At 54.7% G+C, this 461,373-nt stretch carries 423 protein-coding genes, 4 tRNA genes, 1 other RNA gene, 10 pseudogenes and 2 riboswitches (1 of these 440 cut by a window edge); of the genes and pseudogenes, 186 read left to right on the forward strand and 252 right to left on the reverse strand.

What is annotated here, in order from left to right; translation table 11 throughout:
* The 4 genes from ACH518_RS02610 to ACH518_RS02625 form a co-directional block, all read left to right on the forward strand.
* Positions 1 to 67: the 3' end of a glutathione S-transferase family protein gene (locus ACH518_RS02610; RefSeq protein WP_140912737.1), read on the forward strand. The gene continues 584 nt to the left of window position 1, outside the view; only the last 67 of its 651 coding nucleotides appear in the window; its start codon lies off the left edge, out of view; it ends in the stop codon at positions 65 to 67.
* Between the two features lie 145 nt (positions 68 to 212).
* A complete protein-coding gene (locus ACH518_RS02615) occupies positions 213 to 581 on the forward strand; it encodes an antibiotic biosynthesis monooxygenase (RefSeq protein WP_445371761.1) in 369 nt (122 codons plus the stop codon).
* Between the two features lie 26 nt (positions 582 to 607).
* Positions 608 to 907: an antibiotic biosynthesis monooxygenase family protein gene (locus ACH518_RS02620; RefSeq protein WP_445371762.1), complete on the forward strand. Its 300-nt coding sequence runs from the start codon at positions 608 to 610 to the stop codon at positions 905 to 907.
* A gap of 54 nt (positions 908 to 961) precedes the next feature.
* Positions 962 to 1,456 carry a GNAT family N-acetyltransferase gene (locus tag ACH518_RS02625; protein ID WP_445371763.1) on the forward strand — a complete coding sequence of 165 codons (495 nt, stop codon included), beginning with the start codon at positions 962 to 964 and terminating at the stop codon, positions 1,454 to 1,456.
* 207 nt (positions 1,457 to 1,663) lie between these two features.
* On the opposite strand, the gene ACH518_RS02630 is transcribed toward ACH518_RS02625, so the two are convergent.
* On the reverse strand, positions 1,664 to 2,464 hold the full coding sequence (locus ACH518_RS02630) for a LytR/AlgR family response regulator transcription factor (RefSeq protein WP_445371764.1): 801 nt from the start codon (positions 2,462 to 2,464) through the stop codon (positions 1,664 to 1,666).
* The gene (locus ACH518_RS02635; protein WP_445371765.1) at positions 2,458 to 3,783 is read right to left on the reverse strand and encodes a LytS/YhcK type 5TM receptor domain-containing protein; all 1,326 of its coding nucleotides are present in this window, start codon (positions 3,781 to 3,783) and stop codon (positions 2,458 to 2,460) included. The genes ACH518_RS02630 and ACH518_RS02635 overlap by 7 nt, the downstream gene beginning before the upstream one ends.
* A 374-nt stretch (positions 3,784 to 4,157) precedes the next feature.
* On the opposite strand from ACH518_RS02635, the gene ACH518_RS02640 reads away from it, so the two are divergent.
* Entirely contained in the window at positions 4,158 to 5,162 is a 1,005-nt protein-coding gene (locus tag ACH518_RS02640) for an exo-beta-1,3-glucanase (RefSeq protein WP_445371766.1), read from the forward strand.
* A gap of 75 nt (positions 5,163 to 5,237) precedes the next feature.
* Here ACH518_RS02640 and ACH518_RS02645 read toward each other — a convergent pair whose 3' ends face one another.
* Positions 5,238 to 5,390, reverse strand: a complete 153-nt coding sequence (locus tag ACH518_RS02645; RefSeq protein WP_186289592.1) for a hypothetical protein — start codon at positions 5,388 to 5,390, stop codon at positions 5,238 to 5,240.
* A 279-nt stretch (positions 5,391 to 5,669) separates the two neighbouring features.
* On the opposite strand from ACH518_RS02645, the gene ACH518_RS02650 reads away from it, so the two are divergent.
* Positions 5,670 to 6,392 (forward strand): hypothetical protein, encoded by a 723-nt coding sequence (locus tag ACH518_RS02650; RefSeq protein WP_445371767.1) that lies wholly within the window; start codon positions 5,670 to 5,672, stop codon positions 6,390 to 6,392.
* A gap of 140 nt (positions 6,393 to 6,532) precedes the next feature.
* Positions 6,533 to 7,249, forward strand: coding sequence for a YebC/PmpR family DNA-binding transcriptional regulator (locus ACH518_RS02655; protein WP_445371768.1), 717 nt, complete (start codon positions 6,533 to 6,535; stop codon positions 7,247 to 7,249).
* A gap of 3 nt (positions 7,250 to 7,252) precedes the next feature.
* Here the strand turns inward: ACH518_RS02655 and ACH518_RS02660 are convergent, their stop codons facing one another.
* From ACH518_RS02660 to murI, 7 genes are all read right to left on the reverse strand, one after another.
* The gene (locus tag ACH518_RS02660) at positions 7,253 to 7,843 is read right to left on the reverse strand and encodes an LOG family protein (RefSeq protein WP_445371769.1); all 591 of its coding nucleotides are present in this window, start codon (positions 7,841 to 7,843) and stop codon (positions 7,253 to 7,255) included.
* Positions 7,844 to 7,937: 94 nt separating this feature from the next.
* Positions 7,938 to 8,081, reverse strand: coding sequence for a hypothetical protein (locus tag ACH518_RS02665; RefSeq protein ID WP_186289593.1), 144 nt, complete (start codon positions 8,079 to 8,081; stop codon positions 7,938 to 7,940).
* A gap of 105 nt (positions 8,082 to 8,186) precedes the next feature.
* Positions 8,187 to 8,654 (reverse strand): CBS domain-containing protein, encoded by a 468-nt coding sequence (locus tag ACH518_RS02670; RefSeq protein ID WP_445371770.1) that lies wholly within the window; start codon positions 8,652 to 8,654, stop codon positions 8,187 to 8,189.
* Between the two features lie 77 nt (positions 8,655 to 8,731).
* Positions 8,732 to 9,253 carry a M48 metallopeptidase family protein gene (locus ACH518_RS02675; protein WP_445371771.1) on the reverse strand — a complete coding sequence of 174 codons (522 nt, stop codon included), beginning with the start codon at positions 9,251 to 9,253 and terminating at the stop codon, positions 8,732 to 8,734.
* A gap of 35 nt (positions 9,254 to 9,288) precedes the next feature.
* Entirely contained in the window at positions 9,289 to 9,558 is a 270-nt protein-coding gene (locus ACH518_RS02680; protein WP_445371772.1) for a DUF5710 domain-containing protein, read from the reverse strand.
* 127 nt (positions 9,559 to 9,685) lie between these two features.
* The gene (locus ACH518_RS02685; protein WP_278210368.1) at positions 9,686 to 9,841 is read right to left on the reverse strand and encodes a hypothetical protein; all 156 of its coding nucleotides are present in this window, start codon (positions 9,839 to 9,841) and stop codon (positions 9,686 to 9,688) included.
* 251 nt (positions 9,842 to 10,092) lie between these two features.
* Positions 10,093 to 10,917, reverse strand: a complete 825-nt coding sequence (gene murI / locus ACH518_RS02690) for a glutamate racemase (RefSeq protein ID WP_445371773.1) — start codon at positions 10,915 to 10,917, stop codon at positions 10,093 to 10,095.
* A 205-nt stretch (positions 10,918 to 11,122) separates the two neighbouring features.
* On the opposite strand from murI, the gene mutY reads away from it, so the two are divergent.
* The 3 genes from mutY to ACH518_RS02705 all read left to right on the forward strand — a co-directional run bounded on the left by mutY (position 11,123) and on the right by ACH518_RS02705 (position 13,128).
* Entirely contained in the window at positions 11,123 to 12,190 is a 1,068-nt protein-coding gene (mutY, locus tag ACH518_RS02695; RefSeq protein ID WP_445371774.1) for an A/G-specific adenine glycosylase, read from the forward strand.
* Positions 12,174 to 12,446, forward strand: a complete 273-nt coding sequence (locus ACH518_RS02700; protein ID WP_140912750.1) for an oxidative damage protection protein — start codon at positions 12,174 to 12,176, stop codon at positions 12,444 to 12,446. The genes mutY and ACH518_RS02700 overlap by 17 nt, the downstream gene beginning before the upstream one ends.
* A gap of 136 nt (positions 12,447 to 12,582) precedes the next feature.
* Positions 12,583 to 13,128, forward strand: coding sequence for a hypothetical protein (locus ACH518_RS02705; RefSeq protein ID WP_445371775.1), 546 nt, complete (start codon positions 12,583 to 12,585; stop codon positions 13,126 to 13,128).
* A gap of 25 nt (positions 13,129 to 13,153) precedes the next feature.
* On the opposite strand, the gene ACH518_RS02710 is transcribed toward ACH518_RS02705, so the two are convergent.
* The 4 genes from ACH518_RS02710 to ACH518_RS02725 form a co-directional block, all read right to left on the reverse strand.
* Complete coding sequence (locus tag ACH518_RS02710) at positions 13,154 to 13,690, reverse strand: hypothetical protein (protein WP_445371776.1); 537 nt, start codon at positions 13,688 to 13,690, stop codon at positions 13,154 to 13,156.
* 37 nt (positions 13,691 to 13,727) lie between these two features.
* Complete coding sequence (gene lpdA / locus ACH518_RS02715; protein ID WP_445371777.1) at positions 13,728 to 15,143, reverse strand: dihydrolipoyl dehydrogenase; 1,416 nt, start codon at positions 15,141 to 15,143, stop codon at positions 13,728 to 13,730.
* Positions 15,144 to 15,352: 209 nt separating this feature from the next.
* Positions 15,353 to 16,447, reverse strand: coding sequence for a phosphatidylinositol-specific phospholipase C (locus tag ACH518_RS02720; protein ID WP_445371778.1), 1,095 nt, complete (start codon positions 16,445 to 16,447; stop codon positions 15,353 to 15,355).
* A gap of 308 nt (positions 16,448 to 16,755) precedes the next feature.
* Entirely contained in the window at positions 16,756 to 17,430 is a 675-nt protein-coding gene (locus ACH518_RS02725) for a laminin B domain-containing protein (protein WP_445371779.1), read from the reverse strand.
* A 305-nt stretch (positions 17,431 to 17,735) separates the two neighbouring features.
* On the opposite strand from ACH518_RS02725, the gene ACH518_RS02730 reads away from it, so the two are divergent.
* Positions 17,736 to 17,812: transfer RNA gene (locus ACH518_RS02730), tRNA-Pro, on the forward strand.
* A 125-nt stretch (positions 17,813 to 17,937) separates the two neighbouring features.
* Here the strand turns inward: ACH518_RS02730 and tmpT are convergent.
* Positions 17,938 to 18,585: pseudogene (gene tmpT / locus ACH518_RS02735) on the reverse strand (thiopurine S-methyltransferase).
* A gap of 133 nt (positions 18,586 to 18,718) precedes the next feature.
* Between tmpT and ACH518_RS02740 the strand changes: the two are divergent.
* A complete protein-coding gene (locus ACH518_RS02740) occupies positions 18,719 to 19,141 on the forward strand; it encodes a helix-turn-helix domain-containing protein (RefSeq protein ID WP_445371780.1) in 423 nt (140 codons plus the stop codon).
* Positions 19,142 to 19,173: 32 nt separating this feature from the next.
* On the opposite strand, the gene ACH518_RS02745 is transcribed toward ACH518_RS02740, so the two are convergent.
* On the reverse strand, positions 19,174 to 19,716 hold the full coding sequence (locus tag ACH518_RS02745) for a glutathione peroxidase (protein ID WP_445371781.1): 543 nt from the start codon (positions 19,714 to 19,716) through the stop codon (positions 19,174 to 19,176).
* Positions 19,717 to 19,768: 52 nt separating this feature from the next.
* On the reverse strand, positions 19,769 to 21,799 hold the full coding sequence (locus ACH518_RS02750) for a methyl-accepting chemotaxis protein (RefSeq protein ID WP_445371782.1): 2,031 nt from the start codon (positions 21,797 to 21,799) through the stop codon (positions 19,769 to 19,771).
* Positions 21,800 to 22,149: 350 nt separating this feature from the next.
* Here ACH518_RS02750 and ACH518_RS02755 point away from each other — a divergent pair, with 350 nt between their 5' ends.
* The 3 genes from ACH518_RS02755 (at position 22,150) to fliW (ending at position 25,884) form a co-directional block, all read left to right on the forward strand.
* Positions 22,150 to 24,315, forward strand: coding sequence for a zeta toxin family protein (locus ACH518_RS02755; RefSeq protein WP_278210353.1), 2,166 nt, complete (start codon positions 22,150 to 22,152; stop codon positions 24,313 to 24,315).
* A gap of 86 nt (positions 24,316 to 24,401) precedes the next feature.
* The gene (locus ACH518_RS02760; protein ID WP_445371783.1) at positions 24,402 to 25,136 is read left to right on the forward strand and encodes a VPLPA-CTERM sorting domain-containing protein; all 735 of its coding nucleotides are present in this window, start codon (positions 24,402 to 24,404) and stop codon (positions 25,134 to 25,136) included.
* A 289-nt stretch (positions 25,137 to 25,425) separates the two neighbouring features.
* Positions 25,426 to 25,884: a flagellar assembly protein FliW gene (gene fliW / locus ACH518_RS02765; protein WP_140912762.1), complete on the forward strand. Its 459-nt coding sequence runs from the start codon at positions 25,426 to 25,428 to the stop codon at positions 25,882 to 25,884.
* Between the two features lie 42 nt (positions 25,885 to 25,926).
* On the opposite strand, the gene panD is transcribed toward fliW, so the two are convergent.
* The 5 genes from panD to pcnB all read right to left on the reverse strand — a co-directional run bounded on the left by panD (position 25,927) and on the right by pcnB (position 29,919).
* Entirely contained in the window at positions 25,927 to 26,307 is a 381-nt protein-coding gene (gene panD / locus ACH518_RS02770; protein WP_140912763.1) for an aspartate 1-decarboxylase, read from the reverse strand.
* Between the two features lie 98 nt (positions 26,308 to 26,405).
* Positions 26,406 to 27,257, reverse strand: coding sequence for a pantoate--beta-alanine ligase (panC, locus tag ACH518_RS02775; RefSeq protein ID WP_445371784.1), 852 nt, complete (start codon positions 27,255 to 27,257; stop codon positions 26,406 to 26,408).
* A gap of 3 nt (positions 27,258 to 27,260) precedes the next feature.
* On the reverse strand, positions 27,261 to 28,070 hold the full coding sequence (gene panB / locus ACH518_RS02780) for a 3-methyl-2-oxobutanoate hydroxymethyltransferase (protein ID WP_445371785.1): 810 nt from the start codon (positions 28,068 to 28,070) through the stop codon (positions 27,261 to 27,263).
* A complete protein-coding gene (gene folK, locus ACH518_RS02785) occupies positions 28,067 to 28,570 on the reverse strand; it encodes a 2-amino-4-hydroxy-6-hydroxymethyldihydropteridine diphosphokinase (protein ID WP_445371786.1) in 504 nt (167 codons plus the stop codon). The genes panB and folK overlap by 4 nt, the downstream gene beginning before the upstream one ends.
* Complete coding sequence (gene pcnB, locus ACH518_RS02790) at positions 28,567 to 29,919, reverse strand: polynucleotide adenylyltransferase PcnB (RefSeq protein WP_445371787.1); 1,353 nt, start codon at positions 29,917 to 29,919, stop codon at positions 28,567 to 28,569. Before pcnB ends, folK begins: the two co-directional genes overlap by 4 nt.
* Positions 29,920 to 30,192: 273 nt before the next feature.
* Here pcnB and ACH518_RS02795 point away from each other — a divergent pair, with 273 nt between their 5' ends.
* From ACH518_RS02795 to ACH518_RS02805, 3 genes are read left to right on the forward strand one after another with little or no spacing between them, the layout of a single operon-like run.
* A complete protein-coding gene (locus ACH518_RS02795; protein ID WP_140912768.1) occupies positions 30,193 to 30,372 on the forward strand; it encodes a hypothetical protein in 180 nt (59 codons plus the stop codon).
* A complete protein-coding gene (locus ACH518_RS02800) occupies positions 30,373 to 30,837 on the forward strand; it encodes an RDD family protein (protein ID WP_445371788.1) in 465 nt (154 codons plus the stop codon). It abuts the gene before it with no gap.
* Positions 30,838 to 30,897: 60 nt separating this feature from the next.
* On the forward strand, positions 30,898 to 31,284 hold the full coding sequence (locus ACH518_RS02805; RefSeq protein WP_140912770.1) for a hypothetical protein: 387 nt from the start codon (positions 30,898 to 30,900) through the stop codon (positions 31,282 to 31,284).
* A gap of 76 nt (positions 31,285 to 31,360) precedes the next feature.
* Here ACH518_RS02805 and lptG read toward each other — a convergent pair whose 3' ends face one another.
* Positions 31,361 to 32,428, reverse strand: a complete 1,068-nt coding sequence (gene lptG, locus ACH518_RS02810) for an LPS export ABC transporter permease LptG (RefSeq protein ID WP_140912771.1) — start codon at positions 32,426 to 32,428, stop codon at positions 31,361 to 31,363.
* Positions 32,425 to 33,561, reverse strand: coding sequence for an LPS export ABC transporter permease LptF (gene lptF / locus ACH518_RS02815; RefSeq protein WP_445371789.1), 1,137 nt, complete (start codon positions 33,559 to 33,561; stop codon positions 32,425 to 32,427). Before lptF ends, lptG begins: the two co-directional genes overlap by 4 nt.
* A 96-nt stretch (positions 33,562 to 33,657) precedes the next feature.
* Here lptF and ACH518_RS02820 point away from each other — a divergent pair, with 96 nt between their 5' ends.
* Both ACH518_RS02820 and ACH518_RS02825 read left to right on the forward strand, forming a co-directional pair.
* On the forward strand, positions 33,658 to 35,142 hold the full coding sequence (locus ACH518_RS02820; protein ID WP_445371790.1) for a leucyl aminopeptidase: 1,485 nt from the start codon (positions 33,658 to 33,660) through the stop codon (positions 35,140 to 35,142).
* A 47-nt stretch (positions 35,143 to 35,189) separates the two neighbouring features.
* Positions 35,190 to 35,642, forward strand: a complete 453-nt coding sequence (locus ACH518_RS02825; RefSeq protein ID WP_445371791.1) for a DNA polymerase III subunit chi — start codon at positions 35,190 to 35,192, stop codon at positions 35,640 to 35,642.
* Between the two features lie 133 nt (positions 35,643 to 35,775).
* Here ACH518_RS02825 and ACH518_RS02830 read toward each other — a convergent pair whose 3' ends face one another.
* From ACH518_RS02830 to ACH518_RS02845, 4 genes are all read right to left on the reverse strand, one after another.
* Positions 35,776 to 35,943, reverse strand: a complete 168-nt coding sequence (locus ACH518_RS02830) for a DUF4160 domain-containing protein (RefSeq protein ID WP_445371792.1) — start codon at positions 35,941 to 35,943, stop codon at positions 35,776 to 35,778.
* An 85-nt stretch (positions 35,944 to 36,028) separates the two neighbouring features.
* Positions 36,029 to 36,547 carry a hypothetical protein gene (locus tag ACH518_RS02835; protein ID WP_445371793.1) on the reverse strand — a complete coding sequence of 173 codons (519 nt, stop codon included), beginning with the start codon at positions 36,545 to 36,547 and terminating at the stop codon, positions 36,029 to 36,031.
* Positions 36,548 to 37,014: 467 nt separating this feature from the next.
* Entirely contained in the window at positions 37,015 to 37,536 is a 522-nt protein-coding gene (locus tag ACH518_RS02840; protein WP_445371794.1) for a YcxB family protein, read from the reverse strand.
* 25 nt (positions 37,537 to 37,561) lie between these two features.
* Complete coding sequence (locus tag ACH518_RS02845; RefSeq protein ID WP_278210336.1) at positions 37,562 to 38,860, reverse strand: NAD(P)/FAD-dependent oxidoreductase; 1,299 nt, start codon at positions 38,858 to 38,860, stop codon at positions 37,562 to 37,564.
* Positions 38,861 to 39,104: 244 nt separating this feature from the next.
* Here ACH518_RS02845 and ACH518_RS02850 point away from each other — a divergent pair, with 244 nt between their 5' ends.
* Positions 39,105 to 39,617, forward strand: a complete 513-nt coding sequence (locus tag ACH518_RS02850; protein ID WP_140913497.1) for a septal ring lytic transglycosylase RlpA family protein — start codon at positions 39,105 to 39,107, stop codon at positions 39,615 to 39,617.
* Positions 39,618 to 39,666: 49 nt separating this feature from the next.
* On the opposite strand, the gene ACH518_RS02855 is transcribed toward ACH518_RS02850, so the two are convergent.
* The 5 genes from ACH518_RS02855 to ACH518_RS02875 form a co-directional block, all read right to left on the reverse strand.
* Positions 39,667 to 40,323, reverse strand: coding sequence for a hypothetical protein (locus tag ACH518_RS02855; RefSeq protein ID WP_445371795.1), 657 nt, complete (start codon positions 40,321 to 40,323; stop codon positions 39,667 to 39,669).
* Positions 40,324 to 40,532: 209 nt separating this feature from the next.
* Positions 40,533 to 41,114, reverse strand: coding sequence for a DUF4166 domain-containing protein (locus ACH518_RS02860; RefSeq protein ID WP_445371796.1), 582 nt, complete (start codon positions 41,112 to 41,114; stop codon positions 40,533 to 40,535).
* Positions 41,115 to 41,117: 3 nt separating this feature from the next.
* Positions 41,118 to 41,591: a DUF2269 family protein gene (locus tag ACH518_RS02865; protein WP_445371797.1), complete on the reverse strand. Its 474-nt coding sequence runs from the start codon at positions 41,589 to 41,591 to the stop codon at positions 41,118 to 41,120.
* Positions 41,588 to 42,874 (reverse strand): SDR family oxidoreductase, encoded by a 1,287-nt coding sequence (locus tag ACH518_RS02870; protein WP_445371798.1) that lies wholly within the window; start codon positions 42,872 to 42,874, stop codon positions 41,588 to 41,590. The genes ACH518_RS02865 and ACH518_RS02870 overlap by 4 nt, the downstream gene beginning before the upstream one ends.
* 251 nt (positions 42,875 to 43,125) lie before the next feature.
* A complete protein-coding gene (locus tag ACH518_RS02875) occupies positions 43,126 to 44,139 on the reverse strand; it encodes a helix-turn-helix transcriptional regulator (RefSeq protein WP_445371799.1) in 1,014 nt (337 codons plus the stop codon).
* Positions 44,140 to 44,271: 132 nt separating this feature from the next.
* Between ACH518_RS02875 and ACH518_RS02880 the strand changes: the two genes are divergently transcribed.
* A complete protein-coding gene (locus tag ACH518_RS02880) occupies positions 44,272 to 44,859 on the forward strand; it encodes a Uma2 family endonuclease (RefSeq protein ID WP_445371800.1) in 588 nt (195 codons plus the stop codon).
* Positions 44,860 to 44,870: 11 nt separating this feature from the next.
* Here ACH518_RS02880 and ACH518_RS02885 read toward each other — a convergent pair whose 3' ends face one another.
* The 3 genes from ACH518_RS02885 to rluD are packed head-to-tail and all read right to left on the reverse strand — an operon-like array spanning position 44,871 to position 47,360.
* Positions 44,871 to 45,704: a ZIP family metal transporter gene (locus tag ACH518_RS02885; protein WP_445371801.1), complete on the reverse strand. Its 834-nt coding sequence runs from the start codon at positions 45,702 to 45,704 to the stop codon at positions 44,871 to 44,873.
* On the reverse strand, positions 45,701 to 46,429 hold the full coding sequence (gene pgeF, locus ACH518_RS02890) for a peptidoglycan editing factor PgeF (protein WP_445371802.1): 729 nt from the start codon (positions 46,427 to 46,429) through the stop codon (positions 45,701 to 45,703). Before pgeF ends, ACH518_RS02885 begins: the two co-directional genes overlap by 4 nt.
* Complete coding sequence (rluD, locus tag ACH518_RS02895; protein ID WP_140913489.1) at positions 46,410 to 47,360, reverse strand: 23S rRNA pseudouridine(1911/1915/1917) synthase RluD; 951 nt, start codon at positions 47,358 to 47,360, stop codon at positions 46,410 to 46,412. Before rluD ends, pgeF begins: the two co-directional genes overlap by 20 nt.
* A gap of 83 nt (positions 47,361 to 47,443) precedes the next feature.
* Between rluD and ACH518_RS02900 the strand changes: the two genes are divergently transcribed.
* The 3 genes from ACH518_RS02900 to ACH518_RS02910 are packed head-to-tail and all read left to right on the forward strand — an operon-like array spanning position 47,444 to position 50,122.
* Positions 47,444 to 48,289 (forward strand): outer membrane protein assembly factor BamD, encoded by an 846-nt coding sequence (locus tag ACH518_RS02900; protein ID WP_445371803.1) that lies wholly within the window; start codon positions 47,444 to 47,446, stop codon positions 48,287 to 48,289.
* A gap of 4 nt (positions 48,290 to 48,293) precedes the next feature.
* Positions 48,294 to 49,514, forward strand: a complete 1,221-nt coding sequence (locus ACH518_RS02905) for a hypothetical protein (RefSeq protein WP_445371804.1) — start codon at positions 48,294 to 48,296, stop codon at positions 49,512 to 49,514.
* Positions 49,515 to 49,567: 53 nt separating this feature from the next.
* Positions 49,568 to 50,122, forward strand: coding sequence for a DUF2058 domain-containing protein (locus ACH518_RS02910; protein ID WP_445371805.1), 555 nt, complete (start codon positions 49,568 to 49,570; stop codon positions 50,120 to 50,122).
* 60 nt (positions 50,123 to 50,182) lie between these two features.
* Here ACH518_RS02910 and rsmI read toward each other — a convergent pair whose 3' ends face one another.
* Positions 50,183 to 51,034: a 16S rRNA (cytidine(1402)-2'-O)-methyltransferase gene (rsmI, locus tag ACH518_RS02915; RefSeq protein WP_278210322.1), complete on the reverse strand. Its 852-nt coding sequence runs from the start codon at positions 51,032 to 51,034 to the stop codon at positions 50,183 to 50,185.
* Positions 51,035 to 51,054: 20 nt separating this feature from the next.
* Here rsmI and ACH518_RS02920 point away from each other — a divergent pair, with 20 nt between their 5' ends.
* Genes ACH518_RS02920 through yjgA form a run of 5 tightly spaced genes read left to right on the forward strand, consistent with a single transcriptional unit; the run spans position 51,055 to position 54,733 of the window.
* Positions 51,055 to 52,899, forward strand: coding sequence for a penicillin-binding protein activator (locus tag ACH518_RS02920; protein WP_445371806.1), 1,845 nt, complete (start codon positions 51,055 to 51,057; stop codon positions 52,897 to 52,899).
* The gene (locus ACH518_RS02925; RefSeq protein ID WP_445371807.1) at positions 52,899 to 53,267 is read left to right on the forward strand and encodes a YraN family protein; all 369 of its coding nucleotides are present in this window, start codon (positions 52,899 to 52,901) and stop codon (positions 53,265 to 53,267) included. The genes ACH518_RS02920 and ACH518_RS02925 overlap by 1 nt, the downstream gene beginning before the upstream one ends.
* Before the next feature lie 3 nt (positions 53,268 to 53,270).
* Positions 53,271 to 53,858 carry a phosphoheptose isomerase gene (locus tag ACH518_RS02930; protein ID WP_054763367.1) on the forward strand — a complete coding sequence of 196 codons (588 nt, stop codon included), beginning with the start codon at positions 53,271 to 53,273 and terminating at the stop codon, positions 53,856 to 53,858.
* 28 nt (positions 53,859 to 53,886) lie between these two features.
* Complete coding sequence (locus ACH518_RS02935; RefSeq protein WP_140913483.1) at positions 53,887 to 54,069, forward strand: hypothetical protein; 183 nt, start codon at positions 53,887 to 53,889, stop codon at positions 54,067 to 54,069.
* Position 54,070: 1 nt separating this feature from the next.
* The gene (gene yjgA, locus ACH518_RS02940; RefSeq protein WP_140913482.1) at positions 54,071 to 54,733 is read left to right on the forward strand and encodes a ribosome biogenesis factor YjgA; all 663 of its coding nucleotides are present in this window, start codon (positions 54,071 to 54,073) and stop codon (positions 54,731 to 54,733) included.
* 12 nt (positions 54,734 to 54,745) lie between these two features.
* Here yjgA and mtgA read toward each other — a convergent pair whose 3' ends face one another.
* The 13 genes from mtgA to ACH518_RS03005 all read right to left on the reverse strand — a co-directional run bounded on the left by mtgA (position 54,746) and on the right by ACH518_RS03005 (position 72,605).
* Positions 54,746 to 55,528, reverse strand: a complete 783-nt coding sequence (gene mtgA / locus ACH518_RS02945) for a monofunctional biosynthetic peptidoglycan transglycosylase (RefSeq protein WP_445371808.1) — start codon at positions 55,526 to 55,528, stop codon at positions 54,746 to 54,748.
* Positions 55,529 to 56,151: 623 nt separating this feature from the next.
* Positions 56,152 to 58,545: a TonB-dependent siderophore receptor gene (locus ACH518_RS02950; RefSeq protein ID WP_445371809.1), complete on the reverse strand. Its 2,394-nt coding sequence runs from the start codon at positions 58,543 to 58,545 to the stop codon at positions 56,152 to 56,154.
* A 155-nt stretch (positions 58,546 to 58,700) separates the two neighbouring features.
* A complete protein-coding gene (locus ACH518_RS02955; protein ID WP_445371810.1) occupies positions 58,701 to 59,660 on the reverse strand; it encodes a FecR family protein in 960 nt (319 codons plus the stop codon).
* A 133-nt stretch (positions 59,661 to 59,793) separates the two neighbouring features.
* On the reverse strand, positions 59,794 to 60,297 hold the full coding sequence (locus ACH518_RS02960; RefSeq protein ID WP_445371811.1) for an RNA polymerase sigma factor: 504 nt from the start codon (positions 60,295 to 60,297) through the stop codon (positions 59,794 to 59,796).
* A 247-nt stretch (positions 60,298 to 60,544) separates the two neighbouring features.
* Positions 60,545 to 61,051, reverse strand: a complete 507-nt coding sequence (gene tssJ / locus ACH518_RS02965; RefSeq protein WP_445371812.1) for a type VI secretion system lipoprotein TssJ — start codon at positions 61,049 to 61,051, stop codon at positions 60,545 to 60,547.
* Between the two features lie 87 nt (positions 61,052 to 61,138).
* Complete coding sequence (locus ACH518_RS02970) at positions 61,139 to 64,015, reverse strand: EAL domain-containing protein (RefSeq protein WP_445371813.1); 2,877 nt, start codon at positions 64,013 to 64,015, stop codon at positions 61,139 to 61,141.
* Between the two features lie 10 nt (positions 64,016 to 64,025).
* Positions 64,026 to 64,502 (reverse strand): type IV pilin protein, encoded by a 477-nt coding sequence (locus ACH518_RS02975; RefSeq protein WP_445371814.1) that lies wholly within the window; start codon positions 64,500 to 64,502, stop codon positions 64,026 to 64,028.
* A 258-nt stretch (positions 64,503 to 64,760) separates the two neighbouring features.
* Positions 64,761 to 67,145 (reverse strand): penicillin acylase family protein, encoded by a 2,385-nt coding sequence (locus ACH518_RS02980; RefSeq protein ID WP_445371815.1) that lies wholly within the window; start codon positions 67,143 to 67,145, stop codon positions 64,761 to 64,763.
* A gap of 129 nt (positions 67,146 to 67,274) precedes the next feature.
* A complete protein-coding gene (gene guaA / locus ACH518_RS02985) occupies positions 67,275 to 68,864 on the reverse strand; it encodes a glutamine-hydrolyzing GMP synthase (protein WP_445371816.1) in 1,590 nt (529 codons plus the stop codon).
* 74 nt (positions 68,865 to 68,938) lie between these two features.
* Entirely contained in the window at positions 68,939 to 69,901 is a 963-nt protein-coding gene (locus ACH518_RS02990) for a class I SAM-dependent methyltransferase (protein WP_445371817.1), read from the reverse strand.
* Positions 69,902 to 69,977: 76 nt separating this feature from the next.
* The gene (gene guaB / locus ACH518_RS02995) at positions 69,978 to 71,444 is read right to left on the reverse strand and encodes an IMP dehydrogenase (protein WP_140913472.1); all 1,467 of its coding nucleotides are present in this window, start codon (positions 71,442 to 71,444) and stop codon (positions 69,978 to 69,980) included.
* A gap of 85 nt (positions 71,445 to 71,529) precedes the next feature.
* The gene (locus ACH518_RS03000) at positions 71,530 to 72,006 is read right to left on the reverse strand and encodes a hypothetical protein (RefSeq protein ID WP_445371818.1); all 477 of its coding nucleotides are present in this window, start codon (positions 72,004 to 72,006) and stop codon (positions 71,530 to 71,532) included.
* Positions 72,006 to 72,605: a CPBP family intramembrane glutamic endopeptidase gene (locus tag ACH518_RS03005; protein WP_278210303.1), complete on the reverse strand. Its 600-nt coding sequence runs from the start codon at positions 72,603 to 72,605 to the stop codon at positions 72,006 to 72,008. Before ACH518_RS03005 ends, ACH518_RS03000 begins: the two co-directional genes overlap by 1 nt.
* Positions 72,606 to 72,691: 86 nt before the next feature.
* Between ACH518_RS03005 and ACH518_RS03010 the strand changes: the two genes are divergently transcribed.
* The 4 genes from ACH518_RS03010 to dinB all read left to right on the forward strand — a co-directional run bounded on the left by ACH518_RS03010 (position 72,692) and on the right by dinB (position 75,481).
* The gene (locus ACH518_RS03010) at positions 72,692 to 72,964 is read left to right on the forward strand and encodes a YcgL domain-containing protein (RefSeq protein WP_278210302.1); all 273 of its coding nucleotides are present in this window, start codon (positions 72,692 to 72,694) and stop codon (positions 72,962 to 72,964) included.
* A gap of 84 nt (positions 72,965 to 73,048) precedes the next feature.
* A complete protein-coding gene (locus ACH518_RS03015; protein ID WP_140913468.1) occupies positions 73,049 to 74,071 on the forward strand; it encodes a DUF2333 family protein in 1,023 nt (340 codons plus the stop codon).
* Positions 74,072 to 74,080: 9 nt separating this feature from the next.
* Positions 74,081 to 74,383, forward strand: a complete 303-nt coding sequence (locus tag ACH518_RS03020) for a DUF4389 domain-containing protein (protein ID WP_140913467.1) — start codon at positions 74,081 to 74,083, stop codon at positions 74,381 to 74,383.
* A gap of 6 nt (positions 74,384 to 74,389) precedes the next feature.
* Positions 74,390 to 75,481 carry a DNA polymerase IV gene (dinB, locus tag ACH518_RS03025; protein WP_445371819.1) on the forward strand — a complete coding sequence of 364 codons (1,092 nt, stop codon included), beginning with the start codon at positions 74,390 to 74,392 and terminating at the stop codon, positions 75,479 to 75,481.
* 46 nt (positions 75,482 to 75,527) lie between these two features.
* Here the strand turns inward: dinB and ACH518_RS03030 are convergent, their stop codons facing one another.
* From ACH518_RS03030 to ACH518_RS03050, 5 genes are all read right to left on the reverse strand, one after another.
* Positions 75,528 to 75,974, reverse strand: coding sequence for a hypothetical protein (locus ACH518_RS03030; protein WP_445371820.1), 447 nt, complete (start codon positions 75,972 to 75,974; stop codon positions 75,528 to 75,530).
* A gap of 148 nt (positions 75,975 to 76,122) precedes the next feature.
* Positions 76,123 to 77,277 carry a lytic murein transglycosylase B gene (gene mltB / locus ACH518_RS03035; RefSeq protein ID WP_445371821.1) on the reverse strand — a complete coding sequence of 385 codons (1,155 nt, stop codon included), beginning with the start codon at positions 77,275 to 77,277 and terminating at the stop codon, positions 76,123 to 76,125.
* A gap of 18 nt (positions 77,278 to 77,295) precedes the next feature.
* Positions 77,296 to 78,429: a PilT/PilU family type 4a pilus ATPase gene (locus ACH518_RS03040; protein ID WP_140913464.1), complete on the reverse strand. Its 1,134-nt coding sequence runs from the start codon at positions 78,427 to 78,429 to the stop codon at positions 77,296 to 77,298.
* A 16-nt stretch (positions 78,430 to 78,445) separates the two neighbouring features.
* Complete coding sequence (locus ACH518_RS03045; protein ID WP_054759731.1) at positions 78,446 to 79,483, reverse strand: type IV pilus twitching motility protein PilT; 1,038 nt, start codon at positions 79,481 to 79,483, stop codon at positions 78,446 to 78,448.
* A gap of 175 nt (positions 79,484 to 79,658) precedes the next feature.
* Positions 79,659 to 80,681: an SPFH domain-containing protein gene (locus ACH518_RS03050; RefSeq protein WP_140913463.1), complete on the reverse strand. Its 1,023-nt coding sequence runs from the start codon at positions 80,679 to 80,681 to the stop codon at positions 79,659 to 79,661.
* A gap of 207 nt (positions 80,682 to 80,888) precedes the next feature.
* Between ACH518_RS03050 and ACH518_RS03055 the strand changes: the two genes are divergently transcribed.
* The 6 genes from ACH518_RS03055 to ACH518_RS03080 all read left to right on the forward strand — a co-directional run bounded on the left by ACH518_RS03055 (position 80,889) and on the right by ACH518_RS03080 (position 87,231).
* Entirely contained in the window at positions 80,889 to 81,512 is a 624-nt protein-coding gene (locus tag ACH518_RS03055) for a TPM domain-containing protein (RefSeq protein WP_445371822.1), read from the forward strand.
* Positions 81,509 to 83,020, forward strand: a complete 1,512-nt coding sequence (locus tag ACH518_RS03060) for a TIM44-like domain-containing protein (RefSeq protein ID WP_445371823.1) — start codon at positions 81,509 to 81,511, stop codon at positions 83,018 to 83,020. Before ACH518_RS03055 ends, ACH518_RS03060 begins: the two co-directional genes overlap by 4 nt.
* Before the next feature lie 280 nt (positions 83,021 to 83,300).
* A complete protein-coding gene (hisC, locus tag ACH518_RS03065; RefSeq protein WP_445371824.1) occupies positions 83,301 to 84,380 on the forward strand; it encodes a histidinol-phosphate transaminase in 1,080 nt (359 codons plus the stop codon).
* 131 nt (positions 84,381 to 84,511) lie between these two features.
* Entirely contained in the window at positions 84,512 to 85,111 is a 600-nt protein-coding gene (gene petA, locus ACH518_RS03070; protein WP_140913460.1) for a ubiquinol-cytochrome c reductase iron-sulfur subunit, read from the forward strand.
* Positions 85,108 to 86,505: a cytochrome b gene (locus ACH518_RS03075; protein WP_278210293.1), complete on the forward strand. Its 1,398-nt coding sequence runs from the start codon at positions 85,108 to 85,110 to the stop codon at positions 86,503 to 86,505. The genes petA and ACH518_RS03075 overlap by 4 nt, the downstream gene beginning before the upstream one ends.
* A gap of 3 nt (positions 86,506 to 86,508) precedes the next feature.
* A complete protein-coding gene (locus ACH518_RS03080; RefSeq protein WP_140913458.1) occupies positions 86,509 to 87,231 on the forward strand; it encodes a cytochrome c1 in 723 nt (240 codons plus the stop codon).
* Between the two features lie 74 nt (positions 87,232 to 87,305).
* Here the strand turns inward: ACH518_RS03080 and ftsH are convergent, their stop codons facing one another.
* Positions 87,306 to 89,213, reverse strand: coding sequence for an ATP-dependent zinc metalloprotease FtsH (gene ftsH / locus ACH518_RS03085; protein ID WP_140913457.1), 1,908 nt, complete (start codon positions 89,211 to 89,213; stop codon positions 87,306 to 87,308).
* Between the two features lie 297 nt (positions 89,214 to 89,510).
* Between ftsH and ACH518_RS03090 the strand changes: the two genes are divergently transcribed.
* Genes ACH518_RS03090 through ACH518_RS03105 form a run of 4 tightly spaced genes read left to right on the forward strand, consistent with a single transcriptional unit; the run spans position 89,511 to position 90,955 of the window.
* On the forward strand, positions 89,511 to 89,738 hold the full coding sequence (locus tag ACH518_RS03090) for a hypothetical protein (RefSeq protein WP_445371825.1): 228 nt from the start codon (positions 89,511 to 89,513) through the stop codon (positions 89,736 to 89,738).
* A gap of 56 nt (positions 89,739 to 89,794) precedes the next feature.
* Positions 89,795 to 90,424 carry a transcriptional repressor LexA gene (gene lexA, locus ACH518_RS03095; RefSeq protein WP_140913455.1) on the forward strand — a complete coding sequence of 210 codons (630 nt, stop codon included), beginning with the start codon at positions 89,795 to 89,797 and terminating at the stop codon, positions 90,422 to 90,424.
* A gap of 12 nt (positions 90,425 to 90,436) precedes the next feature.
* A complete protein-coding gene (locus ACH518_RS03100) occupies positions 90,437 to 90,586 on the forward strand; it encodes a hypothetical protein (protein WP_186289641.1) in 150 nt (49 codons plus the stop codon).
* Positions 90,587 to 90,631: 45 nt separating this feature from the next.
* Positions 90,632 to 90,955, forward strand: coding sequence for an NGG1p interacting factor NIF3 (locus ACH518_RS03105; protein ID WP_445371826.1), 324 nt, complete (start codon positions 90,632 to 90,634; stop codon positions 90,953 to 90,955).
* A 20-nt stretch (positions 90,956 to 90,975) separates the two neighbouring features.
* On the opposite strand, the gene ACH518_RS03110 is transcribed toward ACH518_RS03105, so the two are convergent.
* Entirely contained in the window at positions 90,976 to 92,130 is a 1,155-nt protein-coding gene (locus ACH518_RS03110) for a PilT/PilU family type 4a pilus ATPase (protein WP_445371827.1), read from the reverse strand.
* Positions 92,131 to 92,288: 158 nt separating this feature from the next.
* Here ACH518_RS03110 and ACH518_RS03115 point away from each other — a divergent pair, with 158 nt between their 5' ends.
* The 9 genes from ACH518_RS03115 (at position 92,289) to ACH518_RS03155 (ending at position 102,472) form a co-directional block, all read left to right on the forward strand.
* Entirely contained in the window at positions 92,289 to 94,910 is a 2,622-nt protein-coding gene (locus ACH518_RS03115) for a PAS domain-containing protein (RefSeq protein ID WP_445371828.1), read from the forward strand.
* Positions 94,907 to 95,539 (forward strand): response regulator, encoded by a 633-nt coding sequence (locus tag ACH518_RS03120; protein WP_140913451.1) that lies wholly within the window; start codon positions 94,907 to 94,909, stop codon positions 95,537 to 95,539. The genes ACH518_RS03115 and ACH518_RS03120 overlap by 4 nt, the downstream gene beginning before the upstream one ends.
* Before the next feature lie 168 nt (positions 95,540 to 95,707).
* Positions 95,708 to 96,751, forward strand: coding sequence for a tRNA (5-methylaminomethyl-2-thiouridylate)-methyltransferase (locus ACH518_RS03125; protein ID WP_140913450.1), 1,044 nt, complete (start codon positions 95,708 to 95,710; stop codon positions 96,749 to 96,751).
* Complete coding sequence (locus ACH518_RS03130; protein WP_445371829.1) at positions 96,748 to 96,972, forward strand: sulfurtransferase TusA family protein; 225 nt, start codon at positions 96,748 to 96,750, stop codon at positions 96,970 to 96,972. The genes ACH518_RS03125 and ACH518_RS03130 overlap by 4 nt, the downstream gene beginning before the upstream one ends.
* A 351-nt stretch (positions 96,973 to 97,323) precedes the next feature.
* Positions 97,324 to 97,845, forward strand: a complete 522-nt coding sequence (locus tag ACH518_RS03135; protein WP_445371830.1) for a hypothetical protein — start codon at positions 97,324 to 97,326, stop codon at positions 97,843 to 97,845.
* A gap of 87 nt (positions 97,846 to 97,932) precedes the next feature.
* Positions 97,933 to 98,466: a hypothetical protein gene (locus ACH518_RS03140; RefSeq protein WP_445371831.1), complete on the forward strand. Its 534-nt coding sequence runs from the start codon at positions 97,933 to 97,935 to the stop codon at positions 98,464 to 98,466.
* Between the two features lie 111 nt (positions 98,467 to 98,577).
* Positions 98,578 to 99,624 (forward strand): IS110 family transposase, encoded by a 1,047-nt coding sequence (locus ACH518_RS03145; RefSeq protein ID WP_445371832.1) that lies wholly within the window; start codon positions 98,578 to 98,580, stop codon positions 99,622 to 99,624.
* 686 nt (positions 99,625 to 100,310) lie between these two features.
* Positions 100,311 to 101,525 (forward strand): bifunctional glutamate N-acetyltransferase/amino-acid acetyltransferase ArgJ, encoded by a 1,215-nt coding sequence (gene argJ / locus ACH518_RS03150; protein WP_445371833.1) that lies wholly within the window; start codon positions 100,311 to 100,313, stop codon positions 101,523 to 101,525.
* An 8-nt stretch (positions 101,526 to 101,533) separates the two neighbouring features.
* Positions 101,534 to 102,472 (forward strand): Nudix family hydrolase, encoded by a 939-nt coding sequence (locus tag ACH518_RS03155; protein WP_445371834.1) that lies wholly within the window; start codon positions 101,534 to 101,536, stop codon positions 102,470 to 102,472.
* Between the two features lie 99 nt (positions 102,473 to 102,571).
* Here the strand turns inward: ACH518_RS03155 and ACH518_RS03160 are convergent, their stop codons facing one another.
* The 7 genes from ACH518_RS03160 to thiC all read right to left on the reverse strand — a co-directional run bounded on the left by ACH518_RS03160 (position 102,572) and on the right by thiC (position 110,070).
* Positions 102,572 to 102,787 (reverse strand): DNA gyrase inhibitor YacG, encoded by a 216-nt coding sequence (locus tag ACH518_RS03160; RefSeq protein ID WP_278210275.1) that lies wholly within the window; start codon positions 102,785 to 102,787, stop codon positions 102,572 to 102,574.
* Positions 102,787 to 103,560 carry a cell division protein ZapD gene (zapD, locus tag ACH518_RS03165; protein WP_445371835.1) on the reverse strand — a complete coding sequence of 258 codons (774 nt, stop codon included), beginning with the start codon at positions 103,558 to 103,560 and terminating at the stop codon, positions 102,787 to 102,789. The genes ACH518_RS03160 and zapD overlap by 1 nt, the downstream gene beginning before the upstream one ends.
* The gene (coaE, locus tag ACH518_RS03170) at positions 103,557 to 104,168 is read right to left on the reverse strand and encodes a dephospho-CoA kinase (protein ID WP_445371836.1); all 612 of its coding nucleotides are present in this window, start codon (positions 104,166 to 104,168) and stop codon (positions 103,557 to 103,559) included. The genes zapD and coaE overlap by 4 nt, the downstream gene beginning before the upstream one ends.
* A gap of 3 nt (positions 104,169 to 104,171) precedes the next feature.
* Positions 104,172 to 105,038, reverse strand: a complete 867-nt coding sequence (locus ACH518_RS03175) for a prepilin peptidase (protein WP_445371837.1) — start codon at positions 105,036 to 105,038, stop codon at positions 104,172 to 104,174.
* 59 nt (positions 105,039 to 105,097) lie between these two features.
* Entirely contained in the window at positions 105,098 to 106,315 is a 1,218-nt protein-coding gene (locus tag ACH518_RS03180) for a type II secretion system F family protein (RefSeq protein WP_140913441.1), read from the reverse strand.
* A gap of 2 nt (positions 106,316 to 106,317) precedes the next feature.
* Positions 106,318 to 108,033: a type IV-A pilus assembly ATPase PilB gene (pilB, locus tag ACH518_RS03185; protein ID WP_140913440.1), complete on the reverse strand. Its 1,716-nt coding sequence runs from the start codon at positions 108,031 to 108,033 to the stop codon at positions 106,318 to 106,320.
* A gap of 168 nt (positions 108,034 to 108,201) precedes the next feature.
* A complete protein-coding gene (gene thiC / locus ACH518_RS03190) occupies positions 108,202 to 110,070 on the reverse strand; it encodes a phosphomethylpyrimidine synthase ThiC (RefSeq protein ID WP_445371838.1) in 1,869 nt (622 codons plus the stop codon).
* A gap of 32 nt (positions 110,071 to 110,102) precedes the next feature.
* A riboswitch (TPP riboswitch) is annotated at positions 110,103 to 110,208 on the reverse strand.
* A gap of 154 nt (positions 110,209 to 110,362) precedes the next feature.
* Between thiC and recD the strand changes: the two genes are divergently transcribed.
* Both recD and ACH518_RS03200 read left to right on the forward strand, forming a co-directional pair.
* Positions 110,363 to 112,003: an exodeoxyribonuclease V subunit alpha gene (gene recD, locus ACH518_RS03195; protein WP_445371839.1), complete on the forward strand. Its 1,641-nt coding sequence runs from the start codon at positions 110,363 to 110,365 to the stop codon at positions 112,001 to 112,003.
* Positions 112,000 to 112,413 carry a hypothetical protein gene (locus ACH518_RS03200; protein WP_445371840.1) on the forward strand — a complete coding sequence of 138 codons (414 nt, stop codon included), beginning with the start codon at positions 112,000 to 112,002 and terminating at the stop codon, positions 112,411 to 112,413. Before recD ends, ACH518_RS03200 begins: the two co-directional genes overlap by 4 nt.
* Here ACH518_RS03200 and ispB read toward each other — a convergent pair.
* Positions 112,410 to 113,414, reverse strand: a complete 1,005-nt coding sequence (gene ispB / locus ACH518_RS03205; RefSeq protein ID WP_278210256.1) for an octaprenyl diphosphate synthase — start codon at positions 113,412 to 113,414, stop codon at positions 112,410 to 112,412. The genes ACH518_RS03200 and ispB overlap by 4 nt on opposite strands.
* 203 nt (positions 113,415 to 113,617) lie before the next feature.
* On the opposite strand from ispB, the gene rplU reads away from it, so the two are divergent.
* From rplU to proB, 4 genes are all read left to right on the forward strand, one after another.
* Positions 113,618 to 113,929: a 50S ribosomal protein L21 gene (gene rplU / locus ACH518_RS03210; protein WP_140913501.1), complete on the forward strand. Its 312-nt coding sequence runs from the start codon at positions 113,618 to 113,620 to the stop codon at positions 113,927 to 113,929.
* Positions 113,930 to 113,947: 18 nt separating this feature from the next.
* On the forward strand, positions 113,948 to 114,205 hold the full coding sequence (rpmA, locus tag ACH518_RS03215; RefSeq protein WP_140913435.1) for a 50S ribosomal protein L27: 258 nt from the start codon (positions 113,948 to 113,950) through the stop codon (positions 114,203 to 114,205).
* A 78-nt stretch (positions 114,206 to 114,283) separates the two neighbouring features.
* Positions 114,284 to 115,342 carry an Obg family GTPase CgtA gene (gene cgtA, locus ACH518_RS03220; RefSeq protein ID WP_278210255.1) on the forward strand — a complete coding sequence of 353 codons (1,059 nt, stop codon included), beginning with the start codon at positions 114,284 to 114,286 and terminating at the stop codon, positions 115,340 to 115,342.
* Positions 115,329 to 116,450 carry a glutamate 5-kinase gene (proB, locus tag ACH518_RS03225; RefSeq protein ID WP_445371841.1) on the forward strand — a complete coding sequence of 374 codons (1,122 nt, stop codon included), beginning with the start codon at positions 115,329 to 115,331 and terminating at the stop codon, positions 116,448 to 116,450. The genes cgtA and proB overlap by 14 nt, the downstream gene beginning before the upstream one ends.
* Before the next feature lie 44 nt (positions 116,451 to 116,494).
* Here the strand turns inward: proB and apbC are convergent, their stop codons facing one another.
* Positions 116,495 to 117,586 carry an iron-sulfur cluster carrier protein ApbC gene (gene apbC / locus ACH518_RS03230; protein ID WP_445371842.1) on the reverse strand — a complete coding sequence of 364 codons (1,092 nt, stop codon included), beginning with the start codon at positions 117,584 to 117,586 and terminating at the stop codon, positions 116,495 to 116,497.
* 350 nt (positions 117,587 to 117,936) lie between these two features.
* Between apbC and ACH518_RS03235 the strand changes: the two genes are divergently transcribed.
* Positions 117,937 to 119,280 (forward strand): L,D-transpeptidase family protein, encoded by a 1,344-nt coding sequence (locus ACH518_RS03235; protein ID WP_445371843.1) that lies wholly within the window; start codon positions 117,937 to 117,939, stop codon positions 119,278 to 119,280.
* A gap of 50 nt (positions 119,281 to 119,330) precedes the next feature.
* On the opposite strand, the gene ACH518_RS03240 is transcribed toward ACH518_RS03235, so the two are convergent.
* The gene (locus ACH518_RS03240) at positions 119,331 to 119,963 is read right to left on the reverse strand and encodes a PilZ domain-containing protein (RefSeq protein ID WP_445371844.1); all 633 of its coding nucleotides are present in this window, start codon (positions 119,961 to 119,963) and stop codon (positions 119,331 to 119,333) included.
* 94 nt (positions 119,964 to 120,057) lie between these two features.
* On the opposite strand from ACH518_RS03240, the gene ACH518_RS03245 reads away from it, so the two are divergent.
* Together ACH518_RS03245 and ACH518_RS03250 are read left to right on the forward strand one after the other, a co-directional pair.
* Positions 120,058 to 120,648, forward strand: coding sequence for a transglycosylase SLT domain-containing protein (locus ACH518_RS03245; RefSeq protein WP_278210249.1), 591 nt, complete (start codon positions 120,058 to 120,060; stop codon positions 120,646 to 120,648).
* Between the two features lie 102 nt (positions 120,649 to 120,750).
* On the forward strand, positions 120,751 to 121,230 hold the full coding sequence (locus tag ACH518_RS03250; RefSeq protein ID WP_445371845.1) for an FKBP-type peptidyl-prolyl cis-trans isomerase: 480 nt from the start codon (positions 120,751 to 120,753) through the stop codon (positions 121,228 to 121,230).
* Positions 121,231 to 121,320: 90 nt separating this feature from the next.
* Here ACH518_RS03250 and ACH518_RS03255 read toward each other — a convergent pair whose 3' ends face one another.
* The 6 genes from ACH518_RS03255 to ACH518_RS03280 form a co-directional block, all read right to left on the reverse strand.
* A complete protein-coding gene (locus ACH518_RS03255) occupies positions 121,321 to 122,994 on the reverse strand; it encodes a GH39 family glycosyl hydrolase (protein ID WP_445371846.1) in 1,674 nt (557 codons plus the stop codon).
* A gap of 190 nt (positions 122,995 to 123,184) precedes the next feature.
* On the reverse strand, positions 123,185 to 124,420 hold the full coding sequence (locus ACH518_RS03260; RefSeq protein WP_445371847.1) for a glycosyltransferase WbuB: 1,236 nt from the start codon (positions 124,418 to 124,420) through the stop codon (positions 123,185 to 123,187).
* Positions 124,421 to 124,506: 86 nt separating this feature from the next.
* Positions 124,507 to 125,055, reverse strand: a complete 549-nt coding sequence (locus tag ACH518_RS03265) for a putative colanic acid biosynthesis acetyltransferase (RefSeq protein ID WP_445371848.1) — start codon at positions 125,053 to 125,055, stop codon at positions 124,507 to 124,509.
* A 72-nt stretch (positions 125,056 to 125,127) separates the two neighbouring features.
* Positions 125,128 to 126,297 (reverse strand): glycosyltransferase, encoded by a 1,170-nt coding sequence (locus ACH518_RS03270; protein WP_445371849.1) that lies wholly within the window; start codon positions 126,295 to 126,297, stop codon positions 125,128 to 125,130.
* Between the two features lie 8 nt (positions 126,298 to 126,305).
* Positions 126,306 to 126,980, reverse strand: coding sequence for an acyltransferase (locus tag ACH518_RS03275; RefSeq protein ID WP_445371850.1), 675 nt, complete (start codon positions 126,978 to 126,980; stop codon positions 126,306 to 126,308).
* 65 nt (positions 126,981 to 127,045) lie between these two features.
* Positions 127,046 to 127,855 (reverse strand): glycosyltransferase family 2 protein, encoded by an 810-nt coding sequence (locus ACH518_RS03280; RefSeq protein WP_445371851.1) that lies wholly within the window; start codon positions 127,853 to 127,855, stop codon positions 127,046 to 127,048.
* 205 nt (positions 127,856 to 128,060) lie between these two features.
* Here ACH518_RS03280 and ACH518_RS03285 point away from each other — a divergent pair, with 205 nt between their 5' ends.
* A complete protein-coding gene (locus ACH518_RS03285; protein WP_445371852.1) occupies positions 128,061 to 129,665 on the forward strand; it encodes a GH39 family glycosyl hydrolase in 1,605 nt (534 codons plus the stop codon).
* A 139-nt stretch (positions 129,666 to 129,804) separates the two neighbouring features.
* Here ACH518_RS03285 and ACH518_RS03290 read toward each other — a convergent pair whose 3' ends face one another.
* From ACH518_RS03290 to ACH518_RS03315, 6 genes are all read right to left on the reverse strand, one after another.
* Complete coding sequence (locus tag ACH518_RS03290; RefSeq protein ID WP_445371853.1) at positions 129,805 to 130,842, reverse strand: glycosyltransferase; 1,038 nt, start codon at positions 130,840 to 130,842, stop codon at positions 129,805 to 129,807.
* Positions 130,843 to 130,915: 73 nt separating this feature from the next.
* The gene (locus tag ACH518_RS03295) at positions 130,916 to 131,812 is read right to left on the reverse strand and encodes a polysaccharide pyruvyl transferase family protein (RefSeq protein WP_445371854.1); all 897 of its coding nucleotides are present in this window, start codon (positions 131,810 to 131,812) and stop codon (positions 130,916 to 130,918) included.
* A 49-nt stretch (positions 131,813 to 131,861) separates the two neighbouring features.
* A complete protein-coding gene (locus ACH518_RS03300; RefSeq protein ID WP_445371855.1) occupies positions 131,862 to 134,303 on the reverse strand; it encodes an acyltransferase family protein in 2,442 nt (813 codons plus the stop codon).
* Positions 134,304 to 134,802: 499 nt separating this feature from the next.
* Positions 134,803 to 135,912 (reverse strand): O-antigen ligase family protein, encoded by a 1,110-nt coding sequence (locus ACH518_RS03305; RefSeq protein ID WP_445371856.1) that lies wholly within the window; start codon positions 135,910 to 135,912, stop codon positions 134,803 to 134,805.
* A 258-nt stretch (positions 135,913 to 136,170) separates the two neighbouring features.
* A complete protein-coding gene (locus tag ACH518_RS03310; protein ID WP_445371857.1) occupies positions 136,171 to 136,572 on the reverse strand; it encodes a VanZ family protein in 402 nt (133 codons plus the stop codon).
* Between the two features lie 153 nt (positions 136,573 to 136,725).
* Positions 136,726 to 138,147, reverse strand: a complete 1,422-nt coding sequence (locus tag ACH518_RS03315; RefSeq protein WP_445371858.1) for an undecaprenyl-phosphate glucose phosphotransferase — start codon at positions 138,145 to 138,147, stop codon at positions 136,726 to 136,728.
* A gap of 430 nt (positions 138,148 to 138,577) precedes the next feature.
* Between ACH518_RS03315 and pyrF the strand changes: the two genes are divergently transcribed.
* From pyrF to ACH518_RS03365, 10 genes are all read left to right on the forward strand, one after another.
* On the forward strand, positions 138,578 to 139,303 hold the full coding sequence (gene pyrF, locus ACH518_RS03320; RefSeq protein WP_445371859.1) for an orotidine-5'-phosphate decarboxylase: 726 nt from the start codon (positions 138,578 to 138,580) through the stop codon (positions 139,301 to 139,303).
* A 258-nt stretch (positions 139,304 to 139,561) separates the two neighbouring features.
* Positions 139,562 to 140,107 carry a shikimate kinase AroK gene (gene aroK / locus ACH518_RS03325; RefSeq protein ID WP_140910714.1) on the forward strand — a complete coding sequence of 182 codons (546 nt, stop codon included), beginning with the start codon at positions 139,562 to 139,564 and terminating at the stop codon, positions 140,105 to 140,107.
* On the forward strand, positions 140,088 to 141,170 hold the full coding sequence (aroB, locus tag ACH518_RS03330) for a 3-dehydroquinate synthase (RefSeq protein WP_445371860.1): 1,083 nt from the start codon (positions 140,088 to 140,090) through the stop codon (positions 141,168 to 141,170). Before aroK ends, aroB begins: the two co-directional genes overlap by 20 nt.
* A complete protein-coding gene (locus ACH518_RS03335) occupies positions 141,160 to 142,731 on the forward strand; it encodes an AAA family ATPase (RefSeq protein WP_445371861.1) in 1,572 nt (523 codons plus the stop codon). The genes aroB and ACH518_RS03335 overlap by 11 nt, the downstream gene beginning before the upstream one ends.
* 21 nt (positions 142,732 to 142,752) lie before the next feature.
* On the forward strand, positions 142,753 to 143,826 hold the full coding sequence (hemE, locus tag ACH518_RS03340; RefSeq protein WP_445371862.1) for a uroporphyrinogen decarboxylase: 1,074 nt from the start codon (positions 142,753 to 142,755) through the stop codon (positions 143,824 to 143,826).
* 27 nt (positions 143,827 to 143,853) lie between these two features.
* A complete protein-coding gene (locus tag ACH518_RS03345) occupies positions 143,854 to 144,273 on the forward strand; it encodes a secondary thiamine-phosphate synthase enzyme YjbQ (RefSeq protein ID WP_445371863.1) in 420 nt (139 codons plus the stop codon).
* Positions 144,274 to 144,283: 10 nt separating this feature from the next.
* On the forward strand, positions 144,284 to 144,748 hold the full coding sequence (locus ACH518_RS03350; RefSeq protein WP_445371864.1) for a DUF411 domain-containing protein: 465 nt from the start codon (positions 144,284 to 144,286) through the stop codon (positions 144,746 to 144,748).
* Positions 144,749 to 144,756: 8 nt separating this feature from the next.
* Positions 144,757 to 145,716, forward strand: coding sequence for an NAD-dependent epimerase/dehydratase family protein (locus tag ACH518_RS03355; protein ID WP_445371865.1), 960 nt, complete (start codon positions 144,757 to 144,759; stop codon positions 145,714 to 145,716).
* The gene (locus ACH518_RS03360; protein WP_445372960.1) at positions 145,716 to 146,744 is read left to right on the forward strand and encodes an MraY family glycosyltransferase; all 1,029 of its coding nucleotides are present in this window, start codon (positions 145,716 to 145,718) and stop codon (positions 146,742 to 146,744) included. Before ACH518_RS03355 ends, ACH518_RS03360 begins: the two co-directional genes overlap by 1 nt.
* Positions 146,741 to 148,570 (forward strand): polysaccharide biosynthesis protein, encoded by a 1,830-nt coding sequence (locus tag ACH518_RS03365; protein WP_186289466.1) that lies wholly within the window; start codon positions 146,741 to 146,743, stop codon positions 148,568 to 148,570. Before ACH518_RS03360 ends, ACH518_RS03365 begins: the two co-directional genes overlap by 4 nt.
* Here the strand turns inward: ACH518_RS03365 and ACH518_RS03370 are convergent.
* The 6 genes from ACH518_RS03370 to ACH518_RS03395 form a co-directional block, all read right to left on the reverse strand.
* Complete coding sequence (locus ACH518_RS03370) at positions 148,567 to 149,313, reverse strand: hypothetical protein (protein ID WP_445371866.1); 747 nt, start codon at positions 149,311 to 149,313, stop codon at positions 148,567 to 148,569. The two genes, ACH518_RS03365 and ACH518_RS03370, sit on opposite strands and share 4 nt — an antisense overlap.
* Positions 149,314 to 149,337: 24 nt before the next feature.
* A complete protein-coding gene (gene motB, locus ACH518_RS03375) occupies positions 149,338 to 150,297 on the reverse strand; it encodes a flagellar motor protein MotB (protein WP_445371867.1) in 960 nt (319 codons plus the stop codon).
* Between the two features lie 13 nt (positions 150,298 to 150,310).
* Positions 150,311 to 151,156: a flagellar motor stator protein MotA gene (motA, locus tag ACH518_RS03380; RefSeq protein ID WP_140910723.1), complete on the reverse strand. Its 846-nt coding sequence runs from the start codon at positions 151,154 to 151,156 to the stop codon at positions 150,311 to 150,313.
* Between the two features lie 96 nt (positions 151,157 to 151,252).
* Complete coding sequence (locus tag ACH518_RS03385; RefSeq protein WP_445371868.1) at positions 151,253 to 153,919, reverse strand: MMPL family transporter; 2,667 nt, start codon at positions 153,917 to 153,919, stop codon at positions 151,253 to 151,255.
* A gap of 2 nt (positions 153,920 to 153,921) precedes the next feature.
* The gene (locus ACH518_RS03390) at positions 153,922 to 154,896 is read right to left on the reverse strand and encodes a calcium/sodium antiporter (RefSeq protein ID WP_445371869.1); all 975 of its coding nucleotides are present in this window, start codon (positions 154,894 to 154,896) and stop codon (positions 153,922 to 153,924) included.
* Between the two features lie 61 nt (positions 154,897 to 154,957).
* The gene (locus tag ACH518_RS03395) at positions 154,958 to 155,785 is read right to left on the reverse strand and encodes an undecaprenyl-diphosphate phosphatase (protein ID WP_445371870.1); all 828 of its coding nucleotides are present in this window, start codon (positions 155,783 to 155,785) and stop codon (positions 154,958 to 154,960) included.
* Between the two features lie 280 nt (positions 155,786 to 156,065).
* On the opposite strand from ACH518_RS03395, the gene ACH518_RS03400 reads away from it, so the two are divergent.
* The 3 genes from ACH518_RS03400 (at position 156,066) to ACH518_RS03410 (ending at position 159,236) form a co-directional block, all read left to right on the forward strand.
* Positions 156,066 to 157,643 carry a bifunctional aminoglycoside phosphotransferase/ATP-binding protein gene (locus ACH518_RS03400; protein WP_445371871.1) on the forward strand — a complete coding sequence of 526 codons (1,578 nt, stop codon included), beginning with the start codon at positions 156,066 to 156,068 and terminating at the stop codon, positions 157,641 to 157,643.
* A gap of 5 nt (positions 157,644 to 157,648) precedes the next feature.
* Positions 157,649 to 158,623: a zinc-dependent alcohol dehydrogenase family protein gene (locus tag ACH518_RS03405; RefSeq protein WP_445372961.1), complete on the forward strand. Its 975-nt coding sequence runs from the start codon at positions 157,649 to 157,651 to the stop codon at positions 158,621 to 158,623.
* Positions 158,624 to 158,801: 178 nt separating this feature from the next.
* Entirely contained in the window at positions 158,802 to 159,236 is a 435-nt protein-coding gene (locus ACH518_RS03410; protein WP_140910729.1) for a hypothetical protein, read from the forward strand.
* Between the two features lie 422 nt (positions 159,237 to 159,658).
* Here ACH518_RS03410 and ACH518_RS03415 read toward each other — a convergent pair whose 3' ends face one another.
* Together ACH518_RS03415 and ACH518_RS03420 are read right to left on the reverse strand one after the other, a co-directional pair.
* Positions 159,659 to 160,435: a hypothetical protein gene (locus tag ACH518_RS03415; protein WP_445371872.1), complete on the reverse strand. Its 777-nt coding sequence runs from the start codon at positions 160,433 to 160,435 to the stop codon at positions 159,659 to 159,661.
* An 89-nt stretch (positions 160,436 to 160,524) separates the two neighbouring features.
* Complete coding sequence (locus ACH518_RS03420) at positions 160,525 to 161,115, reverse strand: hypothetical protein (RefSeq protein ID WP_445371873.1); 591 nt, start codon at positions 161,113 to 161,115, stop codon at positions 160,525 to 160,527.
* Positions 161,116 to 161,402: 287 nt separating this feature from the next.
* On the opposite strand from ACH518_RS03420, the gene ACH518_RS03425 reads away from it, so the two are divergent.
* Both ACH518_RS03425 and ACH518_RS03430 read left to right on the forward strand, forming a co-directional pair.
* Entirely contained in the window at positions 161,403 to 161,885 is a 483-nt protein-coding gene (locus ACH518_RS03425; protein WP_445370167.1) for a helix-turn-helix domain-containing protein, read from the forward strand.
* Positions 161,804 to 162,400 carry an IS630 family transposase gene (locus ACH518_RS03430; RefSeq protein WP_445370166.1) on the forward strand — a complete coding sequence of 199 codons (597 nt, stop codon included), beginning with the start codon at positions 161,804 to 161,806 and terminating at the stop codon, positions 162,398 to 162,400. The genes ACH518_RS03425 and ACH518_RS03430 overlap by 82 nt, the downstream gene beginning before the upstream one ends.
* Before the next feature lie 33 nt (positions 162,401 to 162,433).
* Here the strand turns inward: ACH518_RS03430 and ACH518_RS03435 are convergent, their stop codons facing one another.
* From ACH518_RS03435 to nikR, 5 genes are all read right to left on the reverse strand, one after another.
* Positions 162,434 to 163,147 carry a HEPN domain-containing protein gene (locus tag ACH518_RS03435; protein ID WP_445371874.1) on the reverse strand — a complete coding sequence of 238 codons (714 nt, stop codon included), beginning with the start codon at positions 163,145 to 163,147 and terminating at the stop codon, positions 162,434 to 162,436.
* A 540-nt stretch (positions 163,148 to 163,687) separates the two neighbouring features.
* Complete coding sequence (locus ACH518_RS03440; RefSeq protein WP_445371875.1) at positions 163,688 to 164,785, reverse strand: HupE/UreJ family protein; 1,098 nt, start codon at positions 164,783 to 164,785, stop codon at positions 163,688 to 163,690.
* A gap of 10 nt (positions 164,786 to 164,795) precedes the next feature.
* Positions 164,796 to 167,030, reverse strand: a complete 2,235-nt coding sequence (locus tag ACH518_RS03445; protein ID WP_445371876.1) for a TonB-dependent receptor — start codon at positions 167,028 to 167,030, stop codon at positions 164,796 to 164,798.
* Positions 167,031 to 167,038: 8 nt separating this feature from the next.
* Complete coding sequence (locus tag ACH518_RS03450; protein ID WP_445371877.1) at positions 167,039 to 168,259, reverse strand: HupE/UreJ family protein; 1,221 nt, start codon at positions 168,257 to 168,259, stop codon at positions 167,039 to 167,041.
* Positions 168,260 to 168,411: 152 nt separating this feature from the next.
* Positions 168,412 to 168,879, reverse strand: a complete 468-nt coding sequence (nikR, locus tag ACH518_RS03455; RefSeq protein ID WP_445371878.1) for a nickel-responsive transcriptional regulator NikR — start codon at positions 168,877 to 168,879, stop codon at positions 168,412 to 168,414.
* A gap of 137 nt (positions 168,880 to 169,016) precedes the next feature.
* Between nikR and ACH518_RS03460 the strand changes: the two genes are divergently transcribed.
* The 6 genes from ACH518_RS03460 (at position 169,017) to ACH518_RS03485 (ending at position 172,366) form a co-directional block, all read left to right on the forward strand.
* Positions 169,017 to 169,595 carry a hypothetical protein gene (locus tag ACH518_RS03460; RefSeq protein ID WP_256608868.1) on the forward strand — a complete coding sequence of 193 codons (579 nt, stop codon included), beginning with the start codon at positions 169,017 to 169,019 and terminating at the stop codon, positions 169,593 to 169,595.
* Between the two features lie 14 nt (positions 169,596 to 169,609).
* Positions 169,610 to 170,020 carry a hypothetical protein gene (locus ACH518_RS03465; protein WP_278210205.1) on the forward strand — a complete coding sequence of 137 codons (411 nt, stop codon included), beginning with the start codon at positions 169,610 to 169,612 and terminating at the stop codon, positions 170,018 to 170,020.
* Positions 170,021 to 170,029: 9 nt separating this feature from the next.
* Positions 170,030 to 170,419, forward strand: coding sequence for a copper resistance CopC family protein (locus ACH518_RS03470; RefSeq protein ID WP_445371879.1), 390 nt, complete (start codon positions 170,030 to 170,032; stop codon positions 170,417 to 170,419).
* Positions 170,416 to 171,039 carry a hypothetical protein gene (locus ACH518_RS03475; RefSeq protein WP_445371880.1) on the forward strand — a complete coding sequence of 208 codons (624 nt, stop codon included), beginning with the start codon at positions 170,416 to 170,418 and terminating at the stop codon, positions 171,037 to 171,039. The genes ACH518_RS03470 and ACH518_RS03475 overlap by 4 nt, the downstream gene beginning before the upstream one ends.
* A 65-nt stretch (positions 171,040 to 171,104) precedes the next feature.
* Positions 171,105 to 171,578: a hypothetical protein gene (locus tag ACH518_RS03480; protein WP_260839166.1), complete on the forward strand. Its 474-nt coding sequence runs from the start codon at positions 171,105 to 171,107 to the stop codon at positions 171,576 to 171,578.
* Between the two features lie 80 nt (positions 171,579 to 171,658).
* Positions 171,659 to 172,366 (forward strand): DUF2490 domain-containing protein, encoded by a 708-nt coding sequence (locus ACH518_RS03485; RefSeq protein ID WP_140910738.1) that lies wholly within the window; start codon positions 171,659 to 171,661, stop codon positions 172,364 to 172,366.
* An 85-nt stretch (positions 172,367 to 172,451) separates the two neighbouring features.
* On the opposite strand, the gene ACH518_RS03490 is transcribed toward ACH518_RS03485, so the two are convergent.
* From ACH518_RS03490 to aroG, 20 genes are all read right to left on the reverse strand, one after another.
* A complete protein-coding gene (locus tag ACH518_RS03490; protein WP_140910739.1) occupies positions 172,452 to 172,820 on the reverse strand; it encodes a hypothetical protein in 369 nt (122 codons plus the stop codon).
* 101 nt (positions 172,821 to 172,921) lie between these two features.
* Positions 172,922 to 173,488, reverse strand: a complete 567-nt coding sequence (locus ACH518_RS03495; RefSeq protein WP_445371881.1) for a HupE/UreJ family protein — start codon at positions 173,486 to 173,488, stop codon at positions 172,922 to 172,924.
* A gap of 330 nt (positions 173,489 to 173,818) precedes the next feature.
* Positions 173,819 to 176,068, reverse strand: a complete 2,250-nt coding sequence (locus ACH518_RS03500; protein ID WP_445371882.1) for a TonB-dependent receptor family protein — start codon at positions 176,066 to 176,068, stop codon at positions 173,819 to 173,821.
* Positions 176,069 to 176,197: 129 nt separating this feature from the next.
* The gene (locus tag ACH518_RS03505) at positions 176,198 to 177,523 is read right to left on the reverse strand and encodes a sensor histidine kinase (RefSeq protein ID WP_445371883.1); all 1,326 of its coding nucleotides are present in this window, start codon (positions 177,521 to 177,523) and stop codon (positions 176,198 to 176,200) included.
* The gene (locus ACH518_RS03510; protein ID WP_445371884.1) at positions 177,520 to 178,185 is read right to left on the reverse strand and encodes a response regulator transcription factor; all 666 of its coding nucleotides are present in this window, start codon (positions 178,183 to 178,185) and stop codon (positions 177,520 to 177,522) included. The genes ACH518_RS03505 and ACH518_RS03510 overlap by 4 nt, the downstream gene beginning before the upstream one ends.
* An 11-nt stretch (positions 178,186 to 178,196) precedes the next feature.
* Positions 178,197 to 178,634 (reverse strand): hypothetical protein, encoded by a 438-nt coding sequence (locus tag ACH518_RS03515; protein ID WP_278210191.1) that lies wholly within the window; start codon positions 178,632 to 178,634, stop codon positions 178,197 to 178,199.
* A 208-nt stretch (positions 178,635 to 178,842) separates the two neighbouring features.
* A complete protein-coding gene (locus ACH518_RS03520; protein ID WP_445371885.1) occupies positions 178,843 to 179,547 on the reverse strand; it encodes an energy transducer TonB in 705 nt (234 codons plus the stop codon).
* Positions 179,548 to 179,744: 197 nt separating this feature from the next.
* The gene (locus ACH518_RS03525) at positions 179,745 to 180,857 is read right to left on the reverse strand and encodes a HupE/UreJ family protein (protein WP_445371886.1); all 1,113 of its coding nucleotides are present in this window, start codon (positions 180,855 to 180,857) and stop codon (positions 179,745 to 179,747) included.
* 5 nt (positions 180,858 to 180,862) lie between these two features.
* Positions 180,863 to 181,516, reverse strand: coding sequence for a hypothetical protein (locus ACH518_RS03530; protein WP_445371887.1), 654 nt, complete (start codon positions 181,514 to 181,516; stop codon positions 180,863 to 180,865).
* A 12-nt stretch (positions 181,517 to 181,528) separates the two neighbouring features.
* Positions 181,529 to 181,906: a copper resistance CopC family protein gene (locus ACH518_RS03535; RefSeq protein ID WP_140910745.1), complete on the reverse strand. Its 378-nt coding sequence runs from the start codon at positions 181,904 to 181,906 to the stop codon at positions 181,529 to 181,531.
* Positions 181,907 to 181,929: 23 nt separating this feature from the next.
* Entirely contained in the window at positions 181,930 to 183,150 is a 1,221-nt protein-coding gene (locus ACH518_RS03540; protein WP_445371888.1) for a sialidase family protein, read from the reverse strand.
* Positions 183,151 to 183,258: 108 nt separating this feature from the next.
* Positions 183,259 to 184,662 (reverse strand): ATP-binding protein, encoded by a 1,404-nt coding sequence (locus ACH518_RS03545; protein WP_445371889.1) that lies wholly within the window; start codon positions 184,660 to 184,662, stop codon positions 183,259 to 183,261.
* Complete coding sequence (locus tag ACH518_RS03550; protein ID WP_445371890.1) at positions 184,662 to 185,321, reverse strand: response regulator; 660 nt, start codon at positions 185,319 to 185,321, stop codon at positions 184,662 to 184,664. Before ACH518_RS03550 ends, ACH518_RS03545 begins: the two co-directional genes overlap by 1 nt.
* A gap of 107 nt (positions 185,322 to 185,428) precedes the next feature.
* Positions 185,429 to 185,749 carry a hypothetical protein gene (locus ACH518_RS03555; RefSeq protein ID WP_445371891.1) on the reverse strand — a complete coding sequence of 107 codons (321 nt, stop codon included), beginning with the start codon at positions 185,747 to 185,749 and terminating at the stop codon, positions 185,429 to 185,431.
* A 5-nt stretch (positions 185,750 to 185,754) separates the two neighbouring features.
* Positions 185,755 to 185,955 (reverse strand): (2Fe-2S)-binding protein, encoded by a 201-nt coding sequence (locus ACH518_RS03560; protein WP_445371892.1) that lies wholly within the window; start codon positions 185,953 to 185,955, stop codon positions 185,755 to 185,757.
* Between the two features lie 14 nt (positions 185,956 to 185,969).
* Positions 185,970 to 186,182, reverse strand: a complete 213-nt coding sequence (locus tag ACH518_RS03565; protein ID WP_140910751.1) for a type II toxin-antitoxin system HicB family antitoxin — start codon at positions 186,180 to 186,182, stop codon at positions 185,970 to 185,972.
* A 4-nt stretch (positions 186,183 to 186,186) separates the two neighbouring features.
* Positions 186,187 to 186,375 carry a type II toxin-antitoxin system HicA family toxin gene (locus ACH518_RS03570; RefSeq protein ID WP_445371893.1) on the reverse strand — a complete coding sequence of 63 codons (189 nt, stop codon included), beginning with the start codon at positions 186,373 to 186,375 and terminating at the stop codon, positions 186,187 to 186,189.
* A 51-nt stretch (positions 186,376 to 186,426) separates the two neighbouring features.
* Positions 186,427 to 186,732: a hypothetical protein gene (locus ACH518_RS03575; RefSeq protein ID WP_445371894.1), complete on the reverse strand. Its 306-nt coding sequence runs from the start codon at positions 186,730 to 186,732 to the stop codon at positions 186,427 to 186,429.
* A gap of 9 nt (positions 186,733 to 186,741) precedes the next feature.
* Positions 186,742 to 187,719: a sulfur carrier protein ThiS gene (gene thiS / locus ACH518_RS03580; protein ID WP_256609008.1), complete on the reverse strand. Its 978-nt coding sequence runs from the start codon at positions 187,717 to 187,719 to the stop codon at positions 186,742 to 186,744.
* 4 nt (positions 187,720 to 187,723) lie between these two features.
* Positions 187,724 to 188,803, reverse strand: a complete 1,080-nt coding sequence (gene aroG / locus ACH518_RS03585; protein WP_140910755.1) for a 3-deoxy-7-phosphoheptulonate synthase AroG — start codon at positions 188,801 to 188,803, stop codon at positions 187,724 to 187,726.
* A gap of 105 nt (positions 188,804 to 188,908) precedes the next feature.
* Here aroG and ACH518_RS03590 point away from each other — a divergent pair, with 105 nt between their 5' ends.
* Together ACH518_RS03590 and ACH518_RS03595 are read left to right on the forward strand one after the other, a co-directional pair.
* The gene (locus ACH518_RS03590; protein ID WP_445371895.1) at positions 188,909 to 189,703 is read left to right on the forward strand and encodes an RMD1 family protein; all 795 of its coding nucleotides are present in this window, start codon (positions 188,909 to 188,911) and stop codon (positions 189,701 to 189,703) included.
* A 331-nt stretch (positions 189,704 to 190,034) separates the two neighbouring features.
* Positions 190,035 to 190,724, forward strand: a complete 690-nt coding sequence (locus ACH518_RS03595) for a hypothetical protein (RefSeq protein WP_445371896.1) — start codon at positions 190,035 to 190,037, stop codon at positions 190,722 to 190,724.
* Here ACH518_RS03595 and cobD read toward each other — a convergent pair.
* From cobD to ACH518_RS03615, 4 genes are all read right to left on the reverse strand, one after another.
* Positions 190,701 to 191,717 (reverse strand): threonine-phosphate decarboxylase CobD, encoded by a 1,017-nt coding sequence (cobD, locus tag ACH518_RS03600; RefSeq protein WP_445371897.1) that lies wholly within the window; start codon positions 191,715 to 191,717, stop codon positions 190,701 to 190,703. The two genes, ACH518_RS03595 and cobD, sit on opposite strands and share 24 nt — an antisense overlap.
* Positions 191,710 to 192,627 (reverse strand): adenosylcobinamide-phosphate synthase CbiB, encoded by a 918-nt coding sequence (gene cbiB / locus ACH518_RS03605; protein WP_445371898.1) that lies wholly within the window; start codon positions 192,625 to 192,627, stop codon positions 191,710 to 191,712. Before cbiB ends, cobD begins: the two co-directional genes overlap by 8 nt.
* 92 nt (positions 192,628 to 192,719) lie before the next feature.
* Positions 192,720 to 193,295 carry a hypothetical protein gene (locus ACH518_RS03610; RefSeq protein ID WP_445371899.1) on the reverse strand — a complete coding sequence of 192 codons (576 nt, stop codon included), beginning with the start codon at positions 193,293 to 193,295 and terminating at the stop codon, positions 192,720 to 192,722.
* 20 nt (positions 193,296 to 193,315) lie between these two features.
* The gene (locus ACH518_RS03615; protein ID WP_445371900.1) at positions 193,316 to 195,139 is read right to left on the reverse strand and encodes a TonB-dependent receptor domain-containing protein; all 1,824 of its coding nucleotides are present in this window, start codon (positions 195,137 to 195,139) and stop codon (positions 193,316 to 193,318) included.
* A gap of 119 nt (positions 195,140 to 195,258) precedes the next feature.
* Positions 195,259 to 195,479: riboswitch (cobalamin riboswitch) on the reverse strand.
* A 143-nt stretch (positions 195,480 to 195,622) separates the two neighbouring features.
* Between ACH518_RS03615 and ACH518_RS03620 the strand changes: the two genes are divergently transcribed.
* Positions 195,623 to 196,069, forward strand: a complete 447-nt coding sequence (locus tag ACH518_RS03620; protein ID WP_445371901.1) for a GNAT family N-acetyltransferase — start codon at positions 195,623 to 195,625, stop codon at positions 196,067 to 196,069.
* Positions 196,070 to 196,100: 31 nt separating this feature from the next.
* On the opposite strand, the gene ACH518_RS03625 is transcribed toward ACH518_RS03620, so the two are convergent.
* Genes ACH518_RS03625 through ACH518_RS03645 form a run of 5 tightly spaced genes read right to left on the reverse strand, consistent with a single transcriptional unit; the run spans position 196,101 to position 200,103 of the window.
* Entirely contained in the window at positions 196,101 to 196,346 is a 246-nt protein-coding gene (locus ACH518_RS03625; protein ID WP_140910763.1) for a YfhL family 4Fe-4S dicluster ferredoxin, read from the reverse strand.
* 2 nt (positions 196,347 to 196,348) lie between these two features.
* Positions 196,349 to 196,834: a pantetheine-phosphate adenylyltransferase gene (coaD, locus tag ACH518_RS03630; protein WP_140910784.1), complete on the reverse strand. Its 486-nt coding sequence runs from the start codon at positions 196,832 to 196,834 to the stop codon at positions 196,349 to 196,351.
* A 26-nt stretch (positions 196,835 to 196,860) separates the two neighbouring features.
* Complete coding sequence (gene rsmD / locus ACH518_RS03635; protein WP_445371902.1) at positions 196,861 to 197,445, reverse strand: 16S rRNA (guanine(966)-N(2))-methyltransferase RsmD; 585 nt, start codon at positions 197,443 to 197,445, stop codon at positions 196,861 to 196,863.
* Positions 197,445 to 198,743: a M16 family metallopeptidase gene (locus ACH518_RS03640; protein ID WP_445371903.1), complete on the reverse strand. Its 1,299-nt coding sequence runs from the start codon at positions 198,741 to 198,743 to the stop codon at positions 197,445 to 197,447. The genes rsmD and ACH518_RS03640 overlap by 1 nt, the downstream gene beginning before the upstream one ends.
* Positions 198,733 to 200,103 carry a M16 family metallopeptidase gene (locus ACH518_RS03645; protein WP_445371904.1) on the reverse strand — a complete coding sequence of 457 codons (1,371 nt, stop codon included), beginning with the start codon at positions 200,101 to 200,103 and terminating at the stop codon, positions 198,733 to 198,735. Before ACH518_RS03645 ends, ACH518_RS03640 begins: the two co-directional genes overlap by 11 nt.
* A gap of 107 nt (positions 200,104 to 200,210) precedes the next feature.
* Between ACH518_RS03645 and cyoE the strand changes: the two genes are divergently transcribed.
* From cyoE to ACH518_RS03660, 3 genes are read left to right on the forward strand one after another with little or no spacing between them, the layout of a single operon-like run.
* Complete coding sequence (gene cyoE / locus ACH518_RS03650; RefSeq protein ID WP_140910767.1) at positions 200,211 to 201,101, forward strand: heme o synthase; 891 nt, start codon at positions 200,211 to 200,213, stop codon at positions 201,099 to 201,101.
* On the forward strand, positions 201,098 to 202,096 hold the full coding sequence (locus ACH518_RS03655; protein ID WP_445371905.1) for a glycosyl transferase family protein: 999 nt from the start codon (positions 201,098 to 201,100) through the stop codon (positions 202,094 to 202,096). Before cyoE ends, ACH518_RS03655 begins: the two co-directional genes overlap by 4 nt.
* A 39-nt stretch (positions 202,097 to 202,135) precedes the next feature.
* Positions 202,136 to 203,368 carry an NAD(P)/FAD-dependent oxidoreductase gene (locus ACH518_RS03660; protein ID WP_445371906.1) on the forward strand — a complete coding sequence of 411 codons (1,233 nt, stop codon included), beginning with the start codon at positions 202,136 to 202,138 and terminating at the stop codon, positions 203,366 to 203,368.
* Between the two features lie 184 nt (positions 203,369 to 203,552).
* Here ACH518_RS03660 and ACH518_RS03665 read toward each other — a convergent pair whose 3' ends face one another.
* Positions 203,553 to 204,161, reverse strand: coding sequence for a discoidin domain-containing protein (locus tag ACH518_RS03665; RefSeq protein ID WP_445371907.1), 609 nt, complete (start codon positions 204,159 to 204,161; stop codon positions 203,553 to 203,555).
* A gap of 308 nt (positions 204,162 to 204,469) precedes the next feature.
* On the opposite strand from ACH518_RS03665, the gene fabV reads away from it, so the two are divergent.
* The 9 genes from fabV (at position 204,470) to ACH518_RS03710 (ending at position 213,401) form a co-directional block, all read left to right on the forward strand.
* Positions 204,470 to 205,660: an enoyl-ACP reductase FabV gene (gene fabV / locus ACH518_RS03670; RefSeq protein ID WP_445371908.1), complete on the forward strand. Its 1,191-nt coding sequence runs from the start codon at positions 204,470 to 204,472 to the stop codon at positions 205,658 to 205,660.
* A gap of 129 nt (positions 205,661 to 205,789) precedes the next feature.
* Positions 205,790 to 206,806 carry an anthranilate phosphoribosyltransferase gene (trpD, locus tag ACH518_RS03675; RefSeq protein ID WP_445371909.1) on the forward strand — a complete coding sequence of 339 codons (1,017 nt, stop codon included), beginning with the start codon at positions 205,790 to 205,792 and terminating at the stop codon, positions 206,804 to 206,806.
* 39 nt (positions 206,807 to 206,845) lie between these two features.
* The gene (locus tag ACH518_RS03680; protein ID WP_445371910.1) at positions 206,846 to 207,142 is read left to right on the forward strand and encodes a type II toxin-antitoxin system RelE/ParE family toxin; all 297 of its coding nucleotides are present in this window, start codon (positions 206,846 to 206,848) and stop codon (positions 207,140 to 207,142) included.
* A 3-nt stretch (positions 207,143 to 207,145) separates the two neighbouring features.
* Positions 207,146 to 207,451: an addiction module antidote protein gene (locus ACH518_RS03685; RefSeq protein ID WP_256608987.1), complete on the forward strand. Its 306-nt coding sequence runs from the start codon at positions 207,146 to 207,148 to the stop codon at positions 207,449 to 207,451.
* Between the two features lie 475 nt (positions 207,452 to 207,926).
* Positions 207,927 to 209,177, forward strand: coding sequence for a hypothetical protein (locus ACH518_RS03690; RefSeq protein WP_445371911.1), 1,251 nt, complete (start codon positions 207,927 to 207,929; stop codon positions 209,175 to 209,177).
* 352 nt (positions 209,178 to 209,529) lie between these two features.
* Complete coding sequence (trpC, locus tag ACH518_RS03695; protein WP_140913931.1) at positions 209,530 to 210,327, forward strand: indole-3-glycerol phosphate synthase TrpC; 798 nt, start codon at positions 209,530 to 209,532, stop codon at positions 210,325 to 210,327.
* Between the two features lie 47 nt (positions 210,328 to 210,374).
* Positions 210,375 to 211,349 (forward strand): phosphotransferase, encoded by a 975-nt coding sequence (locus tag ACH518_RS03700; protein WP_445371912.1) that lies wholly within the window; start codon positions 210,375 to 210,377, stop codon positions 211,347 to 211,349.
* Positions 211,350 to 211,351: 2 nt separating this feature from the next.
* On the forward strand, positions 211,352 to 212,239 hold the full coding sequence (locus ACH518_RS03705) for a 3'(2'),5'-bisphosphate nucleotidase CysQ family protein (protein ID WP_445371913.1): 888 nt from the start codon (positions 211,352 to 211,354) through the stop codon (positions 212,237 to 212,239).
* A 193-nt stretch (positions 212,240 to 212,432) separates the two neighbouring features.
* A complete protein-coding gene (locus tag ACH518_RS03710) occupies positions 212,433 to 213,401 on the forward strand; it encodes a YcbK family protein (protein ID WP_140913928.1) in 969 nt (322 codons plus the stop codon).
* A gap of 70 nt (positions 213,402 to 213,471) precedes the next feature.
* Here ACH518_RS03710 and ACH518_RS03715 read toward each other — a convergent pair whose 3' ends face one another.
* Both ACH518_RS03715 and ACH518_RS03720 read right to left on the reverse strand, forming a co-directional pair.
* Positions 213,472 to 215,241, reverse strand: coding sequence for a L,D-transpeptidase family protein (locus ACH518_RS03715; RefSeq protein WP_445371914.1), 1,770 nt, complete (start codon positions 215,239 to 215,241; stop codon positions 213,472 to 213,474).
* 193 nt (positions 215,242 to 215,434) lie between these two features.
* Positions 215,435 to 216,157, reverse strand: a complete 723-nt coding sequence (locus ACH518_RS03720; RefSeq protein WP_445371915.1) for a hypothetical protein — start codon at positions 216,155 to 216,157, stop codon at positions 215,435 to 215,437.
* A gap of 153 nt (positions 216,158 to 216,310) precedes the next feature.
* Here ACH518_RS03720 and ACH518_RS03725 point away from each other — a divergent pair, with 153 nt between their 5' ends.
* Both ACH518_RS03725 and ACH518_RS03730 read left to right on the forward strand, forming a co-directional pair.
* On the forward strand, positions 216,311 to 219,916 hold the full coding sequence (locus ACH518_RS03725; protein WP_445371916.1) for a hydantoinase B/oxoprolinase family protein: 3,606 nt from the start codon (positions 216,311 to 216,313) through the stop codon (positions 219,914 to 219,916).
* Between the two features lie 90 nt (positions 219,917 to 220,006).
* Complete coding sequence (locus ACH518_RS03730) at positions 220,007 to 220,399, forward strand: thiol-disulfide oxidoreductase DCC family protein (RefSeq protein ID WP_445371917.1); 393 nt, start codon at positions 220,007 to 220,009, stop codon at positions 220,397 to 220,399.
* Between the two features lie 63 nt (positions 220,400 to 220,462).
* Here the strand turns inward: ACH518_RS03730 and ACH518_RS03735 are convergent, their stop codons facing one another.
* The 10 genes from ACH518_RS03735 to moaB form a co-directional block, all read right to left on the reverse strand.
* The gene (locus ACH518_RS03735; RefSeq protein WP_278210145.1) at positions 220,463 to 220,927 is read right to left on the reverse strand and encodes a hypothetical protein; all 465 of its coding nucleotides are present in this window, start codon (positions 220,925 to 220,927) and stop codon (positions 220,463 to 220,465) included.
* A 269-nt stretch (positions 220,928 to 221,196) separates the two neighbouring features.
* Positions 221,197 to 221,583: a phosphoribosyl-AMP cyclohydrolase gene (gene hisI, locus ACH518_RS03740; RefSeq protein ID WP_445371918.1), complete on the reverse strand. Its 387-nt coding sequence runs from the start codon at positions 221,581 to 221,583 to the stop codon at positions 221,197 to 221,199.
* Positions 221,580 to 222,353: an imidazole glycerol phosphate synthase subunit HisF gene (gene hisF, locus ACH518_RS03745; RefSeq protein ID WP_445371919.1), complete on the reverse strand. Its 774-nt coding sequence runs from the start codon at positions 222,351 to 222,353 to the stop codon at positions 221,580 to 221,582. The genes hisI and hisF overlap by 4 nt, the downstream gene beginning before the upstream one ends.
* A gap of 13 nt (positions 222,354 to 222,366) precedes the next feature.
* Positions 222,367 to 223,110, reverse strand: a complete 744-nt coding sequence (gene hisA, locus ACH518_RS03750) for a 1-(5-phosphoribosyl)-5-[(5-phosphoribosylamino)methylideneamino]imidazole-4-carboxamide isomerase (protein WP_140913921.1) — start codon at positions 223,108 to 223,110, stop codon at positions 222,367 to 222,369.
* Between the two features lie 66 nt (positions 223,111 to 223,176).
* Positions 223,177 to 223,818, reverse strand: a complete 642-nt coding sequence (gene hisH / locus ACH518_RS03755; protein WP_445371920.1) for an imidazole glycerol phosphate synthase subunit HisH — start codon at positions 223,816 to 223,818, stop codon at positions 223,177 to 223,179.
* Positions 223,819 to 223,865: 47 nt separating this feature from the next.
* Entirely contained in the window at positions 223,866 to 224,459 is a 594-nt protein-coding gene (gene hisB / locus ACH518_RS03760; RefSeq protein ID WP_140913919.1) for an imidazoleglycerol-phosphate dehydratase HisB, read from the reverse strand.
* Between the two features lie 48 nt (positions 224,460 to 224,507).
* Positions 224,508 to 227,150 (reverse strand): aminopeptidase N, encoded by a 2,643-nt coding sequence (gene pepN / locus ACH518_RS03765; protein ID WP_445371921.1) that lies wholly within the window; start codon positions 227,148 to 227,150, stop codon positions 224,508 to 224,510.
* A gap of 3 nt (positions 227,151 to 227,153) precedes the next feature.
* Positions 227,154 to 227,684: a phosphate-starvation-inducible PsiE family protein gene (locus ACH518_RS03770; protein ID WP_445371922.1), complete on the reverse strand. Its 531-nt coding sequence runs from the start codon at positions 227,682 to 227,684 to the stop codon at positions 227,154 to 227,156.
* A gap of 13 nt (positions 227,685 to 227,697) precedes the next feature.
* Positions 227,698 to 228,060: a DUF423 domain-containing protein gene (locus tag ACH518_RS03775; RefSeq protein WP_445371923.1), complete on the reverse strand. Its 363-nt coding sequence runs from the start codon at positions 228,058 to 228,060 to the stop codon at positions 227,698 to 227,700.
* Complete coding sequence (moaB, locus tag ACH518_RS03780) at positions 228,057 to 228,578, reverse strand: molybdenum cofactor biosynthesis protein B (protein ID WP_445371924.1); 522 nt, start codon at positions 228,576 to 228,578, stop codon at positions 228,057 to 228,059. Before moaB ends, ACH518_RS03775 begins: the two co-directional genes overlap by 4 nt.
* A gap of 148 nt (positions 228,579 to 228,726) precedes the next feature.
* Here moaB and ACH518_RS03785 point away from each other — a divergent pair, with 148 nt between their 5' ends.
* On the forward strand, positions 228,727 to 229,800 hold the full coding sequence (locus ACH518_RS03785) for an AI-2E family transporter (RefSeq protein WP_445371925.1): 1,074 nt from the start codon (positions 228,727 to 228,729) through the stop codon (positions 229,798 to 229,800).
* 78 nt (positions 229,801 to 229,878) lie between these two features.
* Here ACH518_RS03785 and ACH518_RS03790 read toward each other — a convergent pair whose 3' ends face one another.
* The 7 genes from ACH518_RS03790 to ubiA all read right to left on the reverse strand — a co-directional run bounded on the left by ACH518_RS03790 (position 229,879) and on the right by ubiA (position 239,766).
* Positions 229,879 to 231,231 (reverse strand): cytochrome P450, encoded by a 1,353-nt coding sequence (locus ACH518_RS03790; protein WP_445371926.1) that lies wholly within the window; start codon positions 231,229 to 231,231, stop codon positions 229,879 to 229,881.
* Positions 231,232 to 231,348: 117 nt separating this feature from the next.
* Positions 231,349 to 232,320 (reverse strand): hypothetical protein, encoded by a 972-nt coding sequence (locus ACH518_RS03795; protein WP_445371927.1) that lies wholly within the window; start codon positions 232,318 to 232,320, stop codon positions 231,349 to 231,351.
* Positions 232,321 to 232,340: 20 nt separating this feature from the next.
* Positions 232,341 to 233,513, reverse strand: coding sequence for a methyl-accepting chemotaxis protein (locus ACH518_RS03800; RefSeq protein ID WP_445371928.1), 1,173 nt, complete (start codon positions 233,511 to 233,513; stop codon positions 232,341 to 232,343).
* Positions 233,514 to 233,696: 183 nt separating this feature from the next.
* The gene (locus tag ACH518_RS03805) at positions 233,697 to 236,810 is read right to left on the reverse strand and encodes an efflux RND transporter permease subunit (RefSeq protein WP_445371929.1); all 3,114 of its coding nucleotides are present in this window, start codon (positions 236,808 to 236,810) and stop codon (positions 233,697 to 233,699) included.
* Positions 236,807 to 237,916, reverse strand: coding sequence for an efflux RND transporter periplasmic adaptor subunit (locus ACH518_RS03810; protein WP_445371930.1), 1,110 nt, complete (start codon positions 237,914 to 237,916; stop codon positions 236,807 to 236,809). The genes ACH518_RS03805 and ACH518_RS03810 overlap by 4 nt, the downstream gene beginning before the upstream one ends.
* Positions 237,917 to 237,944: 28 nt before the next feature.
* Complete coding sequence (locus ACH518_RS03815) at positions 237,945 to 238,625, reverse strand: CerR family C-terminal domain-containing protein (RefSeq protein ID WP_445371931.1); 681 nt, start codon at positions 238,623 to 238,625, stop codon at positions 237,945 to 237,947.
* A gap of 280 nt (positions 238,626 to 238,905) precedes the next feature.
* Positions 238,906 to 239,766: a 4-hydroxybenzoate octaprenyltransferase gene (gene ubiA / locus ACH518_RS03820; RefSeq protein ID WP_445371932.1), complete on the reverse strand. Its 861-nt coding sequence runs from the start codon at positions 239,764 to 239,766 to the stop codon at positions 238,906 to 238,908.
* 245 nt (positions 239,767 to 240,011) lie between these two features.
* Between ubiA and glyQ the strand changes: the two genes are divergently transcribed.
* The 4 genes from glyQ to ACH518_RS03840 are packed head-to-tail and all read left to right on the forward strand — an operon-like array spanning position 240,012 to position 244,267.
* The gene (gene glyQ / locus ACH518_RS03825; protein ID WP_445371933.1) at positions 240,012 to 240,926 is read left to right on the forward strand and encodes a glycine--tRNA ligase subunit alpha; all 915 of its coding nucleotides are present in this window, start codon (positions 240,012 to 240,014) and stop codon (positions 240,924 to 240,926) included.
* 2 nt (positions 240,927 to 240,928) lie between these two features.
* Positions 240,929 to 242,998 carry a glycine--tRNA ligase subunit beta gene (gene glyS / locus ACH518_RS03830; protein WP_445371934.1) on the forward strand — a complete coding sequence of 690 codons (2,070 nt, stop codon included), beginning with the start codon at positions 240,929 to 240,931 and terminating at the stop codon, positions 242,996 to 242,998.
* Positions 242,995 to 243,543 carry a D-glycero-beta-D-manno-heptose 1,7-bisphosphate 7-phosphatase gene (gmhB, locus tag ACH518_RS03835; protein WP_445371935.1) on the forward strand — a complete coding sequence of 183 codons (549 nt, stop codon included), beginning with the start codon at positions 242,995 to 242,997 and terminating at the stop codon, positions 243,541 to 243,543. The genes glyS and gmhB overlap by 4 nt, the downstream gene beginning before the upstream one ends.
* On the forward strand, positions 243,503 to 244,267 hold the full coding sequence (locus ACH518_RS03840; RefSeq protein ID WP_140913905.1) for a lysophospholipid acyltransferase family protein: 765 nt from the start codon (positions 243,503 to 243,505) through the stop codon (positions 244,265 to 244,267). Before gmhB ends, ACH518_RS03840 begins: the two co-directional genes overlap by 41 nt.
* Before the next feature lie 59 nt (positions 244,268 to 244,326).
* On the opposite strand, the gene ACH518_RS03845 is transcribed toward ACH518_RS03840, so the two are convergent.
* The 4 genes from ACH518_RS03845 to ACH518_RS03860 form a co-directional block, all read right to left on the reverse strand.
* Entirely contained in the window at positions 244,327 to 244,449 is a 123-nt protein-coding gene (locus ACH518_RS03845) for a hypothetical protein (protein WP_260839399.1), read from the reverse strand.
* Between the two features lie 180 nt (positions 244,450 to 244,629).
* Entirely contained in the window at positions 244,630 to 244,767 is a 138-nt protein-coding gene (locus ACH518_RS03850; protein WP_445371936.1) for a hypothetical protein, read from the reverse strand.
* Between the two features lie 100 nt (positions 244,768 to 244,867).
* Positions 244,868 to 246,775: a DCC1-like thiol-disulfide oxidoreductase family protein gene (locus tag ACH518_RS03855; RefSeq protein WP_445371937.1), complete on the reverse strand. Its 1,908-nt coding sequence runs from the start codon at positions 246,773 to 246,775 to the stop codon at positions 244,868 to 244,870.
* 144 nt (positions 246,776 to 246,919) lie between these two features.
* Positions 246,920 to 247,048, reverse strand: coding sequence for a hypothetical protein (locus tag ACH518_RS03860; RefSeq protein WP_255189959.1), 129 nt, complete (start codon positions 247,046 to 247,048; stop codon positions 246,920 to 246,922).
* 209 nt (positions 247,049 to 247,257) lie between these two features.
* Between ACH518_RS03860 and ACH518_RS03865 the strand changes: the two genes are divergently transcribed.
* Positions 247,258 to 247,680, forward strand: a complete 423-nt coding sequence (locus ACH518_RS03865) for a hypothetical protein (protein ID WP_445371938.1) — start codon at positions 247,258 to 247,260, stop codon at positions 247,678 to 247,680.
* Between the two features lie 52 nt (positions 247,681 to 247,732).
* On the opposite strand, the gene ACH518_RS03870 is transcribed toward ACH518_RS03865, so the two are convergent.
* Positions 247,733 to 247,924, reverse strand: coding sequence for a DUF2970 domain-containing protein (locus ACH518_RS03870; RefSeq protein ID WP_140913902.1), 192 nt, complete (start codon positions 247,922 to 247,924; stop codon positions 247,733 to 247,735).
* Between the two features lie 77 nt (positions 247,925 to 248,001).
* Between ACH518_RS03870 and metH the strand changes: the two genes are divergently transcribed.
* Both metH and ACH518_RS03880 read left to right on the forward strand, forming a co-directional pair.
* Positions 248,002 to 251,673 carry a methionine synthase gene (gene metH, locus ACH518_RS03875; protein WP_445371939.1) on the forward strand — a complete coding sequence of 1,224 codons (3,672 nt, stop codon included), beginning with the start codon at positions 248,002 to 248,004 and terminating at the stop codon, positions 251,671 to 251,673.
* Positions 251,674 to 251,687: 14 nt separating this feature from the next.
* Positions 251,688 to 251,924: a glutaredoxin family protein gene (locus ACH518_RS03880; RefSeq protein ID WP_445371940.1), complete on the forward strand. Its 237-nt coding sequence runs from the start codon at positions 251,688 to 251,690 to the stop codon at positions 251,922 to 251,924.
* Between the two features lie 15 nt (positions 251,925 to 251,939).
* Here the strand turns inward: ACH518_RS03880 and trmB are convergent, their stop codons facing one another.
* The 3 genes from trmB to ACH518_RS03895 form a co-directional block, all read right to left on the reverse strand.
* Complete coding sequence (gene trmB, locus ACH518_RS03885; protein ID WP_278210124.1) at positions 251,940 to 252,629, reverse strand: tRNA (guanosine(46)-N7)-methyltransferase TrmB; 690 nt, start codon at positions 252,627 to 252,629, stop codon at positions 251,940 to 251,942.
* A gap of 63 nt (positions 252,630 to 252,692) precedes the next feature.
* Positions 252,693 to 253,832, reverse strand: coding sequence for a hypothetical protein (locus ACH518_RS03890; RefSeq protein WP_445371941.1), 1,140 nt, complete (start codon positions 253,830 to 253,832; stop codon positions 252,693 to 252,695).
* A 174-nt stretch (positions 253,833 to 254,006) separates the two neighbouring features.
* On the reverse strand, positions 254,007 to 255,074 hold the full coding sequence (locus ACH518_RS03895; RefSeq protein WP_445371942.1) for an alkene reductase: 1,068 nt from the start codon (positions 255,072 to 255,074) through the stop codon (positions 254,007 to 254,009).
* 220 nt (positions 255,075 to 255,294) lie between these two features.
* Here ACH518_RS03895 and ACH518_RS03900 point away from each other — a divergent pair, with 220 nt between their 5' ends.
* From ACH518_RS03900 to ACH518_RS03915, 4 genes are all read left to right on the forward strand, one after another.
* Positions 255,295 to 255,759 carry a winged helix-turn-helix domain-containing protein gene (locus ACH518_RS03900; RefSeq protein ID WP_445371943.1) on the forward strand — a complete coding sequence of 155 codons (465 nt, stop codon included), beginning with the start codon at positions 255,295 to 255,297 and terminating at the stop codon, positions 255,757 to 255,759.
* Between the two features lie 43 nt (positions 255,760 to 255,802).
* Positions 255,803 to 256,552 (forward strand): methylenetetrahydrofolate reductase, encoded by a 750-nt coding sequence (locus ACH518_RS03905; protein WP_445371944.1) that lies wholly within the window; start codon positions 255,803 to 255,805, stop codon positions 256,550 to 256,552.
* Between the two features lie 86 nt (positions 256,553 to 256,638).
* Positions 256,639 to 257,406, forward strand: coding sequence for an exodeoxyribonuclease III (locus ACH518_RS03910; RefSeq protein WP_445371945.1), 768 nt, complete (start codon positions 256,639 to 256,641; stop codon positions 257,404 to 257,406).
* A 53-nt stretch (positions 257,407 to 257,459) separates the two neighbouring features.
* Positions 257,460 to 258,008, forward strand: a complete 549-nt coding sequence (locus ACH518_RS03915) for a uracil-DNA glycosylase family protein (RefSeq protein WP_445372962.1) — start codon at positions 257,460 to 257,462, stop codon at positions 258,006 to 258,008.
* Here the strand turns inward: ACH518_RS03915 and leuA are convergent.
* On the reverse strand, positions 257,989 to 259,653 hold the full coding sequence (gene leuA, locus ACH518_RS03920) for a 2-isopropylmalate synthase (RefSeq protein ID WP_445371946.1): 1,665 nt from the start codon (positions 259,651 to 259,653) through the stop codon (positions 257,989 to 257,991). The two genes, ACH518_RS03915 and leuA, sit on opposite strands and share 20 nt — an antisense overlap.
* A 159-nt stretch (positions 259,654 to 259,812) precedes the next feature.
* On the opposite strand from leuA, the gene ACH518_RS03925 reads away from it, so the two are divergent.
* Positions 259,813 to 260,286, forward strand: coding sequence for an Lrp/AsnC family transcriptional regulator (locus tag ACH518_RS03925; RefSeq protein ID WP_445371947.1), 474 nt, complete (start codon positions 259,813 to 259,815; stop codon positions 260,284 to 260,286).
* A 20-nt stretch (positions 260,287 to 260,306) separates the two neighbouring features.
* Here the strand turns inward: ACH518_RS03925 and ACH518_RS03930 are convergent, their stop codons facing one another.
* Together ACH518_RS03930 and trpE are read right to left on the reverse strand one after the other, a co-directional pair.
* Entirely contained in the window at positions 260,307 to 260,897 is a 591-nt protein-coding gene (locus ACH518_RS03930; protein WP_278210112.1) for an anthranilate synthase component II, read from the reverse strand.
* Positions 260,894 to 262,378 carry an anthranilate synthase component I gene (trpE, locus tag ACH518_RS03935; RefSeq protein WP_445371948.1) on the reverse strand — a complete coding sequence of 495 codons (1,485 nt, stop codon included), beginning with the start codon at positions 262,376 to 262,378 and terminating at the stop codon, positions 260,894 to 260,896. Before trpE ends, ACH518_RS03930 begins: the two co-directional genes overlap by 4 nt.
* 151 nt (positions 262,379 to 262,529) lie before the next feature.
* On the opposite strand from trpE, the gene ACH518_RS03940 reads away from it, so the two are divergent.
* Positions 262,530 to 263,405: a fumarylacetoacetate hydrolase family protein gene (locus tag ACH518_RS03940; RefSeq protein ID WP_445371949.1), complete on the forward strand. Its 876-nt coding sequence runs from the start codon at positions 262,530 to 262,532 to the stop codon at positions 263,403 to 263,405.
* 72 nt (positions 263,406 to 263,477) lie between these two features.
* Entirely contained in the window at positions 263,478 to 263,939 is a 462-nt protein-coding gene (locus tag ACH518_RS03945; RefSeq protein WP_445371950.1) for a hypothetical protein, read from the forward strand.
* 16 nt (positions 263,940 to 263,955) lie between these two features.
* Here the strand turns inward: ACH518_RS03945 and ACH518_RS03950 are convergent, their stop codons facing one another.
* On the reverse strand, positions 263,956 to 265,839 hold the full coding sequence (locus tag ACH518_RS03950) for a potassium transporter Kup (RefSeq protein WP_445371951.1): 1,884 nt from the start codon (positions 265,837 to 265,839) through the stop codon (positions 263,956 to 263,958).
* Positions 265,840 to 266,063: 224 nt separating this feature from the next.
* Between ACH518_RS03950 and ACH518_RS03955 the strand changes: the two genes are divergently transcribed.
* Genes ACH518_RS03955 through ACH518_RS03965 form a run of 3 tightly spaced genes read left to right on the forward strand, consistent with a single transcriptional unit; the run spans position 266,064 to position 267,954 of the window.
* Complete coding sequence (locus tag ACH518_RS03955; protein WP_445371952.1) at positions 266,064 to 266,852, forward strand: energy transducer TonB; 789 nt, start codon at positions 266,064 to 266,066, stop codon at positions 266,850 to 266,852.
* 18 nt (positions 266,853 to 266,870) lie between these two features.
* On the forward strand, positions 266,871 to 267,539 hold the full coding sequence (locus tag ACH518_RS03960; RefSeq protein ID WP_140913944.1) for a MotA/TolQ/ExbB proton channel family protein: 669 nt from the start codon (positions 266,871 to 266,873) through the stop codon (positions 267,537 to 267,539).
* A 4-nt stretch (positions 267,540 to 267,543) separates the two neighbouring features.
* Positions 267,544 to 267,954: an ExbD/TolR family protein gene (locus tag ACH518_RS03965; RefSeq protein ID WP_445371953.1), complete on the forward strand. Its 411-nt coding sequence runs from the start codon at positions 267,544 to 267,546 to the stop codon at positions 267,952 to 267,954.
* Between the two features lie 38 nt (positions 267,955 to 267,992).
* On the opposite strand, the gene rimK is transcribed toward ACH518_RS03965, so the two are convergent.
* The 5 genes from rimK to rnpB all read right to left on the reverse strand — a co-directional run bounded on the left by rimK (position 267,993) and on the right by rnpB (position 271,134).
* Entirely contained in the window at positions 267,993 to 268,883 is an 891-nt protein-coding gene (gene rimK / locus ACH518_RS03970) for a 30S ribosomal protein S6--L-glutamate ligase (RefSeq protein WP_140914328.1), read from the reverse strand.
* Between the two features lie 18 nt (positions 268,884 to 268,901).
* Entirely contained in the window at positions 268,902 to 269,576 is a 675-nt protein-coding gene (gene mtnC / locus ACH518_RS03975) for an acireductone synthase (protein ID WP_445371954.1), read from the reverse strand.
* Positions 269,573 to 270,130: a 1,2-dihydroxy-3-keto-5-methylthiopentene dioxygenase gene (locus ACH518_RS03980; RefSeq protein WP_445371955.1), complete on the reverse strand. Its 558-nt coding sequence runs from the start codon at positions 270,128 to 270,130 to the stop codon at positions 269,573 to 269,575. The genes mtnC and ACH518_RS03980 overlap by 4 nt, the downstream gene beginning before the upstream one ends.
* The gene (locus tag ACH518_RS03985; protein ID WP_445371956.1) at positions 270,127 to 270,750 is read right to left on the reverse strand and encodes a methylthioribulose 1-phosphate dehydratase; all 624 of its coding nucleotides are present in this window, start codon (positions 270,748 to 270,750) and stop codon (positions 270,127 to 270,129) included. The genes ACH518_RS03980 and ACH518_RS03985 overlap by 4 nt, the downstream gene beginning before the upstream one ends.
* Positions 270,751 to 270,783: 33 nt before the next feature.
* Positions 270,784 to 271,134, reverse strand: an RNA gene (gene rnpB, locus ACH518_RS03990) — RNase P RNA component class A.
* A 270-nt stretch (positions 271,135 to 271,404) separates the two neighbouring features.
* On the opposite strand from rnpB, the gene ACH518_RS03995 reads away from it, so the two are divergent.
* The 7 genes from ACH518_RS03995 to ACH518_RS04025 all read left to right on the forward strand — a co-directional run bounded on the left by ACH518_RS03995 (position 271,405) and on the right by ACH518_RS04025 (position 283,613).
* Positions 271,405 to 271,481 (forward strand) — tRNA-Met (locus tag ACH518_RS03995).
* Between the two features lie 699 nt (positions 271,482 to 272,180).
* The gene (locus tag ACH518_RS04000) at positions 272,181 to 272,588 is read left to right on the forward strand and encodes a CcdB family protein (RefSeq protein WP_445372963.1); all 408 of its coding nucleotides are present in this window, start codon (positions 272,181 to 272,183) and stop codon (positions 272,586 to 272,588) included.
* A gap of 102 nt (positions 272,589 to 272,690) precedes the next feature.
* Positions 272,691 to 274,439, forward strand: a complete 1,749-nt coding sequence (locus ACH518_RS04005) for an autotransporter domain-containing protein (RefSeq protein WP_445371957.1) — start codon at positions 272,691 to 272,693, stop codon at positions 274,437 to 274,439.
* Between the two features lie 417 nt (positions 274,440 to 274,856).
* Positions 274,857 to 275,381, forward strand: a complete 525-nt coding sequence (locus ACH518_RS04010; RefSeq protein ID WP_445371958.1) for a hypothetical protein — start codon at positions 274,857 to 274,859, stop codon at positions 275,379 to 275,381.
* A 475-nt stretch (positions 275,382 to 275,856) separates the two neighbouring features.
* Complete coding sequence (locus tag ACH518_RS04015; protein WP_445371959.1) at positions 275,857 to 281,478, forward strand: hypothetical protein; 5,622 nt, start codon at positions 275,857 to 275,859, stop codon at positions 281,476 to 281,478.
* Between the two features lie 202 nt (positions 281,479 to 281,680).
* On the forward strand, positions 281,681 to 282,313 hold the full coding sequence (locus tag ACH518_RS04020) for a Uma2 family endonuclease (RefSeq protein WP_445371960.1): 633 nt from the start codon (positions 281,681 to 281,683) through the stop codon (positions 282,311 to 282,313).
* A gap of 202 nt (positions 282,314 to 282,515) precedes the next feature.
* On the forward strand, positions 282,516 to 283,613 hold the full coding sequence (locus ACH518_RS04025; protein WP_445371961.1) for an IS5 family transposase: 1,098 nt from the start codon (positions 282,516 to 282,518) through the stop codon (positions 283,611 to 283,613).
* A 153-nt stretch (positions 283,614 to 283,766) separates the two neighbouring features.
* Here the strand turns inward: ACH518_RS04025 and ACH518_RS04030 are convergent, their stop codons facing one another.
* The 4 genes from ACH518_RS04030 to ACH518_RS04045 form a co-directional block, all read right to left on the reverse strand.
* Positions 283,767 to 284,168, reverse strand: coding sequence for an RHS repeat-associated core domain-containing protein (locus ACH518_RS04030; protein WP_445372964.1), 402 nt, complete (start codon positions 284,166 to 284,168; stop codon positions 283,767 to 283,769).
* Positions 284,063 to 284,575, reverse strand: coding sequence for a hypothetical protein (locus ACH518_RS04035; protein ID WP_445371962.1), 513 nt, complete (start codon positions 284,573 to 284,575; stop codon positions 284,063 to 284,065). Before ACH518_RS04035 ends, ACH518_RS04030 begins: the two co-directional genes overlap by 106 nt.
* Positions 284,576 to 284,835: 260 nt before the next feature.
* On the reverse strand, positions 284,836 to 285,282 hold the full coding sequence (locus ACH518_RS04040; RefSeq protein ID WP_445371963.1) for a hypothetical protein: 447 nt from the start codon (positions 285,280 to 285,282) through the stop codon (positions 284,836 to 284,838).
* 6 nt (positions 285,283 to 285,288) lie between these two features.
* Positions 285,289 to 286,773: an RHS repeat-associated core domain-containing protein gene (locus ACH518_RS04045; protein ID WP_445371964.1), complete on the reverse strand. Its 1,485-nt coding sequence runs from the start codon at positions 286,771 to 286,773 to the stop codon at positions 285,289 to 285,291.
* 467 nt (positions 286,774 to 287,240) lie between these two features.
* On the opposite strand from ACH518_RS04045, the gene ACH518_RS04050 reads away from it, so the two are divergent.
* Positions 287,241 to 288,200 (forward strand): IS110 family transposase, encoded by a 960-nt coding sequence (locus ACH518_RS04050; protein WP_445371965.1) that lies wholly within the window; start codon positions 287,241 to 287,243, stop codon positions 288,198 to 288,200.
* 443 nt (positions 288,201 to 288,643) lie between these two features.
* Here the strand turns inward: ACH518_RS04050 and ACH518_RS04055 are convergent, their stop codons facing one another.
* The 4 genes from ACH518_RS04055 to ACH518_RS04070 all read right to left on the reverse strand — a co-directional run bounded on the left by ACH518_RS04055 (position 288,644) and on the right by ACH518_RS04070 (position 296,775).
* Entirely contained in the window at positions 288,644 to 289,678 is a 1,035-nt protein-coding gene (locus ACH518_RS04055; RefSeq protein ID WP_445370157.1) for an IS30 family transposase, read from the reverse strand.
* A gap of 78 nt (positions 289,679 to 289,756) precedes the next feature.
* Positions 289,757 to 290,233, reverse strand: coding sequence for a competence protein ComJ (gene comJ, locus ACH518_RS04060; protein WP_445371966.1), 477 nt, complete (start codon positions 290,231 to 290,233; stop codon positions 289,757 to 289,759).
* A complete protein-coding gene (locus tag ACH518_RS04065) occupies positions 290,233 to 296,373 on the reverse strand; it encodes an RHS repeat-associated core domain-containing protein (RefSeq protein WP_445371967.1) in 6,141 nt (2,046 codons plus the stop codon). Before ACH518_RS04065 ends, comJ begins: the two co-directional genes overlap by 1 nt.
* A gap of 150 nt (positions 296,374 to 296,523) precedes the next feature.
* Positions 296,524 to 296,775: an RHS repeat domain-containing protein gene (locus ACH518_RS04070; protein ID WP_445371968.1), complete on the reverse strand. Its 252-nt coding sequence runs from the start codon at positions 296,773 to 296,775 to the stop codon at positions 296,524 to 296,526.
* A gap of 448 nt (positions 296,776 to 297,223) precedes the next feature.
* On the opposite strand from ACH518_RS04070, the gene ACH518_RS04075 reads away from it, so the two are divergent.
* From ACH518_RS04075 to ACH518_RS04115, 9 genes are read left to right on the forward strand one after another with little or no spacing between them, the layout of a single operon-like run.
* A complete protein-coding gene (locus ACH518_RS04075; protein ID WP_445371969.1) occupies positions 297,224 to 298,942 on the forward strand; it encodes a GspE/PulE family protein in 1,719 nt (572 codons plus the stop codon).
* Entirely contained in the window at positions 298,927 to 300,156 is a 1,230-nt protein-coding gene (locus ACH518_RS04080; RefSeq protein ID WP_445371970.1) for a type II secretion system F family protein, read from the forward strand. The genes ACH518_RS04075 and ACH518_RS04080 overlap by 16 nt, the downstream gene beginning before the upstream one ends.
* Positions 300,157 to 300,181: 25 nt before the next feature.
* Complete coding sequence (gene gspG, locus ACH518_RS04085; protein WP_445371971.1) at positions 300,182 to 300,631, forward strand: type II secretion system major pseudopilin GspG; 450 nt, start codon at positions 300,182 to 300,184, stop codon at positions 300,629 to 300,631.
* Positions 300,606 to 301,019 carry a prepilin-type N-terminal cleavage/methylation domain-containing protein gene (locus tag ACH518_RS04090; protein WP_445371972.1) on the forward strand — a complete coding sequence of 138 codons (414 nt, stop codon included), beginning with the start codon at positions 300,606 to 300,608 and terminating at the stop codon, positions 301,017 to 301,019. Before gspG ends, ACH518_RS04090 begins: the two co-directional genes overlap by 26 nt.
* On the forward strand, positions 301,006 to 301,416 hold the full coding sequence (locus tag ACH518_RS04095) for a type II secretion system protein (protein WP_445371973.1): 411 nt from the start codon (positions 301,006 to 301,008) through the stop codon (positions 301,414 to 301,416). Before ACH518_RS04090 ends, ACH518_RS04095 begins: the two co-directional genes overlap by 14 nt.
* Before the next feature lie 26 nt (positions 301,417 to 301,442).
* The gene (locus ACH518_RS04100; protein ID WP_445372965.1) at positions 301,443 to 302,072 is read left to right on the forward strand and encodes a hypothetical protein; all 630 of its coding nucleotides are present in this window, start codon (positions 301,443 to 301,445) and stop codon (positions 302,070 to 302,072) included.
* A complete protein-coding gene (locus ACH518_RS04105) occupies positions 302,072 to 303,157 on the forward strand; it encodes a PilN domain-containing protein (RefSeq protein WP_445371974.1) in 1,086 nt (361 codons plus the stop codon). Before ACH518_RS04100 ends, ACH518_RS04105 begins: the two co-directional genes overlap by 1 nt.
* A 5-nt stretch (positions 303,158 to 303,162) precedes the next feature.
* Positions 303,163 to 303,759, forward strand: a complete 597-nt coding sequence (gene gspM, locus ACH518_RS04110; protein WP_445371975.1) for a type II secretion system protein GspM — start codon at positions 303,163 to 303,165, stop codon at positions 303,757 to 303,759.
* Positions 303,756 to 304,253 carry a hypothetical protein gene (locus ACH518_RS04115; RefSeq protein WP_445371976.1) on the forward strand — a complete coding sequence of 166 codons (498 nt, stop codon included), beginning with the start codon at positions 303,756 to 303,758 and terminating at the stop codon, positions 304,251 to 304,253. The genes gspM and ACH518_RS04115 overlap by 4 nt, the downstream gene beginning before the upstream one ends.
* Before the next feature lie 193 nt (positions 304,254 to 304,446).
* Here the strand turns inward: ACH518_RS04115 and ACH518_RS04120 are convergent, their stop codons facing one another.
* From ACH518_RS04120 to ACH518_RS04145, 6 genes and pseudogenes are all read right to left on the reverse strand, one after another.
* Complete coding sequence (locus ACH518_RS04120) at positions 304,447 to 305,202, reverse strand: hypothetical protein (RefSeq protein WP_445371977.1); 756 nt, start codon at positions 305,200 to 305,202, stop codon at positions 304,447 to 304,449.
* Entirely contained in the window at positions 305,180 to 307,462 is a 2,283-nt protein-coding gene (gene gspD / locus ACH518_RS04125) for a type II secretion system secretin GspD (protein WP_445371978.1), read from the reverse strand. The genes ACH518_RS04120 and gspD overlap by 23 nt, the downstream gene beginning before the upstream one ends.
* A 248-nt stretch (positions 307,463 to 307,710) precedes the next feature.
* Entirely contained in the window at positions 307,711 to 307,968 is a 258-nt protein-coding gene (locus tag ACH518_RS04130) for a transposase (RefSeq protein WP_445371979.1), read from the reverse strand.
* A 94-nt stretch (positions 307,969 to 308,062) separates the two neighbouring features.
* A pseudogene (locus ACH518_RS04135) lies at positions 308,063 to 308,161 on the reverse strand (IS3 family transposase); the annotation flags it as partial.
* A 460-nt stretch (positions 308,162 to 308,621) separates the two neighbouring features.
* Complete coding sequence (locus tag ACH518_RS04140) at positions 308,622 to 309,668, reverse strand: IS110 family transposase (RefSeq protein WP_140914150.1); 1,047 nt, start codon at positions 309,666 to 309,668, stop codon at positions 308,622 to 308,624.
* A gap of 61 nt (positions 309,669 to 309,729) precedes the next feature.
* Positions 309,730 to 309,957 (reverse strand): hypothetical protein, encoded by a 228-nt coding sequence (locus tag ACH518_RS04145; RefSeq protein ID WP_445371980.1) that lies wholly within the window; start codon positions 309,955 to 309,957, stop codon positions 309,730 to 309,732.
* Positions 309,958 to 310,084: 127 nt separating this feature from the next.
* Here ACH518_RS04145 and ACH518_RS04150 point away from each other — a divergent pair, with 127 nt between their 5' ends.
* Together ACH518_RS04150 and ACH518_RS04155 are read left to right on the forward strand one after the other, a co-directional pair.
* Positions 310,085 to 310,423, forward strand: a complete 339-nt coding sequence (locus tag ACH518_RS04150) for a type II toxin-antitoxin system RelE/ParE family toxin (RefSeq protein WP_444512325.1) — start codon at positions 310,085 to 310,087, stop codon at positions 310,421 to 310,423.
* Positions 310,420 to 310,701 carry a helix-turn-helix domain-containing protein gene (locus ACH518_RS04155; protein ID WP_444512326.1) on the forward strand — a complete coding sequence of 94 codons (282 nt, stop codon included), beginning with the start codon at positions 310,420 to 310,422 and terminating at the stop codon, positions 310,699 to 310,701. Before ACH518_RS04150 ends, ACH518_RS04155 begins: the two co-directional genes overlap by 4 nt.
* Before the next feature lie 176 nt (positions 310,702 to 310,877).
* Here ACH518_RS04155 and ACH518_RS04160 read toward each other — a convergent pair whose 3' ends face one another.
* The 3 genes from ACH518_RS04160 to ACH518_RS04170 form a co-directional block, all read right to left on the reverse strand.
* Entirely contained in the window at positions 310,878 to 311,369 is a 492-nt protein-coding gene (locus tag ACH518_RS04160; protein WP_445371981.1) for a hypothetical protein, read from the reverse strand.
* Complete coding sequence (locus tag ACH518_RS04165) at positions 311,341 to 317,466, reverse strand: RHS repeat-associated core domain-containing protein (RefSeq protein WP_445371982.1); 6,126 nt, start codon at positions 317,464 to 317,466, stop codon at positions 311,341 to 311,343. Before ACH518_RS04165 ends, ACH518_RS04160 begins: the two co-directional genes overlap by 29 nt.
* A gap of 150 nt (positions 317,467 to 317,616) precedes the next feature.
* Positions 317,617 to 317,868 (reverse strand): RHS repeat domain-containing protein, encoded by a 252-nt coding sequence (locus tag ACH518_RS04170; RefSeq protein WP_445371968.1) that lies wholly within the window; start codon positions 317,866 to 317,868, stop codon positions 317,617 to 317,619.
* A 295-nt stretch (positions 317,869 to 318,163) separates the two neighbouring features.
* Here ACH518_RS04170 and ACH518_RS04175 point away from each other — a divergent pair, with 295 nt between their 5' ends.
* Positions 318,164 to 318,439, forward strand: a complete 276-nt coding sequence (locus ACH518_RS04175) for a hypothetical protein (protein WP_445371983.1) — start codon at positions 318,164 to 318,166, stop codon at positions 318,437 to 318,439.
* A gap of 118 nt (positions 318,440 to 318,557) precedes the next feature.
* Here ACH518_RS04175 and ACH518_RS04180 read toward each other — a convergent pair.
* From ACH518_RS04180 to ACH518_RS04200, 5 genes and pseudogenes are all read right to left on the reverse strand, one after another.
* Positions 318,558 to 319,635: pseudogene (locus ACH518_RS04180) on the reverse strand (IS5 family transposase).
* A gap of 113 nt (positions 319,636 to 319,748) precedes the next feature.
* On the reverse strand, positions 319,749 to 320,549 hold the full coding sequence (locus ACH518_RS04185) for a hypothetical protein (RefSeq protein WP_445371984.1): 801 nt from the start codon (positions 320,547 to 320,549) through the stop codon (positions 319,749 to 319,751).
* 483 nt (positions 320,550 to 321,032) lie between these two features.
* Complete coding sequence (locus tag ACH518_RS04190; protein WP_445371985.1) at positions 321,033 to 322,034, reverse strand: HD domain-containing protein; 1,002 nt, start codon at positions 322,032 to 322,034, stop codon at positions 321,033 to 321,035.
* A gap of 79 nt (positions 322,035 to 322,113) precedes the next feature.
* Positions 322,114 to 323,307, reverse strand: coding sequence for an Arm DNA-binding domain-containing protein (locus ACH518_RS04195; protein ID WP_445371986.1), 1,194 nt, complete (start codon positions 323,305 to 323,307; stop codon positions 322,114 to 322,116).
* On the reverse strand, positions 323,300 to 323,530 hold the full coding sequence (locus ACH518_RS04200) for a hypothetical protein (protein ID WP_445371987.1): 231 nt from the start codon (positions 323,528 to 323,530) through the stop codon (positions 323,300 to 323,302). Before ACH518_RS04200 ends, ACH518_RS04195 begins: the two co-directional genes overlap by 8 nt.
* A gap of 144 nt (positions 323,531 to 323,674) precedes the next feature.
* On the opposite strand from ACH518_RS04200, the gene ACH518_RS04205 reads away from it, so the two are divergent.
* Positions 323,675 to 323,899 carry a helix-turn-helix domain-containing protein gene (locus ACH518_RS04205; RefSeq protein WP_445371988.1) on the forward strand — a complete coding sequence of 75 codons (225 nt, stop codon included), beginning with the start codon at positions 323,675 to 323,677 and terminating at the stop codon, positions 323,897 to 323,899.
* Positions 323,900 to 324,366: 467 nt separating this feature from the next.
* Here the strand turns inward: ACH518_RS04205 and ACH518_RS04210 are convergent.
* The 3 genes from ACH518_RS04210 to metG all read right to left on the reverse strand — a co-directional run bounded on the left by ACH518_RS04210 (position 324,367) and on the right by metG (position 327,259).
* A tRNA-Arg gene (locus ACH518_RS04210) sits at positions 324,367 to 324,443 on the reverse strand.
* A gap of 184 nt (positions 324,444 to 324,627) precedes the next feature.
* Positions 324,628 to 325,200, reverse strand: coding sequence for an electron transport complex subunit RsxB (gene rsxB, locus ACH518_RS04215; protein ID WP_445371989.1), 573 nt, complete (start codon positions 325,198 to 325,200; stop codon positions 324,628 to 324,630).
* Between the two features lie 10 nt (positions 325,201 to 325,210).
* Positions 325,211 to 327,259, reverse strand: a complete 2,049-nt coding sequence (gene metG / locus ACH518_RS04220; RefSeq protein WP_445371990.1) for a methionine--tRNA ligase — start codon at positions 327,257 to 327,259, stop codon at positions 325,211 to 325,213.
* A gap of 256 nt (positions 327,260 to 327,515) precedes the next feature.
* Here metG and ACH518_RS04225 point away from each other — a divergent pair, with 256 nt between their 5' ends.
* The 11 genes from ACH518_RS04225 (at position 327,516) to ACH518_RS04275 (ending at position 342,105) form a co-directional block, all read left to right on the forward strand.
* The gene (locus ACH518_RS04225) at positions 327,516 to 327,917 is read left to right on the forward strand and encodes a hypothetical protein (RefSeq protein ID WP_140914277.1); all 402 of its coding nucleotides are present in this window, start codon (positions 327,516 to 327,518) and stop codon (positions 327,915 to 327,917) included.
* Positions 327,918 to 328,123: 206 nt separating this feature from the next.
* Positions 328,124 to 328,417 (forward strand): hypothetical protein, encoded by a 294-nt coding sequence (locus ACH518_RS04230; RefSeq protein WP_445371991.1) that lies wholly within the window; start codon positions 328,124 to 328,126, stop codon positions 328,415 to 328,417.
* A 399-nt stretch (positions 328,418 to 328,816) separates the two neighbouring features.
* A tRNA-Thr gene (locus ACH518_RS04235) sits at positions 328,817 to 328,892 on the forward strand.
* A gap of 137 nt (positions 328,893 to 329,029) precedes the next feature.
* Positions 329,030 to 331,198 carry a type I restriction-modification system subunit M gene (locus ACH518_RS04240; protein WP_445371992.1) on the forward strand — a complete coding sequence of 723 codons (2,169 nt, stop codon included), beginning with the start codon at positions 329,030 to 329,032 and terminating at the stop codon, positions 331,196 to 331,198.
* A 5-nt stretch (positions 331,199 to 331,203) separates the two neighbouring features.
* Positions 331,204 to 331,617 (forward strand): RhuM family protein, encoded by a 414-nt coding sequence (gene rhuM / locus ACH518_RS04245; RefSeq protein WP_445372966.1) that lies wholly within the window; start codon positions 331,204 to 331,206, stop codon positions 331,615 to 331,617.
* Positions 331,614 to 333,089, forward strand: coding sequence for a restriction endonuclease subunit S (locus ACH518_RS04250; RefSeq protein ID WP_445371993.1), 1,476 nt, complete (start codon positions 331,614 to 331,616; stop codon positions 333,087 to 333,089). The genes rhuM and ACH518_RS04250 overlap by 4 nt, the downstream gene beginning before the upstream one ends.
* Positions 333,086 to 334,555, forward strand: coding sequence for an ATP-binding protein (locus ACH518_RS04255; protein WP_445371994.1), 1,470 nt, complete (start codon positions 333,086 to 333,088; stop codon positions 334,553 to 334,555). Before ACH518_RS04250 ends, ACH518_RS04255 begins: the two co-directional genes overlap by 4 nt.
* Positions 334,556 to 334,789: 234 nt before the next feature.
* Positions 334,790 to 338,035, forward strand: a complete 3,246-nt coding sequence (locus ACH518_RS04260) for a type I restriction endonuclease subunit R (protein ID WP_445371995.1) — start codon at positions 334,790 to 334,792, stop codon at positions 338,033 to 338,035.
* Between the two features lie 153 nt (positions 338,036 to 338,188).
* Positions 338,189 to 339,169, forward strand: a complete 981-nt coding sequence (locus ACH518_RS04265) for an ABC transporter ATP-binding protein (protein ID WP_445371996.1) — start codon at positions 338,189 to 338,191, stop codon at positions 339,167 to 339,169.
* Positions 339,166 to 339,927 carry an ABC transporter permease gene (locus tag ACH518_RS04270; protein WP_140911951.1) on the forward strand — a complete coding sequence of 254 codons (762 nt, stop codon included), beginning with the start codon at positions 339,166 to 339,168 and terminating at the stop codon, positions 339,925 to 339,927. The genes ACH518_RS04265 and ACH518_RS04270 overlap by 4 nt, the downstream gene beginning before the upstream one ends.
* 18 nt (positions 339,928 to 339,945) lie before the next feature.
* Entirely contained in the window at positions 339,946 to 342,105 is a 2,160-nt protein-coding gene (locus tag ACH518_RS04275) for a hypothetical protein (RefSeq protein WP_445371997.1), read from the forward strand.
* Between the two features lie 32 nt (positions 342,106 to 342,137).
* Here the strand turns inward: ACH518_RS04275 and ACH518_RS04280 are convergent, their stop codons facing one another.
* Positions 342,138 to 343,772: an alpha-D-glucose phosphate-specific phosphoglucomutase gene (locus tag ACH518_RS04280; RefSeq protein WP_445371998.1), complete on the reverse strand. Its 1,635-nt coding sequence runs from the start codon at positions 343,770 to 343,772 to the stop codon at positions 342,138 to 342,140.
* Between ACH518_RS04280 and ACH518_RS04285 the strand changes: the two genes are divergently transcribed.
* Both ACH518_RS04285 and ACH518_RS04290 read left to right on the forward strand, forming a co-directional pair.
* On the forward strand, positions 343,773 to 344,399 hold the full coding sequence (locus ACH518_RS04285) for a L,D-transpeptidase family protein (protein WP_140912019.1): 627 nt from the start codon (positions 343,773 to 343,775) through the stop codon (positions 344,397 to 344,399).
* An 87-nt stretch (positions 344,400 to 344,486) separates the two neighbouring features.
* The gene (locus ACH518_RS04290; protein WP_082409752.1) at positions 344,487 to 344,765 is read left to right on the forward strand and encodes an Lpp/OprI family alanine-zipper lipoprotein; all 279 of its coding nucleotides are present in this window, start codon (positions 344,487 to 344,489) and stop codon (positions 344,763 to 344,765) included.
* 65 nt (positions 344,766 to 344,830) lie between these two features.
* Here the strand turns inward: ACH518_RS04290 and ACH518_RS04295 are convergent, their stop codons facing one another.
* From ACH518_RS04295 to ACH518_RS04305, 3 genes are all read right to left on the reverse strand, one after another.
* Positions 344,831 to 345,793: a L,D-transpeptidase family protein gene (locus ACH518_RS04295; protein ID WP_445371999.1), complete on the reverse strand. Its 963-nt coding sequence runs from the start codon at positions 345,791 to 345,793 to the stop codon at positions 344,831 to 344,833.
* Entirely contained in the window at positions 345,793 to 346,701 is a 909-nt protein-coding gene (rdgC, locus tag ACH518_RS04300) for a recombination-associated protein RdgC (RefSeq protein WP_445372000.1), read from the reverse strand. Before rdgC ends, ACH518_RS04295 begins: the two co-directional genes overlap by 1 nt.
* Before the next feature lie 401 nt (positions 346,702 to 347,102).
* Positions 347,103 to 347,666: a YceI family protein gene (locus tag ACH518_RS04305; RefSeq protein ID WP_445372001.1), complete on the reverse strand. Its 564-nt coding sequence runs from the start codon at positions 347,664 to 347,666 to the stop codon at positions 347,103 to 347,105.
* Between the two features lie 98 nt (positions 347,667 to 347,764).
* On the opposite strand from ACH518_RS04305, the gene ACH518_RS04310 reads away from it, so the two are divergent.
* The 5 genes from ACH518_RS04310 to fdxA all read left to right on the forward strand — a co-directional run bounded on the left by ACH518_RS04310 (position 347,765) and on the right by fdxA (position 352,552).
* Positions 347,765 to 348,109 carry a DUF2069 domain-containing protein gene (locus tag ACH518_RS04310; RefSeq protein ID WP_140912020.1) on the forward strand — a complete coding sequence of 115 codons (345 nt, stop codon included), beginning with the start codon at positions 347,765 to 347,767 and terminating at the stop codon, positions 348,107 to 348,109.
* Between the two features lie 10 nt (positions 348,110 to 348,119).
* Positions 348,120 to 348,812 carry a DnaA regulatory inactivator Hda gene (hda, locus tag ACH518_RS04315; protein WP_445372002.1) on the forward strand — a complete coding sequence of 231 codons (693 nt, stop codon included), beginning with the start codon at positions 348,120 to 348,122 and terminating at the stop codon, positions 348,810 to 348,812.
* Positions 348,809 to 349,747: a ketopantoate reductase family protein gene (locus ACH518_RS04320; RefSeq protein WP_445372003.1), complete on the forward strand. Its 939-nt coding sequence runs from the start codon at positions 348,809 to 348,811 to the stop codon at positions 349,745 to 349,747. Before hda ends, ACH518_RS04320 begins: the two co-directional genes overlap by 4 nt.
* A gap of 220 nt (positions 349,748 to 349,967) precedes the next feature.
* Entirely contained in the window at positions 349,968 to 352,079 is a 2,112-nt protein-coding gene (fusA, locus tag ACH518_RS04325) for an elongation factor G (RefSeq protein WP_278210081.1), read from the forward strand.
* Between the two features lie 149 nt (positions 352,080 to 352,228).
* Positions 352,229 to 352,552, forward strand: coding sequence for a ferredoxin FdxA (fdxA, locus tag ACH518_RS04330; protein ID WP_140911959.1), 324 nt, complete (start codon positions 352,229 to 352,231; stop codon positions 352,550 to 352,552).
* A 125-nt stretch (positions 352,553 to 352,677) separates the two neighbouring features.
* Here the strand turns inward: fdxA and ACH518_RS04335 are convergent, their stop codons facing one another.
* From ACH518_RS04335 to ACH518_RS04360, 6 genes are all read right to left on the reverse strand, one after another.
* The gene (locus ACH518_RS04335) at positions 352,678 to 353,385 is read right to left on the reverse strand and encodes a DUF3240 family protein (protein WP_140911960.1); all 708 of its coding nucleotides are present in this window, start codon (positions 353,383 to 353,385) and stop codon (positions 352,678 to 352,680) included.
* Positions 353,386 to 353,481: 96 nt separating this feature from the next.
* Positions 353,482 to 353,787 (reverse strand): DUF3240 family protein, encoded by a 306-nt coding sequence (locus tag ACH518_RS04340; RefSeq protein ID WP_445372004.1) that lies wholly within the window; start codon positions 353,785 to 353,787, stop codon positions 353,482 to 353,484.
* Entirely contained in the window at positions 353,784 to 356,846 is a 3,063-nt protein-coding gene (locus ACH518_RS04345; protein ID WP_140911962.1) for an efflux RND transporter permease subunit, read from the reverse strand. The genes ACH518_RS04340 and ACH518_RS04345 overlap by 4 nt, the downstream gene beginning before the upstream one ends.
* The gene (locus tag ACH518_RS04350; protein WP_445372005.1) at positions 356,846 to 357,931 is read right to left on the reverse strand and encodes an efflux RND transporter periplasmic adaptor subunit; all 1,086 of its coding nucleotides are present in this window, start codon (positions 357,929 to 357,931) and stop codon (positions 356,846 to 356,848) included. Before ACH518_RS04350 ends, ACH518_RS04345 begins: the two co-directional genes overlap by 1 nt.
* A 2-nt stretch (positions 357,932 to 357,933) precedes the next feature.
* Positions 357,934 to 359,238 carry a TolC family protein gene (locus tag ACH518_RS04355; RefSeq protein ID WP_445372006.1) on the reverse strand — a complete coding sequence of 435 codons (1,305 nt, stop codon included), beginning with the start codon at positions 359,236 to 359,238 and terminating at the stop codon, positions 357,934 to 357,936.
* Positions 359,239 to 359,346: 108 nt separating this feature from the next.
* Positions 359,347 to 359,739, reverse strand: coding sequence for a hypothetical protein (locus ACH518_RS04360; protein ID WP_445372007.1), 393 nt, complete (start codon positions 359,737 to 359,739; stop codon positions 359,347 to 359,349).
* Between the two features lie 140 nt (positions 359,740 to 359,879).
* On the opposite strand from ACH518_RS04360, the gene ACH518_RS04365 reads away from it, so the two are divergent.
* From ACH518_RS04365 to ACH518_RS04385, 5 genes are all read left to right on the forward strand, one after another.
* The gene (locus tag ACH518_RS04365; RefSeq protein ID WP_445372008.1) at positions 359,880 to 360,833 is read left to right on the forward strand and encodes a Tim44 domain-containing protein; all 954 of its coding nucleotides are present in this window, start codon (positions 359,880 to 359,882) and stop codon (positions 360,831 to 360,833) included.
* A complete protein-coding gene (locus tag ACH518_RS04370) occupies positions 360,833 to 361,456 on the forward strand; it encodes a class I SAM-dependent methyltransferase (RefSeq protein WP_278210074.1) in 624 nt (207 codons plus the stop codon). The genes ACH518_RS04365 and ACH518_RS04370 overlap by 1 nt, the downstream gene beginning before the upstream one ends.
* Positions 361,457 to 361,807: 351 nt before the next feature.
* Positions 361,808 to 363,772 (forward strand): TonB-dependent receptor plug domain-containing protein, encoded by a 1,965-nt coding sequence (locus ACH518_RS04375; protein ID WP_445372009.1) that lies wholly within the window; start codon positions 361,808 to 361,810, stop codon positions 363,770 to 363,772.
* A gap of 105 nt (positions 363,773 to 363,877) precedes the next feature.
* Positions 363,878 to 364,345: a YfiR family protein gene (locus ACH518_RS04380; RefSeq protein ID WP_445372010.1), complete on the forward strand. Its 468-nt coding sequence runs from the start codon at positions 363,878 to 363,880 to the stop codon at positions 364,343 to 364,345.
* A 2-nt stretch (positions 364,346 to 364,347) separates the two neighbouring features.
* The gene (locus ACH518_RS04385; RefSeq protein ID WP_445372011.1) at positions 364,348 to 365,874 is read left to right on the forward strand and encodes an ATP-binding protein; all 1,527 of its coding nucleotides are present in this window, start codon (positions 364,348 to 364,350) and stop codon (positions 365,872 to 365,874) included.
* A gap of 71 nt (positions 365,875 to 365,945) precedes the next feature.
* Here ACH518_RS04385 and phoU read toward each other — a convergent pair whose 3' ends face one another.
* The 6 genes from phoU to ACH518_RS04415 all read right to left on the reverse strand — a co-directional run bounded on the left by phoU (position 365,946) and on the right by ACH518_RS04415 (position 373,310).
* On the reverse strand, positions 365,946 to 366,665 hold the full coding sequence (gene phoU, locus ACH518_RS04390; protein ID WP_140911970.1) for a phosphate signaling complex protein PhoU: 720 nt from the start codon (positions 366,663 to 366,665) through the stop codon (positions 365,946 to 365,948).
* Between the two features lie 10 nt (positions 366,666 to 366,675).
* Positions 366,676 to 367,509 (reverse strand): phosphate ABC transporter ATP-binding protein PstB, encoded by an 834-nt coding sequence (gene pstB, locus ACH518_RS04395; protein WP_140911971.1) that lies wholly within the window; start codon positions 367,507 to 367,509, stop codon positions 366,676 to 366,678.
* Positions 367,510 to 367,538: 29 nt separating this feature from the next.
* Entirely contained in the window at positions 367,539 to 369,191 is a 1,653-nt protein-coding gene (gene pstA, locus ACH518_RS04400; RefSeq protein WP_445372012.1) for a phosphate ABC transporter permease PstA, read from the reverse strand.
* Complete coding sequence (locus ACH518_RS04405) at positions 369,188 to 371,470, reverse strand: ABC transporter permease subunit (protein ID WP_445372013.1); 2,283 nt, start codon at positions 371,468 to 371,470, stop codon at positions 369,188 to 369,190. The genes pstA and ACH518_RS04405 overlap by 4 nt, the downstream gene beginning before the upstream one ends.
* A gap of 215 nt (positions 371,471 to 371,685) precedes the next feature.
* The gene (locus ACH518_RS04410; protein WP_445372014.1) at positions 371,686 to 372,675 is read right to left on the reverse strand and encodes a PstS family phosphate ABC transporter substrate-binding protein; all 990 of its coding nucleotides are present in this window, start codon (positions 372,673 to 372,675) and stop codon (positions 371,686 to 371,688) included.
* A 119-nt stretch (positions 372,676 to 372,794) separates the two neighbouring features.
* Complete coding sequence (locus ACH518_RS04415; RefSeq protein WP_445372015.1) at positions 372,795 to 373,310, reverse strand: dihydrofolate reductase; 516 nt, start codon at positions 373,308 to 373,310, stop codon at positions 372,795 to 372,797.
* Between the two features lie 60 nt (positions 373,311 to 373,370).
* Between ACH518_RS04415 and ACH518_RS04420 the strand changes: the two genes are divergently transcribed.
* Positions 373,371 to 374,396 carry an asparaginase gene (locus tag ACH518_RS04420; RefSeq protein ID WP_445372016.1) on the forward strand — a complete coding sequence of 342 codons (1,026 nt, stop codon included), beginning with the start codon at positions 373,371 to 373,373 and terminating at the stop codon, positions 374,394 to 374,396.
* Between the two features lie 48 nt (positions 374,397 to 374,444).
* On the opposite strand, the gene ACH518_RS04425 is transcribed toward ACH518_RS04420, so the two are convergent.
* The 9 genes from ACH518_RS04425 to ACH518_RS04465 form a co-directional block, all read right to left on the reverse strand.
* A complete protein-coding gene (locus tag ACH518_RS04425; RefSeq protein ID WP_445372017.1) occupies positions 374,445 to 374,996 on the reverse strand; it encodes a FlgO family outer membrane protein in 552 nt (183 codons plus the stop codon).
* A gap of 119 nt (positions 374,997 to 375,115) precedes the next feature.
* Positions 375,116 to 375,745: an SPOR domain-containing protein gene (locus ACH518_RS04430; protein ID WP_445372018.1), complete on the reverse strand. Its 630-nt coding sequence runs from the start codon at positions 375,743 to 375,745 to the stop codon at positions 375,116 to 375,118.
* Complete coding sequence (gene argS, locus ACH518_RS04435; RefSeq protein WP_445372019.1) at positions 375,746 to 377,506, reverse strand: arginine--tRNA ligase; 1,761 nt, start codon at positions 377,504 to 377,506, stop codon at positions 375,746 to 375,748. It lies immediately after the preceding gene.
* A gap of 57 nt (positions 377,507 to 377,563) precedes the next feature.
* Complete coding sequence (locus tag ACH518_RS04440; RefSeq protein WP_445372020.1) at positions 377,564 to 378,247, reverse strand: YggS family pyridoxal phosphate-dependent enzyme; 684 nt, start codon at positions 378,245 to 378,247, stop codon at positions 377,564 to 377,566.
* Entirely contained in the window at positions 378,240 to 378,995 is a 756-nt protein-coding gene (tatC, locus tag ACH518_RS04445) for a twin-arginine translocase subunit TatC (RefSeq protein ID WP_445372021.1), read from the reverse strand. Before tatC ends, ACH518_RS04440 begins: the two co-directional genes overlap by 8 nt.
* Positions 378,970 to 379,290 carry a Sec-independent protein translocase protein TatB gene (gene tatB / locus ACH518_RS04450; RefSeq protein ID WP_140911982.1) on the reverse strand — a complete coding sequence of 107 codons (321 nt, stop codon included), beginning with the start codon at positions 379,288 to 379,290 and terminating at the stop codon, positions 378,970 to 378,972. Before tatB ends, tatC begins: the two co-directional genes overlap by 26 nt.
* Before the next feature lie 7 nt (positions 379,291 to 379,297).
* Positions 379,298 to 379,513, reverse strand: coding sequence for a Sec-independent protein translocase subunit TatA (gene tatA / locus ACH518_RS04455; RefSeq protein ID WP_140911983.1), 216 nt, complete (start codon positions 379,511 to 379,513; stop codon positions 379,298 to 379,300).
* Positions 379,514 to 379,537: 24 nt separating this feature from the next.
* Entirely contained in the window at positions 379,538 to 379,855 is a 318-nt protein-coding gene (locus tag ACH518_RS04460; protein ID WP_140911984.1) for a phosphoribosyl-ATP diphosphatase, read from the reverse strand.
* Positions 379,856 to 380,040: 185 nt separating this feature from the next.
* Complete coding sequence (locus tag ACH518_RS04465; protein WP_186289544.1) at positions 380,041 to 380,193, reverse strand: hypothetical protein; 153 nt, start codon at positions 380,191 to 380,193, stop codon at positions 380,041 to 380,043.
* 187 nt (positions 380,194 to 380,380) lie between these two features.
* On the opposite strand from ACH518_RS04465, the gene ACH518_RS04470 reads away from it, so the two are divergent.
* From ACH518_RS04470 to typA, 4 genes are all read left to right on the forward strand, one after another.
* Positions 380,381 to 381,283 carry a LysR family transcriptional regulator gene (locus ACH518_RS04470; RefSeq protein ID WP_140911985.1) on the forward strand — a complete coding sequence of 301 codons (903 nt, stop codon included), beginning with the start codon at positions 380,381 to 380,383 and terminating at the stop codon, positions 381,281 to 381,283.
* On the forward strand, positions 381,280 to 381,852 hold the full coding sequence (locus ACH518_RS04475) for a class I SAM-dependent methyltransferase (RefSeq protein WP_445372022.1): 573 nt from the start codon (positions 381,280 to 381,282) through the stop codon (positions 381,850 to 381,852). The genes ACH518_RS04470 and ACH518_RS04475 overlap by 4 nt, the downstream gene beginning before the upstream one ends.
* Before the next feature lie 10 nt (positions 381,853 to 381,862).
* On the forward strand, positions 381,863 to 382,255 hold the full coding sequence (locus tag ACH518_RS04480; protein WP_445372023.1) for a rhodanese-like domain-containing protein: 393 nt from the start codon (positions 381,863 to 381,865) through the stop codon (positions 382,253 to 382,255).
* A gap of 101 nt (positions 382,256 to 382,356) precedes the next feature.
* Positions 382,357 to 384,180: a translational GTPase TypA gene (gene typA / locus ACH518_RS04485; RefSeq protein WP_140911988.1), complete on the forward strand. Its 1,824-nt coding sequence runs from the start codon at positions 382,357 to 382,359 to the stop codon at positions 384,178 to 384,180.
* A 23-nt stretch (positions 384,181 to 384,203) separates the two neighbouring features.
* On the opposite strand, the gene ACH518_RS04490 is transcribed toward typA, so the two are convergent.
* From ACH518_RS04490 to ACH518_RS04500, 3 genes are read right to left on the reverse strand one after another with little or no spacing between them, the layout of a single operon-like run.
* Positions 384,204 to 385,895, reverse strand: a complete 1,692-nt coding sequence (locus ACH518_RS04490; protein ID WP_445372024.1) for an NAD+ synthase — start codon at positions 385,893 to 385,895, stop codon at positions 384,204 to 384,206.
* A 14-nt stretch (positions 385,896 to 385,909) separates the two neighbouring features.
* Positions 385,910 to 387,097, reverse strand: coding sequence for a nicotinate phosphoribosyltransferase (pncB, locus tag ACH518_RS04495; RefSeq protein ID WP_445372025.1), 1,188 nt, complete (start codon positions 387,095 to 387,097; stop codon positions 385,910 to 385,912).
* Positions 387,098 to 387,108: 11 nt separating this feature from the next.
* The gene (locus tag ACH518_RS04500) at positions 387,109 to 387,939 is read right to left on the reverse strand and encodes a hypothetical protein (protein ID WP_445372026.1); all 831 of its coding nucleotides are present in this window, start codon (positions 387,937 to 387,939) and stop codon (positions 387,109 to 387,111) included.
* 157 nt (positions 387,940 to 388,096) lie between these two features.
* Between ACH518_RS04500 and ACH518_RS04505 the strand changes: the two genes are divergently transcribed.
* A complete protein-coding gene (locus tag ACH518_RS04505; protein WP_445372027.1) occupies positions 388,097 to 388,765 on the forward strand; it encodes an NUDIX hydrolase in 669 nt (222 codons plus the stop codon).
* Between the two features lie 56 nt (positions 388,766 to 388,821).
* On the opposite strand, the gene ACH518_RS04510 is transcribed toward ACH518_RS04505, so the two are convergent.
* The 7 genes from ACH518_RS04510 to ACH518_RS04540 form a co-directional block, all read right to left on the reverse strand.
* Positions 388,822 to 389,631: a sulfite exporter TauE/SafE family protein gene (locus ACH518_RS04510; RefSeq protein WP_278210053.1), complete on the reverse strand. Its 810-nt coding sequence runs from the start codon at positions 389,629 to 389,631 to the stop codon at positions 388,822 to 388,824.
* A gap of 175 nt (positions 389,632 to 389,806) precedes the next feature.
* Entirely contained in the window at positions 389,807 to 392,935 is a 3,129-nt protein-coding gene (locus ACH518_RS04515; RefSeq protein ID WP_445372028.1) for an efflux RND transporter permease subunit, read from the reverse strand.
* Positions 392,932 to 393,996 carry an efflux RND transporter periplasmic adaptor subunit gene (locus tag ACH518_RS04520; protein WP_445372029.1) on the reverse strand — a complete coding sequence of 355 codons (1,065 nt, stop codon included), beginning with the start codon at positions 393,994 to 393,996 and terminating at the stop codon, positions 392,932 to 392,934. Before ACH518_RS04520 ends, ACH518_RS04515 begins: the two co-directional genes overlap by 4 nt.
* A gap of 39 nt (positions 393,997 to 394,035) precedes the next feature.
* Complete coding sequence (locus tag ACH518_RS04525; RefSeq protein WP_445372030.1) at positions 394,036 to 394,965, reverse strand: hypothetical protein; 930 nt, start codon at positions 394,963 to 394,965, stop codon at positions 394,036 to 394,038.
* A gap of 101 nt (positions 394,966 to 395,066) precedes the next feature.
* Positions 395,067 to 396,260, reverse strand: a complete 1,194-nt coding sequence (locus ACH518_RS04530; RefSeq protein ID WP_445372031.1) for a Wadjet anti-phage system protein JetD domain-containing protein — start codon at positions 396,258 to 396,260, stop codon at positions 395,067 to 395,069.
* Entirely contained in the window at positions 396,257 to 399,628 is a 3,372-nt protein-coding gene (locus tag ACH518_RS04535) for an ATP-binding protein (RefSeq protein ID WP_445372032.1), read from the reverse strand. The genes ACH518_RS04530 and ACH518_RS04535 overlap by 4 nt, the downstream gene beginning before the upstream one ends.
* On the reverse strand, positions 399,628 to 400,251 hold the full coding sequence (locus ACH518_RS04540; protein ID WP_445372033.1) for a DUF4194 domain-containing protein: 624 nt from the start codon (positions 400,249 to 400,251) through the stop codon (positions 399,628 to 399,630). Before ACH518_RS04540 ends, ACH518_RS04535 begins: the two co-directional genes overlap by 1 nt.
* Before the next feature lie 150 nt (positions 400,252 to 400,401).
* Between ACH518_RS04540 and ACH518_RS04545 the strand changes: the two genes are divergently transcribed.
* The 4 genes and pseudogenes from ACH518_RS04545 (at position 400,402) to ACH518_RS04560 (ending at position 401,788) form a co-directional block, all read left to right on the forward strand.
* The gene (locus tag ACH518_RS04545) at positions 400,402 to 400,692 is read left to right on the forward strand and encodes a nucleotidyltransferase family protein (RefSeq protein WP_278210046.1); all 291 of its coding nucleotides are present in this window, start codon (positions 400,402 to 400,404) and stop codon (positions 400,690 to 400,692) included.
* Between the two features lie 85 nt (positions 400,693 to 400,777).
* Positions 400,778 to 401,059: pseudogene (locus ACH518_RS04550) on the forward strand (HepT-like ribonuclease domain-containing protein); the annotation flags it as partial.
* Between the two features lie 121 nt (positions 401,060 to 401,180).
* Entirely contained in the window at positions 401,181 to 401,456 is a 276-nt protein-coding gene (locus tag ACH518_RS04555) for a type II toxin-antitoxin system Phd/YefM family antitoxin (RefSeq protein WP_140913249.1), read from the forward strand.
* Positions 401,456 to 401,788 carry a type II toxin-antitoxin system RelE/ParE family toxin gene (locus ACH518_RS04560; protein ID WP_445372034.1) on the forward strand — a complete coding sequence of 111 codons (333 nt, stop codon included), beginning with the start codon at positions 401,456 to 401,458 and terminating at the stop codon, positions 401,786 to 401,788. Before ACH518_RS04555 ends, ACH518_RS04560 begins: the two co-directional genes overlap by 1 nt.
* Positions 401,789 to 402,299: 511 nt before the next feature.
* On the opposite strand, the pseudogene ACH518_RS04565 reads toward ACH518_RS04560, so the two are convergent.
* The 6 genes and pseudogenes from ACH518_RS04565 to ACH518_RS04590 all read right to left on the reverse strand — a co-directional run.
* Positions 402,300 to 402,422: pseudogene (locus ACH518_RS04565) on the reverse strand (IS110 family transposase); the annotation flags it as partial.
* A gap of 31 nt (positions 402,423 to 402,453) precedes the next feature.
* Positions 402,454 to 402,693, reverse strand: a complete 240-nt coding sequence (locus tag ACH518_RS04570; RefSeq protein WP_445372959.1) for an integrase core domain-containing protein — start codon at positions 402,691 to 402,693, stop codon at positions 402,454 to 402,456.
* Between the two features lie 21 nt (positions 402,694 to 402,714).
* A pseudogene (locus ACH518_RS04575) lies at positions 402,715 to 402,792 on the reverse strand (hypothetical protein); the annotation flags it as partial.
* A gap of 56 nt (positions 402,793 to 402,848) precedes the next feature.
* Positions 402,849 to 403,325: pseudogene (locus tag ACH518_RS04580) on the reverse strand (IS3 family transposase); the annotation flags it as partial.
* On the reverse strand, positions 403,240 to 403,668 hold the full coding sequence (locus tag ACH518_RS04585; RefSeq protein WP_445372035.1) for a transposase: 429 nt from the start codon (positions 403,666 to 403,668) through the stop codon (positions 403,240 to 403,242). The pseudogene ACH518_RS04580 and the gene ACH518_RS04585, both read right to left, overlap by 86 nt.
* A 61-nt stretch (positions 403,669 to 403,729) precedes the next feature.
* Positions 403,730 to 405,043, reverse strand: coding sequence for an ATP-dependent nuclease (locus ACH518_RS04590; RefSeq protein WP_445372036.1), 1,314 nt, complete (start codon positions 405,041 to 405,043; stop codon positions 403,730 to 403,732).
* Positions 405,044 to 405,437: 394 nt separating this feature from the next.
* On the opposite strand from ACH518_RS04590, the gene ACH518_RS04595 reads away from it, so the two are divergent.
* The 4 genes from ACH518_RS04595 to ACH518_RS04610 are packed head-to-tail and all read left to right on the forward strand — an operon-like array spanning position 405,438 to position 407,246.
* A complete protein-coding gene (locus ACH518_RS04595) occupies positions 405,438 to 405,920 on the forward strand; it encodes a helix-turn-helix domain-containing protein (RefSeq protein WP_445370167.1) in 483 nt (160 codons plus the stop codon).
* Entirely contained in the window at positions 405,839 to 406,192 is a 354-nt protein-coding gene (locus ACH518_RS04600; protein WP_445373026.1) for a hypothetical protein, read from the forward strand. Before ACH518_RS04595 ends, ACH518_RS04600 begins: the two co-directional genes overlap by 82 nt.
* Positions 406,193 to 406,248: 56 nt before the next feature.
* Positions 406,249 to 406,731 (forward strand): helix-turn-helix domain-containing protein, encoded by a 483-nt coding sequence (locus ACH518_RS04605; protein WP_445370167.1) that lies wholly within the window; start codon positions 406,249 to 406,251, stop codon positions 406,729 to 406,731.
* Entirely contained in the window at positions 406,650 to 407,246 is a 597-nt protein-coding gene (locus ACH518_RS04610; RefSeq protein ID WP_445370166.1) for an IS630 family transposase, read from the forward strand. The genes ACH518_RS04605 and ACH518_RS04610 overlap by 82 nt, the downstream gene beginning before the upstream one ends.
* A 244-nt stretch (positions 407,247 to 407,490) precedes the next feature.
* On the opposite strand, the gene ACH518_RS04615 is transcribed toward ACH518_RS04610, so the two are convergent.
* Positions 407,491 to 409,689 (reverse strand): transglycosylase domain-containing protein, encoded by a 2,199-nt coding sequence (locus ACH518_RS04615; RefSeq protein ID WP_445372037.1) that lies wholly within the window; start codon positions 409,687 to 409,689, stop codon positions 407,491 to 407,493.
* A gap of 10 nt (positions 409,690 to 409,699) precedes the next feature.
* Complete coding sequence (locus ACH518_RS04620; protein ID WP_445372038.1) at positions 409,700 to 415,759, reverse strand: alpha-2-macroglobulin family protein; 6,060 nt, start codon at positions 415,757 to 415,759, stop codon at positions 409,700 to 409,702.
* 775 nt (positions 415,760 to 416,534) lie between these two features.
* On the opposite strand from ACH518_RS04620, the gene ACH518_RS04625 reads away from it, so the two are divergent.
* The 4 genes from ACH518_RS04625 (at position 416,535) to ACH518_RS04640 (ending at position 422,922) form a co-directional block, all read left to right on the forward strand.
* Positions 416,535 to 416,867 carry a hypothetical protein gene (locus ACH518_RS04625; protein WP_445372039.1) on the forward strand — a complete coding sequence of 111 codons (333 nt, stop codon included), beginning with the start codon at positions 416,535 to 416,537 and terminating at the stop codon, positions 416,865 to 416,867.
* A 180-nt stretch (positions 416,868 to 417,047) separates the two neighbouring features.
* Positions 417,048 to 418,418 carry a hypothetical protein gene (locus ACH518_RS04630; protein ID WP_445372040.1) on the forward strand — a complete coding sequence of 457 codons (1,371 nt, stop codon included), beginning with the start codon at positions 417,048 to 417,050 and terminating at the stop codon, positions 418,416 to 418,418.
* Positions 418,419 to 418,507: 89 nt separating this feature from the next.
* Positions 418,508 to 420,907, forward strand: a complete 2,400-nt coding sequence (locus ACH518_RS04635) for a hypothetical protein (protein WP_445372041.1) — start codon at positions 418,508 to 418,510, stop codon at positions 420,905 to 420,907.
* A gap of 32 nt (positions 420,908 to 420,939) precedes the next feature.
* Entirely contained in the window at positions 420,940 to 422,922 is a 1,983-nt protein-coding gene (locus tag ACH518_RS04640) for an NACHT domain-containing protein (protein ID WP_445372042.1), read from the forward strand.
* A gap of 55 nt (positions 422,923 to 422,977) precedes the next feature.
* Here the strand turns inward: ACH518_RS04640 and ACH518_RS04645 are convergent.
* Positions 422,978 to 423,250: pseudogene (locus ACH518_RS04645) on the reverse strand (transposase); the annotation flags it as partial.
* A 76-nt stretch (positions 423,251 to 423,326) separates the two neighbouring features.
* Here ACH518_RS04645 and ACH518_RS04650 point away from each other — a divergent pair.
* Positions 423,327 to 424,499 (forward strand): annotated as a pseudogene (locus ACH518_RS04650) (IS3 family transposase).
* Between the two features lie 129 nt (positions 424,500 to 424,628).
* On the opposite strand, the pseudogene ACH518_RS04655 reads toward ACH518_RS04650, so the two are convergent.
* The 12 genes and pseudogenes from ACH518_RS04655 to ACH518_RS04710 form a co-directional block, all read right to left on the reverse strand.
* Positions 424,629 to 424,969: pseudogene (locus tag ACH518_RS04655) on the reverse strand (transposase); the annotation flags it as partial.
* Positions 424,970 to 425,454: 485 nt separating this feature from the next.
* On the reverse strand, positions 425,455 to 427,263 hold the full coding sequence (locus tag ACH518_RS04660) for a CHAT domain-containing protein (RefSeq protein ID WP_445372043.1): 1,809 nt from the start codon (positions 427,261 to 427,263) through the stop codon (positions 425,455 to 425,457).
* Positions 427,264 to 427,415: 152 nt separating this feature from the next.
* Positions 427,416 to 428,999 carry a metallophosphoesterase gene (locus ACH518_RS04665; RefSeq protein WP_445372044.1) on the reverse strand — a complete coding sequence of 528 codons (1,584 nt, stop codon included), beginning with the start codon at positions 428,997 to 428,999 and terminating at the stop codon, positions 427,416 to 427,418.
* Positions 429,000 to 429,094: 95 nt separating this feature from the next.
* Positions 429,095 to 430,423, reverse strand: a complete 1,329-nt coding sequence (locus ACH518_RS04670) for a TRAFs-binding domain-containing protein (protein ID WP_445372045.1) — start codon at positions 430,421 to 430,423, stop codon at positions 429,095 to 429,097.
* 162 nt (positions 430,424 to 430,585) lie between these two features.
* Positions 430,586 to 431,086, reverse strand: coding sequence for a TIR domain-containing protein (locus ACH518_RS04675; RefSeq protein WP_445372046.1), 501 nt, complete (start codon positions 431,084 to 431,086; stop codon positions 430,586 to 430,588).
* A gap of 1 nt (position 431,087) precedes the next feature.
* On the reverse strand, positions 431,088 to 431,681 hold the full coding sequence (locus ACH518_RS04680; RefSeq protein ID WP_445372047.1) for a 7-cyano-7-deazaguanine synthase: 594 nt from the start codon (positions 431,679 to 431,681) through the stop codon (positions 431,088 to 431,090).
* On the reverse strand, positions 431,678 to 432,394 hold the full coding sequence (locus tag ACH518_RS04685) for an 8-oxoguanine DNA glycosylase (protein WP_445372048.1): 717 nt from the start codon (positions 432,392 to 432,394) through the stop codon (positions 431,678 to 431,680). The genes ACH518_RS04680 and ACH518_RS04685 overlap by 4 nt, the downstream gene beginning before the upstream one ends.
* A complete protein-coding gene (locus ACH518_RS04690) occupies positions 432,391 to 433,371 on the reverse strand; it encodes a hypothetical protein (RefSeq protein ID WP_445372049.1) in 981 nt (326 codons plus the stop codon). Before ACH518_RS04690 ends, ACH518_RS04685 begins: the two co-directional genes overlap by 4 nt.
* A gap of 594 nt (positions 433,372 to 433,965) precedes the next feature.
* Positions 433,966 to 435,015 carry a hypothetical protein gene (locus ACH518_RS04695; protein ID WP_445372050.1) on the reverse strand — a complete coding sequence of 350 codons (1,050 nt, stop codon included), beginning with the start codon at positions 435,013 to 435,015 and terminating at the stop codon, positions 433,966 to 433,968.
* A gap of 261 nt (positions 435,016 to 435,276) precedes the next feature.
* Positions 435,277 to 435,663, reverse strand: a complete 387-nt coding sequence (locus ACH518_RS04700) for a hypothetical protein (protein ID WP_445372051.1) — start codon at positions 435,661 to 435,663, stop codon at positions 435,277 to 435,279.
* A 689-nt stretch (positions 435,664 to 436,352) separates the two neighbouring features.
* Complete coding sequence (locus tag ACH518_RS04705; protein WP_445372052.1) at positions 436,353 to 436,877, reverse strand: DUF6933 domain-containing protein; 525 nt, start codon at positions 436,875 to 436,877, stop codon at positions 436,353 to 436,355.
* Positions 436,877 to 437,503, reverse strand: coding sequence for a plasmid pRiA4b ORF-3 family protein (locus tag ACH518_RS04710; RefSeq protein ID WP_445372053.1), 627 nt, complete (start codon positions 437,501 to 437,503; stop codon positions 436,877 to 436,879). Before ACH518_RS04710 ends, ACH518_RS04705 begins: the two co-directional genes overlap by 1 nt.
* A 136-nt stretch (positions 437,504 to 437,639) precedes the next feature.
* Here ACH518_RS04710 and ACH518_RS04715 point away from each other — a divergent pair, with 136 nt between their 5' ends.
* Positions 437,640 to 438,155 carry a DUF1993 domain-containing protein gene (locus ACH518_RS04715; RefSeq protein ID WP_445372054.1) on the forward strand — a complete coding sequence of 172 codons (516 nt, stop codon included), beginning with the start codon at positions 437,640 to 437,642 and terminating at the stop codon, positions 438,153 to 438,155.
* A 97-nt stretch (positions 438,156 to 438,252) separates the two neighbouring features.
* Here ACH518_RS04715 and ACH518_RS04720 read toward each other — a convergent pair whose 3' ends face one another.
* The 4 genes from ACH518_RS04720 to ACH518_RS04735 are packed head-to-tail and all read right to left on the reverse strand — an operon-like array spanning position 438,253 to position 443,719.
* Positions 438,253 to 440,109 carry a TniQ family protein gene (locus ACH518_RS04720; RefSeq protein ID WP_445372055.1) on the reverse strand — a complete coding sequence of 619 codons (1,857 nt, stop codon included), beginning with the start codon at positions 440,107 to 440,109 and terminating at the stop codon, positions 438,253 to 438,255.
* Positions 440,106 to 441,080, reverse strand: a complete 975-nt coding sequence (locus tag ACH518_RS04725; protein WP_445372056.1) for a TniB family NTP-binding protein — start codon at positions 441,078 to 441,080, stop codon at positions 440,106 to 440,108. Before ACH518_RS04725 ends, ACH518_RS04720 begins: the two co-directional genes overlap by 4 nt.
* Positions 441,073 to 443,016 carry a Mu transposase C-terminal domain-containing protein gene (locus ACH518_RS04730; RefSeq protein WP_445372057.1) on the reverse strand — a complete coding sequence of 648 codons (1,944 nt, stop codon included), beginning with the start codon at positions 443,014 to 443,016 and terminating at the stop codon, positions 441,073 to 441,075. The genes ACH518_RS04725 and ACH518_RS04730 overlap by 8 nt, the downstream gene beginning before the upstream one ends.
* Entirely contained in the window at positions 442,940 to 443,719 is a 780-nt protein-coding gene (locus ACH518_RS04735; RefSeq protein WP_445372058.1) for a TnsA endonuclease N-terminal domain-containing protein, read from the reverse strand. Before ACH518_RS04735 ends, ACH518_RS04730 begins: the two co-directional genes overlap by 77 nt.
* Positions 443,720 to 444,035: 316 nt before the next feature.
* Between ACH518_RS04735 and ACH518_RS04740 the strand changes: the two genes are divergently transcribed.
* Positions 444,036 to 444,659: a hypothetical protein gene (locus ACH518_RS04740; protein WP_445372059.1), complete on the forward strand. Its 624-nt coding sequence runs from the start codon at positions 444,036 to 444,038 to the stop codon at positions 444,657 to 444,659.
* Between the two features lie 218 nt (positions 444,660 to 444,877).
* On the opposite strand, the gene ACH518_RS04745 is transcribed toward ACH518_RS04740, so the two are convergent.
* The 8 genes from ACH518_RS04745 to dnaN all read right to left on the reverse strand — a co-directional run bounded on the left by ACH518_RS04745 (position 444,878) and on the right by dnaN (position 457,305).
* Positions 444,878 to 448,276, reverse strand: coding sequence for a DEAD/DEAH box helicase (locus ACH518_RS04745; RefSeq protein WP_445372060.1), 3,399 nt, complete (start codon positions 448,274 to 448,276; stop codon positions 444,878 to 444,880).
* Between the two features lie 97 nt (positions 448,277 to 448,373).
* On the reverse strand, positions 448,374 to 448,685 hold the full coding sequence (locus tag ACH518_RS04750; protein ID WP_445373027.1) for a hypothetical protein: 312 nt from the start codon (positions 448,683 to 448,685) through the stop codon (positions 448,374 to 448,376).
* Positions 448,597 to 449,091, reverse strand: a complete 495-nt coding sequence (locus tag ACH518_RS04755; protein WP_445372967.1) for a Hachiman antiphage defense system protein HamA — start codon at positions 449,089 to 449,091, stop codon at positions 448,597 to 448,599. Before ACH518_RS04755 ends, ACH518_RS04750 begins: the two co-directional genes overlap by 89 nt.
* 158 nt (positions 449,092 to 449,249) lie before the next feature.
* Positions 449,250 to 452,270, reverse strand: coding sequence for a DEAD/DEAH box helicase (locus ACH518_RS04760; protein WP_445372061.1), 3,021 nt, complete (start codon positions 452,268 to 452,270; stop codon positions 449,250 to 449,252).
* 9 nt (positions 452,271 to 452,279) lie between these two features.
* Positions 452,280 to 452,525 (reverse strand): hypothetical protein, encoded by a 246-nt coding sequence (locus tag ACH518_RS04765; protein ID WP_445372062.1) that lies wholly within the window; start codon positions 452,523 to 452,525, stop codon positions 452,280 to 452,282.
* Between the two features lie 70 nt (positions 452,526 to 452,595).
* Positions 452,596 to 455,001 carry a DNA topoisomerase (ATP-hydrolyzing) subunit B gene (gyrB, locus tag ACH518_RS04770; protein ID WP_445372063.1) on the reverse strand — a complete coding sequence of 802 codons (2,406 nt, stop codon included), beginning with the start codon at positions 454,999 to 455,001 and terminating at the stop codon, positions 452,596 to 452,598.
* A 113-nt stretch (positions 455,002 to 455,114) separates the two neighbouring features.
* Positions 455,115 to 456,188 carry a DNA replication/repair protein RecF gene (gene recF / locus ACH518_RS04775; protein ID WP_445372064.1) on the reverse strand — a complete coding sequence of 358 codons (1,074 nt, stop codon included), beginning with the start codon at positions 456,186 to 456,188 and terminating at the stop codon, positions 455,115 to 455,117.
* 13 nt (positions 456,189 to 456,201) lie between these two features.
* On the reverse strand, positions 456,202 to 457,305 hold the full coding sequence (gene dnaN / locus ACH518_RS04780; RefSeq protein WP_445372065.1) for a DNA polymerase III subunit beta: 1,104 nt from the start codon (positions 457,303 to 457,305) through the stop codon (positions 456,202 to 456,204).
* Between the two features lie 716 nt (positions 457,306 to 458,021).
* Between dnaN and ppgK the strand changes: the two genes are divergently transcribed.
* Together ppgK and ACH518_RS04790 are read left to right on the forward strand one after the other, a co-directional pair.
* Complete coding sequence (gene ppgK / locus ACH518_RS04785; RefSeq protein ID WP_445372066.1) at positions 458,022 to 458,762, forward strand: polyphosphate--glucose phosphotransferase; 741 nt, start codon at positions 458,022 to 458,024, stop codon at positions 458,760 to 458,762.
* 163 nt (positions 458,763 to 458,925) lie between these two features.
* Positions 458,926 to 460,305, forward strand: coding sequence for an L-serine ammonia-lyase (locus ACH518_RS04790; protein ID WP_140913240.1), 1,380 nt, complete (start codon positions 458,926 to 458,928; stop codon positions 460,303 to 460,305).
* A gap of 50 nt (positions 460,306 to 460,355) precedes the next feature.
* On the opposite strand, the gene ACH518_RS04795 is transcribed toward ACH518_RS04790, so the two are convergent.
* Positions 460,356 to 461,060 (reverse strand): phosphatase PAP2 family protein, encoded by a 705-nt coding sequence (locus tag ACH518_RS04795; protein WP_445372067.1) that lies wholly within the window; start codon positions 461,058 to 461,060, stop codon positions 460,356 to 460,358.
* Between the last annotated feature and the right edge of the window lie 313 nt (positions 461,061 to 461,373).

Here is a 461,373-nt window from a genome sequence, read left to right on the forward strand (position 1 = left end):
GCCCCACGCGCAAATCGTAGCCGCCGACCGCGCTGCAGCGCTGGCGGCGTTTTTCGGCAATCAGTAACCGGCCTTTAGCCGCCGGCTTCGAGCGCTTCGAATCCGGCGGCGCAAGCCAGCTGTGCTGTTTTGCGTAGCGTTCTCCATTTAAATTCCACTAAAAATCGCAATTGTGAATTGCAATGGCAAGCCTGCAACCGCTAGCGGAGGTAATGAACTACGTTAAAAAGAAAAGCTCGCTCAGCACACGCGACTTTTTCTGTATCATCATCCGGACCACAACCCACCAAATCGCCACTATGCAGTATGTTTTGATTATTCACGAGGTCGAGTCTTATCCGGCATGGAAGACCATTTTCGACCAAGCGGCGGGCATCAGAAAAAGTGCCGGCGAAATCAGTTACCAATTGCTACGCTATGACGAGGATGCGAACAACATCGTCCATTTTTCGCAGTGGTCTTGCTTGGAAAAGGCCCGCCGCTTTTTCGAATCGGCGGAACTGCTGGAAATCCGCAAGCGCGCCGGAGTGAAAGCGCCCAATTTTATTTATTTGCACGAGCTAGAACGTTGTACGCTTTAGCGCCGCGATTCGCTTTTGGAGTCCCTATGCTTGAAGTGGCCATTCTCGATATTATTCCGGGCAAAGAGACCGATTTCGAGGCGGCATTTGCGGTCGCATCGGCCATCATTGCCAATAGCCCGGGCTATATCTCGCACCAACTGCAACGTTGCGTGGAAAATGAGAGCCGCTATCTTCTGTTGGTGAACTGGCAAACCCTGGAAGCGCATACCATCGGCTTTCGTTCGTCGCCCGAATATCGGGAATGGGCAAGCTTACTACACCATTTTTACAGCCCATTTCCAACAGTGGAGCACTACCAGTTGGTTCTCGAACCGGGAAGCTAACCTAGCGCCCAATTCTCCCTTCACTCACTCCAGGCAACCCAACCCCCAACCCAGATGCAGATACGAGAAGCCGTAATATCCGATGCCGCAGCCCTGTTGCGCTTGTTCAACCAGCTCGATGCCGAAACCGATTTCATGCTATTCGAACCCGGCGAACGCCAAACCACCGAGTCCGAACAACAGGCGATCATCGCGGCGTTTGCCCAAAGCGAGCGGCGTTTCATGTACGTCGCCGAAACGGCAGGCGACATAATCGGTTTTTGCGTGCTGGTGGGCAATCAACAGCGGCGGAACGCGCATACGGCATCGCTGGTGCTCGGCGTGGTCAAGTCGCATTGGCGACACGGTGCCGGCGCGAAGCTGTTGGAAGTTGTTATCGGCAAAGCCGATACGGCCGGAATTGAACGCATAGAACTAACCGTGCGCACCGACAACCAGGCGGCGCTGGCGCTGTATCAAAAGTTCGGGTTCGCGATCGAGGGCGAAAGAATCGGTTCGCTTAACATCGGCGGCAACAGGTTTAACGAATTCTATATGGCTAGGTTTTAACGATGCGTTGCTTAGGATCATCGGTGGACACCGACCGGAACCGCAAAATTGCGTTTGGAATGGGCGAAATAGCCTACGCGCCAAGAACGCGACCTTATCCCGTATAACAGCAGATTGAGCCGGCGCCGAATTCGGGCCGGGCAAAACACTATCGCTAGCCGGGCTCTATACCCGACGGGCGCCAAGTCAGCTTTCGTCCGGACCGGATCAATAAACCAAGCCGGCATCCATTTTCTCGCGTAACGCGTCCAGATATTCCGGACCCACCGCGAGTTCGTGCCCGGAATCCTTTAGCGCGACCTTGTAGACTTCGTTCTCGCCCGGCCGCGGCCGCAAGCTGCGGATCTGGCGGATATTCACCAAGTGGCTGCGGTGAATCTGCACCAAGCCCAGTCCGGGGTATTTGTGCTCCCACTCCTTTAGCGCGCCGTAAACGCCGTCCAGAGCCGTGCCGTTACTTAGCTGGATGCGCAAACTGTTGGCGGCGTTATTTTTGGCGACAAATACGATTTCCTGCGGATCGACGTATTCGACATGGGTTTCGCGCTCGTCGAAGCGGTTGACGATGCGGTGGCGGATTTTGATTCGCTGCGGCAAGGCTGCGCCAGCGACTGCGGTCTGCACCGCCTGGCGCCGAATCCAGTTCAAGGCTTCGTCGACCTTGGCATCGTCCAGCGGTTTCAACAAATAATGGGCCGGATGCAGCCGGTGCGCCTCTACCGCGGTCTGCGGATGACCGGTGATGAAAACGATCCAAGGCGCGGCCGGCAAGCTGTTGATGGCGTAAGCCAGATCCAGCCCGGCGCGCTCGCCTTCGGTTTGAATGTGGATATCCAGAAACACGCCACTGATATTCCTATCGGCTTGCAAAGCCGCCCAGGCGTCCCGTGCGCCGGCCGCCTCGGCGACCGGCTCGAAATCCGGATGCCGGCGGCGCAAAATATCTTTCAGTTCGTCGCGGGCCAGATATTCGTCGTCGACGAGCAATATGCGTTGTTTGGCTACCATGTTGTGGTCCTCTTCGGAATGGTCAAAACGACTTCGGTGCCGTGGCCCGGCCAACTATTGATGACCAGACAGGATTGGCGCGGAAAGGCCAGCTTCAGGCTGCGCTTCAGTTGATACAGGCCGCTACCGTTGCCGGCCGCGGATTCCACCGGCCGGTTGCCCAATTCTTTCAAGCGCGGGTCAGCGATGCCGCAACCGGTATCGCTGACCCGCAAGGTCAGGGTTGCGCCGTGGTCGACGCCGATGATGTCGATTTTCAACGGCCGGTTTTGGCCTTGCATCCCGTGCAACAGTGCATTCTCGGCCAGGGTTTGCAGGCAACGCGGCGGCAATTGGCACGGCAACAGTTGCGGCGAGATATTGCGTTGGAATTGAAACGCGTCCGGAAAGCGCAGACGCTGGAAATCCAGGTAACGTTCGACTTGGGTAATTTCCTGTTGCAGCGAGATCGAATTGGCGCCGGTGTTGGTGCGGGTGTCGTCCAGAAACCGTGCCAGCTTGACGACGTACTGCGCCGCGGCGTCGGGATCGCGCCGAATCAAGGCCTTGATCGCATTCAACGTGTTGTTCATGAAATGCGGTTCGATTTGCGCGTTCAAGGCCCGCAGTTCGGCTTGGCGGGCCTGATTGACCAAGCGGTCGCGCTCCAGATCCTGCATCACAAACAAGAACGACAACAAGCCGAAGGTATTGACCACCGCCACCGGCAGCGCGGTCTCCACCACCAGCGCCAGCGCGTCGGCCATCGGCGTCACCAGCGCCAACAAAACCGCTTTTTGCATCAGAGTACCGAGCAAGGCGATGAATGCCGCACCGCGCAAACGTTTGGCCAGGATCGGCCACCAGCGTACCGCCAACCCGGCCCAAACGCCCTGCAGCAGTGTCGCCACGGCGCTGGCTTCGCCGGCGAAACCGCCTAACAGGTAACGCTCGCCGCCGGCGGCGAGACCGGCGCCGAAGCCGATCCAGGGTCCGCCGGTGATGCCGGCCGCCAGCACCATCAAATCGCGAAACCCGATCACGGCCTGCGAATGTTTCAATGCATCCGACAAGTCCGCCGGCCAGGCGATGCGCTTGCCCAATTGGTGAATGTCCAACAAAAACCCGCTATGGGTGCCTATCATTGCAAAGATGCCAAAAAACGCCGAACACACCAAACGGTTGCGCCACAGGTAACTGTCGCCGCGCAAGGCCTGCCTGAGCCAGTCGATCCGAATCGATACGTGGGCTGCAATCAACACCACGCACACCCGTTGCGACAGTTGCGCGGTATTGTCCAGCCAGTGGAACAGCATCTCGTTAGCGATGGGGTAGTGCATGGTGTGTCCTTGTTTTGCTTATTTCCGACTATTCCGTTCCGGCCATCCGCTAACGTAGCGGCAGTCGGCCAAAATCGGGTACGACTTCAACAAACCCGGCTTAACGCCAGATTAAAACCGGACTGACATTTATCTTCCGCCGCCGGCAAGGCCATTGCCGGATTTCGCCACCGTTTCCCGGCGTTTGAACATCGATTGCCGCCTTTTCGTTCAGCCGGGCTGGCGCTTGGCTGCCGATGCTAAATACTGCCGGCGCGGCTGAAGCAAAACACCGGGTACTCGACAACACCGGCAAACCCAGGTTGAAAAACCACGAACCATCCGCCGCTCGCGGCAACCGCGGCCGTAACATAACAACCCATATCGGAGGCACCATGAAACGCTCATTAGTTTTGTTGCTCTTGCAACTGTTTCTCGCCGACTACGCGCAAGCCCAGGCTTCCCAGCCGCCGCCGGAGCAAGTGCAATTCGGCCGGGAGACACTGCAATGCGCTGCGTTCAGCCCTTACGTCGGCAGCCTGACGCCGGAGCACGGTCCGCCGCCGTCCCGGCAATTGATAGACGGTCTGCTCGACCAGCTTATCGAGCAAACCCCATTTCGCTGCATCATGACTTACGGCGTCATCAATGGCCTCGGCGAAGTATTCGCCTCGGCCCAAACCCGGCATCTTAAAGTCATCGCCATCGTCTGGCTGGACAAGGATATAGCGATGAATACCCACTCCATCGCCGCCGGCATCGAAACGGCCAAATCCTACCCGGAAACGATTATCGCTATGAGCTGCGGCTCGGAAGTCCGCACCCGCCACGGCAACCGTTTCGACGGCGAAATCTTGCGCTGCATAGACAGTTTGCGCCGGGCCGGGGTCCGCCAGCCGCTCACAACCATCGACACCTGGTGGGAATGGTGCGACCGCAGCCTGACCTGCCGGCCAACCTTGTTTGCCGACAAGGTGGACTGGATAGGCACCAATATTTTTCCGTGGTGGGAGAATAAATTTTCGCCGATTCACTCCTGCACGACCGCGGAACAAGCCGCCGATTTCCATATCGCCCGGGTTGAGGATCTACGCCGGACCTATCCCGACAAAGACGTGGTGATTACCGAATTCGGCTGGCCGAACGGCCCGGAAGGCGGCTCGGAAACCAATCGCCACACCGGCCAACGCTGCGGGATCGCCAACTCGGAAAATCAGGCCTTGGTGGTGCGTTCCACCTTCGAAAAACTGGCGGAACGGGGGTGGTCCGGCGTCGTGTTCGAAGCCTTCTCCGAAAACTGGAAACCGGGCAGCGAAGGGATTTTCGGTAGTTTTTGGGGGCTATGCCAAGGCCTGGAACCTTATTCCTGCCTGCAACCGTTCGCCGACAAAGAACATTAAAGCAACAGACTACTCAAGCAACGGTGGGGAACAAGCCCCACCGTTGCCGGCAAACTCGATGGGCTTGTGTACAGATCAGCAACGAAACTCCGGCAAAAATACCGATTTTGCTTTCCAATTATCGCTCCAGCGTTTGTAAGCCTCCTTGGCGGAATGGCCGGCGCCGATCGCCAGCGGGCAAGAACAAACCCAGATATGTTTGATCAACTTCATCTTCGGTTTAGTCATGAGCGGATACTCCGTGTTGTTTGCAATTGGTTCGGGCGGCATTCTGGCCGCGCTGCCTTACAAATTGCTTAACAAACCGACGCTTCAATGTGAGCCGGGTCCGCTACCGGCACCGATGTCAAGCCACTTTCACAGTCACGCGACATGCAATATTTTTTTTTAATTCGAATGGATAGCAAAAATTTGACGGACTTATAACGCTAGAGTAGATTGCAAAAGCCTTCGCCTCAAAAGTTTACGCTGTGTCGCTCAGAGGCTCTCAACTCTACAGGAGGTTTTATGCATTGCTTTGCCCGACTGCGCACTATCGCCGCCACACTCGCCTTGATTTTAATGACTCAACCGACGCTGGCCGGCACCATCCTGTCGCCGGTGGCGGTGATCAACAATACGATAGGCAATTACAAAGGCATCTCGGGGTTTCCGGCCAATACCGACGAGACGCCGATGTTCAACCAATCAGGCCTTTCGTTGAGCTTCACCAGCGGTGCCACGGATTTCGCCGCATACATCGCCTCGAATCCAACCCATATCGGCGGCACCCCGGAAATCGGCAACGGCTGGATCAGCCCGGCTTATTGCCCGTGCACTGGCATTCTTGATTTCGACTTAGGCGCCAACTACAGCATCAAACAGATGGCGTTGTGGAACATGGCTGCCAACAGTGGCGCCAATGTGGCGGAAATCAGCCTGTATAGTTCGACGACCGCCGATTTCGCCAACCCCACTGCTGTAGGTTCATTTACCAATCCGGAAATGCCGGACGATAACCGGCCGCGCGCGCCCTATCCGGCAACGGTATTCGACCTGGACGACTCGGTCGGTCGCTACGTCAGATTGCAGATCCATACCTATTACGACGCTTACCTGGTTTCGGAAATCGGCGAAATCGCATTCGACGTCAGCGCCGTACCGCTACCGCCGATGCTATGGCTGTTTGCCGCCGCCTGCTTCGGCATCCTTAGCGCCGGCAGGCCACAGCGAACCGCGCTACCGAGTTAGCTCGCTACGAAATCCGGCGCCCTGAATCGCTCGAAGCGGCGCCGGTACCCGAGGAAATGCCCGCTAACGGTTCCCCTCGTTAAAAACTGCCTGTAAAATCCGCCGACTTCATTACCGCGATTTCCCGGAGCAGCGCAGTCATGGGCAGAGCCTATCAAAACCGAAAAGTATCGATGGCCAAAACGGCCGACGCCAAAACCAAGATTTACAGCAAATACGGCCGCGAAATCTATGTGGTCGCCAAGTCCGGCGGTGTCGACCCGGCCGGCAACCTGACCTTGCGCGGCTTGATCGACCGAGCCAAGAAGGACCAAGTGCCGTCCCACGTGATCGAGAAGGCGTTGGACAAAGCCAAAGGCGCCGGCGGGGAGGATTTCGCCCCGGCGCGTTACGAAGGCTTCGGTCCCGGCGGCTGCATGGTCATCGTCGACTGCCTGACCGATAACCCGAACCGCACCTTTAACGACGTCCGCCTGTGTTTCACCAAAACCAAGGCCAAGATCGGTACGCCGGGTACGGTCGGCCACATGTTCGACCACTCGGCGATTCTGGCGTTCAAGCACGACGACGAAGACGCGGTGTTGGAGGCCTTGCTGAATGCCGACGTCGACATCACTGACATGGAAAACGACAACGGTAAACTCACCGTTTTCACGCCGCATTCGGATTATTTCAAGGCTAAACAAGCCCTGTTGGACCTGCTGGGAGAGATCGACTTCGAAGCCGACGAGATTCAGTTTTTACCGAAAGGATCGACGCCGATCAGCGGCGATGACGTAGCGATGTTCGAAAAATTTCTGGATATGTTGAACGATCTGGACGACGTGCAAAACGTCTACCACGACGCCGAGTACTAAAGCTCAAGTCTGACTGCGATCCAGCCAATGCTCGACCGCCGGCGCCCGGTAGCCGGCGTAGCGATCCAGCAGCGCTGACGGCTCGGCTTCCACCATCAACATCGCCCGCTGCTGCGGTTTGACGAATTGTTCGGCAGTAACATGATCCAGGAATCGAATCAACGTATCGTAATAACCACCGATATTCAGCACGCCGCAGGGTTTGTCGTGGAAGCCGAGCTGAGCCCAGGTCCAGATTTCGAACAGTTCTTCCAGGGTACCGATACCGCCGGGCAACGCGATAAAACCGTCAGCCAACTCGGCCATCCGCATTTTGCGTTCGTGCATTGATGCGGTGACGTGCAACTCGGTCAAATCGGGATGAGCCACTTCCTTGGTCGCCAGGGCCTGCGGAATTACGCCAACCACACGGCCGCCAAGTTCTAATACCCGATCCGCGACCACTCCCATCACGCCGATACCGGCGCCACCGTAAACCAAACGCAAATCGCGCTCGACCAAGGCTTCGGCCAGTCGCCGGGCGCCGGCGGCGTAAATTTCGCTACGGCCCGGACTCGAACCGCAGTAAACACAGATACTGCGTATGGCAGCCATTTTTCAAATCCCAAAAGATTGTTCGGTGCAAAAAGGCAGCGATTGCCGATAGATTGCTTCCGCCCCGCCTGGCCGGCTGTTGGACTGAAAGCGCTCAGTCGCCGCGGTCGGAATCCGCCGACGAATCGCCGTCAGACTTATCGCCGTCGCGGTTTTCCTTGGCCAAAACCTTGGTCGCAAAAAACAAACCGCCGACCAAGGCCAGCACCATTACCACCTCTAGCAACATTCTCATCATAACGGCGACCTCTTGGCTGAAGTTGGCGTAACGGCATCCGGGCGGATGCTGCAGCCGACGTTTTAGACCTCGGTCAGGCCGCTGTCAACCATGCCGCCGTCAGGGTTAAGCGCCGGTTTTGCCTTGCTTCAAGTCATTTTCCAATTGTTCGTGCGCCCGCTCCAACTTGGCGAATACCCGCAAAATGTCGGTGGCGGAGAGGATGCCGACCAATTTGTCTTTTTCGACGACGGGCAATGCGCCGATGCGGTGGTCGGCCATCATCGCGGCCGCCGCCGAAGCCGGCGTATCCGGCGTCACGGTGTAGACGCCGCGGTGCATGATGTGCACGACTTTCTGCGAGACCACGTGCAACTGGGTGTTGTCCTTGTTGGCTTCGACGACGTTGGAATTGCTTTTCGGGCCCAAGGCCTTATACAAATCGCGGTCCGAGACGATACCGACCAGTTTGCCTTTCTCGACCACCGGCAGATGGCGGATTTTTTCGTAGTGGATCAGAAAAAACACCCGGTCGATTAGGTCGTGGGGTTCTACGGTAAACACCTTGGTGGTCATCAATTCCGAAACTAGCATGTCGTTCTCCGCTACAGGTTCAATCCTTTACAAAGGATCCGGTTATTGGCTAATAGTCCGAGCATAGGCGGCAAAAATCAAGCGCCGCATTCCGGCAAGTACAAGGGGCCGATTACATCCAGATGTGTCAGATACAAACGCATATCGAACTCCATCTGCCGGTGACCCGGCTGCATATGTTCGCACAGCTGGTAAAACGCTTTATTGTGTTGTTTTTCGCGCAAATGGGCTAATTCGTGGACGACGACCGTATCCAGCACCGGCAGCGGCGCAGTTTTGAAAACCGACCCGATGCGGATCTCATTTTTGGATTTCAATCGTCCGCCCTGTACCCGCGAAACAGTGGCGTGCAAGCCCAAAGCCTGGTGTTCGATATCGATTTTGTCGTCGTATACGATCTTGCCGAGGGGCGCGGATTGGCGCAGGAAGCGGTTTTTCAAATCCATCACATACGCATACAGCGCTTTGTCGGATTTGATGTCGTGGGCCAGCGGATATTTTTGCAACAGAATTGCAGTCATGCGACCGCTATCGAGCAAACGGCCGACTTGATCCAGGACGTCGGTCGGATAGCCGGCCAGGTATTTCAGCGGCGGCATAAGCTTGTAACCGCCGGTATCGGAATCCGCACCGGTCAGTCCCAGGGCGGTTCATCACCGTCGTAAGCGACGAAGTTGCTATCGGCCGGCTGGGTAATATTTGCCGCCAACACCGCAACCGGCGTCGCGGAATCTGCCTTGGCGGCGGGTTCCGCGGCACCCAGCCATTGGCCGAACGGCTCCGGATCCTTGCCGGCCGGGATATACCATTTTTTGTTGGCGGCATCCCACCGCGCCCCAAGCGCTTTCGCGGCGTCTTTTTGCGCGTAAGGCACATTCAAATAGGTTTTTGCGGCCGTGGTCATACGATGCGCGGCGAAGTCGAAGTCTCAATCATGCCGGCATTGTAAATGATTGGCCGCACCAGCCAAACCGTCAATCGTCGGCTAAACGCAATCCTTTCCGTCCGCGGCCGGCGCGGGACGCAAGCAATCAGTTTTCCCGATTCTTCCGGTTTATGTTGATGTTGCTGGCAAAGGTGGTCGTGGCGAACAACAGCGACGAAATAATAAACTCGCCGGATAAGAAGCCGACGATTCCAGTGATGAAGGCCAAACCGTTCAAAATATCTTTTTGTGCGTTAGTCATGGTCTACTCCAATAGTCAAACCCATGGCTAGACTATAGGGGCGACCAATTTAATTAACAATGGCACAAATAACACACACATTGTTTCTCAAAATCGCACAAAAGCCAGCAAGCAAGCTCCAAGGCCCCAGCGCTCACTACCGGGGCCGCTTGGGATTTCGCATCTTCGGGGCTTGGCCGCTGATCTCAAAGGGGGCGGCGAAAACGACTGCCGGACATTTAGCCTGATGCCTATGCACCCGGTTGCCGGCACTAGCCAATCGCTGCGATTGGCCTGGCCTGGATCGGCTCGACTAGGACCGGGCTGCCCCATAAGGCCGAAACCACCGAACTGGCGTTGCTGCCCGCCGCGCTGGACAGGAAACGGGTGCGCGCCGGCTCCGGGCGCAATGCCGAGGCTCGTTGATTGCCCAGGCGCCGAGCCAATTCCTTGGCCACCGCGGTGGCCGGATCGATGATGGCCCGCTCGGGACCGATGATTTCTCTGACCAGCGGCAGTAAAAACGGATAATGGGTACAGCCCAACACAATGGTATCAGCTCCGGCCGCCAGCAGCGGCGCCAGATACGTTTCCAGCAAGGCCCGGCTGGCGGGACTATCCAACTCGGCTTTTTCCACCTGCTCCACCAGGCCGGGGCAAGGTTGCAACAGGATATCGACGTCCTGGCCATATGCCGCGCACAGCCGGGCCACGTTGGCGCTAGCCAGCGTCTGGCGAGTCGCCAACACGCCGATCACGCCGGATTGGGTGATGCCGGCAGCCGGCTTGATCGCCGGCTCGATCGCCACCACCGGCAACGGGCACCAGGCGCGCAGTTTTTCGATCGCCACGACGGTAGCGGTATTGCAAGCGACGACAATGGCCTTAGCGCCCTCGTCGATTAAAAATCCGGCAATGGCAGCCGACCGGTCTTCGATGAAACCGGCATCGCGGTCGCCGTAAGGCGCGTAACCGGAATCGGCCACGTACAGCAAATCTTCATTGGGCAACTCGGCGCGGATCGCCCGCAACACGGACAATCCGCCCACGCCCGAATCAAATACACCGATCGGCGCGTCGGCGGCAGGCATTTTCATGATAGAACTGATGACGAACTTGGTTTGGTAAACGCTATTGGCCGGTAACTATATCAGCATCGGTAACAGATCGGGGGCGTGCGCTCGAAACCGATGTATATGACAATCGGCAACTGTTTACGCCGCAACCGGCTCGAGCATAAGCAAGCCACCCCGGTTCATGCTAACGTAGCCGCAGACACCAGGAACAGAATTAACGACAACCATGCCCCCCGATCAATTTCAACGCAAACTACTGGCCTGGTTCGACAGCCACGGCCGCAAGGATTTGCCCTGGCAACGCGATATCAACCCTTACCGGGTCTGGATTTCCGAGATCATGCTGCAACAAACTCAGGTCGCCAGCGTGATCGGCTATTACGAACGCTTCATGGCGCGCTTCCCGTCGGTGCAAAGCCTGGCCGCCGCCGAACTGGACGAAGTTCTGCAATACTGGTCGGGGCTGGGCTACTACGCCCGCGCCCGCAACCTGCACAAAGCTGCGCAAATCGTCGCGGCCGGCGGCGGCGAATTTCCGCAAACATTGGCCGGCATGTGCGAATTGCCCGGCATCGGCCGCTCGACGGCCGGCGCCATTCTCAGCATCGCCTGCGGCCAGAGCCAGCCGATTCTGGACGGCAACGTCAAACGGGTGCTGGCCCGCTACCACGCAGTTTCCGGCTGGCCGGGGGAAGCCCGCGTCAGCGAGCAGCTATGGCAAATCGCCGCCGAATACACACCGCCGCAGCGCACCGCCGCCTACACTCAAGCCATGATGGACCTGGGCGCCACGCTGTGTACCCGCAGCAAACCGTTGTGCGAAATCTGTCCGGTCGCAGCCGGCTGCCAGGCCCGGCAGCAAGGTTTGACCCGGCAATTGCCGCAAGCCAAACCGCGCAAGGCTTTGCCGATCAAACAGACTTACTGGCTACTGCTGCAAGACGCGGACGACCGCATCTTGCTGGAAAAGCGGCCGCCAACCGGTATTTGGGGCGGCTTGTGGAGCCTGCCGGAATTCGACGACATGGCCGCCGCCGGCGACTGGTGTCGACAGCAGGGCCGGACCGAACAAACTCCGCAAGTGCTGCCGACCAGGCGCCACACTTTTTCCCATTACCACTTGGATTACACGCCACTGCTGGCCAGACTGGAAAACCCCAGAAACAATGTGATGGAAGCGGATCGGACGGTTTGGTATAAAGCCGCCGACTTTGCGTTACTTGGCTTGCCGACACCGGTCAAGCGCCTGCTGCAACAACATTATCCCGAGGATTATTATGACGAGAATGGTTAAATGCGTGAAACTGGGCATCGAAGCGGAAGGGCTGGATGCACCGCCGTTTCCTGGCCCGAACGGCCAACGCATTTTCGAGCACGTCTCGAAACAGGCCTGGAAAGACTGGCTGGCGATGCAGACGATGATCATCAACGAGCGCCGCCTGGCCAGTTTCGACCCATCGGCAAAAAAGGTATTGGAAGCGGAGCGCGAGAAATTCCTGTTCGCCGGCGGCTTCGAAATGCCGGAAGGTTACGTACCGAAAAAGGATTGAACCGCTGGGCGGCGCGGCCGGTTTCAGGCCCACCGCCCTGCACAACTTTTGTCTATCCGATATCTGAGCATAAATTTGACAAGCGGGGCTTCACTGGCAGACTGGCGAGCGTTATCAACCGTGCCAGGAGACAGCCATGAGCGCAACCGTAGCCCCGCAAATTCAATCGATGCGCACCGCTCTCAGCGACGCCAATTGGGTCGGCCGCATCGTCGACGTGTTTTACGCCAAGATGCTCGACGACTACCGCATCAACCGCTTCTTTTTCACCAAACCGGCATCCGAACAAACCGCGGCGCTAAAGACTTACCTCAAGGCTTATTTCAGCAGCTTCAATAGCAAAGACGCAGCGGTTCTGGAAGCGCTGGACCAGTATTTCACGGTGGCTTTTGCCCGCACCAACGCCAAGCCCAGCCTGGTCACCGGCAACGATTTCGCATTTTTGCTGGACATTATCGGCGGTCAGGAAATCAGAACCATCACGCTGCTATGTCCCGCGCACAGCTTCCTGATCAAGCTGGGACCGGATGACTTCCATTACGACATTGTGATGGAACATCTGAACGCAACCCTGCAGCAATTGAACGTCGCCGACGATCTGGCTTACCAAATTTTGGCCTTGGCCGAAAAAGGCCGTAACGGATTGCTGGCGCGCGGCAGCGAAGCCAAGAAAGCCGCCTGACGCACCAATCGTCGGTACGGCAACCTCAGCGCAAAATATCGTCGCCTGAGGTTCTGGCGTAATCTTCCGGGAAAGCGGTTTGGATATGAATTTCTTCGCGACTGCTACCCGGCAGTTTGCAAACCAGGATAAACAACTGCAGGATAAAGCCGTCGCCCTTGTGGGTGGATAGCCAGTCGAACGACGTTTGGGCGCCCTTGGTTTTCGGACGATACACAGTAAAGATGTCGAAATCGCGCCCTTTGCGTAATACGACGCCGCGAATTTCGACCTTTTTGCATTGCGGATTGTTGAGCTTGGCCAACTCAATCTGGCCCGGCACCGAATTCAACACCTCGTGTACGGCCTGGATCAGGTGTTTGCGCGAACCGAGTAGAATCGAATCTTTCGCCGGTAACTTGGCGCCGCCGCGCGAAAAAAAATCCTCGCGCGCCTCGGTGTGTAGCGAAATGGCGTGACCGGGCTTGGCGACAGCGGCGGCCAATTCGGGCCGCGGCCGACGCTCGCTGTCGCACAATATCCGGTGAACTTCGTCCAGGCCGTAGCGGCGGTTATAAGCCATCGCTTGATTCCTTTCCGAAAACCGGCCGGCCCGAACTTTACTTCTTCACGTACAAGTCGGTGATCGTGCCTTCGATCATCTCCGCCGCGAAGGCGAAGGTTTCCGACAGGGTCGGATGCGGATGGATGCTGAGGCTGATGTCGGTGGCATCGGCGCCCATTTCCAACGCCAATACCGCTTCGGCCACCAATTCGCCGGCGCCGGGACCGGTAAAACCGGCACCGAGAATGCGGCCTGTGGCTTTATCGGTCAGGATTTTGGTCAAGCCTTCGCTGCGGCCCAAGGCAAGCGAACGGCCGGAGGCGGCCCAGGGGAAGGTGGCTTTGTCGTATTCGACGCCTTGTTGTTGGGCCTGGGTTTCGGTTAAACCCATCCAGGCCACTTCCGGGTCGGTGTAAGCCACCGACGGAATGGTCAATGCATCGAAACCGGCTTTGTGGCCGGCGATGGTTTCGGCGGCGATTTTGCCTTCGTGAGTGGCTTTGTGCGCCAGCATCGGGTTGCCGACGATGTCGCCGATCGCAAAAATATGACTAACGTTGGTGCGGCCTTGTTTGTCGACCGTAATGAAACCACGTTCGTCGACATTAACGCCGGCCTTGTCGGCATCGACCAGCTTACCGTTGGGGCGGCGACCGACCGCGACCAATACCGCGTCGAAGGTTTCGCTTTCCGGCGCGTCTTTGCCTTCCATCGCCACCTTAATGCCGGCATCGGTGGCTTCCATCGCCTTGACGCTGGTTTTCAGCCACAGGTTGTCGTACTGCTTTTTGATCTTGCGTTGCAGCGGCGTGACCAAATCCTTGTCGCAGCCGGGGATGATCTGGTCCATCAACTCCACCACGCTGATTTTCGAACCCAATGCATGGTAAACCGTCGCCATTTCCAGGCCGATGATGCCGCCGCCGACGATCAGCAGTTTCTCCGGCACGCTGCTCAGACTCAAGGCGTCGGTGGAGTCCCAAACCCGCGGATCGTCGTGCGGGAAGCCGGGAATTTTGGTCGGCTGCGAGCCGGCGGCGATGATCGCGTTGTCGAAAGTCACGGTCTGGATACCGGACTCGTTGGTCACCGTCAGGCTGTTGGCGCCAGCGAATTTACCCTCGCCGTGAATCACCGTCACCTTGCGCTGTTTAGCCAGTTTGGCCAGACCGCCGTTCAGGGTTTCGGTCACGCTCTGCTTCCAGCTTCTGACTTTGTCCAGATCGATTTGCGGCTTGCAAAAACTAACGCCGTGCGCGGCCATGTCCTCGGCTTCGTGGATGATTTGCGCGACGTGCAACAATGCCTTGGACGGAATGCAGCCGACGTTCAGACAAACGCCGCCCAATACCGGATGGCGTTCGACCAAAACCACTTGCTTGCCCAAATCTGCGGCGCGAAACGCCGCGGTATACCCGCCCGGGCCGCCGCCCAAAACCAGAACTTCGGCGTGAGTTTGTGTATTGCTCATGAAATGGAACTCCCTGAATGGTGAAATCGGTTACCGCCGCCTTCGGCAAGCTGGCGCATAGCTTATGCGACGATTTTACCGGTTACCGCGCAGGATAGAAAATTAATCGGCCCCGGCCAAGAGTCCGCTGATTCGGCAGGGGCGATTGGCCGGGAATTCGGGACGGTAGCCGCAGCTCGGCCGACCTGCGGCGCGTACTGCCAAAGACCCTATTTATTCATCGCGATGATGTTGTTAATCAAGCTTTTACCGGGAAAATCCATCATCACCATACCGATCCGCTTGCTGACCCGGATATTGAGATTCAGGGTTTGGTAAACCTGATTCAATGCGGCGTAATTGGTACGCAGATTGCGCAAAAATTGGCTGCTCAGCGGATTGGTACCGAGAAAGGCGATCGAACACAGCTTGCCCAGGCAATTCACCCGCGGAAAATCCGGATAGGTGTTGGGATTGGTCAACGTGGTCAAGCCGGTCATCAACTGCGGCGCATCGGTTTGCGGCGAACTTTTGCCGCTGGCGGCGAAGTACGGAAAACCGCCGGTGGAACCGGTCAGACAGCGGTTAATATAGATTTTGTCCTGGTCGCCACTGGCGGCCGCCATGAATTGGGTCCTGGCCTTTTCCCAAACCCCGTACAAGTCCCAATTGCTATTTAAAGGGCAGTCGTCTGGCGCAGTACCCTGCCGCTCCAGCTCCCTAAAGTTGATACCCTGCCGGGTCGATTCCGCGAAGTTTTGCAGCAGCACGACCTTGCCGCGTACCGTGCCCAGCGCCGGATTGAAGTTGCCGCCGGGTTGCCAGAACAGGCCGGGATATTTGGCGGTAATCGCGTCGTAGGTCTGACGGAATTCGCGGGTATTACCGGTCGGAGTCGATTCTTCCTTGACCCGCATCACCACAGTTTCGCCGGGGTGTTGCGTCAAAAACGCCTGCACCGCGTCGAGTACGTCGGTAAAACTGGCTTTCTGGTAAACCGTTCCGTGGTAAATCAAAAAGTTGTTGTTGACGTGGCGGCAACGGATATCCAATACCCGGATGCCGGCTTCGAGTTGCTCGCGCAGATCCATGGATTGGGTTTGCGGAACATCGCCGCCGTACAAAGACATCGTGTCGTGAGTACCGGGTAGGGATAGCTGGCTTAGTTTCAGCGTATCCGGCAGTTCGGCCAGCCAGTCCGGGTTGTAGGCGCCGTTGTCGGCGTCGTGGGAATAGGCTTCGCGGTCGATCACGGTGGCGGCTTCGGCGTTGACGGCGACCAGGCCGGCGATGGCGAATGCGGTTAGCGTGGCGGTGAATTTCATGGCTATCTCCTGGTTTTGGTTATCGGGTGCCGAAGTTCAACTTCGGTTAACCGATAACAGTCAAACCGCGTGCCAATACAGCAAGCACAACCCAGGATATTGATTTATATCGCTTATTTTAGATTCAGCGCGGAATTTTCCGCAGCAGACGTATTCCATGCTGCACGAAATACCGTAGATCTACCTTATGTCGTGCGACTCCTTTCCAGAAATAGTCGCAATCAATCGGCGTGCCGAAGCGGGGAAAGGGCGCTATTGGCTCATGCTTTTCGCCCCCAGCGTTGCAGATCAATTCTTTCCGCCTAGCGCTAGCGATTCAGGCGGGCGGAGCGCCAAAAACCGCAGAGCCCCCATCCAAAGAGCCAGAAAGCCCCCGGCAACGGCACAGTTTGCAACACCACATTATCCAATCCGGCGGTTTCGACAATACCATTGGTAAATTCACCGTGGATGTATAGCCCGCTCAAATTGGATAGCACATTGCGGAAGTCGTTTTCACTGGCAAAGCCGCCGGTCGAGGTACCCAACCTCCATTCGGACGACGGCGTAAAGCTCAAACCAATGTGCGTCCAACCACTATTGGGTACGATGTCTGGATTGCGCTTCCAAAGCAAGCGTAGGCCATTCCCGACCAACATGACGTCGGTAGTCTGCCAATTTACGTCGCCGTTGCGGTAGGTCAAATCATAGGACAGACCGGTGGCCGCCGACTGAGCCCCCAGAAATGCGCCCGGCGCGGAAAAGGTAAAGTCGCCGGCATCCGGGTCGTTTGCGGCAAGATAGTTGCCAGGGTTGCCGCCGCCGGTCATGAAACTGGGCTGGTATTGACCGACAATCCTGTAGTCGTTCTGGCTAAAATCGGCAAAGCTGACGATTTGCCAGCTCTCGCTGTCGACATCGAACGAACTGGTCACACTGGCTTGCGCCGGTTGCAAAATCAGCGCGAACACAACGTTAAAATAGAATAGACGGGCTAGTTTCATCTTCACTTCTCCCAGGGCAAACAACCCGGTATTTTCGTTAGCGTTAATCCGCGCCAGCGCAGACTAACAGCCGCAGTCAGGCACGCTCTCGTGAAATATTAGCAGGCTGTCGAAATTAGTTGGCATCGATTCCAAATAAATACCAATGCCGAAAGCGTCCACGGGCGACCATTTTCAAGCCATCCTTTCGCCGCCTACGGTCCCGCCCTTAACCGGCAACCGCGGAAAATTAAGGCCGCAGCGCGCATGTCTCGTAAAAAATTACATGTCGGTTTTAACGGTCTTTGTTAAAATATTTGACGTTACGGAGTGTAGCTCAGCTTGGTAGAGCACTGCCTTCGGGAGGCAGGGGCCGGAGGTTCGAATCCTCTCACTCCGACCAAATTTTCCGCAGATTTACCCTCGGTTTCGTTTGCCATGAAACCGGACCCCGCCCTTCGGCCTCACCGGACATTGATAAAGCTTTCAGCCTTCGCTGAGCATCATGATCGAATACAAGCGCCCTATCTACTGCGCATCCGGTTTTTCGATTAACCAAGTCGTTTCTCGCGCTGGCACCTTACCTTTCAAACCGCCTTCAACTACAGTGCAGGCCAACGGCGTCAAGCGGTAATTGCCGGCATAAAGGTCGCGCACTTCGTCGGCAGCCACAGAAAACGGCGGGCCTTCCGCCAGCATTTGGTCGTATTCGTATGCCACCAACAACTGCGGCGCGGCGCCAGTCAAGCCAGTCAGATGGGCTGCGTATTTTTGCCGGATTTCGGCGGGCAGCGCGACTAAAGCGGCACGGTCGTAAACCGCGTCTACCGGACCGAGCAGGTCGGCCGACAGCTCGAAAATATCACCTACGAACAGGTCGATGTTATCCGCCCGATAATACCATAGCGGGCCGGCCGATTGAGTCTACGGCGCCAGTTCCAGTTCGTCGAACAATTCCTCGACCGCGATCTTGCTCAGTTCGGCGCCGGCGACGCGGAAACCGGATGCCAGCAACCAGGCGATGTCGCGGGTTTTACCGCACAAGGGCAGCATTACCCGGCTGCCGATCGCCAAATTCAATTTACCGAAATGAGCCACCAATAACGGGTTGGCCTGTTGCTGATGAAAGCCGATTTCGCGGCGCTCCCATTTTTGGTGCCAAAAAGTCGCATCCATGTTTTCTCCTCACGGGTTCGGGGTCATTGCCATGCCGCCGCGTTGCATCGGGCATTGCGGCGCATGGGGTTCCAGCTCAGAATACGAGCTCAAGCCGACTTTAAGTCAAGCATTAATTTCGAAAGGAAAACGGATGGATATTGCCGAAGCTGCACGGATTTCCGGATTGCCGGCGTCCACGTTGCGGTATTACGAGGAAAAAGGCCTGATCCGCTCCAGCGGCCGGGTCGGCCTGCGGCGACAGTTCGATAACGCAACGCTGCAAAGACTGGGGCTGATCGCTTTGGGCCGGCGCGCCGGGTTGTCGCTGGACCAGATTGCCACGATGCTCTCGGCCGAAGGGATGAACATCGACCGCGATTTGTTGCGCGCGCAAGCTCGGGAGCTGGATCGCAGAATCCAGGAATTGGCCTTGATGCGCGATGGCCTGCTTCATGCCGCGGACTGCAACGCGGCCAGCCATTTCGAGTGCCCGAAGTTTTTACGCTTGCTGAAAATTTCTACGCGTAAGGCAGGAACAGGACGAATCGGGAAAAACTTCAAGCACGGCGACTAGCGCGCCGCAAAGTTTTCCCGACCCGCACGGAATCAATGCCCGGACAGCAATTCGCCGATTTTGGCGTCCAATTGCTCCGGCGTGGTGTTGCTGGGGAAAGCCGAGATTAATTCGCCGTTACGGCCGATTAGATATTTATGAAAGTTCCATTGCGGCGCCTGGCCGCTGGCCTCGGCCAGTTTCCGGAAGAATGGGTTGGCATTGGCGCCGGTCACCGCGCTTTTCTCCAGCATCGGAAAGGTCACGCCGTAATTGATGTAACACACTTTCGCGGTTTTTTCGGCCTCGTCGAATTCCTGATTGAAGTCGTTGGACGGAAAGCCCACCACTGCCAAGCCGCGATCCTTGTATTTTTGATATAGCGCTTCCAGACCTTTGAATTGCGGGGTGTAGCCGCAATTACTGGCGGTGTTGACCACCAGAACCAGCTTGCCCCGGAAGGCTTGGCAAAAGTCGATTTGTTCGGTGGATCGCAACCGGGCCATTTTAAAGTTCAACAAATCGGCGCAGGTTTCGGCGCCGAACGCCGGCAGCGCCACGCCGCAGATACTTAGCAATAACATCAAGGTTTTCATAGTCGTGCTCCGCTGTAACCAAGCAGGCCAGTTTACCGGGCTGCCCGGCAAGTCAAGCGCCGATCTTGAACTGGTTAATCAAACCGTTCAGATTTTCCGCCAACCGGTTGAGGTGGCTAGCGGCTTGCGTGGTTTGTTCGGCGCCGGTTGCGGTTTGTTCCGACAGGCTGGTGATGTGGATGATATTGCGATTGATTTCCTCGGTGACCGCGCTTTGCTGCTCCGAAGCGCTGGCGATCTGCAAATTCATCGCGTCGATCGTCGCTACCGAGCGGCTAATCGATTCCAACATCTGCATGGCATCTTGCGAGCGCTCGACGCCGATCTGGGCTTGATTACAGCTCTGTTGCATCACCCTGACCGCCTCGCGCGTACCGCTTTGCAATTGGGCGATCATGTTTTCTATCGTTGCAGTCGATTCTTGGGTCCGGCTGGCCAGGCTGCGCACCTCGTCGGCCACGACCGCGAAACCGCGGCCGTGCTCGCCGGCTCTGGCCGCTTCGATTGCCGCATTCAATGCCAGCAGATTGGTCTGTTCGGCGATGCTTTTGATCACATCCAACAACGCGCCGATCGATTCGCTGCTCTTTTCCAGATTTCGGATCACGTTAGCGGCCGCTTCGACATCTCGCGCCAGTTGGCTGATGGCCTGGGTAGTGCCTTGCACCACATTTTTGCCGTTTTTGGCTTGTTCGTTGGCGCTGCTCGCCGCTTGCGCCGCATTGTTGGTAGTAGACGCCACTTCGTGGATGGTCGCGCTCATTTCGGTGACCGCCGTCGCCACCGAAGCGGTTTCCTGGCGCTGGCGATCGATGTGGGCAGCACTTTGGTTGGCAACGCTATAGACTTGCTCAGAAGACACACGCAAGTCGGTACTGGTGAGCATGATCTCACGCAGCAGGGCCGAGCTGGTTTCGACCATCGCATTGAAGTTTTTGCCGATTTCGCGCATTTCGTCTGCGGAATCGATAGCCAGGCGCACCGTCAAATCGTTTTTGGCGATACGCTGGGTTGCACTATTGATCAGCGCGATATTCCGGTTAACCGAACGGGTCAACCCGGCCAGCAGCAGCACCACGACGAACAGCACGCCGGCCACGCCAGCCACGGTAAACTGCAAAGATTGGTTAGCCGCGTCAGCACGGGCTGCGAACAGCGCGCTCAGTTCGTGAATCAGACCGTCGTAAAGTCGGTAAGACTGGGTGATGGCTTCGGTAGCAGTCTGAAACACGCTGTCGCTGCCGACGTTGACGGTCTCGCTTTCCAGCAATTCGCGGCGGATTAAATCCTGCATTGCTGTCAAGGCCTGGATATGGTTTTGGATCAAGCTCTGTAGCTTGGCGCCGACAGCGGGATTTTCGGCAGCCGCCACCCGTAGGCCGCTATCCAGCTTATGGGCATAGGTGCCGATATTGGCCATCGAAAGCAGCAGTTTATTTTTCGCTTCGGGGCTGAGTTGGCCTTTCGCCGCAACACCGGAAGCCAGCGCTCGGGTTTGGCCCATGAATTCGATCAGTTGCGGTAAATCCGCGGTCAGCGCGAAACCCAGATGAAAGCTGTCCAGCTTCGGATCGAGGATGATGCCGGAAGTATTGGCGATATGGGTGATCAAATCCAGACCATCGGCAATCAAGTTATTGTGGGCTCCTATCACTGCGCTCAGTTCCTGATCCATCGCGTTGGTTTGGACTGTTTCCCATTGCTGCTTGAGTTTGTCCAACCGCTCCGCGGTTTTCAGGAGGGAAGTTGCCGTTTGGTCCAGCCGCGCCAACTCGGTGAAATCGGCGTTGATCTCCTGGCGTTTACCGACGATGCGTTCCTTGAACTGTCCGGCGCCGTTGCGGTAAGCATTAGTCATACCCCGGTGCTGTTGAATATGTTCGATCGGCAATCTCAGCAGCTTGATATAGTCCAGGCCCAGTCGTTCGCCTTGCAGATATTCGGCTTCGCCGACAAATTGCTTGACCAAAATGCTGCCCATCGCCAGCATCGGGATCAAGACTATCAAGAACAACAACGTGAATTTGGCCGGATAACTCAGTCTATTCATCAGCGTCACGGCCGGAGCAATCAAAAAATCCATAAATTAAGCCCTTGTAATTAATTGCTGCAAAGTATAGGCAAGGATTGTTCCGAACGTATTCGCAGCCGACAAATTTGGATGCTAACCCAACGCTGAGCAGCCGACCGCCAATCCCGCATAATTAGACTGGTTTTATCGCTTCGGCAGCCCCTCGACCGAAACGCGCAAAGTCAGTCGACTCAAGACCAGCCGACATGCCCGGGCACCGAGCCATCCGGCTTCTTTCCGCAGGAAGCGATGGGGTATGGCAAGATACGCATCGGGCAATTGATTTCTGCCGGCAAACCACGTAATTTTCAGCTCCGGCGACGGCCGAATCCCAATCGAAAAAAATAATAAGAGGGTAAAACATGTCAAACCCCTGCCGGACCCTGCCGGGTTACCGCCCATTAAAACGCTTGCGTACTGCGCTGGCGATTGCCCAGGGCACCAGCTTGCTGTCCACGCTATTGAACGAATTGGAAACCACGGTTTCTCACGATCAGACCAAACGGGTCACCTACATGACCGGTTTATATTCGCGGATTCACCGCGAAATGTTCAGCGACTGGAAAGAACAGCCCACGGTCCCGCACCGCCCCGGCACGATGCCGGAGGCCGATAAGCGCAAGCAATTCCGGATCGCCATCGAGCGCTTGGTGCTCGACGGCGACAGCAATCGCGACAGTGCGATTTTCGACAACAACGGTTTTGTTATTTACAGCGAAGACATCGCCGAGCGGCTGGCGAGCTTTTACCACTCGTTAAGGGTAATCAGGCCATTTGCTTACGGCAACCGGATCACGCTGGACTTCTTTATCACCGCATTAGGCAATCTGCCGGCCTTCAAAGCGGTTTACGACCAAGGCATCGATTTCCGCCGCCTGACCGCGGAAGACGCTCGGGTGTTACACAACCACGCCAGCCAGCACCGGGCATTGAGCCGAGCCTTCCAACACGCGCTGGATTGTACCCGCACCAAACACCTGCGCAATCATGCCAACCGCTACGGCAGATGGCCGGAGAACAAGCGCTTTTTGCTCGGCATTCCATTTCTGTCCCACACCACACCGGACGGCATCGAATGCCTGCTCACCGTCACAGGCGGCCTGGTGCCGTTGTCGAGCATTTCAGCCGAGCAACTGATCGCCGGCCAGCATTTCGCGGACAACCCGCTCAGTGTGTCTGAACACGTGATCGGCTATCTGCCCGGCACCGAGGACTTGCGCGCGCCGGGCAAGACCGAGGTCGACGCGATTCCGGTCCGCAGTGATGGGATTGCGCCTTTATTTTGCCTGGACGTCAACATGTTGACCGGTTTGCGCTCGCCGAGTCAGGCCGAACTGCTCGACCTGTTGCGACAGTGTGGCGGAGAACAGGCTAACTTGTTCTTATTGGCGGACAACCCGTCTTTAAAAGACAAGATGCTGACCGCCGCCCAGCGGGAGACAAGGCTGCGGCGCACGGTGGAAATCGCTTACGACCGGCTTGGCAAAATCAACCGCATCCTGCTGGCGGCCTGCGATGCGATCTTTACCGGTAAAACGCCGGCGGCGGAACCGCAGTTTTTAATGAGTATGGGCGGAGCCGGTGCCGGCAAAACCGCGGTTGAGGAAATTGCCGGCGCAATTTGCGGCGACAATTTCGTCATCGCATCGCTGGACGAATTCCGCAAACTCAGCGATTTATATCGTTTACTGACCGCCGCCAACCATCACAGCGACGATTACATTTACATCGAACCCTTCGCCAACCGGCTACGCGACCTGGTCGCGCAAAGGGCTCGCGAACAACGTATCAACATTTTGTACGACGGCACCGGTATTCCTTACCATCCGCGTTATTCGACGATTATCGGCCAATTCCGGGCGGCCGGTTTTCGCACGCAGATTACCGCAGTAGACGCTTTCTTGGTGAAGCCGGCCGGCCGGGAGTTAGAGCTATCGCGCTCCGGTGTGGTAGGCAGCGTCAAAACCCGGTTTCACGCGAGCGGCCGCGCCTTGCCTTGGGTTGTGACCATCGACAAGCACATACGCTCGCCGCAAGAGTTTTTGCACGCACTGGAAGACACGGCAGTGTCGAAAATATCGCTGTTCGCCAACGACGGCGAGCGCGACCGGCACTATCTGGTTGCCGAAAGCTTTCTGTTGGACGACGGCGAATTGGATCACCTGCAACAACAGCAGCTGAATGGCAACCTGGCATCACATTTACTCGACTTGACCCGCGCGCATCCCGATTCCACCTTGAAAAGCCTGGCCGGCACTGACGAGCAACGCTTGGCCGGTTTACTGGCACGCAACAGCGACATCGGCGAAGACAACGTCGGCTATTTGGTATACAAGGGCGCCGAAACCAACCGGGTATTGGCGATCTACCATTTGCGCCGGCTAATCGACTTCGTCGAGAAACGCCAACTCAATCCAAACGCATCCGGCGAAGAGGGCTTGCTGCATAAACCGGCCGCATCGGCATTTCACATCGATCCTTACGCAAAGGATTCCTGGGTGACCCGATTGCAAGGCAGCCTCGAATGAAGCCTATTGTCCTTTGGTTCAGTCACAGTTAAGTTTTAGCCCAGTATGATTGTCTGCAACACTTTTTTACTCGTTGGAGACAATCTATGAATGTGACCGCCATTTTCAAAAGCGCGGCGATGGCCGGCATCTTAATGTTATCGTCGGCATCCGCGCTGGCCGCGCCGACCAGCTTTAATTTCACCCGCATCACCAGCAACGGCGCCCAAGATGTCGGTAGCCAGTTGCAAATGGACGTTTACAACAATACCGACGCCGCGGCATTTTTGAATCAATCCCTGACCAACAAAATCCTGTTTACTTTTGCCAACAGCGCCCAGATCGCTTCCAACATCGCCGAAGTTTATTTCGACGATAGCGGCTTGCTGGCTTCGCAAACCTCGATCTTCAATAGCCTGAGCGGTTTTACCTCTTTCAGCCCGGTAAGCTGGACCAAACCCAACGGAACCTTGAAAAACGTAGTATTGCCGGGCGGCAATAACGCAGTTCCCGGTTTCGCGCCTACGCCTTATTTTGGTGCCAATGTCGACCCGGGCAATCCGAATCTCGGCGTGAATACCAGTTCCGATCTACTAGGAATCCTGGTCTCGCTAAATAGCGGCTACAGTTTCGACGACGTCACGACCGCGCTGACTAGCGGTGCGTTGCGGATCGGTTTGCACGTCAGATCGATCGGCGCGGCGGGCAACAGCGATTCTTTCATCAATAATTTAACGCCTACCGATACCGTTACCGGCGTACCGTTGCCGGCAAGCGCCTGGATGTTCTTGAGCGGCGTGGTGGGTTTTTTGGGCTGGCAACGCCGCAAAACCCTCGCTTAATTTTCCGCACTCCAGGCATTGAACGGCCCGCTTCTGCGGGCCGTTTTGATTTCCCTTCCCGAATTTCGGCAAACCTTTCTGTTTGAATTTGCGGTTGGCTTTTTCCTGATTTCCTGCCGACAGCTACCGCAAGACTCCCGCTAGCGGTGTAGCCAGATCAATGCGCATTTTTTCATTGCCGGAAACTCCCGTTTCAGCCCGCGAGATTGCAAATAACCGGCTCCGTGCTATACATTGGTGCGTTAGGCAGAAATTGCCGATTCAGATTTCATTCAACACGGGCGGGACCATGGAAATTCAATCGAAGTTATTAGGCAACCAGGAAATCAATCCGGAAACCATCATCAATTTTCCGCGCGGCCTGCCCGGTTTTGAAGATCAAACCCGTTTCAAACTGTTCCATCAAGAAGGTAGCGAAATCGTATATTGGCTGCAATCGGTGGACAATGAAGACCTGACCTTCTCGGTCGCACATCCTGCTCATTTCAACATCAACTACAACTTTACCGTGACCGATCCCGAGGAAGACTTGCTGCAAGTTGCCCCCGGTGACGAATTGGTAATTCTGATCCTGCTGCACAAGGACAACGAGCAGGAGAACGGCAAACCCACTATCAAGGGTTCGATTAAATCGCCGATCTTGATTAATGCCAACAAACGGATCGGCATGCAAAAGATACTGGTGGCGATAGAGCAGAGCATTACACTGACCGAGAAAGTCAGCGAAATAGACGTATCTGAAGCCTAAAAAGGCTATCGGCCGCCGCATCAACCGCGGCGGCCGATCGAATCAGGCGGCCTGAACAGGAATGGAATGACTGGAATGAGTGATTTTGTTGTTGCCGTCGAAGTAAACCAAAGTCGGCTTGTAGTTTTTCAGTTCCTTCTCGTCGAGACTGGCGAAGGCGCAGACGATAATTAAATCGCCGGGGCATGCCAAACGGGCGGCCGCGCCGTTAATCGAGAAAATGCCCGAGCCCTCTTCGGCACGGATAGCGTAAGTAGTAAAACGCTGGCCGTTGTTGATGTTATAGATATGGATTTGCTCGTATTCCCGGATCCCTGAAAAATCCAAAATCTTGCCGTCGATCGCGCATGAACCCTCGTAGTCCAATTCCGAATTGGTCACGCGGGCGCGATGCAGCTTGGCTTTAAGCATGTTTATGTTCATGGTAAGCAAGTTCCAATACTAGGGCAGGCGATTATGCCTGAAATCGGATTGGCTATCAAATTTAAGCATTAGCATTTTTGCGCGAAAACCCTGCATCTTCAAGCGCTTGGCATACAAAAATACACGTTGTCTATCAGGCGGGTAGAACCCAATTTGGCGGCGGCCAACACCACCAGCTCCGTATCGCCGGGTCCGGCCGGCTGTAAGTCGGCGATCCGGCAGACCGAAAAATAATCCACGTTAAATCCGGCCGCTCGCAACGCGTGTTTACCCCCGTCCTCCACCGCTCGATAATCGGCCGCCCCGGCCAGCAAGGCATCACGGGCTTCAATTAAAGCCCGGTATAAAGCCGGCGCAGTTTGCCGCTGCAGCTCGGTCAAATAACCATTGCGCGAACTCATCGCCAAGCCGTCGGCTTCCCGCACGGTCGCTACACCCTGCACCGTAACCGGAATATTCAAATCGGCCACCATCTGCCGAATCAGAGCCAACTGCTGAAAATCCTTTTCCCCCATCAACAACCAATCCGGTTGAACCATGTTCAACAACTTGCAAACCACCAGGGCGACGCCGTCGAAATGACCGGGCCGGCTGGCACCGCAATGCAAAGCAGATAGCCCCGCAACCGACACCCGGGTTTGCGAAGCCCGCGGATATATTTCGGCGACACCGGGCAAGAACAATAAGTCGGCGCCGCAGGCGGCCAATTTTTCCGTATCCTGGGTTTCGGTGCGCGGGTAGCTGTCGAAGTCTTCGTTCGGGCCGAATTGGGTCGGATTAACGAAAATACTGGCGACAACCCTGTCCGCTTGCGTCTTGGTGGTTTCGACCAAATGAATATGGCCGGCATGCAGATTGCCCATGGTCGGCACGAAGCCGATGCTCTGGCCGGCTTGCCGCCATTGCCGAATGATTTGCCTTAACTCGGCGACGTTATCGACCGTTTGCATGGATTAGTAGCTGTGTTCCAACCCGGGGAATTGCGCGGCTTTAACCGCCTGATGGTAACGGCCGACAGCGTCTTCTATGCTCGCCGCACCGGCCATGAAGTTGCGGGAGAAGCGGGGCCGATTGCCGGCACCGATGTTGAGCATATCGTACAACACCAGTACCTGACCGTCGCAGTCGACGCCGGCGCCGATACCGATCACCGGAATGCCCAGGGTTTGGCTGATTGTTTTGGCCAGCGCAGCCGGCACGCATTCCAGCACCAACAGCCCGGCCCCGGCTTGTTCCAGTTGCTGCGCCTCTCGCAAGATAGCTTCGGCCTGCGCAGCGTCGCGGCCTTGCACCCGATATCCGCCCAAGCGGTTGACCGATTGCGGCAGTAAACCCAGATGGCCGCAAACCGGCACACCTTGGTCCGCCAGAAAACGCACCACGTCGATTTTTGCGCCCTCCAGCTTGACCATCTGCGCCATGCCTTGCTGCATCAAGCGCGCAGCATTGGCCAAGGCTTGGGCTGGTTCGGCGTAGCTGGCAAACGGCAAATCGGCGACGATGAAAGCCCGTTGCGCCGCGCCTGCCACGCACCGGCAATGGTAAGCCATGTCGTCGACCGTGACCGGCACGGTGCTGTTGGCACCTTGGATCACCATGCCCAACGAATCGCCGACCAACAGCACGTCGATTCCGACCTGATCCAACAGCGCCGAGAAACTGGCATCGTAAGCGGTCAGGCAACTGATCTTCTCGCCGTTACGCTTCATCGCGGCCAAATCGCTGATGGTCAGACTTTTTGCGGTATCGGCGTAAAGTTTCACGGCTCCAGCCTCTGTAAACCGGCCTGAGGGCAAGCAGCCAGCAAGTCCACCAGCGGCCCGAACCCTGGGATAGGCAAATCGGCCGGCGCGATGTCGGCCAACGGATACAGCACAAACCCCCGTTTCGCCATTTCCGGGTGCGGTACGACCAACTGTGCTTCGGTGATTATGCTTGCCCCGTAAAGCAGAATATCTAGGTCCAGCGTCCTTGCCCCCCAGCGAACCAAACGCAAACGGCCATGGGCGGTTTCGATAGCCTGCAATTGGCGTAGCAACTCGGCTGCCTCCAGACTCGTGGATATTTTCATCACCGCGTTGACAAAGTCGGGCTGATCCTGCGGGCCAACCGGTGCGCTACGGTAAAGTGGAGAAAAGGCCAATTCGGCGACGCCGGCTAGCGTCGAGATCTCGGTCCGCGCTTGCTTGAGTTGTTCGACCGGATTGTCCAGATTGCTTCCCAGGCCGATATAGGCTTCGACGCCGGGATTCAGCGCCGTCATTGCGGATTGGCGACCGGCTTGGTTCGAGAGCGGTAGCGGCCGGATTTGCGGTTGCGCGGTTTGCCGCCGCCGGATTTGCCGGGCGCAGTCATTTGTTTGCGCAATTCCTCGTCGGCCTCCTGGAACTGCGCCCACCATTCCACCAGTTGCGGATCGGCGCCGCCGGTTTCCGCCCGCAACTGAAAGAAATCGTAAGCCGCCCTGAATTTAGGCTGCTCCAGCAAGCGATACGGCCGGGTGCCGACGGTGCGGGCAAACTTGGGCTGCATGAACCAGACGTCGCGCATCGACTGCGTGATGTGTCTGGGCATTGCGGTGATTTTGATTTGCCGCGCCAAAACTTCGTTGGCGGCGTTTTGGTAAGCCAGCGTCTCGTTTTCGCCGTTGGCGATGCGCTTTTGCGCGGCGACCTGCAGCGGCTCCCACAGCAGTGCGGCCAGCAGAAAATAAGGCGTCAGCGTCTTGCCGTCGTTATAGCGCCGGTCGGAGTTTTCCAGCGCTCGAATCAAAAACAGACGCGGAAAGTCCTGTTCCTGGGTAGTCAGACAGCGCTCGGTCTCCGGGAACAAAATTCCGAACAACCCGTAATGCCGGAGCATTTCGAAGGTTTGCAAACCGTAACCGGCCAAGAACAGCTTTAATACCTCATCGTAAAGCCGGGCGGAGGGAATGCTTTTCAGCAAGTCGGCCTGAGCGTGAATCGGTTTCTCGGTGTCCGGATGCAGCGTAAAGCCCAATTTGACGGCAAAGCGAATGGCTCTGATCATCCGCACCGGATCTTCCCGGTAACGGACTTCCGGATCGCCGATCAGGCGCAACACCCCGGCCGCGTGGTCCTGCATACCGCCGGTGTAATCGACCACCGAAAAATCGCGGATGTTGTAATACAGGGCGTTGACCGTGAAATCGCGACGCCAGACGTCTTCTTCCAAAGTTCCGAACACGTTGTCGCGCAGCAAGCGGCCGTCTTCGTGCACCACTTGGCGGTCGGATTCCTCGTTATCGGCGCCGCCGCGAAAGGTGGCGACTTCGATTATTTCCCGGCCGAAGAAGACATGGGCCAAGCGGAAGCGGCGGCCAATAATGCGGCAATTGCGGAATATTTGTTTCACCTGCTCCGGGCTGGCGTTGGTCGCCACATCGAAATCCTTGGGCTCCCGTCCCAGCAGCAAGTCCCGCACGCAACCGCCGACCAGATAGGCTTCGAAATCGGCTTTTTTCAAGCGCGTCAATACCTTGAGTGCGTTCTCGCTGATTTGGGTGCGGGAGATGCAGTGCTCGGAACGCGGATAAATCTTCGCTCTATCGGCAACGACCGGCTCACTGACCGATGGTGCGGCCAAACTCACGGGTGCAAAGATCTTTTTGATGAAGCTAAAAATAATTGTATTCCTTTAATTGATTGAAACCTGCCAAACCGTGTGGCTGCAGCACGCGCAGCTATCAGGCTTTATCATAACACCTCGCCAGAATTAAGCTCAATCGAGCACTTTCTTTTACATTCCCTTGTGTTGAATGTAGAATTCGACCATGCGCCGCGTACCGGCGTAATACCTTGAATACCAGTCAAGCCCGCACCCATTCGTCAGGCCGCGGGCACTTTACTTCGGAGTGTGGAGCGTATGTTTAAAAAGATGTTGCTGGGCTTTGTCGACCGCCCATTGTTCACCAGCCTGTTTGTTGCCGATTTCGCGATCTTGCTGTTCCATCGGCCGCCTTTCGTGTTTTCCATCGCCATGGTCGGCGCATTGGTCGGAATGAGCATGTACATGGGACAAAAACTGGCCCTGTTCGAACAATAATTGCGCAGAGCAAATCCACCGAGCCAACCTGAACCCGGCACCGCTGCCATAGCGAGGCCGGGTTTTTTACGCCGCATGGGAGCCGTCATATACGACGCACTGCTTTTGTTGGCTGTGCTGTTCCTGGCTACTGCACTAGCGCTACCCTTCAACGGCGGCGAGGCTTTCGCGGCAAGCCAAGTGTTGTATCCTATTTATCTATTGGCCGTGAGCTTTGCCTTTTACGGCTGGTTTTGGACCCACGGCGGCCAAACCCTGGGCTTAAAGGCCTGGAAAATCAAAGTCGTCTCCGCCAACGCTCAACCTGTCGGCTGGCCGCAAGCCACCCTGCGTTTTTTCAGCGCGCTGTTATCCTGGGCCTGTTTGGGTCTGGGTTTTCTCTGGTGCTTGTTCGACAAGGACCGCCAAGCCTGGCACGACCGCCTGTCCAAAACCCGCGTGGTTTACTGCGAAGAAAAGCGCTGAAGCCAAAATCGGATGTGCTATATTCCCGGCTCCATCTTCTTCATGAGCCGGGAGCACACAATGAAAACAATAACAATAGCCCTATCCCTGTTTGCCGCATTGACCGCCGCCAATGCCGTTGCCGACGTGAAGTTGGCGGACAACGCCAAGCTGTTGGGCAAATGGCAGGTCACTGCCGAATCCCTCGCCCTGGATAGAGAGAAAAAACCGCTCCGAGTAACCTGGGAATTTCAAAAAGACGGCACATTGGTCACCACCGGCGAAGATGCCCGTAGCGGCATCGGCGAAATGACCATTCCGATTAAATACAGCGTGGCCGACGGCTTAATCAAAAAGCAAGTCACTCCGGGCCGGGAAAAATACGAAGACTGCGCCGTCGTGGAACTGGACGAAAAAGATATGGTATTAAAATGTAAATTTCTCTATCTGTTCATGACCCGCAAATAAAACCCGCTTTCGCTCGAGCCGGTTGCCGCAGAGCAACCGGCGCCTTCTGCCAGATTCCACTCAGTATGCACCTGCCTTAGCTGGCCCGTTTCACCGCGTACAACGCGCAGCAAAACACCAAGGTACTCGGCAACATCGCCATCAACATCGGATTCATGTCGTAAACCAAACCGACATGGCCGGCAATCCGGTCGAAAATATTGAAGGTCATGCCGATCACAATACCCATCATGATCCGCGCTCCGGTACTGACGCCGCGGCCGATGCCGATCACGAACGGCGCCGAGACCATCAACATCACGAAGGTGACGAAGGGATTGATTAACCGGCTCCAAAACGCCAGCTCGTAACTTTGCGACTTCTGATTGTTCTGCTTCAGAAAATCGATATACATGAACAGATCGTACAGCGACAGGTTGTCGGAATTGACCACGGCCACTTTCAGCAGATCGGAGTCTATCCCAGAACGCCAAGCCTGCTGCTCCTGAGCGCCGGCGAGTATTTGCTGCGGCGTGACTTCCGAATGTTTGACCCCCTCCAACCGCCATTGCTTGTCGCCGAGAAACTGGGCGTGCTCGGCCTGAGTCACGCGCTGCAGATGTTTATCCTCGCCGACATCGTAAATCCGCACGTCAGCCAATGACCCGTCGTCCAGAATTTTGCGGACATTGATAAAACTGTCGCCTTCCCGCAGCCACATGCCGTATTGGGACCGCATCACCACGCCGTCGTGCAACGCCGTCGTTTTCAGCAACTGCGCGGCGCGTTCGCAAGGCGGCGCGACGAATTCGCCGACCAGGACCGCAACCACCACCAACACCAGCCCGGCCAGCATAATGGTGCGGATGATCCAGGCCACCGACAGTCCGGCACCGCGCATCGCGACGATTTCCCGGTTGTTAGCCATCGCCCCGACCACGAACAGGCTCCCCAACAGCGCCGAAGACGGCACCAATTCGTAAAATACCCGCGGCGAAGTCAAGGTCAGAAACCACAAAATGGTCTGCAAATTGTAGCCACCCTGGCCCAGGTCCTTTAATTCGTCGCTGAAGCTGAACAGATTGAACAAGGTCAGCAACAAAATCACCGCCACCAGCGATCCTTTCACGACTTCCTTGACGATATAAAGTGTTAACACATTCATCCGGCAACCTTTCCTGTCAGACTTTGCAAGCACCAGCGCCAACCGTACAGGCGGATCAGCATCGCTATCCCCAGTAACAATAACGCCGTATCCACCCAAAAATAACCGACCCAAGCCGGCAACGCGCCGCTGATGACCCAACTATGATTGACCCGCTGCAGGTTGCCGTAGACGAAGTAAATGCCGAAGGCGACCAGCATGCTGCCGTAGATGCCGCCGCGCGGGGACAGTTTGGCCAGCGGCACTGCCAAAACTGCCAGCAACACCACACCCAGCGGCGTATTCAAACGGTCTTGAACTTCCGCAATGTCGCGCAATTCCGGCGACACCCATAAGGCCCGGGTCGGGATCGCCTCCCGGCCCAGACTCAATACCGTGACTTTCTTTTCGATCAATACCGAATATTCCTGGAAGGCTTCGATCACGAAATCCTTATTGCCGGGTACGCCCATCACCCGCTGGCCGTTTTCCAACACCAGATACAAACCGCCCGGCAGATTTTTCAGCCAGCCCGATTCGGCATTGACCACGCCGAGCTTGCCGCCCTGCTTGTTTTGCACGAACACATGGCGCATGCGGCCTTCGTCGTCCACCGTTTCGGTATAGAAAATCAATTCGCCGTCGCTGTATTCGCTGAAACGCCCGGCGGAAATACCGCGGATATCGGCGTTTTGCTTGTCCTGGTGCATCAATTGTTCGGTCCGCGCCTCGGCCCACGGCGCCGCAAACATCGATAGACCTACGCCGACCAGACTGAGCGGAACCACCAGCAAGAATACCGACCGGTAAATCGTGAACGCCCCGCCGCCGGCCGAGGAAATGGCCGACATTTCCTGTTCGCGGTACATTCGTCCCAACACCATCAACACCGCCATGAACAAGGCGGCCGGTAAAAACGCCGTGGTGGCAATCACGATTTTCATGCCCAGCAAGGTCATCACCGTCTCATTGGCGATATTACCCTCAATGGCCTGTGCCAGCACCCGGATGAATTTGCGGCTGACGATAATCACCACCAGCACGGTCAGCACCGCCGTGACCGTGAAAAACAACTCCTTGATGATCATTTTATCCAGCACGGTCAACAGCCGAAACGGCCGGCCGGAACTGGGCATTGTGCGCTCGACGCTCAAAGACTCTCTCCCGATATTCTCATGTATAATCGGTCGCAATACCGCTGCAACCGGCAGAAACCCTCAATCCAAGACACTTGATAGTGGATGTATCAAATGGACTATTCTATAGAAAGCGCCCCCTTAGACAAACTGCAAAGCGATTGCCTGCTGCTGGGTATCTACGAAAACCAGCAACTCAGCCCGGCGGCCGCGGCCATGGATGCGGCGCAGGGCGGCCTGATCGGCAAACTGATCGCGCGGGGCGACATCAAGGGCAAAAACGCCGAAACCCTGTTGGTCAACAACCTGGCGGACGGTAGTATCGCCCGCATCGTCCTGGTCGGCTTCGGCGAGCGCGGCAAAGTCAGCCGCAAACAATACCGTAAGGCGTTGGCCGCCGCGGCCAAAACCGTTAAAGACAGCAAAGTACAAAACGCCTGTAGCGCGTTGCTGGATATCGATGTCGACGCTGCCGACAACCAATGGCAAGCCCGGCAAATCGTCGAAGTCTTCAACGACGGCCTGTACCAGTACAGCGCCACTAAAAAAATCGACGATAAAATTCCGCTGCAACAACTAAGCATTCTCGCCAACGACAGCCAAAAAACCGCAGCCGCAACCGGATTGCAACAAGGCGTCGCAATCGCCCTGGGCGTGGAACTGACCAAACAACTGGCCGACCTGCCCGGCAACATCTGCACCCCGACCTATCTGGCCGAGCAAGCCCTGGCGCTCGCCGGCCAGCACGAGCTGTTGAGTTGCGAAATTCTGGAAGAAAGCGACATGGAAGCGCTGGGCATGGGCTCGTTCCTGTCGGTGACCCGCGGCAGCCGCCAGCCGGCCAAACTGATCTGCCTGGAGTACCGGGGCGGCGACAAAAACGCCAAACCCATCGTGCTGGTCGGCAAAGGCCTGACCTTCGACGCCGGCGGCATTTCCTTGAAACCCGGTCAGGGCATGGACGAAATGAAATACGACATGTGCGGCGGCGCCAGCGTGCTGGGTATCATCCGCGCCGCCAGCCTGTTGAATTTGAAACTGAACATCGTCGGCCTGGTGCCGTCCTCGGAAAACCTGCCGGACGGCGCCGCCAACAAACCGGGCGACATCTGGACCAGCATGTCCGGCAAGACCATCGAAATCTTGAACACCGATGCCGAAGGCCGCCTGATCCTGTGCGACACGCTGACCTACGCCAAAAAATACAACCCGGACGTGATCATCGACATGGCGACCTTGACCGGCGCCTGCATCGTCGCCTTAGGCCGGGTGCCGAGCGGCTTGTTCGGCAACGACGACAAACTCTGCAACGAACTGATCGGCGCCGGCGAAACCGCCTGCGATTTGCTGTGGCGGATGCCGATCTGGGAAGAATACCAGGAACAACTGAAATCCAATTTCGCCGACCTGGCCAACATCGGCGGCCCGGACGGCGGCAGCATCACCGCAGCGGTGTTCCTGTCCAAATTCGCCGAGGAATACCGTTGGGCCCACATCGACATCGCCGGCACCGCCTGGCGCACCGGCGCCAACAAGGGCGCCACCGGCCGGCCGGTGCCGTTGTTGGTGCAATACCTGTTGAACCGGGCTCAGGCCTGATTCACCTCAACCGGGAGCGGCGGCCGCGCCGCTCCGCCTAAACCGCCATGACCGCCGCCACCGACAGCGCACTGCCTGAAGTCAGTTTCTACGTGCTCGGCACGTACGACCAGCAGCAACGCCAGGAATTCGCCTGCAAATTGATCGAGAAAATCTACCGTAGCGGCTTTTTCTGCTACGTGCTGGCCGAATCGGCCGAGCAGGCGGAGCAAATCGACAAAGCCTTGTGGACCTTCCGCGCCGGCAGTTTCGTACCGCATCAAATCTACCGCGGCTTGCCGCCGCAATATCCCGGCACGGTTTTGATCGGCGGCAGCGAGATTCCGGACGCCTGGCGCGGCGTAATCGTCAACCTGTCGTCGGCATTTCCGCCCGCCGAACCGCCGACCGAACGGATTTTGGAAATATTGGACAACAGCGAGGAGTCCAAACAAGCCGGCCGCCAGCGTTACCGGCATTACCAACAGGTGGGTTTATCGATCAACACTCACAAAATGTAGGGTGGGTACGCTAGTGCCCACGCGTTAAAGCCTTGAAAGTGGCGGACAAAGCTTTTCTGTCCACGGATAAGAGGAATAGTCCCAATGCCGCGTGGGCACAAAAACCGTGCCCACCCTACGAAACTAATAGTACCTACGAGTTCTGTGAGACAAACCGGTATGTTGCGCCAAAGCGATGACGGGGTCCAACCAAAAATTTTGCTTCGCCGTTTTGCGCCTGCACGTGAACGTGCATTCTCGGCTCTTCCCGAGAGAAAAAATAAAACCGAAAACCGGCTTCTTTAAAAACAGTTGGGCTCATATCAACACCTTCGCTCGTGTCGTAGCCCCGATTAGCGAAGCGTAATCGGGGAGATGAGGCTCAACTTTCGTACGATTACGCTTCGCTAATCGTACCTACGAGCTCTACTCCTGGACTCACCTACAAATTCGCATGCGGCAGAGCAGATACGTTCAAGGTTGAGCGCGATGAGTAGGTACTGCATCTTTGGAGGGAGCTGATCGTAGGTTGACGGCTGCGGTACGACTTTACACATCTGGTGCAGCATATCTACGGAAAGATGTACGGCCTTCTGCCCAAACTCAGGTAAAGCATTGTAGAGGTCGGAGACAACCTTTTGCGACAACGATGACGATAAGTCGTGTGCGAAGTCGTTGCGTAGCTTACCGATCCGTTTTAGCGCTCCCCTGAATTTTGCATCGAACCCAAGGCAACAAGCGAGTTCAACCTTCTTCGCGTAGCTGAGGTCGAGATCGGCCAGGAATTTTGGTTCGACAACTGTCAATTCCAAAAACTCGCTCAGTTGAGCCTCAATGTAAAGATGCGAACGGATTACAGATCCGACCTCATCTTCTGCGAGTAGTGCCGAAACAAATTCAACATTGATAGGCTTTGATTCGGTCATACGACTATCAGTGGCTGACGTTAAAGTCAGAAACTTGCGTACAGCAGGCCGTAAGCAAGTTGGAATTGTTAGCGACTAATGATTTAGAGGCTGACATGAGAATGGATTTAGACAATTCTGGTGACCTGTTTCGTTGCATGCGTCTTTGTTGAGTGCGTTCGAAATAATCTGACAGCTTTTCATGTCGTCCATAAACCCGTGGATGGTGGCAACGTGATCTTCTGGATTGTTCCACTTGATCACAGCGTAATCTGGGGAACCTCCGATCTTGTTTTTGCTAAAGAATTTTCTAGGTACATCCAAGTTGGAACTCTGCCCGCACCCTGACAGTAAAGCCACAAGAGAAAATCCGATCAGCAATAAGCGAGTTGGCATGAATGCTCCGGTGTGTTAACCGCTAACAATTAGTTAAGTCGTTTATGTAAATCACCCTAAATCGTTGACTATACGGCAAAGCGCCGGCTTGCTCACCCCGCCCTCTCAATCATCCCCTCAACCTGCTTGGCGAACGCCTTCAAATCGCCTTTCTTGACCGTGGCGCGCGGGATCACGATGGCCGCGTCGATATCGACGTAGATGTAGACGTAATCCTTGTGCTTTTCGACCCGCAGCATGTCTTTCCACGGGGTTTTGCTTTTGCCGCCGGGGGCGCGTTCCTGCAGGAATTCCGGCTCGACGCTCAGCCAGTGGATACCAAACAACGCTTTCTTTTCAGCTTCGGTGTATTTGTCGAAAAATTGCCGGCGCATGTCGATCTTCATGATGAACGGCGAAGCAATCGCCCAGGCCAGGGCCAGAATCGTAATATAGGCCGTGGTTTTCATGTCCACGTAGTAGACGTAATAAAACAGCGCAATCGCCATCATCACACCCGGCGCGAAGATGCGGTTTTGGCGGAGTTTTTTCTGCATTTCCGGGTCGTTTTTCAGGCGCTGTTCATTGAAATGAACCAGGTCTTCTTCGCGGAATTCGTATTCGATTTCTAACATTTGAGTTACTCGATCAATAGAGGGGTTAGTGCATTTTCATTTTGGCGTGGGTACTTCGCCGGAACAGGTTCGACAAAGTCAGCATCGCGGTGCGGAAATAGCCGTGGATCGCTACCTGGTGCATTTTGTACAAGGACAGATACACCATATAGGCGATGAAGCCGCCGACGCTGACGGTGCCCATCAAACTGCCCATCAGGCTGCCGACGGTGCTGAATTTGCCCAACGACACCAGCGAGCCGTAATCGCGGTAGACGAATTTGACGCCCGGTTTGCCTTTCAGGCGGTTCACAATGGACTTGGCGACGGCCGATGCCATTTGATGGGCGGATTGGGCGCGCGGCGGCACGTTGCCGCCATGGCCGACCCATTCGCAGGCGGCGCAATCGCCGATTGCAAAGATATCCGGATCGCTGGTCTGCAGGGTTTGGTCAACCACCAATTGATTGATGTGGTTGGTTTCCAGGCCGTCCAGGTTTTTCATCCAGTCCGGCGCCTTGATGCCGGCCGCCCAGACTTTTAAATCCGCTTCGAATACTTCGCCGTCGTAGGTGTGCACCTCGGTTTCGGTCACTTCGGTAACTTTACGGCCCAGTTTCAGCTGAATACCGAGTTTGATCAGTTGCTCCTGGGTAGCCTGCGACAAGCGCGGAGGCAATGCCGGCAACAACTGGGTGGCGGCTTCGATGATGGTGATGTTGACGTCTATCGACCCCTCTAAGCCGTAAGTGGCCAGTAATTTGGTCACGTGGTGCAGCTCGGCGGACAATTCCACCCCCGTCGCCCCGGCGCCAATAATCACGATAGACAACGGCTTGTCGCGCTGACGACTCTGGTTGGCGTAGGACTGCACGTAGTAGGTTTCCACCAACTGTTTCTGGAAACGGAAAGCTTCCTTGGTGGTATCGATGAATCGACAATATTTATCGACGCCCTTAATGCCGAATGTATTGCTGACGCTGCCGACCGCCATTACCAGCGTGTCGTACTTGAACCGGCGTTGCGGAATGATCTCTTCGCCTTGCTTATTGGTAATCGAGCTGACGATGATTTCCTTGTTTGCCCGATTTAGCGCCTCCATTTTGCCGAACAGGAAACGGAAATGATTGCTGTGCGCCTGAGCCATGTACTCGATTTCTTCGGCTTCGGCCAACGTACCTGAGGCCACCTCGTGCAATAAAGGCTTCCAGATATGAGTCGATGCGGCGTCAAGTAAGGTAATTTCGGCCTTGCCGGCTTTACCGAGCTTTTGCCCCAGTTCCGTGGCCAATTCCAGACCGGCCGCGCCACCGCCGACGATCAATATCTTGTGTTTTTCCGCCATGCTGTTCCCCCCACGAGTGATGCCCGGCCTAATCAGGCACAGAATGCGCCGTCCCTGCGTTGTTTTGAATTCCCTTGCTCGCGGCATTATAACCAATCGCATCCCGGCTGGCCGATTTTGACGGGCTGAGTCGCGCGCCGATGCCATAGTGCCGTGTCAGCGCATGCGGACGGCACGAGTTTTTAATAAACCGTTAAGTTTGGCAAACGACCATGCCGCCGAGTCCTTTGGAAAAGGACCGACTATGTTCAACCACTTAAATTACGACATGGCTTCGAAATATCTGCCGCTGAGGCTACTGGCTTCGATAGTATTACTGGCCGGATGCGCCTCCGAACCGCCGCTGCCGCCTTCGGATTCGCAGGCACAATTACCGTCTTACCGCGATCAGGCGCTGTATAACCAGCCTTACACGGTAAAAGGCAAAACTTATTTTCCGTTGCTGAGCCGGCACGGTTACCGGGAAGTCGGGCTGGCGTCCTGGTACGGCGCCGAATCCGGCGACCGCACCGCCAACGGCAACCGTTTCAAACCCAACGGCCTGACCGCCGCCCACAAGACGCTGCCGATACCGTCCAAAGTTAGGGTCACAAATCTGGCAAACGGCCGCCATATCGATGTCACGGTCAACGACCGCGGCCCGTTCGTCGCCGATCGCTTGATCGACTTATCGCACGGCGCCGCCAAACGCATCGGCGTTAACGGCTTGGCGCAAGTGTCGGTGGAAATTCTGGATGCCTCGCCCGGCTCGCGCTGAGCGGGGCGAAGCCGAAACATAACCGCGCGGTAGCGATTAACCGAGGCGGCTAGCGGAACGCTCGTCCCCCGGCTGCGACAAAACCGGCAAGCGCCGAACCGAATAGCCAGACCGCTCCCGGCAGCGGTACGACCTGCACCGCGGCATTCACGCTATCCGGCGCGAAATCGGAAATCTGGCCGAAACCGGCCGGTTGCGAACCGTCCCGCGGCCACAGGTTCCAGGTATATCCGGACTTACTGAAGCCGGCGGACGGCAGCCAACTGCCCAAGATGTCCAGACTCAATTTAGCGCCGTCGATTACGGCCGTACCTGCTGCGAACGGCGTCGAAACGACCGGTTGCGGCACTAACAGATTCACCGCGCCGCTGCCGTTGGTATTGATCACGACTACCGAGTCGAACAATACATTCGGCAGACCGCTCGCCGCAAAGCGGCCGGTGCCGGCGCCGCGGTCGAAACCCAATACGTAAAGGCCCCCGGGGGAGGTGCCGATTGCAGCGGCAAAGGTGCTTTCGAAATGAAACACATCGGTTTGCGGGTTGTAAGTGACCGATGCGCTAACCACATCCAAATCGCCGGCCTTACTGCCGGCATATCCGGCCAGATAGTCGCCGGTGGCATCGTTCACTACACTGGCTTGTGCCTGTACCGAAGCGCTGAACATCACTGCGGCCACTAGTCGTTTTACAGTTGTCAATCTCATATCTCCGTCCTCTTTGGTGAATATCAATCGAATGCGGCGACCGACGCTAACCCGCGAATCGCCCATAGGTCTGACTGGTTTATCGGTTTCGGCATGAAGTTGCCGGCAAGGAGCGCGCCGTTCTGAATTCGCAAGGCGATGGAAACCAAACCCGGCGTCGCTCTAACGTTAATTCCCGGCAAGAGCCGGAAGTTCAAACCGGCGACAAATCAACGGTAGACAAACGTACCCCGGTACCAATAACTAAGGCCCCACCACGGATGGCGGATTTCGAAGTCCAAATAAAATCGGTCGGTTGCGGTGGCATGCTCCCTGATCGTTGCCGAACCCAATAATAACCAGTCAGGGATCGGCACGACCCAATTGCCGCATTGCCAGAAGTGGCCTTGACTGCGGTAGACCAAATCGCCGTTTTCGACCGTGACCCTTAAGCGCAGGCCGAAACCGAAGCCGATGTATTCGGCCAATTCGTTTTCGGCGACATAAGCCATCCGCGAATTGAAGCAATCGCTGCGGCCGTCCGGATAATTCAGTCTGCGCCGCCACATCAACCCGGCGGCATCGGCAGTTTTATCCACTTCAGCATGCGCCGCCGGCGCCGGCCAAAACAATAAGCCGCCGAACAGATGGATTAGCCAGATTAACGGAAACAGGTAAGCCGGATAGCCGATCTGCATCGTGCCGGCCAATCCGCTACGTTCACCGTCACCGATCCGGTAATGGCGTTGAATCGCTTCCGGCAATTGTTGCCAATCGTCACCTAACACCTGTTGCATCAATAGTTTGGACATGGTTCAACTCCACAGAGAATTGTGAAACACCATCAGTGTGGTGATGCCGATCATGCCGAAAAACGCCGGCACTCCCAGCCATAACCAGATATTGGCGTAATAGTGGTAAATCGACGGCAACGGCCGGCCTTGAGCCAGCGAATCGGCGGCGATATCGCGCATCCGGATTTGCAACACCACGACCGGCAGCCAGCACAAGCCGGTGAGCAGATACAGCAACACCGTCCACCACAACCAACCTTCGCCGAACGAGGCCGATAATTGCTCGGCCAGCAACACGCCGGTCAGCGGCTGAATGATGACGGTCGGTGTGGTGAACCACCAGTCCGCCAGCACTACGTGCTTGCTGGTAACGGCAATCGCCGCATGATCGCCGGTTTTGTCGGCCATTACTTTATAGAACACCGTGCCGGAACCCAGGCCGAACAACACGATTGCGCTCAAGATGTGAATCAATTTCAAGGTCAAATAAGTCATGGCCGCTCTCCGTCCAAGATCCGGTAAACCAGTAAACACATTAAAAACGGTAGATTTTTCAATAAGGGCCCGAACGGGTGAAACACGAACTCCGGTAGCCGCCAGGCCACCATCAAGCTATATCCCAGCACGATATAAAACTGGCACAGCAGCAGTGCGGGTAAGCGTATCCGCGCCAGGGTCATCAGACCCATTGCAATGTCCAGCGCCGCCAAACCGTATAGCGTCAGCGGCGCGGCGATGCCGCTGATGCCGGTAGCCGCCAACAAGGCGTAGCTGGCCTGATGCGGATAGAAAAATAGCGAGGTGATGCCGCTCCACAACCAGACCAAGGCAATGCTCCAGCCCAGCAATGGCCGCAAAAAGTACAAATTGGCATGCCAGCGTTCAGCTTGAGACGCATCGTCGGCGAACATCCGCTTTGCACTCAGCGGCGACCTGCCCAATAGCTCGATCAACGGCGCCGGATCGGCTGTGCTACCGCGTTGCAACATCGCCAGGTTGTCCCGGCTCAGTATCGGTTCGGCCAATGCGCGGCCAAAGCCGGCGCCAATCGCCGCGTAGCGTTGCGGCAGGAGCCATGCGCCGGCTCGGGATTTACCCAGACGCAGTCTGAGGCCTTGCAGCCAATCGGCATAACTGATGGGCTCCGAACCGACCAGCGCGATCGTTCGCCGCCCGCCGCAGCCCGGTTGCAGGCAGCGGCATACCGCGGCGGCGACATCGTCGACATGTATCGGTTGCAGCACCTGCTTGCCGCCTTCCGGCAACAGATGCACCGGCAGGGCCGCCAAGGCCTGGAACAAGGCATGGCTGCGGCCGCCGGGGCCGTAAACCAGCGACGGTTGCAACACAAACCAATCCAAGGGCAGTTCGCTCAATGCATCGTCGGCGGCTTTCTTGCTCAAGTGGTACGCCGAGGCCGCCTGATCGTCGACACCTAAGGCCGAGAGTTGCACGATCTTGCGAACGCCGGCCATGGCGCCGGCCCGAAATAGTGCAATGGGACTTTGGCTATGTAATTGCTGAAAACTTTGCCGCGGACCGGGGGCGATGATGCCGACGCAATTGACGATCGCATCGATACCTTGCAAATGCGGCAACCAGTTTTCGATTTGGTCAGCCTCGGCAAAATCCAGCGCCAGCGGCGTCAGCAGCGGACTTTCAAGCCGCAAACGCTGCGGCCGCCGGCAGCACGCCGTGACGCGGTGCCCCTGCTCCAATAACGCCAGCGCAATCGCACGGCCGATAAACCCGGTGGCGCCGGTTAACAGGATGTTCATAACCGCCTCCCGCGCATCGGTTCCGAAATTGGCGGACAGGCCAGCCGCAGGCGAGGTAAGCACCAATTGATCAGTGAAAAATTCATGGCTTTGCTCCAAAAGTTGAGGGCGGGCTCAGCTTAAGTCGAACCAAAGGCCGTAACTTCCGGAGTGATAGGACTGGAATAAAAAATTCCGCATTAAAAACTAAACCTATCAATTACAACAGGTTATATTTTTACAAAATGATAAAAACGGAGTTCTTGCTGGATTCAGGAAGGCGTTGGCGCGTGGATTTTCCGGTATTGTCCCGGCGCCATGCCGACAATTTCCCGAAATGCGGCATAAAAATTGGATTGGGTGCTAAACCCCACCGTCAGCCCGATCGACAATACCGACGCCTCCGGTTCGGTGACGAGCAGCTGTTTGGCGTCTTCGATGCGCTGTTCGCGGATATAGCGGGAAAAGCCCTGGCGAAATTCGGTATTGATCAATTCCGACAATTGGTGCTGGCTCAACGTCAATTGCTCGGCCAGCAAGGCCAGATTCAAGGTATCTAGCCGGTAGAGTTTGTCCTGCCGCATCAAGCGCTCCAGCTCGGCCAGCTTCTTCGGTTTATCCACGTTTTTCAAGGTCGATTCGGCGTACGCCGCCTGCACGGCCTCAGCCACGTCGGCGGTAATCGCCGGGAAGCGCAGCAAGGTCAGCGTCACGGCAAAAAACGCCAGGCCGACCAATATGCTGTAGGCCTGGATGAAATCGGCCGTCGCTAACAGCGGCCAGATGAATCCCAACACCAATACGGCAACCGCGATCGCGAACAAGGTTGCGAGCGCGACCAGTTCCAGCCGAAACCGCCGGCGCTCCGAACGCAAGCGGTACACGGCATGTGCCAGCCAGATCAAATACGCGCTGCCGAGCAAAAATGCGCCGGGCACTGCGAGCGGTTGCGGCAAAAAGGGGCAGAGCGGCAACGGTGAGGCGTGCAACAGGTCTCGCCAACGGTATTGCACGTCGGCCTGCAGCAGATGCCGGCTGAAGAAGTAAAAACTGGGAGCGACCAGATAAAGCGCTACCCAATAAGCTGCCGCATGCAGAACATCATATGCCTGAGTCAGCCAAGCCAGGTGCGCAGTTTGGATCGCGACCAAACCGGCAATCAACACGAATCCGGCACAGCGCGCAGGCCAAAATAGAGACTCACGGCTTTGCAATAAATTGCCGGCAACCAGCAACAGGGCTGCGCCGAACGAGAATCCAATACTTAACAGGGCTGCAATCTGCATCAAAACCGCCGAAATCGCAAAATCCAGAGTTTAGCGGCTATCAGCCGATCCGCCATCTTGCAGATCGGTCCGGACTACCGCCGGCCGGTGTTAGCCGCTACAATCGCTTGATCTAATCCAGCGGAAACGGCTATGGCTTTAGCGGAAAAATTACACCTGAGCGTTGCGGACTACCTGCAAGGCGAGTTGTTGAGCGACATCAAGCACGAATATATCAACGGCGAAGTTTATGCGATGTCAGGCGCCAAACGAGCGCACAATCTGATCAGCATGAATTTGGCCGGTGCGCTGTTTGCCCATTTGCGCGGTTCGCCATGCCGGGTTTTCAATTCGGACATGAAAGTCCGGGTCGAAACCGCCAGCGACGACTGTTTCTTCTACCCGGATCTGCACGTGACCTGTTCGGCGGAGGATACGGCAGAACATTACAACAGCCGGCCGAAACTGATTATCGAAGTCTTGTCCGACGCGACCGAACGCTACGACCGGGCCGAAAAATTCCACCATTACCGCAAGCTGGAAAACCTGGAAGAATACGTCCTGGTCGCCCAAGACACTCAACGCGTCGAATGTTACCGCCGTAGCGAACAATGGGATTTGCAGCTTTACCAAGCTGGCGAGCAGGTCAGGTTCGAATCGGTCGGGTTCGAATTGCCGGTTGCCGAGATATACGAGGGCGTCGAATTTGGCGACCCGGCAACGTCGGCCGCCTCGACTTAAACCAAGAATGACTAAGCGACGCCCTCGAACCGGTGGGCAATCCCCTGCATCACCAGAATCAACACCACACCGGCCAGGATAAAACCGATCTGCTGCAGCGAGGTTTTGATGTCGGTCTTTTGATGTAAAGACGGAATCAGATCGGCCACGGCGATATAGATAAAGCTCGACGCGGCCAGCGTCAAAAAATAAGGCAGGACGTCGTGCAAATCGCCGAGGCTGAAATAGGCCAGCACGCCGCCGATCACCGTGGCCAGACTGGCCAGGATGTTGTAAAACAAGGCCTCGCCGCGGCGGTAGCCGCTGTGCAGCAGAATCGCGAAATCGCCGACTTCCTGCGGAATTTCGTGGGCGGCCACGGCCAGGCTGGTGACGATGCCGAGCTGGACGTCGGTCAGAAACGCTGCGCCGATCAACACGCCATCGACGAAATTATGAATGCCGTCGCCGAGGATGATGAACATGCCGGCCGGCCGGTGGCCGGCTTGAGCGCCGTGGCTGTGGCCATGGTGGTGGTCGTCGTGAGAATCTTCGCCGTGCGCCTCGCAGGCGTTGGAATGGCAGTGGCGCCAGACCAGCAGTTTTTCCAACACGAAAAAACCGAGAATGCCGGCCAGGATGGTCGCCGACAGCGTCGATAATTGTTGCGGCTCTACTTCCTCGAAGGCATGCGGGATCAAGCCGCAAAATGCCCCGGTCAACAACGCGCCGATGGCGAAGCTGATGCCGTGCGGCAACACGTTTTTTTGCTGAGCTTCCGGCAACAGCAAAAACACGGCTGCCGCCAGTACGCTCAAAACCCCGCCCAATGCGGTAAACAAAACGATAAACAGCAATACGCTCAAGAAACTCTCCAGATCAAACTGGCCATGCGGCCGGTGGCGGCACCGTCGCGGCGGTAGGAGTAAAATCGGGCCGGATCGGCCACGGTGCAATAATCGCCGCCGAACACCCGCTCCACGCCCAGCCCGGCCAGTTGCCGGCGCGCCAGTTGGTAAATATCGGCCAGCCATTTGCCGGGGCCATGGGCGGTGAACGCTGACGCGTGGTGGGCGTCGTCGGCCAAAAACGCCTCGCGCACCTCGGTGCCGACTTCGAAATGCTGCGGGCCGATCGCTGGCCCCAGCCAGACCGAGACCTCGCGGCAAACCATGCCGTGCAGGGTCTGGCCGATCACCCCGGCCTGTAAGCCGCGCCAACCGGCATGCGCCGCGGCGATTTTTTCGCCGCCGTCGCCGCAAAACAATACCGGCAGGCAATCGGCGGTCAACACCGCGCAGACCACTCCGCTTCGGTCGGTATAGCTGGCATCGGCGGTCGCTAGGCCCTGCACTTGGTCGGCCTTGACCACATCGATGCCGTGCACCTGTTGCAGCCAGACCGGTTCGGCCGGCAAATCCAGCAGCTCGCGGATGATCTGCCGGTTACGCTGCACATGTTGCGGATCGTCGTTGACGTGGCCGGCCGGATTCAGGCTGGCGTAGCCGCCGATGCTGACGCCGCCGCTACGCAACGTGACTGCCGCCCGCACATTGGCCGGCAACGGCCAATCAGGCTTGATCCAGTTCATTTTCGCCCAGTAACTTGATCAGATTGGCCATGTCCTCCGGCAGCTCTTGCTCCCATTCGCAATAGTCGCCGGTCTCCGGGTGTTCCAAACCCAGTTTGGCGGCATGCAGGGCCTGGCGCTTGAAATTGCGCAACGCTTCGGCCAGGGCCGGGCCGCAATCGGCCGGCATTTGAAAGCGGCCGCCATAGACCGGATCGCCAACCAGCGGATAATTGATATGGGCCATATGCACCCGGATCTGGTGGGTGCGGCCGGTTTCCAGTTTGCAACGGATCAAGGTGTGGCGTTTGAAGCGCTGCTCCAGCCGATAATGGGTGATCGCTTCCTTGCCGTCGCGCCGCACCGCATTGCGTTTGCGGTCCACCGGATGGCGGCCAATCGGTGCATTGACCGTACCGCCAGCGGTCATCCAGCCTTTGACCAAGGCCAGATATTCGCGGTGAATGGTGCGTTCTTGCAGTTGTTCGACCAGGCTGTTGTGCGCTTGCAAGGTCTTGGCCACCATCAGCAAGCCGCTGGTGTCCTTGTCGATCCGATGCACGATGCCGGCGCGGGGCAGAGTTTCCAGTTGCGGCGCATGGTTCAACAAGGCATTGACCAGCGTGCCGTCCCAATTGCCCACCGCCGGATGCACGACCAGACCGGCCGGCTTGTTGACGATCAGCAGCGAGGCGTCTTCGTACTTAATGTCTAACGGAATTTCCTGGGCGGCATATTCGATAACCCGCTCGGCTTCCGCGTCGAGTTCGATTTCTTCGCCGCCGTCCAGCTTTTCGCGGCCCTTCATGACCTCGCCGTCCACCAGCACCCGGCCGGCCTTGATCCAGGTTTGCAATTTACTGCGCGAATAATCGGGGAACACCTCGGCCAAACACTGGTCCAGCCGCATACCCGCCAGTTCCTCGGGAACCCTTGCCGTCAATATCGTCATAGTCGTTTTTAAGTTATACTCGCGGCCCAAATGCTGCCAAATGCCGCAAAAAACCAACAATATTACAACGTGTTGATAAACGTATGCGATTAGTTTTAGTAAAAACCGTTTTCGCCGCCAGCCTGATCGTGCTGCTGCCAGCGTGCGAAACCTTGGAAGCATTTTCCGGCAAGGGCTCGTCCAGCGAGAAGGAAGAGGAATACGCCGGCTGGGACGACAAAACCTTCCATGAAAAAGCCAAGGAAGCGCTGGACAACAAAAACTACTCGAAGGCGGTGACGCTTTACGAAGCGCTGGAATCGCGCTACCCCTTCGGCGACTACGCCGCCCAAGCCCAACTCAACGTCGCTTACGCTTACTACAAGAACGACGATCCGGAAGCCGCGATTGCCGCCGCCGACCGCTTCATCAAGATCCATCCGCGCAATCCGAAAGTCGATTACGCCTATTATTTGAAAGGCTTGATCAACTATAACCGCGGCATCGGCTTTATCGACCGCTTTTTGCCGACCGACTCCTCGCAACGCGATCCCGGCCCGGCCAAAGACGCTTACGACAACTTCCAGGAACTGATCCGCCGCTATCCGAATAGCGAATACGCCGCCGACGCCAAGCTGCGCATGGTCGCGCTGCGCAACAACATGGCGATGTACGAAGTCCACGTCGCCGATTACTACATGCGGCGCAAAGCCTACATCGCTGCCGTCAACCGCGCCAATTACATCGTCAAGGAATATCAGCGTACCCCGGCAGTACCGTTCGCGCTGCAAATCATGCAGGACGGCTATCGCCAATTAGGCATGGATGAACTGGCCGCCGACGCCGAACGCGTGTTTAAACTGAACTACCCGAACGGTGCGCCGCAAGGCAACTACAAGGATGAAGGCGCAATTCAAAAACTTTGGGATGCGATGGGCCTGGACCAATAAGCGGTTGAGCGCTTTATCCGTTTTAATCCGATGCGGCGGGCTGGGCTTGTTGCTCGGTTACGCTGCCGGCGCCGGCGCAGCGCCGCCGCCGTTGTTTCAAAACCGCTTCTTCCCGCTGTCGCAAACCAACGAACTGTTGTGCGCGACCAGCCAACAGCAATACACCCCAACCGCGGCGCTGGCCGACATCATCCGGTTCTACGAAGCCGAACATCCCCGCCTGCGCAGCCAGGCCGTCGCAGTATTGACCGACCATAAAAACCAGGACCACCTGGACGACCTGGCCGATTACCGCGAAGACTGCACCGGTAACGCCGCCGGCGAGTTGTGCGTGCTGGAAAAATACTGGGGCGACCGCGAAGCCGCCTGGCGGGCGCTGGCCCTGTTTTACGATACCAAAACCGTGGTCAAGCACAGCGACGACTATCGCTACGAAGTGAAGCGCTTCTCCGCCGACCATCTGCGCATCTTCGAAAAAGCCATCCGCAAGATTCCGGCCTTTCTGCGGCAAAGCATCAGCAAGGCCAAGCCGGTGGACAAACTGGAACAGGAAATCGCCGACAAGCCCACGGCGATGCAGCAACTGATCCGCGACGCGTTTCAGGAAGATTACAAAAACAGTATTTGGCAGGACCACACCCATCCGTTGACACTGGTACCCGGCATCGGTTTTCGCTCGCAGACCGTGGCCCAGGTGTTCAGCGGCCAGAATCTGATCGTGTTTACCGTCAAGGCCTTCGACAAGGGCAAGGAAGGCGGCAGCTACCGCGACATCGGCGTGCAGTATCTGGTCGATTTCCGGCTGCCGATCGTGGTGCACGAGATCGCCCATACCATCGACAATTTTCATTTCTGGAACGGCGAGGACGACCTCTACTTCTTTTACAAGTACCACAAGATTTCCAACGACGCCGAGATCATGAAAATCATCGCCGAGGCCCAGTTGGCGCTGTGGCCGTCGAAATGGTTCGAAGCGTTCGAATATCTGGGTGAAGTCAATCAGGGCCGCTACGACGGCAACACCCAGGAAAAGCTGGCGGAACTGGTCGCGCAATACGTGTTGATTCCGGAACGCCTGCAACAAAGCGCGCCGGCCGCTTACCGCTGGCTGCGCGACGACATTTTCCGCGGCATCGAATACCAGGGCTACGACCGCTGCGATCGGCCGCTAACCAAGCCGCTGAATTGGTGGCAATACGCCACCGGCAAGATGCTGGGCCAATAAGCGCTTTGTGCTATGCTGCCGGCGTTTTTCCCGTCCATTTCCGCCCGTTAGCCATGAAAAAACCGCAAACCTTGTCGCTGCAAGAACAACTGTTGAAATCCGGCCTGTCCAACGACGCCAAACTAAAGCAGGTCAAAGCCGAAAAGCGCAAGCAAACCAAACTGGAACGCAATAACGGCGTCGAGATTGTCGACGAAGTGAAACTGAGCGCGGAACAATTGCGCCAGCAACAGGCCGAACGCGACCGGGAATTGAACCGGCAACGCAAGCTGGCCGAAGAACAGAAAGCGTTGGCGGCGCAGATCAAGCAAATCGTCGACTTGAACCGCATTGCCCAGGACGCCAACGGCGTGGCCTATAACTTTACCGACGTCAACAAAGTCAAAACCCTGTATGTTTCCGAAAAAGTCCGCGACGCCTTGAGCAGCGGCCGGGCCGGCATCGCCAAAACGGAAAACCGTTACGAAATCGTCCCGGCCGAAGTGGCGCGAAAAATCCAGCAACGCGATTCGGCCAGCGTGGTGGTGTTGAATGACGCCAACCACGACATTGCCGTGGAAGACGACCCTTACGCGGCGTATCAGATTCCGGACGATTTGATGTGGTAGCCCGCTAGCCGAGAAGCGATCATCGCCCGCCTCCAGCGGTCGCTATAACTGAGCCGACTCTCAGTCGCTGCTTTCGCCCTGCATCGCCAATGCCGCCTGATATAGCGGCTTCTTGCGCTGGCCGGTGATCTCCACCGCCAGCGCCACAGCAGTTTTGATCGAACATTCCTGCAGCAACAACGCCAATATTCGGCGCTCTTCGTCGCTGATCAAATCGGATTTTTCCGCCGGCGGGCTGCCGGCAACCACGACGACAAACTCGCCTTTGCGCATGTTTTCGTCGGCTTGCACTCGCGCCAACACCTCGCTCAAGCTACCGTCGGCGATGGTTTCGTGCAACTTGGTAATTTCGCGCGCCACGACAATGCGATGGTCTGCCGGAAACACGCTCAACATGTCCTCCAGCGCCGCCTGAATCCGGTGGCTGGACTCGTAAAAGGCCCAGGTCGATTCGTCGGCCAGCTTGTCTCGAAAAAATTCGCGCCGGGCCGAGCCGGTGCGCGGCAGAAAACCCTCGAAACTGAAACGACTGGTCGGCAACCCGGCCACCGACAATGCGGCGATCAAGGCGCAGGCGCCCGGTATCGGCGTTACCTCGATGCCGTGCTGGCGGGCCAGTTTGACCAGCGGCAGCCCCGGATCGCTGATGATCGGCGTGCCGGCGTCGGAGACCAGCGCGACGGATTGGCCCTGCTGCATCCGCTCCACCAGCCCTTGCGAGGCTTTGTCCTCGTTGTGTTGGTGCAAGGAGGTCAGCGGCTTGTTGACACCGTAATGCGAAAGCAACATCTTGACGTGCCGGGTGTCTTCAGCGGCGATCAGATCCACTTGTTTCAATACTTCCAAGGCCCGGAAGCTGAAATCGGCCAGATTACCTATCGGCGTGGCAACCACGTATAATTTTCCGTACATTTGTTTTTCCAGGCCCTCTCATGTCCGCATCTAAACTGGGCGCCATTATGCCGCGTCGCTTGCCGAGCTGCTGTTTTTTCGGCCTGCTGCTGCTCAGCGCCTGTGCCGGGGAACCGCCGGCCCGCAAACCGCAATTCGAAGTCAAGCCGCCGGCCAGCGCCAAACGGCCGAAACCGGCGGAAGCCTCGGCTGCCGCGCGCAGCTACCGCTTGCAAGACAGCCGCAGCGGAGTGCGATTGCTGGATGCCGATACCCGCCTGCAAGCCGGCGACAGTGCCGGCGCCCGCCAGGCGCTGGACGCAGTCAACCCGGCCGAACTCAATCCGGAACAAACCAGTAAATACAAACTGATCGACGGCCAGATTGCGCTGAGCATGGGCGATGCCGAAACCGCGGTGCGCAAATTGGAAGGGGTAAGGCCGGCGGTGCTGGCGGAAGCGGACCAGATCGCCTATTACCAGTCGATGGCTTTTGCCCAGTCCTTGCTCGGCGATGTGCTGGCCGGCGTGCGGATGCGGTTGAAGCTGGGTCGGCTGTTGACCGACCGCGACCGGCAAAAGCAAAACATCATCGCCATTCTCGACGCCCTCAGCGTGTTGCCGAGCGAAACCCTGAGCACGACCGCCTCGGTCGCCGACGAATTGAGCGGCTGGATGGCGCTGGCCAAAATTCTGAAACAGCGCAATATGCCCGGCTTCGATAGCGCCGGCCAAATCCAGCAATGGAAGCAAACCTTTCCCGGCCATCCGGCCAATGCCGACTACCTGCAAGCCTATCTGAACGGCGCGCCGGCCGTCGCCGCAGAAGCCGCGCCCGAGCCGGACCAGCAAACGCCGCAACCGGCGGCGACTGCGGCCAGCGGCCCGCTGATCGCGGTGCTGCTGCCCAATTCCGGCCAGTATGCGGCGGCCGGCAAGGCGATCAGAAACGGCCTGGCCACCGCCTATCGCCTGGCGGCCAGTGCCGCGCCGCAACCGGCCTTGAAATATTACGACAGCGACAGCGGCGACATCGTCGCGCTCTACAAACAAGCCGTCGCCGACGGCGCCAAACAGGTGATCGGCCCGTTGGTGAAGGAGCAGATTCAGACTCTGGCCGACAGCGGCGACCTGGGCGTGCCGGTGCTGGCCTTGAACCATGTTGAGAACCTGAGCAAAGCCAACCTCTACCAATTCGGCCTGAGTCCGATCGACGACGCCGAACAGTTGGTATTGAAGGCTCGCCGCGACGGTTTACAGAACGCCGTACTGTTGACCCCGGAAACGCCGCAAGGCCAACGTATCCGCCATTATATGATGTCGGCCTGGCAAGCGGCTGGTGGCGCCGTGCTTGGGGTACAAAGTTACGACCCGAAATCGCGCGACTTCAGCGCCGTGGTCAAAGCCCTGCTGGCGCCGAGCGTGAATACCGCCGGCGCGAAACAGACTTTGGCCGTATTCATCAGCGCCGGACCGGAACAGGCGCGGGAGATTGCGCCACAACTGCGCTATAGCCAAAGCAGCGAGCTTGCGGTTTACGCGATGCCCAACATCTACAGCGGCCGCCCCAATCCGGCCAAAGATACCGATTTGGGCAAAATCACGTTTTGCGATGTACCCTGGCTATTCGGCGAGGTCTACGGCGGACCGCTCAGCCAGCAGGCGTTGCAAAGCGCCTGGCAAGGCCTGAGCGACAGCCAGATCAAACTGGTGGCGCTGGGTGTCGATGCCTTCAACGTATTGGGTCAATTAGGCCAACTGGGTACCGCGTCTTATCCCGGCGCTACCGGCCGTTTATCTTTAAACGGCGAAAACCGCATTACCCGCAAATTGGCCTGTGCCGAATTCAAGGCCGGCGTACCGGCTGCGGCCGCTTACCTCGAATAATGCTGTTCGGCAAACCCAAACCGGCCCATCTGCAGAAAGGTGCCGGCGCCGAACAAAGGGCGGCCACCCACCTGCAACAACAAGGCCTGCAACTGGTCTGCAGCAATTTCCGCTGCAAGTACGGCGAGCTGGATCTGGTGATGCGCGACGGCGCCGTGCTGGTCATCGTCGAAGTCCGCTACCGCAAATCGGAGCAATTCGGCGGCGCGTTGGCCAGTATTACCGCGCAAAAGCAGGCGCGCATCGTCGCGGCCACGCAACACTATGTCATAATCAACAACCTGAGCCATTGCGCGATCCGTTTCGATGTCGTGGCAATCTCCGGCGATAACCGCCTCAATTGGATCAAAAACGCGTTTCAAACCTGAACTATGAGCTTACAAGACCGCATCATCGCCCATTTTTCCGACAGTATTCAAACCAAGCAAAATGCGATGGCCAGCTTGTGCGAACTGATCGAATTCGCCTCGCAGAAAATCGTCGAAGCCTTGGTCAACGACCGGAAAGTGCTGACCTGCGGTAACGGCGGCTCGGCCGGCGACGCCCAGCACTTTTCCTCGGAAATGCTGAACCGCTTCGAACGCGAACGGCCGGCGCTACCGGCGATCGCCTTGACCACCGACACCTCGACCATCACTTCCATCGCCAACGATTACCACTACGACGAAGTGTTCGCCAAACAATTGCGGGCGCTGGGTCAGGCCGGCGACATCCTGCTGGTCTACACCAGCAGCGGCAATTCCGGCAATATCGTCAAGGCCGTCAAAGTCGCCCATGATCGCGACATGACCGTCATCGCCTTGAGCGGGAAGGACGGCGGCGCTCTGGCCGGCGTGTTGAACGAGACCGATATCGAGATCCGGGTGCCGTCCGATTCGACGGCCAGGATTCAGGAAGTGCATTTACTGATCTCGCACTGCCTGTGCGATTTGATCGACCACCAATTATTCGGCGGCTAAGCCGCAGGACCCGACTGGCGAACACGTTATGGAATCACCCTGGGAAAATCTGCTGCTGGGTCTCTTGGCCCTGCTGATCCTGTTCTGGATGCGACCCGGCGTCAAAGCCGCGATAGAGCGCAGCAAAAACAGTCCGTCCGATTGGCCGGGGGTGATCGTGCCGCTGCTTGCGGTGGCAATGTTCGTCCTGTTTTTAATATCGATGGTTTGACATGAAACACGAAGATTACGACGACGCAGAATTCGAAGACGAAGACGATTTCGAGGACGACGGCTACGACGACCGCACCCAATTTGCCTACGACGACGAAGTCGAGGAAGAGGACGAAGTCGAATATTACGCGGTCCGCCCCAACAAGACCCGCATCAAAAAAGAGATTGCGGCGATTTTCGCCATGGCGGAAGAAATCAGTGCGTTGGCACCGGCCCACATCGCCGAGTTCGAATTGCCGGAGAACATCGAGAAAGCGCTATGCGACGCCGGCAAGATGGGCCGCAATGCGGCGAAAAAGCGCCTGTTAAAGTACATCACCGGTCAGATGCGCGAATTGGATGTCGACGCGATCCGGGAAAAGCTGGCGCGCTTGAAAAACCGCAGCGCCCACGGCGTGCGCGAACACCACCAGGCCGAGCGCTGGCGCGACCAACTGCTGAGCGAAGCCGGCAACGCCGCGTTAACGCAGTTAGTGTCCGAATTTCCGGAGGCCGATACCCAGCATCTGCGCCAACTGCAACGCAACGCGCTGAAAGAAGCCAAGGACGCCAAACCGCCGAAGTCGGCGCGCCTGCTCTACAAATACCTGAAACAATTGATCAGCGACACCGGCCATTCCGCCGCAGCCGACGCGGCAGAGCAGGAAGACGATTCGGACTGATCCACCGATCTCTCAGTCGGTCAAGTTTCGCATCTGGCCGAGAATCCAGCTCTGCCGTTTCAGCACATAAGCGCTGGGTTGGTCGGCCTTGAGCAAGATCGGATTCGGCAGCGTGGCGGCCAGCAATGCCGCTTGCGCCGCCGACAACTGCCGGGCCGGAATACCGAAGTAATGCCGACTGGCGGCCTCGATACCGAACAGGTGATCGCCGAATTCGGCGATGTTCAGATACACCTCCAAAATCCGCTGTTTGTCCCACAGCGCCTCTATCAGTACGGTAAACCAGATCTCCAAGCCCTTGCGCACGAAGTGTTTCGCCGGGCTCAGAAACAGGTTTTTCGCCACTTGCTGGCTGATGGTACTCGCGCCGCGCAATTTACCGCCGCGTAAATATTGCTGAAAGGCTTTGCCGATCGCATCGACGTCGAAGCCGTTATGCTGGTAGAACAACTGATCCTCAGAGGCGATCACGGCATGAAAGGCATGCGCCGAAATCCGCTCGCGGCCGACCCAATGCTGATCGATCGGCCGATAAGCCCTGCCTTCGGCCAAATCGTCAATATGCTGGTGCAGCATGAAGGCCGAGGTCGGCGCCGGCAAAACCCGTAGCGCTGCGACCAGCAACAGGGAACTGGCCAAAAAGCACCACACTGCGACACTTGCCAGACGTTTCAAGCGCCTGGGCCAACTGAGAGTCGGCTTGGACCGGCGTGGAGACGGAAAGCGATAGCGTGCCGGATGACGAAAGTGGTTCACAAGCGATGCCAGATAATCAACAGGCTGGGTATTATCCACGATTCAGTGGCATAGCGAATCCCGGTCGGCACAGCGCACATGCGCTTTCCCTTCCGACAATCCGAAACAGCGCACCGGCACCAAAAAAGTGCAACAAATTCGGTCGCCGTTGCGGCGATCCGCAGCCGCTAGGGCGCGACCAAGCAGACCGAGCGCAGAGAAGTGTGGCAAATCGCCTGAATTTTGGCGTTATTTATGGCATTTAACATAGATTAGATTGATTTACGTGCTTCCGATCCGCCGGCCACACAGAAAATCAAGCACAAACAAAACTGGCACGAATAGTGTTATATAAATTGCGGCATCAAGGATGTTAAGTTCTCTCCCCCGTGAACATGGAAAACAACGACGCCAGGGAATACCTGGATAGAAGCGTGGACGAAACACTTCTATCCAGGCAAGGATGGTCTCTTTTCTGATTAATTCGGCCCCACGCCGAGCCAAATTTGGTTTTCACTCTGGTGCAAACCGCACCGAAAAACACCTCCGCGGTCAATCCCATTGTCAGCCGGCTAAGCAGCGCTAGGCCTTGCGCCGGTGTGTTGCAGGCTTACAGCCGTGGCGCAGAAAAAAGTGCCGCCCCCGCCACTACGGAAACGGCAATGAGGAAGGCTAGGAACGACTTAGTATTCCAGCTTCAATGAGCCCATCGCCGAAATCGGCGCGCCGACGTTGGCCGTCGGTATCCATGAAGTAGAGCCGGTGAAATATTCCTTGTCCAGCAAGTTATAGACATTGACCTGCGCGGTCAGGCGGGTTTTACCGATCGGCTGCACATAAGCCGCCATCGCGTCCAGCCGGGTGTAACCGGGCAACTGAAAGCTATTGGCGGTGTCGCCCTCGCGTTTGCCGACCACTACGCCGCCCAGGCCGGCCTTGAAATGCTCGGTAAATTGGTAGCTTCCCCACAGGCTGGCTTGATGCTCGGGCACGTTCAACAGACGATTGCCTTCCGTGCCGTTGTTGTCTTTGGTAACCCGGCCGTCGGTATAGGCATAGGTCGTGACCAGACTGAAGTTATCGCTGAGTTGGCCTTTGATATCGACCTCGATGCCCTGGCTGCGCGCTTCGCCGATCGCCACCTGGTCCAACGGATCGGGCGTGCTGAGGTCGGCGGTCAGCATATTGGTTTTTTTCAGGTGGTAGTAAGCCACGGTGGACGACAAGCGTTTATCGAACAGCTCGGTCTTGAAGCCGATTTCGTACTGCTCGGCCGATTGCGGCTGAAAAGTACCGCCGGTCAAGCCATTGCGGCCGTTGTTACTGCCGAAGGATTCGACGTAATTGCCGTAGACCGACAACCAGTCCCACGGCTGGTACAGGATGCCGACCCGCGGCGTGAATTTGTCCTCGTGGCGCATGCTGAAGCCGTCCTTGGTGGCTTCCCAGGACGTGCCGCCGAAGCCGCCGTAACCGGCCATGTCGTAGCGGCCGCCGCCCATGATGTGCAATTTATCCCAGAGCGTGATCTGATCCTGAAAATAGACGCCGTACCAATCGTCGCGCTCGCGCCAGAACCAGTTGGGCCGGATTGCGTTGACTGCGGCGACATCGATCGTGTCATAGCGCGGGTTGTCGATATCGAAGGTCGAATTGATCGGATCGCCCCAATCGCTGGACGCGAACATATTGTCCGGTGCGTCCTGATTGAAGAAAAACCAGTCGCCGCCAACCAACACATTGTGTTTCAGGCCGTAGGTCTCGAATTTGCCGGTCAAATCCAGACTGGTCGAATACGAACGGCGCTCGGAGGTTCCGGTAATGACCCAGCGCCCCAAGGTGCGGCCGTCCGCATTCAGCTTGCCGTTCGGTCCCGGTCCGCCGAAGACGATATCGGTTTCGTCCCACTGGAATTTATGCTTGATCGCCCAATCGTCGTTGAATTTGAAGCTCCAGTCGGCGTAAACCAGCGTGTTGTCCTGGCGCGGCCGAAACGCCGGATCGCCGGTGAACAAATTGCGCCGGCCCACCACCGGCCTGTTGTCCAGCACCGGCACGCCGTAATCGTCCATATAGTTGTCGTGACGCTTTTCGATATCCAGGTTGGCCTCGAAACGGTCGTTCGGCCGCCAGGTCAGCGAAGGGGCGATGAATATGCGTTCGTGATCGACGATGTCGCGAAACGACTCGCCGCTGTCGTAGGCGCCGTTAAAGCGGTAGAGCAGGGTTTTTGCACTATCCAGCGGCCCGGTGGCATCGACGGTGGTGCGGAATTCGCTGAACGAGCCGAATTGCTGCTGCAGCGCGTAATACGGCGTGGCTAACGGCTTTTTGGTCACGTAATTAACCATGCCGCCGGGTTGCAAGCGGCCGTACAGCACCGCCGCCGGACCTTTCAGCACTTCGATTTGCTCCATGTTCGACACGTCGAATTTACCCATCGAGCGCCGAAAGCCGTTACGGTAGTTTTGTTCGCCGGAATCGAAACCGCGGACGATAAAGCTTTCGTACATATCGGCGGTACCGTAGGCGCGTTGCACGCCGCTGACGTTATTGATCACGGCATCCTCGAAGCGGACCGCCTGCTGGTCGTTCAATATGGAACGAGGCACGACTTGGACCGAGACCGGCGTGTCCATGATCGCAATATTGGTCTTGGTCGCGGTGGACGCGTTCGGCACCGCATATAGCTGGTTGAACGGATTGTTCGGATCGTAGGCCTTGTTACCGACCACGTTGACCGCCGGCAATGCGGCCGGGTCCGGCCGGTAATTCAAAGCCTGTTTTTCGATCACCACGTTGCCGTTTTCGGCAATGCGGTAACTCAAACCGCTATCGCGCAGCAAGAGTTGCAGCGCCGCTTCCGGTGTGTAACTGCCGCGTAGCGGCCGGCTGCTCAGGCCTGCGGCGATCGAGGCATCATAAACCAGTTGCAGGCCGGCGCTTTCGGCCAGCCGGTTCAGGGCCGTTGCCAAGGCGCCTGCCGGTATGTCGAACGGCCGGGCGGCACTGTCGGCGTGGGCCAGCGAAGCCGCAAGGCCAACCCCCAGCGCCCAAGCCGCAACCTGGTTTTTCAATCCGCGGCCGGCGCATCTCTTCGTGGTTCTAACGATCATGCATTTCCCTCTAAGGTTGTTATCGGATGGCTGATACTGCTTTTGACGCACTAGCAGCCGAAAACAGGAGGTGAGGAAACGCAAAAACCGCAATCCGCCGCAGAAAACGCCGCCGGTTACCGGTGTAGCAGAATCAAATAGTCGCCGAGGCGGGAGGAACGAATGTGTAGAGAAGATTCCAGCGCGGCCAGTACTGCCAGCGGCTGGTCGGTACGAAATACGCCGCTGACCCGGCGTTCGGCGAGCGCCGCATCGCCGATCAGCAACAAACCGCGGTGGTAGCGGTTCAACTCGGCGACGACATCGCCGAGCGGCCGGTTTTCGAATACCAGCTTGCCGCGGCGCCAGGCCGTGGCGGCCAGCTGGTCGACGGCGCTCGCCGGGCCTATCCCGTCTTCCCGGCTAAACATCGCCTGCTCGCCCTCCGCCAGCACGCCGTGCTGGCGGCCCGAGCCGCGTTGCACGTCGAGGGCGACACTGTGCTCGGTGACGCCAACCTCGACATTGTCGCCGTCGACACGCACATTGAATGCGGTGCCCAACGCGGTGATCAGGCCGTCGCCGGCCTGCACTTGAAACGGTCTGGCCGGGTCGGGACTGACTTCGAACAGCGCTTCGCCGCGTAGCAGCGTCAATCGGCGCTGGCCGGCGCCGAATTGAACCAGCAGCGCGCTGTTGCCGTTCAAATGCACGGCGGAACCGTCGCTGAGGGCAATATCCCGCACTTCGCCGAAACCGGTATGAAAGTCGGAGCGCAAACCCAGGGACAACGGGCTCAACCACCACAGAGCCAAACTCGCCGCCAACGCCAACGGTAACCGGGCTCGCTGCCGGATTTTCGCCGAAACCGGTTTTGGCGGCTGGAGCGGCAAATCGGCCGCCACCGGAACCAAGCCCGGCTCGACTTCCGCCAGATCGCTCCACAACTGCTGCAACCGGCGATAGGCTTCCGCGTGGGCGGCGTCGGCGGCCAGCCAGCGCTCGAATTCGGCCAGCAGCGCGGGATCGCCGCTAGCGCCGTCCAATTTGACCCACCAGGCGCGAGCCTCGGCCTTGACCGATGCCGGGATTTTCATCGCGCAGTCTCGCGCCGGGATTGCAGGAGGCGGTCGCGCACTAGCGGTTGGGGAGCGGATATGTTCATCGGCGGCATCATGGTGGAAGCGTTGCCATTATAGGACGCGGGATGGCGCAAAAACAGGAAGGCCGCTAGTCGTCGCAGTCCTGCAATGCCGCCAGTGCGTTGCGCAGATGTTTTTCGACCATATTGCGCGAGATCCCCAAACGCTCGGCGATCTCGGCATGGCTCAGGCCGTCGTATTTACGCATGACGAACACCGTGCGGCATTTCGGCGGCAGCCGTTCTACCGCAGAAATCAGCCGGTGCAAACGTTCGCGGGCGGCGTTGATTTGTTCCGGATCGGCCGTACTGTCGAGGCCGGAATCGGCCTCTGCGCCGTCTTCGTAATGCGCATACTGCTCGCGCACCTGGCGGCGACGTTCGTAATCGGTCGCCAGATTGGCGGCGATTCGGTGCAGCAAGGCGCGCGGATTCTCCGCCTGACGCCACAAGTCGCCGGCCAGCATGCGCTGATAGGTTTCCTGGACGATGTCGCCCGCCGTGTCCAAACAGCCGCAACGCCTGAACATGACTCGGCGCAATTCGTCGTCGTAGGTTTTGATCAGATCGGAAATATCAAGAATAGTGCTCATGGTCCCGCCCAAGCGAAGCGATGGCCGGAAGCAACCAAAACTCGTGCCAGATCGGCATCAACACCTATCCGAACAAGGCCTTAGTAATCTTGGGAAAATTTCTCGGCCGATTCGGCCCGAAAAAACAAGCGATATGCCGCAGCGGCATGGATTGCTTAACATAGTTTAATAAAGTCGGCCGGAGCGCGCTCGCTTCAAGCCCGCCCGGCTTCAGCCGATTTCCGCGCGCTCTGCGCGGGTCGGCAACTCAAGGCTCTGCGGGCGTCGCCGGTGCCGGCTCCGCTGCGCTGGCCTTGGCGCCAAGCACATTGCGGTCCATCTCCAAGGTAACGGTGTTGTTTTGGTGTAAGACCAACGGCGCCAACGCCCGCCATTGCGCGTCGTCCAGTTTGCGGAAGGCCGCGAAGAAGCCGAGCTTGCGCGTATCCGCGGCGGGCTCGATCGGCAGCGTTTTCTGTTCGCCGGGCTTGATCAGCAATTCCTGCTTGCGCAGCAAGTCGCCGCCTAAAGCCAGCTGCTCCTTATCGAACAAGGTAAAGAAATCCGCCGCGGCGAAACCGCTCTGTTCGCGCAGTTCGTAAATCCGCAGCAATACCGGCGAGGCTTTGCCGGCTGCATCCGGATTCAATTGCTTGCCGGCATTGATTTGCAAGGTCAACTGCGTCGGCGGGACCGGTGGCGGCAGCTCCGGCGTCTCGGCGCAAGACGCCAGCATAACGCTGCATAAAATCGGTAGGAGTCTGAATAGCGGCATAAAAACACTCTCTAGGGAAAATCGCGATATCGGCATTCTGCCATAGACTCGGTAGATTGCGTGCACCGCCAGCGCGGCGGTAAACGCCTAGCCGGTCAGCGTGCGTTCCGGCTCGGTGCGCCCGGCACCGCTTTGCAAACTACGCAGAAACTCGTTGGCAGGCAGCGGCCGACTGTACAGATAGCCTTGAAAAAACGCGCAGTGCTGTTGCTTCAGAAAATCCACCTGTTGCTGGTTTTCGACGCCCTCGGCAATCGTCTCCATCCCCAAGCCTTCGGCCAGGGCCAAAATCGCCCGAACGATAGCTTCGCTGCTGTCGTCGGTATCGAGCTGGCGGACGAAAGACTGGTCGATTTTCAACACGTCCAGCGGCAATTGCTTCAGATAAGACAAAGACGAAAAGCCGGTACCGAAATCGTCCATCGACAGAGTCAAGCCCAGGTCTTTCAATTGCTGCATTCTCGCGACGCAGCTTGCCACATCGCCGATCACGACCGACTCGGTCAATTCCAACTCCAGCCAACACGGATCGATGCCGGTCGAGTGCAAAACCGCCGCCACCTTTTCCACCAGGTCAGACCGTTTGAAATCGATAGCGGACAGGTTGACCGAAACCCGCAATGGCTCGAAGCCTTGCTGATGGCAGAACTTGACCCACAGGCAGGCCTGTTCCAGCACCCAATCGCTGATTTCGACAATCAAGCCGGTCTGCTCCGCCAATGGTATGAATTTGGCCGGCGAGACCATGCCCAATTCGGCATGCTGCCAACGAATCAAGGCTTCGGCACCAACGATGCGACCGTTCCAGTCGACCTTGGGCTGGTAGTAAACCAGTAATTCCTGGCGGGAAACGGCCTCGCGCAACTCGTGTTCGAGTTTGATATTTTCCAACGCGGCGGCATTCAGTTCCGGCGAGTAAAACCGGAACACGCCGCGGCCCTCGCTTTTGGCGTGGTACATTGCGGCGTCGGCATTTTTCAACAAGTCCTCGACATTGTCGGCGTCACCGGGAAACATCGCGATGCCCAGGCTGCTGCCGATCTTGACCGGCAATCCGGCGACGACCAGGGTACGCTGTATCGCCGCCAGAATTTTCTCGGCGATGGTCGTGACGAAGCCGGCCGGGTTGCCGTGCTGATGCAAATCGGACAGCACGATCACAAATTCGTCGCCGCCCATCCTGACGACCAAATCGGTTTTGCGTACGCATTGCAAAAAAATCCGCGCCGCCTGCGCCAGCAACTCGTCGCCGGCCGTGTGGCCGAGCGAATCGTTGATATTCTTGAACCGGTCCAGATCAAGGAAAAACACCGCAACCTGCGACTCGTCGCGCCGGGCTCTATCCAACTCCTGTTGCAGCCGGTCGTGCAACACCAGTCGATTGGGCAAATCGGTCAAAGGATCGTAATGCGCCTGCCGGTAAAGCTTTTCTTCCCAGGCCGCATTCGACAAGGCCACGGCGATGCGGTCGGCAAAATCGGCCGCGGCTTGTCTGGCCTCGGCCGAAATAGTGTTCGGCGCCTTGTATCCCAAGCAAAGCAAGGCCGCCAGAGCACCGTTGATCGCCACCGGCACGATCAGATATTGCCAAGCCCCCTCGCCGCGCAAACGTTGCAGATAGGCCGACGGCGCCGGCCGGTTCGGTTCGAGCGCCAGGAGCTGGATGCCGGCTTCGAGCAATCCGGTAAAATCCTGCTGCTCCAGAAACAAAGGCTCTTGCGACAGCTCGACCGCTTGGCCGCCGCTACGGACGCGGATATTGCCGAGCGCCAAGTGTACCGGGTCGATATCGGCTATCGCGATCATCTCGCAGCCGAGGATGCCGGGCAGGCGGTTCAATACGATTTCGATAATGTCCCCGGCGTTCAAGGCCGACAGAATGGTGCGGTCGATTTCGGCCATGGCCTCGAGCAGATCGAATTGACCGCGCAAGCGTTGGGTCATGGCATTGAACGAATCGGCCAGGGTTTCGAACTCGTCCCGGCTATCGATCAGGACCCTGGTGTCGAAATTGCCCGCGGCAATGTCCTGTGTGGCGGCTTTCAGGCTGGCCAGCGGCGTCAGGTACTTGCCGATCATACGCATACTTAGATAAATGACCACCAGCAACGCCAGCGCCGTCACCGGCGGGTAAATCTCTCTGAATTGGCGCATGCCGGCGAAGGCCACCGCAGCCGGCTGGCTTTGGACGATGACCAGATCGGAACCGGCAAACAAATTGCCGACCGGCAACTTCCAGGAGGCGGTCAAATAGGTTTCGTTACCGATTTGCCAATCGAATTGGTCGCTGTTGAGCTGTGCCAGCCGGTCTCTGGCGTCGGCCGGCAGCCCGTACTCCGGCTCCGATGCGAACAATAGCTGGCGGCTGGCGGCATTCATGATCCATAACAGATTGTTCGGATCGATGTTTTCCGCTTCCCACAATTGTTCCGGCTTTAATTCCACCATCAAGATCCCAGCTTCCGGGCGGTTTTCGACCAGATTGACGGCCATCCACAAGCTGTAGCTGCCGCTCCGGTTCGCGGCCGCTCCGATGAAGGTCTTGCCGGCCCCGACTAACTTCAGCTCTTGCTCGCCGAGTTCCGGAACCTCGCCGGCGTCAGCAGCGGGGGAAAGCGTTGCCCCGTTCGGGCCTACCAACACCAAATCGGCAAACTGGCCTTGTAACCATTGCCGAATCTCCTCGCCGACTGCCGCACCGCCGCGACTGGGGCCGGCTTGCTCCAAACGCATGGCGGCCATGCGTAGCGACTTGTCCAAAAAGATCAAGCGGCCGACCAGGCCGTAAGCGTAATCCTTACAACTGCGCTGCAAGGCTTTGCCGGTTTGGCCGCGCAGCTGGGTTTCGACCTGGCGGTAGGATAGTCCGCCCAACAGCAGGATTGGTATCAGCGCCGCCAGGACGAACGACAGTAAAATCCGCCGCGCCACCTTGCTATTGAAAATCGGCAGCGTCCAGTTCATCGCCGCTAACTCAAAAATCGGCCGCCAAACCGACAAATGCGCCGTCGCGGGCAATAATGATGTCGTCCACACTGTCTTTCTGGCTGATTCGTGGTTTGGTCACGCCGTTTTTGCCCATGCTGTACAAATCGTAGTTGGTATTGATCGGATTCAAGGCGCCGTCTTTGCGGACATCGCCCATCACGCCCGGATCGCCGTTAACGATATTCAGATAGACATAGGCGTTGCCCCAGGGATCGATGCCGCCATTGGGCAAGGCGGTGCCTAAAGCTGCCAGCGAGTCCGGATAGCGGAATTCGCGGGTGTAATAGCGCTCAATCTCGGTCTGGATGGCCATGATCTCGCTGATCGCCAACGAATTTCGGGTCCGGTCGATATAGCCGTTATAGGCCGGAACGGCAATCGCCGTCAGGATGCCGACGATCGCGGTGGCAATCAGTGCCTCTATCAAGGTAAAGCCGGATCGTTGGAGTTTGCGGTTGAACATACTTACGAATATTTCTCGGGATACAGTAGTGTTAAAAGAAAGCCGGTTAAGGCAGCCAAACGGCTTCAGAGTACCGTAAAAAAGCGTTAGCTATAAACCGATAATCAAAAATACCCGTATCCCTCACAAAACGGTCACTGTCAGCCGACCGGAAGTATAGCGAGGCATCGGCGTTTGTGGGATTGGCCCCAGGGTTTAGCTCGCCGGCATTAGCAATGGGCCGACGATCAAAACCGCCTGCCGGAAGCAATACAACGCTTAGGGTTTCAGCGTCCACCGGTATTCGGCATCGCCCGCTTGCAACGCCAATGGCACCCCCTGCAACCAATACGGCTGCTGGTCCATATAAAACTCGGACAGCGGATGACCGGACTGGCCGCCGGGCATATGCAGAATGCCGTCTTGCCAATGCCCCGGCGAGACCACCAAGCGCTCGCTGGCGGCAAAATTGGCGCCGGCCACCCGGACGCAATATCCGGTGCAACCGGCCAGCGTCTGCTCCGGCATGTTCAAAAACGCCGCCAGAAACGGCATCGCCTTACTGAACGGATGCGCATACGCGGCCTTGTTCTGCGAACCCCAGGTCAGATCGGCCAATTTTTTGCCGGGATTGCGCGCCAACAATTTGCCGGCAGCGGCTTGCAGTTGGGCTGCGACAAAGTCATCCCAATCCCGATACCGAGCGGCGTCCGGCAACAGGGCCGGATCGGCAGCGCTCAGCAAGGCCTGCAACGGCGTATCGACGTAATTCCAGGCGTAGCTGAACTCAGGATCGGCTTGTTTGCAAGCCGCCAGAAACGGCGGAATTACCGCTTCGATCAGTTGTTTGCGAAACTCGACCAATAACGGCAACCCCAAACTGTCGGCATCGGCACGGCCGTTCCAGGCCAGCAAATAAGCGCGAATCGCCGCCGTTTCGGCTTGCGCGGCCGGATCGATACCACTAAGCGCGTGCAAGGCCAGTTGCCGGTAGTAACCGAAAAACTCGGATTCGGTATCCAATTGCAGATTGAACAGCGACCATTCGTCGTGCAATGCCGTTTGCCGCAGTTTTTGCGAAATCCGGAACGCCCGGTAACCGTTGGCGAACTGGTGGCCGATCACGACCGGATAGTCGGCACCGAACCGGCGCTCGTTGGCCGAGGCCAGAAAGCCCTGCACCGGGTCCAGGTTGCGTGGCATCCGTTCCGGCGGCAAATAGCCGCTCCAACCGGTATTGCCGTCGGCCCAGGAGGTACTGACCGAACCGTCGCCGCCGAAGCGCAACGGAATTTTGCCGGTCAAGGTCCAGGCGATCCGGCCGCCGTTATCGGCAAACAGCACGTTCAGCTGCGGCACACCGGCGCGGTTGGCGATGGCCAAGGCCTGCTCGAGGTTTTGGCTCTGCTCCAATTCCAGCCATTCGGTATTGACCGCTTCCGTGTCCAGCGCCGCCCAGCGAATCGCGACCGCCCGGCCCAGCAAAGGCTTATCCGCGACCGGGCCCCAGCGAGTTTCGCGGACCACCAATTCGCGTTCGCCGCCGCCTTTGATTCGAATCGTCTCCCGGCGTTGCTCGAAAGCGCGCCAGCCGTCGCCGTCGCGGTACTGTCCGGCATGCTCCGGATCGGTTTCGAGTTGGACCAAATCCAGAAAATCGCCGCCGAGATTGGTCACCCCCCAGGCCAAATAGCGGTTGCTACCGGCGATCAGAAATGGCGTACCGGGCAAGTTGACGCCGACCGCTTCCACGCCCGGATACGCCAGCTCGATCCGGTACCAGATATTGGGGACGTTGATGCTCAAATGCATGTCGTTGGCCAAAATTGCCCGACCGTCCGCGGTTTTGCGGCCGCTGACCGCCCAGGCATTGGAGCCGGCCAGGCTTTCGCCGGCAGCGGCGTCGGCCAATTGCGGCCCAACCCTTCCACTCTGCGCCAACAACGGCTGCAAGATTGCGGCGGGCACCGGCTGCGACGGCCGCAAAGAGGCTCCCGCTTGCAATAGTTGATCGGTATAGCGGTCGGTATCCGGCGTGAAAAAAGCGACGGCGGCCGCAGGCAAGCTGCGTTGCATCACGCTCAACATCCGCTCGCTCTGCTCGGCGCGCGCGGTCAGCGTTTCGAACATGCCGAACATCATCAGCAAGCAATCCTCGGCCTGCCAGAGCTCCGGACTGTAACCGAGGGCGCCGAACTCGAACGGTAACACCCTGGCTTGCATCAGATAGCTGTTGACCCCGTCGGCGTAAGCTTGCAAATACTCGCGGTGCGTGACCGGCAAAGCCGCAAAAACACGGCCGGCGCGGAGCTTAAAACCGTAAATCCGGGCCTGCTTGTCGCTGTCGAAGGCCTTGTCGCCGAAGACTTCGGCCAAACGGCCGGCATTCTTACGCCGCATCAAATCCATTTGAAACAAACGGTCGCGGGCGGTGACATAACCCAGCACCCGCACCGCGTCGGTCCGACTAGCGGCATGAATCGACGGAATACCGTGCAGGTCGGTTGCGACCGCCGCCGGCGCCGCCAACTGCGGCAAGCGGCGCTCGCCATCCAGCGCCGGCAACGAACTATGCAACCAGGCGTAGCCCAGGCCGCTAATCCCCAACAACAATGCCGCCCCTGCACTGGCCAAATTGACCCAGATTTTTTTAGCTTTAGCCATGCCTAACCGCTCCCGTCGAAATCGCAGAGGGTTTTACCCGAGATTCGGACAAACGGCAACGGCCGCTGCAGTTCGCTGGAGTTACGGCAATTTCGGACGGACTGCCGCTAAGGAATCCGTATTACGCCACTACTCCCACTCAATCGTCGCCGGTGGCTTACCCGAAATATCGTAAGTCACCCGCGAAATCCCCGGCACTTCGTTGATGATGCGACGGGAAACCAAGTCCAGGAAGTCGTACGGCAGATGCGCCCAGCGGGCGGTCATGAAGTCGATGGTTTCCACGGCGCGCAGGGCGACGACGTAGTCGTATTTGCGGCCGTCGCCCATCACGCCGACCGATTTGACCGGTAGAAAGACCGCGAAGGCTTGGCTGACTTTGTCGTACAGGCCGTGGTTGCGCAGTTCGGCAATGAAGATGTCGTCGGCGCGACGCAGCAGGTCGGCGTAGGATTTTTTGACTTCGCCGAGAATGCGCACGCCCAGGCCGGGGCCGGGGAAGGGGTGGCGGTGGATCATGTCGGCGGGCAGGCCCAGTTCCAGGCCGAGTTTGCGCACTTCGTCCTTGAACAGTTCGCGCAGCGGTTCGACCAGTTTCAAGGTCATGTTTTCCGGCAGGCCGCCAACGTTGTGATGCGATTTGATCAAATGCGCCTTGCCGCTCTTGGCGCCGGCCGATTCGATTACGTCCGGATAGATGGTGCCTTGCGCCAACCATTTGGCGTCGGTCAGTTTGCCGGCTTCCTCGTCGAAGATTTCCACGAACAGGCCGCCGATGATTTTGCGTTTCTGTTCCGGATCGTTGACGCCGGATAACGCGCTCATATAACGCGCTTCGGCATCGACCCGGATCACTTTGATGCCCATATGCTGAGCGAACATCGCCATGACCTGGTCGCCTTCGTGCAGGCGCAGCAGGCCGGTATCGACGAAGACGCAGGTCAGTTGTTCGCCGATGGCGCGGTGCAGTAACGCGGCAACCACCGAGGAATCGACGCCGCCGGACAAGCCGAGAATGACTTGGTCGCTGCCGACTTTTTCCCGCACCGCCTTGATGCTGTCTTCGATGATGTTGCTGGAATTCCATAGCGCCGCGCAGCCGCAGATGTCCAAGACAAAACGACTGAGGATGCGGCCGCCCTGCTTGGTGTGGGTGACTTCCGGGTGGAATTGCAGCGCGTAGAAATTGCGCTCTTCGTCGGCGATGCCGGCAATCGGCGCGCCGTCCGAGCTGGCGATTAGTTTAAAACCTGCCGGCAGTTCAACCACGCGATCGCCGTGGCTCATCCACACGTCCAATAGACCAAAGCCTTCCGCCGAGACCTGGTCTTCGATTTCCTTGAGCAGTTTCGAGTGGCCGCGGGCGCGGATTTGGGCGTAACCGAATTCGCGGTGGTCGGACGATTCGACCTTGCCGCCCAACTGTTCGGCCATGGTCTGCATGCCGTAGCAAATCCCCAATACCGGCACGCCCAGTTCGAACACGGATTGTGGTGCGCGCGGCGTGTCGCTGCTGGTCACGGTCTCCGGGCCGCCGGACAGGATGATGCCCTTGGCGCCGAAGTTTTTGACCTCTTCGTCGCTGCTGTCGCAGGAATAGATTTCGCAGTACACGCCGATTTCGCGGATGCGGCGGGCGATCAGTTGCGTGTATTGCGAACCGAAGTCGAGGATCAGGATTTTGTCGGAATGGATGTTGGCGGCGGCAGGATTCGTCACGGTGTAACCTTCGATGATACTGGAGAGGCCTTAACCGGTTAAGGCCTGTTTGTGGCTATTGGCGCGGTCGGCTGTCACAGCAGCCGATGGTCGCGATAAAGTTGATCGAGCAAGGCTTTACTGTCGGCGACTTGCTGACTCAAGTTGCGCTCGGCAATGGTACGTTGCAACTTTCTCACAAATCGCAAATACGGCGCCGCCCGCATGTAATGGCGCAAATTGGTATGGCCTTTGACCACGGCACTGATCCGCTCGGCATTGCCCGGCAGTCGCCAATCCGTTGCGGCAGCGGCGGCGGCAGGCCGGAAGAACATCGTCAGATTGCCGCCGTCCGCCGACAGCAAATGGCCGACCGCGTGCAGGCCGGCTTTTTCGCCCATTTTTTGCAGCGTTTGCACATTGAAGTTGAACAAATGCGCTTCGTGGAAACTGCTGGCCGGCGATTGGCACACCGCTTCGACATTCGGTACTTCCACGACCAAGGTCGCGTCGGGTTTCAGTAACTTGCGCAAGAAGCCGAGTACCGAACCAGGGTCGGCGGTGTGTTCCAGCACATGCCAGATCGTGATCAAGTCGAAGCTGGCATCGCTAAAGTCGCCGTCCTGGACAAAGCCGACCTGCAAGTTCAACTGATACTGGGCTTTGGAGTATTCGGCATAGCCTTTATTCGGTTCGATACCTTGAATGTCGTGGCCCAAGGCCTGCATCAGGTAAGCGAACTCGCCGCCGCCGGTGCCGACATCAAGCATGGTCTTCCGGCTTTGTAGCAAATGCTTGATCTTGTCGTGACGTTCGATCGCCACTCGGCCGGCACGCAATATGTGTTTGGCTTGCGGCGCGTAGGTCTTTTTGTAGTCCAGCCGGTACTCTTCTTCGTAAAACTGGCGCGGATCGTGCGGAAACGGATCGCTCCAGACTAAGCCGCACTGGTCGCAGATCACGGTGCGCAATTGGGCGCCGCTTCGGCTGCGCATGGACAGTACGCTGACATGGTGATTGCCGCATAAATTGCAGGGGGTCGAAGAAGTTTCTGACATTGCGCTTACGAGGTTGTGAGGGTTGAGATTCGCACCGGACCGGCTTGGGTCCGGTGCGCAAACCGGCGCGGCCGGTTTAGTTCATATGGTAATTGGGCGCTTCTTTGGTAATCGTCACGTCATGGACGTGGCTTTCACGCATGCCGGCGTTGGTCACGCGCACGAACTGGGCGTTTTCCCGCATCTCGGCGATGGTGCTGTTGCCGGTATAGCCCATGCTGGAACGCACGCCGCCGAGTAACTGGTGGATGATGGCCAACACACTGCCTTTATAAGGCACCCGGCCTTCGATGCCTTCCGGCACCAGTTTTTCGACCTGCTCGGTGTCTTCCTGAAAGTAGCGGTCGCTGGAACCTTGTTGCTGAGACATGGCTCCCAACGAACCCATGCCGCGATAGGATTTATAGGAGCGGCCCTGGAACAGTTCCACTTCGCCCGGCGCTTCCTCGGTACCGGCGAACAGACCGCCCAGCATCACGGCATACGCGCCGGCCGCCAGAGCCTTGGCGACATCGCCGGAATAGCGGATACCGCCGTCGGCGATCAGCGGCACGCCGGTGCCTTTCAACGCGGCGGCTACGTTCGCGACCGCGGTGATTTGCGGCACACCGACGCCGGCGACGATGCGGGTAGTGCAAATCGAGCCGGGACCAATACCCACTTTGACGCCGTCGGCGCCGGCTTCGACCAGGGCTTTGGCCGCCGCGGCGGTGGCGATGTTGCCGCCGATGACTTGCACTTGCGGAAAGTTTTGTTTGACCCAGCGCACCTTGTCCAGCACGCCCTGGGAATGGCCGTGGGCGGTATCGACGATGATGACGTCGACGCCGGCTTCCACCAAAGCCGCGACCCGCTCGCCGGTATCGGTTCCGGTACCAACCGCAGCACCGACCAGCAAGCGCTCCTGCTCGTCTTTGCAGGCTTGCGGATTGTCTTTGGCTTTCTGGATGTCCTTGACCGTGATCATGCCGCGCAAATGAAAGGCATCGTTAACGACCAACACCTTTTCGATGCGGTGGGTATGCAATTTCTCGATCACTTCTTTATGGCTGAACGATTCGTTTACCGTCACCAGTTTGTCTTTCGGCGTCATGATCTGGCTGATCGCCACCTCCAGCCGGGTTTCGAACCGCAAATCGCGGCTGGTGACGATACCGACCAGCTCTTCGCCGTCGACGACCGGCACGCCGGAGATGTTTTTCGCCCGGGTCAATTCCAATACTTCCCGCACCGTGACATTGGGCGATACCGTAATCGGATCCTTGATGACACCGCTCTCGTATTTTTTCACCCGTCTGACTTCCGCCGCCTGTTGTTCGACGGTCATGTTTTTATGGATGATGCCGATGCCGCCTTCCTGAGCGATCGCAATCGCCAAGCGGGCTTCAGTGACGGTATCCATCGCCGCCGACACCAGCGGGATATTCAATTTGATTTTGCGGGTGAGCTGAGTTTTCAACTCGACTTCGCGCGGCAGCACGCTGGAATGGGCGGGGATCAATAAGACGTCGTCAAAGGTGAGAGCTTCTTGAATGATTTGCATAAATCACACCTGGGGGCTAATCGTGGATGAGCCAGCCATTGTACAACTTTACTGAGGTTCCTAAAAACCCGAAATAGTCAAGGACTTACTCGCCCCGGCTGTTTTGCGCCGAAAGCGCCGCAACAATCGCATGATATTCCGCCATTTTCGGACGATGCAGGAATATGCCCAAGGCATGCATCGTGCTGAATATGTATAAGGTATTGAAGCCGTCGCCCAGCACAATCATGATCGGGCCGAACAGGCCGACCCATTCGATCAGGGCCTGGCTGACGGTTACCGTCGTGAAATAGCGTTGCCCCGCGCTTCTCGGGCCGGGCATGGTCTGGTTCAGCCGCAACAAGACATGCCTGGTCAGATTGGTCAACGGAAACAATACGATCGCGACGCCGTACAAGACGCTGCGCAGCAACACGCGACGCTCTTCGCTGACCGCGATCTGCAGCTCAGCCCCCCAGACATGGCAAACAACATTGTAAACAATCAGCATGAGCAGCATCGCGGCGCAGACCAGCCAATGGCTGCGCAGAGCGGTGGACGGCAACGGGGAGGTGACGGACATTAAACACTCCTGTCGAGGCGATTACGGTAATCGCGCAGAATAACAACAAAGGCCACGAAATCGTAAGCCGCGTGGATCACGATCGGGGTCAGCAGATTGCGACCGCCGCCGTAATCGAGCAGGGCCCCCAAATATAAACCCATCAGGAACGCCAACAACGCATACAAAGGCGTCACGGCGTGTACCAGGGCAAATACCACGTTGCTGCACAGCAGGCCGAGTTCGGCATTCCAGCGCAATTCCAGCCAGGGCTGCAAGAAGCCGCGGAACAAGGCCTCTTCGGCGAAGCCGGCGATACAAGCCAAAACCAGCAAGTCGGCCCAATGCCGGTCGCTCAACCTGGCGCCCAGAGTATCCAGTAGCAATTCACGGATGGCTTGCAACGGCGGATACGCCAGACGTTGCAATGCAAAAAACAACAACAATAACGGCAAAGTCGCCAGCAACCCGATTGCCAGGGCACTTTCCGAAAAATACAAGTCCTGAAACGGATCGACATCGGCCAGCCAGCCGAACAGCACGGCCAAGCCGGCCAATGCCGACTCGAAATAACAAGCCGCGTTAAAAAAATTTTGGGTGGAGAACGGGCTGGTTTTCATCTGCGAAAGCGGTCTAGGTCGACAAGGGCTGAAAATTCTAAACAAAAACCGTTAGAATTGGCAGGGCTACATCAGGAGCGGCAAACATGAACTGCTTTATTTACAAAAGCCTGAAGAAGGACGAACTTTACCTTTACTTGGATAAAAAAGACGATTTTTCGGCCGTGCCGGAACAACTCTACAAAAGCTTTGGCCGGCTCGAATTCGTCATGGAGCTTGAATTGACGCCGGAACGCAAGCTGGCGCGCGCCGACTCGGCCAAAGTCATCGCCAGTCTGCAGGCCAAAGGCTTCTTCGTGCAGATGCCGCCGGCGCTGTTCTCCCCGGTCCAGCCTGCTGCGGCCCGGCAACTACACTGAAAGCGAGCTAGCCAACTTAATCCGTGCTAACATGCCGCCATTCGGCCGCCAGGGCCTTTTTGCACTTATCCGGATACGTAACACATGTCAGACAATTCATTCGCACTCGAAGAAGACGCCAAGTCTAAAGGCATACTCTGGGGTTTCGGTACGCTGATAGGCATCGTCGTTGTGGTCATGTTGATTTTAGGCGAATGGTGGAGCCGTGAGCCCGAGCAATTCAACGTTCAGGATGAAGCGATCGAACGCATGAATGTGACCCATACCGACCAAATGCCGATCGGTTACGTTTACGCCAATACGCTGGCCCACATCGCCGACGTCATTCTGTTCAAAGCCGGCGGCTACCTGTCCAACGACGTCGCGCCTCCCGGCCTGTTTTGCGACAACATCCAAAGTTTCGAATACGGCGCACTGGTCATGCTGCGCGACGGTACCACCGCCTTACGCAACCACTTTGCCAGAGACCAGTCTCAATCCGCGGAAGACCCGGATTTAGCCAAAGCGGAGCCTTACTTCTACTACGAACGCAATTCCTGGGCCTTGCCGTCCACCGAGTCCGAATATATTAAAGGTATCGAGGCATTACATGCCTATATGTCGCGGCTGCAAAATCCGACTTCGACCTCGAGAGCAGCCCAGTTCCATTCCCGCGCTGACAACTTGTGGCAATATACCGAAGTCGTGATCAAGCGCCTGGGCGGTCTGTCGACCCGTCTCGCCGCCAGTACCGATAAATTTGCCGGCGCTGCGCACGGCGACCCATCGAATCCGGTCGACATCAACATGCCGACCATCGGCCAGACGCCTTGGATGGAAATCGACAACGTATTCTACGAAGCGCGCGGTTCCTGCTGGGCCTTGCTGCACATCCTGAGAGCCATCAAACACGACTTTTCCGACATTCTGTTGGACAAACGGGCGATGAACACGCTGGATAACATGATTCAGGCGCTGGAAAATGCGTTGACGCCGACTTTAAGTCCGGTGGTGCTGAACGGCGACGGTTTCGGCGTTTTTGCCAACTACTCGCTGGCCATGGCCAACTACATTGCCCGCGCCAATGCGGCCGCACTGGACTTGCGCGACGTGATGAACAGAGGTTAAACCGCGGCCATGCAAGAACAGATCAACGAGAATTTGAAAAAAATCGAAACCTGGAAACGGGTGATCTTCATGCTGGTTTTCGCTGCGATAGACAGTTTGGTCAAACTGCTGTTGTGGCTGGTGATTTTGCTGCAGGTAGGTTCGGTACTGTTTACCGGTGCGGCCAACGCCAACATCCTCAGTTTCGGCCGCAGCCTGTCGACCTACCATTACCATATCCTGCTGTTTTTAACTTTCAATACCGAGCAATTGCCGTTTCCGTTTTCCGATTGGAACGAAACCGCCAAGCTGGAGCAGCTCGACAAACCGTAAACGCCGATGGACGACCGTCCGCGCAAAATCATCCACATCGATATGGATGCGTTTTACGCAGCGGTCGAACAACGCGACCATCCGCAATACCGGAACAAGCCTATCATCGTCGGCGGCAGACCCGATTCGCGTGGCGTGGTAGCCACCTGCAGCTACGAAGCCCGCCAGTTTGGCGTACGTTCGGCCATGCCTTCAGCCCACGCCTACCGGCTTTGTCCGCAGGCGATCTTTGTCAAGCCGCGTTTCGACGCCTACCGCGAAGCCTCGGCCCTCGTCCGCGACGTTTTCGCCCGCTACTGCGACTGCGTCGAGCCGCTATCTCTGGACGAAGCCTATCTGGACGTCAGCGATTCTGAGCTTTACCAAGGCTCGGCCACGCTATTGGCCAAGCAAATCAAACAAGACATCCTGAAGCAAACCCGTCTGATTGCATCGGCCGGCATTTCTTACAATAAATTTCTGGCCAAACTCGCCTCGGATATGGGGAAGCCGGACGGACTGTACCTGATTCCTCCGGAACAAGGCCCCGAATTCGCCGAGAAACTGGACATCGGCCGGTTTCACGGCATCGGTCCGGCCACCGAACAGAAAATGCGCGATTTAGGGATCAATACCGGCAAGGACTTGAAAGCCGTACCATTGGCAATCTTGCACCAACATTTCGGCAAGGCCGCCCGGCATTATTTCAATATTGCCCGCGGCATCGATTTGCGCCCGGTTCGCGCCGACCGGGTTCGTAAGTCGGTCGGCGTGGAAACCACCTTCGAACAGGATTTGGCCGATCTCGCCTCGATTCAGCGGCAGTTGCAGGCTCTGATGCGCACCGCGTTGCAGCGATTGGCCGAGAAAGGCCTGACCGCCTATACCCTGACGGTAAAAATCAAATTCCAGAACTTCGTGCAAATCACCCGCAGCCGCACCCTAAACGAGCCGGTCGCCGATAACCCGGCATGTGCATTGCTGCTGACCGAGTTAATCAAAAACACCCCGGTGGGTTCCAGTAAAGTCCGTTTGCTTGGCGTAACCCTATCCGGCTTGGATAACGAAGACCCACACGCTAAGCCTTATCGGCAATTGGATTTATTCGACTATTCGTAAGCGACAAAGACTTTTTAAAACCCGGCATAGACCGGCGTTCATAGAGTTAAGAGCTCGCCGCAGTCCGTTTGGAATTTATCGCCAAGCCTAGTGCGCCAACTCCAAACAGCACAAACGGTGCCGGTAAAGGCACTATCGTGACGGGGGCTGTTCCCAATCCATTGGTACCGGTAATCGATATGTGTCCGGATTGAACCAGCACCAGATCACCACCGCCTTTCGGCTTCAACTCTCCGCTGATATTCCGAATCCCCCCTCCGGCACTGCCTCCAGTGATGTTGGCGCCAGGCTGTACGAAGACAGCACCAGAGCCACTGACATCGAATTGCTGCCAAAACAGTTGACGACCGGGCTTGACGCCGATTTGATCCGATAGTCGCGGATAGGAAATCAATAACGACGGCACCGGCGAAGTTTGTGAGCGGTCAAGCGCGGCTTGGGCCGAACTACAAAATAAACCCAAACCAGATATTAACAAATAAAGGGCGCGCATCGTTTCTCCTCTCTAACGGCTTGACTATATCGTAGCAAGCAATTAAGTCATTTCCGTGACATCGAGCAGGAATTGGAGCGTATCGACTAAGAACCGATAGCGGCAACCGAAAAAGCCGAATCAATCGATCGCAATCTCGTCGCTCGCCTTATCCGGCGAGCCGTTGATAGCCGCGTCTGATGGCCTGAGCCAGCTCATGCACCGCCATCGCGTAATGGGTGCTGTGGTTGTAGCGGGTAATCACGTAGAAATTCGGGTGTCCCAATAAATATTCATCGGTGTTTTGGTGCCTGAGCAGCAGCAATCTGAGCGGGTAATCGCAGCCGCAATTGCCGGCCGGTTCGATACCGGCTTGCAGCAATGTACCCAGCGGATATTCGCGATCGATACCCGGCTCCAAACTATCGATACCGCTGTAGCTGCCGCGAGTGTTACTAACTACCGGCTGCTCGCTACGCCAGCCGTGCTGGGCAAAATAATTGGCGACACTGCCGATCGCGTCCTCGGGGTTCCATAAGTCACGCCGACCGTCGCCATTGAAATCCACCGCCCATTGCAAAAAGCTGCTGGGCATGAATTGACCCAGCCCCATCGCCCCGGCGAAGGAGCCGACCGGCTTGGCGGGATCGATGCCTTCGCCCCGCGCCATCACCAGAAAACTCTCCAGCTCGCTACGAAAAAATTCGCCGCGGCGCTGGTAATCGAAACCCAGCGTGGTCAGCGCATCGATCACCCGGTGATTGCCGACGAAGCCGCCGAAGGTGGTTTCCACCGCCAGAATACCGAGAATGTATTCCGCCGGAACGCCGTATTGTCGGCTGGCACGCTGCAAAGCGTTCTGGTGCGTCCGCCAGAACGCCACGCCGGCATCGATATGGCGGGCATCCAGAAATTGGGAACGGTAACGGGTCCAGCCGCCTTTGCTGGGCTTGCCTTTCAAACCTTGGTCGGACTTGGCCAGATAATCCAAGGTCCATTGTTTGCGTTTGGCTTGCGAGAACAAACCGTTCAAATATTCCCGATCGAAGCCGTGCTTTTGCACCATCTGCTCGATAAATTGAGCCAATGCCGGATAACCGGCGTAATCGCCGCCGACCGCAGCGGCCCGATAGCTGCCGATGCTGGCATAGGGCCTAAGGTCGGGCTGGACCTTGACCGATTGGCTGGGCGGATTGGGTTTGACCGGTGCCGACGTTCGCAGTTGGCTACGCGGCGGCTCGGAAGCACAGCCGAATAGAAGTGTGGCCAACGCTGCGGCAGCGGCAAATTTGAGTATCGAATTCGGTGTGGCTAAGTCTGGCAAAACGGCTAAATCCGGGGTTTATTTATAAAGGCTGCCTCCGTCTTCGTCGCTCTCGGCCAACGTCATGCCGGCGGTTTCGAAATTGACGTTCTCGGCGCCCAATTTGATCATCAGGCGGACTTCGTTGCGGGAGTCGGCAGCGTGCAGAGCATCTTCATAACTAATTTTACCGGCTGTGTACAGATCGTAAAGCGCTTGGTCGAACGTTTGCATGCCATGCTCGCGCGAGCTCTTCATCAATTCTTTTAATTTATGCACCTCGCCCTTACGAATCAAATCGGCGACTAGCGGCGTATTCAACAGAATTTCGATGGCTGGATAACGGCCTTTGCCGTCAGCGCGCTGAATCAATTGCTGAGCGACGATGCCGCGCAAATTCAAAGACAAGTCCATGAACAACTGGCTGTGCATGTCTTCCGGGAAAAAGTGCAGGATGCGGTCTATGGCCTGGTTGGCGTTGTTGGCGTGCAAGGTACAGACGCACAGGTGGCCGGTCTCGGCAAAGGTTATCGCGTGTTGCATGGTCTCGCGGGTCCTGACCTCGCCAATTAAAATCACGTCCGGCGCTTGACGCAGCGTGTTTTTCAAAGCGACTTCGAACGATTCGGTATCCAGACCCACTTCGCGCTGGGTAATGATACAGCCCAGGTGGGGGTGAATGAACTCGATCGGATCTTCGATGGAAATGATGTGGCCGCTGCTGTTCTCGTTGCGGTGGCGGATCAAGGCCGCGAGCGAGGTCGATTTACCGGTGCCGGTCGCACCGACGAACATGACCAAGCCGCGCTTGTGCATGATCAATTCTTTCAACACCGGCGGCAGATGCAACTCTTCCGCAGTCGGAATCGTAGTTTCGATCCGGCGTAACACCATGCCGGCCGAATCGCGCTGGGTGAAGGCGCTGACCCGAAACCGGCCCAGACTGTGCGCGCTTAACGCGAATTGGCATTCCTTGGTATTTTCGAATTCGTCGCGCTGGCGTTGCGACATGATGCCGAGCACCAGCTTCAGGGTTTGTTCGCTGTTCAGTGACGTCTTCGAGACTTCGACGACTTTGCCGTTGACTTTCATCGACGGCGGCCGCCCGGCGGTAATGAATAAATCCGACGCCCGTTTTTCCACCATCAATGCCAATAGCGCGGTAAAGTCCATCAGGCCTCCTCGTTCATCAGCGGAACATGTCTTTATTGACGGCCCGAGTCATCGCCGCCTTGGCGGTAATCAGGCCCTTGTCGACCAGCTCTTTCAGGTTTTGGTCCAGCGTCTGCATGCCGTCCTTGCGCCCGGTCTGAATCGCCGAATACATCTGCGCCACCTTGGCTTCGCGGATCAGGTTGCGGATCGCCGGGGTACCGACCATGATCTCATGCGCAGCGATCCGGCCGCCGCCGACCTTCTTCAGCAGTGTTTGCGAAATAACCGCCTGTAACGACTCGGACAACATGGCCCGGATCATGTCTTTCTCGGCCGCCGGGAACACGTCGATGATCCGGTCTATGGTCTTGGCGGCCGAAGTGGTGTGCAAGGTGCCGAACACCAAGTGGCCGGTTTCGGCCGCAGTCAGCGCCAGACGAATGGTTTCCAGATCGCGCATCTCGCCGACCAGGATGATGTCCGGGTCTTCCCGCAAGGCCGAGCGCAAGGCTTCGTTGAAACCCAGCGTATCGCGATGCACCTCGCGCTGGTTGATCAACGATTTCTGGCTTTCGTGGACAAACTCGATCGGGTCTTCGACCGTGAGGATGTGGGCGTAATCGTTGTTGTTGATGTGGTTGATCATCGCCGCCAACGTGGTGGATTTACCGGAACCGGTCGGTCCGGTCACCAAAATCAAACCGCGCGGCTTGGTACACAGCTCCTGGAAAAACTTGGGCGCATCCAACTCTTCCAGGGTCAAGACTTTCGACGGAATGGTCCGGAATACCGCGCCGGCACCGCGATCCTGATTGAAGGCGTTGACCCGGAATCGGGCTACCCCGGGCAAGGCAAACGAAAAGTCGGTTTCCAGAAACTCCTCGTAATCGCGGCGCTGCTTGTCGTTCATGATGTCGTAAATCAGCGCGTGCACTTCCTTGTGGTTCAGGGCCGGGATGTTGATCCGGCGAATATCGCCGTCCACCCGGATCATCGGCGGCAAGCCGGCGGAAAGGTGCAAGTCGGAAGCTTTATTCTTGACGGAGAACGTCAACAGTTCGGCGATATCCATGGTCGATTCTCAATGGTGAAAATGTCGCTGCCAAGAATAGTACACATCCGGAAACTGGCAGCCGGCAAAGCCGATTTTTCCGGGGCAGAGTCTTCAGACAGCCGTTTGCCGCAGGAGACTCGGCCGGATTTTGCCGGCCCACCGGCGGGCGTTGAGCGCTAGCGCGGCGACGGCATTAGATTCCCTCCAGAATGCTTTTCTTCTTCTCCGCATATTCCTCGGCGGTGATCAATTCCGCCTCGAACATTTTCTTCAGTTGCGCCAGTTTTTCCATCGGGTCGGCTGCCGCTGCCTGGGCGGGCGCGGGCGATGCGGCGGCTGGGGTGTTCATCGCTTGCGCCAGATTTTGGCCAAAACTGATGCCGGCGCCCAAGCCCATTCCGACCCCGGCGCCGCCACCTTCGTTACGGGCGGCTTCCCGCATCGCTTCCAGTTGCTGGATCCGGGCGTAATCCAGACCGACTTCCTTGGCCGCCTGGGCCTCGGCGGTCATATCGGCGATGCGATTGACGCGCTTGAGGGTTTCCTCGTCGAAGTCGGTGCCTTCGATCCGAAAATCGGTGATGGTAAAACCGAGATCGGCGAACTGCGGCAATAATTTTTGCAGCACGCCGGCGGCGATTTCCTCGCGGTTGGTGTCGATATCCAGATAACCGAAACGGCTGGTCGCCAGAAAATCGGCCAACGGCTGGCTGAGGCGGGCGACAATCACGTTGCGCAATTGGTCGGTGGTAAACAGGTTTTGCTCGCCGACCACGTTGACGAAGAACTGCGCCGGTTCGGCCAAACGGTAACTGTAATTGCCGAAAGCTCTCAAACCGACCGGGAATTTGTAGGTCGGGTCCAGATATTTGATCTGCGAGCTGGTTCCCCATTTCTGATCCAGAATCACAGTCTTGCGATAAAAATAAATCCCGACCTTGAACTGGCTTTCGAAAAACTGCATGAAGCTGGCAATCGTGGTCCAGAACGGGATGTTATCGGTTTGCAGGTTGTAGGAGCCTTCGCTGTCAAATACCGCTTGCACCTTGCCGCGGTAGACGAAAATGCAACCCTGGCCGGGGCCGACGATCAGTGTCGAGGCGTTCTTGATTTCGTCGCCGTTGTCGCTCCATTGTTGGAACAGCGCATTGGGCGCCGGATTTTGCCATTCGATGACCGAACGCAATTGGCGTTGCAAACCGTCGAAAAGTCCCATGAGAGTCTCCTGTGGATTTTGAATTGGGTCTCGGATGGCGCGTCGCGCCACCGCCGCCATCAGATCGGCACACTCCCGGTGAACAACACCATTCTGCAAAACGACTAGACTTAGCCGCAGAACGGATTTGCCATGCCCCGGCCGCAACCGAGGCTATTAGAAGTGCCAAGCGGCAACTCTGAGTATAGATCAAGCTGGAACAAGCCTATGAAACAGTATTTGGCGCCGGCCTACCAAAGCCGGCTGTGGGACGCGATCAAAAACCTGGAAAACGGCTCGCAGGCCGAAGCGGTAGTGGTGTTTCGCGCCCGATCCGGCGACTATGCCTCGGTACCGTTGCTATGGGGCTTGGCCGCGGCCTGGTTGGCTTTCACCCTGATAATGTACGCGCCGGTTTATTTCGAGAATTGGCTGGTCTATTACGCGCCGCTGGCGATGTTTGCGCTCGCCTATGGCGTCGGTTCGCTGCCGGCGGTCAAACGCTGCAGCGTCAGTCGGTCGACGCGGGACAAGCGCGTCGAAATCATGGCCAGAGCCATTTTCCAGAAAGGCGGGATTCAACATACTCGGGACAAAACCGGCTTTCTGGTGTATTGCTCGTTGCTGGAACGGCGGGTGTTTCTGTTGCCGGACCGCGGCTTGGAGCTGGCTATCCCGCTTGCAGTATGGCAGGAATTGCAAAGCGAGTTCGACCGGATCTTCGCCGAGCGCCAACCGGAACAGTGTCTGTTAAAGGCGCTGGAAAAAGCGGCTGCCGCGTTCGCCCGCTACCTGCCGGTGCGCGCTGGCGACATCAACGAACTGCCGGACCGGCTGGATATCGACCTATGAAAAAGTGGCTATTGCTCCTGGCGCTGGCCGGTCTGGCCATTTCTCCACCGTTGCCGGCCCGGCCAGGCGGCGGCCATTCCAGCAGCTCGCACAGTTCGTCGAGTTCGCACAGCTCCGGCGGCTGGTCGCATTCCGGCTCCAGTTGGAGCACGCACGACAGCTCGGGCAGCTCGTCCGGCAGCGCCCATCCGATGTCGTCGCTGGAAGCCTTGATTTTGTTCATCATCATCGTCGTGATTGTTATCATCGTGCTTCGCAGTCAAGCCGGAGCGAGAAGCGTGGTGACGGCGCCGCCGGCGCAATACCGCGCCCAACGCCAACAAAGCATTGCCGAGCAAATCGCGGCACTGAAGCAGGCCGACGTCAATTTCTCCGCGGTGGTGTTTTTGGATTTCGCCCATTCGCTGTACTGCAAATTCTACGAATATTCGACCAAGCCGGAATTCAGCTACCTGTCGCCGTTCTTGAGCACCGAGTTGCAAGGCCATTTCCAACGCTCGCAACCCTGGACCGTCAGCGAAATCGTCGTCAACAGCCTGCGTTGGCTGGAGATCAACACTGCGGGCAGCGATACCGAGACCATTACCGTCGAATTCGACGCCAATTACACCTTGGATTTGCAGGATCAGCGTTCGCGCTATGCCGTGGTCGAACGCTGGCAGTTTTACCGCCGTAAAGGCCTGTTATCGGGGGAACCGGAGAAAATACAAAGCGTGAACTGTCCGCAATGCGGCGCGCCGGCCCATTTCACAGACACCGGCGTCTGCACTTATTGCGGTGCCAGCGTGCAAAAGGGCGACGCGCAGTGGTGCCTGGGCAAACGGGTCGTGGTCGCCACCCATGCGGTGCCGGCTGTGGAAGGACTGGCGGCGTACGCCGATGAGCAGGGCACGCAAGCCATCACGGTCAAGCAAGCCGACCTGATCGAACAGATGAACCGCTGGCAGCAGCGTTACGGCATCGCCGAGTGGCAAGAGTTTTGGTTGCCGTTCGAGAACGACGTGGTACGCAATTATTTTGCGGCCATATACGGCCACTGGAGCCGGCGCGACTGGCAGGCGGCGCGGCACCTGTTATCGGACCGGCTCTACGAAACCAATGCCTTCTGGCAGAAAATGTATGTCGAACGCGGCTGGTTCAACCGACTGGAGCATCTGCGTATCGAGCAAATCGTGCTGGCGAAAATCGACAGCGACAAATTTTACGAGGCTGTCACGGTACGCATCTTCGCCGCCTGCAACGACTACACCGAAGACGCCGCCGGCAAGATCGTCGGCGGTTCGAAAACATCGCTCAGGCGTTTTTCAGAATACTGGACCTTCGTCCGCCGTAGCGGTAAGGAGCGCCAAGACAAACCCTACAGCCTGAGCCAATGCCCCAGCTGCGGCGCGCCGGCCGATAACATGGGCCAAAGCGGCGAATGCGGTTACTGCGGCAGCAAAATCAGCACCGGCCAATTTTCCTGGGTGTTGTTTCTGATCGAACAGGACGAAGTGTATTGCGGTTAAAGTAAGCGCCGTTTGAGATAGACGTTTGCAGCCGCAAACACCTCATGAACTCCTGAGCAAGCCGGCTTTGCGAGCGCAGCAATGCGGTGTTAAAATCCGCGCGCCGATTAGCCTGCAGTGTAGCAGGCGATTCGCGTCAACGGGGACGCTGGATGGCTGGTTTGCAAGGTTACGCTTTCGTCCCTCGCTTTGTTAAAATCCGCCGACTTTTTGCCCCGCGGCCACCTGCTTGCAACCAGGACCAACCGCCGCCCGTTCCAATGCCGCCGGATTTAACACTATGCCGCTCCCACCGCTCGAAACCCTATTCCGCCGCGAAGTCCTCGCGCTGTCGGCGTATCATGTCGCCGACGCCAGCAATTACATCAAACTCGACGCGATGGAAAACCCCTATTCATGGCCGGATGAAATCCAACAAACCTGGCTGGAGCATCTGAAATCCTGTCCGCTGAACCGCTATCCGGATCCGGAAGCGAAGGACTTGGCCGCAGCACTGCGCCGCAGCAACGCCATTCCGGAAGATTCCGCCATTTTGCTCGGCAACGGTTCCGATGAAATCATTCAAATCCTGCTGATGGCCCTGCCCAATACGGCTGCCGTGTTGGCGCCCGAGCCCGGCTTTGTTATGTATAAACAAATCGCCCTCAGCCTGGGTTTGCGCTACCGCGGGGTGCCGTTATTGGCGGAGAGCTTCGATCTGGATTTGCCAGCGATGCTGGCCACCATCGAAACCGAACAACCGGCCGTAATTTTCCTGGCCTATCCCAACAATCCGACCGGCAATTTGTTCGATCCGGCGGCTATCGAAGCGATCCTGGCCGCTGCGCCGGGCCTGGTGGTGGTGGATGAGGCATATGCGCCGTTTGCCGACGCCAGCTTCATCGAACAGTTGCCGCAACACGACAATCTATTGGTAATGCGCACCGTTTCCAAACTGGGCCTGGCCGGTTTGCGGCTGGGATTTCTGGCCGGCCCGCCCGCCTTGCTGGCACAACTGAACAAAGTCCGGCTGCCTTACAACATCAACTGCCTGACCCAGGCCACTGCATGTTTCGCACTGGACCATCCGCAGTTTCTATTGGACCAAACCCAACTGATTCGCGAACAGCGCGGCATTGTTATGCAGGCCTTACAAACCATGGATTCGGTCAAAGCTTACCCCAGCGCGGCCAATTTCATTTTATTCCGCACGCTGACGAAACCGGCGGATGCGGTCTTTGCCGGTTTGAAACAGCAAGGCGTGCTGATCAAGAACCTATCCCCGCAGGGCGGAATGTTGGAAAACTGCTTGCGGGCGACGATAGGCAAACCGGAGGAAAACCAGGCCTTTTTGCAGGCCCTGAATGCCGCGCTGGCCTAGGCCGATAAGCGCCGCAGCCCCCGCACAATAACAGTTTCAATAAACACGGCCAGTAAGGTATATTTGCCGGACAATTATAAAAATTGATGTAGCTCTAAAAAATACATCGTCACGCAACAGGAGTATGTTTTATGAATCAAGAAGGCGTCGATACGTCAAAGCGCCAATTTCTGACCTCGGCGCTGTCGGTGGTTGGAGCCGTGGGTGCCGGTTATCTGGCGGTGCCCTTCCTCTCGCAAATGCAGCCCAGCGCCAAAGCCATGGCAGCAGGCGCACCGGTCGAGGTCGACATCAGTAAAATGGAGCCCGGCCAATTGATCCGGGTGGCTTGGCGCGGCAAACCGGTATGGGTCCTGAACCGTACTCCGGAAGTATTGACGACGCTGGCCACGCTGGACAGCAAACTGGCCGATCCGGTGTCCAACGAATCCCTCCAACCCGAGAACAGCAAAAACTCGGTGCGCTCGATCAAGCCGGAAGTTTTTGTCGCGATCGGACTGTGCACTCATTTGGGCTGCTCGCCCACCTTCCGCCCGGAAATCGCCCCCGCCGATTTGGGTAACGACTGGAAAGGCGGTTTCTTCTGCCCCTGCCACGGCTCCTGGTTCGATTTGGCCGGCCGCGTATTCCGCGGCGTACCCGCGCCGACCAATCTGGAAATTCCGCCCTACCGGTATGAAACCGACAATCTGATCGTCATCGGCGAAGACAGCGAGGCTAAAGCAGCATGAAGCAAAAAATGAATCAATACAGCGACTGGCTGTTGGAGCGGTTTCCACTCTCCGATTTGTGGAACGAACACATGGCGCATTACTACGCGCCGAAAAACTTTAATATCTGGTACTTTTTCGGCTCGCTGGCGCTGCTGGTACTGGTCAACCAGTTCGTCACCGGCATTCTGCTGACGATGAACTACAAACCGGACGCCAAACTGGCGTTCGACTCGGTCGAATACATCATGCGCGACGTCAACTGGGGTTGGCTGGTGCGCTACATGCACTCCACCGGCGCCTCGGCGTTCTTCATCGTGGTCTATCTGCACATGTTCCGCGGCCTGGTTTACGGCTCGTTCAAGCAACCGCGCGAGCTGATCTGGATCTTCGGCATGCTGATTTTCGTCTGCCTGATGGCCGAAGCCTTCATGGGCTATCTGCTGCCATGGGGTCAGATGTCCTACTGGGGCGCACAGGTAATCATCTCGCTGTTCAGCGCAATCCCGGTGATCGGCGACGAATTGTCGCTGTGGATACGCGGCGACTACGTGGTCTCCGATGCGACGTTGAACCGCTTCTTCGCCTTTCACGTCATTGCCGTGCCGCTGGTGTTGCTGATCCTGGTATTCCTGCACATCGTCGCACTGCACGAAGTCGGCTCTAACAACCCGGACGGCGTCGAGATCAAGAAAAACCTGAACTGGAAAGGCAACCCGGTCGACGGCATTCCGTTCCATCCCTACTACACCGTCAAGGATATCGTCGGCGTCGGCGTGTTCATGTTCTTCTTTGCGACGGTAATTTTCTACATGCCGGAAATGGGCGGCTTCTTCCTGGAACACGCCAACTTCATTCCGGCCGACCCTTTAAAAACGCCGGAACATATCGCCCCGGTCTGGTATTTCACCCCGTTCTACGCAATTTTGCGTGCGGTGCCGGATAAGTTCGCCGGCGTCATCGCCATGGGCGGCGCCATCGTCGTGCTGTTCATGCTGCCTTGGCTGGACCGTAGCCCGGTCAAATCCATCCGCTACCGTGGCGGCCTGTTCAAAAAAGCGGTGCTGTTGTTCGTCATCGCCTTCGTGGGTCTGGGCTATCTGGGTACGCAACCAGCCACCCCCGGCGCCACAATGGTAGCCCGGGTACTAACTGCGGTTTATTTCGGCTTCTTCCTGTTGATGCCGTTATATACCCGCTGGGAAAAAACCAAGCCGGTACCGGAGCATCTGACTCCGCAACCAACGCTGGAAGACCGGATTCCGGCCGTCAAGGCATTGATCGAAGAAGTGGTGGAGGTCCGTCAGGTTCCCGATAATTTGGGCGGTACGATTCCGAAAAAAGGCCCGAACTGGTCCGGTATTCAAGCCGTGCTGATTCGTTTTGCAAAGAACCTGAAAAAGAGCCTGGACTAAGCCATGAAAAAGACACTCTACACTCTTTTGTTTTTGCTGCCTTTCAACGTACTGGCCAGCGGCGGCGGCATCAAACTGGACAGCGCCGACATCGATCTGAGCGACATCCAATCTCTGGAACGCGGTGCGAAACATTACGTGACCTACTGCTTGGGCTGCCATTCGGCCAAGCATATCCGTTACAAACGTATCGCGCTGGATTTGAAACTGGACGAAGCGGAAATCTTGAAAAACGTCGCGCCGTTGGGCGCCGGCATCTACGATCAGATGCATTCGGCAATGAATGCGCACGATGCCGAGAAATGGTTCGGCACCACGCCGCCGGATTTGTCGCTGATCGCCCGCTCTCGCGGCGCCGACTGGCTATACAGCTATCTGCGCAGCTTCTACAACGATCCATCGAAACCGTTGGGCGTGAATAACGCGGTGTTCAAGGATGTGGGCATGCCCAATGTGTTCTGGCAATTGCAGGGCAGCCAAGCGGCCGAAATCCACAAAGTTGAGGGCCAGGAGATGGTAACCGGCCTGCACTTGGAACAACCGGGTCAATTGTCGCCGAAAGAGTTCGACAAATTGGTCAACGACCTGGTCAATTTCCTGGTCTACGTCGGCGAGCCGGTACAACTGGAACGGCAACAAATGGGTAAATACGTGTTGTTTTTTATCTTGATGTTCATCGTCTTGGCCTACCTGTTGAAAAAGGAATACTGGAAAGACGTGCACTAAACGCTCCGCCAGACCGCAAAAAACCGGTATCGGTGTCACCGATACCGGTTTTTTTATGTCCGGACTGCCCTAAATCAATGCCGGAACGGGGTCCTGCCTAGCGCCGGGACGCCGTTCGGTAGCGGTCCGACCGGCTCGCCCCATCCGATATTGGTTTTGTTGGTTTTTGCCTTATCCGGCGCCACCTTGGGCGGTGAGAGTTTTCTACCGCTCATCAATTGATCGATCTGGCCCTTATCCAGGGTTTCCCAATCCAGCAAGGCCTGAGCCATGTTGTGCAAAATATCGATATGCGTCTTCAGAATGGTTTCGGCGCGGTGGTAATTGCTGGACAGCATCCGCCGGATTTCTTTGTCGACGAATAGAGCCATCTGTTCCGACATCGGCTTGGCCTGCGGCCCGAAATAACCGCTATCGCTGTCGCCGCAATCCATCGGCCCCAAGCGGTCGGATAAACCCCATTTGGTCACCATGTTCCGCGCCAGTTGGGTGGCGCGCTGGATATCGTTGGAGGCGCCGGTAGTGACTTTGTCTTTGCCGTAAATCAGCGCCTCGGCGATCCGACCGCCGAACAGACTGGAAATCTGGCCTTCCAGCTTTTCCTTGCTGGCGCTGTATTGATCGCGTTCCGGCAGGAACATGGTGATGCCCAAGGCGCCGCCGCGCGGCATGATGCTGACTTTATAGACCGGGTCATGCTCCGGCACCAGCCGACCGACGATGGCGTGACCGGCTTCATGGTAGGCTGTCATCAACAGTTCTTCGCGGCCCATAATCATCGTGCGTTTTTCCGCGCCCATGATGGTTTTGTCACGCGCCTTGTCCAAGTCGTTCATGGTCACTTCCCGCTGGTTGTTGCGGGCGGCAAACAAGGCGCCTTCATTGATAAGATTGGCCAACTCGGCTCCGGAGAATCCGGGGGTACCGCGAGCTAACGCATTGATATCGACATCGGCAGCCAGCGGCACCCGGGCGGCATGTACTTTCAGGATTTGCTCGCGACCTTTGATATCCGGCAAGCCGACCTGCACTTGGCGATCGAAGCGCCCCGGCCGCAGTAAGGCTTTGTCCAATACGTCGACGCGGTTGGTGGCGGCGATGACGATAATACCTTCATTGCCGTTGAAACCGTCCATTTCCACCAACAATTGGTTCAAGGTTTGTTCGCGTTCTTCTGCTCCGCCCATATTCCCGGAACTACGTTGGCGGCCGACCGCGTCGATTTCGTCGATAAAAATGATGCACGGCGCGCGCTTCTTGGCGTTTTCGAACAAGTCCCGGACACGCGAAGCGCCGACGCCAACGAACATTTCGACGAAATCGGAACCGGAGATCGAGAAGAACGGGACACCCGCCTCGCCGGCAATGGCTCTGGCAATCAAGGTCTTACCGGTACCCGGAGGGCCGACCATCAATACGCCGCGCGGAATCTTGCCGCCCAGCGCTTCGTATTTACCGGGGTCTTTCAAGAAATCGACCAGCTCCACCACGTCCTGTTTGGCTTCCTCAGCGCCGGCAACGTCATCAAAACGTACCTTGACCTGATCTTCCGTCATTAATTTGGCGCGGCTTTTGCCGAAAGCGTTTTGGCCGCCGGCACCCATTTGCTGCTTACGCATGAAATAAATCAATACGGCAATCAACAACAGGGTCGGAATCCAAGAGTAGAAAATTTGCAGAAAACTCATTTCGTTTTCCGGCCTTTCAACCTTGATTTTGACGCCATATTCCAGCAAGTCGTCGATCATACGCATATCGCCGGGGTTGTAGGTGCTGAATTCGCTACCGTTATGGCGTCGGCCGCGGATAGAACGGCCGTCGATCACAACCTCCGCGACCGATTTACTACGGACGTCGAGAATGAAGTCGGAGTAAGACTCGTCGTTTTGCTTGTGATAGGCGGAAGAGGTCGGATCGAAAGCGGCAAACAGTGCAATTGCGATACCGGCCAGGACGAACAGCGGGATGAGAAATTTTTTCATGATAGGCCCCCCGATGAGGATGCAAGCCGCGACCGCGGCGGAAAAACAGCCGACTAGCTTAGGCGTCGATTGTTTATCCTATTCATGCAAATTTCAGTCCAATTGCCTAATTGGTGCACATTCTCGTAACAATTTCACGCCGTCGGCTTTCCCGGCAGCGCCAAACACCCGTTTTACCTGGCCTGAGCACCGCTTGCGGGCGGTGCTTTGTCGTTAAAAACATTTCCGCGCAGTGTGACCGGAACCTGATCGCAACACGCGAATTCGGCTGCGAACCATACCTGCGACCCGCCGAGCATGAAGCGCTATACGTTTTTCCGGGCGGCGATCGATCCGATTCCGAACCGAAAAACGGCGATAGTGCCAAAAACGGGCAAGCGCGATCCAAGCTGGTGCAATTCCGGCGTGCTCGCGGGTATAGCGACACCTTTTTGTAGTCTTTGCGACAATTTGGCCGACACCGGTCGCGGCATTTTAGGTTGGATTTGCTACAAAGTTAACATTTCGCGTGAACTGAAAAAATAGTTTGTTTTGCATTTGTTTTGCATATATCATTTTTACAAAACAAATACAGAACAAAAATGAACCTTACCCGTAAACAACAAGAAATTTTCGACTTCCTGCTGCAAAACCAGGAACAGTTCAACCATCCGCCAACGCTGGAGGAACTCTGCGCGGCAATGGGCTTGAAATCGCGCGGTTCGCTGCACAGCCAAATCAAGGCGTTGATCGACGCCAATTTGGTCGAAGCACCGGAGCGCAAACAGCGCGGCATCCGTTTGACCGAATACGCCAAGGCCATGACCAAGCCGAGCGAGCCATCCGAGCTATTGCCCTTCGTCGGATACATCGCCGCCGGCAAACCGATCGAAGCCATCGAAAACATCGCCTACATGGCAGTACCGGAACAGTTGAAAACCGGAAAATCCTGTTATGTGTTACAGGTCAAAGGCGATTCGATGCTGGAGGAAGGTATTTTCGACGGCGACTGGGTCGTCATCGAACAACGCAGCCACGCCCGTAACGGCGAGATTGTGGTGGCCTTGGTCGACAAGACCGAAGCCACATTGAAATTCATCGAGCAATATCCGCACGAAACCTTGCTGATACCCGCCAATTCCACGATGCAGGCCCTGCGCTACAAACCCGAGCAAGTGGAAATCCAAGGCGTATTGGTCGGGCAAATGCGGAGTTACACCCACCACCACTAACGAGGAAACCTTATGCCGCGCCAATCAGTCCATATGCGAGACCAAAAAGCCAACCAATTAGCCATGCACATTCGCGCCGACCGCCAGGCGGCTCTCAACATGATCGAGGAAATCACGCTGGTCGTCGTGTTGTGGGGCGTATTTTTGCTGGCGGCCGGCTGATGCGCTTCGCCGATAGCGGGTTTCACCGGGAGAGGTCGGCGCGCCATGTATAAACTTTGTTTTTACGCGCCGGCCAGCCACGTTGAAGCCATCAAGCAAGCGCTATTCGAACAGGGCGCCGGCCGTTTCGGCGATTACGATCGCTGCTGCTGGCAAACGCTGGGCCAGGGCCAGTTTCGCCCCTTAGCCGGCAGCGAGCCGTACTTAGGCGTAATCGATCGGCTGGAAACCGTCGCCGAGTACAAGGTGGAAATGGTGTGCGCCGACCACGTTATCAAAACCGCCGTGCAAACCCTGCTAGACAGCCATCCCTACCAACAACCGGCCTACGAAATTTATAAAATCCTGAATCCGGAAGATTTGGCATAACCCGGCCGATACGGCCGGCATCAATGCCCTCCGTCGCCGTCGTCGCCTTCCTTCTTGCTGATCTCTTCCAAAGCCAGACTGCCCAGCGCTCCGGTTTGTTTGGTAGCCGAACCCAAACCCTCGCTCAAATTGATTTTCAGTTTCAGATTGTTCGGCGAATCGGAATTGCGCATTGCTTCTTCCAGCGAAATCACGCCGCTTTTGTACAGCTTCAATAGATGACTGTCGAAGGTCTGCATACCGATATTTTCCGACTTTTCCATCGCTTCCTTGATGGCATGAATGTCGCCCTTGTGGATCAAATCACTGACGAGTTTGGTACCTAACAGGATTTCGATCGCCGCCACCCGCTTGCCTTCTATGGTCGGCACCAGGCGTTGCGAGACAAAGGCCTGCAAATTCAAAGACAAATCCATCAGTAATTGCGGCCGGCGCTCTTCCGGAAAGAAGTTGATGATCCGGTCCAGCGCCTGGTTGGCGTTATTGGCATGCAAGGTCGACAGGCATAAATGGCCGGTTTCGGCAAAGGCCAACGCATGCTCCATGGTTTCCTGGCTGCGGATTTCGCCGATCAGGATCACGTCGGGCGCCTGACGCAGCGTATTCTTCAAGGCGTCTTCGTAGCTTAGGGTATCGACCCCGACTTCGCGCTGATTGACCAACGAACGTTTATGCGGATGCACGAATTCGATCGGATCTTCGATGGTGATGATGTGGCCCGACGAATTGCTGTTGCGGTAATCGATCAAGGCCGCCAGCGAAGTCGATTTACCGGAGCCGGTGCCGCCGACGAACAAAATCAGGCCGCGCTTTTCCATGATTTTGTCTTTCAAAATCTGCGGCAGGCCCAAAACGTCGGCATTCGGGATATCCACCTTGATGTTGCGGATCACCAAGGCATAACAATTGCGCTGCTTGAAAATATTGACCCGGAACCGGCCGATGCCCTCTTCAGTGATGGCCAGATTCATCTCCGGCACGTGCTCGAAACTGGCGCGTTGCTCGTGGTCCATCACGCTGTCGGCGATTTGCTTGATCCGCTCCGGGGTAAGCTTGACGTTTTCCAACGGCTTCAAGGTGCCTTGGAATTTGGCGGCCGGCGGCGCGCCGGCCGTCAAATACAAATCGGAACCGTCGTGCTGCACCAGGATTTTCAAATAGTCTCTAAATTCCATACCGGCCAATCTCGCGTTAAAAAATGTTCAAAGTTTAGGTCAACAGCCGGACATGTGAAGGCCGAGACGATTGACCGGCACGAATTAGTCCGGAAAATCTTTGCCATCGCCACCGCTTACTCGTCTATCCTTGCGTCTTTTACAATGCGGCGGACACCATGCCCCACACTCGTTTCAAGCTGAATGACCCGTATGCCGAAATCGACTGGCTATACGGCATTGTCGCGAGTATCGATGACGCGGTCCTGGTGCTGGACGCCAAGCACCAGATCCTTTACGCCAATCCCGCCGCCGAATCGCTGTTCGGACTCGCCGGCCGCAAGCTCGCCAAGGTCGGCGAATGGCAACCGGCCCTATATCATGCAGACCGGACCCGGCGCTACCTGATCGCAGACGAGTTGTGGCCGGCTAGCTCGCATGCCGCCGAAGCTTCGGCCGTGATCGACCTTTACCTGAGCAGCACTGACAATACCTGGATCCCGCTATCGCTGAAAATTCGCCGGATCGACAGCCCGCAAGGCCAAGCCCACTTGTTGCTATTCTCGTCCCGGCCGCCGAGCCCGCCCCCTGCGCCGGCAGAATCCGCGGCCGAAGTGCTGGAGCACAGCCCGAATTTGAGTGCGGTTCTAAACCACATGCCGGCCATGATCGGTTACTGGGACCGGAATCTGCACAACCGATTCGGCAACACGGCCTACGAGGAGTGGTTCGGTTTTACGCCGAGCAGCATGCTCGGCAAGCACATCCGCGACGTGATCGGCGATAAATTGTATGGCTTGAACCAACCCTATCTGGAAGCAGTTTTAGCCGGAGAACCCCAGTTTTTCGAACGCACCATCGTCGATGTTTCCGGCAGGGAGCGCTACACCCAGACGGCCTATCTGCCCGATCACGGCGACGGCCGGGTCAACGGTTTTTTCGTACTGGTGACCGATGTCACCGAATTGAAGTCTGCCCAAAAAAGGATCGGCGAATCGGCCGCCAGCCTGCGGGCGATATACGACAACCTGCCGTTCCTGGCCTGGATGAAAGACCGCGACGGCCGTTACCTGCAAGCCAACAAGCATTGGTTGCAGGCGGTCGGCATCAAAGAGCTACAGGCGCTAGACGGTATTACCGATTACGACATCTGGCCGCGCGAACTGGCCGAACATTATCTGGCAGTGGACCGGGAGGTCATGCAGAACCGTCGTCAAATCCAGCTCACCGAACGCGCGTTCGACGCCGGCCGCGAAACCTGGACTGAAACGATCAAATCGCCGGTGATCGGCGAAAGCGGCGAAGTGCTCGGCACCACCGGATTGGCCAGAGACATTACCGAACAACGCGTCGCGGAAGATACCTTGCGTAACTACAGCGAGCGCTTGCGGCTGGCAACCCAGGCCTCGGCCATCGGCATCTGTGAATGGGACATTGGCAGCGGTCAAGCCGACTGGGACCCGCGCATGTATCAGATGTTCGGTATCGCCCAAGGCACGCCGATCGATTACGAGGCTTGGGCGCAACTGGTAGTCCAGGAAGATTTGCCGCGCTGCAAGGCCAAACTGCGCAAGTTGATTCACGACAGGCGGGAACAACATTGGGAATTCCGCATCCGCCGCCAAAACGACGGCAGTTTGCGCTACATCCAGGCGGCCGCCATCGTCGGCAGCGGCCCGAACGGCGAGCAGCAAAAAATCGTCGGCGTTAACATCGATGTAACCCGCTACAAAACCATCGAGAACGCCTTACGCGACAGCGAAGCCCATCTGGCCCACGCCCAAGCACAGGCTCATCTGGGCAGTTGGCGGTTGGACGCCGACCGCACCAGCTTGCATTGGTCGGACGAAAACTACCGGATATTCGGCACTCCGCTCGGGGCCGCCGTCACCTACCAACATTTCCTGGACTGCGTGCATCCGGACGACCGGGCTTTTATCGACCAAGCCTGGCAGGCGGCGATGAACGGCGCGCCGTACGATATCCAGCACCGCATTCTGGTCAACGGCGAGCTCAAATGGCTGCGGGAACGGGCCGAACTCGACTTCGACAGCCAGGGCCGGTTTCTGCGCGCGGTGGGTACGTCGCAAGACATTACCGAGCTGAAAGAAATCGAACGCGACCTGGAATACTCCCGCTCCCGATTACGGCAACTCTACGCCCGCCGCGAAAAAGCCCGCGAAGAAGAACGCAGACGCATCGCCCGCGAGATCCACGACGAACTCGGCCAGATGCTGACCGCACTGCGCATGCAGATCTCGCTGATGCGTCTGCGGTTCGCCGAGGGCAACGCCGAACTGGCCGAGAAAATTCGCGATACGATGCTGTTATTGGACAAAACCATAGAAGTCACCCGCGACGTAGCGACCTCCTTACGGCCGTCGGCGCTTGAAATGGGCATCGTGCCGGCGCTGCAATGGCACATCAAAAAATTCTCCGACCAATCCGGCATTGCCTGCGATTTCAGTCATCCCGACAACGGCCCGGAAATGGACGAAGAATGCGCAACGGCGTTATTCCGCATTGTCCAGGAGTCGCTGACCAACGTCCTGAAGCATTCCGGCGCAGACAAGGTTAAAATTCGCATCGCCATGGAGCCCGGCTTTTACTACCTGGAAATTTGCGATAACGGTCGGGGATTCGCTGCATCGGACGCCAGGAAAGCCCAATCGTTCGGTTTGATCGGCATCCAGGAACGCGCCATTATGCTGGGCGGCACAAGCGAATTCCTCAGCAACCCGGACACGGGCACGACCATTCGGGTCCGGGTTCCGGCCACCCCCAACAGATACCTTTTATGATTCGACTGCTCATAGCCGACGACCACGCCATCGTGCGTAGCGGGCTCAAACAATTGTTCGCACTGAACGCGGACATCGAAATTGGCGGCGAAGCCGAAAACAGCGAACAACTGCTGGACTGCCTGCAGCGCTGCACAGTAGACCTGGTTCTGCTGGATTTGAACATGCCCGGCCCGGGCGGCTGCGAAACGATAAGCCGGATCCGGCGGGAGTTCCCGACGCTGCCGGTGCTGGTGTTGAGCATGCACAACGAACTGCAAATCGTTAGCCTGGCGTTGAGGGCCGGCGCCAAAGGTTACCTGACCAAAGACAGCGATCCGGAAACGCTGATGGCCGCCATCCGCGCAGTCGCAACCGGCCAACGCTTTATCGACCCGAAGCTGGCCGAAAAATTGGCCTTTGCCGACATAGTAGCCCCGGAATCGAAACCTCACCCAAAACTGTCTGCCCGCGAGTTTCAAATTCTGCAAATGCTGGCCAACGGCAAAGGCATTACCGAAATCGGCCAGGAACTGGCAATCAGCAACAAAACCGTCAGCACTTACAAATCGCGGCTGTGCGGCAAATTGCAAATCAATAATACGGCGGAATTGATCCGTTATTACGACGCCCAAGTTTGGCAGCCATAGCCCAGGCCATCTGTTCGCCGCTCGCACTCACCCCGGCGTACGGCAACCGACACATTCGCAAGCCCTTGTTATCTGTGGGCTTTTACAGCCCGTCGCCGCATTCGGCTTAACCCTGAACGCCTAATCCGCAGTATAATGCTGCGTTTTTTCCGTTAATTCCCCCCCGTTATGAGTCAACAACGAAAAGCCGTGGCGCTGATTTCCGGCGGCCTGGATTCCATGCTAGCCTGCCAGACCATCATGAACCAGGGCATCCATGTCGAAGGCATCAACTTCTTTACCGGATTTTGCGTCGAAGGCCACACCCACGCCATCCGCAAGCAGGATGCCGACAAGGTCAAGCGTAACAACGCACTGTGGGTAGCCGAACAACTCGGCATCAAGCTGCACATCATCGATATCATCGAAGAATACAAACAAGTGCTGCTGAACCCCAAACACGGCTACGGCGCCAATCTGAACCCGTGCCTGGACTGCAAGATCTTCATGGTCAACAAGGCCAAGCAGTGGATGCAGGAAAACGGCTTCGATTTCATCATCACCGGCGAAGTGGTCGGGCAACGGCCGATGTCGCAACGCAAGCAGACCATGCCGATCGTCGCCGCCGAATCCGGCGCCGACGACCTGCTGGTGCGGCCGCTGTCGGCGCAGAATCTGCCCGCCACCTTGCCGGAACGCGAAGGCTGGATCAGCCGCGACAAGATGTTCGGCTTCAGCGGCCGCTCCCGCAAACCGCAAATGAGCTTGGCCAAAGAATTCGGTTTTGCCGACTACGCCCAACCGGCCGGCGGCTGCTGCTTCCTAACCGACGAAAGTTATTCCTTAAAATTGACCGACCTGTGGCAGGCCCGCGGCAAGCGCGACTACGATCTGGACGACATCATGCTGTTGAAGGTCGGCCGCCATATTCGCCCCCGCCCGCATTTCAAAATCATCGTCGCCCGCGAGGATGGCGAAGCCCGCTTCATGAGCGGCTATAAAAAAGAGTTCGTCAGCATGCATTGCACCAGCCACCGCGGGCCGTTGGTGCTGATCGACGGCGAAGTCGGCGAAGACGATTTGGCCTTGGCCGGGCAAATCCTGGCACGTTACGGCCAGGGCCGCGACGCCGAGCAAGTCGAAGTGACGATACGCGACCGCGCCGGTGCCGAACGTAATATTTTCGTAACGCCGTTGGCAGCCGAGCAAATTCCCGAGGAGTGGTTCGTATGAGCGAATTCACGTTAAACGCACGCCGGCTGCTGTGCCCGTTGCCGGTGATCCGCACCCAGGACAAGGTCAAGACTTTACAGCCCGGCGACGTATTGACCGTGGAATGCACCGATCCAGGGGTGATGCAGGATATTCCGGCCTGGTGTCGGATTAATGGGCATCAGGTGTTGGAGACTCGTGCGGGTGATGGGGAGTATGTGATTGTTTTGGAAGTGGGTTGAGTTTTTGGTTGTGTCGCTATCGCGACGGCTTGATTTGATGTCGGGTCTCGGCCCGACAGCCGAGTAACTTTTCTTTGTTTGGCCAAAGAAAAGTCACCAAAAGAAACGCCACCCGGACGCCGCTTTTTCCCTGCGCTCCTCGCTTTTGAACGGGGTTGACGAAAGGGGCTCCTGCCCCTCCGTCAACGCGATGCATCCCTGCATCGCCCCTACGGGCTAATCCGTCCAAAAGCTCCGGTGCTCGGCGCGGCATACGGGGGAACCCTCCCGATGGACAAAAACGGTTTATTTCCGACTAAGGAATGATATTCAGAATCCACTTAATCACTTGTTAGCCATCAAGGAGTACACATGATTCCGAGTTTCGTAGACGTACCATTTCAGATTTCGTTCTTCCTAGCTGCCAGCGTTCTGAATTTAATACTTGGAACTCTTGGTATCGTTGGTGCCTCGATCAATCTAGGGGTGCGGATTTTTGCAACCGAATCAGCAATCCTGAACCAAAAGCCTATGCCCGATAAGCCTCTAGTGGAATCCCTACGACAAGCAATTGATTCGGAGCTACAAGACCTCTCAGAGCGTCAGCCGCTCGGAAAGGTTGTCGGAATACTTGAGCGGCAGCTTTATCTGTATGGAATGGTCACACAAATTCACGCGTTCATAGGCGCCATATTGTTGTTCAAGGCGTTTAGTGGCTGGCTTACGACTCAAGCAAAAGACTCGCCGGAAGGTAAAAGCATGAAGACGCTTGCGCGCTTCTACTCGTACGCAATCGGCAACTTTCTATCACTTACGTGGGCTCTAATCATCTTCGAAGCCCTTCGTTGGATGGTACAGACGTATCCACCAATAAAGAGCCTGCTTTGGCTGTAGGCGCATGGCTAACAAAGCGCTCAGCCCGGACGGGCGGCAAAGGCCACGCACCGGTTAGATTGAAAGTTGGGCAAGAAGGAGTAATTGATGTCTGTTCTGATTGAAGCTATTTCCGTTGTTGTTCGTGCTGAGGACTTGCTAAAAAAGTTTCCCGGCGGATGGGATGCATTTAAAAGCATCATCCCAAATAGAACCCTATGCGCCGATAACGAAGTTGTCAGAGTTGGGTTCATGACTCCTCAGGACGTTGAATCGTTTATCAAGAAATTGCAACGGGCTGGTTTAGAGTTCTTGCGTGACGGAGAGGCAATTGATGTTGCCGTGGTTGACCAAATTCACGGCATCAGCTCCAAATGCGCTTGGCTTGAGTTCGGTCATGTGAGTATGGACGGCAGTGGGCCACGGATAGCCGCATGTCGGTTAGTTGGAAGTCGCATAAATCAAGTGATTACGCCGCCTGATTGGAAATACGAAGGTTCATTGAGTTCAACTTTCGGTTTCGTGCCAAGTGATCACGTAGCGAAAGGCATGAAATATCTTCGCCATGAAAATGGCCTTGATGTATATCTCAACCCCACTACTGGACAGGAAATATATGTCGGTCGTACTTGCGGGTCTTAACGCGGTAAGGTGCAATCCGTAGGGCAATGGGATGGACTCCTCCCTCCTAGCGGCATCGGGTGCCAGAGGGATAGACTAAAGCTATCCGACAAGCGGAAGGAGGAGTCCGAGATGAATGTTAAACGTATAGGAATTGATTTGGCAAAGCAGGTGTTTCAAGTGCACGGCGTCGATAGCCATGAGCAACCGGTACTGAAGAAAAAGCTCAAACGCGTGCAAATGCTGGCTTTTTTTCGGGATTTGCCGTCATGTTTGATCGGCCTGGAAGCCTGTAGCAGTGCCCACTACTGGGGACGAGAACTCGAAAAACTGGGTCATACCGTCAAATTGATTGCGCCGCAATTCGTCAAACCCTATGTCAAGGCGAACAAAAACGACGCCAATGATGCGGAAGCGATCTGCGAAGCGGTCTCGCGACCAACGATGCGTTTCGTAGCCATCAAGACGGTGGCTCAGCAAGACCTACAGGCCACGCATCGCATACGCAGTCAATTGGTCAGTCAGCGCACCGAGAAGGCCAATCAAATTCGCGGCTTGCTGGCCGAATACGGCATCGTCGTCGGACAACGCCTGGAAACCTTACGCAAAGCGCTACCGGGCTTATTGGAAGATGGTGACAACCACCTGACCAGCCACTTCCGAAGTTTGCTCAACGGTTTAAAAGACGATTTGATCGGCCTGGATGAGCGCGTCAAAGATCTGGATAAACGCATTCAACGCCAAGCCGATACCGATCCGGGCGCCAAACGTCTACAGCAAATTCCGGGCATCGGCCCGATTACCGCCACAGCCCTGGTCAGCGGCGTGGGTGACGGCAAGCAATTCAAGCGTGGACGGGACATGGCGGCTTGGCTAGGCTTGACGCCAGGTCAACATAGCAGTGGCGGCAAGGAACGGCTGTTGGGCATCAGCAAGCGCGGCGATGCCTACTTGAGGACCTTGTTGATTCACGGCGCACGGGCCGTGCTCAAAGTCGCCGGGCAAAAAGACGATCCGCGCAGCCGTTGGCTGCAAACCCTCAGCGAGCGGCGTAACAAAAACATCGCCGCCGTCGCCTTGGCCAATAAAAACGCTCGAATTGCTTGGGCGTTATTGAGCAAGAACATCGACTACCAACCGGACCGAGACCGGCCGGCTGGGGAATCGGCTTGGGCCTGACAGTAAACTGTCACGCCCAAACCGATTGAGATAAAAGAGCAATCCACTCGATTGCGAAGCATCACCCTGATGGCAACCGGACGAACCGGCGCTGGTAAAACCTGACTATTGCGTTGTGCCCAAGAGCACGTTAGGGCGATAAGGAACCAGCGCGCGAATAGCCCATTATGGCCAGAGCCTATGATGCTCAAGTAAGGCCGGATATACGTGTGCAGTCGTACCTTTTACCAACAGAAGTGATCCGCTTGCAAAACGGGAGGAGTCCATATACGTCAATAGGCGAAGCCGTATTGCGCCGCATGTTGGCCTTCGATTGTTCGGTGCATTACGCTATCGCTAATGCACCCTACGAGGGTTGAACAAAAAGCTTTGGTGTGTAAATTACTTGCCAAATTACGGGATGGTTTTGTCCCGTATGCCGCGCCGAGCACCGGAGCTTTCGGCGGGAACAGCCCGCAGGGGTGCGGCAGGGATGCCGCACATCGGCAGAGGGGCAGGAGCCCCTTCTGTCGATCCCCGTCGAAAGCGAGGAGCGCAGGGAATAAGCGGCATCCGGGTGTCTTTTCTTTTGGATACTTTTCTTTGGACAAGCAAAGAAAAGTATCGCGGTTGTCGGTCCGCGAACCGACACCCAAATAATCCGTCGCGATAGCGACACAAATTTAAAGTCTAAATCAGGTTACACAATGGCAGTAGGACAAATCGACTTCCCCACCATGCATGCCGTAAAAGGCATCAAACTCGGCTCCAGTAACGCCGGCATCAAACAAACCGTGCGCGACGACATCTTGGTCATCGCAATGGCCGAAGGCGGCAGTTGCGCGGCGGTATTCACCCAAAACGCCTTTTGCGCGGCGCCGGTACAGGTCGCCAAGGCGCATTTGCCGATGAACCCGCGCTGGCTGCTGGTCAACTCCGGCAATGCCAATGCCGGCACCGGCAAGCAAGGCTTGCAGGACGCCTTTGCCTGCTGCGCCGGTTTGGCTGGAGAAGTCGATGCGTTGGCGCAGCAAGTGCTGCCGTTTTCGACCGGCGTGATCGGCGAACCGCTGCCGGTGGAAAAACTGGCGGCGGCGCTGCCGGCCGCGGTCGCCAATCTGGCCGAATCGCATTGGGACCGGGCGGCGCGGGCAATCATGACCACCGACACCTTTCCGAAAGGCGCCTCGTTGAAGCTCGACATCGGCGGCCATCCGGTCGCGATTACCGGCATTTCCAAAGGCGCCGGCATGATCCAGCCCAATATGGCGACGATGCTGGGCTTTATCGCCACCGACGCCAAAATCGAGCAGGGTCTGTTGCAAGAGTGCCTGAATGCGGCGGTCGAGCAATCGTTTAACCGGATCACCGTCGACGGCGATACTTCGACCAACGACGCCTGCGTGGTATTGGCCAGCGGCTGCAGCGGCGCGCCGGAGATTTTGCCCGGCAGCGAGCATCTGGCGGCGTTCAGCGCAGCCTTGGCCTCGGTTTGCAAACGGCTGGCGGAGTTGATCATTCGCGACGGCGAAGGCGCCACTAAGCTGATGCGCATCATCGTCGAGCAAGCCCGCGACAGCGGCGAAGCGCTGCAAGTGGCAAAAACCATTGCCCATTCGCCGCTGGTCAAAACCGCGTTCTTCGCCAGCGACCCGAACTGGGGCCGGATATTGGCTGCCGTGGGCCGGGCCGGGGTCGAAAATATGGAGCTGGAGAAAATCGAGATTTACCTGGGTACGGTCTGCATCGTCGAAAACGGCGGTCGCGCGCCGTCTTACACCGAACAGGACGGCCAGCGGGTCATGAGCCAGCAGGAGATCGACGTCACGGTGCGTTTAGGCCGCGGCACGGCCAGCGAACAGGTGTTAACCTGCGATTTTTCCTACGATTACGTCAAAATCAACGCCGAATACCGCACTTAATTCCGCCCATGCTCCAGCCAAATAACGTGGTTCACGTCGCGGTCGGCGTCGTTCGCGACACGGCCGGTCGGATATTGATCGCCCGACGCGCTCAACACGCGCACCAGGGCGGCTTGTGGGAGTTTCCCGGCGGCAAGTTGGAACCCGGCGAGCCGGTGTTGCAGGCGCTAGCGCGGGAGCTGGAGGAAGAGGTCGGGATTCGGGTCGCCGCTGCCGAGCCTTTGATCAAAATCCACCACGATTACGGCGACCGCCGGGTGTTGCTGGACGTCTGGAACGTCAACTCGTTCAGCGGCGAAGCCCGGCCCTGCGAAGGCCAGGCCATGCAATGGGTTAGCGCCGGCCAGCTTTCCGACTTCACCTTTCCGGCCGCCAACCTGCCTATCATCGCCGCCGCCCGGCTGCCGGCGTATTACGCCATCCTGGAAGGTCCGGACGCGGAAACGGTCATCGCCAATTGCCGACGCATCATCGACAACGGCGTCAAATTAGTGCAATTCCGGGCCAAAACGCTAAGCGCGAACGACAAACAAACCGTGCTCGAACGAGTATTGCAGCAATGCCGGCAACACGCCGTCGAGGTGCTGGTCAACGCCGATCTGGATTTGGATATTAGTCAGGCACAAGGCATCCATTTGAGCAGCCGGGCCTTAATAAGACTGGATCGACGTCCGCCCGGAATGCGCTGGGTCGCAGCGTCTTGCCACAATTCAACGGAACTGCAGCATGCGCTGGCGATTGGGGTGGATTTTGCGGTGTTGGCGCCGGTCATGCCGACCGCATCGCATCCCGACACGCCGCCGTTGGGCTGGCAACACTTTAGCGAACTACTGGAATGCGCCAACTTGCCGGTGTTCGCCTTGGGCGGTTTGAGCCGGCAGGATTTGGTGCGGGCGCAAGCTGCCGGCGCCCAAGGCATAGCCGGCATCAGCGGCTTTTTGGCTTGAAGCGGCCTCTCGACAAAATCCCTTATTGCTGTTGACTACCACGTCCGAGCTTTGCAGCCACCTCATATCGGGCCGCAGTCAGACTCAGCACCGGGTGTGCTAACCCGCTTCACCGTCATCCAGGTTCGACAGGTCGGGGTTTTCGTCGTCCCAAACCGGCGGACCGGGAATCTTGTGCGCTTCGGTGGCCCAATCGCCGAGGTCGATCAGCTTGCAGCGCTCCGAGCAGAACGGTTTGAATTTTTCGGCGGCAACCCAGGCCACCGGTTTACGGCAGGTCGGGCAGGCGACTTGCGGCGGGGACTGCGCGGCCATCAGAACATGCAGCGGGTCAAATGGAATTCGATATCGTCCTGGGTTTGGCTCGGCCGGTTTTCATCGGCCGACGGGATCATGAAGCGGATGCTGAAGCGGTGTTTGCCGCCGCTGATCTCGGCGAAACAGCGCTGCTCCGGTTGCAAAGCCACGCGCAGCAACTGCACCGGATGGTTTTTATTGTCGAGTGCCAATTGAAAAAAACCTGCTTTGGCAAGCTCCGGGGTCGGAATACTGCTTTGGCGGATAAAGCCTAAAATCAGGTCGATCGCGACCCGGATATCGACAAACGGTTGGGTCCAACGCTCCAGATCTTTCTGCTGCTCTGCTTCGTCCTGCTCCAACCAGTAATGAAACGCCGGCAGATCGAACGAGCAACTGCCGCCGGGTATCGAATTACGCTGCGAAATACTTTGAAACAAATCGCTTTCCATCACGCTGATGCCGATCTTGCCGTTGGCGCTGTATAAATTGCGGCTGGCCTGATTCAAGTCTGCCAGAATTTCCTGCAGTTTTTCGTCGTCGACGCCGTGATTATGGGCCAATTGGTTCAACACTTTGGTGTGGCGGTCCAATTCTTTGATCAATTCGGATTTAAGATCGCTACGGCTGAAGATGGTCAGAATATCCAACAAGACGGAGATGGCGGCGCGTTTGTCGAAAACCGAAGCGCCCAACATGAAATGGCTGAGCTGTTGAAAGAGCTGCTCCAAGCGCATAAACACACGAATTCGTTCGTTGAGCGGGAATTCGTAGACTATTTGTGTATTCAAGCCGGTGGTGTCCTGGCGGTGGCTAAAAAAATATAGGAATTGTGCAGGCTTTTAACCTGTTCTGCAAGCAGCTCCGGCCCGGCGCTATTGTCGATCACGTCGTCGGCGCGGGCCAGCCGTTCCGGCCGCGACATCTGACTGGCCACGATGGCCTGCGCCTGTTCGGCGCTGAGTTTGTCCCGGGTTACGACCCGTTCGATCTGCAGGGGTTGCGGACAATCTACCACCAGGATCCGGTCCACAACATAAGGATTTTTAGATTCGAGCAACAACGGCACCGCAATCAGGCAGTAATCGGCCTGCAATGCCGCCACATCGGCGGCGATGCGGGCGTATACCCGCGGATGCATGATGGCGTCCAGCCGCCGCTTTTGCTCCGGATCGGTAAAGATCGCCTCGCGCAACTTGGGCCGATCCAGGCTGCCGTCGGTTTTCAACATGTCGGCACCGAATGTCTGAACGATGGCTTGCAAGGCCGGCTCGCCCGGTTCAACCAAGCGGCGGGCGATCAAATCGGCATCGACCACCGGCACGCCCAAGTCGGCAAACAGACGGCATACCGTGGTTTTGCCGCAGCCGATGCCACCGGTCAAACCGATTTTCAACATCGGTCACAGACCTGCAAGCCGCAGATACCAAGCATTCATTTGCTCACCCCACAATAGCGCCAGCCACCCGGCCATAGCCAGATAAGGCCCGAACGGAATCGGCTTGGCCGCATCGCGCCGGCAGAACACGATCATCGCGATGCCAATCACCGCACCGACCAGGGAAGACAACAAGATTATCAACGGCAAATATTGCCAGCCCAGCCAGGCGCCGAATACGGCCAGTAATTTGAAATCGCCGTAACCCATGCCGTCCTTGCCGGTCAGCAATTTAAAACCGTGGTAGACGCTCCACAAGCTTAAATAACCGGCTACCGCGCCGACGATACTGTCGCGGCTGTCGGCAAAAATGCCGAACACGCTGAGCAGCAAACCCAGCCAGACCAAAGGCAGCGTGATCGAGTCCGGCAGCAATTGCTGGTCGATATCGATAAAACTCAGTGCAATCAGACACCAGGTCAACGGCAACGCAAACGCCAGCGCCCAGCCGTAACCCAGTTGCCAAGCGACCAGCGCCGAACACAGGCCGGTAAAGGCCTCGATCGAAGGATAACGCCAACCGATTTTGTTGCCGCAGTTGGCGCATTTGCCGCCGAGCAGCAAGAAGCTCAGGACCGGGATGTTTTGATAGGCTTTGATTTCGGCTTTGCAAGCCGGGCAGTGCGAAGCCGGCAATAACAGATCGAAACGCTCGCCCGGGGCTTCGGCCGGCAATTCCAGGTATTCGCGGCACTCGCGCCGCCACGCAGCCTGCATCATCAGCGGCAGCCGGTAAATCACCACATTCAGAAAACTGCCGACCAGCAAGCCGAGTACTAAAGCGCTTGCGGCCAGAAAACCGGGAGATTGAGCTAAGACATTAAACAACATAGGTAAGCAGAAAAGACTGGCCGGTCCGCTGCCTGTAATAGGCCGGAACCGGCAACAGGTTAGATAGCGGCGCCCAATTTGAAGATCGGCAAATACATCGCCACGATCAAACCGCCGACCAAAATCCCCAAGATCACCATGATGATAGGCTCCATCAAACTGCTCAGGTTGTCGACCAAGTTATCGACCTCTTCCTCGTAAAAGTCGGCGACCTTGTCCAGCATGGCGTCGATCGAACCGGATTCTTCGCCGATCGCCACCATCTGTACCACCATATTCGGAAATATGCCGGTGGTTTCCAAGGCGAACTTCAATTGCTGGCCGGTAGCGACGTCGTCGCGCACCTTCATCACCGCCTCGTAAAACAAGATGTTACCGCACGCGCCGGCCACCGAAACCAAGGCTTCGACCAAGGGTACGCCGGCGGCCGACATGGTCGAGAGGGTTCTGGCAAAGCGGGCGATGGCCGATTTTTGCAAAATCATACCGACCACCGGTATTTTCAACAGAGTCCGATCCAGAAAATGGTTGAAGGCCTTCGAGCGCTTTTTAAAGTAGGTAAAGGTGTAGCCGGCGACAAACAGCACGCCGACCACGGCCCACCACCATTCCTGTACCCAGGCCGACAAATCGATGACGAATTTGGTGAACGCCGGCAAATCGGCGCCGAAGCCTTTGAACAAGTCCTCGAACACCGGCACCACGAACACCAGCAAAATGGCCGTAACGATAAACGCCACCACCAATACCGCCACCGGATAGGTCAACGCTTTCTTGACTTTTTTCTTGATCGACTCGGTTTTTTCCTTGTAAGTGGCAATCTTATCCAACAAGGTTTCCAATACCCCGGCGTGTTCGCCGGCTTCGACCAGATTGCAAAACAAGGCGTCGAAATAGAGCGGCTTACGACCCAATGCTTGCGCCAGCGTATCGCCACCCTCGACGTCGGCTTTGATCGACAACAGCATTTCCGACATGCTGGCGTTGTCGTGGCCCTTGCCGATGATATCGAACGACTGCACCAACGGTACGCCGGCCGCCAGCATGGTCGCCAATTGGCGGGCAAAAACGGCAATATCGCCCGGCGTGATTTTTTGCACCCGCGGACTGAACAAGGGTTTCGCCTTGGGTTTGATGCCGATCACCCGGATGCCCATCCGCCGCAGCTCGGCGCGAGCGATCACTTCGCTTTTGGCACTGATAGTGCCTTTGGTTTTCCGGTTTTGTTTGTCGAAACCGTCCCAATTGAATTCGATCTGCTCTTCTTGTTTTGCCATGATTATTCCGTGGTGACGCGGTCAATTTCTTCCAGCGAGGTGATGCCCTGGCGGATTTTCAACAAGCCGGAGGTGCGCAAATCGTTGATGCCTTCGCTGCGGGACAATTCGGCCATCTCCATCGCATTGCCGCCGCGCAGGATCAAGGCCCGCATTTTTTCGGTGATCGGCATCACCTGGTAAATACCGACCCGCCCTTTGTAGCCGTTATTGCAATGCTCGCAGCCCACCGGACCGTATATTTTGAAAGTGCCAAGTTCTTCCTTTTTGAAGCCGGCCGAGATCAGCGCGCTTTCCGGGTAATCCATTTCCTTCTTGCAATGCTCGCACAGACGCCGCGCCAAACGTTGCGCCATAATCAGCAAAACTGCCGAGACGATATTGAACGGCTCTATCCCCATCTGTACCAGCCGGTTGATGGTCTGCGGCGCGTCGTTGGTGTGCAGCGTCGACAACACCAAGTGGCCGGTTTGGGCTGCTTTGACCGCAATACTGGCGGTTTCATAGTCGCGGATCTCGCCGACCATGATGATGTCCGGGTCCTGCCGCAAGAATGCTTTGAGCGCTTCGGCAAAAGTCAACCCGGCTTTAGGGTTGACGTTGACCTGGTTGATGCCTTCTACAGTGATCTCTACCGGGTCTTCGGCCGTGGAAATATTGGTTTCGACGCTGTTCAGAATATTCAAGCCGGTATACAGCGACACCGTCTTACCGCTACCGGTCGGCCCGGTGACCAACACCATCCCGTAGGGTTTATGAATCGCATCCAGGAAATTTTTCTGCTGTTCCGGTTCGAACCCGAGTTTTTCGATACCGATCTGGGCGCTGGTCGGATCCAGAATCCGTAACACCACTTTTTCGCCGAACAAGGTCGGACAGGTGTTGACCCTGAAGTCGATGGCGCGGTTTTTCGAGATCTGCATCTTGATCCGGCCGTCCTGCGGCACCCGCCGTTCGGCGATGTCCATCTTGGACATGACTTTCAGTCGGGAAATGATCCGATTGGCGATACCGACCGGCGGACTCGCCACTTCCGACAGTATGCCGTCGGCGCGGAAGCGGATGCGGAACCGCTTCTCGAACGGTTCCATGTGAATATCCGATACGCCGCGCTTGATCGAATCCAGCAAAATCTTATTCACGAAGCGGACGATAGGCGCGTCGTCGATATCCGAACCCATAGCGTCTTCGGCCGGCTTGGCCTCGTCGCCGGCGGAAATATCGATGTTGTCCAGATCGTCGTCGAGCAGATCCTTCATCGACGTATCCGCGGCTTCCAGCGCCGTGTCTATCATTCTGATCAGTTTGTCTTCTTCGACCAGAATATTTTCGGTGTTGTGCCGGGTGTGGAACTTGATCTCGTCCAGGGCCTGGAAATTAGTCGGGTCGGCCGTCGCGACGAACAAACGGTTACCGCGTTTAAATAGGGGTAAGGCGTGGTGCTGGCGAATCAATTTTTCGCTGACCATTTTGATCGGCAGAAACGCGGGATCGATCGCGTCCAGATCGAAAAACGGCACGCCGAATTCGGCCGAGGCCAGCGTGGCGATGGTTTTGCTATCCGCGTATTTGTGTTCGACCAAATAGCTAATGAACGCCTGTTTGCGCTTTTGCGCCTCCTGTAAACAGGTCGCTGCCGACTCTTCTGTCAGCAGCCCCTTCTGAATCAGGCACTTAACCAGACCGCTAAAATGAATGTTGGAAGGTGCTGTCGCCATGAAAAAAGGTCAAGATTGGTTTTACTGCAGCTTTGTGCTGCAAATATAGATGAAGTAAGGATTTTATCCAAACTCGACACAGGATGTCGGCAACGGGCCGGCTACATAGCCGCGGGCGATAAATGCAGGGAGGCAGCCGCCGGAGACCGGCGGCTGCAGAGACAACGCTTAAACTTCGTGATAAATCGCGGCGCCTTCTTCGAGAAATTGCTTGGACTTCTCTTCCATGCCTATTTTCAAAGCTTCCGCTTCTTCCAGGCCTTTTTGCTCGGCATAGTTGCGCACGTCCTGGGTGATTTTCATCGAGCAGAAATGCGGGCCGCACATCGAGCAGAAGTGAGCAACCTTGGCCGATTCCTTGGGCAGGGTTTCGTCGTGGAAAGAACGGGCTTTCTCGGGGTCCAGCGCCAAATTAAACTGGTCTTCCCAGCGGAATTCGAACCTAGCCTTGGACATCGCGTTGTCGCGGATCTGCGCGCCGGGGTGGCCTTTCGCCAAGTCGGCGGCGTGGGCGGCGATTTTGTAGGTGACGATGCCTTCGCGGACGTCCTGCTTGTTGGGCAAGCCCAGATGCTCTTTCTGGGTCACATAGCAGAGCATCGCACAGCCGTACCAGCCGATGTTGGCGGCGCCGATCGCCGAGGTGATGTGGTCATAGCCGGGGGCGATATCGGTGGTCAAAGGCCCCAAGGTATAGAACGGCGCTTCGAAGCAATCTTCCAGCTGCTTGTCCATGTTGACCTTGATCATTTGCAACGGCACGTGGCCGGGGCCTTCGATCATGGTTTGCACGTCGTGTTTCCAGGCGATTTGAGTCAGTTCGCCCAAGGTTTCCAGCTCACCGAACTGGGCGGCGTCGTTGGCGTCGTAAATCGAGCCCGGACGCAAGCCATCCCCCAGCGAGAACGACACGTCGTAGGCTTTCATGATTTCGCAGATTTCTTCGAAATGCGTATACAGGAAGCTTTCGGTGTGGTGCGCCAGACACCACTTGGCCATGATCGAGCCGCCACGGGAAACGATGCCGGTCAGGCGTTTGGCGGTCAGCGGCACGTGATGCAGGCGCACGCCGGCATGGATGGTGAAGTAATCGACGCCTTGCTCGGCTTGTTCGATCAGTGTGTCGCGGAAGATTTCCCAGGTCAGTTCTTCGGCCTTGCCGTCGACTTTCTCCAGCGCTTGGTAAATCGGCACCGTACCGATAGGCACCGGCGAATTGCGTAGAATCCATTCGCGGGTTTCGTGGATGTTTTTGCCGGTGGATAAGTCCATGATGGTATCCGCACCCCAGCGGATGCCCCACAACATTTTTTCGACTTCTTCTTCAATCGAGGAAGTGATCGCCGAATTGCCCAAGTTGCCGTTGATCTTGACCAGGAAGTTGCGGCCGATGATCATCGGTTCCAATTCCGGGTGGTTGATGTTGGCCGGGATGATGGCGCGGCCGCGCGCCACTTCGGAACGGACGAATTCCGGGGTGATAAAGGACTGAATGTTGGCGCCGTAGGAAAAGCCGGGATGCTGGCCTTGGTAACGGTCACGCATCGCTTCCAGGTTCTGGTTCTCGCGGATGGCGATATATTCCATTTCCGGCGTGATGATGCCTTTACGGGCGTAATACATCTGACTGACGTTATGGCCGGCTTTGGCGCGGCGTGGGTTGCGGGTCAGTTCGAAACGCAGGTGTGCGGTCTTGGGATCGTGCAGCCGCTCGTGGCCGTATTTTGAGGTCGGGCCGCTCAATAACTCGGTGTCGCCCCGCTCTTCTATCCATTTACCGCGCACCGAACCCAGGCCTTGGTGCAGGTTGATGTCGACATTCGGGTCGGTATAAGGGCCGGAAGTGTCGTAGACGAAAATCGGCGGATTTTTTTCAGCGCCGAAATGGGCCGGGGTATCGGACAGATTAATCTGCCGCATCGGCACCCGCATGTCGGGACGGCTGCCCTGGATGTAGATTTTTTCCGAGGCGGGGTAGGAATCGATTCTTACGCTACTGCCGGTGTCGGTAGTAATTTCATTGCGGACAGCGCTCATGCTTATCTCCAAAAACAGAATAAATCGCGAGCGCAGGGAAGGATTGGCTTTCCTACGCCGGCATTAACCGGATCAGGTTCGAAGGGTTTTTCTCAGCTTCCGCTCTGGAATTGGGCGGAAACACCCCTAGCCTTTTAGGTGGGTCGGTAAGTTAAATGATAATTAGGGCAATTGCAAGCTCGGTTAACGCCCCGGTAGCGGCAAAAATCTTATAAAACAATAGGTTTTATTTCCTGTCGCCAGCTGCAATGCAATTGCTATGATAACCGGCACCCGATCCAACCATTGCCCCATGACCGACCAACCAACTTTTACCGACCTCGATCGCGGATTCGCCCGCTTCCTCGCCGAACGCAGCCGCTTGAGCGGGGCAAAAAAAAACCGCTTCGAAGCCTTGCTGCTGCAGTTATCGGCCCAACAAGGCGCCGGCCATAGCTGCATCGCGATCGACGCGGAGGACATGGCTGTAGTGATGGCCTCAGGCCTGGCCTCCAGCGGCAAAACCACCCCGTTGATTGCCGAAACCGAGCGCCTGTATTTGCACCGCTATTGGCATTACGAGGAGCGCCTGGCGAGGCAACTTGCGGCACTGGCCCGACAAAAATTCGATACCGGACATCTCGCAGCCAGCCTCGACCGCTATTTCCCAAGCCAAGGCGACGAAATCGATTGGCAAAAAACCGCGGCGCAAGCGGCGGTTAGTCAGGCCCTGAGCATCATTACCGGCGGCCCCGGAACCGGCAAAACCACGACGGTGCTAAAAATTTTGACCCTATTGCTGGAAACCAGTCGCCAAGCGTTACATATCGCCCTGGCCGCACCCACCGGCAAAGCCGCGATGCGCCTGCAAGAGTCGATTGTCGCCAACAAACCCGGTCTGGCTTGCGTCGACGAATTGAAAGACCGAATTCCGGAACAAGCCCACACGCTGCACCGGCTGCTCGGCGCCAAGCCGCCGACGCCGTATTTCCGCCACGACGCCGAAAATCCGCTGCCTTACGATGTGGTGGTGGTGGACGAAACCTCGATGGTCGATCTAGCGTTAATGAGCAAATTGGTCGATGCGCTTAAACCAGGATCGCGTCTGATTTTACTGGGCGATAAAGACCAGCTGGCCTCGGTCGAATCCGGCTCGGTCTTGGCCGACCTAGCCGCCGGCCTGGCCGAGCGCACGGTGGAACTACAAAAATCGCATCGGTTTCAAGGCCGCATCAAACAACTCGCCGTCGCCGTGAACAGCCAGGATGCGGATCAAGCCTGGCAACTACTGCAAGAGCCAAGCCCGCCGATTAGGCGCCTGACCGGCGATCCGATCGATTGGATCATCGAAAATTATGCCGAATACCTGCAGGCGATTCCGAACGGCTGCGACCCGACTGAAATTTTCGCCGCCTTCAACCGCTTTCGGGTGCTTTGCAGCAATCAGCGCGGCCATAACTCGGTGGGCGAGATTAATCGGCGGGTAGAACTGGAGCTGGCAAACCGGGGCAAAATCCGGCCCGGCTCGACATGGTACACCGGCAAACCCGTCATGATTACCGCCAACCACGCCGGCATGCAGTTGTACAACGGTGATATCGGCTTATGCTTGAGCGACCCTGAACAAGGCAGCCAGCTCCGGGTATTTTTCCAGCGCGGCGAGCAATTCCGTAAAGTGTTACCGGCCCGGCTGCCGCCCTGGGAGACAGTATTTGCGATGACGATCCACAAAAGCCAAGGCTCGGAGTTTGAAAACATCTTGATTGCGTTACCCGACGCCGTGAATCCGGTGCTGAGCAAGGAACTGTTGTACACGGCGATCACCCGCGCCAAGCAATCGGTGGCGGTCAGCGCCGACCAAGCCATCTTCAATGCCTGCGTCGGCCACCGGGTTACCAGACACAGCGGCCTGGCCGCAAAATTGCAGACTTACGCTTCCGGACCAAGCCGATGAAATCGATAAAAAAACGCAGCAAACGCTTATTGGCCGACATCCAAACCACGGCAGACCGATTGGTGGTTCTGTGCGCAGACTTGGATTTGCTAAAAGGCTTGTTCGAAACCGCCAGCCAAATTGGCGATTGCGCCGCTAAAATCGCCGAACAGATTTCCGCCGCCCATAAAACCGAAGCGGCGGCAACGCTGGCTCAGTCCCCGGAATTGGCCCGGTTAGCGGATTTTGTGGATATGGACGCGATCAGCCTGCTGGAAGAGCGCATATTTGCCGCGCAGACCAATCTGGAGGAAGGTGAAATCGGCGTTTTTTTTCAACAGCTCCTGGAAAAGTCGGAGACGTTGTACGCAACGCTGACGGAAAACATCCAGCAACTGCTGACGCTGGCGGAAGAAGCCGAAGAGGGTTAATGACTACGTTGCACCGAAAAGTGCGCCAGCGCTTCGAGGGCTTGTTTGTATTCCGAATCCGGCAGACACTCCAGAGCGGCAATAGCCAGCCCAGCCGCGCGTTCGGCACACTGCTCGGTATACTCGATCGCATTGGTCGCTTTTACGACTTCGTACACGTCATTGAACGCCTCGCGCGAACCCTGCCGGATGGCATTGACCACGATTTGCGACTGACGCTGGTCGCCGTGTTGGATGGCGTAAATCAGCGGCAGGGTCGGTTTGCCCTCGGCCAGATCGTCGCCAAGATTCTTACCCAGCTCCTCACTATTGGCCTTGTAATCCAGGGCGTCGTCGATCAACTGAAACGCCACACCCAGTTGCTGGCCGTAAATCGCCAAGGCTTCTTCGGTCGCTGCATCCGCGCCTGAAACCACGGCGGCCAATCGGGTGGCCGTGCTGAATAGAATCGCCGTTTTGCGGGCAATCACTTCCAGGTACTTGGCTTCGCTGGTCTCCGGGTTGTTGCAGTTCAACAACTGCAATACCTCGCCTTCAGCGATTGCGGTAGTGGTCTTGGACATGATGGCCATCACCCGCATGTTGTCGGTCCGCACCATCATTTCGAACGCACTGGAATACAAATAGTCGCCGACCAAGACGCTGGCTGCATTACCCCACACCGCATTGGCGGATTCTTTACCGCGCCGCAACTCGGACTCGTCGACCACATCGTCGTGCAGCAAGGTCGCGGTGTGAATGAATTCGATCACGGCCGCCAGTATCAAGTGGCGCTCGTCGACCTGTCCCAAAGCCTTTGCTGCCAGCAACAGCAACATCGGCCGTAACCGCTTGCCGCCGTTACCGATGATGTAATGGCCGATTTGATTGATCAGCACAACATCGGAGCTCAGTTCGTTTAAAATCAACCGGTCAACCGCCTGAGTCTCGGCGGTGGTTAAATTTTTAATCGAATCGAAATCTATCGGGGCTGAAGCTGGCGTAGAAACTTTAGCTATCATGAAATATTGGGCTAATCGCCTGTCGACGCGTGACGTAAATAGCCGGTCATGCTATGAATATTCGTAGGTAGTGTCAATAGTACCCGACCAACGCGAAAGAGCCGCAACCTTCCTATCAGGAATTTAGGTTTGACGTAAGCCTTGTGAAAAAATATAATCTGCTGTTCACTTTTAACAGATTATGCTTGATGGAGCTTACGCCGATGTATGCGGTAATTCAAACAGGTGGTAAACAGTATCGTGTCGCAGAGGGTACTACCTTAAAAATAGAAAAACTCGAATTAGGCGCGGGCGACAGCGTAGAGTTCGACAAGGTGCTGATGGTGCAATCAGGCGACTCTGTAAAAGTAGGTCAGCCTTTTGTTCAAGGCAGCAAAGTGACCGCGACCGTTGTCTCTCAAGGCCGCCACAAAAAAGTCAGAATCATCAAATTCAGAAGACGTAAGCACCACATGAAACAAATGGGGCACCGTCAATATTACACAGAAGTGCAAATCACCGGCATTTCGGCATAACTTATCCGAGGATAAAACATGGCTCACAAGAAGGCAGGCGGTAGTACCCGCAACGGTCGCGACTCTAACGCACAACGACTGGGCGTCAAACGTTTCGGCGGCCAAGTCGTAAAAGCTGGCAACATCCTGGTTCGCCAACGCGGCACCAAGTTCCACGCTGGCGACAACGTCGGCATCGGCAAAGACCACACCCTGTTCGCATTGGCCGACGGCAAAGTGGTTTTCGTTGAAAAAGGCCCGCAAAACCGCAAATACGTCAGTATTGCAGCAGCGTAAATCCCGATTGTGCCTTGGCACATTCGATCCGAAAAGCCTCGTTTCATAGCGGGGCTTTTTTGTTTATACCGGTAGATTATGAGATTTGTTGACGAAGCGGAAATCCGCGTAGAAGCAGGCGACGGCGGCAACGGCAAAGCCTCGTTCCGCCGCGAAAAATACATCCCCTTGGGCGGCCCGGATGGCGGTGACGGTGGCGACGGCGGCAGCGTTTACCTGGTCGCCACCGAAAACGTCAACACTCTGGTCGACTTCCGCTACCACTCGGTGCACCGCGCCCAACGCGGCGAAAACGGCGGCAGCCGCGACTGCACCGGCAAAAAAGGCGAAGACTGCTTCGTCGCGGTACCGCCCGGAACCATAGTCTACGAAGCCAACACCGGCGAGAAAATCGGCGACCTGACCAAACCCGGCCAACAATTGCTGGTGGCCAAGGGCGGCTTTCATGGCCTGGGCAACACCCGCTTCAAAAGCAGCATCAATCGAGCCCCGCAACAGACCAGCAAAGGCTCTCCCGGCGAACATCGCATGCTACGCCTGGAATTGATGGTCATCGCCGACGTTGGCTTACTCGGCATGCCGAATGCAGGCAAATCCAGCCTGATTCGCACCGTATCCTCGGCTAGGCCCAAAGTCGCCGATTATCCGTTCACGACGCTGCATCCCAATTTGGGCGTAGTCCGGGTCGACGACCTGCGCAGTTTCGTCATCGCCGACATCCCCGGCGTCATTGAAGGCGCCGCCGAAGGCGCCGGCCTGGGTTTACAGTTTTTGAAACACTTGTCCCGCACCGGCCTGCTGTTGCACATGGTGGACATCGCCCCTTACGAAAGCGACGAAACGCCGGTCAGCGCCGCCCGCAAGATCATTCGCGAAGTGGAAAAATGGAGCGACGAACTGGCGCACAAGCCACGCTGGCTGGTGCTGAATAAAATCGATAACGTGCCGGACGACGAAGTCGAAGCCCTTAGCCAAAGCATCGTCGCCGAACTGGGCTGGACCGGGCCGGTGTTTCTGATTTCCGCCCTGAAAAACCAGGGCACCCAAGCCTTGATGTACGCCATCATGGATTTCCTGGAACAACAAAGAGCCCGCACAGAAGATACGCAACAGGAGTTGCCCAGTGAGCCGTTCTGATTTTTGCCAAGCCAAACGCGTCGTCGTCAAAATCGGCAGCTCCCTGCTTACCGACGGCGGCCGGGGCCTGAACAAACCCGCCATCGCCAACTGGGTCGCACAAATGGCCGCACTCAGACAACGCGGCGTCGACGTGGTGTTAGTCTCATCCGGCTCTGTCGCCGAAGGCATGGTGCGATTAAAACTGAAAGCGCGCCCGAAAACCCTACACGAACTGCAAGCCGCCGCATCCGTCGGCCAAATGGGCCTGGTGCGCCGTTTCGAAGACGAATTCCAGCTTCACGAACTGCTCGCCGCCCAAGTACTGCTGACCCACGACGACCTGTCCGACCGCCAGCGTTATCTAAACGCCCGCAGCACCTTGCTGACCCTGCTGCAATTCGGCGTAGTGCCGGTGATTAACGAGAACGACGCGGTCGCCACCGAAGAAATCCGCTTCGGCGACAACGACACCCTGGGCGCGCTGGTTGCCAACCTGGTCGAAGCCGACCTGTTGATTATCCTGACCGACCAGACCGGCTTGTTCGATGCCAATCCCAGCCTGAATCCGGATGCCAAACTGATTTCGGAAATCAGCGTTAACGAAAGCCTGCTCGACGACGTGGCCGGAGGCAGCATCAGCGGCCTGGGCCGCGGTGGTATGTACACCAAGGTGCGCGCCGCCCGCCTGGCGGCGCGCTCCGGCGCCGCCACCGTCATCGTCTCGGGCAAGCTCGACAACGTAATTCCGGCAGTATTCGACGGCGCCCAACTCGGCACCTATCTGATCCCCAACATCGCGCCGCTGGCGGCCCGCAAACAATGGCTGGCCGGCCAATTGCAACTCAAAGGCAGCGTCACCCTGGACGACGGCGCTGTCAAAATCCTGAAAGAAGCCGGCAAAAGCCTGCTGGCGGTCGGCGTCAAAGCCGTGCATGGCAGCTTTCAGCGCGGCGATTTGGTATCTTGCCACGACCTGCAAGGCAATGAAATCGCCCGCGGCCTGATCAATTACGGCGCCGAAGACGCCGCCAAAATCGCCGGCAAAGCCAGTAGCGAATTCGAAGCGCTCCTCGGCTACGCCGACGACGCCGAACTGATCCACCGCGATAATCTGGTCTTGATCTAAAACGGGCCGGCTTGGCAAAGTCGCCAAGCCGGCCTGACACCAGCTTAAGTATTCTGAATCACAATATTCGGAAAACGGCCGCTGTAATCCTTGGTCCGCATTGCCAATTTGGCGGCCATTTTGCGGGCGATTGCCTTATAAATTTGCGCCGGCCGCCCGTCCGGATCGGCCACCACCGATGGTCGGCCGCTATCGGCATATTCCCGGATATGGATATCCAAGGGCAATGCTCCAAGCATATCCACTTTGTTTTTCGCCGCCATCGCCACGCCGCCGCCCTGGCCGAAGATCGCCTCTTCGTGGCCGCAATTGCTGCAGATGTGCATGCTCATGTTCTCAACCAGGCCCAAAATCGGCACATTCACCTTTTCGAACATACCCAAACCGCGCTGAGCGTCGATCAGCGCGATGTCCTGCGGCGTGGTGACGACCACGGCTCCGCTGACCGGAATCTGCTGCGCCAGCGTCAGTTGAATATCACCGGTCCCCGGCGGCAGGTCGATAATCAGATAATCCACGTTGTCCCATTGAGTTTGGGTCAGCAACTGCTGTAGCGCGCCGGTCACCATCGGCCCGCGCCAAATCATCGGCTGGTCCGGATCGACCAGATACCCGATGGACATGGTCTGGATGCCGAAGGAGACCTTCGGCTTCAGCATTTTGCCGTCCTCGCTGTCCGGTTTACCGGACAAACCCAGCATGGTCGGAATGCTCGGCCCGTAAATATCGGCATCGAGAATGCCGACATTGGCACCCTCGGCGGCCAACGCCAAGGCCAAATTCACTGAGGTGGTGGACTTGCCGACGCCACCCTTGCCCGATGCCACGGCGATAACGTTTTTTACGTTGGGCAACGGTTTCAGCGTCTTTTGCACCGAATGGGACACAATATTGACGTTGACCACAACATCGACTTTGCCCACATCGGGCAGCGCCTGCAGGCGCCGCGTCAATGCTTCGCGCAATTCTTCCTGATAGCTTTTGGCCGGATAACCCAGTTCGATCGCCACGCTGACATCTTGGCCTTCCACGCTGATCTTCTTGACCGATTTTGCCGAAACCAGGTCGGTTTCGACATTCGGATCGATGAAACTTTTCAGTAAATTTTCGACAACAGCCTTGTCAATGCTCGCCATGCAGAACTCCGGATCAAATAGGTAATAACCGAGTAGTTTACTGCGAATTCGCTACCGCTCAAGCCCTTTATCCCGCGCCGGCCCGACAAACGTTGCCCGCAAACCAAGCGGCCACACAGCCGGCAGCCTCAAGCCGCTACACCGCCAAGCCAGCACCACCACGTCATCGCATCAAACAAATCACCGCAACATGAAAAATAAATTTTACTTTTATAATAAAAAGTTATAGAAATATTCTAACGTTTAGAGTTAGATTCATTCATCTTAATTCGCTCTTAATCGCCACCTCATCTGACTTTAATTTGCATCGTTTAGTGTCAAACACCTGATTTTGAACATTTAACAGACACATGACTCGACCCGCCGCCACGCCAAACCGCATCGCGTCGCCCAAAGCGTTAGCCGTATCGGCGCTGCTATTGAGCCAATTGCTGTCCGGCTGCCAAAGCTTACAGATATTCCAGCAGCCCGAGCCGGAAACCATCGTCTGGAACAGCAAAGCCGAAGACCTGCCGATACACGAATTCAGCCTGAGCCCCGGCCAAAACATGGTCGGCGAGTTGGCCAGCATCACCAGCGCCGAAAACGACACGCTGTCAGACATCGGCCGCCACTACGGCTTGGGCTTCAACGACATCGCCAATGCCAACGCCGGCGTCGATCCCTGGACATTGTCCTCGGGCCAGAACGTATTATTGCCGCTCAGCTTCATTCTGCCGGACGCCCCACGCAAGGGTATCGTGCTAAATCTGGCCAACATGCGCATGTTTTATTATCCAAAGAACGCGACCAACAGCGTGCTGACTTATCCGGTGGGCATCGGTCGTCAAGGCTGGCACACGCCGCTAGGGCAAACCCAGATCGTCGCCAAGAAAGCCAATCCGGATTGGACCGTACCGGCATCAATCCAACGGGAACATCAAGCGCAAGGCACGCCGTTGCCAAAAGTAGTCCGCTCCGGGCCGGACAACCCGCTAGGCGATTACGCCATGCCGCTTGGCTTCAGCGGTTACCTGATCCACGGCACCAACAAGCCCTACGGCATCGGCATGCAAGTCAGCCACGGCTGCGTGCAACTCTATCCGGAAGATATCGAAACGCTGTTCGGCAAGGTCAAGATCGGCACGCCGGTCAATATCGTCCACCAACCTTATCTGGCAGCCTGGCGCGACGACATGCTGTATCTGGAAGCGCATCCGCCGCTGGACAAATGGGAGAAACAAACAAAGCAGCTGCAAAAAGACATTCGCAAGAAGCTTCAACAACTTGCCGCCGCTAAAGGTGCCGAGATCGACTGGAGCAAAGCCGACCTTATTCTGCGGCGCGCCGACGGGATTGCCACGCCAGTCTTGGCCGGCAGCCCCGACCTAGCGGAGTTACGCGCCAACGCCATTCCGTTAGCCCGCCCGGACAAGCTATTCGGCCAACCAATCCCGTCGGAGTTAAGCGATAGCGACTGGGCCATTCAAGCGGCGGTATTCGACAACGCAACCGATGCGCAAAAGCTGGCCGCGATGTTAAATCACCAAGGCCCGCCGATCCCAGCGCACAAGGTCGCCAAAGACGGTAGTTATCAAGTCGTGGTCGGACCGTTGAAAAACAAAAAAGAAGTCAAAATTGTTGCCCAACGCATCAAGCAGAATTTTGATATGGACGTGACACCGCTCGCCCCCAGACGAGCGGCGAAAAACTGAGCGAAAAGCGCTACGGCTCGAGCCGCTTCACCCCGGAGTACCTGCCGAGCTTACGCCGACTTCCGAATCGGCTGGCTAAATTTGGGCACGCCAACGATTTCGCCCCGACGCAAGTGCAAATACTGCAAACCCATCAGCGTGGAAATATCGTCATATTCCACCCACACCACCTTGGCCTCGCCTTCTTCTCCGAGCTCCTGAAAATCGAAGCTGACAACCGTGCCTTCCTCGACCTCGATCCTGCCCAACATGCGAATCATGATGCCGTCTATCGACACATTCTCGGTATTGAACGCATAATCGGTGTCGTTGAACACGATATGGCCGGCGGCAGAAATGCTCTTCCGATACGCTCGGCGCCTATAGAGCAAGCTATCGACGTCGTAAGTTAGGTTGCGGAATTCGATCGCAATCTGAAATCCGGCATCGACCGACTCCGCCCTGACCACTTCGGCCTCGCCCGCCAAGTTGATTTCAGGCAGATAAAAGTCGACGATAGGCGAAACTTGCAAGACCCTGAAAATGTCCTTGATGCCGGCAAACGAGGGCTTGACCTTTAACAGCGTCAGCACACCGGTGATCGATAGATTAAGCACCAAAATTTCATGCTCTTCTTGACCTAGGTACAAAAGTCCGTGGCTAGCAAGGCTTTTTCGGTAGGCGCGGTTTTCGGTGGCGAACATGTGTTAATCCTTGTCTCAGGCCATGTTTTACTGGGCTGGAAAGCCCTGAACATGATCGAAAGACCTTATGTATTTTTATGAATTCTGATTGGGTATGTTAAACAAATTTTTTTGTCTGGCAAGCTTAGCCGTTTTGTCGGCTTGCGCAAGCCTACCGCCGAAAAACCCGGAAAACATCTGCCAAATCTTCCGCGAGAAAGAAGACTGGTACCAAGCCAGCCTCAGCTCCGCCCGGCGCTGGGGCGTGCCGATCGCGGTGCAAATGGCCATCATCAATCAGGAATCCAGCTTTGTCGCCGACGCCCAACCGCCGCGGCCGCTGATTTTAGGATTTATTCCCTGGTTCCGTTCGAGCAGCGCTTACGGGTATCCGCAGGCCAAAGACGAAACCTGGGCCGATTACCAAAAGCAAGCCGGCAACTGGTGGGCAAACCGCGAAGACTTTGCCGACAGTTGCGACTTCGTGGCCTGGTACTGCGCTACCAGCAACCGCAAACTCGGCATCCCGACCTCGGACGCGCAAAAGCTTTACTTGACCTACCACGAAGGACTGGGCGGCTTCCAGCGCAACACCTACCTGTCGAAACAATGGCTGATGAATACTGCCAAAAAAGTGCACCAACGCGCATTACGCTACGACGCACAACTGGCCGGCTGCCGGCAGGAGCTGGAAGCCAAAAACTGATAAACTATCCGCCCCATTAATCCGATTCCGTCAAGCCGGGGCGTGCGCAAATCCAACACCGCGCCCCCGGATTTAACGGCACAACCACCTACCGGAGTATTCATGAAGTCTATGAAACAACGAGTTATCGCCACATTAATCGCATTTATCACAGGATTTATTATGTTCTCACTGGCCAACGCCAACACCCCAGCCGAAAACAAAGCCGCCGGCGAAAAATACCTAGCCGACAACGCCAAAAACGCCGGCGTAACCACCACCGCCAGCGGCCTGCAATACCAAGTATTTACCGAAGGCACCGGCGTAGCGCCCAAAGCCAGCGACAACGTCACCGTTCACTACAAAGGCACCACCATTGACGGTAGAGAATTCGACAGCTCTTACAGCCGCGGCGCACCGGCCACGTTCCCGCTGAACAGAGTCATCGCCGGCTGGACCGAAGGCGTTCAGCTGATGAAAGAAGGCGCCAAATACCGCTTCTTCATCCCTTCCAACCTGGCCTACGGCGAACGCGGCGCCGGCCGCGACATCGGTCCGAACTCGGCGCTGATTTTTGATGTGGAATTGATCAAGGTAAACTGAACGCTCGCCCCTTCTGCAAAGGAAACTCAGAATATCCAATGCAGAAGGGTATAAGACTGACAGATAGCTATATCAAGAAATCTGTGCCACCTATTCAACCGGCAAAATTTCCCACAACGTTACCGATGATGGAGCCAAATCCGCAATCGGTAAAACTACAGCCCCGTTCGTCACGGGAATTTGAGGCAACCTTACCGCCCTAAGCGTTTTGGCGTTAAGGACAGAAGCTCTATTTAGACTGTTATTCAATTCCACCAAGTAAGGGTTGGCTCGCCTTTCATCAATCACGGATTTAATTACAGTTACTTTTGATGCTTTAAACGGTAAATTTCGGATGGTTATTTGCGTTTGCTCAGGAATGGACAATTCTCGCGCGCTCAAGAAGTCCCAATTTTGATTAAATACAATCGCTGCAACCTCTGACGAATTTGCTCCCGCAACGACCCCAATCGAGCCATTTCTGACCGGAACCGTTTTAACCCTTTGATCAGGTAATTTAGTAAACATCATCGCAACACTGTGTAGGGGTTTGGGAGCTCCGCCATCTTGGTGAAAGAAACTTGCCCACTTCCAATTATTCTCGACAAACTCCGGCGGAACCTGATGATCTATAAAACTTAAAAGGGCACCCTCTTCAATACCGCTCTCAGTTGCATCCAGTAAAAAACGAGCCGTCCAAGCAGCACCTACGTTAGTGCCGTTGATGATGCCTCTCGCTGTTTCGGTACCATAGTGAACCCCCCATTCTGAGAAAAATATCGGCACATGTTCAAGGCCCACCCGACTTAAAGTATCGTGAACATGTCTGGAAAATTCGTCGATTGATGGATATCTGCCAAATTTTGGCAAACCGGTGAGGGACTGGTTAAGACCGTAAAAATGAAAGGAAAAAAAATCCAACCGCAACTTCCTATTTGCCACGTCCGATAGAAACTGATCAGCCCAGTTTAACTTGCCAAAGCCAAACGAGTACGGACCGATTGCCGGGCCGCCAATTCTAAAATTAAGCTCCGGATGCTCGCGCCCGAGTTTATCTGCCGCATTTGCCCATGCAGTGTATAACTTTAAATATTCATCATACATTTTTGGAGACGCGTTCCAAACGCTTTCCCCTAAAAGCCAAATCTGGCCATTGACATCAGGTTCGTTCGCTACTTCAAAATCCACCTGCGATATACCGTGTTCAACCGTTACGAATTCCAAAAATGCATATGCATAATCTTCGTAGACGTTCCAATCAGATATCCCGTATTTCGCACCATTCGCTCCGACTTTTAACAGAGCCGTTTGAGGATATTGACCGACCACGATATGAGGAATAAGGTTCTTAGCTTTGCAATTGTCCAATTGCGTACCCAAAGCACCGTCTGTAAAGTCAAAGTAGACTGCATTTGTATCAGGATCTACTCTAACCCCATTTCTAGATTCAATACTAATTAATCTAGCTTTTGATATTCCCAACGGTTCGAGCAATTTCAACGATACGGCCGAATCAGGAATTGGCCATGTCGCCTCCCGGAAATACTCACGCATTTGCTTAATATCTGCGCGTTGAGAAACGTTATACTTTGTTTGAGCATCCACAACAATTGACTGAAATGCAATACATTCATGGACAGTACCAATCATAAATATTGCCAATAGTGCGAAATTAAAGCCCAATCTACCGGATGAGGCTTTATCGACTGAGACATACCCGTACCCACACTGCCGCAACAACCGCATTGCCAGCCAACTACCGAAACTAAATTTGCTTAACTTCATTTCTAACTCCTTATTTCAGTTGCACTAAACCCAAGAAAAACTCCTCATCCTTAGGCATTGATAGCTTGAGATTAACTCTCAAATCCATTCCAGGATACAATTCCAAACTAATTTCTACACTTTTAGAATCCCACCGGTTTAATTCGGAACAACCGCGCCGACAAATATGAAACGGTTGCGTGCCAAACAATTACTCACGACTCAACCGATCAACCAACCGCCCCAGGATTTGATCTTTTTTTAGGTTATCCAGCGCAAACTGGCGAGCTACTTTGTTAAAACCACCCTCTTTTATTTTTGGCAAACTCAACAATGTTGATTTTATTTCAGAGACCAAAGCCTCGGTATTCTCAGGTTCGATACGTTTGGATATACCTGGATATTTTTCGCACAAAACTCCAAGCTCAGTATTCGATTCGGCAGTTATAATGCAATTTCCGCCCACAGCAAGAATCGCTGTGAGTTTAGAAGGCAATACCGCATCCGCCGCTCCTTTCTTTTGTATAACAAGATGAACATCGGCCAACGCTAATAAATCCGGCAAATGCTGATACGGTTGCAACGGAAAAAATTTCAAATTGGTTAATTGCAACTGCATCGCTAATTCCTTTAACTCCGGCAGGGCAGCCCCTGTTCCAACCAGAATAAACAGAAGTCCGGCATGATCACCCAGTGCCTTAGCCGTATGAAGTACCATTTCCAACCCCTGCTTTTTGCCGATATTCCCCGAATATAGAACGACCTTAGTATCGTCACTTATTCCCCATTTTTTTCTATAAAAGTCGGCGTTACCGTTTGGAGTAAGAAAATCGGTATCGACCCAGTTTGGAAAATAAAATAACTTCTCACTATTGCCAACCTTTCGCTCGGCATTACGCAGCATGCTGTAGGATATGCTCGAAATAACATCAAACCGACGCATAAACCAACGCTCTACCCATTTTGCCAAATTAGATATCCATCCGGAGTTACCCATACCTAACCCAAGCATTGCATCTAGTTCGAAATCTTGAATATGCAATACAGATTTGCAGCCGCGTAACTTGCTAAATAACAATGCACCAGGAGCGCAAAAAAAAGTTGGCTCTATGCAAAAAACAGCATCCGGCTTCCAAAGCCACTGCCTAAATACCGCGGGGGCACTAAAAAGGGCAAAACTCAACAGATGCAATAACCTCGTAGTGGTACTTGGCGTTTTAGGTACGAATAAAGGACAGCGATATACAGAGACTCCATTTATCGACTCCGTCATATAGAACCAACTTTTATAGCCGCTTCCGACCTTCCATTCGGGATAATAAGGAGGCGCGCATACCACTCTCACCTCATGGCTGCCCGAGGCCAACCACTCGCACATTTCGCCAGAATATTTACCGATGCCAGTTAATTCCGGAGCATAATTAATACCGTAAAGAAGAATTTTCATAGCAAATTAGGCCTAATCGGTTCAGTAAAAAATACAAATCGCAAACTTTTTAACCTTAAATTCCAAGTCGAAAACCTGTCTTGGTTTCATTTCGCGATACGCGGCTTAATTGGCTTTGCAGGATATCCCACACAAACCATTCCCGATGGCATATCATTCAATACTGTGCTCCTGGCACCTATGACGGCACGTGCGCCAATAGTAATACCTGGAGCTATAAATACATCCGTCGCTATCCAAACCTCATCTCCAATGTTAATTTTTCGTTCAAATATTTCGAACGAATCCTTGGTGTAATCGTGCGAAGCTGTACATAAATAAGATCTTTGAGAAATAACGGCATTATTTCCTATTTCAATTTCGCCGAGCGTATATAGCTCGACGTCGTCGCCAATCCATGAATTATCGCCGATAGTCAATTTCCAGGGGTAAGTGACTTTCACCGACGGACGAACGATTACGCTATTTCCTATTTTTGCGCCAAATAACCTGAGCAAAAATCGCCGCCAGCCATATAAAAACTGAGGGGAGCAGGCAAATAGCGTTGCCTGAGTCATCCACCAAAGCTGTACTATAAAAGCATTTCTGCCGCGGAAGTTTTTTGGTAGAACGAACTTATCTAATTGCTGAACCACTGTTTACTATCACATTTAAAAGGAAAACGCGGATTTTTAAATCCAATACATTCGAAATCACAAAATTCAACACTACGAAGACAGATCGGCTGCCGAATTAACAGTGACAGCATCAAGCAAACTGTTTGCCGCTTTAGTAATTTCAAACCTCTCAATAAAACAGCGAAAGGCATTTTCTCGCATGCTGGATTTGGCATCGTTGTCCAAACTTTGCCAATCCGAAATCAACTTCACACATCCCGGCAATGTATCGTCAACCACCAATCCGGCTTGATCTTGTTTTATCTCATGCCAAATATTGACTTTATTACTAATTAAAACCGGCAAGCGGCAAGACATGGCCTCGGCCACAACGATACCGAAATTTTCTTGATGCGACGGCAAAATAAACGCCTCCGCCGAGAGATAAGCCCCCCATTTCAAATCACCGGATAACATACCCGTCCAGGTAATCTTATGTGTTATATCCAGTTTTTCTGCGAGCGAATTTAACTCAATCCCCCAACCAACTTGGTCCGGACCGGCAATAACAAGTTCAAGCTCCGAATCGCTTCCGCAGACTTGGGCAAACGCCTCAATCAATAGATCGATTCCTTTCTTTGGATGAATACGACTTAAAAACAGCAAAAAACGCTTTCCCGCCAAGCTTGGAAATTGATTCAAAAATAGTTGCCGTTGTTCGTCGGCACTGCCTTGATGACCCAATGTCCCAAAATTAACGACCTGTTCGTTGCAGCGGTAAAGCCAAAACGACTGCCTGGCTAATATCTTCTCCTCCTGGCAGGTAAATAACACTTTTTCGGCATCGCGTAGTACGAGATATTCTGCCCAAGGCCAGTAAAGCCATTTTTTCAAATGCTTTAGCGGATATCGCCGCTTAAACCACGGATCCAACATTCCATGAGTAAAAACGAAATATGGCACATTCTTATTTGTTAAAATATTTCTAACCGCAAAACCATGATATTGCCACAAACCCTCTACTATCACGGCATCGTAGCGATGGTAATTTTGCTCCAACCACAGGCTAAGTCCTTTTGCATATCCATAATTGCCACTACCCGGGCCAACTGCATATACCTTCAAAGGAAGCTGCGTTATATAGTCGGCTTGATCACCATCAAGACTGAGGACATCTATTTCATGACCCATATCTTTTATAACTAGAGAGCTCTGCTTTAAAGCCTCTACAGGCCCCCCACTCTCAGGATTAACCGTTCTGATAACTCGTAGTATTTTCATTAATTAAACTAAATAACAAATCCCGTCGAGCGCCTAAAATAGGCAAACTCGCTCTCTTCAAGGTTTTTGACAAAACGCGCCGGCGTACCGCCGTATAAAGCACAGGGCACATCCATTTTTTTATTAATCGTGGAGCCAGCTGCCAGAATACTTTTTGCGGGAATGGACGTACCTCCCAGCAAAATACACCCGCTGCCAATGAAGCAATACTCTTCTATCGATACCGGTTCGGATGACTGCCGGCACGACCTAAGATCTATGCTGTGTGTAAGAATCGTTGATCTGAAACCTGCGAACGTTGAAAACCGCTTAATTTCGACTCTATTGGTACAATCGATCAGATGTCGGTTGGTAATAGCCGCATGCTCACCTAAAATCAAATCAGGCAATCTATTGCCAACCTGATGCTTGAAATGCTCGGAATTCGAATTTGCCGGAAACGCTGAAATCCAATTCAAATTACCTATACTGGAAAACGAGCCCAATTCAAGTCTGCTCAAGCCTTTAACTGCATTCAGACTGCCGATTTTGGCACCGTCAGCCATTGATAATTTATCGACAAAAATCCACGACAGACCGATACTGCTTGAAGGAGCCAATTCGTATTTGAAGAGCCAACTATAAATTCGCCTCTTTAAAAACCATGGCAAAAAAATAACAACTAGGCTAATTATCTTTTTCACTTCTATTGAACACCTAAGAATATAACAAATGACCCGCGAGTTTAAACTTCACTGTTTATAATAGATTAATTTAACGTCCTTCCGTAAATCTTACCTCGCATTAAGCGCTCCCACAAAGCGACCGGATTCTCCAAAAATCGCAAAATCTTGTAAAACACTCCAACCCAGTTATCAAAAGATTGGCGCGACCTACCCATTATTTTTTGAAAAATGCGAGCACTATAGTTTTGTATCGCTTGATCGAGCTTTTTCGAAGCGGTTATAGAAACACTATGTAGACGATATCCACTCCAAAATTTATTGACCACACCAAATCGGAGACCATGAAGAGCCATATCAACAAACAACTCACCGTCCCAATTTGAACGGTTTTCCTTATTAAATCCGGAGACTTTTTGAAAAGCCGCTTTACGAAAAAAAGTAGACGGCTGATTTATTATGCAGGCCCCGTACGCATACCGAACCAGGGCCATAGGTTGCGAAAAACTTCTACGCAAAACCAAATCGTTGCCATCGATGATATATGCATGCCCGGAGACCACATCGATATCCGGATGCTGACTCAGATAATCGACGGCCTGCTTCAATGCACCAGGATAAAGAATGTCATCGGAATTCAAAAATCCGAAAACATCTCCAGTAGCATAAGAAAAACCTTTGTTTAACCCGTCACTTGGACCTTCGTCGGCTTCGAAAATTACTTTATCTATTTGGCCGCGATATTTATCAATTAAATCTCTACTTCCGTCCGTGCTTCCTGCGTCAATTACTATATACTCAAGATCGACCTCCTTTCTTTGCTCAATAACGGAGAGAACTGTTCTCTCGACAAACTCTGCCTGATTGAATGATATTGTTACAATAGATACCTTCACAACGTATATCTCTCTGATTAAATTAATTAGCCAAATTATAGCAGAAAAAAACTGGAGCAACCTTTAACGATTGCATATCACTCTGATATTGCATATTATTATGAAATAGTTATTTTATACAAAACCCGATAACTAGATATTCCCTTTCTTGTTACAGGCCATCCCGATCAACCGCATTAAGACCAGCCGAATACCGGAGCGCATCATGACCACACACTTTTTCAGTACCTTGCAACGCAGTAACTCTATCAAAAAAGGCTTAGCGATAATTTTGGCATCAATAGCAACCTGCCAAACCAGCTCGGCATCCAACAGTTTTATTGTCGAGTCGCAAACAATATACAACGCATCAAATCAGGACGATCTGAAATTAATGCGCGATTATTTTCGAGCATCCACATGGACGGCTCCATTCACGAACAGCACATGGCAAATGCTAAAGCCGCTGGAGGTTTATAAAGCTCGCTTTCTAGGCTTGGAACCCTCAAATATCGCCCGACTCGATCCTATCACAAACAAATTACAATACGATTTCTCCAGAGTTTGGGAGTCAAAAGCCCTGAAAGACTGTAAGACATACGGCCTTATCCCCCACATCGTCGTCGGCCATAGTCCGCAAGCCGCATTCGCCACCAGTTCGAACGAAAAAAAATATCGCGGCATCTCCAATTGGGCGGCTTACGAAGAATACGCTTACGCCTATTTGGAGGCGGTGACAATCAAGAGCAACATTCTGCAAGCCGACTTCGAAGTAGGTAACGAACCGGACATTAACGGCGAAGCATGGCTACTTGAAACAAACCTTCAAAATAGCGACCCCAGAATGTACGACGCCTATATAAAACTGTACGCAGCCTGGAGCAAAGCCGCCGATAAACTCGCACACACATACCCTGAACTGAAAATTCGAATTGGCGGCCCAAGCATAACTTTTTGGGACCACGCATTTGCAAAATTCAATTGGGCGGAACAATTTATCAAAGATGTTGCCTCGCAACGCCTAAGGCTAGACTTTATCTCATTCCACTATTATGGAAACAATCAGGCTTTGACCGGCCTCACCGAGTTCGGAAAATTTCCTTCTGTAGCCGCCCAAGCCGCCGAATTTCGCCAACATTTAAAAACTTATAATGTAAAAAACGTTCCGCTTTATTTAACGGAGTGGGGCCCGAGCTGGCACACAAACGAAAAACCGGAAGGCATTATCAACGGTAATAATGTCGGCGCAGCGTGGACCGCCCGGTTTCTCCTGACTGCAGTCGAAAACAATATCGACGAAGGCCTATTACTTTTATTTCGAGACAATTCCGATCCCAAAACCCTAGCCGACAACTGGGGCTGGCCGGCGCTATTACTGGCTGACGCCGTGACACCAAAGGCGCTTTATAATGTCGCACTGATGTTTAACAAATTAACCGGCCACCGCGTAAAGACCACTCCGGTACGGCAAGGCAACATCGGCATAATTGCCGGCGCAGACTCGTCCAAGGTCTCGATTCTCGTCTTCAATCAAAATTGGGATTTTCAGGACACCAAAGATTTGGCTGCCGCAGAGCAATTGGAGCTTACTGTCGACCAACTGCCTTTCAATACGACCGCAGCCAAAGTCACTTACTATGTCGTTGATGAAACGCACGCTAATTCGCACTACTTGCAAAAAACCAAAGCCAAAGCTTCTCTAAAATCCGCCACCTTGCAACCCATAGCTACTCAAGATATACCCCTCACAAACGGTTCTATAAAACTGTCGTCGGTCAATTTGGAGCCGTCTTCCGTAACATTATTCGAAATCACAGCCGCAAATCCTTAACAGTTCTTGAGGCTATTCGTACGATGCGATTCGCTATTAGCCATTGTTAGCGAATCGATCGTCCGACGAGAGCCATTAATTCTTTGTAGAAAACATCAATCCCATTTACTGGATAGCGCCACAGACTATCGATTACACTTTAATTCGAAATCCCATGACCCATTCTGGCAGATCTCCTTAACGATATTAACTTTCCAATATTAGCATCCTGAATTCTTCTCATTTCTGGATTCGTTAAAAAGCAACTCCATTTTGCCCGAGTATGCCCAAGCTTCAATTGCAGATCGAAACCTCCATTTTGACGACCGGAACCAGCCCAATATAACCTGATAATATTGAAGATATCTTTAAAAAAAATTCTGGCTGCAAATATTGCAAATACTAACACCCTATCGACCGGAATATTTCTGGCGCTAAGCGAGTATTTGTAGACGAATAATTCCGAAGCGCCTATACCTTCGTGCATTTTAATCAACCTGTCGAAATTGAAACGGACTGGGTCCACGGCATGAGTAACCAAAACATCGTCCTGATACCATACTGAATTTCCGGAAATAACCACGGCATGGACAATCTCCGAATCGTCGCCGGCAAGTTGTCTGGCTTGGGCGCGCCCCACTAGAATCGGTGCAAAACCCGAACTGAATATTGCCTTGATCTCTTCGGTTCTCACCGCCATACCGGCCCCCCAGACACTGCTGCCCGAGGCCAATATTCCAGACTCGAAAGGCAAATGGCCTATGGCGAAATATCCCGCATACTTTTGAATAGCCGACGGGATTTCATACGTTTGAGGCAATGACGTTGCGCAACCAAATAAGCCGAGGTTCGGATGTTCGACAAATACCCTTTCCGCCACATCGAAATAATTTAAAGCCGGCCAGTTATCATCATCCAGAAAAGCGATAAAACGCCCCGAACTCGCCATAACTCCGGCAATACGCGCATACATTAACCCAGGTCGGCTTTCTGGAACCACTTTAAGCCCGGAAAATCCATTCTCCGCCGCCACTTCCCTGGCAAAATCCACAGTGCGGTCAGTGCAAAGATTGTCGACGACAATTATCTCGACGCTTCCGGCAGTTCGATTTTCAACCGCAGCCAATATTTTGTGCAGAGTTTCTTTTATTCGAGCTTCGCTGTTATAGCAACAGACGACCACACTCCAATCAATCATATATGTTCTCGGTTGTTAATCCCAGCATCCGACCGCTCATTTTTATAGTACCGCCGTTAGAACCACTTTCAGATTAGTCTGTTTTAAACTCCAAATTATCGAATCGCCCATCCATTGAGTTCAAAAACACATTACGATTTTTACCGTAGGAGTTATCGAACATCGTTAACTTTTTGCCTAATAGTGCCGAAGCGATCGATACATGTAGTCTATCTGAAATAATATGGTCGGCTTGGTCGAGTGTGGCCAGAAATTCCCGTGCGATTAAATCGGCTTCGAATCGCTGGGAATAATATGACGAGTGTTTTGACGAGATATCCAACTCGCTAGGATATTTACCGGCCTGTTTTGCCTCGACGTCGACTCGCATCAACGTCATAGTGCCATCGCTTTTCGGCTTGATTTTTAACAACGCCTGCCGCCAGTTGAGATAAGCTTTCAAAAGCCGCGGATGCAACAACAGTTGCAAGCGTAGCCAATTTATATTTAGGCGTTGATTTAACTGCACCAAATCGAGACCGAACACCAAATCGTGCGTTAAGAACACGTTGGCGTTCGTAGCGTATTTTTGGGCGTGCTCGTAGCTTTCTTTTTCGCGGCAAAACAAGTAAAACCGCTTATCGAGCTTTTGCAGAATATCTTCATTACCGCGTATGGAATGCGGCAGTAAAATAAATTTGCTGACATTTTGCTGCAAACTCTTTTCAATAACATTTCTCGCTTGACTGTATTCAGGGATGAAGTTTCCACCGCCACTAAAAATAACAACATCTCCAGGGGATATTTCGCCATTAACCTGAATTGACGACAACAATCCAAGTCGGTCAAATAATTGCCACGCCGCGGCAGCTATCAACCCATCGCCAGCATTACCGTGATTAGGGATATACCTAATCACACTGTAGTTTTTTAGCTCCTTTAATGTCGAGCACAACTCATTCAAACCAATTTCGTTATGTACCGCTGTCATAATATTAAAGTCCTTAAATATACTTATCTCTATAAACTACGATTTCTTATCAACCCGCTTTAAAACCAGACAAATTAGCCATCTTTTCTCTGGCCAGAATAAAATCGGTTCTAGTCGGAAAAAATCGGGGCAATGGTAAATTCGCCACCCATTTGAACATCAACATGCTCATGCCCAGCCGGACGCAAGCGCTCAACAACATAACCAGCGATAGCGACAAGGCAATGTGCTCGCGCGGCATCCAAAAAATAAGCAGCAAAACCGGACCGACCGCAACGACCTGGCGCAACAAGACCACGCCAGGCCGGCCGGTAGCGTTGAATTGCTGGGCCAAAATCCAGCTTGCGTTGCCAATCACGCACTCGAGCAGCAATATTGCGAAAGGCAGCGCCACTTCGGCAAAGGCGTTGCCGTACACCAAAGACAACAGCCACGGCGAAACATAGCCCAACAGTAGGGCAACTAGCAGTAACGGCAGAAAGCTAAATCTAAAAACCAATTGAACCACTTCGGTCAGCCGGGCTGCATCTTTGCCGGCAAATCGGGCGTAGAGCGCGGTTGACATGGCCTCCTGCACACTGCCGATCAAGCGCGAGGTCGCATAGGCTACGCTATACAAACCAAACTCCTTGGTAGTGCCGATCGCATAGAGCGTTAGCTTATCGATATTTAGCAGCAGCAAACTGAGTAGCGCGGTGCCGTGAAATTTAAATCCGCTCGAAATATAACCGACCGCGCTGACCCGCCCCGCACCGGAAGCAGTTTCCTGCTGCGAGCGGATCAGCCTGAAGCTGACGATGCTCATACTTACCAGCGTAACAAGCGTTGCCCCTAACTGCGTCCATAGGATATTGGCGACTGTCAATGCCTCCAAATCCACCAGAACCAACAATGCCAACAACGTAATAACCGCCAGCGCCAACCGGCCGCTGTTGAATGCCGACAATCCGGGCGACAACTGGCTAACCGCCGAAGCATAAGCATTTGCCGCGGTCAGCCCGGTCAACACCAACAGCGGCAGAAAGATGGATGGCTGAATTGCAGATCCATAATCCGCCCCGGCGACCGCCAGGGCCAAGGCAATGGCGACAATACAAACCATCGATAGCGCAAAATAACGCCGACCTGGAAACGACGCGTCGATTCGGCACGCGTAAACAAGCGCCGCTCCCAGGCCCAATTGGCTGACACCGGAGGCCAGCGTCATGACCAGTTGGGCGGCGGACAGCACACCTCTTCCCTCCGGCCCCAACCAACGCGCACTGACTACGCCCGATATAAAAGTCGCCAACATCAAGCCGGCAGTGGACAGTATGGTTTTCAGCCAACTCTTGGCCAAAGTAGGGGCCGCATCGCCGGCACTAATCCGCGCCGCCCTCGCTAACACAGCTTCCCCGAGGCGGATACCGCCCAACTCGATAAAACGGTACAGCAGGTAGCTAAGCCCATAGGTTGCCGGCACCACCGCCGCCAATGCCAGACAGGCCCTGATCCAGGGCTGTTGCGAAACAAAATCCGGCAATCCGGTCAGGTAGGCCACCACTGGAATCACAACTAGCAAGTGCAATAGGTAAACCGAGTACGACACCCGGCCTAACCATTGGCAAACCGGCGTCGATAGCAGCCACGGCATCAAGTACTTGAGTTTGTTGAACGCCCCCCCAGCCGACAGTACCGGCGACGCGCACCAGTAGAGCAGAACAACCAGCAAGCATTGAGCGGCCAGTGCGCCATGAGACACGTGAGCCGGATGTAAGTAAGCCGCTATCACAGGCATCGCCAACGCCATCAGCGCAAAGCGCCGCAAACACCAACAACGCGACCACGCCACCAACATACCGGCAGCGAATAACAGAAATTTTAGCGGCAAGGCCGCCGGCATTATGTATGCCTCAAAATAAGAGGCATGGGCGGCAAACGCCATAACCGAACACGTTAGAAGCAAGGCAAGCGCAAATCCGGTTTTGGCCGCCAACCAAAATAGGAGCGGGAATACCGCATAATATTGCGCTCCTAAACTAATACTCCAATCGGGTAACGGCGTAGAAAAACTGAAATACGGGAGTAAACCGAACATAAATGAGACATGCAATAGCACATTCAGAAAGCTACGATCGGAAGACCTCGCCAATGGCGTCGCAGTTTCAGGCCAAACTTGAGCTATGGCGTGACGCGCCTCACCGATGAACGGCCCCAACAAAAACGCTATCGCCAAACACAGGTAATACAACGGCGCTATCCTGAAAAAACGCCGCAGCCAAAACAGCCGCCAAGTTTCCGCCGCCTCCCAAGGCTCTTGCTGCCGCCGCTCGACGTAATGCGAAGTCATCAGAAAACCGGAAATCAAAATAAACAAATCGACTGCGATATCGCCACGCCCGAGCAAAGGGACGTTACACTGCACCAGCAAAAAAACATGCGACAAAAGCACCCACGCCGCGGCCGTGCCGCGTAGCCCTTCGAGAGCCGGATACCAAAATCTCTTTCGCATAGTTTCGTGTTCCATTAATAATTTACAGTCCGATCAAATAGTGCCCGCAACTACCACCCCATGAACCAAGGCCTGTCCCCACGTGTTGCCCAATACGGTAGACAATGGGCTAAGAACGTATCCCCTAATTTGCAAAGCAACTGGCGGCAGAGCTTTTGCAAACACCGCCTTTAACCTGATTCTCAGTAGCGGTAGCCTTTAATTCAGTATTGAGGCTGGCTTCTTAGCAGGTTGGTGAAAAACCATATTTGAGACGCTAATTTTGCTCAATAGAACCAGTATTTAGTAGGAAAATAGATTCATCGGCACTAAATATAGAGTCATTCAACGCCAAAAAAGAGTTTTTCACCAACCTGTTAGGGCCGAAAATAAATAACGTTCAGTTCAACTTATAGCGATTGAACGAATCAACCCCATTCCGCCGTATCGAAGATATTAATATCCCCGACATAGCCAATCTCCAACCATTGCAGTTTATTATGCAAATATCGCTAACAAACTAATTGGCTTTGCGCCGCTCTATGGTTAGCGAACAAACAATTGCCACTGCCATCGCGATACCCAGGCGGTGATTTCCGGAATAAGGGCTCATCACTAAATTCCACGCCGAGCCAAATAAAGTAATGATGTATATTGGTGTCAAGTAATCGAGATACCTGCCAAAGACCACGTATTTCATCGATGCCAGCAACTTATAACCAAAAAACAAGAAGAAAAAGGCTGACAAAATGCCACCTTCCATCCAGCTTTGCAAAATCTGCGAATGCGGCATGAAGGTATCGGTATATTGAATATAGGTTTGCCCTAAATGCCGCAAATCCTTTTCCGTTTCCTTCCGATACATCTCCGCATATTTTTTGGTTCCCTGCCCCCATGAACCAAAGCCGATGAACGGCGAATCGGTTATCGCGATAAATCCGATTTTTAACGCGCCAAAACGCTCCACATTGGACGCCCCTCTACGGTCGCTATATTCATCGCCGGTTTGCGCCATCGCTATCAATATCATTAAAAGCACGACAATACCGGCAATAACGAACTTGGCCATATTTCGGGCGCTGATATTGAGCCTTACCGGATTCGCCTTCCGGACCCACAACAAACCCGCCAATAGCAAGCTGATTGCCCCCTGCGAGCGAGAATCCATATAAATACTGACCAAACCGAAACAGACAATTAAGCCAATTGTCATCAGATTCGGCAAAAAATAACCCAACAACAACACCAACATTAATATCGCACGACCGTAACCTTCCAGCTTCCAGGTATAGTTATTCAATACAATACCGTGCGTTTGCAGGTAAATAAGGGTGCCGATGGTGACCCCAAAAATGTACCACCAGATATAGCGTTTATCGCTACCCGCCATTACGCTTAATGCCAATAAATCACTTAACAAAACAGCATTACGCCCCCAGGCGCGCAAATAATTTTGCTGCGAGGTACCAGCGATTAAATCGGAAATCATATAGCCTGCTATCATGACCATTCCGGCCAGGAAGAATTTCCAGAATATCGCGCTTCTTAGGGTGGACGATGCCTTGCCGGAAACCACAAGCATAATGGCAAACACCGGCAAAACTAATTCCGCGGCATACAGTTCGCCCATCAGATTCAAAACATATTTAGTCGGCAAACCGCATACAAAAGCGAACAAACTAAAAAAAGTTAAATTCAGCTTATCAGCGCTTATAGGGGATGTAGAACCAACTGACTGAATGCGCGAATTTACTATCATGAATAATCTACATAACGTAGGCTGTTATTTATATAAAAATTAGGCGCTATTTTTTAATTTAAACAGGCAATTAAAGCCCATCTAACCGACGCCTAACTACTGAATACCGCCTACACCGGTAGGACTGCTTTATTGCCGCGACCATATAACCGTAGCAAGTAAATTCAAAACACACATGGCGGCTAAAGCGCCGCAAGCGTCGGCCAGCAAGTCCCAAGCACTAGCGGCGCGCGAGGGAACTGTCATCTGGTATCCCTCTTCTAAGACCCCCACCAGCAATGCAATCCAAAATGGCGGAGCAAATACCGATATCCTAGACTTACCTTGCCTGCTTAACCAAAACACGCCGATGAAAAAGGCGAGTGCAGCAAATGCGACAAAGTGGGCGACCTTATCTAGCCCTGGCGTATTGGCAATAATTTGCGCAGGCGGTTGCGAGGACTCGATAAATAACGCTAACACCCATGCCACACATAACAATATGAGCGTTACTTGCGTCTTTTTGCTAAAGGGCGAATTGATCGTATTCAAGTAAACCGCCATTCAGAGCAATCGCCTATATACGCATAAAGTTGCAAAGCACTGTTCCCGGCAGTCCTAGTAAAAATCAAGCTCGCGTTACATTTTGGCGCATGCCGTTTGAACGATAGATCAAATCGGCCGGCTCTATTCCGCACTTTTAGCTTAATACGCCTGCTGCCCAATAAACCCCTTGAAAATCGTCAATATCACGATCTTGATATCCAAAATCACCGACCAGTTGCGGATGTATTCCAGGTCGTGGTGGATGCGGGCTTCCATTTTGTCGATGGTTTCGGTTTCGCCGCGGCAGCCGCTGATTTGGGCCAGACCGGTGATGCCGGGTTTCATTTTGTGGCGCAGCATGTAGCCTTGAATTTGCTTGCGGTAGTATTCGTTATGGGCGATGGCGTGCGGGCGCGGGCCGACTACGGACATGGTGCCGCTAAGTACGTTCAGAAATTGCGGCAGTTCGTCCAGCGAGGTGCGACGCAGGAAGCCGCCGAGCGGCGTGACCCGGCTGTCGTTGGCCGTGGCTTGTTTGACGTTGTCGCCGTTTTCGCACACCGTCATCGACCTGAACTTCCAGACTTCGATCGGCTCGCCTTTCACACCGTAACGCAGTTGTTTGAAAATCACCGGTCCCGGCGAGGTGAGTTTGATGGCGATGGCGATCAGCAGCATCGGGATGGCGATCAGCGGCAGAATCACCGCGCACAGCAATAAGTCTTCCAGCCGCTTGGCGGTGCCGTCCAGCGACGAATTCAGGGGCGTGTCGAATACGCTGACCACCGGAATCCCCTTGACGCTGCTGAGTTTGGATTGCATCAGGTTGAAGGTGAAAAAGTCCGGGACGATATTGACCGACACGGTGCTGTCGGCCAGTTCCTGCACCAATTGGTTGATGCGTTTTTCGGCGCGCAGCGGCAGCGTGATGTAGATGTGGTCGATTTCGCCGTGTCTGGCCCGGTCCAACAGTTCCTTGAAATCGCCGATGATGTTGTCGACCATGTCTTCCTGTTCCCGGCGCTGCTTGTTTTCGATCCGGTCGTCGAAAAAACCGATGAATTGGTAGCCCAGCCAGGGCATTTCGGTCAAGGCGACATTCAGCCGCCGGCCCAGGCCATTGCCGCCCAGGATGGCGTAGGTACGGGTGTTGATGCCGTTCAGGCGGAGATAGGACAAGGCGGAGCGGCGCAAGGTATGCAAGACGATGATGCTGAGCGGCGCCAATGGCAGCCAAAGCTCCATCACCTCGCGGGAATATTCGAATCCTAAATCGAACACGAAAAAGCCGCCGGCAACCAAGGCAAAGGCAAAAACCCAGGACAGCAAGATACGGATCGCATCGTCGAACATCGGATCGCCGCGCCAGCCGTGGTATATCTCTTGATGTTCGGCGAAGATACCGAACAGCACGGTGCAAACGATGAACAAACCCAAGTATTCCTTGGTGAAAGGCTCCCGGTAGACGTGCAATGACAAGTAAAGCGTGATGAAGATCAGCGCGGTATCGGTCGCACGTTTGATGCTTTGCAATTCGGGCCGTAGCGGCCGGATAAATCCTTTTGGGCGATACTGAGTCATATCAATACTTTTAGCCAAGTTAACTTCACGTGTCTGCCTGAATTATAGAACCATACACCTGGCTTATTTCGGCTTAATGAAAGCTTAATAAACTGGCGAGGTTCTTCTCTCGCTGCGCAGGCCGCTGATTTGCCGGGCCATTTGCGGTTTCGCACCCCGTTCTGGGAGGCGTTGGGACCGCAATCTCCTTGTAGTTTTTTGCTCCCTTCTCAATAAGGGGTGCGTTTTTTATGAGGACCAACGGAAGCGGACAACGCCATTTCGCCGCAGTCCGTGATAGAGGTTATAACCGCTAACGGTGATGCCGTCCAGTCCAAACTTGGCCGATAATCCCGTCCGTCGGGAACCGATGCCAGTGAAAATGTAGGATAGGCGGCGTTCTTCTGTTATTTTTTACGCTTTTAAGAACTAAACCAGCCAATCGTCAACCATGAAAAACTCTTTCGTTTCCCAAAAACCCATTCCGGTTCGCGACCGCTTGATTATGGCGCTGGATGTCGCCAGCATCGCCGAAGCCCAAGCCCTGGTCGAAGAGCTGGGCGATGCGGTGATTTTTTATAAAGTCGGCATGGAATTGTTCATGTCCGGCGATTATTTCGGTTTTATCGAATGGTTGAAGGCGCGAGAAAAGAAAGTCTTCGTCGATCTGAAATTCTTCGACATTCCGGCCACGGTCGGCCGGGCGATCAAGGCTCTGAGCAACAAAGGCGTGGATTTGGCAACGATACACGGCAACGATTCGATCATGGAAGCCGCCGCCGCCGCCAAAGGCGAGCTGAAGGTGCTGGCCGTAACGGCACTGACCAGCCTGGACCGCGGCGACCTGGACGACTTGGGTTTCCAATGCGACGTCAAAGAATTGGTGTTGTCGCGGGCCAAGCGGGCGCTGCAAATCGGTTGCGACGGCATCGTCTCGTCCGGCCTGGAAGTGGCGATGATCCGGGAACAGCTCGGCGACAAACTGCTGGTCATCACCCCCGGCATCCGTCCGGTCGACAACCGCGAAGACGACGACCAAAAGCGCGCGGTCAGCGTCGAGCAGGCCATCCAAAACGGTGCGGATTACATCGTCGTCGGCCGGCCGATCCGCGACGCCGCCGACCGTAAGGCGATGGCGGAAACAATCCAAAGCCAAATCGCGGCGCAGTTCGCATAAGCTTTGGCGCCGGCTTGCCCCTGCCGCGGAACGATAGTCAATGTCGTTCAATTAAAAGCGGTAGGGGCGGGCCCTGGCCGCGATCAAGCGCCTTCGGTCGCAGGCAGGGCCTGCTCCTACTGCAAATGACTCAGCATGATAACCGGGGATTTAGGGCCTGCACTGGCCCGATGCGCGCCACGCGCATCTTAAAATTTCACTCGCCGGCAAAAGTGGGCATAATGCTCCGGTTTTTTAGTGCGCAGAACCAGCCATGCAATGAAACCAGCGGCCAACATATATTTGATCGGTTTGATGGGCGTCGGTAAGACCACCATCGGCAAACAGCTCGCCAAAACGTTGCAGTGGCCGTTTTACGACAGCGACAAGGTGATCGAGGAATGCACCGGTGTGGATATTCCGACCATTTTTTCCTACGAAGGCGAAGAGGGCTTCCGTTTGCGCGAGCAGGCGGTGATCCATCATTTGTCGATGAAGCAGGGTATCGTCATGGCGACCGGCGGCGGCGCCGTGATCAAACCGGAAAACCGCCAAGCCTTGATCGAAAACGGTTTCGTGGTCTATCTGCAATGCTCGATCGACAAAATTCTGCATCGCACCAAACACGATACGCAACGGCCGTTATTGCGTACCGAGAATCCGCGCCAGCGTTTGCAAACCCTGCTGGCCGAGCGCGACCCTTTATATAGCGCGTGCGCCGATTTCAAAATCGATTCCGGCGTGCTGCCCACCAAGACTGTCGTCAAAACCATTTTGCAGCAGTATCAGGCTGCTCTGGAAGACCATGAAAGAATTGCGAGTTGATTTAGGCAACCAGCGCAGCTATCCGATCTACATCGGTTCCAAGCTGCTGGAGCAACCCGAGCTCTTGCGCCGGCACATCCGGTCCAAGCAAGTGTTGGTCCTCACCAACGAAACGATAGCGCCGTTGTACCTGGCCAAAGTGCTGGCGGGCTTGGCCGATTATCAAACCGATAGCGTGGTGCTGCCGGACGGCGAGCAATACAAAACCCTGCACTATCTGGAAAAAGTCTTCGACGGCTTGCTGACCAACAAATTTAGCCGCAACGCCACCTTGATCGCACTGGGCGGCGGCGTGATCGGCGACATGGGCGGCTTTGCCGCGGCCTGCTACCAGCGCGGCATCGCTTTCATCCAGATTCCGACCACATTGCTGGCGCAAGTTGACTCTTCGGTCGGCGGCAAAACCGGCGTCAACCACCCGCTGGGCAAAAACATGATCGGCGCCTTCTACCAGCCGCAATGCGTGATTGCCGACGCCGACGTGCTCGATACATTGGACGACCGCCAATTATCGGCCGGTCTGGCGGAAGTCATTAAATACGGCCTGATCCGCGACCCGGAATTTTTACAGTGGCTGGAAGCCAACTTGCCGCAATTGCTGGCCCGCGACAAAGCCGCGCTGGCTTATGCCATCGAGCGCTCCTGCATCAACAAAGCCGAGGTGGTCGGCGAAGACGAATTCGAATCCGGCGTGCGCGCGACCTTGAACCTGGGCCACACCTTCGGCCATGCCATCGAAACCGGCTGCGGTTACGGCCAATATTTGCACGGCGAGGCGGTCGCGATCGGCACCTGCTTCGCCGCCGATTTATCGCGCCGCCTGGGCTGGTTGAACGATGCCGACGTGGCGCGGATCGTCGCCCTCTTCAAAGCTGCCAAGCTGCCGGTGACGCCGCCGGCCGAGATGACCAGCGAGCAATACGTCGATTTGATGGCGGTCGACAAGAAAAACGTCGACGGCAAAATTCGGGTGATTTTACTGGAAGCGGTCGGCAAAGCCTCGTTGCCGGTGAACGTCGATTTGGCCCAGTTGCAAGCCACCTTAAACGGCTATGCTGGATAACGACGACCTCACCTACAGCTACCAACGCCGCTCGGTGAATAACAGCCCCGAGCGCGCGCTGATCACACTGGAGCGTTCGCAAAAACTCGACTTGCTGGTGCATTTGCTGGCAAACCTGCAGCAGTCGTTGATCGTCTGCGGCCCGGCCGGCATCGGCAAATCCACGCTACTGGAAACCGTCCGCCAAAACCGCAAGGACTTGTGGGACGTTGCCCTGTTGCAAGCCACGCCGAACGCCAGTTTCGAAAGCCTGATCGTCGAGTCGCTGCGCGACCTGAAGCTGAAAACCGCTTCCGCTTTCGACATCAACGCCTTGCGCGACGCCTGCGCCCGGCGCAAAGTGGTGCTGCTGATCGACGACGCCGGCGAACTCGGCCCCGGTTTGCTGACCATGCTGATCGAATTGGCCGATTCGATTCCGGGCCTGCGTCTGGTGTTCGCGATGAACCACGACCAATTTCACATCAAAAGCGGCACCGACAAGCTGGTCGAAGAATGCCACTTCATCGAGTTGCCGCCGTTGAGCCGCAAACAATGCGGCGAATATTTGCAGAATTTGTCGGCACAACCCGGCGCGGTGCTGTCGTTCAATGCCATCACCGACAGCCTGATCGAGCAGGTATATCGCGACACCCACGGCATTCCGGGCAAGATTCTGGCGGAGTTGCCCAAGCTGGCCCATTACCAAGGCCGCAAAACCGCCCGGACCGGGCTGTGGCTGGGGATTGCCGCAATTGCGGCCGGAGCGGGTTATGTCGGGTTCAGCTTGTTGCCTGCCGGACAAGTGCCGCAGCCTTTACCGGCACCGGTTGCCTTGCCCGAGCCGGCCAAACCGGTTGAGCCGGCGCAGCCAGCGACTGCGGCCGAGCCGACTCCGCTAGCGCCGCCGCAACCGGCGGAGACAGAACCGGACACTGCTGCGCCGGCAATTCCGGCTGCCGAACCTCCGGCTCCAGCGCCACCAGCCGCGTCAAACCCAGCGCCGAGCCAGCCCCAAATTCCGGCAACGGTGCCGGCCGCAGCCGTTGCGCCTGCCGAACCCGCCCCGGCGCCAGCCAAGACCGAAACGCCGGTGGCGGCCGCGCCAAACCAGGCCGCCGAGACGGCGACTACTGCACCGGCTCCCGCCGAGGCCCCGGCAAAACCGGCCCCAACCGAACCCGCCGCTGCTAAAACCACTGTCGAGCCCGCGCCTGCGCCGGCAACGCCGGCAACGCCCGCGGCTCCGCTAAAACCGGCCGAACGCAAACCGGGCAAACCGATCTCCGACGGCGGCGACTACGATTGGATCATGGCCCAGCCGCCGAATAACTTTACCTTGCAGGTCATGGTGCTGTCCGACAAGACCGCCGTCACCCGCTTTCTGAAAAAATACGCCGACTACCGCGATGCGTTAACCTACTATCCGATTAACAAAGGCGAGCAAGAAAAATACGTGCTGATTTACGGCTCGTTTGCCACGGCCGCCGAGGCGCAACAATTCAAGGCGGTCATGCCCAACGAATTCAAACAGGCGCTGGAAAAACGCTTTCGTGCCGTGCAAAAAGAAAGCCGCCGCTGATTCATACCATCCCACCGAAACATGAGCCAACTACAAAACGATTTATTCCTGCGCGCCCTGTTGAGACAACCGGTCGAACGCACCCCAAGCTGGATGATGCGCCAAGCCGGACGCTATTTGCCGGAGTACCGCGCCGTACGTGCCAAAGCCGGCAGTTTCATGCAACTGTGCACCAATCCGGAATTGGCCTGCGAGGTGACCTTGCAGCCACTGGAGCGCTACGGCTTCGACGCGGCGATTCTGTTCTCCGACATTCTGACCATCCCCGATGCGATGGGCCTGGGCCTGTCATTTTCCGAAGGCGAGGGCCCGCAATTCGCCCGGCCGGTTCGAACCGCCGCCGACATCGCCAACTTGGCGGTCCCCGATCCGGAAGCCGAATTGCGCTATGTGATCGACGCGGTGCGCCTGATCAAAACCAATTTGCAAGGCCGGGTGCCGCTGATCGGTTTTTCCGGCAGCCCGTGGACGCTGGCGACCTATATGGTGGAAGGCAAGAGCAGCAAGAGCTTTCAAAAGGTCAAAAGCCTGATGTTCGAGCAGCCGCAGCTGATGCACCAAATGCTGGACACCCTGGCGCAGGCGGTTGCCGCCTATCTGAACGCGCAGATCGCCGCCGGCGCCGACGCGGTGATGGTGTTCGACACCTGGGGCGGTATGCTCAGCCATGCCGATTATTTGGAGTTTTCCTTGCGCTACGCCCGGCAAGTCAGGGACTTGTTGCAAACCCACCGCGACGGCAAGCAAATTCCGACCATCCTGTTCACCAAAGGCGGCGGTTTGTGGCTGGAAGCGATGGCCGACAGCGGCTACGATGCGCTGGGCCTGGATTGGCAGACCGATATCGGTCAGGCCCGGGCCAGAGTCGGCGACCGGGTGGCGTTGCAGGGCAACATGGACCCGATCACGCTCTACGCCAAACCCGACGTGATCCGCGCCAAAGTCGGCGACGTGCTGGCCGGCTTCGGTAACGGTTCCGGCCATGTATTCAATCTGGGCCACGGCATATTGCCGGATATCGATCCGGAGCACGTCAAGGCCATGGTCGATGCGGTCCGCGAATTGAGTCCGCAATACCACGCCTCCGGCGCCTGACGCGGCGCGTTCGATCGAGACCGCGGCATGTGGTTGCAAAAACGTCTTCAACTGACCGCCAAACCGCGCGGGTTCCATCTGGTGACGCGGGAAATCGTCAGCCAACTGCCGGAACTGGACCGGATCGAAATCGGTCTGGCCCACATTTTTCTGCAACACACCTCGGCGTCGCTGGCGATCAACGAAAACGCAGACGCCGACGTCCGCCGCGATCTGGAAAGTTATTTTTCCCGGGCCGTAGCCGAAAATGAACCCTATTACCGGCACACGCTCGAAGGTCCCGATGATATGCCGGCGCACATTAAAACTGTCATTCTGGGGAGTTCTCTGGCCATCCCCATCAGCGACGGCCAATTCGCACTGGGTATCTGGCAAGGCATCTATTTATGCGAGCACCGTAACCACGCCGGCAGCCGCAACATCATCGTTACGCTGCACGGCGAATAAAGAGGTATTTATGAAATTGATTAGATCGACGGCAATCCTGGTTTTGGCATCATTCGGTTTTTCGGCCTGCGCCGAACAACCCGCGGCCGGCGGCCCGGAAATGACCGTTTATCGCAGCCCGACCTGCGGTTGCTGCGGCAAATGGCTGGAACACGCCAGACAAAGCGGCTTCAAGATTAACGACGTGATCAGCGACGACATGGACGCGATCAAAGCCCGCTACGGCGTCCCGGAAAAACTGGCGTCCTGCCATACCGCGATAGTTGACGGCTACGTAGTCGAAGGTCACGTCCCGGCTGGCGACATCCAAAAAATGCTGCAAGCCAAACCCCAAGTCACCGGTCTGGCCGCGCCCGGCATGCCGATGGGCAGCCCCGGCATGGAAATGGGCGGACGCCAGGATGCCTACCAAGTGGTTTCGTTCGACAAATCAGGCAAAGCCGACGTATTTGCCGAGCACGGCGACAAACGCTGATCCCGCCAATGGCCGGACATAAAGCGCTGGTAACCGGGGCCACCGGTTTCATCGGCGGCGTACTTTGCGGCAAATTAAAACAACTTGGCTATACCGTGGCGAGCGCCGGCCGCTCCGACGCCGCCGATTTTTATTGGGATCTGGCGACCGCTGCGGACGCGCCCGACCTGCTCGGTGCCGGTGTCGATACGGTGTTTCACTTGGCCGGAAAAGCCCATGCGCTGGCCGAAAACCGGCAGGACGCGGCGGAGTACCGCCAAATCAACAGCGAAGCCACGCGGAAGCTGCTGATCGCCGCGCAGCGGGCCGGCGTGAAGCGCTTCGTCTATTTCAGCAGCGTCAAGGCGGTAGGCGAAGACAACCGGCAACCGCAGGACGAAACCGCCGAAGCGCCGGCCACCGATCCTTACGGCCAGTCCAAATACGCCGCCGAACAATTGGTTTTGCATGGCGGCTATGTGCTGCATCCGGTGGTGATCCGGCCCAGCATGGTCTACGGCAACAGCGGCAAAGGCAACCTGCCGCGGATGATAGAGGCGATCCGGAAAGGCCTGTTCCCGCCGTTACCGCCCGGCAACCGCCGCTCGATGGTGCACGTCGACGATGTCGCCGCCGCGGCGATAGTGGCCGCGGAACGGCCGCAAGCCGCCGGCCAAATCTATATCGTGACCGACGGCCAATGCTATTCCACCCGCGACATCTACGACCTGATCCGCGCCGCGCTCGGAAAGCCGCCAGTTAGCGGGTCGGTGCCGTTACCGTTGTTGCAGGCAGCCGCCAAATTCGGCGACCTTTACGGCCGTCTCGCCGGGCGGCGTTTTCCGCTGGATAGCGACAGTTTGGATAAATTAACCGGTTCAGCCTGGTATTCGTCTGCTAAAATCCGCCGCGATTTGGGCTACGAGCCCGAGCATACGCTCCGCGACACCTTGCCGGAGATCATTCGTTATTTAAGCCATCGGGCGTGATGCTACTTTTCTGCGTTATTTTCGCGCTGTCGGCGCTGCTGACCGGCCTGATCCGCCGCTATGCGCTCGCTAATCAAGTTCTGGATATTCCCAATCAGCGCAGTTCGCATAGCGTACCGACCCCGCGCGGCGGCGGTTTGGCCATCGTGCTCGGTTTTAGCGCGGCCTGCCTGTGGCTGTTCTGGACCGCTCAACTCGGCCCAGAGCGTTTTGCAATGCTGGCCGCGGCGCTGCCGGTAGCAGGCGTCGGTTTCTGGGACGACCACGGCGGCGTCGCCGCGCGCTGGCGCTTTGCCATCCACCTGTTGGCTGCTGCATGGGGCGTCAGCCTGTTGCAAGGCTTGTCGCCGCTGTTGGTGCCGGCACCGTTCGACGCCATGTTCGGCCTGCGCTTCTTCAATCCAGGCTGGCTCGGTTATCCGCTCGCCATTCTGTTTCTGGTCTGGGCGCTGAATTTGTTCAACTTCATGGACGGCACCGACGGCATCGCCGCCTCGGAAGCCATCTTCGTCTGCCTGGTGCTGGCCGGCTATCTGCTACACCTCGACCGCGCGCTATGCGCGTTAGCCGCCGGTCTGGCGGCGGCTAGTGCCGGTTTTTTGTGCTGGAACTGGCCGAAAGCCAAAATCTTCATGGGCGACGTCGGCAGCGGTTTCGTCGGCCTGGTGTTGGGCTTGCTGATCTTGCTGGCCGCGCAACAGGCGGCGGTATTGTTGTACTGCGGGCTGATCCTGTTCGGTCTGTTCGTGGTCGACGCCAGTTATACCTTGGCCTACCGACTGATTAGCGGCCAACAGTGGTACGCGGCGCATTGTTCGCACACTTACCAGCACGCCGCCAAACGCTACGGCCATTTGCCGGTACTGATGGCTTGCTGGGCCATCAATCTGGGCTGGCTGCTGCCATGCTCGGTCTGGGCCTTTTTGCATCCGTCCCACGCCCTGGCCGCACTGGCCGCCGCCTATCTGCCCTTACTCTATCTGGCCTACCGTTTCCAGGCCGGCCGTACCGGGTTCGTCGCATCGTGACATTCCACTTCCGCTCGCGCACCACCATTTTCCTGCACGACCTGTGCATGATCCCGCTGGCCTGGTTCGGCGCCTATTGGTTGCGATTCAATCTGCAGCAGATCCCGGACGAATTTTTTTACCCGGCCTTGTTGTTTTTGCCGCTGGTGATGGCGATTCAAGTCACGCTGTTTTGGGTGTTCGGGCTTTACCGCGGGGTCTGGCGCTTTTCCTCGCTGCCGGATCTAATCCGGATCGGCAAGGCGGTATTGGCCGGCATCTTCCTGATCGCCTCGTCGCTGTTCTTGTACGACCGGCTGGCGGGCGTGCCGCGCTCGGTAGTGCCGCTTTACGTACTGACCTTGTTCTCGCTACTCAGCGTGCCGCGTCTGGTATACCGGTTCTGGAAGGAACGCGCCTTCGTCGATCGGATCGGCCGCCGGGCCCTGATCGTCGGCGCCGGCGCAGCCGGCGAAATGCTGATCCGCGACCTGCTGACCACGCCGGACAGCGGCTACGTGCCGGTCGTGTTTGCCGACGACAATCCGGCCAAATTCAGGCGCGAAATTCGCGGCATCCGGGTTGCCGGCAATGTCAGCCAGATTCCGGCTCTGGTCAAGCAATGGGATATCGAGGTAGTACTGATCGCGGTGCCATCGGCCAGCGACGCCCAAATGCAGCGCATCGTCGAAATCTGCGAGACCAGTAAAGTACCCTTCAAAACCCTGCCGTCGGTCAAGGAATTGCTCAGCGGTGCCGTGGCCAAGACCGCACTGCGTAACGTATCGATCAAGGACATTCTGGGCCGCACGCCGATCAAGCTGGATTGGCGGGGAATCAAGAGCCACTTGCACGGCAAGACCGTGCTCGTTACCGGCGGCGGCGGCTCGATCGGCTCCGAACTTTGCAAACAACTGGCCGGAACCCAGCCGCGCAAGCTGATCGTGTTCGATCAATGCGAATTCAACCTGTACAAAATCGACGCCGAATTACAGCGACGCTTTCCGGAGTTGTTGCGGGTTGCCGTACTCGGCGACGTTGCCGATCCGGTCGCGGTACAGCGGGTGATTCGCGAGCAGAAGCCGGAAATCGTGTTTCATGCCGCTGCCTACAAACACGTGCCGCTACTGCAAAACCAAGTGCGGGAAGCGCTGCATAACAACCTGATCGGCACCAAAATCCTGGCCGAAGCCGCCATGGCCGCCGGAGTGGCCCGCTTTGTATTGATTTCCACCGACAAGGCGGTCAACCCCACCAACGTGATGGGAGCCACCAAACGCGCCGCCGAAATCCTGTGCCAGAATCTGGATCGCCGCGGCAGCACCCGTTTCACGACGGTGCGGTTCGGCAATGTCCTGGACTCGGCCGGCAGCGTGGTGCCCTTATTCCGCGAACAAATCCAGGCCGGCGGTCCGGTCACCGTGACTCATCCGGACATCACCCGCTACTTCATGACCATTCCGGAAGCCTGCCAACTCATCATGCAGGCCGAAACCATCGGCCAGGGCGGCGAAGTTTTCGTGTTGGACATGGGCGAGCCGGTCAAAATCAGCTATCTGGCGGAACAGATGATCCGCCTCAGCGGCAAACAGCCGGGCACCGACATCAAAATCGAATACGTCGGCCTGCGCCCCGGCGAGAAACTGTACGAGGAGCTGTTTCACGAACAGGAACAACTGCTGCCGACCGGCCACGAGAAGCTACGCCTGGCCAAAGCCAGAATTTACGACAGCGAAGAATGGAGCCAGCGAATCGAGTCCTTGCAACAGGCTTGCGCCTGCCGCGATAACGCCGCGCTTTTGGCCGACTTGCAGAGCTTGGTGCCGGAATTCGAGTGCCGGCCTTAGCCGTGCCGCTCCCCGATCCGATAGCAGTACAAGCGAGTAGCGCGCCGGTCAGCCAGATGGATTTCCGCGCTAACCGGCCAATCGGGTAGCGGAAACGACGACGACACGAACAGGCTGCCGGGCCGCATTTCCCGCTCCAGTTTCCGGCCCAGGCGCCGCATCACCGCCGGCGACAGGAAGGCAAACACCAGATCGAACCGACCCAAATCGCAATCCCAGAAACTGCCGCCGACGACCGTGGCATTGACCAGCTTCCGGCACCGCCAACGCGCCGCCAGATAGGGCAGTGGCGCCCGCTCCTGCGCCGTCACCCGCAATTCGGGCATGGTTGCAGCCAAAGGCGCCGCCACGCTGGCGACGCCGGCACCCAGGTCGATAAACGCCTGGGCCCGCTCCCGCACCGCAATATCCCGCAAGGCTGCTGCGACGGCCGGCGAGGACAAAAACAGCGGCACGTCGCCGCCGGCCGTTCCCCAGAATACCAAAGCCATCAGCAAACCCGCGCCCAGATAAGCCAAGGCCGGCAACTGCAGGCTGACAGCGAACAACACGGCGGGGAAAAATAGCAGATGGATCGGCAGCCACCACAAAGGTTGCCGTAACAGACGGGATAACAGCGCCGCAATCGCAGCTTGCCACGCCGGCGCCCAGCTCGCTTCCAATATGTCCGGCCAGAGACGAAGCGCCAACCAGACGCCGGCCAGCGCCAGCAACTGGCTGATCGCGGCTTTCAGCAATTGCACGACTATAGTCGCAGCGGGAAGCGGCTAATGCGTAGCCGGCGGGCCGGTGACTTTGATGTTTTGCTGCACCGTCGGCGAGACGCTGGGCAAACTGGGCGTCGCCTCCGATGCTGTCGGATCGGCGCCGTCGTGCAGCACCTGGTTTTCGGTTTTCTTGTTCATCACCACAATCGATATCCGCCGGTTCATCGGATCGTTCGGATTCTCAAGCTTATAGGGAATACTCGAGGCCAAGCCGACCACGCGCAACACCTTATCGTCGTTCAGGCCGCCCTGGTTCAATTCGCGGCGGGCGACGTTGGCGCGGTCGCTGGACAATTCCCAGTTGGAATAGCCGGTGCGGTTACTTGGAAACGGCAGGGCATCGGTATGGCCGTTGATCGAAACCTTGTTCGGCAGCTCGTTGATGACCGGCGCCAGCTCGCGCAGAATGGCCTGGGCGTAACTTTCGATCCCGGAGCTGGCCAGCTTGAACATCGGCCGGTTCTGGGCATCGACGATCTGGATTTTCAAGCCTTCCGGCGTCGACTCCAGCTTGATCTGGTCTTTGTATTCGCTGAGCTTGGTATTGGCTTCCAGCATGTCCTCGATTTTTTCCTGCAACTCCTCCAGCTTCTTTTTTTCCTGCTCCTCGGCCAGTTTTTGGATATCTTCCGGCGTCGGTTCGGCCGGCGGCGCTTCGCCCTGGTGAACCTGGCCTTCGTCCTGCGACTTCAAATCCTGGCCGCCGGCCTGGATGATGTTGGTGCGGTCGCCGGAGCCCTCACCGGGGTTACTGGCTATCGCTATACCGAACGGATTCTGGAAATATTCGGAAATACCTTTTTTGGTGACTTCATCGGTGGTACCGAGCAACCACATCAACAAAAAGAAGGCCATCATTGCCGTCACGAAGTCGGCGTAAGCGATTTTCCAGGCGCCGCCATGATGGCCGCCGTGACCGCCCTTCTTGACTTTTTTGATGATTATCGGTTGTTCGGCCATGCTCGCTTACCCCTTATTTACCGCCCTTCAAGGCTTCTTCGAGTTCGGCAAAGGAGGGCCGGGCAGAATGCGGAATCGCTGTGCGCATGAATTCCACCGTCATCGCCGGCGAAGTACCTTTGGCGCAATTCAACAGGCCTTTCTGGGTGCATTTGTAAGCATTGCTCTCTTCTTCCAGGCGGGCTTCCATCACCGACGCCACCGGACCGATAAAGCCGTAAGACACCAAAATACCGAGGAAGGTACCGACCAGCGCCGCGGCGATCAATTTACCCAGTTCGGCCGGTGGAATGCCCACCGATTCCATGGTGTGCACCACCCCCATCACCGCCGCGACGATACCGAAGGCCGGCATGCCGTCGCCGACTTTTTGCACGGCCTTGATCGGCTCGTTACCCTCGGCGTGGTGGACCTCGATCTCGGCGTCCATGATGTCTTCGAGCTGGTTGACGTCGACCCCGGTCAGGATCAAACGCAGTTTGTCGCAGATGAATTCCATCAAATGGTGATCGTGGACCACCTTCTCGCCGAATATCGAGCTGCCTTCCGGATCGTCCACAACCTTTTCCAGCGACAGCAAGCCTTCCTTGCGCGCCTTTTGGCTCAATGCGTTAAAACTCATCAACAGCTCCATGTAGTAATCCTTGGTATAGGTGCTGCCTTTCAAGGTGGCGGTACCGCCGGCCATGGCCGCTTTACTGACCGTCAGCGAGTTGCTCGCCAAAAAGGCCCCGAACGCCGAACCGACGATGATCAATACTTCCACCGGCTGCCAAAGCACACCGAGGTGTCCTCCCGCCATCAGGAAGCCGCCCAACACGCAGCCCAAAATGACCACATAACCGATGATTACAAACATGGTTGCCTCTACAACAAAAAGTTAAATCCAATTGGCGCCGGACCGGCCCGGCGGACGCGACCGCCTAAGTCTAGTCCAGCTTGGCCGGACTTGCGCTCAGGCAGCGTGGTCGGCTTTTTTCAGCACCAACTTGCTGATCGCCGGCAACACGATAAAGGTACACGTCATAATCCAGAAAATACCGATGGTGATGACCAGACCCATGCTGGAAATCCCCTGGTGCGGCGAAAACGCCAGGCCGACGAAGCTGGAAATTGTAGTCAATGCCCCGTAAAACATGCCGCGCGCGGTGCTGGATTGATAAATATTTTGTTCTTCCGACAAGGAGTGGTGCAGTTTTTCCACCATATGGATACCGTTATCGACACCCAAGCCCATCAATAAAGGCAGGGCGATGATATTGGCGAAATTGATCGGCGTGCCGGTAAATACCGTGGTCGCCATCGTAAACAAGCCGGCCAGCACCAACGGCGCCATTACCAGCAGGGTATCGATCACGCTGCGGCGGATGACCATCAGCAGCACCGCAATCGCCACCAGGGCGATGATAATCGCTTCCTGGAAGGCGCCGATCACGGCTTTCATCGACTCCCAATACATCACCGGCAAATCGGTCGCGTTCGGCGCCACGGCCTGCACGTCGACGATGAAACGCTGCAGATTGACCAAGTCGTTCAAATCTTCTTTCGGGAAAATCTGGATCCGGTACAAGCCGTCCTTACTCAGCCAACGCTCCCTGATTTCGTCCGGAATACTTTCCGGCACGATTTCGGCGGCTCGGAAACCGGTCAGCAATTCGTTCATCACGGTTGGCAGCGTACCGAGCAACGAAGTCTGAATTTTCTCGATGAATACACCGCGGTCCGGCTGCATCCGCGCTTCCAGTTCCAGCTGCACATCCAGCAATTCCTGCTTGAAGCGGCTCAAGGACTGAATATCGCCCGGATTGGTCTTTTTCGGCAGATTGGCGTCGATCGCCGCAATCATGCGTTTGATGGCCGGCAACGGATCGGCGCCGCTCTTCAATTGCGGAAACGACTGGCTTTGCGGCCCCAGCGCCAGCGCCATATCGTCGATCACGCCAAGCTTTTCCTCCTGGTCTTCCGGGACGAAATCGAACAGGCTGACGGTCTTATCGACGGTTTTCAGGGCCGCCAATTTGGTTTGCATGGCTTTGGCTTCGGTTTCACTTTTGACCAATACCGTCAATGTCATCGGCGAGGTTTCCCGCTCCTTCATCAATTCCTTGAAGGCAACCACCGACTCGGTATGCGGGTCGCGCAGATTCAGCGGATTGAAATCGGTCTTGACCTGGAACACGAAATACACCGCGGCGATTGCACCGGCCAGGGTCAGAAACGAAATCGGCTTGGCGTAGTGCAGGGTAAAGTGGGCCAGGGCCAGCGACAATTTGGAGGCGCCGGGCTGCTCGCCGTGCAGATTGTGGTAGGGCGGATTCGGCAGCACTTTCAGTAACACCGGCAACACCGTCAGCGTGACGAACAGGCAGATAAACAAACTGGTACCGGCCAATAAACCCAGCTCGGAGATGCCCTGGTAATCGGTCGGAATAAACGCATACAGACCGATCGAGGTGGTGCCGGCGCATAAAATCAGCGACGGGCTGGTCGCCAGCAAGGCGGAACGGATGGCCTTGCCTTTGTCGCTGCCGTGCAGATCCAGATTGTCCCGGTAACGCAGGCAAAAATGGATGGCGTATTCGACGCCCAAACCGATGTTGGACACGGCGAAGGCCACCGAAATCAGGTTCAACTGTTTCACCGCGACCGAGGCGAACAAGCCGCAAAACACCATGCCCAACGCCAGCGTCAGCAGCGTGGCCAGCATCAGCAGCCAGGAGCGGTAAGCCACCAGCAGAATGCCGCAGACCAACACCACCGAGAAAATACTGGCGGTGAAAGTACCCTCGCTCATACCGGCCATCTCGTCGTGCTCCAAGCCGACTTCGCCGGTAATCCAGACTTTGACGGCCGGCATGTTCGGGTCCTGAATTTTATTGGCCGCCTTGCGGATCACGTCAATCGCCGGCTCGACCGGCAGAATCTGGCTGAAATCGAATTTGGGGGTGACGAAGATAAAGGCCTTGTCGGACTGCTCTTCGCTGATTTTGTTTTCGGCGATCAATTTTTGCCAGGACAGCAGGTCGGTCTCGCCGTTCAGGGTCTTGTGCAACGAATTGCTGACTTTGTCGATCAAGGACATCAAGTCGATCGGCACTTCCTCGGTCTTGGTTTCGGCGTTCAGCGCATCCTCGAAAATCGAGAAAAAACCGTTCAGACTCGGGTCCTGCGAAATCCGGCCGATGAAGGGCTGGGCTTGCGCCAGTGTGACCGAGAAATCCTGCAATTTGTCGGCATCCAGGTACAACAGGCCGTTGCGTTGGAAGAATTCGTTTTCGTCGGGCCGATAGACTTTGGTGAAATGTTCGGTATCGGCGCGCAATTCGCGGCCCAGGCGCCGGGCCGCCGCTTTGGTCAGTTCCGGACTGGACGATTCGATCACCAGCAGCAGCGTATGCACTTCCTGGCCGAACTGCTGCTCGAACTTGCGCCGGTTTTGTTGAAACGGCGCATCCGGCGCGATCAATTCGGCGGTATCGGTATTCACGGTCAAGTGGTTGCCGGTGTACTGCAAAGCCCAATAAGCCGCCAACACCGAAACCAACAGCACCAGGGCAGGGGAATAAAGCAGCCAATTACCCCAACGGTAGGCGAAATGCCCCAAACGGTTTTCCAAAGACATAGTTACCCACTCACCACGGTGTCGATCAAATAAAGCGTGTAAGCCGCGTAAACCGCCAACAGCACGCCGCCTTCGACACGGTTGATGCGGCCCTGCTCGCGCTTGCCGGCATAACCCAACGCAAACAGCGACGCGGTCAGCAAGGCCATCAACGGCCAATCGCGGTTGACGATTTCGACCGGAATCGACATCGGATGAATCGCGCCGGCCAAGCCGACCACGGCCAAGGTATTGAACAAATTGGAACCGATGATGTTGCCCAGAGCCAGATCGTGTTCGCCTTTACGGGCCGCGGCTATCGACGAGGCCAATTCCGGCAGCGAGGTGCCGATCGCGACGACGGTCAAGCCGATGATCAAATCGCTGACGCCCAGATTCTGCGCAATCGTCACCGCACCCCACACCAACAGCCGGGAACTGATCATCAGCAGCAATAAGCCGCTAACCACCCAGATCGTGGCCTGGGCAAACGACATAGTGTGCTCTGCCAACTCTTCCGCCACTTCGTCGGCCAACACGTCAACCTTCTGCTTCAGGCCCTGACGCACCATCCAGGTCATTACCCCAACGAAAACCGTCAGTTCCAGTATGGCATCGGTCCGCGACAAACTACCGTCGTAGAGCTGGCCGAAGGCGAATACCGTCACGCCCATCAATACCGGCAATTCTTTCTTGATGATTTGCGAGTGAACCACAATAGGGCTGATCAAGGCCACCGTACCCAGGATCAAAGCGATATTGGTAATGTTGGAACCGTAGGCGTTACCCAAAGCGATACCCGGATTGCCTTGCCAGGCCGACAGCGCCGAAACCGTCAATTCCGGCGCAGAGGTGCCGAAACCGATGACCACCATACCGATCAATAGCGGCGACATGCCCAGAAAACGCGCGATCGCCGCGGCGCCTTCCACAAAAATATCGGCACTCCAGACCAATACCACCAGACCGATGACTATCATCAACAACGGCAACGCCATAACCTACCCTTCAATGTTAAAGATCAAAAAACCAAACCCGCCGCAAGCGTGGCGGAAAACCTCAATCAACGGTCCACTGCACCAGACCGCTGTAGGCCGTTGCCAACACGACGATACCGAACACAATCCGGTACCAGGCGAAAATAATGAAATCGTGGTGGCTGATGTAACGCAGCAAGCCCTTCACCGCCACCAAAGCGCTGACGAAAGCGGCGGCCAGACCGATCGCAAACGACAACACGTCGTTATCGGCTTGCAGCAAATCGCGGTGTTTATATAAGTCGTAGACGCTGGCCACCACCAGCGTCGGAATCGCCAGGAAGAACGAAAACTCGGTGGCCGCCTTGCGCGACAAGCCGAACAGCAAGCCGCCGATAATGGTCGAGCCGGAGCGCGACATGCCCGGAATCAGCGCGAAAGCCTGGGCAATCCCCAACTTCAACGCATCCAGCGCCGACAAATCGTCGACGGATTCGACCCGGACTTTGTGCTCGCGTTTTTCGGCCCAGATGATGATGAAGGCGCCGACGATGAAGGCCAACGCCACCGGCACCGGTTTGAACAGCGTCGCCTTCAGGAATTTGCCGAACAGCAGACCCAGCGCCGCCAACGGCACGAAGGCGATGGCCAGATTCAACACGAACTTCTGCGCCTGCCGCTCAGTAGCCAGGCCGCTAAGTACCGAACCGATCTTGGCCCGGTATTCCCAGCAAATGGCCAGGATCGCGCCAACCTGAATCACGATGGTGAACAGCTTGGCTTTGTCGTCGTTAAAATTCAGCAAATCGCCGGCTAGAATCAAGTGGCCGGTGCTGGAAATGGGCAGGAATTCGGTTAACCCTTCGACGATGCCGAGGATCAGGGATTTGACGAGTATTGAGATATCCATATTAAGTCAGCGCTGAGTGCCAGCCGGCACGGTGGTTGGGGACGACCGACGATGCGCCCGAACAAAGCCGTTACGGCCGCATCAAAAGCCACGTAAACGGGACGGAATTATATTCGAAAACTCAATTATCCCGTAACTTTAGCCGCAGTAGTTCAAGCAATTCACTCACAAAATCGGTCCCGACGGCGACCTGATCGCACCGCCAAATCGGTTTTGCCGGGATTCCGCCGATCTGTCAGAATCGGCCGCAAACCGCTGTAACGCCGGGAGAGTGCCAGCCATGACCACGCAATATCCGCAGCTGATCCGGGCCCTGTGCGATCCGGCACGCTACCCGCATCCGGCCCGCAAGGTCGAGGTCCTCGAAACCCACATTTCCTGGGTACTGCTGGCCGGCCGCTATGCTTATAAAATCAAAAAGCCGGTCGATCTGGGATTCCTGGATTTCAGCGACCTGCCCAAACGGCGATTTTTCTGCGAGGAAGAACTGCGACTGAACCGGCGTCTGGCGCCTTCTCTTTATCTGGCAACGGTTGCCATCGGCGGCAGCGCCGAACAACCGGAAATCGGCCGCGAACCGGCCATCGAATATGCGGTAAAAATGCGTCGTTTTGCGCTGGATAAAACCCTGGACCACCTGTTCTGCCGCCAAGCGCTGGCGCCGGAACATCTCGACCGCCTGGCCCAAAGTCTCTCCGCGTTTCACGCCGCGCTTCCCCCGGCAACAGCCGATTCGGTTTACGGTACGCCGGCCGCGGTGATGGCCCCGGTCAGACAAAATTTTCAGCAATTGCGGTCGCTGCTCGAAACGACGGATTGGCAGATGCTCGACCACTTGGAAACCGCCTGCGAAACCGAATACGCCGCTTGTGCGGCCCTGATCGGCGAGCGGCGCCAACAAGGCCACATTCGCGAGTGCCACGGCGATCTGCATCTGGGCAATATCGTGCTGTTGCGCCAGCGGCCGGTACCTTTCGACGGCATCGAGTTTGCGCCGGAACTGCGCTGGATCGACACGATCAACGACACCGCCTTTATGGTAATGGACCTATTGCAGCGCGGCCGCGGCGATCTGGCCTATCGGTTTCTGAACGCTTATCTGGAACACAACGGCGATTATGCCGGCCTGGGCCTGCTGCGGTTTTACCTGAGTTACCGGGCGACGGTGCGGGCCAAAGTCGCCGGCTTTCGTTTGGCGCAGAGCGGCGACCCGGCCGCCAAACGCGAGTGTCTGGCCTACCTGGAACTGGCGAGCAGTTGCCTGACGCAACGCAAACCGGCGCTGATTGTGATGCACGGCCTGCCCGGCAGCGGCAAAAGCCGCGTCGCCCAATGGTTATCGCAGCGATACCGCTTGATCCGGCTGCGCTCCGACGTCGAGCGCAAACGCCTGTTCGGCCTGCAGCCACTGGCATCCAGCCATTCCGCAATTGGCGGCGGCATTTACCAGGCCGACGCCAGCCGGCAAACCTATGACCGGCTGCTTGAATTGAGCCGGAATTTGCTGGCCGCCGGTTTCGGCGTGATCGTCGATGCCGGATTTCTGCAATACGATCAACGCCGGCCGTTCCGGGAACTGGCGACACAGATCGGCGCCGGATTTGCGTTGGTCTCAGTTGAGGCCGAGCCTGCTACCTTGCACCAGCGGATAATCGAACGCCAGGCCGCCGGCAACGATGCATCGGAAGCCGGCCTGGAAGTACTGGAACAAGCCCACCGCAGCCAGGACGCCTTACAAGCCGACGAGATATGCAGCAGCGTGGTATTCGATAACAATACCGAGCAGCCAGCAGCGGACATTAGCGTTGAGCTCCGGCGACAATTGGCCGAACTGGCCGGATTGAGGGAAGAACCGTGAAAGCGATGATTCTGGACCGTGCCGGCGCTCCGTTGCGCCTGGCCGATATTGATTTGCCGGTTCCGGCGGCCGGCCAAGTGCTATTGAAAGTCCGCGCCTGCGGCGTCTGCCGCACCGATCTGCACGTGGCCGACGGCGAACTGGCCCATCCTAAGCTGCCTTTGATTCCCGGCCACGAAATCGTCGGCGAACTGCTTGCCAAAGGCTCCGGGGCCAACCGTTTCGCCGTCGGTCAGCGCGTCGGCGTACCCTGGCTGGGCCATACCTGCGGCACATGCCGGTATTGCCTGAGCCGGCGGGAAAATCTGTGCGAAGCCCCCGGCTTCACCGGCTACACCTTGGATGGCGGCTATGCCGAATACGCGGTCGCCGAACAGGATTACTGTTTCGCGCTGCCGCAGAAATACGGCGACAGCGAAGCCGCCCCGCTGCTCTGCGCCGGCCTGATCGGCTACCGCTCCTTGGTCGCCGCCGGCGATGCCGAAACCCTTGGGATTTACGGCTTCGGTGCCGCCGCCCACATCATTACCCAGGTCGCCGTCTGGCAGGGACGGCGGGTATTCGCCTTCACCAAACCCGGCGACTGCGCCGGCCAGGATTTTGCCCGGCAACTCGGCGCCGAGTGGGCCGGCGATTCGACCCAGCCGCCGCCGCGCCCGATGGATGCGGCAATCCTGTTCGCGCCGGTCGGCGCCTTGGTTCCGGAAGCGCTACGGCAGGTCGCGAAAGGCGGAACCGTGGTTTGTGCCGGCATTCATATGAGCGAGATTCCGGCCTTCCCCTACTCGATCTTGTGGGGCGAACGCACGCTGCGTTCGGTCGCCAACCTGACCCGCCAGGACGGCGAAGCCTTTCTGGCGATAGCCGCGCAAGCACCGCTGAAAACCCACGTCCAAACTTTTGCGTTGGCCGAGGCCAACCTGGCCCTGGCGCAATTGAAAAACGGCCGAATCCAGGGCGCGGCGGTTTTGATCCCCTAAAATCAGGCCGCATTTATCCGCTTGACGGCAAAAGGATTTTCTTGCAACTACCGCTTGGACATCGGCCAAATCGAGGTAAATTAGCTTTCGCGGGCCGGCATTTCCTAGCCCAGGCGATCTTTGTTAGAATCGCTGCCGATTCAAAGAAAAAACACCCTAAAAAACACCACCCTAAGCCATGAATAAAAAGAAAATTATAATATTCGCCGTTTGCTTGGCCGGTCTGCTTGCCATCCAAATCAAGTTTTTCCTGCCCTTCATGTACGACATCGCCGCATCCGACCTGTTTTTGGTCGAGAGCAAAGACGTTGCCAATCCCATGGCAATCAGCACCGACATGACCGCTATGGCCTTCGGCCACTGCAACACCCACATCAAGCAAAACGCGGAAGAAGGCCAAAACCTGACTTTCGCCGCGCAGCCGACCAACGCCTGGAGCTTGGGTAATTACGAATACATCGTCAATGCCGACGTCGAAATCAGCGGCAAGGACAGTCCGGCAACATTGCGCCACTACGCCTGCCGTATCCAATACGAAAAAGGCGACGACACCTCCGGCGCCGCCGACTTCGAAAACTGGTCGGTGGAAGGCATCGGCGGCCTGACCGACTGAGCCGCATAAGCAACACCGGACAGCACCAACAAAAAGCCCGCGAGGCTCAGCAGCCTGGCGGGCTTTTTTATGCGATCAAGCGCTGGCTCTGCTGACGCCAACGCTCAGAAGCTATAAGAAATTTCGCCATAAACCGTCCGCCCGGCTTGCAGGAAAAACGCCGAATACCCCCGATCCAACAGGTTGTTAACCGAAAAAACTACGACGGCGTTCCGGCAAATTCACTGTGAAGCAATAACACCCACCTTGTATAAAAACCCTTCGATAATTCGGCACCACCTTACGCCAACCGTTATACGCCGAACCGCGGGAAGTCACATGACAAAGCGCCCCTTAGAATTCGATTTTGATGCGTCGGGCCATGAACGGAAAGCAGTGCAAGTAATACTACTAAGCTAGACCTGCCCCCTCTTTGCCTGGGGTTAGCTGTCACCGCGCACCTCTTGCCTCTCGACCTTATAGTCGAAGAACTTCGATAGCAAGCGGCAGAACTTCCCTCTGTGGAACGGCCAGTGCTGGACAGGATCGAAGGCGTGGACGAAGACATCTCCAGAGAGCCCCGGACCCAAAACCTGAAACTGGAGAAAGACTGCCAGGTCGTAGACGGCAAAACACTCGCGATTGAATCGCTCAAGCTCTCCGGCGATGACCTTCGATTCGGGAGGCCCCTTACCCGCTTGCTGAATCTCTTGGCGCAGTTGAGCCGGCGACCGATGAACATAAGCCGAGAGGCGCTTGAATTGGCTGACGACCGATGCTTTGAAGTCTGCCTCTTCCGAGGGAGACAACCCAAAGAACGCTTGATCGGCGATAAAGTCAACTGAAGACCTAGGAATGCTCGACTCCAAGTAGGCAACGCGCTCCTCAAGCGTAAAGTTCCAATTGTTGAGGTCGACAATGGCGTGTTTTGATGCAGATTCAAGTAGATAGCGTAGCTCCCTCTTCGCTGGCGCATACATGCCCTCCGATGCCAAGAACGTAACAGCTGCCATGGTTTGAAACGCGTCGTGTATGAACCTGAAGGAAAGGGAGTTGTCGACGAGAGCCTGAGATCGCGATGCCATTAGCCAAACCGTCGCGAGCGATACGCTGAAGCCTTTCTGCATAGCTAACAGCCTACGCTGCTGGGCCTGATAGGCCTCGGACTTCTTGCCATGGGCGATTGCCTCGGCAAACGACGGCTCGATTGGGGCTTCCATTGACGGCTAACGTCAAAGGTAACAGGCGCCCAAACAGGTGGCGAAGCCAGCTGTTTGGGCGTCCCTGTTGACCGCCTTGTTGGGCATGCTCATCTTTTGATTTCCTTTAAATCCTTTACAAGCCACTCTGTGAGCGCAATAAATTCTCTTGCATCTTCTACGGTTACGGGCCCACCACCATGTCCATGAACCGCAATATTTCTGAGATTTGTCATGCGCTTGACCAGATCAATTTTGTCATCACCGATATATCCTGCGTCCTTTAGGTGTATTGCATTTTTTAGGGCGGAGTTGTGAGGGGGGTAATCCGGTGAACTGGCAGTGCGCAAAATGGCGTCCATTAGTTCGACTTCAACTGCGGTCCATGCGAGCGCAACCGCTGGTTCTGGAAACTCTTCAAAGAGTCTTTTTGATTCGTTAATGATTTGATTTGAGTCTCTCTCACTTTTTGGCTTGCTTATTAAAGTGGGCTTGTTGGCTGCGGGCAGAATTTGATTTGCTTTTTCCTCGGCTTTTCTCAATTCCTTGCCAAAATCGAGTTCTAAGTCTTTGTATTTCAGATTCCGCAATGTTGGCAACAATGTTCCAAGTGGCTTTCTAATCAGAAGCACGAGGACGACTGTAGCTACGGGCCAAGCTAGTGAACCCACAACGGATGAAGCGAATGTTAGCCAATCCACTCAGTACTCCTCCTCTTTGACGCTCAACAAGTAATTAGCTGGTTTCCGTATAACTACCGAAAAAATGATCTTCGAAACGATAATTTATTGTTCCGCATATGATTTTCCCTTCTGTATATCATCGTGGAAAAGATGGGGTCAGGTCTATAAATATAGCAAAACCTTTCAAGGACGCTTAATTACTAGACCTGTCCCTATTTTGGAAAAAATAAAACTGCATTAAGCGCTTAACAACAAATAGGCATGCAGTAAAATAGCAGGGTTTTAGATACGGTGGTGGCGACGGAATGCGGGTAAGGCCCATAGAATTGAGAGAAAGCGAACGAGAGCAACTACAGCTAATCATCAAGAAAGGGAGTGATTGGCGAGAACGGGAGCGTGCGGAAACCATTTTGATGTTATCCGAGGGTCAAACAGTCGTTGCTATTGCAGAGCATCAGGGGGTGAAGCCGGAAGCAGTCCGCGAGCGGCGACGAAAGTGGTGGAGAAACGGACTAAACAGCTTACCGGATCAACCGCGTAGTGGTGCGCCGAGCAAGTTGACTGACGCGCATCGAAGCCAACTCAAGGAATGGATCGATGCGGAACCTTTGAACTGCCGGGTATTGGTTAGTCGTCTAACGACGGAGTGCGGAGTAACGATTAGTGCTGGCACCTTGCGGAACGAGTTAAAACGCATGGGCTATGTGTGGAAACGCACTCGTTACAGTTTAAAAAAAAGCGCGATCCCGAGCGCTTCGAGCAGGCCCGACAAGACATCGCTGAACTGATTAAGCAAGCTCAAGCTGGTGAAATTGAATTGGCCTATGTGGACGAAGCGGGGTTTGCGCCACAACCACCGAATCGTTCAGCTTGGACAAAAAGCGGAGAAGTCCATGCCATTACTGCTAAGCGTGCACTACGCTTGAATGTGATCGGTGCCATGCTGTCATCCGGCCGATTAATACTGGCTAAACTGTGGCAAAGCGTAAATGGTCTATGGTTCTTTGGCTTTCTGATGGCGTTGATCGACCGCGTCAGCAAACCCTTGGTAGTGATTTTGGATAATGCATCCATTCATACTGCCAAGAAACTGAAACCTTATTGGGATTTGTTGGAAGAAAAAGGGATGCGATTTTATTTCCTGCCACCCTACAGTCCCGAGCTGAACCGGATTGAATTGCTGTGGCATAAAATGAAATATGAATGGCTGCCATTCAAGACATTTACGCCGGATGAACTTGAGCAAGCCATTGACGAAATTGGTCACGGGTTTGGCTCGCAATACACGTTAACTTTTTGCTAGGCGCTTATAACCGCGTTCCGGTTGAGCGCCAGGTTAGGCTCTTTCTTTGAAATATTGCTTTGTGTCATAAGATAAATCGACAAAATCTTTTAGAGCCTCGAGTGCTTCTTTACCGAAAAAGGCTAAAGGCGGATCTATAACAGAGAATTTCGATTGCCTTCTTCTTATATCATCTCTTTCAATGTTTTCATCACCATAAAAAAAGTTATCCCAAACAAGATAACTATAGGCAATAGGCTTTTCTTTGATAATTTTTTCCAAAAGCCCTCCCGGCAGCCGGTACTCTTTCGGACTTTTCTCTAAGTCGGATGGCTCAATTTTTCGAAGGTTATATCCTTCATAAGCACTTTCGTCGTAGCAATACCTACGAATATACCAAACAACCTCATCAAGGCTGTCAAGGGCGCATTCTTCTAAACATGCCGCCCCTTCAAAATAACGGTTTTCGCCAAACTCATTTATGTAATGAATAAATAACTCGGCCTTTGCAGGAAGCCGTAAATCAAGCCCTGCGACTGCGTTTACCGCACTTAGCAATTTGACAATGTCATGTTTAAAACCCTTCGCTGGTCTTTTTTTGAAAAGTAAAAGAGCTTTTAGGTATTTTTCTATTGAATGCAGTCCCGACCATAAAAATGGTTCAGTTAAACCGGCCTTATAACTCATTCTAGCGGCAATATAATCCTCGTCAGCAGTATATCGTAGTGACCGTTGTGCGTAGTCGTTGATTAAAACCTGATCTTCCATGATTTCCTTGCTTCCACTATCTCGGCCTAACAAGTAATTAGCTGGTTTCCGTATAAATACCGAAAAAATGATCTTCGAAACGATAATTTATTGTTTCGAGTATGACTTTCCCTTCTCTATATCACTGCAGATTGATTTGACGTGTAACTGTCGTATTGCCGATATTGAATCAGATTAAGCGATAGACAGCAAAGAGTCGATTGCGCCAGTTCGCTGCGCCCAAAAGCCCTAATTCACTACCGGCATGCTCGGTGGCCGGTCAGGGGAAATACGCGATTTATAGAAATTAATCGCGAGGTATACGGGAGGGGATGGTTTTTCTACGCTAGCACTGCGCCGATTCCGATCAAAGCCGCCACGGATTCCGACTCCAAAATCACCAGCCATGAGCAACCTACCCACCCAAGTAGGGCAGTCGTCTTCTGACATTGACAACAATAACCCACCTCGACTCGGAAAAACTATTTTGGCTTGGAATTGCAACCGGCGGATTTAACCGGAGTGTCGAGGCGGGTCCGTAAATCCGCCGTTCGGTTTTATTTAGAACATGGTCCGTTCCACCAGCCAGAAGGCGCCCATCACACTGACCGCAACCGAGCCGCCCTTCAAAAACCGGCTGGCCGTTGCGACCTGATTGTTCAGCCACCAGATCAACGGCAGCACCAGCGCCGCGACGGCAATCTGTCCGCTTTCTATGCCTAAGTTGAACGCCAGCAGCGGCAACAAAATCCCGGTGTCGGCCGCCGAGATGTTCATTTCCTGCAACACCCCGGCAAAGCCGAAGCCGTGGATCAGCCCGAAACCGAAGGTCAGCCAGTGCCGGCCCTTGGGCTGGTCGCCACAGACAATGTTCTCGATGCCGACGTAGATAATCGTCGCGGCGATGAAGGGTTCGACGAAACTGGCCGGCAATTCGACCAGCCGCAATCCGGCACAAGCCAAAGTGATGGAGTGGGCGATGGTAAAGAAGGTGATGATCTTCAACGCCGGCCACAAACTATGCGTCACCGCCAATAACGCGAACAGGAACAGCAGGTGGTCGTAGCCGGTCAGGATGTGTTCGATACCCAACTTGAAAAAGTCGCCGAACGCCGCGAACGCAGCTTGGGGGGCTGCCGAGTCCGCGACGGCGGCGAGTGTCAGGAGGTATTCGTCGTCGTTGCGGCCCAGCATCTTTTCGGCCAGCGACTTCCCAGCGACATCGCGTACCGTCAAGTACTGCTGGTGGCCTTCCGGTAGCAATGCCAGAAATCCGGATTGCACTCGCAACTGGCGTTGCACCGCCAGCGGATACTGCAACTCGACCTGGGCATTGTTCTTGCCGTCGTAACTGACCGGGCCGGGCTGACTCTGCACTTCGACGCCGTCAACCGCGATACGCAACTGTTCCGCCAACAGTTTGGCGATGGCGGGCTTGGCCACTTCGCGTTCGGCATCGCTGACTTCGGCGTCCAGATCGCTATCCATCGCTACGAAGGCTTCGATATCCTGCAACGCAAAGGTTGCGGTGGCCTCGACATGGTCCGGTTTCAGGACCAGATCCAGCGAGCTGAGTCCGGGCGGATGGGCGTCGGCCCGACCGGCTATCAACCCCAGCAGTAACAACGCCAGCCCGCAAGCCGGAAGTCGAATTGTCATGCCGCTCACCTCAGAAATTGATGGTAATGGTGCCGCGGAACATGCGCGGTTCGACCGGATGCTTCAGGATGCCGAATTGGTTGGGCGAACCGTTCGGATATGAAGATTCATAGGCATAGGCGATGTCGTTGCTTTGTGAGCCGAGGATGTTGAACACATCGATCTCGAATTTGTAGCGTTTCTGCTTGTAACCGGCGCTGAGGTTGACGATGTTGGTATCGCCGGACCAGTAATCGACGTTAGTGTCCGGATCGCGGTCCAGATAGACCCTGCCGAAATGCCGCAAGCGAATCGAGCCGAACAAGCCGTTCGGCGCTTCGATCGTGGCGCCGGTGGAAACCACCCGGCCGACCGAGTTAGGGATATACAGATTGTTGTCGGCGTATTTGGCGGTGGTCAGCGCAAAGTCGGCATCCAGCGTCAGCCAATCGAACGGTTTGTAGTAGTTGGTCAATTCGACGCCGTAACGGTGCGATTTGCCGGTGGCTTCCGTGGTGCCGGCGTCGCCGACGAACACCAGTTCCTGGCTGGATTCCAGCCACCACAAGGCGAAGGTGCTGTTCAGGCCCGGCACATAGTTGCTGCGAATACCGGCCTCGCCGCCGCGCGACCAGGCGGCGGGACGAATACGTGGACTGATGGCGTTACCGTCCGGATCGAGCCCGGTACCCGTGACGGGATGCATTTGCAGGGTGGTGCCTCGAGCATCGTTCGAGTGGTAACCATAACCGATATTGAAGAAAAACTCGGTATCGGCCCAAGGCCCCAAGACCAAGCTTAGTTTGGGGCTGACCATAACCTTACCGCGGCTGCCCGAGTTGGCCGCAATCGTCGATGCCAGGCCGCTACCGGTGGCGGCGACCTCGACGTCGTTATTGATAAAGTCGCCGCGCAAACCGGCAATGGTGCGGACTTTATCGTGCCAGTGTGTGGTGTTTTTGAAGTACGTGCCGACCGTGGTGACGCCGACATTGTGACGACTGACGGTATTGACGATTTGACGGGCTTCGGTTTCGTACAAGCCCAAGTCCATGATCTGGTCGTTGCGGAATTGCAGACCGACGCTGTTATCCATTTCGAAGCCGAACAATTTGTTGTAGCGGGTGTGTTCGAAATGGCCGCCGGTCTGCACCCGACGTTCGGATTGCAATATCTGGTCGCCGCCAGCACCGCGGGTAAAACCGCTGAAATTGGAAAACAGGTTCAGGTCGGTATACAAGGCATAGATATTGGCGTCGTTTTTCCAGTTACCGCCCTGATTCCAGAAACTGGCGGAGGCACTGTAACGGTTGGTTTCGCCGCCGTCGGTCGGGTCCATACTGCCGTAAAGCCCGAGACTGCCGTTGTCGATCGCCGCTTGCGGAATCTGGTTGGTCGCCGTCCAACTGTTGGTATAGGCCTTGCCGTTGATCGACATGCCCCAATCGTCGCCGCCCAGGGTGTAACGCAACTGACCGTTGAATTTCTTCGAGTCTTCCGGCACTTGCCAGACGCCGTCGTACAGATTGAATTCGCCGGCGTAGAGCAAATCGCCGTCGCCGACTTTCATCGAGTTGGCGACCAGCGTGCGGTAATAATCGAACGAGCCGGCCGTGAATTTCAAAATGCCCTGGTCCAGTTTGTCCATCGTGAACATCTTGGCGTAACCGGCGGCGGCAAAGTCGCCGACCTCGGCGTAATACGGGCCTTTGCCGTATTCGACTTTCTTGACCAGTTCCGGAATGATGCTGTTGATGTCCATGTAACCCTGGCCGTGGGCGTGGGTGGTCATGTTCATCGGAATGCCGTCGACGAAGGTGGTGAAGTCGGTACCGTGGTCCAGATTGAAACCGCGCAGGAAGTATTGGTTGGCCTTGCCGGAGCCGCTGTGCTGGGTGGCGATGGCGCCGGGCACGACTTCGACCAGCTCACCGTTACGCGAGAACGGCCGATGTTCGAATTGCTTCTGGCTGACTTCGCCTTGCGAGGCCGACGGCGCGATGCCGATCAGATTTTTGGCGCGGCCGTCTTCCTCGACTTGCACCGCTTCCAACTCTTCCGACTTTTCCGCTTTTTTGGCTTTTTTGACGGTTTTGGCTGCCGGCTTCGCCTCTTCGGCAGCGGCGACGGCGATCGTATCCGCCGTATCCGGCGCCGGCTCGGCCAACACGTCGGCCCCGGCCAGACCAAGGGCGATTTCCAGGCCGACGGCCATTAGTGTTTTGGGAAACAGCGCGGCGCGCCGGGACAGGCGTAGTGGGTACATATTCTTCCTCATAGTGCGAATATCGTTGCGGTCGTGGTTGTTATGAACACCGGTCTCGAGCCGGATTGGATGTGGAAAGCGGTTTTGCTCGCGGCAAACGTGCGGGAACGGCCAGCGGCGCAAAAGGCGGTCGCGTGCAGGCGGTAAAAAATTCGGGTGTCGGGAGCGGCGCCAAAAGATTCGGCGCGGATTTGCTGAATGGATTCAGCGGATACGGAAGGTGTGGAGCGAAACGCTAAAGAAATCGGGGCGGGGCTTGCGGACACGGATAGCGGCGGCGAGGTGCGGCCGACACCGCTGCTGAGCAGTTGGGTGCCCGGTGTCTGGTTGATATCCGGAAAGCGCTGTTTAAAACCGCTCAGGCAATTGCGGGCCATATCGGCCAGCGCCACAGCAAAGCAATCAAGCACCGGCAATACGCACGCCGCAACCGATTCGGCGCCAGCGCCCGCAAACCCGGCGGGCGGTTTGGCTAGAGCGGCTTTGGCGCTACTGTTCGCCGCCGCGCTATGGGAATTCTCGGCAGCCAAGTCCCAGTCACCCCCGTAGCCGGCCAAATTGGCGGAGTAAAACCCCGCATCCGCCTGCAAATGTGTCGAAGCGGCAGTCTCGGCCGTTTCGGTCGGGCCGGCTTTGGCCCATACCGACTGCGAAAACATCGCGGTCAATAGAAAAGTCGCGGCCAGCACCACCAACTTGGCGACCAAAATTCCGGCACCGTGCAGCAGCAAGGTCGCCAGCATAAAGCCCAGCGTGTAAGAAATCAGGCTGGCGGAGGTGGAAATTTCCTGGCCGTGGGCAAAGCCGTGGAAAAAGGCGAAGAAGGCGACGATCAGCACGTTAATCTTGCTGCTGAAGCGGGCCTTGCGCGTGATAAGCAGCGCGAATACCGCGCAAGACAACAGAATGATGCCTTCGACGCTGGGGATCGTGATCCCGGCGGCGCCGGCCAAACCGCCCAGACTCATCACGCCGACGAAGGCCAGCGGCAGCATCCAGACGGCATGACCGCGCAATTGCGCGGCCCAAATTCCGACCGCCAGCATCGCCAGCAAATGGTCCCACCCGGCCAGCGGGTGGTTGAAGCCGTTGTTCCAGCCCAGCGCGTCCAACCCGACAAATTGCGCACCGAGCCAAGCCACCACTGCCAGTAACGGCAAACCGAAGCCGAGCAGCCGCAGCCCAGCGGGCAACACTTCGGATGGGGAGCGGGAACGGCGCAATTTCATGGTTTACCGACGCGAACAGCCTGCAAAATTCAAATCAAATGCCAGTTAAGACGAATAGGCCAGGAATCATACGATACATATCACATTTTTAAAAATTATGAATAATAAATAAAATGTCTTATCATGCCCCGCAGCAGCGGTTTCGAACCGGCTCAGCTATGCGGATGAATGTGCGAATGGCTATGGCCGTGGTGGTCGTGTTGGTGGCTGACAGAGGCCATTTTCACCGGCACCAGGTTAAGCGAAGCGTGGCGGACGCCGGTTTCGGCGGACAGCTTGTCGGCAAACCCGCGGATGCGCGCGGTCAGCCCGCGCAGAAACAAGGTTTCCAGGCAGTCGTCGTGATCCAGATGCACGTGCATCGACGATACCACCAGATCGTGGGCGTCGTGCTGGTGGCCGGTCAGGCGCTCCGCCAGGTTGCGTTCGTGGTGGTTGTAAACATAGGACAGCGTGGCGATGCTGTAGATGGCTTGATCCTGTTTCAGCCGTTTGGTCTCGATTTCCTTGCGCAACAGGTCGCGGACGGCTTCGGAGCGGTTGGAATAGCCGCGGGCGGCGATCCATTGGTCGAACTCCGCCGCCAGCTCGTCGCTGAGAGAGATAGTAAAACGTTCCACAGCAAGCTCCTGTTCTTATAGTCGTTATAGGAGCCGGCGATTATAACGCAAGCGGAACCCGCACCGCGCCAGCGGCAAAGTGGGTTATTCATGAAAAGAGCCGGGGTTACCGGCCGCGATTCTTAGGGAGAGGCTGAATGTCCACAGGACATTACACACATGACAATTTCGGCAAAATCGTGATTCGCGCGCAAGTGGGGATCGCACTGGCCCTATTACTCTGTTTACCGCTCGCCAATTTCTGGTTTCCCAGCGCCTACAGCCTCAAGGCCGGCATCCACGGCCTCAGCGCCATTCTGGCGTTGGTCGTCGGTACTTATTTGACGCATAGGGCCTTGCCGTTGATCAAAGGCATGCACGTCAATCTGGAGTCGCTGCGCCGCTGGCTACTGGTAGCCACCCTGCTGAACTTGGCCGGCGCGATCAGCGGCAACTGGATCTACATGCGTTACCGCGGCCAGGACGGCCCTCGCGACTGGATCTTGGAGCGGGTGCCGGCAATCCACAACGTGCTGATGGAATTCAAGGAATTCGTCTCGTTGTTTCCGTTCCCGTTAATGCTGTCCGCCACCGCGCTGTTGTATTACTACGGCTTGCCGATGCAGACCCGGCGCGACCTGTGCCGCTTCGTCGGCATCACGATTCTGGTGTCGTGGAGTTTTCTGATGCTCGGTTTCGTCGTCGGCCTGGTACTGGCCAAACTGCGCTTCGTTTGAACCGGGAACGGCTGATGCAACAACAATCCGAATCGAATACTCAAGCGCTGCGCTCCGGCCCGGTCGTCGCAGCCAGCCTGGCGTTATTGCTGGCATTTTTGACCTTGATGGTCAGCCACCATATTTCCCGGCTGTCGCCCGGCCTGGACAAACTGGTGCATAGCTACGGTTACTGGATTCCCGGCTCGCAAGGCAAGGGGCCGGACGGTAGCATCGGCTCTTACACCGGCAAGGAAACCCTGGCCATCGGCGTCTGGCTGTTGAGTTGGTTGGCATTCCACCTGATGTGGCGCAAACAGGATCTGGATTTGACGATCTGGACCCGGATTTTCGTCATCAGTCTGGCCGTCATTACGCTGGGTTTCTTTCACCCCTTGTCCGATCCGCTGGTGTTGTTCATCGCCGGCTTTTTCGGCCTGCCCTGAGGATAAGCCATGCCCAAGTTGTTACATCTACTCGTCCCGATATGGCTGGTTTTGGCCGGCCCGAACGCTCTGGCGGAAGGCGTTTTGCTGAAATCGGAGCCGAAAAACGACGCCGAAGTGAGCAATTTCGATGGCACCGTCAAATTCTGGTTCAGCGGCAATGTCGGCGAACGCTCGCCGTCGGTCGTCGTGGTCGATGCCCACGGCAAACGGGTCGACAACGGCGACACCCGTCTGGTGTTGGGCGAACGCCACCGACTAACCGCAACCACCCAAGCTCTGCCGCCCGGCCCTTACGCCGTCCGCTATCGGGTGATTACCGAGGACGGGCTGGTGGTCAGCGGCATCTCCAAGTTTACCGTCGTCGCCGCAGCGGCGAGTCCGGAGGTCAAGCCATGAAAATGTTATCTGTTTTGATCCTGGCCGCTACCGTCCTCGGCCAAGCGCAGGCGTCGGTACCGCTGGGCGGCAACCGCAAAGGCGCCGACGGCAATTACGACCTGTACGGTTGCATGCTGACCAACGACTATTACGTGGTCAATTTTTCCGCCTATCAACTCGACCCGAACCAGGCCAAGGACGATAAATCCATACCGCAGGCCGAATGCGTCGATCTGCCGCGGGTCGGCAAAACCCAAATCGCGGTAGACCTGCTGGACCTGGATGTGCGGAAAAAACCGGTCGGCCTGAAGATTTTGCGCGAGGACGGTCAAGTCATCGCCGAAGTGCCGATGGCCGTGGTCAAGCAAGGCGTATTGACGGCCAGCGTGGATTTCAAAACCGCCGGCAAATACCAAGCCGTGCTGTCGGTGCAGGACTCCGATTTGCACACGCCGCCGGAAACCAGCGCCTTGCACATGCCGTTGACGGTAGCGATGGCGCCGCCGCCGTCGGCAGCCAATGCCGGCAGCGCCAAAGGGCTGGGCGTGGTGTTCGGCGTGCTGGGCCTTTGCCTGGCGTTGGCCGCCTACTACATCCCGCGGCTGCTAAAGCCGCGCACCGACGGCAGCCCGTCGTAAGCTGTCGCCGATGCTGCGCGAATAGCGCGGCCCGACCCGGTCACCATTACTACCAGGAAACATTTATGAAAGCGACATTCCCAAAACCGTTTACGGCTTTAATCCTGGCAGGCTTGCTTGGCGCCTGCGCCCATCCGGAACGGCATGAGCAGGAGACCGCCGGTTTCGTACCCGGCCTGGGCGAAATCATGGCCCAAACCGCCACCCGCCATGCCAAGTTATGGTTTGCCGGACAGGCGCAAAATTGGGATCTGGCTGCTTACGAAGTCGACGAACTGCACGAAGGCATCGAAGATGCCGGCAAATACCACCCGACCCACAAACAGATTCGCCAACCGATTCCCGATCTGTTGGCGCTGTATCTGGACCAACCCTTGGCCGAGCTGGATCAAGCCGTGAAAGCCAAAAATCAACAGGCATTTATCGCGAATTACGATAAGCTTACCGCTGCCTGCAACGCCTGCCACCAAGCCACCGAATTCGGTTTCAACGTCGTGGTGCGACCCAGCTTCAACCCGTTCGCCAACCAGGCGTTCTGAGCGACGGCCTCGTTCGTTTAGGGTGAGCGGTTGCTGCAGCAAGACGTAGCGGCATTTATCCATTTCAGCAAGCGAACACTATGCGCAATTTTTTACCACGCCGGACGGCAGCCTGCCTGCTGCTGCCGGCAACATTCGCCGCGGCGGCCGGCCCGGTCCGCGACGATTTCGGCGTCTGGATCAGCAATACTTACCAAACCGACTTCGGCGGTAGCCCCTATCTGGCTTTTTTGGAACTGGCGCCCAGAACCAAGACCGACAACGACCAGTTCGCCCAAATCATCGTCCGGCCGCTGGTCGGTTACAAGCTGACCAAAAAGCTGCAACTCTGGGCCGGCTACACCTGGCAAGGCGAATACAACGAGCAGACCGATTTCGAATTGGCCACCAACGACGCCATGCAACAGTTGCAATGGGTCGACAACTGGTCGCCGGAGTGGAATTTTCAGTATCGCTTCCGCCTGGAGCAACGCTTTTTCTCCGAAGAAGACAACGTCGCCCACCGCATGCGCCACCGCGTTCGTTTGGTGTACTCGATACCTGACACCAAAGCCTATCTGATAGCCATAGACGAGCTCTTCGTCTATTTCAATTCGCTGGACGACGGCCGCCTGGCGCGTTCGGTGCAAACCGGCATCAACCAGAACCGCAGCTACCTCGGCATCGGTTATAAATTGACGCCGGAGCTGAACGTCGACACCGGCTACCAACTGCAATACGTGCACAACTACGGCGCGCCGGATTTGGTCAACCATGTCTGGTTTACCAACATCAACGTCAACTTCTGAGGCGGTTCTGCCGCGCAAAAAAAAGGGCGGCTCAGGCCGCCCCTAGTCGATACATGAAATAGAAACAGCCGTAACTGACTTCCTGTTACTGGAATTTGGTCAGACCGGCAAAGCCTGCGCGGGCTTCTTTCAATTCTTGTTCCGCGCCGGCGAAATCGGATTTCTTGGCCAACTCTCTGGCTTTTTTCATTTTCAAAACCACTTTGTCGCGCTCGAATTCGAATTTGTAGTTGGCGTTCAGTTCGCTGGCGCTCTCTGCGACTTCCTTGATCAAACTGGCGACTTTAGTCGGATCGGCCGAAGGAATCGCGTCCAAGGCAACCTGTATCTTGGCGTCCACTTCTTTCAATACCTCAGGCACGCTCTTTTTGGCTTCTTTGGCCAAGGTCGCGCCGGAAAAGCCCAGCATTGAAAAAAACAGGGTGAACGCGATTAAAACTTTTTTGAATGACATGTTTACTCTCGATAATTAAATTGAACGATGGGGGTAAAGCGAAATTTCCTGGTTTGCGATTGAACTTGGCTGAACGGAACTCCTTTGGTTGAAATTATTGCTTAATTTATTCGGGCTGCGCCCCAGCGGGCTGGCGCGGCCAGCAATGCCGGGATGGCCCGATTTGCGGCAACGCCGAGCGCTAGTTGACTCAAAGTCGCTAAGGTAAAACCTGCGGTATAACCGAGCGCGTCGCTATCCAGCCAAATATCGTAAGCATGGGCGTATCCATGGCATACCGCGACGCCGGCAATCACCGATAACGACAAAGCCCAATGCAATTGTCGTCCCGACGCCAGCAGTAAGCCCAGCACCAAAATGCCGGCGTACATCAGCGTTTCGGGATGGGCAATCTCCAGCGGAACCAAAGCCATTGCGCCGCCCAACAACAGCAACGCCAGGAACGTCAGCGCCAGCGAGACGACGGCTCGACCATGGCCGCTACGGCAGATCCACAACCCGACAAAAAGCATCGTCAAGATATGGTCCGAACTGGAAAAAGGATGCAGCAATCCGCTACCGAAACCGATCGCTTCGCCGGCCTCATGGAAAGGATGGGCATAGGCCGGCATCGAACCGGCCGAAAACATTAATATCGTTAACAAAAAACGCTTGAAAGACTTGCTCATAGTGACCTCTGCCTGCAAAGGGTTATGGTGGACACTGAACCTGGTTCGAACGGCGCGCCACTCCGAAATGATGGTTTGGCGGCACCAGCCCGACTTTGGAGGGCGTCAGCGCCGGCACCACGCAAACGAGGGCTATCTTAGCAAAAATATGAAGTTTTAATAATATTTCATATTGACCGCATGCCCGCGCCAATCAGCAGAATCTTGCCAGAGCAACATGACAGGCTGTTGACCGGGCCGCCGGGTTACGCCAAAGCGAACATTCAGGGCGGGGTTCCGCCATTAAAACGCCCTTTTCCGCGAAACAGACGCAATCCCGACAAAACCGAGTTAGAACTCGTACTTGAACCCGGCCTGGACCAGACGCGGCATGCCGGACTGGATACCTCGCACCCGGTCGGTGATATAAGTGTTGTCCAGCAGATTTTTCATCGCCACGAACAGGGTCAAATCCTTCTGCACTTTGTAGGAGCTGGCGAAGTTGACGACCACGTAGTCGTTGATTTTGCCGTAGCTGCCGCCCAATGCCGCGTTGCTGGTGGGCCCATCCGGGTGGTCGGCGCCGTTGTCCAGATTCAGGAAATCGGCATATTGTTCGCTGACGAAGGCCGCTTCCAAATGGGTGTCGAAGCCGTTGACATGCGAGTAGCCCAGGATTGCGGTCAACAAGCTTTCCGGCGCGTACGGCGCGCGCTTGCCTGCGGCGGAACCGCGGACATTACCGCCCGGACAACTCGCAGGCAAAGTCCCGCTGGATAACGGCACACAACGGAAGGCCTCGGTGGTTTCTGCGGTCGGCAACCACATATAGGCGATTTGGGCGTAGGGGTTATGCGCCGAATCGAATACGTCACCGAAATCGGCCCGCGCCATCAGCTCGATCCCTTCGTACAAAGCCTTGCCCTGCGCCACCGGCACGGTGCCGCCGCCGACCGTACCTAACACGGTCAACGCCTCGAAGTCGTTGTGAAAGTAAGTCAACTCGGCTTTGACGCCGCGCAGCGGCCGAGCGCGGATACCGAATTCGGTGTTCCAGCTGATCTCCGCGCCGATCTCTGCCGAACCGCCAGTATCGTTGTAAACCGCGTCTTCAACCCGCGGCGGCGCAAAACCGCGGTGAATCCCGAAGAACAGGTCGGCCCGATCGACAGGCGAATAGGTCAGCGCAAACGACGGCAGAATTTCGGTCAAGCTGTGCTGGCCTTGGGCACCATTCAGCAAATTGCTGCGGCTGTAGCCGACCGATTCGACGCGCACGCCCGGAGTAACCGTCCAGTCGCCCCAAATGAATTTGTTTTGGACAAATCCGGAATAGGCATCAGCGAAACGTTCGTTTTTTTCCAATAGCTGGCCTACGCGAGCGCTCGGCGTAATTCCCCGGATCATTTCCCGGTCCTGGCTTTCGAAGTGGGCGCGGAAACCGGCGTCCAACCGACTTTCGATCCCGAACAAATTGTGTTTGGCATGCAGGGTCGGCGCCATGCCCCAGGTTTGGTAATTGCGCTTGCGGCCGACCGTGTAATTACACAAATCCATATCGATCGGGATTCCGTTTTGGCGGCTGGCAACGTAAGCCGGATAAGTTGCCGAGCATTGGCTTTCGGTCGGAAATTCGTTCTGCTGCCGCCACCAGTTACGTTCGTAGCCCGACCAATAAAAACTGGTTTCCAGGGTCACGTCACTGTTGAAGCTGTGTTCGTAAGTCGCGGAAGTCGACCAACGGTCGTTGGTGAAACTGGCGTTTTTGTCCGGGTTATAACGGGCACCCAGCTGGCGGTATTCGGCGTCGGTCAAACCGAAGGCCGCGCCAGGTTCGTCCTGATAGTAAAAGTCACCGCGTAAAGTCAGACGATTGCGGGCATCGAAGTCGACGATACTTTTCAGATTGACGTCATCGACCACGGCAAAGGTGTTGTCGCGGTTTGCCATGCCTTCCTTGTGAAGGTAATCGATTACGCCGCCCACTGCGTCCAGGCCTTGCACGTTCTTGACCATGCCGCCGTAGCGGGCGTGGCCGTTCAAATAGTCCCGATTACCGCCGGTAAAACTGACGAAGCCGCCGGGAGTATTAGGTACTTTCGGTGTCAGATAGTTGACCGCACCATTGATAGTTTGCGGGCCGAACTGAGTCAAATCCGCGCCTTTGTAGATTTCGATGCCGTCGTAGCGCTCGATCGGCGGATGGTAGTAAATATCGTTGTCGCCGTAGGGCGCGAAGTTGAAAGGAATGCCGTCTTCCAGAAACAACACCTTGGTGGAGCGGAACGGGTTCTGGCCGCGAAAGGCGATATTCGGCCGCAAACCGAAGCCATCTTCATCTCGGACATAGACGCCCGGCGCCTTGCGCAGGGCTTCGTTAACGGTAAAGACTTGATCCCGTTCCAAGGTGTCTTTACCGATCACCGAGGTCGAACCGGAAAAAGTCGCCGCTTTTTCGACGCTTTCCGCCACTTCGATGCTGGTCAGCATGTCGGCGGCATTGTCGGCTGAAAGGGAATGGGTTTCGGGTTCGGCGGTCGCGACGTTGTGGGCCATCAGGCCGGCCAGCAATGCCGGCAGTAATCCGTGTTGTTTTTGCATACGATTCAGTTCGCTTCAAGTTTGGTTGACACCGCATCCAAGCTCCGGCGAGCCGAAACTGAATGCCGGCGCGCACTGTAACCAAGCTAGCTGAATCGAAACTGAAAATCCCGGCGCGTTGAATCCGGTTTAGCGTTGCAACGGCAATCTCACCGTGACCAAAAAGCCGCCCAGCGCCTTACTGCGGCCAAAATTCATCGTGCCCTGGTAGGTAGCGACGATGTCCGCCACGATACCGAGGCCCAGGCCGTGGCCCTGCACCGATTCGTCCAGGCGCCGGCCGCGTTGGGTCAAGTGTTGCAGGCCATCGACGGCGCAACCGGGGCCGTCGTCGGCAACGCGGATCAGCAATTGCTCGGCCAACTCCAACTCCACGTCGATCCGCTGTCTTGCCCACTTGCAGGCGTTATCCAACAGGTTGCCGAGGATTTCCATCAAGTCTTCCCGGTCGAAATGCAGTGGTTGGTTGGGCGAGGTCACTTGTATGTCCAGCGGCTTGTCGGCGTAAATCGCTCGCAGGGTCTTTTTCAAGGCGATGATTTCCTGATGCGGATTGCAGGCCGGGGCGGCCTGTTGGTCGCCGGCAATCCGGGCCCGTTTCAGTTCGCGCTCGATATAACGCTGGATGGTTTCGGTCTGGGTGCTGACTTGCAGCTTCAAGTCCGGGCGGCTATCGAATAGCGGATCGTCGGCGACTCGCAGCAACAGATCCATCGGCGATTTCAGCGCGTGTGCCAGATTGCCCATCGCCGTGCGCGACTGTTGCAGACGCCGCACCACGACCGCCAACAGGTGGTTGATTTCCATGACCAGCGGTTTGACTTCCTCCGGTACCTGGGCGTCGATTTTTTGCCGGCCGCCGTTGGCGACCTGCTCCAGCTCGCCTCCCACTGCGTGCAAGGGTCGCAGCGCGCGGCGGATGTCCCAGCGCAACAAGGCGATCGCGCTGAACAAAATCAGCAAGGTCAGGCCGAAATAAGCCGCGCGAATCGCGGTGATGTCGTGGTCCACCGCCGACAGGTCTTCGGCAATGCTGATGTTGATTCTATGCCCGAATTTGACCGCACCCACGCTCAGCACCAACAGCGGGGTGCGGTTGGGTCCGGTCGCGTGGTACAGCATCGATTGCTGCGGCCCGACGGCTGCGACGGCCAGCGGGAAATCCAGCAAGGACGGCGACGGATACGCCTGGGCGTCGACCTTAACCAGGTAGTAATGGCCGGACAGGCGTCGGTTATAAACCGAACTGATATGGAAGCTGTCGAAGGTGACTTGATCGTCTTCGCGATAGGCCAGCGTCTCCAACAGCGAATAGCCGTCGTCGGCCAGGCGGTTGGCCATCTGCTTTTCCGCGGCGCTGCGGATAATCCAGTCGGCGGCCAGCCAATGCAGGATGAAAATCGCGCACAATACCGCGATCAGGCCGCGGCCCAGGCGCTTACGTAACGACATCATGGCCTGAGGCCGAACAGATAGCCCTGGCCGCGCCGGGTGTGGATCAAATCGTTACCGACGATCTTGCGCAGGCGTTTGACGTAAACTTCCAGTACGTTGCTGTCGGGCTCGGCCGATTCGCTGTAAACGTGTTCGCCCAGTTGCGCCTTGCTCAACACCTTGCCGGCGTTGAGCATGAAGTAACGCAATAGCCTGAATTCGATCGCGGTCAGCGGCTGGGCCTCGCCGCCGGCTGGTGTCGCGGTTTGCTCGTCTTCGTCGAGTTCGACGCCAAACACCGTTAATCTGGACTGGTTGAAATGGTGTACCCGCTTCAAAACCGCCTGTAAGCGGGCCAGCAATTCTTGGGGATGGCAGGGTTTGCAGACGTAATCGTCGGCGCCGGCCTTGAAACCGTCGACGATTTCGTACCAGGCATCGCGGGCGGTCAACACAATGACCGGCATGGCGTTACCGGCGTCGCGCCAGCATTTCAGCACCTCCAGGCCGGCGAGTTTGGGCAAACCAAGATCGAGGATCGCCGCATCGTATTGTTCGGTGGCGCCGAGGAATTCACCTTGCTCACCGTCGCCAGCGGTATCGACGATGTAGCCGGCGCCGCGCAAATCGGCGGCCAGCAGTACAGCAAAGGCCGGATCGTCCTCGACCAGTAACAGACGCATAAATGCCGTAGTTACATCGCGTGCATTTTGTAGTCGACTCGCGGATAGCCCTTCTTGTCGCGCGGATCGGCCTGTTCGGCATCACCAAGCTCGGCGCGCTGTTTGCCGGATTCGGTAAGCAATTGCTCCCAATTTTGATAACTCGCATATTTCGGGTCGCCGGCAGATTTGCGCGCGCCGAACGCGGCCTGCCCCAGTTCGATCAACTGCGACGGGGTCTTGCCGTCTATCGTTTTCAGAAAGTCGGCTTCGTGCTTGAGCTGCTCCCGCACCAACCAGTAGGCCACTTCGAACGGTAACTGGCGGTCCGGCGGCAAGTGTTGTTTGATGCGATTCATCGATTTGTGGGCGGCTTGCAAATTCCTGGCGTTGATTTGGTCCGGCGCTCCGCAACCGGCCGTCAGCAACGCCAATAACACCAGCCCGAATCCCAATTTCACTATCTTCACAACGCCCCCAACCGACCAGCGCCGGCCAATCCGAAATCAAATAATGGGCGCGAATCGGCGATCCGCGCGCTATCTCCCGCCCATCCGGGAGAGCGGCGATCTTAACATAAATATGAATTATATTTTTTTTGTCACACGCGCTTGCAGGCAGCCGGCGAAACCGGCCCAACTGGCAATAAGGGGGATTTGGCTTGGAATGAAACGGTGCCTAGGAAATCGGCGGCTCGTCTTGCAACGAAAATATGATCGGCACTAACACCGAGCTGGCGACGGCAACATCGTCGCGCTTGGCCGGCACGAAGCGCCATTGTTTGACGGCCTCCAGCGCCGACTCGTCGAGCAAGTCGTGGCCGCAGCTTTGCTCGAGCGCCACGGTTTCGGCGCGGCCTTCGGCGTCCACTTGCACCCGCAGCAAGACCTTGCCCTGCCAGCCCCGACTGCGGGCAATGCTCGGATAGTCCGGCTTCGGGTTGTGCTGGTACTCCGCACTCAGGTAGGCCTCGGTAAACGCCGGTTTTTCGCCGCCAGCCACCACATCCTGGGCAATCTCGGGCCGGTTGGTCTGAATTTCTGGTTTCGGGGCTTGATCGAGGACCTGATCCAACACCGAGAAATCGGATGCCGGCGCCTGGGGAATAACGCGCTTCAGTTTGGGCTTGGGTTGCGGTTTTTTCTGCGCCGGTTTGGCCGTTTCCGGCGGTGCGGCTCGGGCCGGCGCGGCCTGCGCCGCCCGGATCTTGATGGTGGAAACTTGCAATGGCAAGGGTTGCGCGACTGCCTGCGCAATACTGGGGCAAAACAAACAACGGACCCCGAAAAAATGCAGCGCGGCGACGGCCGCCACTATGCCGGCCAATACCGCAAGATTAGACGAACGCTCCTTTCGATAGGCGCCGGCGGCCGGCTGCGGCACTCCGCGCAGACCCGCAGCAGCGAAAGGCGGCAGTGGGTTTCGAGCAATTACAAATCCGTTTTGGCCAGCTCTGGGAAATAGCACGCAACTGCGGAGCGAAAATTAAGCGAATTGCAAAAATTGTCCGATAAATGCAATCAATTAACCAGACGCGCGGCCTGCGGCCAATTGCCGCATCGCTGCCGCACCGTGGCCGATTAAAGCAGGGTCCGTTCGATAAACCAGTATGCTCCGACCAGGCAAACCAGCGCCGAACAGCCTTTCAGAAACTTGTCGGCATAGGGTTTATTGTTCAACCACCAAATCAGCGGCAAGACGACGGATGCGACCGCGATTTGGCCGGTCTCGATACCGAGATTGAACGACAACAACGGCATCAGGATGCCGCTATCGCCGGAACTGATATCCAACTCGCGCAACACGCTGGCAAAACCGAAGCCGTGGATCAAGCCGAAACCGAAAGTCAGCCATTGCCGACCTTTGGGGTGGTCGCCCCGAATCAGGTTTTCGATAGCGACGTAGACAATCGTCGCGGCGATGAACGGTTCGACGAAACTGCTCGGCAAATTCACCAGATTCAAGCCGGCGCAGGCCAGCGTGATGGAATGGGCGATCGTGAAAAAGGTGACGATTTTGATCGCCGGCCAGAAGCTGTGGGTGACCGCCAGCAGCGCGAACAGAAACAGCAAGTGGTCGTAACCGGTCAGGATATGCTCGACGCCCAGCTTCAGAAAATCCAGAAAGGTCGAACCGGCATGGCCGACCTCGGCGCCAGTGGCTGCGGTGAGATCGAGCTGCAATTGGTCGTCATCGCGGCGCAGCATTTTCTCGGCGATTTGTTTGCCGCCGGCATCGCGCACGGTCAAGTGCTGCTGGTGGCCGTCCTGCAACCAGGCCAGAAACTTGGACTGCATCAGCAATTGCCGTTTCGGCGCCGGCTGGAAACTGAATTCGACATGGGCATTGTTCTGGTCGTCGTAATTCACGCTACCCGGCACAACCGGCAGAACGTCGGCACCGTCGATGTTGACCCGGGTCTGCTCGGCCAGGAGTTGGGCCACGGCGGGTTTGGCCGCTTCGCGTTCGGCGGCGCTGACCTCGGCATCCAGGTCGGTATCCATTGGCGAAAAGGCTTCGATGTCCTGCAAAGCAAAGGTCATTTTGGCGACGACGCGGTCGGCTTGCATCGTCAACTCTATCGAACTCAAACCCGGCGCGTGCGCCGCGGCCCAGTTCGAAATCAAAAGCAAAACCATCGCCAAAACATACCTGCAGCCGGCCGACGCCGACATGTCCCACAATCTAGCCATCGGCTTTATTCCTGCTCTGCGGCGGCTTTGCGTTTCCGGCGCAGCAAATAAACCAGAAAGCCTGCCACTGCCGCGATCGCCGCAGCGACGCCGCCGATGACCAGCCAGGGCGGTTGCTGGCCGTCCGGCGCCACACCGACTTGCAAGGCGACGCGGAACTTATCGTCTTCCTCGATCGCGTCGCCGATCAGCAGATACAAGACGTAATCGCCGGTTTTATCGACATCGGCTTGGGCTTCGACGGCGCCTTTCGGATAGAGCTTGGCCGGAATTTCGGTGACGGTGCGAATTTCGCGGATGTCATCCGGCGCTTTTTGGCCGGTTTTTTCGACTTCCACCAAGCGGATGCCGATCGGCGTACTGCGGATGTCGCGATCGATCAAATCGGCGGTGAAAAACATTTTGCCGGCGCGCGGGATTTGTTGGCAAAACGGGACGAAGGCGGTTTTGGCGTCGACGGTTTTGTCGTTCTTGTCGGGCTGCAGGTAGGCGCTGAAATGCACCGCGTAAAAATCGTTGGCAATAATGCAATCCAGGTCGGGTCGATTACCCAGAGCGTTGGATTGTTTGGTGCCGAAATCGAGTTTGTCGCAACCGCTCAGCAACACGGCGCCCAGCAGGACTAGCGCCCAAAACGCGGAAAATCTTTGAATTGTCATGACTGAAGCCGGTTAAGGTTTGATGGTGAATTCGAACTTGCCGGTAACGATGTGGGTATCTTCGGACACCACCCGGTAACGCACGGTATAGACGCCGGGCGCCAGCGTCGGCACGGTGGCGTGGATATTGGCGCCGTTGGTCAGGCTTTGCTCGACGTCGTGGTTGTCGACCCGTTTGCCGGTGCTGTCGATCACGGCCAGCGCCTTGTACTCGCTGCGCACCGCGTCGTTAAACCACAAATCGATTTGCTTCGGCGATTCGGTCAGCGTCTCGTCCTTGGCCGGCTGCGACTTCACCAGAATCGCATGGGCAAAAACCGGTAACGGACTCAATAGCGCGAGCGCCAGCAAGCCGGGTTTTATTATTGTTGTTATGTCTAACTTGGGCATGACCACCTCTTAAATTCGTAAACTTATTGTAAAACGGCTGCCGACCAGACTTTGCCGGTCGGCGATTGCTCCAGCCACATCGCCAAAAACCCGTTCGGCGTCGCCACGATGCGCGGAAAGGATGCCGCGGCGGGCGACAATTGCCGGGCCGGCAACCAGCTGCGGCCGCTATCGGCCGATTCGCTGAAATAGACCCGCGAACCCTCCGGCCCCAATGCATCCCACACTGCCACCAATCGGCCGGAGCCGGCGGCAATATCGGCATGGAACGCCGGGCCTTCGCCCAGACGTTGCGGCGGCGTCCAACTGGCGCCGTTATCGTTGGATTGCATATGATACAACCCAACCCGGTTTTCCGCGCCGGTCCAGACCACGCTGTGCAAAGTTCGGTCATCGGCCAGCGCCAAACCGCCGCCGTTGTGCGGGCAACCGTCGAACCGCCAATCGAAGGCGCCGACGCTGCCGGCCCGGCGCCAGGTTGCTCCCGCGTCGGCCGACTGTGCCAGTGCCATGTCGCGCGGCACCATATCCCGATACAACGCATTTATCCCGCCGTCCGCACCCGCCGCCAGCCGGTTCCAGCAACAGGAACAACTGGTGTCGTCTATGGTTTGCGCCAGTTCCCAATGTTGGCCGGCGTCGTTGGAGCGGGCATAACGCAGGCCTTGGTAACCATTTTCGTCCCGGTCGTCCAGCCACACGGCATGGAAGCGGCCTTCGGCGTCCGCCAGCAAATCGGGGTGGGACTGGTCGGCATCGCTGCCGGTCGGCTTGGCGCCGGCAGCCCAGGTTTGCCCGCCATCGCTGGAATAGGCGCTGGCCAGCGGACCCATGCCGGGCAATTCGCCGGTGGCTTGCCAAACCGCCAGCAGATTCTCGCCGCGGGCGGCGATCTGGATATCGTTCCCGGCTTTGGATTCGATCGGCCGGCCGGCGCTTGGCGCGATGGCTTGCGGCGCCGACCAGTGTAAGCCGCCATCGTCGGAATGCAGGTAGGCAACAGAAGGCGTTTTAGTATCGGTGGCCGTCGCCAGGAAAACGGCATGCAGCCGGTTCCGGTCCAGGTACACATCGAAACTGGCGACATTTTGCAAGTGCAAGGCCGGCAGATCGACCGGCGCCGTTAGCGTCGCAGCCAGCGGCTTGGCGGCCGGTTGACCGAGGCCGGGGATATCGCCGCAACCGGGCAATCCAACAACGCTAAATAGCGCAATCCAAAAATGAGCGGTCCTGGAATTCGGCATGGCCTAATAACGGGTTGATCGAAAAGCGCCGATTACACCATATCGCGACCGAAAGCAGAATCGGCAAAGTGCTGCGTTTCCAACCGTAGCCAAGCAGTCCAGATCACGCTAACCGGGACTGGCCTTAGCAAGCAAGCGCAGCCGGGCTTGCAAACCGCCCATCGCCGATTTGGCAAAACCAATCTCGGCACCGTGCAACGCGACGATGCGCTGTGCGATCGACAAGCCCAAGCCGCTGCCCTCGGCGGTATGCGCCGTTTCCACACAACGGTAAAAGCGCTGGCTCAGGCGTTCGTATTCGCCGTCGGCCACCCCCGGCCCATCGTCGTCTACCGTAATCAAAACCCATCCCTCCTCGCGGCCGCAGGTGGTCCGCACCGCACCGCCTGCGGGAGTGTATTTGATGGCGTTATCCAATAGATTTCGCAGCAGAATTTGCAGCAATTGCGGATTGGCTTCCACCGCCAGGCCGGCTTGGCCGTGCAATTCGAGCTCGATATGCTTAGGGTGCGCCAGATGGTCCAGATCGGCCAGGGTATCGACCAAAGTCTGATAGACGTCGACAGGCTGCATGGCGATGCCGGCCTGGTGTTGCACGCGGGATAAGGTCAACAGTTGCTGTACCAGATGCGTCATTCTGACCACCGCCTGCTGCGCCTTGGCAATGGCCTGGCTGCGCATGGCGGGATCGGCGGCTTTTTGCGCCACCTGCAATTGAGTTTGCAAGCCGGCCAGCGGGGTACGCAGTTCGTGCGAGGCGTCGGACGTAAAATTGCGTTCGTTGGCGAAGGCTTGTTCCAGCATCGCGAACAGGCTGTTGATTTGCTGCACCACCGGCCGCATCTCGTCCGGCAAGCCCTGTTCCGACAAAGGCTGCAGGTAGCCGGCCTCGCGGCTGGCCAGCTCTTGCTGCAAGCGGTTGACCGGCGACAGCGTGCGGCTGACGATCCACCAGATCACCAAGCCCAAGATCGGCAGCGCAATCAAGACCCCGACGATTTGCTGGCCGGCGATACTCTCCACCAATTGCCGGCGGATATCCTCGCGCTGGCCGACGTGGATTACGTACTCGCCGTTTTCGCTACTCAGACTGAAGACGTGCCAGAGTTGTTCGTTGATCAGCGTTTCGCTGTAGCCGTTGCGAGTCAGCGACAAGGCAAATTCCGGCGCACTCTCCGAGCGCAGGATCACGCCGTCTTTCACCGAACGCAATTGGAAGGCGATCTTGCGTTCGTATTTATGGCCGAGAATCGGCGTGTCGAATAGCTCGGGAGTTTTCTCGCGCTCCCACAATTTGGTCAGAGCCCGCTGGCGCAGCATGTTTTCGACGAAGGCGTGCACCACCCGCGCCGATTGCGCCAATTCGGCATTGAACAGTTCGGCGATTTCGTCGCGGGTTTGCCGGTAATTGATATACGCGGTGGCGCCCCAGACCAGCAGCAAAGACGACAGCAGCGACAGCAATAGCTGCTTTTTCAACGAACGCGGCGCCAACCGCAGGCGTTTGGCCATCAGTTGTCGTCGATGATGTAGCCGACGCCGCGGATGGTACGGATCAAATTGGTATCGAGTTTTTTCCGCAAATGGTGGATATGCACCTCGACCGCGTTGCTCTCCACCTCCGAACCCCAGGCGTAAAGCGCTTCTTCCAGGCGGGCCCGGGAAATCACCTGGCCGACGTGGCTGATCAGATAACTGAGCACTTCGAACTCTTTTTGCGCCAGATCGACCGGCTGGCCGTGGTAGAACACCTGGTGCGCGGCCGGATCGACCGTAACGCCCTTGTGCTCCAGCAACGGCAGGCTATGGCCTTCGTGGCGGCGCGCCAGCGCGCGCAAGCGGGCGCAAATCTCGGCCAAGTCGAAGGGTTTGGCGACGAAATCGTCGGCACCGCTATCCAACAGCGCCACCCGTTCGGCAATGCCATCGCGGGCGGTCAACACCAACACCGGCGTGCTGTCCTTGCGCCGGCGCAGGTTTTTCAGAACCGTCATGCCGTCCATTCGCGGCAGATTCAGATCCAGCACGATCAGGTCGTAATGGTTCAGCTTCAATGCCTCGTCGGCCTGGGCGCCGTCGGTCAGCCAGTCGACCGCGTAGCCTTCCAAGGTCAGGCCGGCCTTCAGGCCATCGCCTAAAATGGCATCGTCTTCTACCAATAACAATCGCATGATTCGTCCACCTGTGCCGGATTCAATTGCGCGGCATTGTAGCAAGGAATTTACCGGTGATCGTGCCGGTCCCCGTCGAAGCGGCGTGGGGAAGAAAGAATGGTGGTTTAGCGTTGCAATTGAGCCAAGCGGGCTTGGGCGGCGGCGGCAAATTCGCTGCCGGCGTGTTTGTCGACGATCTGGCGCAGCACGGCGGCACTGTTATGGTCCAGCAACTCGATGGCCCTGAGCCTGACCGAGGCATGATACGCGTTCAACGCGGCCAATTCGGTCAGATAGGGACTGGCGCCGTTCAATAATTTCAGAATCACCCGCTCCGGGTCTTCGGTGAACAGGTCGCGCACCAGCTCACCGTATTGCTCCTGCAAGCGAATCAGTTCCCGGCGATCGAGTTTCTTCGGTTCGGTGGGATCGTCGCAGCAGGCCATCCAAATCAGACCCCTTGGCTATACGCGGCGATCAATTGCTGAAACTCGAACTCGCAGCCGCCGCACCCCGACGCGGCGCCGGTGATGCGGGAGATACGCTCCGGATCGGTAACGCCGTCGTCGAGCAGTTGCTTGATTTGTTGAGCGGTGGTGCCGCTGCAGTAGCAGATTACGTCGTCTATTACGTCGGCTTGATTATCGGACATGGGGCGGGACTTGATCAGGCTGCAACTTCGAGATACTCGACAATACTGGTCGGCAACGGAATCGGTAAACCGTCTTCCCTGAGGCCCTGGATATGGAATGCGATCGCCAAGCGAATTTCACGTTCAACTTCTTCCACACTCTGCCCGGTAGCGACACAGCCCGGTAAATCGGGCACATAGGCCGAGTAGTTCTGCTCGACTTTTTCAACGACAACGGCATAACGCATCGTTTTACTCCTTTAATCCTGCTTGCTTCAGAATGCTGTTTAACGTTCCAGGCGCCAAATCATCGCTTGGTTTTCCCGCGACGGTAACGCGGCCGATTTTACTGGGATGCTTAAACTGGCGATGGCTGCCACGGGTAGCTATCAGAACCCAAGCGTCGACTTGCAATCGGTTCAAAATTTCGCTGACTTTCATCGGACATCTTAGCAACGATTGTCGGCTTACATCCTACCGTGCTTCCTCGGCTCAAAGGTAGGTCGGATTGACACAGCCCAAACCGACAAGCTCGGCCCGAATTTTTGAGGCATATCCTATCTCTTTCAAGGGATCACGCCCGAACCAAGGGGCCTTGGCCGTCACGAGTTTCTTAATCAGTAAAGCGGCCAAGCTCAACAGGAAAACTGCCAGCAGAAACCACCCCAAAGCATTCACCAGCTTCGACGCACTCTGTTCGGAACAGCCCGCTTTCCTTAAAATGAATTTCAGGCATAACCCGACGAACTCGACCAGCGAGATCAATAGATCCAGAATGATCGATACAGCTTCGAACACCAGTCGGCGCTACAAAAACAACCCATCAATCGGCGACGACGCCGAGGCAAAGCGTTTGCGCGGCATGCGGCCGGCCAAGAAGGCTTCGCGGCCGGCTTCGATGCCTTTTTTCATCGCCGAGGCCATCAGCACCGGATTCTTCGCAGCGGCAATTGCGGTATTCATCAACACGCCGTCGCAGCCCAATTCCATCGCAATCGCCGCGTCTGAGGCGGTGCCGACGCCGGCGTCGACCAGAATCGGCACCTTGGCGTTTTCGACGATGGTCAAAATGTTGTATGGGTTGCGGATGCCCAAGCCGGAGCCGATCGGCGCGGCCAGCGGCATCACCGCGACGCAGCCGATTTCTTCCAAGCGTTTGGCGGCGATCGGGTCGTCGTTGGTATACACCATCACGTCGAAACCGTCCTTGACCAGCAATTCGGCGGCGACGTAGGTTTCGGCGACGTCGGGAAACAACGTCAATTGGTCGGCCAACACTTCCAGCTTGACCAGCTTATGCCCGCCCAGCAGTTCCCGCGCCAGACGGCAGGTGCGGACCGCATCGTCGGCGGTGTAGCAGCCGGCGGTATTGGGCAGGATGGTGTATTTGTCCGGCGAAATCACGTCCAGCAAGTTGGGCTCGCCGGGATTCTGGCCGATGTTGGTGCGGCGAATCGCTACGGTGACGATCTCGGCGCCGCTGGCTTCCGTGGCCAGCCGGGTCTCTTCCAGATCTTTGTATTTGCCGGTGCCGACCAGCAAGCGCGAGCGGTATTGTTTACCAGCCAGCGTGAAAAAATCGTCCTGGCCGCCGCCGATGGCTTGGACGATCTCCAGCCTGTCGTCGTTTTGCAGGCGCTGCGTCGCATGCTGGGTGTAAGGCAGGATTTCCTTGTTCAATTCGACCGCGATGCGTTTACCGGCCAAGCCCAGCTCGGCAATCAGATCGGCAACGGTGGCGTTTTCGCCGATTTCCCGGCTGTCGCCGTTTACCAGTATTTTCATGAATTTAAGCCTTGTGAGTATGGGCAGTGCGGCGGCGTTGCACGGCACCGGCCAGATGGTGTAACAATTCTGTGCTGTCCTCCCAGCACAGGCAGGCGTCGGTGATGCTTTGGCCGTAGACCAGCGGTTTGCCCTCTTCGACATCCTGGCGGCCGCCGACCAAGTGGCTTTCCACCATCGCGCCGATGATGCGTTTGTCGCCGCCGCGGATTTGATCGGCCACATCCTGGCCGACCAAGATTTGCCGCTCGTATTTTTTCGAGCTGTTGGCATGGCTGAAGTCGATCATGATATTCGGCCGCAAACCGGCCGCGACCAAACCTTCGGCGACTTGCTCGACGCTGACTTCGTCGTAATTCGGCCGATTGTTGCCGCCGCGCAGAATGATGTGGGCGTCTTCGTTGCCGCGGGTGGAAAAAATCGCCGAGCGGCCTTCCTTGGTCAAGGACAGAAAGTGGTGCGGACTCATCGCCGCGTTAATCGCATCGATCGCAATCTTGATTCCGCCGTCGGTCGCGTTTTTGAAGCCGACCGGGCAGGACAAGCCGGAAGCCAGCTCCCGGTGTACCTGGCTCTCGGTGGTGCGGGCGCCGATCGCACCCCAGGAAATCAGGTCCGACACGTATTGGGGCGTGATCAAATCCAGATACTCGGTCGCCGCCGGCACCCCTAGATTATTGACGTCGAGCAAGACCTGGCGCGCCAGTCGCAATCCTTTATTAATGTTGAAACTGGAGTTCAAATCGGGATCGTTGATCAAGCCTTTCCAACCGACCGTGGTGCGCGGCTTTTCGAAATAGACCCGCATCACGATCACCAAATCGTTTTGCAGCGCATCCATTTCCTGTTTCAAACGCTGTGCATACTCCACCGCGGCCTTGGGATCGTGTATCGAGCAGGGGCCGATGATGACCAGCAGCCTGTCGTCTTCACCGGTCAGAATGTTATGAATTGCCGCCCGCGTTTTCAGGATATTGGCTGCCGCGAATTCCGTCATCGGAATTTCTTCATGAACCTGAATCGGCGCTACCACGTCCTTGGTTTCGCAAATTCTCAAATCATCGGTGTTATAGTTGGTAGACATGACGCTTAGCAATGAGCTTTCGGTAGGTGAATTTAAACGGTTATTTTAACCATTTTGCCGGCAAGATGTTGCAAACTAAGCTCAATCCGACCCGAGACCATCACCATGACAGAAGAAAGAGCCATTAAACGTTGCTTGACGGTTTGTTTGGCGCAATCATTCCGTTTTTCGGCGCTACGGGAAAAACTGCTGGAAACCACCCGCGCCCAATTGTTCCGCAATGCATTGATCATTGATTACAAAACCGGCTATGCGATCGTGTTCGCTTACGGTGTGATGGTGTGCTGGAATCTGAATCTGGACGACCGCCGCAGTTTGCAGGAATTGTTGCTGGATTACGCCATCAAGCCGGACGACGAACCGCAGGAAGACAACTTCAGCTACGAAGTGGGTTGCGAGCAGGACCGGTTCCAGCACGACCATATCGAATTGCAATCGGCGGACGTCAAAGTGCTGCTGGCGTTATCGCATGCGATGGCGCAGTCAATCAAACTTGCGGCCTTCGAGGGTAACGCCATCGACACGATCCGGGCCACCAGCCACTTGCCGCAGTCGTTGGCCAGGGAAGGCACGATCAAACTGAACCGCAAGGCCATGGCCAAAATCCGCGGCAAGTTGTTCTTGACCAAGAGCGACATCATCCTCAACTACGACCTGCTCGATACGCCGGAATTTTTCTGGGAACATCCGGAATACCAAGGCATTTATTCGATGGCTGCGAATTATTTGGAAATCCAGCCGCGCACCGACGTATTGTCAAAAAAGTTGGAGACAATCCACGAGCTGCTGGAGATGCTGGCCGACGAGCAGAAACACCAGCATTCGTCGACCTTGGAGTGGATCATCATTTGGCTGATTGCCGTGGAAATTGTGATGTCGATATTGGATAAGCTGTTTTGACAACCGCTAAATCGGCCAACATCCAATACCGGGAATCGAGCGATTGCCGCCAATTCAGCGAAGGTTCTCTCTCCATGCCATTGATTCCCTCTTCAGCGAATCGTTAACAGATCGGTAATATTTCCGAATCATACTTGACTCCGAATCAATCCAGCCAGAGCCGAATTGAATTCAAACCATTGTTATTCGGGAATTATCGGTTGACGTTGATCTTAGGCTGAAGGGATAATCCAAACTAGCGAACGAGATCGTTCCCGAGTCGCAACGCCCTCTCATTGAAAGAGGATACAGCCTGCAGAGCGAACCCGCCAATCCAACCTAAGGAAAGACTATGAAGACTTTACTCGCTTTTCTCTCTCTCGTGCTTTACTCAGCTAGTCCGCAAGCCGCACTGCAATTTACCTATGGCGGCGATTTTGTCAACTTCATTAACGGTACGTTTTCCGGACAAATGACTTTAAATGCATTTTCGCCGAATTATGTCGACTCCGCACCGGGAGACCTACGGCTGATGTATACCGAAAACACATCGTCGTCGTTGCTCATCAACAGCCAACCCTTTTCGTTGGGCAACCACATTATCACAGCTTATTTTCTCGACGATGAACCTGCAATATCCGAGAGCACCGTTGCGGAACGCGGATTTGCCGGAATTATCCCTTCGATCATCCATGACACGTTGACAATAAGCATGGCGTCATTGGACAACAAATATTCGGGCAACAATTTGATTTCAGGAGCCGAATTTTCGTTAACTGCGTTTTTCGACCGCAACACTTTTAACGCTACTGATTTGGAAAGCCACGATTATCAAGCGTTATTAAAATTACCAGAGCCTAAGTTTTTTGTGTTGGAAATCAATCGGAAATTAGGCACTAATGAGGATTTTCGTGGTGCCGGAATCATCACGAGCTACAACGTTCAATCGATTCCTGTGCAGCCGGTACCCTTGCCCGGAGCAATTTGGTTGATGGGATCCGCATTGGTCTATCTGTACTCAAGGTCGCGCAAAGTCGCGTAATTCTTGACTTTTCGGATCCCTAAGAACCCTAGCCAACTTGTACCAAACCTGCTCATTCCCAGGCAAGCCAAAGCGCAAGCTGGCCGGGGAATCGAACAAACGGGTCAGAATCCCTTGCCTGGCCAGTGCATCGTGCAGCAACGCTGCCTTTTCATTGGCCACCCACTGAAATAAATCGCAGCCGCCGGTCGGCGCGAAACCGGCCGCATCCAGCAACTGTCGCAAGCGCTGGCCTTGCTGCTTCAACTCGATAGAATTGTTCTGTTGCCATTCACGATCCGCCAATGCCGCCGCCGCGACGTAACGGCTGGGATAGCTGATCGACCAAGGCCCCAGCGCTTCGGCCAGCCGCACCAGCAGCTCGGCTTCGGCGATTACAAATCCGCAGCGGATCCCGGCCAAGCCAAAAAATTTACCGATAGAACGCAGCACGATCAGGCCTGGACGTACCGGCAACGCCGCTAAACTGTATTCCGGGATGCTATCCGCAAACGCTTCGTCGACAAGCAACCAGCCGCCGCGCCGACTCAAGCGCCGATGCCAATTCAACAAGCGGTCCGGCTCCCACAAGGTGCCGGTCGGGTTGTTCGGATTGATGACAATCAACACATCCAAATCATCCAGTGCCCGCTCGATCACCTCGGCATGAAACGCCAACTCAATCAATTGATGCCCGGCGTGCTGCCAATTCGCAGCGTGTTCGGCGTAAGCCGGAGCCAATACGCCGACCCGCGACCTGCCGCGTAACAACGGTAGCGTTTGAATCGCCGCCTGCGAACCGGCCACAGCCAATATCGACGAATTTCCGTAGTAGTCTCTCGCCGCCGGCATTAATGCGTCGTCGTCTTCCGGCAAACGTTGCCAACACTCGGTAGGCACTGCCGGCACCGGCCAGCCGTTCGGATTGATGCCGGTCGACAGGTCCAGCCATTCCGCCAACGGAATGCCGTAACGGCTCGCCGCCTGCCGCAAGCGGCCGCCATGCTCAAGCAAATCCGCCTCCCATTGCAATCAATAACAGCCATAAACAAAGCGTTCGGTAAACCAGGCCGCTGGCTCGAGCAATGTCACCATTTTCCGGCAGCTGCTCGCCGCCGAACCAGGGCTTGGGCTTTAACTGGCCGTGGTAGACGGCCGGGCCGCCCAATTGCAGATTCAGCGCCGCGCCGCCCGCTACCATGACCGGGCCGGCATTGGGGCTTTCCAGCCACCCGGCCTGTTCGCGCCAGGCCCTTAACGCCGGAACGGTGCGGCCCAGCAACGCATAGCTGAACGCCGTTAACCGGGCCGGCGCCCAATTCAGAACATCGTCCAAGCGCGCCGCAGCCCAGCCGAAATATCGGTAGCGGCGGTTACGGTAACCCCACATCGCATCCAGAATATTGCAGCAACGGTAGAGCAAGGCGCCAAAAGGGCCGGCGATCACGAACCAGAAAATCGGCGCGAATACCGCGTCGGCGCCATTTTCCAATACCGACTCGATTGCCGCCCGCCTGACCGCGGCTTGGTCCAACCCTGCGGTGTCGCGACTGACCATGTAGCCCACCCGGCAGCGAGCCAGCTCCAGATCGCCCGCCGCCAAGGCCACTCGCACGGCTTCAGCATGCTGTTGCAGGCTGCGCGGAGCAATACAAAAATACAGCAGCGCTATGCCGAACAAAGTTTGCCATTGGTCCGGAAGCAGCAATATCGGCAATGCCGCCGCGCACGGCAATAAAGCCAGCGCCAAGGCGCAAACGCCTGCAAGTTTTTGCCGGGTCGGACTCTGCTCGGGTTTGAGCAGACGCCGCTCGACCGAAGTCGCCCAACGACCGAATGCGGCTAGCGGATGGTAATTATTGTCCGGCTCGCCCAGAACGTAATCCAGGGCGACAGCCAGCAGCACAATCGAGAACAACGCCATTCAATAATGCAAAGACGGGAGCCGCCGCGCCTATCCGGCGTGCGGACTATCGGAGACGGGAGACAGGGCGGACCGCGCCGCCCCGAACGAAATTAAACCGCTTGCTGCGCGGCTTTGCCAGCGAGCAAAGCTTTGCCGGCTTTAACCAAACCGAAGATTACGACACCGTAAATCAAAGTCGACGACAAGTGCGGCAGATAGTACATCGCCGCCCGCTCCAGATATTGGCCGAACGACGGCTCGGGATAACGCCCGGACAGCCAGTAAAAGCTACCGTTCGAAATCAAAAACGCCAGCGTGGCAGCCGCCCATAACGCGGCGAATTGTTGCGTCGCCGACACCGCGGTCAGCGCCGTGAATTTGCGGCACCACCGGCCGCCCAGCCACATCGCCCCGTAGGAACCGACCAAAAAGCCGTAAGCGTTGGAAACGCAAAAATCGCTGACGCCCAATTTGGTAATCGCCAGATAATCGATCAAACCGGCTTCCAACAACAGCAGCGCGAACAAATAACGGCCGCCCAGCCAAAGGCCGGCAAAGAAGAACACTGCCAGCGAGGCGTCGGGCAGCGCAAACGGCGTACCGAAGTGGTGAAACCGGGTCGCGGCCATCAACGCCATCAACGCCACGGCGCCGGGTTTCACGGCCAAAAATCGATTCGAGTTCATAGTGTGCTCCGAAAAAAAGGTCAGTAATTGTAATGGATAGAGAAAAAGAAATTTCTACCGAAATTGTTGTAAGTGTTGACGGTTTGATATTGCTGGTCGAGCATATTATTGAGTTTGGCGCTCAACATCCAATTTTTATCGACATGGTAAGCGGCGCGAAGATCGATCGTCATGAAAGCGCCCAGGCGGACGGTATTGGCCGTATTGTCAAAGCGCTCGCCCTGCGCCAGCACCGCAGCACCAACGTCGAACGCAGCGAAACTGCGCGATATGTCGTAAGACAGCGTCTGCGTGGCCCGCCGCGGTAACCGCAAATTATTGGCCCGATCTTTCGGCGTCAGCAGATTCATGCTCAGCTTGTTGCGCCATCCGAATAGCTCGCCGGAGATTTCCGCTTCGATACCATCGATTTGGGCCTTACCGATGTTCTTGGCCGTTAACGGCCGGCCGCTAAACACGATCAAATTATCAATATTGCTGTGGTAAGCGCGAATTTCCCATTGCCCCCATGCGTGATTCCCGGCGAAGCCGCCTTCGAAATTGGTCGACTGCTCCGCCTGCAGATTGGGATTGCCGAAGCCGGGAAAATACAGCTGGTTGAAGGTCGGCGCCTTGAATCCGTTGCCGAAGCTGGCGAAAGCGCTCAAGCCGTGATCCCAATTGAAGCGCCAGCCGAAATTGCCGGTCAGACTGCTGCCGAAGGCTTGGTTTTCGTCCCAGCGTAACGTGGCATTGGTGAAATGCCGCTCGAACCAACGGCTATGCAATTCGACAAAACCGCCGACATCGTAGCGCGAGTTTTCCGCATAACGCGTCGTGCTTTGGACTTCGTCCAGCCGGTAATCTGCCCCCAAGGTCAGTTGCTGGTCTTTATGCAGATTGAGCTGGTTCAGCCAGCTTGCATTCCAACGGGTGGTATCGAAGTTACTGGCAAACACTCCGCTATGGCTAAAATTGTCCGAATCATCCACGCTTTGTCCTACACGCAACGTCGACCGCCAGACATCGTTGAAATCCTTGCTGGCTGTGGCCCCAACCGTTTGGTTGATGAACATCGTGCTGCTGAGTGTAGAGTTATCGATTTCGGTCTCGCCCTCCGCACGTAAAAAAAACGCCTCGACCTCGGCACCGTTATCGAAGCGGTAACCGGCCCTGGCATTTAAGCCGGTGTTATTGTAACCGTCGCGATCAGGATTGAAGCCTTCCCTTAAGGAGACGCCGCTTCGCGCGTTGATACCTTGACTGCCAAATTGAGAGGCGCCGAGACTATACCAAGCATTCCCCAGCTTTCCGTTGATTGCTGCAGAACCTTTATAACTGTCGTAAGAACCGCCGCCGGCTTCCAGCGCGATATTCGGCCGCTCGCTATTGCCGCCTTTTCGGGTAAAAATCTGAATCACGCCGCCGATGGCTTCCGAGCCATACAAACTGGATTGCGGCCCGCGGATGATCTCGACCCGTTCGATCTGATCCACCGGAATAAATTGGAACGGCGTGGTACCCGTTGTCACCGAACCGACCTTGATCCCGTCGACCAACACCAGTACGTGATCGGAATTGGTACCGCGCATGAACACGTTAGTGTCCTTGCCGTAACCGCCGCTCTGCACCATGTCGATGCCGGCCGAGCCTTTCAGTAGCTCCGGCAAAGTTCTGACCTGCAAGCGTTCGATATCTTGCCGGGTGTAAATGGTCGTTGCGGTCGCCAGTTCGGTTTGGTTGCTTTCCGACCGCGTCGCCGTCACCACGGTCTCGGCTAAATTGGCGGCTTGGTCGTCGGCGAAGCCGGGTACAAACGCGCTAATGCCGGCCAGTGGCAAAGCCATGATTATTTTTTTTTGCATAATGTCCTCTGCGCCCACCGCGCATCCGGGTAAAAAACGACAGAGGAGATATCGGCGAGAGAATAGGCGGAGAACGGGCTAGGCACAGGCTCTGACCATTCCGTAACAGCCCTCCGCTGTCTCGAATGATCCTCCGGGCCAGTCTCCGGGCTTATAAGCGGCTTGAAGGCCTGAACCGCGCACCTTCCCATGCAAAACGCACAGTGGCAAAAACGCGGCTCTTTACTTATCTACCGTTGCGGGGGCAGCGTCGGCATGGGCAAAACGAAATTTGCCGCACCGACTTCCTGTTTAAGTTTGGCCGAGATTCGGCGCCAACACCTGAAAGAAGGTCGGGGATTGTAGATGATAGGGATTGGGCAGGCAAGGCAAACCGCCGAAACGGCGCCGACCGCACCGCAATCAGCCAACAGTACCGTCGCCCGACGCTACTGTATTAGACTCGACAAGACTATGGGGTTAAGTTAAGCAGGAGATCAGAGCATGCAAATCGTTACCGCCACCGAGGCCGATATTCCGGCAATGTGCCGCCTGTTGGCGCAATTGTTCGAACAGGAAGCCGAATTTGTCGCGGACGAAACGCTACAACGCCGCGGCTTGAGTCAAATCATTGCCCAACCGGCACTGGGGCGGATTTTGGTGGCGCGGCGCGACGGCGAAATTCTGGGGATGGTCAATTTGCTGTTCAGCGTATCGACGGCTCTGGGTTCGCCCGTGGCCTGGCTGGAAGATATGGTGGTGGATAGAAACCGGCGCGGCGGCGCAATCGGCTCTGCGCTACTGCAACATGCGGTGGCATTCGCCAAACAGCAGGGTTGCCGGCGAATTACCTTGCTGACCGACGCCGATAACAGCGCCGGACAACGTTTTTACCGCCGCCACGGCTTCGAGTTATCGCCAATGCGGCCAATGCGACTGCTATTGCCATAGAACATCGCAGGCCACGCCGACCACATAAAGATCACGCCGTCAGTTTCAAATACTTGCGGTACAACGAGTCTTTGTCTTCGGCGTGGTCCGGATCCTTGTCGATGCAGTCCACCGGACAAACTTCCATGCATTGCGGCTTGTCGTGGTGACCGATGCACTCGGTGCATAAAGACGGGTTGATCACGTAAATCTCTTCACCCTGGGAAATCGCGCCGTTCGGGCATTCCGGCTCGCAGACATCGCAATTGATACAGTCGTCGCTGATGATGAGTGCCATAGTTACTCCTCGGAAAATTTTTCGGTTAAACGTTGCTTGACCAAGTCGGGCACGAAACTGGAAACGTCGCCATGCAATTGGGCAATTTCGCGAATCATGCTCGACGAAATGAATTCGTATTGTTCGGCCGGGGTCAGAAACACGGTCTCAATGTCCGGGCACAAACGGCGATTCATGCCGGCCAATTGGAATTCGTATTCGAAATCCGATACCGCCCGCAAACCGCGGATGATCACGCTGGCCTGGTGCTGGCGGGCGCAATCCACCAGCAGCGTGTCGAAGCCGATCACACTGACGTTGCTGAATTCGGTGACCACCTCCCGAATCAGATCGACCCGCTCGTCCAACGAAAACAACGGCTGTTTGCCCCGGCTGACCGCGACCGCGACGATCACCCGCGGGTAAAGCCTCGAGGCGCGGTGGATCAAATCCAGATGCCCGTTGGTAATCGGATCGAAGGTACCGGGATAGATCGCAGTAATATTCATTGGCTTGGCCAGCGGCAAAAAGGCGCTCATTCTAAACCATTAGCCGAGCCAAAGGCAGCGGCTTGCCGCTGCAGCAGCCGGTAGCACACTTCGCCGGCCACCTTTTCCTTCAATAAGCGCCAGTTTGCCGGCAAATCCGGGGCTTGCCAGTTTTTTTCGCTTTCCAGATAAATTTTGGCGTAAGCGCCGAGCCAGCCGCCGCTTTCCAGCAAGCAGCAAGCGGATTGCAACAAACCTTGGCCGAACGGCGGGTCTAGAAACACCAAGTCAAATTGCTGCGCCGATCCGGCTAGATAGCGGGCCGCATCCTGCTGCACCACCTGAACCCGGTCCGTCGCCAGGCGGGCGATATTTTCCCGCAAGCGTTTGCAATTGCCGGCATTATCCTCGACCTGCACCACCGCCTTGGCGCCACGCGAGGCGGCTTCGAACCCTAACGCGCCGCTGCCGGCAAACAAATCCAGGCAGCGGCTGCCGTAGACATCGGCCTGCAGCCAATTGAACAAGGTCTCCCGCACCCGCGCCGGCGTCGGCCGCAAACCGGGGGCATCGTCGAATACGATTTGCCGGCTCCGCCATTCGCCGCCGATGATGCGGATTTGATTTGCCATCAGGACTTCTGGCCGACCGTGACGGTTTGCAGCAATTCCGGTTTGACCCGACGCTTGAAGGCATCCTTGATCTGCTCGATCGTGACCGCTTCCACGTTAGTTTGGAAGGTATCCAGATAGTCCAAAGGCTGCTGGTAAAAGCCGATCATCGCCACGTAGTCGCTCAACTTGCTGTTGGTATCGAAACGCATCGCAAAACCGCCGGTGATGTTCCGTTTTGCCGCAGTCAACTCCTGCTCGGTCGGACCTTGTGCCAGAAAATCGGCAAAGGTTTTGCGCAACACGCCGAGTGCTTGCTCGGTCTGGTCGTTACGGGTCTGCAAGCTCATCATGAACGGCCCTTGCCGGTACAACGGCGCAAACACACTATACGCGCCGTAGGCCAGACCGCGCTTTTCCCGAACTTCCTCGAACAAGCGCGAAACCATGCTGCCGCCGCCGAGAATATGGTTGCCGACATACAAGGCAAAATAATCCGGGTCCTTGCGGTAAGTGCCGGGCAAACCGACCAGCACGTGGGTTTGAGTGGACGGGAACTCGATATGCTGAGTGCTGGCCTGGCTCGGCATCGTCACCGGCGGAATTTCTGCCGGTTTGCTGCCGACCGGCAATTTAGCCAGCACTTGGTTGGCAGTTTGTTCGGCCTGTTCCCGGCTGACGTCGCCGACGATGACGACGATGGCGTTGGCGGCGACGTAATAGGTTTGATAGAACGTTTTCAGATCGTCGGCGCTAAAGCCGGCGACGGTCTGGACGATGCCGGTCTCGGGGTGGGCGTAGGGATGTTCGCCGTACAATGCTTTGCCGAAGGCGATACTTGCCAGTTCACCGGGCGATTCTTCCCGGTGCTTCAAGCCGGCCAGAGTGCGAGCCTTCTCGCGCTGGAAATCGTCCTCGCGAAAAGCCGGCCGGCTCAACACGGTTTCGAAGGTGGCCAAGGCCTTTTCAAGCAACGGTTTCTCGGTCAGGGAGCGGATCGATAGCCAGGCCATATCCTCGCTGACGCCAGCCGAATATTGGGCACCGACCGACTCGAAACGTTGGGCGATATCGTCGGCGCTCCAATCGCCGGCGCCGCTGTCCAGCAAGGCGGATGTCAAAGCCGAGACGCCGAACTGGCTGCCGTCGCGGGCGCTGCCGGCATCGAACACGACCCGCACGTCGACCATCGGTAAGCCGGCGGTACGCACATAGTAAACCCGGCTGCCTTGCGCGGTCTGCCAATGTTCGATCTTGGCCGCCGGCCAGGCCAATTGGCTGAATGCCAGCAACAATAAGCCGATTAAATTAAAACGCATGATGAACTCCTGTCAGTTTTTTCGGTTTCGCGGCTTCGGTGATCGGTTGCGGGTCGAGATAGGCGACGGTCAGGGTGTCTTCGATCAGATACTTCCGCGCCACCTCGCGCACTTGCTCCGCCGTCACCTGATTGAGTTTGGCGACGTATTCGTCGGCGCGTTGCCAGCCCAAACCAACCGTTTCCAGCGTACCCAGTTGCATGGCCTGGTAGAAGTTGGAGTCCTTCTGGTAAACCGAGCTGGCCAGCACCTGCGCTTTGATCCGCTGCAATTCGTCCTTGTCGATCAGCTCGTTTTTCAACTGGTACACCTCGTCGAGCAAGGCGTATTCGAGGTCGAACACGGTTTTGCCCTCGGCAGGCGTGCCTTCCAACAAAAACAACTCGGGCAAACGCGACGTCAGATCGTAACCGGCACCAGCGGACACCGCGATTTGCTTGCCGCGAATCAGCCGCGCCGGCAGGCGGGCACTGTCGCCGCCGTCCAGCACACCGGCCAATACTTCCAGGGCATAAGCCTCCCATTCCGGCTTGGCGCTATTCAACACCGGCACTTTGTAACCCATCATCAGGTACGGCAATTTGGCCGGCGCTTTGACCGTAATGCGGCGCACGCCACGCTGCTCGGATTCGGCTTGCGGCTTCACCGGCTTGATCGTACTGGGTTGCAATGGCGCAAAATACTGTTCGGCCAGTTTTTCGACCTGCTTGGCGTCGACGTCGCCGACCACGACCAGGGTGGCGTTATTCGGCGCATACCATTTTTGATACCAGGCTTGCAGGTCTTCGATCTGGTAGTTAGCGATATCGGACGGCCAGCCGATCACCGGGTTCTGGTACGGGCTGTTGGTAAAGGCCGTGGCCATGAATTGCTCGTGGACTTTGGCGCGCGGTTGGTCGTCGGTGCGCATCCGCCGCTCCTCGGTCACCACTTCCAATTCTTTCTTCAATTCCTCGGCTTTCAGATTCAGATTGCGCATCCGGTCGCTTTCCAGCTTGAAGCTGATCTCCAGCCGCGATTTTTCCAGAGTTTGGAAATAAGCCGTGTAATCCTGGCCGGTGAAGGCGTTTTCGCTGCCGCCGTTCTCGGCGATGATGCGGGAGAACTCGCCGGCCGGATATTTTTCGGTGCCTTTGAACATCATGTGTTCCAGCATGTGCGAGATGCCGGTGATGCCGCCCGGCTCGTAGCTGGAACCGACTTTGTACCAGACCTGGGATACCACCACCGGCGAGCGGTGGTCTTCCTTCACCAGCAGTTTCAAGCCGTTAGCGAAAACATGTTCGTACACCTTACTGTCCTCGGCGTGCGCCAGCACAACCGGACAAAGCAGCGCCAGCGCTGCAAGCCTGTGTTTCATAAATCCCTCGTTGACTAAAAGATGGTGAGCGCCTGTGATTGTTTTAATAATCATTGGTTCACTGTTATTCTATATGTTTGAACGCGTTCCAATCTATTTGCTACTCGATGCCAGACACCACTGCCTCGCTTTCCTGGAAAGACTACTACGAGCTCTGCAAGCCCAGAGTGGTTGCGTTGATCGTGTTTACCGCCATCGTCGGTATGCTGTTGGCCGTCCCCGGCATGCCGCCGTTAGCCAATTTTCTGTACGGCACGGTCGGCATCGGCCTGGCCGCGTCGTCGGCTGCGGCGATCAACCATTTTCTGGACCAAAAAGCCGACGCCGAAATGGCGCGCACCAAAAACCGGCCGCTGCCGACCGGGCATTTGCAACCCCGGCAAGTGCTGGTGTTTGCCAGCGTGATCGGCTTCATCGCGATGGCGATTCTAACCATCAAGATCAACTTGCTGACCGCGTTCCTGACCTTTCTGTCTTTGATCGGCTACGCCTTGATCTACACGGTTTACCTGAAGCGGGCGACGCCGCAAAACATCGTCATCGGCGGCGCGGCCGGCGCAGCACCGCCGGTATTGGGCTGGGCCGCGATCACCGGCGAAGTGCATCCGCACGCCTTGCTGCTGTTCCTGATCATCTTCGTCTGGACCCCGCCGCATTTCTGGGCGCTGGCGATTGCCAAACGCGACGAATACGCCAAGGTATCGATTCCGATGCTGCCGGTCACCCACGGCGTCGAATTTACCCGCCTGCAAATTTTGCTTTATACCATTCTGCTGCTGATTTCGACGCTGTTGCCTTACCTGACCGGCATGAGCGGCCTGATTTATCTGGCCACCGCCTTGTTGCTGGGCCTGGGCTTCATCTACTACGCGATTCAGATGATGCGCAAAAAAGACAATAAAACCGCGATGCGCACCTTCGGTTACTCCATCATCTATTTGATGTTGATCTTCGCCGCCTTGCTAATCGACCATTACTTCCCGCTGTCCATCTCATGACGCTGATCACCGAAGAACATCCGTTCGCCGAATTCATCAAAATTCTCGGCAAGGGCAAAAAAGGCGCCCGGCCGCTGACGCAGGACGAAGCCTACCGGGCGATGAAAATGATCCTGGCCGACGGCCAGGTCGAGCCGATTCAGCTCGGCGCGTTCTTGATGCTGATGCGGGTCAAAGAAGAAACCTGCGAGGAATTGGCCGGTTTCGTTGCGGCGGCGCGGGAAAGCTTCGCCTTCGACAACAAAGTGGCGGTGGACCTGGACTGGTCATCTTATGCCGGCAAACGCCGACACCTGCCGTGGTTTTTGCTGTCCACCTTGCTGCTGGCCGAAAACGGCGTCAAAGTGTTCATGCACGGTGCCGGCGGCCATACTCAAGGCCGGCTCTATACCGAAAACGTGCTGCGGGCGCTGGGCATCGACGCCGCCCAGTCGATCGCCGAAGCCGGCCAACAAATCGAACGCACCAACTTCAGCTACCTGTCGCTCGAGTACATCTGCCCGAAACTGTACGACATGATCAATCTGCGGCCGGTCATGGGCCTACGCTCGCCGGTACATACTTTGGTCAGATTATTGAATCCGTTCGATGCCACCGCCAGCATTCAAGGCATTTTCCATCCCAGCTACCGCCAAGTGCATCAGAGAGCGGCACAGTTATTAAATCAACAGCACATGGCGGTGTTGAAAGGCGAAGGCGGCGAAACCGAACGCAACCCGGACGTCGAGTGTCTGGTGCAAAGCGTGCACGGCGGCGAACTCAGCGACGAAACCTGGCCGGCGTTGTTCGAACGCCGCCACATGAAAGCCGAATCGCTGGAGCCGCAGCTATTGGCCCAAGTCTGGCGCGGCGAACTGGATGACGAATTCGGTCAGGCCACCGTGATCGGCACCGCCGCCATCGCCTTGAAATTATTGAGCAAGGCCGACGATCAAGCGCAGGCCGAAGCCCTGGCCGCCCAATTCTGGGCCGCGCGCGACCGCAACCGGTTTTAAGCCCCCACCCTGCGCCCCACGCGCAATCCGCAACTGAACATGTTAGACGGCCCTAGCACAAGCGTCGCCATCGTCGGTGCCGGCCCTGCCGGCCTGATGGCGGCCGAGGTGTTAAGTCAGGCCGGTATCAAGGTCAGCGTCTATGACGCGATGCCGTCGGCCGGACGCAAATTCCTGATGGCCGGCAAAGGCGGCATGAACATCACCCACGCCGAAGCCTTCGACGCCTTTGTGACCCGCTACCCCGCGCGCCGCGCCGAATTGGAACCGATACTCAAAGCCTTTACCCCGGACGATTTACGGGCCTGGATCAACCAGCTTGGTATCGATACCTTCGTCGGCAGTTCCGGCCGCGTGTTTCCGACCGAAATGAAAGCCGCGCCGTTGCTGCGCGCCTGGCTGCATCGGCTGCGAAGCGATGGCGTGCAATTCAAAATGCGCCACCGCTGGCTGGGCTGGGCGGACGGCGGGTTACGCTTCGCCACGCCGGACGGCGCACGTCTGATCCAGGCCGACGCAACCGTCTTGGCACTGGGCGGCGGTAGTTGGCCGCAACTGGGCGCGACCGGGGCCTGGACTGAAATTCTGGCCGAACGCGGCATCGGCTTGTCGCCGCTCCGCCCGGCCAACTGCGGCTTTGAAACCCGCTGGAGCGAGGTATTCCGCCAACGCTGCGCCGGCCAACCGCTCAAATCGGTGGTCGCGAGTTTTCGCAACGAAAGCGGCGAAATTTTCAGTCAGCAAGGCGAACTGACCGTTGCCGACTACGGCCTGGAAGGCGGCTTGATCTACGCCCTGTCGGCGCCGCTACGCGACGCAATCGCCTCTGCCGGTTCGGCGACGCTGTGGCTGGATTTATTGCCGGACCGCAGTCCGGAAAACATCGTCGAACGCCTGGCAAAACCGCGCGGCAAGGACAGCCTGAGCAACCACCTGCGCAAACGGCTCGGCATCGACGGCGTTAAAACCCTGCTGCTTCGCGAACTATTAACCGTCGACGAAATGAATGACTCGGCGCAACTGGCCGCCGCGCTCAAAGCCCTGCCCATTCAATTGCACAGCCCACGCCCGATCGCAGAAGCCATCAGCAGCGCCGGCGGCGTCGAATTCACCGAACTGGATCAAAACCTGATGCTGCGCAAACTGCCCGGCGTATTCTGCGCCGGCGAAATGCTGGATTGGGAAGCGCCGACCGGGGGGTATTTGTTGACGGCTTGTTTGGCTAGCGGGCGGATGGCTGGTATTGGCTTAGCCGAATGGTTGCAGGCGTGACCGGAAGATATTGTTCACCGACCTGGTGTTAAGCGACTTAAAGCAGCCGATAGCCAATGCCAAAATTCTTGTCACTCCCCGGTTTCTGCGACCGGGCATTGATATAGTAAAAAACCTTCCTTACAGGTTAACCACGGACAAGGCCCGCCGCCTAGCCTTGTCCGTGGTTCGAACGGCTTATGCTTTAGACCTTGGCCGAACCAAACAAGCGACGTCTCACGGTATAGAGCAAACCGGATAACATCAGCAGCGATGCGGGAGGCAGTGGAACTTGGGAGACCGGTTCGACCCAGTCGACTCTTGGCTTCCGGTCGCCTAGCGCGGTCCAACTGCTACCGCCATACGCAACTATCTGTAAATACCGTCCGGAGGCGGCAGCGAACTCAATCTCGTGGGTTTCAAAATGCGGTCCGAACCCTGACGTACCTATCCAGTCCGAGAACGTCGCTACCGGGGTTAAACTGTTGTAACTATTGCCTATGGCTGAATTTGACAGGTAAACCCAGTATTGCGCATTAGTGGCAGGCGCAACGGCGGCAGTGATCACCACTTTCGACAGGGTTTGACTGACCCCCATATCCGCCTGGATCCAGTGCTTGCCGTAGGTTCCTGCATTCCAAACTCCTCCATTGAACGCTGCCTGTGCCGAAGTGCCGGGATAGGTTAAATCGGCACTGTACTGGCCGCTAGCCAAATCGGCAGCAAACGGCGAAATGATAGGCGCTGCGTTGACATCGACAGCAAGCGTTAATCCTAATGCTGCCAGCATCAATGAAAGGTTTTTATTGGGCATCAAATACTCCTCAAGATATTTCGGATTGAAAGGTAACGGTTTATGGCCGGTATTTTTCTAAAAACACAAAGGCTGGAGTATTGTCCCGAAGTCCAGCCCGCGTGGTTTGTTTTAGTCGAGCGAAGTCGTACCGGCGCTAATTTCGTTCCGCCGATTACGCTGCACCGATCGGGGCTATCAACCAGCCAATCCTACCCCTACACTTTCAATCCCTACCTGCCGAATCCCGGCCCGGTTTGTTATCATGGGCGGCAAACGTGTTCCGGCACCGGGCGCGGGAAAACAACAATTAAAACTTGAGGAGCACCATGATCATCAAACCTCGCGTACGCGGCTTTATGTGCGTCACCACCCATCCGGCCGGCTGCGCCGCCAACGTCAAACAGCAAATCGATTACGTCAAAGCCAAAGGCGCGGTCGCGGGCGGCCCGAAAAACGTGCTGGTGCTGGGCGCATCGACCGGCTACGGTCTGGCCTCGCGCATCGTTTCTGCGTTCGGTTCCGGCGCGAACACGCTGGGCGTATTCTTCGAAAAAGAAGGCACGGCCGACAAACCCGGCAGTGCCGGCTGGTACAACTCGGCGGCGTTCCACCAATTCGCAGCAGCCGAGGGCTTGTATGCGAAAAGCATCAACGGCGACGCCTTTTCCGACGAAATCAAACAACGCGTGATCAATGCCATCAAACAAGACATGGGCCAGGTCGATCTAGTGGTTTACAGCCTGGCCGCGCCGCGCCGTACCCATCCCAAAACCGGCGAGGTGCATAACTCGACCTTGAAACCGATCGGCAAGGATTTGGTACAAATCGGCGTCGATACCGACAAGGAAATCATCAAGGAATTCACCTTGACTGCGGCAACCCAGGAAGAAATCGACAACACCGTCGCAGTGATGGGCGGCGAAGACTGGCAGATGTGGATCGATGCGCTGGCCGCAGCCGGCGTGCTGGCCGACGGCGCCAAAACCACCGCCTTTACCTATCTGGGCGAAAAAGTCACCTGGGACATTTACTGGGACGGCACTATCGGCGCGGCGAAAAAAGACCTGGATAAACGCGTGATCGACATCCGCGCCAAATTGGCCGCCATCGGCGGCGATGCCCGCGTCTCGGTATTGAAAGCGGTGGTGACTCAGGCCAGCGCGGCGATTCCGGTGATGCCGTTGTATCTGGCGCTATTGTTCAAAGTGATGAAGGCGCAAGGCACGCACGAAGGCTGCATCGAACAAGTCGACGGCCTGTTCCGCGACAGCCTGTACAACGAGGCGCCGATTCTGGACAGCGAAGGCCGCCTGCGCGCCGATTTGAAGGAACTCGATCCGAAAGTGCAGGACGAGGTCAGCCAACTGTGGCCGCAAGTCACCAGCGAAAACCTGAACCAACTTAGCGACTTCGCCGGCTACAAGCACGAGTTCCTGAAGTTGTTCGGTTTCGAAGTCGAAGGCGTGGATTACGACGCCGACGTGAACCCGGAAATGCCAATCGAGAACATGGGCTAATCACGCAGGCCGGAATCAGTTCGCCCGGCGCCAGCCAGGGCGGACCTTTCCGGCAAACACGCCGAAAGTATCCGGTCTCGCCCACGCCGTAACGGATGTAACCCGATCCACACCATTTCGAAGCCAATCATGTCCATCCAAACCACGCTGCAAAAACTGCTCGACCGTCAGGATCTCAGCGCCGAAGAAATGAGCGCCGCGATGCGGGCGATGATGAACGGCGAACTGACCGACGCCCAAATCGCCGGCTTTTTGATCGCCTTGCGTTGCAAGGGCGAAACGGTCGACGAAATCGCCGCAGCGGTCGGCGTATTGCGCGAATTGGTGCGCAATGTACCTATCGACGGCGAGCACGTCATCGACACTTGCGGCACCGGCGGCGACGGCGCCAACACCTTCAATATTTCGACTACAGCGGCTTTCGTGGTGGCGGCGGCCGGCGGCAAGGTCGCCAAACACGGCAACCGCTCGGTCTCCAGTTGCTGCGGCAGCGCCGATTTGCTGGAACTGGCCGGGGTCAATCTGGAGCTGCCGGCCGAGCGGGTGGCGCAATGCGTCAACGACATCGGCGTCGGTTTTCTGTTCGCCGCCAAGCACCACAGCGCGGTACGCCACACCGTCAAGGCCCGCAAGGAAATGGGCGTGCGCACCTTGTTCAATCTGATCGGTCCGCTGTCCAATCCGGCCAACGCCCCACACCAACTGATCGGCGTATTCGACAAACAATGGCTGGTGCCGGTCGCCGAAGTCCTGAAGCGCCTGGGCAGCCGCCACGTGCTGGTGGTGCATGCTCGCGACGGCCTCGACGAAATCAGCATCGCCGCGCCGACCGATGTGGCCGAACTGGTCGACGGCATCATTCATACCTACACCATCACGCCGGAGCAATTCGGCTTGCAGCGCGCCAAGCTGGAGACCTTATCCATCGGCTGCGCGGCAGACAGCCTGACAATCGTCAAAGCGGTGCTGAACAACCAACCCGGCCCGGCCCGCGACATCGTCGCCCTGAACGCCGGCGCCGCAATCTACGCCGCCGACCTGACCGATTCGCTGGATGCCGGTATTCGCCGGGCGCATCAGGTGTTGGCGGATGGGAGTGCGTTGAGGAAATTTGAGGCTTTGATTGGGTATTCCGAAACCGGTTAAAGTATTGACGCGATGTAATCGTTCGATTACATTTTCTGCATGTACACGATCAAACAACTCCCCGCATTCAGCGAATGGCTGTTTGGCTTGAAAGATGGATTGACGCACCGCCGGTTGGCGCGCCGACTGGAAAAAGCCCAACAAGGCAATCTCGGCGACGTGAAAGCGGTAGGCGAGGGTGTTTTTGAAATGCGTGAACATTTCGGTCCCGGCTGGCGAATGTACTACGTGCAGCGGGGCGAGGTGTTGATTGTGATGCTGGGCGGCGGCGATAAATCCAGTCAGGCTGCCGATATTACCAAAGCTCAGTGCCTAGCCGCGTTGTTGGAGGACTGAATCATGAATGAAAAAATCAAAATCGCCGACTTACCCGTGTTTGACATTACCGAACATCTGGATAGCGATCAAGCCATTGCCGAATACCTGACCGTGGTTCTGGAAGAAGATGACCCGGCGGCCTTGGCTCATGCACTCGGCAGCATTGCCAGAGCGCGAGGCATGACCGAAATTGCCAATGCCGCCGGCATCAGCCGCGAGGCTTTGTATAAAGCCTTGCGTGCCGACGCCCAACCCCGCTTCGAGACTATCGCCAAAGTTTGTAAGGCGCTTGGGGTTAAGTTGACGGTGCAGACGAGAGCGGCTTGATATTCGCCTGAGCGAGCGCAGTGGCTAATTTTGAGGCGTTAGTGGTGTATTCTTAAGTTTTGTGTCGCTATCGCGACGAATAGATTGAAGTCGGGTCTCGGCCCGACAGCCGAGATACTTTTCTTTGCTTGTCCAAAGAAAAGTATCCAAAAGAAAAGACACCCCGATGCCGCTTTAATCCTGCGCTCCGAAGGGTTTGAACGGGGTTTTCGGAAGGGCTATCCATAGCCCTCCGAAAACGAGCGGCATCCCTGCCGCTCCCCTGCGGGCTGATCCGTCCAAACCCTCCGGTGCTCGGCGCGGCATCAGGGGGATTAACCTCGTTGCGGTAGATAAAGTATTGTATGAATTTATAATTGAGACGTAGGGTTGGCAGTTTTGCCCACCGTTAACCTTTAATTCCGTGCGGGCACTAAATCGTGCCCAGCCTAAGGACTTGGGCTGAGCTTGGTTAATAATTTTTTATAGGGAAATTATGGATACGAATACAAGAATAAGCAATCTCTCAAGAAGTGAATTAACTACTCTCTGGAAAGATTGGCCATCAGATCAAATTGATGAACTTATCAAGAAAAGCAACCCAAAGGAGATATCCCAACTTTTTGGTCACATACCAGAGCAAGGTGTAACCAAAGTTTTAGATTCAATATCCCAAGAAAGCGTAAATCGTATTTTTAATTCTCTTTCCCCTGGCTCGATAAACAAGGTATTACTACTTTCTAATAACAGCTTAATAGCATCTCTACCCAAGGTACTAGACAATAAAACTTTCCTAAGAACAATCAAGGTAGTAAGTAGCGATCTAAGAAATAGAATTCTCAAGTCACTTCCAATAGAAAAACGGAATTTATTATTTGAGCTTTCTGAAGACGAGAAAGAGCTTGACGAAAATTTTAAATTTTATTTGTCGGAAAAGTTTGAGAATTCACTTGAGCGAGAGGCTCTTGCAAGAATTCAGGAAATTGAAGAAAAAGAAAGATTGATGGAAAGGCGTCTGCGCGCCAGAGAGGAACAATACGCAATTCAAATTGAGCAATTAAAAGAACAAATTGCAGAAACTGAGAGAGAACTTCATTCACGGCAAAACAAATTTAAAAACATCGAAAATAACTACTTGAAGCGGGAGTCCGAGTTACGGGATAAAATTCGACTTCTTCAAGAGGAGCATCAAAAGCAAGTTCAAGAAAAAATAGAAATAAAAGTTCCCGAGTTTGTTAAATCCGCATTGGAAGTTTTAGAGAAAAAGGAATCAGATTTCTCAAGAAAGTCAGATAAGTGGAACCGTCAAGCCAATATTGCCTTAGGTTGCGCAATTGCGACGGCTTTAGGGGCACTATTTTATGGGGCATTTGAATTTAACTCAGCAGCAAAAAACAATATAGACTGGTTGTTTTTTGGCTTTCTAATTCTAAAGGGATTGATTGTTGTAGCATTGTTCGGGGCATGGGCAAAACATGCATACAACCTTGGAAACGCATATATGCATGAGTCCCTAAAGAGAAGCGATCGAATGCACGCGATTAATTTCGGGAAGTTGTATTTGGAGGTTTATGGAAACAATGTAAATCAGTCAGATATGAAATCAATATTTGAAAACTGGAACATAAGCAGCGATAGCGCATTTACAAAAATAGAACAAACTAACTTTGACCCAAAGGTCATGGATAATGTAGTTAAAATGATAAAAGCAGTTAGCGATGCCACTTCAAATAATAAGAAAATCTGATTAAAGAGTTTTTATTTTTTCCATGTACTTTGCTTAGAAACTAATTTTTTTGGCGCTCCAGCGTCGGAATGATAAGAAACGAGACAGCTTTAAATTTGGGAACGGTTTTTCTCCCCGTTCAAAGCCTTCGGAGCGCAGGATACAAGCGGCATGGGGCGTCTTTTCTTTTGGATACTTTTTTTGGACAAGCACAAATTCGCCTGGAGCGAATTTGAACAGCCGATAGGCTGGCCCGAAGGGCGAAAACCAGGGATGGTTTTCGTAGAAAAAGTATCTCGGCTGTCGGGCCGAGACCCGACTTCAAATATAATCCGTCGCGATAGCGACACATAACCAAATCGAACAACACACCATGACCGATACTCCCGACATCCTAAAAACCATCCTCGCCAAAAAAACCGAAGAAGTCGCCCGCCGCAAGAACAACACGCCGATTTCAGTGTTGCAGGAAATTGCGACCGGCGTGCAAGGTCCGCGCGGTTTTTATCAGGCTTTGCGCAGCAAGGCAGACCAGCAAAAGCCGGCGATCATCGCCGAGATCAAGAAGGCTTCGCCCAGTCAGGGTGTGATCCGGGAAGATTTCAAGCCGGTCGAAATCGCGGTCGATTACGCTTTCAACGGCGCGACGTGCTTGTCGGTGCTGACCGACAAAGAGTTTTTTCAGGGTTCGGAAGCGAATCTGCAGATGGTGCGCGAAAGATGCCCGCTGCCGGCGATCCGCAAAGATTTCATGATCGACCCGTACCAAATCCACGAGTCGCGGGCATTGGGCGCCGATTGCGTGTTGCTGATCGTCGCTGCATTGGACGACGCGATGCTGCAGGAATTGGCCGATACCGCGACGGGACTGGGCATGGACGTACTGGTGGAAGTGCACGATGCCGCCGAATTGGAGCGGGCGTTGCGGCTGAACACCAACATGATTGGCATCAATAACCGCAACCTGCGTACCTTCGAGGTCTCGTTGCAAACCACGCTGGATTTGAAAAACACGATACCGGCCGACAAGCTGGTGGTTACCGAAAGCGGCATCCACACTCCGGCCGACGTCAAACTGATGCAGGATAACGGCATCTACACCTTCCTGGTCGGCGAAGCCTTCATGCGGGCGCCGTCGCCAGGGCAGAAAATGCGGGAACTGTTCTTTTAAGGTTGTCCGCCGGTCCGAACCGGGCCGGCATCGTCACCCAGACTTCGATGGACCACCGTATTCGCGACCTGATTCTACGCGCCGCCGCGGCGGCCGATATCAGCGGCGCCGAACCGGTGCAAAGGCTATGGAGCGGTTACGGCCAGATCGTGCGCTACCGCTTGGTCGGCGGCAATCGCGCCAGCGTGGTCGTCAAGCACGTAAAGTTGCCGGTGCAGCGCAACGAATCGGGCATATCCCATCAGCGCAAATTGCGTTCTTACCGGATCGAAACCACCTGGTACGGCCAATGGAGCCGCCGCTGCGATGGGCAGTGTCGGGTGCCGGCCTGTCTGACAGCAGAGTCGTTCGGCGACGAGATCTTGATCGTGCTGGAAGACTTGGACGCGGCTGGGTTTTCAGCGCGGCGCGCCCGTTTGACCGATACGGAACTCCGCGCCTGCCTGAATTGGCTGGCCCATTTTCACGCCACTTTCCTCGGCGTAAAACCGGATGGCCTGTGGCAAACCGGTACCTACTGGCATTTGGCAACCCGGCCGGACGAATTGCAGGCCTTGGCCGACCCCGGTTTAAAGCGCGCCGCGGCGGCGATCGACCGCAAACTCAATGCCAGCGTGCATCAAACCCTGGTCCACGGCGACGCCAAACTAGCCAATTTCTGTTTCTCGCAGGACGGCGAACGCGTCGCCGCGGTGGATTTTCAGTACGTCGGCGGCGGCTGCGGGATGAAAGATGTGGCCTATTTTATCGATAGTTGCCTGGACAGCCGTGCGGCGGAACGCCGCGAAGCCGAGTTGCTGGACTTCTATTTTCAAGCGCTGAGGACCGCTCTGCAAACCAAAGCTAACAACGTCGATGCGGATGCACTGGAACGCGAATGGCGGCTGTTGTACCCGCTTGCCTGGACCGATTTCCATCGTTTCCTGAAAGGCTGGAGCCCGCAGCATTGGCCGGCAGACAGTTACAGCGAACGGCTGGCGCGGCAAGTGATCGCGGAATTGACCGATAGCCCGGAACCCTGAATATGCGACTGTCGACAACCGAACTCAATTTACTCTGCCAGTGCGCCATTGCCGCGGCGTATCAGGCCGGACACATTATAGAAAGCCATGCCGGCCGCCGGATTGCGGTCGGCAATAAGACTGGCGGCGGCAGTCTGGCGGCGCAAGTGGTTACCGAAGTCGACCATCTGAGCCAGCAAACGATCTTGCAGGCCTTGCGCCCCGCCTGCGATATGTTCGATCTGGCCGTACTTTCGGAAGAGCAGGCCGACGACGGCAGCCGGCTGCGAAAAGACTACTTCTGGAGTATCGATCCGTTGGACGGCACCTTGCCGTTCGTCGAAGGCGTGCCGGGTTACTCGGTATCGATCGCATTGGTCGAGCGCGGCGGAACCGCGCTGATCGGCGTGGTTTACGATCCGCTGGCGCGAACCTTGTATCGGGCCGTGCAAAACGGCGGCGCCTGGCGCGATTCGCATCTGTTGGAGTTGCCTAAAGCAGGCGGGAGCGTCCTGAATTTCATCACCGACAAGAGCTTTGCCGCCGACCCGCTCTACCCCGCAGCCCGGATTGAACTGGAACGTCTGGCCGTCGCATTGGGTTATACCGGTGCCACTCTGACCTTGCAGGGCGGTGCCGCGCTGAACGCTTGCCAAGTCTTGACCGATGCGCCGGCCTGTTACTTCAAATTCCCGAAACCGCAACCCGGCGGCGGTAGCGTCTGGGATTATGCAGCCACGGCTTGCCTGTTCCGCGAGACCGGCGCCATCGCTTGCGACATGTTCGGCCGGGCCTTGCTATTGAATCCGGACGGCTCCTTGTTTATGAACCATTGCGGCGTGCTGTACTGCGCGGATCCAGCTTTAACGGAAGGCATGGTCGAACTTTACCGGAAGCTGAAAAACCGTTAAATCCGCGACGCCGGTAACATACCGAGAACGGAATATGCACCTTCAGGCAATTGTAATATTACCGACAATTGACAGCCGTTTTGGCTTTACAGTCGCTTCTGTGTGATAGACTGCTATAATCGGAACAACTAATTTTGGATTTTAACCTTCGGAATCAAGCACTATCCGTAAGATGTTAAACAGGAGATTATGGATGCTGAGACATAACTTAGAGAATGATGGCGATACGCAAGGCGAAGTGGAGCTGTCGCGACGCAGCTTTTTCGGCCGCCTGGCGCTGGGTGCCGTTTTATCTATCGCAATGCCCGGCGTAGCTCATGCTGCCAAAAGTGCGGCAGTTAAAGCCGACAAGAACCATAGAACCGGCAAGGCGGCTAAAAGCGCGGCGCGCCTGCCCAAACACGAGGCGATTCAAGCCGGCAAAGCAGCGCGGCATGCGGAGAAAAAAACGCTAACCGCCCATAACAGTCATAAATCGGCGAAAATCCAGCACGGCCGGATACAACTGGCCCACGCCGACCATCACGCACAATACCAAGCCAGAATCCGCGACGTTTACCACGGCAAAAAGCACGGGCTACGTACCGCACAGATCAGCCATAGCCATGAAAGCGGCGGCAGAGTGCATTCGGTGATTCGCCCCGGCCAACGCGAGCCGATGATTGCGTTGGATCAGGAACCGATGTTCCTCGCCGACCGCAGCAGAATGACTTCTCACCGTTCGCTGGCGTTTCAAAATCCGCATACCGGCGACAAGCTGAATCTGACTTATTTCGAGAAAGGCCGCTACCTGACCGACGCGTTGGATGAAATCAGTTTCTTACTGCGCGATTACCGTACCGACGATGTGCATCCGATCGACCCCGAGTTGCTCGACCAATTGCACGATCTGAAACAAATGCTGGGCTTGCAGCAGCCTTTCGGCGTCATCTGCGGCTACCGTTCGCCGTTGACCAACGCCAAACTGCACGCCGAACATACCGGTGTCGCTAACAACAGCTTCCACATGCACGGCCGAGCGGTGGACATCCGCATCGAACGTTTCGATCTGCGCCGAATCCACAACGCGGCGCTGGCCATGCATCGCGGCGGCGTCGGTTATTACCCGGAATCGAATTTTATCCATCTCGATACCGGTACTTTCCGGACCTGGACTTTTTAGTACCTTCGCGCTCAGCCGCATAAAAAAGCGCCGATCCCGGCGCTTTTTTATGCCCGGTCCAGTTTGCCCACTACTGACTGCTGGTTGCAGCCGCGGCTTTGCCGCTGGCGGCCAATTGGTTGGTGCCGGCAGTGGGTGCCTGCAATTTGTTCAAAGCCTTCTGCAGCAGTTCGTCCTGGCCGTAGATATCCGGATAGACGTGCAACTGGTCGGCGTGATCGATAAAGGTGGTCGCGTAATAAAACAGTACCGGCACCGAACGTTTTAAGGTGACGTGGCGGGTTTTCGGGGCCGACATGGCTTGTTCTATCGTGTCCTTATCCCAGCCCTGCTGGTCGCCCAGCACGAACTCGGCCAGACGCTTGGGCTCGGCGACCCGGACGCAGCCGTGGCTCAGATCGCGCCGCGGCCGGTTAAACGCGGCCCGGCTCGGCGTGTCGTGCAAATAAACGTCGGCGGTGTTCGGAAACACGAACTTGACCCGGCCCAACGGATTTTTCTTGCCGGGGCGCTGGCGGGCGCGCAGATAGCTGCCGCCGCCTTTTTCCTCGCTGTTTTGGTGCCGCACCAGTTCGATGTCCTGACTGGCTAAATAACCTTGGTTGTTCGCCGCTTTCGGTAAAATTTCCTTCTCGAAAATATTCTTCGGAATATTCCAGTACGGCATGAACTCCAGGTACTTCATTTCCTCCCACAGTACCGGGGTTTGTTTGTCCGGGGATTTGCCGACGATGACCTTCATATTCAACGGATTGGCATCGTCGGGCGAATTGAACGCCCACAATTCGAAGGCCGGGATATTCACCAGGATCATCGGCCCGTCGCTCGGATCCGGAATCCAGCGCGAGCGCTCCATCGCCAACTCCAACTGCGCCAATTTTTCCTGCGGCGGCCGGTTGAATAAGGCGGCAGTCGCGACGCCGATCACGCCGTCGGCTTTCAAGCCTTGTTGCTGTTGGACTTTTTTCACGGCTTCGACCAGATCGGCATCGTAAACCTTGCTTTCCGGATTGACGTTATCAGCGATCAGGCCCATTGCCAGCAGGTTTTGCCGCAGGTAAACAATATGGGGATGCTTATCGCCCGGGCGCAATTGCTTGCCGGGCTTGAATTCGTGCAGCGCAGATTGCCCGGCCAACAGTTGCATCCGGTTCCAAACCCGCTTCAATTGTTGATACTGCTTGGCTTTGGGTTCGAACACTGCCGCCAGTTCGCTCAGCGTCTGAGTTTCCAGATGTTGTTTCAACAAACCGGCAATATCCAACGCCGGCTTGGGGGCAATATGCACCGGGTATTGAACGTCGCGCGGATCGACCCGGCCTTGGCGCAAGTCGTGCAGAAACCGCACTAACGATACGGTCAAGGCCACGTCGTAGCCGGCAGCAGTCGCATTATCGGCGACCGGAGAACCCACGAATTGTTTCAGGCGCTCGACATCGTAGCTGGCGGGAGACAGCGCATTGCCAGCCGCGTTATCCAACATACCGAACAAATCGTTCAGGTTTTTTTCCGAGCGGTTGGCGTTAAGCCAAATCGGCTGAAAATTATTGGCTTGGTAGATTTGCACGACAAAGTCGCTAACCCGGCTGAAGTCGGCCCGCGCCAACAGCGGGTGTTGCCGGCTCAGTAGCAAACTGCCGATCGGGTTGTCGGCCGGAATAAAATTTGCCGCCGGCACCGGCGCCGCTTCAATCGCCGCTGGAGCTATCGCTTCCGCAGCCGCAGGCGGCATATCCGTCGCCGATACCGGTTCGATTCCGGCGTAAGACATGCAGGCAGCCAACGCCAGCCAGGCCCGGTTAGGGCGCGAATCTTTCAAGGCATACGGTGTGTTAATCATGATAACGCGAGTTCTATTCCCATATAAGGCTGCCTAAGACCGGAGCGGACCGTTCTCTGCAGAAAATACCCTGACCGGCCAGGACTAATCACTCCGGTAACGCTTGAATTTTAAACCAGTTGTCGGCAGACGCCAGGTGCATTCTGGCATTTCTTCGAAAATGACTGCGGCTGCGGACTGGTCAAAGCGCGGATTAAGCCAAACCGGCCAAAAAAGCGTCCCAGGCGGCGGCCACCAACTGCTGGTGATGGCGGCGCAACACGGTTTCATCGGGACAAGGGCCGTACTGTTGTTCGATCCGGTACCGGGCATCGGCCAGGAAATGACGCTTCAACACCGAATCTTCCGGGATCGCCCCGCCAGCGCCGACAGCATCCGCGGTTTGCTCGGCCGCAACCGGCTCGACCGCACGACCGGTATCGGCGTCCAGCACCTCGACCTGCAGGGCCGCCGCTTGTATCTGTCGGCAATGGCGCAGTAAAACCGAATCGGTCGGGTAGGGTTGCTCGATCGCGGCGCGCTCGGCGGCGCGTTGCGCCCAATAATGCCGATTCAATACCGAATCCTGCGGCACCTGCAATTCAACCGCTACCGGCAATAGGTCGGCATCCTGTTCAGCCGCGGACGCAGTGACGGCCGCCGGCATATCCGATTCGGCCGGCAGCGTTGGTTCGACTTCGGCGATAATGCCTTGGCTTGGTTCGGGCTTGGCTAGCGGCGGTTCGGAGCGCGGAACAGGCGAACCCGGTTGGCTTGGCCGGCCTTGGCCGGCTTGCTCGCTGACCAGCCTTTTCACGAACATCGAACCCCGGCTGGAAAAAATTTCCCGGTCGGTGACGACTTCCGGCGCGGTCAAATACGCTTTCGCGCCGTACAAGGCCGCCGCGACCAGAACCAAATCGAACAAAGTTTCCACGCCTTTCCCCCTATGTGATTATTATTGCCGCGCAATGGCCCGGCAACCGCGTTATCCGGGCCGGCATCAATTAAAATGCCATTGTCGAAGAATGGCTATCATTACATAAAGTTAGCAAAAATTTGATTAGTAATTTCTAGTAGGTTTTTTTCGATGGCGGCGGGCTGGCAGTTTTGGATCGACAGGGGCGGCACTTTTACCGATATCGTGGCGCTGGCCCCGGACGGAAAGGTGGCAGTTCGCAAGTGGCTTTCGGAAAATCCGGAACTCTATCCGGACGCCGCACTGCACGGCATAAGCCAGATTCTGCGGGAGTCCGGCACCGGCAATAAGGACCGGATAGCCGCCGTCAAAATGGGCACCACGGTCGGCACCAACGCCTTGCTGGAACGCAAGGGCGCCGCCATTGCGTTGGTTACGAACCGCGGCTTCCGCGATTGTCTGCGTATCGGCTACCAAAACCGACCCGATATTTTCGCGCTGCAGATTCGCCGGCCGGAGCCCCTCTATCAGGCGGTAGCCGAAATCGACGTCCGCGTCGGCGCCGACGGCCGGGTATTGCAGGAGCTGACTCAGGACCAAGCCAACGCCGAATTGCGGCGGCTTTACGACCTGGGCATTCGCAATCTCGCGGTCGTGTTGCTGCATGCCTGGCGCTACCCGCAACACGAATTGCTGCTAGCCGAGTTGGCCGCCGACATTGGTTTCGAGCATATTTCGTTATCGCATCTCGCCAGCCCGCTGCCGAAATTCGTCGCCCGCGGCGATACTACGGTGGTCGATGCCTATCTGTCGCCGGTGTTACGCCGTTACGTCGCGCAGGTCGAACGCGGCCTGCCAACTGGCGACTCGACCCCAAGCCTGTTGTTCATGCAATCGAACGGCGGTCTGGTGCGGGCGGACGCCTTCCACGGCAAGGACAGCATCCTATCCGGCCCGGCCGGCGGCGTGGTTGGCGCGATTGCGGCAGCCAAAGGCGCCGGGTTGGCCAAGATTATCGCCTTCGATATGGGCGGCACCTCCACCGATGTCGCCCATTACGCCGGCGAGCTGGAGCGCAGTTTCGACAACGAAGTCGCCGGCGTCCGCATGCGGACGCCAATGATGGCGATTCATACCGTCGCTGCCGGCGGCGGCTCAATTTTGCATTTCGACGGCTTGCGCTGCCGGGTGGGGCCGGACTCGGCCGGCGCCAATCCCGGTCCGGCTTGTTACCGGCGCGGCGGGCCGTTGACAGTGACCGACGCCAATCTGCTACTGGGCAAGTTACCGGATTTTCCGGCGGTGTTTGGCCCGAAGGGTAACTTGCCGCCGGACCGCGAGCGGGTAACGACGCTATTTTCCGCACTGGCGGCCGAAGTTTCCGCCGCCAGCGGCGAACGCCGCAGCCCGGAACAAGTCGCCGAGGGTTTTTTGGAGATCGCCGTCGAGCATATGGCCGAGGCCATCAAAAAAATCTCGGTGCAAAAGGGCTACCAGCTCGCCGACTACGCCTTGTGCTGTTACGGCGCGGCCGGCGCGCAACACGCCTGCCTGCTGGCCGAACGCCTGGGCATGCGCAAGGTATTGCTGCATCCGTTGGCCGGCGTGCTGTCGGCGTACGGCATTGGCCTGGCCGAGTTTCGGGTGCTGAAGCAAGCGGCATTGGAAGGTTTATGGCAGGAGGTGGATGCAGCCGAGTTGCGGCGGCGTTTCTCAGACTTGGAACAGGCTGCGCGGCGCGAGCTGGCCGCTCAGGGCCTGGACCCGGACCAATCCATTAGCCGCTGGCGCCTGGCACTGCGTTATCAAGGCAGCGATACCGCCTTGACGGTCGACTACGCCGAACCCGAGGCAATACTGCAGGATTTTGCCGCGGCATACCGGCGCCAATTCGGCTTTTGCTACGAGCGGCCGGTGGTGATTGCCAGCTTGCAGGTCGAAAGCATCGCTTGCGACTCGCGCTTTAGCGAGATAGCGCCAACTGTTGCAAATCGCCACGATGGCGAGGCGCAAGGCAGCACGCGCCTGTTCAGCCGCGGCCGTTGGCACGATGCGCCGGTCTACCGCCGGGAACGACTGGGCTGCGGGCAAGCAGTGGCGGGGCCGGCAGTGATATTGGAGCCGACTTCGACCATCGTGGTCGAGCCCGGCTGGCAAGCCCTGATGCAGCATAACGGCGATCTGCTGCTGAGCGGAAACAAATACTCGATCGCCGCCCCGTCCCTCGCCGCGGGCCCCGACCCGGTCATGCTGGAGATCTTCAACAAGCGCTTCATGTCGGTGGCCGAGCAGATGGGTTTCGTACTGCAAAACACCGCGCATTCGGTCAATATCAAGGAGCGGCTGGATTTTTCCTGCGCAGTGTTCGATGCCGGCGGCAATTTGATCGCCAATGCCCCGCACATCCCGGTCCATCTGGGATCGATGGGCGAAAGCGTCAAAGCCTTGGCGCTGAGCCATGGTAAAGACCTGGCACCCGGCGACGCCTACCTGCTGAATTCGCCTTACGCCGGCGGCACCCATCTACCCGATATCACCGTGGTGACGCCGGTATTCGACGCCGAGCGGCAACTGCTGTTTTTCGTCGCCTCGCGCGGTCACCATGCCGATGTCGGCGGCATTTCGCCGGGATCGATGCCGGCCGCCAGCCGGCATATCGACGATGAAGGCGTGATCAGCGCCGGACTGAAAATTCTGGACGGCGGCCGGTTTCGGGAAGCGGCGATTCTGGAATGGCTGGCCGGCAACCGCCACCCGACGCGCAATCCGCAGCAAAATCTGGCCGATCTGCAGGCACAAATCGCCGCCAATCTAAAAGGCACTCAGGAGTTATTGGCCATGGTCGGCGATTATTCGTTAGCGGTGGTACTTGCCTATATGCAACACGTGCAGGACCACGCCGAAGCCTGCGTCCGCCGCTTATTGAAAACGCTGGACGACGGCAGCTTCGCCTACCCATTGGATCAAGGCGGCACCATTGCCGTCAGCGTCTCCATAGATTGGGATACGGGCAGTGCACGGATCGATTTTTCCGCCACCTCGCCGCAGTTGGCGAACAATTTCAACGCGCCGGCGGCGGTATGCAAGGCTGCCGTGCTTTACGTAATGCGGACGCTGGTGCAGGACGACATTCCGTTAAATGCCGGCTGCCTGAAGCCGCTGGATATCTTGATTCCGGAAGGTTGTTTGTTGAATCCGCAATATCCGGCCGCCGTGGTGGCCGGCAACGTCGAGACATCACAGTACATCGTCGACGCCTTGTACGGCGCGTTGGGCGTGCTGGCCGCATCCCAAGGCACGATGAACAATCTGACCTTCGGCAACCGGGATTACCAGTACTACGAAACCATCTGCGGCGGCTCCGGAGCCGGGGACGGTTTCGCCGGCACCAGCGGTGTGCATACCCACATGACCAACTCGCGCATCACCGATCCGGAAATTCTGGAGCAACGGTTTCCGGTGCTATTGCGCGAGTTTTCGCTACGCGAGGGCAGCGGCGGTGACGGGCGTTATCGCGGCGGCGACGGCGTGCTACGCCGGATCGAATTTTGCCGGCCGATGACGGTAGCCATTCTCTCCAGCCACCGGCGCCAGCCGCCGTTCGGTATGCGCGGCGGTTGGCCTGGCGCGCCGGGTGTCAACCGTTTGCTCAAAGCCGGCGGCGAAACGGTCGAATTAGCCGGCTGCGCGGACATTCGAGTCGAAGCCGGCGACAGCATCGTCATTGAAACGCCGGGCGGCGGCGGTTTCGGCGCCAGCGATCGATCCGGGAACTGAACTTGCCGAATGCGTTTCGTCCGGTAGCCTATCGGGGATAGATCGTGGTCGATAACAGCCCCCGGTCCTTTGACGCACACAGGTAACGCGATGAACACCAACGCCGAATTCACTCTACTCTACGACGGCCACTGTCCGATTTGCCGGCGAGAAGTGGCTTGGCTACAGTCCAGAAACGCCGCCGGCCGCGTCGCGTTTCAGGATATCCACGCAAACAACTTCGTACCGGAATATTTGGGTTGTACCGAGGCCGAGTTGATGGCGGAAATTCACGGCGTGCGGGCCGATGGCTCGCTGGTGAAAGGCATCGATGCCTTCCACGCGACCTATAGCTTGCTGGGTCTGGCTTGGTTGGCTGCGCCGTTGCGTTGGCCTTTGACCCGGCCGCTGTTTGCCAAACTGTATGCGTATTTCGCCCGCTACCGTTTGCCGCTGGGGGCGTGGCTGGCGGGCAAGGCTTGTAAGGCCGATTGCCGGATTTGAGCCTGCGTCCGAGACGGCAGCAGTATCGTCAGCACGGCTCGCTTGCACCGGCGGCGCCTGCAATCATTCGTCGTAAAACTCGTTTCTAGCTCGCCGGCTGACTTGGTAGACGTTGCGGGTATCGAATACGTTGGTGTGGATTGGCGTTTCGTTGTCATGCTTGACGTTGCAGCGGCGATCGCCCTTGCGTTTTTCCAACATTTCGACCGTGACGATCTGTTGCCCGGCGCGGCGGTCGTTTTTTCCGGATCGAATGAAATACTCGCGCACTTCGACGATTTTGTTTTTGAAACGCTTGCCGTGCAATTTCTTGATCGCCTGGCGCCCGGCTTTATCGTCGTCGATAAAGACTCGGCCGTGAAACGACAGCACATTGGTTCTCAGGTTTTTCAGACAAAAAATATCGGTCTTCAAAATTCGGCCTACTTTGAACGGCAACCAAAAACAAAACCGCAAAGCCGGTGCAACGAAATCGGCCAATTCGTCTTCCTGGGAAGCAGAAGGAATATTTTTTACGATCAGTATCATAAGCCAATACCGCGATTCTGAGCGCCCGACCGGTGCGTGCCGGCGTTGAGCGTAACGACTGTAGGGATAGTCCGTTTTATAGCGTCAATCCGCTGGATTACTTTAACCTTAGCTGGGACTTGCGGCCACAGCAAATAATTCCCTGCCAGCCGAAGGCCGACAGCCGCAACGCAAAGCCGGGAAGGGAGGCATCGATAACGACACCAGAACTGGAGGGTTCGCTACAGGCCGCCAATCGTGCCTGCCGCTGTGTCTAAGGCAATAGCCGTTTATTTGTATATCGCTTGCGGATCTTTCAACACGGCTTCGCTGACTTGCCAATCGCCGTCTTTGAAACTGCGGAAGAAACAGCTCTCCCGGCCGGTATGGCAGGCGATGCCGCCTTCCTGTTCCACCTTCAATAAAATCACGTCGCCGTCGCAATCCAACTGCAGATCGACGATTCTTTGGCGATGACCCGATTCTTCGCCTTTGCGCCACAAACGCTGGCGGGAGCGCGACCAATACACGGCGTAGCCTTCGGCGACGGTGAGGGCCAGCGATTCCCGATTCATCCAGGCAAACATCAACACTCGGCCGCTGCTGTGGTCCTGGGCAATGGCCGGCACCAATCCGTCCTCGGTCCATTCGATTTGTTCCAGCCAAGTAGTCGTCATAACCGCACCTCGATACCGCGCGACTGCATGTGGCGTTTGGCCTGTTCTATCGTATATTCGGCGAAATGGAAAATACTGGCGGCCAACACCGCATCGGCCTTGCCTTCGATGATGCCGTCGGCCAAATGGTCCAGGTTGCCGACGCCGCCGGAGGCGATCACCGGAATACTGACCGCTTCGCTGATGGCGCGGGTCAAGGTCAGATCGAAGCCGGACTTGGTGCCGTCGCGGTCCATACTGGTCAACAGAATTTCGCCGGCACCGTAATCCTTCATCCGCACCGCCCATGCCACGGCATCGATGCCGGTGGGTTTGCGGCCGCCGTGGGTAAAAATTTCCCAGCGCTCCGCCTCGCCGTCCTGGCTGACTTTCTTGGCGTCGATCGCGACGACGATGCACTGCGAACCGAACTTGTCGGCGGCCTCCTTGACGAACTCAGGCCGGAACACCGCGGCACTGTTGATACCGACCTTATCGGCGCCGGCATTCAGCATACGGCGAATATCGTCCGAGCTACGGATACCGCCGCCCACGGTCAGCGGGATGAACACCTCGCTGGCAACCTGTTCGACCACATGGACCATCGTATCCCGGTTGTCGTGGGTGGCGGTGATATCGAGAAAGGTAAGTTCGTCGGCGCCCTCGCGGTCGTAGCGGCGGGCGATTTCGACCGGATCGCCGGCATCGCGGATATCGACGAATTTGACGCCTTTGACAACGCGGCCGTTATCGACGTCCAGGCAGGGAATGATGCGTTTGGCTAGGCTCATGGCGGGTTGCCGTTCAATCCTCGCCGCCGAAGGAAGCGGCCAGTTTGGCGCCTTCGGCGAAATCCAAGGTGCCTTCGTAGATTGCGCGGCCGGTAATCGCGCCCATGATGCCTTCTTGGGCCACGGCACCCAAAGCGCGGATATCGTCCAGATTGGTGATGCCGCCGGAGGCGATGACCGGGATGTGTACCGAACTGGCCAGCTTGGCGGTGGCTTCGACATTAACGCCCTGCATCATGCCGTCGCGGGAGATATCGGTGTAGATAATCGCCGCAACACCATTGGATTCGAATTTTTGCGCCATATCGATCACGTCGTGGCGAGACAGTTTGGACCAGCCGTCGATCGCCACCTTGCCGTCGCGGGCGTCCAGACCGATGATGATGTGGCCGGGAAATTCGATCGCTGCGTCGCGGACAAAATGCGGCTCGCTGACGGCTTTGGTGCCGATGATCACGTATTGTACGCCGGCTTCCAGGTAGGCTTGGATGGTGTCCTCGTCGCGGATGCCGCCGCCGATTTGAATCGGCACTTCCGGGTAAGCCTCGACGATGGCGTGAATAATGTCGGCGTTTTTCGGCTTGCCGGCAAAGGCGCCGTCCAAATCGACCAAGTGCAAACGCTTCGCGCCCGCTTCAACCCAGCGCCCCGCAACCGCCACCGGATCGTCGGAGAACACGGTGTCGTCTTCCATACGGCCCTGACGCAAGCGGACACATTTTCCTTCCTTCAAGTCAATTGCGGGTATCAGCAACATATCTAAATCTCGACAGTTAAATCACTATTTCAAAGGGTTAGTAAAGCCAACGCAGAAGGTTGGCGGTTACGCCGTCCCGTCCCAGGCCAGGAAGTTTTGCAACAATTGCAATCCGACCGTCTGGCTTTTTTCAGGATGAAATTGGACGGCAAACAGATTGCCATTGGCCAAGGCACAGGTGAAGGTTTGCGGATAATCTGCGGTTGCAGCAGTATGGCGCGCGTCGTCCGGCACCGCATAATAGCTGTGCACGAAATAGAAACGACTGCGGTCCGGGATATTTTTCCATAACGGATGCGGCTTCTGTTCGACTTGATTCCAGCCCATGTGCGGAATTTTCAGGACCTCGCCGTCACCGTCACGCAGATCGTCGGCGAAGCGCCGGACATGACCGGGTAATAGGCCGAGACAGGCGACACCGCCGTTTTCCTCGCTGTCGGTCAGCAGGGCTTGCATGCCCAGGCAAATTCCCAACATCGGTTTCGCGGCAGCCACCTCTTTAATGACCTCGGCCAAACCGCTGTCGTGCAGCGCATTGATGCAATCGCGAATTGCGCCGACGCCGGGAAACACCACCCGGTCCGCTCCGCGAATAATTTCCGGATCGGAGCTGACCAGTACTTGGCTTCGGCTATAGACATGTTGAAGCGCTTTGGCGATGGAATGCAGATTACCCATTCCGTAATCGATGACGGCAACTGACGGCATAACAGTTAGATATTTAAGGTCAAAAGTTCGAAGCGGCTGTGAAGAGTTTACAGAGTGCCTTTGGTGGACGGCATGATTCCGGCCATGCGCGGATCGGGGCTGATCGCCATCCGCACTGCCCGGCCGAATGCCTTGAAAACGGTTTCGGCAATGTGGTGGGCGTTGCCGCCTTTCAGATTGTCGATATGCAAAGTCACGCCGGCGTGGTTGACGAAACCCTGAAAAAATTCTTTGAACAAATCCACGTCGAAATTGCCGATCAGCGCGCGCTTGAATTCGACATCGTAAAACAATCCCGGCCGGCCGGAAAAATCCACCACCACCCGCGACAAGGATTCGTCGAGCGGACAATAGGCGTGGCCGTAGCGGTAAATGCCTTTTTTATCGCCAAGCGCTTTGGCAACCGCCTGGCCCAAGGTGATGCCGATGTCTTCGACACTGTGGTGGGCATCAATGTGTAGATCGCCGTGAGACACGATTTCCATGTCGATCAAGCCGTGCCGGGCCACTTGGTCCAGCATGTGGTCCAAAAACGGCAGGCCGGTAGTGAACGCGGCTGAGCCGCTGCCGTCGAGATTAACCGAAATCTTGATCTGGGTTTCGAGGGTGTTGCGTTCAACCTGGGCGGTGCGTGGGTTCATGCTAATGCGGGTAACTGGGTCCGAAGCTAGTTTACGTGATTGTGACGGCTACGCCAAACTCTTGCTGGCAATCTCGTAGACATCTTTCGACAAATGTTCGGTAGCGACAATACGCTGTAATTCCTGTTTCATCAAGCTTTGCCGGTTGGCGTCGTAGCGCCGCCATTGCGCCAGACCGCTGACCATGCGCGAGGCGATTTGCGGATTCAACGCATTCAATTCGATCACGCGGTCGGCCAAAAACCGGTAGCCTTCGCCATTCGCAGCATGGAAATGCAACGGATTCGACTGGCTAAAGGCGCCGACCAAGGCCCGAACCCGGTTCGGCGTTTTCATATCGAAAGCCGGGTGCCGCATCAGATTCTGCACGGTGGCAAAGGTATTCGGCATGCTGCTGGTCGCCTGCAGCGCGAACCACTTGTCGATGACCAGCGCCTCCTGCTGCCATTGCCGGTAAAAACTGTCGAGGCAATCGGCTTTGTCCGGGTTGTAGCTGTTTACGATCGCCGACAATGCCGAGATTTGGTCGGTCATATTGCGGGCGCCGCGGAATTGCTGCTCGGCCAGACGGTGACTGTCCGGCGTTTCCAATTTACTCAGGTAGCTCAGGCAGGTGTTTTTCAGGCGGCGCCGGCCCACGGCGCCGGCATCGAAGCAACCGGATTCGTCGCGGTGGTGTTGGCGGTAAAGCGCCAGAAATTGATCCGCCAGACTGGTTGCCAGGGTTTTCTTGACGAACTCGCGGGCCTGGTGCACGGCGTCGACGTCAATAATTGCCATTTGGCCGGACAGATAACTCTCTTCCGGTAAAGCCAACAGCAAAGCCTGATAGGACAAATCGCCGCCGGCATCAGCCAGCACCTTGCGGTACGCTTCGATCACGATCGAATCCAGCTGCAGCGGCCGACACAATTCGATGCTGTCGATCAAATCGAAAATGGCTTGCGTCGCCAATTGCTGGCCGGCTTCCCAACGGTTGAAGGTGTCGCTATCGTGGCTGAGCAAAAAGGCCAGTTCGTCCAAACCGCGCGGCATTTTCAACGTCACCGGCGCGGAAAACCCGCGCAGCAACGAAACCACCGGCTTGCCGGCCAGATTGCCGAAGCTGAAGCTTTGTTCGGCTTCGGTCAGATTCAATGTGACCTCGGTGTGCCGCTCGCCGCCGAACTCGAATGCGGCCGGCGTCCCGTCTGGATTCAATAGCCCCAGTTTTACCGGAATATGTAACGGTTGTTTGACCGGCTGATTCGGCGTCGGCGGACAGCTTTGGCGCAGCGTCAGTTGCAAGCGGCCGCCGGCTGTATCGTAGTCCTGCTCGACTGCCAGCAACGGAGTGCCGGCCTGCGAATACCAGCGGCGGAATTGGCCGAATTCGACGCCGTTGGCGTCTTCCAGCGCCTTGACGAAATCCTCGCAGGTCACAGCCTGGCCGTCGTGGCGTTGGAAATATAAATCGCAGCCTTTGCGAAAACCTTCCGCACCGAGCAAGGTGTGCAGCATCCGCACCACTTCCGCGCCTTTTTCGTAGACGGTCAGCGTATAAAAGTTGTTGATTTCGATATAGGCTTCGGGACGCACCGGATGCGCCAAAGGGCCGGCGTCTTCGGCAAACTGGCGAGTCCGCAAGGCGTTGACGTCTTCGATCCGCTTCACGGCCGGCGAAGTCATGTCGCCGCTGAATTGCTGGTCGCGGAATACGGTAAAGCCTTCTTTCAGGCTCAACTGGAACCAATCGCGGCAGGTGACCCGGTTGCCGGACCAGTTATGAAAATATTCATGGCCGATCACGCCTTCAATGTGTTCGTAATCGCTGTCGGTAGCAGTATCCGGCCGGGCCAGCACGAACTTGGTGTTAAACACGTTCAGCCCCTTGTTTTCCATCGCGCCCATGTTGAAATGGTCGACGGCGACGATCATATACAAATCCAGATCGTATTCCAGGCCGTAGGTTTCCTCGTCCCAGCGCATCGCGTTCTTCAGCGATTGCATCGCGTGGGCGCATTTGTCGACGTTGTGTTGCTCGACGAAAATCTCCAGCGCAATCCGCCGGCCACTCATCGTCACGAACTCGTCGGCGACACATTCCAACTGGCCGGCGACCAACGCGAACAGGTAGCACGGCTTGGCGAACGGGTCTTCCCAACTGACCCAATGCCGATTGTTCTCCAACTCGCCGCCGCCGGTTTTGTTGCCGTTGGACAGTAATACCGGGTATTTGGCCTTGTCGGCGACCAGCGTGGTTTTGAAACGGCTCATCACGTCCGGCCGGTCCAGAAACCAAGTGATTTTACGAAAGCCCTGCGCCTCGCACTGGGTGCAGAGCATGCTGCTGGACAGAAACAACCCTTCCAGAGCGGTGTTGGCTTGCGGATTGATCAGATTTTCGATCAGGATGTCAAACGGCCTGTCCTGCGGCGCCTCGTGGAGAATCAACGCTTCGTCACCGACCAGATATTCGCTGGCGTTCAACGGCCGGCCGTCGACGGCGATGCTGAGCAATTGCAACTCCTCGCCCCACAGCTTTAGCGCGACACTGTCGGCCAAGCTCTGCGGATTGCGCCTGACGCTCATTTTGGCGCGCACCTTAGTGCGCTGGTCGTCCAAATCGAAATCCAATTCGACTTGGTCGATCAGATATTCCGGCGGCGTGTAGTCTTTCAGGTAGACAGTTTGCGGGCTGGCATCGCGCATGGCTTATCGCTCTTCAGTTTTGACGGGTTGCGGTTTATAGGAAATCAGCCAATAGGTCAGGCCCAGAGACACCGTTACAGCGGCAATCCCGACGGTATAAGCCGGGTCCAGGTCCTTGAAATCCAACATGATCACTTTTCGGGCCACGGCCATCAAGGCTGTGGCAATCACCATTTTAATCGGTAGCGTGTCGTGCTTGATGTACAAAGTGATGTTGATAAAAATCTCGATCGCGATCAGCACGGCCATGAACGAACCGAAAATCAACAATATGTCCGAGACCGTCAACATCATAAACGGTTCCGCGACCAAGCGTTGGTAGATCACATACACCACGTCGGCCACGCCCCACAAAATCACCAGCACCATCAGCACCGCCAGCACCCGAACCGCAAAATGGATCACGGCATGCAGTACTTTTAGCAGACCGTCTTCGACGACCGGCGCCAACTTGACTTCGGGTTCGTCGCGCGTGGTGCGGCTGGTTCCGGGCCGCGACGGCGAAGACGGGCGAACGGGCGGTTTGGATTCCATCGGTGACTCCTGCTTATTCTCGAAGCGCGACGTAGGCCAGCAGGCCCCATGCCGCCAAAAACGCCAGGCCGCCCAGCGGCGTAACCATACCCAGCCATTTGATATCGAATATCGCCAGCAAGTATAGACTGCCCGAAAACAGCAGGATGCCGAGCGCGAACAGCCTTCCCGCCCAACGCAGCGCCGCCCGCTCGGGTAATAAGGCTGCCAGTGCCAACGCCAGGCTATGCCACATCTGGTAATTTACCGCGGTTTTGTAGATATCCAATTGGTAATCGCTCAGCAGATGTTTCAAACCGTGGGCGCCGAAGGCACCCAGCGCCACTCCGCTAAAGCCGCCCACAGCAGCCAAGAATAAAAAAGTCCGGCGCATCATTTCTCCAGCAAACGAGGCATCAGTTGCACCAGATTACAAGGTCGGGTGCGGTAATCCAGTTGGTCTTTGATCAACGCCTCCCAGGCGGTGCGGCAAGCACCGGAAGAACCCGGCACGCAGAATATATATGTGGCATTGGCGACGCCGGCCAGCGCCCGCGACTGCATCGTCGAACTCTTGATGTCCTGGTAGGACAACATCCGAAACACCTCGCCGAAGCCGTCCAGCACCTTGTCCAGCAACGGCAACACCGCTTCCGGAGTACCGTCGCGCCCGGTTACGCCGGTTCCGCCGGTGGTGATGATTGCATTGACGTTGGGATCGGCGATCCATTGGCTGACGGCGGCGCGAATTTGATAAATATCGTCGCGCACGATTTTTTTATCCGCCAGGGAATGCCCGGCAGCTAGCAGGCCATCGACTAGCACGCGACCGGAAGTATCGTCCGCTTCGCTGCGGGTGTCGGATACGGTCAATACCGCGATATTGATCGGAATGAATTCACGGGGTTCGCTCACGGCAAGGGTCTCCAAAATGTCGCTGCCGCATTCTAGTGAATGCTTCGCCGGCCAAGCAAGCGCTGATTAAGCCGCAACCGGCAATACCGGCCGGCGCGATAATGCCGTAAACTCGGGACCAGTATTGTTAAACCGGTGCAGGCCGCCAATGAGCATGCAAAACACGCGTTACGAAAAAGCCGCCAGTCTGGCCGCACTGGGCCTGCTGTTGTTTGCCTGTTACCAGGTGCTGCAGCCGTTTGTGTTCGATTTGCTGTGGGCCGCCATCTTATGTTTCGTCACCTGGCCGCTCTATTCCCGCTTGCGGGAATGGCATTTTAGCGCCAATCGCGCCGCGGCCACCATGGTGCTGCCGATCGGTATCCTGCTGTTGACGCCGTTCGTTACCGCCGGATTCAGCTTTACCGAAGACATCAACCGCTTGTTGCAATGGCTCAACCAAAGCGTGCACACCTGGCCGGCAGCCCCGGAATGGCTGGAACGCCTGCCGTGGCTCGGCGACAGGGCCAAATCGGCTTGGCAAAATATAGGCGAAGACACCAGCCGGCTGGTGAATCTGGCCCGTCCCTACGCCCTCGGTGCCGGCACCTGGATTTTGCAGCAAGGCATCAAGCTCGGCGGCCAGTTGATGCATATGGGCCTGAGTATTCTGGTGTTGTTTTTTTTCTATCGCGACGGTGAACGGGTCGCCGAACACGTGGTGATTGCGGTTCGGCGCCTGGCCGGCGAACGCAGCCAACGCATTCTGCACATTGTCCGCTCCAGCTTGCGTGCCGTGGTATACGGCATTATCGGCACCGCGCTGGTTCAAGCCTTGGCGTCGATGCTCGGCTTCGTGCTTGCCGAAGTACCCTACGCCTTCGTGCTGGGCGTCGTCGCTTTCTTTTTGATGCTGCTTCCGGCCGCCGGCACCGTGGTCTGGCTGCCGGTTGCGTTATGGCTGCTGGTGGAAGGCGAAACCGGCCGGGCGATTTTTATCGCCCTGTGGTTCCTGTTGTTCGTCGGCACGATAGACAATTGGTTGCGGCCGGTCCTGATCAGCCGCGAAGTCGAATTGCCGTTCGTCCTGATCGTATTCGGCATCTTCGGCGGCCTGCTGGCCTTCGGCTTCATTGGCGTATTCATCGGCCCAACCCTGCTGGCGACCAGTTACGCCCTGGTGCTGGATTGGCTGATCAGCAAGGAGCGCGAGCAAAGTGGAGATGATGGCAGCTCAAGCTGATCGGTATCTCCGCGGCGGGGTTGGAATCCAACCGAGCGCAAGACTCTCCGCAACCTGATTCCGGCCTTTTGCCTGGGCTTATGCGAGCCGGTGCAAGCTCGCCGGCAACCCGCCTTTCGGCCGCAGGCTCACCATTAATTCGATCTCCGCCTCGCCCGGATCGAGTAATTCGATATCGTAATGGCGCACGATCAGACTCAGCAGCAACTGGCTCTCCAGCAAGGCGAAATGATTGCCGATACAAATCCGTTCGCCGGCGCCGAACGGCATAAAAGCAAAGCGGTGGCTACGGTTGCCGAGAAAGCGCTCCGGCTCGAAGCGCTCGGGATCGTCCCAGAATTGCGGATGGTGGTGCAGGTTGAAAATATTGAACAACGCCAAGCTCCCGGCGGCGAGCCGGTAACCTTCGAATTCGACATCTTGTGCGACCTTACGCATGATGATGCCGACCGGCGGCCGCAGCCGCAGCGATTCGTGCAGGACCGCCTTGCAGTATTCCAGGTTTTGCAGGTCGGCAAACTGCCAATCTTCCTCGGCCGGCAAAGCCTGCAACTCCCGCCGCAAACGGCCGAGCGCTTCCGGATGCCTGGCCAACAAGTACAAGGTCCAACTCAGTAAATTCGAGGTGGTCTCGTGGCCGGCGCTGAAAATGGTCAACACTTCGTCGCGTAGTTGGCGGTCGCTCATGCCGGCCCCGCTATCCTCGTCGCGCGCCTGCAACAACATGCCCAGCAAATCCTGGCCGGCGGGCGCCGGATGGGTGCGGCGCTGTTCGATGATGCCGTAAACCACGCCGTCCAACGTCGCCATGGCCCGGTTGAAGGCGCGGTTACGCGGCGTCGGCACCGATGGCGGCAAGGATAAAGGATTCAGCAGCGACGCGGCGGCGTGGCGCAATGCCGTGTCCAGCGCCGGAGCGATAGCCTCGATCCGATCCAGCACGCTGGTGCCGAACATGGTTTGGGTGATGACTTCCAGCGTCAGTCGCATCATTTCGTCGCACAGATTGACCTGGACCCCATCGCCCAAGCCTTGCCAGCGCAGCAGCATTTCGCGGCCAGCGGCGACGATTTGCGACTGCAATGCGCTCAGGTTGCCGCGCTGAAACACCGGCTGCATCAAACGCCGCTGATTGCGCCACAATTCGCCGCGACTGGTGACCAAGCCCTGGCCGAGCACCAACTCCAGGCCTTTGGGCTTTTGCGGGTCGTACATTTTGACGAACTTGCCGGCCTGACGGACCAAGGCCTGTTCCGCCATCTGCGGATGGCTGAACATATAGAATTGCCGGGTTAGTACTCGAAAACCGACCGCATCGCCGTAGTCGCGCCACCAGGCGGATAAGGTCAGAAACGGATCGGCGGCGAGCGGTCGCAAATTGCCGATCAGAAAATCGGCTTTGGCTTGTGGTATGGATTTGGCGTTGGGCATCGAAATTCGCGAACGGGTCCGGTAGCCGCCGTTGCCGTGGGGCAGGTCGGGCGGCAAACCGCGCCACTGTAACGGCTTACCCCGCCGTTACACAAGCGGTTCCGGCCGGACGCCGGCTTACTGCGCCAATGGCACGATGCCGGCGGTGGCGATAGCCAAGCCCAGTAGCAGCGCCGCCAGCGATTGGCGGCCCAGCCGGGTGGCGCCGGCCAGCAGCGTTTGCAACTCCCGGTTGGCGACCGCTTCGGCCCGGTCGTACAGGTCGAATACGCCGTTCAGTGTCTGCGTGGCGTTGGCGAAAAAGCCGGCCGGGTCGATTTCGGGGCGTTCGGTCGCCAGCAATTGCTGCTCGATATCGCCGACCAAACTGCCGATGCGCTGCTGCACCTCGCCGAAGCTGCGCCGAAATTCGGCACCGGCCATCGCCGACGGCGTTCGGGCAATACCGGACTCGAGGCGCTCTGCGGCATTGCGGATGCGGGTCAGCAAGTAGCCCAGTTTGATGCGTTCGGTGCTGAGACTGCGGCCGGCGGCGGCAATGCCGGTACCGATCGCCCGGGTTTGGCCGATCGCTTCGGCAGTGTCCGGCAACAAATGCCAAACAATCTCGACGAATCCGAACGGGCAGGCGCTATCGCAGTGCAATTGGCTGCGTTCGGCGATGTCGCGTATCAAATCCAGTACGGCCGAGATCAATTGGCAGTGATTGTCGAAGCTTTGCTCGCGGGTGCCGTGCAGTACGGTCGGGCTCAATGCGCGCCAGCGGGATTGAATCGACTCGAATCCGGCACGATGGGCCGGCAAGGCCTGCAAGCTGGCGGCGATTTGTTCGGCTTCGCGGTCGATTTCGGCCTGCAATGCCGAAATTTTATATTTGAAACTGGCATCGCCGTTCAGATAGCCGCTGACCATACCGCGGTGCTGTTGTATTTTGCCGAGTAATTGCTTTAGTTGGCGGTTGATGGCGATGCTGGTTTGTTGGCCGGCCAAGTGAGCGAGTCGGCTTCGGTTGCGGCAATGCCAGATCGCGGCAAACACCGAGCCGGCCGAGCCGGCGGCCGCGCATAACAAGATTAAGGTATTGGCCATCGGAATATCTGCGGTGCGGGTTAATGGGCTGCGACTTGCGCCAGTTTCGACAGGTGGCGGGCGATCGCCGCCGATTCCTGGGCGGCTTTGCTGTTTTCTTCGACATGCTGGGCGATGCTTTCCACGTTGCGACCGATCTCCAGACTGACTTGGCTTTGCTGTTCGGTGCTGGTGGCGATCATCGACACGTTGTCCAAGGCGCTGTCGGCATATTCCTTGATCCCGGCCAGCACGCGCTCTACGCTGTAAGCCTTGTCTATACCCTGCTCGGTGCGTTGCTGCGTGGCGTCGATCGAACGCACGGCGCGATCGATTTGCTCGCGCACCGCTTGGGTGGTGCCGGTGATCTCCTCGGCCGACAGCCTGACCCGTTGCGCCAGCGTCCGCACTTCGTCGGCCACAACGGCAAAACCGCGGCCGTATTCGCCGGCCCGCGCCGCTTCGATCGCCGCGTTCAGCGCCAGTAGATTGGTCTGTTCGGAAATGGCCTTGATCATCTCCGAGATTTGCGAGACCTGCTGGGAATGCTGTTCCAGGTTGCGCATCAAACCGGCCAGCTCCTCTATTTCCAGGAACAGTTGCTTGATATCGGCAATAAAACTATCGATCGAATGCTGGCCTTGCAGCGACAGTTGCTGCGTGGTCGAGGAAATCTTTTCGGTTTCCCGGCATTGGCCGGCCACGCCCAGGATGCTGGCCGACATTTGCTCGATGGCCGCCGCCATCATCGTCGTGCTTTTCCGCTGCAGGTCGAGTTGGTCGGCAACCTGGCCTGAGCCTTGGTGCAACTGGTCGGCGGCATAGGTCACTTCCTGGATCGACGCCTGCACCTTGTTCATCCGCCGGCCCAGTTCGCGTACCGTATCGTTAAAGCCAACGCCCAGTTCAGCCAACTCGTCGCGGCCGACGACCTGCAAGCGCACGTCGAAATCGCCGTTCGCAAGTTGGCGCTGTGCAGCAAGCAGACTTTGCAGCCGGTTACGCAATCCGGCGTAGAGGGCGTACAGCGCGATCATCCAGGGCAATTGGCCGGCAGTCGCCGCCAGCCACAGCTCCGGCGACAGGCCGGGGTAGCCGTTGGCGACCACGGCTGCACTAAGCATTGCCGGCAGTGCGATCAGGCCGGACAGGATCAGGAATTGATGGTGAAGCCGATAGTTGCCGAGAACGGCGGAAAGCAACGAAGCGGGCATGGGGTACTCGTCGAAAGTGGAGACTGGCTTTCTGTGCAGCAAATTTCTCGCCAGCCTTATCGACTCGCAAATACCGCTGGTCAGCGTCCGGCACCGCACCGGTTTGGACCGTTTGCCCGCCGTGCTGACCCGCTATGCACCATTTGGAGTCGCGGAACCGAAACGGCCGGCCCCGCTGGACGGTCAATCCGGAACCGGCGCCTGGGCCCCGGCGGTTTTGCCGCCGAAACAACGCCGCCACAGTAGCAGCGCGCATTGCTTACCGTCGTCCAGATAAGTAAACGCCACCGGAATCACCAACAAACTGAGCAAGGTCGAGGTGATCAGGCCGCCAATCACCGCGATCGCCATCGGGCTGCGGAACGAAGCATCGGCGTCGCCGGTACCGAGTGCGATCGGCAGCATCCCGGCGCCCATCGCGATGGTGGTCATCACAATCGGCCGGGCCCGTTTGCGGCAGGCATCCAGCAGCGCGTCGGCGCGACTCATGCCATGATCGCGGCGGGCGACGATGGCATATTCGACCAGCAGAATCGAGTTTTTGGTGGCGATGCCCATCAGCATCACCAAACCGATCAAGGACGGCATCGAGAAGGCCTTGCCGGTCAACAGCAAAGCGACGAAACCGCCGCCGAACGATAATGGCAGCGCGGCCAGGATAGTGATCGGCTGGATGAAATCCTTGAACAGCAGGATCAGCACCACCAGGATGCAGAGCAAGCCGGTCAGCATCGCCAAACCGAAACTGGAAAACAGCTCTTCCATCATCTCGGCGTCGCCGATGCTGATGCGTTTGACTCCGGCCGGCAGATTGCGGATGCTGGGCAGATTGGCGACCGCGGCGGTGACTTCGCCGAGCGGCTGGCCGGACAGTTCGATCTCGAAATTGACGTTGCGCGAACGGTCGTAACGGTCGATCACCGCCGGGCCGCTGGACAGTTCCAATTTCGCCACCTGGCCGACCAAGACCGTGCCGCTACCGCTTTTTGCCGACGGCACCGCCAGCCGTTCCAGCACCGCCAGATCGCGGCGGCCTTCGGCAGCCAGCTTCACCACCATCGGCACCTGGCGCTGGGCCAGATTCAGCTTGGACAGCGACCAGTCGTAATCGCCGACCGTGGCGATGCGCAACGTTTCGGCCAATGCGGCAGTAGTGACGCCCAAGTCGGCGGCGCGGGCGAAATCCGGCCTTACGGCAATTTCCGGCCGGACCAGCGCAGCGCTGGAGGCAATGCTACCCAGGCCCGGAATCGTCCGCAGATCGCGCTCGACGGCGCGGGCTGCGCTATACAAGGCTTGCGGATCGTCGCCGCTTAACACCAGCACGTATTTCTCGCCGGACGCCCCCAAACCGACTTTGGTACGCACCCCGGGTAATTTTTCCAAGGCTTGCCGAATCTGTTGTTCGATAACCTGTTTTCGGACCGGTCGGTCGCGGCGGCTGGCCAAGGTAATGGTCAACGTGGCTTTGCGCACTTCGCCGGCGCCCTGGTCGCCGGCCATCGGATCGCTACCGGCCGAGCCGGCGCCTATCGTGGTATAGACCGTCTTCACGTATTGAATGTCGGCCACCAGAAGCCGGGCGGCTTCCGCCAAGGCTTGGGTCTGGTTCAAGCTGGCACCCGGCGGCAATTCGACGAACACCTGGGTTTGCGGATTATCGTCGGCTGGAATGAAACCGGTCGGCAATAAGGGAATCAGCATCAGCGAGCCGACGAAAAACGCCGCAGCACCGCTGATCGTCAGCAGGCGGTGCCGCAGGCACCAGGCGGCGGCACGCATGTACCAGCGCATCAACGGTCCTTCGGCTATTTCCTGGTGGCCGGTGCCTTTCAACAGATAGGCGGACATCATCGGCGTCAACATCCGCGCCACCACCAGCGAGGCCATCACCGCCAACGCCGCGGTCCAACCGAATTGTTTGAAAAAACGGCCGGCAACGCCGCTCATGAACGCGGTCGGCAAAAACACCGCGACCAGGGCAAAGGTGGTGGCGACCACGGCCAGACCGATTTCGTCGGCGGCTTCCATTGCTGCCTGGTACGGCGTCTTGCCCATCCGCAGATGGCGGACGATGTTTTCCACTTCGACGATGGCGTCGTCGACCAGGATGCCTATCACCAGGGACAAGGCCAGCAAGGTGATCACGTTCAACGAAAACCCGAACAGGTCCATACCGATGAAGGCAGGCACCACCGACAAGGGCAAGGCTACCGCCGAGATGAAGGTAGCGCGCCAGTCGCGCAGAAACAGCCAGACCACCAGCACCGCCAGCAAACTGCCTTCGTAGAGCATGGCCATTGAGCCTTCAAATTCTTCCGCAACCGGATCGACGAAATTGAAGGCCTCGCTGAATTCGACGTCCGGATTCGCGGCCAACAATTCGTCCAAAGCCTTCTTCACACCGGCGCCGACCTCGACTTCGCCGGCACCGCGGCTGCGGGTGACCTCGAAACCGACCACCGGCTTGCCGTCCAGAAACGCCGCAGCCCGGCGTTCGGCCACCGAGTCTTCGACCGTGGCGACCTGATCCAGACGGATATGACGACCGTCCGGCAGCGCCAATTGCAGCGGCCGCATCTCATCCACCGAGAGCACGTTGGCCAAGGTGCGCACCGGCTGCTCGCCGCTGCCCAGATCGGTGCGGCCGCCGGCGCTTTCGCGCTGCATTTCGCGCAACTGGCGGGAAATGTCGGCCGCAGTCGCACCCAAAGCCTGCAATTTGACCGGATCGAGCGCAATCGTCACTTCCCGGCTGACGCCGCCGACCCGCGTCACGGCGCCAACGCCGTTTACAGCCAGTAAGCGCTTGGCGACGGTGTCTTCGACGAACCAGGACAAGGCTTCGTCGTCGCGCTGGTCGGAGCGCACGGTAAACGCCAGAATCGGCGAGCCGGCCAGATCGAGTTTATTGACGATAGGATCGCGCAGATCGCTGGGCAAATCGGTGCGCACCTTGGTCACGGCGGAACGCACATCCTCCACCGCCTCCTGCACCGGCTTTTCCAGGCGAAATTGGGCGGTGATGGTCGCACTGCCGTCCTGGACTTTGGTCATGATGTGCTTCAAACCCTGCAAGGTGGCAATGGCGTTTTCGATTTTGCGCGCCACCTCGGTTTCCAGTTGCGCCGGCGAGGCTCCGGGCAGCTTTGCCGTGACCGTAACCGTGGGTAAATCCAGATCCGGAAAGTTCTGGATTTTCATGGTTTTGAAGCTGTGCACGCCGCCGAACGACAGCAGCACGAACAGCATCAGCGCCGGGATCGGGTTGCGGATGCACCAAGCCGATACGTTCATGGCGCCACCACTCTGACGCTGTCGCCGTCGGCCAGGAAGGATGCGCCTCTGGCCACCAGGCGATCGCCGGGGTTCAGGCCTGCCAGCACTTCCAGTTTATCTCCGGCGCGGCGGCCCAATTGGACTTTGACCTGCTCGACCTTGGCCCGCTCGCCGCTCTGCTCGGTCAGGCGGAACACGTAACTGAAACCTTCGCGCAACGATAGCGCGTCTTGCGGTACGGTCAAGCCGGCACTGGAGCCGAGATGAAATTCGCCGCGACCGAACATGCCGGCCCGCAATCCGCTTTGCGCCGCGTTAGGCAGATCGACGTACACTAGGCCGTTACGGCTTTGTTCGTTCAGGGTCGGCGCCAGGAAACGCACACTTCCTCGGATGCTGCCGACATTCGGCACTTCGACCGTCACCGCGACGCCGGGCCGCAGTTGCGTCATTTCGGCAGCAGTGACTTCACCCCGCCATTCCAACCGGTTCTGCCGGATCAGTTTGAATAACTCCTGGCCCTTGGCCGCGACGGCGCCCAATGTCGCGCTACGCGACGAGATTACGCCATCGTCGCTGGCCAGAACCTTGGTGTACTTCAAGCGCAGTAATTGCACCTCCAGTTGCGCCTTGGCCGATTGCAGTTTGGCTTCGGCAGTCTTGGCGCCGGTCAAGTATTGGTCGACCTGTTGCGCGCTCAACGCACCTTTCTCCAGCACTTTGCGCGCGCGTTCGGCATTGGCCCGCGCTTCCGCCAGATTGGCTTCGGCTTCGGCAACGATGCCGCGGCTTTGCGCAATGTCGGCCAACACGCTTTCGTCGGCAAAGGTTGCCAACACCTGGCCTTTCTTCACGGTTTGCCCGACTTGCACGTTAACGGCGTTGAGCCGCAAGTCGCCGATTTCGGCACCGATCACCGCTTCCTGCCAAGCCGCGATCGAACCGTTGGCGGTCAGGGCAATCGGCATGTCCACCATTTGCGGCTGCACCGTGGTGACGCTAAGCGCCGGGTTGGCGGCCGGCAATGCGGCGGGCGCAGGTTCCTTAGCGCTGCCAACCGCCAGACCGAGCCCGATCATCGACAGCAAGGCAACGACCAATGCAATGATTTTTCCGTGGGTCATGGTTTTCCTCCAGTGAAATAGATCTGATTTAATGCGAATACCGGGCCTGGGCTGCAACGGGAAGCCGACGCCGTGCCGCCTCGCCGGCAACCATAGCCGTCGCGTAGCCGGCCAAACGTTCCGCCAGGATGTCGACTGCGTCGGGCGTATTCAACAACGGCGGCGAAACCGCGGCGATGACGTCTTGCCCGACGTAAAAATGCACGGCCATGCCGGTGATCGAGAACGCCAGCCGATGCAAATCGTCGTCGATTTCAGCCAGGCCAAAATGGGCTTGCAACAACGCCACCAAGCCATCGTGCTGCGGCTTGATCTCCGCATCGATCTCTTGCTGCCAAGCCCCGGTCGGCTCGATCATCTCCCGGAAATGCAACTTCATCACCAGCCCGAGCTCTTCGCCTTTTTTCAGGGGCTCCAGAAATTCGCTGAAGAAGCGGTAAAACACTTCGGGCAACGGCAAATCGGCATATTCGGCTATGTTCGCACCGCACAGGGATTCGCCCATCGGCTCGGTGAACGCGGCGCGGTACAAGCCGGCTTTGTCGCCGAAGTAATAGCGGATCGCGGAAATGTTGACGCCTGCCGCCTCGCAGATCTCGCGGGTGGAGGCGCCTTCGTAACCTTTTTCGGCAAACAGGCGCAGTGCAGCGCTAACCAGTCTGCTGCGGGAATCATGAGTATCGGTGTCGCAGGGGGTGGTTTTAGTCATGCCGCCGAATATCCAAGCAAGAAATCAATCGATTGATTTAGAAAATATCAATCAATCGATTGATTGTCAACGCGAGCCCACCATATGCCTTGAAACCAGCGAACATCCCGCGTCCAAATAGCCGCGCTACGGGTTCTACCTCGCCAAGTCCGCGGCCAAAAGCCGCGGCTTGCCAAAATTCAGTTGCGGTAATAAAGGCATCACCGCCGCCCGGCAAACGCATCCGCTTGGGAGGACCGCCGGTAACGCAAAAAATCCGGCGTCAACCCAGTCTGTCCGGTTACAGGTATGCCAGTACCAGCCCGGCAAATACGGCCAGACCAAACCAGTTGTTGTTCAAAAACGCTTTGAAACAATTGGGTTTGTCGAAATGGAAGATCAGCGTTTGCTGGTAAACCGCAAAACCGGTCGCGGCCAATAAACCGGCGTAATAGGGCCAGGCCAATTGCTGTCGCGTGCCGATCCAGACTAACAAGCCCAGTATGACGACTTGCAGACCGCCGGTGATTTCCCGCACCCGGCTGCCGAACAAAATCGCCGTGGATTTAACGCCGATTTTCAAGTCGTCGTCGATATCAACCATCGCATACATCGTGTCGTACACCAGCGCCCACAGCAAAACCGCCAGATATAAAACCCAGCCCACCAACGGGATGCTGTTGGTTTGGGCGGCAAACGCCATCGGTACCGCAAAACCGAATGCCGCGCCCAGATAGGCTTGCGGCAAATGGGTATAGCGTTTCATGAACGGATAGCTGGCCGCCAGAAAAGCGCCGACGAAGGACAGCGCTATCGTGTACCAGTTCATCAATAACACCAGGCCGAACGCGGTCAGGCACAGGACTGCAAATACCAGCAAGGCTTCCTTGGGCGTGACGCGGCCGGCGGCGATCGGCCGTTGCTTGCAGCGGTCGACATGCGGGTCGAAATCGCGGTCGGCATAATCGTTGATGACGCAGCCGGCCGCGCGCATCAGCACTACACCGGCAACGAATACCGTCAACACCAAGGAATCCGGCCTGCCGTTGCCGGCAATCCATAACGCCCATAAGGTGGGCCACAGCAAAATGAAAATGCCTATGGGTTTGTCGAAGCGGGCGAGAAGCCAGTATTGGCGAAGGCGCTCGGTAATTTTATTCATCGCTGGGCAAGGGTTGGGAAGTTACAAGGGCGATTGCGGGCCATGGCCGGGCATTCTAATCCAAAACCGGCGGTTTTAACCGAGTTGTCGACTAGTCTAACCGCAGCCGAATTCACGCCGGATTTTGCGGCGGCCAGCCCGTCGCCAGCAAGCTTTGCCGGGTAGCGACGCCCCGGCGCCCTTCCGCCCTGCGTACCGATTTCGGATATAATCGGGGCATTTTTACCAAACGAGTGGCTCTCAACGTGTCGACTAGCAAAAACGATGTCTCAACTTTTCAGGGCCTGATTCTGACTCTGCAGGAATACTGGTCGAATCAGGGGTGTGTGTTGTTGCAGCCTTTGGACCAGGAAGTGGGCGCCGGCACCTTCCATCCGGCGACGTTTTTGCGCGCGATCGGCCCGGAGCCTTGGAATTCGGCATACGTGCAGCCTTCGCGCCGGCCGACCGACGGCCGCTACGGCGAAAACCCGAACCGCTTGCAGCATTACTACCAATTCCAGGTGATCATGAAGCCGTCACCGGACAATATCCAGGAGCTTTACCTGGGATCGTTGCGCCATTTGGGGCTGGATCTGCTGGAACACGACATCCGCTTCGTCGAGGACAACTGGGAATCGCCAACCCTGGGCGCCTGGGGCTTGGGTTGGGAAGTGTGGCTGAACGGTATGGAAGTGACGCAATTTACCTATTTCCAACAAGTCGGCGGTTTGGAATGCCGGCCGGTAACCGGCGAGATTACTTATGGTCTGGAACGGATCGCGATGTATCTGCAAGGCGTCGAGTCCGTATTCGATCTGGTCTGGACTCAGGGCCCGCAAGGCATAGTCACTTACGGCGACGTATTTCACCAGAACGAGGTGGAAATGTCGGAGTTCAACTTCGACCTGGCCAACGTCGATTTCCTGTTCAACTGCTTCGACACCTACGAACGCGAATGCCTGATGTTGTTGGAAAAAAATCTGCCGCTGCCGGCCTATGAAATGGTGTTGAAAGCCTCGCACTCGTTTAACCTGCTCGACGCCCGCCACGCCATTTCCGTGACCGAGCGCCAACGCTATATCCTCAGGGTCCGCAATATGGCCAAATCGGTCGCCGAAGCTTATTACAACCGCCGGGAAGCGCTGGGCTTTCCGATTCTGGCCAGACAAGGAGCGTAATCATGACTGCGACCAATCATTTTCTATTCGAATTGGGCTGCGAGGAATTACCGCCGAAGTCTCTGAAACGCCTGAGCCAAGCCTTGCTGGACAACATCCTGGCCGGTCTGCAGGATGCCGGGTTGAGTTACGACTTGGCCCGCGCCTATGCCACTCCGCGTCGGTTATCAGTCTTGATCGACGATCTGCAAACCTTTCAGGCCGATAAGGTGGTCGAGAAACGCGGCCCGGCCCTGCAAGCGGCTTACGGGCCGGACGGCGCGGCCAGCAAGGCGGCCTTGGGCTTCGCGGCCAGTTGCGGCGCCAGTTTCGAGCAATTGGAAAAACTGGAGACCGACAAAGGCTCCTGGCTGATCTTCAAGCAGGCCGTAAAAGGTCAGGCCACCGCCGAATTATTACCGGACATCATCCGCAAGGCCTTGGCCAATCTGCCGATCGCCAAGCGCATGCGCTGGGGCAGTTTCGACGCCGAATTCGCCCGACCGGTACATTGGGCGGTGCTATTGTTCGGCAGCGAAATCATCGTTACCGACATCCTCGGCCGCACTACCGGCCGGATCACGCGCGGCCACCGCTTTCACGCGCCGCAGGATTTGAGCATTCACGATCCGCACGAGTATCTGGAGGTTTTAAGACTGCAGGGCAAGGTGCTGGCCGATTTCGAGGAACGGATGGCGGTGATTCGCGATGCGGCGAACCAAGCGGCGGAAAAAGTCGGCGGCGTCGCCCATATCGAGGCGGACCTGCTGGAAGAGGTTGCTGCGCTGAACGAATGGCCGGTGCCGGTGGTGGGCAATTTCGATTCCCGTTTTCTGGAATTGCCGCAGGAAGTATTGATCACGACGATGCAGGCCAACCAGAAATACTTCCCGGTGAAGAATGCGCAAGGCGGTTTGCTGCCGCATTTCATTACCTTCGCCAATATCGAAAGCTCGCGGCCGGATTCGATTCGGGCCGGCAACGAGCGGGTGGTATTGCCGCGTCTGGTCGATGCCGAATTTTTCTGGAAGCAGGATAGAAAGCAGTCGCTGGCGGAACGGGTGGAAAGCCTGAAAACCATCGTATTCCAGAAAGACCTGGGCACCTTGTTCGACAAAACCGAACGTGTCGCCAATCTGGCCGGCCTGATTGCTGAACAACTCGGCGCCGACACGGGCTTGGCCAAGCGCGCAGCCCTACTGGCGAAAACCGATCTGATAACTAATATGGTCGGCGAGTTCGCCAATCTGCAAGGCACGATGGGGCGCTATTATGCCGCGGCCGACGGCGAAGATTTGGCGGTGGCCCACGCGCTGGAAGAACAATATTTCCCGAAACAATCCGGTGGCGAAATTCCGCAGGCGCCGATCAGCATTGCGCTGGCGTTGGCGGAAAAAATCGACACGCTGGCCGGTATTTTCAGCGTTGGCCTGATTCCGACCGGCGATAAGGATCCGTATGCCTTACGCCGTGCCGCGATAGGTATCTTGCGGATACTGGTCGAAAACGGTTTGGCCTTGGACGTTGCGGAATTGCTGGATGCGGCGCTGGCGCAATTCAGCCACGCTTTCGACAAGGCCGAAATCCGGCAGAAACTGGTCGGCTTTATTTTCGACCGCCTGAAAGGCTATTGCCTGGACCAGGGCTTTTCCAGCGACGAATTCGAGGCAGTATTGGCGGTTAATCCGACCCGGCCGTTCGATTTTTGGCAGCGCATCCGCGCCGTACAAAATTTCCGCGCCCTGCCTGAAGCGGAAAGTTTGGCGGCAGCCAACAAACGGATCAGCAATATCCTGAAAAAGTCCGAGCAAGCGCCGGCCGAGCAGATCGGGACATTAGTCGAAGCGGCGGAGAAAAACCTGCTTATCGCCGCCGAACAGTCGGAGGCCGATATCGGGCCGTTATTGGCGGAACAAAATTATGCGCTGGCGCTAAGCCGCCTGGCGCAGCTGCGCGACAGCGTCGACGCTTTTTTCGATAACGTGATGGTCAATACCGACGATCCGGCACTGCGTAACAGCCGCTTGGCGCTGCTGGCCAAATTGTCCAACCAATTCTTGCGAATCGCCGACATTTCCAAGCTGCAAGCGTGAGCGGGCGTTACGTGATACTGGATCGGGACGGCACCATCAACGTCGATTCCGACGAGTTCATCAAATCCGCCGCTGAATGGCTGCCCTTACCGGGTAGCCTGGAAGCCATAGCCATGCTGAACCGCCATGGCTTTCGCGTAGCGGTGATCAGCAACCAGTCCGGCATTGCCCGAGGCTTGTTCGATTTGACAACGCTGGACGCAATCCACGCCAAAATGTTGCAACTGACCCGTGCTGCCGGCGGCGAAATCGAGGCAATCTATTACTGCCCGCACGGCCCCGGCGACATATGCGATTGCCGCAAACCCAAAGCCGGCTTGTTTCGCCGATTGGCGCAAGACAAGCAAATCGATTTAAGCGCTACTTTTGCCGTCGGCGATGCGTTGCGCGACATACAGGCCGCCCAAGCGGCCGGCGCCAAACCGGTGTTGGTCAAGACCGGTAAAGGCATGCAAACCCTTAACGACAACCCACAACTAGACGTTCCCGTTTTCGACAATCTTTATGACGCAGCGACATACATCGTCTCCGAAAGCCGACTTTAGAGTTTATCTGGGCTCTACCCTGCTATTCATTTACATCGTGATCTCGACGCTGATCGTCGGGGTGGCGATCCTGGGCGGGTTTTTCCTGCCGTTTCATTTGCGCTACAAATTCGCCGACATCTGGATAGACTGCCTGCTTCATATGTTAAAGCTGTGCTGCGGCCTGAGCTACGAGGTGGAGGGCCTGGAGCACATCCCGCAAGACCGGGCGGCGATCGTGCTGAGCAAACACCAATCGGCCTGGGAGACGGTGGCGCTGAGACAGTTTATTCGGCCGCAAACCGCTGTTTTAAAGAAATCCCTGCTACAGATTCCGTTCGGCGGCTGGGCTTTGGCGACATTGAAGCCAATCGCCATCGACCGGCAAAATCAGAAAGAAGCGCTGAAAATGTTGATCGATCAAGGTATCGAACGCTTACAGGAGGGCTTGTTCGTCGTGGTGTTTCCGGAAGGTACCAGGGTCGCGCCAGGCGCGCACAAAAAATTTAATGCCGGCGGCGCTATGCTGGCTCAGAAATCCGGCTTCCCGGTGATCCCTTTGGCGCACAACGCCGGCGAATTTTGGCCGCGCAACAGCTTTTTGAAGTATCCCGGCGTAATTAAGGTAAAAATCGGCCCGCCAATAACTACGGTCGATAAGAAATCGAAAGATATCAATGCTGAAGCCGAAGCCTGGATTTCTCAGGCCATGGCAGAAATCGAAGCGGAAAAAACCAAGGTTTAGTAACCGTTTGACACAAAAAAGGCCCGGATTCAACGGGCCTTTTTGTTAAGCAGGTTTGTTTACAGCTGTACTGATGAAGTAGCGCTGGAAACTTTTTGTTTTGACGCATCTGGATCGTCCATGCATCCGCTCAAGCCGGCAATCATCAGTGTCATAGCCAATAAAGACAGTACTTTTTTCATAATTCCTCCAAAAAATTTTAATTTTTACGTGCTCGTCAATCGAACACGGCAGGTTTTATAACACGGCTAAAAACAGATACGCAAATTCAGGGTTATTATAAAAATGTCAAGCCCTTAAACGAATAAGGCCCGCAAATGCGGGCCTTACATCAGGAGTCTGAAATCCTGTAACGGCTACGATTATTTTACACCGCCGCCTTGTTGGTTTGAAGAGCCGTAACCTTTTGGTTTTGGGTTGCCTTGGTCTGGATCGTCCATGCAACCGGCCAAGCTCACCATAACCATAACCATAGCCAAAACAGAAAATACTTTTTTCATAACATCCTCCAGATTTAATGGGTTTTTATAATTTTGAGTGTACTTAAACGAAGCACGCAAAATTTATAGCATGACCAATCTGCGCATGCAACACCCTTTTTCATATTGCGTCGATGTCCATAGGCAGGCTGATTTTGATTTCCCTACCGACCCAGTGCGCCGAGCCTATCGTTTGCCAGCTACCGGATAAATTATTGTTTCTTAAATCTTTCTCCCAGGTAAACGGCGCCCTGATTTTCTTCATTTTGATGATGAACTGGGTGTTATCCAGGTCCAAACCGCCTTTGATACCCCAGAAAGCAGTGATTTTCATGATGAATTTTTTCAGCCGCAATTCGTCGATATTCGGCGTAACGGCGATATTGGCCCACATCGAATGCACCCGCCCCCAGTTGGGAGCCAACAGCCGGCCCTGCTGGTCGACGAACGGTAACCAGTGCTCGGTACCATCCGCGTCGAGATAGGTAATCGCCAAAATATGGTCGTAGCCTTCGAAATGGTCGTGCAGATACAAAGCATGCGGCGTGATGCCGAGAAAGGTATGCGACATCATCAACAGTGCATTGCTCATATTGTTCAGCATGCTGGTCACCGGCGTTTGCCGGGTGTCGACGTGCAAGCGGTAAAGCAAACCGTAATGTATGCTGCTGTTGAGTTGAAACAAGAGCAATACCAACAACACTTTACTGATCTTGTGGACGCAACTTCTGGCCGAGATCGCATGCTCAGCCTCGAAAATTCGATGGTAAAGACTATTTTCGGCTACGTCGGCAACCGGCGGCGCGCAACTGCTGTCGCAGACTAGACGTTGTCGATTGTCGGCTATCGCCCGATAGCGCTTACAAATCCATCCGTAGAGCAACGGCAAGCGCATTGTCCAGCCTGCCAGCGCCGGGTAGCCCATCGCCACCAGAATTTGCGAATAAGTGTCGACACCTGCATAGACCCGGCCTAGACCGTCGACCGCGTAAAGATCCTTCATCAGTTGTTCCTGCCCCAAATGCGACAAGGCCGGATATTCGGCAGCATGGATTTGTGCGGGCTTGAAATCGATACGGCGCAATATGTCGAAATGGCTCAAGGTCAACACCGTGCGATTGCACAGCGGACATTGCTGGTCGTAAAACACGGTCAAAACCGCCTGTTTGGCGCAAAGCCGCGCTCCGATAAAACGGTACCATCCAAACGGCATCATGAGTGCATAGAAAATCAACATGCCCATACCGAACGGATAGATATTCAACGAGAGGGCGATGCCCAAATGCAGCGACAATCCCAGCAGAAAGTACAACCACCTGAAATTCCGGCGGAAGTACAAAAACAAGAAACTGAACTGGAAAACGATGATGGTGTAACCGATGGTCTGTTGCAGGATCTCGATGTTCAGCAGCCAGGACATATCGAGCGCGGATATGTAGTACGGCATGGAAGACGGTAGCCAGGCACCAAGGCCGTTGCGCCAATGCTCGGCGAACATTTTGTGAATCGCCGAATCGAAATATAAAAAGCCGAGGCAGACGATGACCGGTAAATGGTATGTCAAGGCCGAGACGGTTTCCGGTCCGTAGGCGGAATACTGAACGAACGGATTACGCAATTTGCGGCGTAATCCGTCGATGGCGAATGCCCGGTCCAGCGGCATGAAGATCAAACAGAAATTGGCACCGGTCATGAACAAATCGAAGCCGCCGTCAAAATCGCGTTGCATCGGGGTGAAATTGACGAAAACCAGCCAGAACAGATAGTTAGCAATACTGCTAACTTGGCAACGGTAACCCGCGGCCAGACATATGGCCACTACTGCCCACAGCCAGAGAAAGAACGGAATCATCGGAAATTCGACATCCAGGAACGGAATCGGATCGAAAATCAGATGGTTGAAATACAGCAGAAACAACACTTCCTGCAACGTTACCAAACCAAACAGCAGCCGAAACAAGCCGATGCCGGTTGCCGGAACCCTTTCCGAATAAAGCCTATTGATTTTTAGAACTAACGATTTGTACATGATGGATCGGCAGGCCAAAAGACTACCGATTATAAGGGATTTTGCCGAAAAGCCGGCTCAGAGGGCGAAAAAAAAGCGGCTACGGGATCTGTCCGTAGCCGCTTTTTCCAGAAAAGCTTTGTAAGCGCGAGCAGGAAACGTTGCTTATTCTTCGTCTTTAGGTTCAGCGAAAACCCATTTTACGAAGAAATAGCCAGCAGCGATGATTACTACCGCGCCGATCATGCCAGATGGTTCTTTCAGCATTTCTGTTAAATCTAAGATCGCTCCCATGGGTGCCTCCTACCTTAAAGTTAGTTGTTATAAAATGTGCCATTTCGTTGGCGGTCGAAGTTCATATGTTACTTTAGCCACCCTCAAAGTCAAGCAATTCGTGGCTGTTCGATAAAGATAGCGGCACAATTGCTATCCGGACCGAATATGGTAGTATGCCATTTCAACCTGAATTTTTAGAACAATAAAAAAGTACAAGGGGAATAAATATGATCGGTGGCATTGTAATGGTTTTGACCGCTATCTGGGTTTACCAGAGCATGATGAAGGCTAAAAAATCCAATGTTTTGATGTGGGTGGCCGCATGCGCTGCAGCATTTTTCGCAGTGGAATTTGTCGCCCAAATTTTCTGCATCGAGATCATCGATGCCCTGGGCGGCAAAGACATTGGCGACACTTATGACCGCGACTTGGCCAGCGTCAGCGACAGAAGAACCCAGGAAAACGCCGGCGGTTTCTTCGTCAACAGCTTGTGCGAATTATTTCCCTCGATAGCCGGCTTCCTCGTCGTCGCAGTCGTCCGCACCTTGGTGATTTTGAAAGAAGCTTTGACTCCGGCAAACCTGTTCAGCGGCGTCAAAGAGATGTTCATCAGCATCAAAGACAGCTTTAAAACCTCGTCCGGCAGCTAAGCCGTTCCGATTGGGCCAGTCCAAGGCAACTTGGGCTGGCCGCGGCAATCATTCAACCGCCAACGACGGCCGACACGATACTGACTATCGCCAAAATAAACAGTACCGTCGCAATCAAGCCGACGATCACGTAGGCCGGCAGCGAGCCATGCTGAAAATCGATCTCTCTGTTCTTGTTGCTTTGTACGCCAATCGCGGCGGCTATCACGCTTTTTACGACGTGCAACAGGCTGGGTTTAGACATGGTTTCCCTCAAATCTTGATTTGCCAAAATTTCCGATCAGCCGCCGTTCCAATATCACTCTTCGATTAACTGCCCGCATGAATAGCTCCGAACGTTTACACCAGCTTCTGTCACAGCGAATTTTATTTCTGGATGGCGCCATGGGCACCATGATACAGAGCTACAAGCTGGAGGAGAAGGACTATCGCGGCGAGCGCTTTGCCGACTGGCCGGTCGATCTGAAAGGCAATAATGACCTGCTGTCGATCACCCAACCCGATGTCATTCGCGCCATACACAAGGCCTATCTGGATGCCGGCACCGACATTCTGGAAACCAACACCTTCAATTCCACCAAGGTGGCGATGGCCGATTACCGGATGGAAGATCTGGCCTACGAAATCAACGTCGCCTCGGCCCGCGTCGCTAGACAAGCCGCCGATGCGGCAACCGCGCTGACACCGGACAAACCGCGTTTCGTCGCCGGCGTGCTGGGCCCGACCAACCGCACGTCGTCGATGTCACCTGACGTCAACGACCCGGGCTTTAGAAACATCACCTTCGACGACTTGGTTGACGCTTACAGCGAAGCCACCCGTGGCTTGATCGACGGCGGCGCGGATATTATTCTGATCGAAACCGTATTCGACACCCTGAATGCCAAGGCGGCGATATTCGCCGTCGAATCGGTATTCGACCAAATCGGTTACCAATTGCCGGTGATGATTTCCGGCACCATCACCGACGCCTCCGGCCGCACTCTGTCCGGCCAGACCGCCGCCGCATTCTGGACTTCGCTGAAACACGTCAAACCGATTTCGATCGGCTTCAATTGCGCTCTCGGCGCCCAGGAACTGCGCCAGTACATCGAAGAATTATCCAACATCGCTGACACCTACGTCTCGGCCCACCCCAACGCCGGCCTGCCCAACGAGTTCGGCGAATACGACGAAACCCCGGAAATGATGGCCGCCGAACTGGCCGACTGGGCTGCCAACGGTTATCTGAACATCATCGGCGGTTGCTGCGGCACCTCGCCCGACACGATCCGCGCCATCATCGCCGAACTGAGCAAATATCCGCCGCGTAAAATTCCCGAGTTGGAAAAACGCTGCCATCTGGCCGGCCTGGAAGCGATGAGCATCGGCCCGGAAACCTTGTTCGTCAACGTCGGCGAGCGCACTAACGTTACCGGTTCGGCGGTGTTCAAGAAGATGATCGTCGAAGAGCGTTACGAGGATGCCCTGGAAGTGGCGCGCCAACAGGTGGAAAACGGCGCGCAGATCATCGACATCAACATGGACGAAGGCATGCTCGATTCGAAGGCGGCGATGGTCCGCTTTCTGAATCTGCTGGCGGCCGAGCCGGACATCGCCAAAGTGCCGGTGATGCTGGATTCGTCGAAATGGGAAATTCTGGAAGCCGGCCTGAAATGCATCCAAGGCAAGGGTATCGTCAACTCGATTTCAATCAAGGAAGGCGAAGCCAAATTCATCGAGCAAGCCAAACTGGTACGCCGCTACGGCGCGGCGGTAATCGTGATGGCCTTCGACGAAGTCGGTCAGGCCGACACGATGGCGCGCAAGATCGAAATCTGCAGCCGCGCCTACAAGATTTTGACCGAGCAGGTCGGCTTTCCGCCGGAAGACATCATCTTCGACCCGAATATTTTCGCGGTCGCCACCGGCATCGAGGAACACAACAATTACGGCGTCGATTTCATCGAAGCCACCCGCGCCATCAAGCAAAACCTGCCGCATGCCTTGATTTCCGGCGGCGTATCCAACGTCTCGTTCTCGTTCCGCGGCAACAATCCGGTGCGGGAAGCGATCCACGCGGTATTTCTGTACCACGCGGTGCATGCCGGCATGGACATGGGCATCGTCAACGCCGGCCAACTGGCGATTTACGCCGACATTCCGGAAGAGTTGCGCAACGCAGTCGAGGACGTGATTCTGAACCGCACCCCGGACGGCACCGAAAGACTGCTGGACATCGCCGAAAAATATCGCGGTAGCGGCCAGGCGGCCAAGCAGGAAACCCTGGAATGGCGCGAATGGCCAGTTACTAAACGCCTGGAACACGCTTTGGTCAAAGGCATCGCCGACTTTATCGAGGAAGATACCGAAGCCGCCCGCCTGGAAGCGGAAAAGCCGTTGCACGTCATCGAAGGCCCGTTGATGGACGGTATGAACGTGGTCGGCGACCTGTTCGGCGAAGGCAAGATGTTTCTGCCGCAAGTCGTGAAGTCGGCGCGGGTCATGAAGAAAGCTGTCGCCTATCTGATGCCGTTCATGGACGCCGACAAGGACGGCGCCGCCCGCGAAACCAACGGCAAGGTGCTGATGGCCACCGTCAAGGGCGACGTGCATGACATCGGCAAAAACATCGTCACCGTGGTATTGCAATGCAACAACTACGAAGTAATAGATATGGGCGTGATGGTGCCGGCGGAAAACATCTTGAAAACAGCCCGCGAGGAAAAGGTCGACGTGATCGGCCTGAGCGGTTTGATCACGCCGTCGTTGGACGAAATGGTCCATGTCGCCAAGGAAATGCAGCGCCAGGGCTTCCAAATTCCGTTGTTGATCGGCGGTGCCACCACATCGCGCGCCCACACCGCGGTCAAGATCGAACCCAACTACGAGCATCCAACTGTTTATGTCACCGACGCCTCGCGTGCGGTCGGCGTAGTCAGTTCGCTGCTCAGCCAGGATTTAAAAGCCGACTTCGTCGCCAAAACCCGCGACGAATACGCCCAGGTCCGTGAACGCCATAAAGGCCGCCAGGCCAAGAATCCGCAGCATCCACTCGAAGCCGCGCGGCGTAACCGTTTCGACCATGCCGGGCACCAACCGGTGAAACCGAAGTTCCTCGGCACCCGGATTTTCGACCATTTCCCGCTGGCGACACTGGCACAATACATCGACTGGACGCCGTTCTTCCTGACCTGGGAATTGTCCGGCAGCTACCCGGCGATTCTGCATGACGCGGTCGTCGGCCAGGAAGCCAACAAATTATTCCAAGACGCGCAGGACATGCTGCAACACATCGTCAACGAAAACTGGGTGACCGCCAAAGCTGTGATCGGCTTTTTCCCGGCCAACAGCGAGGGCGACGACATCATCGTTTACACCGACGACAGCCGTAGCGAGCAGCTCGAAGTGCTACACCATTTGCGGCAGCAGAACGTCAAGGCGCCGGGCCGACCAAACTATTGTTTATCCGACTTCGTCGCACCGGTTGAAAGCGGCATCGCCGATTATATAGGCGGTTTTGCCGTCACCGCCGGCATCGGCATTGAAACCAAGCTGACCGAATTCGAACAGGACCACGACGATTACAGCGCCATCATGCTGAAGGCCCTGGCCGACCGCTTGGCCGAAGCCTTTGCCGAGTATATGCATTTGGCGGTACGTAAAGACTACTGGGGCTATGCCGAGGATGAAAATTACAACAACGCGGCGCTGATCGAAGAAGCCTACCGCGGCATCCGCCCGGCCCCCGGTTATCCGGCCTGCCCGGACCACACCGAAAAAGCCAAGTTGTTCGAACTGCTGAATGCCACCGAGCATACGACGATCACCTTGACCGAAAGTTTTGCAATGTATCCGGCGGCGGCCGTTAGCGGCTGGTACTTCTCACATCCGGAATCGCAGTACTTCAACGTCGGCAAGATCGACCGCGACCAGTTGGAAGATTATGCGCGGCGCAAAGGCATCAAGCTGGAAGTGGCGGAACGCTGGCTGGCGGCACACTTGAACCACTGATCAGGCCAAAATTGATGGCGGATTTTATTTTGTACGGCACCGAGGGCTGCCACTTATGCGAAGAAGCCGAAGAAATAGTCAGACTGGCCGGCTTGAGCTTCGACACGCAGGACATCATCGACGACCAAGCCTTGCTGCAGCGCTACGGGATTAAGATCCCGGTCTTGGCACACCCCGGCCGCGGCCTGGAACTGCACTGGCCGTTTGGCCCGGAACAGGTGCTTTGGCTTGTCGCCCAAACCCAGGCCTAATGTAGCCGCGACGCGTTAAAGCTTGGTGAAAATCAAATCCCAAACGCCGTGGCCCAAGCCTAAACCGCGATTCTCGAATTTGGTCAACGGCCGGTAATCCGGCCGCGGACAAAAATCCCCGCTCGGACTGCTATTCTTCAATCCCGCGCCTGCCGCCAAAATCGTCAGCATATCCTTGGCGTAATGCTCCCAATCGGTCGCCGCGTGAAAATAACCGCCGACCACCAATTTTTTATTCAGCAATTCGACAAAACCGGGGCGGACGATACGGCGCTTGTGGTGGCGGCGTTTTTGCCAAGGGTCGGGAAAAAACAAATGTACGCCGGCCAAACTGTGGTCGGCGACTTTTTGTTCCAGGATTTCGATCGCATCGTGATGGTAGATCCTGACATTGTCGATGCCGCGCTGCTCCAGCAACATCATCAAGTGGCCGACGCCCGGCCTATGCACTTCAATCCCCAAATAATTCAAATGCGGATTGGCTGCCGCCATCGCCGCCAGACTGTCGCCGTTACCAAAACCGATCTCGACGATCAGCGGCGCCTGCCGACCAAAGGCTGACACTGGATCGAACATCTGCTCCGGCGCCAGACAGTATTTCTGCCAATGGTGCTCCAGCGCGAATTTTTGGCCGGCAGTGGCGCGGCCCTGGCGGCGGATGAAACTGCGGATTTTGGACGGGTCGATACGTTGCGGTGCGGTCATTGATTCAAAAAGTCAAAACAGAAAAATGCGAAAGGCCGCCGCTAAGACAGAAGACCGTAACGATCAGCCGCCGAGGTCTACCTTGGACATCGCGATAGCGCTTTCCATGACAATTTTAAGCGCAATGCACGGGTCGATCACGGTTTTTCCGCCATGAATCGCATCCTGTATCGCCAAACCGAACAGAATCGGCCAATGTGCCGCAGCCGGACACAGCAGCTGTACCGTCGGCAGCAGGTTAGGCCACAAGGCCTTTAAGTAATTCAACGGTTTATCGGCCGGAGACTGCCGTAACGGCAGACGCAACACGCCGAATTCGGCACTGCCCAAAGTATTTGCGCTGTGGCGGAATAGTTCGCCAACATCCAGCAACGCTTGGCAGCCGGATTTTTGCGCCGCCGCTGCTGCCAAACCCCACACCGAATACTGCGACTCCGCCAACGGCGAGTTTAAAGCGTCGCCGTAAAAATAGCGGTTGCCATCGGTACCTTCAATCACAACGAAACCGGCCTCGGCAGCCAAACCTTCCGCCAAATTGCGCTGCCTGACGCTGGCCTGGCAAGCGTAACCGGCCAAAGCCCCCAGCGCGCACAACAGCGATTCGGCATGTATGCCTTTATCGTTCTGCATCGCCGCAGTCAAGCGATGGAAGACCTCTTGCGCAGCGATTTTGGCACCCGCCAGCGGATCCTCCTGACTGCGCTCACGAATCGCAGCGAGCAACGACTCGAAGGCCGGCAACTTGGTCTTGGCGTGTTGCAGGCGCCGCCGCTCGACCTGCTCGAGAAATTCGGCAAATTCCCCCGGTGCCGCGAACCAACCGGAATTGACCCGAGCTTCGCCGAAAGCCGAAACCACCACGGCCACGGTACGGCCGGACACGTTAAGCCGCTTGACCTGTTCGATTGCCGAATAGGGCATACAGATAATCGGCAACGTCAAAGATGCCTTAGGCAACAAGGCTTCTTCCTCCCGTAATTCGATGTAATGCGGTTTAAACGACGCTCTGGCAACGATCCAACCCAGCAAAACGGCGCATATACCGCTGGCAACAGTCAACAGGCCAATCAGACCGGCATACTGGGACAACGGCGCGCTGACGGCGAGATACGCCAAGCCGCAGGTCGGCGCAAGCGCCGCAAACAAAAGCGACACGGCGATACGACTAGGCAGCCGGTAGCGGTAACGAATTACTTCGCTCACGCCTGAAGCGGCCATGGCTGGTTAAAAATCGGCATCATTCATGCGTCCTCCGGAAATTGAGTATAGCCGCGCACGGCGTTGTTGCTAACTTCCGCCGGATACCGCCCGGGAAAGGCGGACATCATGGTTGCCCTCCGCTTTTTCCGAATGATAGGTAACTCGGCTGCCAGATACTCAATCCGCCAGCAATGGATAATCGGTATACCCTTCGCTCGGTCCGGCCTCGCCGTACAGGTAAAACGTCGAGGCGTCGAACGGCGTCAATGCCGCACCGGTCTTTAAGCGGTGCGGCAGATCGGGGTTGGCGATGAAGTGCTTGCCAAACGACACCGCGTCGGCATCGCCACTGGCGATGGCTTGCGCTGCAGTTTCGGCGCTGAAATTTTCGTTGGCGATCAGCACGCCGCCGAAGCGGCGTTTCAAAGCCGGACTGATGGCGTCGGGGCCCTGGGCTTCGCGCGTGAAGATAAAGGCCAGCTGACGTTTGCCCAATTGTTCGGCGACATAGCCAAAGGTAGTCAGCGGATCGGAGTCGCCCATGCTGTGCATATCGCAGCGCGGCGCCAAATGCACGCCGACCCTGCCGGCACCCCATACCGAAATCGCCGCATCGGTAACCTCCAACAACAGGCGGGCGCGATTTGCCACCGGCCCGCCGTAGGCGTCGTCGCGGCGGTTGGTACTGTCTTGCAGAAATTGGTCCAACAGGTAACCATTAGCGGCATGGATTTCGACGCCGTCGAAACCGGCCAATTTGGCGTTAGCAGCCCCCTGGCGAAACGCCTCGACGATGGCCGGCATCTCATCCAGCGCCAACGCGCGCGGAGTGACAAAATCGCGCATTGGCCGTAACAGGCTGACATGACCTTGCGCAGCAATCGCGCTGGGCGCAACCGGTAACTCGCCGTCCAGATAAAACGGATCGGATATCCGCCCGACGTGCCACAGTTGCAAAAACATGCGGCCGCCGGCGGCATGGACCGCTTCGGTAACACCGCGCCAGCCTTCGATCTGCGCCTCCGACCAGATACCCGGCGTATCCGGATAACCGACGCCTTGCGGACTGACGCACGTCGCTTCGCTAAGAATCAACCCGGCACTGGCGCGTTGCGCGTAGTATTGCGCCATCAGCGCGTTCGGTACCCGGCCGGCACCAGCACGGCAGCGGGTTAACGGCGCCATGACGATACGGTTGGGCAATTCGAGGTCGCCGATAAGGATGGGGTCGAACAATGGATTCATACGGTGCTCCTGCGTACTGAACTGATTAAAAAGCCGATATAGTAGCCGCAATGCGGATCAGGCAAGCGATTTGGCAGGCTATTCGGCAACCGATACCAGAGAGATCGGCCGGAAATGCTCCCATCGGCGCAATACCCCGACTTGGTAAACGGCGCCGTCATGCGCCTGAGATCGGGATTGATCGGCTAGCATGTCGAATTAACCCGGCTAGCGATGTATCATGCCTACCTTAGCCGTTTTCGTCAGTTACCAAGCCATGACATCAACCAAAACCGATACGGATGCCCTGCTTCCGAAGTTAAAAATTACGGTGCGTCTACTCCATAACCAGGAAATTGCGATGGGGCCGGGCAAAGCCGAACTGTTGGCCGCCATTCAAAAAACCGGTTCCATCATGGCAGCGGGTAAATCCATGAATATGAGCTACCGCCGGGCCTGGATGTTGGTGGATGTTATGAACCGTAGCTTTGCCGAGCCATTGGTGCACGCCGCAAAAGGTGGACGCCACGGCGGCGGCACGGTACTGACACCGCTAGGGCAGCAGGTGCTGGCGCAATATAGCAAGATGGTCGAAGCGGTTAATCATTCCGCGAATGACTACCTGCAACTGTTCTCCGGGTTGATGGCTCAACCGCAGCACACCCCGGCAGACGATACCGATTCCAAACTTGCCAACGTCGGTTGAACCCAGCCGCAGACCGAATACACTTCCATTCGTTACACCATCCATGAATATTTCTTTCGAAATCGTACCCAGAAGCCTACAGGCTTTCGACGAACAATACGCCTTTGTGCAAACCCTGAACCAAGGCATCAACATCATCAACGTGCCGGACATTCAACGCTTCGATACCCGAAGCTGGCAATTGGCGACGCGCATCGACCGCGGTAAATACCGCTTTATCCCGCATTTCCGGGCAATCGACTTCAAAATCGAAAGCGGCGAATTGTTCCGCATCATCGAAGACTACGGCCTGGACAGCGTGTTGCTGGTAACCGGCGATCCGCCGGAGGGCCTGAAACGGGCTTTCTACAATACCGACGTGGTCGATTTGATCCGGGCCGTACGCCGCCGCTTTCCGGAGCTAAATATTTACGCCGGTTTCGATCCGCATCGCCAGGGTTTGCAGGACGAGTGCGACTATATCTGGCGCAAGGCCGATGCCGGCGCCACCGGTTTTTTCTCGCAACCGTTTTACGATCCGCGCATGGTCGAGATTTATGCCGAGCATATGCATGGGCTGGAAACCTATATCGGCATCAGTCCGATCACCACTCAGGCCTCGCAGAATTATTGGGAAGTGAAAAATCGGGTCAAATTTCCGAAAAATTTCCGTCCGGATTACGACTGGAACGTCGAGTTCGCCAACAATCTGATCGCGACGGCCGCCGAGACCGGCTTGCACGTCTATTTCATGCCGATCCGGATCGATTTGGGTAAATATTTCCAAAGAATCAATATCGGCACGACTAAGTGACGCCAACCTCCGGCCGGCCGCACTATGCCGTTGCGACCGGCAACGCTTAGAATAGCCCGGTCTTCAATCGCACCCATACTACTGCAATGAAAATTGTCTCCTGGAACGTCAACGGCATCCGCGCCGTACAAGGCAAAGGTTTTGCCGAAACCCTGGCTCGAATCGACGCCGATTGCATCTTGTTGCAAGAAACCAAGGCCCAGGAAGACCAAGTGGCGCAGGCCCTGAACGGCATCGACGGTTACCACGTCCACGCCAACTCGGCCGAGCGTAAGGGTTATTCCGGCGTCGCGCTGCTGTGCCGACAGGAGCCCTTGCAAATTCTGCGCGACATCGGCCAAACCGACCACGACCTGGAAGGCCGGGTCATCGCCGCCGAGTACGAAGGGTTTTACTTGGTGAACGTCTATGTGCCGAATTCTGGCGACGGCCTGTCCCGACTGGATTACCGGCAAACCTGGGACCAGGCGTTCGGCGATTATCTGGCCGATCTGCAAAGCCGCAAACCGGTGATCGTCGGCGGCGATTTCAACGTCGCCCACCAAGCCATCGACATCGCCCGGCCCAAGGCCAATTACAACAAATCGGCCGGCTACACCCAGGCCGAGATCGACGGCTTCGACAGTATTCTGGCGCGCGGCCTGATCGACAGCTTCCGCCATTTCCATCCGGAGCAAGTGGCGTACAGTTGGTGGAGTTACCGCGCCAACGCCCGCGAAAAGAACATCGGTTGGCGGATCGATTACCTGTTGGCCAGCGAACCGCTAGTGCCGAGCATCCAAAGCGCCTTCATCCTGCCGGAGATCACTGGCTCGGACCACTGTCCGGTCGGCATCGACATTCAAATCGCTTGAGCGCGCTGCACCAGCATCGGGCCGCCTTGCTGGCCTGCCGCCGTTGTCCGGACATGGTCGGTCCGGTGGTATGCGGCCAGCCGGTAAGGTCGCAGGTGCTGCTAATCGGCCAGGCGCCGGGCGGCAAGGAAGGCCAGTTCGGCAAGCCGTTCGCCTGGACCGCCGGCAAGACGCTGTTCGGTTGGTTCGCCCGACTGGGCCTGGACGAAGCGCAATTCCGGCAACGGGTGTATATGGCGGCGGTGTGCCGCTGTTTCCCCGGCAAGCAGGCCAGTGGCGGCGACCGGGTGCCGAGCCCGGCCGAAATCGAAAACTGCTCGGCGTGGCTGCGTGCCGAAATCGAGATATTGCAACCGCAACTGATCATCCCGGTCGGCAAACTGGCGATCCAGCAATGGCTGAAGGCCGACAAACTCAACACCGTCATCGGCAAGCAATTTCAGGTCGACGCCTACGGCCACGCTGCCGATTTGATCCCGCTGCCACACCCGTCCGGCGCCTCGACCTGGCACCGCACCGAGCCAGGCATTAGCCTGCTGGCCGAGGCCCTGGCCGCAATCGAACGCCATCCGGCCTGGCAAACTATTCGGCCAAGCGATTGACGCCGCTGATCAGCGCCTTGATCGACGCCGTCAGCAAATTATCGTCGATGCCGACGCCGTAACGCGGCGGCTGGCCATCCGGCCCGGCCAGTTCGACGAAGGCGCAAGCGCGGGCGTCGCCGCCGTGGCGGCTGGGGCCGAGCGAGCGCTCTTCGTAACAGCGGATGGTGACGGCGCAATCCAGCACCGCCAACGCGGCGACCGCCCCATCCAGCGGACCGTTGCCGTTGCCGGCCACACAGCGCGTTGCGCCGCGCCATTGCAGATCCAATTCGATTCGCTGGCCACCATCGATTTCGGCTAAACGGTGGCCGAGGTAACGGAGCGGCCCACCATCCGTCAAATAAGTCGCGTTGAACAAGCGCCAGATTTGCGCATGGCCGATCTCGCCGCCGCCGGCGTCGGCCTGTTGCTGTACCACTTGAGCAAATTCGACCTGCAAGCGGCGCGGCAGGACGATGCCGTAATGGCTTTCCAACAAATGGGCGATGCCGCCCTTGCCGGACTGGCTGTTGACCCGGATCACCGCATCGTAACCGCGGCCGACGTCGGCCGGATCGAACGGCAGATAAGGCACATTCCACAAGCCGCCAGTCTTCTGGGCGGCAAAGCCTTTCTTGATCGCATCCTGGTGCGAGCCGGAGAATGCGGTGAACACCAAATCGCCGGCATAAGGCTGGCGCGGCGGTACGCTCAAGCCGGTGCAAGCTTCGAAACTGCGCGCGACCGCATCGATATCGGAAAAATCCAGGCCCGGCGCAATGCCCTGGGTGTACAAATTCAAGGCCAAGGTTACCAAATCGACGTTGCCGGTGCGTTCGCCGTTGCCGAACAAACAGCCTTCGACCCGCTCGGCGCCGGCCATCAACGCCAATTCGGCGGCTGCCACCGCAGTGCCGCGGTCGTTGTGCGGATGCACGCTCAACACCACACTGTCGCGGCGGGCGATGCGACGGTGCATCCATTCGATCTGGTCGGCGTAGACGTTCGGCGTCGCGTGTTCCACCGACGACGGCAGGTTCAAAATGAGCTTGTTTTCCGGCGTCGCACCCCAGGCTTCGACGACGGCGTCGGCCACTTCCAGCGCGTAATCGAGTTCGGTGGCGGTGAAGGTTTCCAGGCTGTATTGCAACTGCCAGTCGGTAGCGGGTTGCGCGGCGGTCAATTCCTTGACCAAACACACCGCGTCGACCGCCATCGCCAAGACTTGAGCTTTGCTCATGCCCAGCACCAGCTCGCGGAACGGTTGCGAGGTGGCGTTGACGATATGTACGATGGCGTTGCGGGCGCCGCGCAAGCTTTCGACAGTGCGGCGCAACAACGGCGCGCGGGCATGGCTCAGCACTTCTATCGTCACGTGGTCGGGAACCCGCTGTTCGGCAATCAATTGGCGGACGAAGTCGAAATCGGTTTGCGAGGCGGACGGAAACGCCACTTCGATTTGCTTAAAGCCGATGCCGCACAAGGTTTCGAACAAGCGGAGTTTACGTGCCGCGTTCATCGGCTCGAACAAGGCCTGGTTGCCGTCACGCAAGTCGGTGCTCATCCAGATCGGAGCTTGAGCTATGGTTCGGTTCGGCCACCGCCGGTCCGGCAACGCCAGCGGCGGAAACGGTCGGTATTTCATGGAAGGGTTGGCTAGCATGGTCGGTCTCCTGTATTCGAGTTGGCGATACGATACGCCGAAGCGACAGACAGGCGATTGCGTTTATAGCGAAGATTGGCGGTAGAATTAAATTAATATTGCTGGATATTATCTTTTTAATTAAATTTATTGCCTTGATTAATGCGATATAGGCAATTTATGGAACTCGACCGCTACGATCGGCAAATTTTGACCGTGCTGCAAACCGACGGCCGGATCAGCAATCAGGAACTGGCCGACCGCATCGGCCTGTCGCCGTCGCCATGTCTACGCCGGGTACGGGTGCTGGAGGAAGCCGGCCTGATCGTCGGCTACCGGGCGCTATTGGATGCCAAGGCTTTGGGTTTGAGTCTGACCGCGTTGGTGCAGATTTCGATGGATCGGCACACGCCGGAGCGCTTTGCCGCTTTCGAGGCCGCCGTCGCCGAGATCCCGGAGGTGATGGAGTGCCTGCTGATTACCGGCCAGGCCGCCGATTACCAGCTCAAGGTCGCGGTCAAGGACTTGGACGCTTACCAGGAATTATTGCTGAAACGCATCACCGGCATTCCCGGCGTCAGCGGCGTGCATTCCAGCTTTGTATTGAGACGAGTCGTCGATAAGACTGCGTTTGCGGTGGCCGCAGCCGGATAAAACGGCCGCGGCGAGGTTCTTCAGCGCTGCAGAAAATTCCTGAGCATATCGTGGCCGTGCTCGGTCAGGATCGACTCGGGGTGGAATTGCACGCCTTCGATGTCCAAAGTTTTATGCCGCACCCCCATGATTTCGTCGATGTTGCCTTGTTCGTCCTGAGTCCAGGCGGTGATTTCCAGGCAATCGGGAATGGTCGCCTGCTCGATGACCAGCGAGTGATAGCGGGTGGCGGTGAAGGGGTTGCTCAGGCCTTTGAACACGCCCAAATCCTTGTGATACACCGGCGATACCTTGCCGTGCATGATTTGCTTGGCGTGGATGATGTTGCCGCCGAAGGCGTAGCCGATGCTTTGGTGGCCGAGGCAGACGCCCAGGATCGGGTATTTGCCGGCGTAGCGGTGGATGGTGTCCACGGAAATGCCGGCTTCCTTGGGCGTGCAGGGGCCGGGGGAAATGACGATCTTGTCCGGGCGCAAGCCCTCAATGTCTTCCACCGTGACTTCGTCGTTACGCACCACCACCACGTCGGCGCCGAGTTCGCCGAAATATTGCACCAGGTTGTAGGTGAACGAATCGTAGTTGTCGACCATCACCAATCTGACGCCGCTCATGCTTTGCCTCCGAGGCCGGCTTCGGCCATGCTGACGGCGCGGAATACCGCGCGGCCTTTGTTCATTGTTTCATCCCATTCGTTGCGCGGGATCGAATCGTAGACGATGCCGGCGCCGGCTTGAATGTGTAAAGTTTGGTCCTTGATCACGGCGGTACGGATCGCGATGGCGGTATCCAGGTTGCCGGACCAGGAAATGTAACCGACCGCGCCGGAATAGATGCCGCGCTTGACCGGCTCCAGTTCGTCGATGATTTCCATCGCCCTGATTTTCGGCGCGCCGCTGACGGTGCCGGCCGGAAAGGTCGCCGCCAACACGTCGAACGCGTTCTTGCCGTCCTGCAATTCGCCGGTGACGTTGGAAACGATGTGCATCACGTGCGAGTAGCGCTCGACGATCATCTTGTCGGTGAGTTTGACGCTGCCGATTTTGGCGACGCGGCCGGTATCGTTGCGGCCCAGGTCGATCAGCATCAAGTGTTCGGCAATTTCTTTCGGATCGGCCAGCAGTTCTTTTTCCAGCGCCAGATCCTGCTCGTGGGTTTCGCCGCGGCGGCGGGTGCCGGCGATCGGCCTGACCGTGACTTCGTTGTCTTCCAGCCGTACCAGAATCTCCGGCGACGAGCCGACCACATGCAAATCGCCCAGGTTCATGAAAAACATGTACGGCGACGGGTTCAGGCAACGCAGTGCCCGATACAAATCCAGCGGCGCGGCATTAAACGGAATCGACATGCGCTGCGACAACACCACCTGCATGCAGTCGCCGTCGGTGATGTATTGTTTGACTTTCAGTACCGCGTCTTCGTAGCCCTGCTGGGTAAATCCGGAGACGAAATCGGCTTCGTTGACCTGTTTTCCGGCCGCGTGCGGTTGCGGGTGGGCGTGCGGCTTGCGCAATTTTTCCACCAGTCGGTCCAGCCGGGCCTTGGCATTATGATAGGCGTTGTCCTGGGCCGGGTCGGCGTGAGTCAATAGCAACATTTTGCCGGACAGGTTGTCGAACACCAGCAAATCCTGCGACACCATCAACAGGATATCCGGCGCGCCGATCGGATCGGGTTTGCCGCTGGGTTGCAGGCGCGGCTCAATGTAACCGATGGTTTCGTAGCCGAAGTAACCGACCAAACCGCCGTTGAAACGCGGCAGACCGGGCACATCCGGCACCTTGTATTGCTGGCGGAATTCTTCTATCCACTGCAACGGTTGCTGGTGCTGGAACAGCTGGGTCTCGGCACCGTCGTTTTCGACAGTTATGTTATGACCGCTGATTTTGATCCGGGTCTGGCAGGGCAGGCCGATGATCGAATAGCGCCCCCATTGTTCGCCGCCGTGTACCGATTCGAACAGATAAGAATACGCGCCGTCGGCCAGCTTGAGATAAGCGCTGAGCGGCGTGTCCAGGTCGGCTAAAACTTCGCGCCAGACCGGGATGCGGTTATAGCCTTGTTGGGCATAGTCGGCAAATTGGGCGGGTGTCATCGGTGGAACTCAAAATGGGGCGGCCGGGCCGCGAACAATCAAGCGGCGATTGTACCCCACAACGCGCCGAGCGGCGAACGCCAACGCCCGCTTGCCGCCAATTTGCGGCCGATCGGCTAGAATGCCCGCTTTTTGGAACTGAACGGACTTTATGAAATTGGCGACTTTTCTGGACAACGGCGTGCGCAAAATCGGCGCGGTGGTGGGCGATGCGGTGGTGGCCGCCGGCGCGGAGGCGCCGAACGACATGCTGGCGTTTTTGGCGGCGGGCGACTCGGCACGGCAGGCGTTGCAAGCCTTGATCGATGCCGATGCGCCGCGCATCGCGCTGACCGATGTGACGCTGTTGGCGCCGATCCCGCGCCCGGGCAAATTGCTGGGCGTGGGTTTGAATTACGCCGACCACATCGGCGAAACCGGCTTGGAAAAACCGGAATACCCGACGTTTTTCACCAAGCAAAGCACCTGCGTCATCGGGCCCGGCGCGGCAATCCATATCCCGCCAATCTCGGATAAAGTCGATTACGAAGGCGAGTTGGCCATCGTCATCGGCCAGCGTTGTAAAAAGGTCCCGGCCGAACGCGCCGTCGAAGTGATTGCCGGCTATACGATTTGCAACGACGTCACGGTGCGCGACTGGCAGGCCCGTACGCCGACCTGGACCCTGGGTAAATCCTTCGACACCCACGGCCCGCTGGGCCCCTGGCTGATTACCGCCGACGAAATCGCCGACCCGCACAACCTGAGTCTGAAAACCTGGGTCGACGGCGAATTGCGCCAAAACGCTAATACCGGCGAGATGATTTTCAATTGTTACGAATTGATCGCCTATCTAAGCCAAGTCATGACCTTGGAGCCGGGCGACGTGATCAGCACCGGCACCCCGGCCGGCGTCGGCGTGAAGATGAAACCGCGCGGTTATTTAAAGCCGGGACAAACCGTGCGCATCCAAATCGAAGGGATTGGCGACCTGATTAATCCAGTGATTGCCGAACCGGCGGGTTTTTTGGTGCAGCCCGGAGTTTAAGCGCCGATTAAGTCTGCCTCGATACGCTGTAGCCAACTTAATCCAAGAGGGCCGCAAAGCCAAGAGGCAGTCATGAAAACCTTGAAAGTCACCATTTTTTCCATCGCAGCTATCGCCCTGTCGGGTTGTGCGACGGGCTACTACCAACGTGGCTATTCGGGTTACGGCAATGGCTATTATTCTTCCCCGACCTATTCGCGCAGTTACGGCGGCGGCAGCTATTACAGCCCAGGTACGACGATAACTTACGGTCGCTACTACCTGCCGCAAGGCCGGATTCACGACCACCATGACCACCACGACTGGCGGCGGCCGGATTTCGACCGCCACGACGACCGTCGCGGCGATTGGCGCGGCCGCTCGCCGGATCATGATCGGGACGATCATCAACCGGACCGGTCTGCGTGGCGGGGATATTTTTTGATGGCGCGGCCGGAGCCGGCCGAAGCCGGTGGCCGCAGGACTTGGCGCGAGCGCGGCGGTGATGGCGACGATCGCCGGCCCGGCGGCTGGCGCGGACGCCGCGATCAATAGTCCGCAGTAAGACTGACTACAACTCGATCCGAATGCCTAGCTCGATGACCCGGTCGACCGGGATTTTGAAATATTCGATCGCACTGCTGGAATTGTGAGTCAGGAAACTGAACAGGGAGCGCCGCCATTTCGGCATCGGACTTTTGCGGCGGAATGACAGGCGCTCGCTACCGATAAAAAACGATACGGTTTTCTGGTTGATATCCAGGCCTTCGTGGCAACAAAGCTGCAGCGCACGGCGGACGTCCTGTTCCTCCTGAAAGCCGAAATACAGTTTGACTCGATAAAAGTTGCCGCTGTCGCCAAACGAACGGATCTTGACCCGCTGCGCCTCTTCCACGTAAGGTTCCTCGCGGGTGACGATGGTCAATACGATCACCTTCTCGTGAATCACATGGTTATGCTCCAGGTTGTGCAGCAAAACCTGCGGTACACCATGTACGCTACGCGCCATATAAATCGCGGTACCGGGTACGGTAGCCAGCGGTTGGTCGCGCAAACGTTCCTCCAAGTCTTCGAACAGCACCCGGCGTTCGTCCAGGTAGCGGGCCAACAACTGCTTGCCCTTGATCCAGGTAGTCATCACCAAAAACAACACGGTGCCGACCACTAGCGGCAGCCAGCCGCCGTGCGGAATTTTCAGGCTGTTGGAGGACAGAAACAGTAAGTCGATGATCAAGAAGGTGGATAAAAACAGAATGCTGGTGGGCTTGTTCCATTGCCACAAACCCTGAATCACAATGAAGGCCAGTATAGTGTCCACGATCATGGTGCCGGTCACTGCGATGCCGTAAGCGGAAGCGAGTGCGGACGAGGATTTAAAGCTCAGTACCAATATAAACACCGATACCATCAACAGCCAATTGATAGCCGGAATGTATACTTGGCCCATTTCATCGCCGGAAGTATGGCGAATATTCATGCGCGGGCAATAGCCCAACTGGATGGCTTGGCGTGTCACCGAAAAGGCCCCGGAAATTACGGCTTGAGATGCGATAACCGTAGCCAAGGTCGACAAAATCAGCATTGGATACAAAGCCCAGTTCGGCGCCAATAAATAAAACGGGTTTTCGATGGCGCTCGGGTCGCCTATCAGCAAAGCTCCTTGACCGAAATAATTCAGCAGCAAAGCGGGAAAAACAAAGCTAAACCAAGCGAATTGGATCGGTTTCAATCCGAAATGCCCCATGTCGGCGTAGAGTGCCTCCGCTCCGGTGATGGACAGTACCACCGCCCCCATAATTAAAAAGCCTTTCCAGCCCAGTTCAATCAACAGGTGAACCGCATAGTAAGGATTAATCGCCATCAGTACATCCGGATGCTGGACGATATTTATCGCCCCCAAAACACCGAGCGTAGCAAACCAAAAGCACATAATCGGCGCGAACATCCGACCAACTTTACCCGTACCTTTGACCTGAATGATAAACAACACGCTGAGCACAACTATGGTTATGGGCAACACGTAGTTTTCTAGACGCGGCGCAACGATCTGCAAGCCTTCGACGGCGCTAAGCACCGAGATGGCTGGGGTAATCATGCTATCGCCGTAGAACAGCGCGGCGCCCAGCAAACCTATCGTGACAATGAACAGTTTACGTTCCGGATTATCCTTCGAACCATGCATCGCCAGCGCCATCAGCGCCATAATGCCGCCTTCTCCCTTGTTATCCGCGCGCATAATGAAGATGGCGTATTTGGTGGTAACCACCAGAGTGATGGCCCAAAAAATCAACGACAACACGCCCAGTACGTGGACCGTATCGGTAGGCAAGCCACCGTGAAAAACCTCTTTTACGGCATACAACGGACTGGTGCCGATGTCGCCGAAGACGACGCCGATGGCGCTAAACGCCAACGCAGCGATTTGCTCCTTGGTCTGGGAATGTTTTGCGGACATAGAAAATAGCGGAAGATTAGGGACGGGCCGGAAAATTATGCCACAGATCGCGATTTTGCCGCCAACCGCAAAGGTCGGGAGGGGGGATTTGAGGTTCTGAAACGTCTTAGTCTTTATTCGGCCCCCACTGCCGTCCGCGAGGTGGTGGCTGACGAGGGGGAGGTAATAACATACAATGTATGATTAAAAACCAATCGCGCATATTTTTGTACTGAACTGCTTATATGTTTTTATTTAAAAACCACGAGGATGCTTTGCCGGAAAATCACTTGGTATCGTTCGGCGGCGTGGGTCAGACAGGGGGGCGCGGTCAACATTGGTTTTGGCGAGGCTTATTCGGCGAAGAACGGCCCGCCAGTATGCTCAGATTATTGGCGGTCTTGGTATTACTGTTGCACATCTGGGGCCTGCAGCAATTGCTAAAGCCCGAAGAGAAACTGACCGAGGCCCAACCGCTGATCATGGAAGTCTCGATGATCGCAATGTCCGCCCCCAAACCTGCTGCGGCTCCGCCACCACCTGCACCGCCGCCGCCGGAAAAAAAACCGCCGCCCAAAAAACCGCAACCGAAACCGCTGCCGAAAAAGGCGCCGCCCATTGTGCAAAAAGCTCCGGAATTTGCGCCGGTAGAAGCTCCGGCCGAGCCGCAACCGGCACCGGTTAGCGCGCCGAGTGCCCCCAGCGCTCCGGCCACCAGTACGAGCAGCGTGCCGACCCGCGCCGAACAGTTTACTGAAGCAAATTATCGCGCCAATTACGCCCACAATCCGAAACCGGAATATCCGATGATCGCGAAGAGCCGCGGCTGGCAGGGTAAGGTGCTGCTAAAAGTCCAAGTTTCCGCGGATGGCCTGAGCGAAGCGGTCGCGGTGGATCAGAGCAGCGGCCACGAAATACTGGACGAATCGGCGGTGGAGGCCGTTAAAAAATGGAAATTCATTCCGGCCAAGCGCGGTGAAACGCCGGTGGACAGTTCGGTGATCGTGCCAATCATTTTTACACTACGTGAATAATAAAACTCGGAGAGAGTAATGCCTTACCATATAGCCCCAGAAGCTGTTATCGACGCCACCCTGTACACACTGGTGGTGTTTTCGCTGATAACCTGGACTCTGATTCTGTTCAAAATTTGGCAATTCGCCAAAAACAACTACTACAACAAAAAATACAACGCCGCTTTTTGGGACTCGGTCGATTTGAAAGCCGCTGAACAATTGCCCACCGAGACCGCGCGCGGCCCGAAAGCGCGCATTGCCCAATGCGGTTTCGCCTGGCTGGCGGAAATGAGCCACCCGGAGACCTGCGCCAGCCTGAAATTCCGCGGTTCGCCGCAGGATTTGCTGGAGCAGACCTTGCGCAAACAAACCCAGGACGAGCAACGCCGGATGGAAAGCGGTCTGACCATGCTCGCCAGCATCGGCAGCACGGCGCCGTTTGTCGGCTTATTCGGTACGGTATTGGGCATCATGCACGCAATGCATGACATCAGCGCCAGCGGCTCGGCCAGCCTGGATGTCGTGGCCGGCCCGATCGGCGACGCCTTGATCGCCACGGCCATCGGTATCGCAGTGGCGGTTCCGGCAGTCTTGGCCTACAATTTTTTCCTGAGGCGCGCCAAGCACCATCGGGCGTCGCTGGAGAATTTCGTGGACGGCTTTCTGCATATCGCCTTTGGCGACAACGGTAAAAACAAGGAGTAAATAAATGGGATTTAAAACGAATTCGGAAGACGACGAGGCGGTCAGTGAAATAAACGTCACGCCGTTAGTCGATGTCATGCTGGTGCTGGTGATCATCTTATTGGTAACCGCACCTTTGCTAACCCAATCGGTAAACGTAGCGCTGCCGAAAACGGCTTCCACCACCCCGGATACCGAAAAACAGCCGATGCAACTGGGTATCGACGCCCAGGGCGCGGTGACTCTGAACAAGAATTCGGTCGCCGATCTGGCCGTGCTGGACACTACGCTGAGAAGCGAACTGGCCGCCAACCCCGAACTGATCATCCATATCTATGCCGACCAAGGCGTCAACTACGGAAAAGTGGCGGAAGTGATGGCCACCGTGCAACACGCCGGCATCTCGAAGCTGGCTTTCGTCACGTTGGAACAGTAACGACTTTATTCCGAGCCCGGTTTTGTGCCGGGCTCTTATTACGCGGACTTGGCCTTTCCGGCGTTTTTCTCGATATATTCGATCATCAATCCAGCAATATCCTTGCCGCTGGTTTTTTCGATACCTTCCAGCCCCGGCGACGAATTGACTTCCATCACCAACGGTCCGCGTTTGGATCGCAGTAAATCGACACCGCACACGTCCAAGCCCATGATTTTCGCCGCTTGAACCGCTGCGGCGCGTTCTGCCGGCGCCAGCCTGATCAGTGTTGCGGTGCCGCCGCGATGCAAATTCGAGCGGAATTCGCCTTCGCGGCCTTGGCGCTTCATGGCCGCGACCACTTTGTCGCCGATCACGAAACAGCGAATGTCGCTGCCGGCCGCCTCCTGAACAAACTCCTGCACCATGATGTTGGCGTTCAAGCCCATGAAAGCCTGAATCACGCTATGCGCCGCGTTGTGGGTTTCTGCGAGTACCACACCGATGCCTTGCGAGCCTTCCACCAGTTTGATCACCAACGGCGCACCGCCGACTTCGGCGATGAGATCTTCGATGTTGTCGGGATTATGCGCAAACGCAGTGATCGGCAAATCGATGCCTTTGCGAGCCAGCAATTGGCTGGAGGCCATTTTGTCGCGGGAGCGGCTGATCGCCGCCGACTTGTTCAAGGTATAGACGCCCATCACTTCGAACTGGCGCAACACCGCCGTGCCGTAGAAGGTAATCGACGCACCGATACGCGGAATCACCGCATCGTAACCCAGCAAATCTTCCCCCATGTAATGAATCGACGGCTTCATCGATGTGATATTCATGTAGCAATGGGTCGGATCGAATATGCGTGCGTCATGGCCGCGTGCTTTGGCGGCCTCCATCAGCCGTACGCTGGAATACAGCGCCGGGTCGCGCGACAAGATGGCTATTTTCATAGGCCGTGCGGAGCCGGATCAGAACCGTATCGCATCGAAATCAGCCGCTTGCGGATGGTCGGCGCCGGCATCCGCCGTTTGGTCCCGCACCAGCCAGCGGGTAGCAAAGCCGGCAATACGCGCCGCATCCAGTTCTTCTTTGATGTCGGAAAGAAACAGAATCCGCGCAGCGGGCAAACCGAGTTCGTCGGCTATTTTTCGATAAGACTCGGCTTCGCGCTTGCCGCCGATGCGGGTGTCGAAATAGCCGGAGAACAACGGCGTCAAGTCGCCGAAATCACTGTAACCGAACAACAATTTCTGCGCCTGCACCGAGCCGGACGAATAAACGTACAGTTTCAAGCCGCGCTGCTGCCAAGCCCGCAAATTGCGCACCGCATCCGGGTAAACGTGGCCGGTAAAGTCGCCGTTTTGATAACCGTCCAACCAGATCAAGCCTTGCAGGGATTTAAGCGGCGTGATTTTCTGGTCGGCATCGATCCAAGCAATAAATTGTTCGATCAATGCCGCTTGTTCGAGTTGGCCTCCCGCGAGCCGATTGGCATCGTCTAGTAAGGCTTTTACCTCGGGATCGGCACAGTGCTCGGCGACGAAGGCGGGTAGGTGTTGGCGGGCGTAAGGGAACAGTACGTCCTTGACGAACGAAAGCGACGACGTGGTGCCTTCGATGTCGGTAACGATGGCTTCGATCATAATGCAGCGAGGTATTGGTCCAGCGTCGGGAAGCTATCTGCGATTTTATCGCCGGTAAAATCCGCTACCCAGCCGTCTTCGGTCGTGAACAGGCGGATGCATTTGAAATTAGGATTCTCGCCCATATCGAACCAATGCTTGGTGTCGGCGGGTACGCTGATCAAATCGCCTTGTTCGCACAACACGGCGTGGATCTGATCGCCGACGTGCAGGTAAAACAAGCCTTTGCCTTCGACAAAGAAGCGCACTTCGAAGTCGCTGTGGGTATGCTCGGCCAGGAATTTTTGCCGTAACGCATCCTTGTTCGGATGCTCGGCGTTCAGGCTGATCACGTCGACCGATTGAAAACCGTATTGCTGCTTCAATTTGTCGATCGAACTCTGGTAAGCCGCCAATACCGTGTCGGCGTGCGCATCGGCGGCAAAGGTTTGCTCGGCCTGCCAGCGCTCGAATTGCACGCCCAGTCCGCTCAGTTGGCCGGCAATCGCGTCAAAATCGCGCCAGGTTTGGCCTTGGCCGGGTTGGTTGGCGGGATAAGTAGTCAATGCGCTCATAAGCGTTTTACTCCATGCAGACGAATTTCAATATCGAACAAAAACTCCAGGGCTTCCAGATGCCGCAACGCGTCGTCAACCGAAGCGCCCCAAGTGTAAAAACCGTGGCCGGCGATGATGTAACCGTGAATGTCGCCGTGGGTGTCCAAATAGTCCTCGACCTTGGCCGCCAGACGCGGGATATCCTGGTCGTTGGCAAAGATCGGCACCACGATGCGGCTTTCGTGGGTATCGATGCCGGGCAAAGCCTTCAATAGTTCGTAATCTTCCAGGATGATTTCGTCTTGAAACAGCCGGGCGGTCAACGTGGCGTTGACCGAATGCGGATGCAACACGGCTTGCACATCAGGGTAACGCTGATAAATCGAGGTGTGCAGCAAGGTCTCGGCCGACGGCTTCTTGCCGTCCAGCGAGCGGCCTTGAGGGTCGATCAGCATGATGTCGTCGGCTTGCAAGCGACCTTTATGCCGACCGGAAACCGTAATCGCAATATTGCCGTCCGCCAATCGCGCCGAAAAATTACCGCTGGTGGCCGGCACCCAGCCCTTGCTGTCGATGAAGCGGCCGGCGGCGATCAGTTGCTCGGCCTTCAGGAAAAATTCGTCGGATTTTAAGGTCATGGAGTCTTTGCGGAAGGCAAAAGAATAGGGGAATGGAAGAGTTGGCCTGTAAGCCGGGTTCTGTCGTGAACAGCCATTCATCTAGGCGCTTGGTCACCCAAGCGCTCAAGCAATCTACCCAGGAGCAGCGCGGGCCACGCCAATGCTCCTCTATTTGATCTTGCTCCGGGTGGGGTTTACCCTGCCACACCTGTTACCAGTTGCGCGGTGCGCTCTTACCGCACCATTTCACCCTTACCGGGTCCGATACGAACCAGGCGGTATATTTTCTGCGGCACTTTCCGTAGGCTCGCGCCTCCCAGGCATTACCTGGCACCCTGCCCTATGGAGCCCGGACTTTCCTCCCTCCCGCTTGCGCGAAACGGCGACTGTTCGGCCAACTCTGGCGGGGATTATACAGGTTACACCGGGAAATAGTTCGTTCTGAGCTCGAACGAAGCCATGGCCGCTGGCAACAGCCGAACGCTAGCACGGCTATCCTTGATGCATAGAGCATCGATAACTCGGTACCTGGGCGCCAGCCAACGCATCCTGATCTTTTCAGCGACCAGGAACTTTAAGGAAATGAAGGTACGAACGCGGCGGCAGCAAATGATTTTGCATGTTTATTGCTTGCTATTTTTTTGGCGACCAGTATAATGCAGCACTATCAATCGCGGGGTGGAGCAGCTTGGTAGCTCGTCGGGCTCATAACCCGAAGGTCGTAGGTTCAAATCCTGCCCCCGCTACCAGACAAATAAAAGGCCTAGGTTTAACGACCTAGGCCTTTTTTGTTGCCCCAAGGTTTCTCGAATATAGCAACCAATACTAAGGCATTCGCCCAAGTTCAACTGTTGGCATTTTCGACCAAAAATAGCCCTGCTTGCCTATCGCGTAAGCTGTCAAGGGTAAGGCCACATCCCTGCCCCTGCGGCCTGCTTTTCCTGATTTCAGCATTTCCTGCACCCAACCAAGTGGCGCAGGCCTTGGGAATGCAAACCCAGTCAGTACAATGCTTGCATATGGCCTCCCAAAGGGTCTGATCCAACGCCACGCGCCGACCGAAACAATGGATGCAAGATAGCTGTTGCCAAATCAACAGAACGAGGCTGGCCTACAACCGTCTAGCAATGAGAATTTCTAAATCACTGGCTTAGCAGGTTGGTGAAAAACTCTTTTTTGGCTTTGAATGACTCTATATTTAGTGATGATGAAGCCGATTTCCTACTAAAAGTTGGTTCGATTGAGCAAAATTAGCGTCTCAAATATGGTTTTTCACCAACCTGTTAGCTTGACTAGGCAAAGCATTTGATTGTGCATAAAAATACGCAAGGCATAGTGATGCAAATCGACGTTAGCCCTGCTGCTCCTAAATGTGCAGAGCGATTTTCTCGATGCACTAAAAACCCGGCTGCTGGTTCCTGCCATCAAATTGTCCGAGAAAAAAGCCTATTACCCGTTTGAATCCAGTTTTTGAATTCGATCAACAGGAATGCTTGCTGGCAGTTCAGGAAATGGCTGCGATTCCGGCAAACAGCCTGGGTACAAAGGTTGCAGATGTGGGGGCATTGAGAAGCGAAATTTTGGCGACGTTGGATTTGTTAACTTCCGAATTGTTAAACGGCGGACAAGTTTTGCCAGTTTTTGCAATTCCTGATAACACTTCGACGCAGGTTGATAAGGCATCGCTAACAAAGGACGCTACCCTGGAACTAGAGCTACTCCAATATCGGGAGAAATTTGATCTACAATTCTGCGGTAAATTAATTGGCGAGGAAAGGGGGCTTGAAAGTCAAGGACCGCGACCAACCAATTGCCGCCGGGTTCGAACATTATTATTTTGCGAGTCGGAAGCATAATCCTTCGAAATCTCTATCACTAGGTAGGATAAAAAATTTTCCTGCCCTTAAAGATAGCGTCCAATCCCATTGAAAAGAAAGCTTTCCAAATTAGTAATATGCTTGACATTTAACTGTCATTTTCTGGTAGCTAATAATGTACTAGCAACCCCTGTTGTCGCGATTACAAATACTCCAAATGTGACCAGTGGCGGCTCTGGTATAAGCGCGAATGATTGGAAGGGGCTTATCTTTTCTACTCCCTCATGGGCTACCAGTGAAATCAGTTCCATTCAGCTAGGACTGAATTGCTCAGGGGTTGGATGCGGATATCCGCAGTCGACCAATATCCAAATTGACCTTTACTCGGTTGCGTCTGAGCTTCCAAATACCCAGCTCAATAGCCTCCCTCTCCAGCCAATAACCCTGTCAAGTGGTCAGCAAATGTATACATTTGCGATACCAAATTGGCTACTGACAGCGAATACTGCTTATGCACTTGTACTTAAATCAGACTCAAACGTTCCTGGGCTTTTCAATTTCAGATGGGGAAATACCGGAAACGCACCAGCCGGCACGCAACCATCTGGGTTTAATGGTTACACCTATCTTGGCTTGAAATCTTATTCAAATGGCGTCTGGACCTCGGCTGGTGAATTAAATGCCGTGGTAATTTATGTGTACCAACAACCAAACTTCATATCTACGGCAACCAATCAAAATCAGCTGGCGGTCGCTACCGGCTTAAACACAGCCTTAATTACTCCAGCATCAACTGCTGGCCAAAGCATTCTAAATCGCTTTGTTACAATGACAGCCCCACAAGTGCAGGCTGTTTTTGATTCAATATCCGGCGAAGGTATTTCTGCACAACAAACTGCCAGCTTTGATGCAACGAATATCACTGTGGATACAGTAAGAAGACAAGGTGCTTACTGGCTCATGGATGAATGCCAAGCAGGTGCCGGTGCTAAAAAGAACAAAGCACAATTCGACCTGGTTATCGGCCATTCCTGCGCAAATAACGACAACAGCCAGTTCCGAAGCTGGGCGGCTGGTGTGGGCGGATCAAATTCGTTGAGCGGCTCTTCAATCGTTGGCTCAGCTTCTGTATCAACACAAACAGGCGGCGGTCTTATTGGATTCGATTACGAGATTGGCCCTAACCTCTTGGTGGGTGCCATGGCAGGAGCTACATCGACTAGCTACAATGTATCCGCGCTCGCATCTTCCGGTTCAGTCGTATCAGGTCAGTTTGGCCTATATAGCGTAGCGAAATGGAATAAGTTTTACCTAAACAGCATCTTTGATTTCGGCTATTTCAGTAACTCATCGACGAGGTATGTCGCTGGTATTGGACCAACGACCGAGATAAGCTCCCACACTAATAGCAATGCATTTACAGGTAGGCTGGAGGCGGGATATCGGATTGAAAACCCATTAGTAAACATGATGCCTTTCATCGCAATTCAGGCTACTTCGTTACAAATGGGCCATTACAACGAATCGAACACAAATCACTTGGGTCTATCGGTTCAGAGCAAGAACGTTATGTCCGAGCAAGGCAGTTTAGGCGTTCAAGTCGACAAGGCGTACAACATCAACAAAGAGTGGTCTCTATACCCATTACTCAGAATGGCATGGATTCATGAATTCCAAACCGACCGCACTCTGACGGGATCGTTTCAAGCGTTACCGACAGGAATTTGGACTGTAAATGGCGCCAGTGCTGCTTCAGATTCAGCAGACCTAGGGATTAGCTTGCAAGTTACCAATAAAGATGGATTTGTGTTCTTCGCATCGGGCAACACTGTTGTTTCTTCAACCAATCAAGGCTACACGGGGCAGATTGGCTTAAAGATCATATTTTAGGGGTCGCTACGTGTTTATTTAACCGAGCCTGACGACTCGAGGAAAAGACGCGAACACCATACAAATCATGCCTTCGGCCCCTCCTCCCTGACGCACATTCCATAATTAACATCGAATGGGGGCATGGTTTTCTCTCTAAAAGCATAGTCGGATCGCCGCCAAAAAAGCCACCGCCGGACATCACGCTCAGCAGTTTCAGCACCCTCAACCGGTTGATAGCCGCCGAAACCCCACGCAAGATTGCCGCTGATCCAACACACATGGGCGCTCCATCTTGTCGGACAGTAGACTGTCACTGGACAGTTAACGTGGGCCAACTGCAAACGCCCGACTGCTTGTTATCGGTAGCCGTTATTGCTTGGCTTGCATCGCCGAGCCGGTGATGATTTGATAAGTCGTTTTAAGCTAACCATCATCATGCAAGAACTCTCCGACCAGCAACTCTTTGCAGCCCTTCAATACGCCAGAAGCCAAGACGAACAGTCAGGCCGGGCCATTTTGGAACGATTCCAAACCCGTCAACCGGCCTTTGCACAAACGATCTTGAATGTGTTTCCATCGGTGATGGTCGACTTGGATCAAGCGATGGCCCATTTATTTATGGATCTGTGCTTTGATGTCATTGCCGTTTATGAGCAGGCATTTGGCAAAGTCCCCGATCATCGTCTGGTCGGCAATCGTTGGTTTGAAGAACGCGCCGCACGACTGGATCGAGAGATGAAAATGGCGGTGGAGCAGGAAAAGCCAACCGATCCAGACCATGCCTTTGATCAGGAACATCAAACGGGACTGGTGAGGTTTTTACATGCCGCCATCGACCAACAACCGTGTCGCTCGACAGACGCGGTGCGCTTAGCCAAAACGATGATCTTTACCACGGTGCAGTTGTTCGACGCGCTATATGACGCTGTAGGTTCCCTTCAAAATACATCGGTAAATTGAACTACCGAATGTAACTGGTCTTTATGTCTTATCGGGCTGAATATTCAAAATTTTAACTTTCTACCGATTTGAGGGCGCGGGGGATTTAGCGTGAAGCGGGTAACGGACTTTAGGTGCGAGCCACAGTTAGGGCACATATAGAGCACAGAGCCAAAAACGCGGTTTAGGGAAAATCTCAAAATGGCGCGCCCGAGAGGATTCGAACCTCTGGCCTCAGCCTCCGGAGTGAAAATTAGCTAAGTTTTTTTAATTGATCTTAGTTAACTTTATCAAGCTTTTGGATGCCTTTTTTTTCGGCATAAATACGCAAATTACTGATATATATAATGAATTAATAAGGCTATTTAGGGCGATTAGTGACGCTTTATGGCATACCATAGTTGCCACTAGGATAATGTGCTAGCATTTTTGTCACAATCGTTGACTTTGTAATCTCTCGCCGTTGACAGCAACCCCCTACCAAACCATCCGGTCTTTGGACGAACTTTTGGCGCTGACCCGAGCGCCACAGGAACATCCGTTGCTGGGTTTTTTCTGCCGCTGTTTTCTACAACTTTTCAACCAAGCCGAAAGTATTTTGAACTCGGTAATCGATATCCAGGCGATTCGTCCGGAGATCGAACGTTATTCGCTCCTGCAACAAGATATTGCCAGCGCCACCTTGGCCAATCACGAATTAGCTGGCGTATTAAATCAGTATTATCTCTACGCGATATTTACCTCAACTGGTACTCCAGACAAGGATCCCATTGCACTCGCCATTATTCGTGCCCAATTAGTTTCGGTATTACATTGCCCGCAAGTGGCTCTTTCCGAAAATACTCTGAAAGTTTTATCGTCGATAACCCGCAACTACGGCAATTACGGCGCGAATACCAATCGCTTTTTTAATACCTTTCCAGGGTTGTCCGATCCGAGAGATCTGCAACGCACTTGGATTGCGCATTTACAGCAGCCGGTCGATTTTCCAGAGAGTTGGATTGCCGCCCTGACTCAATTACTCAGCCGTTTTTCACAAGCCTATCGCTGGTTTCAATCCTACGCCTATTCGCAGCCTAGACCTGCAGCTTCGGCGACTAAAACCACCATTCTTGCCAATCCGATAGAGTCATTGCTGGGCCCGAACCGCGACCAGGGATTTGTGCGTTTAGGTGCAGATTTCACGCCCGCGGATTTTGCTAGCCGTGCAGACGCAGAGTTGGCGGCGGCCGATCAGGTCGATACCGAAGTCCTAATTGCCTCGTTACCGGTTCCGATTGACGAAAGTCCGCCACTATCGGTGGTGGAACGCAGCCAAACCCTGATTAGCGAACAGTTTTCGTTTCAGGATTTTCTGGCCTATTCGAATCGGGTGCTGTTGCCGCATGAATTTGCCTTAGCGATGCAGCAACTCAAACTCGATCTCAGGCAAGCGATTAAAGTGCGCGACCTTGCGCTGATAGAAACCAACCTGTTGATGCAACTGACCGCCGCGACAGGTTGGTCGCTATCTACTTTACTCCAGCTCACCGACTTGGATGGCATCGACGAAGCCCAGGTTGTCGCCGATCCCTTCCTCGAAGGCATATCGATCCGACGCGGCGTTGTGGTCTTTCGGATTCCGGATGTCGACAAGTTTTGGAAACCCAGCGCGGCCTCACCGCTGTATCCGATCACTAGCGAGCGGATACAGCTGCAATTACCGCGTTCACTCGTTGCGGGTCTGCAAGTGTTGCGCAAACGGCAGCAGGCCGAACGGGTCGTCAGCCGCGGCCTCTTTCACCACACGTTCGACCAGCTGCAGCCGATGCAGCTAGTACTCAGGCAAAGGTTACGAGCCGTTGCCGGCTTGGAGCGCTTGAGTCTGGGGCGTTTACGAAGTTTCCTGCCGGTGCGCTTGTTTCAAACCACCCATGACACGGCTCTGGTAATGTTAGTCAGCGGGCAAACCCATGGGTTTTCGACGGCGCCCTTGCATTACTACCAAACCGACCATAGACATTTGCAGAGCATTTACCGGCAGGCGTTACCGGCCTTGTTTCCAGGGCCGGACCGCGCGGGACACTTTGGCGGTCGGCGTTATGGCTTGCCAGAACGGGTCGGGTCCCGATTACAGTTGTCAGATGCTGAAATCGCCGATTTCGTGTCCGGTTTGCTTAAACCGTTACGGACGCGGCCCAAAACCTTGCGTGATCAGCTGCAGCTGTTAAACCGTCTGGCACGTTACCTGACCTGGATGCTACTGGCAAGCACCGGTCATCGCGATACTACCGCGCTTGGCCGGTTAACGGTGGACGATCTGCTTCATGAAGGCGGCATGGCGCTGTTCAGCGATAAAGTGACCGATGCCGGCCATCGGGCGCGCTTGGTAGTGCTATCGACCGCACTTTGCGCGCAACTGGCGACGTATCGGCAGATTTGTCTCGGACTCAGCCAATGCTTATTGGAAAATGACGCCGATAATCCCTCGCAATCGATCTCGCTTAAACAGCGCCGCAGGCTTGCGCAATCCTTGCAGGCAGCCGCCAGTGGGCATGCCGGTCTCTTGATCCAGATTTCAGTCCACGGCGTCAGCCGTCCAATTGCTAACCAAGACCTTTATCGCGATCTCCCCGCGCACTGGGGCTGCAAACTGAATGTGTTTCGGCATCGACTATCTACGGGCTTACGCAATAACGGGGTGTTTGCCGAATACGTCAATCATCAAATGGGACACTGGGATTTGGGCATGCAGCCGTTTGGCCGGCAAAGCCTGCTGTCACCGACGGCATGGGTTGCCGCCCTTCAGCCGGAACTGGATCGGTTACTGGTAAAAGACGGGTGGCAATCGATCAACACCTGTTTGCCCAAGGCCGAGGCTATTGCGCCGGTCCGGCGCCTGTCCTTCAGCCATCGCGATCGGCAAACCGAGTTGCTAAAGGACGAACGCCACTATTGGCGAGGACAAGTGAAACGCCGCCTCGGTCAGAAGTTTGCGATGCGCGAGGCATTGGAGCGAGCCGTCGATCAAGCCTTAAATCAAGTCTGTAGCGGCTATCACCGTGCCTATCCGCCAACCGATGTCACCCTCAGCGATCAGCAATTGCAGCAGGTTGTGCAGCAGTTGCTGGCAACGGTGGGTGAGCAAGCGGACGCGCTGACCTGGCGCATGGATTTTCTACGTCGCCGCTTGCTCAGGCACCGCTACGACCAACGCTGGCATACGCCGCTTCCCGGCAAACTGTTTCGGACGTCGGTAGAACCCAGTCCATTTTTTCCGGGGAGTTTGGCCGCCTATCGTGATTGTCGGCAGTTACAGCAGTGGTTGTTGCAGCAATTTCCAACTGCAGAAGCAGCAGCGAGTAGGTTAGGTATATCTCTGGCGGACTACCGCTTGATTCGATTAGTACTGTCGCTGGTCTTAATCGGCGGCTATTTCGATATAGACCGGTTATTGGCGGTGTTGCAGGGATTGCGTGAGAGTGTGCTGCGCTCGCAAACCTTGCCCGGCGGCTTGATCGTGTCAACCACGCACACCACCGGCACGCGCCAAACTGTGGATGCCGGCACGCATGCGGAAATTCTCACCGGCGTGTGCGCCGCGGCGGCAGTGGCTTGGCTGAAAAGCCGGCCTGCGCTTATCCCGGAATTTCGCGACCTCTCTGGTTGGATACACGCGCTATTACCCGAGGGGATTAAACCCGCGGCAAAACTTCAAACGCTGTCCATGCTGGCGGCGCTGGCGAAAACCGCCAGACGCTTCGAGAGCAGTGGCTTCAGTGCTGCGGTCGAGTGCGGACAGCTGGCCTGCTCGGCATTGACGGCCAACGCAATGGTGAGCGCGCTGGACAATCAACGCTATGGTGAAGTGGATTTGGCTATTGACGAATCAAGCGCCACGGCCATTGAGCTGATGCCGTTACACCATGCTGAAGCCGACCGATTCACCGATTTTGGCACACACTATCGTAGCTTGATCCACATCCTCTATACCCGACCGGATCAAGTCAAAACCTTTGCGCTGTCCGGGATGCAACTACCGCCGACAACGTTTACGCACCGCTTACTCGCCGCAACGGTGCAGGAAGTGCGGTGTTGGTTAACCCAATCGGGTTATCGTCCGCCGATTCTGCAAGCCTTGGGTGCATGGGTCCTGCGCTTGCTGAGTGATCGGGGATTGGTGTCTGGGCGCGGACCGCTAAGGATCAGTTCGGCGCACACCTATTTGAGCCGCTTCGCCAGCGTATTGGTGGATTTAGTCCGCAATCAGCCTTTGTACCGGATGACTGGGGAAGACTTCGAAGCACTGTATATTTCGGTACTGCAGGCCAAACCGGCCGCGCAACGCCCGCAGGCTTTGAGCAGTATTTTGCGGTTTCACCGCTTCTTAGTCGATCAATACGGCTTAAGCCAGATCGACAGCGAAGCCTTGTTCGCCCTAGCCGGCGTGCCATCCGCCAGTGCCGATGCCCAAGTGATTACGCCGGCACAGTATCAACGGGCACTGGCCATTTTCGACCATTGGCTGGAACAGTCTGCGCACGATACGCTGATCGAAACCGCCCAATTGGCGCTGATTTGCCAATACCGGTTTTGGCTGCGCTCCGGCGAAGTGCAACGTTTACGCTTGAGCGATTTGAATCTGGATGAAACCGAGCCATATGTCCGGGTTGCCACCACCCATCGTGGCCGCACTAAGTCGTTGGCCGGCAAACGGATCGTACCCGGCCACCAGCGTCTGAATGCCACGGAACACCAAGCGCTAATCACTTGGCAACGCCGTATTACCGCTCTGTGGCAGGGCGAACCGCCTGCCAGCGCCTTGCTGTTTCCTGATCTGCGGGCGCTGGAGGTCTCTCCCGATTGGCAAAAAGTCGCGCAACTCATCGGCTGCGCGCTGAATGGTGGTGGCTCAGCCCGGCTGCGTCCGCATCACTGCCGGCACAGCGGATACAGTTATAGCTTGGCGGCGCAAGCAGTTGAGGGCGAGGTGTTTCGCGCCATGGCCGAAAGCGGTGCATTCGCTGCCTTGGGCGACACCGACCAAGCATCGCTTCGTCTCGCATGGCAACAAACCGAGCACGTCAGCGTGCGTCTTGTTCATCAACTGGCGGCAGCGATGGGGCATGCTTCGCCTACCACCGGTTTCGAGCATTATTTTCATCTGCATCCGCTACTGCAAAGTCCACTGCCGGAACAGTTGTGGCGCTTATTGGACATCCAGCAGCAAGCGGATTGGAGCAATACCGGCTACGCCGCCTTACGCCAGCGTTACGCGCGGGCCAAGCAGGCGTTTACTGATGCGCGCGCGGCATTGGATTATCAGGCGTTATCGGCTGGCCAAGTCAAGGACCCAAAATCCCGGCACGATGCGGACTTACCCCCGTTGCCGAACACCGGGGCAGCCCTGACCACCCTCGACTTGCAAGCTCTGGCGTCCCTGTTGCGGGATTTTAACGCCGGCATTCCGATGCCGGTGTTAGCGGCCGCGTATTCGCTGACGCCGTGGGCGGCCAAAACCTTACTGAGTGAACTGTCGGCCCTGCAAACCGAAACCCGATACGCGCTAATCGATAGCCAACGTTTGTATCAAGCCCGCCAAGCTTACGAAGGCCAACTGCCACCGCCCCTGGCGCTCCGTCCGGAAAAGGAACAAAACAACCTATTCGATCGGCGCGAATTTCGCACACTACTGGCGATCCTGAACACCCGTTGTTTGGGCAACTCACCCCTCATTGCCCGCTTACGTGAGCTTTTTAGAGACGGTTATCGGGTACAGCAATCCGAACTGGTGTTTTCCCGCATCGAATCGGCAGCCCACTATATCGAAATTCTTAATGCGCTGGCATTGGGCGAACCACAAGTCACTGTAGAGTACCGCGAAGCCGATCAGCTGTCCGAAATCGAGGATGCCCGTTTTCGTCGCGACATCAGTGCCCAATTGGCCATGCCATTGGCCGGCCCCCACTTTCGGCGCTTGCCCAATGCGCGGAAAAAAGCCGAGCTGATTCGCATCAAAATTGGCCTGTTCGGGGCATCCGAACAGCCAAAATGCGTACAACAACCGCTGTGGCAGGCCTTGATGCTGTTATGTTTGCATGGCCGATGTCTCGAAACGCCCTCGTTCGGTAGCCGCTGATACATACCGGTTGGATTGAATCCTGATAATCTTGACTGCTTGGAATCAACACAAAGCTAACATTGCAGAGATCAAGCAACAAGACAGGTAACGTAGCGCTACTCGCGCTATAGCGCTCGCAATTCTCCGAACCCGGAGACATTCTCCCAGTTTTGGGACTTGTTTTCCCAACTGTATTTCATAACAATTCGAAGAAAGAAGTATGGCGGAAAACCCTTCATACCCTAAGGGGGCGGCAATGACGTTACAACACGATGAATCCTTTATGACCGAGGCGCAATACCTTGCGAGTGAGCGCTTGTCCGAGAGCAAACACGAATATCTCGGCGGTCAGGTGCTGGCCATGGCCGGCGCTAATCACAACCATTCGCGGATTTCCGCTAACGTGCTTGGCGAATTTCGCAGCCACTTGAAAGGCAGGCCTTGCGAGACCTTCATGGCCGACACCAAGGTGAAAGCCAGCCAGAACTATTTTTATCCGGATGTCATGGTGGATTGCACCAATGCGGCCGGCGATGCGGATTTTCTATCGTCGCCCTTGCTGATTGTCGAAGTGCTATCGAATTCGTCTCGGAAAATTGATACTACTAAAAAGCTGCTCATCTACATCAATATTCCGTCGCTTGAGGAATACGTCTTGATTGAGCAAGATATTGCCGCGATCATCGTGATGCGCAGAAAACGCGACTGGCGTTCGGAGTATTATTACCTAGGGGATCAAGTGACCTTCGATTCCATTCAACTCACCTTGTCCGTGGAGGCTATTTACGATCGCGTCGACAATGATGACTTAAAGCAATTCAAACAGGCAAAGTTTGAAACCAATCATCAATAGTCGCCAAGTTCCAGAACAAGGCTGTATCGTCAATTGGTATCGTAACGGTCTTGGTACTGACAAGTACAGATGTTTATCGAGCTATCGTCAAATCTGGTGTTCAAGGCTAGCAGGCTGGTGAAAAACTCAGAAAGGCAAGCAATCCAAGGCCGGAAGTTGCCGGCAACTGGTAAAATAGGCTATCTAAATTGGAGATGCCCCAATGCGCGGACACGATGCCATCCAACACAGCTGGTTCAGCTATGTCAGCCTGGAAGACCGTATTCCCAAACAGCATCCGCTACGCCGCTTGCGGCTATTGGTCGATGGCGTCTTGGCCTCGATGGACTCGGTTTTCGCCGAGCGTTACTCCCACACTGGTCGCCCATCGATTGCCCCTGAAAAACTGTTGCGGGCCTTGCTGTTGCAAGTGCTCTATACCGTTCGCAGTGAGCGACAGTTGATGGAACAACTGGACTACAACCTGCTGTTTCGCTGGTTTGTGGGGCTGGGTATTGACGATACTGTTTGGGAACGCACGGTATTCAGCGCCAACCGCGAGCGCCTATTGTCCGAATCCCTCAGCCGCGAATTTTTCACCCGAGTGCTGGCCATAGCCGAATGGCAAAACCTGGTGTCCGACGAACACTTCAGTGTCGACGGCAGCCTGATCGAAGCCTGGGCCTCGCACAAAAGCTTCGTTAAAAAAGACGGTAGCGGTCCGGATAAGCCCGCCGGCCGCAATCCCGAGGTCGACTTCAGCGGCGAAAAGCGCAGCAACGCCACCCACCAAAGCACGACAGACCCGGAAGCGCGGCTCTACAAGAAAGGTGAATACACCGAAGCCAAACTGCGCTACATCACCCATGCCCTGTCCGAGAACCGTAACGGCCTGATTGTCGATGTCGAAACCACCCAAGCCACCGGCACCGCCGAAATCGAAGCCGCCCAAAAAATGATCAAACGCCGCGTGCCCAAAGGCGGCAGCGTCGGTGCCGACAAAGGCTACGACCAACCGGCGTTCGTCAACCAACTCAATGCGCAAGACATCAAAGCCCATGTGGCCCGCAAAAAGACCGGCAGTGCCATCGATGGCCGCACCGCGCGCGGCAAAGGCTATGCCCAAAGCCTGAAGCGCCGCAAAATCGTCGAAGAGGCCTTTGGCTGGATCAAGACGGTCGGAGGCCTGCGCAAAACCCGCCACATTGGTTTAGCCAAAGTGGCAGGCCAAGCCTTATTTTGCTTTGCCGCGTACAACCTGACACGGCTGCTGAACTTACTGGTATTCACGCCGAAACCGGCGTGGGCTACGCCCACCTAGGGCCAAGTGCGCCTGAAGACCGTCCAAAGACGGCTTCAGGTGGATAAAAAGGCCTCGAAACAAAGGCCTAACCGTTGAAACTCGATTTTATGACTGATTTCAACGCGAAAAAATCACGAGAACCGTGGGTAAGGGAAAATAGGCGCGAGTTTTTCACCAGCCTGTTAGGCCTCTAATTACACCGCCCATAACCACACTCGACACTGCTCCGAAACAAGACGGACAGTTCCCACTGGAATCAGTCAAATTGATCGGGTTATTCGTGAAGTAGGCGTACAGATTCATATCCGCGCTGTACCCAATCGGATCGGTCTGCAAGAACCGGCCGATGGCGGGCGAGTACATTCTGGCTTTGTAGTAGTACAGGTTGAGCGGGCCCAGCAGCTGCTGGCCAGTGTAGCGGAACCGGACGCCGATGGTGGCATTGGGTTCGCCGTAAGGGCCGTAGCTTAAGGTGGCGGACTGGTGCCGGCGCTGTTGGCGGTGGCGACGATGCTGCCCTGGTGGTCGCTGTATAGCCAGGTTTTGTTGGTGGTGACCGCGCCTTCGTACCAGACCAGAGGTTGGTCGACACCGGGGCCGTGTACGTAACGTCTCAGCAGGGCGCCGGTGCTATTGTATTCAGCCACCAGGTCGCTGCCGTCGTAGCTCAGGTTGGTGACGACGCCGGCCAGGGTGGTTTGACTCAAGCGGCCTGCGCCGTCGTAGGCCAGGCTGTTGGCCGAGCCGGTTTTGTTGGCGCTGGTTAATTGGTTGTCGAGGTTGTACCCTAAAGGGCATAAATAGGCGTAAGTCCACACCCCGTCGCCGCCGAGGTTGCCGTTGGCGTCGTAGCTCAGCGTGCTGCCGGCGGCCGTGGCGTATTGGTTCAGGCCGTTGGCGGTGTAGGCACGGGTGCCGTTGGTATAACCCGCCCATTGGTAGCTGTCGTTGGTCCAGCTGGCGGCCTTGATGTCCTGCACCTGGTTGCGGGTGTAGCTCCAGGTGTTGTCCTGGGCGGTGCCGACTGGGTGTCGTAGGCGTCGCTGGCCAGACTGACCGTGCCGTTTTCCAGCTCGGCCGGTTCAGGGCGTCGTAGCTGGCGGTGATGTAGAACGGGGTGGCTTCCGGCCAGGTGGTACAAATAAGACGGCCATCGGCGTCGCGAACGATGCGCCTCCTTACGTCGGCAGCATCCTATCGGCCATCGGGATTAGCACGTTATCGCGTTACCGATTGCGACTTACTTAGGAAGCGTTAAACCCCTATTTTCTAGCACTTCTTTATCTTCTGGATGAAGATAATATTCGGTAGGAGAGGTATAAGCTCTGCCAGCATAATCAACTACCCTGCCATTAAGTTCGTGAGCCAACTCGATCATCCAACTCAAGGTTGTTGAGTCAGGATTTTTGATCATACATTCGCCACTGTTCAAATAGAGTTTGCCTTTGGCTTTTCCACTGGGATCAACGACCAGAGTATCCTTTTCCTGTTTGGAACCAGTTTCGCTTGGCCGCAATTCCAAATCCTTGCGAACCTTAGCTAGCTCAATAAATTGTTCCCTCGTTGGCGGCAAAAGTCTATAGCTTTTTTTGCGGCCGAGAAACCACGGCGCGTAGCGGGTTTCTCGGCCAATGATTATCCAATAAAGCCCTTTTCTTACTGTCTTGGCCTTATCCTTATCGTTCATAAAAAGCTACTTCATCAATTTGTTTGCGGCTATGCCAATTCCTAGGCCAGAGTCTAATTTCCAATCATTGGTCAAACCCTGGCCGCGTTCATAAATCAAAGGGATACCAGAACCTGCGCCATATTGTCTTTCATGCTTCGCCCATTGACCTGCGGTAGTAAGGTCTGCCCACAAATTAGTACCAGACCAAGAGATATCAGCTCCCCCTCTAGCCCTATTTGCCCCTGTAAAAGCATTGGTCGCTCCGGAACTCAATATGTTGCCGTCGTTCAGGATATTTCCGACCATATCGTGATAACGCGATCCTTGAACCGCCGCATTTGAAGTTGTCGGTGCCATTCGCGTGACTTGATGTGCTACGTCGGCAACTTGAGATACATCGTATCCGATTTGGGCGGATGTTCGAATTGAATTCCCAGCCTCCAAGGATTTCAGGCCTGCGCTGACACCTGCCGGTAAGAACGGTATGGCCGTTGCCACGCTATCGTAAACAAGACCTGCCGCATCCAAAGTCGCCCATCCCCAATTGCCTTGGCTAACATTCGCGGCAAGCGATGTAGCCCCCAAAGCGATATTCGCAACATCCCAGGCAGTTTCGAGGAATAAACCGCTTGGATCGCGACGGTTAAACGGATTATTCCCCACATAGGCATACAGGTTCAAGTCATCTTTGTAGCCAATTGGATCGGTCTGCAAGAACCTGCCGATGGCAGGCGAGTACATCCGGGCTTTGTAGTAGTACAGGTTGAGCGGGCCCAGCAGCTGCTGGCCAGTGTAGCGGAACCGGACGCCGGTGGTGGCATTGGGTTCGCCGTAAGGGCCGTAGCTTAAGGTGGCGGTACTGGTGCCGGCACTGTTGGCGGTGGCGACGATGCTGCCTTGGTGGTCGCTGTACAGCCAGGTTTTGTTGGTGGTCACAGCGCCTTCGTACCAGACCAGGGGTTGGTCGACGCCAGGGCCGTGCACGTAACGTCTCAGCAGGGCGCCGGCGCTATTGTATTCAGCCACCAGGTCGCTGCCGTCGTAGCTCAGGTTGGTGACGACGCCGGCCAGGGTGGTTTGACTCAAGCGGCCTGCCCCGTCGTAAGCCAGGCTGTTGGCCGAGCCGGTTTTGTTGGCGCTGGTTAATTGGTTGTCGAGGTTATAGGCGTAAGTCCACACGCCGTCGCCACCCAGGTTGCCGTTGGCGTCGTAGCTCAGGTTGGTGACGACGCCGGCCAGGGTGGTTTGACTCAAGCGGCCTGCCCCGTCGTAAGCCAGGCTGTTGGCCGAGCCGGTTTTGTTGGCGCTGGTTAATTGGTTGTCGAGGTTATAGGCGTAAGTCCACACGCCGTCGCCACCCAGGTTGCCGTTGGCGTCGTAGCTCAGCGTGCTACCGGCGGCGGTGGCGTATTGGTTCAGGCCGTTGCTGGTGTAGCTTCGGGTGCCGTTGGTGTAACCGGTCCATTGGTAGCTGTCGTTCGTCCAGCTGGCCGCCTTGATGTCTTGCACCTGGTTGCGGGTGTAGCTCCAGGTGTTGTCCTGGGCGGTACCCGTCAGGTTTTGGGTGAGGCTGGCCAGCGCCGACTGGGCGTCGTAGCCGGTGACGGTGGTGGTGCCGTTGCCCAGTGTGACCGTGGTGCGCCGCGACGGGTCGTCGTAAGGTAGCTGGCCAGGTTGGCGTTGAAACTCCGCGTGGGCACGAAAAAACCGTGCCCACCCTTATATCTCGATTCTGACCGAAAAAAGAAGCAGAATCCCCGACTGATCATCGGGAGGGCGATGGAGAAGACGTGCCCACCCTGAGGCTTTAAAGCCTGCCTTGTAGATAGTTCTCTCCATCGCCCGCACTCACTTTAAAGTTCGAACGGTATTCTAAGGGCTTGGTTAACCTTGACCCTGTATGCATAAGGCTGAACTTTGCGAGTGTCCATTCTGATCCAGCGTTCGATTTTTGTTATTTCAGTTAGGTAGCGATCATGACTTCCATTATCATTGGCATCGATATTGCCAAGCTTAAATTCGACGTGGCCCGGCTCGCCGAAGGCAAATACAAGCATGCTAAGTTTGCCAACAATCCCGAGGGCTTTGCCGCGTTTGCCGTCTGGCTAGACGGCTTTGGCGACACCGACCCGCGTCTTTGCATGGAAGCCACTGGCGCTTACGGCCTACCCCTGGCAGAGTTTCTCGCCGACCGAGCCTACTTCGTCAGCGTGGTCAATCCTGCTCAAATTCATGCCTTCGGAAAAAGCGAACTCAGTCGCGCCAAAACCGATAAAGCCGATGCCAAGCTGATTGCCCGCTATGCCCTGCAAGCCGACCCGGTCGCCTGGAAACCACTACCCGCAAATCTGCGCCAGTTGCACGCCCTCACGCGTCGCTTAGAGCACTTGGGGGAAATGCAGCGCATGGAGCAGAACCGGTTGGAGACGGCTGACACCACCATCGTCCCTTCCATCAACACGGTGCTGGCGACATTGGCGGCCGAACTAAAGGCCACCCGTCAAGCCATCCAGGACCATATCGACAAGAATCCCGATCTCAAACAGCAAAGCGACCTGTTGACCTCCATTCCGGGGATCGGCCCCGCGACGACCGCCTATTTGCTCGTGGCTCTAAGCCCTCATCACGGCTACGTCAATGCCAAACAAATCGTGGCCCAAGCCGGACTCGCGCCCGCCATCCGTCAGTCAGGACAATGGCAAGGCAAAACCTGTATTGCCAAGACCGGTGACGCTCGGTTGCGCAAAGCGCTCTATCTACCCGCTTTGGTCGCCTGGCAACATAATCCAGCCATCCGCGTCCCATGCGAACGGCTCAAAGCCAACGGCAAAAACGGCAAGCTCATCGTCTGCGCCGCCATGCGTAAGCTCATTCATCTGGCTTTCGCTATCTTGAAATCCGGTAAACCTTTTGATCCTAATTTTTCCCTTGCATGAGCGGGTTTAAGACGGTATCTACCGGGCTGGATGCCTTGGTAACATGGCGGCCTCCGCCGGTTTACATATCGAGATGCGCGTGCTGGACGCGGCGTAACAATTTCCACCAATGAACTTATCCTGTCCGGAGGTCATTCGGACGTATTGCTAGGCTGTGGTTTCGCCGCCTGTAGTAGCGTTAAGCAGGCGACGTTTTAATCACATGCGTCCGAATACGCTTCGCTATTCGGACCTACGCGGGCTCCCCGCTGACGCTGATCGGTTTAGTTAACGGTTGCCGCCGAGCCGGTTGCCTTTGGCGTCATAGGTCGGAACACGGCTATCGCCGCTTCCGACCTACGCGGGCTTCTGCGGAACACTCAATTTTTGGGGCTACTCGTGACATCCCCCCAAGATTACATTATTAGCGGGCGGATTCAAAAGTGAAGTGCAACACCTCGATATTAATGAATGAGAGTTGACTGTTGCGAGCTGTTCAGCAGCAATTCCCTGTAAACAGCGAGCGGACAGCGTACCCCAAGACCTTTCCGGGGTCGAGAGTTGATTTGATCGGCAATGGCATCGAGTTGTTGTTGCGTGTAACCGGACAGATCAGTGCCCTTGGGCAAATACTGACGAACCAGGCCGTTCATATTTTCGTTGGAGCCGCGCTGCCAGGGGCTATGAGGATCGCAGAAGTACACGGCAATGCCGGTATTGGCCGAAAGCTGCTTGTGTAAAGCCATCTCGCGGCCTTGGTCATAAGTCATGCTCACCCGCATCGGTTGGGCAATGCTGTTGAGTTTGTCGGTAAAGGCTTGCAGTACGTTAGCGGCACTGGCGGGCTGCGGATGGGGTAGTTTGATCAACATCAGCAAGCGACTGGTACGTTCCACCAAGGTACCCACCGCGCTGGCATTACCCGCGCCTTTGATGAGATCGCCTTCCCAATGCCCTGGAAACTGGCGGTCTTCGATTTCAGGAGGCCGCAGGTGGATGCTGAGCATGTCCGGTATCTGACCTCGACGGTCTTGGCCCTTGCTGCGCGGCACCCGTTTGTTTTTGGCCTGGCGCAGACAGGCAATCAGGTCGCGCTTTAATTCGCCGACCGGTTGGGCATAGATGCAGTTGTAGATGGTTTCGTGTGACACGCGATACTCATGACCTTTGGGATAGAGAGCCGCCTGCGCCAGAGCAATCTGCTCCGGTGACCAGCCTTGCTGAAGGAAATATTTGACGACACCAAACAACACGCCATCGACATGCAGTTTCTGCCGAGGTCTGGATTGTCGCCGCCGACGTTGACAGGCCTGATGCGCTTGGACGCTGCCGTAATGACCGGATGCGCTATTACGACCCAGTTCTCGGCTGATGCAGCTGGCGGGACGTTTCAGCACCCGTGCTATGGCACGAACACCGTAGTTTTGTTGCTTCAGACTGCTGATCGTGACTCGCTCTTCAGGCTGAAGCTGTTGATAGCGCTTTGAGGTAATTTCCATGTGCATACCTTACTGGTGTTTTGGGTGTTGCACTTCACTTTTGAATCCGCCGCGCTTAATAATGCAGCTAAGCACTAGTTAAGTCGCAGGTATGGCCATCAAATCTAAATCTGATCCTGAGTCTATTTCCTCATCTGCTTTCAAAATAGAGAAATCAGTATCCCCTTTGTTAAATCTAATATTTATTTCAGGCACACAATTGTTTTCATATTGAAGAAACTCCACTTGTAAAACATATTGACCTGGTGATATTTCCAGAGGGGTTGACTCAGAAATTCCAGAAATTTCTATATTCCCATCCACTGTCTCAAAAGGCACTTTGAAAGCACGAATACAATTTGCCTGAAGTCTAGGTGGAATTGGCTCATCAATAAACACATTAATCTGATGGTCTCCGTCTTCAACTAAAGTTCGAAACGACGAGCTCCCAGGTCTCCATGAAAACCCCTGCGAAACGTTTCGCTCGCTCCAATCGTTAAATGGCTGATCTAACAAACTTGAAAATATACATACCTGTGCATAGGACAAATAGCTTTTAATAACTAGTTTCGCCATTAATCAGTTACCTTTATTCTAACTTTGTCACCATTTGAGAGTCCGCGACAAGCATTCCCAATACAAGCTCCTGCTGCCATGTTGTCTCGTGGATTAATTGCTCTTACACTTGCTCCAGCACCTCCCTCTTCAAACATGGCCGGTGGATACTCATCCAACTGTTTACCTGCGACTTTTGGCATGCCACCTATTGAAGCATTTCTATTTGCAGAGGCACCATCTTTTGCGATCGTCAAAACATCTGGATATCCAGCATTTTGAGCATCAGAAATATGATCAGCAGCTTCGCCATATTTTGCCCTAGAAATAGGTATCTCCTTTACAACATCGATAGCATTATCGGCCTTATTAGCAAACTTGCCTATCGTAGCGCCCCATCCCACAAAAGGAATGGCGGCACCATAGGAAAGCCCGGCATTGGCATATTGCCCACGCGCGGCATAGATACTACCGTTAACTAAGTCAACCGGCTCACCGAATCCTGGCACTAAGCCGACGACATCCAAACCCGTCTGGAAGGTATCCATATACCCGCCCAGCTTGCCGCCGAGCATTTGCATATCCGCCGCAATCAACCCACTGGGATCATTCCGATTAACCGGATTATTCCCCACATAGGCATACAGATTCAAGCCGTCCTGATAGCCAATCGGATCGGTCTGCAGGAACCGGCCAATGGCGGGCGAGTACATCCGGGCTTTGTAGTAGTACAGGTTCAGCGGACCCAGCAGCTGCTGGCCGGTGTAGCGGAAGCGCACGCCGGTGGTGGCATTGGGTTCGCCGTAAGGGCCGTAGCTTAAGGTGGCGGTACTGGTACCGGCACTGTTGGCGGTGGCGACGATGCTGCCTTGGTGGTCGCTGTACAGCCAGGTTTTGGCGGTGGTCACCGCGCCTTCGTACCAGACCAGGGGTTGGTCGACACCAGGGCCGTGTACGTAACGTCTCAGCAGGGTGCCGGTGCTATTGTATTCAGCCACCAGGTCGCTGCCGTCGTAGCTCAGGTTGGTGATAACACCGGCCAGGGTGGTTTGACTCAGGCGGCCTACCCCGTCGTAGGCCAGGCTGTTGGCCGAGCCGGTTTTGTTGGCGGCCGTCAGCTGGTTGTCGAGGTTGTAGGTGTAGGTCCACACCCCGTCGCCACCCAGGTTGCCGTTGGCGTCGTAGCTCAGCGTGCTGCCGGCGGCGGTGGCGTATTGGTTCAGGCCGTTGCTGGTGTAGCTACGGGTGCCGTTGGTGTAGCCGGTCCATTGGTAGCTGTCGTTAGTCCAGCTGGCTGCCTTGATGTCTTGCACCTGGTTGCGGGTGTAGCTCCAGGTGTTGTCCTGGGCGGTGCCGGCCAGGTTTTGGGTCAGGCTGGATAGCGCCGACTGGGTGTCGTAACCGTAGCCGGTGCTGGTGCCGTTACCCAGGGTGACGGTGGTGCGCCGCGACAGGTCGTCGTAGGCGTAGCTGGCCAGGCTGACGGTGCCGTTCTCCAGCAGGGCGGTCGGCCGGTTCAGGGCGTCGTAGCTGGCGGTGATGTAGAACGCGGTGGCTTCCGGCCAGGTGGTGCGGGTGCGGTTGCCGGCCGGGTCATATTGGTAGGCCAGGGTTTTGCCGCCGGCGGTAGTGCTGGTCAGGCGGCCGGCGTTGTCGTAGACATAGCCGATGGCGTAGCCGGTTTTGTTGGCGGCCGTTTTGCGGCCCAACAGGTCGTAACTGAAGCTGATGTTGTCGGCCGCAGTCGGATAGGTCCGGCTCAGCAGACGGTTCAGGTTGTCGTAGGCCAGGGTTATGCTTTGGCCGTTACGTTTGCGGATACTGGTAACGTTGCTGTTGGCGTCGTAGGCCACTTGTTCGTAGTCGGTCGCCGAGGAAGCACCGGCGGTGACTTTGTCCGGATACAGGGTTTTCAGTTTGCGGTCGTGACCGTCGTATTGGTAGGTGGTCAGCTGGTTTTTGGCATCCTTGACGGTGAGTGGCAGACCGTTGTTGCTGTAAGTGTAGGTCGCATAGTTCTGCGCGATACCGGTACCCACGGCTTTTTTGACGATCTGCACGCTGTCGTCGGCGTTGTAGACGGTCTGGGTGACGCGGTTGCCGCCGTCGGCCGCCGGCAGGTTTTCGGTCAGGGTGCTGAGCCTATCCAGGTTGTCGTAGACGTAGTCGGCGACGGTGACCGGTGCGGCCGTGGCCGGGCAGGTGGTGTCGGCGGTGGTTTGTGCCGGACCCCAGGCTTTCAGCAGTTTGCCGCTGGGGGTGTAGCTGTTGCAGGACACCAGCCATTGGGTGCCGATCTGCGCGGCCGTGCGGATCAGGCGGCCGTCGTTGTCGTAGGCTTGCTTGGTGAGTTTGCCCAAGGCGTTGGTCAGCTGAATCGGCCGGCGTTCGTTGTCGTAGGCGGTGGCCACGGTGTCGGTGACATCGGTGCGCGGGCCGTTGACTTGGGTCAGGTTACCCACCGCATCGTAGGTGTAGGTCGTGGTCAGGTTGAGCTTACCGGTACCGGCATCGGCGATGACGGTTTGCGGGACGTATTTGTTGGTGGCGTTATAAGCCGTGGTGTTGGTGACGCTGTTGGTCGCCGTGGTTTTTTCGGTCACGGCGGTCGGCAGATAAAACGCCGTGTAGCCGGCCGGGGTGAAGCTGGTGTAGGCGTAGGTCGTTACAGGGGCTACGCCGGCGACATCCACGGGACGGGTGACGGTGAAAGGCAGACCTTGCGCGGTGTAGGTGTAGCTGGTCACTTTGCCTTTCGGGTCGGTAACGCTGGCCAGGTTGTTAAACGCGCTCTCGTAGCTGTAACTGGTCAGCAGATTGGCCAGTCCGGAACCGGCTTTGGCGACACGGGTTTCGGTCTTGACGTTGTGGGTGCAACGTTTGTCGGCGGCGGCGCAGGTGGCGTCGTCATAGGTGTAGGTGACATAGTTGCCTTCGGGCAGAACCGATTTGGTCAAGCGCTCTTGACCGTCGTAGGTGTTGGTGACCACCTTGCCCAAAGGATTGATGGATTTCAGGACTTTGCCGAAGGCGTCGACATAGGAGACTTTGCTGCCATTTAAAGGATCAACTTCTTCCGAACGGCTGCCGGCAAAGTAATAGGTGTAGAGTTTGCCGTTGGCATTGGTCTGGGTTTGCACCCGGCCCAGGCTGTCATAAACATTGGTCGCGAAAGCCACGGTCGGATTGCTGGGATAGAAGAACTTGGTGATGCGGCCCGGCAAATCGTATTGGAAGGTGGTCGCCTTGGCCGTGGCGTCGGTAAAGGTGGTCAGGTTGCCGTTAGTGTCGTAGGCATAACTCACACTCCGACTGCCGTCGCCCACGGCGGTGACTCGGCCCGAGGTGTTGGTCAGGGTCAGGGTTCTGCCCAGGCTGTTTTGCACTTGGGTCAGGTCGTTGCCAGTGTAGGTGAATTTAACCTGCACGCCGCTGGCATGGTTGAAGGTGGCAATCTTGCCGGTGCTGTCGAAATTAAGCTTGTCCTTGTGCAGGGTTTCGTAGCTGTAGGTGTTGTCGGCATTTTTGATCAGCTTTGCGGCACTGCCTGGAGGCGCGTTGTAGGTGCCGTCCGGCAGTTTGACGAACACTTCGCCGTTCAGACCTTGTTTGACGATCACGGTGTTGCTCAGCAACTGATCGCCGAACCAGCGTTGGCCCAAGGTGGCCACCACCATTTTATCCAGCGGTTTAGCGGTGTCGTATAACAAGTCCAGCGAGACCAGTTTTTCCACAATGGTGTTCACTGCATCCAGTGCCGAGTCTTCGCCCAGGCCCTGGAAGCCATCGGAGTTGGCGGCCACGGTCGAGGCAAAGTTGTGAGTCCAACCTTTGCCTAACGGACCAGATTGAATACGGGCACCCGAGCTATACAGTTTTTGGAAGCTCAACGCATGCGGGAACGATCCGACACCGGTATTCAGGTCATCATGGGCATAGAGAAAGTTGCCTTTGGTCATGTCGATCGGATCGCCGAACGAATGATAAGTCGACTGCAATAAACTGCCGAATTGATTGATGGAACTTTTCAATGCGTTCGATGCATAGTCGACAGCTGATTGGAGATTGGATGAAAAGCCTCCCGCCAAACCACCGCCGATAATCGAACCCATACCGGAACCGTTCGCGGTTACCAAAATATCGAAGTAGCCAGTGCCGGTCCAGGTGCCTTCTGTCAAATTACAATTCGACGGCACAATCAGCCTGTGTCCGGCATTGACGGCATTTTGGAAGTTTGTCAACCAAGCGGCACAGGACACCAGATTCGGTTGTACTGCCGTAGTGTAGTTGGCCGAGGTGGCATTGTAGATCTTTTGGTTATTGGTCGCAGCGATGTCGATCAGCTTGACCGTGGAGACCGCGCTGACGCCGGAGGTTTGCTGGACGGCGGTCGATTCGAAGATACTGGAGTGCATCGCGGCATCGAAGAATACCGCCGCTTCCTTGGCCGCATCAGCGCTCTGACTGACGATACCGACAAAATTACCGGGCAAATCGACGTAAGACGCCGTGTTGTAGCCGGCGATACCCACTTGGTGGTGAAACAGGGTGTTGGTTTTGGCAATGCGATCGGCAATGTAGTCGGCCGTATCGACTTGGGCAATCCAGTTCGAGGACAATACGGCTAAGCTGGAACCCAAGACTAGCTCCGAGGTATCGGCTGTGCCTGCGGCCTTGGCTTCATCCAGCCGTTGGCGGTGTAATTCAATGATACCGCGACCCGCCGGCCCCCAGCCGTTGCCGATCAGGAACGTACCGCCGGCCTTGATTTGTTGGGTGAATGCCTGGTTGGCAAAGGTTTGGGCGTAAGCACTATGCGTTACGGTAAAACTGACATTGCCCACGGTACCCGGTGTGGTTGCCGTACCTGTGGCTTGCGCGACACCGTCCAGCATCAACACGGGTTGATTGGAACCGTTGTAGGTAATGGTCAGGCGCTTGCCGTAAATCGCATCCGAGGTATAGGTTTGATCGATACCTTGATATTGAAGGCGAAGCGTAGGCTTGTAATTGGCCGGGATATCGGTGGTCCATTCGGTTAGGGCCACGGTGGTATCTTGGTATGGCAGCACAGTTTGACGCAGATTGCCGCCGCTATGTGGATTAATGGTCATACCACCCACTGCGTCATCCAAAACACCGGCGGGTTGGTTGGTGCGTAAATAATTAGTCAGATTGGTTGCGTAGGTATTCAAGTTATTGCGGATATTGGTGCGATTGACCCCCTGGATATAGTCTGTTGTCAGGGTCGCGCCGGTTTTCGCCTGCGTGAGATAGGTGGCGGCGTTGTAGCCGCTCGCCGTGATCAGATTAATCCCGGCTTTCAGCGTGTGCGGCTTATAGCTGGGATCGAAGTAGTAATTGGTACCGCCAATATTGACTTTCACCCAGACGTGATCGAATCCCATGCTGACCAACGCAGCGGTCGATCCGGGGCAGCTACCGGCCGCTGTACCGGTCACCGAAGAGACAGGCACTTGCCCTTGGCCAAATAAATTCAGCACGGCGCAAAGATTGGTCGTATCCACACCCAACCACGCATTGATTTGAGCAGCCGTCATATTGACCCGGCCCCTGACATAGCTGGCGGTATAGCCGGCTTGCCGCAATAAGGACACCATCAAAGCCGCTTGATCGAACGCCGTCCCTTGATTATCTAAAATAGTACCGACAGCCCCTTTCTGAACGCCCCACACCGGATAGTATTCAATGTTATTACGGACATATTCGTAGATCAAATCCGGGTTATTTTTCAGCGCACGTGCTAATTCGGCAATCGAGGCCGGAGCGGTCGGCGCGGTATCACCACTGACGCGCAGTGCACTGGCGGCTACTGCCGTATCCGTGCTCGGCGTTGTCGTCGATTGCGACTGAATTAAGTCGCCAGCTAAAGGCCGGCTTTGTATGGCTTGTTCGGATTCGAGCGGCGTTACCGGCGTAAAAATAGCTCGATTAATGCCGGGCAGTTGCACTGTCTGTCCGCTAGGCGGGGCGATGTTGGCGGCTGCATTTTTATTTTTACCCCTAACTGACGAAGTCGTTGGCGAATCTGTCACGGCAGGCACACCACCGCCAAAAGTAATATTACCTTCTGCTTGAACCGTACCGCCTAACAGCAATAAAGCGAGCGCAACCACACTATTTACTTGCCAACGTAACATACCCGTATACTCCATTCGTGCACGGCCGGTCAGAATTGATCCTTCAAGCCTTTAGATTTAATAAATATTGAAAAACAAACAGCCGCTCTAAGGCCTCACCTGAAAACAGGCGAAGCTCTCAAAAGCAAAAAATCTAGGGAATTTACTCGACTAACTAGGGGCGCCGCTGACTACATAACTGCTGCGATTGCCGGCGGCATCGTAGACATAGGCAATCACGACCCCGTTGCTGTAGGCGGCTTGGGTAATACGACCCAATGAGTCATAGGTGTAAGTCACAGATCCTGCCCAGGCAGGCCCCATCAGACCGATCAAAAACAACCCCGCAAAAAAACGCCGCCTGATGGCGGCCATGTCCAAATGAATTTGGGGGGTACACACAGACAACACAGAACTGCTCATTGTTTTCCCTTTTGAGTGATCGTATTAAAAAATGTCTAGCGGAACGCTTTAGAAAATAGCGCTTGAAACGGTCATTCCGTGCCGATAGGTTTTTTGCTTATTGTCACGTCCCCCCATTCAATGCAGCATACCTACGCGCTAGGTCTGTCGAAACAAAACTTAACATGGATGCTTATAATGCTTGGGCAACAAACGCAAGCAACGCTAACTATCTGTGCAACTGGGTTTGTAATCTAGCTAAAAATTTCGTACCCTGCAAGCAAATTTTAAAAAAATTACTGCTTGGCCGGTCCAAGATTGAACTTATTGAGAAATTACATAGCACACAATTTAGTGAGGCCTTCTCAATGACCAATAAACCAATAAAATTTTCAACGCCTACGCATTATGAACATTGGCTTTTGCTTGCCTTTATGCCGATATTTCAATATTTAATAACACTACAATAATGACTGATAACGCTCTTGCTACTGGTGTTGTTAAAGAAAATTTGGTTGAACTCTTACTCAGAAAGCGGTTGATGACTGCTGAAGCCATTGAGAGAGTTCAGTCTGCTGCGCTGACGTCAAAAACCCCATTTTCTGCCGTAGCCACCAAATTAGGATTTGTCACTGAGCATGAAATGGCAGCGGTTTTTGCGGAAATGTTAAATATCGAAGTCGTGCGTAGAGCTGATTTTCCGGAAGGAATCTTAACCATCAAACGTCTCAATCCGCATTTTCTAAGGACTAAAAAGGTACTACCTTTACGGATTGATCAACAAACTTTGGCACTGGCCATGGCCGATCCTTCGGATGATGTTGCTGCCGCCTGTTTTGCGTTTGCATCCGGCTTACCTGTTAAAAGATACGCGGTTCTTGAATCTGAACTGGAAGATTTTTTTTATAAGCTGGACGCAGCAAATACCGAGATAGAAGAGTCAGTTGCATTGTCCGTTGTCGATGAAACAAGCATCACACAGGAGGACATTACAAAACTCAGCGATCTTGCATCGGATGCACCGGTGATTCGATTAGTCAATCGACTTATCATGGAAGCCAGTGATTTAGGTGCCTCGGATATTCATTTTGAACCCGAGAGCAGCGCCTTTTATATCCGCTTCCGGATTGACGGCTTGTTACAGAAAGTTGAAACACTATCCGCTCGCTGGGCCGATCCTGTCGCCTCCAGGATCAAGCTGATGGCTAAACTTGATATAGCGGAAAGACGTGTACCTCAGGATGGAAGAATCCGGTTTACGTCCAGAGGAAGGAGTATAGACCTGCGTATAGCCACATTCCCTTCGCTTCAAGGCGAGTCAATCGTTATCCGTTTATTAGGCCAACAGTCCGTTCAGTTAGATCTCGACACGCTTGATCTTTCATCCTATGGTCTGAATGCCTTAAAAAAAGCCTTAAAAAGACCCCATGGCATTATTCTAATCACAGGACCAACCGGTAGTGGCAAGACAACAACACTATATGCATCACTAAATGCCATTCTGAATCCAGCGCTCAAGATCGTCACCGTTGAAGATCCGATTGAATACGTGCTGGAGGGTGTTTCACAACTCCAAATCAAGCCGGAAATTGATTTAACTTATGCGGCGGCGCTTCGCTCGATTCTGAGAAATGATCCAGACATTATCATGATAGGCGAAATTCGTGATCGCGAAACGGCCGATATTGCCATACGTGCTGCATTAACGGGTCACTTAGTGTTATCGACCTTACATACCAATACTGCTGCCGGCGCAATCACTCGCTTACTTGATTTAGGCGTGGAAGCTTTTCTGCTGGCCTCGACTATAGAGCTGACTGCCGCACAGCGTTTAGTTAGAAAGTTATGCCCCTTCTGCAAAAGCCCAAGAGCCATTTCAAAAACTGAAGTCGAATATATCAGCGCTGCGGTCAATCGACTCGATATCCCTGATACTGTATATACCCCTACCGGTTGCAGTCATTGTAAAGGCCGCGGATATTCCGGCCGAACCTCTCTTTTCGAAGCCATCGAAATAGACGAAATGGAACGTGACATTATTCGATCAAAACAAGACGAGAGCGCATTAATCAAAGCATCGCGTCAACGAGGCGGCACCAGTCTTTGGCAACATGGCATTGAAAAGGCTCTCACCGGAGAAACCTCTCTTGAAGAAGTCCTAAGGGTTGTGGAATGGCGGAAAGTCTAAATAAATTTAGCGTCAAAGCTTTAACCAATTCTGGAGAAATGCGTGATTTGGAAATCACATCTATTTCAGAAGAAACAGTTGCACTTGAGCTTTTGCGCGCCGGGTTAACCCCTTTATCGATTACGGCCAACACCAGCAATTGGCTCGACTTACTCAATCGCCCCATCAAGTTTGATACCAAGCCCAATTTAGCAAACCTTGCCATGTTCACTGAACAATTGGCCGAAATGCTGAAGGCGGGACTTACCGTAGAACGCGCGCTGACTATTTTGGCTAAACAGCATAACAGTAAAACCATGACCGAATTGGTCAGTCGATTACTACGCCGCCTCTCCGAAGGCAGCACTTTATCGAATGCGATGGAGGCCGAAGCGTACTTGCCTCGTTATTTAATCGGCATTGTCCGGGCCTCCGAACAAGGTGGCCGTATGAGCGAGGGACTAACCGATGCCACGCGTTATTTGCAGCGACAAATGTTGACCAGAAGAGGGGTTATCAATGCATTAACCTACCCTGCAGTCGTTTTTGTGATGATCGTGATTTCCTTGACGTTTGTTCTAGGATTCGTCATTCCTGAGTTTGAATCAATTTTTGCCGGCGAAGAACATAGACTGCCGAAAATAACGCGCCTGGTATTGACCCTATCCCATTTAGTCACTGAACAAGGTTTCCAACTTTTAGTGACCCTGATTGGAGTACCTGTTTTGCTTTGGATTAGCATACAAAAAAGCGTCAAATTTAAAGTCTTCATTAGAAAAGCAGGTCTTCGTATATCGTTTTTCCGGTTGATAACTTATGTCGATATCGCAAACGTTTTGGGCGTCATGGGCGCTCTGATCGATAATGGCGTGGAAGTATCGGAATCTGTCCAGTTCGCGGCCCAAGCCGCATCAACACAACACATTCGGGAGCCGTTACAACATGTCTCAAGGATGCTTAGGGAGGGTGTTTCCGTATCGTTAGCGCTAAGACGTACCAACCTTATTCCTGAAACAACGTTATCTATTATTGAAGTAGGTGAACACACCGGTTCGTTAGGGACTGCTACAATGCGAGCGGCTCAATTGCTCGAAACGGACTCGATGTACAAAATCGATCGATTGATTACATTACTCAACCCCATCGCCATTGCGTTGCTTGGCTTAATTGTTGGCGCTGTGATATCCGGCGTTATGCTAGGCATCATGAGTATTAATCAACTGGCGGTAAAATAACAAATAGACAGACAGGGCGATACACTTGCTGAAACAACATAGACACAAATTAGAAGCCTCGATTCATTCTGGTTTCACGCTCTTGGAACTACTCATTGTTCTCGTAACATTGACGATGCTATCGGCAGTCGTTGCGCCACAGGTTATGAATATGTTCTCAGGCGCAAAAACGGATACCGCCGCACTCCAGGTCGATACGCTTTCAACCGCTTTACACTATTACCAAGTAGATGCGGGCGTTTACCCCACACAAGAACAAGGCCTTGAAGCCTTATGGAAACCGCCTTCTGACGTTGTTAAATGGCGTGGACCTTATATTCGTAAGCATGAGCATCTGTTGGACCCTTGGAAACATCCATTTCGCTATCGAGTTCCAGGCCAGAGAGCCCCCTTCGAGGTCTATTCATTCGGCGCCGACGATAAAGAAGGTGGTGAAGGCGAAAATGCAGATGTTGGCCTCGCAAAAGCACCATAATAAAGGATTTACTTTACTTGAGTTGTTGATAGTAATCTCGTTGCTTAGCCTGTTGTCCGCAGTGGGTGCGCGAGCTTATCGAGCGAGAAACAACACCCATTATTTCGACGCGATTATCAACACATTGGAAAACGCCAAATTGCGGGCTATCAACGAAGGCCGCCGAATTGACCTAACTTGCAATGAGATCGCATCCACCACCAAAACCGGCTTATCGCGTCAGTTTTATATGAGTTGCACGAGTACGCTCCCGTCGCCTCAAGAAAACACAACCCTCAGTTTTTTCCCCGATGGCTCATCTTCAGGCGGTTTAATCACTCTTAAAAATAGTGGGCAAAACAACACCATTAAAATTGACTGGCTCACAGGCAAGCTTGACCAAAGCTAAGGCCGGCAGGTTGCCTTGTCAGTCAGGGTTTGCTTTGCAAGAAGTCATTTTAGCCTTTGCGCTATCAGTATTTGTACTGGGCATTGCTCTTCCGGCAATATCACAAACTGTGGCCAAGCTTACGGAGCTTCGCCTGCATTCGACGGCGCTTTCTCTTGCGCATTCAAAACTCAAGGAATACGCATTTGATTGCGCAGAGTTACCCAGTGATTATCAGGGTGTTGAGAACGGTTTTTTTTGGCAAGTGTCTGTAAAAAAAACGCTACCGAATGGTATTGATGGCCCATTGATGGATATTTATTTTGTACAAAACATCAATGTAAAGGTCGCTTCTAATGAACATGCCGAGCCATTGATTAGCCTATCTGCACATAGGCTGGGCGGATTGAATCCGTGAGATCTGTTTCAACCTTACCATGCCGGATGCATGGTTTTACGCTTTTGGAATTATTGATCGCCTTAGCGGCTGGAATTTTACTGATTGCCGCATTATCGGACATATTAATTTCGATCAAAGACGGCTGGACCAGAGCCGTCCGTATTGAACAGCAATGGAGTGACGAAGCCTCTTCGCAGCAACTTATTTCTCGCATTTTAGAAGCGGCCATTCCTCCGGAACATCCGAATATCCAAGGCGTTCATTTTAAAGGTATGGAAAACTCAATTGAATTTAGCACGGTACCCTCGCAATCTGCCTTTGCATCGGGACGTATGGATGGACGCCTTTTTTTGGCACCTCACTCGAATGGACTTTTTACGCTCGAATTACGCTTGGATGCACCGGTATTGTCCCAATCTGCGGAAAAACCAAGTGGTCAAAATTGGACTTTGCTCACAGATCTCGAGACAGTTGAATTTTTTTACTTTTCCAAAGGTTCACGCCAGGGTAGCAAGCTTTGGGTAAATATGGACAAATTGCCGGAATTAATCAAGTTACATGTTGTTTTTGCTGACAAAACTAGACTCCCATTTTGGATAATTGCCCACCCCTATCAAACAATCAGTGGCAATTGTCTTTTAGACCAAACCAGTTTTATGTGTAGAGCATCCTGATGACTTTAGTATCTCAGCTGCATTTTGCAGATTTTCAAGCTTTAGCCAAATCAGGATTCACTTGGTGGTGGCAAGGGCTATCAGACCTGATTCCAGAGCATAAACGACTAACAACAAAAACCAAAAATCCGTTATTTCTAATAGTTGAATATCAGCAAACCACGCTGATTATGCCTGCCGATATAGCCAACTCTGCGGCGTCCATGAATAAAATTCATTTACCCAGCTTGTTCGATGAGAACTCCGAAGAGGCGTTGATTGCTTTAACAACCTTAACTAAGGGATATATTGTGGAGGTTTCATTAGATCCACAAGACATTTTACTGTTGGATATGTCGCTGCCTAAAACAGCCCAATCCAAATTAAGAGATGCAGTATCGTTCAAGTTAATCACTGAATCGCCACTTGATAGAGACTCGCTTTATTTCGACACGCAAACGAAACATCACCCTGCTACCGACGTGATTCATCTTGATGTTGCCCTTTGTATACGGGAAAAAGTGGATTATGTGTGCTCCACCCTTGAAAAAGCAGGTATCAACTCGGTAAGAATAGGTTTCTCAAAATCATCGGCAAATGCATTGGATTTCATTTTTTACGTATCCTCCGATATAGCATCCGCTCACTTACGTTTAAAGAAGCATCTTATTTTGTTCTCCAGTTTGATTCTGATAACAGCTGCTTTTTTACCTTTCACTTTTTTCGCAGCGTCCTGGATAGAACATGATATCCGCCAAGAAAACCAATCAATGCAGCAATCCTTAGATGCAAACTCACAATTACTTGCAAAACGCGCGCTGCTTGGAACAATAACAAGCGACTTAAATAAACAAATCCCGTCTCATCGCATGACAAACATATTGAATGACTTAGCAGCCGCTTTACCGAAAACATCATGGATTACATCAATCCAATACGACAAGGGCATCTTACAACTTACGGGGAATTCACCTAATGTGATAGAAATGATGCGAGAACTCAATAAAATATCAACACTGGATAGCTTAAAACTTATTTCGGTTACTAACTCTAACAGCCCTAGTATCCCTTCGCAATTTGAGTTGTCCATTGATTTTCATAGGTGAATACATTGAATATAGAACTTTCACCTCAAATAAGAAAATGGGTGGCGCTAGGATTACTGCTGGTTTTGATCTTCTCAATCTGGGGACTTATTTTCAAGCCCATCATCCACTTGACTGGGCAAGCAATAGACCAACTTTATGACGCACGCTTTGAATTAGCAAGAGCAAAACAACTTTCTGAAGATATTGTTAATATTCCGAAAGAAGACATTGAAGCGGAAAGTTCCGCACTAAGACCATTATTAATATGGACCGAAGCGAAATCTGACAAAGAATCTACGATGCAAGAGATTGTCGATAAAGTAATTCGCTCTAGCCATTTTAATCTCGAGTCTATGCGAATTGCTGAAACCCTTCAGCAAGGTAGCATTATGCGTGTATCCATTGAATTAAAAGGCGATGGAGAAGAATCTTCGATCATGGAGATGATTACCGAAATCGAGCGACATACACCGCTGATCGTTATTGACCAATTAACGTTACGTACTTCAAATACTAGCACATCGGATAGTCAAGGCACGATTGTTTCAAAACTTGCAGCTGAATTTCGTTTATCAGGATTTGGCAGCGATTTAGCCGGATTGGAATCCCCTAAACGATGACAAAAATTTCTAAAACGACTGCTTGGCTAGCTTGCGCCAATGGTATGGTCGTTATTATAGGCTTAGTGATAACCGAAAAATTACTTTTCGATCAGCCGCAAACTGATTTTTCAGAAACGAACAAGAGCAATCCAGAACTGCATGCTCAGGCACCTATCGAAAACCATTCATTGCTAGAAATCCCCTTGTTTCAACCTGGTCGAAAACCCATCATTGTGACCAGTGAGGCAATTGTACCGGTTGAAATGCCTCCCCCATCCCCTCCCCCCAAGCTCGTAGGTATTATTCAAACAGGAAAAGATCGAATGGTTCTGCTTGAAGACGGGGGGAAAAATGCCTCAGGATTAATCCATGAAGGGGAAAGTTTCGGTGATTGGAAAGTCAGGATTATCGAAAAGAAATCCGTCACAATTGGTCTCACTGAAGATGAGGCATTGACAATTTCACTGCATCCAGAGTATGCGAGCAGCCCTACCAGACAGGGCTTGCCCTGAACTGATCCACGCCGTGAATAGTGGACACTTTGAAAATAATACGGCCTTCCAGGCTGACATAGCTGAACCAGCTGTGTTGGATGGCATCGTGTCCACACATTGGGGCATCTCCAAATTTAGGTAGCCTATTTTAACCGGTACTAGCCGTTATCGGTCTCGGATTGCTTGGCTTTGGGAGTTTTTCACCAGCCTGCTATTGGCCAATCTGACAGCTATCTATCCAGTTCCACGATCTTATTAAATAAGGGACATCTCTCCTCCCCGTAATCATTACCTCAGCAGACAAATAATTCACTAATTGAGATACACGAGTGGCCACATTGATCCTAAAAACCTCGCCCGTCACCGATATGGTATTACCTTCCATGGCCGAATGTTTTTCATCTTCAATGCGACCAATCATTTTTTTTAATTGGTCAGATACCAAAGAGGCACGGGGCTCCGTTCTTCCCGAAAAAAGTGTTATGTAGGGATAAATACAAGAAAAAACAGCCCGCGGGATGTTTAAACTGACACTTAAATCTGAATAACTGGAATATCGGGATCCATCCTTTTTTGCCTGAATAGTAGGCGTATTTACGTGATCGACACTTGGTAAATTTGCGGATAGTATTTTTAACAATTTCTCATCTGCGGTATTTACATCGATTAACCCATGCACATTATTGCTGATTACCTCAACGGCCTGATTGTCGATCAATAACGTTTTTACTCTACCGTTCTCACGTATCCAGCGACTACGCTCGCCTTGTTCCAACAATTCAAAAATGACATCGTAAACAGCAGACTCTATCGCTAAATTAAGCCGAATATTTTTTTCATAACTCGATAGGCTGTTGGCCATATGACGTCCAGCTTGCAAAGTTGCCGCCATGATGCCGGCAACTAGCAATAAAAGCCATAAGGTATGAAGTAGAACAAAACCTTTACTTTTTCGTTTCTGGGGCAATGGGTAATACTCGATCAATAATTTGTGTGGCTGAACTCATCTCACTCACCATCGAATCGACGACAGACTGGGTTTCTGCCTGATTTCTCATAATATGAGGCACAAGTAACACAATCAGTTCAGTCCGTTTATTTCCAGAAGAATTATCTTTAAATAAATTACCAAAAACAGGAATATCCTTGATTAAGGGTACTCCACTATTGCTTTCGGAAATGTTATCTCGAATCAAACCGCCTAATGCAACTGTGTACCCATCATTCGTTAATACAGAGGTTTGGATTTTTCTCTTTTGGATGGTTGGCGAATTAATTCCGGATGTCGTCGTTTTAGCAACATCACTTACTTCTTGGGTTACATCTAGAAGTAAGCTGCCATTTTCATTAATACGCGGTTTTATATCCAAAATCACCCCTGTGTCGCGCATCTGAATCGAGCTGACTATTGGCGCCCCCGGTGCGCTTGTAGATTGGGATGTCTGTGTTAATATCGGCACTTGATCCCCAACTTGAAGATTGGCTTTTTGATTATTTAAAACCGATAATTTGGGAGCAGATATAACGCGCACATCAGTTTTTGACTGAAGTGCATTCAATATCACTCTAACATCTGACCCACCAGAATAAACATATGAAAATCCAGGAAACAAGGAGGAAATTCCTGTTTCGGCCGCACTTAGTTCCACGGAATTTTGCTTAGAATCAAAAAACCATTGCACACCATATCTCAAGTCGTCATTAAGGGTCACTTCAGCTAAAATAGCTTCAATCATAACTTGCCGAGGAGTAATATCTAGCTGAATTAGCGCATCCTTAATAACTCGAAACTCTTTTTCAGTGCCGAAGTAAAGGAGTGAATTAGTTTCTTCATTAGCAACCAATTTACTTGAACGGTTGGAAGTTTGATTTGAAGAATAGCCACCGGCCGGCATGGATGTCTTTTCGTAAGCATCCATTTTAGTCGGCGAATCCTGTTGCATAGACATGCCTTGAGCCCCAGATTCAGCTATATAGGATTTTTCAGACAGGCCCGAATCACCTTGTTGGTCACTAGCTGATGTTGTACCGCCACCACCAAACAACTGTCGGAGGGCAGACACAAGCTCTTTGGCATTACCATTTTGGACATTGTAAACAAATACGCGTTGTTCATCGGTTTTTGAAATATCTAATCGCTTAATCCAACTTTCTATGACTTCTAAGTCTGAACGATCCTTGGAAATTCCAAGCACAGCGTGCATTCTATTTAATGCAACAAAACGCACTCGACTCCCCACGACATCGATGGGCGATTGGAAGATTTGTTGTAACTCAGCGATTAACTGGGTAGGACTAGAATGTTCAACACGATACAAGGCAAAACTCATGCCTTGCAACCAATCCACATCAAAACTTTCAACCATACGCTGAACAGCCATGCGATCTTCGCTAGTACCAGAAATCACAAGATGATTGTATGTTTCATCTGTTTGAAGCACAGTTCCTTTAGGAAAAACAGTATTTATAATTTTCTGTACTTCTTGTGCTTTAACGTAACGAAGGGGCAAAATATCAATACCAAATCCAGGCGTCGCCGCTCCATTAGGGATTAGTCGATTTGCGCCCCTAACTCTTTGAGGCGCTAAATCCAAAGGCATAACATGGTAAATGCCGCCTTGCTGAACAATGGCAGCAGAAACGGAAAGCAAAGCGGTTTCTAGCACGGGAAGAAGAGCTGCCTTAGATAAAGGCCCTCTGGTATGTAGAGTAATTTTACCTTGTATCGAAGGATCGACTGTATAGTTCAATTTCAGTGCATCACCGAGAATTGCATCTATTACGCTGTGAATATCAGCATCGCGAAACTGGATATCAGTTCCGACTTCATTATTAAGGCTAGGATGAGGACTACTGCCTTTTGAAACCGATCGAAGGTTTTTTACATTACCAAAGTAAGTTGTATTTAATTCTGGCTTATCAAAGCTTTCCTTATCTTGAATATATTTAGATTCAAGCGATTGAGCTAAACCATGAGTTTCTTTCGGAGCTCGCCACGGTAATTTAATATCAATCGGATAGGGCGCGTCAATTGATGAGCAGGAAACTTCAATGCTGGCTATGCCAAAAATAAATAATATCCTTACAAATATACGGCGAATTGAAATATTATTAATTCCATCATACTTATACGTTTTTTCTGAATAAAAATTAGCATTCGAATTTAATTTCCATTGGCATAACAAATTATATTCAATAATTTTTCGTCCACTATTGTTTTCGCTCATTCAATCCGTCACTATTTGTTAAAATCGCATTCCATTTTAAAGCTAATTAAAAAATTTATCCGTCAATACTAATTGCAATTTAATGCTATCGTTTATCATCAGTTGCTTCAGTATTGCCATTTATCTTGTTATTTAATTTTAAATTACAAGAACCTTTGCTCTTAAATCAATTTTTCACACGCCGAGGCTGCCCATCATAAATGACCAATCCATACTGAATTTTCTAAGCAAGACTGTTAATTAAGCGTCTAGCAAAAAATTAGCACATATTTTGAGCGAAATCCACGGCCAATTTCATCAATGGTCAGCTCCAGTTCCTCAGGCGCATATGTTTTGAAAGGTAGCCATTCATATTTCATCTTATGCCACAGCAATTCGATTCGGTCCAACTCAGGACTGTAGGGAGGCAGAAAATAAAATCGCATGCCTTTCTCTTCCAATAAATCCCAATAAGGTTTCAGCTTTTTGGCGGTATCAATGGATGCATTGTCCAAAATCACCACCATCGGCTTGCTGCCCCCCACCATCAAAAACGAACAGATCAAGAAGCGAGTGTTTGTTTAAAATGGGCTTCAATTCTATCGGACTTTGGAATCCGTTGTCGGTTTCGATATATTCAAACACCGTTTGGCGCATGGCTTCACGGGTATCAAATCGCTCACCATGGATGGTCTCTACCTTGAGCGAATGAAAGAAGCTTGTAATGGTCAACAAAAACCGGACACCATTTCAGGCAGCGTTTCTATAAAAATCCAGCTCGAATTCAAGCGAGGATTGGTTCAGGGCGTCATAGCTGGCGGTAATGTAGAACGCGGTGGCTTCCAGCCAGGTGGTGCGGGTGCCGACCGGAATTAGCTAAAACAGCGGCGCATTGCCCGTTGGTTATTGCGTATATGGACTCCTCCCGTTTTGCAAGCATTTCCCCTGTTGGTTGATGGTACGACTGCACACCTATATCCGGCCTGTAAATGAGCGCAATTGGCTCGGGCCGTAATGGGCTGTTCGCGCGTTTGCTCCTTATCGCCCTATCGTGCTCTTGGGCACAGCGCAATAATCAGGTTTTGCAAACGCCGGTTCGACCGGCTGCCATCAGGGTCTAGCTCTGCAATCGGTTGGATTGCTCTTTTATCTCAATCGGTTTGGGCGTGACAGCTTGCTGTCATGCACAAGCCGATTCAGATGCCAGCCCGTTTTCAGTGGGCTGGTAATCCAGGCTCTTGGTTAATAACGCCCAGGCAATTCGGGCATTTTTATTCGCCAAGGCCACGGTGGCGATGTTTTTGTTACGCCGCTCGCTGAGACTTTGCAGCCAGCGGCTGCGTGGGTCGTCTTTTTGACTGGCGACTTTCAGGACGGCTCGCGCACCATGAATTAATAAGGTTCTCAAATAAGCATCACCACGCTTGCTAATCCCCAAGAGCCGTTCTTTGCCGCCACTGCTGTGCTGTCCGGGCGTCAAACCTAGCCAGGCCGCCATGTCACGACCTCGCTTGAATTGCTTGGCGTCGCCCACGCCACTGACCAAGGCGGTGGCGGTAATCGGGCCAATGCCGGGGATTTGTAGCAAACGCTTGGCGCCAGGATCGGTGTCGGCTTGTTGTTGAATCCGTTTGTCCAATGCCCTGACACGTTCATCAAGCGTCTGCAAGTCTTGACGAAGACCTGCTAGCAAGACTCTAAAGTCACTACTCAAGTGATTTTCGGCATCTTCCAATAAGTCTGGCAGCGCTTTTCGCAAGCATTCGATGCGTTGACCGACGACCATTCCGTATTCAGCCAGTAGACCGCGAATCTGATTGACCTTTTCGGTACGCTGACTCACCAGTTGGCTGCGTACCCGATGGGTGGCCTGTAAGTCTTGCTGCGCCAAACTCTTGATGGGAACGAAGCGCATACTCGGCCTCGATACCGCTTCACATATCGCTTCCGCATCATTGGCGTCGTTTTTGTTGGCTTTGACATAGGGTTTAACAAATTGCGGCGCAATCAATTTGACGGTGTGACCCAACTTTTGCAGTTCGCGAGCCCAATAGTGGGCGCTGCTACAGGCTTCCATACCGATTAGACAGGGCGGAATATCGCGAAAATAGCTCAGCATTTGCTCGCGCTTAAGCTTTTTCTTCAGCGCGGGTTGTTCGTGACTATCGACGCCATGTAATTGAAACACCTGTTTTGCTAAATCAAGGCCTATGCGTTTAATATTCATCTCGGACTCCTCCTCCGTTTGTTGGGTAACTCAATTTTACCCCTCTGGTACATCGATGCCGCTAGGTGGGAGGAGTCCATACCATTGCCTTACGGCCTTGGGCTATACCGCTGCCCACGGCTTTTTTGACGATCTGTACGCTGTTATCCAGGTTGTAGACGGTCTGGGTGACGCGGTCGGCGACGGTGACCGGCGCGGCGGCGGCCGGACAGGTGGTGTCTAGCGCGGTTTGTGCCGGCCCCCAGGCTTTCAGCAGTTTGCCGCTCGGGGTGTAGCTGTTACAGGACACCAGCCATTGGGTGCCAATCTGCGCCGCCGTGCGGATCAGGCGGCCGTCGGCATCTTAGGCGATGACCATCGCGTGCCGGTAGGCAAAAAACTTGTTGGAATATACGAAATTTTGTATATTCGTCCCCATGATGAATCCGAAACCTATCAACTTCCTGGGTAATGCGCTTGAAGAGCTTCGCGCATTCCCGGTATCCGTGCGGCGAGAAGCGGGTTTTCAACTCGACCAAGTGCAACATGGATACGAGCCTAGCGACTGGAAACCAATGAATACGGTGGGGTCGGGGGTTAAAGAAATTCGAATTCGCGACGTGACCGGAGCGTTTCGCGTGCTCTATGTCGCTAAATTTTTCGATGCTATCTACGTCATACACTGTTTTCAGAAGAAAACCCAGAAAACCAGCCAGTCGGATATCGATCTGGCCGCCAAACGTTATCGTGAGTTACTCAAGGAGCTTAACCAATGACCAACGAATCATTTTCCAGTGTCTGGAACGCAATCGAAGACACACCCGAAGAAGCCGAAAATCTGAAACTTCGCGCAAAGCTAATGATGGATTTGACAGATTACATTACTCGAACCGGATTGAACCAAGTCCAAGCCGCCAAACTGTTCGGCGTGACCCAGCCTCGTATTTCAGACCTGGTGCGTGGCAAAATCAACTTATTTGGGCTGGATGCCTTGGTTAACATGGCGGCCTCCGCCGGTTTACATATCGAGATGCGCGTGCTGGACGCGGCGTAACAATTTCCACCGATGAACTTATCCTGTCCGGAGGTCATTCGGACGTATTGGTAGGCTGTGGTTTCGCCGCCTGTAGTAGCGTTAAGCAGGCGACGTTTTAATCACATGCGTCCGAATACGCTTCGCTATTCGGACCTACGCGGGCTACCGCTCCGAATCCGCCTTACGGCCTTGGTTTATTTTCCCCAGTTATCTCCAACTAAATCAATATCCAATATTCTTTTCCCAGACTCATCCATCGAAAAATCTAGCGTAATTTTATCTGTGAAATTGCTTGTCAATAGAACGACAATTCCCTCTGGATTTGAATCGAATTCAAACCCAAAGTTAAAATCCAGAATTGAATCAATTTTATATGTTCCACAAGCCATTGTTAACGGCGTCCAAATATAAATATTAGATCGATTTTTTTCATATAGGCTTCCAACAAAATCCAAAAATTTTTCGTCATTTTTCTTATCGAAACCTATTCGATGTCGACGAACAATAGCTGTATCAAGAGCCTTAGAATTATCTCTGATATTCTGTGTTTCGTCTAAAGACAACAATTCATTTTCTACCGGCTTCTTTTTACAAAAACGGTTCAACTCTTGAAGATACTTAGCAATATTACGCTTGTAGGCAATATTTTTATCTTTTTCAATCATAATTAACTTTTGATTTGTCATTAGTTAATTTCGGCCTGCCATAGTCGTTCATTCGAACCTCGCCTGTCAGCGGGTCTGTTTTCACGCTACCGGCCTCCCAATGTCCTTGTCCTGGATGGCTACTGTCTAAAGTTTGTTGCTGGACAGATTTAACCTCAGTTCCACCACCAGATTTAGGTACTTCATATTGGTACTCATATCCAGAAGAATTACGAGACTGCGAAATTGGCTGCTGGCTTGTAGGAATACCTTGTTGCCTCATTACTTCCTTGCGAGCTTGCGAACTCGTAAATGCTTGCCCAGTGTCAATGACATTATCGGCCTTATTGGCAAACTTGCCTATCGTAGCGCCCCATCCTGCAAAAGGAATAGCGGCGCCATAGGAAAGAGCAGCATTGGCATATTGCCCACGCGCGGCATAGATACTACCGTTAACTAAGTCAACCGGCTCACCGAATCCTGGCACTAAGCCGACGACATCCAAACCCGTCTGGAAGGTATCCATATACCCGCCCAGCTTGCCGCCGAGCATTTGCATATCCGCCGCAATCAACCCACTGGGATCATTCCGATTAACCGGATTATTCCCCACATAGGCATACAGATTCAAGCCGTCCTGATAGCCAATCGGATCGGTCTGCAGGAACCGGCCAATGGCGGGCGAGTACATCCGGGCTTTGTAGTAGTACAGGTTCAGCGGACCCAGCAGCTGCTGGCCGGTGTAGCGGAAGCGCACGCCGGTGGTGGCATTGGGTTCGCCGTAAGGGCCGTAGCTTAAGGTGGCGGTACTGGTACCGGCACTGTTGGCGGTGGCGACGATGCTGCCTTGGTGGTCGCTGTACAGCCAGGTTTTGGCGGTGGTCACCGCGCCTTCGTACCAGACCAGGGGTTGGTCGACACCAGGGCCGTGTACGTAACGTCTCAGCAGGGTGCCGGTGCTATTGTATTCAGCCACCAGGTCGCTGCCGTCGTAGCTCAGGTTGGTGATAACACCGGCCAGGGTGGTTTGACTCAGGCGGCCTACCCCGTCGTAGGCCAGGCTGTTGGCCGAGCCGGTTTTGTTGGCGGCCGTCAGCTGGTTGTCGAGGTTGTAGGTGTAGGTCCACACCCCGTCGCCACCCAGGTTGCCGTTGGCGTCGTAGCTCAGCGTGCTGCCGGCGGCGGTGGCGTATTGGTTCAGGCCGTTGCTGGTGTAGCTACGGGTGCCGTTGGTGTAGCCGGTCCATTGGTAGCTGTCGTTAGTCCAGCTGGCTGCCTTGATGTCTTGCACCTGGTTGCGGGTGTAGCTCCAGGTGTTGTCCTGGGCGGTGCCGGCCAGGTTTTGGGTCAGGCTGGATAGCGCCGACTGGGTGTCGTAACCGTAGCCGGTGCTGGTGCCGTTACCCAGGGTGACGGTGGTGCGCCGCGACAGGTCGTCGTAGGCGTAGCTGGCCAGGCTGACGGTGCCGTTCTCCAGCAGGGCGGTCGGCCGGTTCAGGGCGTCGTAGCTGGCGGTGATGTAGAACGCGGTGGCTTCCGGCCAGGTGGTGCGGGTGCGGTTGCCGGCCGGGTCATATTGGTAGGCCAGGGTTTTGCCGCCGGCGGTAGTGCTGGTCAGGCGGCCGGCGTTGTCGTAGACATAGCCGATGGCGTAGCCGGTTTTGTTGGCGGCCGTTTTGCGGCCCAACAGGTCGTAACTGAAGCTGATGTTGTCGGCCGCAGTCGGATAGGTCCGGCTCAGCAGACGGTTCAGGTTGTCGTAGGCCAGGGTTATGCTTTGGCCGTTACGTTTGCGGATACTGGTAACGTTGCTGTTGGCGTCGTAGGCCACTTGTTCGTAGTCGGTCGCCGAGGAAGCACCGGCGGTGACTTTGTCCGGATACAGGGTTTTCAGTTTGCGGTCGTGACCGTCGTATTGGTAGGTGGTCAGCTGGTTTTTGGCATCCTTGACGGTGAGTGGCAGACCGTTGTTGCTGTAAGTGTAGGTCGCATAGTTCTGCGCGATACCGGTACCCACGGCTTTTTTGACGATCTGCACGCTGTCGTCGGCGTTGTAGACGGTCTGGGTGACGCGGTTGCCGCCGTCGGCCGCCGGCAGGTTTTCGGTCAGGGTGCTGAGCCTATCCAGGTTGTCGTAGACGTAGTCGGCGACGGTGACCGGTGCGGCCGTGGCCGGGCAGGTGGTGTCGGCGGTGGTTTGTGCCGGACCCCAGGCTTTCAGCAGTTTGCCGCTGGGGGTGTAGCTGTTGCAGGACACCAGCCATTGGGTGCCGATCTGCGCGGCCGTGCGGATCAGGCGGCCGTCGTTGTCGTAGGCTTGCTTGGTGAGTTTGCCCAAGGCGTTGGTCAGCTGAATCGGCCGGCGTTCGTTGTCGTAGGCGGTGGCCACGGTGTCGGTGACATCGGTGCGCGGGCCGTTGACTTGGGTCAGGTTACCCACCGCATCGTAGGTGTAGGTCGTGGTCAGGTTGAGCTTACCGGTACCGGCATCGGCGATGACGGTTTGCGGGACGTATTTGTTGGTGGCGTTATAAGCCGTGGTGTTGGTGACGCTGTTGGTCGCCGTGGTTTTTTCGGTCACGGCGGTCGGCAGATAAAACGCCGTGTAGCCGGCCGGGGTGAAGCTGGTGTAGGCGTAGGTCGTTACAGGGGCTACGCCGGCGACATCCACGGGACGGGTGACGGTGAAAGGCAGACCTTGCGCGGTGTAGGTGTAGCTGGTCACTTTGCCTTTCGGGTCGGTAACGCTGGCCAGGTTGTTAAACGCGCTCTCGTAGCTGTAACTGGTCAGCAGATTGGCCAGTCCGGAACCGGCTTTGGCGACACGGGTTTCGGTCTTGACGTTGTGGGTGCAACGTTTGTCGGCGGCGGCGCAGGTGGCGTCGTCATAGGTGTAGGTGACATAGTTGCCTTCGGGCAGAACCGATTTGGTCAAGCGCTCTTGACCGTCGTAGGTGTTGGTGACCACCTTGCCCAAAGGATTGATGGATTTCAGGACTTTGCCGAAGGCGTCGACATAGGAGACTTTGCTGCCATTTAAAGGATCAACTTCTTCCGAACGGCTGCCGGCAAAGTAATAGGTGTAGAGTTTGCCGTTGGCATTGGTCTGGGTTTGCACCCGGCCCAGGCTGTCATAAACATTGGTCGCGAAAGCCACGGTCGGATTGCTGGGATAGAAGAACTTGGTGATGCGGCCCGGCAAATCGTATTGGAAGGTGGTCGCCTTGGCCGTGGCGTCGGTAAAGGTGGTCAGGTTGCCGTTAGTGTCGTAGGCATAACTCACACTCCGACTGCCGTCGCCCACGGCGGTGACTCGGCCCGAGGTGTTGGTCAGGGTCAGGGTTCTGCCCAGGCTGTTTTGCACTTGGGTCAGGTCGTTGCCAGTGTAGGTGAATTTAACCTGCACGCCGCTGGCATGGTTGAAGGTGGCAATCTTGCCGGTGCTGTCGAAATTAAGCTTGTCCTTGTGCAGGGTTTCGTAGCTGTAGGTGTTGTCGGCATTTTTGATCAGCTTTGCGGCACTGCCTGGAGGCGCGTTGTAGGTGCCGTCCGGCAGTTTGACGAACACTTCGCCGTTCAGACCTTGTTTGACGATCACGGTGTTGCTCAGCAACTGATCGCCGAACCAGCGTTGGCCCAAGGTGGCCACCACCATTTTATCCAGCGGTTTAGCGGTGTCGTATAACAAGTCCAGCGAGACCAGTTTTTCCACAATGGTGTTCACTGCATCCAGTGCCGAGTCTTCGCCCAGGCCCTGGAAGCCATCGGAGTTGGCGGCCACGGTCGAGGCAAAGTTGTGAGTCCAACCTTTGCCTAACGGACCAGATTGAATACGGGCACCCGAGCTATACAGTTTTTGGAAGCTCAACGCATGCGGGAACGATCCGACACCGGTATTCAGGTCATCATGGGCATAGAGAAAGTTGCCTTTGGTCATGTCGATCGGATCGCCGAACGAATGATAAGTCGACTGCAATAAACTGCCGAATTGATTGATGGAACTTTTCAATGCGTTCGATGCATAGTCGACAGCTGATTGGAGATTGGATGAAAAGCCTCCCGCCAAACCACCGCCGATAATCGAACCCATACCGGAACCGTTCGCGGTTACCAAAATATCGAAGTAGCCAGTGCCGGTCCAGGTGCCTTCTGTCAAATTACAATTCGACGGCACAATCAGCCTGTGTCCGGCATTGACGGCATTTTGGAAGTTTGTCAACCAAGCGGCACAGGACACCAGATTCGGTTGTACTGCCGTAGTGTAGTTGGCCGAGGTGGCATTGTAGATCTTTTGGTTATTGGTCGCAGCGATGTCGATCAGCTTGACCGTGGAGACCGCGCTGACGCCGGAGGTTTGCTGGACGGCGGTCGATTCGAAGATACTGGAGTGCATCGCGGCATCGAAGAATACCGCCGCTTCCTTGGCCGCATCAGCGCTCTGACTGACGATACCGACAAAATTACCGGGCAAATCGACGTAAGACGCCGTGTTGTAGCCGGCGATACCCACTTGGTGGTGAAACAGGGTGTTGGTTTTGGCAATGCGATCGGCAATGTAGTCGGCCGTATCGACTTGGGCAATCCAGTTCGAGGACAATACGGCTAAGCTGGAACCCAAGACTAGCTCCGAGGTATCGGCTGTGCCTGCGGCCTTGGCTTCATCCAGCCGTTGGCGGTGTAATTCAATGATACCGCGACCCGCCGGCCCCCAGCCGTTGCCGATCAGGAACGTACCGCCGGCCTTGATTTGTTGGGTGAATGCCTGGTTGGCAAAGGTTTGGGCGTAAGCACTATGCGTTACGGTAAAACTGACATTGCCCACGGTACCCGGTGTGGTTGCCGTACCTGTGGCTTGCGCGACACCGTCCAGCATCAACACGGGTTGATTGGAACCGTTGTAGGTAATGGTCAGGCGCTTGCCGTAAATCGCATCCGAGGTATAGGTTTGATCGATACCTTGATATTGAAGGCGAAGCGTAGGCTTGTAATTGGCCGGGATATCGGTGGTCCATTCGGTTAGGGCCACGGTGGTATCTTGGTATGGCAGCACAGTTTGACGCAGATTGCCGCCGCTATGTGGATTAATGGTCATACCACCCACTGCGTCATCCAAAACACCGGCGGGTTGGTTGGTGCGTAAATAATTAGTCAGATTGGTTGCGTAGGTATTCAAGTTATTGCGGATATTGGTGCGATTGACCCCCTGGATATAGTCTGTTGTCAGGGTCGCGCCGGTTTTCGCCTGCGTGAGATAGGTGGCGGCGTTGTAGCCGCTCGCCGTGATCAGATTAATCCCGGCTTTCAGCGTGTGCGGCTTATAGCTGGGATCGAAGTAGTAATTGGTACCGCCAATATTGACTTTCACCCAGACGTGATCGAATCCCATGCTGACCAACGCAGCGGTCGATCCGGGGCAGCTACCGGCCGCTGTACCGGTCACCGAAGAGACAGGCACTTGCCCTTGGCCAAATAAATTCAGCACGGCGCAAAGATTGGTCGTATCCACACCCAACCACGCATTGATTTGAGCAGCCGTCATATTGACCCGGCCCCTGACATAGCTGGCGGTATAGCCGGCTTGCCGCAATAAGGACACCATCAAAGCCGCTTGATCGAACGCCGTCCCTTGATTATCTAAAATAGTACCGACAGCCCCTTTCTGAACGCCCCACACCGGATAGTATTCAATGTTATTACGGACATATTCGTAGATCAAATCCGGGTTATTTTTCAGCGCACGTGCTAATTCGGCAATCGAGGCCGGAGCGGTCGGCGCGGTATCACCACTGACGCGCAGTGCACTGGCGGCTACTGCCGTATCCGTGCTCGGCGTTGTCGTCGATTGCGACTGAATTAAGTCGCCAGCTAAAGGCCGGCTTTGTATGGCTTGTTCGGATTCGAGCGGCGTTACCGGCGTAAAAATAGCTCGATTAATGCCGGGCAGTTGCACTGTCTGTCCGCTAGGCGGGGCGATGTTGGCGGCTGCATTTTTATTTTTACCCCTAACTGACGAAGTCGTTGGCGAATCTGTCACGGCAGGCACACCACCGCCAAAAGTAATATTACCTTCTGCTTGAACCGTACCGCCTAACAGCAATAAAGCGAGCGCAACCACACTATTTACTTGCCAACGTAACATACCCGTATACTCCATTCGTGCACGGCCGGTCAGAATTGATCCTTCAAGCCTTTAGATTTAATAAATATTGAAAAACAAACAGCCGCTCTAAGGCCTCACCTGAAAACAGGCGAAGCTCTCAAAAGCAAAAAATCTAGGGAATTTACTCGACTAACTAGGGGCGCCGCTGACTACATAACTGCTGCGATTGCCGGCGGCATCGTAGACATAGGCAATCACGACCCCGTTGCTGTAGGCGGCTTGGGTAATACGACCCAATGAGTCATAGGTGTAAGTCACAGATCCTGCCCAGGCAGGCCCCATCAGACCGATCAAAAACAACCCCGCAAAAAAACGCCGCCTGATGGCGGCCATGTCCAAATGAATTTGGGGGGTACACACAGACAACACAGAACTGCTCATTGTTTTCCCTTTTGAGTGATCGTATTAAAAAATGTCTAGCGGAACGCTTTAGAAAATAGCGCTTGAAACGGTCATTCCGTGCCGATAGGTTTTTTGCTTATTGTCACGTCCCCCCATTCAATGCAGCATACCTACGCGCTAGGTCTGTCGAAACAAAACTTAACATGGATGCTTATAATGCTTGGGCAACAAACGCAAGCAACGCTAACTATCTGTGCAACTGGGTTTGTAATCTAGCTAAAAATTTCGTACCCTGCAAGCAAATTTTAAAAAAATTACTGCTTGGCCGGCTCAGGTGTTGAACTTATTGGGACCGTCAATCGAAGCTTCCGATCAGTCGGCAGGCCAAGCTATTGGCTATCAGTACTACCTGTCCAAGCCGGTTTCAGAGCGCGATTTGGACATCATGCGCCATCTCGACGAACTGCACCTGAAGCATCCCTTCATAGACGCTCGCCAATTGCGTGATCAGCTCAATCTGCAAGACATCAAGGTCGGTCGCAAGCATGTGAAAAGCTTGATACCGGAAGGCATTAACGCGTCGACGCAGTTGTTGTACCAGACTCTATAACCCCGCAAATACGCCTAAGACCGCTGGCGTCTGATATGGCCTCAAAAACCGATTTTAGCCGGTTATATTGCCCCCGCAGGGGATTCCGCCTTTTGGCGGATTTCAGGCGCACGGCCGCCTAGGTGGTACTGTAACGCCAGCCGAAAACAGTCGCCCTTCGCGTTAGGTTATAGGGACAAAGGTAAAAATCGTTTGCGCGGCGACCTTCTTCAAGCCACGGAATTTGGTTTGGCGCAGCGGGCCAACGGTCTTGGCCCAACCGAAGACTTCTTCAATCCGCTTGCGGATTTTGAGGCTTTTCCGGTAACCCTCATGCCGTGTGGTGCGGCCGTCAATGGCTGAGCCTTTGTCTGTGCTGGCGACATGGGGCGTGACTTTACGCTGGCGTAGCTTGGCTACAAAATCCTGCGTATCGTAATTCTTGTCCGCACCCAAAGTCGCACCCGGTTTGTGGATCGTGCGCTTGACCATCGCGCGAGCCGCCTCGCGCTCCGCGGTGCCGGTGGCCAGCGTGACATCAACCACCAGACCGTTGCGGTTCTCCATCAGGGCATGACCGAGGAAAGCCAGCTGGGATTTGTCGCCCTCGCTCTTTTATACAGACGGGCATCGGAATCGGTGGTCGATGCATGGGTTTCGTTGCTGCGCTTCTCACCCTTGAAGTTGACCGTGGGATTGCGGCCGCTATCTTCCGGTGGCGGGGTCGAGCCGTCTTTTCTGACGAAACTTTTATGCGAAGCCCAAGCCTGAATCAGCGTGCCATCGACCGAAAAATGCTCGTCGGAGTGTAGCTTTTTCCAGTCCGTCAAGGCCAGCACCCGTTCGAAGAACAAACGACTGATCCGCTCATTGAGTAAACGGTCGCGGTTGGCGCTGAAGGTCGAGTGATCCCACACCTCGTCCATCGTCAAACCGACGAACCTGCGATACAAGAGGTTGAAGTCAATATACTCCACCAACTGCCGCTCCGAGCGGATGGAAAACAAGACTTGCAACAAACTGGCGCGGAGCAGGCACTCCGGCGGTATCGAATCCCGACTGCGGCGGGCGTAAAGCGCGTCGAACTCGTCATTTAGCGTAGCAAGTAACAGATCGACCACTTTTCGCAGTTTGCGGAGCGGATGCTTTTTGGGAATCCGGCTTTCCAGGGTTCGATAACTGAACAGTTGTTCTTGAGTAATGTCGGCGCCGCGTATGGGTTCAATGTAATCTATTGAAGATAGAACTACTTTATCATATACAACAATATCTTACGGATTGCTCTGACATCTGATTCAACGAGTCAATGCGGCTTGTGGGGGAGATAAAATCAACAGCCTGTTAAAGGCTTAATCGTTTTTAATTTATACACGGTGTTTTGTTTGATCCCGACCAAGTCCTGAAAAATATCGAATTCAAAACCGGCTTTTACGCCGTCCCCGTGCAGTTTGGCTAGGCGTTCGCCGAATTGCGCTTCTTCGAAATCGAACCGGATGTTGCCATTCGCCGATTTGATACCCGCGTATTCTTTGTGTTCCGAACGCCACACGCCGATGAGCTCGCCTTCTTGATATATCGTTTTACCGGTTTTGTGCAGCTGGCCTTGCACCAATTTATTGAGGTCGAAATGTAACCGATTATAGCGATCCTGCCCGAACAATTTGATGGCATCTTCGACGGCGAGCACCTTCACCAGAACGTCGGTTAATTTCAGCGCCAAGCTTTCCGCCTGCGCCCACTTCGCCTCACCGCATCGCAGCCTAAAACAATCGTCACCGATGAGTTCTAGGCTATCCAGGTAGTTAAGCCCTTTGTCAATGGCTTGGTTTATTCCGGCGGATAAGCTGTTCATCGCGCATTTAGCAAAATCGTTGTCGAATAAATCGGACTGTCCGTTGTACTTAAGGGTCAGATAAAAAATCAGATTTGAGCGGTAGATGGCGACACTCGGCAGCGACTGATTGTTCGAGAGAGCACCGACCGCCTTTAAAACCAACTTCAAATGCTTTGGGAATACGAGTTCTAGGCGACAGGGTATGGGGGCTTGAGATTCCGGGATGTAAATGAAATCCTTAACGAGCGTTATAAATAGGCCGCTTTCAATCAGAGATATTAGGTAATTATTTGCCATGATGCGTCCCTCCTACACACAAAACAGGCGGCAATTTGGAGGGCATGACGGATTAACTACACGGAAAAAAAGGCGAATAGCTAACATAATAATCCTCTGCTTTACTATTGAGGATTGGTATTATATGAGCACAAAAAATAAAAACCCGCTGGCTACATGCTTTACAGATGCACTTTCCCCGCGGGTTTTTGCCTGTGCGGTTATCAGTATCGCGATCATGAAGGTTGATCTTGATCCCCACCCGGGAAGGTCAATTGGTTTGGAGCGGGTTAGCCAGACTTTACCGGCATGCACGATCAAAACTACTCTTACGTTAGTGAAGGTTTAGTACCATGAGCCCTATGGCCGGAGGCGAGGCAAACGTGCAAGAATCAACAATTTCACGTCGTTGGATCTTGAGTATGATGCCTCGCCACCGGATGGATACAGGTTATTAAGTCGGCTGGCGGCGATGCCCGATCGGCTCAATCAAAAGCGCTACGCTCAGCAGAGCCGGTTGAACCACTGCACGCTACGCGGTGTTTTCAAGCAAGCCCAGGTGTAATGCGCTGGCAAACCCGCGAATGCCATGGTCCGTGCCGACAGTGCGCTGCTATATTGATCGGCCATTCTAACCAGTAGCATGCCCGGAAACTTAGGAAACTTTGCGCTGGCGTTTTTCCCGCCCAGCATCTGCCGCAAGCCGTGCGCCCCTTGCGGCCAAGCTTGTTCTAACTCGCCGAGTAGCGGCTCCAACAAGGTCAAGGTTAACACTTCGTGGGACGCCGTACGTCCCAACGGCGTGCCGCGCAGGGTCTCGACTTTGCCGAAATCGTGCAACAGCGCAGCTGTAACAGCTAACGCAGCTTCCTGACGGTCTAAGCTAATCTTGGCAATGCGCTCCACCCATTCCGCACATTCCACGCTATGCAGCAGCAATCCGCCGGGATGGCTATGGTGATGTTGCCGACTGGCCGGCAACCGAATGAAGGGTACACCTAAGCGCCGTTGCCGCAACACCCGAATCAGCCAATCCTGTAGTGGCGGAAGCTCGATACGGTTGATCAGCGCCAATAGCCTATCCAATGCCATCGGGCAAGCGGCGGCTTGGTACCACAAGGACAGCGCGTTCAACGGCAGCAGCTGCGGGACAGGCGTCCAGTAGTCTACTGGTATACAAGGCGCGTAGCGGTTGTCGCTCAGCCGGATGGTTCCATCGGCAATCGATGTCTGCTCGCTTTCAGGATCTCTAAATTCGACCCGCACTAGATCGCCAATCTGCGGCAAGCCTTCGGATTCAACCCTTGACCATTGGCCACGCCAGAGCTGACCGTCTGCCAGCATCAGCAACACGAAATGACAGTCGCTGTCACCGTTGTGTCGGGTCACCAGCGAATCGACTCGACCAATCAGTTGGCAACAGACCTCGCGGGACTCGGCTGTTTGCGAATAATCAAGCCGCTCAGGCGTGGCACTCGGATAGGCGGAAAGCGTGGATTTTGTCATACCGCCCCCCCCGGACCTATTGGCTTTGCATTCGTGATTAAAAAGGCATAACGCCTTTTTCAGGAGCTTAGGAAAACGCCTAGTCATTGGCCACCCCCTTGGCTTGTTCCAGATTGGCTGCCAACAGCCGTTCAAAGGCCGAGCCGTCTTTACGGGTTAAATTCGGCACAAACCGCGAGTACACGCGGAACAACATTTCCGTGGTGGTGTGTCCCATCTGCTTGGCGATCCATTCCGGATTTTCACCCGATGCCAGCCACAAGGTAGCTGCGGTATGCCGGGTCTGGTAGGCCTTGCGTCGGGGTAACTCGAGATAGCGCAATAATGGATGCCATACTCGGCGCGATACGTTGTTGTACTCCAATGGTTCGCCTGCACGGTTGACGAATACATAGTCGAACTTACCGCCCGTGAAGGCCCATTGCTGTTTAAAGGCCTCGTAGACCGGTTGGGACATCTCAATCTCTCGTTGCGATTCTTCGGTTTTGGCATATTCGACGACACCTTTAACCAGGGTTTCCCGAATCAAAATTTGTCGACGTTCGAAGTCCACATATTTCCATTTCAAGCCATCAATCTCGGCCGTCCGCATCCCGGTGAAAAAGCGGATGGTGTAGTACGGTTTAAAGTCCGATCGCACGGTGTCCAGTATTTTGTTCACTTCCTCCAATGAGAAGGGATCGATATGCGGCTTGGGTTTTTTTAACGGTTTGATCCCGCGGTAAGGTGACGTAAAATTAAATCGGTCAGCCGCTTCATCTAAAGGCATACGCAGAATCTTCATATACTTATTGATGTACTCTGCCGAGATTGTTTCTCCATCTTTGCGCACGACTTTGCCGAGACTGGCGCGAAATTTCAAAACATCGGCTTTGGTGATGCGGCTGACTTCCATTTCCCCAAAGTAATCCATGATCCGATCGCCCAGCAACCGCTTGACGGTGACCTTATGGGAGTTTCGCCAGCCGACCTCCATTTCGGCGTACCACTCCCAGGCGAAGTCTTTGAAAAATGGTGTAGCATCTTTTGCGTAGGATCGTCGTCTGGCATCCAATTCATCAAACTTGCTGGCGAAGCTGCTGTTGGGAAAATAATCCCGATATGCAAATTGCCCGAGCATGATTTCGGCATCAATTTTGTCCATCACTTTTTGCAGCTTGGCGCGATTGGCCTTGGTATCTTCCAGCGTGGTTTGCTCACGGCAACGAACGTTTTGGTATTTGAAATCAAAGAACAATTTGCCGGTTTCATTTCTGACCCGAATACTACCCATAGCACACCCCACCTTTGCTCAGAGGAATAGCAAAGTCGGACTGGGACTTCGCCATATCCGTCTCGATGTGTTCCCAGATGAACAGGATTTTGCGACCACCGAAAGGCCGGATGTAATGCCGACCTTCGAGTAAAACGCTATCTTTCAGGGTATTTCTGATGGTTCGAGCGTCATACTTGATCTTTTCTGACAGCTCTTCGGTTGTGAGATAAGTTAATGACATTTGCAATCTCCAGTGAATTGATCTGTAGTAGAATTTTCCACCCATTTAGGAGATCAAATATGATCTCCTGTAGATCATTATAGGCAGCAAAAGATCTTTTGCAAGCTTTTTTGATCTCCTGCGGGTCATTTTTTGGAGAAACAGATGATTAGATGCTACTTGTCGCGAATTCTAGGCGAAAGACGATTAAAGATAAGTGATGTTGCTCGAGACACTGATATCAATAGGGGGACTATTACTCGGCTTTATCACGAGACATTTACTCGAATTGAAATCGATGTGGTAAATACGCTATGTAAGTATCTACAATGCCGAATTGAAGATTTGTTTGAATTTTTGCCTGACGAGAAAGATGGTGACGATTATTAGCCTTACAGACGAGTAACTTTAGTTAAATGTCAGAAATTTTTTGATCCGTTTTAAAACCAATAAAAGCAAATTAATCTACCAGCAAGTAGTCATAAAGTAAGCGAGTTTTTAGTTCGCGTTGAATTCTACACTTTGATTTTTTCGCTTGAGGTACAAAACAGCATGCAAAACGACCAAGAATATGAGCTACAACTTTGAAAAGCCATTTGAATACTAGCGGGGTCAGTCTTAAGTTGATCGAAAGGCATCCACGATCTGGAATTGTTGTCCTGTACAAGTTCTGAGAATCGATAGTCGAAAGTTGTCTCAACGAAAGTTTAAATATTGAATTTTTTTCGGCTGTCTAGGCACAGGAGGGCGAAGGTCGAATCTTGCTCAGTGACAACAATAGACTTTAACTACGTGGCACAGTTAAGGCACATCCAGGGCACAGAGCTAAAAATGCGGTTTGGGGGAAGAGGTCAAAATGGCGCGCCCTAGAGGATTCGAACCTCTGGCCTCGGCCTCCGGAGGGCCGCGCTCTATCCAGCTGAGCTAAGGGCGCAATGTGATTTGCGGTCTAACGTTACAGTCACTTTGGTCAAACGGTCTTGGACGTTCTCTATAACCCTAAACCGGCTGACTGTCGTTTCCGGCGGGCCAGTCCCGATCTAGCAGCGGCTATGGAACCTTGTTTACAGCCGGCAATTATACGGGCAAAAGCCGGCAAAGTCATGGACCGCTTGCGCTTACGCAGAATTTTTTGCCGATCTCAATTTTGCCAGCATCTGTTTTTGCCGAAGTTGGCGTTCGGCTTTTTCTACTTCCAGCCTGGCCATACGCCGATTGCGCGCTTGATAGCGCAGGCGGGCACGTTCCGCATCTGCTGTCGCCCACTCGGGATTTGCAGCCTGAACCATGGCGATGCAATTCATCGGACACGGAGCAACGCACAATTCGCAGCCGGTACATAAATCGGTGATGACGGTGTGCATATGTTTGTTAGCGCCGAGGATGGCATCGGTCGGACACGGCGGCAGACATTTGGTACAGCCGATACATTCGGCTTCGTTAATCACTGCTACCAACCGCGGACGTTCCATGCCAAATGCAGGATTCAACGGCTTGACGTCAACCCCAAGCAAGTCGGCGAGCAACTGAATGCCCTTGGCCCCACCAGGCGGACATTGATTGATATCGGCTTCGCCGTTACCAATGGCTTCCGCATACGGCCGGCAACCGGGGTAGCCGCATTTGCCGCATTGGGTTTGCGGCAGAACGGCGTCGATGCGGTCGGCTAGCGTGGTTTCGATTGCGGTCATGCGCTTGGCTTTATTTAATCCGCATGCCCGGTTGCGCGCCTTGATCCGGCGATAGCACGAAGATATCCTTGCCGCCCGGACCAGCCGCCAGCACCATGCCTTCCGAGGTGCCGAAACGCATTTTGCGCGGCGCCAGGTTGGCGACCACAACCGTGAGCTTGCCTTCCAGTTGTTCCGGCGTGTAAGCCGATTTGATGCCGGCGAAGATATTGCGAGTTTCGTTGCCCAAATCGACGGTCAGTTGCAGCAGTTTTTCAGCACCTTCGACCGACTCGGCTTTGACGATTCGAGCGACGCGCAAATCGATTTTGGCGAAGTCGTCGATCTCAATCGGACTGGCGATCGGCTCGATGCCGGCGGCCGGCGCGGAAGATTCGGCCTTTGCCGGCTTGGCTTTGGCCGGTGGCGTTTTTTCCAGGTTCTCCTTGGACGCCTCGACAATCGCGGCGATTTTGTCCGGCTCGACCCGGGTCATCAACGGCGTAAAGGCGTTGATTTTGTGGCCGAGCAACGGTTCGACCTTGTTCGGCCAGGCCTGTGGCGGAATATTCAAAAAGCCCTCGGCGTTGGCGGCCAAGGTTGGAATCACCGGCCGCAGATAAACCACCAACATCCGGAACAGGTTGATGCCCATGCTGCAAGCGGCATGCAATTCGGCGTCTTTGCCTTCTTCCTTGGCGATCACCCAAGGCTTCTTCTCGTCTATGTACTGATTGGCTTTGTCAGCCAGCGCCATGATTTCCCGCATCGCCTTACCGAATTCGCGCCGCTCGTAAAGCTCGGCAATCGCAGAGTTGGCATCGACGAATTGCTGGAACAAAGCCGGTTCGGCGCAGGTGTCGGACAGCACACCATCGAAACGCTTGTGGATAAAACCGGCGCAGCGGCTGGCGATATTGACGACCTTGCCGACCACGTCGGAATTGACGCGCAGACAGAAATCGTCGAAGTTCAAATCGATGTCGTCGACGCCGGCACCGAGTTTGGCGGCGAAGTAATAACGCAAATATTCGGGATTCAAATGGTCCAAATAGGTGCGAGCTTTGATGAAGGTGCCGCGCGATTTCGACATTTTTTCGCCGTTAACCGTCAGGAAGCCGTGGGCGAAAATAGCGCTCGGGGTGCGGAAATCGGCGCCGGTCAGCATCGCCGGCCAGAACAAGGCATGAAAATAAATGATGTCCTTGCCGATGAAATGGTAAAGCTCGGCGTCGCTGTCCTTTTGCCAGAAGCTGTCGAAGTTCAAGCCCTGCCGGTCGCACAAATGCTTGAAGCTGGCCATGTAACCGATCGGCGCATCCAGCCAGACGTAGAAATATTTGCCCGGCGCATCGGGTATCTCGAACCCGAAATAGGGTGCGTCGCGGGAAATATCCCATTGCTGCAAGCCGTTTTCCAACCATTCCGCCATTTTGTTGGCAACTTCCGACTGCAAGTGGCCGGCGGTGGTCCACTCCCGTAGCATCTGCTCGAAATGGCCCAACTCGAAGAAGTAATGCTCGGATTCTTTTTCGATCGGCCGTTCGCCGGAAATGGCCGAAACCGCGTTTTTCAGCTCGGTCGGCGAATACGTAGCGCCGCAGGCTTCGCAACTGTCGCCATATTGATCCGGCGCGCCGCATTTAGGGCATTCGCCCTTGATGAAACGGTCCGGCAGAAACATGTTTTTCACCGGGTCATAGGCCTGGGTGATACTGCGTTGGCTAATATGGCCGCCGGCGCGCAGACGCTGGTAAATCAAGGCCGAAAACTCCCGGTTTTCCGGCGAATGGGTGCTGTGGTAATGGTCGAATGCGACGCCGAATTCGGCGAAATCCGCGCGGTGTTGTTTTTCGACTTCGGCGATAAGCTGTTCCGGAGTGATGCCTTCCTTGTCGGCACGGAGCATTATCGGCGTGCCGTGGGTGTCGTCGGCGCAGACATAAAAACACTCGTGGCCGCGTTGTTTTTGAAAACGCACCCAAATATCGGTCTGTATGTACTCCACAAGATGGCCCAAATGAATCGGGCCGTTGGCGTAAGGCAAGGCGCTGGTAACTAAGATTTTTCGCTTGGACATGGGGAAAATCGGCCGGAAAAAATGAGGGCGGATTATGGCACAAAACGCCGGGGGTTTCATGGAATGCCCGCCCGTGGCCAGACGGCGTTTCCTGCATCGGCTGCCGCAGCCTGGGTTTTCCAGCTTTTGGTTATGCCAAACCGTGCGGTACAATCGCCAGGGCTTTCCGCTCAAGCGTTGCGCCGGTTTGCTGACCCATAAACCGGTCCGATTGCGCCACAGCTTGAATAATTTTAAAAAGAGATGAGGTTACACCATGAAAAAAGGTTTGATTTTGGCCGCCGCTCTACTGGCGTCCGGCTCTGCGTTTGCTGCTACCGACCATTACATCTTGCGCGACGGCAATCATGTTCAACATTTGAAAATCACCAAACTGGGCAACGAATACAGCGTAACCGCCGATGTGGATTTCGAACCGAATCCGGATGAAGTGGGCAAACACGCCTGTTCCGCGCAGATTACAGGTGATGCCAAAGCGGCCGGCGAGAATGAATTGGTCTTGAAAAAGCACATCGAAGGCGAAGCGCGTTCCTGCACCGTCAAAGTTCATCTTACCCCCAACGGTGCCAAACTCGACCAATCCGAAGAGTGCACCTACTTCGCTGCCGGTATTTGCCACTTCTCCAGCGACGGCAAAGAGCTGTTGAAAATCAAATAAGCCCCAGCGCAAAGCGCAATAACCAAGCTTATTGCGCTTCACCCCCTTCGCGCCAAAACTAACGCGAAAACCAAGTCAAAGAGCACACGATTTTTCCATAAGTGCGTGATATCACGCAGGGTAGAGACATATTGTCGCGCGGCAATAGGCCACATTTTAAACGTTAGGCGTCTTTGCTAGATTATCGCCACCTCATGCAGGTACGCATGAGCGGAATCATTCCCGATAATCTACACAGCCAAGGAGTCTTTATGAAAAAAACACACGTGATGCTGATAACCGCCGCAGTGGTTCTGCTGGGGTCAACCGCTGCTCTGAACGTGACCGTTGCCAATGAGTCGGGCAAAGAAGACGCAAAATCGGTAGCTTGGTACGTGGCTAATATCCAGGAAGCCAAAGCCCAAAACCAAGCCTGCCACGATAGCCCGAGCAATCAAAGCAGTGAAAATTGCGCGAATGCGCTGCATGCACTAGAAATCACTTTCAAAGGCGGAAACTGATACGCTCTCACTCCAGCCTTTCCAGGCCTCGCGAATTCGTGCCTCCCCTACGCGACGACCCGCGACCAAAGGCTGGAGATTTTTTTCGATACAGTCAGTTACTCAGCCGCTGAAAGCAAACTCCAACTAAATCCTGCGACAACAACAAGCCTAAGAGCATCTGTTTGCCTCCGCTCATGGCGTGACTGATCAACCGCGAACGAAATCAACCGGTTCAGCGACTTCGGGACTTAGCTGAACACGCTAAAATTTAGCCGCACCAAGCCCGAGCAGCCAACTCAGTGTGCATTACGTTGCGGGATAGACGCTATTTTGATTAAAATTGTCCGGCAATGCGGGGCAATCAAAACCTCCAACGACATTCCTCCTCCAGAGGGACTCAGCCCCAAACATCCACAAGCCGGCATAGCTCAGCAGGTAGAGCAGCGCACTCGTAACGCGAAGGTCGTAGGTTCGATTCCTATTGCCGGCACCATTTGATTTGCCAATACCCGTTCAATAGCCTATTTTGCCGGCTTCAGCCTGCGTAAGCGCTTGCGGCGGAAAACGCAAGGATTGTCGAATCGGTTTCCAGGCCAACGGCATCCGCCAATCGATCACGGATTAACAAAAATGAACGGCGAAACCCATAGCCAACTGGCCAATTTTATTTGGAGCATTTGCAACCTGCTGCGCGGCCCTTACAAGCGCAACGAATACCGCAAAGTGATTCTGCCGCTGACTGTATTGCGGCGCTTCGATTGCCTGCTGGCGCCCAGCAAGGATGTCGTATTTGTCGAATCCCAAAAGCTACAAGGCAAGCCCGAGCGCGTCATCCAGGCTAGATTGCAATCGCTAACCGGCCACCGCTTCTACAACCTATCGCGGATGCAGTTCGATAAAAACGCCGATCATTCCCTGCTCAACGATCCAAACAATCTGGCGCCCAATCTAAATAGCTACATCAACGGTTTTTCGCCGAATGTCCGCGCCATCATGGAGAAGTTCAAATTCAGCGAGCAAATCGCCCACATGGCGGAAAAGAACATCCTGTTCGAAGTGGTCAAGGCCTTTGCCGCTATCGACCTGTCGCCGCAACGGGTCGATAACGTCCAGATGGGTTATGTCTTCGAAGAACTCATCCGTATCGGTGCCGAGCAATCGAACGAAGAAGCCGGAGAGCATTTCACCCCGCGTGAAGTCATCAAATTGATAGTTAACTTATTGTTGGACCCTGAACAGGACTTGGCGCAAAGTCATGTGGTTAAAACCATTTACGACCCGGCGTGCGGCACCGGCGGCATGCTATCGGTAGCCGAGGAATACATCCGCAAGCTCAATGCAGATGCTCAGCCAAAACTCTTTGGCCAGGATTTTAACGACGAGGCTTGGGCGGTCTGTAAGTCGGACATGCTGATCAAGGGTGAAGACGCCGACAACGTCATTCTCGGCGACACCTTCACCCGCGACGGTTTTGACCGCGACAGCGACGGCAACAAATGGACGTTCGACTACATGCTGGCCAACCCGCCGTTTGGTGTGGAATGGAAACAGCAACAGAAAGCCATCCAGCAGGAAGCCGATACCCTGGGTTTTGCCGGTCGCTTTGGTGCTGGCACACCGCGCATCAACGATGGTGCATTCCTGTTTCTGCAACACATGATTGCCAAAATGCGCCCTGTCGCGGCGGGTGGCAGCCGCATCGGCATTGTGTTTAACGGTTCGCCCTTATTTACCGGCGATGCGGGTAGCGGCGAAAGCGAAATCCGCCGCTGGATTATCGAAAACGACTGGCTGGAAGCCATTGTCGCCTTGCCGGAACAACTGTTCTACAACACCGGCATTTCCACGTACATCTGGATCATCAGCAACCGTAAGGAACCTCAGCGTAAAGGCAAAGTGCAGTTGATCGACGCCCGCAATTTCTGGGTGCCGATGGAAAAATCCCTGGGCAACAAACGCCGCCGCATTGGCGACCCCAGCGACAAAGCCAAAGACCCAGACCATATAGGCGAGATCACCCGCATTTATGCCAATTTCACCAATGGAGAAACGCGCCGTTTTGTCGTCGATGGCAAAGACAAAGAGCTTTTAGTTAGCAAAGTGTTCGACAACGAAGACTTTGGTTATCACAAGATCACTGTCGAGCGCCCGCTCAGGCTCAATTTTCAAGCCAGCGCCGAGCGCATCGCCCGCCTGGAACAGCAAACCGCATTCATTAACCTCGCCAGTAGCAGTAAAAAGAACGAAACCATCCGCCAGCAGGAAATCGAAGCCGGTCGTGCCCGCCAACAACAAATCCGCGATCTACTGGCCGCCTTTGCCGCACAGCATGGCGACACCCTATTTTTAGACCGCAAACAATTTTTGCTGACACTGCGCGACATCGACCGCGCCCATGACGTGCGCCTGTCTGCCCCGGAACTCAAAGCCGTGTTGGCTGCACTGAGCGAGCGTGACGACGCCGCACAGGGAAGTGCCAGTGTCGCGGGAGGCAGGATGCCGGGAGCGACGGCAAATATCTGCACCGACAAGCAAGGTAACCCGGAGCCGGATGCCGACTTGCGCGACACCGAAACCGTCCCGCTCAAGGAAAATATCGACGAATACTTTAAGCGTGAAGTGTTACCGCATGTCCCCGATGCCTGGATTGACCACAGCAAAACCAAAATTGGTTATGAAATCCCGCTGAATCGGCATTTCTACCGCTATGAACCGCCGCGCGAACTGGAAACCATCGAAGCCGAAATCAAGGCGCTGGAAGGCGAGATTGTTGATTTGCTAAGAGAGGTGACGGCGTGACGGACATGCAACCAATCCAAGGACAGGGTGAAGTTATTCTTTACCAAACCGACGATGGGCAAGCCAAAATCAACCTCAAGGCCATAGACGGCTCGGTTTGGCTCACGCAGTTGGAAATTGCCGAGCTGTTTGCCGCCACCAAACAGAACATCAGCTTGCATATCAAGAACATTCTTAAAGACGGCGAGTTGGTCGAAGCTTCAGTTGTCAAGGAATCCTTGACAACTGAAGCCGACGGCAAGAACTACAAAACCAAACTATTCAGCCTGCCGATGATACTGGCCATTGGTTACCGGGTTCGCTCGCCAAGAGGTACGCTGCATGTAGGATGGGCTGTTAAGCCCATCAACCGGCGTTTACGATGGGCTTCATTGGCATTCAGCCCATCCTACGTTGGCTTGCGGGAGGCAAGCCGATGAAATATCCGGCTTATCCGCAATACAAGGACAGCGGCGTGGCGTGGTTGGGCGAGGTGCCGGCACATTGGGAAGTCAAAAAAGTAAAGTATTTGGCCAAGGTTAAGATTGGCATTACTTATTCACCGGATGATATTGCTGATGAAAGTGACGGTGTCTTAGTTCTCAGGGCTTCAAATGTTCAAAATGGAAAATTAAGTTTTCACGATAACGTTTTTGTTTCTAACAAAATCAATAGCGATGATTTCGTTAGAACTGGCGACATTTTGATTTGCTCTCGAAATGGCAGTGAACATCTTGTCGGAAAATGCGCTTATATAGATAGCACCAATGTCGGCTATACGTTTGGTGCATTTATGTCCATTGTGCGATCAAATATTGGTTTATTTCTATATTACTTTTTTAATTCCGAAGTATTCAAAGCGCAATCAGGCTTATTTAAAACTAGCACAATTAACCAGTTAACCACTAGTACTCTTCAAAATCTGATGGCTGCTTTACCTAGCCTTCCAGAACAAACATCCATCGCCAATTTTCTGGATAGTGAAACCGGGCGGATCGATACGTTGGTGGCGAAAAAGCGCAAGCTGGTGGCATTGCTCAAGGAAAAACGCAGCGCGCTGATTTCCCGCACCGTCACCCGCGGCCTGCCCGCCGATGTGGCGCGGGAATTCGGTCTGACCACCGGCAATGCCGCAGTCCACGAAGCGCCCGGCCAATATTACGGTAGGGGCGATTTCAATCGCCCGCAGGCCGAGGCGAATGAATTCGCCCCTACCAGCGAACCCGCGTCATCCCAATCATTCAAAGATTCCGGGGTTGAGTGGTTGGGGGAAATCCCAGCAAATTGGGCAACACCTCCCTTATATTCTCGTTATTCAATAGAGCTAGGTAAGATGTTGAATGAAAGCAAGATTACGGGAAAGCACCTCTTACCTTATTTGAGGAATATTGATGTTCAATGGGATTCAATCAATTTCATTGATTTACCTGAAATGGACATTACTGAACCGGAATATTCCCGTTATACCCTCAAAGAAGGGGATCTTCTTGTTTGCGAAGGTGGCGAAGTTGGAAGGTCGGCTATAGTTGGCAAACTAGAATCGAAAATTGGTTTTCAAAAAGCATTGCATCGCATGCGGGTAATTAATTCGTTGATGGAGCACCCCAGATATATGTACTACCTGATGTACTGGGCAAATAAAACCGGTGTATTTAATTCCGGTGGAATATCAACCATTGCGCACTTGACCGGGGAACAATTAAGGAAATACCGTTTCCCAAAACCTCCTTTTCAAGAACAAACCGCCATTGCCGCCTACCTAGACCGTGAAACCGCCAAAATCGACCGGCTGGTGGCAAAAGTCGAAACCGCAATCGCCCGCTTGCAGGAATACCGTAGCGCATTGATCACCGCCGCCGTGACCGGCAAAATCGATGTGCGAGCCTATTCAGCGAAACAGGAAACGGCATGACTTTGGATCGGGATCAACACTATTTGCGCGGCCTGGTCGAGGAATTGCGTAAATTGCCGGATGAAACGACTTGGCTGGAATTCAAGGTCAATAATAGCGACCCGGATGAAATTGGCGAATACTTGTCCGCACTGTCGAATGCAGCAGCATTGGAAGGCAAAGCCAATGCCTATTTGCTTTGGGGCATTGCCGATAAAGACCACGCGATTGTCGGCACCGATTTTGCCCCGAGCAAGGCGCGCAAAGGTGGAGAAGAACTGGAAAGCTGGTTGCTACGCTTGTTAAGTCCACGTCTTCACTTCCGCTTCATGCCGGTGTTGATTGACGGCAAATCAGTGGTGATTTTGGAAATTCCGCGCGCCAACGGTAAGCCGACGCAGTTTTCCGGCAAGGAACTGATCCGGGTGGGTTCTAATAAAAAGCCGTTGAAAGATTATCCCGAATTGGAACGCTCGTTATGGCGGGTGTTCGACCAAACGCCTTTCGAAGCGTTGAAGGCCGCCGAAAACTTGGCTGCGGCCGATGCGTTGGCATTATTGGATTATCCTGCTTACTTCGATTTGTTAAACCAACCGTTGCCTACCGATCAAGCCGGCATACTGTCTCGTCTCGAAGATGCGGCTTTGTTGGCGCGGAATGTCGCAGGCGGCTGGGACATTACCAATTTGGGCGCAATCTTGTTTGCCAAGGATTTACACCGATTTCGCGGTTTGTCGCGCAAGGCGATGCGGGTGATTGCTTACCAAGGCAAAGGTCGGCATAGCCCCAAGCAACGCGAGCAGGAAGGCCGCAAAGGCTATGCGTCTGGATTCGAAGGTTTGATCGATTACGTCAATGCGCTATTGCCGAATAATGAAGTCATCGGCAAGGCGCTGCGACGGGACGTGCCAATGTACCCAAGTTTGGCGGTACGCGAACTGGTAGCCAATGCTTTAATCCACCAGGATTTTTCGATTACCGGAGCCGGGCCGATGGTGGAAATTTTTTCCGATCGGATGGAAATTACTAATCCCGGTTTGCCGCTGGTCAGAACCGAACGTTTTTTGGATAGCCCTCCGCGCTCCCGGAACGAGGCTTTGGCGTCGTTGATGCGATTGTTCGGTATTTGCGAGGAACGCGGCAGCGGGGTTGATAAAGTGGTGTTCGAAACCGAACTTTACCAATTGCCAGCTCCCAGTTTCGAAACGGCTGAAGAATCAACGCGAGTTGTACTATTTGCCCACAAAGCATACAAACACATGGATAGTCAGGATCGTATCCGCGCCTGTTATTTACATGCTTGCCTGCGTTATGTGCAACGCGATCCAATGACTAATGCCAGCCTTCGCGAGCGTTTTGGCATTGAGCCTGAGAACAGCGCGATGGTTTCCCGAGTCATCAAGGAAACGCTGCTGTCTGAATTGATTAAACCTTTCGATCCAGAACAAGGAAAGCGGCATGCCAAGTACCTGCCGTTTTGGGCTTAGCTCTTATTTGATGGTTATTTGACTAAAACAGACATTTTAGTAAACAACCAATGCTAACCAACTGATTTATAAGTACAGTTTATAGAGTTCTTTTTGACGGCTATTTGACTGGCACGTTTCGTAGCGGATATTAAGCCACCGTAACCAACCAGGAAAAATTGGCAATTAGTTAAGTAAAACGACTTTTCCTTAACTAAGCCTGGAATTAAGTTAAGAAACAACAAGGACACCTGAATGGCGCAAACCACCGAAAAAGCCTTCGAAAGCTACGTCGAGCAAATGTTACTAGCGAAAGGCTGGCAAGCGGGTTCGGTAAAGGACTGGGATAAGGCGCTGGCTTTATTCCCGGCGCAAATTATCGATTTTATCGCCGCCACCCAAAAGCCGCTTTGGGACAGCATGAGCGAGCAACATGGCGCTAATCTGCCAGCCCTGTTAATCAAAGAGCTGGTTAAGGAACTGGCGATTAAAGGCTCGCTGCATGTATTGCGCCACGGCTTTAAGTTTTACGGCAAGACTTTTCGGCTGGCCTATTTCAAACCGGCACACGGCTTGAATGCCGAGGTGCTGGCGCATTATCAGCAAAACCGGCTGACAGTGACTCGGCAAGTGCCTTGCCATCCGGGCGACCATAGTACGCTGGACATGCTGTTTGCGGTTAATGGTTTGCCGGTGGCAAGCTGCGAGCTGAAAAACCCTTGGACTGGGCAAAACTGGCGGCATGCGGAGAACCAGTATCGTAATGACCGCAATCCGCGCGCGCCGTTGTTTGAGTTTAAACAGCGGGCGCTGGTGCATTTTGCCGCCGACCCGGACGAAGTCCACATGACTACCCGACTGGCGGGCAAAAAGACCTTTTTTCTGCCGTTCAATCGTGGCAGTCATCCCGGCGAAGTGGTCTGCGGGGCGGGCAACCCACAGCATGCGTCCGGTTACCGCAGCGGTTATTTCTGGGAAGACGTGCTGGAACGCGAGCAGTTTCTGGACATTCTCGGTAATTTTATTTTCATTGAGCGCAAGGAAGAGAAAGTCGACGATGGCAAGGGTGGTAGTCGCTTGCTGCAAAAAGAAGCGGTGATTTTTCCGCGCTATCACCAGCTCGATGCCACCCGGCGACTGGTCGCTGCTGCACAATTGGAAGGCCCCGGCCGGAATTATCTGATCCAGCATTCAGCCGGCAGCGGTAAGACCAATTCGATTTCCTGGTTGTCGCATCGTTTGGCCAGCTTGCATGATGGCAACGATCACAAGGTGTTTGATTGTGTGATTGTGATTACCGACCGGCAAGTGTTGGACAGGCAATTACAAGATGCCATTTATCAAATCGAACACGCGCAAGGCGTGGTGAAGGCGATTGATCAGGATTCCAAGCAATTAGCGGCGGCACTGATTGATGGCACCAAGATTGTGATTACTACCTTGCAGAAGTTTCCGTTTGTGTTGCGCGGTTTATTGCATGCTGCTGGCGCTGATAACATCGACGCAGCGGACGAAATGGCAAAAACGCAAGCCAAAGCCTGGGAGCAGGAAATCGGCAAGCGGCGTTATGCGGTGATTGTCGATGAAGCGCACTCGTCGCAAACCGGTGAAACCGCCAGAGAACTCAAATCAATTTTGGGCAGATCGTCTCCTGTTGATCGTTCTGAAATCGATGCAGAAAGCTCCCTCTCCCTCCGGGAGAGGGCTGGGGTGAGGGGAGACAACCAACCAACGTCTAGTTTTATATCCCCTCATCCTAACCTTCTCCCGGAGGGAGAAGGAACCGTCTTGTATGGCTCGGGTAAACGGGAATCAGGTGAAACAGAAGAACCGGATTGGGAAGACCGATTGAATCAGGTCATGGCTTCGCGCGGCCGTCAGCCCAACATCAGCTTTTTTGCCTTTACCGCCACTCCGAAGGGCAAGACCTTGGAGCTGTTCGGTCGTATCGGCCATACCGGCAAACCGGAACCGTTTCATCTGTACAGCATGCGCCAAGCCATTGAGGAAGGTTTTATTCTTGACGTGTTGCAGAATTACACGACCTACAAAACCTATTTCAAATTGGTCAAAGCCATGGAGGACGACCCGAACCTGCCGAAGAAAAAGGCAGCGCGGGCCTTGGCTAAATTCCTGGTGCTGCATCCGACCAATATTTCGCAAAAAATCGAAATCATCGTCGAACATTTTCGCAACCACGTTAAACATCATTTGGGCGGCCAAGCCAAGGCGATGGTGGTGACCGGTTCACGCCTGCACGCCGTCAAATACATGCAGGCGTTTCAGGCTTATATCGAGCAGCATGGTTACCACGATGTACAGCCCTTGGTAGCGTTTAGCGGTACGGTGCTCGATCCCGAAACCGGGCAGGAATATACCGAACCGGGCATGAACGTCGACAGTGTGACCGGTAAAGCGATCAACGAAAAGCAATTGCCGGAGCGTTTTAATTCGCCCGATTATCAAGTACTGCTGGTGGCTAACAAGTACCAAACCGGTTTCGATCAGCCCAAGTTGATGGCGATGTATGTCGATAAGCGTTTGGATGGTGTGCAGGCGGTGCAAACCCTGTCGCGCCTGAATCGCATGCTGCCGGGTAAGGAAGCGCCGTTTGTGCTGGATTTTGTGAATGAAGCTGATGATATTTACCGCGCATTCAAACCTTATTACGACGCCACCAGTTTGCAGGAAACGTCCGACCCGGCTTTGCTGGAACAGGTCAAGCATGACTTGGACAGTATGCAGGTTTATTACTGGAACGAAGTGGAAGCGTTTGCCCGTATCTTCTACCGATCACCCAATAAGCAAAACCCGGCTGATCACGCCCATTTGCAACGCCATTTACAACCGGCAGTGGACCGCTTCAAGGCGATAAGCGATGAAGAGCAGCGCTCTGTATTTCGGGACAAGTTAAGTGGCTATGTCAATGTGTATGCTTTTTTGAGCCAGATCATGCCCTATGCCGATCCTGATCTGGAAATGCTGTATAGCTTTGGTCGCTTGTTATTACCGCATTTGCCGCTGGATCGGGATAACACCAACGTCAAGCTGGGCGACGAAGTCGATTTGCAGTATTACCGGCTGCAACGGGTGTTTTCCGGTGCGATTGATCTGGCGGATGAGCAAGGCGAGTACACGGTTAAAAGTCCGACCGATGTCGGCACCGGCAAAGCCAAGGACGAAAAAGCCCCATTATCGGAAATCATCGAGATATTAAACAACCGCTTTGGCACCAACTTTACCGAAGAAGACCGCTTGTTCTTCGAACAAATCAGAGAAAAAGCGACCAATTCGCCAGAGGTGATTCGGTTACGGCAAGCGAATCCGTTTGATAAATTTCAGCTAGGTTTACGCCAAGTGTTGGAAGATCTGATGATTCAACGGATGAATGAGAACGACAAGATTGTGACGCGATACATGGATGACAAAGCCTTCGAAGATGCGGCGTTTGCGGTTTTGTCTAAGGTGATTTTCCAGAGTATTCCTCACACTGGAGGATAAACGGGCTTTGCCAGATTTAACGCCTACCCGCGTATGACAGCAAGGGCCCTTCGCCGCGTTAGTACCCTTTATTGCGGCATTTCAGGGCCGGTTGAATAGACGAGAATGGCGAATCCTACTTCCCCCAAACAGGCAACATTCAGGAACACAATCGTGACCACAGACGCCACCTCTGCCCGCACGCCGGGAAGCCAAAGCACAACGATTATCTCGGTGCGCGGCGTACACAAAACTTACGCCGGCGGTTTTCAGGCCTTGCGCAATATCGATCTGGAGATCCGGCGCGGCGAGATTTTCGCATTGCTCGGGCCGAACGGTGCCGGCAAGACCACGCTGATCGGCATTATCTGCGGCATCGTCAATCCTTCCTCGGGAACCGTGATCGCCGCCGGCCATGACATCCGCAAAGATTACCGCGCCGCACGGGCGGCGATCGGTCTGGTGCCGCAGGAATTGCATACCGACGCGTTCGAATCGGTCTGGGCTACCGTCCGTTTCAGCCGCGGCTTGTTCGGCAAAGCGCCGAATCCGGATTACCTGGAGCGGATTCTGCGGGCTTTGTCGCTGTGGGATAAACGCGACGCCAAAATCATGGCGCTGTCCGGCGGCATGAAACGCCGGCTGCTGATTGCCAAAGCCTTGTCTCACGAACCGGAAATCCTGTTTCTCGACGAACCCAGCGCCGGCGTCGACGTCGAATTGCGCCACGACATGTGGCGGCTGGTGCGCGAACTGCGCGAGCAGGGCACCACCATCATTCTGACCACGCATTACATCGAAGAAGCCGAGGACATGGCCGACCGGATCGGCGTGATCAACAAAGGCGAACTGGTCGTAGTCGAAGACAAAACCGCGCTGATGCGCAAACTGGGCAAGAAGGAACTGGCCTTGACCTTGCGGCAACCGTTGACCGCATTGCCGGCAGAGCTGAATGCCTGGCCGCTGAACTTGTCCGCCGACGGCCAAACCTTGGTTTACACCTTCGACAGCCAGACCGAGGAAACCGGTATCGCCGAATTGTTGCGAGCCTTGAACCAACAAGGCATCGATTTCAAAGACTTGCGCTCCAGCGAAAGTTCGCTGGAAGACATCTTCGTCAGCCTGGTACAGCAAGCCAAGGGAGCTAAGCCATGAATTTTTACGGCATCCGCGCCATCTACCATTTCGAAATGGCCCGTACCTTTCGAACGCTGGCGGAAAGCATCGCCGCGCCGGTGCTTACCACTTCGTTGTACTTCATCGTCTTCGGCCGCGCCATCGGCTCGCGGATGGGCGAGATCGACAATGTCGGTTACGGCGCCTTCATCATTCCCGGCCTGGTCATGTTGAATCTGCTGAACGAGAGCATCTCCAACGCCTCGTTCGGCATCTACATGCCGAAATGGTCCGGCACGATCTACGAATTGCTGTCGGCGCCGGTGTCGTGGATCGAAGTACTGCTCGGCTACGTCGGCGCGGCCGCCACCAAATCGGTGATGCTGGGTCTGCTGATTCTGGGGACCGCCCGAGTCTTCGTGCCCTACCAAATCGCCCACCCCGGCTGGATGGTGGCGTTTTTATTACTGACTGCCGTCAGCTTCAGTCTGTTCGGCTTCATCATCGGCCTGTGGGCGGACAGCTTTCAGAAACTGCAAGTGGTGCCGATGCTGGTGGTGACGCCGCTGACCTTTCTCGGCGGCGCGTTTTATTCGATCAACATGCTGCCGCCGCTGTGGCAGAAAGTCACTTTGTTCAATCCGGTGGTCTACCTGATCAGCGGTTTCCGTTGGAGCTTTTACGGCATTGCCGATGTGGACGTGGCCATGAGCCTGGGGATGACCTTCGGCTTCTTGCTAGCCTGTCTGGCCTTCGTCTGGTGGGCGTTCAGAACCGGTTATAAGATCAGAAACTGACGCCGATCGGCCGCGAAGATGAGCAGGGTTTCCGGTTTGGCTGCGCTGGTTTCGGTCATCGCGTCGATACGCCGAGTTCTCGACCGAACTTTTCGCAGCCGCTGTTGTTTCGACGCCGGCGCGGCGATTTTATTTTTCGGCGCGCTGGCGCAGCAGCCGGCGCTGCAAAGCGATGCTTATCAAGCAATCCAGGAGCTGGCGGCACTCGGCTACCGTATCCCCAGCGCAGAGGCGCCGTTAAGAGTGTTCCCGGCATTGACCGACACCGAGTTCAGCGGCCGCCATGCCGGGGCCTGGCGGCCCGGCAGCATCTATTTACGCGACCGAACCCAGCCCGATTTCCCCGCACGGGCGTACCTGCGCCACGAGCTGTTTCACGAAGCCAGTTATCGCAGCTGTAACGGCCGCCTGCCGGAGTGGGCCGAAGAAATGGCTGCGATGCGTTTTAGCGGCGAACTGGCCGGCCGCGAGCAAGAGCCGCAGCCGAACACCACCGAATTGGAAGACCTGATCAGCCACATTCGGCAAAATTCGCCGCTGAACCAACGCGACCGGGACGTATTGGGGCGGCTGGCGCTGGATTACCCGTGGCCTGCCGAAATCTGCCAGGTTCCGGAAGCATTGAGCCGCCTATTGGGCGCGCCTTTTACTGCAGCCGGCTCCGGTTACGTCTTGGCTAGTCTGGTTTCCGGCCGGATTTTAGAAACCGGCGGCGACATTGCCACGCCAATGCCGCCCGGTTCGTTGTTGAAAATCCCCTATGCGGCGGCGTTGAACCAAGCCAATCCGCAAGTCCTGGCCGACGAACTGGCGGCCAGCGATACCGGCCAATTGTTGTTACGCCGCGCCGCGTTCCGGCCGGAACATTACCGGCTACTGTTATCCCCGATCAAACAGCAAAGCCTGACGCAACAAGCACCCGTAACCGAACGGGATTGGCGGGCATACCTCGGCGAACGCGGTGGCGACGGCGGTTTCGCGCTCGAAGCGTCATTGCCGGAACTGGTGTTGACGCTGCGGGCCGCCCTGCTGTCGCAGCCCGATTACTTCACAGGCCTGGTGCGGAACGGCGCCAATCCGAATTCGACTTTGGCCGGCATCAATGCCGCCGACAAACACACCTTCCGTGAGCTGAAAACCTTGGCCAAGACCGGTACGGTATCCAGCAGCGACGGCCAACCCTTGATCGGCCATTTAATGCTAGCCTGGCCGGCCGAGCATCCGGTGTATCTGGCGATTTTTCGCCAATCCGGCAGCAGTGGCGCCGCGATTGCCGCGAAAGCAGCCGGGTTACTGCGCGATTGGCAACGGCGGTTTCCGCCGCGCTACGCCGCCGTGCGGGTGCATCTGCTAGCGGCAACCGATCCGGCCAGTTGGCAGGCGCACAGCGATTGCCCGGAACTGGAATCCGGCCCGGCGCGCTTGAGTTTGTGCGGATCTTTTTCCGTCACCTCGACCGCCCGCGGCAGCCGCTCGGAACGGCAGGTAAGCGGCATATTGCACCAGCGCGCGGCGCGCGGCGCCAAGGTATTGGAAACCGATGCCGACAGTTACGCCGACGCGGTGCTGGCGGCCGAAGCCCAGCAATTAACAGGAGAGGCGCGCGAGGCGTTGCGAGCGGTGATCGTTTGGAACGGCAGCCGGGGCGGACACCGCCATCCGGAATCCCGCTCGCTCTGCGACACCACGCACTGCATGGTGTTTCTTGGCGAGGATGTGGATGTCGGCGGACCAAGCCGGCGCGGACACACCACCGACCCGAAATTACTCGGTTTATTGGATGAATTGGCCGCTAACCGCGAGTGGTTGCCGTTTGCCAACGGCGGCGCACAACACTGGCAACGCCAAATCCCAATCGCAGCGTTGCAGCGGCTGTTCGCCGAAGCGCACATTTTGGAGATTCGGCGGGAGCGGCGTAAGGACGGCGCTTTATACGTGCGCCTGGTCTATGCCGACAACGACGAAGCCGTGTCCTGTGAAATATTTCGCAATACGCTAAAGCTGCCGTCCTGCCCGGATTCGATTCAAGCCGCAGACAACCAGAGCTGGCTATTTCAAGGCATAGGCGCCGGCCATGGCGAGGGATTGTCCATCGAAACCGCCCGCGAACTGGCTGAAGCCGGCCGCAGTGCGGAACAGATTTTACGGGACGCTTACGCTAGTAAAGCTCCCCGCTAGGCGATTGACACCCAGCGGGAAACAGCGGCCAATCAGGTAATCACGTCCGGTTCGGCTCTACCGGTACGTTTTTTCACTTCGCACAGTTGTTCGGCAATGTCGATCAATTCGGCCAATGCTGCCTGGGCATCCTGATCGTGCTTGCGGACATCGCGCTCATAGCGCTCCAGGTAGATCCGCAAAGTCGCGCCGACGGTACCGGTGCCGGACAGGCGAAACACGATACGGGAACCGTTGACGAAGCCGATTCTAATGCCTTGCCGGCTGCTGACGCTGCCGTCGACCGGGTCGGTGTAGCTAAATTCGTCGGCGTATTTCACCTCGTAATCGCCCCAAGTCTTGCCGGGCAGGCTATCGAGCTGGCCGCGCAAATGGTCGACGATGGCATTGGCGATTTCGGTATCGACGGCTTCGTAATCGTGGCGGCAATAGATGTCGCGGCCGTAGGTTTGCCAATGTTCGCGGACGATGTCTTCCACCGATTCGCGTTTGCGGGCGATCAGATTCAGCCAGAACAATACCGCCCACAAACCGTCTTTCTCGCGCACATGGTTGGAACCGGAGCCGAAACTCTCTTCTCCGCATAGCGTGATTTTGTCTGCGTCGAGCAGGTTGCCGAAGAACTTCCAGCCGGTCGGGGTTTCGTAGCAAGGCAGACTGAGTTTGTCGGCGACCCGGTCCACGGCCTGGCTGGTCGGCATCGAACGCGCCACACCGCTGATGCCTTTGGCGTAAGCCGGGACCAATTTGGCGTTGGCGGCCATGATCGCCAGACTGTCGCTGGGCGTGACGAAGATATTGGCGCCCATGATCATGTTGCGGTCGCCGTCGCCGTCGGACGCGGCGCCGAAAGTCGGTGGGTTGGTGCCGAACATGATTTCGGCCAATTCATGGGCGTGCACCAGATTCGGGTCGGGATGGCCGCCGCCGAAATCCTCCTGCGGCACCGCGTTGAAGACCGAACCGGGCGCGGCGCCGAGTACCTCTTCCAGAATGTGCTTGGCGTAGGGGCCGGTGATCGCGTGCATCGCGTCGAATTTCAGCGTGATGAAGCCGTTCTGGATGCTTTGTTTCAATAGCTCGAAATCGAAAATCTGCGCCATCAATTCCGCATAATCGGCCACCGGATCGATAACGCGGATTTTGACGCCGCCTTTTTCGACCTCGCCGACCGTGTCCAAATCGATATCGCCGAAACGGGCTTTTTTGTAGCCGGTGATGGTTTTGGTATTCTCGTAAAGCTTGTCGGTGAACTTCTCCGGTGCCGGTCCGCCGTTGCCGACATTATATTTAATGCCAAAATCTTCTTCGGGGCCGCCGGGATTGTGACTAGCTGATAGAACAATACCGCCGAAGGCATTGTATTTCCTGATAATATTCGATGCGGCGGGGGTGGACAACAAGCCGCCTTGGCCTATAATGAGTTCACCGAAACCGTTGGCGGCCGCCATCTTGATGATGATTTGAATGGCTTTACGGTTGTAGTAACGGCCGTCGCCGCCAATCACCAAAGTTTGGCCTTGGTAGCCTTCCAGGCTGTCGAAGATGGATTGGACGAAATTTTCCAAATATTTGGGCTGCTGGAAGACTTTGACCTTCTTACGCAAGCCCGATGTGCCGGGCTTTTGATCGTCGTAGGGAGTGGTTTTGGTGATTGTTGTTGTCATATGCTACCCTTTGTAATACCACGTTTCGAAAGGGTTAAAGTACACCAAAATTTTGATTATTTACAGATTGCCATGTTAAAGAAAAAGTTACTAGGCGCTTTGATTGTACTGGGAAGTTCCGCGTCCGTTAACGCTTTCGCAACGGATGAAGTTTGGCTGCTAGTCGATACTCAGAAGCAAAATATGGAAATACGCAAGGGTGAGAAAACCGTTGCCGTACTCGAAAACATCGCCATCGGCCGCAATGGCGCCGGTGAAAAGAGCCACCGCGGCGACGACGTGACGCCGCTCGGCAATTACCGTATCGGCTGGATCAACGAAAAAAGCGCGTTTCGTAAATTTTTCGGCCTGACGTACCCCAACGTCGAACATGCCGACCACGCCCTAAAGCAAGGCAAGATCGACCTCGATACCTATGAGGCTATCGCCAGAGCTCATTCCTACGGGCAAGTACCGCCGCAAAACACCGGCCTGGGCGGGCAAATCGGCATTCATGGCTTGGGCAGCGGTAGTCTGTCCATCCACCGATCCATGAATTGGACACACGGATGTATCGCATTGACCAACGATCAAATCGATCAATTGAGCCAATGGGTAGAAAAAGGGACACTCGTAACCGTGAAATAATGTTGGTAAAATCCAAAAAAATGTTGGACAATTGCCACCGTTTTTCATTCTTTATTTTTTGAAACCACAATCAAGGGGAAATAAACCATGATGAGAGCTATTAAATTATCAGCAGTTGTTGCCGTTGCAGCTTTGGCTACCGGTTGCGCAAGCACTTCTGACCTGGAAGCTTTGGATGCACGCGTTGGCACTTTGGAAGGCAAAGTAGCTACCGCTTCTGCTGACGCTGCTTCTGCAAAAGCTGCTGCTGCTGAAGCTGCTGCTAAAGCCGCTGCTGCTGAAGCTGCTGCTAACCGCGCTGCTCAATATGCTCAAGACACCAACAGCAAATTGGACCGCATGTTCAAAAAATCACAACACAAATAAGCTTTAACGCTGTTGTCGATTTAAAAAGCCCGTGAGCCGCAAGGCCACGGGCTTTTTTATTGCCGTTAGTTTGCTGGCGCCGCTTGGCTTTGCACAACTGGCGGAGTTTGAACCGGACGCTCGTAGATCGCGGTCGGTATTCCGGTCGATTTTTCGATAGCTGCTTTCAAAATCGAACCCTTGATGACCGGCATTTTGCCGCCGTTAGCCTGCTCGATTAGATCCAATGCCACATGCAGGCGCTGCTCGAAAGTAGCGGGCGTTTCTTCCAGATCCGGATAGGCTTCAAGATAGAGTGTGTCGTGATACCAACCCACCTTGATCGATTGGTTGACGATATTGACCTGAGTACCGACTTTGACCATTGGGAAGAACTGCTCGATGTCGGCTGGATACATGCGCATGCAACCGTGACTGACACGCATGCCAATACCGTTCACTACGTTGGTGCTATGTATCAGGTAACCCGGCAAGCCCAGCTTAAACGCAAAGAGTCCTAGAGGGTTATTCGGGCCCGGCGGATAATAAGGATCCAGCACATCACCATCTGCTAAGTGTTCGGCGATGATGGAGGGTGGCGGCGTCCAGGAAGGATTTTCAGTCTTCCCGACAATCCGTGTTTTCCCGAGCGGGGTTTTCCAATTATCTTCTCGACCGATTCCGATCGCGTAAGTGACTACTTTACTGGCATCCGGAAAATAATAAATCCGCATCTCCGGTAAGTTGACGACGATGCCTTCCCGCGGCGCATTGGGCAAGATAAAACTGCTAGGAATCCGCACCTGAGTGCCTTCGCGCGGCAACCAGCGATCGACGTAAGGATTGGCCAGCACGATTTCATCCTGACCAAGCCTGAAATTGACTGCAATATCGATCAGCGTGTCTTCCTGCTTGGCGGCTACGTACTTGACCTCGTGCGGCGGATTACCGACCAGGCTGTCACCCGGACGATCCGGCGCCGGCAACGTTAATGCCGACACACTGGCACTCACGGCCCACAACAAGCTGGTGATTAAACGAATTTTCATCAGATAGCGCCCTCGGCGTTAAACAACTCAAGCAGACGCGGCAAAAACTGCGCAAGTTCCGCGGTCATAATGGAAAAATCGGCATCGAATTGCTCGGTCTCGTCAAATGCCTCGATATCGGCCGCTTGCTCCTGAATCAGATCCAGAAACTTCAAGCGTTTGACGGCGAGATTCTCGTCCAACACGAACGATAGACGTTCGGCCCAACTCATCGCTAATTTGATCACTTGCTTGCCGCTATCCAAGTGGTTTTTGATCTCCGGCAAAGCCAAGTCGTGCCGCTTGCAGCGAATAATGGCGCCTTCCTCTTCCGGAGAGCGCAACTCGCACTCGTCTTCGATCAGAATATCCTTGGGTGAGGCATTGTCAGTCAGCCATTGCGTCATCACGCCGGCCGGCTTTGCGGAGGCTGTTAACGGTACGACCGGTAAAGAACCCAGGCATTTCCGTAATTGGCTGAGCAAATCCTCGGCCTTTTTAGCCGACGCGGCATCCACCACCAGCCATCCGCCTTGGCTATCGATGTAGGCGTAGGTTTTTTTGGAAAACGAAAACGCCCGCGGCAACAATTCGAAGACCAATTCATCCTTGAGCCGGCTACGTTCCTTTGCCGGTAATTTACGGGCCTCTCGCTCTTCGATTTCGCTGATGCGCTCTTGCAGCATCTCGTTGATCACCGAACTTGGCACAACTTTTTCCTCTTTTTTGCCGCAAAGCATGAAAAAGCCATTGTTGGCATGCACCAAGGCATCGGCAGCTCTGCCCAACGGCGGAGTCCAACCGAAACTGAATTCGTCGTGACTACCGCAAGCACGAAATGGTTGTTGTTGCAGCTTTTGCTCCAACTCCTCGGCTTTCAGTTCGAACGGCTCGGAGAAACGGTAGACGGCCAAATTTTTAAACCACATGAAATCGCTCTTTTTCAAAACCGTCAATTATCTCAAATTTGCCCGGCCGCTTGCACCTGTGTCACTTAAAAAGCCGCGGAACGCCTCGCCTGCGCAGTTATACACACAAAGTCTTAGCCAATCCGCTTCAAATACCGCTTGACAAAATAACTCTTTGAAATAAAACAAAATAAACATAAGACGCTGATTCTTATAGAAAAAATCACCCTGTCCAAATTTTATACAATCTAACAAAAAGCCAGTATTTGCAGGCAACCGCCGCGGCTTTCGACATTCAACGCACAGAGTTATCCACAGACATTGTGATTAACCCAAGACCCATCGGTCACAGAAGCGCTCGCCATCCAACCCGAATTTGCCGACCACCCCAATTCGCTGCAAATCAACACAGACGCTTCGAATCAATCCTTCACCGCCTCGACTTGAATCAACACCTTGACCTGATCGGCTACCGCAGGCACATATTTATCGATACCGAACTCGGAACGCACGATCAGGGCCGAAGCATCGGCACCGCAACTGTACTTCATGCGCAACGGATTGATACCGCAATAAAAATGCTCAATCTCCAATCGTAGCGGCTTGCTGACACCGTGCAACGTCAACACGCCGTCGGCCCCGACCAACTTGTCACCTTGGAAAATCAGCCGATTGGATTTAAAACTCATCAGCGGATATTTTGCGCTGTCTAAAAAGTCCGGTCCGCGCAAATGCGCTTCCAGCTCCGCCAGCCCGGTACTGATTGAGGCGGTATTGACCGAGACATCTATGCTGCCGCTACCGGTCGCAGTATCCAGCAACACTTTGCCGGATGTTTCGTTAAAACGCCCGCGCTGAGTGGAGAAACCCAAATGGTTAATCTCGAAACTCGGAAACGTGTGCCGACTATCGATGGTGTAGCTTTCGACAGCCAACGCGGAACCGCCGAATAACGCCAGTGCAATCGCGCCAAATAAACGAGCCATCGCAAACCTCCAAACCCAATAAGACCAAACTGCATTATGGCAAAGAGTTTGTGATAATGAGCGGGTTTACACTCCACAGCTTGGCTCGCGCCACTTTCATGCAAAGAATCCATTACTACAATCTAGCGTTGGCCGGATTTTTCGGTCTATTTTTTTTGTTGATGGCATGGCACACCCTATTGGCGCCATCCAACCGCTTGCCAACGGCATTGATCCTGATTGCCAGCGTCGGCCCGTTGCTCCTACCCTTCAAAGGCTTGCTGAATCGCAACTTGAAAAGCTGCACCTGGATGAGTTACATAAGCCTGCCTTATTTTGCCCATGGTATCGCCGAATCTTACGTCAATCTGAGCCAACGCCCGTACGCACTATTGGAAGTGTTGTTCAGTTTGATGCTGTGTTTCGGCGCCGGTCTCTACGTCTATAAAGCGGAAAAAGCCTGAGCCGACGCCGATGCAAGTCCCGTTACAGTTCGAATTTCAGGCAAACCAGACCTTCAACAGCTATTACCCTGGAAACAACGGCGAAATTCTGGAGCAACTGCAGAAATTAGCTACCGGCGGCTCAGAACAACAAATTTTTCTGTGGGGCGACAACGGTAGCGGCAAGAGCCATTTGCTGCAAGCGTGCTGCCAACTCGCGACTAAGACCAATAAGGAGCCATTTTATTTAGAATTGGCAGCCGGCCGCTTGCCGAATCCGGCCCTGTTGGAAGGCTTGGAACATCTTGAACTGGTATGTTTGGACAACATCCAGCATATTGCCGACCATCCGGATTGGGAACACGCCTTTTTCAATTTCTACAACGCGCACCGGCAAGCGAATCACCAGCTGGTTCTGGCCGCAGACTGCCCCCCCAAATATTTAAGCTTCGAATTGCCGGACCTGAAGACTCGGATGGGCTGGGGACTGACGCTAAAAATTCAGCCATTACGTGAAGACCAATTGATCGACGCCTTGAGCCATAAAGCGCATTTTCTCGGCTTCGACATTCCCCCCACTGTCGGCCGCTTTCTGCTGAATCACTACGTACACGATGTGGCCGCCCTGTGGTTGTTGCTGGACCGAATCGACCGGGCGACCCTCGCCGCACAACGTAAATTGACCATCCCATTTTTGAAACAGATTTTGAGCAATAACGCGTGAGCGACAAAATCCTGATCATCGGCACCGGGGCCATAGGCGGCTTTTACGGTGCCTTGTTAGCCCGATCCGGCGCCGAAGTCAGCGTCGTTTGCCGCTCGGATTACGAAACCGTAAGCCGCCAAGGTTTCCAGATCGACAGCCATGCGCTGGGCCGATGGCGGTTTCAACCGGCGCAAGTCTTGCGCCGGGCGCACGACTATAAAGATTGCGCCGATTATCTGATACTGTGCAGCAAGGTCGTCGCAGACATCGACCGCGTAAATTTGATCCGCGCCGGCCTGTCCGACAAAACCGCGATCGCGTTCATCCAAAACGGCGTCGATATCGAAGCGGAATTGCTCGCCGCCTTCCCGGACAGAGTGTTGATCAGCGGCTTGGCATATATTTGCTGCAACCGGTTAGCGCCCGGCCATATCAGGCATCTGGCCTACGGCAAACTGACCATAGGCGCGCTAACTCCGGACGACGCGGGACTCAGCGAAAGACTGCGAGACTTGTTCATTGCCGGTGGCGGAGACTGCGAAATCAGCCACGACATTATCGCCAGCCGCTGGCAAAAGTGCGTCTGGAATGCGCCGTTCAACCCATTATCGGTACTCTCCGGCGGGCTCGCGACTCAGGCGATCCTGCAGAACCAGGAAAATTTCGTCCGGGAGGTGATGGAAGAGGTATGCCGGATAGCCGCCGCTTGCGACCACCCCTTGGCCGACGATACCGTCGACATCAATCTCGAGCGCACCCGCAACATGCCAGCTTACAAAACCAGCATGCTGCTGGATTTCGAACAAGGCCGGCCGATAGAAACGGAAGCCATTCTCGGCAATGCGATTCGCGCAGCGCAACGCCACCGCATCGAATGCCCACGGTTGCAGTCGCTGTATGCATTGATGCAGCTCAGAGAACTGCAAATCCATGAAAATCGGCCCCCAGATTAATTCACACAATTGACATTCCGTTTTTTTTGATTTTTCGGTTAGAATGTGAAGATTTTCATTGACCTTGTCATTGAAGAAGCCGTGTGCATTTCGCCTCATACCTAACAAAGCGAAGAGCGGCCGCATACTTCGCTAGGCTAGCAGCTATGTGATCCACAACGACCGTGGCAATGGTGCTGGGGTTTAAAGAGTTTTTATATTCAATATTTAGAGTAAAACCATGACTGATCTATCGCTTTACAGAAACATCGGTATCTTCGCGCACGTCGATGCCGGTAAAACCACCACGACCGAGCGGATTTTGAAGCTGACCGGAAAAATCCACAAAATCGGCGAAGTACACGATGGTGCGGCGACTACAGACTTCATGGTGCAAGAACAAGAGCGCGGCATCACCATTCAGTCTGCGGCAACCACCTGCATGTGGCCGGGCAGCACCAACCAATTTCCGGCGCACCGCTTCAATATCATCGACACCCCGGGCCACGTGGACTTTACGATCGAAGTGTATCGTTCCTTGAAAGTTCTGGACGGCGGTATCGGCGTATTCTGCGGCTCGGGCGGCGTTGAACCGCAATCCGAAACCAACTGGCGTTACGCGAACGATTCCAAAGTCGCTCGTGTTATCTACGTCAACAAACTGGACCGTCTGGGTGCGAACTTTTACCGCGTCGTCAAGCAAGTCGAAGACGTCCTGGGCGCGAAACCGGTTGTTATGACCTTGCCGATTGGCGAAGAAGAGAACTTCATTGGCGTGATTGACCTGTTGACCCGCAAAGCCTGGATCTGGGACAACTCCGGCGATCCGTTGAAGTACGAAATCCAAGACGTGCCAGCCGACATGACCGAGCAAGTCGAAGAATGGCGCGCGAAATTGATCGACCAAGTCGCCGACCAAGACGACGAGATCATGGAGAAATATCTGGAAGGCGAAGAGCCGACCATCGAAGAAATCAAAAAATGTATCCGTAAAGGTACCATCGCGATGGATTTCTTCCCGACCTTCTGCGGCTCTTCGTTCAAAAACAAAGGCGTGCAATTGGTACTGGACGGCGTCATCGAATACCTGCCGAATCCGACCGAAGTCAACCCGCAACCGGAAACCGACATCGAAGGCGTCCCAACCGGCGAACACGCGATCGTCGATCCGGAGCGTCCATTCCGCGGCCTGGTGTTCAAAATCATGGACGACCGCTTCGGCGCGCTGAACTTTGTCCGTATTTATTCCGGCAAATTGAAAAAAGGCGACACCGTTTTGAATACCTATACCGGCAAAACCGAACGGGTAGGCCGGATGGTGGAAATGCACGCCGACGACCGTAACGAGATCGAAACCGCGCAAGCCGGCGACATCGTCGCCCTGATCGGTTTGAAAAACGTGCAAACCGGCCACACGCTGTGCGATCCCGACAAACCGGCCACGCTGGAACCGATGGTATTCCCTGATCCCGTTATCTCGATCGCGATTTCGCCGAAAGACAAAGGCAGCAACGAGAAAATGGGTATCGCGATCGGCAAAATGGTGGCCGAAGACCCGTCTTTCCGCGTCGAAACCGACCAGGAGTCTGGCGAAACCATCATCAAAGGGATGGGCGAGTTGCACTTGGACATTAAAGTGGACATCCTGAAACGGACCCACGGCGTCGATGTTAACGTCGGCAAACCGCAGGTGGCTTACCGCGAAACCATTACCAAACGCGTCGAAGACGAATACGTCCACAAAAAACAATCCGGCGGTTCAGGCCAATACGCGAAAATCAACTACATCATCGAACCCGGCGAACCCGGCAGCGGCTTCCAATTCGAATCGTCCGTGGTTGGTGGTAACGTACCGCGCGAATACTGGCCGGCCGTCGAAAAAGGCTTCAAAGCCAGTATCGATAAAGGCGTGTTGGCGGGCTTCCCTTGCTTGGACTTCAAAGTCAATCTGACCGACGGCGCGTTCCACGCGGTCGACTCGTCATCCATCGCTTTCGAAATCGCCGCCCGCGCCGCGTATCGCCAATCCATCCCGAAAGGCGCACCGCAATTGCTAGAACCGATCATGAAAGTGGACGTGTTTACTCCGGAAGCTCACGTCGGCGACGTGATCGGCGACTTGAACCGCCGCCGCGGCATGATCAAATCGCAAGATCCGGGCGTCACCGGCGTTCGCATCAAGGCCGACGTGCCGCTGAGCGACATGTTCGGTTACATCGGCGATTTGCGCACCATGACGTCCGGCCGCGGCCAGTTCTCGATGGAGTTCTCGCATTACGCACCTTGTCCGAAAAACGTCGCTGACGAAGTCATCAAAGAAGTCAACGAACGCAATAAAAACAAGGAAAAGTAATTTTGCCGGAACCGGAGGCCTTGGCGCCTCCGGTTCGATTTGGGGTTCCGGCTCGCTAGCCGCCTGATTCACAAACAGGATTATTTTCAACCATAAAGTTTCCGCAACGTACGGAAACTTGTTCCAGTACCTAACCTTGGAAGAACATTATGGCTTTTGTAATTACCGAAAATTGCATTAAATGCAAATTCACCGACTGCGTTGACGTCTGTCCGGTGGACTGCTTTCACGAAGGGCCCAACTTCTTGGTCATCGACCCGGACGAGTGCATCGACTGCACGCTGTGCGAACCGGAATGTCCGGCAAACGCGATCCATGCCGAAGACGAATTGCCGGAAGGCCAAGAACATTTCGCCGCATTGAATGCGGAACTTGCCAAAGTCTGGCCGCTGATTACGGAAGTGAAAGACGCGATGCCAGACGCCGACGAATGGAACGGCAAACCCGGCAAGTTCGCTTTGTTGGAAAAATAAAAAACCGCTAACGCTCTAGAAGCATCCGGACCACTGCCCACATCGCGGCTTTGGTCCGACTTTGTCGTAGCGACACTGAGCTGCCGCTCGACCAAACCAGCGATACCATCGTATCCGCCGCAGCCTTAAATCTCGCCTTTCTCCACCACCGGCATGATCCAGTAATGGATGCCTGAGCCGGAAAACTCTTCTTTCAACCTTTCCAGCAAAGCCGATATCGCCATTTTTTCGGCGTAGATTTGGAAGCGCGCCGTTTGCTGTTCGTTCTCATCGGCCGCAGTGAGAAACTTGGTCATCCGGTGTTCACCGAAATTATCCCTATCGATTTCGAAGCCCGACAGACATTCCATCATCGCCACCTCCAAATCCGGAGGTACGATAAAAGATATCGAAAACTGCTGGTGGTTGACCGATTTGAAAAAGTCGTCTTCGCTGTTAAACCGATCAGAAGCGTTCTTGATAACTTGCAAATAGCGGCCGCGGCGGCGATCGCCTTTACGCTTATCGACGATACCGGCCGGTATCTCGGTCTGATTTTGGCGGGGATCGTTGTACCAACTGCGGTGGTAGTAAGGCCTGACCACCACCATACGGCCGTTAAATCGCCGGTTCTTTAAGGCCTTGACGACCCGTTGCACAGTGACTTCCGAATCCAGTGTTACCAAGCCGTGATATTCGATAGTGCCGACCCGAGTATCTTGCAGCGCCAGTATCTCCACATCCACGATTCGTCCCGACTTTCTGAAAAAACCGTTATTCAGCGCTGGCGCCACGAATTCGGAAATTTCTATATGCCGGGTATTGGCGGGAATTCTGCGCAAAAAAATGTTCATAACTCGTAATGTGGCATGAAAATTAGCTCATTTCACAACAATCAATGGCCGTCGAAGAACTTTAGCACTCCCTGCCGGTTTATGCATGCTTTATGCTTAAATTACGCCCTGTTCGATTGCCGGCACCAACCAGTATTGCAATCCGGAGCCGGCAAATTCATGCTTAAGTCTAGCCAACAATGCGGGGGCATGCTGCTTCTCGACATACATTTGAAAGCGGAGCTTGCGCTGGTGCCCGGCGACCTGTTCCGCCAACGACAAACCTCGGGCGTTGTAGTCATGGACATTGGCCGGATAACTGGAAAATCCCTGTTGCCATTCCAACGCCAGCAGACAGTCGACTAAAGCGTCTTCCAAAGTAGGCGGCGCAGTCACGGTCAGAATAAAAGCATCGCGGTTCATGGTTTAAGTTCCGGGTTACGGCCGAACAACTTATAAAGGATCGGCAGCAATATCAGTGTCAATAATGTGGACGACAACAAGCCGCCGGTCACCACAATCGCCAACGGCCGCTGGATTTCCGAGCCGGGGCCGGAGGCGAACAACAGCGGAATCAAACCGAAGGCGGCGATACTGGCGGTCATTAAGACCGGTCGCAACCGCCGCGCGGAACCCACGACGACGACGCGAGCGATGTCCATGCCGGTGGCGCACAATTGGTTGAAATAACTGACCATAACCACGCCGTTCAATACGGCGATACCCAGCAAGGCAATAAAGCCTACCGATGCCGGCACCGATAGATATTCGCCGGATAACCACAAGCCGAACACTCCGCCGATCAGAGCCAGCGGGATGTTCGACAACACCAGCACCGCTTGCCGAATCGAACCGAAGGTGGAAAACAACAATAGAAAGATCAAGCCCAGCGACAACGGAATCACCAGACTCAAGCGCGCCGATGCTCGCTGCTGATTTTCGAACTGGCCTCCGAATTCGACATGGAAACCGTGCGGTAACTTGACCCGTTCCGCGACGGCTTTGCGCGCCTCATCGACAAAACCGACCAGATCGCGGCCTTCCACGTTACTGCGAATCACGACGAAGCGTTGGCCTTTTTCCCGGTCTATCGAAACCACACCTTCCACCGGCTGAATCTTTGCCACTGCCGTAATCGGCACATGGCCGCCGTCGGGCAAAGTCAGTTGCAGATTATCGAAATTGGCGGTGTTGCTGGCCCCGCGCAACAACAACGGTGTGCGTTTGACACCTTCTTGGACGATGCCGAGTTGCACACCTTCGATTTGCGCGCGCAATAGGGTTTCGATGCCATTGGTATCCAAGCCGAACCGACCGGCAGCCTGCCGGTCGATATTGACCTGCAAAAACTGCATGCCCTCGTTCTTGCGGGTAAACACGTCGCTGGCACCGGGAATGGTCTTCAACACCGCTTCGATTTGCTCCGCCTTGCGGTTCAATGTATCCAAATCGGCGCCGAACAATTTAACCGCTACATCGCCACGGGTGCCGGTCAGCATTTCCGAAACCCGCATTTCGATAGGCTGGGTAAAACCGAACGCAATGCCTGGAGTGTGGACCATGATCTTGCGGATGTCGTCGATCAAAGCCTCTTTGCTGTCCATCCGCCATTCCGACTTCGGCTTCAAGATCAGGAACGTGTCGGTATCGTTCAGACTCATCGGGTCCAAACCCAATTCGTCGGCGCCGACCCGAGACACCACCGTGGCAACCTCGGGAATATGCTCGCGAATGTTTTTTTGGACCCGGCCATCGAGCGCAACCGAATCCTGCAAAGTTATCGACGGCAACTTTTCCAATTGAACGATGATATCGCCTTCGTCCAACGTCGGCATGAAGGTACTGCCGATCCGGGTAAACGCGATCAAACTTAACACCAGCATGGCGCCGGCACCGATGAACACTTTCCTAGTGTTACTCAAACACCAGGCCAATACCGGCTGATACCACCGCAGCAATTGGCGCGGCAACCAAGGCTCCTCGTGAGAAACTTGCTTCAGCAACAGCGAAGCCAGCACCGGAATTACCGTCAACGACAATACCAGCGAACCGCTCAAAGCAAATACGATGGTCATCGCCACCGGCCCGAATAACTTGCCCTCCAAGCCTTGCAAGGTCAGCAGCGGCAGAAACACGATGACGATGATCAAAATGCCTGAAGTCACCGGTAGCGCCACTTCGCGGCTAGCCCGGTAAATCATATGTAAACGCGGCAGGCGCTCGGCCTTGCGGTGGTCCGCAAGCTGGCTGATGACGTTCTCGACCACGACCACCGCACCGTCGACCAGCATCCCGATCGCAATCGCCAAGCCGCCCAGACTCATCAAATTGGCCGACATGCCGAACACATTCATCATGATGAAGGTCGCCAACGCCGCCAACGGTAGCGCCAAAGCCACGGTCAACGCCGCACGCATATCGCCCAGAAACAAAATCAACAACACGACCACCAGCACGATGGCCTCGGCCAAAGCTTTGGCAACGGTGTTTACCGCTTTGGCCACCAATACTCCGCGGTTATAGAACACATTGATATGTACACCCTCGGGCAAACTGGGCTGCAACTGCGCCAGCTTCTGTTCCAATTGTTCGATGGTCAATCTGGCATTGGCTCCGCGCAAGCCCAACACCACCGCGGTGACCACTTCACCGCTGCCGTCCTTACTGACCGCGCCGTATCGGGTCAACGCTCCAATCCGCACCTCGGCAATATCTTCCACCCGCACCGGCATGCCGTCATGCTGTTCCACGACGATCGATTTCACATCCTGTTCGTTTTTGATGCGGCCGTCGGCGCGGACGATCAGCGCTTCTTCACCTTCGGTCAACCTACCGGCGCCATCGTTACGGTTATTTTTTTCCAAAGCCGCCATCAATTGCTCGATGCCGATATTACGCGCCGCCATTCTGACGTTGTCCGGCACCACTTCGAAACTGCGCACCAAGCCGCCCAAGGCATTGACGTCGGCCACGCCTTTGACGGTGCGCAAGGCCGGACGGATGGTCCAATCCAGCAACTCCCGGCGCTGCATCAAATCAAGATCGCCGCCTTCGATCGCGAACATGAACATCTCGCCCAACGGCGTCGTCATCGGCGCGATCCCGCCCTGTACCCCGTCCGGCAAATTGCCCCACATGGCATTCAGGCGTTCCGCCACCTGCTGCCGGGCCCAGTAAATATCGGTGCCTTCCTCGAAGTCCAGGGTGATGTCGGTAATCGCGTATTTAGCCAGCGAACGCAGCATGGTTTGATGCGGAATTCCCAGCAACTCCACCTCGATCGGCGCGGTGATCCGGGCTTCGACCTCTTCCGGCGTCATACCGTTAGCTTTGACAATCACCTTGACCTGAGTCGGCGACACCTCGGGAAAAGCATCGATCGGCAGTTGTTTAAAGGCATAAATGCCACCGCCCATCAACAGCAGTACGCCTAATAACACCAACAAGCGCTGGGTCAGGGCAAAGCGAATCAATGCCGCCATTATTCATCGCTCCCCAAACCCAACCAATTGGCTTTCAACGCCACCGCGCCTTTGACGGCGATTTGTTCGTTGCCGGTCAGCGCGCCGCTGATCAGTGACTCGTCACCTTGCTTGCCATTGACGCTGACCTCGATCACAGCAAAGCCGTCATCGTTACGCACGAACACGTAACTACGGCCCTCGTTTTGCGACAAGGCCGAATTCGGCACAGTAAAGCCGGTCGTCGCACCGTGTTGCAGGATTTGTACATTGACGTTTTGCCCAAGCCGCAAACTTTGCGGCTTGCCGTCCACCACGGCCCGCGCCGATACCGTTTGATTGTCCGCGTTAACGCTTTGCCCCAACAGGCTGATGGTTGCCGACACATCGCTCGACTCCAACCGGACCCGATCCCCCACCTTGACCGTGATCAGGCGTTCCTGCGGGATACTGATTTCCAGCCATAATTCGGATAGATCGGCGATACGGAATAGGGGGGCCTGGATATCCAGCCGCGCGCCCAGATTGACCATACGCTGCAACACCACACCGTCGATCGGCGCCCGAATCGACAAACGATCGTCCAGTTTACGTGTGTGCGCCAACGTTTTAATCTCTGCGTCAGACATGCCGGCAAGCACCAACAATTGCTTAGCCTCGTCGGCGCGCGCCACTTTGCTTTGATACTGGGTTTGGGTCTCCTGCCAGCGCCGTTCGGCGATAACCCCTTCCTGCAACAATTTCTGGTCCCGGTTGCGCTCCAACCCGGACAAATTCAGCTCGCTGGCAGCAGCCAAATATCCCTGTTGCAAGCCAACCAGCTCGGGACTGCGCAATTGGGCTAGAACCTGGCCCTTGCGTACGCTGTCGCCGATATTCGCCACCAAATGCGTCACCAGACCGGGCTGGCTGCTGCTGACCAGCGCTTCGCGGTCGGCCGGCGTTACGACTTTTCCGGGCGCGTAAAATAACGGCACGCTGGAACTGGCAACCAACGGCGCGGTTTTGATATCCAGATTCTCGATCTGTTGCCGACTCATCCGAATTTGCGCATCCTGCGCCAAGGCGGAGGCAGCCAACAGCGATAAAAACAGTGTGGCCGGCATTCTCACGGCTGCACTCCGAGCGCTTGGTTATAAAACGCGATATTGCGCTGCAACTTCACTTCCTGCAATTTGGCATTGCGTACCGCTTCCAGGCTCCGGGCCTGAATTTTGATCAGATCCAGCAAGTTGATTTCGCCGGCCGAAAAGCTGACTTCGGTCATTTTCAAATGGGTTTCGGCGATTTGCTTCAATTCGTTGGCAATCGCCAATTCCGCCCGCGTCACCTCCAGCGCATGTTCCGCCTCGTGCAGATTCTTTTCCAGCTGGCGGTATAAATGTTCGCGCTGCGCCATGGCGTTGTTCAGTTCCAGATTGGCCTTGGCGATCTCCGGCGCGTTATAGGCATCGCCGCCGAACAACATCACCACGCCGACTCCGGCACTTTCGATATTCTGGCCGTCGCGGCCATCCCGGGTACTCTTGGCGCCGATATTCAACTTCGGCTGATTGATCGGATCCGTAGTTTTGATCCATTCCACCTCGGCGCGTTTACGTTCGATCACGGCATTAACCGCTTCCAGGACCGGGTGGCTCGGCATAATGCTTTTCAGCTCGCTTTGCCGTTCCAGATAATTGGCCGGAACCCGTGCCAACGTCGTCAGGCTGGAATAGGCTTTACGGCTGTGCATGACTTCCGCTTCGGCCTGGGTCACCAATCCGCGGTTCTGCAAATACTCCCCTTTGGCCAGTAACAGATCGGCGCGGGGCAAATCGCCCAGCTCAACCCGCCGCTCGACTTTTTTCATCAATTGCTCGGACACCGACAAAGCGTTCTGCGCCTGTTGCAAGCCGATGTTGGCGACCTCCATATTCCACAATGCTTCCCGCACCAGACGCGTCACCTCCAATTTAACCGCCGCCGACTGCTTTTGCGCCGATAAACCGGCCCGCTCGGCCACGGCTTGGCCGGCGTCGCGCTGACCCCAACTCCAGGTGGTGACTTCGACTTTGGCCGACATCTCGCGCGCGCCGCGGTCAGCCGCAACCCGGTCGTCGAAGTAGTCCAGAGCCAGCGCCGTCGACCCCGCCACCCAGGCGTCGCTGCGCTCGGTCAAAGCATCCGCTTCTTGAGTCAACGCTTCGCTTATCAGGCGGTCCGGATACTTTTCCAAGGTCAGTTCGACCAAGCCGGACAGGCTAAGGGACGGATCCGTGTCGATCGGGTCCATATGTTCGACAATCAGCTTGTCCGCCGCCATTGCACTGTGTGGCGCCGGGCTTTCACTCTCTTCGGTTTGCGCTACGCAAGGCAGGGTAGCTAACAGTAAAACAGGTAATCCATATTGAATATGACGGTATACGGTCATATCTCGCTCCAAAAAATTGATAGATGGCAAATCTGTCGCCGGCATTGACGCAGCGGCAGGTCGAGCGGTACAGGCAAAGGCTGACGGTTTACGCCTGGTTTCCCCGCCTCAGCAGCCAGGGGGAGCGCGGGAAGCGTTATCGGCGAGAAGGGGCGCTGTGGGCGGTGGCGAAACGAGAGATCGGTAAAAAGGTGGTCGGACTGGTGGGTAAAATTTTGGCTCGGCAACAGACGGCAACAGGAATCCAAGCGGCACCAACCGTTCGCGCATCATTTGCAGTTTGATGGCGGAACCGACACTGACAACGGCCGCTTGCTGATGCAATTCATGCCGGTTGTCTGGCAAGCTCCACTGATCCGGCTCGCTCTGCAAACTCTCCAGTCCATGCAGATGGATGCCGCAGTCCCCGGCGTCACCGCCGACATGGGCATGCACCAACGGCGCGGCTGTCTGCAGCAGCACCAGTAGCACGACCAGAAATTGACGCAGATATGCAACCATTTACGTTCTAAGAATGTCTGTGAACTCGCGCGTTCGGCCAAACCGCGGTTGTACCGGGCCGTGCGAAACGCTATTCTACTTGAAAAGCGCGATTCTACCCTGAATATAAGCAAACATTTACTCACATTAGGCGAAAAGCTATGAACAGAAAAATTGGCATTTTGGCAACGATATTCATTGCATTGGCCTTGACCCTGGGCGGCATCCAAGAAGCCCAAGCCAAACGCATGGGCGGCGGCAAATCCTTTGGCAGCCGTCCGAGCTACAGCGCTCCGTACCAACGTTCTACAACGCCGAACGACTTGGGCAACCAAACCGCGCGTTCGGCCAGCCAAACGCAGGCAGCCGCGCAAAACCAGGCCGCGCGCCAAAGTTGGGCCGGCCGCGGCGGTATGATGGGTATGCTCGGCGGCTTGGCCCTGGGGGGGCTGTTAGGCTCGCTGTTTTTTGGCGGCGCGTTTGAAGGCTTGAACCTGATGGATATGCTGGTATTCGCCGGCATCGCATTTCTGTTGTATCGCTTGTTTGCCTCCAAGGCCGGCCAGCAGACTGCAGCCAGCGGCGCTTTCAGCCAAGCCGATAGCCGGCGGGAGCCTCAGTATTACCGGGAAAATCAAACCGGAAACAACGGTCCGGCCGGTTTCAATACCGACGTGTTGTTCGGTAACAATAAAACGGGCGGCGGCAACGGCTTCCAAACCGCAGCCCCGGCAAGCGCTTTGCCGGCAGGATTCGACCAAGCAGCGTTCCTGAACGGTGCCGAAAAAGCCTATCGTTATCTGCAAGCCGCCTGGGACAACCGCGATCTGGCTGAGATTCGGGGCTTGACCACCGATAAAGTCTTCGCCGAAATTCAGCAGCAATTGCAGGCGTCCGGCGAGTCGAACCGAACCGAGATATTGTCGTTGAAGGCGGAGTTGCTTGAAGCGCGCGAAGCCGGTACCGAGCAGGAAGCCGCGGTACTGTTCGAAAGCCTGATCCGCGAAAATGGCGGCCAGCCCGAAAGCGTTCGCGAAGTCTGGCACTTCGTCAAACCCAAAAACAGCAGCCAAACCCGTTGGTTCCTGGACGGTATCCAACAAATCGAGGAGTAATGATGGTTGCGGCGAACAGCGAGCAGATCAAGCGGCGCTACGACAGGCTGGCACCTTGGTTTGACAGCCTGGAAGGCATTCTCGAAGGCTTGCTGTTTCGCCGCCTGCGTAAAAAACTATGGTCGCAGGCCGGCGGCAACCACATATTGGAAGTGGGTGTCGGCACCGGAAAGAATTTTGGGTTTTATCCGGACGGCGCCCGAATCACCGGCATCGACTTCAGCCCGAAGATGCTGGAACAAGCGCAACGCAAACGCCAACGCCAGCAAATCGCCGTCGATCTGACGCAGATGGATGTCCAGGCGCTGGATTACGCTGACAACAGCTTCGATACGGTGATCGCCAGCTTTGTATTCTGCTCGGTGCCGAAACCTCGCCGCGGCTTAAAAGAACTGTATCGGGTCTGCAAACCGGGCGGGCAGGTTCTGTTACTGGAACACGTACTCAGTTCCAACCGCTACATGGCGTTCATGATGAATCTGCTGAATCCGCTGATCGTCAGAACCCTGGGCGCCAATATCAACCGGGAAACGCTGAAAAACGTGCAAGCCTGCCCGTTTCGGAACGTTTACATCGACCCGGCCAGCAGCGACATGATCAAACTGATCCGGGCCGTAAAATAGCTGTCCTGGCTTGGCGCCGGAACATCCAAGCCGCTAGATTCCGCCAATCTAGCGAAATCGATCAGTCCGCCAAGTGCCAGGTTGCCGGGTTTTTATAACACCCGGATTGCCCAGTTCCCAGCAGACGCTGCCAAATAACGGGTTCAGCCTCCCCAGCTTAAGCGTTTCGCGGTTTGGCCCGCCCGGCGCTGCGCTTAGTCGGAGTTAGTCCCGGCAAACGCTTATGCTAAGGCCTCGAATTTGGCAACGGCCGTTGCGAAACCGTCAGGCACGGTTGCGCTTTGAACGTCGCCGTCTAAAATGCGTTTGGGCTTTTAATCGAATTTACCGGCTATGGCGAATTGCGCGAAGATGATTGGGGACATACGCTCGATTCTATTGCTATGTGCCGCCTTTAGCCAAACCCGGCAGGGACACGCCGGCGACGAGTCGCTGGACCGGCTGAAAACCTTATCGCTGCAGGAGTTGACTGCCACCACGGTTTCGCTGGCAGCCAAGAGCCAGCAAACGCTGCAAGAGGCCGCCGCTGCAGCCTACGTAATCAGTAACGAGGAAATCCGGCGCTCCGGTATGCAATCGATTCCTGAAATTCTGCGCAAAGTTCCCGGCCTGGAAGTGGCGCGGGTCGACGCCAACCAGTGGGCTATTACCAGCCGCGGCTTCAATGGGGCTTTCGCCAACAAATTGCTGGTCATGGTGGACGGCCGCACCGTTTACGATCCATTCAATTCCGGTGTGTATTGGAACGAACAGGATTATCCTTTAGAGGACATAGATCGCATCGAAGTGATTCGCGGCCCCGGCGCAACGATGTGGGGGTCGAATGCCGTTAACGGCGTGATCAACATCGTGACCCGTACTGCGCAGGAATCGCAGGGAACACTGGTATCTGCCGGCGCCTCGCAGGAAGAGCCGGGGTTCGGCACATTGCGTTACGGCGGCCAACTCAACCCGGATCTGCATTATCGGGTTTACGGCAAATACAACCACCGGGACGACTTTCATTTCAGCGACGGCAGCAAAGCTTCCGACAACTTGGATCTGGGCCGCGCCGGCTTCAGAAGCGACTGGACTCCGAATGCTCAGGAAACCCTGACGTTGCAGGGCGACTATTTCAACGGCACCATGCAACAAACCTTAACTGGCGCCGACGCCGCAATGCCCGACCGGATGCAAAAGCAGGGCGGCAATCTGCTGCTACGCTGGCAACGCACCTTGGCCAACGGTAACCGCGTACAGATCCGCAGTTATTTCGATCACGCCACCCGCCAACAAATGCGTCTGGATCACCGCCGCGACACCTTCGATTTCGATGTGCAACACAGCTTCCATTGGCATAGCCATGCTCCGACCTGGGGAGCCGGCTACCGATTCAACAGCGATCAACTCACGCAAAAACTGGCACTGTTAACATTCGATCAAGCCCGGCGCGACTTACACCTGTTCAACCTCTTCGCCCAAGACGAGTGGCGGCCGTTCGGCGACGCTTGGCGGCTGATTTACGGCGGCAAACTCGAGCATAACGACTTTACCGGCTTCGAACTGCAACCAACTGCACGGCTATTATGGAGTCCGGATCAGCAACACAGCGTTTGGGCGGCGGTTTCCCGGGCGGTAAGAGTACCGTCCCGGGTCGAGCACGACCTGAACTTGCTGTACAACTTCGCCCCCGGCGTGACAACCAACATCCGTGGCGGCGACAGCTTCAAGTCCGAAACGGCGCTCAGTTACGAACTGGGTTACCGCTTCTTCCCCAACCGTTCGTTCAATCTGGACACGACACTGTTCTACTGCGATTACGCCCGCCTGAGCACAACCGAGCCTCAGACTCCGATCATTGGCGTAGGCGGCATATTAATCCCGTACCAAATCGCCAATATGGCCCAAGGGGAAACCTACGGCTGGGAAACCGCGCTGAATTGGCGTGCCTCCGAGTTTTGGCGCCTGCAAGGCAGTTATAGCTTGTTCGGTATGGCTATCCACAAAGATCCGCAAAGCTTGGATAGCGCTGCCGCCATCGCCGAAGGCAACAGCCCACGCCAGCGCTTCAATCTGAGCGCTTACATCAATTTGCCCAACCAGTTGGAATTCGACAGTCACTGGTACTATACGGATAGACTCGCCAACGGCGTTCCTGCCTATCATAGGTTGGATTTGCGGCTGGGCTGGCAACCCAGCCTGCATCTGGAACTCGCCGCTGGCGTCCAGAATCTGCTGGACAATCGCCATCTGGAGTTCATTCCGCCGCAGGATAACCCGGTGCTGAGCAGCCAAATGGAACGCAATTATTATCTCAAAGCCACATTGCGCTTCTGAATGCGACTGCCATCGAATCGCCTTATATTACCAAGCCATCCCGCGACCGCATTCATGCGGCGGATTGCATTGCTGATTTTGAGCGCAATCGTCTGCACATTTTCTATGCCGAGTCCGGCTCAGCAATTCAACGAAACCGAATTGAAGGCCGCATATCTTTATAACTTTGCCTACTTCATTACCTGGCCGGAGCCGGCCGCCCCCGAATTTTTGTTTTGCAGCTATGCCAACACCCCGGTTACCGCAATTCTGTCGCGATTAATCGATGGCGAAAAAGTACATGACCGGCCGATCCGGCTACTGATCGATCCGTTACCCGAACAGTTGCACGAATGCCATATCGTGTTTATTCCGGTGCAACAGGAGCGGGTCCTGGCGACCACGCTGGACTATATCCACTCATTTCCGGTTTTGACCGTGAGCGATATTCCCGACTTCGACCAACGCGGCGGCATGGTGCGCCTGACGACAGAAGACCGGAGGATTCAACCGGTCATTCATTTGCAAAACGTTTCGCGCGCCCGGCTCTCGGTCAGTTCCAAGCTGTTGCGCAGTTCCCGGATTGCCGAATAATCATGGCAATCGGCGCCTTGTTCTCCTCCGGCTCCATCCGCCGCAAAATCTTCGCGATCGCCGCGTTCACGGCCTTATTGACGGCATTACTTACGCTGTTGTTGTTTTTGAGTACCGATTACCGCCACCAGAAATTGAAGCTGTTGGAACAAAGCCGGGTACTGTCGAAAATGCTCGCCAGCAATGTGTCGGCAGCGATCGTCTACCGTGATCCGAACACGGCCGAGGAAATTCTGTCGGCACTGAAAGAAAAAACCGACGTTCTGGACGCATACCTGTTTACCGAGGATCGCCAATTGTTCGCCGCCTACCATAACAAGGCCGCAGCGGGCCGGCAGCAAGCGGATTCCGGATTACAGGACCAATTCCGCCGTCAATTTGACCAATACCTGCAGCAAGGCAAAGACCACGCTTTCAGTAGCGACACGCTGGAATTGGTCGTTCCGGTCAGGGTCGACCAGCGCCGGATCGGCTTCGTCGCGCTGCATCTGTCGCTTGCGGCATTGCAACAAAGTTTCCGCTATACCGTGTTAGAAGCATTGGGGGCCATGGCATTGGCGATCTTAATCGCGGTGCTTCAAGCCCGCTGGCTGGGCGCGAAAATCAGCCGGCCCTTGCTGCAATTGACCGCCAACATCGAACAGATCAGCCGCGACAACACGTTCGATGCCCGTCTGCAGGTGGAGAGTAAGGACGAAACCGGGGTTTTGATCAACACCTTTAACTCGATGCTAGACAAACTGGAACGGCAGGAACACAACAAAAACGCGCTAATCGTCAACCTATCCCAGGCAAAGTGGGAGGCGGAACGAGCCAGCCGCGCCAAAACCGAATTCCTCTCGCGGATGAGTCACGAATTTCGCACCCCGTTGAATGCAGTAATCGGATTTAGCCAGCTGTTGGCTGGCGATTCCGAACACCCGTTGAACGCCGAACAGCAGGATTCCACTCGCCACATCCTTGATGCCGGTCTACATCTGCTGGACTTGGTCAGCGAATTGCTGGATTTGGCCGCGGTCGAGAGCGGCAAATTGACGCTGAATATTACCAGCGTCGCCTGCCGGCCTTTGGTCGCCGAATGTTTGGACTTAATTCGCCGGCAAGCCGAAGCGCGCGGAATTCAAATTACCAGTCGAGTCCCGGACCAGGAGATTTGGGCTGCGGCCGACCGGGTGCGCTTGAAACAATGTTTGTTGAACCTGCTCTCGAACGCAGTGAAATACAATCGGCCGCAGGGTCAAATTACATTAGGTATGGAACTTGAAAAGCAGCGGCTGCGGATTTGGGTGGCAGACAGCGGAGCAGGCATTGCCCCTGAGCAATTCGACCTGCTGTTTCAACCGTTCAGCCGCTTCCACCACGACCAGGATTTGATCGAAGGTACCGGCATCGGCCTGTTACTGACCAAGCACATGGCCGAATTGATGGGCGGGGAATTGGAAGTGGAAAGCCGACTGGGTCAAGGCAGCAAATTTACCCTGGTATTAAACCGCGCGACTGAGTTCGGGGCTGGGGAACCGGGGCATTAACCAGTGGCTGTGGTCAATCCTCAGTGCTTAACCCTATCGGGCGGCACGATCGCCCGATAGGTCCGGCGAAATCAACGTACGGCGTTGACGGTTCGCTCCAGTTCTTCCCGGCTCATATGCCGCACATCCTTGCCTTTGACCATGTAGATCACCTGTTCGCAGACGTTGCAAGCGTGATCGCCGATGCGTTCCAGCGCCCGGGCGGCCCACAACATATCCAAGGCGCGGGTGATATTGCGCGGATTTTCCATCATTTGCGTAATCAACTGGCGGGTGATACTGGTGTATTCGCGGTCCACCTTGGCGTCCTGCTCGGTAATCGCAATCACTTCTTCGACGTCGTTGCGGGCGTAGGCGTCCAACGCGCCGTTCAACATTTCTTTGACCAGATTCAGCAAATGCTCGATCTCGTAGTATTTGTCCTGGTAATAGTCGGCCCCTTCCAGACGCATCGTCATTTTGGCGATCCGCGCCGCTTCGTCGCCAATCCGTTCCAGATCGGTGATGATCTTGATCGTCGCGATCAACATCCGCAAATCGAAGGCAGCCGGCTGACGCTTGGCCATGATTTCGGTGCATTCGTGGTCGATGTCTTTTTCCATATCGTTGACTTGTTGGTCCTGCTGTACCACTTTTTCGGCATTCTCCATGTCGTAACCCATGAAGGCCTTGGTCGCCAAGTCCACTTGTTGCTCGACTAATCCGCCCATCGACAGGACTTTGTTGCGGATGTCCTCCATCTCCTCATTGAATTGGCGGGAGATGTGTTGTTTGATTTTGCTGTTATCCATTGTTTACCTCCTAACCGTACCTGCCGGTAATGTAATCTTCAGTTTGTTTTTTTGCCGGGTTGGTAAACAACTCGCTGGTTTCGCCAAATTCGATCAATTCGCCCATGTACATGAAGGCGGTGTAGTCAGACACCCGTGCCGCCTGTTGCATGTTATGGGTGACGATAACGATCGTGTATTTTTCTTTCAATTCGTTGATCAGTTCTTCGATCTTCAGGGTAGATATGGGATCCAGCGCCGATGCCGGTTCGTCGAGCAGGATCACTTCCGGCTCGATCGCAATGGCACGGGCAATCACCAGCCGCTGCTGCTGGCCGCCGGACATACCCAACGCATTGTCGTTCAACCGGTTTTTCACCTCGTCCCACAACGCCGCGCCGCGCAGGGATTTTTCGACCACCTCGTCGAGAATGTGGCGGTCGTTAATGCCCTGAATCCGTAAGCCGTAGGCCACGTTCTCGTAGATCGTCTTCGGAAACGGGTTCGGCTTTTGAAACACCATGCCGACCCGGCGCCGTAAAGCGGCGACGTTAACCGACTTGTCGTAGATATCTTCCCCGTCCAACAGAATTTTGCCCTGGATGCTGACGCCGTCCACCAAGTCGTTCATTCGGTTGATACAGCGCAGCAGTGTCGATTTGCCGCAGCCGCTAGGACCAATGTAGGCCGTGACTTTCCGGCGCGGCATTTCCATATTGACGCTATGCAAGGCCTGCTTCTGGCCGTAGAACAGATTCAGGTCTTCCACCTTGATACAGGTTTCGGTCTTTTCGGACGCGTTACGGTCGTCTCGATTCAACGCGCTGATATCGATGGCGTGAGTTTTGGTTTGGGCTGTGGTCATAATCCAAGGTTCCGGATAAGCGAGCGATATTAATTTTCCAGCGCACGATATTTTTCGCGCAGGTTATTGCGGATGGTGATGGCGAACATGTTCAGGCCGACGATGACCATCACCAAAAGCAGTGAGGTGGCATACACCAGGGGCCGCGCCGCCTCGACGTTCGGGCTCTGAAAGCCGACGTCGTAGATATGGAAGCCCAAATGCATGAATTTACGGTCCAGATGCAAATAAGGGAAATTACCGTCCAGCGGCAAGGTGGGGGCCAGTTTAACGACGCCGACCAGCATCAATGGCGCCACTTCGCCGGCGGCGCGGGCCACGGCCAGAATCAAGCCGGTCATGATCGCCGGGCTCGCCATCGGCAACACGGTACGCCACAAGGTCTCGGCCTTGGTCGCACCCAGTGCCAGACTACCTTCGCGTATCGATTTCGGAATCCGCGACAAACCTTCTTCAGTGGCAACGATGACGACCGGCAAAGTCATCAAGGCCAGCGTCAGCGAGGCCCATAGCAGGCCGGGCGTACCGAACACCGGGGCCGGCGCGGCTTCCGGAAAAAACAGGCGGTCGATGTTGCCGCCGATGATGTAAACGAAAAAGCCGAGGCCAAATACGCCGTAAACGATGGACGGCACGCCGGCCAGATTGTTGACGGCGATCCGGATAATCCGGGTCACGAAACCCTGCTTGGCATATTCGCGCAAATAAACCGCGGCGATGACGCCGAACGGCGTCACCACCACCGCCATCAGCAGCACCATCAGCACGGTACCGAATATCGCCGGAAATATGCCACCTTCGGTGTTGGCTTCGCGCGGCTCGTCGCTGACGAAGGTGACGAAGTTGCTGACGTACTCGACCATTTTATCCAGACCGCTCATCGCATTGGGTTGAGTCAGTTTGACGATGCGGTGCAGCGGCAAATTGATTTCCCGGCCGCCGGCCTCGACCGCGACCAAACTGGCGCGCTTCATTTCCTTGTTCAGCTTGGCCAACTGGGCCTGAATTTCCTGGTACTGTTGTTGGTAAGCCTGTTTCTGGGCGGCGAACTCTTGAGCGCGGTCGTCGTTCCATTCTCCTTTCAATTCCAGGGCGCGCTGTTTCAAGCGCAAGCGCTCCAGACCGTAATTGATCGCACCGACGTCCTTGTCCTGCAACACGTCGATCTGTTCGTGCAATTCCAACGCGGCCGCCAATTTTTCCTGGGCAACGGCCAGCGCGGCTTCACCTTCGGCGATGATGTTGCCGTCTTCCTTGACCGCCTTCAGCCTACCGTAGAAGTTACCCCATTCGCGGCGTTCGACGCTAATCAAATCCGCGGGCTCGGCTTTCTGTTTGATGTACTGTTGCTGAATCCAGCGGAAATCGCTGCCCAAAATATCGCGGTTACCGGTTTTAACCAGAAATTGCTCCAGATACTCGGCGCCGTTCAGTACCTGATGACCGGCAGCTTTGGCCTGCGCGGCCGGCAACAGCGAGGTGTCGACCTGTTCGCCGATGATGGTCGAACGGCCGTTTTGGTCCTCGTATTGGTACTCGACGATGTCGGCCGGCCAAAAATGACCCAAGCCGCGTAACGCAATCAATAACAATAGCCCGACAACCAATACCAGGTTGATCGTCACCGCGCCGGCAGTCAACCAAATCCAAGGCGAACCGCTTTTAAACCATTCTTTGATCATAGTGAACTGTATTTCTGTCTGAGATTTTGCCGAACCAATTCGGCCAGCGTATTGACGACGAAGGTGAACACGAACAATACCAGCGCCGCTAAAAACAACACCCGGTAATGGGTACTGTTGACTTCCGATTCCGGCATTTCCACCGCGATATTGGCGGACAAAGTGCGCAATCCCTGAAAAATACTCAAATCCATTACCGGTGTGTTGCCGGTGGCCATCAGCACGATCATGGTTTCACCCACTGCCCGGCCGAAGCCGATCATCACCGCGGAGAAAATACCGGGACTGGCGGTCAGTAGCACGACTTTGGTCATCGTTTGCCACGGCGTCGCCCCCAACGCCAGCGACCCGGTGGTCAAATGTTTCGGTACGCTAAAAATAGCGTCTTCGGCGATCGAAAAAATCATCGGAATCACGGCAAAGCCCATGGCCAATCCGACCACCAGCGTATTGCGCTGGTCGTAACCGATACCGAATTCCTCGCGCATCCAGACTCGCAAATCGCCGTGGAAAAACCAGGCTTCGAAGCTGGGCGCCAGTTCAAAAGCCAACCAGGCGCCGAAGATCACGACCGGTACTAAAACGATGGCGTCCCACCCGTCAGGGATTTTAAGACGAGTCGGTTCCGGAACCTGCTGCCACAGGTAAGCGAATACCATCACCGACAGCGGCACCACCATCAACATCGCGAAAATTCCGGCGAGATGGGATTCGACGAACGGCGCCAGCCATAAGCCGGCCAGAAAACCCAAAATCACGGTCGGTAATGCGCCCATGATCTCGATACCGGGCTTCACGTACTGCCGCACCCGCGGCGCCATGAAATAACCGGTGTAGATCGCGCCGAACAAAGCCAGCGGAATTCCCATCAGCATCGCGTAAAACGAAGCCTTCAAGGTGCCGAACACCAGCGGCGTCAGGCTCATTTTCGGTTCGAAATCGTTGCTGGCCGACGAAGATTGCCAAATGTAGTCGGGCTTCGGATAACTTTCGTACCAGACTTTGCCCCAGAGCGATTTCAGCGAAATCTCCGGATGCTCGTTTTCCAGGCGCCAACTCAGCACTTTGCCGCTAGCGTCTTCCACCAAAAAATAATCGGCTTTTGGAGATAAGGCCAACACCTGCGGCGCGGACTGCAGTAATTTGGTATTGACTAACTCACGCTCGGCCGTCGAGTTGTATACCGCCAATTGTCCCGCGTTATCGATCGCCAACATGCCGCGGCGGCGCTGTTCGGCGCTAACCGCTACGATAGGGTTGTCGGCCAACTTGAAGCTGCGCAGTTTTTGCATGTTGACGTAGTTCTGGTCGTTACGGACCAAGGACCATTGCGCCAGTTCGCCCTTGGAATCGCCAACCAACAACGAGTTTTCGCCGTTCAAGAATTCCATACTGGAAATTTCCTGACCGTTCTCGACCAGATTCAACTTGTGCTTGACCACCGGCGCCGAGGCGTCGCTGACATCGACGACGGTGATGCTTTGGCGGCTGGCTAAATACAGATTGCGCTGTTCTTTATCGAGCAGCAGGAATTCGATGTCGTCGCCGGCCACGTCCAATAAGGTATCGCTGGCTTCCAACGTCACTTCGTCATCAAACATCGACTCCTTTTTAGTGAGCCGGCTCAACAACACGCGGTTATCGGCCGTTTTCGCCACCAACGTGCTACGGTCGTCTGCCAGCGCCAGAGTGATTTTGGTCAAAGGCTGGCCGGATTTATCAATAGTCAGCGCTTGGTTGCCCAATGGATAACTGAGTGAAGGCGTAATCAGGCGCTTGCCGTCCGGATAGCTCAGTTTATATTCGTGTTTGACCACCACCGCCTTGCCATCCGATAAGCCGTATGCCACCACGCCTTTGTCGATGCTGCCATGGGCGAAACTGGCTATTTGGCCGTTTTCCGGCAGCGCTACGGTTTCGCTGCTAACGATCTCGCCGCTCTCTATTTTGAAAAAAACCGCTTTGCCGGCATCGGTAAATCTGACCGCAAGCTGGTTTTGTTCCTCGATGGCCGCGAACAGCGTTTTGCCCATTTCCAAGCCCGGAACGTTATAGCCGCCGTTATCGGCAGCCCTGAGCTGTGCCGGCAAAAGCAACGGAAAAACGACATACAACAAATAAAAGAAAATCAGCACCACCGCCAAGATAATACTCAACCCGCCGACCACCACTCCCCGCGCCGCTAATTTGTCTTTAACCAAACGCCAACGCTGGTAACTATCGCTGGTGGCTGTTTGAAACAGCGTCGGTTTGCTTTGAGTGGTTCGGGATTCAGTCATAACTGGACATCACAAAATTTGCGGGGGAAACGCACCGGAATGCTTACAAAAACAAAAAAGCCGATAATTTACACGCAATTATCGGCTTCGTTATTATACAAGATCAACCGCAATTGATTGGCGGCTACAAATAAGGGCGGCGATTTTTCGCGCCAGTCCTTTGAAGCGTCCCTGCATAAATTGTCCCTGATCAGGCCGGTCCTTGGCTTGATAAATCACTGAATTAAAGTCAAAGCTTTTTCAACTGCTTTGGCCGGCAACGGAATGTAGCCGTCTTTGATCACGACTTGCTGACCGGTTTTGGACAACACCATTTTGATGAACTCCTTCTCCAGCGGCGCCAACGGTTCGTTCGGCTTTTTGTTGACGTAGACGTAGAGAAAGCGCGACAGCGGATAAGCGCCTGAAGTGGCATTTTCCGGAGTCGCTTCGATAAAGGCTTCGCCGTCTTTATGCGACAGCGCAACAGCTCTTACGCCGGAAGTGGAGTAACCGATACCTGAATAACCGATACCGTTGGCAGAGGTGGTAACAGATTGCACCACCGATGCGGAACCGGGTTGCTCGTTAACGTTGCTTTTGAAATCGCCTTTACACAATGCTTCGTCCTTGAAGAAACCGTAAGTACCGGAAACCGAGTTACGGCCGTACAACTGAATCGGCCGGCTGGCCCAGGCGCCGGTCAATCCGGCTTGGCCCCAAGTCGTAATATCGTTGGCGCCGCCGCATTTACGGGTTGACGACATGATCGCGTCGACTTGCGGAATGCTTAAGCCTTTGACTGGGTTGTCCTTGTTGACGAATACCGCCAACGCGTCGATCGCAACCGGAATCGCGGTCGGTTTATAGCCGTATTTGCTTTCGAAATCGTCGATTTCGTTGTCTTTCATTTTCCGGCTCATCGGACCCAGGTTGGATGTGCCTTCGGTCAGAGCCGGCGGCGCGGTTGAAGAACCCGCCGCTTGAATTTGGATGTTGACGTTGGGGTAAATTTTGCCGAATTCTTCGGCCCACAAGGTCATCAGGTTCGCCAAAGTATCAGAGCCGACGCTGGACAGGTTGCCGGAAATACCGCTCGCTGCAGAATATTCCGGAAGAGCCGCATCCAAAGTTGCGGGGGCAGCCGCGGCCTCGCCGGCCAACAATGCGGCGGAGGCGATACCCAATCCCATAACCAGCGATTTCAGCTTGAATGTTTTATTCATATATTTTCTCGAAAATGTTTAAAACCAAGATCAGTGTGCCAAAGTGACATGACAATACTATGAAGCAAATATGACAGTTTTGTGACAAAACTTAAGGAATTGTAAGCGCAACCGAGGTTTTAACCAAAAACCCGATCCGGGTCGGCCGTATCGACACGGCGCAATTTCAAAAAACGGTAACTGAAGTCCACCTGACTGTCGTTTTCGATCTCTTCCCGACTGAGTTCCTGCCATTGGCGCCGATCGATATCCGGAAAAAAGGTATCGCCGCTAAAGCTGCGCTCAATCTCGGTCAAATAAAGGTAATCGGCAACCGGCAGCAAGGCTTGGTACAAGGTGGCGCCGCCAATCACGAATACCTCGTCCCGATCAGCCAAGTCTCTGAGCGCAGCCTCGATATCGGTAAACACCCGACATTGCGGCGCTTCATACTCGGCACTGCGGCTGATGACGATATTTTCCCGACCCGGCAAAGCCTTACCGATGGCCTCGAAGGTCTTGCGTCCCATCAACACCGGCGAGCCCATCGTGATTTGTTTGAAGCGTTTCAAATCAGCGGAGAGATGCCAAGGCATCCGGCCGTTCAGACCAATGGCGTTGTTGCTGGCCTTTGCCACAATTAGTGATAATTTCATGCCAAATACTTAAGATGCGGATTCAATCCGTAACCCGACATGATACTAGAAACGCCGAATATGAATAAAAACATCCTGCTGGTGTTCACCGGCGGCACCATAGGTTCGCAAGTGACGGGCAGCATCGTCGACACGTCGGCCGCCGCCGGTTTCAAACTGCTGGCATTGTTCGCCGACCACTACCCCGAGGCAGGTTCGATAACGTTCAAGTCTCAGCAACCTTTGCGAATCCTCAGCGAAAACCTGCATACCCAACACTGGCCGCAGATCATTGCGGCAATCGAAGCCGAGGACCTAAATCAATTCGACGGCATTATCGTTACCCACGGTACCGATACCCTGGCATTTAGCGCCGCGGCATTGGGACTGTATTTCCATAAGTTACCGATTCCGCTGTTGCTGGTCTCGAGCGATTTGCCACTGGACAGTCCGCAGGCCAACGGTTTAGCCAATTTTTGCTGCGCGGTGGAGTTCATCCGGCGCGGTGGTCAACCTGGGGTATACGTTCCGTACCGCAATCCCGGACAGGATCAGCAAGTTCATCTGGCAACCCGGCTCTCGTCCTGCCTGCCGTTAAGTAGCGACTTCATCAGCATCCAATCGCAGCCGTTTATGCGCTTCAGTGACGGACGGTTCGAAACGCTGGCGCAGCCGGATAGCTCAAGCCGTCAATCGGCCAACTTGAAACCCGATTTTTCGGCGCGAATTCTGTTGGTAAGGCCCTATCCGGGTCTCGACTACACCGCGTTCAATCCCGAAGGATTCGATGTGGTGCTGCACGACCTATACCATTCCGGCACGGCCTGCGCATCCAATAGCGCTGGCGACCGATTCAGCTTGGTCGCATTTATCCGCAAATGCCGGGAAAAAGACCGGAAAGTTTATTTGGCTCCGGCCTTACGATCGGAAAGCGCTTATGCCTCGACCAGCGATTTGATCGCTGCCGGGGCGGAGATGGTCTGGAATATGAGTTTAGAGGCGGCTTACGCCAAACTACTGTTGGCGCTCGGCAATTTTACCGAGTCTGAGCAAGTATCGGAGTTTTTACGGCTGGATCTGGCTTACGAACATGTCCAGCCTGCCTGAAATAAACGTGGAAGCGGCCACGGTCCAACGGCCGCTTCCCTGGACGGTTTATTGTTTAGGCTGGGGCTTGGTCGTCAGCACTTTGGCGTCTGGTCCCATTGCCACCGAGTAATCAGTCGAGGAAACCACGTTCTGGCTGGCGATATCGACCACCCGCAAGGAGACATAAACGTTATCGCGTCCCGGCGCGTACGAACCGATCACAATCGCTTTAGCACCGACATTATTTAAAGCTTCCTTGGTTTTTTCCGGCAATTCCAGAATGCCGGCTTCATTTTTGGCAAAAATCTCGGTCGGCAGCTCCATACCCATCACCCGGTAACCGGAACGGTGCAGCGCCGAAGAAAGCTGGTCGGAAATGATCCTGCCGAATGGCAGGGTTTGGCCCATGTCGTCGACGTTGACCAGGGAATTGATCACGACCAGACTGCCTTTAGGCAAGGGCTGGCGCAAATCGGCCAGCAGCCAGCCGACCGCATCGTAGCTGACTTCGACCAAGTCGTCGTCGTCAATGCTGCTCGAGTAGTAGTAAAGCCGGCTGCAACCGCTCAAAACGGTCAAACCTACCAACATCAACACCATTAATTTTTTCTTGAGCATGTAGCCTCTCCCCTGGAAATTGTGGGCTTTAATCAGAGCTTAAAACTATAGGCCAGTCAATCGATAAATGCCGAATTGGCGGTAAATTTTGCACCGAATTGCAACTTACATCCTGAAATCTACTGACCGCTTTCGGTGACGATCACGCCGATACCGTTTTTCTGCAGCAGTTCCTTAATCGTGGAGACGCTGGCAGGGTTATCGTACGGCCCCACTTTGACTCGATGCCAAATCACGTTGCCGACTTTGGCTTTTTCGACCCGCGACTCGATGCCGAGTAAGGCCAGTTTGGCTTTGTGACGTTCGGCTTCAGCCGCCTCTCTGAACGAACCGGCCTGCATGATGTATTTGGCAGCCTTGGTTTTGCCGACCAACTGCTCGCGGACCCGGGTTTTGATTTCATAGTCCGGCACCACGACTTCCGCCTGCGGCAGAATCGTATAAAAGTCGTAACGCGGCTCTTCCGGTTCGACCGGCTCGGCCGGTTTTTCCGTTTCGGCGGCGGTTTGGGGTTTTAGCGGCAACTCTTGCTTTTTCGGTTCGGCGGCGGGCTGGGTTTCCGGGCTGGGCTTGCCGGCGACCAATTCCGGCACCAGCTTACCGATCATATTCAAAAACACCACGAAGGCCGCTATCAGCATAATCACCAACAGCCAGCGCCATAATGCAACCGACGACGACTGCTTCGGCTTCCGCCGGCCGGCGCCGTAATTGGGGCTTTGTACGCGGTGCTTGTAATCTCTGGCCATTTACATCGCTTCGGGTGTATTGATTTTCAGCAGCGACATGGCATTGGCCAACACTTGCCGGACCGCGCAAACCAGGTTGATCCGGGCATTGCACAGCTTGTCGTCGTCGACCAAAAATTGGTGGGCGTTATAGTAACTATGGAATTGGTTGGCCAATTCGCGCAGATATTGAATCAATTGGTGCGGTTCGTAGTTCAACGCCGCCCGCTCCAGCGTTTCCGGATATCTGGACAATGTCGTCAATAGCGCGCTTTCCTGTTCCTCGACCAACAGATTCAGATGCTGCATGCCCAGCAACGGATCGCGTTGGCGACCTTTTTCGTCCAATTGGCGCAACACGCTGCACACCCGGGCATGCGCATACTGTACGTAATAGACCGGATTTTCGTTGGTTTTGGAGGTCGCCAGTTTCAAGTCGAAATCCATGTGCTGCTCGGACTTGCGCATCACATAGAAAAAACGGCAGGCGTCTTTGCCGACTTCGTTACGCAGTTGGCGCAAGGTGACGAATTCACCGGAACGGGTCGACATCTGCACTTTTTCGTCGCCGCGGTAGAGTACGGCAAATTGCACTAGCAACACTTTAAGTTTGGAATCGTCGGCACCCAGGGCCTGCATCGCGGCTTTGACCCGCGGAATATAGCCGTGGTGGTCGGCGCCCCAGATATCGACGATCTTGTCGAAGCCCCGATCCAGCTTGTTCATGTGGTAAGCGATATCGGACGCAAAATAGGTAGTTTGACCGTTGTCGCGCACTACCACCCGATCTTTTTCGTCGCCCAATCGGCTGGAAGCGAACCAGGTCGCCCCTTCCTGCCGGTACAGAAACCCTGCCTCGTCCAATCGCTGCAGCGCCCGGTCGATGGATTGGTCGTCCATCAACGAACGTTCCGAGAACCAACACTGATAACCGACGCCGAACTCGGCAAGGTCGTCTTTGATATCCAGCAAGATCTCGTTCAGGCCGGCTTGAAACACTTGCTCGTAGGCTTCCGGCCCCAACAACGTTTTAGCGCGTTCGATCAGCGCGTCGATATGCTTTTCCTTATCGCCGCCTTGCGCTTCGTCAGCCGGTAAATCCGCCAAAACCTGTGCGGCTGGCTGGCGGTACTTGTCGCCGGCGCTTCTGTGCAAATTGGCGGAAATATCTCTAACGTATTCGCCTCGGTAGCCGTTACTCGGAAAAGGCAATACCTCGCCGCAGGCTTCCAGGTAACGCAACCAGACGCTGGCCGCCAGAATATCCATTTGCCGGCCGGCGTCGTTGACGTAGTATTCACGCTCGACGCTGAAACCGGCCGCTTCCAACAGGTCGGCTACTGCGGAACCATAGGCGGCACCGCGGCCGTGGCCGACATGCAATGGCCCGGTCGGATTGGCGGAGACAAACTCGACTTGCACCCGCTGCCCGGCTCCAATCCGGCTCAAGCCGAAGCCGTCGCCTTGCTCCAGCACTTGGCGCACGATCTGGAACTGGCTATCGGGATTGATGAAAAAGTTGATGAATCCGGGCCCGGCGATCTCGACTTTGACCACTGCCGGGTCGGCAGGCAAGGCCGCGACGATTTTTTCGGCGAGTTGGCGCGGGTTTTGTTTGGCTGGTTTGGCCAGTAGCATCGCCAGATTGGTAGCGAAATCGCCGTGTTGCGGGTCTTTGGTGCGTTCTAACTGAATTTGGGCAATGAAATCGTTTTCGAGAATACCTTGAGTTTTGATACCTGCAACTGCCTGTTGTAAAAGGGATTCCAGCTTTTGTTTCATCGGGTCGGAGAATGGGGATTTGTCGGAAAATTGCCCGCATTATCCATGAAAAACAATTTATTGGCTAGGACGCGCACCGAACAGCGCCGTGCCGATCCTAACCATGGTGGCGCCTTCGGTGACCGCGGCCAGCAGATCGCCGCTCATGCCGAACGAAAACGTATCCAGCTGCGGCAGGTGCAATGCCGTTGCCGCTTGGTACAGGCGTCGGTAAGGAATGCGCTGCGTTTCGAAATCGGCCGCCGGCTCGGGAATAGCCATTACGCCGCGCAAACGCAGACGCGGCAATTGTGCCACTTGCTCAACCAAATCCGGCAACTCGGCCAGACCGACGCCGGATTTGGTAGCTTCGTCGCTGATATTGACTTGCAGGCAGATATTCAGCGGCGGCAAATAATCCGGGCGCTGCTCGCTGAGACGCTCGGCGATTTTGAAACGGTCGACGCTGTGCACCCAAGCGAAATGCGTGGCTATCTGCCGGGTTTTGTTGGATTGGATCGGGCCGATGAAATGCCAACTGATATCGAACGCGGCCAGTTGTTGCTGCTTCTTCAGCGCTTCCTGCAAATAATTTTCGCCGAAATGGCGCTGACCCAATCGATAAGCCGCGGCCAGGTCGGCCGCCGGTTTGGTTTTGCTGACGGCAAGCAATTGCACGCTACCCGGCAGGCGCCCGGCGGCGATTTCGGCATCGCGCAATTGGGCGCGGACCGCGGCAAAACGCCCGGCGATACTAACCATTGTTCTCGGCTGCGCGGTCGCGCCGGGTTATTAACCTGGAGAACAACAGGCCTGACTCGAACAACAACCACATCGGCACCGCCAACAAGGTTTGGGACAAGGCGTCGGGCGGCGTCAGGAACATCGCCACCACAAACACGCCGACGATCACGTAAGGCCGTTTCTCCGCCAAAGATTCCGGACTGATAATGCCGGTCCAGACCAGAACGATGGTCAACACCGGAATTTCGAAGGCCAGGCCGAACGCAAAAAACATCGCCAACACGAAATCCAAATAGGTGGCGATGTCGGTCATTACGGCGACCCCGGCCGGGGCGGCCGCCGTCAGGTAGGAAAATACCAACGGGAACACCAAAAAGTAGGCAAACGCCGCGCCGCCGTAAAACAATACCGTGCTGGCCAGCAACAGCGGCGCCACCATCATTTTCTCGTGGCGGTACAAGCCCGGCGCGACGAAGCCCCAAAACTGATAAAGGATGAAAGGGATGCTGGCGAACACGGCGACGACAAACGCCAGTTTAAACGGCGTAAAAAACGGCGAAGCCACGTCTATCGCAATCATGGAACTGTTTTTCGGCATATGCTGCAACAGCGGATCGGCCAAAAAAGCATAGATCTCGTTGGCGTAACTGGCGGTGCCGACAAACACCAGCAATACGCAGAGCACCATCTTTAACAGACGGTCGCGCAGTTCGACCAGATGGCTGAAAAAAGACTGTTCGTTATCCGGCTGAACTTGGTTTGTCATCGTGTTGATCGGTTTCGGTCGCAGCTTGAATGCTGAAATTGACGTCGTCGACAGCCGAACGGGTCTCGTCTATAACTTTTTGTACTTCGCCGGCGATGTTTTGCTGCATCAGTTGCCGCATCTCTTCAGCGGCCAGCTCCTGCTTGATTTCCGCCTTGGCGACTGCCAGCACACTACGTGCCTTACCGACCCATAGCCCGGCCAAGCGGGCAGCTCTGGGCAATTTTTCCGGGCCCAGTACCAATAAAGCCACCAAGCCGACCATCAGCAATTCGGAAAAACCGACATCGAACATAGTCGCGTTACACCTTGTCTTTTTCTTTACTGGAGACTTCGCCTTCCAGCACATCGTCTTCCTTATTGGCCAGCGTTTTGTCTTCGCCGCCTTCCTTGACAGCATTGCGGAAACCTCTGATGGCCTCGCCAAGGTCGGCGCCGACATTTTTCAAACGCTTGGTGCCGAACACCAACACGACAATCACCAACACCACCAATAAATGCGGAATACTAAAACCCATTACCTACTCCTGCTGTTTGCCTATTTAAGAGCTGCGTTGCGCTTTTTCCTGCAGACCGGACAAACCGAAACGCCGCTGCAGCTCGTTGATCACCTGTTCCGGCCCGAGTTCCTGGTGCGCCAACAAGACCATGGAGTGAAACCACAGATCAGCCACTTCGTAAACGATCTTATCCTTGTCGCCGTCTTTCGCCGCCATTACCGTTTCCGTGGCTTCTTCACCGATTTTTTTCAAAATATGGTCCAAACCTTTGGCGTACAAGCTTGCTACATAAGATTGATCGGCCGATTGCTGTTTGCGCTGCTCCAGCACCAATGCCAATTGCTGTAAAACGTCGTTCATGACTGTTGATCTCGATTGCGAACGGGCTGAATCATAGCATGACGCCCAAAGTGCCGGAAAAACTGCGGACAAAAAAAACCTCCCAATGCTTGCGCAGAGGGAGGCAAGAAAACCAGCGGAGTGCTTGAAAGGAGGTTACCGCTCGTTAATTACAACACCAGGAGGTAGTTACAAATTCAGGGGGATCAGCGGCTCGCTTGAGTATTAAGCGAAATATTGCTGAACATTGACGTCGCTGCAAACAGGACAGTGGAAATTACAAACAGGCCGGAAAGAAAATTCAAAATACCGGCGACAAACAAAGTACCGACCAGTACGTCTTTTTTAAATTCGTTCATTGTGCTCAAATCCTCTGTTTAATCTTGCATTTGGCAAGATTTTCTGTGCTTTCTCGTTAAGTTGCTGCACACTATACCGGAGATAAAAAAGTTTACAATTAGGCATTTATTAAATAAATTGTATAAAATTAAGAAACAATAAAAATGTCAACGTTTTTTAGCACCTTTTAATGTCCCCGGAGGCAGAATGGACAAACTAACCAGCATGAACGTTTTTGTCCGTGTCGCCAAGGCCGGCAGCTTTGCCGGCGCCGCCAAGGATTTGGACATTTCCCGCGCCATGGCCACCAAGCACATCATGCAACTGGAAAGCGAGTTGAATACGCGCTTATTCAACCGTACGACCCGCAGCTTAAGCCTGACGGAAGCCGGCGAAGCCTATCTGGAACGCTGTCAACAAGTGCTGCTGGACGTTGCAGAAATGGAATCGGCCATCACCCATTTGCAAACCGAGCCGCGCGGCACGTTGAAAATTCTGGCGCCGCCGGTGATCGGCGCCAGCCATATCTCGCCGGGTCTGACCGAGTATCTGAAAAACTACCCGGATCTGTCGGTGGAGATGGTGCTAAAGGGTGGTCAGGTGGATTTGATCGACGAGGGCGTCGATCTGGCGATCTACTTGGGCCAACTCAACGACACCAGCCTGGTCGCCCGCAAATTGGCAAGTTCGTCATTGGTGGTCTGCGCCTCGCCGGAATACCTGAAAAAACACGGCATCCCGCAAGACCCGGAAGACCTGGAAGACCACAGCTGCCTGATCAACTGGGCGATTCCGCCGCGCAATAAATGGCGCTTCAAAGGCATCCTCGGCGAACGCACCGTCACCGTGACCGGCCGGATGCAAGCCAACATGGCCGACCCGATCCGCAATGCCGCGGTCAACGGCCTGGGCCTGATCATGCTGCCGCGCTACATCGTCGGCCGCGACATCGAACAAGGCCGTCTGCAAGTGGTGATGGAGCAATACGGCATCGCGCCGTTGGAAATCTACGCGGTCTATCCGCACCGCAAGTATTTGTCCGCCAAAGTCCGTTCCTTCCTGGAGTTCATCCAGGCCTGGCTGCCGCACCGGATCGGCATGAACCCGTGACCGAGCTGCAAAACAAGTGGGACGCGATTTACCGCAACGCAACGGCAGCACCCGCCGCGGCGGAGTTACTCGCCAACCACTTGCATTTGCTGCCACGACAGGGCAAAGCGCTGGATTTGGCCTGCGGCCTGGGCGGCAATGCGCTGCTATTGGCCGGATCAGGACTGAGCGTCGACGCCTGGGACGTGTCGCCGGTAGCGCTGGATAAACTCCGCCACTATGCCGATCGGCAAAGCCTCAGCGTCAACACCCGGCACTGCCAAATCGGCAGCGAATCGTTAGCGGATCACCACTACGATGTTATTGTCATATGCCGTTTTCTTGACCGCACCCTGTGTAATGCGATAATGGCGGCCTTGAATCCGGGCGGCCTGCTGTTTTATCAAACATTTACCCGCGACAAGCTTGACCAACACGGCCCCAGCAATCCCGATTACCTATTGGCGCGCAACGAGCTTCTCCAGCTGTTTCAGCCCCTGAGCGTGGTTTTTTACCAGGAATACGCCAGGATCGGTGACACGCGGCTCGGCAACCGAAACGAAGCCTGTTTCATCGGGCAAAAAACTTGAGCGGTAACCCATGATAGAAAATCTCGACCCCAAACAAGCCTGGGACTTGTTGCAAACCGATCCCAACGCCGTGCTGATCGACGTCCGCACCGCCATCGAACACGGCTTCGTCGGCCATCCGCCAAAGGCCATCCACGTCGCCTGGAAAGAATTCCCGGGGATGCAGTTGAACGCCGATTTCATTGCCCAGGTCCAGCAACACGCGCCGAATAAAGCGGCGCCGGTACTGTTGCTATGCCGCAGCGGACAGCGTTCTGTAGATGCCGCCAAAGCCCTGGAGGCCGCCGGCTACCAGCATTTGGTCAATATTCTGGAAGGCTTCGAAGGCCCGCTCGACGCCAACCAGCATCGGGGCAAGCTCGGCGGCTGGCGTTTCCACGGCCTGCCTTGGAGCCAAAGCTAATCCCCCCATTCACTGTAAATCCATAGCCACCCATTTCCGCGCCGGCTCGCATTTTTAGCAAAGCCGGCGCACGTTCTTTTGTAAAAAACTTAATAAATCCCGTGATAGAAAAACTCAGAAATATCGCCATCATCGCCCATGTCGACCATGGCAAAACCACCCTCGTCGATCAATTGTTGCAGCAATCCGGCACCTTCGACGCCCACGAAAAAGTCGACGAGCGGGTGATGGACTCCAATGCCCTGGAAAAAGAACGCGGGATTACGATCCTGGCGAAAAACACCGCCATCGATTGGAACGGCTACCACATCAACATCGTCGACACCCCGGGCCACGCCGACTTCGGCGGCGAAGTCGAACGGGTGCTATCCATGGTGGATTGCGTATTGCTATTGGTCGATGCGGTGGACGGCCCAATGCCACAAACCCGCTTCGTGACTCAGAAAGCTTTTGCCTTGGGCTTGAAACCCATCGTCGTGATTAACAAGGTCGACCGGCCCGGCGCTCGCCCGGATTGGGTGATCGACCAAACCTTCGATTTGTTCGACCGCTTGGGCGCCACCGACGAGCAACTGGATTTCCCCATCGTTTACGCCTCGGCGTTGAAGGGTTATGCCGGCTTGGAGCTGGAAAGTACAGTCGAAGGTGGCGACATGACGCCGCTGTTTCAAACCATCGTCGACAAAGTCAGCCCGCCGCCGGTCAACATCGACGGCCCGTTCCAAATGCAGGTGATCAGCCTGGATTACAACAGTTACGTTGGTGTGATCGGCATCGGCCGCATTCAGCGCGGTACCGTCAAATCCAACCAGCAACTGACCTTGATCAACCGCGAAGGCACTACCCGTAACGTGCGGATGCTGCAAATCTTCGGCTTCAAGGGTCTGGAACGGATCGAAGTGCCGCAAGCCCAAGCCGGCGACATTATCGCTTTCACCGGTATCGACAAGTTGGAGATTTCCGACACCCTGTGTCAGCAAGACGCGGTCGAAGCACTGCCGCCATTGAAAGTCGACGAGCCGACCGTCAGCATGACCTTTCAGGTCAACACCTCGCCGTTCGCCGGCAAGGAAGGCAAGTTCGTCACCTCACGGCAGATTCGCGACCGTTTACAAAAAGAATTGCAGCATAACGTGGCGTTGCGGGTCGAAGACACCGAGGACCCGGACAAATTCAAGGTTTCCGGCCGCGGCGAGCTGCATTTGTCGATCCTGATCGAAAACATGCGCCGCGAAGGTTACGAACTGGGCGTATCGCGTCCGGAAGTGATTTTGAAGGAAGTCGACGGCGAGATGCACGAACCGTTCGAGATGGTGACCATCGAACTGGAAGACGAACACCAGGGCGCGATCATGGAAAAGTTAGGCGAACGCAAGGGCGACCTGCTGAACATGGTGCCGGACGGCAAAGGCCGCACCCGCTTGGAATACATGGTGCCGTCGCGCGGCCTGATCGGTTTCCAAACCGAATTTTTGACCGCCACGTCCGGTTCCGGCTTGTTCTACCACGTCTACGACCACTACGGGCCGATGAAAAAAGGCAACGTTGGCGGCCGTATCAACGGCGTGCTGGTGTCGATGGTGCAAGGCAAATCGCTGGGCTATGCGTTGTTCAACTTGCAGGAACGCGGCCGTCTGTTCATCGAACACGCCACCGAAGTCTACGAAGGCATGGTCATCGGCATCCACTCGCGCGATAACGACTTGGTGGTCAACCCGACCAAAGCCAAGCAGTTGACCAATATCCGCGCCGCCGGCTCCGACGAGAACATCCTGTTGACCCCGCCGATCAAAATGAGCCTGGAACAAGCGCTGGAATTCATCGCCGACGACGAGTTGGTCGAAGTCACGCCGCAATCGATCCGCTTACGTAAAAAACTGCTGACCGAAAACGAGCGCAAACGCGCCTCGCGCGCCAGCGACTAAGCGCTAAACCGGTTGCGGCCTGGCTAATACTTGGCCGCAATCGGCATCTGCCGCCCGGCGCCGAAGGCGCGGGAGCGGACCCGGATGATGGGCGGCGCCTGACGCCGCTTGTATTCGTTGCGCGTCACCATCCGGCCGATGCGTTGGAACACCGCCTCGCCTTCGGCCGCACGCCGATAATCGCTAACAAAATCGCAGGCTCGGCGGTATTCCGCTTCCGCCAGCAAATCACCCTCGATCAATAGTTTCAATATTTCGTCCAGCACCGGATACGGCGGCAAACTGTCGGTATCTTTTTGGTCGAACGCTAATTCGGCCGAAGGCTCCTTAATCAGAATCGACTCCGGAATCAACGGCCGGCCGGCGCGCCGGTTCAGATAGTCCGCCAAGCGGTATACCTCGGTTTTGTACAAATCGCCGATCAAACCCAAGCCGCCGTTGGTGTCGCCGTACAAGGTGCAATAGCCGACCGAGATTTCGCTCTTGTTGCCGGTGGTCAGCACCAACGCGCCGAACCGGTTGGAATACGCCATCAACACGGTGCCGCGTATCCGCGCCTGTAAATTTTCCAACGGCAGACCCGCCAGCGGCGTGGCGAAGCTGGCTTGAAACTGGACTTTGAAGGCCGCGACCTGTTCCCGAATCGGATGCGTCAATAACCTTACCCCCAACGCGTCGCACAACAACTGCGAATCGGTGACGGAACCGGCGCTGGAATATTCGGAAGGCATCGTCACCGCGATCACGTTGTCCGGGCCGAGCGCTTCGGCCGCCAAGGCGATGGTCAACGCCGAATCGATACCGCCCGAGGAACCGACCACAACCTGTTGGAAGCCGCAGCGGCGGGCGTAATCGCGCAAACCCATAAGGATGTGCCGAACGACAAACTCCGGCTCCGGCAAAGGCTGGCCAGAGCCAAAGCCATGAAACACGCCGGCGCTAAACTCGACCGGCTCGACTGCCGCTTCGAAAGCCGGCAATTCGAACGCGAGCGTTCCGTCTGCATTTACTCCAAACGAAGCGCCGTCGAACACGATGCTATCCTGGCCGCCGACTTGGTTTACGTACAGAATCGGCAAGCGGTGGCGTCGCGCGGCACCGGCGATAATCCGGTGGCGTTGATCGCGCTTGCCGATATTGGACGGGCTGGCGTTGATGCTGACCACCAGGTCCGGCCCGATTGCGGCCAAAGCCTGGTAAGGATTGACCGGATAATCGTTGGCAGCGTCGTTCCAGCCGTCTTCGCAGATCATCAAACCTACTTTATAGCCGGCGACTTCGATGCTGGCGGCGGTGGCCGGCCCCGGCTCGAAGTGCCGCCGCTCGTCGAAAATGTTGTAGGTCGGTAACAATTGTTTGTGGTACGCGGCAAGCACTTGGCCGTTTGCCAGCGCAAGCAAGGAATTGTGCAGCGGCTTGCCCGGCCCGGAACGGGTTTGCGGCAAACCGGCGATAACGCTAATTCCCGGAAACCGGCGGGAAAGTTCCGCCAACTCTGCCAGAGCCCGCTCAGCCTCACGGATGAACGCCGCGTCGTTCAGCAAATCTCCCGGATAGTAGCCGCACAACGAAAGCTCCGGAAATACCAGCAACTGCGCTTGCAGCCGCTCGGCGTCGCGAAACGCCTGCTCGGCGATGCGCAGGTTGCCGGCAAAATCGCCGACGGTCGGATTGGTTTGGGCGACGGCGATACGCAATGGTGTTTGTCCCGGCATAACTGATCCCCGCTTCAGACGTAGTGGTTGAAAATCTGCCGCAAATAGGCGACGAAGGTCGGGTCGTCGCACAAGGTTTTGCCCGGCGCGTCCGATAACTTGGCCACCGGATCGCCGTTGCAGCGCATCAGTTTCATGACGATATTCAGCGGTTTGACGCCGAGATCGTTAGTCAAATTCGTGCCGATGCCGAACCCCAGCTGGATCCGGCCGGCGAATTGGCGGTACAGCCCGATCGCTTTCGGCATGTCCAGACCGTCGGAAAACACCAGACGCTTGGTGTGCGGATCGATTTTTAACGCTTGGTAATGGGCGATGGCTTTTTCGCCCCAAATGCCCGGATCGCCGGAATCGTGGCGCAAACCGTCGAACAGCTTGGCGAAATACAGATCGAAATCGCGCAAAAACGCATCCATGCCGATGGTATCGGTCAAGGCGATCCCCAAATTGCCGCGGAACTCCTGCGCCCAATCCTCCAGCGCCGTGCGTTGGAACTCGCGCAAGCGGACGATATGCGCCTGGTAAGATTGCAAATACTCGTGCGCCATCGTGCCGATCGGTTTCAGCCCGTATTTTTGGGCCAGATAAACATTCGAGGTGCCTTTGAACAAATTCGGCAATTCGGTCGACAAGGTCTGCACCACTTCTTCCTGCCAGCTGCCCCAGGCCCGGCGGCGCAAGCCGAAGTCGAAAAACTCGAACGGATGGGTTTCGGCCGGCTGTTCGGCAAAGTCTTTCAGCATCGCGATTTTTTGTTGCAGCCGGCGCCGGCCTTCGGCCAACAAGGCGGCTTGATCGAAACGGCGGAAATACAGTTCCGAGACGATGTATAAAACAAAAATCTCGAAATTCATCACGTGAACTTGCGGGCCGGCGGCATCGATTCTAAGCCGGTCACCCTCGGCATAGACTTGCAGATATTTGGGTTTGAAGCGGAACAGCGATAAAAACTCGATGAAATCCGGCTTCAAATAACTAAGCCCGCTTAAATACTCGAGTTCGTGGTCGGCGAATTGCAGTGTGCACAACTGCTCCAACTCGCACTTGACGTCGGCAACCAGTTCGGCCAGCGGATATTCCGGCGTGTTGCGGCAGACGAAACCGTATTCCGCGGTGGCTTCGGGGCGTTTATGCAGCATGGTTTGCCACATCGGAAATTTATAAAGATCGTTTTCCAACAAGCTTTTCACAATCGGGGCCATCGCTTCCTCCGTTACGGCCGGCCGCGGCCGAGTTCGCTAGTGGCGGCCAAGCGGACGCCCCGCTGCCGCACATCGTCAAAAAATTGCTCGGCCAATGCTTCGCAACCCGGCACCGGGCTCATGCAATCGGTCAGCAGCGTCAAACGCTCGGTAATATCGGCCGGGCCGTATTGCAACAGGTCCAACACGGTTTGCCTGACGCAGTGGCTGCTGGCCTGGCCGGCCACCCAGACCGGTTGCGGACCGGCCAACAGCTCGAGCAAGTGCCGGTTCAAGTCGGTATCGGCGTCGCCGGGGTAGGGAATCACCGCTTTCAACGCCGAAAAGCTTTCGGTCCAGATGTTGCGGCCTTTTTCGATCACATCGATAGCCTTAAAGCATTTGGATTCCCAGCGTTGCAGCGCACCGGCAAGTTCGGGGTTCAAATTTGCGCCCGGCGAGCCGACCAGACAATGCGGCGGCCACAGTGTCAACGCCAAACCGAGCTGCTCCAGATTTTGCAAATATTCCAGAATGTACTGCTCGGCGTCGGCGGATATTGCTGCCGCCAACGCGCGGTAACGGCCGTGGCGGACGTCCGCCGCCGTGACCTGGGTAAACGGCGGCGGCAAGGCGCCGTTCGCGTCGCGCCACATCGTGTAATGCGCCAGATCGATACTGTGGTGCAAATCGAGGCTGACGATGGCCGAATCTATCGCCTCGGCCAGCCGATCTATCAGCCGGACCAGACGCAGGCAGTCCTGATAGGCGCCGGGAACCGGCAAAGCCGGCAATGCGCCGGCGAAGGGACGGTCGCAAAAATCGTTTTGGGCGTCGATGATCAACAATTGGATCGCATTCATAATGCCTGCTCCGGCTATAAAATCGGGACGGGCTTAGCTTATTCCTGTTAGTTACATATTGCAACTATTAAAACAACGAAAAATATCTATAAAATAAGACTTACATTGCTAAATTTCACATTTTGTTACTAAACAGCCTGAAGGATAAACGCTCTCTATGTCCGAGCGGATGATTGCAACGATAGATGTGGTGCTGCTGACGATTCACCAGCAGCAATTGAGCGTGGCCCTGGCCAGGCGCGAACACGAGCCTTTCGCCGGCCTGGATGCCTTGCCGGGCGGCTACATCCACGCCGAGACCGACCGCGACAGCCTGGATGCGGCGCTGCGCATTCTGCGCCAGAAAGCCGGAGTGAATCCGCCTTACCTGGAACAGTTGCGTACCTTCGACGGCTGCGCCCGCGACCCCAGGGGCTGGTCGATTTCGATCGCTTATTTTGCGCTGGTCAACGCCGAATTGCTGCTGCAGGCCGAGCATCCCGGATTGTCGATTTGCCCGGTCGATGCGCTGCGGCGCTTACCCTTCGACCACAACGACATTGTCCAGGCCGCGGTGGAGCGCATCCGCAACAAATCGCAATATTCTTCGTTACCCTGCCACTTGGCCGGGGAACGCTTCACCTTGCCGAAATTGCAAAAAATCTACGAAGCCTGCCTGGGCGAGACCTTGAATAAAGTCAGCTTCCGCCGAAAAATGGACGAACTGGGGGTGTTGGAGGAAATAGCGGGGCAAACCGAAGCCAACGGCGCCCATCGGCCGGCACAGGTCTACCGGCTGAAAGCCGAATTTGCCAACGCCTTGAAGTTGTTGCAGCGAGGATTATGACAAGCTTGGCCCAAGGCGCGCTTCCGATCCGGATCAGGCGGCCTTGGTCCTAAGAATTACTGCAACACGAATTTGGTGCCGATCACCAGCAGCAAAGTCGCCAATACCGGCCGCAATACATGTTCCGGAATTTTCGCGCTCAAATGGCTGCCGATCCAAATCCCCGGCACCGACCCCAACAACAGACTAATCAGCAAATCCAGATCGAAATTGCCCAAACTCAAATGGCCGAGGCCGGCCACCGCGGTCAACGGAATCGCGTGGGCCAGATCGGTGCCGACGACTTTCAAAGTCGACATTCGCGGGTACAAGAACAGCAAAGCGACCGTGCCCAGCGCACCGGCACCAACCGAGGACAAGGTGACTAGCACGCCGAGTACGGCACCGGTCAGCACCGTCGCAATTTTCTCCCAGCGCGGCGAAAACCGGCCGCTGTTTTCCTGAGTGCTATGGTCGTCGTCGATCTGCTGTTTAGCGGCTTTGCGCAACAACAAACTGCGTACCAATAGAGCGCATGCTGTCAGCAGCAGCGCCACACCCAAGGTAAACGTGATCGCGCCGGTGGTTTCCTTGCCGACCGCCATCAGGTTTTTCAAGACATACAAGGTCGCACCGGCAAACGGCAGGCTACCCAGCCCCAGCCAGCCGACGATTTTCCAGTCCACCGAGCCGTGTTTGCCGTGGTGGACGAACACACCGGCGGTTTTGGTGATCGAGGCATAGAGCAAATCGGTACCCACTGCGACCGCCGGTTTGAAGCCGAACAAAAACACCAATAACGGCGTCATCAAAGAGCCGCCGCCGACGCCGGTAATGCCGACCAGCAAACCGACCGCGAAGCCGGATAAGGTATACATCAAATTCATTTTTTACCTTTTCAATTCGTAAAATTCGATAACGGCTGCATTATGCCAGCGCAAGCGATCAAACTATTAATGCTATATCGGCATATAGTTATCCGAAAATTAGATATTCGAGCCGGTAAGGCTAAGGGGCCGTTCGTGGCCGAAAGCGACGAACGGCCGGAATGGAAAATGCGAATCAAGAATCGGTTTGGGCGCCGGGGAGTGCGACCCGAAACCAGGCGGCATACAACGCCGGCAGAAACAGCAAGGTCAAAATGGTGGCGACGGTCAATCCGCCCATGATCGCAACGGCCATCGGCCCGAAAAACGCGCTGCGCGTCAGCGGTATCATCGCCAGAATCGCCGCCGCCGCGGTCAGCACGATAGGGCGGAACCGGCGCACGGTGGAATCGACGATGGCATCGAAGTCGCTGCTCCCGGCCCGCTTGTCCTGCTCGATCTGATCGACCAGGATCACCGAGTTGCGCATGATCATGCCGGACAACGCAATCGTGCCCAACATCGCCACGAAACCGAACGGCTGCTGGAACACCAGCAAGAACAAGGTCACGCCGATCATGCCCAAGGGCGCGGTCAGCAACACCAAGGCCACTCGCGAGAAACTTTGCAACTGGATAATCAACACCGTCAATACGCTGAACAAAAACAGCGGCATGCCCGCCGCGACCGAATCGCCGCCCTTGGCCGATTCCTCCACCGCGCCGCCGACTTCCAGGCGGTACCCGAGCGGCAACTGCCGCTTGATCTGGTCCAGTTGGCTCTCGACTTGGGCCGACACCACCGGCGCCTGGATAGTGCCGTACAGATTGGCGCGCACCGTCACGGTCGGCAACCGATTGCGGCGCCAGATCACGCCCTCTTCGAAACCGTATTCCAGTTTGGCAATCTGCGACAGCGGTACGCTGCGGCCGTCGGCGGACGGGATCATCAGATTTTCCAGCCGCGACAAATGCTTGCGTTCCGTGGCGGTGCCGCGCACCAGCAAATCGATACGTTCGATGCCTTCCCGAAACTCGCTGACGTATAAACCCTGCGAGGCGCCGTTGACCAGATTGGCGATGTCGCTGGATGTGATGCCCAACAAGCGGGCTTTGGACTGGTCGATATCGACGCGCACCACTTTCACCGGCTCTTCCCAATCGTGCTGCACATTCGACAGATGCGGATTGGCGCGCATCACCTCGGCGATCTGGCGGGCGATGGCCTGCAAAGTCGGCAAATCCGGGCCGGAGACGCGAAACTGCACCGGAAAGCCGACCGGCGGCCCGTTTTCCAAACGCAACACGCTGCCGCGCAAGCTTGAAAAATCCTGTTCGAACAAACGAATCAATTTTTCCCGCAACGCTTCGCGCTCGGCCGGACCTTTGGTCAAAACCACCAACTGGGCGAAACTGCGTTGGGCCAGTTGTTGGTCCAGCGGCAGATAGAAACGCGGGCTGCCGGTGCCGACATAGGCCACGTAATTGTCGATGCCGTCCTGCCGCTCCAGCCAGGCCTCCAGCTTTTTCACCTGAGTTTCGGTCGCGGCATAGGAAACGCCCTCGGCCAGACGCAAATCGACGATCAGTTCCGGCCGGGTCGAGTCCGGAAAAAACTGTTGCTGGACGAACTTGAAGCCGAAAATTGCCGCGCCGAAGATTGCTACAGTCAACAAAATCACCCAGCCCCGGTAAATCACGCAGGTTTCCACCACACCGCGGAAGCGCCGGTAAAACGGGGTTTGGTACAGATCTGCGTGAGCGGCTGCCGCAGCCGGCGTCTTTTTCCATTTCGCCCGGAGCCGGTTCAGGATCGAGTCCGGGCGCCGGCCTTCCCGAAATTCCGGCAACAAGTGAAAGCCCAAATACGGCACGAACACCACCGCCGCCAGCCAGGACACCAGTAATGCAATCACCACTACCTGGAACATGGAACGGGTGTATTCGCCGGTCGACGAGGCCGCGGTCGCAATCGGCAGAAAACCGGCCGCAGTGACCAAGGTTCCGCTCAACATCGGCATCGCGGTCGAGGTGTAGGTAAAGGCCGCGGCGCGGGCGCGTTCCCAGCCCTGTTCCATTTTTGAGGCCATCATCTCCACCGCAATAATGGCGTCGTCCACCAATAGCCCCAGCGCCAATATCAGCGCACCCAGTGAAATTTTGTGCAGCCCGACGCCGAACAAATGCATCAGCCAAAACGTCGCCGCCAATACCACCGGGATGCTGATCGCAACCACAATGCCGGTCCGCAGACCCAAGGACATCAGGCTGACGCCCAAGACGATGACCAAAGCCTCGACCAGCGATTTGACGAATTCGTTGACCGAGCGCTGCACCGCTTGCGGTTGCGACGATACCGGATGCAATTCCAGCCCGATAGGCAATAGGGCTTGCACCGCTTTGACTTCGGTATCCAGATTGCGGCCCAATTGAATGATATCGCCGCCGTCGCGCATCGATACCCCGATCAACAGCGCGTCGCGGCCTTGGTAGCGCACCCGGTCGTGCGGCGGATCTTCGAAACCGCGGCTGACGCTGGCGACGTCGCCCAGGCGGAATTCATTGCCATTGGCGCGCAATCTGAGGTCGCGCAATTGTTCCAGGCTGTCGTAACGGCCGCTGACGCCGATGCGGATATGCTCGTCACTGAAATCGAAACCGCCGCTGCCGGTCATCAGATTCTGGGATTGCAAAGTGCGGATCAGCGTCGCGGTATCGATGCCGATCGTCGCCAGTTTGGCGTTGGACAAATCGATGTAAATTCGTTGCTGCTGCTCACCGAAGAAGTCCACTTTCGCGACGTCCCCAACTCGTAGCAACTGGGCGCGTACCGCATCGGCATATCGCTTGAGCGCGGCATAATCGTAACCGTCGCCGACCAGGGCATAGAGGTTGCCGTAAACATCGCCGAATTCGTCGTTGAAGGTCGGCCCTTCCACCCCGTCGGGCAGGGTTTGGCGGATATCGAATATTTTTTTCCGCACCTGGTAAAAAATGTTCGGGACTTCCTCCGGCGGGGTCGAGTCCTTGGCCAACACGAATATCAGCGATTCGCCCGGCCGCGAGTAACTGCGCAGATTGTCCAGCCACGGCACTTCCTGTAGTTTTTTCTCCAGCTTGTCGGTGACTTGCAGTTCGACTTCGCGGGCGCTAGCGCCCGGCCAGCCGGTGCGTACCACCATCAGCTTGAAGGTGAAAGGCGGATCTTCGGATTGGCCGAGCCGGCTATAGGAAACGGCGCCGACTACTGTCAACACCAACAGCGCGTATAACACCAAAGCCGGGTGGCGTAACGACCATTCGGAAAGGTTGAAGCGTCCGGTCATGGCCGCTCCCGTCTAACCGGCTGCACAATCTGGCCCGGCACCAGGGTTTGGGCGCCAACCGCCACCACCCAATCGCCGCTCTGCAAGCCTTGGTTGACAATGGTGCCGTCCTCGCGGAACGGGCCGGTTTGTACCGGGCGCGGGGTAACGGCGCCGGTCGCCGGTTCGACCACCCAAACCACGGCCTGGCCGTCGCGCTGGGTCACGGCGGTCGACGGCAATAACCAGGCCTGATCGGCTGCCGCCTCGAAGCGAACCCCGGCCGTCATACCCAGATGAACGGCGGCATCGGCGTCGGCCAAAGCCACCCGCATCTGAAAGGTCCGCGTCACGCTGTCGGCGGCCGGCGCCACTTCCCGCACCGATCCGCGGTAAACCTTACTCGGTAGCGCCCATAGTTTGATTTCGGCCGCCGCACCAAGCGCTGCGCCGCCGATATGGGATTCCGGCGCGGAAATGGCTACTTCCAGGCTGTCGGTCGCCGCAATTCGCGCCACCACTTCCCCGGCCTCGACCACCTGGCCCGGTTCGGCCCGAATTTCAGTGACGACGCCGTCACGGTCGGCCTGCAATTGGGTATAACGGGATTGGTTACTGCGGACGGCGGCTTCGGCTGTAGTCTGTTTGACACGGGCTTGAGCCGATTTGAACTTGGCTTCCTGAATGTCCAACGCTTGGGCGGACACGAATTTACGTTGGAATAAACTGCGCTGGCGCTCCAACTCGGCCTGCGCCAGCGCCAAATCCGCCTCCGCCGCATGCAGCTCGGCTTGCGCCGAGCTGGCAGACAGGCTGGTATCCTTGTCGTCCAGTTTAGCTAGCACCTGTCCTTTCCTGACCACGGCGCCGCGTTCCACCAATCGCTGGACGATTTTGCCGGGTATCCGAAAACCTTGCGCGCTTTCGTAGCGGGAACGCACCTCGCCGACCAACACCGTCGGGGCCGCTCGGGTACGCTCGCCGACTTCAACAATCTCCGCCGGGCGGGGTTTCGGCGATATCGCAACTTCTTGTTCGCAGGCCGTTAACAACAAGAACGACATCGTCAGAAACACTCTCATCGCATCTCCTTGAAAAAAAATCCACAGAATTGCCAGTCATCATTTGTGCATCGCTTTAACGATCAGTTCCAGGGGCGTTAAGGAAATCAAGGCGCGGAACAATACCGCGTTGTCCGAACCGAACAAGCCGTAACATTCGTAATCCAGCGGAGTCGCCTTCGGGTCGCCGAAATCGTGAGCCGCCGACTCCTCCGCCGGCTTGATCAGAATATGTAGCGCGTCGTTACTTCTGAGTTGAGCCAGCAAACGCCTGTCGATACTGATTTTGTGCGAAGTATAGACCATGGGGTTGCGCTCGAAATCGTGCAGCCATTTCAGGGCTTTTTCCAATAACGCGCTGGACAGCAAGGCACACGGGAATATTTCCGGAAATTTGACTTTATCCTGCAACTCGTCGAAATACTCGGTTTGGTCGCGCAGCGACGCACACAGAAAATTCTTGGCGTTGCTGGTCATCATGAATTTACGCTTCAGGAAGAAGCCGTTCGGCAAAAAACAGCGATCCGGTTGAATCTTCAATTCGCCGATGCGCGACAAATTCGGATTCGGCAAAAACAGCGGCTCGACCGTTTCTTTTTTGTAGCCCATCAAGGCCAGATTGCCTTCGGCCTTGACCGCGATGCGATTACTCAATACCGGCTCGGGCTCGGCTTTGAATTGGCTGTCCTTGATCTCGACCTGAATCGTCTGGCCGGGCTTGATCGCATTGGCGAAGGAAAATTGATAGTTACTGAAATGCAGCCCATGCCGCTCGATCAAATCCACTTCGTCCCGGCTAGCGCGAAACGTTGCAAGTCGGCCTTCGATCAGAGACTCCAACTGGAAACCCAACGAAATCGGTCCGTCGAACGGATTGTCTTTAATCCGCTGCCATTTATGCGGATCGTGAAACAGATTGAAATCGTCGGTGGAATTGCGGGCGACATCGACATGGAGCTGGGTAAAAACGTCCTGAATCTTCGAATGCATCTAAGGGCCTCCGCAGTTTATGGTCCGGAACTTGACCCGGAAAAGGCTAGCACCGGATCGCCACTCCCACAAATCGGCCCACTCCGATAGAACACCCCCCGTTATTTTTCCCCGCCGCACAACCCGGCTAACCAAGCCTGCAAACGGTCGAAACCGACGTACTCCTGCTCGAGCCTGACATTTCGGCCGTAACGGTTGTCGCGCAGTGCGTCGTACAGCGCGCTTTCCTCGGCGCTCAGCTCAGATAAATCGGCCCGGCCGGGCGCGGCTTCTGTCACCCACGAGGCGCGGTGAGCCAGCAAGGTGGCTTGGTCCATCAACAGTGACCGGGTTTGCGGAAAATACTGGCGAAACTGGCTCAGAATCGCAAAGCCGTGGCTGTCGATATCGCCCCAATAATGAATTTGTTTGTCGCGCAACCACTCGGCTTTCGCCAACGCGTCGAAGCCGTACCCCCTGCCGAAAATGACGATGCTGCCCTGAACATCCGGAAAGGCCAGACCGTTAATGTCGTTTTCGGTGACGAACACCCGCACTACCGGCAGATTCAAAACCGCAAACTCATCGGCGGTGACGCTTAAGTCGGTCAAGCCGGCGATGGCGAGCCGGCTATCCAACACCCGAAACCGAATCGTCGCCGGCTTCGCCAAAAAGCCGTAACGCGCTTCGAAACCGGCAACACCGGTTTGCGCGACGTCGATTGCCGACTCCGGCAACAGCAAATCCAGCCATTCGCCCAGCAATTTCTTGCGGCTCTCGATAAATTTGCTGTCGATGCCGGGCAGGCTGATCTGGCGCAGATAAATGCCGGGCCGGGGATGCGCGACCATCCAACCGGCCACGCTCAACAGTTTTTGCCATTCGCCCGCATGCTCCAGAGCCCGTAGCGGGTATTTCAACAGCCAGCCACGCAACACCGCGAAATCGCCAGTCAGCGTCGTCGCCAATTGCGCAAAAACCGCCAACTCCCTGGATTTTTTCAAATACGCCGCGGCATCCTCCGCCGTATCGAAAACCACCGCCGCCGGCAACCGATTCCGGCCCGACAGCCGATGATTGATCTCGCGCCATTCGACCGAAAAATGCCGGGCATCCGCCGCCAGCCAGGTTTCGACCCAAGCTTGCACCCCGCCAAAATCGGCGGCCAGTTGCGCCGGACTGGGTTGCTTCAGCGCGATTCGCAACGGAAATAAACCGTTCGGCGCCAAACTTTCCGCCAGAATTTGGCCGCGCTGCCAGCGCTTGTCCAGTTCTAAGCGCAGCTCGGCCGGCAAAGTCCAGACCGGCTGGCTCATCCGCCGCGCGCCGCGCGTTCGGCCCGATATTGTTCGATGCTGAGATTGCGCAGTTTCGAGGCGCGGCCTGCTTCGTTATGCACAAAGCCGACCGCCGCCACGTAAGGTTCGATGATGTGGATTTTCTGCAGCGGCGTGACGATCAGCAATTGCAGATTGAGATTCTCGAACAGTCGCAAACCGTATTGCGCCGATTCGTCGGAACCGCGGCCGAAGGCTTCGTCGATCACCACGAAACGGAACGAACGCGAGCGCAACGCACCCCATTCCAGGCCGAATTGATAGGCCAAGCTGGCCGCCAGAATGGTGTAGGCCAGCTTTTCCTTTTGGCCGCCGGACTTGCCGCCCGAGTCGGAATAATGTTCGTGCTCGCTGCCGTCTTCCCGCCACCGCTCGCTGGCGCCGAAATTGAACCAATTGCGCACGTCGGTCACTTTACCGGTCCAACGCCGGTCCTGCTCGGCTTGGCCTTCGCGGCCGCGAAAGCGTTCGATGATTTTTTTGACTTCGAGAAACTTGTTTTCCGAATATTGCTCGTCGTCGGAACCGGTCAACGCGCCCTCGGTGCAGGCGCGCAATTCGCTTTGAAAATCGCGCACGTCGGCATCCGGCGTCGGCTGCGCTTCCAGCACGATGTAGCGGTTGGTGTTGTAGTCGATCTGGGTCAGGGATTCGTTGATACGGGCGATGCGCTCCTTGATGGTCTCGCGCTCGCGGGCCAATTGCGACTGGAAGTTGGCGACCTCGCGGATGGTGTTTTCGTTGAGCAATTCCTTGAAACGGGCCTCGAAACGCGGCAAGTCGTCGGCTTGCAAGCTTTGCAACATGGCTTGATATTCGCCGCCGGCAGCGATGCCGACATCGACTTCCTGGGTTTCCAGCGGAAATGCCGCGCAATAGCCGCGCATCGCATCGATGATTTTGTCGCGCAGGTTGTTGAGTTTCTTGGTTTCGGCGTCGATCCTGGCTTGCAGCCAGCCGCGAAAATCCTGTTCGCGGTTGTCGCAGGATTCGATCGTCAGTTGCCGCTCGCCCAACACTTCGCCGCGCATCGCGTCGAGCGCCGGGTAATGCGCGGCATGTTCCGCGCCGGCCTCGCGCAAAATCTCGCCGGTTTCCGCCAGCAGCGCTTCGGCGGCCAGCTTGCGCTGTTCGGTGGCGCCGGTTTCCTTGATTTTGCCGTTTAACGCCTGCTCGGTATCGGCCAGCGCTTGTTGTAGCGTCTCCAACTGCTCGGTCAGTTGTTTGAGCAGATCGGACGCCGCTTCCAACTCGCGTTTTTCGTGTTCCAGCCGGGCAATCTCGCCGGCCAGCGGTCGCCAATCCAGCTCGCGGAAATCGCGGTACTCGCCCAAACTGGCCAAGGTCGCCAGTTGCGCCTTGACCGCTTGCCTCGCCTGGTCGATCTGCGCCAATTTGCCGGCCAAATCGGCCAGACGGCTTTCCAATAGCTTGGCCTTGGCTTCCAGCGCGGCGATCTTGGCGGCATTGGACCAGCCCAACACATAGCGGCTGCGGTCGTCCAGGCGATGGCGGTCGTCTTTTTCGTGGCGCTCGCCCGGCGCCTTGATTTGCCCGGCGCGGGTGACGGCCTTTTGCTCGCGGCGAAACTGCTCCTGGGTGGCGCAGCAGGCGACGTCGAAACGATGGGCGATTTCGCGCTCCAGCCAATCGTAAAACGCCGAGTCGGGCTTGATCGCCAGTTTGCGAACCAAGGAATCGCGGTGCAAATCCGGCAAATCGCCGCGTTGGCCGGACCGCACCCGGAAATACACCAGCCGGCCCCGCAACTGCGTCCGGTCCACCCAGTCGGCCACCGCCGCATAATGCGCATCCGGCACCAGCAAGGACAAGCCGAAATTGCGCAGCAGCCGTTCGGCGGCGCCTTCCCAATCCTTGTCCTCGTCGCGGACCTGGATCAGCTCGCCGGCGAACGGCATTTCGGCCTCGGCCAGATTCAATGCCAGACACAAGGCCTCGCGCATTTTGATTTGGGCATCGTCGATATTGCTGCGCCGGGTTTTCAGGCTGGTCAATTCCGCTTGCAGGGCTTGATGTTCATTGCGGCCCTGCGCAAACGCCACCCCGATTTCGCTGGCCTGGTTCTGCAAATCCGCCTCACGAGCGGAGGCGCTTTCCCGCAAATCGGCAAATTGCTTTTGCTGCGCCAGAAAGCCGTCGGCGTCTTCCGGGGCCGGCAAGTCCAAGGTTTGCAGCAATTTTTCGTAACGGGCGGACTTATCGCGGCGGCGCGCCATTTCATCTTGCAGACGCTCGATTTCCAAACCCAATTGAGCGATGCGGTCGCCGCCGTTGGCGGCAATCTGGCGTTGCAGTTCACCCACTTCCATTCGCTGTTGCCGCTTGCGCTCGCTCAGCCGGTCGAGCTGGGCGTTTTGGCGGGCAAGATCTTCATCCAATGTCACCAGACGCTTTTCCAGCAAGCTTTGTTTCAAGCCGGCGAAAAACGAACGCAAGGCTTCGCGGCAGGCGCGCAGGGTTTCGGTTTGTGCGTGCAGTTGTCCGTGACGCTGGCAATCGGCCACCAACGGCGTCAACAAACTCATCTGGCGCTTGGCTTTCAGCACCGCGTCGTGGGCGCGGTTCAGGTCGTCGAAATGATTGATCAACGCGGCAATGCGCGGCGCCACCTCGGACGGCTCCAGCATGTGGCTGCGGACGAAGTCGGTCAGATTGCCGACCGATTTCATCGACACGGTTTGATGGAACAATTCCAGCGCCTGCTCGTTGTCGATGCCGAAGCGGCGGCGGAACCAGGCGCCGTAAGGCGGAAAGCTGTCGTGCAACTCGGCGCCCAGGCCGCGCAGTTTCTTGCGCAATTGGCTTATGTCGCTGCCGAAGTCGGAAAAATCGCGGGCGATGCTCAAGTCCCGCTCGCAACCGGCATAGAGCCGGGCCGGCTGGCCCTGACGGTCGGCAATCCAGAACACTTGCGCCAGCGTCACGGTCTGGTCGTAGCCGGCGTTGTGAAATACGCCGAGGATCACCGAATAACTGTTGTCGCCGCGCAAGGCCACCGGCTTGGCGCTGCCGCTGACTTCGTTGCGCTCCGATTTGTAATGGCCCAGCACGTAGGAACGCAGGCTGCGCTCCTTGCTGTCCGCACCGGCCGCCTTGTTGTAAGCGATGCGTTGAGCCGGCACCAGCAGCGTCGTCACCGCATCGACCAAGGTCGATTTGCCGGAACCGATGTCGCCGGTCAACAGCGCGTTGCGGCCATTGAGCTGCAAGCTCCAGACCCGGCCGTCGAAAGTGCCCCAGTTATAGACTTCCAGCCGTTGCAAGCGGAAGCCGGACAGGGTGTCGTCGTCGACGAAATCCAGCGACAGTTGCAGGTCGTTTTGCATTATTCCCCGCCAGCGGTCAATTGGGTTTGGTATTCGGCCAGCCGGGCGTCGAATTCCGACAACCATTGCGCATCGACGAAAGCCTTGAGAATGCGCCTGACCTCGTAACTGGCGGATTGATTGGCAGCGGTCTTGAGTTTACGCAAAAAGCCCAGTTCGACCACCTTATTGATGTGGGTTTCGATCTGATCGATCAGCCGCGCTTCGTTGCTGCGTTGCGGCAAAAACACCCGGACCAATTCGACGATGTCCTCGCGCGACAACACCAGCCGGGTCTCGCCGCCGCCCCGGTCGAACTCGGCCAAACGCTTGCGCAACAAGGCCAGCAACAAACTGACCGGAAACGACAAGGGCCGGCGGGCGATCAAACGCGGCAACTTCGGCGCCGCCTCGTCGTCCACACCCTCCAGCTGGCGCGAACGCAAAAACGCATAGCCCTCAGCCTCGTCCAACACCAACTCCAAACCCAACACCGCCACGTAATCCCGCACCCTGGCTTGCAGATTCAGCAGCGCGCTCCACAATCCGCCGTCGGTTTCCTGGTAGATCACGCCTTTCAGCAAGGGAATCACAACGGCCGACAAATCGTATTGGAGGGCTATTTCGGGGTCGGTTTCGGCCATGCTTATGTCGTTTTGATCGAGCGGGCGTTGAATTGTGCGTATTTTAGGGTAAAACCCTCGATAAAAGAGACAATCTGCTTTTAGGCTTTCGATGCTACTATCCATTTCTAACTGAAAGCGGAATTTCACGAACTCAATCCACAAAGCCTTATGAAACGGAACCATGCTTTAGAGCTACTGAGAAAACTGAAACCCGTTGTCGCGCAACGGTTCGGCGTCACACAACTGGCTTTATTTGGCTCCACAGCGCGCGACGAAGCCGGGGACAATAGCGACGTGGACATTCTGGTCGGCTTCGATGGTCCCGCCACCTCCAGCCGTTATTTCGGAGTGCAATTTTATCTGGAAGATCAGTTGGGTTGCCCGGTGGATTTAGTCACCGATAAAGCCTTGCGCCCAGAATTGCGGCCATTCGTCGAAAAGGACGCCATCGATGTCTGAAACCGCCGCGCACGAATGGCGTTTTTATCAGGACGATATGCTGACGTTTGCCGAAAAAGTACTCATTTAGACCGAAGGCCTCGATCAGCAGCGCTTTATCGATAGCGGATTAAACTACGATGCCACTGTCCGCAACCTGGAATTGATCGGCGAAGCCGCAACCCATATTCCCGGCGAAATTCGCGAAAACAATCCGCAAATACCCTGGCGCATGATCATCGCCACCCGCAACCGATTGATTCATGGTTATCTCGGCATCGACAACGATACCCTATGGAGCATCATCCAAACCGATATTCCCGAATTGCTGCCTTTGCTTCAGCAGCTTCAGAAAACCGCAACTCATAACCGCCGGCAGCTTGTGTAGGTGCGATTAACGAAGCGTAATCGCGCGAATGTTACGAATTCATTCCTTAGGCAATTTCGATGCTTGTCGCCGGACTATTAGAAGACTATATTAAGTCCTTTATAAATTCATCGGTGCCTCCATGCGCTTCTCGTCTCAAGTCAAACCCATCAGTTACCTGAAAGCCAACGCCGCCGAAGTGCTGTTAAAACTGGCCGAATGCCGCGAACCTTTGGTCATTACCCAAAACGGCGAAGCCAAGGCGGTGTTGCAAGATGTCGCCTCCTATGAAGAAACCCAGGAAACCCTGGCCCTGCTAAAAATTCTGGCCTTGGGCAACCGGGACATTGCGGACGGCAACGCCAAACCCGCGGCCGAAGTCGCCGCCCGACTGCGCGCGAAAAAGACGAATCGCTGATGCCTGCTGCCTATCAAGTGCTGCTGACTCGCGGCGCCGAGCAGGATTTGGAAAGCCTTTACGATTACATCGCCGAATTCGATACGCCGGCCAATGCCGATGCCGTCCTGGACAAGTTGTTGCAAACGCTGGACGACTTGGCGAGTTTCCCGGAACGCGGCAATTTCCCGAAAGAACTTGCGGCGCTGGGGATACAGGAATACCGCCAAGTCTTCTTCAAACCCTACCGCATCGTCTATCGCATCATAGCCCCACTAGTCTATGTTTATCTGATCGCCGACGGACGGCGGGACATGCAGGCTTTGCTGGCGCGGCGGTTGCTCGGTGAATAAAGCCGGTCAGTCATGGAGCTTTATGGGGGCCGACGCTTGATGGTATAGGCAGACTTTGATTTATTTGTAGGGTGTGGTGAGTTTACGAACCGCACCAATCGCGAACGATGCGGTGCACGTTGTTTACCGCATATATGGACTCCTCCCCAATTGCAAGCCAAGTGTTATCAAAATTGATGTTTCCAACAGAGATCAAGATTGCAGCCATATATTCGGTCTCTTGATGAAGGTACTTGATAGGCCTTCGGACCCTGATGAATCTATCCGCGCGCTTTTTCCACTATCATCCTAACGGTTTCTTAAGAACTTATGCGCGGAACGGGATTTAAAAGCACCGGTCTGACCTGTTGAATGTCATCACTTTTGAGTTACTTGCCTCCGCAATCTGTTGAACTCTGTTTGTCTTGCCCTACACCGGATTGAGGGTTATCCACCCTTTGCCCGACGCCGGAGCCCTTCCCTCGCGTGGAGGCGTTGGGCAAAGGGTGGATAACCCGGCATCGAACGGTGGTTATGCCCCCGCTCGGTATGCTTTGCCCTGCGTCGCCATCGCCCAGAGTATCCGGGCATTCTTGTTGGCCAGCGCCACGGCGGCTTTGTTGAAGCCTCGTCGTTCGATCAGACCTTGCAGCCAGTGTAATGGTCAACAAAAACCGGACACCTGTTTAGGCAGCGTTTTTCGAAAAGTCCCGCTCGAATTCGATCGGGGATTGATAGCCCAATGTTGAGTGCGATCGACGACCGTTGTAAAAAGCCAAATAGTCGATCACGCTCAGTTTCGCCGCTTCCTGGGTTTTGAATTTTTCGTAGTTGAGCTGTTCATGTTTCAAGCTACGGAAAAAGCGTTCTGTCGGCGAATTATCCCAGCAATTGCCTTTTCGGCTCATGCTCTGTTCCATCTTCATCACTGCTAAATGCTGGCGATATTCCCGACTGGCATACTGGCTGCCGCGATCCGAATGATGCAGCAGACCCGGCGGCGGTTTGCGGCGCCAGGAGGCCATTTGTAATGCGTTGACACAGAGCGAGGTCCGCACTTGTGCCCTGTGGGTATGTGGTCGTCAATCGCCCAGCCCACCACTTGCCGGGAGAACAGATCGATAACGACCGCGACATAAAGCCAGCCCTGTAACGTCCAGACATAGGTAATATCCGTGGTCCACACTTGATTTGGCTGAGCGACCTTGAATTGCCGATCCAGCCGATTCGGGGATATGGCCTCATTGTGTTTACTGTCCGTGGTCACTTTAAATCGTTTGGGATAGCGGACCTGTAATTTTAAATCGCGCATGATCCGCCCCGTTTTGAAGCGGCCGACGGCAAAACCTTGTTTCTGCAATCGATCCGCTACACGACGCGAACCAAAGCACTGCTTGTTGTCGGTAAAAAGCTGCCGCACGCTATCGGCAAGCTGTTGATCTTGATGTTTTTTGTCTTCGTCTGTCGGACTGTTACACCAAGCATAATAAGCACTGGTGCTCACCTGCATCACTCGACACAGCACGGTCACGGGATACGTCTTCTGTTGCGCCTGAATAAATCCGTACTTTACTTGTGCCCTGTGGGTATTCGGCTTCTTTCGCAAAGAAGACGGCGGCCTTTTTTAATATCTCGCGCTCCATCCGCAGTTGTTCGTTTTCCTGGCGCAATCGGATCAATTCGTCATGATCCTCCAGATTCAGGCAAGATTTTTTTAGCGTAGATTCGTTCGCCGAAGGCTTGCGTTCCGCTCGTACCCAGCGTCCTAGGGCGCTTTGCGATATGCCCAGATGATCGGCCGCTTGCTGCTGACTGTAGCCTTTTTCCAAAACCAGCTTCGTAGCATCTTGCTTGAACTCAAGGCTATATTTGGGTCGATTGTGTTTTTTGTCGTTACTCATGGTCACCTCTGCTAGCAGTATAAATTCTGCCTTTAGAAGTGTCCGGGGTTATTAGACCATTTCAAACCACGATGCCATCGAGTTGACTATCAACTTTCTCGGCATCCTGTACCCCATTCAACTTGGCCTTCACCTCAGCTACCGTGGCGAAGTGGACAGTGACTACAGGAGTCGCGTCAGACGATCTCGTCAGTCGCCTGACTTGGTCGAAATGGCGAGCCTCAAGAAAGTAGGGGCTATGAGTCGCATAGGTCACTTGAATACGCTTACTGTCGTCTTCGGCGAGCGACCTAAGTACCTTTGCGAAAGCTTGCGCCTGGATCGGGTGCTGAAAGAGTTCCGGTTCCTCGATAGCCAGACAAATAACCCCCTCTGCCGACGCCGAACCAGACTGCGCCAAGAGTTGGAGCGCCGAGATCAGAATCGTGCGCTGAAAGCCATGCCCCTGTCGTTCCACGGCAGTCTCAGTTGTTCCATCCAGCACTGCCACCTCGAATGAGGTCCGGGGAGCTTTGAGTTCCACCTCCGCAGGAGAAACCGTGACAGCCCGTCCAGGTGAGTAAGAGGTGACTACCTCGTTAAGTTGCGTCGTAATGGTATCAAGTTGTTCCTTGAACTTCTCCTTGTAGACTTTCTGCTGTTTCGCACGCGACTCCTCGACAATTTTCGCGATTTCCTCATCAGCGGCAGCACGATCGACAGATCGCTCTAGAATTCGGCCAATGATGCTCGATTTACCGTCGATAGACTCCTCGCTTGCGCGAAGGTCTGCCGTCACCAAAACGAAGTCGAAGAGACCGCTCATTTTTCCGCCGCTGTTGAAGCCGAAGAAGTTGGTCTGCAGTGCTTCGGGAGCGTCCACGAGTTGATCGGTGTTGGAGGACTCCCAGGTCGTCATCGCCTGTTCAATGGCTGCGGCGGTAGTAGCTGACGGTAAACCTAAAGCTGGACTGTCCGCACGTAGTTTGGAATATAGTTCCTTTTTCGAGGCCGCACTGCTTGCCGCCTTAATTGCATTGAAATCCGGGAAACCCTTTGCATTGGCGGAGAGCACGTCGGAGCCATCAGGTGACCTACGCTTCCATGCGGTGAATGTAGCGACCCCTTCAGGCACGTACTTGCCAAGTGCCTCGCGGTCATTCTCAGTAAGTTCAGCAAATGTGACCTGAACTTCTATCTCTTCGTCAGTCGCCCCAAAAGAGCAGTCTTTTTCTGTCAGCGAGCCTACCTTGCCGTTAAAGAACCAATCAAGCGCACGAAGCACTGTTGACTTGCCAGCACCGTTCGGCCCGATAAAGGTCGTTACTGAATCGAAGGGAATCATCACGTCTTTCAACGCGCGGAAATTCTTGATGCGAACGGATTGAATCTTCATTACAGGTTACAGCTCCTTGTATCTTTCATGGAAGACTGAGTTAAGAATAACGATCACTGCTCGAATGAACAGTGATAATCATCCAATACATAATTCCATTATTTCTTATGATTTCATTTCACAATTGTGAGATTTTTTTTATCTATTTTGAAATCTGACATCCGCTCAATTTGGTTTGAGAAATCAAGTGTGCTGAATTTTTTCATTTTTTGTGTCACTAGCTTTTCACTAATTTGGCACACTTTTCACTTTTTGTGTCACTCGACATGTCAGATCTCATAATTTCTGAAAAAACCACCGCTATAAAAATCAATAAGTTGCATAAACTAAGCGCTTAACAACAAATAGGCATGCAGTAAAATAGCAGGGTTTTAGATACGGTGGTGGCGACGGAATGCGGGTAAGGCCCATAGAATTGAGAGAAAGCGAACGAGAGCAACTACAGCTAATCATCAAGAAAGGGAGTGATTGGCGAGAACGGGAGCGTGCGGAAACCATTTTGATGTTATCCGAGGGTCAAACAGTCGTTGCTATTGCAGAGCATCAGGGGGTGAAGCCGGAAGCAGTCCGCGAGCGGCGACGAAAGTGGTGGAGAAACGGACTAAACAGCTTACCGGATCAACCGCGTAGTGGTGCGCCGAGCAAGTTGACTGACGCGCATCGAAGCCAACTCAAGGAATGGATCGATGCGGAACCTTTGAACTGCCGGGTATTGGTTAGTCGTCTAACGACGGAGTGCGGAGTAACGATTAGTGCTGGCACCTTGCGGAACGAGTTAAAACGCATGGGCTATGTGTGGAAACGCACTCGTTACAGTTTAAAAAAAAGCGCGATCCCGAGCGCTTCGAGCAGGCCCGACAAGACATCGCTGAACTGATTAAGCAAGCTCAAGCTGGTGAAATTGAATTGGCCTATGTGGACGAAGCGGGGTTTGCGCCACAACCACCGAATCGTTCAGCTTGGACAAAAAGCGGAGAAGTCCATGCCATTACTGCTAAGCGTGCACTACGCTTGAATGTGATCAGTGCCATGCTGTCATCCGGCCGATTAATACTGGCTAAACTGTGGCAAAGCGTAAATGGTCTATGGTTCTTTGGCTTTCTGATGGCGTTGATCGACCGCGTCAGCAAACCCTTGGTAAGCGCTTAACAACAAATAGGCATGCAGTAAAATAGCAGGGTTTTAGATACGGTGGTGGCGACGGAATGCGGGTAAGGCCCATAGAATTGAGAGAAAGCGAACGAGAGCAACTACAGCTAATCATCAAGAAAGGGAGTGATTGGCGAGAACGGGAGCGTGCGGAAACCATTTTGATGTTATCCGAGGGTCAAACAGTCGTTGCTATTGCAGAGCATCAGGGGGTGAAGCCGGAAGCAGTCCGCGAGCGGCGACGAAAGTGGTGGAGAAACGGACTAAACAGCTTACCGGATCAACCGCGTAGTGGTGCGCCGAGCAAGTTGACTGACGCGCATCGAAGCCAACTCAAGGAATGGATCGATGCGGAACCTTTGAACTGCCGGGTATTGGTTAGTCGTCTAACGACGGAGTGCGGAGTAACGATTAGTGCTGGCACCTTGCGGAACGAGTTAAAACGCATGGGCTATGTGTGGAAACGCACTCGTTACAGTTTAAAAAAAAGCGCGATCCCGAGCGCTTCGAGCAGGCCCGACAAGACATCGCTGAACTGATTAAGCAAGCTCAAGCTGGTGAAATTGAATTGGCCTATGTGGACGAAGCGGGGTTTGCGCCACAACCACCGAATCGTTCAGCTTGGACAAAAAGCGGAGAAGTCCATGCCATTACTGCTAAGCGTGCACTACGCTTGAATGTGATCGGTGCCATGCTGTCATCCGGCCGATTAATACTGGCTAAACTGTGGCAAAGCGTAAATGGTCTATGGTTCTTTGGCTTTCTGATGGCGTTGATCGACCGCGTCAGCAAACCCTTGGTAGTGATTTTGGATAATGCATCCATTCATACTGCCAAGAAACTGAAACCTTATTGGGATTTGTTGGAAGAAAAAGGGATGCGATTTTATTTCCTGCCACCCTACAGTCCCGAGCTGAACCGGATTGAATTGCTGTGGCATAAAATGAAATATGAATGGCTGCCATTCAAGACATTTACGCCGGATGAACTTGAGCAAGCCATTGACGAAATTGGTCACGGGTTTGGCTCGCAATACACGTTAACTTTTTGCTAGGCGCTTATGAGATTTTCATTTCCTTAAAAAATCTCATAATTGAAGGTTAAAATCTAACAAAATCTCATAATTTGAGATAATGAAAATTTGTACCATTTAATTCAATAACTTACAGAAATAATAAAGCCGTCTGAGGACACACAACATTTATACTTAAGTGATATCCGAATTGCTGCCAGTTAGCCTGTTCAATGACGAGATAATTCAAATTTTTTGGTATTCGTCAAACATAAAATCATCGAATTTACTTCACATTAAAAGCAACAGCATCGGATACAAGTATTATTTCCTTATCACCTATTTCTTTTGCCTGTAGAAAATACCGCCCAGGTTTAATGGGCCACAAGAAATGACCTGTTTGTGTTATGGCGATGGATTTGCCATTTAGCAGCCACTCAACTTTGTGACCTGCTGTTATACCGTCTGCGACAAATTCGAATGCTTGAACATCGGCAGGGATGCGTGGGTCGTAGGCAAGTTGCAAGCCTTTGGTTGGTCTGATCAATTCAAGTCGGCTTGATGCGGTAGCAGGTTGATTAGGATGCGGTTCACTGCCGACGATGAAATATTCTGTGCGTGGAAAACAGTTATTTTTTCCGGCAGCTTGGTCGTGATCAGTGCATATTTCCTGCTGAATCAAATTGGGACTTAAGTAAAGTGGCTGCGGCATTTCGCGCCACGCAAGCTCTGCAAATAAGCTGTGTAGCACCAATGCCGGGCCGGTTGACCCGGTAATCCCATCCATCGGCGTTTGATCCAAATTGCCAAACCAAACTCCTACCGCGTAGTGCGAGTTAAAACCGATCGCCCAGGCGTCGTGATAATCGTTCGACGTTCCCGTTTTTACGGCGGTTTGCACCGGTAGGTTAAGCATGCTTTCCGAGCCGAATTCACGCCTGCGAGCAAATGGATCGGAGAGGATGTTGGCAATCAGTGAGGCGGCTTCAGGCGAGTAGATGGGGCTGTTTTTGCGTGTGACAGGCGACTGCGGCAACGGCGTCAAAGGCCGAAACGCGCCGCGATTTGCCAAGGCACTGTAGGCCTGGACCATTTCGAATAGCGTCACTTCACCATTGCCCAATGCAAGGCCTTCCTTATAAAACTCTACAGGCTGCATCAAGCTGGCGAAACCAAGTGAATGTAGGGTATTCAGATAGCGTGTAGGCGTGACAAAAGCGATCGTTTGCAATGCCGGAATATTGAGCGAATTGCCGAGCGCTTCTCTGAGGGAAATTTTGCCGTAAAACAGGTGACTGTAATTATGAAAATCGTGCAAGCCGGAACCGATAGCCTCAGCCATTGGCGCATCATCAAACTCAGTTGCCGGCGACCAGCCGGCATCTAACGCCAGCGCGTATAAAAACGGCTTCATTGCGGAACCAGGTTGGCGCGGCGAACGCACGGCATCTATCGACCCGCCGGGGGTTGCGTTATTAACGTGGCCGTTCTCGGCGCCACCGACTACCCAGACCAGGATTTCACCCGTACGATGATCCACCACCATGGCCGCGCCATTACGCACCTGTTTACGCGTTAGCGCTTTGATACGCTCATCCAGCAAACGTTGTGCTATTTGTTGCAAATCCACATCGAGGGTTGTCCGTAGCGCGCCATTGTCACTTAAATGATAGGGGACGCTCTCACGGATGTAGTTGATAAAATGGCTAGCATTCAAAGGCGGTAGCGGTGGTTCAAGGAAAATATTTTGCTTTGCCTGCTCTTGCCATTCCTGCGTGGGTAATTCACCGCGATCTGCCATGGCCTGAGCTAACCTTGAAATCGCCGGTTCAATGGCTTCAGGATTTTTATAGAGGTCGAGTGCTGAGGGGGCCCGCGGTAACACAGCCAACGCGAGCATCTCTTTATCCTTTAATGTGCCCAGATCGCGATTGAAGTAATAGCGGGCGGCTTGTGCGATACCCCGGCGATTAGCGGCATAAGGCACTTGATTAAGATAGAATTCAAGCAGTTCGCCTTTGCTGGCACGGTGCTCCAATAATGCCGCTTCGAACCCTTCAATCCAGCGTGACCAGAGAGTACGCGGACGCGGATGGATAATACGTACCACTTGTTCGGTAATCGTGCTTGCGCCACGCACTGACTTACCGGCACGAATGTTTTGCCATAAGGCGCTAGCCCGAGCTGTCCAGTTTACCCCGTGATGCTCAAAGAAATGCCTGTCTTCCGAGGTAACGAACGCTTGCCTTAGCCTTTCGGGTATTGCATGCAATGGTACGATAGCCGAGGTATTGAAACGGTTTTGGTATGAAATGCCAAGCGGCCTACCTTGGCGATCCAGAACCTGAAAACGCTGTGTCCCCGGGTTTGCGGTTCGCAACGATAACCGTGGCGTCTCGACATCCCATAGCGTTTTCAATGCGACGAGCGCAACCAGAACCAGGACTGCGCGAGCCACCATTTTTCCATAGCGTCCTGTCGCCATCGCAAATGCTTTAAGGCTTTACTTCCGACTCGCCAACCTGAAGGTTTATTCCCTCCGTTTTGCCGTAGACGTCGGGATCGTACATTTCTTGCGCCTGTGCCGGTAATACGCTGTATACACCCGACGCGATAGCCTGTGCCGTATAGGACAGATGATAATTTCCCGCTGGCAGGTAATCGGCATAAAAGCGCACGGAATCATGCCGAATTTCTTGATGGTAGAAACTCCAAAAGCTGGTACCGAAATCGATCCAGTCGGAATACTTAAACCAAAACGCCCCGCCCGCTAAATTGAAATCGCCTTTTTTGGCGTCTACTGCGGAAGCTGTTGCCAAGTCGCGATTTACTGGCTCTAAACCACCTGGCACCGAATCGTCTACCACCACGAAATTACGCGCCGCAGGGGCTGAAACGTAGAGATCGACGCGTATTAACTCGCCACGTTTAATCTTTACCGGTGGCGGCAGCAACTCCCATTTTCCCGCTCGCTCAACGCTGTATTCGCGATGCACTTCAATGCCGGCATTAGCGGCCTGATCCATTGCCGTTGGCAGCGCGTAGGCCAAGCGTGTCGCGTAGTAAAGTCGCCCCTGACCTATGCGCTCGATTTGCACGGACGATTTACGGCCTGCATCACCGGCTTTGATGGGGCGCTCCAGCTGTGCCGCTGGATCTCGGACATCCTTGAAAACCGCTTTGCCGAAGCTTTCGCCGTCCATGGCGGCTGTTACCGTCATTTCCGGTTTATCCTTTTCATAAACGCGCGCGAAATCAATCAGCGCATTCATACAGAACATATTTTCTTGGGTGTTTTCCCAATGGTCGCGGTTTTTGCGATCCTGAGTAATGGCGCGTACCAACTTAAACGGCACATCGCCAATCAGAGTCTTGCCGCTTTCAAGTTCGCCATAGGCCGTGAAGGCATTCAGTACGGCGCAGTTTTCGCGCAGTGGCGAAGCTAAGATGCGGGTATAGCTGTCATCCCATGTTTCGCTGAATACAAATTTGCCACCGGTTTCATTGGCGGCGGCTAGTATCGTCTTCGCCACATCCGGCGCATATTTTTCACCACCCTTAATCGCTAATGCGGCCTGTAAGAAGTGGCTCTTACCAAACAGGGACATCTTCTTCACATGCGGCTGGTAGCGCTCCATATCGGAAAGGTCGGCTTTGCCTCTTTCTGCCAATGCCGCCAAAGCCACGGCGCGTACTGTGGATGTCATGCCTTCAGAGTAAAAACCCGGTACGGCATCATTTTTAAGCAGGTTGCTCAAGTAAGTATGCAGTTTGCTTTCTACCTGCTCTGGAATCGTATAGCCACTTTTTCGTAGCCAGTTGAAGGCTATCGCCGTATAGGCACTCAAATAGGGGTCTACATATTGATCTTGGGCGACGAAATAGGTCATGCCCCCGTTTGCCGCTTGAAAACTAGCTGCTTGGTCAAGCGTTGCTTGCGGGATGTCATCACTACCTTCCCATGGCATCGAATCGGGCAGGTAGGCCTTTAGGTTCTTATAATGTGCGGCCATCACACCTTTGCTGAGTTTTTGTTCCCAACAGATATACGGGTAATCACGCATGTACTTAAATGCGCCAGAGACATTGCCTATAACAGTCGGCGAAGCAATAACACTTACACCGCCACTATCCGGCAGCATTTCTTTAGGGAACTGGATAGTCTCGTCAATCTTGTCCTGGATTGTGGTGCCGTAATTCGCCGCGACATTGAGGCTCCGGCGCTTATTGACCGGCAGGCTATGCACCATGCCATCACTGTCAAGCATATCACCCGCAGAGATAGTAAAGCGTAAGCTTCCGGCTGGCGTATCGCGCGTTTGCGCCACTGTCGTTGTTTGGATCGGCATCGACACCGTTATGCGCTTGTAAGGCTCAACGGTAACGGTCGTAGTCAGATCGGCAGGCGTTTTAGCCGCGTCAAGTTGACCTTCGGCGTGAATGCTTACCTTGAGGGTGCGCGGTTTATCAGTACGGTTCATCACGCTGAATCCGGCATCAAATGTATCGCCCTCCATCACTTGATTGGGCATCAAAGGACGCACTTCAGTTGGACGGTTGACTTTAAAGCTAGCATCACCCAAGCCGAAACGGTCGGTCGGCGTTGTGGCAATGGCAAGAATACGCCATCCGGTTAAATTATCCGGTGCCTCGAAGCTTAACGTTGCATCGCCGTTGTTGTCGGTTTTAAGTTCGGCGTTCCAATAACTGATGAATTTGAACAGTGATCGCATGCTCAAGGTAGCACCGCCATCACCGCCTGGATTTGCGCCTTTCTTCTCGAATCGCTGCCGACCGACCAATCGAGTTAGCAGGCTGTAATTTCTAAGGTCCAGGTTATCCAAGCTGTAGAAACCTTGATAGGGGTCGAAATAACCTTTACCTCCGGCAATCAGATCGAAAACCGATTCATCAAGTACCGCTACCGCCAATTCGATAGGCTCATTTTTATTCTTAATACGCGGCTCGGCATGAAGCTTTACGGTTACTTTGTTGCGAGGCTTGTAACTCTCCCGGTCAGCTTTAGCGGTAATCAGCATCTCTTTATAAGGATCTTTTACCGGTACCGACAGGTAACCCATACGGTAGGTTGGCTTGCCTAAGTCAACCTGGCCAGGATCCGATGGTTTGTCCACGCGCGGCGACACAATGACAACGGAAAGATAGAATCCCGGCAAGTAATCCGGCTTGATTTTGAATTCGACAACCGGTGTAGAGCTGTCAAAGGTTTGCACGAAATGATCGATAATGCCAAAGCGCTCGATGGTAATCAGCGCCTTGCTATTCGGATAGGGGTTTTTCACCAGATAACGCGCGGTATCTCCAACCTTATAAGACGTGCTTTCAGGAACGATAGTCAGGCCGCTATCGGTTTGATTGTTCCATACGACAAAATCATTTCCAACAGCATAAGTACTAAGTGTCGTGCTGTGATTATTGCCTTTGGTATCGTTAATTTTTGCTACTGCCCGATAAACCCCGGCTTTATTAGGTGTAAAGGTACAGCCAAGCGGAGCGTCTTCCGATACCCCCTGACAATGCCCCGCCGCTTCCCATTCATTATGATATTCCGTCAGATAGGCATTACCGGCACCCTTAACGCGTGCTGCTTTGGTTGTTTGGTGTTCTATCGCGATCTCCACCGCCGTGCCTTTGGCGGGGTTGCCGCGATCATCAACGACGACATATTGCAAGTTGCCTGCTTTGCCGACTTGATAGAGCCACTCGCTCGTATGAAGGCCAACCAGGCGGTCTACCCCTAGATAGTCCGCCCGTACCTGACCGCTGATGTACTTGCCTCGGTCGTCGGCAACCGCGCTTTCCACCAGCAGTTTGCCGTAGACCACCTTAGGCGTTCCAGTGGAAAAATTAAGTGTGCTTTCACCCTTGTCGTTGACCTTGTCGATTTTCTGAAAAATTTGCTGCGAAGAGGTTTCATTTTGGTAGCTGTCAAATTGGAAGTTTTTAGCTAACGGATGTTTGGTTGTAAATGGCGTACTTTCCAGCAACGCGGTAATCCGTGTGGCAGCATCGGTGTAAGCGCCACCGGAATGCAGTTCAGCATGGGTTGTCACGTTCACCGACTCGCCGGCATGAAATAGGTCGCCGTTCAGCTGGTTGCTGACTCTGAAGGGAGATGGTGTAAAGTCGCTGACCAGAACGCGCATGGGTAGCCAAGTTTTTTTGCTGGCACTGTCGCTATCTGCTTCGCTTTCCGGCTGCTCTTGAATAGTTTCTTGAGCGTTTTCCGGATTTTTAGCAAAGTCGCCCAGGAGTTTGAATTGATACCATCCTATCGCACCTTCTTTTGGCACGGTAAATTCCCCGCTAGTGCCGCCAAATGCCGATAAGCGAATATCCATGCGGTCATAAACCTCTTTACCCATAGGATCGATGACTTTCAGTCGATAAGAGCCAACCGGCGGCGCAATATAACCGTTGTTATCCTGATTGCGGACATAGAGTTTGTATTGAATGGTATCGCCCGCTCGATAAATACCTTGGGCAGTCATACCCCAGGCACGCATATGCCCATACAGCATTTGGTTGGATGGATACACCGCTTCACTTCCCGAAGCGCGATAGGCATCAATGATAAAAGAATGCGCTATCGGCAATAGCGCCATGTCGTCGTCTTTTTCCACGCGCAAGAAATAGCGATTTTCTTCATTCCTGTAACGTCGCGTGATAGATAGATCGGGGTCAAGCGTATCCGTTCCCGGCAATAGCGCTAATCCTGAGACATCTGTGGTTGCCCTCGCCGTTATGTCCGTCGCGGTATGCAACGTGGTAAAGGCATCCTGGTATAAGCTCACGTTGGCATCCGCCACAGGTTGACCCGTTGCCATATCAGTGACCCAGACAAGGGTATTGAAATGGCCCAGCTTGAGATGCACCTGATAAGGCGTTACTTGCGCAAATAGATAGGGATAATATTTTTTGGAAACCGGATCGGTTTGCAAAGAGCCAAATACCGCGCCGGTGTGGCCATCCAGCATCTCGCGCACACCGAAGGGAATGGCAAATTGCACATCTTGAACGCGGGGAATCTCTTTACGGAAAGTCTGTTGTTTGTCGCTACCTTTGGCTGTAATGCCACGGTAGTTGAAGCTGTAATTATTCAGGTTATTGACGTAAAAAGGTATTTCACTCGTTACCCCCTTCTCCAGCACGGCATTTGTGTAATCCATGACAAAATTAGGATTTCGATGGGCAGTCGCAAAACTCGCTGAAATAGGCTCGCGCAGCTTACGGCCAAATATATCCTGTACTTCAGCAACAGGAACTACGGGCTTAAACCATGATACTAGCCAATGCCAAAGCCGCTCAAAAAAACTCATTTCCGCTTGTGAGTGCGACTGTACAGTATAGTCTTGCGCGGCCTTCAGGCCACGGGGAATCCATGCATCATAAACCGCTCCCTTGCCATGCGGCCGTCTATACATATAGCCAATTTCAGCGCCGTCTTCACTCTGTTCCGACGCTTGAGTGATTGCCGCCGTCTCTTCTGATTTTTTTTTCCAGCCATCTACTGGCGGATTAAAAATTACCCTATCGTCTAGGGTTTCGCGCATTACCGGTGTGCTGAAAGAAAGATCCACCGGCTGCATCGGATCACATTTTCCGCTAGGTGTTTGACCAGCCTGAATTCGCAACTCTTCACCGCTATTAGTCGTACATTTAATGCCGAAAAAAGTAAATTCGGGATAAGTGTCGAGTTCCACTACAGGATTAAAGCTAACACTTGCCTCAGGCCCCATTGCAGACATTAGCCCCGGCTCTGTTTTAAGGACAATATGGGTATCTAACGGCAATTCTTGCACTGGTTCAACTAACCAGATTCTGCGCGCTTCCTTTCCTGAGTCTTTACGAAGATTATCATCACTTTTTTGTGGCGGCTGTTTGTTAAAAAATAGCAGGCTATTTTCTCCCGGAATCGGCATAAATTGAGGCGCTTCATGATCAGCCGTGTCGGCTTTGACTTTCGCGGCGACACGCTCAGCCTTGTCACCAAAGACCCAAAACACATGCTGTGCAACCGACTCCTGATCGACGGGTTGATTGAATACCAGCCGTAGAACAGGATGCCCTGGCGATACCCACTCCCGGAATTCATGCCAGCGCACGTCAGGCCGCTGAGTAATAAAGTCATGATGGAAGGTGTCAGGAATAGTCGCCCCATCTTCAGACTTAATTCCGGGTTTGATTTCAAGCGTGTAATGCGTTGCTTCTTTGAGTGGCGCCTTATCCGTTAAATTGCATGCCAGTGCCGAGGTGTTAAGCCATCGCCATTCGCAGGCAATAGCGGGAGTGATGACGACCGGAATTTCCGAAGGCGGACGCTCCATCTTTCCAATGGGAACGACGGGGCGATCAAACTGAATAACAATTTGTTTACCGGCAGGCACATCCTCGCCATCAGGAGTAATCCTTATGATCTGAAGATCTGAAAGTGCAGCGACGCCCATTGAATCGTATGCAGCATGAGTATCGGCGGCTGGCCAAGTTATCGAGAGAACGATAACAAATGCTAAAGTTTGGTAATTAAAACTCATAAAAGCCACAGCTAGGCTGCATCGCAGCATCAGAATAGGAAATAACCCATAACCTTTCGCCAAGAGCCAAAGATGATTTTTTATTAAGTATAGTCTCGCATTGGCATTCGTTAGCGACCAACTATCAGTGCGTATTCGAGCCCAAACCGGCCACCCATTCCGATCGAAAAGCGCCACCTGTTCCAATCCAAAGTGGCCAGTGATTCCAGTTACAAAACCGTCACTGGCGCCGACGGATTTTTACTGGGTTGAAGGCTCGGTATCGGCCAGAATATTCCAGGCGCGCTCATCCTCAATTTATGAGGCAGCTAGCGGCCAATTTGCGACATTCAAGCAAGCGAAAAATATTGATCATGAGTGGCTGGTTTTGAATGGGAAGCGGCCTTTGTTGTAAAGCTATTGCGCCGATAGTTCTGTGACTTATGTGTATGTCAAATATCACTTCTGACATATGGTTCTGAGCATCTGTTCGCTTGACCAAGTCCTCTGAGCATAATGATAATGCTATTCTTATGCGGCGAATTACTATGAAAGCTTGACGTTGGGAACAGAAAAATTAATGAGGATTGCATGTTCATCATGAATGGAAAATATCTTGGCGAAGTATACTCGACACTCACCTCTAAATTTATTGGTAGACTCGAAACGCACCGTTCTGATAGAGGCTAGGGGTGAAATTCCCCAGGCCTACTGACAAACTCCAAAAGCCAAGCAATGCAAGGCAGATTACTGCCAGCAACAGGTAAAATAGGCTACCTAAATTTGGAGCAGTCCAATGCGCGGACACGATGCCATTAAAATCAGCTGGTTTAGCTACATCAGCCTAGAAGATCGCATTCCCAAACAGCATCCGTTGCGGTGCTTACGATTGCTGGTTGATGGTGTGTTGGCGTCCATGGATGCTGTCTACGCTGAGCGTTACTCCCATACTGGTCGCCAGCAATGGCCCATCTTGTCATTTAATGATTTAGTGACCGTGCTCGAGCATCTATTGCCACGTCGACAACTCATTTCGGAACAATTGGCGGACGTTATCAATAAGCGGCATGATATGCGGCAAAAGGCCAGGGAATCCCACTACAAACGCTCTCAAGTGGCGCTGGAATGAAATCTAACAAAGTAGAACTAACCAATCCTTCAAAATATCATTTTTAAGTATTTTGAATAGTTTTTATGTAAGATAAAATTTAGCGGGTATATATTTAAACGCTTAATTACCGTTTTATACTAAATTAAATATTTCGATACATTTTTATAAATTGAAAATTTCCATAACTATCTAGAAATTATGACTGACATCATTAAAGCCGACCCAATCGCAAAAAGTTATGAAGAGCTTCAATCTGTCGAATTGCTCCGCTTAGCAATAGAAAACAGCCCAATAGATCGTCCATCCGCAGAGAGTTGTGTTCGAGTATTGTTAATGTCAGTTGAAATTGCCTTAATTAACTTAGATCATTTAGCTTCAGAAATCAAACGTGATTTCGATAATGAAAATATTCTACGCGCTGAAATACGAAGCCAATGGTTTCACAGTTTCCACAGAATTTTAGTGCATCTCGGGATGACAAGCTGGGAACTTGCCACACTTCAAGTTTTCAATTTCGAGGACTTTGTCGACAGTCCAAAATTTCAAAACTCTACTGCCTTGAAAAACTATTGTAATTCACTACAGGATATGGATTTAGCAGTAGATCGTTGTGTTCAGCGTACAAACATTAACCTCGGTGACATATTATCTTGCCAATGGGTCAATGAGCCTCTTGGAAGAATACTCCACTTTCTTCGTCTTTCTGCACAAGATTGCCGTATATGGGAGCATCATTGTTCAAGTATTCGCATCCCATTGACAAATATTGAGTACGATGAATATGTCGCCCGACCAACTTTATTTGATGCCGTAAATCGGGTTAGCCTAAATAGAGACACATTTTTGGAGCAATTTCGGGCGGCTCATCAAATCCCTGAGCTATTGATTTATGAGGTTAATAATCTTTTAGAGGTTGCTATTAAATTCCTTCGAGAGCATATTTGGGAGAGTTCTGTATTAAACCTCAGACTTGCAACTACACTGCTTGCTGAAACTTTACCTTGTCTAGAGACCATCAATGATTGCCTTCAAACCACTGATTACTATGCTATTCGCAATAATCTAGGTCTTACAAGCGGAAGCCATTCAGTAGCAATACACTATCATCTATTCCGTGATTTGTATCCCACGTGGTGCGAGACTGTAAAATCAGAGCTCAAATTTAAAAAAGCCGACGATAACATTCAAAAATTAATTTGGCTTGAGACCGGTAGACTACAAGTTCTTATTCACACATGGAGGAAAATGCATATGCATTTTCCAAGGAACTATTTAGGATCACACAATACTAAATCATTGATAGGCACAAAAGATGCTTTATTAACCGTACAAACATTTGCGCAAAAGGCTTATGCTAACGATACTTTATTAAGTATGAACTCAGGTTTGAATCAGACTTCTATTGCGCTTATAGCAACGCAATATCTTGATTCACAAAATTCAATGGATACTCTATTATTAGAAGCTACCGGTAAGATAGCACAAAGCAATTTCCCAGATGTTCAGAAGAGATCAGGATACTTTGCTAACTTTGTAAATTTTGACCCACCAAAAGAGAGAAACATATAATTAGGTAGAGCTGGTTGATGGAAATTTATTCAACCTATGATTCTAAGACCAAATAAATATTTTGAACGAATTTTTAAAGTGGAGGTTTTGTGTCAGTACTGCGCATTCTACAAGTAGGAAACTTGCCATCTAACTGGACTGTGCAACAGATAAGCTCTGCATTAGATAGCCTCTTTAATAGTCTCGAGAGAGATAATGCTGGATCACTACCAATAGATTATCTAGTAATTGGAGTTTCAAGTGATCTGCCACCTTTAGAGCGCGATATTTCTGCTATTAGTCAAGAAATTTTAACTTTCGCGCGCAAGATACTACACTCAACTTCAAACGATTTTTCTGAGCGCATCCTGGTTGTGCCACAAAAAGGTTCCCCACAATCTCTACAACTTCTTTCAAAACGATTTAGCAATGGCAGTACTAATTCAAACATACTGAATTCCCAAGCCGAATTTCCACTCTTTCAACAACTTAAGGATTGCACAATCCTTGGGCTTTCTGAGTGGAGTTACGACGAGTTGTGTCATACTTTTAAATACCTCAAAGAAAAACATCTTCCATTAGAGTTCATTGATAGACGACCACTTTTACTGCTTGGCGGGACGCCTTGGAGTGAACAAAATCCAAACAAAACCTGCGCATGCTCTCAAGATAATGACCCGAATATTTTCAGGAATGTTTTTGAGCGCCTGAAGTTGGACGGTCGTATTACGCTCCAACTATCAGATTTAGGTGTAGTTGGATGCGCGCCTCCTCAACCTTTGGCTCATCCCATTGTTGTACTTAGTACCCGACCATTGAATCAACATGTTCAAGGACTTTTTTGTGTGAACCTAATTACACTCCAGCACACTATGCCAAGTCGCTCTCAGATAAGTCCTTCGGACGTTGTTAGGTTGAAAGTGGATATTTGGGCCCAAGATATACAATTCACTAAAAAATGGGAGAAGCATGATTATCTTAGCGGTCAACTAGATAAATTTTTCCCTCCCCCATTAATTGTTTCAGAAGACCCTTTTTCTGACCTTCTTTTGAACCAAGTTCGTGAATTTTTTTTACCTCAACACCAATATCGTTTCATCCATATACACGGACTTCCGGGCGCAGGAAAAGAAGGGCTATTCAATATTTTTTTAAAACAAGAAGAGTTTTCATTCGGAAAAAAAACCGCTCGAATTATTAAATTGCGTTGGGACTATAAGACCCCAAACGAAGCATTAATATGCATTGATAACTTGACAAAGCATATGAAAGCCAAACACCCGAGTATCATTGTTATTTATGATCCAGCTTTAGATACCCAGTCTATTTCTGAGTTTGATGATACTCGAAATAAATTTGTGAAAACTGTTAATGAAATGATGAACACCAGTAAGTTTGAGATCAGGTTTGTCTATATTTGCACACAATGGGCTAGAACTTACAATGATCGTCCTCTGCATTATAAATCGTTAGAACTTCGCCACATCTCCGAAAACTCATGGCAAAATCTCATGAAACAGGTGCCAGCGATTGTACCTTTGAGCCGCGAAGGTTGGAAAATTTTAACAGGACAATTTGCCGGGTTCGGAACAAAACTATTGTACTCACTTGAACGTGAAATGAAAAACACCAAAGGTGCAACAATTCTGAACAAGGACGCTGTATTAGAGATTGTAATGCAGGCATGTCTTGATGAAGAATTTCAAAATGAATGTATATGGCTTGTTGATAGTATGGAAAGAAATCACTATGGGGCACTTTTACTCTGGTTTAATAAGTTAGTCAAAGATGAAATTCTAAAAGCTGCACGAACATCTACTGCAATTGATACAATTTCATTTACACAAAACGATGTGATAAATTTTCTGAGGCATACAAACGAACCATGGAGACCGGAACGAATAGAAAAAGCTTTGAATTCTTTGAAACAATATTCATTATTGGAAAGAGAGAATGATTGTTGGTATTTGCGATTCTGGATACCGTTTATTTTTGTCAACGTTCGCTACAAATACCGTGTTTTTATCTGTTATCCAGAGGAATTAAAGGAACTAGTTAAAGTTATTTCACGCATTTTAAAAAGTGAATTAAGTAAGAAAGGTTATGACCCGGATATCTATTTTTTTTCGGATTATTCAAAAGAAAGTTACAAAATTGATGGCAGGATAAAAAATGAAATCCGTACCAGAAGAAACCTAATTTATCTTTCTTTAAATAAACTCACAAACATTAGCTATTGGCAAAGTGGTGAAGTTCAGGATTGGGTTAGTAGTTTCGATATGAATACATCCTATGTATTGCCGATTACGGTAGGTGAACCTCATGATATAGCTCTTCAGCTTAAAGGTCAAAATGTTGTTCACCTTAATAATTATGACGACGATAAAGAAGTCAGAGTTATTTTGCGAAAAAACCTAACTAACTTCAAAGCTGAGACTAATCTTGAAGAGCAAAACCAACATAAAGTAATTAGGAATACAATTGCTCACTCAATTCTGGAACATTTTTGACATCATTTGCAACCTTTCAGAGGAATTTTATTTTGAATATTCAAAACAAAATATCAAAGCAACCAATTTCTTCATGCTTGTCTAATATATGTCAAATGGCAGCGAAAAAATTTGGAGTTAAAGCAATTGATAACATTAGCAATATATCGACTTACATACGTGTTCCAGCTAGTGTCAGTGACAATGAATTAATTTATCATCCGACCTCAACTAATGAGGTTACAATTTTAAATCCGCTTATCTTTCTGACTGGGATCACGGGAAAAGGTGAAATAGAATATAGAAGACAAACAATAATAAGCCCTCCTGCAATGACAATAGTTGTAGGGCACTATGGCGTTGGGAAAACAGAATTAGCACATCAGGTTTATAATTATACACAGGCTAATAAAAGTCACCAATTTATATTGCCAATTAACTTAGCGTTATTTCGCCAAGGAGAAGAAAAATTTACAAAATGGTTAAATAGCGATAAATTTCCAGTCTATCTTTTAAGATCTATTTTTGATAAAGACTTAGAAACCAGTAAAATATTCCCCGAACAATTAATGGAGTGCATTCGTCTTGGTCAGATTCTGCTTTATTTAGATGGGCTTGATGAACTAATTACATCTGCTCAGGATCACCGAGAGTATTTTCGTTCACTCGGAAAGTTTCTTTCTTCTAGTACAAGCGAGAAGCATAAGTTTCATGTCGTAGTAAGTATGCGAATGGAATATTTATCCTCTGTTGATAGCATGGATGGTAGTCAATTGATTGATTCTTTTTATAGCGGTTATGGTACAAAGGGGGCAAATATCCATTTCCTAATGCTCGACTTTTTTAATAATGATCTTCTCCATGAATATTTGATTCGTCGCAATCTTGGAGATGCAGATAAAATTGTTCAGCAGATTTTCGAAAATCAGCGACTCCTCGAAATGCTAAAACGCCCATTATTATTAAGGATATTCTGCGATTTACTTGAAAAAATTGACGAACCTTCACTTCTATTTAAGATTGAACGACATTCCGATCTTATCGAATCAATAGTTTCATCGGCGGCAAAAGATCCATTATTGATAACGGCTCAAGGAATAATGACTTCATTCATTTGGGATATCGAAAAACTAGCAAGTTGTACGTTGAAAATTTATCGAGAGTACAGAAATATATTCAACGTTACTGATGTTAAACAAATGCTTTCACCATTATCACCTGAATATGGGGGAATTGATAGCATTGTCGAAGCATCTGATCAATGGATATTTGATTGCGTTCACAAGTGTCCTTTTCTTGAACGAATCGATCAAAATCATATTCGATTTAGTCATAAAATTTTTTTGGAATATTTTACTGCAAAAGGAATTTCTTCAGAAGTGATAAATAAGGATAAGGATAGTCAATTTAATGCATTTGATGATATTGTATTAAATCCAGATATGCGGCTTATGCTTAGAGAAATACTAGGTCCAAAATATTGGATGGAAAGGACTCGTAAATCTTACGGACTTGATTCACATGATGAGTGGGAGTTTCCAAAAAACGCCCCCTCCAGACATGCCTTCTTAGATGATCTAAACAATAAACGCCAAATTTTATTGGATTCAATGACCACCCCTTCAAACCCACCGTTGGAAACGGAAGACACAATAGAATGGTATCTTAGTGAATGTAACTCATCTTGGCTTCATCCACGATTTTTGACTTATAACTCAGAGGCTGTGGCTGTTTACCTGTGGTACCATCGTTGGTCTCCAAAGTTTGATTTATTAAATAAAACTTTTATGAAGCATTTGAAGTTAACTGTTGAACGAGTAATTAAAAAAATCGAATTGCTCCAGTCTACACCTGAAATACATCAGCCCATTCAAGCTTATGAAATACTATTAGAAAGATACTTGGATATTGGAAAGCGCCTCCGCCATTCATGGTTTACAACTTTTTCTCAAGGAAAAGATAGTACAAAGTGTTTAGAATTGATTCAGACTCAGGACACAAGAAAAAGAATTATGGCAATTCTGGATATAATATAAAAAGTTAATTGTTACTACTTGAATTTCAACCGGAGAGTCGCTATTTTTTTCCTGATTACCCATAAGCCTCAGCCAATTTAAGCAAACGCCCCAGCATGGGCGGCTTATTGGCCGCAGCGATCAGGAAGCGGGGCATCATGGCTTGCAGATCGAATCGGCGGTTAAAGCGATAACAAAATTCGGCTAGATACCGGGGTAAATGTTTGGGGTTGATGGCGTGATAAGTCCCGTTGATCGAGCGTTTCACGTTGCCGATCATGGTATTGACCCAGGCGAATTCTTCTTTGGTCACACTGTCCGGGCCACCGCCAGTGACGATGGTGTAATGGTGACAACCGTGATTGATGGGGCTACACTAAACCGGACACAATTTTTAAAATATCCGAAAAAAATTGTGATCCAAAATGAGCAGAGAAAAACCCAATACCTATACGGCAGAATTTAGAGAGTCGGCAATCAAATTAGCTAATGAATCCGATCAATCGGTGGCTCAGGTAGCCAAAGAGCTTGGAATCAACGTCAATACGCTCCACACCTGGATTGCCAAATACAGCAAAGCCAAAACGACTGATAAACCTGAACGCACTGACGAGCATCTTTACGATGAATTAAAACGCTTGCGTAAAGAAGTAGCCCGCTTGACCGAGGAGCGCGATTTATTAAAAAAAGCCGCGGCGTACTTTGCCAAGGAGCAGCGGTGAAGTACGCCTGGATTAGCCAACATGCCGCCGATTTTGCCGTCAACAGGCTCTGTCGACTGATGAACGTTTCAAGAAGCAGCTATTACGCTTGGCTGCACCGTCCGCCGAGCGCTACAGTAAAAGATGACCAGAGCCTAACGAAAATCATTGTGGAAGCCTTTAAGAAGAGTCGGGAGACTTACGGAACTAGACGACTTAAAAAGGTGCTTTTTCGACAAGATCGAATGGTCAGTCGCCGCCGGATCGGTCGCTTGATGCGTGATGCCAAATTAGCTTGTACCCAAGGGCATAAATAAAACAAAGCGGAAATTTAAAGCGACGACAAACTCCAAGCATCATCTTCCGGTGGCCGATAACCATTTGGATCGGCAATTTGCAGTGCAGCGACCGAATCAGGTCTATGCGGGCGACATCACTTACATCCATACCCAGGAAGGTTGGTTGTATTTAGCCGTGGTCATCGATTTGTGTTCCCGGCACATCGTTGGCTGGTCAATGGCCGAACATATGCGGACCAAGCTGGTGAATGATGCGCTATTGATGGCCATTTGGAAGCGCAAACCGGCACAAGGCTAACTCTGGCATACCGACCGAGGGAGTCAATATGCTTCCGAAAGCCACCGGGCATTACTCAAGCAGTACGGCATTCGCCAGAGCATGAGCCGTAAAGGCAACTGTTGGGATAATGCCGTATCGGAAAGCTTCTTTCATACCTTGAAAACGGAGCTGATTCATCATCAGACTTTTCGTAATCGAGATGAGGCTAGGCAGGCTGTGTTTGAATATATTGAAGTGTTTTATAACCGCGAGCGACTACATTCAGCCAATGGCTATTTGTCACCCGCTGACTACGAATTGCAGCAAAAAGCTGCTTAACAGTGTGTCCGGTAAGGTGTTGACACACCAGTCTCTCGTGGTTGCTGTTATTCGATCTCGTCAATCTCATTTCAGCAGAGGACGCCACCTCTCTTCAAGCTTGACCGTACACCAGATTTAGTTATAACTCATGAACGCTTTCATCGTTTGGACGGGCGGTCGAGCTCCGCCTTTGCAAAATACGCCGACGCCTTACGCAGAATCTCGTTGGCCTGGCGTAACTCGCGGACTTCCCGCTCCAGTGCCTTGATCCGCTCCGATTCGCTGCCGGACGGCTCGTTAGGTTTTACGTGGGGCGTTTGCGACAGTCGCAGCCAGCGACGTAAGGTCTCAGCCGTACAGCCAAACTTGGCCGAAATCGATTGAATCGCTGCCCATTCCGACGAGTATTCGTCTTGATGCTCTCGCACCATACGAACCGCTCGTTCTCGAACTTCCGATGAATAATGCTTGGTGGTTTTCTCTTTCATTGCTCCATTCTCTCAAAGGTTGGAGCCTCCGAGAAAACCGGGGCGATTCACCAAATGTGGATTTCTTGTCGCGGCCGCTGAAATTCATGGAAACGGAGCGCTAGCGAAGTGATGAATTTTAGTCCCCGATAGGCGTAGCGCCGGGCGGGTTTTCGCAGAAAACCTGCAAGGCCTTGCGACACGCCGTCAAGTCATGCGAGAGCCGATGTTTCGACCCCTGGTTGGGTCGAAACGAAGCGACGCGGACGCATCGGGGCCGCCGAAGGCAATCACCGTGACGGTGGAATCCTGATTTTCGTCCCATGGATGGGCGAAAATCTTTCCGGACGGAAGCCGTCACTCGCCGGCTCACAAAGTAAGAGCAAGGCGATGCTGCCCTATCGCAAATAATCCCAAGCACCTTTATCCAAAGCGGGGTGAATTTACTGTAGCAGTGAGTCTGGAAAAGTATTGACACATCATTTCTTGATGCCACCATCGCAATATTAACTTAAAGCAATTACCGCTCCTCGGGCAATTTCGCGCCAACTTCCATCCCAATAGTCTACATACCTTTGGAATTGACGCTGTGTAGACTCAACCTGAAATGAATCAACTCCCATTAAATCGACAATGCTAAGACAATGTTTACGAACTCGCTCGGTAATGTCAGGAATTGCAGACTCATCCAACTCTTGGTGGTAAATTGATAGCATTTCAAGCTCTGCAAGAGTTCCATGTGCCCATGCCTGCTCAGAAGTCGATTCACTTTGAAGGCCAATTCGAGCTAAATGCATAACACCAATCAGCATGTCCGGATCTTTCGCAACTCCCAATACAGCGGTTAATGATAATACTTGGGATGCCACCCAATGATAACTTGATCCGGATGCCAATTCACGCATGGCTGATTGGTAATGACTTAATGCTATCTGTAGATTAACTTTTGCCTTCTCTTGATTTTTTTGAGCGGAATATAGCAATGAAATTCGCTTAAACGCCGACCCATGCATTCCAAAACATTCTGCACGCCGCGCGCGCTCAACAGCCCCTGACCCCATCCTGAGTCGGCGACGCCAAACATCCAAAAGTGCTTTAATTCTATTTAAAGTTATTTCAACTTCCTGACTCGAAAAATCACTATTAAATGACGCTAAGTTGTCCACTCGAGCAAAACTAATCTCGATAGCTCTTCGTGACTGGATTTCAAAAAATCTAGTAACACTATCGTCAAAGTTTTGGGGTATGACGGCGTAAGCAATCACACTAGCCCAATCGTGGTTACGCTGGGTATTTAAGAATAATTTGCGCCTTAACTCATGCAAAACAATTCGCGGATCATCACCCCGTAATAGCTTAGGGTATATTTCCTCAGCCATTAAAACTGAACCAGCTTTCGTTAACGGAAACTGAGAAGCTAATATCCAAGGGATTCCTTCACAATGTAATTCATGTGCGATACTGCCCCCTGGCACCAAAATCGATCCCGGATTCCCCGAATCACAGGTAGCGAGTGTTACCATCAATGGATTTGATCGCCAGCTTCCATCATTAGATTCAGCATGTAAAGCCTTTGCCAACCGCTTACCGCTAACGACGTCCACCTTAGAGCGATCTCGTTCATCACAAAGCACCACACCGAATTGCCGCTCTCCCGCTAATTCATATGCCCCACCATGTGCCAATATGTGAATATGGGTAAATTGCTCAGTTGCGCATGCCGAATAGATGTCTTCAAGACTAGCGTTGACCAAAACACGAATACGTTGTTTTACAAAAGGCAACCGCTTTTCTTCAGTAATTGGCCCCTCTGTATCACTCGGCCAATTAATCCACGGTTCAAGTGCGATTCGTATAGCATGAAGGTGTTCAGTCAGAGGAATTTCTAACCCACCGGGGGCCGCAGCCACTAACAAAATCTTTGGCTCTTGTTCCACATTCCAGTTAGTAAAAACTGGCTGAGTACGTCGCGTCTGACGAGTGGGTACAATCGGTAATGCCAGTTGCAAGCAAAACGGAAGTCCGTCTCCAGGATAAGCTTGAGGAGAAAATGCAATCTCGAAGGGGATCAATGCCAACTCATCCCCTCCTAATACCAAACTCAAATGGATAAATTGCGCTTCATCACTCGTTTTTTGTGCGACTATTTCACCTCGAGCAGTTGAAGTTTCCGCTAGAAGAGATCGTATCTCAGCAAGAATTTCTGCAACATCATCGCCAAGCTCATTTACTGCAGCCTCCCGCACTTTGTCTGGCACCGCCAACAAATCTTGTTCCTGAGCTATTACATACCGCAGACGCTCCAGTTTACTCAAAAAGCGATGGTGCTCGTGTTTAATCCGAACTGTGATTGGCGAACTGTTGCCGCATAATGCCAAATAGGGAGTCAAAGGTGACAGTAACTGGTTATGGGGTGGACCTGGCCTTAGCAGCTCAAGTTTGATTTGTCGAAAACGGTTCATATTTTCTACACAACGACCGGCACAATCGGATTATCGAAATTATCGTTTTGCACATTCAAACTGACTTGAAGTCGAGAATTGCCGGTCACTTGAAGCAAATCGCCTTGAGTTTTATTACCAACTGCTGAAATGCGCACGGCGTTAGTTTGATCATAAACCAGAGGTACTATGGTTCCACCAGGCCCGGGTATCTGGGCGTTATCTAAGGCATACATGGTTCCCGCTTTTAGTGCAGGCCATAACTCTTGCTCGAAGACGTCTTTATTAGAAAGGACATCGGGTGTCAATCGTAAAAGCCGAATCCATGTGCCGCAATTGTAGTAACCCCTTCCATCTGAAAACCGCAAAGCTCGAGCCAAATGGGTATGCCCTGTTATCGTAAAGTCTACATTACTGCTAACCCGATCTTTCATGTCTTTGAATAATCCACCGTCCTGTGTCGGATCAGTCGGATCATAAGTTTTATCCTTACTCAACCAATCTTTTAAAGCGAGCCTCAGCGCTTCCGGCTTGTCTAACAAACCAAGCCATCCGCGAATGTAATCTCCAAATCCTAAAGTTTCGGTTTTTCCTACACCATTTGAGACCGTTATCGAAGGGCGAACCCCACTTTGGGCAGCCGTTCCAGCTTTTAGAAGCAGGTCATCAGCGGAAGATGGATTGGTTGATTTAGCTGCGTTGATTGCCGTAAGCAGATTTTGTCCGGCGAGTTGCTGCAAAACTTCATCAGCAATCTGGGCACTCTGACCTGAGGGAACATCGTGTAAACCAAGGAGATCCTTGGTAATCGAACGACCCTTTAAAGCGTCTTTTAGGATGGGAAACGCATCACCTAGATTCACTTTTTTAAAGGTATCTGGATCAAGTGCCATCAGGACTCCCGCAATTGCAGAAGTCTCTGGTTTTAACAGGTCAACAAATGGATAGCTTTTCTTAACGATGTTCATTACGTCGATTACCAATCGCGTCCCTGCATTAGGTTTCCATTTTGATGGGTCGACATTTCTACCAGCCGAAATCGCGTTAGCCAACTGCCCCAATAAGCTGTAATCCACCCAATTCATTAGGTCAACTTCATTGCCATGGGTGCAAAATACGCGCGCACGTCCAACCATGCAAGCATAGCCACCGCCATGGGTTGAGAAAACTAAACGTGACTGCGCATCAATGTTTGAACCAGCCAATCGACTTCTTAAATCGGTTTCAACACTTGGCAACGCCAATTCAATATCGTGATTACCTAAAACGACAATTAGATGCCTTTTTGGTTTAGCCAAGAAGGCAATAAGAGCTTCCCAAACCATTGAAAAGGATGGGTCATTCCAAATCCGCTCGATTAAGCGAGCCGCGGTGGCATCATCAAGTGCAACATATCCAGGGACCACATCCTCCGCCAGAGAGTCAATAATGTCGCCGTTCAAAATAAGGGCAACGTCTTCATCGACTCGCTGCTCGGCGACTCTGTCAATGAATCCCGCTAGACGTTGGCCACGGTTAAAGATTTGAAAATTAGAATTAGCTGAAATCTCTCCGCCCAAATGGAGGTCGGAAATCGCATAAAGCTCGGCAAAACTTGGTAATTGACTCATCGCAATACTCCATTTTTATTGATATATTTGTTACCTTCCACTACAAAATTTTCAATCAATTACCCACCATCGTCAAATTGAATAGCCTTGCACGCTCATTGGTCCAAAGCTGCTTCAATATCATGCGTCCAAGCCAATATTTCCCCTCTTTTTGCTCTAGCGTGGGAAATCAGTCTAACATTTCTAAGCGTCGTCTCCGGCTCCCAAGACTCTCTAATTGATGCAAGCGCATTTGCTAAAGCAGTTGAAGCAGTGTCTTCATCCTTAGCAAGTACCGCTAACTCTAATAACGTCGCATAATCCCAATAATTTGGTTTTCCTGAGGCAATGCGTCGTTCAACAGCATAAGTCACAACTGGTAGTATCCTACCTTGTCGCACATCGGGTGGGTCTGCCATTTCCATTAAGGTTACTGCGTTAATCCCAGGGTATGCATCACGCCAATCAGCCTCGAAACCTTTCAGATAGGCATCAATCGCTTTTGTCAGTAACCCCTTAGCTAGCAAGGTTTTTCCATCTTTATTCGCTGTGTCCCAACGATCTTTGTATACCCTTCCCAAAATTCCATAGGTTTCGCTACTAGGACCTCTTTTATCGATCAAGTTGAGTAATACCGTTTCAGCCTCATTGCCTCTACCAACTCGATTTAAGGCCAATGCTAGTTGCTCTTGAACCATTACGGTATTTGCAAGCGGAGGAGACATCTTGGCGATTAGATTAATCATGTTCTGCCAAGCTTTGACGGCGCGATAAGAAAGGAAAAGATCAATTACAACACCAGCTTCTGTGTCGTCTATTGTTGAATTGGTTTCGAGTAGAAGCTCAACCGCAAGTACTCCTTCAACTCCGGTTTTACGAGCTGCTGCTAACCGTGATTTGATCTCCTCTGCATACTGAACACGATCCCGGAACACATCCGTTTTTAGATGCTGAATTTCAGGGAAGCCATCGACGAGTTGATAGACAGGGCTATCAGTTGTGAACTTACGAGCTTCAATCAACCGTTTTGAAAGCGATAAAACCACCGACATGCAATTATCGGGTTTACCGTCTGCACTAACCTCATAAGGAATGCCACGTAATAGTCCAACATCGAATGGAAGCTGCCCCGTATCTTTTGCAAAAATCAATACAGTAGAGGCAGGCCTAACTGCATGACGCAATCCCAATTCATAGAAAACATTCGCGTTAGCAGTAGTCAGATCAGCAATTGCATATTCACAGAGTATGAGTCTTTCATACATTGGTTTGTGGATGATGCCCCCCGCCATTTCCTCATCCGCACGTAAAGGCTCAAGATCAGCCGCTCGTATAGCTGGTGCTATCAGATCACGATATACTGCATCGAAATCAATGATTTTTCCTGCCGATGTGGGCTTTTGGCCAAACGGCATTAATACGAAGCAAAAAGGTTTAATAGTCATTATCCAACTCTGAAATGTAAGTGAAATCACATGCGTTTTGATTGGAAATGCTTTCGGCTCGCGTTGGGGAAAAACCACCTGAAGTATGAAGCTAATCTTCAGTCTATAGCAGACTCAAATAAAATAACTTTCAGCATCGCTCTAATTAGCTTTCACACATGATTACCGTTTTAAACTTGCATCCTCAATTGCCTTCATTACGGTGGCATGTTCCCAACTAACAGCCTTACATCCATTTTGCTGAAATGCCGGAGGTGTCCTAGTTGGAGGCGTGTCCCCTTTATATACACCGATTACACCTTTGCCACGTTTGAGACTTTCTTCAATCTCCCAGTTGACCCATTTACTTGTTGCCGATTTATCGGACAGGTAAACCACTGTAACAGAGCATCGATCAATTTTTTCACGAATATTTCGCTTTATGTAATCAGCATTATTGCTATCGTAAGGCTCTTTTACGGAGTGATCATCAAATTGCAGGTCCATGTTGTCATTTTTAGCCTGGCCTCGTAACAGATTTACATCGTTCAAATCTTCGTGATCAAAGCTAATAAAAACATGGCGACTTACTTCACCCTTTGCTTCAGCAAGGCGCTGCTTTACTTTTTCTTCTAAGCCTTTGATGTCCGAACCAAGCAAGCCGCCACCAGTTCCACCGCCCATATTAATCTCCTTGATTGAATTGAAACTCTAGGCAAGAGATACATTGCCCACAGGGTTGATTTGTGCCGGTGTGGCACGAGTAGGTTCCATTAACCCCTTTTTCATTGGCTAGCCTAACAACGTCTGCCTTACCGAAATCGAACAAAGGTGTCAAAACTTTGATTTGCCGTCCCATGGCAGTTCCAATAGCCGCTTCGGCCTGGGAAATAAATGCGGGACGTTGATCTGGAAACAAACTGAATTTTTCAGACAAAAGCCCAATTGCAACAGATGACACGCCAAGTTGATAGGCGTAAGCACTGCCCATTAGAAGAAACATCAGATTTCTTCCTGGCGTAAAAGCGTCGTTTTTGACGTCTAAATTGCTATTCGTCAGACCAGACGCAATGACTTGTCCAAAACCAGAGACATCCATTTTCGTAGGCTCTGGGAGCCCAAGCTGCTTATGAACTGCCTGACACGTTAACCACTCCCTACTGGATGCTCGCTGTCCATAGTCGATGAAAAGTGGGAAATGCTCAATGCTTTCCTCCCTCGCCATCACGCCGATCAAGGTTGAATCAAGCCCCCCTGAAACTAAATTTACAAAACTCACAAATAAGCCTCGCGCTTTGCCACCCGCATTGTTAGCCACGTCGCCAAGTCAACACAACCGACGGAATATCCAAATTCAATAGCAATTTCTCGAAAATCATCTTCAATTTCCTCATAGAATTGCAAACGACCGAGTTTGCTTGGAGAGATCGTGACGCCGCGAGTTATTCGTAGGTAATCCAATACATGCACATCAAGCACAGCTAGGTCCGCACAGTATCCAATTCGACGTAAAAATAGACTGGCTTGTTTGGGTCCAAAACCCCAAACATTTTGAACCAAAAGCTCCCGTGCCTCCTTTGCTGTTTCTGCCCTGAGCAACAATTGCCTGATTGTGTTCGACTTTCCGTAGATCTCAGAAATAGTCAGCGTCAGAAGCGAAGCTATACGATTCTTAAATCGTGGCTTTATCCAACGGGTGACACCGTTGTTATCAAATACTGGTAAGGGTTCTGACAAAGTATTAGCAATATTAGATTCTAGGGTGACGCAATCAAACCCCACCCTCTGTGGTAGTAAAAGGTAGGTATCGCGCAATCGATCGGCAATTGCTACGGCTGTCTCAAATTTCATTTGGCTACCGATTACACACACGGCTGCTTCGTACAAAAGTTCCTCTTCGGTGTTTAGCTGCCAGTTCTTAAGTCCCCGTCCCTGCGCTTTTATCTCTAAGCACATGTCGCGAATAGTTTGATTGATGACTGCTACTTTCACAATGTTCCCCATTCGCAGACCTGTGCGCATTGCCGAAACACGCGATCTGAAAAATTGTGGCGGCAAAAATCAACAACCATCTCACTTTCAATTGAGTTGCGCAATCGGTGCATCCATTCTGTATAGAACTCAAGGTTATGCGCCAGTGTACGCGCATGAAACGATAGATCAGTCTCAGCCCATCTCGTCTGACTGGTAAAAAAATCAGCTTGCGACAGGTGATAAAGTAATGCGGTATCGTGATCGACAACCGTTTGACACCACTCCAAGCCATCGAAACTATCAGCTCCCATAGCAGCATACAAAGCAATCGAAATCGGATTGCCTGTTCCCAGTAGATGCAGGCCAATATACCGCCCTTGCTTGTTCAATTCACGACGAATGGCTTGAACAGCTATAGCTCTTTCCATAATGCCGTCACCCAATCGACGCTCCGCTACTGCGAGTAATGAAACTCCAGTGTTTGCCGCGAGAGCGCCGCACAATGCCGGTAACTCATCGGCGGTTCCATGGATAATAGGTATGATCTGACAAGCGCCTGCCGCCGCCTGGTCCTCAACCCATCTTGAAACCACTAAGGAAATATGCTGATCAAAGTCGGCAGGCGGGTCCTGCTCGTCAAAACCAAAAGCGAGATCACAAGGGAATGATTTCAGAATTTTATGAAAATCGTTTTGTAGCCACCGACCCTGCGCATCTTTCCAAAAACTCTCATAGTTACCGGAATCCATCAAAGTCACGGCACCGGCTTCGTGGGCAGACCCCAGCATCTTTGCAACCACATCATTATTATCGATGGAAGCAAGATCATAAGCCGAAACCAAAAATTGGCTATTCAACCCAACGAATGTTGATAAAACCTGAAGGTAATCAATCGGCTGCAAAGCTGTTTTTACTGATGAAATAGACGGAAAATAGACAGGCAATTGCAGCTCTTTCTCACCGATTCGGAGCGAAGCAGGACGTCGCACATCCATTACTTACCTCCCAATTTCGTAGTAGCGGCTGAGCTCTTTGAAATTGGCATGCTCAATCGTAAAATGCTCATCAACCTCCTCCATCTCTAATACAGAGCGTTATGAATCGTACATTCCACACGATTGCTCCACTAAAGGAATACCATTCTGTCTTTCATTGTTATGGCCGCCACTATAGGTTCTGTTGAATAAACTGATACGCAGTTCGATCATAAAACTTTACAGGTTCGTGAAAAATCTTTTCCCCACCGCTAATAAAGTCAGAAGATGACTTTATTTAGTGTCATTGCAAGCCGTTTTATACGAAATATAGGTCAGTTTTAATCTTAAAAGAGTTTTCACCAACCTGCAAGTAATTACAATAAGAGTATTAACAGCAAAAGATAAATCAGCCCCCTTGTTAAAAATGCGATCCAAATTTCCCCCGTAGCAAGAGCGGCAAGAGGTATTAAAGTTATTAGAAACGCGCATCGAGTAGTCCACTATTGGAAGCCTAAAGCCAAGCATAGCCATAGGCAAAAGCTGCAGAGGGGAAACGACTGGCGCAGCTTTTTACCGTCTGTGTCTATGCTCTTGTTAGCGCATTAATCATAATTACGAATTGTATCCAGTTTCGTTGACATCATATTCTTCGATTTCTCCACCTTCTAAAATTCTAATTACTCTATCTTTCGGAAATCCATTTCTGGCATACATTTCAATAAAAAGTCGTGCATGAGTGTTGTGCGCTACGAGTTGATCGAAATCTTCATTTTGCATAATGCCATTAGGCCCCATGCTTATCATTTGAAGATCTTCTTCTGATGCCTTTGCCCACCGCAGTTCCTCTGAAGGCACTTCAATAATCTTTTTATTTATCCGATCTGGGGTATAGTCTATTTCCATTTTTTGAGACGGTCCAAAATCCCCATCGTGTTCTTTTACAAATAGAACCAAGTCAGATAACGATGCAATATATGAAAACCAAGCAAGCCAAGCTGGTATACCATGAATGTCGTACTCTAGCCCAGCGATATTATCTAGAAATAGAAATGTGCCATAGTAACCCCTTAGGTTTAAGCTAGTAACGACGTCAACACTGTTTTCATATACCGCGTAGGATAATTTTCCACGCCCCTTAAAAGGGTGAGAAACTAGTATTCTCGGTCCGCCTAGACCATAAACAACATATCCAGGCTTAGAGCCTGGACTGAATACCTTTCTCGCAGCCTCTGGGCTGAAAACGTTATGATCAAAGTTATTTAACTCATAACATGCCTTTAATATTGAATTATCGAATGATAAGGCTGGATGTGAGTCTTTTGTAAATTCAGAAAACATCTGGCTATCGAAAAAATCGAGAAATATTAGATTATCCATAACCAACCGAAATACATGATAAAATTCTTCTATTGAATTCGTTTGTGCGAGAAAAACAAGATTAAACAAGCCTTTTGGGCCGTAGCGCTTATCGACCCTCTCAATATCTTCTTTGGAAACAGACGTAATATTTTTGAACAGACGCGTATTTTCCACATCCGCATAGCCTAGTTTCCTGGCTTCAATTAAAGAGTCATAAAGCGAAAGAATTTCCTTGCGGCTTATCTCTTTTTCACCACCTCGATTAAGTGAATTTATTGGAATGCTATATGGTTGCGTCAGCATTGTTTTCCCCTTATACTAAGATATTCGCCTGAATTCTCGCTAACTAGTAATTAGATAGTTTCCGTATATCAACCGAAAAATGATGTACGAAACGATATTATTGATCAGCATATGAATTTCCATTATGTATATCATCGGCTCCAAATATATGGCAGATAAACACCAAAAGCGGTCTATCGATCTAGTTCCACTAATACCAGGTTAGGACCAAAAATCAGCCGCTTAGCACAAAGGTAAGGGGGCGTCCATTTGACTGTTTGGTTAGCCGTTGTCCTCAGGCAATAAAGCGCGAAACCTCTTTGAGAAGAGAAAGAGCAAAACGAGCAGTGTTCCAATGGCCATTGCTAAAACATGAAGGCATCCCAGAAATTGCAAACCACCATCTTGTTTAATGTTGTCCATTGCTGTTCCGGCATACGCAAATAGCAGGCTGTAGGCTAATCCAATGGGATACATGAAAAGCGCATCACCAAGGGGAGTTTTCATAAATTTCTCGATGAAGCTGAAAACCACGCCTGACAATGCAGCACTTAATATAGCAGTTATTATTTTTGCCAAATCCGCAAAGTCTGACGCTGTCTTTTGTACACAGATGGCAATGATTGTACCAACGAAGATACCCAGTGCTAGAAGGCCTACGTATTTCATAATCTTCCTCTTATTTTGTTATTCGGTTTTAGCGTGTTCTTTGCTGCGCCTTGGTGTACATCGGCAAAAAGACTGCTAACGCCAAGTTAGGTGGCTAGTTTGGCAAATAAATCACCATAGCCCCAGACCAGGGTTCCTATTATCGCAGCATAGAATCCCGTATGCCTGATCATACATTCAGATGAGAGTATCTTTACGTTAGGGGGCTTAGAATACTTCGACTCATGAACTGTCAGTTCGCCATCTATGTACAATGTATTTTTTTCGGACAATCTGAGGATATATCGACGCCGATAGAGATGAAGCAGGCAAGTAATGAAAGTATGATTAACGCTATTGAACTCATTTGGAAATTCGACTAACAAGTTATTAATCTGTTAACAGCATCTCTATCTAAAAATAAACGTTGTCTTGCTAATTTATTGATCGGCATATGATTTTCCCTTCTGTACATCATCGGCGATAGGCGGTTATGACTGATGACCATCTCATTGCTGCCATTGAATCAGAATGAGCGATGGACAGCAACGGGTCGATTTCGCCAGTTTGCCACGTCCAAAAGCAGTCATTCAAAACTGGCATAATCGTTCCGGAAACTATGGCTTGGTTTGATTTAGAAAACGTGTTTGATCGCACTGTATAACCCGCGCGACGTTCAAAGCGGCTAAGAGGTCGCGGCTCGGACTGATTCACCACTGATGTTGCGGACGCTCTAGGCCGAACAAATCATGAACTTCGTTGATGGCGCTGGAGGAAATCATGCCCATAACGACGCGATTCATTTTTTTGATAATTTCCGGCAATCGGGGGCTGTGAATGCCTTCATCTTCCAGGTGGCACAGGTAGAAAAAAGCCAGCTCGTTTAACGAGCCCAGCACTCGTCTGCTGTTGGTGTTGGCAAACCTGACTTCGGCAAAGTCGGGCATCAGATTTTGAATAAAGGTCTGCTCGAAACCTTCCTCGGCCAATACGCAATGCAGATAGGATTTAAACAGTTGGATCAGTTGGGTAGCGTCAAGCTGGGGTACATCGGCAATCAAGAAATTGAAAAGCGTTTGGTCGTTGGCTACCAACAGACAGGGGTGACCGTCGATCTCGATTAGATTGAGGTGCCACGAGCAGAAATTAGAGGTTTCGACACTCGCATCGACCAGGTCGGTTTTTTTCAGCTTGAGTGCAGTTTGCAGCTTTTTGGTACAGCGTAAAACCAGCATTATTTGCCGCCCCAACGGTTAAACAAGATACGCATGATCGCTGCGTTGGCCAATCGCCGGTCAAATCTCTCAGGGTCGAAATCGCCGTCTGCCCATTCGAGCAAATGGGCGGCTTCTTCAGAATTCGGTTCCTCCTGCAGGACTTCCAGAAAATCGGCATAACCCTCCGGGCCGCCGACATCTTCCGGAGGACCAGAGCGTGCGCCATCCAATACCCAGGCGCCGCCTTTGGGATCGTTGTCTAAGTCGTTGCGAATCTCCTCGACGGTCACCAGGTGTTCCCAGTTATCACCAAAATCGTAGCGATAGAGCATAGTGTCACCGGTAGCCAGCAAGCGATTCAAATAGGCTTTGCGCTCGTCCAGCATATCGAGCTCATCGCCTGGGTCCGGCAGGGCATAAATCTTGTCTCGAATTTTAAACTGATGCAGGTGATAGTCGCTCCAGCCAAAGGCGGCCTGAATAAAGTGGTGTAACTTCGCCAAACTGATACGGCCATCGACCTCCAACCTTCGCCAGATCGGTGGGCGAATTTCATTAGGCCTAAGCTCGATATGCAGCGTGTACAAGCATGGTTGATTGGTACTGTTGGTGTGTTTCTTACGAACGGGCTTTTGCTCGACCATGTCGAATCTCGATATATTAATGCGCTGTAGTTTAACTCTACGGCAACCGAATTCGAATCGACAATATTGATCGCGCGTTTTGATAAAGCGGCTTACACTACCCACCCGACTGATTCACCCGTGCAGGAGTTATCAGATGTCTTTATCCATGTTTGCCATTTCGGTTCCGCCCCTCGTCCGCAGTCTGACGCAATTACGATCCATTCTGGAAAAAGCGACTGATTTCGCAGAGACCAAAAAGTTTGATCCGTCGGTATTGGTCAACGCACGCCTATATCCCGACATGTACCCATTGAAGCGTCAGGTGCAAATTGCTAGTGACGTTTCCAAGGGTGCTGTTTCCCGTTTAGCCGGACAGGAGCCTCCGAAGTTCGACGATGTTGAAAACTCGTTTGCCGAGTTGATCGAGCGAGTTGATAAAACATTGGTGCATATCAACTCGTTTACCGCTGAAGAAATCGATGGATCGGAAGCCAAGACAATTTTGCTGCCCTTGCATGACCGAACATTGACTTTTACTGGCTTAACCTACGTGACAGACTTTGTGCTACCCAATGTATATTTTCACGTGACTACTACTTACGCCATTCTGCGGCACAATGGGTTGGAAATCGGCAAGAAGGATTACCTGGGTGACTTAGGTTGGTTGTGAAGTAAATCGAGAGCTGACATCCATTTTGTTTGGCTGACTGACAGCCAGACCCCGACAATTCGCGCTGATTGTCGGGGGGGTCCATCTGAAATTCTCGTTACGGTTTTGTTTCTGTTAGATATTGAACATAGTGGTAGAGCTTGTTCGACAGTAAAACGTCGGCACGGGCATATAAACGCTGCCGCAATTTGTCGGGTTCATTATGGTCAACGGGATAAATTTCGTCACGCTCCAGTAGCTCAATGATTTGACTTGAACTGTATTTCGATTTATCCGAAAGCTTAGATAGGATGACGAACTCCTGCCTGAACCGCCGTACATGGTCGGGAAAAATCATCTTGGCGTTACGCGAATCGAGCTTGTGTAACAAATGGCCACGATTGACTAGCTGATAAGCAAACTCTTCGTTGATACCAAGCACCGTCGCCGCTTCCGTGATCGTCATCGCCTCGCAATTGGGCTGTAATTGCTTTAACCATTGGTAAAACTCCGATTTATCCAACCAAAATTCGCGAAATGTTCGCGGTCTTCCATCCGGCTTTCTGACGATAATTTGTCCAGAGACAATACCTTTAAACAGTTGTAAGAATGGCATTTCGATAGTGCCCTGAATACGATTTTGCAGGGTCGAGGCCAGCAGTATGCCATCTTCCGAAGGTGGCGCCGCACTTTTATTAACCGTATCCATCAAAGTCTCCAGCTCGCGTTTGGAATATTTCCAGGTCGAGCAGTAGCCTTCACGCGGGGCGACTTCAAACTTGAAACATCCATTATTTTGCAACTGTACAAATTGTGCTTTGGTCACCCCCAATATGTCCATGGCATCGCGTGCGGTAATCATTTCCTTAAGATGCGGCAGGATTTTCTCCAGATCGGGGCGGTAAATCGCACACTTGGTATATTTGCCGCCGGTTGGTCCGTAGTGGGCTCTGACTTGTTTGTCGACAATGGCCCGATTTAACTCCGAATGGACCAAATCGTATTCATGGCAGGCTTTACTAAACGAGTACCAATGCTGAACTTTTTTGGCGTTAGGACTGAACAAGGTATGTTTTTCCGTAATATCCCGGATCAGGTTGATCGTCGCATAGTGTTCGACGATTTCTCTTAGCCGCTGAAATGCCGGTTCGGGAAATTCCTTGAAGCATTGGCGATAAAAATTCACCAACCGTTTTTGTTGAATATCCAACAGGCTGGCACCGGCGAGATGAATGGTTTGCAAGTAGCGCCAGAATCCATCCTGACCGGCACATAACGCATCCGCACTTCGTTCGGCTCTCAACCTAAATTCGGCCACTTGCTGAAAGTTCTGGCGACCCGGTTTATCTGCATCCCCACCTAATGTCAACCAACTCATCAGAAACCCCATCAATTCGCTACGTCGACGGAGAGCCAGCAATTGCTTCGTATCGAATAATTCGAGGTTCTGCTGTCTAACGCCATTTTCCAAAAAAAATTGCAACGCAATCACCGAATCTACAGCGGGTTCAATCTCAGCTTCTGTCAAGTATTTTAAGCACTGACAGGCTTGTTTACGTGTGCCAACAAAGCTGTAAGGTTTGTGGCATTGCGGGCATAAGTCCTGTAGCCAAATCCGATGCCGAACGCAAGCGACCGATAGTTTTAATTGCCAACCAATTCGCCAATAGTTAGCCTCCTGAAGACAAAGTGGGCAATAACGCAGCCGGGTAGCATTCAGATGAATATTGGGCAAGGCACAGACTTGCGCCAGTCCGAGATCAGCGTTTTGAAATCCTGTCCAACCGGCCTCTAGGAAGGTTTGATATAACTTTGCGTAATCGACAGTTTCAACCCCGTCACCCTCCAACAACCACCGGTAGGACGGATAGGTGTTCTTGTCGGCCAAGCGCATCAGGTAGCCGATCGGATTTTCATCGGGGTAGCTACTGGTACGAATCGGTGGACAAATCAACGTTAACGGCATGCCAGTCATAGTAGTTCCCCTTTTTTTGCCTTTGCCAATTCCACGGCCGGGGCTTTGTAGAACACCATGCCGCGCTGATCTAAGCGTTGACCGAAAAATTCAGCATTAAAGGGATTCAACTTGCCGACGCCTTCCACCCAAATCGATTCGCTGAACGCCGCTTGCAAACAGTTTCGGTCAATGCCTGGCGAGTCGACGTTAAGTGCAATCTGATAAGCACCCAGCATCAATTTGACCATGTAGTCCATGATGCCATTGGTCGCGAAATGCAATTGCCGGGCAATCCCGTCCTGCCGCAAGTCCAGCGGGGTGGGTAAGCCGAGCGTGGTGTCAATCTTTTTGACAACACCCAGAAAGTGACTACGGCTGTTGGCGCATTCGAGATCGAAAGGCTTGAGGTCAATTCGACGACAAAAGCGGCGGCGAAGCTGTTCATTAGAATCCAGAATGATTTGGGTTCGCTCCAGGCCCATGATCACGGTCGATATCTGGGCTTTATCGATCAAGGTCTTGAGCCAGTCGGCGACTTCGGCCGGCGCTCGCTTGTGCCCTCGGTCGATGAAATGCTGCATCTCGTCGAACACAATCAGTTTGACGTCACAGACCTTGATCAAATGCAGAATGCGAGTGGTTTTATCAATCGCCGATCCCCGATGAAACAGCGGATCGCCCAAATGCACCAAGATCTCTTCGGCGAGATTTTTGATAGTGGGCAATGCCGGAATATTAATGGCCAACACCGGAATACTCCGTCTATCGACCTGGTCAACCGGTGGAAATTCTTTTACCAACATATCCATCAAAGTGGTTTTGCCGGTCCCCGAAGGACCGACCAGCCAATAGTTCTTGGATAGCCCGGTTTGCTGATTAAAAAGGTAGGCATTCCTCAGCGCCTGATAGGCTTGGTTAAAGCCCGGATGTTTAATGATCAGGCGTGATAAGTTGGCCCAAGTCTGATTCAATTCGTTTTGTTCAATCATGATTCATCCCCTTCCTGTCCACATCAAAATCTGGGATTTCAAGCACTTGATAGTTCTCGTCGGAGGGTTTCTTGATTTTTTCCGGCAATGTGTTGGATGAGAACGGCGTTTCTTGCAGTGCTTTAGTATCGTAGCGAGCCGCTTTTTTACGCTGGCTGAGTTTCTTGCTAGTGTTAGCCATCGCGATAAGCTGACGCAGCTTTTCCTTACCGCGCTGGTAAAGGCTCACATCCACACGCTCTGCGCTGGTTTGGTTAGCATGCTGCCGAATCAATAGATGCTGGGCCAGGGTGAGATTATTGGCGTACTCCGGATAGGTGCAGGGCACGGTGAAATAATCACCTTGTTGTTCATCGAACACCCAAATGGCGCCCAGGTCTTCCGGGTTGATGCGGATGGTGGCCGATCCAACACCGCGTTTACGCAACACTGCCAGTTCCTCAGAGTTGTACATCAGACCTTTAAATTGCACGCCTTCATGATTCAGGTTACGGGTTTTCTGAGTCGCTAATATCAGGTCCAGCTTTTCCTTGCTTTCCGGTAGTACAGGCTCGATGATTTTCAGGCCATCTTGCCAAGCCAACGCCGGGGTGATGCCCAGACTTTTATGACGGGCTTGGCTATAGACATCAATAAGCCAAACATGCAGTAGCTTTTTAAACTCGGCCAGGGTCATGTTCGCTGCATTTTCGGCATCGTAATCCCCGCGCTCGGTAATATTGGAGAACGTGGTTCCGGCAATTTTGTGGCTCAGTTGCCGATTAAACGTCCCTAAGAATCGCTCAATAGCGCCTTTGTAGTGCGGCTGTTTTTTAGGGCAGTAGATGATTTCGATATTCAACTCAGCACACATGCGTTTCAGCTGCTCCGAATGGAATTCCAGACCGTTATCACAGACCAATGTGACCATGATGCCGTAAGCAAGCCATTGGTTTTCAACGTCAGGATACTGCTGGGCCACATAGTTTTTGGGCAGAATGGCATGCCGTAGCGCACGCATGACAGCCAGCTCTGACGGCGGCTCAAAGCCGATTTCAAAACCCAGCGGTAAACGGGTATGGCGATCAAGAATGAATGTCACCGTGGGTCGACCGATGGTTAAACCGGTCAATTCATCGTTGATCAATAAATCCAAGGGCGTATGGTCAACTTCGGCCCGCTCCAGGATATATTTGGGTTCGGGACCTCGACCCGTTGCCCGGAAATGCTTGTCGGCGGCTTGTTTGCCTTTTCGGGCCGCCATCACCAAGTATTCATCATAGGTGCCGATGTAACGATAGACGGTCGCGCGGCTGGGAATAGCGAGAGGGGTATTTCGATTGACGTTTAATGCCTTAATTTTTAGCGCTAATGCCTCATAGACATCGTTAATACTATTACCTTCGGGTTTGAGATAGATTTCATCAATAAGCTGTTGAAGCAGGTGCTCCAGCTCTTTGACGATTCTACGTTTGGTCTTCGGGCCCTTCGCATAGCTCACTAAAGCGGTAACTGAACGATTAGCTTTTATCCAGCGTTTCCACCAGCGATATAGACTGGTTATTGAAGGAGGAGCAAAGTCACCACTCTCATCAGACACTAACTTAATTACTCTGGATAATCCAGTACACGTGATTGCTTCGCCCAATAGTTCATCGGCTTTTTTCAAGTATCTAAGCCGATAATAGACTTGTTGCTGTATTGACTCCGGATAGGAAGACAAATCAGGCTCGATCCGCTGATTATTTTCCGGCGCCGTTGTAATCCGAGCCTGCCCTCCTAAAACAAGCTGCCCAGAGCTGACTAAACCCAGCAACGATGTTTTGGTATAACTGGCTAACGCTAAATCACTTTTGCGTTCTAACTGGCATTGCCCATCCTCAAGCATTCGAATCAGACAGTACGGCACATTGTTTAAAATCAGGTCCTGTCCGGTATGCAAAGAAGCAAGTTTCATGATGATCTCCAATTGGTATGAAAAGCTGAGTGCTGTTTTCAAGCGGCTGGTCAATGTCAAATCTGATGTCGAGCTGGGCGAGCAAAGCAAAGGCAGTGGTTTGCATTCCGACAAAGCAACTAAGTTCAGCGAAGGTCGGATTGTTACTCCGAGCCACCCATTCCTTAGCTTGTTCGGAAATGTAAGGAGGAATCTCAAAGCGCAGATATGGCCTCAGAATTGAAAAATTCCGAATTCGAGTGGGAAAATTCAATTCGTCTTCGGTCAAGACGATAAAGCGATAGCCCTTTTCGGCCAAAAACTGGTCGGCAGCCTGTAGCCGCTCCAGTACTTTTGGCGTGAACAATTTGGACAAAGGCTTTACCTCGACATAACAAATTTCGCCGTTATGCAAGATCAGTTCAAAGTCCGGTGTATACCGGAACATTCCTTTTGACGCAGGCAAGTAGAGAGTTTGCGGCTGCTCTCTAAATGCCTTGACCACGGGAGAAAATTCAAAGTGGAAGCAAGCTCTTTGTTCGAGCTGCGACTCCCAAGCGACCATGCGCTTCGTTTTGGTTGATGGGAATTGACCTCGGACCAGTCCCCGAGAGCGTGTCACAGGTTCTCGGGCTAGTTCGGCTTTGGGCTGCGGCATGATATTCAGGCGCAAGTGAGCGCACTGACCAGCGTTTTCGCGCTCGCCATACTTTTCAATAGACATAACGTTCCCTTTACTGCCTTTTTCGGCGCAGTGAAGTCTCTCTTATCGTCTTAACTAAGTACGACGACCATAGCCAAGTCGGTCAAGATCTGACCTATATTTGGAGGTGATTCGTCGCCGTGCTTTGACGAAGATTTTTAGGCAATAGAAGACAGTTAAGAATTGCTTGACCGATTATGAAGGAAGTGCGACACTGAGCTTGTCGAGGGCGAGTTCATCACTTGCTTTTAGAATCGGGGGCTGTCTTAATGATTTGTCCCCTTTTTTAATTTGTTGTTGTTCTAGTCATCGACTAGAACAATATTTTTACTACTTCATGTCATCATCTATCTCCAAACACATTGTTCTACCCGCTGACGATTGTACGTCAATAACTAGAACACCTCAACAAAAAGATGACTCTGTTCTTCTTGATGTCATCAAGGACGGTTTCGGGCTGGCAACTGATGCAGAACTAGCCGGTTTTTTGGGCATTACCAGAAGTGCTCTTTGTACTGTCCGTCATAAAACACATCGGTTAGGCCCAAAATCAAAATTCATTGTCTTGGATAAAATTTCATATTTAGGCGTTCGCAATTGGGTCGAACGTATATCTGGTTTATATATTGGTCAGAGGCTTCACATGATTAGCGTCACCAGAGCGCGACTTGCGGGGAAAAAAAATATCCCTGAAGATAATCTAATTGCAGCTGAAATGTCATTACCTGATGAAATAAAACAGTGCTTTAAAATGGCAACAGACGATGAGCTTGCGACATTTCTGGGAGTCAATCGCAATCATATATCAATGATTCGCAACGGAAAGTCCAAGCTAGGTATTGATCCAAAATTACGAGTCTTACAACGTATTGATCAAATCGATTGCGCAAAAGTGCAAGATGCTATTTCTGATCCCGACGTGTTAATCGAAGCTGTTAGGGCTCACGTTAAGAAACCATAAATTTAAGTTAGAACTGGGAATTAATTATTAACCCCATTGCGGATCAATAATACTGCCGTATATAGCTATACGCCTTGTCAAACAGCTCCTCATCGGCATGCTGTTTGTACTTGAACAAGGATCAGTATACGTTGATTCCGTGGATCGTCGCGGTTCAGGCGAGTGTTCTCGATAAGGAACGGCACCACATAGAACTGAGCGTTCTTCGTTGTTGCGTACTAGGTAGCTACGAGGTCGTCTGGCCCCAAATACACTATGTCAATCCGACCTGCGTCTTTAGACACTTGGGCACGTACCAGACCGGCCCTCCCGGGCGCAAGTGCAGCTTGCATGGTCCCCAGCGGCACACCGTCCGCAGCAAGCACGCGTGGCTGACCGCCCCAATAATGGAGTTGAAGTGGGGTTCCTGGCGGTGGCGGTACTCCGAGCCACGTCACCCCCACCCAGTATCGGCGGTCTGCCCAGACGCGGTTTGCACGAGGTGTGAAGCTTTGCGCAAACTCCACCCACATCTCCCTCGTCTCTGGTGTCGGCCAATCAGGTCTTGCGCTCCACGCCGCAAGATCATCCGAACCGAGCCAGTGCCGAAGTTCTTGGGCTGTTTGAAAGGTCGCCTCACTGTCCGCGACAGCCTTTATAGCGCCGAGCCGAGAGTTGAACCCCGCCTGAATGAGGATCGCAGCCGACCTATTCAACGTTCCGGTTTCGACGGCCGCCACTGCAAAGCCAAGCTCATAGTCCTCAAGAGAAAGGAGCCCGTCAATGGTGTCGCCGTTGGCAACTCCACGTACCCGAATAGCCTCCATTGCCCATGGGAGGCGGTAGACAAGGCCCCCTTCAATGAACTGTAACGTCTCCGACTCCTGACCGGCGGCGATGGCGAAAAGGGGCTCGCCGAGAAGCCAGGCGCGGAGAATGTCGCGCCAATTTCCCGGCATGGGATCTGGTATGAATGGATAGAAGACGAAGACGCGTTCCGCAATCGCTGTAATTGCGGCTATCGCCGCCTCAGCATCACCATTGAGAATGCTGCCGTTGGCCTGAATCAGTAGAAGGTTCGCATCCTCCGCAATGGCGTCCAGCGCCTGCCCGGTTCCCAACCCTACGCCAGCCAAGAAGTAGCCTCGGCGGCGCGCTGCAGTCGATTGGCTCCAGATATGCCGACTGCGAGAAACTAGGCCGGCTTTCAGAACCTGTTGAATGTGCTCGTTCTGCCGCAGAAGACGGCGATGCCACAGAGAGGATTGGAGGATGTCGTCCAGCGCCGCTGCAACCCCGTCGTCCGGAATGTCGTTTTCGCCAATGAGACTCAGGACGGCAGTGTCGAGCGTTGCAACATGCTGCTGCCAATCCGCAAGGGCGCGTTCGCGATCTTCTTGACTCTCGTTCGCGACTTCTGGGAAGGTCCACGCCATGGCGTTGTTCACGACATAGTCGATAAGCTGGTTCAGATCACCACCGACTTGGGCGCTCATGCGGGACAGCAGCGCCGCGACGAGTTGCACCAGTCCACTCTCCATATTGCGAGCACCGAGATCATTGATGAGCGTTTCCCAGTTGCTCCGCTTTCTCGGAATCTCGTCGAACATGGGAAAGAGCACGATGCCTTCCACGTCGACATAGGCCCGGCCGGCTCGCCCGATCACGTTCTTGAACTCGGAGATGTCGATCCTGGTTCCAGCACGGTGGAGGGAGTGCATGACCACAGCGGTAGCGGACAAGTTCAAGCCTTGAGCCAAGGTCGGTGACGAGATAGTGACTTTGAGGATATTGCTACGCAACAGGCCTTCGATCTCCTTCCGGTAGGCCGTCGGCAAAGCCCCGTGATGGAGCGCCACACCGAGACGTAGGCACTTGAGGATTGCACTGTCAGGGCCCAGCCATTCCTCACCAAGCGCTATTGCAGTAGCGAGAACAGCAGGGTCTGCTTCCAGCAACGACTGCAGCGCTCCGCGCTCATAAAGGTCGACAATCACGTCGGCAAACGGTTCGACGCTACGTCGTTCCGGGCAGAAGATGAGGACGGTCTGCCCGTCGTCTACCAGCCGCCAAGCTGTCGCTAGGCAGAGTTCTCGTTGATCGTCTGGAAAGAGCCTGGTTCGGCGCCGTTTGGGCGGCATCCACGTTGGCGGCGCCACTCCCGTGAGAAAGCGCTGAACCCAAGGGCGCTCTTCGCCGACACGCAAATTCAGTCGCGCATTGGGGGACGCCCAGACCACCTCGCCAAACCGCAACCGTGTTGGACGCCAGTCATGTTTGATCAAGCCACCAGGATGGTCTCGACGTAGCCATCCGGCGAAGTCGTCGAGTTGATCGCCGTCAGGAAGAATCGCCGAGAGACACACAATGCGCCGCTCATGTGCATCGGCGCGCCGGAGAAGCCGCTGGATTTGAACCTCATAGCGGACTTCCCGTTCGTTCAAGCCAATCATGTGCCCCTCGTCGAAGACAAGGAGACCAACGTCATCGAGGAGAGAGGGGTCGTTACGGAGCGCAAAGTCGAGTTTTTCTGGTGTCGCGACGACAATGTCACTTTCCCGGATCGCATCCTCGTCAAAGCCGCTGACCCCGATGCTGCCATAGAGTGCGGAGATCGTCTTGCCGAGTGGGCCAAAGGTTCTCTGAAGGGTTGTTTCGGTCTGCGCGGACAGTGCTCGCAGCGGCGTGATGAAGACTACACGCTTCCCGCCGGCGAGGCAGCGCAGAATGCATAGTTCAGCGATGCGCGTCTTGCCCGCGCTGGTAGGCAGGGAGACAACCAGATCGTCCGCTTGATCAACCGCGCGGTTTGCCGCATCGATCTGCGAAGGCCAGAGATCCACTTCGGCTTTCGGGCGACGTAACATCAGCGCGATGAATAGTTCGCGAAGCCTGGGCCAATCGTTCGCCTCACCGCCTGCTGGTTGATGCGGAACCCTCTCATGAAAGGTAGTCGACCACAGATCGGATAGGAGGTGGATGGTGATGCGATACGACCACCACTGCGGGAGCATATTCATCTCGGCGCAGATGGCCAGTCCGGTGCGGAGTCGCTCCAGCGCTTGTTCTAGCAATGGTCGCTCGCCACGTTCAAGCGCGAGCAGGAACAGGGCTATCGCCGCCATGAAGGTGTCAGTCAGCGCAATGTCAAGGCCATCGAAGACGAAGTCTTCGCCGCCTGCGATATTGACCGCCGCTTCAGCTTGATTGAGGCTTTCCTGGATTTTAGCGGCGATTCGAGCATCGCTACCTTCGCCCGACGCCCGGAAATCAAGCACCGTAGCGCGCAACGAGTCGAAATTCCGCCTCATCAACAGAGCAAGGACACGCTCCATAGGCGCAAAATTCTCATCCGCTTCAACGAGGGCCAACAGCGAATAGGCACGCGCGGACAGATGTGCGAGGTGATAGCTCGCTGCCGCCATGATGAAGTGGAAGTCGCGATCGATCTCTTGGCGATTGCCCTTTGCAATCACAGCTTCTAGGGCCGTGGCTGCTTGCTCGAAGGCGATCCGGGCTTGGGCCGCGTCTCCGCCGAGTTCTCGCAGGCGAAGACCCAGCCCGAAAAGAGCGTAGCCATAGGAATGCAGGTCGTGGCTAAGCTGCGCTGCGAAAGCCGGAGCATCTGGCGGGAGCACCCCGTCTCTCCAGATGATTGCTCGCGCCTGACCGCGCGCGATGAGACGGCCTCGGAAGCCGGCAGTCGCCGCCTCCATGATGTCAGCCGCGATTGTTTCAGGCGTTGTCGGCATCGGCAATTACTCGGTCATAGACTGTGCCGATGAAGGCAGCGTGCCCATCCACGTGCAGGCCGACACCCCACTGGGTTATCGGTCCAGGATAGGCCTGAAGAGACGCTACTAATAACGCATCCGGCGCGTTGCCGGAAAAGGTGAAAAGCAGATGGCGGACGTTCTGCGGCGGAATACCATGCTTCAACAATGCGTCATCAATCGCGTCAGCGAGCGGTAGTTGGTTCAATTCGTGCAGACGCGCCGAAATGAAGGACAGCGCATGCGCGGATGGCAGGCCGCCATCCTTGTCCAAACCGGCCCTCGCCTCGGTAAGGACTTGGGCGGTCAGTGCGACGCGGCTCTTTGCCTCTCTCTGTCTTAAGAAAGTGAAGACGTTGAGTCTGAGGGTCTTGAGAGATGCCGATAACGTCGTCGCCGCGCATTGCCATATTGCGATGGTCTTTCCATCGCAGCCGCTTGATCGGAGCGCGATAACCTCCGCTCTGCGCTTCGATCCATTCAGTAGCGTAAATCTCTCCGAGATCTCCGGAACGGATTGCCTTTGTAGTCGGAAGCTTGCCTTGAATTAGCGCAGCCGCTTCCGGTTTGCCAAGCCGTGCCAGTGCTCGCGCGACTTGCTCTTCCGATGCATAGTGCGTCGGCACAATGGCCGCAGTTGCCTGGATCGCAGTCGGAAGGTTCGCCTCCTGCGCGGTCATTACTCTGCAGAAATGGTTCCCTACCGGGGTATCTACCGAAAGGCACCAGTCGTTGAAATGCGCCACGTTCCACTCTCCTTTAAAATTCTTTTCCGAATCGGAGATCGGATCGACATAGGTGAACCCTTTGGTTGTCCTTCATTTGTCGTCTCTCCGGCTCATTCAGCCGTATCTGCTATGTTCTCTGCAGGTCGCAACAGTGCGGCCGTTCCCGCGCCCACACACTGCCGCAGACGCTCATTGTCCAAATTCCTTAAATCAGTAGCGCTACATACACCGATGGACAACAGCGCCAAGTGCTGGCCGCGTGTCAGTCTCACCGGGATCTTGGTGATGGGCAACGCGGCAGAAGGTAAACCGAATTCAAGCCGCTGAAGAATTTCGTCCAGACCTTGAAGAAAATCTGGTTGATCGGGGAAAAGCGTTGCCAGAATCTGATGCGCGGAACGCAGATGAAAGCGAGTCGCGTCGGCAATGCCGATGATGTTGCCGTAGCCAATCGCACCGCCAAACCGCGTCGTGGAGTAATGCCTCTCCAGCACATCGACGGGCGTCCCCTCAATCCAATCATGCAGCAGCGCGGCACGCTTGCATCGCGCCCAAAACTCGATCTGGTCACGACAGTACCGCTGCAGCGTTTGAGGTATCTGCTGTCCGAAGCGCTGTGCCACCTCGCCAGCGCGCACACTTTCGGTCTGCCCCTTCTTCATAACCGGCGTATAGATGGCATCCAGTTCGTCCAGCACTTGGACCATCGCGAGAAGGTGGCTGGGCGGTGTCTGCGCGACGTTCAGGCGTCCCATCAATTCGACCAGGCGCAGGCTCGACTCGAATGACAGAGACGAGGTGCCACAGGCGCGCCCAAGGAGCGTCAGGTGGATGAGATCGCCTTCGCGCTCGGCAAGCCCTGCCTGCAACAGGCGCTCAACCAGAGCGCTCACGTCCCGCTCTACCATCGCGACCCATTGTGGATTCGCTCGCGATGCCGAGTACCCTCCGAAAGTGTTGACCAGCAGTCCCGGGATCTCGTCAGCACGGACGCCGCGCACCTGACTGAGCAGACGCAGCGTCCATGTCGGCAGATCACGTTGCTGGAAGGAGGACCTTACGTCTTCGGGGACACCCAGCACATAGCGCTGGAAAAGCTGTGCACGTTCCATTGGCGTGTCCGCCAGGATGATCGCCTTGCCGGTCTCATTGAAGCCGAGTCGCCCAGCGCGACCCGCCATGTTCTTGTACTCGGCCACCGTGAACTGTCGACCGTCCTCGCCGACGAATTCATTCTCGGCGAGCACCACCGTTGAGGCTGGCGTGTTGATGCCGGCGGCCAAGGTCGTGGTGGCGACCAGGGCATGGATGCCCCCCATGGCGCTGCGATACCCTCGCTCGACCGCCTCGCGTTCCGCCCTTAGCAAATTGGTGTTGTGGAATGCGGTGCCACCGGCCAGGCATTCCCGCAAGTCCTGCGATGCGCCGGTCAGGTCTTGGGTGGGAAGTGCGTCCAGGATTGCGCTGGCCGGCGGCAGGCCAAGCTCCTTGGCAAGGTACTTCGCACACCCCTGGGCCGGACCGCGCATGTTGCGGAACACCAGTAGCTTCTCGCCCTGACCCACCAGTTGCTGCGCCAGAGGCACGATCACATCCTGCGAACTGGGTTTGTCGCGACGCTGCACGATGCGGTACGAAGGCAGTAAAGCCTCGGTCTTCGTAGTCCCGTCGGTATCGATATATTGGAATGTTCCTCGCCGGTCGAGAACGCCTTCGATCAACGGCACGGGCCGCTCACGCGACAACAGTAGCGGAACACCGAGCCAGCGATCGAAGCTATTCAGATTGCCAATGACTGCGGACAGGATCACGAGCTGCGGCTCGATGCCATGCTGCCGGGCCCGCAAGAGCAGAGAAAAGATCAGCTCAACCGTGATGCCGCGCTGCGGGTCCGTGATGAACTGCCCTTCGTCCAGCACAACCAGACCGAGCTGACTCAGTAGGCGAGGCGAGCCCAACGCTAGATTGAGGAAGGTCTCATAGGTAAAGAAGCCCAGGTCATAGCGCCCAGCCAAAACGGGCCCGATGCCGTCGGTTGCATCCCCACTGCAGCGGACCACGCGCAATCCTGCAGCCGAGTAGCGCTCAGTGAACTCCTCGAATTTCTCGTTGACCAGCGCTCGATAGGGCAATAGGAATGCCGCCTTCTTGCCGGACGTGACCGCCTGAATCGCCGCCACCTCGCCGACCATCGTCTTGCCGGAACTCGTCGGGGCAACAACCAACAAGGAGTTTCCGCTGAGCACGCCGAACTCGTTGACCGCTTTGAGTTGCAGCGCGTTGAGACCTTGAGGAAAGTCGGCTTCCCACCTCTCGACAATCTCGGGTGGGAAGCCGTGGGCGGAAAACTCCGCGAATGTTCCCGACATTTGATGGACAGCATTCGTAGGAAAAACCGCTGCGTAGTTGTCGCCACGCTTGAGTGTCGGGAACGTCAGACCTCCCTGCACACTACCCAAGAATACGGGGGTTTGCGTGACGCTGATTCGCTCGGCCTCCACACGCGCCAGTCGGATGATCTCCCCGGCGATCTCAGGAAAGCTGACTGAGTCGCCTACCGTGCCTGTCAACGCCTCAATCACGGCGTGGGTGAGCAAGCCATGCCCGGTGCCGGGCTGTTCCCAAGCAGATTCATTCGTCGCACAAGCCGCCAGAAGGATACGGCCTTCTCCATAGATGCCCGTAAGTGCGAATGCGTTGCGCGGGCGTGCCACCGTCTCCAGCACGCGCGCCGGTGCCTGGCCGCTGAAACAGCAATCAAGGATACATAGGACAGCGCGGGCCTTGGTCGTCTTGAAAGCATCTGCCAAGCCAGCCATCGATAAGGCTGTCCCAGCAAGGTCCCCCGCGTTCGTGTCGAACAACACTAAATTGCCATCTGGAGATCCGTGTCCCGCGAACGCGATAACCACCACGTCATCTGCACTCGCGGCGGCCAAGGTACCAAGCATAGCCCCTGACACTTCCGCGTGGGTGGCGGCCTCGTCCACCAGCAGACGGCCACTCAGGCCTTCGATCGTATCGGTGAACAGTGCCCACAAGGCCGTAGCATCACGGCGCGCTCCGCCCAGCTCGGGTATGGAGGTATCGAGATGCTTGTTAATGCCTACGAATACCGCCTTGATCGCCATACACACCCTTTACGGGTTATTCAATGCTAAGTTCGTGTCGGTCAGCAACGGCTGAACCTTGCCGCCAGCGATGTTCAGTGCATCCGCCACCAGTTCCAGCACCATCAATGCGCCATGTTCAGTTCGGATCTGCCAAGGCCAGGAAAGCCTAGCACCAGCGCAATTCTCGGCCCGATCAAAACCTATCTTCTTGAAGTTGTCTTCGAGTGTGTAACACGCATCGGTATAAGAGGACCATCCCAAAGTACATTTCATAAATTTTGAGATTTCATTTCACAATTGTGAGATTTTTTTCATCTATTTTGAGATCTGACACGACACATGTTTAAACATCCAAATTCGCCACATCCAAAGCATTCTTGACGATGAAATCCCGGCGGGGTTCGACGATGTCGCCCATCAGGGTGGTGAAGATTTCGTCGGCGGCGATGGCATCCTGGATTGTGACTTGCAGCAGGCGGCGGCTGTTGCTGTCCAGCGTGGTTTCCCAGAGTTGTTCCGGGTTCATTTCGCCCAAACCTTTGTAGCGCTGGATGTGTTGGCCTTTTTTGACTTCCCGCATCATCCATTCGAAGGCCTGTCTGAAATTGGCGACGTGTTGCTCGCGTTCGCCCATGCGCATGACTGAGTGTTCGCCGAACATGTTGGTGGTGTGTTCGACGTAAGCGGCGATTTTTTGGTAATCGTTACCGGAAAAGAACGGTGCGTGCAGGACGAAGGTTTTGGTGATGCCGTGTAGGCGTTTGTTGACGGTGACGTCGAAGTCTTCGCCGTCGCGGTAGTTCAACTCGCTACTGAATACGGCTTTGTGGTCGCCGGCGTTCAGGTTGCGTTCCAGTTGCGCGAACCAGGCCGACAACATTTGCGGGTTGGCTCTGATCGCGGCATTCAATACCGGCATGTAGGTCATTTGTTCCAGGTACAGGTCGTCGTAACGTCTGGACAGGCGTTGGATCGCGTTCATGACGTCGGCAAACTCGGTAGCGAGTTTTTCCAGGCCCGGCCCCTGAATAATCGGCGTGTCGGGATCGGTTTGCAATTGGGCTTTATCCAACGCCATTTGGATCAGGTACTGGTTTAAAGCATTGTCGTCTTTGACGTAATGTTCCTGTTTGCCTTTTTTGACTTTGTAGAGCGGCGGTTGGGCAATGTAAATATGGCCGCGTTCGACCAGTTCCGGCAGTTGCCGGTAGAAAAAGGTCAGCAGCAAAGTGCGGATGTGCGAACCGTCGACGTCGGCATCGGTCATGATGATGATGCGGTGGTAGCGGAGTTTGTCGACGTTGTATTCGTCTTTACCGATGCCGCAGCCCAGCGCGGTGATCAGGGTGCCGACTTCTTCCGATGAAATCATCCGGTCGAAGCGGGCGCGTTCCACATTAAGGATTTTACCTTTCAAGGGCAGGATGGCTTGAGTGCGGCGGTCGCGGCCCTGTTTGGCGGAGCCGCCGGCCGAGTCCCCTTCCACGATGAACAGTTCGGACAAGGCCGGATCTTTTTCCTGGCAATCGGCGAGTTTGCCGGGCAAGCCGGCGATGTCGAGCGTAGTCTTGCGACGGGTCATTTCCCTGGCTTTGCGGGCCGCTTCGCGGGCTCTCGCCGCATCGATGATTTTGCCGGCGATGGCTTTGGCGACTTGGGGTTGTTCCAGCAGGAATTCCTGGAGTTTTTCGTTCATCGTCGATTCCACCAGCGGCTTCACTTCCGACGACACCAATTTGTCTTTGGTTTGCGACGAGAATTTCGGGTCAGGTACTTTGACCGACAACACGGCGGTCAAACCTTCGCGAGCGTCGTCGCCGGTGGTGGCGACTTTTTCTTTTTTCGCCAGACCGTTGGTTTCGATGTATTGGTTGATGGTGCGGGTTAGCGCGGCGCGGAAGCCGGCCAAGTGGGTACCGCCGTCGCGTTGCGGAATGTTGTTGGTGTAGCAGAACACGTTTTCCTGATAGGAATCGTTCCACTGCATCGCGACTTCGACGGTGACGCCTTCTTTTTCGGCTTGAAAGTGAAACACTTTCTCGAACAGCGGGGTTTTGTTTTTGTTCAAGTGTTGCACGAAAGCGCTGATGCCGCCTTCGAATTCGAACACGTCTTCCTTGCCGCTGCGTTCGTCGCGCAGCGAGATTCTGACACCCGAGTTGAGGAAAGACAGTTCGCGCAGGCGCTTGGCGAGAATGTCGTAATGGAATTCGATGTTGGTAAAGATGGTCGGGCTGGGCTTGAAGTTGATATAGGTGCCGCTGCCTTCGGCATCGCCCACCACCGCCAGCGGTGCCACCGGTTCGCCTAGTACATATTTCTGCGTGTGCAGTTTGCCATTCTTGCGGATTTTCAGGGTCAGTTCTTCGGATAAGGCATTTACCACCGATACACCGACGCCGTGCAAACCGCCGGAGACTTTGTAAGCGTTGTCGTCGAATTTGCCGCCGGCATGCAGTACGGTCATGATCACTTCAGCGGCGGAGCGGCCCTCTTCCTTGTGAATGTCGACCGGGATGCCGCGGCCGTCGTCGGACACCGACACCGAGCCATTTTCGTGAATCACCACGTCGACGCCTTTGCAATATCCGGCCAATGCCTCGTCTATCGAGTTATCGACGACCTCGAATACCATGTGATGTAAACCGGAACCGTCATCGGTATCACCGATATACATGCCCGGACGTTTTCTGACCGCGTCCAGACCTTTCAGTACTGTGATATTCGAACTGTCGTATTGTTCACTCATGAGGGTATCCAGTGTGTTGTACCGCAAGGTGGTTTGTCGTTGCTATCGCATTCGACAGATCATGCGTTGGTGATGGAGGATTCTAGTTTTTATTGTTCGTTCCACGTGAAACATCAATGCTCGGTAATCTTGCCTTGTTCCACGTGAAACCATTTGTAGTTATCGATGTTACTCAAATCGCCGAAGTCGGCTATTCCAGTGCTGCTGATAAATATTTGGCATTCAAGTCCGACCAAGTATTTTAGCAATTTTGCCCTGTTATCTGCATCCAATTCCGCGGTAAGGTCGTCTATCAGGATACAGCAGGTATTGGGACTATCCCGATTCAACAAGGTAACTTGCGCTAACAACAAAGCTAATACCAACAGCTTCTGCTGACCGCGGGACAAGTAGTCCTTGGCTAAGCGTTTGCTAAAGTAGGTTTGGAAATCCGCTCGATGCGGACCGCTATGGGTAAAGCCGTAGCGCATGTCCTTGTCCAGATCGGTTTTTAACGCCTGCTCCAAATTCAATTTGTCGTCCCAGCCGGTGAGGACACGTAATGCCACGTCGTCGCCCCCTAAAAAATACCCGGCCATTTCCAGAAACACCGGCTGCAAAGCGTTCAAATAGCTCAGGCGGAACTCTTTGATCATCTGGCCGTATTCCGCCAGTTCCCGATCCCAAGCCGAAATTTGCCGAACTTGCCGGCTCTTCAGTAACGCATTGCGCTGCTGCAAGCCTTTACTGTAATTACGCCAGCAAGACAGAAAATTCCTGTTTTGATTGAAAATCCCCCAATCCAAAAACTCTCTTCTGATTTGCGGTCCGGAATCCAGTAAACGGTAGCTTTTCGGATGTATCAGCTGCACCGGTAGCGCATAAGCCAAATCGGCTTTCTGGCGGTTTTCCTGGTCGATACGGATTTCGCATTGCTTGCTATCGATCTGGATACCGAGCTGGCTGACCGAGCCGCTTTGCTGCCGATTTTGCGCCGCGACCGTCAATTGCGATTGATCGAAGGCGATGGCTTGCTTGATATGGGTGGTTCGAAACGACCGGGCGCGACCCAAGATGAAGATGGCTTCCAACAACGAACTTTTACCGCTGGCATTGGCCCCGGTAATGAAGTTGATGGACGGCGACGGCGAAATGCTGGCGGACTGGATGTTCCGCACCGCCAGAACATCCAACTTTAACAAAGTCATGCCGGGAAGCGGTTTACATCCGCATCGGCATTACGATGAATTTGAACAGGGCTTGTTCGGGCTCTTCGACAAAACAACTGCTGGCATTGCTGGCAATGGTCAAAACCGCCATTTCCGAATCCAGATTGGTCACCGCATCTAGCATGTATTGCGAATTGAACGAAATCGTCAAAGGCTCGCCCTGGTAATCGATCACCAATTCTTCCTCGGCTTCGTCATGCTCAGGATTGTGGGTACTCAGCTTCAGCGAATCGTCGGCAATATCGAAAGTAACGCCTTTGTATTTTTCGTTGGACAAAATCGCCACCCGGGTCAAGGCTTCCCGCAACAATTGTTTTTGTATCAACAGCGGCGACATGAAATTCTGGTTGAACACCTTGCTGAAATCCGGAAATTTGGCGTCTATCAATTTGGACGAGAACACCACATCCTTGTAATAGAGTTTGATGTGATTATTGGAGAACTGGATATTCAGCTCGGCTTCCGGGTCGTCCAACAGCCGGCTCAATTCCTGTACCGCTTTTCTCGGCAAAATGATGCGGGCTTCGCAGCCGGTGGCTTGGCCAATGTCGTCCTCGTAAATCGACAAGCGGTGGCCGTCGGACGCCACTAATTTCAATTTTGAATTGCTGACATGCAGCAACAAGCCGTTCAGATAGTAACGCACATCCTGGTTGGCCATACAAAACACGGTTTTTTCCAGCGCTTTCTTTAATTTGCCGGCGTTCAATATGAAATCGTATTCGTAGTTGGATTCGTTGAACTCCGGATAGTGTTCGGCCGGCAAGGTGCTCAACGAAAACCGGCTGCGCCCCGATACCAATTTCACCTTATCGTCCTGCAACTCGAAACTGACTTCGGCCGCAGGCGGCAGCAAGCGGCAAATATCCAGAAACTTCCGCGCCGGGACCGTGATCTCCCCCGACTTTAATATTGATTCGATATTTATCTTCGAGACAATTTGGATTTCAGTGTCGGTACCGGTCATTACCAATTGGTCGTCGCTGGCTTGCAACAGCACGTTGGAAAGAATGGGCATGGTTTGCCGTTTCTCGATAACGCTAACGATTTGCTGCAATGGAGCGAGAATTTGATCTCTGCCAATAATAAATTTCATATCAATATCTTTTCTCTATTGTTATTACTATGAAAGCAAAACCTGTGGAAAAATAGTTTTTATCTCTAAAAATCAATAGCTTTACAGCATATTGATTCTGTACGCTAACCGTCGCCGTGCTTGTTGAGCAGTTGTGGAAAACCGGCAACGGCAAACAAGGCTACAAGTTGTCCACATCTTTTGCCGACATTATCCAACATTCTTTTCAACAGTTCGCTCTCCTTATTATGGAGGAAACAGACATGCCTCTCATTGGAAATGTGGTTTGTTTGGATTCGTCTGTGGCTGTTCGGATTCGTACCGCGTATTTGTCGACCTTGATGCATCATCGTAAATTTCCGCCACTTCACAGTTGGCTAGCCGGACCGACCTCCCAACAGCCAATCATAAATAACTTATTAAATCTTTTATTTTTGTTATTACTATTAGGCGCCAAAAATTTGTGGATAAGTCAATTTTTATAATATTTTTCATATGGATGTAGTCCATTTAACTCTGTACATCCTGCGCATCGACGCCTGTTGCAAGATTGTGGATAACACCTCAGGTGGGTTTTATCCGGATGTTATCCACAAGATTTAACAAATTTTGCCGACACGCTTATCAACAATGTTTATAAGTCCGATGAGCTGAATTTGGGGCTCGAGCCGATAAACCCGTTGTAAGCCGGCCGATTGGCCTAAAATGGTAACGGCTCATTTTTTCAAGGAGAACTTATGCTGGTACTTGGCGTGGATATTGGCGGATCCGGGATCAAAGGTGCGATAGTCAACACCGAAACCGGAGAATTGGTGTCGGAACGGCATCGGATCGACACGCCGCAGCCGGCGACTCCGGAAGCGGTGGCTGCGGTGTTGGCGCAATTGGTGGTGCATTTTCACTGGAACGGACCGGTAGGCTGCGGGTTTCCGGCCGCGGTGCAACACGGCGTCGCCTTGACGGCCTCCAATATTTCCAAGGCGTTTATCCAAACCGATATCGACAAATTGTTTTCGGAAGCGACAACTTGCGCTTGTTTCAACGTCAACGACGCCGATGCCGCCGGCATTGCCGAAATGCGTTTCGGTCATGGCGTGGATCAAGCCGGCGTGGTGTTGCTGGTGACGGTAGGTACGGGTTTGGGGACCGCGTTGTTCACCGACGGTAAGTTATTGCCCAATACCGAGTTGGGCCATATCTTTTTGGAGAACGGCGTCAAAGCCGAACGTTATGCATCCGATGCGGCGCGCAAGATCGAGGACTTGGGTTGGAAGACCTGGGGTAAGCGTTTCAATATTTATTTAACGACGATGGAAAAGTTGTTCTGGCCCGACTTGATCATTCTGGGCGGCGGCGCCAGCAAAAAGCTCGATAAATTCCAGGACCAGCTCGCACTCAGCACACCGGTAAAACCGGCCGCATTTTTAAACCAGGCCGGCATCGTCGGTGCCGCACTGTTTGCCAAATCGAAACTTTAATCCGGGGTAAGCCAGCCGGCTTTGGCGTTGCGATTACTCGTCCGCCTTACCCGGTACGATGATTGCTTGGTTTTACGCCGGTTGGGGAAGCTTTTTACGGTCGGTGTGTCCTGGCAGCTAAGTTTCTCTAAATTTCCGCTCTATCCAACCGCAGGCGTTAACCATGGCAATCAGCGTTTTCGATATCTTTAAAATCGGGATAGGCCCTTCCAGCTCGCATACCGTTGGGCCGATGCGGGCCGCAATGGCCTTTGCCCGGAAATTGGAACAGCAAGGCCTAATCTCCGAAGTCCGCCGGATTCAGGTCGAACTTTACGGTTCCTTGGGTGCCACCGGTAAAGGCCACGGTACCGACAAAGCGGTGATGCTGGGTCTGGAAGGCGAAGCGCCGGACGCGGTCGATCCGGATTCGATACCGCAGCGGTTGGCGCAGATTCGCGAAACCGGTTCGGTGCGGTTGCTGGGCTTCCATCCGGTGGCGTTCAATGAAAAGTCCGATTTGCTGTTTCAACGTAAAGTGTTGCCCTACCATTCCAACGGCATGCGGCTGACCGTGTTCGATGCATCCGGCGCCGAATTGGTGCAGGCCGATTATTATTCGGTCGGCGGCGGCTTCGTCGTGACCGGACCGGAAGCGGCGATAGATCGCCTGAGCAACGACGATACCTGCCTGCCTTATCCGTTCAACACCGGCGATGGCTTGCTGAAATTGTGCGCGACCCATCGTAAATCGATCAGCGAATTGATGCTGAGCAACGAGAAGGCCTGGCTCAACGAATCTCAGATCCGCGAGCGGTTGCTGACGATCTGGCAGGTGATGCAAGCTTGTGTCGAACGCGGCTTACGCGAAGAAGGCATTCTGCCCGGCGGCATGAAAGTCAGACGCCGCGCCGCCAATCTGTATCGGCAACTGACCGGCGAAATTCCGCGGCAGACTCCGAGCATGCCGGTTGGGACTATGGAGTGGGTGAATTTGTTTGCACTGGCGGTCAGCGAAGAAAATGCGGCCGGCGGCCGCGTCGTCACCGCACCGACCAACGGTGCGGCCGGGATTATTCCGGCCGTACTGCATTATTACTGGAAATATTGCGACGGCGCCAACGAGGACGGCGTGATCCGCTTTTTATTGACCGCGGCGGCCATCGCGATTTTATATAAAGAAAACGCTTCGCTGTCCGGCGCGGAAGTCGGATGCCAGGGCGAAATTGGCGTGGCCTGTTCGATGGCGGCCGGCGCCTTGGCCGAGGTGTTGGGCGGGACGCCGGAGCAGGTCGAAAATGCCGCCGAGATCGGTATGGAACATAATCTGGGTTTGACTTGCGATCCGGTCGGTGGCTTGGTGCAAGTGCCTTGCATCGAACGCAACGCGATGGGCTCGGTCAAAGCCATCAATGCGGCGCGGATTGCCTTGCGCGGCGACGGCAAACATTTCGTTTCGCTGGACAAAGTCATCAAGACCATGCGCGAAACCGGCGCCGATATGAAAACCAAATATAAGGAAACCTCGCGCGGCGGTTTGGCGGTGAATTTGATCGAATGTTAAAACGGCGTTCGGTCACCGTTCATAATTCTATGCCGGATTAGCCCAGCGGTTTAACCGGTGGCGATTTTCGGTTCCGGCACCGCTATCGGTTGGTCGCGCAGATACCAACCGTAATACAAGGCGTAAGCCACCAAAAACACCAGATACCCGGACCAGAGTATGTCGGACAAGTAATGGCCGCCGGCGGTCATCCGGGTAAAACCCATGGTCCAGGCCAAACCCAACGTGAGAACCAAATACAGCGTTTTGTAGTTTTGTGCCAAAAAATACAGCGCAAAAAAAGCGTATCCCACCGAGCAATGTCCGCACACGAAGGATTTGTCCGGGCTATGGCCTAATTTTGCCGGCGGCACGTAAGCGTATTCGCCGCCGAATTCCTTGGTATGCACCGGCCGCGGCCGGCCCCAGTGATCTTTGACGATCAGATTGACGACCAAACCCGGACCTATCGCGATCACCAGCAAGATGTACAAGGCCTGACGCCGAAAACTGCGGAAATCGTCGTACAGATGGCTCATCAGGTACGTCAGAAGTGCAAACCCGCCGGCAGTGATGGTGAATGGAAAAGCGTAATCGTAAAGAAGTCGCCAGAACCACCAATCCTGTTTCGGCCAAACCCCGCCGGCGTTACCGGGGTAAAAAAACAAACCGGCCGCCCAACGGTCCAAATTGGTGAACCAAAACAATGAGGTTGTGGCCGCGGCCAGCACGGCCAGACCGATTAATTCATAGTAGTGACGCTTAGACGTTTCCATTCATTATCCTGGTTATTGTGGCGACTCCATTACAGTTAAGCCAGAAATGCGCCAGAAAGGTATACCAGACCTAAGCTCTTGAAAAACAACAGTCAGAAATCGGGCCGGCGGTTTTTTAATTGGTTTTTACCCGTGCATCGAGGTTTAGTTCAACCAATCAATCGGCCGATTTGCACCAGTTTCGTGCGTTACACGTGCACTATCGGGCACAGTCTAAATGACGAATCCAATCGTTATTTTTTAATTCCAAACTGTCGCTAAAAAGCGCGCAGTTTGGCAGCGGGCAAGTGTTAGCGCTCGTAACCACTTTCGT

The organism is Methylomonas sp. HW2-6 (assembly GCF_052474525.1).

Coding starts and splice junctions, on each gene's coding strand:
- ACH518_RS02615 (WP_445371761.1), top strand. CDS start 213: ATGAACTACGTTAAAAAGAAAAGCTCGCTCAGCACACGCGACTTTTTC.
- ACH518_RS02620 (WP_445371762.1), top strand. CDS start 608: ATGCTTGAAGTGGCCATTCTCGATATTATTCCGGGCAAAGAGACCGAT.
- ACH518_RS02625 (WP_445371763.1), top strand. CDS start 962: ATGCAGATACGAGAAGCCGTAATATCCGATGCCGCAGCCCTGTTGCGC.
- ACH518_RS02630 (WP_445371764.1), bottom strand. CDS start 2,464: ATGGTAGCCAAACAACGCATATTGCTCGTCGACGACGAATATCTGGCC.
- ACH518_RS02635 (WP_445371765.1), bottom strand. CDS start 3,783: ATGCACTACCCCATCGCTAACGAGATGCTGTTCCACTGGCTGGACAAT.
- ACH518_RS02640 (WP_445371766.1), top strand. CDS start 4,158: ATGAAACGCTCATTAGTTTTGTTGCTCTTGCAACTGTTTCTCGCCGAC.
- ACH518_RS02645 (WP_186289592.1), bottom strand. CDS start 5,390: ATGACTAAACCGAAGATGAAGTTGATCAAACATATCTGGGTTTGTTCT.
- ACH518_RS02650 (WP_445371767.1), top strand. CDS start 5,670: ATGCATTGCTTTGCCCGACTGCGCACTATCGCCGCCACACTCGCCTTG.
- ACH518_RS02655 (WP_445371768.1), top strand. CDS start 6,533: ATGGGCAGAGCCTATCAAAACCGAAAAGTATCGATGGCCAAAACGGCC.
- ACH518_RS02660 (WP_445371769.1), bottom strand. CDS start 7,843: ATGGCTGCCATACGCAGTATCTGTGTTTACTGCGGTTCGAGTCCGGGC.
- ACH518_RS02665 (WP_186289593.1), bottom strand. CDS start 8,081: ATGATGAGAATGTTGCTAGAGGTGGTAATGGTGCTGGCCTTGGTCGGC.
- ACH518_RS02670 (WP_445371770.1), bottom strand. CDS start 8,654: ATGCTAGTTTCGGAATTGATGACCACCAAGGTGTTTACCGTAGAACCC.
- ACH518_RS02675 (WP_445371771.1), bottom strand. CDS start 9,253: ATGCCGCCGCTGAAATACCTGGCCGGCTATCCGACCGACGTCCTGGAT.
- ACH518_RS02680 (WP_445371772.1), bottom strand. CDS start 9,558: ATGACCACGGCCGCAAAAACCTATTTGAATGTGCCTTACGCGCAAAAA.
- ACH518_RS02685 (WP_278210368.1), bottom strand. CDS start 9,841: ATGACTAACGCACAAAAAGATATTTTGAACGGTTTGGCCTTCATCACT.
- murI (WP_445371773.1), bottom strand. CDS start 10,917: ATGAAAATGCCTGCCGCCGACGCGCCGATCGGTGTATTTGATTCGGGC.
- mutY (WP_445371774.1), top strand. CDS start 11,123: ATGCCCCCCGATCAATTTCAACGCAAACTACTGGCCTGGTTCGACAGC.
- ACH518_RS02700 (WP_140912750.1), top strand. CDS start 12,174: ATGACGAGAATGGTTAAATGCGTGAAACTGGGCATCGAAGCGGAAGGG.
- ACH518_RS02705 (WP_445371775.1), top strand. CDS start 12,583: ATGAGCGCAACCGTAGCCCCGCAAATTCAATCGATGCGCACCGCTCTC.
- ACH518_RS02710 (WP_445371776.1), bottom strand. CDS start 13,690: ATGGCTTATAACCGCCGCTACGGCCTGGACGAAGTTCACCGGATATTG.
- lpdA (WP_445371777.1), bottom strand. CDS start 15,143: ATGAGCAATACACAAACTCACGCCGAAGTTCTGGTTTTGGGCGGCGGC.
- ACH518_RS02720 (WP_445371778.1), bottom strand. CDS start 16,447: ATGAAATTCACCGCCACGCTAACCGCATTCGCCATCGCCGGCCTGGTC.
- ACH518_RS02725 (WP_445371779.1), bottom strand. CDS start 17,430: ATGAAACTAGCCCGTCTATTCTATTTTAACGTTGTGTTCGCGCTGATT.
- ACH518_RS02740 (WP_445371780.1), top strand. CDS start 18,719: ATGGATATTGCCGAAGCTGCACGGATTTCCGGATTGCCGGCGTCCACG.
- ACH518_RS02745 (WP_445371781.1), bottom strand. CDS start 19,716: ATGAAAACCTTGATGTTATTGCTAAGTATCTGCGGCGTGGCGCTGCCG.
- ACH518_RS02750 (WP_445371782.1), bottom strand. CDS start 21,799: ATGGATTTTTTGATTGCTCCGGCCGTGACGCTGATGAATAGACTGAGT.
- ACH518_RS02755 (WP_278210353.1), top strand. CDS start 22,150: ATGTCAAACCCCTGCCGGACCCTGCCGGGTTACCGCCCATTAAAACGC.
- ACH518_RS02760 (WP_445371783.1), top strand. CDS start 24,402: ATGAATGTGACCGCCATTTTCAAAAGCGCGGCGATGGCCGGCATCTTA.
- fliW (WP_140912762.1), top strand. CDS start 25,426: ATGGAAATTCAATCGAAGTTATTAGGCAACCAGGAAATCAATCCGGAA.
- panD (WP_140912763.1), bottom strand. CDS start 26,307: ATGAACATAAACATGCTTAAAGCCAAGCTGCATCGCGCCCGCGTGACC.
- panC (WP_445371784.1), bottom strand. CDS start 27,257: ATGCAAACGGTCGATAACGTCGCCGAGTTAAGGCAAATCATTCGGCAA.
- folK (WP_445371786.1), bottom strand. CDS start 28,570: ATGACGGCGCTGAATCCCGGCGTCGAAGCCTATATCGGCCTGGGAAGC.
- ACH518_RS02795 (WP_140912768.1), top strand. CDS start 30,193: ATGTTTAAAAAGATGTTGCTGGGCTTTGTCGACCGCCCATTGTTCACC.
- ACH518_RS02805 (WP_140912770.1), top strand. CDS start 30,898: ATGAAAACAATAACAATAGCCCTATCCCTGTTTGCCGCATTGACCGCC.
- lptG (WP_140912771.1), bottom strand. CDS start 32,428: ATGAATGTGTTAACACTTTATATCGTCAAGGAAGTCGTGAAAGGATCG.
- ACH518_RS02820 (WP_445371790.1), top strand. CDS start 33,658: ATGGACTATTCTATAGAAAGCGCCCCCTTAGACAAACTGCAAAGCGAT.
- ACH518_RS02825 (WP_445371791.1), top strand. CDS start 35,190: ATGACCGCCGCCACCGACAGCGCACTGCCTGAAGTCAGTTTCTACGTG.
- ACH518_RS02830 (WP_445371792.1), bottom strand. CDS start 35,943: ATGAGCCCAACTGTTTTTAAAGAAGCCGGTTTTCGGTTTTATTTTTTC.
- ACH518_RS02835 (WP_445371793.1), bottom strand. CDS start 36,547: ATGACCGAATCAAAGCCTATCAATGTTGAATTTGTTTCGGCACTACTC.
- ACH518_RS02840 (WP_445371794.1), bottom strand. CDS start 37,536: ATGTTAGAAATCGAATACGAATTCCGCGAAGAAGACCTGGTTCATTTC.
- ACH518_RS02845 (WP_278210336.1), bottom strand. CDS start 38,860: ATGGCGGAAAAACACAAGATATTGATCGTCGGCGGTGGCGCGGCCGGT.
- ACH518_RS02850 (WP_140913497.1), top strand. CDS start 39,105: ATGTTCAACCACTTAAATTACGACATGGCTTCGAAATATCTGCCGCTG.
- ACH518_RS02855 (WP_445371795.1), bottom strand. CDS start 40,323: ATGAGATTGACAACTGTAAAACGACTAGTGGCCGCAGTGATGTTCAGC.
- ACH518_RS02860 (WP_445371796.1), bottom strand. CDS start 41,114: ATGTCCAAACTATTGATGCAACAGGTGTTAGGTGACGATTGGCAACAA.
- ACH518_RS02865 (WP_445371797.1), bottom strand. CDS start 41,591: ATGACTTATTTGACCTTGAAATTGATTCACATCTTGAGCGCAATCGTG.
- ACH518_RS02870 (WP_445371798.1), bottom strand. CDS start 42,874: ATGAACATCCTGTTAACCGGCGCCACCGGGTTTATCGGCCGTGCGATT.
- ACH518_RS02875 (WP_445371799.1), bottom strand. CDS start 44,139: ATGCAGATTGCAGCCCTGTTAAGTATTGGATTCTCGTTCGGCGCAGCC.
- ACH518_RS02880 (WP_445371800.1), top strand. CDS start 44,272: ATGGCTTTAGCGGAAAAATTACACCTGAGCGTTGCGGACTACCTGCAA.
- pgeF (WP_445371802.1), bottom strand. CDS start 46,429: ATGAACTGGATCAAGCCTGATTGGCCGTTGCCGGCCAATGTGCGGGCG.
- rluD (WP_140913489.1), bottom strand. CDS start 47,360: ATGACGATATTGACGGCAAGGGTTCCCGAGGAACTGGCGGGTATGCGG.
- ACH518_RS02900 (WP_445371803.1), top strand. CDS start 47,444: ATGCGATTAGTTTTAGTAAAAACCGTTTTCGCCGCCAGCCTGATCGTG.
- ACH518_RS02910 (WP_445371805.1), top strand. CDS start 49,568: ATGAAAAAACCGCAAACCTTGTCGCTGCAAGAACAACTGTTGAAATCC.
- rsmI (WP_278210322.1), bottom strand. CDS start 51,034: ATGTACGGAAAATTATACGTGGTTGCCACGCCGATAGGTAATCTGGCC.
- ACH518_RS02920 (WP_445371806.1), top strand. CDS start 51,055: ATGTCCGCATCTAAACTGGGCGCCATTATGCCGCGTCGCTTGCCGAGC.
- ACH518_RS02925 (WP_445371807.1), top strand. CDS start 52,899: ATGCTGTTCGGCAAACCCAAACCGGCCCATCTGCAGAAAGGTGCCGGC.
- ACH518_RS02930 (WP_054763367.1), top strand. CDS start 53,271: ATGAGCTTACAAGACCGCATCATCGCCCATTTTTCCGACAGTATTCAA.
- ACH518_RS02935 (WP_140913483.1), top strand. CDS start 53,887: ATGGAATCACCCTGGGAAAATCTGCTGCTGGGTCTCTTGGCCCTGCTG.
- yjgA (WP_140913482.1), top strand. CDS start 54,071: ATGAAACACGAAGATTACGACGACGCAGAATTCGAAGACGAAGACGAT.
- ACH518_RS02955 (WP_445371810.1), bottom strand. CDS start 59,660: ATGAAAATCCCGGCATCGGTCAAGGCCGAGGCTCGCGCCTGGTGGGTC.
- ACH518_RS02960 (WP_445371811.1), bottom strand. CDS start 60,297: ATGAGCACTATTCTTGATATTTCCGATCTGATCAAAACCTACGACGAC.
- tssJ (WP_445371812.1), bottom strand. CDS start 61,051: ATGCCGCTATTCAGACTCCTACCGATTTTATGCAGCGTTATGCTGGCG.
- ACH518_RS02970 (WP_445371813.1), bottom strand. CDS start 64,015: ATGAACTGGACGCTGCCGATTTTCAATAGCAAGGTGGCGCGGCGGATT.
- ACH518_RS02975 (WP_445371814.1), bottom strand. CDS start 64,502: ATGTTCAACCGCAAACTCCAACGATCCGGCTTTACCTTGATAGAGGCA.
- ACH518_RS02980 (WP_445371815.1), bottom strand. CDS start 67,145: ATGGCTAAAGCTAAAAAAATCTGGGTCAATTTGGCCAGTGCAGGGGCG.
- ACH518_RS02990 (WP_445371817.1), bottom strand. CDS start 69,901: ATGTCAGAAACTTCTTCGACCCCCTGCAATTTATGCGGCAATCACCAT.
- guaB (WP_140913472.1), bottom strand. CDS start 71,444: ATGCAAATCATTCAAGAAGCTCTCACCTTTGACGACGTCTTATTGATC.
- ACH518_RS03000 (WP_445371818.1), bottom strand. CDS start 72,006: ATGTCCGTCACCTCCCCGTTGCCGTCCACCGCTCTGCGCAGCCATTGG.
- ACH518_RS03005 (WP_278210303.1), bottom strand. CDS start 72,605: ATGAAAACCAGCCCGTTCTCCACCCAAAATTTTTTTAACGCGGCTTGT.
- ACH518_RS03010 (WP_278210302.1), top strand. CDS start 72,692: ATGAACTGCTTTATTTACAAAAGCCTGAAGAAGGACGAACTTTACCTT.
- ACH518_RS03015 (WP_140913468.1), top strand. CDS start 73,049: ATGTCAGACAATTCATTCGCACTCGAAGAAGACGCCAAGTCTAAAGGC.
- ACH518_RS03020 (WP_140913467.1), top strand. CDS start 74,081: ATGCAAGAACAGATCAACGAGAATTTGAAAAAAATCGAAACCTGGAAA.
- dinB (WP_445371819.1), top strand. CDS start 74,390: ATGGACGACCGTCCGCGCAAAATCATCCACATCGATATGGATGCGTTT.
- ACH518_RS03030 (WP_445371820.1), bottom strand. CDS start 75,974: ATGCGCGCCCTTTATTTGTTAATATCTGGTTTGGGTTTATTTTGTAGT.
- ACH518_RS03040 (WP_140913464.1), bottom strand. CDS start 78,429: ATGGACTTTACCGCGCTATTGGCATTGATGGTGGAAAAACGGGCGTCG.
- ACH518_RS03045 (WP_054759731.1), bottom strand. CDS start 79,483: ATGGATATCGCCGAACTGTTGACGTTCTCCGTCAAGAATAAAGCTTCC.
- ACH518_RS03050 (WP_140913463.1), bottom strand. CDS start 80,681: ATGGGACTTTTCGACGGTTTGCAACGCCAATTGCGTTCGGTCATCGAA.
- ACH518_RS03055 (WP_445371822.1), top strand. CDS start 80,889: ATGAAACAGTATTTGGCGCCGGCCTACCAAAGCCGGCTGTGGGACGCG.
- ACH518_RS03060 (WP_445371823.1), top strand. CDS start 81,509: ATGAAAAAGTGGCTATTGCTCCTGGCGCTGGCCGGTCTGGCCATTTCT.
- hisC (WP_445371824.1), top strand. CDS start 83,301: ATGCCGCTCCCACCGCTCGAAACCCTATTCCGCCGCGAAGTCCTCGCG.
- petA (WP_140913460.1), top strand. CDS start 84,512: ATGAATCAAGAAGGCGTCGATACGTCAAAGCGCCAATTTCTGACCTCG.
- ACH518_RS03075 (WP_278210293.1), top strand. CDS start 85,108: ATGAAGCAAAAAATGAATCAATACAGCGACTGGCTGTTGGAGCGGTTT.
- ACH518_RS03080 (WP_140913458.1), top strand. CDS start 86,509: ATGAAAAAGACACTCTACACTCTTTTGTTTTTGCTGCCTTTCAACGTA.
- ftsH (WP_140913457.1), bottom strand. CDS start 89,213: ATGAAAAAATTTCTCATCCCGCTGTTCGTCCTGGCCGGTATCGCAATT.
- ACH518_RS03090 (WP_445371825.1), top strand. CDS start 89,511: ATGAAGCGCTATACGTTTTTCCGGGCGGCGATCGATCCGATTCCGAAC.
- lexA (WP_140913455.1), top strand. CDS start 89,795: ATGAACCTTACCCGTAAACAACAAGAAATTTTCGACTTCCTGCTGCAA.
- ACH518_RS03100 (WP_186289641.1), top strand. CDS start 90,437: ATGCCGCGCCAATCAGTCCATATGCGAGACCAAAAAGCCAACCAATTA.
- ACH518_RS03105 (WP_445371826.1), top strand. CDS start 90,632: ATGTATAAACTTTGTTTTTACGCGCCGGCCAGCCACGTTGAAGCCATC.
- ACH518_RS03110 (WP_445371827.1), bottom strand. CDS start 92,130: ATGGAATTTAGAGACTATTTGAAAATCCTGGTGCAGCACGACGGTTCC.
- ACH518_RS03115 (WP_445371828.1), top strand. CDS start 92,289: ATGCCCCACACTCGTTTCAAGCTGAATGACCCGTATGCCGAAATCGAC.
- ACH518_RS03120 (WP_140913451.1), top strand. CDS start 94,907: ATGATTCGACTGCTCATAGCCGACGACCACGCCATCGTGCGTAGCGGG.
- ACH518_RS03125 (WP_140913450.1), top strand. CDS start 95,708: ATGAGTCAACAACGAAAAGCCGTGGCGCTGATTTCCGGCGGCCTGGAT.
- ACH518_RS03130 (WP_445371829.1), top strand. CDS start 96,748: ATGAGCGAATTCACGTTAAACGCACGCCGGCTGCTGTGCCCGTTGCCG.
- ACH518_RS03135 (WP_445371830.1), top strand. CDS start 97,324: ATGATTCCGAGTTTCGTAGACGTACCATTTCAGATTTCGTTCTTCCTA.
- ACH518_RS03140 (WP_445371831.1), top strand. CDS start 97,933: ATGTCTGTTCTGATTGAAGCTATTTCCGTTGTTGTTCGTGCTGAGGAC.
- ACH518_RS03145 (WP_445371832.1), top strand. CDS start 98,578: ATGAATGTTAAACGTATAGGAATTGATTTGGCAAAGCAGGTGTTTCAA.
- argJ (WP_445371833.1), top strand. CDS start 100,311: ATGGCAGTAGGACAAATCGACTTCCCCACCATGCATGCCGTAAAAGGC.
- ACH518_RS03155 (WP_445371834.1), top strand. CDS start 101,534: ATGCTCCAGCCAAATAACGTGGTTCACGTCGCGGTCGGCGTCGTTCGC.
- ACH518_RS03160 (WP_278210275.1), bottom strand. CDS start 102,787: ATGGCCGCGCAGTCCCCGCCGCAAGTCGCCTGCCCGACCTGCCGTAAA.
- coaE (WP_445371836.1), bottom strand. CDS start 104,168: ATGTTGAAAATCGGTTTGACCGGTGGCATCGGCTGCGGCAAAACCACG.
- ACH518_RS03175 (WP_445371837.1), bottom strand. CDS start 105,038: ATGTTGTTTAATGTCTTAGCTCAATCTCCCGGTTTTCTGGCCGCAAGC.
- ACH518_RS03180 (WP_140913441.1), bottom strand. CDS start 106,315: ATGGCAAAACAAGAAGAGCAGATCGAATTCAATTGGGACGGTTTCGAC.
- pilB (WP_140913440.1), bottom strand. CDS start 108,033: ATGGCGACAGCACCTTCCAACATTCATTTTAGCGGTCTGGTTAAGTGC.
- thiC (WP_445371838.1), bottom strand. CDS start 110,070: ATGAGCGCTGTCCGCAATGAAATTACTACCGACACCGGCAGTAGCGTA.
- recD (WP_445371839.1), top strand. CDS start 110,363: ATGACCGACCAACCAACTTTTACCGACCTCGATCGCGGATTCGCCCGC.
- ACH518_RS03200 (WP_445371840.1), top strand. CDS start 112,000: ATGAAATCGATAAAAAAACGCAGCAAACGCTTATTGGCCGACATCCAA.
- ispB (WP_278210256.1), bottom strand. CDS start 113,414: ATGATAGCTAAAGTTTCTACGCCAGCTTCAGCCCCGATAGATTTCGAT.
- rplU (WP_140913501.1), top strand. CDS start 113,618: ATGTATGCGGTAATTCAAACAGGTGGTAAACAGTATCGTGTCGCAGAG.
- rpmA (WP_140913435.1), top strand. CDS start 113,948: ATGGCTCACAAGAAGGCAGGCGGTAGTACCCGCAACGGTCGCGACTCT.
- cgtA (WP_278210255.1), top strand. CDS start 114,284: ATGAGATTTGTTGACGAAGCGGAAATCCGCGTAGAAGCAGGCGACGGC.
- apbC (WP_445371842.1), bottom strand. CDS start 117,586: ATGGCGAGCATTGACAAGGCTGTTGTCGAAAATTTACTGAAAAGTTTC.
- ACH518_RS03235 (WP_445371843.1), top strand. CDS start 117,937: ATGACTCGACCCGCCGCCACGCCAAACCGCATCGCGTCGCCCAAAGCG.
- ACH518_RS03240 (WP_445371844.1), bottom strand. CDS start 119,963: ATGTTCGCCACCGAAAACCGCGCCTACCGAAAAAGCCTTGCTAGCCAC.
- ACH518_RS03245 (WP_278210249.1), top strand. CDS start 120,058: ATGTTAAACAAATTTTTTTGTCTGGCAAGCTTAGCCGTTTTGTCGGCT.
- ACH518_RS03250 (WP_445371845.1), top strand. CDS start 120,751: ATGAAGTCTATGAAACAACGAGTTATCGCCACATTAATCGCATTTATC.
- ACH518_RS03255 (WP_445371846.1), bottom strand. CDS start 122,994: ATGAAGTTAAGCAAATTTAGTTTCGGTAGTTGGCTGGCAATGCGGTTG.
- ACH518_RS03260 (WP_445371847.1), bottom strand. CDS start 124,420: ATGAAAATTCTTCTTTACGGTATTAATTATGCTCCGGAATTAACTGGC.
- ACH518_RS03270 (WP_445371849.1), bottom strand. CDS start 126,297: ATGAAAATACTACGAGTTATCAGAACGGTTAATCCTGAGAGTGGGGGG.
- ACH518_RS03285 (WP_445371852.1), top strand. CDS start 128,061: ATGACCACACACTTTTTCAGTACCTTGCAACGCAGTAACTCTATCAAA.
- ACH518_RS03290 (WP_445371853.1), bottom strand. CDS start 130,842: ATGATTGATTGGAGTGTGGTCGTCTGTTGCTATAACAGCGAAGCTCGA.
- ACH518_RS03295 (WP_445371854.1), bottom strand. CDS start 131,812: ATGACAGCGGTACATAACGAAATTGGTTTGAATGAGTTGTGCTCGACA.
- ACH518_RS03300 (WP_445371855.1), bottom strand. CDS start 134,303: ATGCGAAAGAGATTTTGGTATCCGGCTCTCGAAGGGCTACGCGGCACG.
- ACH518_RS03305 (WP_445371856.1), bottom strand. CDS start 135,912: ATGGGCGAACTGTATGCCGCGGAATTAGTTTTGCCGGTGTTTGCCATT.
- ACH518_RS03315 (WP_445371858.1), bottom strand. CDS start 138,147: ATGACTCAGTATCGCCCAAAAGGATTTATCCGGCCGCTACGGCCCGAA.
- pyrF (WP_445371859.1), top strand. CDS start 138,578: ATGAAAAACTCTTTCGTTTCCCAAAAACCCATTCCGGTTCGCGACCGC.
- aroK (WP_140910714.1), top strand. CDS start 139,562: ATGAAACCAGCGGCCAACATATATTTGATCGGTTTGATGGGCGTCGGT.
- aroB (WP_445371860.1), top strand. CDS start 140,088: ATGAAAGAATTGCGAGTTGATTTAGGCAACCAGCGCAGCTATCCGATC.
- ACH518_RS03335 (WP_445371861.1), top strand. CDS start 141,160: ATGCTGGATAACGACGACCTCACCTACAGCTACCAACGCCGCTCGGTG.
- hemE (WP_445371862.1), top strand. CDS start 142,753: ATGAGCCAACTACAAAACGATTTATTCCTGCGCGCCCTGTTGAGACAA.
- ACH518_RS03345 (WP_445371863.1), top strand. CDS start 143,854: ATGTGGTTGCAAAAACGTCTTCAACTGACCGCCAAACCGCGCGGGTTC.
- ACH518_RS03350 (WP_445371864.1), top strand. CDS start 144,284: ATGAAATTGATTAGATCGACGGCAATCCTGGTTTTGGCATCATTCGGT.
- ACH518_RS03355 (WP_445371865.1), top strand. CDS start 144,757: ATGGCCGGACATAAAGCGCTGGTAACCGGGGCCACCGGTTTCATCGGC.
- ACH518_RS03360 (WP_445372960.1), top strand. CDS start 145,716: ATGCTACTTTTCTGCGTTATTTTCGCGCTGTCGGCGCTGCTGACCGGC.
- motB (WP_445371867.1), bottom strand. CDS start 150,297: ATGGCCGAACAACCGATAATCATCAAAAAAGTCAAGAAGGGCGGTCAC.
- motA (WP_140910723.1), bottom strand. CDS start 151,156: ATGTTTGTAATCATCGGTTATGTGGTCATTTTGGGCTGCGTGTTGGGC.
- ACH518_RS03385 (WP_445371868.1), bottom strand. CDS start 153,919: ATGTCTTTGGAAAACCGTTTGGGGCATTTCGCCTACCGTTGGGGTAAT.
- ACH518_RS03390 (WP_445371869.1), bottom strand. CDS start 154,896: ATGGCGTTGCCGTTGTTGATGATAGTCATCGGTCTGGTGGTATTGGTC.
- ACH518_RS03395 (WP_445371870.1), bottom strand. CDS start 155,785: ATGGATATCTCAATACTCGTCAAATCCCTGATCCTCGGCATCGTCGAA.
- ACH518_RS03400 (WP_445371871.1), top strand. CDS start 156,066: ATGACCACGCAATATCCGCAGCTGATCCGGGCCCTGTGCGATCCGGCA.
- ACH518_RS03405 (WP_445372961.1), top strand. CDS start 157,649: ATGATTCTGGACCGTGCCGGCGCTCCGTTGCGCCTGGCCGATATTGAT.
- ACH518_RS03410 (WP_140910729.1), top strand. CDS start 158,802: ATGAATAAAAAGAAAATTATAATATTCGCCGTTTGCTTGGCCGGTCTG.
- ACH518_RS03415 (WP_445371872.1), bottom strand. CDS start 160,435: ATGGAAGCCCCAATCGAGCCGTCGTTTGCCGAGGCAATCGCCCATGGC.
- ACH518_RS03425 (WP_445370167.1), top strand. CDS start 161,403: ATGCGGGTAAGGCCCATAGAATTGAGAGAAAGCGAACGAGAGCAACTA.
- ACH518_RS03435 (WP_445371874.1), bottom strand. CDS start 163,147: ATGGAAGATCAGGTTTTAATCAACGACTACGCACAACGGTCACTACGA.
- ACH518_RS03440 (WP_445371875.1), bottom strand. CDS start 164,785: ATGACAATTCGACTTCCGGCTTGCGGGCTGGCGTTGTTACTGCTGGGG.
- ACH518_RS03445 (WP_445371876.1), bottom strand. CDS start 167,030: ATGTACCCACTACGCCTGTCCCGGCGCGCCGCGCTGTTTCCCAAAACA.
- ACH518_RS03450 (WP_445371877.1), bottom strand. CDS start 168,259: ATGAAATTGCGCCGTTCCCGCTCCCCATCCGAAGTGTTGCCCGCTGGG.
- ACH518_RS03460 (WP_256608868.1), top strand. CDS start 169,017: ATGTCCACAGGACATTACACACATGACAATTTCGGCAAAATCGTGATT.
- ACH518_RS03465 (WP_278210205.1), top strand. CDS start 169,610: ATGCAACAACAATCCGAATCGAATACTCAAGCGCTGCGCTCCGGCCCG.
- ACH518_RS03470 (WP_445371879.1), top strand. CDS start 170,030: ATGCCCAAGTTGTTACATCTACTCGTCCCGATATGGCTGGTTTTGGCC.
- ACH518_RS03475 (WP_445371880.1), top strand. CDS start 170,416: ATGAAAATGTTATCTGTTTTGATCCTGGCCGCTACCGTCCTCGGCCAA.
- ACH518_RS03480 (WP_260839166.1), top strand. CDS start 171,105: ATGAAAGCGACATTCCCAAAACCGTTTACGGCTTTAATCCTGGCAGGC.
- ACH518_RS03485 (WP_140910738.1), top strand. CDS start 171,659: ATGCGCAATTTTTTACCACGCCGGACGGCAGCCTGCCTGCTGCTGCCG.
- ACH518_RS03490 (WP_140910739.1), bottom strand. CDS start 172,820: ATGTCATTCAAAAAAGTTTTAATCGCGTTCACCCTGTTTTTTTCAATG.
- ACH518_RS03495 (WP_445371881.1), bottom strand. CDS start 173,488: ATGAGCAAGTCTTTCAAGCGTTTTTTGTTAACGATATTAATGTTTTCG.
- ACH518_RS03500 (WP_445371882.1), bottom strand. CDS start 176,068: ATGCAAAAACAACACGGATTACTGCCGGCATTGCTGGCCGGCCTGATG.
- ACH518_RS03505 (WP_445371883.1), bottom strand. CDS start 177,523: ATGATGTCGTTACGTAAGCGCCTGGGCCGCGGCCTGATCGCGGTATTG.
- ACH518_RS03510 (WP_445371884.1), bottom strand. CDS start 178,185: ATGCGTCTGTTACTGGTCGAGGACGATCCGGCCTTTGCTGTACTGCTG.
- ACH518_RS03525 (WP_445371886.1), bottom strand. CDS start 180,857: ATGGCTAGATTGTGGGACATGTCGGCGTCGGCCGGCTGCAGGTATGTT.
- ACH518_RS03530 (WP_445371887.1), bottom strand. CDS start 181,516: ATGACAATTCAAAGATTTTCCGCGTTTTGGGCGCTAGTCCTGCTGGGC.
- ACH518_RS03535 (WP_140910745.1), bottom strand. CDS start 181,906: ATGCCCAAGTTAGACATAACAACAATAATAAAACCCGGCTTGCTGGCG.
- ACH518_RS03540 (WP_445371888.1), bottom strand. CDS start 183,150: ATGCCGAATTCCAGGACCGCTCATTTTTGGATTGCGCTATTTAGCGTT.
- ACH518_RS03545 (WP_445371889.1), bottom strand. CDS start 184,662: ATGGCCAAACGCCTGCGGTTGGCGCCGCGTTCGTTGAAAAAGCAGCTA.
- ACH518_RS03550 (WP_445371890.1), bottom strand. CDS start 185,321: ATGCGATTGTTATTGGTAGAAGACGATGCCATTTTAGGCGATGGCCTG.
- ACH518_RS03555 (WP_445371891.1), bottom strand. CDS start 185,749: ATGGCCTGCTGCGACGATCCCACCGAACCGAAGAAACTCGATCGCCGG.
- ACH518_RS03560 (WP_445371892.1), bottom strand. CDS start 185,955: ATGTCCGATAATCAAGCCGACGTAATAGACGACGTAATCTGCTACTGC.
- ACH518_RS03565 (WP_140910751.1), bottom strand. CDS start 186,182: ATGCGTTATGCCGTTGTCGTTGAAAAAGTCGAGCAGAACTACTCGGCC.
- ACH518_RS03570 (WP_445371893.1), bottom strand. CDS start 186,375: ATGAAAGTCAGCGAAATTTTGAACCGATTGCAAGTCGACGCTTGGGTT.
- thiS (WP_256609008.1), bottom strand. CDS start 187,719: ATGAAAATACTGGTAAACGGCGACAGCCGGGAAATCGGCGAAAACGCC.
- aroG (WP_140910755.1), bottom strand. CDS start 188,803: ATGTCTACCAACTATAACACCGATGATTTGAGAATTTGCGAAACCAAG.
- ACH518_RS03590 (WP_445371895.1), top strand. CDS start 188,909: ATGACAGAAGAAAGAGCCATTAAACGTTGCTTGACGGTTTGTTTGGCG.
- ACH518_RS03595 (WP_445371896.1), top strand. CDS start 190,035: ATGAAGACTTTACTCGCTTTTCTCTCTCTCGTGCTTTACTCAGCTAGT.
- cbiB (WP_445371898.1), bottom strand. CDS start 192,627: ATGGCGTTGTTCTCGATTGTGCTGCTGGCTGTCGCCCTGGATTACGTT.
- ACH518_RS03610 (WP_445371899.1), bottom strand. CDS start 193,295: ATGAACTCGAATCGATTTTTGGCCGTGAAACCCGGCGCCGTGGCGTTG.
- ACH518_RS03615 (WP_445371900.1), bottom strand. CDS start 195,139: ATGCAAAAAAAAATAATCATGGCTTTGCCACTGGCCGGCATTAGCGCG.
- ACH518_RS03620 (WP_445371901.1), top strand. CDS start 195,623: ATGCAAATCGTTACCGCCACCGAGGCCGATATTCCGGCAATGTGCCGC.
- ACH518_RS03625 (WP_140910763.1), bottom strand. CDS start 196,346: ATGGCACTCATCATCAGCGACGACTGTATCAATTGCGATGTCTGCGAG.
- coaD (WP_140910784.1), bottom strand. CDS start 196,834: ATGAATATTACTGCGATCTATCCCGGTACCTTCGATCCGATTACCAAC.
- rsmD (WP_445371902.1), bottom strand. CDS start 197,445: ATGGCAAATCAAATCCGCATCATCGGCGGCGAATGGCGGAGCCGGCAA.
- ACH518_RS03640 (WP_445371903.1), bottom strand. CDS start 198,743: ATGCGTTTTAATTTAATCGGCTTATTGTTGCTGGCATTCAGCCAATTG.
- ACH518_RS03645 (WP_445371904.1), bottom strand. CDS start 200,103: ATGAAACACAGGCTTGCAGCGCTGGCGCTGCTTTGTCCGGTTGTGCTG.
- cyoE (WP_140910767.1), top strand. CDS start 200,211: ATGCCAGACACCACTGCCTCGCTTTCCTGGAAAGACTACTACGAGCTC.
- ACH518_RS03655 (WP_445371905.1), top strand. CDS start 201,098: ATGACGCTGATCACCGAAGAACATCCGTTCGCCGAATTCATCAAAATT.
- ACH518_RS03660 (WP_445371906.1), top strand. CDS start 202,136: ATGTTAGACGGCCCTAGCACAAGCGTCGCCATCGTCGGTGCCGGCCCT.
- ACH518_RS03665 (WP_445371907.1), bottom strand. CDS start 204,161: ATGCCCAATAAAAACCTTTCATTGATGCTGGCAGCATTAGGATTAACG.
- fabV (WP_445371908.1), top strand. CDS start 204,470: ATGATCATCAAACCTCGCGTACGCGGCTTTATGTGCGTCACCACCCAT.
- trpD (WP_445371909.1), top strand. CDS start 205,790: ATGTCCATCCAAACCACGCTGCAAAAACTGCTCGACCGTCAGGATCTC.
- ACH518_RS03680 (WP_445371910.1), top strand. CDS start 206,846: ATGTACACGATCAAACAACTCCCCGCATTCAGCGAATGGCTGTTTGGC.
- ACH518_RS03685 (WP_256608987.1), top strand. CDS start 207,146: ATGAATGAAAAAATCAAAATCGCCGACTTACCCGTGTTTGACATTACC.
- ACH518_RS03690 (WP_445371911.1), top strand. CDS start 207,927: ATGGATACGAATACAAGAATAAGCAATCTCTCAAGAAGTGAATTAACT.
- trpC (WP_140913931.1), top strand. CDS start 209,530: ATGACCGATACTCCCGACATCCTAAAAACCATCCTCGCCAAAAAAACC.
- ACH518_RS03700 (WP_445371912.1), top strand. CDS start 210,375: ATGGACCACCGTATTCGCGACCTGATTCTACGCGCCGCCGCGGCGGCC.
- ACH518_RS03705 (WP_445371913.1), top strand. CDS start 211,352: ATGCGACTGTCGACAACCGAACTCAATTTACTCTGCCAGTGCGCCATT.
- ACH518_RS03710 (WP_140913928.1), top strand. CDS start 212,433: ATGCTGAGACATAACTTAGAGAATGATGGCGATACGCAAGGCGAAGTG.
- ACH518_RS03715 (WP_445371914.1), bottom strand. CDS start 215,241: ATGATTAACACACCGTATGCCTTGAAAGATTCGCGCCCTAACCGGGCC.
- ACH518_RS03725 (WP_445371916.1), top strand. CDS start 216,311: ATGGCGGCGGGCTGGCAGTTTTGGATCGACAGGGGCGGCACTTTTACC.
- ACH518_RS03730 (WP_445371917.1), top strand. CDS start 220,007: ATGAACACCAACGCCGAATTCACTCTACTCTACGACGGCCACTGTCCG.
- ACH518_RS03735 (WP_278210145.1), bottom strand. CDS start 220,927: ATGATACTGATCGTAAAAAATATTCCTTCTGCTTCCCAGGAAGACGAA.
- hisI (WP_445371918.1), bottom strand. CDS start 221,583: ATGACGACTACTTGGCTGGAACAAATCGAATGGACCGAGGACGGATTG.
- hisF (WP_445371919.1), bottom strand. CDS start 222,353: ATGAGCCTAGCCAAACGCATCATTCCCTGCCTGGACGTCGATAACGGC.
- hisA (WP_140913921.1), bottom strand. CDS start 223,110: ATGTTGCTGATACCCGCAATTGACTTGAAGGAAGGAAAATGTGTCCGC.
- hisH (WP_445371920.1), bottom strand. CDS start 223,818: ATGCCGTCAGTTGCCGTCATCGATTACGGAATGGGTAATCTGCATTCC.
- hisB (WP_140913919.1), bottom strand. CDS start 224,459: ATGAACCCACGCACCGCCCAGGTTGAACGCAACACCCTCGAAACCCAG.
- pepN (WP_445371921.1), bottom strand. CDS start 227,150: ATGCGCGATGCCAGCCCGCAAACTGTCTACCTGAAAGACTACACGCCG.
- ACH518_RS03770 (WP_445371922.1), bottom strand. CDS start 227,684: ATGGAATCCAAACCGCCCGTTCGCCCGTCTTCGCCGTCGCGGCCCGGA.
- ACH518_RS03775 (WP_445371923.1), bottom strand. CDS start 228,060: ATGATGCGCCGGACTTTTTTATTCTTGGCTGCTGTGGGCGGCTTTAGC.
- ACH518_RS03785 (WP_445371925.1), top strand. CDS start 228,727: ATGAGCATGCAAAACACGCGTTACGAAAAAGCCGCCAGTCTGGCCGCA.
- ACH518_RS03790 (WP_445371926.1), bottom strand. CDS start 231,231: ATGCCCAACGCCAAATCCATACCACAAGCCAAAGCCGATTTTCTGATC.
- ACH518_RS03795 (WP_445371927.1), bottom strand. CDS start 232,320: ATGGCCAATACCTTAATCTTGTTATGCGCGGCCGCCGGCTCGGCCGGC.
- ACH518_RS03800 (WP_445371928.1), bottom strand. CDS start 233,513: ATGCCCGCTTCGTTGCTTTCCGCCGTTCTCGGCAACTATCGGCTTCAC.
- ACH518_RS03805 (WP_445371929.1), bottom strand. CDS start 236,810: ATGAACGTATCGGCTTGGTGCATCCGCAACCCGATCCCGGCGCTGATG.
- ACH518_RS03810 (WP_445371930.1), bottom strand. CDS start 237,916: ATGACCCACGGAAAAATCATTGCATTGGTCGTTGCCTTGCTGTCGATG.
- ACH518_RS03815 (WP_445371931.1), bottom strand. CDS start 238,625: ATGACTAAAACCACCCCCTGCGACACCGATACTCATGATTCCCGCAGC.
- ubiA (WP_445371932.1), bottom strand. CDS start 239,766: ATGAATAAAATTACCGAGCGCCTTCGCCAATACTGGCTTCTCGCCCGC.
- glyS (WP_445371934.1), top strand. CDS start 240,929: ATGACTGCGACCAATCATTTTCTATTCGAATTGGGCTGCGAGGAATTA.
- ACH518_RS03840 (WP_140913905.1), top strand. CDS start 243,503: ATGACGCAGCGACATACATCGTCTCCGAAAGCCGACTTTAGAGTTTAT.
- ACH518_RS03845 (WP_260839399.1), bottom strand. CDS start 244,449: ATGAAAAAAGTACTGTCTTTATTGGCTATGACACTGATGATTGCCGGC.
- ACH518_RS03850 (WP_445371936.1), bottom strand. CDS start 244,767: ATGAAAAAAGTATTTTCTGTTTTGGCTATGGTTATGGTTATGGTGAGC.
- ACH518_RS03855 (WP_445371937.1), bottom strand. CDS start 246,775: ATGTACAAATCGTTAGTTCTAAAAATCAATAGGCTTTATTCGGAAAGG.
- ACH518_RS03860 (WP_255189959.1), bottom strand. CDS start 247,048: ATGGGAGCGATCTTAGATTTAACAGAAATGCTGAAAGAACCATCTGGC.
- ACH518_RS03865 (WP_445371938.1), top strand. CDS start 247,258: ATGATCGGTGGCATTGTAATGGTTTTGACCGCTATCTGGGTTTACCAG.
- ACH518_RS03870 (WP_140913902.1), bottom strand. CDS start 247,924: ATGTCTAAACCCAGCCTGTTGCACGTCGTAAAAAGCGTGATAGCCGCC.
- metH (WP_445371939.1), top strand. CDS start 248,002: ATGAATAGCTCCGAACGTTTACACCAGCTTCTGTCACAGCGAATTTTA.
- ACH518_RS03880 (WP_445371940.1), top strand. CDS start 251,688: ATGGCGGATTTTATTTTGTACGGCACCGAGGGCTGCCACTTATGCGAA.
- trmB (WP_278210124.1), bottom strand. CDS start 252,629: ATGACCGCACCGCAACGTATCGACCCGTCCAAAATCCGCAGTTTCATC.
- ACH518_RS03895 (WP_445371942.1), bottom strand. CDS start 255,074: ATGAATCCATTGTTCGACCCCATCCTTATCGGCGACCTCGAATTGCCC.
- ACH518_RS03900 (WP_445371943.1), top strand. CDS start 255,295: ATGCCTACCTTAGCCGTTTTCGTCAGTTACCAAGCCATGACATCAACC.
- ACH518_RS03905 (WP_445371944.1), top strand. CDS start 255,803: ATGAATATTTCTTTCGAAATCGTACCCAGAAGCCTACAGGCTTTCGAC.
- ACH518_RS03910 (WP_445371945.1), top strand. CDS start 256,639: ATGAAAATTGTCTCCTGGAACGTCAACGGCATCCGCGCCGTACAAGGC.
- ACH518_RS03915 (WP_445372962.1), top strand. CDS start 257,460: ATGGTCGGTCCGGTGGTATGCGGCCAGCCGGTAAGGTCGCAGGTGCTG.
- leuA (WP_445371946.1), bottom strand. CDS start 259,653: ATGCTAGCCAACCCTTCCATGAAATACCGACCGTTTCCGCCGCTGGCG.
- ACH518_RS03925 (WP_445371947.1), top strand. CDS start 259,813: ATGGAACTCGACCGCTACGATCGGCAAATTTTGACCGTGCTGCAAACC.
- ACH518_RS03930 (WP_278210112.1), bottom strand. CDS start 260,897: ATGAGCGGCGTCAGATTGGTGATGGTCGACAACTACGATTCGTTCACC.
- trpE (WP_445371948.1), bottom strand. CDS start 262,378: ATGACACCCGCCCAATTTGCCGACTATGCCCAACAAGGCTATAACCGC.
- ACH518_RS03940 (WP_445371949.1), top strand. CDS start 262,530: ATGAAATTGGCGACTTTTCTGGACAACGGCGTGCGCAAAATCGGCGCG.
- ACH518_RS03945 (WP_445371950.1), top strand. CDS start 263,478: ATGAAAACCTTGAAAGTCACCATTTTTTCCATCGCAGCTATCGCCCTG.
- ACH518_RS03950 (WP_445371951.1), bottom strand. CDS start 265,839: ATGTCCGCAAAACATTCCCAGACCAAGGAGCAAATCGCTGCGTTGGCG.
- ACH518_RS03955 (WP_445371952.1), top strand. CDS start 266,064: ATGTTTTTATTTAAAAACCACGAGGATGCTTTGCCGGAAAATCACTTG.
- ACH518_RS03960 (WP_140913944.1), top strand. CDS start 266,871: ATGCCTTACCATATAGCCCCAGAAGCTGTTATCGACGCCACCCTGTAC.
- ACH518_RS03965 (WP_445371953.1), top strand. CDS start 267,544: ATGGGATTTAAAACGAATTCGGAAGACGACGAGGCGGTCAGTGAAATA.
- rimK (WP_140914328.1), bottom strand. CDS start 268,883: ATGAAAATAGCCATCTTGTCGCGCGACCCGGCGCTGTATTCCAGCGTA.
- mtnC (WP_445371954.1), bottom strand. CDS start 269,576: ATGATCGAAGCCATCGTTACCGACATCGAAGGCACCACGTCGTCGCTT.
- ACH518_RS03980 (WP_445371955.1), bottom strand. CDS start 270,130: ATGAGCGCATTGACTACTTATCCCGCCAACCAACCCGGCCAAGGCCAA.
- ACH518_RS03985 (WP_445371956.1), bottom strand. CDS start 270,750: ATGACCTTAAAATCCGACGAATTTTTCCTGAAGGCCGAGCAACTGATC.
- ACH518_RS04010 (WP_445371958.1), top strand. CDS start 274,857: ATGCAAGAACTCTCCGACCAGCAACTCTTTGCAGCCCTTCAATACGCC.
- ACH518_RS04020 (WP_445371960.1), top strand. CDS start 281,681: ATGGCGGAAAACCCTTCATACCCTAAGGGGGCGGCAATGACGTTACAA.
- ACH518_RS04025 (WP_445371961.1), top strand. CDS start 282,516: ATGCGCGGACACGATGCCATCCAACACAGCTGGTTCAGCTATGTCAGC.
- ACH518_RS04040 (WP_445371963.1), bottom strand. CDS start 285,282: ATGAACGATAAGGATAAGGCCAAGACAGTAAGAAAAGGGCTTTATTGG.
- ACH518_RS04050 (WP_445371965.1), top strand. CDS start 287,241: ATGACTTCCATTATCATTGGCATCGATATTGCCAAGCTTAAATTCGAC.
- ACH518_RS04055 (WP_445370157.1), bottom strand. CDS start 289,678: ATGGAAATTACCTCAAAGCGCTATCAACAGCTTCAGCCTGAAGAGCGA.
- comJ (WP_445371966.1), bottom strand. CDS start 290,233: ATGGCGAAACTAGTTATTAAAAGCTATTTGTCCTATGCACAGGTATGT.
- ACH518_RS04065 (WP_445371967.1), bottom strand. CDS start 296,373: ATGTTACGTTGGCAAGTAAATAGTGTGGTTGCGCTCGCTTTATTGCTG.
- ACH518_RS04070 (WP_445371968.1), bottom strand. CDS start 296,775: ATGAGCAGTTCTGTGTTGTCTGTGTGTACCCCCCAAATTCATTTGGAC.
- ACH518_RS04075 (WP_445371969.1), top strand. CDS start 297,224: ATGACTGATAACGCTCTTGCTACTGGTGTTGTTAAAGAAAATTTGGTT.
- ACH518_RS04080 (WP_445371970.1), top strand. CDS start 298,927: ATGGCGGAAAGTCTAAATAAATTTAGCGTCAAAGCTTTAACCAATTCT.
- ACH518_RS04090 (WP_445371972.1), top strand. CDS start 300,606: ATGTTGGCCTCGCAAAAGCACCATAATAAAGGATTTACTTTACTTGAG.
- ACH518_RS04100 (WP_445372965.1), top strand. CDS start 301,443: ATGCATGGTTTTACGCTTTTGGAATTATTGATCGCCTTAGCGGCTGGA.
- ACH518_RS04105 (WP_445371974.1), top strand. CDS start 302,072: ATGACTTTAGTATCTCAGCTGCATTTTGCAGATTTTCAAGCTTTAGCC.
- ACH518_RS04115 (WP_445371976.1), top strand. CDS start 303,756: ATGACAAAAATTTCTAAAACGACTGCTTGGCTAGCTTGCGCCAATGGT.
- gspD (WP_445371978.1), bottom strand. CDS start 307,462: ATGAGCGAAAACAATAGTGGACGAAAAATTATTGAATATAATTTGTTA.
- ACH518_RS04130 (WP_445371979.1), bottom strand. CDS start 307,968: ATGGTGGTGATTTTGGACAATGCATCCATTGATACCGCCAAAAAGCTG.
- ACH518_RS04140 (WP_140914150.1), bottom strand. CDS start 309,668: ATGAATATTAAACGCATAGGCCTTGATTTAGCAAAACAGGTGTTTCAA.
- ACH518_RS04150 (WP_444512325.1), top strand. CDS start 310,085: ATGATGAATCCGAAACCTATCAACTTCCTGGGTAATGCGCTTGAAGAG.
- ACH518_RS04155 (WP_444512326.1), top strand. CDS start 310,420: ATGACCAACGAATCATTTTCCAGTGTCTGGAACGCAATCGAAGACACA.
- ACH518_RS04160 (WP_445371981.1), bottom strand. CDS start 311,369: ATGACAAATCAAAAGTTAATTATGATTGAAAAAGATAAAAATATTGCC.
- ACH518_RS04165 (WP_445371982.1), bottom strand. CDS start 317,466: ATGTTACGTTGGCAAGTAAATAGTGTGGTTGCGCTCGCTTTATTGCTG.
- ACH518_RS04170 (WP_445371968.1), bottom strand. CDS start 317,868: ATGAGCAGTTCTGTGTTGTCTGTGTGTACCCCCCAAATTCATTTGGAC.
- ACH518_RS04185 (WP_445371984.1), bottom strand. CDS start 320,549: ATGGCAAATAATTACCTAATATCTCTGATTGAAAGCGGCCTATTTATA.
- ACH518_RS04190 (WP_445371985.1), bottom strand. CDS start 322,034: ATGACAAAATCCACGCTTTCCGCCTATCCGAGTGCCACGCCTGAGCGG.
- ACH518_RS04195 (WP_445371986.1), bottom strand. CDS start 323,307: ATGGGTAGTATTCGGGTCAGAAATGAAACCGGCAAATTGTTCTTTGAT.
- ACH518_RS04200 (WP_445371987.1), bottom strand. CDS start 323,530: ATGTCATTAACTTATCTCACAACCGAAGAGCTGTCAGAAAAGATCAAG.
- ACH518_RS04205 (WP_445371988.1), top strand. CDS start 323,675: ATGATTAGATGCTACTTGTCGCGAATTCTAGGCGAAAGACGATTAAAG.
- rsxB (WP_445371989.1), bottom strand. CDS start 325,200: ATGACCGCAATCGAAACCACGCTAGCCGACCGCATCGACGCCGTTCTG.
- metG (WP_445371990.1), bottom strand. CDS start 327,259: ATGTCCAAGCGAAAAATCTTAGTTACCAGCGCCTTGCCTTACGCCAAC.
- ACH518_RS04225 (WP_140914277.1), top strand. CDS start 327,516: ATGAAAAAAGGTTTGATTTTGGCCGCCGCTCTACTGGCGTCCGGCTCT.
- ACH518_RS04230 (WP_445371991.1), top strand. CDS start 328,124: ATGAGCGGAATCATTCCCGATAATCTACACAGCCAAGGAGTCTTTATG.
- ACH518_RS04240 (WP_445371992.1), top strand. CDS start 329,030: ATGAACGGCGAAACCCATAGCCAACTGGCCAATTTTATTTGGAGCATT.
- rhuM (WP_445372966.1), top strand. CDS start 331,204: ATGCAACCAATCCAAGGACAGGGTGAAGTTATTCTTTACCAAACCGAC.
- ACH518_RS04250 (WP_445371993.1), top strand. CDS start 331,614: ATGAAATATCCGGCTTATCCGCAATACAAGGACAGCGGCGTGGCGTGG.
- ACH518_RS04255 (WP_445371994.1), top strand. CDS start 333,086: ATGACTTTGGATCGGGATCAACACTATTTGCGCGGCCTGGTCGAGGAA.
- ACH518_RS04260 (WP_445371995.1), top strand. CDS start 334,790: ATGGCGCAAACCACCGAAAAAGCCTTCGAAAGCTACGTCGAGCAAATG.
- ACH518_RS04270 (WP_140911951.1), top strand. CDS start 339,166: ATGAATTTTTACGGCATCCGCGCCATCTACCATTTCGAAATGGCCCGT.
- ACH518_RS04275 (WP_445371997.1), top strand. CDS start 339,946: ATGAGCAGGGTTTCCGGTTTGGCTGCGCTGGTTTCGGTCATCGCGTCG.
- ACH518_RS04280 (WP_445371998.1), bottom strand. CDS start 343,772: ATGACAACAACAATCACCAAAACCACTCCCTACGACGATCAAAAGCCC.
- ACH518_RS04285 (WP_140912019.1), top strand. CDS start 343,773: ATGCTACCCTTTGTAATACCACGTTTCGAAAGGGTTAAAGTACACCAA.
- ACH518_RS04290 (WP_082409752.1), top strand. CDS start 344,487: ATGATGAGAGCTATTAAATTATCAGCAGTTGTTGCCGTTGCAGCTTTG.
- ACH518_RS04295 (WP_445371999.1), bottom strand. CDS start 345,793: ATGAAAATTCGTTTAATCACCAGCTTGTTGTGGGCCGTGAGTGCCAGT.
- rdgC (WP_445372000.1), bottom strand. CDS start 346,701: ATGTGGTTTAAAAATTTGGCCGTCTACCGTTTCTCCGAGCCGTTCGAA.
- ACH518_RS04305 (WP_445372001.1), bottom strand. CDS start 347,666: ATGGCTCGTTTATTTGGCGCGATTGCACTGGCGTTATTCGGCGGTTCC.
- ACH518_RS04310 (WP_140912020.1), top strand. CDS start 347,765: ATGCAAAGAATCCATTACTACAATCTAGCGTTGGCCGGATTTTTCGGT.
- hda (WP_445372002.1), top strand. CDS start 348,120: ATGCAAGTCCCGTTACAGTTCGAATTTCAGGCAAACCAGACCTTCAAC.
- fusA (WP_278210081.1), top strand. CDS start 349,968: ATGACTGATCTATCGCTTTACAGAAACATCGGTATCTTCGCGCACGTC.
- fdxA (WP_140911959.1), top strand. CDS start 352,229: ATGGCTTTTGTAATTACCGAAAATTGCATTAAATGCAAATTCACCGAC.
- ACH518_RS04335 (WP_140911960.1), bottom strand. CDS start 353,385: ATGAACATTTTTTTGCGCAGAATTCCCGCCAATACCCGGCATATAGAA.
- ACH518_RS04340 (WP_445372004.1), bottom strand. CDS start 353,787: ATGAACCGCGATGCTTTTATTCTGACCGTGACTGCGCCGCCTACTTTG.
- ACH518_RS04345 (WP_140911962.1), bottom strand. CDS start 356,846: ATGGCGGCATTGATTCGCTTTGCCCTGACCCAGCGCTTGTTGGTGTTA.
- ACH518_RS04350 (WP_445372005.1), bottom strand. CDS start 357,931: ATGCCGGCCACACTGTTTTTATCGCTGTTGGCTGCCTCCGCCTTGGCG.
- ACH518_RS04355 (WP_445372006.1), bottom strand. CDS start 359,238: ATGACCGTATACCGTCATATTCAATATGGATTACCTGTTTTACTGTTA.
- ACH518_RS04360 (WP_445372007.1), bottom strand. CDS start 359,739: ATGGTTGCATATCTGCGTCAATTTCTGGTCGTGCTACTGGTGCTGCTG.
- ACH518_RS04365 (WP_445372008.1), top strand. CDS start 359,880: ATGAACAGAAAAATTGGCATTTTGGCAACGATATTCATTGCATTGGCC.
- ACH518_RS04370 (WP_278210074.1), top strand. CDS start 360,833: ATGATGGTTGCGGCGAACAGCGAGCAGATCAAGCGGCGCTACGACAGG.
- ACH518_RS04375 (WP_445372009.1), top strand. CDS start 361,808: ATGATTGGGGACATACGCTCGATTCTATTGCTATGTGCCGCCTTTAGC.
- ACH518_RS04380 (WP_445372010.1), top strand. CDS start 363,878: ATGCCGAGTCCGGCTCAGCAATTCAACGAAACCGAATTGAAGGCCGCA.
- ACH518_RS04385 (WP_445372011.1), top strand. CDS start 364,348: ATGGCAATCGGCGCCTTGTTCTCCTCCGGCTCCATCCGCCGCAAAATC.
- phoU (WP_140911970.1), bottom strand. CDS start 366,665: ATGGATAACAGCAAAATCAAACAACACATCTCCCGCCAATTCAATGAG.
- pstB (WP_140911971.1), bottom strand. CDS start 367,509: ATGACCACAGCCCAAACCAAAACTCACGCCATCGATATCAGCGCGTTG.
- pstA (WP_445372012.1), bottom strand. CDS start 369,191: ATGATCAAAGAATGGTTTAAAAGCGGTTCGCCTTGGATTTGGTTGACT.
- ACH518_RS04405 (WP_445372013.1), bottom strand. CDS start 371,470: ATGACTGAATCCCGAACCACTCAAAGCAAACCGACGCTGTTTCAAACA.
- ACH518_RS04410 (WP_445372014.1), bottom strand. CDS start 372,675: ATGAATAAAACATTCAAGCTGAAATCGCTGGTTATGGGATTGGGTATC.
- ACH518_RS04415 (WP_445372015.1), bottom strand. CDS start 373,310: ATGAAATTATCACTAATTGTGGCAAAGGCCAGCAACAACGCCATTGGT.
- ACH518_RS04420 (WP_445372016.1), top strand. CDS start 373,371: ATGAATAAAAACATCCTGCTGGTGTTCACCGGCGGCACCATAGGTTCG.
- ACH518_RS04425 (WP_445372017.1), bottom strand. CDS start 374,996: ATGCTCAAGAAAAAATTAATGGTGTTGATGTTGGTAGGTTTGACCGTT.
- ACH518_RS04430 (WP_445372018.1), bottom strand. CDS start 375,745: ATGGCCAGAGATTACAAGCACCGCGTACAAAGCCCCAATTACGGCGCC.
- argS (WP_445372019.1), bottom strand. CDS start 377,506: ATGAAACAAAAGCTGGAATCCCTTTTACAACAGGCAGTTGCAGGTATC.
- ACH518_RS04440 (WP_445372020.1), bottom strand. CDS start 378,247: ATGGTTAGTATCGCCGGGCGTTTTGCCGCGGTCCGCGCCCAATTGCGC.
- tatC (WP_445372021.1), bottom strand. CDS start 378,995: ATGACAAACCAAGTTCAGCCGGATAACGAACAGTCTTTTTTCAGCCAT.
- tatB (WP_140911982.1), bottom strand. CDS start 379,290: ATGTTCGATGTCGGTTTTTCCGAATTGCTGATGGTCGGCTTGGTGGCT.
- tatA (WP_140911983.1), bottom strand. CDS start 379,513: ATGGGTTTTAGTATTCCGCATTTATTGGTGGTGTTGGTGATTGTCGTG.
- ACH518_RS04460 (WP_140911984.1), bottom strand. CDS start 379,855: ATGAACGACGTTTTACAGCAATTGGCATTGGTGCTGGAGCAGCGCAAA.
- ACH518_RS04465 (WP_186289544.1), bottom strand. CDS start 380,193: ATGAACGAATTTAAAAAAGACGTACTGGTCGGTACTTTGTTTGTCGCC.
- ACH518_RS04470 (WP_140911985.1), top strand. CDS start 380,381: ATGGACAAACTAACCAGCATGAACGTTTTTGTCCGTGTCGCCAAGGCC.
- ACH518_RS04480 (WP_445372023.1), top strand. CDS start 381,863: ATGATAGAAAATCTCGACCCCAAACAAGCCTGGGACTTGTTGCAAACC.
- ACH518_RS04490 (WP_445372024.1), bottom strand. CDS start 385,895: ATGCCGGGACAAACACCATTGCGTATCGCCGTCGCCCAAACCAATCCG.
- pncB (WP_445372025.1), bottom strand. CDS start 387,097: ATGGCCCCGATTGTGAAAAGCTTGTTGGAAAACGATCTTTATAAATTT.
- ACH518_RS04500 (WP_445372026.1), bottom strand. CDS start 387,939: ATGAATGCGATCCAATTGTTGATCATCGACGCCCAAAACGATTTTTGC.
- ACH518_RS04505 (WP_445372027.1), top strand. CDS start 388,097: ATGTCCGAGCGGATGATTGCAACGATAGATGTGGTGCTGCTGACGATT.
- ACH518_RS04510 (WP_278210053.1), bottom strand. CDS start 389,631: ATGAATTTGATGTATACCTTATCCGGCTTCGCGGTCGGTTTGCTGGTC.
- ACH518_RS04515 (WP_445372028.1), bottom strand. CDS start 392,935: ATGACCGGACGCTTCAACCTTTCCGAATGGTCGTTACGCCACCCGGCT.
- ACH518_RS04520 (WP_445372029.1), bottom strand. CDS start 393,996: ATGAGAGTGTTTCTGACGATGTCGTTCTTGTTGTTAACGGCCTGCGAA.
- ACH518_RS04525 (WP_445372030.1), bottom strand. CDS start 394,965: ATGCATTCGAAGATTCAGGACGTTTTTACCCAGCTCCATGTCGATGTC.
- ACH518_RS04530 (WP_445372031.1), bottom strand. CDS start 396,260: ATGAGCCAGCCGGTCTGGACTTTGCCGGCCGAGCTGCGCTTAGAACTG.
- ACH518_RS04535 (WP_445372032.1), bottom strand. CDS start 399,628: ATGCAAAACGACCTGCAACTGTCGCTGGATTTCGTCGACGACGACACC.
- ACH518_RS04540 (WP_445372033.1), bottom strand. CDS start 400,251: ATGGCCGAAACCGACCCCGAAATAGCCCTCCAATACGATTTGTCGGCC.
- ACH518_RS04545 (WP_278210046.1), top strand. CDS start 400,402: ATGAAACGGAACCATGCTTTAGAGCTACTGAGAAAACTGAAACCCGTT.
- ACH518_RS04555 (WP_140913249.1), top strand. CDS start 401,181: ATGCGCTTCTCGTCTCAAGTCAAACCCATCAGTTACCTGAAAGCCAAC.
- ACH518_RS04560 (WP_445372034.1), top strand. CDS start 401,456: ATGCCTGCTGCCTATCAAGTGCTGCTGACTCGCGGCGCCGAGCAGGAT.
- ACH518_RS04570 (WP_445372959.1), bottom strand. CDS start 402,693: ATGAAGATGGAACAGAGCATGAGCCGAAAAGGCAATTGCTGGGATAAT.
- ACH518_RS04585 (WP_445372035.1), bottom strand. CDS start 403,668: ATGAGTAACGACAAAAAACACAATCGACCCAAATATAGCCTTGAGTTC.
- ACH518_RS04590 (WP_445372036.1), bottom strand. CDS start 405,043: ATGAAGATTCAATCCGTTCGCATCAAGAATTTCCGCGCGTTGAAAGAC.
- ACH518_RS04595 (WP_445370167.1), top strand. CDS start 405,438: ATGCGGGTAAGGCCCATAGAATTGAGAGAAAGCGAACGAGAGCAACTA.
- ACH518_RS04605 (WP_445370167.1), top strand. CDS start 406,249: ATGCGGGTAAGGCCCATAGAATTGAGAGAAAGCGAACGAGAGCAACTA.
- ACH518_RS04615 (WP_445372037.1), bottom strand. CDS start 409,689: ATGGCGACAGGACGCTATGGAAAAATGGTGGCTCGCGCAGTCCTGGTT.
- ACH518_RS04620 (WP_445372038.1), bottom strand. CDS start 415,759: ATGAGTTTTAATTACCAAACTTTAGCATTTGTTATCGTTCTCTCGATA.
- ACH518_RS04625 (WP_445372039.1), top strand. CDS start 416,535: ATGCGCGGACACGATGCCATTAAAATCAGCTGGTTTAGCTACATCAGC.
- ACH518_RS04630 (WP_445372040.1), top strand. CDS start 417,048: ATGACTGACATCATTAAAGCCGACCCAATCGCAAAAAGTTATGAAGAG.
- ACH518_RS04665 (WP_445372044.1), bottom strand. CDS start 428,999: ATGAGTCAATTACCAAGTTTTGCCGAGCTTTATGCGATTTCCGACCTC.
- ACH518_RS04670 (WP_445372045.1), bottom strand. CDS start 430,423: ATGACTATTAAACCTTTTTGCTTCGTATTAATGCCGTTTGGCCAAAAG.
- ACH518_RS04675 (WP_445372046.1), bottom strand. CDS start 431,086: ATGGGCGGTGGAACTGGTGGCGGCTTGCTTGGTTCGGACATCAAAGGC.
- ACH518_RS04690 (WP_445372049.1), bottom strand. CDS start 433,371: ATGGATGTGCGACGTCCTGCTTCGCTCCGAATCGGTGAGAAAGAGCTG.
- ACH518_RS04695 (WP_445372050.1), bottom strand. CDS start 435,015: ATGCTGACGCAACCATATAGCATTCCAATAAATTCACTTAATCGAGGT.
- ACH518_RS04700 (WP_445372051.1), bottom strand. CDS start 435,663: ATGAAATACGTAGGCCTTCTAGCACTGGGTATCTTCGTTGGTACAATC.
- ACH518_RS04705 (WP_445372052.1), bottom strand. CDS start 436,877: ATGCTGGTTTTACGCTGTACCAAAAAGCTGCAAACTGCACTCAAGCTG.
- ACH518_RS04710 (WP_445372053.1), bottom strand. CDS start 437,503: ATGGTCGAGCAAAAGCCCGTTCGTAAGAAACACACCAACAGTACCAAT.
- ACH518_RS04715 (WP_445372054.1), top strand. CDS start 437,640: ATGTCTTTATCCATGTTTGCCATTTCGGTTCCGCCCCTCGTCCGCAGT.
- ACH518_RS04720 (WP_445372055.1), bottom strand. CDS start 440,109: ATGACTGGCATGCCGTTAACGTTGATTTGTCCACCGATTCGTACCAGT.
- ACH518_RS04725 (WP_445372056.1), bottom strand. CDS start 441,080: ATGATTGAACAAAACGAATTGAATCAGACTTGGGCCAACTTATCACGC.
- ACH518_RS04730 (WP_445372057.1), bottom strand. CDS start 443,016: ATGAAACTTGCTTCTTTGCATACCGGACAGGACCTGATTTTAAACAAT.
- ACH518_RS04735 (WP_445372058.1), bottom strand. CDS start 443,719: ATGTCTATTGAAAAGTATGGCGAGCGCGAAAACGCTGGTCAGTGCGCT.
- ACH518_RS04740 (WP_445372059.1), top strand. CDS start 444,036: ATGTCATCATCTATCTCCAAACACATTGTTCTACCCGCTGACGATTGT.
- ACH518_RS04755 (WP_445372967.1), bottom strand. CDS start 449,091: ATGACCGCGCAGGAGGCGAACCTTCCGACTGCGATCCAGGCAACTGCG.
- ACH518_RS04760 (WP_445372061.1), bottom strand. CDS start 452,270: ATGGCGATCAAGGCGGTATTCGTAGGCATTAACAAGCATCTCGATACC.
- ACH518_RS04765 (WP_445372062.1), bottom strand. CDS start 452,525: ATGAAATGTACTTTGGGATGGTCCTCTTATACCGATGCGTGTTACACA.
- gyrB (WP_445372063.1), bottom strand. CDS start 455,001: ATGAGTGAACAATACGACAGTTCGAATATCACAGTACTGAAAGGTCTG.
- recF (WP_445372064.1), bottom strand. CDS start 456,188: ATGACTTTGTTAAAGTTGGATGTTCTGGCGGTGCGGAACATCCAGTCC.
- dnaN (WP_445372065.1), bottom strand. CDS start 457,305: ATGAAATTTATTATTGGCAGAGATCAAATTCTCGCTCCATTGCAGCAA.
- ppgK (WP_445372066.1), top strand. CDS start 458,022: ATGCTGGTACTTGGCGTGGATATTGGCGGATCCGGGATCAAAGGTGCG.
- ACH518_RS04790 (WP_140913240.1), top strand. CDS start 458,926: ATGGCAATCAGCGTTTTCGATATCTTTAAAATCGGGATAGGCCCTTCC.
- ACH518_RS04795 (WP_445372067.1), bottom strand. CDS start 461,060: ATGGAAACGTCTAAGCGTCACTACTATGAATTAATCGGTCTGGCCGTG.